Below are 448640 nucleotides of genomic sequence, written 5' to 3'. Positions count from 1 at the left end.
GAGCCCCTTCACCTGCCGCAAGCCAAGCCGCAGCGCATGGCGGCCCCGGATGTCGGCCTCCATGCCGCGATGGAGCGGGTGCAGGGGGCGCGGCTGCGCGCCCGGCTCCTCCAGCGTGCAGTCCCAGCACGAGTGGTTGATGTCAACGGCCCGCACCTCGACGCCATGCTCGCGCGCATCGCGCACGATCTGGGAGGGCGCGTAAAAGCCCATGGGCTGCGCATTGAGCAAGGCGCAGGCGAAGACATCCGGATAGCGGCACTTGAACCAGCACGAGGCATAGACCAGCAGCGCGAAGCTGGCGGCGTGGCTCTCGGGAAAGCCATATTCGCCGAAGCCCTCGATCTGGCGGAAGCAGCGTTCGGCAAAGTCGCGCTCATAGCCGCGGGCCACCATGCCATCGACCATCTTGGCGGCGAAGGCGCCGATCGTGCCGACGCGGCGGAAGGTGGCCATGGCGCGGCGCAGCCTGTCGGCCTCCCCTGGCGTGAAGCCGGCGGCGACGATGGCGATGCGCATGGCCTGCTCCTGGAACAGCGGCACGCCCAGCGTCTTGCCCAGCACGCGCTCCAGCTCGTCCGGCAGGCCATGCTCGGGCGAGGGCGATGGATAGCTCACCGCCTCCAGCTTCTGGCGCCGGCGCAGATAGGGGTGGACCATGTCGCCCTGGATGGGGCCGGGCCGCACGATGGCGACCTCTATGACGAGATCATAGAACTTGGCCGGCTTCAGGCGCGGCAGCATCGACATCTGCGCGCGGCTCTCGATCTGGAAGACGCCCAGCGTGTCGGCCCGCTGGATCATGCGGTAGACGGCCTCTTCCTCGGCCGGAATGGTGGACAGGCTGAGGCGGCGCGGCGGGTTGTAATGCTGTTCGTGCAGATCGAGGCAGCCGCGCAGGCATGAGAGCATGCCCAGGGCGAGGACATCGATCTTGAGGATGCCGAGCGTGTCGAGATCGTCCTTGTCCCATTCCACCACCGTGCGGCCCTCCATCGCCGCATTCTGGATGGGGATGACTTCGTCGAGCCGCGAGCGGGTGATGACGAAGCCCCCGACATGCTGCGAGAGATGACGCGGAAAGCCGGACATTTCCTTGCACAGGCGCATGACATGGGCGATGCGCCCTTCCTCCGGATCGAGCCCGAGCCGGCGGATCTCGGCAGGCTTCACTGCCGCGTCGGACCAGCCCCATATGGAGGCGGACAGCGCCCCCACCATGTCGCCCGACAGGCCGAAGACCTTGCCGACATCGCGCACCGCCGAGCGCGCGCCATAGGTGATGACGCTCGCCGCCAGCCCAGCCCGGGCGCGGCCATAGCGCCGGTAGATGTACTGCACCACCTCCTCGCGCCGCTCATGCTCGAAATCAACGTCGATGTCGGGCGGCTCGCGCCGGTTCTCGGAGATGAAGCGCTCGAAGAGCAGATCGTGCCGCGTGGGGTCGACTTCGGTGATGCCGAGGCAGAAGCAGACTGATGAGTTGGCGGCCGAGCCCCGTCCCTGGCACAGGATGCCCTCGCCGCGCGCGAAGCGGACGATGTCGTGGACGGTGAGAAAATACGGCGCGTAGCCGAGCCTGCCGATCAGATCCAGTTCATGGCGCAGGATGCGTGCGACGGCGTCGGGGATCTCGCCATAACGCCCGCGCGCACCGGCCCAGGCATGATGAACCAGCGCGGCCTGCGCGTCGTCGAAGCCCTCGCGCAGCTCCTCGGGGTAATCATGGGAGAGGTCCTCGAGCGAGAAGGACAGTCCCTCGATGAAGCGAAGGGTTTCGTCGATGGCATGAGGCGCATGGCGAAAGAGCCGCGCCATCTCGGCCGGGGGCTTGAGATGGCGCTCGGCATTGGCTCCGAGCCTGCGGCCGGCCTCGTCAAGGGTCACGCTATGGCGGATGCAGGTGAGCACGTCATGAAGCGCTTTGCGGCGAGGATCATGCATCAGCACATCGCCCATGGCGATGGGGGGAAGCCCCATCTGCCGGGCCAGGGCCAGCCGCGCCGCCATGCGCCGCCGGGGGGAGGGGCCATATCCCGGCGCCATGCCGAGCCAGACGCGGCCCGGCGCCGCGGCCAGCAGGCCTTCGAGAGCCGGATCATCATTGCCCGGCCCTTCCCCGTCCTCATCTCCCGACAGCTCCGTGGGCGCAGCGCCCTTGCGGGCATGGGCCGCCAGATCGGCCCGCTCATCGGGCTCCAGCGTGGCTGCGGGCAGGATGATGAACTGGATGCCCTCGTGAAAGGCCAGCACATCCTTCAAGGTGAGCCGGCAAAGACCCTTTGGCGCCCTTGCATTGCCCCGGGTGAGCAGGCGCGTCAGCCGGCCATAGGCGGCGCGATCCCGCGGAAAGGCCAGAAGGTCGGGCGTGCCGTCGCACAGCACGAGGCGGCAGCCTACCAGATAGCGCAGGCCGGCCGTCGAGGGCCCGCCCGGCGCGCCCTCGACACGGCCCCGCCATTCGCGCCAGGCGGCATGGGCCCTCACCGCACCGGCCAGCGAGTTGCGGTCCGCCACGCCGATGCCCGCAAGGCCCAGCTCGGCGGCGCGCTCGATCATTTCCTCGGGATGGGAGGCGCCGCGCAGGAAGGAGAAGTTCGTGGCCGCGCCCAGCTCGGCATAGCGCGGGCTCATCCGAACAACCCATGCACGAACCAGCGCGGCGGGGAGGGCGCATGGGCGGCCTCCGCAGATGCCGGGGGCGGCTCTTCCACGGCCCGGCTCTCGTAAAGCCCCTCGCGATAGATCCAGAAGCGGCGCCCCTGCCGATCCTCGGCGCGGAAATAATCCCGCGTGGCGGCCTGCTGTCTGGCATGGAGACTGGCCTGGAGGCTGGCCTTGACACTGGCCTTGACACTGGCCCGGACGCCTGATTGCAGGCCCTGTTCGATCCCGTGTGGCGTCTCCCACCAGGGCGGGCTCAGCCGCTCGGGGCCTTCCACCGCCGCGACCTCGTGCAGGACCCGGCGCCAGCGGAAGCGCACTGGCGGGCCATCGGGCAGGGAGGCCAGGGTTTCGATCGGCTCGGGCCGGGCGAAAAGCAGGATCGGCCGGTCGGCCGGCTCATCCTCGGCCCGGGTCGGGTTCCAGATAGCCGTGGAGCGGCGCGGCCCTTCCTCGTGTCCCACCGGGCTGTCGATGGCGGCCTGCTCGGGCAAATGCGCATCGGCAAGGGCGATGCGCCGCACGGCCCCTTCCCCCAGCCGCGCGCCCAGCCTGTCCACCAGCCGGGCCAGATCCTCCTCGCCCTGGCGGCGGTCGAGCGCGGGCGCGGCCTCGTCCAGACGCGCCGCCTCCATCACCGAAAGGCGAACGACATCGAAGCCGAAGGCCACGTCGCGCTCGTCGACGCCCAGCTTGAGGCGCTCATCGAACAGGGCGGCCATGGCGTCGGCGGCGCGGGTGGGGCGGTTGGCTCCCGCGGCGATGCGGAAGCTCACGCCATCGACGCGGAACAGCATGACCTCAAGGCGCCGCGCGCCATCGCCGTGCTTCTGCAGCAGGGCCGCCATCTCCGTGGTCAGGCGGGCGATGGTGCGCTCCACATCCTCCAGCGTGAGGATGGGATCGAAGAAGCGCCTCTCCGCGACATAGGGCGGGGCCTCAAGCCGGGGCGAGATCGCGCTGCGGCCCAGCCCGAAGGCCGCCTCGAGCCGGGAGGCCACCTGCCGGCCGAAGCGGGCGGCGATGGGCCCGCGCGGCCTGAGCCAGAGGTCCTCGATGCGGCCCAGGCCCGCGAGCCTGAGCCCCGCCACGGTGTCGGGCGGCAGGCCCAGCGCCGCGACCGGCAGAGGCCGAAGCCAGGCCTCCTGCAAGCCGGGCGGGCACAGACGCCGCGCCTCGGGCGCGAAGCGGGCCAGCGCCCAGGCCGCCTCGGGCGTGTCGGCCAGCCCCGCGCGTGGGGCTGTGAATCCCTGCCGCCGCAGGCGCTCCAGCGCATCGGCCATCAGGCGTGCCTCCCCGCCGAAGAGATGGGCGCAGCCGGTGATGTCGAGCGCTACCCCATCGGCGCCGTCGATGGCCGCAAGGGGGGTGTAGCGTCGCGCCCAGTCCGCCACGGCGGCAATGAGATGGGCGTCGGCCTGCGGATCGGCCTCGGCCACGCGCAAGGTGGGGTGCAGCGCGCGCGCATCGGCCAGGGCCTGTCCGGGGCCAAGGCTCAGGCTGGCGGCGCGGGCATCGACCGCGCTCAGCCGCAGCGCGCCCTTGACCTTGGCGACCAGCGCGAAGGGGGGCGCAGCGGCGCCCTGCCGCGCAGGGTCAGCCCGCTCGCGCCGCGTGATGCGGTCGGTCGGCAGACAGGGCAGGTGCAGGCACAGATAGCGCCGGCCGCTCGCGGGCCCGGCCGGGCAAGGCTGCCCGCTTGGCGCAGCAAGGGACGAAGCCTCGTCTTTCGGTGCCATGCTGGTCATGGAGCCACTCCAGTTCATAGGTTGAAGGCTCACCGCCACGGCGGCGCAGGAGATCGGCTGTCAGGCACATGGCGGTGGGCTCGCCGGCAAGGCCGGGCGGGCTGGGCCTTGCGGCGATGCGCCAGCGCGTCTGGGCGGCGCTCGCCAGCCGCTCGCCGGCGCCGCCCTCGCCGATGATGGCAAGGCAGCCCGGAACGCCGCCCTCGCGGGCGGACAGGACCAGCCGCCGCGATGCGGTGAGGTCATAGGCGCGGGGCAGGCGGCCGAAGACGGCGAGGGCGCCGCCCAGCGCGCCGCAGCGCAGCCCCTCCTCGAAAGCCCACAGGGTTTCGATCGCCTGGCGCGTCCGCACGATCAGCAGATTGTCGGGGTCAAGCCCGAAGCCGGCGAGGCCATGACCATAGGGATGGCCCGCCTCGCGGCAACCCGCCTCATCGAGCACGAGCAGCAGCGGGGCGTGCACCCTTGCGACGGACGCCTGCGCCTGCAAGGCGCGCAGCGCCAGGCCCAGCGCGAAGGCGAAGGCGGCCGCCCCGTCCCCAGCCTCCCGCGCGGCCACCTCATGCAGGGCCGCGCGGGCCAGCACGGGATCGGGCAGGGCGGCGCCAAGGGTGAAGCCATGGGTAGCGGGCGGCAGGCCGTGCTGCGCGCCAAGGCCGGGCCCCGCCTCGTCCCGTGGCGATCCAGCCGGCGCCGCCTCGATGCGCGCCACGAGGCCGCGCAACTCCTGAAGGCTGCCCTCCCGAAGCGCCGCAGGCCGAATCGCAGGCGCAGAAAAGTCCGCTCCGACGGAGGCTGGCTCCGCCGGCTGTAATCGATCAGGATGCATGTGCCGGCTCCATGTTCTGTTTATGTTCTGATTGATTCCAGCGAACAGGACCAGAGTCAAGCGCTGCGGCTTTGATTCCTAGGCAGGGCCGCCCCTGCCTTCCGCAAGGGAGCGCAGCCCGCCGGCGCCCGCGCAAGCGTGGCTTTCACTCATGCGAAGGTCTGGCCTGCTTGCGGCTTGTATTTCGTCACAAGAGGCCTTTAAGACGGGCTATCTTCCTCATGCCGCCCATCACAGGATCGATCCCATGCGTCTTGACGCCATCTCCACAGGCAAGAACCCGCCCCATGAGGTCAATGTCGTGATCGAGGTCGCGATCGGCGGCGAGCCGATCAAGTACGAGATGGACAAGGAGGCGGGCACGCTGGTGGTGGACCGCTTCCTCTACACGCCCATGCGCTATCCGGGGAATTACGGCTTCATCCCGCATACCCTGTCCGAGGATGGCGACCCGTGCGACGTGCTGGTGGCGAACACGCGGCCGATCATTCCCGGCGCGATCATCGCGGTCCGGCCCATCGGCGTGCTGATGATGGAGGATGAGGGCGGCGGCGACGAGAAGATCATCGCCGTGCCGGTGCCCAAGCTGACCAAGCGCTACGAGAACGTGCTCAACTACACCGACATGCCGAAGATCACCCTCGACCAGATCCAGCACTTCTTCGAGCACTACAAGGATCTGGAGCCAGGCAAGTGGGTCAAGCTCAAGGGCTGGGGCGATGCGGAAACCGCGCGCCGGCTGATCAGCGAAGCCATGGAGCGGGCGCAGGCCGCGAAAGGCTGAAGCGCCAGCAGCCGGGAGGCGCCTCGCGGGCCAAAGCCCGGTCCGGGGCTGCCCAGCGGCGGTCCTGCAATTGTGCATGGATGCCTCTCGCCGAGGCGTGGGCGCGACGCATCTGTTCCGATCGAGAGCGCACAGGCAGGCGCCGCCTTGCTGCGGGGCCCTGACTGACCCGGCGCGGCCTTTCCCGCTCCGGGTGCTGACGCCCTATCCATCGCGGGCTCAGGCGCATCAGCCCTGAGCCGCGCGCCTCACGGTGGCGATTGCGGGCGCAGTGCCACGCCAGGGCCATGCGGCCCGGCGAGAAGGAAGCTCACCCGGCCCTCATCACGGCTTGCTCGCTGCCGCGTTGCAGCACGAGTATCTTGAACATCAGCACGTGATCATAAGGCGGACGCCCGCCCTTCGCCCGGTCCGTACGCGGCACAGCCTGCTCAAGATCACCCCGGAACATCTCGAAATTCACCAGCACGTTCAGGCGCTCGGGATCGTCGCCCTTGGCCGGCAGTTCCCGCAGGCGGCCATCCCCATCAAACAAGCCCCGCTGATCCGACATCCGATTCATCCCCGTTGCCACAACGGAAGCGAATCAGAACGCAGCCCTCAAAGCCATGGTTCTTGGAGGTGTCCGGCTCGTGGGCGTTGTCGGTCTTGGCGACGTGCCGACGACGTCGGCGCGGCTTAAGGTCGTGCTCCGGTCAAGCGACGCGTCACCATCGACCACACGGGCTATGCCGCTGGCCTCGAGCGCCGCGGTGGGGACGGGAGCGGTGGGGACGTGAATTGCCAATATCACAAACAATCAACGCCCATGCCATCCTGTCAATCCTGGCCGGCGAGAAACCGCTATTTTCTGCACAAAAATCCCCGATTCAATCGATTTATTCACAAATTGTTGTTTCTACGTATCTATTGAACGGCCTGGAGCGTGTAAGAAAACCTTTTGGGGGTTGACGGGGTGAATTTGAAGCCATTCGAGATTGGACAGGACGGGCTGGTCAAGTCCGCATTGGAAGACCCGGTTATCCTTAGCGGCAGGTTCTGGGACGAACTGCGCGTATTCCTGGCAGTGGCCAAGCTCGGCTCCTTCGCGAAAGCCGGGGATGCCCTCGGCATGGGCACTGCCACGGTCTCGCGGCACGTCAAGCGGCTGCAGGACCAGTTGCGCGCCCAATTGATCGTGGCGGGACGAACAGGCTCCAAGCTGACGCCCGACGGCGCCTCGCTCGCCCGCGCCCTGTCGGAACTCGACCACAAGGTCTTCTCGATCGCGAGCAACTTCCGGACCAACAACCGCGACGTCGAGGGAACGGTGCGTGTGAGCGTGACCGAAGGATTGGCGGGCGTCTTCCTGGCTTCGAAGCTCGCGGCCTTCCATGCCATCTGGCCGGGCATCTGCTTGCATCTGAAGACGCCGATCAACCTCATGAGTCTCCGGGAGAACCGCGCCGACATGATGGTCGGCTTCGAGCCGGTCGAGGCGTCCGACATCGCCTGCGTGCCGCTCGGCCATCTTCACCTGATCCCGATCGCGAGCGAGCAATACATCCGTCGCAATGGCGCGCCGAAGCTCGGCGATCTGTCGCACCATGTCTTCGTCGACAGCCAGTTCTACCAGGCCCGAACCGGCATGTGGACGGAGTGGCAGTATCTGATGGCGCAAGGGCGCGTTTCGGCCAATTGCGACAGTTCGCTGTCCTATGCGAGTGCGGTCCTGGGTGGGCTTGGGATCGGCCTGCTCGGCAACTATACTCTGTCGGACAGCACGCTGCGGCATCTCATGCTTGGTGTCCACGTCAGCGTGCCGATCTATCTGCTCGGTCTGACCGAACGGCTTGAGGCGCGCCCTGTTCGGGTCGTGGCGGACTGGTTGGCGGACACCTTCGGCCCCCATAACCCCTGGTTCGCCGAAGAACTCAACCTTCGGCCCGACACTCCGACATCGTTTCTGGCGGTGATGGGGGCTCTTCTCGGCGAGCCGCCTGGTGACGCTCGCTGATCAGTTCGGCGGCGTCGAGGTAGCGGTTGGCCAGGTCCTCCAGCATCTCTCCGAGCGCGAGGGGGATCTCCGCGCCGGTTCTGGCCATCTCATCGAGGATGATGGTCTGCAGGGCGCGCACGCCCTGCAGATGGCTGTCGTAGAGCGCAAGCAGCAAGGTCCGTTCGGGAGAAGGCATGCTCTTGCGCGTCATCAGGTTGATGCCTCGAAGCTCGAGGGTTTGTCCCATGCGCCCTCGATCCGGTAGAGAGTCGCGACGTCGGTCTCCGCCGTGATCGCATTCGCGGGGACATCGAGATGCCTGACCAGTTCGACATAGGGATCGCCCTGGCTCGTGAAGTAGGCCGGCGCCTTCGTCGTCACCTCCTCGAAGCGGTACAGACGGCACCAGAGGCGAGCGTAGGTCGGCTCGGCGTGTGTGAGCGCGATCGGATAGCCCTTGCGCGCGACATGGTCGAAGACGAAGTCGAGGAAGGCCTTGACGACACGGGCGTTCCTGAAGGTCTTGCGCATCGCCATCCGCTCGAGCTTGGCGAAGCCGTTGAACCAACGGATGCGGATCGCCCCGAACGGCTCGTCTGCGTCATAGGCTATGACGTGGGTGGCCTGGAAGTCGTTGCCGTCAAAGGCCAGCCGCGCGGGGTATCCCTCATCTTCCATGTAGACGATGGCGCGGATGCTCAACGCGTCGAGCATCTGCTCCTGCGTCTGCACGATCTCAAAGCGCACGGCGTTGTGACCCGCCGCGCGTGAGGGCTTGTGGATGGCTTCAGTATTCACGACGCTCTCCCGCGTTAAAGAGTAGTTAATCAAACAAATATCTGTAACTGTCCTGAACCGCGCCATCGTTTCTGTCATCGTGCGGCGTTTCAAAAATGAAACACAGGAGGATAATGTGACTGAAAGAACGAACGTTGAAGACATTATCGCCGATGAATGCATTTATGCTATACAGAGGGGAGTAACAAATTGGGTGCAAATACGCGACATGATCAATAAACGGATAGCATCTCTTCCCAATGAAGATCGCCTGGACGCCGAATATCGCTTGAGCTTGATGATCGATCGGGATCAGCATCGGCCCCATCAGATCGTGAGACACTGATGGCGGCCCGCGAAGCCGCTACCGCCCGGCTGCCGGTGGCGGGGGTGTTCGCCGCGCTCGCCGCCGTCGTCATCGGTGCGGGCTGGCATGTCGCCACCCGGCTCGGCGTCACGACATCGCTGCATCCGGTCGACCTCGCGCTGCTGCGCTACGGAGTCCCGGCGCTGATCATGCTGCCTGTGCTCCTGAAGACCGGGCTCCTGCCCAAAGGCGCTCCGCGCGGCTGGCTGGCGCTCGTGGTGGTCGGCGCAGGGCTTCCTTTCGGTCTTCTCGCCATGGCAGGCAGCCAGTTCGCGCCGGTCGCGCACATGGGCATCATCATCCCTGGCGGCATGGCGCTCGCCGTGGCCTTCCTGACCTGGCGGCTGATGGGTGAGCGCTTCTCGACGCTCCGGTTGACGGGGCTCGGTCTGCTGACGCTCGCAATCCTGCTGCTCGGGATCGGCTCATTCGCCAACGTCACCGGACGCACGCTGATCGGCGATCTCATGTTCCTCGCGGGCGCGACGCTCTGGGCCGGCTATACCATCGCCTTCCGGAAGTGCGGGCTGAATCCGATCCAGGGGGCCGCTCTGATCAGCGCCTGGTCGCTCATCATGGTTGCGCCGATCTGGCTCCTGACGCCGGGCGTGAAGCTCCTGCAGGCGCCGTTGTGGGATGTCGGCATCCAGTTCCTGTGGCAGTCGATCCTGGCCGGCGTCGTCGCCGTCTGGGCATATGGGTTCGCCGTCAGGTCGATCGGACCGGCCAACGGGGCCGCCATCGGCGCGCTGCTCCCGGCGGTGTCGTCCTTCGGCGGCCTCATGGTGCTCGGAGAGGCAATCCCGACGACGACAGCCATCGCCATCGTGCTCGCGGTTGGGGGCGTCTTGCTGTCGACCGGTTACCTCGAGCGCAATTGATCGATCAGGCGCCGTCCTTCACGACCGAGCGCGTCCGATCCCCATCGATCACCCGCATCGGCTCACCATACCGGTCGCCTTCGGGCCCTGTGCCGGTCTGGTGCCCGGTGACTGCCGCGATCATGCCGGCTACGAGGGAATAGAGTAGCGTCGTTTGGCGGTCACCCTGCTCGCGCGCCGTCGGCGTGAGCTTGCGCGCGATCTGCGCCGGCGCACCTCTCGGCCCCGCAGGACCTCATTCTTCAGATTGTGACCAGTTACAATCATGAAATTACTCCTACCTCTTGGCGAAGTGGGAGACCCGGTCCGGAAATTTTGGGGACTCTTCCAGATGGTGAATTTTTCTCCGAGCGCGCACATCATTTCAATGCCACATCTCCTCACACGAACGGGTGATACTGGTAGAGCCAGGTTTCGCTCAGCACCCTGTCGCCCAGCCTGAGATAGGCGCGCATCTCCACGGGCTCGGCACCGTCGACAGTCAGGTCGAACTGCGCGCGCCAGTGGCCCGGCACGTCGTTCGGAACAGCTTCGGTGAAGACATAGGAAAAGCTGCCGCGCGAGGCAGAGAGCACGATCTCGGGCTTCACGCCGAAGGGCACGGCCTTCAGCCCGTCGCCGACGAATTCGAGCATGAACTTGCGCACGCCCCTGGGGCGCACCGTTCCAGGCTGGCCGCCATTGCCCATGCGGGTGGCGACCACGCGGGCCAGCGGCGGCGGATAGGGCTCGTCCGCCAGCCAGAACAGGCGGTAGCGATACTCGAAGGACTGGCCGGCGCGCACCGGCTCGGCCGGCACCCACATGGCGACGATATTGTCGTGGATCTCGTCGTCGGTGGGAATCTCGATCAGCTGCACCGCGCCCTTGCCCCAGTCGCCAAGGGGCTCGATCCACAGGCTCGGCCGTTTCTCGTAGAAGACGCCATCCATGTAGTTGCCGAAGACGCGGTCGCGCTGCATCAGCCCGAAGCCTTTCGGATTGTCGTCGACGAAGGATGAGGCGATGGTGCGGGGCGGGTTGTTGAGCGGCCGCCAGGCGCGCTCGCCAGCGCCGGTCCAGATGGCGAGCCCGTCGCTGTCATGCACCTCGGGGCGCCAGTCCACGGCGGTGGGTTTCTTGTTCTCCGAATACCAGTACATTGATGTCAGGGGCGCCACGCCGAAGCGCTGGATGTCCTTGCGGATGTAAAGCGCCTTCTCCACCTCCATGGTCACGCCGGCCTTGCGCGTCATCACGAAGCGGAAGGCGCCAGAAACAGAGGGGCTGTCAAGCAGCGCGCAGACCGTGACCGATGCGGCGTCGGGGCTGGGCGTCTCGAGCCAGACATGGGTGAAGTCGGGAAACTCTTCGGGGCCCGTGGGCACGGCCGGATCGACGGCAAGGCCGCGAGCCGAGAGCCCGTACTGGTAGAGCTCGCCAATGGCGCGGAAATAGGAGGCGCCGAGGAAGGCGACCCAGTCATTGCCGCGCCAATCCAGCGGCGCGCCCTTGGGGCCGGGATGGCCTGCCCGGCTTTCCTGAAAGCGGAAGCCCGCGAAGCCGGAGTTCTCTGGCAGCTCATGGGCGGGGCTGCTCCTGGGCATGTCGAAATAGCGCTCGTCATAGACGATCTCGCGGGCGCGGCCCTCGGCCACCACATGCATGCGCACAGGCTTCTGGAAGAAGCGGCCCAGATGGAAGAAGGTCACCGGCCAGGGCGATGGGCCATTGGCCCACAGCGCCAGATCGGTGCGGAAACGGATCTTGCCATGGGCGTCATAGTCGATGCGCTCAAGCACGTCGGGGCGCGGGCGTGGGGGCGGGGCATAGGGCCTGGCCGCCATCTCGCGGGCGCGGCGCTTGAGCGCATCGAAGCCGAAGCCCTGCGCCTCGCCCAGCTTGAGCCCGGCCTGCGCCAAAGCCTCCGGCGAAAAGCCGCTGGCGGCGGCGGCGCCAAGGGCTGCTGTTCCGGCGAGAAGGGTGCGGCGGTCGATCATGCGCAAGGTGTCCGTCCTGAGGTCAGCGCTCGATATCGTGCCGACAGGAGTGAAAGCAAGGCAGCGGCGGCAGAGCCGCTCGAGAGGTTGATCGCCGCAGCCAGGGTCTTTACCGCAACCGGGCCTTCGCCATACCCGGGTTCACTTGCGCGTCTTCACTTGCACATCTTCACTTGCGCAGCTTGTCAGTCTCGGGTTTGTCCTGGCCGAGAGAGACGATTCCGCGGCGGATGGCGCGTGTTCGCGTGAAATGCCGGTGCAGCGTCTCGCCATCGCCGAAGCGGATCGCACGTGTCAACACCGAGAGGTCCTCGCTGAAGCGGCCCAGCATCTCGAGCACGGCCTCCTTGTTGTGCAGGAAGACGTCGCGCCACATGGTCGGATCCGAAGACGCGATGCGTGTGAAGTCGCGGAAGCCGCCGGCCGAGAACTTGATCACCTCGGATTGCGTCACCGCCTCCAGCTCGTTGGCGGTGCCGACGATGTTGTAGGCGATGAGGTGGGGCAGGTGGCTGGTGATGGCGAGGACCAGATCGTGATGCTGGGGCGTCATCACCTCGACGATCGCGCCCATCGCTTCCCAGTAGGCGCGCAGCCTGCGCAGCGCCTCGGCATCGACGTCCTCAGGCGGGGTGAGGATGCACCAGCGGTTGAGGAACAGGCTCGGGAAGCCGGCATCGGGGCCGGAGTGCTCCGTGCCGGCGACAGGGTGGGCAGGAATGAAATGCACGCCGGTCGGGACATGGGGCGCGAGCTGATCGACCACCGCCGCCTTCACCGATCCGACATCGGACAGTATGGCGCCGTGCGAAAGCGCCGGCGCGATCGCCTGCGCCACTGCGGCGCAGGCGCCCACGGGCACGCACAGGATGACGAGATCGGCGCCGGCCGCCGCTTCGCGCGCGCTGGTCGTGGCCACATCGGCGATTCCCAGTTCACGCACGCGCGCAGTCACGGCCTCGTCGCGGTCGGCGGCGGCGATCTCGCGCGCCAGGTTGAGCTCACGCGCGGCGCGGGCCAGGGACGAGCCGATGAGGCCCATGCCGATGATGGCGATGCGCCCCAGCAGCGGCTCGCTCCTGATCGGGGCGAAGCTCTCCTTCATGCCGCCCTCAGCCATCCAGAAAGTCCTTCAGCGCGTCGATCACGGCCTTGTTGGCCGCCTCGCTGCCGATGGTCAGGCGCAGCGCGCCAGGCAGGCCGTAGGCGTCCATGCGGCGCAGGATCAGGCCGCGGGAGGTCAGGAAGGCGTCGGCCTCAGGCGCGGTCCGGCCTTTCTGCGCGGGGAAGTGGATCAGCACGAAATTGCCGACCGATGGCGTGACGGTCAGGCCTAGCGCCTCGATCCCGGCGCTCATCCAAGGCAGCCATACATCATTGTGCGCGACCGCGCTGGCAACATGGGTCTCGTCTGCAATGGCGGCGGCGCCTGCTTCAAGCGCAGCGCCATTGACGTTGAAGGGCCCGCGGATGCGGTTGAGCGCGTCGATGACATGGGCGGGGCCATGCAGCCAGCCGAGGCGGAGATTGGCCAGTCCGTAGATCTTCGAGAAGGTCCGCGTCATCACGACATTATCGGAGGTGGCGACGAGCTCCAGCCCCGGGGCGTAGTCGTTGCGCCGCACATATTCGGCATAGGCGGCATCCAGCACCAGCAGCACATGGGGCGGCAGGCCGGCCTGAAGCCGCTTGACCTCGTCGAAGGGCAGGTAGGTGCCGGTCGGGTTGTTGGGGTTGGCGAGATAGACGATGCGGGTGCGCGGCGTGACGGCGGCGAGCAGTGCGTCGACATCGGCGGTGAAGTTCTTCTCGGGCACCGCCACGGGCGTGCCGCCGGCAGCCATGATGGCGATCTTGTAGACCAGGAAGCCGTATTGCGAGAAAATGCCTTCGTCACCCGGCCCGATATAGGCGTTGGTCACCAGCGACAGCAGCTCATCCGAGCCCGAGCCGCAGATCAGCCGGGCGGGATCGAGGCCGAACCTCGCGCCGATCGCCTCGCGCAGCTTCAGCGCAGAGCCATCAGGATAAAGCTCGAGCTTGCCAGCCAGCGCCTTGAACGCGTCGACGGCGCGAGGGCTTGGTCCGAGCGGGGTCTCGTTGGAGGAGAGCTTGATCAACGGCACGCCGGCGGGCGCAGCGCTCTTTCCGGGAACATAGGCCTCGATGGCCATCACGCCGGGGCGCGGCATGGGGCGGGCGGGAGAAGCGGACTGGGCCTGCGTGTTCGGTGCGGTCATGAGCGGTCATCCTGGAAGGTGGAACCTGGCCTGGGGTTCGCGGCCGGGGTCGATGGCTGCGGCTGGCGATCAGGCAGGGCGGGGCGGGGCGCTGAAGCGGGCGGCATGGCTGCCGATCTCGGTGAGTTCGGCGCCGCCGAGCGCGGCGCGCAACTGCGAGCGGTCGGTCTCGCCATCGGCGGCGACCAGAAGCGACAGGCCCGACGTGTCGGCGGCGCTGGCTGTCACCTCGCCCAGGGCTGCGGCGAGCGCGGCCTCCATCTCGAGGCTCCAGCGTTCGACGCGGGCCTGGTAGAGCACGACCTCGCGCACGGCTGCATCGGCGATGGGCCGCGCGATGACATAGACCGGTGTGCCGGCCGGATGGTCGGGGCGCTCGATGAAGGGCAGCCGGGCGATGATTTTCGGTGCTGCCGCACCGGCAAGGCCGGTCCACCAAGCGCCGGCGCTTGCGCCCTGGTCGATGCGGAAGATGCCGAGATCGCCGGCCGAGGCGGCCACTGCGGCGATCACCGCCTTGGCGTCGTCATGAGGCACGTAAGGCGCGGTGAAGCCGAAATGGAAGCGCGCGGAATCGCGCATCTGACCGTCCCCGCCCGAAATGTCGGCATGGACGCGGTAATGCGCCTGAACCCAGGTGAAGGTGGCGATGATGACGCGCCAGATGCTCTCGGCCGTGTCCAGCGGCAGCAGGCCCTTGTGGCGCAGCGCCAGCCTGCGCATCATCTCCGCCTCGCGGCCGGGGCGGAAGGCCGAGCCGGAGACTTGCGTCTTCTTGACCTCGATCAGACGCTCGATCACCTGTCCGCGCTCCATCAGCAGCTCATGCATGGAGGTGTCGATGCGGTCGATCGCGGCGCGCAGATCGGCCAGCGAGATGGGCGGGGAGATCAACGGGGGCACGGTGGCTGACATGGCGGCGGTCGCTTGAGGTTACGGGCCGTGTCTAGCCCCGAACCGGGCGCTTGGCAAAGGGCCGTCATGCCTGATCGCCATTGACAGCGGCGCGTGCCGGGGCCATCCCTATCGTCCGCTCAAACGAACGACATGATTGCAGGAACAAACAAGACCGCCGAACCGAACCGCCCGGCAGGGAGCGGCCCTGCCGCGCCGTTGGCGGATCCGGTGCGGGAGGCCAATGAGCCTTCGAGCCTCGTCGCCCGCTTCGGGCCCGATGAGCCGCTCGCCATGGATTGCGGCGTCGTGCTCGACAGCTGGCAGATCGCCTACCAGACCTATGGCGCACTCAACGCCGAGCGCTCCAACGCCGTGCTGGTGTGCCACGCGCTGACCGGCGACCAGCATGTGGCCAGCCGCAATCCCGTCACCGGCAAGCCCGGCTGGTGGGAGGTGCTGATCGGACCGGGCCGGCCGATCGACACGGATCGCTTTTTCGTCATCTGCTCGAACGTGCTGGGCGGCTGCCTGGGCTCCACCGGGCCGGCCTCGCTCAACCCGGCCACGGGCAAGCCCTATGGCCTCGATTTTCCGCTGCTGACCATCCGCGACATGGTGCGCGCACAGGCGAAGCTGATCGATCATCTGGGAATCGACACGCTCTTTGCCGTGATCGGCGGGTCCATGGGCGGGATGCAGGTGCTGCAATGGGCCTCATCCTATCCCCGGCGGGTCTTTGCCGCCGTGCCGCTGGCCACGGCGGCGCGCCACTCGGCGCAGAACATCGCCTTCCACGAGGTGGGCCGGCAGGCCGTGATGGCCGATCCCGACTGGCGCGGCGGGCGGTATCTCGATGCGGGTGCGAGGCCATCCAAGGGCCTGTCGGTGGCGCGCATGGGGGCGCACATCACCTATCTTTCCGAGGCGGCGCTGCACCGGAAGTTCGGCCGCAACCTGCAGGACCGCGAGAGCCGGACCTTCTCGTTCGATGCCGATTTCCAGGTCGAGAGCTATCTGCGCCATCAGGGCGTGAGCTTCGTTGAGCGCTTCGACGCCAACGCCTATCTCTACCTGACCCGCGCCATGGACTACTTCGATCTCGCTGCCGACCATGGCGGCATTCTGGCGCGGGCCTTCGCCCGGAGCCGCACGCGGTTCTGCGTGGCCTCCTTCACCTCGGACTGGCTTTTTCCCACCAGCGACTCGCGCGCCATCGTGCATGCGCTCAACGCCTCCGGCGCCTCGGTGTCCTTCGTGGAGCTGGAGAGCGACAAGGGGCACGATGCCTTCCTGCTCGACGAGCCGCAGCTCTTCGCAACGCTGCGCGGCTTCATAGGGGCGGCAGCAAGGGCGCGCGGGCTGGCCTGATGACGGAGGCCGCAGCATGAGCGATGTGCGCATCGACCTGAGCCTGATCGCCGACATGGTGGAGCAGGGCAGCCGCGTGCTCGATGTCGGCTGCGGCGATGGCGAGCTTCTGGCGCTGCTGGCCGCCCGCCGCAATGTGGATGCGCGCGGGATCGAGCTTTCGCGCGAGGGCGTCGCCGGCTGCGTCTCGCGCGGGCTGTCCGTGATCCAGGGCGATGCCGATACGGATCTGGGCGATTATCCGGACGATGCCTTCGATTATGTCATCCTGTCGCAGACCATCCAGGCGACGCGGGCGCCCAAGCGCGTGCTCGAGAACATGCTGCGCATCGGCCAGCGCGCCATCGTGTCCTTTCCGAATTTCGGCCACTGGAGCATCCGGGCGCAGATCGCCTTCAAGGGACGCATGCCTGTGACGGGGAACCTGCCCGACAGCTGGCATGACACGCCGAACATCCATTTCTGCACCATCCGCGACTTCGTGGGGCTGTGCGGGGAGATCGGGGCCGTGACCGAGCGCGCGGTGGCGCTCAACGCCTCGGGCGGCGATATCGGCGTCAAGGCGCCGTGGTGGTTCTGGAACCTGTTCGGCCAGCAGGCGGTGTTCCTGCTGCGCCGCTCGGGTCCGCTCCCCCCCACACTGCCGGGCCCGGTGCAGAAGCCTCAGTAAAGCGGCGCCAGCGGTCCAAAGGGGAGCCTGATCGGCCCGAAGCCGATACGCCCGCCCCGGATGTCGATGGCCGGCAGGGGCCGCAGCCCGTCCGGCGTGGCCGGCGCCGCGCGGCCCGAAAGGGCGCTGGCCAGATCCATGGCCCCGCCGCGCAGGCGGATGCCGGCGAACTGATCGATGTTGAGCGCCGAGGGCTCGATGCGCCCGGCGGGGCGCTTCTCCTCGTCGATCATCAGCATGCCCTTGGCCTCAACCTGCTTGATGCCCTTCCTGAGGTTCACGCGCGTGAGATCGAGCGAGCCTCCCGCCAGCCGCCACGCCTCCAGCGCAGTGGGCGCGATGCCCTGGCCGAGCAGGTTCGAGCGGCTGGCCGTGATCTGCACATCGAGGTCAGACGGGTTGGCGTCGCCGAACAGGGCATCGAGCTCGCCCGAGGCAAGCTGCCCGACCCGCACGAAAAGGTCGCGCGCCTGATCCGGCGCCGGGCGGGCCGGGTTGCGGCGCAGATGCGCCTCCAGGGATTGGGCGCTCAGGGTCGAGGTCGCGCCGCCCGGCGCAGTGAGCGTCACGAATGGCCGGCGGGCATCCAGCGACAGCCGCTCCAGTTCGCCGGAGGCATCGCGCCGGCTGGCCTCGAACTGGTCCCAGCGGGCCGCAATGCGGGTGCCATCGGCAAGCCGGGCCTCGAGGGGGCCCCTGGCCTGGATGACGACGTGGTTGGGCGTGTGCGGCTGGCCGATGACGAGCACGGGGCCTGCGGAAAATTGCGTCACGCCCGCGCTGGCCTGGCGGGTGAGCGTCACGTCCGCACAGCGCACTTCGATCCGGAAGGGATAGCCAGAGATGGTGCGGTTCACGCATGTCCAGGCATCCCCCCGGGCAGCGGCCTCGGCCACGGCTCGGTCGAGGCCATCGGCAACGAGATTGCGCGCGAACAGCCAGAAGCCGCTCCAGGCCGCGACGATGAGGGCGAGCGCGATCAACGGCAGGTAAAGGCCCCAGCGGCTGGCGCGGCCGGCACGGCGGGGCGCACCGCCCGCAGGCCCATCGGGGCTTGCGCTTCCGCGACGGTACGGTTCGGGCGTGCTCTGTGACATCATCCGCTCGCATGCTTGCAACTGGCCAGCACAGTTGATAGCGCCGCGAGGGCCGTTGGGCGAGCCCCAAGGTTCGGAGGCGCGGTTGAAAAACACGGGAACACAGCCCGAGGGCGATCTGTGGGTGTTTGGGTATGGCTCGCTGATGTGGCGGCCGGGCTTTGCCTTCGAGGATCGGCATCCGGCCACGCTCAAGGGCTTCCACCGGTCCTTGTGCGTCTACTCGCACCATCACCGGGGCACGCCGGACAGGCCGGGGCTGGTGATGGGGCTGGACCGCGGCGGCTCATGCAAGGGGCTGGCCTACCGGGTGAGCCCGGCCCATGCGGCCGCCACCATCGCCTATCTGCGCGAGCGTGAGCAGGTTACCGCGGTCTATCTGGAGCGGACCCTGCCCATCACGCTGGGCGATGGGCGCAGGACGCTCGCCCTCGCCTATACGGTGGACAGGGGCCACGCCCAATATGCCGGCCGTCTCGACCGCGAGGCGCTGCTGACGTTCACCAGCCAGGCCAATGGCGTGTCGGGCGCCAATCCGGACTATGTCATCAGCACCCATGCCCAGCTCAACGAGCTGGGGGTGACCGATCCGGTGCTGAGCTGGCTGGTGCGACAGCTCAGCGACCAGTCCCAGTCCCAGCCTTGAGCCTGAGCGGGCGGGCGGACCCGGGCCGGTCAGTGCACGGGTGTCAGATCCGCCACGGCGTGGCTCCGGTCCTCATCCGTCGCGGCGATGAGATGGACATGGATATGGGTGGCGCCGGCTGTCGCCACCTCGTCGCGCCAGCGCGTGACGGCGTCCTCGAGGCCCCACGGACCCGCCTCGCGCACGCTGATGATGCTGCGCCCCGGCCCCACCGCGATCAGCACGCTCTCGGCAAAGCACAGCGCGTCCTCGTCGCCGATGGCGAAGGTGGATGCGACATAGCGTCGGCCCGAGCGCCCGCGCCATGCGGTGAAGCGGCCGGCATGGCCGCCCTCCATCGTGCGCAGGGGCCATTCCTGCGGCCTCCCCGCAGCGCGCAGTGTGGATTCGAAATCGAAGGCGACCTGATCAGGGTCGTGATACGCAAAGGCGGACATGGCAGCTCCCGTTCTTTTATGTTCCTGTTTTGTTCTGTGAACATAGAAAGAACGCTTATCCACAGCCTGTCAACATGAAATTCACCGCCCGATCACCAACCTGTTCACATTCGCGTTTCGCCGCGGAGCGCGGATGCGATAGTGATCAGCCCATCATTCGCTGCCGCCGGCGCGGCCGCTCACGAGGTTCAGCCCATGTCTGCGGTCGATTTCGCACGTTTTGTCCATGATCTCGCCAACCGCTCGGGCGAGGCGATCATGCCTTTCTTCCGCACGGCCATGACCACGCACAACAAGGGCGGAACGGGCATCTTCGATCCGGTCACGGAGGGCGACCGGGCGGCGGAGATGGTCATGCGGCGCATGATCAAGGAGACCTTCCCCGCCCATGGCATCGTCGGCGAGGAATTCGGCGTGGAGCGCGCCGAGGCGGAGTTCGTCTGGGTGCTCGATCCCATCGATGGCACGCGCGCCTTCGTCTCGGGCCTGCCGGTCTGGGGCACGCTGATCGGCCTCACCCGCAACGGGGCGCCGGCCTATGGCATGATGCACCAGCCCTTCACGCGCGAGCGCTATTTCGGCGATGGCCAGTCGGCGCATTACGCCGGGCCGGAGGGCGAGCGCAGCATCCGCGCGCGGGCCTGCTGGGATCTGGCCGAGGCCACGATCATGACCACCTCGCCGGCGCTGTTCGGCCTTGGCGAGCGTCAGGCCTATGACCGCGTCGAGAAGGCCTGCAAGCTCGCGCGCTACGGCTGCGATTGCTATGCCTACTGCATGCTCGCGGCCGGCCATGTCGATCTGGTCATCGAGTCAGGGCTCAAGCCTTACGACATCGTGGCGCTGGTCCCGATCGTAGAAGGCGCGGGTGGCGTCGTGACCGACTGGCAAGGCGGCTCAGCCGCCGGCGGCGGGCAGATCATCGCCGCTGGTGACCGGCGCATCCACGCCGCGGCGCTGGCGCTTCTGAACGGCTGAGGCAGGCCCGGGGCGCAGTTCGCCCGGAATGAAGGCGTCGAAGGCCGCCCAGAACGTCGCCCGCACCGCATCGACCTCGTTGACGATCTCATGGCGCGCGCCTGGCAGCACCAGGGCAAGGCCGGTCTTGAGCCGCGCCGCGAAGCGCTCGATGGCCGGCGTCGACACCACCGGATCGGCGCCGGCGGCAATGACCAGAGACGGCACGCGGATGTCCAGGGGCGTGGCCGGATCGGCCATGCGCCGCATGAAGGCGAGCGCCTCCCGCACCCAGCGTATGGTGGGGTCCCCTATGGCGAGTTCGGGCCGCAGCCGCGCAAGCTCGGCATTGCGCGCATAGCGCTCGGGATCGGAGGTCAGGCGGTTGCCCGCGAAGGGGCGCGTGGCGAGCGGCGCTTCGCGCCCGGCGGGGATTCTGGCCGAGCCCATGAGAAGCGCGTCGAGCAGCGTCACCGTCATCCTGACCACGCCCGGGCGGCGCAGCAGGGCGAGGTCGATCATCGGGGCCAGCGCGACGAGCCGGCTTGCCGGGAAGCGCCCCTGGCGTGAGGCCTCCAGGCAGAGCGAGGCGCCCATGGAGTGGGCCAGCACGAACCACGGTTTGGGCAGGCGCGGCATCAACTCGGCGAAGACAGCATCCAGATCGAGCCCGTAATCGGCGAAGCGACGCACATGGCCTTTGCGCGGATTGCGGGTCAGGCGGTCTGAGCCGCCCTGTCCGCGCCAGTCGAAGGCCGCGACATGGAAGCCGCGCCGGCGCAGCTCCATGATGACCTCGCTGTAGCGCTCGATGAATTCGGCGCGGCCGCCGACAACCAGCACGGCGCCCCCGGCGCCCTTGCGCGCGGTGGGGCGCCAGCGCGCCGTGCGCAGCGCCACCCCGTCAGCGGCATGAATGACCGCCACCTGCGCCTGCGACGGCACGGGATAGGCTTCGGTGCCATGAAGTTCGGCGATGGCCATGTCGCGATCCCGCCTGCGCCGGAGACATGTCCGGCGGGCGGACTATGCCCCCCAGCCAAACCTCTTGAAAAGCCAAATCGGCGTTCCCACCTCCGAATTGTGCGGGCCAGATCCGGACGCACGACGAAAACCACGATCCGCGCCCCGTAGGGGCGGATCAGCACAATGCAGCTTCAAAGGAGTGCACCATGCGAAACTATGATCTGTCTCCGCTCTATCGGTCGACCATCGGCTTCGACCGTCTGTTCTCGCTGCTGGACCAGGCCGCGTCCGTCGAGAACGCCCCGAGCTATCCGCCCTACAACATCGAACGCACCGACGAGAACTCCTACCGCATCTCGATCGCGGTGGCGGGCTTCTCCAATGCCGATCTCGCGCTTGAGGTGAAGGAGAACCTTCTGACCGTGCGCGGCGAGAAGCAGGGCGCAGAAGGGCAGTCCAAACCCGCCGTGCTGCATCAGGGCATAGCCTCGCGCAGCTTCGAGCGCCGCTTCCAGCTGGCCGACCACGTGCAGGTCACGGGCGCAGCGCTGGAGCACGGGCTCCTTCACATCGACCTCGTGCGCGAGGTGCCGGAAGCGAAGAAGCCCCGCATCATCCCGATCAGCAACGCCGAGGCCGGGACCCTGATCGAGGCACGGGTGGACAACGCCGCCAAGGATGCGCGCAAGGCTGCCTGACGCTTTCGGCTCATCCGCAATCTGCATCGCGGCGCGACCCTCCGGGGCCGCGCCGATCTGCTGTCCGGAGCAGCGGTGCGGCCGGCACGGGCAGGGTGACGGGCGTGGGCCTGGCCGCACCGTCATCCCGCGGCGCCGGCACAGGCGCAACAGATGGCGCCGGGGCGCTCCTGATCAGGCCGCGGCGAGCGCGCTGCGCGCCGCCCCGACCAGATGCCCGATGTCCTCATCCGTGGTCACGAAGGAGCAGACGAAGCGGTACACGGCTTCGCCTTCGCGCGGCTTCCTCTCGGCGCCGACGGACAATTCCGACCAGTCATAGAACATCGCGCCTGCGGCCCGCATGGCCGTTGCCGCCCGGCGGGGCAGGATCGCGAAGACCTCGTTGGCCTTGCAGGGCCAGGCCAGACGGACTCCCGGCAGCGCGCAGAGGCCCGCACCAAGGCGGCTTGCCGCCGCATTGGCATGGCGCGCGAGGTCGAGCCAGTGCCCGCCCTCCAGCAGCGCCTCGTATTGGGCGGCCACGAAGCGCGCCTTGGAAAGGGTGTGGCCCGAGCGCTTGCGTCTCCAGGGCAGTTCGGACGCCTTTGCCGGATCGAAGAAGACCACGGCTTCCGCGGCCCAGGCGCCATTCTTGGTCGCGCCGAAGCTCAGCACGTCGACGCCCGCGCGCCAGGTGATGTCGGCCGGGCTGCAACCCAGCGCCGCCACGGCATTGGCGAAGCGCGCCCCGTCCATGTGCAGGGCGAGGCCCCGTGGCCGGATGGCCTCGGCGAGTGCTGCGACCTCGGCGGGGCTGTAGACGAGGCCGCTCTCCGTGGCCTGCGTGATCGATAGGCATTGCGGCTGCACCTGCTTGACCGCGCCGGCCGGCATTCCAGCCAGACGTGCCGTCACGACGTCAGGGCTCAGCTTGCCGCCTTCGCCGGGAAGGCCGATGAGCTTGGCGCCATCGGTGAAGAATTCGGGCGCGCCGCACTCGTCATCGACGATATGGCTTTCCTCATGGGTGAGGACCGCGCCCCAGGGCCGCGTGACGCAGGCCAGGGCGAGCGCGTTCGCGCCCGTGCCGGTGGCCAGCAGCGCCACCGCGACCTCGCGCTCGAAGAGATCCGCCATGCGCTTCTCAACCCGGGCGGTCCAGGCGTCGTTGCCATAGGCGAGGGCCGGGCCATGATTGGCCTGGGCGATGGCTGCCATCACGGCGGGGCTGGCGCCCACGGCATTGTCGCTGGCGAAGTTCATGACGAGGCCTTCCCTGGCGGTGCGGAGATCGGCGGGCGCGGCTGGCAGCGCCGCCCGGCCGGGCTTAACCACATGGCGGCGACGGGGCAAGCCGCATCCTGGCACTGGCGACATGGCGGAGCCGGGACATTGATGAGGGTCGGAGCGGATCATTGGAGATATAAAATGACCATCTTTCATGGGTTCGTGGTTCGAAGAATACAAGAAAGCCCGAAAGAGCCTCTTGCGCTCGGCAAACTCATCTGGCATGGTCCCGCCATATTAGGACAGTAATGCTGTCATAATATCCGGCGTGCAGATCATGTCATGTCCCGAAGCGGGCCAGACGACCGCGTCCCGGTGTCGAAGCGGTTTCGAGAGAAGATGATGTCGTCGAGCGTCAGCATCACGGCCAAAACCGATCTCAAACGCCCCGGCCGCAAAACGGTCGGTGAAGACGGGCGCGACTTCACCTGATCCAGGTCGAGACCAGCGCCCGCGGGAGATGCGAGGCGCGACAAAGAAGCACCGAGCTTGCTCCCCCCCGACGACCCGCCAGAGACCATATGGGTCTCAACCGGCGGCTTGAACTATGCGATGGGCATGAGAGCGTCCCGATGGGACGCGATGGGTGGAGGGGTTGCCATGGTCACGGTCGGAACCAGCCAGGCGTCTGGCGAGATGATGCATGGCGACGCGGACAGGCGCAGAGTCCTGACCAACCCGGACATGCCGCTGGCGCAGGGCCTCTACAGCCCCGCGCACGAGAAGGATGCCTGCGGCGTCGGCTTCATCGCCGACATGAAGAATCGCAAGAGCCACTTCATCGTGCGGCAGGGCCTGCAGATCCTGCACAATCTCGATCATCGCGGCGCGGTGGGCGCGGACCCCAAGCTGGGCGATGGCTGCGGCATCCTTGTACAGATCCCGCACCGCTTCTTTGCCGAGGAGTGCGCCGCGATCGGCATCACCTTGCCTGAGCCGGGCCATTATGCGGTCGGCCACTTCTTCATGCCGCGCGATCCCGACCTCCGCGCCCTGTGCGAGGCGGTCATCGCCCAGACCGTGATCGAGGAGGGGCAGGTCTTCCTCGGCTGGCGCCAGGTTCCGGTCGACAGTTCTGACCTGGGCGAAGCGGTGCTCGCCACCGAGCCTGTCCAGATGCAGCTCATCGTGGGCCGTGGCGAGGGCATTTCGGACGAGGACGAGTTCGAGCGCCGGCTCTTCGTGCTGCGCAAGTCCGTGTCCAACAAGATCTACAAGCGGCAGGACCGCGCCACGGCGCAGTATTACCCCGTTTCCCTCTCGTGCCGCACCATCGTCTACAAGGGCATGGTGCTGGTCAGCCAGCTCGGCAGCTATTATCGCGACCTGACCGATCCGCGCTTTGAGTCGGCGCTGGCTCTGGTGCACCAGCGCTTCGCCACCAACACTTTCCCGAGCTGGCGGCTGGCCCATCCTTACAGGATGGTGGCGCATAATGGCGAGATCAACACGCTGCGCGGCAACGTCAACTGGATGGCGGCGCGGCAGGCCTCGGTGGATTCGCCGCTCTTCGGCAATGACATCTCCAAGCTCTGGCCGATCTCCTATGAAGGGCAGTCCGACACGGCCTGCTTCGACAATGCGCTCGAGTTCCTGTGCCGCGGCGGCTACAGCCTCGCCCATGCGATGATGATGCTGGTGCCCGAGGCATGGGCCGGCAATCCGCTGATGAGCGAGGAGCGGCGGGCGTTCTACGAGTATCATGCCGCCCTGATGGAGCCCTGGGACGGGCCCGCCGCCATCGCCTTCACAGATGGGCGTCAGATCGGCGCGACGCTCGACCGCAACGGGCTGAGGCCCGCGCGCTTCCTGGAAACGGAGGATGGGCTCGTGGTGCTCGCATCCGAGATGGGCGTGCTGCCGATCCCGGAAGAGAAGATCGTGCGCAAGTGGCGGCTCCAGCCGGGCAAGATGCTGCTGATCGACCTGCAGGAGGGCCGCATCATCTCTGACGACGAGATGAAGGCCTCGCTCGCCTCGGCCAACCCCTACAAGGAGTGGATCCGCCGGACGCAGATCGTTATCGAGGACCTGCCGCCGGTGGAGCCTCGCGCCTCGCGCACGGATGTGGCGCTGCTCGACAAGCAGCAGGCCTTTGGCTACACGCAGGAGGACATCAAGCTCCTGATGGCGCCGATGGCGATCACGGGTCAGGAAGCCGTCGGCTCGATGGGCACCGACACTCCGATCTCGGCGCTGTCGAACAAGTCGAAGCTGCTCTACACGTACTTCAAGCAGAACTTCGCCCAGGTCACCAATCCGCCGATTGATCCGATCCGCGAGGAGCTGGTGATGAGCCTGCTCTCCTTCATCGGCCCGCGGCCGAACATCCTTGACCTCACCGGCGCCTCCAAGCGCAAGCGGCTTGAGGTGCGCCAGCCGATCCTGACCAACGAGGATCTCGAGAAGATCCGCTGCATCGGCCATTACGAGGACCGGTTCGACACCAAGACCCTCGACACCACCTATCCCGCGCGCGAGGGCGCCGCCGGCCTTGAAGGTGCGCTGGAGCGGCTGTGCGACCGGGCCGAGGCAGCCGTGCATGGCGGCTACAACATCATCGTTCTCTCCGACCGCATGGTCGGGCCGGACCGAATCCCGATCCCGGCGCTGCTGGCCACCGCTGCCGTCCACCACCATCTCATCCGCAAGGGGCTGCGCACCTCGGTCGGGCTCGTGGTCGAGTCGGGCGAGCCGCGCGAGATCCACCATTTCTGCTGCCTTGCCGGCTATGGCGCGGAGGCGATCAACCCGTATCTCGCCTTCGAGACGCTGCTGGACGCGCATGAGCGCGGCGAGTTCCCACCCGAGGTCGATGCCGATGAGGTGGTCAAGCGCTTCATCAAGTCGATCGGCAAGGGCGTGCTCAAGGTCATGTCCAAGATGGGCATCTCAACCTATCAGTCCTATTGCGGCGCGCAGATCTTCGATGCGGTGGGGCTGTCGAGCGCGCTGGTCGAGCGCTATTTCTCGGGCACCTCCACCACCATCGAGGGCGTCGGCCTTGGCGAGATCGCCGGGGAGACCGCCTCCCGCCACGCCGACGCCTTCGGCGCCTCGCCCGTGCTGCTGCACGCGCTCGATGTCGGGGGCGAGTATGCCTATCGCCTCCGCGGCGAGGATCATGCCTGGACGCCGGACAATGTGGCGACGCTGCAGCACGCGGTGCGCATGAATGCCGAGGACAAGTATCGCGCCTTTGCCCGCATGGTGAATGAGCAGTCCGAGCGGCTGACCACCATCCGTGGCCTGTTCCGCATCAGGACTGCGGTCGAGCGCGGCGTGGCGCCCGTCGCGCTTGCTGATGTCGAGCCGGCAAAGGACATCGTGAAGCGCTTCGCCACAGGCGCGATGTCCTATGGTTCGATCTCCAAGGAAGCCCATGAGACGCTGGCGCTGGCGATGAACCAGATCGGCGCCAAGTCGAACACGGGCGAAGGCGGCGAGGAGGCCGAGCGCTTCAAGCCCATGCCCAATGGCAACTCCAAGCGCAGCGCCATCAAGCAGGTGGCGTCAGGCCGCTTCGGCGTGACGACGGAGTATCTCGTCAACGCCGACGTGATGCAGATCAAGATCGCGCAGGGGGCCAAGCCGGGCGAGGGCGGGCAGCTGCCCGGCCACAAGGTCGACGCCAAGATCGCCAAGGTCCGTCATTCGACGCCGGGCGTGGGGCTGATCTCGCCGCCGCCGCACCATGACATCTATTCGATCGAGGATCTGGCGCAGCTGATCTTCGACCTCAAGAACGTCAACCCGAAGGCTGATGTCTCGGTCAAGCTCGTGTCGGAGGTGGGCGTCGGCACGGTCGCGGCCGGCGTCGCCAAGGCGCGCGCCGATCACATCACCATCTCGGGCTTCGAGGGCGGCACGGGCGCGTCCCCGCTGACCTCGCTGAAGCATGCCGGCTCGCCCTGGGAGATGGGCCTGGCCGAGACTCACCAGACGCTTGTGCTCAACAAGCTGCGCGGGCGCATCGCGTTGCAGGTCGACGGCGGGCTCAAGACCGGGCGCGATGTCGTGATCGGCGCGCTGCTGGGCGCCGATGAGTTCGGCTTCTCCACCGCGCCGCTGATCGCGGCAGGCTGCATCATGATGCGCAAGTGCCATCTCAACACCTGCCCCGTCGGCGTGGCGACGCAGGATCCAGTGCTGCGCAAGCGCTTCAAGGGCCTGCCCGAGCATGTTGTGAACTATTTCTTCTTCGTCGCCGGAGAGGTGCGCGAGATGATGGCCGAACTTGGCGTGACGCGCTTCGACGAGCTGGTCGGCCGTTCCGACCTTCTCGACAAGAATGGCGCGATCAACCACTGGAAAGCCAAGGGGCTGGATTTCGGCCGCATCTTCCACAAGCCCGCCATGGGTGCGGATGTGGCCATCCGCCATGTCGAGCGCCAGGTCCATCCGATCGACGACGTGCTGGACCGGCAGCTGCTGGCCGGGGCCGAGCGCGCGCTGAGCGGGCAGGCGCCCGTGGTCATCGAGGCCACGATCAACAACACCAACCGCACGACCGGCGCGATGCTGTCAGGGCGCGTGGCGGAGCTTTACGGCCATGACGGGCTGGCGGACGACACCATCACGGTGAAGCTCAAGGGCACCGCCGGCCAGAGCTTCGGCGCATGGGTGGCGGCCGGGGTCACGCTGAATCTGACCGGGCAGGCCAATGACTATGTCGGCAAGGGCCTGTCGGGCGGCAAGCTGATCATCAAGCCGGACCCGGCCTGCCGCGCCCGGCCCGAGGAGTCCATCATCGTCGGCAACACGGTGCTCTACGGCGCGATCTCGGGCGAGTGCTACTTCCGGGGCGTGGCGGGCGAGCGCTTCGCCGTGCGCAACTCGGGCGCGATCGCGGTGGTCGAGGGCACGGGCGATCATGGCTGCGAGTACATGACAGGCGGCGTCGTCGTGGTGCTTGGCCAGACCGGGCGCAATTTTGCCGCCGGCATGTCGGGCGGGGTGGCCTATGTGCTCGACGAGGCTGGTGATTTCCGCCAGCGCTGCAACATGTCGATGGTCGATCTCGAGCCTGTTCCGGAAGAGGAAGAGCTGATGGACCGGCTGCACCATCATGGCGGCGATCTTGAGCACAAGGGCCGCGTCGATGTGCATTCGGACATGTCCCGCCATGACGAGGAGCGGCTGCTGCAACTCATCCAGAACCATCTCGACTACACGGGCTCAGAACGGGCGAGGGCGATCATCGACAACTGGCCGATCCACCGGGCCAAGTTCGTCAAGGTCATGCCTGTTGAATACCGCCGCGCGCTCCAGGAGATGGAACGGGCGCGGACGATGCAGGCGGCGGAGTGAGACGATGGTGAAGTCGCTGCTGGATGCGATGCGCCGCAATCCGGTTGGTGACTGGAGGATCGAGGATGTCGAAAGACTGTGTCGGCAACACGGTTTGACCTTCCGCGCTCCATCTGGAGGTGGCTCCCACTACAAGGTCTCACACCCGGCGTCGCCAACCATCCTTGCCGTGCCACGTGCGCGTCCAATCAAAGCGGTTTATATTCGGCAACTTGTGGCCTTGGTGAGCAAGTATGGAGATCCAAAATGAAGCGACTGGCCTATGCCGTGATCATCGAACCAATCCCAGAACACGAAGGGGGCGGGTTTCTTGCATCTGTACCAGACCTTCCGGGCTGTATGACGGACGCTGAAACACCTGAAAAGGCGCTAGAAGCTGCTCAGGGCGTGATCGATGAATGGATTGAAGAGGCTGTACGCCTCGGACGCTCAGTGCCACAACCGACAAAGCGGGTGGCATGAGGATGATGTCATGCTGTTACTGAGCACTCCAACAGTTCTCGGCTCTGGTTTTGATGAAGTGCAAAGCATCGGATTGGTGAGCGCAAAAGCGTTTGCCGATGCGTACATTATTTCTTCACTTGAATCGCCGGTTCAAGATGGAACGCACTATTCTTCTATAGATGTCCAGGATCAACTATCCGCAATCGAAAATAATCTGATCAACGATATCATTCGACAAGCGCGAGCAATGGGTGGAAACGCAATTGTTGCAATGAAATTACAATACGAGAGTATCGTTCTGCAAGACAGCGTGAAGCTTCTGATTGCAGTTGATGGAACGGCAGTGCAGATAAGATCGCGTTAGGATCGGACAATGGGCAAGGTCACAGGTTTTCTCGAATTCGACCGGCAGGAGCAGAAGTATCAGCTCGCTGGCGACCGCGTGCGGCATTTCCGCGAGTTCACGCTGCCTCTGGAGGAGCATGACCTCAAGAAGCAGGCGGCGCGCTGCATGGATTGCGGCATTCCGTACTGCCATGGTCCGACCGGCTGCCCGGTGATGAACCAGATCCCGGACTGGAACGATCTGGTCTATTCCGGACGCTGGGAGGATGCGGCGCGCGACCTGCACTCGACCAACAACTTCCCCGAGTTCACGGGGCGGATCTGCCCCGCGCCGTGCGAGGAAGCCTGCACCCTCAACCTCGAGAACGCCCCTGTCACGATCAAGACGATCGAGCAGGCCATCGCCGACAAGGCCTGGGAGAATGGCTGGATCAAGCCGCAGGTTCCCGAGAAGAAGACCGGAAAGCGCATCGCCATCATCGGCTCCGGACCGGCCGGCCTGGCCGCAGCGCAGCAACTGGCGCGCGTGGGCCATGATGTGCATGTCTACGAGCGCGAGCCCAAGGCGGGCGGGCTGCTGCGCTACGGCATCCCCGATTTCAAGATGGAGAAGCAACATATCGACCGCCGCACCGACCAGATGACGGCAGAGGGCGTGACCTTCCATCATGGTGTCAATGTCGGCGTCACCATGCCGTTCTCGGACCTGACCCGCGACCACGACGCCGTGCTGATGGCCGGCGGCGCCGAATGGCCGCGCGACCCGGAACTGCCGGGATCGGACCTCTCCGGCGTGCATTACGCCATGCCCTTCCTCACCCAGTCCAACCGCCGGGTGGATGGCGGGGACCTGTCGGGCGAGACGCCGATCCTGGCAGGCGGCAAGCATGTCGTGGTGATCGGCGGCGGCGACACCGCCTCGGACTGCATCGGCACATCATTCCGGCAGGGCGCCCTGCAGGTGACCCAGCTCGACATCCGGCCCAAGCCGCCCGCGATCGAGGACAAGCTGATGGTCTGGCCCTACTGGCCGACCAAGATGCGCACCTCCTCCTCGCAGGCGGAAGGCGCGGAGCGTGAATTCCAGGCCGCGACCCTGCGCATCGAGGGCAAGAATGGCCGCGCCACGGGCGTGGTCTGCGCCCGCGTCGACGAAAAGCGCCAGCCGATTCCAGGGACCGAATTCGTCATCAAGGCCGATCTCGTCTTCCTCGCCATCGGCTTCGCCGGATCGGTGCTGGATGGCATGGTCACGCAAGCCGGCGTCGCAACCGACAAGCGGCGCAATGTGGTGGCCGATGAAGAGAGCTACCGCACCAGCAAGGACAAGGTGTTCGTGGCCGGCGACATGCGGCGCGGGCAGTCGCTTGTCGTCTGGGCCATCCGCGAGGGGCGACAGGCAGCGCGCGCGATCGATCTTCATCTCATGGGCGCGACCGCGCTACCGCGCTGAGTCATGGGCGCGACCGCGCTGCCGCGCTGAATTCATGGGCGCGACCGCGCTGCCGCGCTGAATGGCGTGATCAGGGCGTCCTTGGCCACCGAAAATCGTCGGCGCGCCCGGGCAAAGGCGACGGCGCCCGGCCCTCTCCGAAAACGCGGTCGAGGTCGCTGGCCAGCGCGCCCGCGCCGCGCGCCGCGCTGAGCGTGGGCACAAGCGCGCCGCCATTCGCCAAAGGCGGGCCGGTGAGCGGAAGGACAGGGCCGATGGCGGGTTTGACGCGGATTTCAGGCAGGACCATGGGATCGAGGCCAGTGCCGAGACGCGCCATCTGGTCGATGAGGCGCTCTACACCGCCCGGCTGGAGTTCGGGCGGCAGGTCGATGCCGTCAAGCCCCGTGGCAGGCTCGGCAGGCATGGGTGCCGGCGCTGCCAGAACCGGGCCGGCCGTCACATCGGGCAGCAGCCGGCGCAGCGCCACGTCCACGAAGTGCGCTGCCTTGCGCGCGCCTGCGCTGGTGAAATGCACGCCATCGCCGGTGCGCAGCCGCGCGATCTGGCCGTTGAGGTCAGGCCCGGTCGCGCTGTAGCGGTTCTCGGAATCGACGAATGCAGGCCACAGATCGACATAGACTGCGCCCGCGCGCTCCGCACGCTGCCGGTAAAGTTCGTTCATGGTGACGAGATCGGCCGAGAGCCGACCATTCTGCATCGGCGGCGCCCCCACCCAGATCAGCGTGATGCGCTGCTCGGTGAAGGCCTGGATCATGGCGTCGATGCGGTCGCGGTAGAGTTCGCGCCAGCGCTCGCTCAGCGGCTCGTGCGCCAGATCGCCCTCACGGATCGGCTGGCGGTCATTGGAGCCGAGCAGCACAACGGCCGCGGTGACGGGCTGGCTTGCCACCGCCTCGCGGGCGACCTTCGGCCAGTCATGGAAATCGGAGCGGACGAGGCCCGAATCGGAGCGGGTCCGCCGGGTCACGATGGCCGTAGGCACATCGCCCAGCGCATCGTCGAGGCCGGCCCCGAGCAACTCACCCAGCGTGTCGCCGAAAACCAGGACGAAGGTGGTGGGGTCCACCTTGGGCCGTCGAGCCACGGCTTCCGCGCCGCGTGGGCTCAGGCTGGGATCGAGCACGCGTCGCGGGCGCGCAGGCCGCTCGGGTATGGTGATGATGCGCGGTCCGGGCTCGACCCTGCGACCGAAGATCCTGCCGCGCTGCAAGGTATCGTACAGCAGGCTGCCCGCGCCCTCACCTTGCGCCTGCACCGAAGGGCCGGATGTGACAAGCGCAAGCAAAGCCGCCATGGCGACACGGAACAGGCTCGGCAGGCGGATCGGCATCAGGGCCATGGCATTCCCGGTGAGGGCGGCCGTGTCACGGTACGGCACTCCAGCATAGCAGCCACCGGCGAAGCCGTCAGCCGTCATGCGCTGTGTCGAAAGTCATGCTCAGCCGGATGCCATCCGCGCCAGAAGCTGGGGGGTGGGGTAGCCGTCGGGGATCATCCGGTTGCGCAACTGGTATTGCCTGACCGCCTCGCGCACGCCGGAGCCGACGCGCCCATCCCCATCGCCCTTGTAAAGCCCCATGGCCCTGAGCCGGCGCTGAAGGTCCTGGATCTGCGCCTTGCTGAGGCGCGGCGCCTGAACCGGCCAATCGCCCTGAATGGCGGGCCGGCCCGCGATGCGGTCCGCGAGATGACCCACACCGAGCGCATAGGCGTCGGAGGAATTGTAGGTCTTGATGACGTCGAAGTTGCTGGTGAGCAGGAAGGCCGGGCCGGTGTGGCCTGCGGGGAAGAAAAGGCGCGCCTCGCCCGAGGCGGGCAGGCGCGCGCCATTGGCGCGAGTGACGCCGGCAGTTGCGAAGCTCGCGAAGGAGCCGCGCAGCAGGCCGTAGTCGTAGTTCTCCGGCAGCGCCACCTCGAGGCCCCAGGGCAGGCCTGGCGTCCAGCCGAAATTGCGCAGGTAGTTGGCAGTCGAGGCAAGGGCGTCGGCCGGCGTGTCCCAGACATCAGCATGGCCGCCGCCAAAGCCGACCGCGTGCTTCATGTAGCTTGAGGGCATGAACTGGGTATGGCCCATGGCGCCGGCCCAGGAGCCGCGCATCTCGGCGCGCTCGGCCAGGCCCTTCTGGAGCATCTCCAGCGCGGTGAGCAACTCGTCGCGGAAGAAATCGCCGCGATAGCGCGCCGCCGCTAGCGTCGCGAGCGACCGGATCACGTCCTTGTCTCCCTTGAAGGAGCCATAGCCTGTCTCCATGCCCCAGATGCCGAGCACGATCTCCCTGGGCACGCCATAGGTCGCCTCGATGCTGGCCAGAGCGGAGGCGTTCTGCTGCAGCGCGGCCTGCCCGCGGGGAATGCGCGAGCCGCCGATGGCATTGTTGAGATAGGTCCAGATCGGGGCGACGAACTCTGACTGGCGCCTGGTCAGCGCGATGATCGACGCATCGGGCGTCAGGCCACGAAAGGCCGCATCGAAGGTGGCGCGGGTCACGCCGCGCGCCTGCGCCAGGGGCCACAGCCCGGTAAGGAAACGCTGGAATCCGGCCGCCGGGTCGGCGGTCGCGGCCGCTTGCGCCGCAGGCTGCGCGCCCCTGGCCTGCTGAGCCGAGGCAGGGCCTGCGCTGGCCAGCGCCAGCCATCCCAGGGCCAGCGCCCCGAGCACATGAAGCGCGCACCTGCTTCGGCCCCTGTCCGAGAGAAAGGCAAAGGTTCTCATCTGGCCCTCCGGGATCGCGCCGGGCCGTGCCACATTGCTCAGCTCGCGGTTGAACAACTCGGTCCGATGCGTGTTTGGTTGGTCATGCTACTGGGCCGACATTTGGTTAGCGAGCGGTTAATGCCCCGCCGGACGGGTTGTCGCGGGCCATGATGCGTCTGCGAAGCCGCATCATGGCCCGAACCTGCCTTTGTTCACCGAGCTTTCAGGAGGCTTGACGCATCTGACAGATGATGCAGCCACGGTCGGTCTGCGACCTTTTCGTCGATGTCCTCCTCGCCACCCTCGCGCGCGAGCGCACCAGCACAGAAGCATTCCATCATGCGCAAGCCCATCCGCAAGGCTGTCCTGCCCGTTGCCGGTCTCGGCACCCGTTTCCTGCCTGCCACCAAGGCCATTCCCAAGGAAATGCTCACGGTGGTGGACCGGCCCGTGTTGCAGCATGTGGTGGACGAGGCCCGCGCCGCGGGCATCGAGCATTTCGTGTTCGTGACCGGCCGCAACAAGGGCGTGATCGAGGATCATTTCGACAATGCCTACGAACTCGAGGACACGCTGGGCCGCCGGAGCAAGACCAGGGAACTCGAGGATTTGCGAGCCGACATGCTGCCTGCGGGCGGCGCCAGCTTCACGCGCCAGCAGGCGCCGCTCGGCCTCGGCCATGCGGTGTGGTGCGCCCGCGACATCATCGGCGACGAGCCCTTCGCGCTGCTGCTGCCGGACATGCTGCACCACACCGGCGGCAAGGGCTGCCTTGCCGAGATGATCGAGGCCTACAACGAGGTTGGCGGCAACCACATCGCGGTGGCGCCGGTGCCCGAGGACCAGACGCATCAATACGGCATTGTTGGGGTCGAAGACCGTTCGGCCAAGGTTTCGCGCATCACCGGCATGGTGGAGAAGCCGCCCAGGGGCACGGCGCCGTCCAACCTGCACATCACCGGCCGCTACATCCTGCAGCCCGGCATCTTCCCGTTGCTGGCCGCCCAGGAGAAGGGCGCGGGCGGCGAGATCCAGCTTACCGATTCGATGGTCAAGCTGTCAGGGGTTGAGGCCTTCCACGCCGTGCGGTTCGATGGCGCCATCTACGACACCGGCTCCAAGATCGGCTTCCTGAGCGCCAACGTCGCCTATGCGATGGCGCGTCCGGATCTGGCCGGGGACCTCAAGGCCGAGATCGCGCGAATCCTGAAGGGCTGACGCTTCAGAGCTGCATCCTGAGCCCGACGAGGATGATGTTGGCGGTGTAGTCCGAGCCCGGCGCCGTGGACCGCAGCCGCTCATGGGTGAAGCTGGCCCGCACCGCCGTGGTGCGGGTGAAGCGGTATTCCGTGCGCAGGCCCAGGCTCCAGCTGTCCTCCGTGAGTCCCGTGCCGTCGAAGCGGGAGCGGGCGGCGCTGGCGAGGCCGGTCACGCTCCAGTTGCGCCGCAGTTCATGCGAGACCTCGATTCCGAGGCGGCGATTGACCGCGCCCGAGACATTCGGCAAGTTGGTGTCGGCCAGTTCGGTCGCGGCGCGCAGCGTCACGGTGGTGAGCGGGGTCATGCTCCAGACCAGCGCCGCATCCCCGACGACGCCGCGCAGCTCTTTCAGCCTCGGGTCCTCGAAATCGCGCTGCTGGTAGCCGACCGAGGCTTCGCCGGTGAGCTGGCGCGTCAATTCGAAGCTCGATCCCACGCGCGCGGTCGCACCGGTGGAGCCGCGGCGGAAGCCGTTCTGGTCGGTCCTTTCGTCGAAGACGCGCTGGTCCGCCCCGACCTCGACAAAGGGCTGCACGCCGGGCGTGACCTCGTAGCCCAGCCGCAGCCGGCCGCCCAGTTGGGTGACGTTGCGGTCGCTCTGCCGGATCAGCCCACCAAGCGTGTCGCGCGCATCGTCATAGGTGGTGCGGTCCACCGAGCCGCGCAGGTTGACAGAGAGGCGGTTGAAACGCTGCGTCACGCCGGCCGAGCCGCCATAGCCATAGACATTGGGGCGATCGGTGGTGGCGGCGTTGAAGTTGGTGGAGCCGGGACGCTGCGTCTCGAGGCTCAGCCGCGTGTCGATGTCGATGTCGGTGTCGCGGGTGACGTTGAGCCGGAGGTTGCTGATGCCTACGGCATCGGGCCGGCTCGCGTCGCGCTGGCTGGTGTAATAGGAATATCCCGCGCGCAGGCTGCTGGTGAAGCTGTGGGTCGACCAGTCCGAGCGGACGCGAAGCTCGCCATCGGTGCGACTCACCGCCGAGCCCTTCGGCGCGGTGGAGGAGCGGCTCGGGTTGGTGTCATAGCCCAGCGACTGCGTGATCGAAGGCGTTACGATGAAGGTTCCCAGACGCAGGCCAAGCGGCTCCCAGGGGTCGGCCTGCGCCGGCCTTGCGGGGCGCACCGCAGCGGTGGCGAGGCCATCCGCCGGCTGGGCCACGATGCGGGTGGAGGTGACGGGCCGCACACGCAGGCCGCCGGTGACGGTGGGCGGCGCTGTGCCCATGCGCATGGTGGCGGGTTGCTCGGGCCTGACGGCGCGCGCCGCGCGGCCCGTTACGGGAGCCTGCACCGGGCGGCTGGCGCGGGACGCTGGCCGCCGCGAGGTCGCACCGCCATTGCGGCTGGGCCCGGCCTGCGCCTCCGTGCCCGGCAGCAGCATAGGCTCACCCGTCCTGGCCGTGGGCCGGGCAGGCTGGAAGGGATTTTCCGGTGCAAGGAAACGGGGATCGACGTCAAGGCTGAAGGGGCCATCGACAGCGGTGCCGCGCAAGGGCACCGCCGCCTCGGCCCCAGCGCGCGAGCGCTCCTGGCCATGGGTTTGCGACAAGGGCGCAAGGGCGCAGCCGCAGGCCAGCAATGCAAGCGCGCTTGCCACCGTGCCCGGCCGGCGGCCGATCCGACATGTCGTCTGGCCTTCGCCCATTGCCCCGTTCGCTGGTCGCCACGCAGCGGGGCCTGTGCCCGCCGTCATGGTTAACAGGGATAAAACGCGGCTGGTTAATGGACAGTAACCGGCGTCGGGGGCTTGAGCGCCGCAGCGCCTTCGGGGGAGCGCAGGCGCAGTCAGGCGGCGTCGATCAGCCTGCCTGGCGGATGCCAGCCGGCGCTGGTTGGCTCAGGAAGCGGCCCGGCACGCGAAAGCCCATACACCCGTTCAGAGCCAGCCCTTGAGCTCGCGCTCGGTGACGGCCTGGATCACGCGCATGCCTTCGGGCGAGTCGTTGAGGCACGGGATGTAGGCGAACTTCTCGCCGCCATGCTCCATGAAGATCTCGCGGTTCTCCACATCAAGCTCCTCGAGCGTCTCGAGGCAGTCGGCGGAGAAGCCGGGGGCGAGGATGGCCATGGACTTGACGCCGCGCCTGGCCAGCGCCTCCACAGTCTCGTCGGTGTAGGGCTTCAGCCATTCATCCGGTCCGAAGCGCGACTGGAACGTCATGACCAGACGGTCCTTGGGCCATCCCAGTTCCTCAAGCAGCAGGCGCCAGGTCTTGTGGCAATGGCAATAATAGGGATCGCCCTTGAGCAGATAGTCCTTCAGCGAGCCATGGAAGGAGCACAGCACGACCTCGGGCTCGAAATCGAGCTTGGCGAGGCTGTTGCGGATCGAGTCGGCCAGCGCGGTGATGTAGACCGGATCGTCATGATAGGGCGGCGCGACGCGGATGGCCGGCTGCCAGCGCATCTCCATCAACGCCTTGAAGGCCTGGTCGCAGGCCGTGGCGGAGGTCGGCGCCGCATATTGCGGATAGAGCGGCACGAGCAGGATGCGGTCGCAGCCCTGTTCGAGCAACGACTGGAGCCGGCCCTTCACATCGGGCAGGCCGTAGCGCATGCCCCAGTCGACCACGACCTTCTCGCCAGCCAGCGCGCTCATGCGCGCCTGAAGCTGCTCGGCCTGCGAACGGGTGATGGTCTTGAGCGGGCCTTCATTGCGCTCCTTGTTCCAGATCGAATCATAATCCTTGCCCTTCTTGCCGGGCCGGATGGTCAGGATGATGAGGTTGAGGATCGGCCACCAGATCCAGCGCGACGTCTCGATGACGCGACGGTCGGAGAGGAACTCCCTGAGGTAGCGCCGCATGGACCAGTAATCGGTGGCCTCCGGCGTGCCCAGGTTCATCAGGAGCACGCCGAGCCGACCGGCCTTGACCGGGCGATGGTCGCTCGGCAGTCGCACGGGGCTCGCTTGAGTTCCTGGCGGAACGTTGACGTTCATGGCTGTGGTCCGAATGCGTTGAAGGCGTAGGGGAGCAGGCTCGTTCAGCTTCGTGGCGGAATGCCGACGTCGGCAGGGGCCGCCGCCGCGTCTTCTCACCGCGACGCAGGGTTTTCCAGAGCAATCTACAACCTTAAGGCGGCGCAAGCCAGCGCCACGCGCCTGCCTTGGCGCCCGGTCCAGCCACACCGCCATCCTCAGGTGACGAATTTATGGTCTTTACGGCACGGAGCCAGAATCGGATGATGCAGTGCATCACGAAAGAGACACCGGAGAGCCGTGCCATGACAGAGTTGACGCGTCGCAAGGCCTTGAGCCTCATCGCCGGCACAGGCGCGGCCGCAGCCGCCGCAACCGGCGCCAATGCGCAGGCGCCGCAACCCAGGCTCACCCTGCTGCTCGTCAACGACATCTACAAGCTCGGCGAGGAGCGCGGGCGCGGCGGCTATGCAAGGCTCGCCGCCATCGTCAAGCAGGAGCGGGCGCGCGGCGTGCCGATGCTCTTCGCACATGCGGGCGATTGTTACTCGCCCTCGCTGATGAGCGGCTTCGACCAGGGCGCGCATATCGTGGAGATGCAGAACAAGCTCGGCATCGATGTGTTCGTGCCGGGCAATCACGAGTTCGACTTCGGCAAGGATGTCTATGCCAAGCGCATCTCGGAGCAGAGCTACGCCACCTTCGCCGCAAACCTGCGTGATGCCGGCGGCAATGCCCTGCCCGGGCACAAGGACAGCCAGATATTCGAGCTTGGCGGGGTGAAGGTGGGCGTCGTCGGCCTCTTGCTCGAGAACACGCCGCAGGTGTCAAGTTCGGGGGATCTCGCCTTCCTGCCGGCCATGGATGCGCTGCGCGCCCAGGCGAGGGCCCTGCGCGCGGGCGGTGCCGACCTCATCGTGGCCGTGTCGCACACCGATCGGCGGGTTGACAACGAGATCATGCGCTCGCGGCTGGTGGACGTGCTGCTCACCGGTCATGACCACGATCTCGCCATCGCCTATGACGGGCGCACGGTAATGGTGGAATCGAACGAGGAGGGCAATTACGTCACCGCCATCGACCTGACCGTGACGATCACTGGAGAGGGCGCAGCCCGGCAGGTGAGCTGGACCCCGACCTTCCGCGTCAATGACAGCCGCGCCGTCACGCCTGACCCGGAGATGCTTCAGATCGTGCGCCGCTACGAGGCGGACCTGTCGCGCGAACTCGACGTGGACGTGGCGACGCTTGCGGTGGAACTCGACACGCGCACTGTCTCGGTGCGCTCGGGCGAAACCGCCTTCGGCAATCTCATTGCGGACGCGCTGCGCGATGCCTCGGGAGCGGAGATCGCCATCATCAATGGCGGGGGCATTCGGGCCAACAAGCAATACCCGGTCGGCCACAAGCTGACGCGCCGCGACATCCTCACCGAACTGCCCTTCGGCAATCGCAATGTCGTCACCGAGGTGACAGGCAAGTCGGTCCGCGCGGCGATCGAGAACGGGCTGAGCCAGGTGGAGCAGCGTGCGGGGCGCTTTCCCCAGGTGTCCGGCCTCGCCATCGTCTACAATCCCAGGGCCCCGGCCGGCTCGCGCATTGTCTCGATCATGGCAGGCGGGCAGCCGCTGGACGAGGCGAGGACATACCGCGTCGCCACCAACGACTTCATGCTGCGCGGTGGCGATGGCTACAGCGCGCTGACCCCTCCCGGCGGCAAGGACCTCGACGTGCAGGGCAAGCTCATGGCCAATGACGTCATGACCTTCGCCCGCAAGCTCGCCACTATCAACACCAGGGTCGAGGGGCGCATCGTCGTCCAGAACTGAGCCGTGACCTTCACCGGCGCGCTGGGCGCATTTCTGGGCGATCCTGGCAGCGCTGGCTGGCGGGACCTGCCCTTCTTCACGCAGCCCGACGCGGCCGGAGCCACGGCTGCCGAGCGCATCACTGCCTTGCTCGATGTCAGGGCGTCGGCGGGGGCCCTGGTGCTGCCGCCGCCGCCTGACCTGTTCGCTGCGCTCAGGCTGACGCCGCTGCGAACGGTCAGGGCGGTGATCCTTGGCCAGGACCCTTATCCGACCCCCGGTCATGCCCATGGCCTCGCCTTTTCCTATCGCGGCAGCGGCGGCCTGCCGGCCTCGTTGCGGCGCATCTTCCGCGAGCTGTCGGACGATCTGGGGCTTCCCGTGCCGGCGCGGGGCGATCTCACCGGCTGGGCCATGCAGGGTGTGCTGCTGCTCAACACGGCGCTCAGCGTGGAGGCGGGCAAGGCCGGCGCGCACCTGGCGATGGGCTGGCAGGAGCTGGCCGACCAGGCGGTCTGCGCCGTCAGCGCGCAGCGGCAGGCTGTGGCCTTCATCCTGTGGGGCGACAAGGCGCGTTCGCGCGGCGCGCTGATAGACCCGCGCCATACGCGCATCGAAAGCGCGCACCCCTCGCCGCTGGCGGCAAGGGGTGACTTTCTGGGCTCACGGCCGTTCAGCCGGGCCAACGCCTGTCTCGCGGCCCAAGGCCTCGACGCCATCGACTGGCGGCTCGGCTAGGGCTCAGTTCAGCACAGCGTCCGCCGGGCGCCCCATAGCGGAGGCCACGCGGTCCCCGACCAAGAGCGCCCCGACCCCGACCGTGACTGGAACCGTCTCGCCATCCATGATCTCGCCGGCAAGGATCCCCTGGGCGAGGGCATCCTGCACATGCTTCTGGATGACGCGCTTGAGAGGCCGCGCGCCATAGGCGGGATCATAGCCCTTTTCGGCGAGCCACTCGCGCGCTTCTGCCGACAGCTCGATCGTGATCTTGCGGTCGGCCAGCAATTTGGCGAGGCGGCCCATCTGGATGTCAACGATCGCGCCCATCTGCGAACGCTGGAGCCTATGGAAGAGAATGATCTCGTCCACGCGATTCAGGAATTCAGGCCGGAACTGCGAGCGCACCACCGCCATGACGTCGGACCGCACCGCATCGCTGTCCTCGCCCTCGGGCTGGTTCACGAGGTATTCCGAGCCCAGGTTCGAGGTCATGATGACAAGCACGTTGCGGAAGTCGACCGTGCGGCCCTGTCCGTCTGTCAGGCGTCCGTCATCGAGGACCTGAAGCAGCACGTTGAACACATCGGGGTGCGCCTTCTCGATCTCGTCGAAGAGCACCACCTGATACGGGCGGCGGCGCACGGCTTCCGTCAGCGCCCCGCCTTCCTCATAGCCGACATAGCCCGGAGGCGCGCCGATCAGGCGGGCGACGGAATGCTTCTCCATGTATTCGGACATGTCGAGGCGCACCATCGCCGTCTCATCATCGAACATGAAGGCCGCCAGCGCCTTGGTCAGCTCGGTCTTGCCAACGCCGGTGGGCCCCAGGAACATGAACGAGCCGATCGGCCGGTTGGGGTCCTGAAGGCCGGCGCGGGCGCGCCGGACCGCGGTCGAGACCGCCGCCACCGCCTCCTGCTGGCCGATGACGCGCGCCGAGATGGTCTGCTCCATCTTCAGCAGCTTGTCCTTCTCGCCCTGCAGCATCCGGTCCACGGGCACGCCGGTCCAGCGGCTCACAACCTGCGCCACATGGTCGGCCGTGACGGCTTCCTCCATGAGGCCTGCGCCGCTGCCGCTGGCGTCCTCCAGTTCGGCCAGCTCCTTCTCCAGCTTGGGGATGATGCCATAGGCGAGCTCGCCTGCCTTCTGGTATTCGCCCTTGCGCTGGGCCTGGGCCAGGTCGTTGCGCGCCGCATCCAGCTTCGTCTTGAGGGCCGCGGCGTTGCCGAGCTTGTCCTTCTCCGCCTTCCAGCGCGCGGTGATGCTGCCGGAACGCTCCTCGAGATCGGCCAGCTCCTTTTCGAGCCGGCCCAGGCGGTCCCTGGAGCCGGCATCGGTCTCCTTCTTCAGCGCTTCCTGCTCGATGCGCAGGCGCACGATCTCGCGGTCGATTGAATCGAGCTCCTCTGGCTTGGAATCGACCTGCATGCGCAGCCGCGCCGCCGCCTCGTCGACCAGATCGATGGCCTTGTCGGGCAGGAAGCGGTCCGTGATGTAACGGTTCGAGAGGGTGGCGGCCGCCACGAGCGCGGAGTCGGTGACGCGCACGCGGTGGTGCTGCTCATACTTCTCCTTCAGCCCGCGCAGGATCGACACCGTGTCCTCGACGCTCGGCTCATCGACGAAGACGGGCTGGAAACGCCGTGCGAGGGCTGCGTCCTTCTCGACATACTTGCGGTACTCGTCGAGCGTGGTCGCGCCGATGCAGTGCAGCTCGCCACGGGCGAGGGCAGGCTTCAGCAGGTTGGAGGCGTCCATCGCGCCGTCGGCCTTGCCGGCGCCGACCAGCGTGTGCATCTCGTCGATGAACAGGATGACGCCGCCGGCCGCGCCAGTGACTTCCTGCAACACCGCCTTGAGGCGCTCCTCGAACTCGCCGCGATATTTCGCGCCGGCGATGAGCGCACCCATGTCGAGCGCCATCAGCTGCTTGTCGCGCAGGCTTTCGGGCACGTCGCCATTGATGATGCGCAGGGCGAGGCCTTCGGCGATGGCGGTCTTGCCGACGCCTGGCTCGCCGATCAGCACAGGATTGTTCTTGGTGCGCCTGCTCAGCACCTGGATGGTGCGGCGGATTTCCTCATCGCGGCCGATCACCGGATCGAGCTTGCCGTCGCGCGCGGCGGCGGTGAGATCGCGAGAATATTTCTTGAGCGCGTCATAGGCCTGCTCGGCGGAGGCCGAGTCGGCCGTGCGGCCCTTGCGGATGGCCTCGATCGCCGTGTTGAGCGAGGCGGGCGTGACGCCGCCCTTTGCGAGGGCCTGGCCGGCCTCGGTGTCCTTCTCGACCGCCAAAGCGAGCAGGAGCCGCTCCACCGTCACGAAGCTGTCGCCTGACTTCTCTGCCGCCTTTTCGGCTGTGGCAAAGACGCGGGCGAGGGCCGGGGTCAGATAGATGCCGCCGCCGCCGCCGGTCACGCGCGGCATCTTGCCGACGGCCACGTCGTTGAGCTGCTTGACGGTGCGCGATGAGCCGCCGGCGCGGTCGATGAGGCCTGCCGCCATGCCTTCGGGGTCGTCGGTCAGGGCCTTGAGCAAATGCTCGGGCGTGAATTGCTGATGGTTCTCGCGCAGCGCGATGGTCTGCCCCGCCTGCAGGAAGCCCTTGGCGCGATCGGTGTACTTGTCCTGATTCATGTCGCTATCCTTTCGCCCGCCGGTCCGAATCCCGAAGCGGCGATGCGGACGGCTGCTGATGACGAGGCCAGGCCCTTGCGGCGGCCCTGCCTCATGTCTCATGTAAGTGTGGCTTATCTGCAACGTAAGGGGTCGGCACGCCCTGCGCGCGGACAATTACCTGCCTGCCGAACGGGGATGCATGGCGACGAAACGACAGCAGAACATGGCGCGGACGCTGCGGGCGCTGGCTCCGCTGATCCCGCTCGACGAGGCGCAGGCCGTGATGGCGCGCTGCGGCCAGGGCTCCTTGCGCGATGTGGCCGCCAGCGCGGCGATCTGGCTGGCGCTGACAAGCCATGTGCGCCACCGGCACACCGATTACGACCGGCTGCTGGCGGAAGGTTACGACCGCGATGCAGCCCGCTTCTTCGTCGCCGATGAGATGGAGCGGCAGCTCACCGAATGGGGCTGCGCGCGGCCCCTGAGCGAGGAAGATGACTGAGCGCCCATGGCAACATCCGTCGCAAGAGGCTATTGCAGGGGCTGACGTTTCGCCAGGGCAAGGAATGCCGCCATGCGCATCGCCGCGCTTCACCGATATCCGCTCAAGGGCTTTTCGCCCGAGCGCCTGACGCGGGTGGTTCTGGAGGCAGGAGGGCATTTCCCGGCCGACAGGCTGTTCGCCATCGAGAACGGGCCATCGGGGTTCGATCCGGCCGCGCCGGCGCATCAGCCCAAGATCAAGTATCTCATGCTGATGAAGAACGAGGCGATCGCGCGCCTTGACACGCGCTATGATGACGAGACAAGCGTGCTGAGCATGGTCCATGAGGGCCGTTGCGTGGCGCGGGGGGATCTCGCCACCGAGGAAGGGCGCGGCCGCATCGAGGCTTTCCTCGAGGCCTACCTGCCTGCGGAGGAGCGGCGGGGGCCGCTCAGGGTGCTGGGCGGGGTGCAGGTCGGCGCTTACCGCTTCACCGATTCAGCCCGTGGCCATGTTTCTCTGCTCAACCTTGCGAGCGTCGCGGATCTCGAAAGACACATCGGCGCGCCGCTCGATCCGCTGCGGTTCCGCGCCAACATCCATCTGGAAGGCCTGCCGGCCTGGGCCGAGTTCGGCCTGCCTGGGCAGAGCTTCGAGACGGCTTCGGGCCTCAGGCTCACCATCACCAAACGGATCGACCGCTGCGCCGCCACAGCGGTCGATCCCGTCACGGGCCTTCGCGACCTGCCGGTGGTCCGCACGCTGATGCAGGCCTATGGCCACATCGATTGCGGCATCTATGCCGAAATCACGCGCAGCGGAACGCTGGCGGAAGGTCACAGGCTTCTGCCGGAAGAGCCGGCCGCCACCCCATCGCTCGGACTCTAGCAAAAAGGCGACGAGGTCCGAAGACCAGCGCCGCCTCGATGGCTGTGTCCGGATGACTCGGCGATCACTCCGCAGCGGAGCCGGTCGGTTCCTCGCGCTTCTTGGGCGGACGGCCGCGCTTCTTCGGCGCGGGAGCCTCTCCGTCAGCGCTGGCCGGGGCCGCGGCAGCGGCGCGGGGCGCCTTGGCTGCCGGCGCTTCGGCGACAACGGTGCGCGTCGGCGCGGTCAGGAAGGCGGGCAGCGCCGCGACATCGCTTGCGGGCTCGGCATCCTGACGCGGGGGCCGATCCTCACGCTCGCGCCGGGGAGCGCGTTCCTCACGGGGAGCGCGTTCCTCACGGGGAGCGCGTTCCTCACGGGGAGCGCGTTCCTCACGGGGAGCGCGTTCCTCACGGGGAGCGCGTTCCTCACGGGGCGCACGTTCCTCACGGGGCGCACGTTCCTCACGGGGCGCACGTTCCTCACGGGCAGGCCTGGGCTCCAAGGAGCGTTCCTCACGGGGGGCGCGTTCCTCACGGGGGCGGTCATCCCTCGGCCGGTCATCACGGGGCCGATCATCACGGGGCCGATCATAGGCCGGCCGGTCGCGCTCGAAGCGGCGCGGAGCCCTTTCAGGCTGGTCGCCGCCTTCGCTGCGCGCGAAGCGCTCGGGTCGCTCGCGGTAAGGGCGACGCTCGCCATCGCGCTCGGGGCCAGGACGATCGCCGCGGGGGGCATCGCCTTGCGGCCGATCGAAGCGCCGTTCGGAGCGGTCGCGATCGGGCCGATCATTCCGGTCGCGATCATTGCGGTCTCGGTCGGGACGATCCTGCCGGTCGAAGCGGCGGCCCTGGGTGCGGTCCTGGTCGGGGCGGCGCTCGCCATCCTCGCCATCCTCGCCGTCGGCTCCGCCGCGTATGGCGGGCTGGGGCGAAGCGGCTGGGTCGGACGTGGCCTCGCCATCATCGTCCTCGTCGCCGTCCTCATCGTCCTGATCCTGGCCGAAGGGCTTGGCGGGCCGATAGCTGTCGCCGAACTGAAGCCGCATCTGCTCATGGGCGGCCATCACGATGCGGACATAGTGCTCGGCATGCTGATAATAGCTCTCGGCCGCGACAGGGTCGCCGCTGGAATGGGCGTCGCGGGCCAGCTGCATATACTTCTCGGCGATGGTCTGGGCGTTGCCCCGGACCTTCACATCCGGACCGTTCGACTCGTATGACCGGGTCAAGGGATTGGGAGTCTTGCTGCTGTTGTTGCCGCCGCTATTGTTGCGGTTGCGGCCGCGCATGCGCCTGTTCTGGCCTGGTCTCATCGATGATGTCTCTTAATCGACGTCGGCAGCCGGATTGTTGCGTGAAAGCATGTGGTCCCCGCGGCGGGCTGCCTCGCCGGTCGGGGTCGTCAAGCGCTTGACGGGCTGTGCGGCGACAGCGGTCTCGCAGGTTGAAGACATCACACGCTAGTTTCCAGAGATGGCCACGCCGGACCTCTCCACGCCTCACAGTCCCAGTGCTTCGGACCATTATGGCGATGTCGAATGAAGTGCGTCGTTCAATCGTCCCGGAGGCCCGCCCCCCACTCGACGGGTTTCGATCGAACAGGAACAGCTGATCGCAGCCAACCTCTGCACCGGTCCTGCATAGCTGCTTTGGGCGGGTGCGCCAAGCGAAATCAACCGGATTTCACTGACATGGCCAGCGATTGCACGCGATCGTCATCAGACCCCGCGCCAAAGGCCGATCGCGCGCTCATGGCCGCCCAGATCATGCCGTGCGGAATGGCCCATGAGCCCCTGCGCCGCCGCCAGCGCGCGAATCGCGTCGCCCTGTCCGGCGCCGATCTCCAGCACGGCCATGCCCTCGTGCGCGAGCAGGCGCGGCAGCGCGGCGATGATGACGCGGTAGGCCTCCAGCCCGTCCACGCCGCCATGCAGCGCGGCCGAAGGGTCATGGGCGCGAACCTCGGGCTCGAGCGCGGCCATGTCCGCCGTGCGGATGTAGGGCGGATTGGAGATGATCAGGTCGAAGGACCCATCCAGGCCGGTCGCCCAGTTGCCCTGCCGCCAGCGGCAGCGCCCCTCCACGCCGTTCGCCCCGGCATTGGCGCGGGCGGTGGCGAGCGCGCCTTCGCTGATGTCGACGCCAAGGCCCTGCGCATGGGGACATTCGTGCAGCAGCGCCACCAGAAGGCAGCCCGTGCCGGTGCCCAGATCGAGGATGGACAAGGGCTTCGCGCGGCGCGGTCCGAGAAGGGCCAGGGCCTTGAGGATGACCGTCTCGCTGTCGTCGCGCGGCTCGAGCGTATCGGGCGACAAGGTGAAGTTCAGGCCCCAGAAGCTGCGGCTCCCGAGGATGCGCCCCACTGGCTCGCGCGTGACCCGGCGCGCGATCAATGCCTCGAAGCGCGCGGCCTCGGCGGCCGTGAGCGGCACGTCGCCCCGCGCGGCGAGATCGATCGGGACGAGGCCTGCTGCGTGGCGCAACAGCGTGCGCGCATCGGCTTCGGCCTCGGCCGGTGCGATGCCCGCGCTGGCGAGCCGGTCGCGTGCCGAGCGCAGCGCCGCAGCGCGTGTGGAAGCCCCCGTCTCATCGCCTGTCATGGCTGGACCTGCTGTTCGGCCAGCAGCTCGGCCTGCCGCGCGGCAGAGAGCGCGTCCAGCATCTCGCCCAGCACAAGGCCCTGCATCATCTCGTCCAGCTTGTAGAGGGTCAGCCCGATGCGGTGGTCTGTGACGCGGCCTTGCGGGAAATTGTAGGTGCGGATGCGCTCGGAGCGGTCGCCGGAGCCGACCTGGCTGCGGCGATCGGCGGCGCGTCCCTGCTCAAGCCGGATTCGCTCGGCGTCGAAGAGCCTCGCCTTGAGCAGCGCCATGGCGCGCGCCTTGTTCTTGTGCTGGGATCGCTCCTCCTGCACCACGACCACGACGCCGGTGGGCACATGGGTGATGCGCACGGCCGATTCTGTCTTGTTGACGTGCTGGCCGCCGGCCCCTTGCGAGCGCATCGTGTCGATCCGCAAATCCGCGTCGTTGATGGCGACGTCGACATCCTCGGCGAGCGGCAGCACGGCCACCGTCGCAGCCGAGGTGTGGATGCGCCCCTGCGCCTCGGTGTCCGGCACGCGCTGAACCCGGTGCACGCCCGATTCGTAGCGCAGCCGGCCATAGACGCCGGGTCCTGCTATCTCGGCGATGATCTCCTTGAAGCCGCCCATGGAGCCCTCGCTCTGCGACAGGATCTCCACGGTCCAGCGCTGGTCCTGGGCATGGCGCGCATACATGCGGAACAGATCACCGGCGAAAAGGGCGGCCTCGTCGCCGCCTGTGCCCGCCCGGATTTCAAGGATCGCGCCACGCGCGTCGGCGGCGTCGCGCGGGAGCAGCGCCAGCATGATGGCCTTCTCGCGCTCTGCCGCCACTGCCTCCATGGCGCGCAGCTCCTCGCCCGCCAGTTGCCGGAACTCGGCATCGGCGCCGTCGTCGCCGATGATGGCGCGGGCCTCCGCAATGCCGGCGTGCGCTTGCCGCCAGTCGGTGATGGCATTGACCACCGGCTCAAGCTCTGAAACCTCGCGGGAGAGCGCAACCAGCACGTCTGCGGTTGGATTGGCGGCGAGCGTGTCCTGCGCGATCCGGTAGCGGTCGAGGATGGCGTCGAGCCGGTGCTGGGGCAATGAGTAGGACATGGGGCGCAGGCTGGGACCGGGTTCGGGAGCAGGGATGACGGGTCGGCCAGAAGGCTCGCCCGGCCGCTAGAGCGGAACGTCTTGATCGTGCGCGAAAGCCTTCAGCGCAGGTCGCAACGTCGCACCGCCGGCCATCTCGGCAAGCAGCCTGTCGAGATAGGCCGCCGCCTTGCCCGCATCGAGCCTGAGCGTCATCGCCTTGACCGGGCCCACCGCCGAGGCCGTCATCGAGAAGCGGCGGAAGCCGAGGGCGATCAGCGCCAGCGTCTCGATGGGCCGGCCGCCCATCTCGCCGCAGACGGTGACGGGGCAGCGGGCGCGGCGCCCTGCATCGGCGATGCACTTGAGCGCCCTGAGCGCGCCGGTGGACAAAGGATCGAAGCGATCCGCCACGAAGCGGTTCTCGCGGTCGGCCGCGAAGAGAAACTGCATGAGGTCGTTGGAGCCGACCGACAGGAAATCGGCTTCGCGCGCGATCTCGTCGATCTCGAACAGCAGCGAGGGCACCTCCACCATCACGCCCAGCGCCAGCGAGGTGGGCTGGTCGCGGTCGTGCCGGTCAAGATGCGCCACCTCGCGCTGGACGATGGTGCGCGCCCTGATGAACTCGTCGACGGTTGCGATCATCGGGAACATGATCTTGAGATCGCGGCCGGCGCCGGCCCTGAGCAGGGCCCGCAGCTGCGAGCGCAGCAGGCCGGGCCGATCAAGCCCGATGCGGATCGCTCGCCAGCCCAGAGCCGGGTTCTCCTCCTCGACGCGCTGCATGTAGGGCAGGATCTTGTCGCCCCCGATGTCGAGGGTGCGGAAGGTCACGGGCCTGTCGCCGACAGCGTCGAGCGCGGCCTTGTAGAGCGCCTGCTGCTCGGCGGTGGTGGGCATGCGCGACGCCACCATGAACTGCAGCTCGGTGCGGAACAGGCCGATGCCGGAGGCGCCTGTCTCGTCGAGATGGGGCAGGTCAACAAGCAGGCCCGCATTGAGCTGGATCTCGATCGCCTCGCCATCGCGCGTCACCGCCGGCACGTCGCGCAGCTTGCGGTACTGCTCCTGCCGCCGGGCCCTGAGGCGCGCCTTTTCCTTGTAGACGTTCTCGACATCGGCCGGCGGGCGGATCTGGACCTCTCCGGTGACGCCATCGACGATGATCGCGTCGCCCTGCTCGACAAGCGCGGTGACGTTCTCGATCTCGCTCACGGCTGGAATGCCGAGCGCGCGGGCCACGATCGCGACATGGCTGGTCGGGCCGCCTTCCTCGAGCACGAGGCCGCGCAGGCGGCTGCGGTCATAGTCGAGCAGGGCGGCAGGGCCCATGGAGCGCGCCACGATGATCGCGTTCTCGGGAAGCTGATCATGCGCGATGGTGAGATCGGCGCCAACGAGGATGTGCAGCAGCCGATTGGCGAGATCGTCGAGATCGTGCAGCCGCTCGCGCAGGTAAGGGTCTGTCTGGCGCAGCATCCGGGCGCGCGTGTCCGATTGCACCCGCTCGACGGCGGCCTCGGCCGTAAGGCCCGAGAGCACCGCCTCGCGCATGCGCCTGAGCCAGCCCTGGTCATGGGCGAACATGCGGAAGGTCTCGAGCACGTCCTTGTGCTCTCCGCCATGGGAGACATCCCCCCGCGCGATCAACTCGTCGATGGTCTTGCGCAGGTCGCCGATGGCTGCTTCCAGCCGCTTGACCTCGGCCTCAGGGCTTTCCGCTATGAGGTTCTTCACGATCACGCGCGGTTCGTGCAGCACGACATGCCCGAGGCCGACGCCGTCGGCGAGCGCCACGCCCTTTTCGTGCAGGGGCCGGGTCTGCCCCGCGCCGCTGCCCGATGCGGCAAGGGACTGCATCCCGCCCTGGGCGATGAGTTCGGCCAGCACCATGGAGACGGTCTGGAGCGCCTCCATCTCCTCGTCAGTGTAGGTGCGGGTCGCGGTGTTCTGCACCACGAGCACGCCCAGCGTCGCCCCTGCGCGCAGGATGGGCACGCCGAGGAAGGAGCGGTAGATCTCCTCGCCGGTCTCGGGCCTGTAGGAGAAAGCCGGGTGCGCTTGCGCATCGGACAGCGCCAGCGCCTCCGCCTCGCGGGCGATCAACCCGACCAGCCCTTCCCCGGCCTTCATGGTGGTGAGGTGGACGGCCTCGCGCTTGAGGCCTTCGGTGGCGAAAAGCTCCAGCGCCTTGTCGTCGCGCTGGACATAAATGGAGCAGACCTCCGCCACCATGTTGGAGGCGATGAGGATGGCGATGCGGTCGAGCTTGTCCTGCGGGCTGGTCGGTTGGGCCATCACCTCACGGAGGCGGCGCAGCAGCACGCGCGGTCCCCCAAAGGTTGTCGGCATCAGCCACGCCTCCGTCAGGTCCGGTTGTGGGGCGGCCCGCCTGCCGCCGGCTCCCCCGACTCTTCGAGCCTTCTACAAGCCCAAGCCGCGTTTGGGCAATAGCGCGGCGCGGGGCCGACTCGTTCAACCCCCGGCTTTTTCTCCGGCGCTGGTTTCGGCCGCCTTGAGCGCGTCGGCGAGGCGCGCCCGCGCGCTGCCGGGCTTGAGCGGCTTTTGCTGGCTCCCATGCGGCGCCCAGCCCGAAAGCCAGATCATCTCGAAGGTCGCCCTGACCTTGCCATCGGGATCGGCGAAGCGATCGATATAGATGTCGAGAGCGCGCAGCAAGGTCGCCCGCCTCAGCGGAGAGCGCCGGCGCGCCGTCAACGCATTGGCAAGGCCCATGGCCCTCAGGTCCCGCATCAACGAGAGCGGATGGCTGTAGCGCACCGTGACCGGCTCGATGTCGGTGACCGGCAAGGTGAAGCCCGCGCGCTGGAGCAGCGAGCCGGCATCGCGCATATCGGCGAATGGCGCGACGCGCGGCGACACGCCGCCCTCGATCTCGCTTTCGGCTTCGGTCAGGGCCTGACGCAGCTCGGTGAGTGTGCCGCCGCCCAGAAAGCAGCCGATGAACAGCCCGTCGGGCCTCAAGGCGCGACGGATCTGCACCAGCGCGCCCGGAAGATCATTGACGCTCTGCAGCGTCAGCAACGAGACCACGAGCGAAAGCGAACCATCCGCGAGGGGCAGGCGCTCCTCATCGGCCACGACGGACAGGGCAGGCGTCGATCCGTCCGCCTCCTGCATGGCTGCCTCCGGCACGGGGGCCAGGCGCACCACCCGTTCCGTCCCCTCGCGCGCCGCCAGGACGCGGACAGCTGCGGGCGTCGGCGTGCCGAGATCGAGCGCGATCGGGAAGCGCCGTGTCACCAGTGCCAGCCGGTCGGCCAGATCGGCCGCCGCGCGCTCGACAAGGAAATCCGCAAAGCCCTGGGCGCGGGCGCGCAACAGCCGTTGCCGCATCAGGGGGCGGTCAAACAGGGTAAGCTGATCGGTCAAGGGCGCTGTCCTTTCACATTCCATATGGCGAGCCGGGCCTGTCCCGTCAAAGGGCCGGGCAGGTCATTCCCGCCGCGCCGGTCCGGATCCTGCGCGAGCCATGAGGCTGCGCCGGGGCGCGTTTGGCGCTAGACTGGAGCGCATGACCGATGAACCCGATGATCAGGCGGCCGCCCCGGCGGCGCTCGCCGGCTGGCTCGCCGCCGCGCGGCGCTGGCCGGCGGCTGCGGCGCGCGGCGCGGTCCACCTCATATATCCTCCGGTCTGCGCCGCCTGCTCGGCCTCGACCGGCGCCGCCCACGGCCTGTGCGGCGCATGCTGGTCAAGCCTCAGCCTGATCGAGCGGCCCTATTGCGAACGGCTCGGCACGCCCTTTGCGCTGGACCTCGGCGGCACGCTGATCTCGCCCGCCGCCATGGCGGACCCGCCGGTGTTCGCACGTGCCCGCGCTGTCAGTGGCTATGACGACACCGCGCGGGCGCTTGTGCACCGGCTCAAATATGGCGACAGGATCGAGCTTGCACTGACTATGGGGCGCATGATGGCGCTCGCCGGGCGGGAGATCACGGCCGAGGCCGATCTCGTCGTGCCGGTGCCGCTGCATCGCTGGCGGCTCTGGCGCCGCCGCTTCAATCAGGCCGCAGCGCTGGCGCGCGTCGTCGGGCAATGCGCGGGCAAGCCCGTGGATCACGCGATCCTGGCGCGGATCAGGCGGACGCGTCCGCAGGTGGGCCTCAGCCGCAACGAGCGGGCGGAGAACCTGCAAGGCGCGCTCAGGGTCCTCGATGAGGCCCGGCCCCGTGTCGAAGGCAAGCGCATCCTGCTGGTCGACGACGTGCTCACCACAGGCTCCACCGCCAATGCCTCGGCCCGCGCGCTGCTGCGCAGCGGGGCGCGGGCGGTGGATCTGCTCACCTTCGCGCGCGTGATCCCCGGTGCCTGACGATCGCCTGGGCAGGGCTGGCCCGCGAGGGCGGCGATCTTGAGGAAAGCGCTTCGCCGCCTCATATCAGGGAAGAGGAGCGCATCATGGCAGCGGTCACGATCTACACGAAATCCTGGTGTCCCTACTGCGCGGCAGCCAAGGAACTGTTCGGCAGCAAGGGCGTGAGCTTCACCGAGCTCGAGATATCCGGCAAGGCCGACCTCAAGGCCGAGATGGTGCGCCGCTCGGGCCGGGACACCGTGCCCCAGATCTTCATCGGCGAGACGCATGTGGGCGGGTGCGATGACCTGCACGCGCTTGATCGGCGCGGCGGTCTCGATCCGCTTCTGGCCTCCTGACGGCGCGCGGCCCTCATGATCCGCTTCCAACTGCGCTGTGACGACGGCCATGGCTTCGAAAGCTGGTTTCGTGACAATGCCTCCCATGACGAGCAGGTGCGCGCGGGACTGGTGAACTGCCCGGTCTGCGGTTCGGACCGCGTGGAGAAAGCCATCATGGCGCCCCATGTGGCCCGTGTCGCGACCCCTGAAAGGGATGGCGCACGTCAGGAGGCGCCCCACGCGGCGACCGGGCAGGCGCTGGCGGCGCCCGATGCCGCCGACAAGGCCTTGCGCGATCTCGTGCGGGCCATGCGGCGGCATGTCGAGGCCACCACAGAGCCTGTGGGCGCGCGCTTCGCCGAGGAGGCGATCGCCATGCACCATGGCGAGATCGACCACAGGCCGATCCGCGGCAGCGCCACCGCCGCCGAGGTGCGCCAGCTCCGGGACGAGGGGGTGGGCTTCCAGCCGCTGCCCTTCCTTCCCGACGACAGGAACTGAGGCCCAGGGCACACCGAGGGCGAGGGCGGGGGCGAGGGCGGGAGCGCTGCGAGCGTCAACGCGGCTGCCCACGAGAGATTTGATGAATGCTGGCCAAACAGGTCTTGCCCTGCGAGAAAACTGCGCGATGTTACCGGCAGCGCGGATGATCCGCCGACGCCCGGCAAGGGCACAAGTTCTTGGAGGAACGCATGACCGACACGAAAACCAAGCCGAGCCGTCGCCGTTTTCTGGCCGGCGCCGCCGCAGGCGGCGCAGCAACCATCGCTATGCCCAATGTAAGTCATGCGCAGACCGTCAACTGGAAGTTCCAGTCGACCTGGCCCACGCGCGACATCTTCCATGAATTCGCCAATGATTTCGCCAAGCGGGTCAACGAGATGGCCGGCAACCGCCTGCGCCTCGAAGTGCTGGCCGCCGGGGCCGTGGTGCCCGCTTTCCAGATGCAGGACGCCGTGAACGCCGGCATCCTCGACGGCGGCCATGGCGTCTGCGCCTACTGGTACGGCAAGAACAAGGCCTTTTCGCTGTTCGGCACGCCGCCGGCCTTCGGCTGGGACGCCAACAACTTCCTCGGCTGGATGAACTATGGCGGCGGCTATGAGCTGTACAACGAGCTTGTCGCCAGCCTGCGGCTCAACCTTGTCGGCTTCCTCACCGGCCCGATGCCCTGCCAGCCGATGGGCTGGTTCAAGACGCCCGTGACCTCGCCGGACCAGCTGCGTGGACTGAAATACCGCACGGTCGGCCTCGCAGCCGACGTCATGCAGGAACTGGGCGCGGCCGTCACCATCCTGGCCGGCGGCGAGATCGTGCCGGCGCTCGAGCGCGGCGTGATCGACGGGGCGGAGTTCAACAACCCGACCTCCGACTCTCTGCTCGGCTTCCAGGACGTGTCGAAGAACTACATGTTGCAGAGCTGGCACCAGTCCGCCGAAGCCTTCGAAATCATCTTCAACAAGGCCAAGTTCGATGCGCTGCCGGCCGAGCTGAAGGCGATCGTCAAGTATGCGGCGGAAAGCTCGTCCTCCGACATGCTGTGGAAGGCGACGGACCGTTATTCCAAGTCGCTCGAGGAACTCCGGGCCAAGGGCGTACAGATCGTGCGCACGCCTGATTCCGTGCTGAACGCCCAGCTCGCCGCATGGAAGACGGTGAACGAGAAGCTCAGCGCCACCAACCCGATCTACAAGAAGACCATCGAGAGCCAGATGGCCTGGGTCAAGCGCACCGGCGCCTATGAGGCGGCCAATACGCCGCCCTTCCGCACCGCCTACGACTTCTTCTTCAAGGCGTGATCCGGCCCTTTCACTGACGTTATCCCGGACGCGCCTTGCGCGTCCGGGAATAGCCATGTTCAACTGGCCGACGGCGGAGCCCCGCCAACCGGCGCCAGGACCCATAGCCCATGCCCATGATCAGCTCGCCGCAGCTGAACGCCATCCTGATCGGAATGGCGCTCACCGCTCTCGTCTTCATCCTCATCGTGGCGTGGCGCGAGCGCGGCCGCCTGACGATCGAGACCTTCACCCACGGCGTCGATGGCTTCTCGACCTTCATCGGCAAGACCGGAAGCTGGACGATCCTGATCCTGACCCTCGCCATGTCCTATGAGGTGGCGATGCGCTACCTCTTCCGTGCCCCGACCACGTGGGCCTTCGACATGAGCTACATTCTCTACGGCACGCTGTTCATGCTGGCCGGCCCCTACGCCCTGGCGCGCAACGCCCATGTGCGCGGCGACTTTCTTTATCGACAGTGGCCGGTGCGGCGGCAGGCTGGCCTCGACCTCGTGCTGTATTTCCTGTTCTTCTTCCCCGGCATCCTTGCCCTTTGCTATGCTGGCTACGGCTTCGCCAGCTTCTCCTGGCTGATAGGCGAGCATTCATCCAATTCGCCCAATGGCCCGCCGCTCTACCATTTCAAGTCGCTGATCCCGGTGGTGGGCGGGCTCATGGTGCTGCAGGGCGTCGCCGAGGTGATCCGCTGCGTGCAGGCGCTGAAGACCGGCGAGTGGCCCCAGCGGCTGTCTGACGTCGAAGAAACCGAAAAACTCATCCTCGAGCAGGCTGAAGCCGCCAAGCAGGGACAAATCTGATGCTGGGCCTGTCCAATCCCGAGCTCGGCGTTCTGATGCTGGGCCTGTTCGTCATCTTCATCATGTTCGGCTTTCCCATCGCCTTCACGCTGATGGCTCTGGGCATCGGCTTCGGCTACCTCGCCATGGGCGACACGGTGTTCCAGCTCGTCGTCCAGCGCTCCTATTCGGTGATGGCCAATGACGTGCTCGTCTCCATCCCGCTCTTCGTGTTCATGGGCTACATCATCGAGCGGGCCAATATTCTCGACCGGCTGTTCCATTCGATCCAGCTTGCCATCGGCTCGCTTCCCGGCTCGCTCGCTATCGCCACCCTCGCCACCTGCGCGATCTTCGCGACCGCGACCGGCATCGTCGGCGCCGTTGTCACGCTGATGGGACTGCTGGCTTTCCCGGCCATGCTGCGCGCCGGCTACGACATCAGGCTCTCCGCCGGCGTCGTGTGCGCGGGCGGCTGCCTCGGCATCCTCATCCCGCCATCGGTCATGCTGATCCTCTATGGCGCGACGGCGGGCGTTTCGGTGCCCAAGCTCTATGCGGGGGCGCTCTTCCCCGGGCTCATGCTGGCTGGCCTCTACATGGCCTATGTCCTTGTCGTGTGCACGCTGAAGCCAGAACTCGCGCCGCGGCTTCCGCCGGAGAAGCGCGAGAAGCTGGGCTTCGATTTCGACACGGACAAGGGCTTCCTCGTCCGCTACCTCATCGTCGCGGCCGCGCTGGCACCCATCGCCTATGTCGGCGTGCTCGGGATGGAATGGCTCGCCAACACGCTGCGTGCGGCCGTCACTCCGGCCGGCCAGCGCCTGGTGGTCATCGACTATGTCGTTCCGAACTCCGTGTTCTGGACAATTGGCGCCGGCGCGCTGGCAGGCCTCGTCATGCTGCTGCTGCTCGGCAAGAAGGTGTTCTGGGCGCTGGCGACCAGCTTCTTTCCACTCACGCTGCTGATCATGTCGGTGCTTGGCGCGATCTTCTTCGGCATCGCCACGCCTACGGAAGCGGCCGCGGTCGGCTCAATGGGCTCTCTGATCCTCGCTGCGGCCTATCGGTCGCTCACCTTCCAGAAGGTGAGGGAAAGCGTCTTCCTCACGGGCCGCACCGCCGCCATGGTGTGCTGGCTCTTCGTGGGCTCGTTCATCTTCTCGTCGATCTTCGCCTATCTGGGCGGGCATGAGCCGATCAAGGCCCTCATGGCCTGGCTCAACCCATCGTCCACGGTCTTCCTCATCATCACGCAGATCATCATCTTCGTGCTGGGCTGGCCGCTGGAGTGGACCGAGATCATCGTCATCTTCGTGCCGATCTTCCTGCCGCTGCTGCAGCAGTTCAACATTGATCCGCTGTTCTTCGGCATCATGATCGCGCTGAACATCCAGACCTCGTTCCTGTCGCCGCCCGTGGCCATGGCGCCGTTCTACCTCAAGGGGGTTGCGCCGCCGCATGTCACGATCAACGAGATCTTCTCTGGCGTGATGCCCTTCATCTACATCGTGCTCGTGGCGATGGTGATGCTGTACATCTTCCCCAGCATCGCGCTCTGGCTGCCGAACTACCTCTACTGAGGCGCTCGGCGGCAGGGCTCAAAGGCCCAGCCCTCGCGTCAGTCCGGCACGAACACCAGCTCGAAAGTCATGAGAACGGGGTTGTCGCCCCGTCTCAGCCGCGCGCCGCGCCCTCCAGGAGCCGCTCTCCGGCTTCGATGGTGAAGCTGAACGGGCTGCCCTGCATCTTGACGGCGACGATGCGCGACTCCCGCGCCGGTCCGGACTGGCTGATGAAGGGCGGCGCGCTCATGGGGCGGGCGGGCCAGGACGATCGAACGGCAGCAGCCTGCGGGCCTCAAGCTCCTCGCGCACCATCTTCTTGGTGATCTTGCCGTAACCGGATTTGGGCAGCGCATCCCAGAAGAAGAAGCGCTTCGGCATCTTGGAGCGATGGATGCGGCTGGCCATGAAATCAGCGAGCTGGGTTTCCGTCACGGCGGAGCCGGGCCGGGCCACGCAGACAGCCACGCCGACCTCGCCCCAGAGCGGATCCGGCACGCCGAGCACGGCCACTTCGGCGATGTCGGGATGGATCAGGATCTTCTCCTCGATCTCGCGCGGGTAGATGTTGGAGCCGCCGGAAATGTACATGTCCGAGGCGCGACCAGTAATGAACAGGAAGCCCTCCGCATCGACATGGCCAAGGTCGCCGGTGCGGAACCAGCCCTGGCGAAAGGCCTTGGCATTGGCCTCGGGGTTGTCATGGTAGCCGGCGAAGACGGCGGGTCCCGCGACGCAGATCTCGCCCGTTGCGCCGGCTGGCAGCTCCAGTCCCTGATCGTCCTGGATGGAGATCTGCATGCCCGTGCGCTCGAAGCCGCAGGTGCCGATCTTCACACCGGGGCCATCTTCCGCCTCGTGCAGCGGGGCCGGCAGCACCGTGATCGTGCCCGTGACCTCGCCAAGGCCGAAATACTGGACGATCACCTTGCCGAGCCTGCGCAGGGCGGTCTTCTGGTCCTCGCGGTACATCGGCGCGCCGGCATAGATCACATGCCTGAGCGAGCTGTGGTCGAAGGCGTCAGCTGCGGGATGCTCGACCAGCATCTTGAGGATGGTCGGCACGGTGAACAGGTTGGTGACCCTGTGCCGCTCGATCAGGCGGAAGGCCTCCTCCACGTCGAAGCGGTCGGTGGGCAGCAGGATGGAGGGCGCTGCGCGCGCCGTCATGTCGAGCATGTGGATGCCCGCTCCGTGGCTGAGCGGCGCGACCACCAGCGAGGCATCGGCTTCGGTCGTGCCCGGCAGCAGATCGCACAGATGGTTGGTGATGACGAAGGCCATCTGGCCGTGCGTCAGGACGGCTGCCTTGGAGCGGCCCGTGGTGCCCGAGGTGAAGAAGAACCAGCACGGATCGTCATAGTCGACATCGGCATCGCGCAGCCGGGCGCCCCCATGGCGCTCCATGGCGCGGGCAACGCTGCTCTCGCCGAAGGAGGCCTCGCCAAGGCTCCAGATGAATTCCAGCGCTGGCGAGCGCCCGGCCACCAGCGCGGCATGGTCGGGGCTTTCGCACTGACACAGAAAGGCGCGGGCGCCGGAACTGACCGCAAGGTGGACGACCTCCTCGGGCATGAGCCTGACATTGGTGGGCACCCAGACGGCGCCCAGCCGGAAAGTGGCGAACATGGACCACAGCATCTCGTCGCTGTTGCGTGCGTGGACGAGAACGCGGTCGCCCTTGACGATGCCGCGCGCCGCCAGCGCTGCGGCCAGCGCCGAGACATGAGCGTCGATCTCGCTCCAGCTCCAGACACGCTCACGCCAGACGAGGCCCGGCTTCTCCGGAAAACGGCGGGCATTGCGCGTGATGAGATAGGCCAGGTTCATGACCCGGCGCGACATCGGCGATACGCCGCCGCGTGGAGGGGGAGGGGCGGCGTCGGTCATGCAGGGCTCCGTTCGGCAGGCGTTGCGCTTGAAGAGCGCATTCTTGACAATCGATGGCCTGTCGCCTCCCCTTGTCAATGGCGGCGAAGGAGATCAGCCGGGTCGCCGCCCCGTTCTCCGAGGCGCGCTGTCGTCTCGCGCGCCGCTTCTCCGGTGCGGTCCCGCCTGTGCCCGGCCGGACGGTCCGCGCTTCATTTCAGGGTGTCGTCCATGTCCGCTCCTCACCAAGGCCGGCTCGCCGGCAAGACAGCGCTGGTGTTCGGCGCCGGCTCTTCAGGTCCCGGCTGGGGCAACGGCAAGGCGGTGGCCGTGGCCTATGCCCGTGAGGGCGCAGCCGTCGCCTGCCTTGATCTTGTCCGCGATGCAGCCGAGGAGACCGCTGCAATCATCTCCGGTGAGGGCGGCCGCGCGGTCGCGCTTGTCGTCGACGTCACTGATCTGGCCAGCGTCGGCGCGTCGGTCGCAGAGGCCATCGCAGCGCTGGGGCCGCCGCAGATCCTGCACAACAATGTGGGCGCCGTGTTTCATGGCGGCCCGGTCGAGTTGGAGGAGGCACAGTTCCTGAAGGCGATGGACCTCAACGTGGGCTCGGTCTACCGCACCGCCAAGGTTGTGCTGCCGCATTTCATGGCGCAGCGCACAGGCGCGATCGTCAACATCGCTTCCATCGCGGCCATTCGCTGGGTGGGGCACCCTTACTTTGCCTATTACACGGCCAAGGCCGCCGTGGTGCAGGCCACGACGGCGATGGCGCTGCAATATGCCCCGCACGGCATCCGCGCCAACACGATCCTGCCGGGGCTGATCGACACGCCGCTGATTTATACGCAGATCTCCTCGCAGTATGCTTCGGTCGGGGAGATGGTGGCGGCGCGGAACCGATCCGTGCCGATGGGCAGGATGGGCACGGCCTGGGATGTCGCGGCAGCGGCGGTGTTCCTCGCTTCGGACGAGGCGAATTTCATCACGGGCGTGGCGCTGCCTGTCGATGGCGGCCAGAGCTGCTCCGCTGTGGCCGGCAGCTGATGCCGGGCCGCTGACCTTTGGCCGCCGGGCCCTGGCCTGCGACTCCAGTCAGGCTGCGGCTGGACGCAGAACGCGGCCATGAAAACGCGGCCATGAAAACGCGGCCTGCGCAACAGGAGATGGCACGCAAGGCAGAGCGCCGCAGCCTTGCCGCCTGAGCTGCCGCACCAAGCGGCTTCAATCTGGAAAATGGTGGGCGCGACAGGGATCGAACCTGTGACCCCTACGATGTCAACGTAGTGCTCTCCCGCTGAGCTACGCGCCCCTCTTCGGGAGCGGTGTCCTGATGGACGCCGCTGCGGTGAAGGGGCTATAGCCAATCGCCTGCCCCCGCGCAACCCTCGTTCCGGCGTTCGCCGGCAAACTTCGCGTGGCGAACGGAAGCGGGTTCAGGCGGCCTTGATCAGCTTCTCGACCTCGTTGACGAGATCGCGCAGGTGGAAGGGCTTGGACAGGACCTTGGCGTCCTTGGGAGCATTGGAATCCGGGTTGAGCGCAACAGCTGCAAAGCCCGTGATGAACATCACTTTCATGTCGGGGTCGAGCTCGGTGGCGCGGCGCGCCAGCTCGATGCCATCCATCTCGGGCATCACGATGTCGGTCAGCAGAAGCTCGAAGGGCTCCTCGCGCAGACGGTTATAGGCTGACAGCCCGTTGTCGAACGACGCCACATCGTATCCCGCGTTCTGCAGCGCCTTCACAAGGAAGCGACGCATGTCGTTGTCATCTTCGGCGAGCAGGATCTTGGTCATGACGTGCGGTTCTCGAACATGGCTGATGCGGCGGTCTGGCGAATCGCCCGGCCGGAGCGCGCAAGTCCACCCATAAGGCGCCAACCTTGTAAACATGGGGTGAACAATGCGTGAGGTCACCGGCGTCATCGGCCTGTCAGCATTTCGCGGCTTGCCACGGCCCGCACGATCATGGTTCGATCCGGCGATGCAGGACCGTCCTTTCCCCGCACCGCCCGTCCCCGCTTTCTGCGCGCCTCCGATGGAGGTCGTCGATGATGTCGGCGCCGCCTTCACCGTGCACGAGCCCCTGCTGCAGGTGATTCCCGCCGTGGTGGGCGTGCCCCATGCCGGACGGCGGTATCCGCGCAGCTTCATCGATCAGGCGCGGCTCCCGGCGCAGGCGCTGCGCCGCTCGGAGGATGCCTTCGTCGATCTTCTGGCTCAGGATGTGCCGTCGCTGGGCACGCCGATGCTGGTGGCGCAGTTTCCGCGCGCCTTCCTCGACGTCAACCGCGAGCCGTATGAGCTCGACCCGCGCATGTTCGAGGGGCGGTTGCCGCCCTTCGTGAATGCGCGCTCGATGCGGGTGGCGGGCGGGCTCGGCACGATCCCGCGCATCGTCGGCGACGGACAGGACATCTATGCGAGCCGGCTGCCGGCTGCGGAGGCCTCGCAGCGCATAGAGACGTTCTACAAACCCTATCACAATGCGCTGCACGGGCTGATCTCGCGCACGCGCAGCCAGTTCGGGGTGTGCGTGATGGTCGATCTGCACTCGATGCCCTCGACAGGGCTCGACCGCGAGGGCGGCATGCGTCCCGACATCATCCTGGGCGACCGCTTCGGCACCAGCGCGCTCACGGGCGTGGTCAACGCGGCGGAGGAGGCCTTGCGCGGCGCGGGCTTCAGCGTCTCGCGCAACCGGCCCTATGCGGGCGGCTACATCACCGAGCATTATGGCCAGCCGCGCTCGCGCATCAACGCGCTCCAGATCGAGATCAATCGCGGCCTTTACATGAACGAGGCCCGCATCGAGGCTCTGCCGGGCTTCGGAGAGGTTCGCGCCGCCCTGGCGCGCAGCCTTGCCAGCATGTTCAGCGCCTGGACCAGCGGCCTCATGAGCTTCCCCGCCGCTGCCGAGTGACGGCCTTGCAGGCGTTCTTCGCAGCCCCTCTGCGTCGGCCAAAAAAAAGGCCGCACGTTTGACGGTGCGGCCCAAGTCTAGGGAGGAAACGCCCAAGGAGGGCACGCAAGAGGCCGTCGAAACGTCATCTTGCACTGCAAAATATAGAGTGCGCTGCAGCAAATGCAAGGCTCCATGCGCTGCCTCCACCAGATTCGTTGGCTGAGTTGCGCCTGGGACATGACAGGCGCCTCAAGAGGCACGCCTGTGAAAGATCATGAGCCGTCCAGGCCGTGGCGGGTCATGAATTGACCTGTCACGCCACCGGCTTGGCGTCCACCCCGCGCACGCGCTCGCGGTAAAGCAGATAGAGCCCGGAGGAGACGACGATCATCCCGCCGCCAAGGGTCCATGCATCGGGCCATTGGCCGAAGACCTGCCAGCCCAGGATCAGCATCCAGACCAGCTGGGTGTAGATGAAGGGCGCCAGCACGCTTGCCGGGGCCAGCCGGTGCGCCTTGATGACCAGCCAGTGGCCAAAGCCGCCGCAAGCGCCCATCAGCAGCATCAGGCCCCAGACCAGCGCGGAATCGGGCGTCGTCCAGAGCCAGGCCATGGCCGGCGTCACCAGCAGCACCCCGGCCGCGCCCGAATAGACCATCGTGGTCTCGCTGCTGTCATGGCTGGCCAGCTTGCGGGTGCTGAGGTTGTAGAAGGCGTAGCAGACCACGCCCATCACCGAGAGGATGGCGGCAGGATGCAGCCCGCCATGGCCGGGCCGCGTCACCACCAGCACGCCGACGAAGCCCACGCCGATGGCGATCATGCGGCGCGGTCCGGGCCATTCGCCCAGCAGCGGGCCCGAAAGCAAGGCGATCAGCAGCGGCGTCGTGAAGATGATGGCGATGGCTTCGGCGAGCTGGAGATATTGCAGGGCGAGGAAGTTGAAGACGGTCGAGAGCAGCAGCATGAGCGAGCGGATGCCCTGCAGCACCGGCGCGCTGCTGCGCATGACGCCGGGACGTGTCCACGGATTGATGAGAACCATAACCAGCAGCACGCTCACCGCATAGCGCGCCCAGACAGCCTGCATCGGGTGCATGTGCTGCGAGATCCACTTCGCGGAAGCATCCAGCACCGAGAAGATGGCGAGCGCCGCGCACATGAGGGCGATGCCCTTGAGGCGCTGCGATCTGGCAAGGTCAGCGTTTGAGGGCGTTGCTGTCACAGGCTGGCTTGATCCGGAGCAGGAGATTACCGTGAACATAGCCAGGATTAGCGCGCATGGCGAACGTCTGAGAAGAAGGTCGGCGCCTGGCGTGCATATGCTGCATGCCTTCTCGATCCGGCTTCAGGCCAGCATCGGCTCGCTGGTTGTCCCGCCCGACAGCGGCGAGGTGGTTAAATCTCTGAAACTTCTCAAGGACTTGCCGCTCGATGGCGCTGCCGTGACGGGGGATGCCGCCTTCACAACCGAGAAGATCGCACGGGCCCTGCGGGATCGAGGCGGGCATTGCTTCCTGTTCGTCAAAGGCAACCAGCCGGACCTGCAAGCCGAAATCGCCCGCCGCTTCGGCGATGATTCCCCCCTCAAGGCTCGCCAGCCGCCCGGGCCAGAGTAAGGCTCACCTCGACCCGCCCGATCTCAGGCGCGCACAGCATGCGGACCATGGCCATGGCCTGATCGAAAGCCGCCTCTTCCGTGTCAGGGACGGCACCTTCGCCGAGGACGCCTGCCGGGTGCGAACCAGAAGCGCCCCGCAAAACCTCGCCCACATCAGGGATGCACCACTCACCCTCATCAGACGCCGCAGACTCAGCCCAAAACCTGCAAGAGAGGCCTGCGCGCGCAATCCAAAGGCCGCTATCCGAGCCGTCATCCAATCATGAATTGAATTGCACTGGATGGGATGTTCCATTCCGGGTTGACGCGACTGCCTGATCTTCATACTCAGGATAACAAGGGGTGTCTCGCGAAGACCCCGTAAGGCCTCGGCCCAACGTTCGCGTCCAAAATCCCGAAATGAAAGGGATGGACGCATGCCGTCTCCTGCAGAAATCAAGGTTTCCCAGCTCTCCCGCTTCATCGGCACGCCCGATGCGCCTGTCATCATCGATGTCCGCATCGACGATGATTTCGACGCCGACCCGCGGATAATCCCGGCATCGCACCGGCAGGATTTTCGCAAATCTGCGGAATGGGCACCGCTTTATGCCGGCAAAAAGGTCGTTGTTTCCTGCCAGAAGGGCCTGAAGCTCTCCCAGGGCGCGGCAGCCTGGCTGCGCCATGCCGGCGTGGAGGCCTCGTCGCTGGAAGGCGGGTTCGAGGCCTGGCGCGATTCCGGTCAAATGCTTGTCAAAACCGACAAGCTCCCGCCGCGCGATGCCGAGGGGCGCACGCTCTGGGTAACCCGGGCGCGCCCGAAAGTTGACCGTATCGCCTGCCCGTGGCTGATCCGCCGCTTTGTTGATCCAAAGGCGGTGTTCCTCTTCGTCGCCCCTGCGGAGGTTGCGGCGGTGGGGGATCGCTTCGGCGCGGCACCTTTCGATATCGACGGCGTGTTGTGGAGCCATCGCGGTGAGACGACTTCACCGGATCACACCTGCACCTTCGACACGATGATCACCGAGTTTGGGCTGGCTTCGCCGGCTTTGAACCGATTGGCGACCATCGTTCGGGCGGCGGATGCCGCCCGGCCCGATCTTGCACCGCAGGCGGCGGGGTTTCTGGCGGCCTCGCTCGGCCTGTCCAGAATGTTCAGCGACGATCTCGCCCAACTCGATGCCGGCATGCTCCTCTACGATGCTTTCTATCGCTGGTGCCGGGATGCGACAATGGAAACTCATGATTGGCCCAGCCGGAGGCCCTCCGCCATGCATGCTGGCGTCGGCGTGAAGTGATGGGCAAGCCAACGCACGAGACGTCCGCCGCGCCTTCCGCGCTTGCCGAGCCCCCGACGCTGGCTGAGGCCACGCGGCTGTGGCTGCGCATCGGCTGTCTCTCCTTCGGCGGCGCGGCCGCGCAGGTGGCCATGCTGCACCGGGCGGTGGTGGACGAGAAGCGCTGGGTGGAGGAGCGGCGCTTCCTCGACGCGCTCAATTTCTGCACCCTGCTTCCCGGGCCGGAGGCCCAGCAGCTCGCGACCTATCTCGGCTTCATGCTCCATGGCGTGCGCGGCGGCGTGGTGGCGGGCCTGCTTTTCGTCATGCCCGGCGCGCTGGTGATGACGGCGCTCGGCTTTCTCTATGTGTTCGGGCGCGACCTGGCGCTCATCAACGGCCTGTTCTTCGGCATCAAGGCCGCCGTCATCGCCATCGTGATCGAGGCCCTGGTCAAGATCGGCAAGCGCGCCCTCAAGACGCGGCTTCTGCTCGGGGCGGCGGGGGCGAGCTTCGTCGCGCTGGCCTTTCTCGGCATCGATTTTCCTTGGGTGATCGCGACGGCGGCGGCGGTCGGCGCCATGCTGGCGCTGATGCGGCCCGATTGGCTTGGCCGGGCCGGCGCGGGCTCCGTCTCGGCGCCGGCAGGCGCGGTGTCGACGCGCAGCGCGCTCGGCGCTGCGCTGACATGGGTGGCGGTGTGGTGGGCGCCGGTCGCGCTGGCAGCCCTCCTGCTGGGGCAGGGGCATCTGCTGGTGGAGATCGGCTTGTTCTTCTCCAAGCTGGCGATGATCACTTTCGGGGGCGCCTATGCGGTGCTGGCCTATCTCGCTGACGCCGCCGTCAACGACAAGGGCTGGGTCACGGCTGCGGAAATGATCGACGGGCTCGGCCTCGCCGAGACGACGCCCGGGCCGACCATTCTGGTCAACCAGTTTGCCGGCTTTCTGGCTGGCTGGCGCAATCCGGCCCCGTTCCCGCCGGGCGTGGGCGCCGTGCTCGCCGGCACCATGGCGGTGTGGGTGACGTTCGCGCCGTCCTTCGTCTGGATCTTTGCGGGCAGCCCGTTCATGGAGCGCATCCGAAGCGATGCCCGCGTGGCGGGCGCGCTGACATTGATCACGGCTGCGGTGGCGGGCGTGATCGCTTCGCTGGCGCTGACCTTCACGCTGGGGGTGCTGTTCGGACAGGTCGGGCGCTTCACCCTGGGGCCGCTCAGTCTGCCGCTTCCTGCGCCAGCGAGCCTCGACGTGGCCGCACTGGCCCTGGCTGCGCTGGCGGCCGTGCTGCTCTTCCGCCTGCACCGCAGCGTGATCGAGACGGTGATCTGGTCAGGGCTGGCCGGAATCGCCATCATCCTGGCGCGGGGCGCTGCCGGAATCTGAGTGGGCGAATGGTTTGGCCTGCCGCGATTTGGGGCGCAGCCCGGCCGCACCGGGCATTTCGCAACAAAACGTCAGGCGTCCTCCTGCTCGTCCTCGGCCTCTTCCTCCGTTTCATCGGCGGTGCGTCCGCCAAGGGCTCCGAGCGAGTCGACCATCTTGCGCAGAAGCTTGCGCACGCGCTTGCGCTCCTTGCCATCGAAGACGGCCAGCATCTCGGCCTCGACCTCATCCATCAAGCTGCCGAGCATCGACGCCTTGGCCTCGCCGTCTTCGGTGAGCTTGACACGGACCAGCCGGCCATCACCTCCATCGGAGGCGCGGGCCACGAGCCCCTGGGCCGAAAGCCTGGCGATTGTCTTCGAAACGGTGGGGGGGCGGACATTCAGCTTGCCGGCCAGTTCACCCATCGGCATCGGCCCGTCAGCCGCAAGGATATCCAGGACCTGCTCCTGCCCCGGAAAGAGTGACAGCGCCTGGAGCTTCGCCCCGATGCGTGCCCGGTGCAGACGGGAGGCCAGGATCAGCAGCCTGCCGACGTTCTTGCGGGATTTCGCGCCCATAGCCCCCTCCTGGCTTCCGCGCCCGCAACGCGGCCACGGGAGCGAAGAACATAGCCGGCGAATGATGACATCTTGATGACGTTCAGCGCAGTTTTCGCAGGCGCGTCCTGACACGTTCGGCAAAGCCCCCGCGACTGGATGCTGTGCTTTGGTCCATGCCGTGCAGGCCAAGCCAGAATGTGCGGCAACGTGGGGCGCACAACACTGAAATCCCGGTCAGGAGAACCCGCCTGCCTGGCGCGCCCATGATCCACCACCACCATTTCGGGCAGCCGAGCGTGGAGATGGCGCCGACGAGGCGGATGTTGGTGAGCACGCGCGTGATGGGCTTGCCGGTCTCGGGCATGCCGAAGGTGGCGTGGGGAAGCCAGACCCGGTCGAGCCAGCCCTTCAGCATCGCCGGCTGCCCATACCACCAGGTGGGATAGATGAAGATGAGCCCCTCGCACCAGCGCAGCAATTCAAGGTGCGCCTCCACCCCGCGCTCGTTGACGCCGGGGGTATGGTAATCGCGGCGGCCGGGCGCATCCAGCACGGGGTTGAAACCCTCGGCATAGAGATCGATCAGCCGCGCCTCGTGGCCGCTTCCGGCCATTTCGGCCATGGCCAGGTCTCGCAGCGAAGCGTTGAAGCTTTCCTCGCAGGGGTGGCAATACACGATCAGGATGCGCATCGTCAGAACCGCTCCATGGTCGAGCCGACCCGCGCAAGGAAGGCCGACCGGCTTGCATCCGTGGAGCGGTTCATGTCGTAATGGGCGAGGTAGAGCACGCCGCCCGATGGCCCTATCAGGGCGCGCAGCACCCGGGTCGCATAGCGGCGGGGCGGATCGCCAGCCAGCATGGCCCGCCACCGCGTTGCGCCATAGCTCGTCACCACCGCAAGTTTGCCGATATGCTGGAGGTTGGCGCGGACCAGGCCATCGACGATGCTGAAGCTCACGCCCGGCAGGAAGACACGGTCGAAGAAGCCCTTCAGAATGGCCGGGAAGCCGAAGTTCCAGACCGGATGGACGATCACCAACGCCTCGGCCTGCTCCAGCCGCCGCACATAGGCTTCCACCGGGGCGCGGTTGGCCGGAATGGCGTGGTAGCCCTTGCGTTCGGCGCGGGTGAGCACAGGCTGGAATTCCTCGGCATAAAGATCGCACGGGTCGACCTCATGGCCAGCCGCCCCCAACCTGTCGAGCACAAGGCGGTAGAGCGCCGCATTGTAGCTGTCGGGGTCCGGATGCGCATGGATGACCATGACCCGCATCAGCCGGAGACCCCTGCCTCGGCCAGCGACCTGAACAGGAAATTCTTGCCCGCCTTGAAGTCGTAGCTGGGATCTTCCCAGGCCACCATCTTGCCGGGGTTGAGCAGCCCTTGCGGATCGGCTTCCTTCTTGAAGGCGAGCTGGACCTCGTCGGTCTGCTTCATCCCTCCTTCCTCCAGCGTGTAGCGGTGCGGGTTGAAGATCGGCGCGCCCATCTCCTCGTGGATGGCCATGATCTCCTCCAGGCGCTCCTCGGTGGTGAAGCGGACCATCGGCAGGCCGAAGGCCGTGACCTTGCCGTCGAAGCGCACGAATTCGAGATGGCCCATCACCTCGTTGCCGAAATGCTCGTGGATGCGCGCCGAAAGCTCGACCGCGTTCGGATAAGGATACAGAACCTGCAGATAGGTGATGGCCGGCTCCACGCGCAAGGCGCGCAGCGTGGTGTGGTTCCAGGTCAGCTCGAAGGCTGGCGGCAGGCCTTTGGCGTCCTCCGCCGACAGCGTGTCCGAGCGCATCAGAAGTTCCGCGCCGCGGAAGCGGTTCATGAAGGCGAGCGTCGCTCCGACCGCGATGTCCGCGACCATCGCCACCACTACATGCTTCTCGCGCGGGATGAACTTGCGGTGACGCAACAGGTAGTCATGCGGGCAAGGCGCCGCGATGACGCAAAGCTCCTTCAGCGCAATGCCATCCTGCTGGCCCAGCGCCTCGGCGAAGGCGGCGGCGGTGCGGAAATCGTCAAAGCCGAAGAGCAGGTCCACCCAGTCATAGGCGGGGCCCAGCGGCATCTCGACTTCGGTGATCACGCCATTGGTGCCATAGGCATGGCTGACCTTGTGCAGGTCGTCGCCGGTCAGTTCCAGCACGCGCGGGCTGGCTTCCATCGTGGCGACCTTGAGACGGATGATGTTGCCGCAGTCGCGCAGGCCGCCCCACTTGATCGAGCCGATGCCGCCCGAGCCGCCGGCGATGAAGCCGCCCACGGAGGCGGTGTGGTAGGTGGAGGGGTGCAGCCGCGCTTCCTGGCGCGAGTGATGGCGGGTTTCCTCATCGATCTTCGCGATGATGGCGCCCGGCTCGGCGACATAAGCGCCCGAGCGGATGGCGAGCACCTTGTTGAAGCCCGAGAGATCCAGCACGATGCCGCCCGAGAGGGGCATGGCCTGTCCGTAATTGCCGGTTCCGGTGCCGCGCGGCGTGACGGGAATGCCCAGTTCATGGGCGGTGGCGAGCGTGTGCAGCACCTCCGCCTCCGAGGTCGGGGAGACGATGATGTCGCCCACGACATGATCGAGCTGGCGCTTGAGCGTGGGGGAGTACCAGTAGAAATCCCGGCTCTTCTGCTTGACGAGGGCCGAGTTATCCTCTGTCCGGATCGCGCCCAGGCGGCTCTTCAATGTGGCGATGTCGTAGCGGGCGCTCATGTCTTCCTCAGCGGTTCATCAGATGATCGAGTTCGGCATAGGCGGGCAGCGTCGTGTCGATGGCCTTTCCGGCCAGCAGCACCGTGCGGTCGCTGTGCGGGCGGGAGAGCAGTTCCGTCATTGATCTGGCCCGCGTCAGGACAAGGTCGGCGGGCCTGCCGATGGCGATCGGGTTTGCCAGTTGCGCGCCGCCGTCAAGGCGCGTCACGGAGGCCGGGGTCACTGTGACGGCGCGCAGCCAGTCCGTATCGCCATGGTCGAGCTGGATCATGCGCGTGGCTTCGCGGTAGACCTCGATCATGTCGAGGTCGCCATAGGCATAGAAGGGGTCGCGCGTGTTGTCCGAGGCCACCATGACCTCGACTCCGGCCGCCTTGAGCTCGTGCAGCAGCGTCACGCCACGCCAGCGCGGGGTGCGACCCGCCTGCCTGTCCTGCAGATACATGTTGCACATGGGCAGCGACACGACCGCGATGCCGGCGCGGGCGAGCTTGTCGATGACGCGCGCCTCGGCCTGCGGCATCTGCAGCGCCAGCGAGCAGCAATGCCCGCACAGGATGCGCCCCTGGAAGCCGAGCGCGAGAGCGGTGTCGGCGATCACCTCCAGCGACAGAGCGGCGGGATCATTGGTTTCGTCCACGTGGAAATCAAGATCGAAGCCATTGTCGATCGCGGCGCGAAACAGGACATCGAGGCCGGGCTCGAGGTTGGGGCTCATGTAGGTGACGGCGCCGAGAATGCCCGAGCCATGCGCCTTCACCGCCTCGACGACCGCCTCGACATGGGAGGCGCTGACGGCATGGTCGATGCCGAAAAGGGGCGAGGCCTGCAAGGCGATGCGGCCAGCCCATTCGGCGCGCAGCTCGGCGAAGACGGGCCAGGAGATGCCGATCTGCGGGCCGACGGAATCGAGATGTGTGCGGATCGCGCCGGTGCCATGGGCCAGGGCGCAGCGCAGGGCGAAGTCCATGCGCGCGCGCACATCGGCCGCGTTCCAGTTGGCCTCGCGGTCGGCGGTCACATTGCTCAGGGCGCCCAGGAAGGTGCCGTCCGGGTTGCGGCGGCGCGGCCAGATGTGGCCCTTGTCGAGATGGGTATGCGCCTCGGTGAAGCGCGGAAACACCATCCCGCCGCCCAGGTCCAGTATCGGGAGCGCGCTGCCGCCTGCATCCGCGCCAGCCGGCAGGACCGAGGCGATCGTGCCGTTCTCCACCCTGATGTCGACGCGGCAGAGGCCGTCGCGGTCCGCTGCCAGAGCGGGTGCGTCCACGAGGCACAGCGCCACGGTCGCATCGGCGAGGGTGTAGGCGGGCGTTGCTGGCGGCGCGGCGAAACCGGGGTTCATGAGAGGGGCAACTTCAAGCAGACAGGTGAGGAAGGGGCGAACAGATCGTGGGGAAGCAAGACAGGCCGAGGCGGGGCTGCCTGATGGCTGGCACGCGGCGGCGCCCCTTCAAATCAGATGATAGGTGAAAATCGACACTCCCGCAGGACTGCCGCAGCCGCCAGCCTCCGCCATGCACAACTTCTTGAGGTGTGCAGCCAGGGATGACTGTGGGCCATCACCGTTGTCGATCCTGATCAGCCCCTGGGTCTGAGATTCAAGCCGACGCCCTTGTTGGTGAAGGCGAGGGTGTAGCTCCTGGCGTAATCCAGCCCGGCCGGCGCCACGCCCGCCTTCACCATCTTGTCGAAGAAGCTTTTCATCCGGGCGTCTGTCATGGCGCCGATGCCGACCTTCAGCGAATCGCCGGAATCGACGATGCCGTGCTCCTTCATCAGGCGGATGCCGGCCGCGATCTTGTCGTCGGTCATGTCGGGGTTGGCGGCCTTGATCGCGGCGTTCGCGGCTGCGTTGTCACCGTAGATGTAGTTGTACCAGCCGATCACGCTGGCATCGACGAAGCGCTGGGTGATGTCGGCCTTGCCCGCGACGACATCGGCGCGCGTCTCGATTGTGGTGGAGTAGGTGTCGAACCCCTCATCCGCGAGCAGGAAGACCTTCGGCTTGAAGCCGGCTTCCTTCTCGATCGCGTAGGGCTCGGAGGTGATGTAGCCCTGCATGGCCGATTTCTTGTTGGCCAGGAAGGGCGCGGCGTTGAAGGTGTAGGGCCTGACCTGCTCGTCGCGGAAACCGAACTCCGCCTTCATCCACTGGAAGAAGGACTCCTGTCCTTGCTTGGAGAGCATGAGGTTGTTGCAGGCTTTCAGATCGAGAAAACGCTCATAGCCCTGGCCCGGGTGGGCGATCAGGCACTGCGGCTCCTTCTGGAAGATCGAGGCGATGACGACCGTGGGGACATTCTCCTTCACGGCCAGCAGGGACTGGATCATGTTGGCGCCCATGTAATAGTCGAGGCGGCCGGTCAGCAGCATCAGCCGGCCGTTGGTCTGCGGCCCGCCCATGACGATCTCGACATCGAGCCCGTAGCGGGCATAGGTGCCGTCCACTACGGCCTGATAGAAGCCGCCATGCTCGGCCTGGGCCAGCCAGTTGGTGCCGAAGCGCACCTTTTCGCGCGCCTGCGCGCGCGATCCCGAGCCAAGCGCGAGGGAGGATGCGCCCGCCGCGGCGAGCGCGAGCGCGGAGCGGCGGGTGAGGTTTCGGGCGGTCATTCGCATGCTCCTGTCGGTCCGCTGGACATGGTGTGTTCTGGCCGTGCCTATCTATGCGCTTGCCGAAGGATAGCACACCGTGATTTCTGTCGCAGCCAGACGGACTGACACGGACCCCGCCATGAGCAAACCCGACCCCGCGCCGACCAACAGGGCCCGCACCCCGGCGGCGCTGCGCGCGCCCTTCGCGCGCTACTCACACGCCATGGAGGTCCAGGCCGGCAGCCGCATGCTGTTCGCCTCCGGCCAGCTCGGCGTACACCCCGACGACAGCATTCCCGAGAGCGCAGAGGCGCAGGCTGACCTGTGCTTCGCCAATATCGGGGCCATCCTCGCCGATGCGGGGTTCACGCTGGCCGACATCGTGCGGATCAACGCCTATGTCACCGATCGCGCCCATATGGCGGGCTACATGGCGTCCCGCGACCGGCATGTGGCGTCGCCGCCGCCGGCCTCGACGCTGATGATCGTTTCGGGCTTCACGCGGACCGAGTTCAAGGTCGAGATCGAAATCATCGCCGCGCGCAAGGCACGCCGGCTCAAGACGGCGCGCACCGGGGGTTGAGACGCATCATGGAAGCCTTGTTCATCGGCCAGACCTACATCGACATCGTGTTCCTGGCCGACACGATCCCTATTGGCGACGACAAGGCCGTGGCCAAGGATTACGCCGTGTCCTTCGGCGGCAACGCCGTCACCGCGGCCTTCTGCTGCGCCAAGCTCGGCGTCAAGCCCGACCTTCTCTCATCGCTCGCCGATGACTGGCTCGGCCGCATGTTCCTCGACATGGCGGCGCGCTACGGCATCCCCGTGCATGGCCGGAAGGTGAAGGAAAGCTCGCTCTCCTTCATCATGCCGCATGACGGCAAGCGCGCGATCCTGCGCTGCCGCGACGACGACTATCTCCACCCCTTCCAGCAGCTCAACCTCAATGGCTGCCGCGGCCTGCATCTCGACGGCCACCAGCCCGATGCGGCGCTGCATTATGCCAGGGCCTGCCGGGAGGCGGGCGTGCTGACCTCGCTCGATGGCGGGGGCGTGCGCTCCAACACGCCGGAATTGCTCCAGTTCATCGATGTGGCCGTGGTCTCCGAGCGCATGTGCGAGCAGATGCAGCTGGGGCCGGTCGAGATGCTGGAGCATCTCAAGAGCAAGGGCTGCACCATCGGCGGGGTCACCCTCGGGGAGAAGGGCCTGGTCTGGTATGACGAGACCGGACAGGGCCGCCACCACCAGGCGCTGCCTGTGCCGTCGGCGAAGGTTATCGACACCAACGGCGCGGGCGATGTCTTCCACGGCGCCTACATGTATTCCTATCTGGCGCGCCCCGAGGCCGGCTGGGACAGCCATTTCCGTTTCGCGCGCGCCGCCTCCGCCCACAAGATCCAGCATCTGGGCAACGAGGCCGGGTTGCCGGCGCTGGGCGACATCGAGGCGATGATGCGGCTTGCAGCGTGACCCCTCACTCGGCTGGCCAGGGATAGGTCCAGGTCTCGGTCAGCGCCTTCTGGCCGCTGCGCAGGAAGGCGCGCAGATCGCCTGACTGGCCCGGCTCCATCACCACGTCGATGAAGGCGCGAAAGCCGCCCACCTTGGGGTTGGGGATCACGAAGGCGCGGTTGATGCGGCCGGCGGTGACGCTCGGCACGATCTCGACCTTGTCGGGCTCCTGCATGTGGTAGGCGAGTTCGCCCCCTGCGAAGTCCACGATGAAGCGGCGCGCGCCCGGCGTCACGGCCTCGCCCGAGCCCAGCGCCTTGGGCCGCGCCTGATATGTGTTCACCGCCCGGCCGCCGGGATGCAGCGCCTCGTCATCGCCCAGCGAGGAGAGGCGGTAGCGGATGACATGCTCGCGGCCGGGCTGCAGCGGCACGCGAGGCGCCCACAGCGCCACGATGTTGTCGTTGGTCTCGTCGGTGGTGGGCAGCTCGATGAGCTCGACATGGCCCTCGCCCCATTCGCCCTGCGGCTCGACCCAGTAGGAGGGGCGCAGCTCGTAATTGAGATCGAGATCCTGATAATGCTCGAAGACGCGGTCGCGCTGCATCAGGCCGAAGCCGCGCGGGTTGCGCTCGACAAAGGCGGAGACGGCCTGCTCCTTCGGGTTGCGCAAGGGACGCCAGATCCATTCGCCAGTGCCCGAATGGATGAGCAGCCCATCCGAATCATGCAGCTCCGAGCGATAATCGTCGAAGAAGCGCCGGTCGTTCTCGCCGGTGAAGAACATGGATGTGAGCGGGGCGAGCCCGAGCTTCTGGATCTCGCGGCGCGGAAACAGGTGCGCGGTGACCGCCATGACGCTGGCGCGGCCCGGAAACAGCAGGAACTGGTAGGCCCCCGCGATGGAGGGCGAATCCAGCAGGGCATGGATCACCACGCGGTCCGCCTCGGGGCCTGGCGTCTCGATCCAGAACTCGCGGAAATAGGGGAACTCCTCGCCGTCGCGCACGCCGGCGCCGATGCTCAGCCCGCGCGCCGAGAGTCCATATTTCTGGCCCCTTCCGAGCAGCCGGAAATAGCTCGCGCCGATGAACGAGACGAGTTCATCGTGGATGCGCGGATCGTTGAGGGGAAAATGGATGCGGAAACCGGCGAAGCCGAGATTGACCGGCAAGGGCTTGTCGAAGCGGGTCTTGCCGTAGTCGAACAGGTTGGGCGCGTAGGGGATCGGGGTCGCCAGCCCGTCGCGCACCGTATTGATGGTGACGGGCCGGTTGAACAGGAAGCCCAGGTGGAACAGGTGCATCCTGTAGCGCGAGGGTGTGTTGGCGAAGAAGGCGCGCTCGGTGCGGAAGCGGATGTCGCGCCACTGGTCGAAGTCGAGGCGCAGAAGCTGCTCGGGAAGCTGGATCGGCTGCGCCTCATAGGCCAGCGCCGACACCTCGCGGGCGCGGCGCACCACATCCTCGAAGCCGAATCGGGGCGGCGGCGGCGGCAAGGCTGCCGGCGGCGGGGCCGGCTGCTGCGCCATCAGCGCCCCTGGCGCGGCGCTGCCCGCGAGCGCGAATCCTAGCCCTGCGAGAACGGCGCGGCGAGTGCACTTGCTCATGGCGAAAACAGACCCGAAACCTGCCGTCAGCCCGCCTGGCGCACGGATGCCGACCGGCTGACATTATCTTGCTAGGCTCCGCACTTAGCCAGTGCAATGCGTCCGGTCTAGGGCCGCTTTCCGTGTTTCGTCGCCAGGAGCGTTCCCGGCGCGAAACAAGGTGCAGAAAACACTTGTGGGTGGGAGGGGTTTTCCCTATATGAACCTTGCCCAATTTCGCACGTGCCTGTGGCCGCGTGCTGGTTGGTGGGCATGCGTGGGAAACTTCGCACAGCCGCCTGAGGTCCGGAGTGAGGTTGAGGGGGATGGATATCCCTTCGAGGCGCAACTCCCGGATTGGATGCCGAGCGATCGGCCTTCGATCTGAACCTCGACACAAACCAGCAGCCGGAGGCGAAACCGGCGAACCCCATCCTCCATGGGGGACGCAGCTTAAAGCAACGACGGAACGGGCTTTTTTGGTCTTTTGCCGCCTCCTCCAAAGGGGCGGTGCGGGAAACCGAAGAGGCTTGTCCATCTTGCCCGGCGTGCGGAGGGTTACTCCCTTCAAACAATGGCAATCCCCGACCGGCTCGAGCCGGTCCGCAAGCGTCTCCACAGCGCTGCGGATCGCTTCGTCGTCGGTCAGCTCATTGGTTTGCTCTGTCGCATGGCCTGCGACGGGAAGGGAGTCTGCCGTGACCGATCGTATCCGTGAATTCCTCCGCACCCGCCGCGACGATGGCCCCTGCGTGGTCGTCGATCTCGAAGTCGTGCGCGACAATTACTTCGCCTTTGCCCGCGCGCTGCCGGACACGCGCGTATTCTATGCCGTGAAGGCGAACCCGGCGCCCGAACTGCTGCACCTTCTGGCCAAGCTCGGCTCCTGCTTCGACTGCGCCTCCGTGGCGGAAATCGAGATGGGCCTGGCGGCCGGCGCGACGGCTGACCGCATCTCCTTCGGCAACACCATCAAGAAGGAGCGCGACATCGCCCGCGCGCTGGAGCTCGGCGTTCGTCTCTTCGCTGTCGATTGCGAGGCCGAGGTCGAGAAGATCGGCCGCGCCAAGCTCGCCACCGGCGCCAAGGGCGTGAAGGTTTTCTGCCGCATCCTGTGCGACGGCGCCGGTGCTGAATGGCCGCTGTCGCGCAAGTTCGGCTGCGTGCCCGAAATGGCCACCGACGTTCTCGAGCATGCGCATCGCCGCGGGCTCGATGCGTACGGCGTGTCGTTCCATGTCGGCTCGCAGCAGGGCAACGTGAACTCGTGGGACGGCGCGCTGGCTTCGGCCTCGGCGATCTTCAGCGAATGCGCGCTGCGCGGCATCAACCTGTCGATGGTCAACCTTGGCGGCGGCTTTCCGACCAAGTACCTGAAGGACGTTCCGGGCGTGCCGCGTTATGGCGACGCGATCTTCCGGGCGCTCTCCAAGCACTTCGGCAACCAGCTGCCCGAAACGATCATCGAGCCGGGTCGCGGCATGGTCGGCAATGCCGGCATCATCGAGGCCGAGGTCGTGCTCATTTCCAGGAAGAGCGAAACCGACACGGCGCGCTGGGTCTATCTCGACATCGGCAAGTTCGGCGGCCTCGCCGAGACGATGGACGAGTCGATCCGCTATGCGATCCGCACCGGGCATGACGGCTCGGAGATGGGTCCTTGCGTGCTCGCCGGCCCGACCTGCGATTCGGCCGATGTGATGTACGAGAAGACCCCGTACATGCTGCCCTTCTCGCTGGAGATCGGCGACAAGGTGCTGATCGAGGGCACGGGCGCCTACACCACGACCTATTCGGCCGTGGCGTTCAACGGCTTCCCGCCGCTGAAGCAGTACACGATCTGACCGATCGACCGGCGGGGCCGCGATGGCCCCGCCACCCTTCCACCAAAGTTCAGCATTCGTGGGCCGCGCGCCCTTTCGCGCGGAGCTGGCGCCGTCCGATTCGGCAAGCCGGCAAAGGAGTCGCCATGATCCAGATCCGTGACGAGATCGCCGCAGACCTGCCCGCGCGGGAAGCGCTGCTCGACGCAGCGTTCGGCGATACGCGATTCGAGAAGACATCCGAGCGGCTGCGCGAAGGGCGCCGCGCTGCGCGGGGCCTTTCGCTGTCGGCCGACCATGCGGGCGAAGTGGTCGGCACTGTGCGGCTGTGGAACGTTTCGGCCGGCACGGCGGGCGATGGCCTGCTGCTCGGGCCGCTCGCGGTCGACGCCGGCCAACGCAATCTCGGCATCGGCGCCAAGCTGATGCGCGAGGCCCTGTGGCGCGTGGCAAGGTCGGGTCACAGCTTCATCCTGCTCGTGGGGGACGCCCCCTATTACGAGCGCTTCGGCTTCAGGGCGGCTCCGGCCGGGCTTGATCTGCCTGGGCCGGTGGACCGCGCCCGCTTCCTCTCCTTCGAGGTCACGCCCGGGGCGCTGATGTGCGCCGAGGGCCTGGTCGTGGCCACGGGTGAAAGGATCGATCGACGTCGCATCCAGCCTGGCCTGCGGCTGGCGGCCTGACGGCGGCGCAGCTTCGAAAAGGCGTTGACGCGCCAAAATGATTGGCGTTTGAACGCGGCATGAAGGCAAGCGGCCCGCCCTTGCGGCGGGCCTTTCATCGAGTGCAATCAGCGCCCCGCGCGCCTCAGGAGACCGACCATGACGAGCTGGCCAGTCCATGCCACCATTACCGGCCCGATCGTGATGATCGGCTTCGGCTCCATCGGCAAGGGCACGCTGCCGCTCATCGAGCGGCACTTCGCCTATGACAAGAGCCGCTTCACCGTGGTGGACCCGGATGCCAGCGACCGCGCGCTGCTCGACGAGCGCCAGATCGGCTTCGTGCAGCAGGCCGTGACGCGGGAGAACTACCGTGAGCTGCTCACGCCGCTGCTCACCAAGGGCGGCGGGCAGGGCTTCTGCGTGAACCTCTCGGTGGACACCTCCTCGCTGGACCTCATCGAGTTCTGCCGGGAGATTGGCGTGCTCTACATCGACACGGTCGTTGAGCCCTGGCCGGGCTTCTACTTCGACAATGCAGGCGGGAACGCCGCGCGCACCAATTATGCGCTGCGCGAGACCGTTCTCGCCGCGCGGCGCGGGGCTCCGGGAGGCGCCACTGCCGTCTCGTGCTGCGGTGCCAATCCAGGCATGGTAAGCTGGTTCGTCAAGCAGGCGCTGGTCAATCTTGCGGGCGATCTGGGCCTTGCCTTCACCGAACCGACGAGCCGGGCCGAATGGGGCGCGCTGATGCGGCGCGTCGGGGTCAAGGGCATCCACATCGCCGAGCGCGACACCCAGCGGGCGAAGCATCCCAAGCCTATGAACGTGTTCGTCAATACCTGGTCGGTGGAGGGCTTCCTCTCCGAGGGCATGCAGCCGGCCGAACTGGGCTGGGGCACGCACGAGGCCTGGATGCCGGCCAACGGCAAGACGCATGATGCCGGCTGCGGCGCTGCGATCTATCTCGATCAGCCCGGAGCCAACACGCGCGTGCGCTCCTGGTGCCCGACCCCGGGGCCGCAGTACGGCTTTCTGGTCACGCACAACGAGTCGATCTCGATCGCCGACTACTTCACGGTAAGCGAGGGCGGCAAGGCCGTGTATCGGCCGACCTGCCATTATGCCTATCACCCGGCCAATGACGCCGTGCTCTCGCTGCACGAAATGTTCGGCAATGGCGGCACGATGCAGACCGAGCACCATATCCTGGGCGAGAGCGAAATCGTCGACGGCATCGACGAGCTCGGCGTGCTGCTCTACGGCCACGGCAAGAACGCCTACTGGTATGGCTCGCAGCTTTCGGTCGAGGAAACGCGCGCTCTCGCGCCTTACCAGAACGCCACGGGCCTGCAGGTGACCTCGGCGGTTCTGGCCGGGATGGTCTGGGCGCTCGAGAACCCGTCAGCCGGCATCGTCGAGGCGGATGAGATGGATCACCGCCGCTGCCTCGAAGTGCAGCTGCCTTATCTTGGGCCGGTGAAGGGCTATTACACCGACTGGAACCCGCTCAAGGATCGCTCCAGCCTGTTCCCCGAGGACATCGACACGGCCGATCCCTGGCAGTTCCGCAACATCCTCGTGCGCTGAGACGGCGCGCGGGCCGGCTGCTCCCCACATCGTGCCGCGTCCGGATTTCCCGGACGCGGGGAGAATGGCTCAACGGCCGGCTGGGCCGTAGAAGCTGTTGGCGAAGGGGTTCTCGCCACTGAACGGGCCCGGCAGGGTGTCACGGCCATAAAAGCCGCCGATGTTGCCGATCGGCGTGGAGCCGATGCCATGCGCGGCGACGAGGTGGCGGTTGTAGTGGCCAACGGGTGCGACCTTGCCGGCATCGAGGAACGAACGCCCTTCCACGACCACGCGCAAGGGTTTGCGGCTCTGCGCCTCGGCCTGCGGGACGCCCGCGAGGGAAAGGACTGCGGCAGCGCAGAGGCTGGCGGCGATGACGGTGAGGCGGCGCATGTCGAACTCCGGACGCTGGAAGACCCAGCCGTTTTAACATGCCATGGTTAACGGAAAGGGCCGGGACGCCTCAAGCAAAAAGGGCGTGATCAGCCTCAGCCGCCGCGCCGGAGCGGAGGCGGCGCCTGGCCATCCTCGAGCCAGGTGGTGCGGCGCCCGGCCTGCTGCAGCTTGGGCAACATGCACGAAGCCTGCCGGTTGAGCTCCGCCTTGCTGAAATGGCCGCGCAGTTCGCGGGCTTCGCCGGCAGCCAGCAGGTTGAGCCTGTCGACAAGGCAAGTCAGGCGCTGGCGGTCGGCCGTCATGCCATCTTGGCCGCACAGCCAGCCATGGAAGCCGAAGGTGCGGTCCTCCGCAACATGGCGGAAGGCAAGGCAATGGCGGACATGCTGGCCCTGGCCCAGCATCACGTCGGCAGCCTCGATGGGCCCGAACTTGCTGGCCAGCGCGCGGGGCTGGGCGCTGCGCTCGACGGCCAGCCCGGCCTCGGCGGCGAGCCGGGTGAGGGCGAGATACTGGTTTGATGCAGGGGCGATGGGGTCCCGTTGCACGGCAAGACGGAGATGGACGGCCGGAGCCGAGAACTCTCCTGCCTGCAGCACATCCTCGCGCGCTGCCGAATTGCGGTCACGGCGCGCGCCGTGGCGGATCGGCTGGCCATCGAGATCGGGTATGCCGAGGCCGAAGGCGGCGATCGGGCGCACCACCTGCATCCAGTCCGGCAAGCCGCCCGGCACGGACCGCTGCGCGATGGTTCCGACATGAAGCGCCGCGGCCTGGCCGGGTGCGCTGGCTCGCGCTGCCGTGTCGAGCATGGCCGGCACCACGCTGGCGATCCAGCCGGCGCCGAGCACGCCAATCAGCGCCGCGCTGGTGCGCCAACCGATCTGGCCGACCGCAACCAGCAGCAGCAGCAGCACGCGCTGCAGCAGCCGGCCAAGCGCACGGCGAAGCTGGAGCAGGACGGAGACAGACGCGGAAGCGGACACGAGGCACCCTGACATGGCGGCGGGATCCGCGCGCGGAGGCGCTGATCCACGTCCGACGTTCAGGGCGCGCCGGTGACCGGGGCGTTACCGCGCCGGCGCTTTCGGCGATCAGGGTGAACGGGCGGTGAGCGGGCGTGGTTAATGCAAGGAACGGTTCGGGCGCCAAGAATTGGCCAGGCAGGGAACAGCAGGCAACTGTTGAGGCTTGATCCTTCAGCCGGGCTCAGCCAAGACTGTGCCTGACAGGTTCCGCATGCGTGCGCGCCTGCCAGCGACGGACGACACGCCATTGGTTGATGCGCCCGCAGCCGTGCGCCTCGGCCCGAACAGACGGGAAGCCATGTCTCTCACCACCACACCGGACAACGTCGCCCCCGCGGTTGAGCAGCGAATTTCGCGCCCGATCCGGTACATGGTGCGGATGGCGGTGTTTCTTGGGCTCGTCGGCTTCGGAGCCTTCATCCTCCAGCGGCCGATCATGTCGGCCTTCATGGCCAATCCCGGGCTCAACGGGCTCATCATCGGGTGCCTCGCCGTCGGCATCGTGGTGGCGTGGCGGGAAATGCTGCGCCTGCGCCGAGAGGCTGCATCCGGCGACGCCCTACGCGCCGGCGCTGCGGCCAACAAGGCGCGGCCGCTGCCGTTGCTCGCGCCGCTGGTGCCGGCGCTGCCTGCGCTGCGGCTTCGCGCGCTGACCGTGAGCCAGTCCGCCACCGTGCTCGAATCGATCGCGCTGCGTCTCGACGAGGGGCGCGACACGTTGCGCTACCTCGCCGGGCTTTTGGTCTTCCTCGGGCTGCTCGGCACCTTCTGGGGCCTGCTTGAAACCGTGAGCTCCATCGGCGGGGTGATCAACACACTGCGTGCCGGCGGGGAGGCCGGCGTGCTGTTCGAGGAGCTGAAGGCCGGGCTGTCGGCGCCGCTCGCGGGCATGGGCCTGTCGTTTTCGTCCTCGCTGTTCGGGGTGGCGGGCTCGCTCGTGCTGGGTTTCCTCGATCTGCAGGTAGGGCAGGCGCAGAGGCGCTTCCGCATGGACATCGAGGGCTGGCTGGTCAGCGGCCTCGGCAACGCGCAGCCCGAGGCCAGTCCGCCGGCCGCCGTCATGGCCATGGGCCCTGGCACGGCGGGGGCGCCCGAACTCGTCCAGCAGTTGCAGCGCACGGCCCAGGTGCTGTCTGACAATGCTGGCGGCGGCAAACAGGCGACGCAGGCCATGGCCAATCTGGCGGAGGGCATCCAGGGGCTGGTGCAGCACATGCGCTCCGAGCAGCAGCTCATCCGCGACTGGGTGGAGGCGCAGTCGGCGCGCGAGAAGGAGACCCGGCGCCTGCTGGAGCGTCTGCTCGCCGAGCGCACGAGGACCGACTGACCGATGTCCTTGTCACGCACCCGCAGGCGGGAAGGCGCCGATTACTGGCCCGGCTTTGTCGACGCGCTCTCGACGCTGGTCATCGCCATCGTCTTCATGCTCTCGGTGTTCGTGCTGGCGCAGTTCTTCATCGGCCAGGAGATCACCGGCAAGGACACCGCACTTCGCAGGCTTGAGAACCAGGTCATCGAGCTGACCGACCTTCTCTCCCTCGAGCGCAGCCAGAAGCGCTCCGCAGAGGAGAACCTCGCCTTGCTCCAGTCCACGCTCAATCAGGCGGAAGGCGAGCGCAGGCGCCTGCAGGGCCTGGCCGACAGCGGCGCTGGCGCAGCCGGAGCTGCGCAGAGCCGGGCGCAGCAGCTTCAAGGCGCGCTGGATGCCGAGCGGCAGCTGTCCCAGCGCGCGCAATCGGCCGTGGAACTTCTCAACCAGCAGATCAGCGCCATGCGCCGGCAGTTGGCCGCGCTTGAGGACGCGCTCTCGGCTTCCGAGGCGCGGGACACGGAGAGCCAGACCCGGATAGCCGATCTCGGCAGCCGGCTGAACATCGCGCTGGCCCAGCGGGTGCAGGAACTGGCGCGCTATCGCTCCGATTTCTTCGGGCGCATGCGGCAGATTCTCGGCAACCGGCCCGATATCCGCGTGGTCGGCGATCGCTTCGTCTTCCAGTCGGAAATCTTCTTCGATGCGGGCGCTGCGGCGCTGAAGCCCGAGGGGCAGGGCGAACTCGACAAGCTTGCCGCCGTGTTGAACGATATCGCCCGCGAAATCCCCCCCGACATTCCCTGGATCGTGCGCGTGGATGGCCATACCGATGTGCGGCCGATCCGCACGCCGCAATTCCCGTCGAACTGGCATCTTTCCACGGCACGCGCCGTCTCGGTGGTGGAATATCTCGCCACAAGAGGCCTGCCGGCCGAACGCCTCGCCGCAACGGGCTTTGGCGAATTCCAGCCGCTGGAGCTGGGGACCGGCGACGAGGCCTTCCGGCGCAATCGCCGCATCGAGTTCAAGATCACCGAGCGCTGAGGCGGGCTGGCGCAGTCTGATTGCGGGGCGCCCGCCTGCGCGACAGGCGCGGGACAAGCCCGGCCTGGACGGCTATAGCAGCAGCCAGCCTGTCGCAATGTCTGCTGCTTTTTCTGGACCTCGATGTCGCTTGACGCCCTTCTGGTGCGGTCCATGCCGCTGCTCTTCGTGCTCATCTGGTCCACGGGTTGGGTGGCGGCCGGCTATTCCGCTCCCCATGCCGATCCGCTCACCTTCCTGACCCTGCGCTTCGCCTGCGCCGCGCTTCTGCTGGGGGCGCTTTCGGTGATGCTCGGCGCGGACTGGCCAAAGGGCTGGCGGAACTGGCTGCATGCGCTGGTGACCGGCGCGCTGCTGCATGGCATCTATCTCGCCGGGGTCTGGTGGGCGGTGCGTCATGGCGTGCCTGCCGGCATTTCTGGACTGATCGCGGCGTTGCAGCCCATCCTCACGGCCGCCTTCTCGCCGTGGCTGATGCGCGAACGCATCTCGGCCCGGCGCTGGGCGGGGATCGGCGCGGGCTTCGTCGGCATCGCGCTCGTGCTTGCGCCCAAGCTGACAGGCGTGGCGCCTGGCGCGCTCTGGGCCGTGCTCCTGCCGCTCGGCGTCAACATCGTCGGCATGTTCGCGGTGACCTTCGGCAGCTTCTACCAGAAGCGCTTCCAGCAGAGCGGCGACCTGCGCAGCATGACGGCCGTGCAGTATCTGGGCGGGATCATCATCACCTTGCCGCTCGCCTTCGCCACCGAGAGCATGACGATCACCTGGAACCTCACCATGTGGCTGGTGCTGGCCTGGTCTGTGATCGGCCTGTCGCTGGGAGGTATCGGCCTTTACCTGCTGCTGATCCGGCGCGGCGAGGTCTCCCGCTCCGCGACCTTGATCTACCTCGTGCCCCCGGCCGTAGCGGTCGAGGCCTGGCTGCTCTTCGGCGAGACGCTGACAACGATCCAGATCATCGGCATGGCCATCGCCGTGCTCGGCGTGGTTCTGGCCAACCGCCGATAGCCGGCCTCAGCCGTGTGCGGCGCGAAGGCAGGCATCGAGATCGGCGAACATGTCATCCGTGTCCTCGATGCCGCATGAGAGGCGCAGCAGATCGGGCGGGCAGGGGGAGCCCGCGCCCTCGATCGAGGCGCGATGCTCGATCAGGCTTTCGACGCCGCCGAGCGAGGTGGCGCGCTTGAACAGCTTGACCCTTGCCGCGGTCGAAATGGCGGCGGCCTCGCCGCCTGCGACCTGCACGCTCATCATGTAGCCGAAGCCGCCGGCCATCTGCCGGGCGGCGACATCGTGGCCTGGATGCTGCGGCAGGCCCGGATAGAGCACGCGGGAGACATGGGGATGGGCTGACAGGCGCAAGGCGAGGTCCATGGCGGTCTTCGCCTGACGCTCGGCGCGCAGATGCAGCGTGCGCATGCCGCGCATCAGCAGGTAGGCCTCGAACGGGCCGAGAATGCCGCCCTGCATCTTGCGGATGGTCTTGATGCGCTGCCAGAAGGCGTCGTCCTCGCGCGCGGCGAGAGCGCCGGCCACCACGTCCGAATGGCCGTTGAGGATCTTCGTGGCCGCATGCATCACGACGTCGGCTCCAAGCAGCAGAGGCTGGGTGTGGACGGGCGAGGCGCAGGTCGAATCGACGGCCAGCCGCGCGCCGGCCGCATGGGCTATGCCGGCCGCTGCCGCGATGTCGGTGACGGTCCAGAGCGGATTCGAGGGCGTCTCGACCCAGACAAGCCTGGTCCTGCCAGGCTGGACCGCCGCCTTGAGCCGGGACAGGTCATCGGTCTCGCAGAAGGTGACGAGAAGGCCCCACCGAGCCGCCTCCGTCATGAGCCAGCTGCGCAGAGCCCAGTACATCACGCGCGGCGCGACGATGTGATCGCCCGGGTCCAACGCCTGGAAGACGGCCGTCGCTGCGGCCATGCCGCTGGAGAACAAAAGCGCGCCCGCCTTGGCTTGCTCCAGCATGGCGAGCACCGCCTCCGCCTCGCGGATGGTCTCGTTATCCGGCCGGCCATAGACGAAGCCGCTGGAATAGCCATTGTCCTCGTCGCGGATGAAGGTCGTGGCGACATGGATCGGCGGCACGACGGCGCGCGTCAGGGGATCGATCTTGCCGAGGGCCTGGGCGGCCAGCGTGCGCGGGGACCAGTTTGGCTTGTCTGTCATGACGTCACTTTCGCATGCGCTGGCCAGGCCGAGCCCGCCGGTTTTTGCACGCGGCTCATGCGGCCGGCGAAGATCATGCCGCGCTGGGCGCCGATGCCTGGTCCAGCCCGTAGAGCGTGTGCAGGGTGCGCACGGCAAGCTCGGTGTAGGCGGCGTCGATCAACACCGAGAACTTGATCTCGGAGGTGGTGATCGCCCGGATGTTGATGCCCTTGTCCGCCAGCGCGCGGAAGGCGCGGGCGGCTACGCCGGCATGGCTGCGCATGCCGATGCCGATGGCGGAGACCTTGACCACATCGGCGGCGCCCTGCAGCGCCTGATACTCGATCTGCCCGCGCTGGTTCTCGAGGATGGTGCGGGCGCGGTCGAAGTCCGCGGTCGGCACGGTGAAGGTGATGTCGGTGGTGGCCTGATCGTCCGAGACGACCTGGATGATCATGTCCACATTGATGTTGGCCTCGGCCAGCGGACCGAAGATGGAAGCGGCGACGCCGGGCTTGTCGGCCACGCGGCGCAACGTGATCTGCGCCTCGTCCTTGGAATAGGCAATGCCGGTGACGATCTGCTGCTCCACGATATCCTCCTCGTCGCAGATGAGAGTGCCCTGCTTCGGGTTTTCCGGGTCGTCGAAGGACGACCGCACATAGGTTGGCACGCGATGCACCATCGCGATCTCGACAGAGCGCACCTGAAGCACCTTCGAGCCGAGCGAGGCCATCTCGAGCATCTCCTCGAAGGAAACCTTGTCGAGCCGGGTCGCCTTGGCGACGATGCGCGGATCGGTGGTGTAGACCCCGTCAACATCCGTGTAGATGTCGCAGCGGCCCGCCTGCAGCGCGGCGGCCAGCGCCACGGCGGAGGTGTCCGAGCCGCCGCGGCCGAGCGTCACGATGCGCCCGCTTTCCTTGTGCACGCCCTGGAAGCCGGAGACGACCGCCACGGAGCGGTTCTCTGCGAAGCCCTTAAGGATGGCTGTGCCGTCCACATCCACGATGCGCGACGAGCCATGCGCATCCGACCCATGAAGCGGGATCTGCCAGCCCTGCCAGGACCGGGCCTTGATGCCCATGTCGTTGAGGACGATGGCGAGAAGCCCCGAGGTGACCTGCTCGCCTGCCGCCACTACGGTGTCGTACTCGGCCTGGTCGTAAAGCGCCGCCGCCTCCTTGCACCAGCCGACCAGTTCATTGGTCTTGCCCGACATGGCCGAGACGACGACGGCAACGTCATGGCCGGCCTCGACCTCGCGCTTCACATGGCGCGCGACATTCTTGATGCGCTCCACCGTGGCGACAGAGGTGCCGCCGAATTTCATGACAAGACGCGACATCCGTGTCTTCGCTTCCGTATCCGAGTTCCGGGCTGTCCGGGGCGACGCCTTGACGCTCGCCTTGTGCCACCGCAGGGGCGTATACATGCGCAATCGGCCGGCGCAAAGCCGGCACAGGCATGAAAGAGGGCGGCCTATGTCGAGGCAGGCAGCACAGGGCACCATCGATGCCGGCGAAGTGGAGCGCTTCGACGCGCTGGCGGAACGCTGGTGGGACCCGGAAGGGCCGATGAAGCCGCTGCACGGCATGAATCCGGTCAGGCTGCGCTTCATCCGGGAGCAGGCGCTCGCGCATTTCGGCCGCGACGGGCGCTGCGTCTCGCCCTTCGAGGGGCTCGATCTCGTGGATGTCGGCTGCGGCGGCGGCCTCCTGTCCGAGCCGATGGCGAGGCTCGGCGCCCGCGTCACCGGCCTTGACCCCGCGACGCGCAACATCGGCGTGGCGCGCGCCCATGCCGCCCGGATGGAGCTTGCCATCGATTATCGCGATCAGACGATCGAAAGCGTCGTCGAGGCTGGCGAGCGCTTCGACATGGTGATGGCGCTCGAGGTCATCGAGCACGTCGCGGATGCGCCCGCCTTCCTCGGCGCCCTGTCGAAGGCGGCGAAGCCGGGCGGGCTTGTGGTGATGTCCACGCTCAACCGCAGCCTGCGAGCTTTCGGCGCTGCGATCATCGGCGCGGAGTATGTGCTGCGCTGGCTGCCGCGCGGCACCCATGACTGGAACAAGTTCGTGCGGCCCGAGGAACTGGCGCAAGGGCTGGAACGCGCCGGGCTGCCCGTGCTGGAGATGCGCGGCATGGCGCCTGACCTGATGAACGGCGGCTGGCGGCTGTCGGGGGACATGGCTGTCAACTACATCGTCGCGGCCGCCAGGCCGCGCTGAGGTCGAAGCCATGCAGGGGGCATCCAGCGTCTCGCCAAGGATGGCGAACCGATTGAAATACGGCTTCCGCACCATGGTGACAAAATTTCATTTATGTAACACCTCGTTCTCATGTCGCATTGCGGCATGCGGGGCATTTGGGTAAGAGCACTCAATCCACACGTCGGAGCCGGGCGATCATGACCCGGGCAGGGGAATACGCATGGCGGAGCTTGGTCGGCCACTGTCGCCGCATCTGCAGATCTATCGCTGGTCCTGGACCATGGCGATGTCCGTCTTTCACAGGGTGACGGCCGTGGCGCTTTATGGCGGCACCCTGCTGCTCGCGCTCTGGCTCGTCGCCGCCGCTTCAGGGCCTGGTGCCTTCGACACGGCGCAATCCGTTGCCGGATCATGGCTGGGGCGGATCGTGCTTTTCGGCTACACTTGGGCGCTGATGCACCATATGCTCGGCGGCCTGCGCCATCTGGTCTGGGACACCGGCCATGGGTTCGATGCGGCCAATCGCATGAACATGGCGCGCTTCACCTTGTTCATATCCGTGCCGCTCACGATCCTGATCTGGATCGTGGCCTACGCGGTTCGCTGAGCGCCTGGCGCCGCCAACCCGAACACACAGACAAGGGCCAGCATCATGCAGTCCAAATCCACCATGCGCACGCCGCTCGGGCGGGTCCGCGGCCTCGGGTCCGCCAAGGCCGGAACCGGGCATTTCTGGATGCAGCGTCTGACGGCGACAGCCAATGCCGTCCTCGTCGTGGCCTTCGTGAGCATCCTGCTCATGATCACGGGCAAGCCCTATCAAGCGGTCATGGCCATCCTGTCGCATCCGGTGGCGGCGCTGCTGCTGCTGCTTTTCATCATCTCGGCGCTGATCCATATGAGGATCGGGATGCAGACCATCATCGAGGACTACGTCCACGTCGAAGGAGCCAAGATCCTCGCAGTGATCGCCAACACCTTCTTCGCGGTTGCGGTCGGGGCGGCCTGTGTCTTCTCGCTCCTCAAAATCGCCTTTGGAGGCTGACCCCATGGCTACAGCAGACATCTCCGGCAGCCCGCAGATCAAGACCCAGACCTATGGTGTGACCGACCACAGCTTCGATGTGGTCGTCGTCGGCGCTGGCGGCGCTGGCCTGCGCGCCACGGTGGGCTGCGCCCAGGCGGGCCTGCGCACGGCCTGCATCTCCAAGGTGTTTCCCACGCGCTCGCACACGGTCGCGGCGCAGGGCGGCATCTCGGCGGCGCTCGGCAACATGGGCGAGGATGACTGGCGCTTCCACATGTATGACACCGTCAAGGGGTCAGACTGGCTGGGCGACCAGGACGCCATCGAGTATCTGGTGCGCAACGCGCCGCAGGCTGTCTACGAGCTTGAGCACTGGGGCGTCCCGTTCTCGCGCACCGAAGCCGGCAAGATCTACCAGCGTCCCTTCGGCGGCATGACCACCCATTACGGCAAGGGCACCGCACAGCGCACCTGCGCCGCGGCGGACCGCACGGGCCATGCCATCCTGCACACGCTCTATGGCCAGGCGCTGCGCGCGCAGACCGAGTTCTTCATCGAGTACTTCGCCATCGACCTGATGATGAGCGAAGATGGTCGCTGCCTCGGCGTCGTCGCCCTGAAGATGGATGACGGCACGCTGCACCGCTTCCGTGCCAGCCAGACCATCCTGGCCACCGGCGGATATGGCCGTGCCTATTTCTCGGCCACCTCGGCGCACACCTGCACCGGCGACGGCAACGCCATGGCGCTGCGCGCGGGCCTGCCGCTGCAGGACATGGAGTTCGTGCAGTTCCACCCCACGGGAATCTATGGCTCGGGCTGCCTCATCACCGAGGGCTCACGCGGTGAGGGCGGCTACCTCACCAACTCCGCGGGTGAGCGCTTCATGGAGCGCTACGCGCCCTCCGCCAAGGACCTTGCCAGCCGCGACGTCGTCTCGCGCGCCATGACCATGGAGATCCGCGACGGGCGCGGCGTGGGCAAGAACAAGGACCACATCTACCTGCATCTCGACCATCTCGACCCGAAGATCCTGCACGAGCGCCTGCCCGGCATTTCCGAAAGCGCGCGCATCTTCGCGGGCGTCGACGTGACCAAGGAGCCGATCCCGGTCATCCCGACCGTTCACTACAACATGGGCGGCATCCCGACGAACTATCATGGCGAGGTTCTGACCAAGAAGAATGGCGACCCGGATACGGTGGTGCCTGGCCTGATGGCGATCGGCGAGGCGGCCTGCGTCTCGGTCCACGGCGCCAACCGGCTTGGCTCCAACTCGCTGATCGACCTCGTGGTGTTCGGCCGCGCCGCGGGCCTGCGCTGCGCCGAGCTGGTCACGCCCGGCGAAAAGCAGCCCGAGCTGCCCAGGCAGGCGAGCGATCTCGCCCTGTCGCGCCTCGCGCGCTACCAGTTCGCCGATGGCGGCACCTCGACCGCGCAGCTGCGCGCCCGCATGCAGGCCACGATGCAGAGCAACTGCGCCGTGTTCCGCACGGGCGAGGTGCTCGATGAAGGCCATGCGCTGATCCACGAGGTGTGGAACGGCATCGGCGACATCGGCATCAAGGACCGCTCGCTGATCTGGAACACGGACCTGATCGAGACGCTGGAATTCGACAATCTCATCACCCAGGCAGTGGTGACGATGGACTCCGCGCAGAACCGCACCGAGAGCCGCGGCGCCCATGCCCGCGAGGATTACGCGGACCGCGACGACAAGACCTGGATGAAGCACACGCTCGCCTGGATCGATGACGAGAAGCGCTCGGTCAGCATCGATTACCGTCCGGTGCACACCTACACGATGTCCAACGAGATCGAATACATTGCGCCCAAGGCACGTGTTTACTGAAGACTATCAGCCTCTCTGAGGAGCGCAGTAGATGGCAAGTGTAGGACACAACAGGCGACGGGATGGAAGAATGTATGCGATTGTGTTTGACTTCGACACCAACACTTTCGAACAGACATATCCTAACGCGTCATGGCATAATGCCTATACCGATGTACGCAACTATCTCACCGCGCGTGGTTTCGAATGGAAGCAAGATAGTACTTACTTTGGGAACGACGAGATCGATGCAGCCCGTTGTGTTCGCGTTGTTCAGAAACTCGCCGCGAAATATAACTGGTTCACGCCAAGTGTCAAAGATATCCGAATGCTCCGCATCGAAGAAAATAACGATCTTCTTGCAGCTTTGCAAGATGATGACGAAGACTAGGTAGTTCAAATGGCCCAATTCCAGCTTCCCAAGAATTCCCGCGTCACCGAAGGCCAGCGTCATCCTGCGCCGGCGGGTGCGAAGAACGTCACCGAGTTCCGCGTCTACCGCTGGAACCCGGACGACAAGGCGAACCCGCGCGTGGACACCTATACGGTCGACCGCGACGATTGCGGGCCTATGGTGCTGGACGCGCTGATCTGGATCAAGAACAAGGTCGATCCGACGCTGGCCTTCCGCCGCTCCTGCCGCGAGGGCATCTGCGGTTCCTGCTCCATGAACATGGACGGAAAGAACGGGCTGGCCTGCACCACAGGCATCGATGATTGCGGCGCCAACCACAATGGCCATGCGGCCAAGGTGGCGATCTATCCCTTGCCGCACATGCCGGTCATCAAGGATCTGGTGCCGGACCTGACGCGCTTTTACGCCCAGCACGCCTCGATCGAGCCCTGGCTGAAGACCGACACGCCCGCGCCCGAGAAGGAGTGGCAGCAGTCGCGCGAAGACCGCGAGAAGCTGGACGGGCTCTATGAGTGCATCCTGTGCGCCTGCTGCTCCACCGCCTGCCCCAGCTACTGGTGGAACGGAGACCGTTTCCTCGGCCCCGCCATCCTGCTTCAGGCCTATCGCTGGCTGATCGACAGCCGCGACGAAGCCACAGGCGAGCGGCTCGACAATCTCGAGGACCCGTTCCGCCTCTATCGCTGCCACACGATCATGAACTGCGCCAATGTCTGCCCAAAGGGCCTCAACCCCGCCAAGGCCATCGCGCAGATCAAGAAGATGATGGTCGCCCGCCAGGTCTGATTCTGACGTCTGATCCTGACGTCTGATCCTGACGTCTGATTCTGATGTCCGATGCCGGGCGCAATGATCATCGACGCAGCCGGAGCGCGCTGCGTGTCGTCGCTTCCGGGTCATGCGCCATTCAGCCATGATGACGCAGACAGGGGTGGTCAATCGCCCCATCCGTGCCCAGATTTGGCTTGAGGGTCGGGCTGCGCAGCATGGGGCGGAAATGATGTCGACACGAAATCTGCGGGATGGTTCGTCTTCGGCCGTGCGGCTGGCAGGGCTTGCGCTGTGCGCTCTCGCGCTCGCAGGCTGCGCCAATGCCAACCGCTTCACCGGCGGGCCGCGCGACATCGGCCCGGCTCAGGCTGCCCCTTCGGCGGAGCTTCCATCCGCCCCGCCCGTGGTGACCTCCCGCGTCGAAAGCCAGGCCCTGCCGCCGCCGGGCGGCGCCGTCGCTGCGCCGGAGGCCGAGTTGCAGCCGCCGGCCGATCCATTCTTCCAGCCATCCGCGCCGGCCACGCCGCCGCCCGCACCCCGGGCCATCGAGACGCCAACCCTTGGTGGCGGCGGTCGCGAGATCGAGACGCTGGGCGGGGCGCCGAGCGGGCGGGGCGCAGTGTCCTCGCGTGACGGCGTGATCGGCGGCTGGACCGCGCGGGAAGCCACGGGCGGCTCATGCCGCGTGGTTCTGTCGAGCACGCCGGCGCTGGATCTTTACCGGGCCAATGCCACGGGCTGCGCCAACCGCGATCTGCAGAAGGTCACGGCTTGGGATTACCGCGATGGCGAGGTCTATCTTTACCAGCCCGGCGGCTCCGTCGCCGCGCGCATGCGCGTCAACAGCGGCTCGTCCCTCTCGGGCGTCATCGCGCGCTCCGGCGCCAATCTCGCCATGTCGCGCTAGGCGGCGAGGGGCGCGTGCCGCTTGAGCTGCCAGCTCACGGGACTGTCCGGCTCGAGACCCATCACCACGATCTGCAAGGTGCGGCGAGTGCCGTCCATGCCGGCGAAGAATACGCTCTCCTCCAGCCCCAGCGTCGCTTCGGATGCCGTGAACAGCCATGACGGGCCCCGCGCGCCGGCAAGCAGGACCTCGCCGCCGGGCAGCAACTCCGCGCTCAGGCTGGGATGCAGATGGAATCGGCATATCAGCCGTTTGCCTTGCGCGCCGCCAGTTGCGCCCTCCGCTTCGTCATGGCCGGAAAGGCGGTCGCCGGACGCATCAAGGGTGACCGTGCGCCTGAGCAGGACGCCGTGCAAGGCCTGAAAGCCGTCATGGCTGGTGCGCAGCGTCTCCCCATCCGGCCCGACCGAGCGCTCGGCAGTCACGCGCTCGGGGCCCGAGACGATTCGCGTCTCGTCAAGCCGGGTGAGGAAGGTGCAGCTTGACAGGTCGCCATAGCTTGCAGCGGTGTGCGCGGCCGTCGCGCGCAGTTCGGTCGGCAGGTCGCGGCCGGTCTGGTGCGGCAAGCCGCAGTTCACGAAGATGCGCTGGCGGCCATGCGAGAACTCGAAGGAGAGGCAGCCGGCGAGCGCCTCCGAAGAGGCGGCGAAGGGCGGGGAGGGACCGGTGTCCATGATGAGCACCGAAGCTCCCGCCTCGAGCCGCTGATAGCCGGCATAGGGCGCCTCGGTGGCGGCGCGCCCGCCCGTGTCGTGGCTGGCGAAAAGGGTCGCCAGCGCATCGACCTGGCTGGCGCCCATGCCATTGAACAGCGCGATGGAGCCGTCCGGGTGACGCAGCATCTTGAGGTGCGGCACGATCCGGTCGATAGCGGAAACGAGGGCCCGGGGAGCCTGCATCCCGCGTGCGGCATAGGTCGAGCGCAGCGGCAGCACATCCAGCAAAAGGTCGATCAGAACGCGCGGGTTGCGGCTGACATGGCCGCCATCGGCCAGCACCTGATCGTCAAGCTCTTTGGCCAGCTCATGTCCGAAACGCTTTTCGAGCCGCTCGGCGCCTTCAACGCACAGGCCCAGCGCGCAGAGCGCGATCGCTGCATTGAGCCTGACGAGCGGATCGTCAGACAGGTGACGCGCATCGTGCAGCCGGCGCGCATCAAGCCGCACCGCCCTGAGATAGGCCTTGTAGAAGACATGGTCCGCGCCATCGAGCACCAGGGGCGACTGGGCGAGGAAGGCCATGAGCCGGCGGGCGATCACCGAGGCTTTCAGCGCCGCAGGCGGCAGCGCGTTCGTCCGCTCCATGAGGTCGGTGACGAGGGCGCGGGCGTTATCGCGCGCGAGGCTGGAGTTGGCGGCCTGCAGATGGCGCAGCCAGCCAAAACCGTAGAGCGTCTCGGCCCAGCTTGCGCTCGGAGACGGCAGATCGAAGGGCGAGCGGCCGCGCGCATCCATGATACGCCCTGCGAAGACGAACTGGCCGGCATAGATTTCGGCTGCAATGGTCGGGTCGGTGGTCCTGAGATCGGGCGGCGCGAAGAGAAAGCGCGTCAGGTGCATGCGCCGCAAGGGCAGCACCGTGGACGCCACGCGCCGTATGAGCATGGCGCTTCGGCGGGCGAAAACGCCAAAGGCCCAGCCTGTCCGCGTCCATTTCACGCCCATGCCACCCAAACCCGCGTGCCTCCTCGCGACAGACGCCCGCCTGATCGGGTCACATGCTCCGCCGCCGCCAGCGCCACGCAACCTGACCTGAGGTCAAGCTTGTTTCACTGTCGCACAAACCGTGCGGCGAAGAACCCTCCCCATCCCGACAAACGCGATGTTTCCCCATGCAGTTGATCGGGCAGCGCGCGAAACTCCCCTCGCGCCGTGAGGGCGCCCGGCACGCCGATCTCGCACTCGGTGATCGGGGCCAGCCTTGCATCCCGACGCCGTGCGAGCAGCGCGGTCACCTGCTCCTCGCCTTCTGCAGGCTGGAGCGAGCAGGTGCAATAAACCAGAACGCCGCCGGGGCGGGTGAGGTTCAAGGCCCGGTCGAGAAGCCGCGCCTGCAGCGCCGCGAGCTTGCTCTCGTCGGCTGGCGTCTTGGTCCAGGCCACGTCCGGGTGGCGGCGAATTGTGCCTGTGGCGGTGCAGGGCGCATCGAGCAGGACTGCATCGAAGGGTTCGGCCTCGAAGGTCGCGGCGTCGGCGACGACCACGGCGGCCTTGAGATTGAGCCGCGCGAGGTTGGCTTCCAGCTGACGCAGGCGCTGGCTCGATCGGTCGAGCGCCGTGACATCGGCGCCCAGGCTGGCAAGCTGCGCAGTCTTGCCGCCCGGAGCGGCGCACAGGTCGAGCACGCGCATTCCGGGCTTCACGCCCAGAAGCCGCGCCGGCACGGCGGAGGCCGCGTCCTGGATCCACCAGGCGCCCTTGTCATAGCCCGGCAGCTCATGCACCGGCGTGCGCGCCGCAAGCCGCAGCGAGCCGGTCGGCAGCCGGATGGCGCCAAGTTGCCCGGCCCAGCCATCGGCGTCCTCGCGCACCGTGATGTCCAGCGCCAGCTCATCGCGCATCGCGGCCGCCATGGATGCGGCGCGGGCCTCGCCATAATGGGCGGTCCAGCTCGCGCGCAGCCAGTCCGGCGTGTCGTGGGCCAGCGCATCGGAGCCATGGCGGATCGCGTCCGCCTCGCGCGCCACCTTCCGCAGCACGGCATTGACCACGCCGGCGAAACCCAGCCCCTTGGGCTGCAGCTTGGTCTGCTCCACGGCGATGTCGACCGCGGCATGGTCGGCCGCCTCGAGATAAAGGATCTGCGCCGCAGCGGTGACCAGGATGGACTGCACGGAGCGCGGCAGGGAAGAAGCGCCGCGCTCGAGCCGCGCGTCGATGGCCCGGCTCAGCGTACCCAGATGCCGGAAAGCGGTGACCGCTATGGCGCGCGCCAGTCCGGCATCGCGGCCCTCGAGCCCCGGCGTCGCGGCGATCTGCTGGTCCAGCACGTCGTCAAGCTGAAGGCGTGCGGCGAGCGTGCGCTCGAAGGCCAGCGTCGCAGCCTGACGGGCCGGCAGGCCAGGGGGGTGCGCAGCGGCGCGTCTTCGGGTTGCAGCGTCGGTCAAGCCAGCTTCCGTTCCAGGACGAAGCTCACCCCCAGGGGCCGCGCGCGCGCGTGCCGCCGGTTCCGGGCGAACCCCAGGGATTGCGTCGCGCGCCTTCGAGGAAGCCGTTCGATGCAGGAGCGGCTGCATAACCCATTCGGCTCGCCTGATCCATCAAAGCCGCGATCCGGTTGCCGGTGTCGGGATGGGTCGAAAACAGGTTGTCGTAACCCTGGCCCGACAGCGGGTTGATGATGAACATGTGCGCGGTCTGGGGATGGCGCTCGGCGTTTTCGCTGGGCATGCGCTCGACGCCGCCCGCGATCTTGGCCAGCGCATCGGCCAGCCAGACCGGATTGCCGCAGATCTCCGCGCCCAGCTTGTCGGCCTCGTATTCGCGCGAGCGGGACACCGCCATCTGCACGATCATCGCCGCCATTGGCGCGAGGATCGACACCAGGACCGTGACCAGCATGTTGGGCCGGTCGCGGCCGCCGCCGAAGAACATGCCGAAGTTCGCGATTGTCGAGATCGCGCCCGCGAGCGTGGCGGTGATCGTCATGGTGAGGGTGTCATGGTTCTTGATGTGGGCCAGCTCATGGGCCATAACCCCGGCCAGCTCCTCGCGCGTCAGCAGGTGCATGATGCCGGTTGTGGCCGCCACGGCGGCGTTCTCGGGATTGCGACCGGTGGCGAAGGCGTTGGGCTGCGGATCGTCGATCATGTAGACGCGTGGCATCGGCATGCCGGCGCGCTGCGCGAGTCCGCGCACCATGGCGTGCAACTCCGGCGCGCTCGCTTCATCCACTTCCTGCGCGTTGTGGGCGCGCAAGGCCAGCTTGTCGGAGTTCCAGTAGCTGAACACATTCATGGCCGCGGCGACGCCAAGAGCGATCAGCATGCCATTGAAGCCACCCAGCAGCATCCCGATCACGCCGAACAGCGCCGTCATCCCCGCCAGCAGCAAGGCTGTCCGCATGTAGTTCACGGTTGCGTTCCTCCGTCGTGACAAGCGCATCACGCTGGGCCATATGTGGTGCGGAGCGGGGCCGGCACAAGCCATCGCCCGCCCGGCCCCCGGCAGGGATGCCGCGCCAGCTCAGCGATCTCGGCGCATCGGCAGGATGAGACAAGCATGGACGAGACCGCGCGCGATGCCCGCCCTGATTCGGCCCCGGAGCCCGAGCCTGTCCGCGAGTTGCCCAACGCGGCGCCGGGAAAGACGCTGACGCCTGCGGCGAAGCGCGCTCTGGAGGAGGCCGCAGCACGGCAGGCCGTGATCGACGCGCGTGCGGCCAAGCTTCAGCAGAACCGCGAGATAAACGGCCGCGGCGGGCTCGAACCAGTGCGCTACACCGACTGGGAGGTGAAGGGCCTCGCTTCGGATTTCTAGATGATGGATGATCGACATAACCTCAGGTTGTGTTTTATTCGTTAAGTTGTAGGACTATTGTCAAATCATAGGAATTATGACATCGTCTTGGTCATGTTCCGTTCTTGTCATGCCCCCTTTGCGCTTGTCTTCGCAGTTGGCGCTGCGCTGGGGATCTGCCTGGGGTTGACCGCGACAAGCCCTGCCCGATGGCCGGCTGGCGCTCTGTCCGCTCCCGCGAGCGCAGCCTCCGCCGCCTTGCTTGCGCCTGCGTCCCCCATCCCGGTTCCGGCTCCGGCGCAGCGGGTCAAAGGCCGCACGCCGCTGGCGGGGACCTATCGCGCGCAGCTGCTGGGAGTCATCGACGGGGATACGATCGAGGCGCGCGTCCATGTCTGGATGGGCCAGGAGGTTGTGGCGCGGGTGCGGCTCAGGGACATCGATGCGCCCGAGATCAGCAGCGCCTGCGCCGACGAGCATCAGCGTGCCGTGGCGGCGCGCGAGAGGCTTGCAAGCCTGCTCGGCTCGGGCGCCGTCATTCTCGCCGATGTGCAGGCCGACAAGTATTTCGGCCGCGTGGTGGCGCGGGTGTCGACAGCGGAGGGCATCGATGCCGGCGCGGCGCTGGTCGGCGAGCGCCTGGCGCGGGCCTATGGGGGCGGGCGGCGCGCGTCCTGGTGCGCGCCATGACGCCGCGATTGCGGCACGGCTGCCGAGCCCCTAAGAGAGCCGGCGGAGAACCGCGATGTCCGACGCCGCTGCACGCCTGAAATCCATCCGCACCCTGCTTGGCGATGCCCATGCGAAGCTCGGCCTCAAGCTCGGCTTCCTGCTGTGGGATGGCTCGCGCGTGCCGGCGAGCTGGCCCGAAGGCGGGCTGATGATCCAGCTCGCCGATGAAGGAGTGATCGCCTCGATGGTCAGGCGGCCCAAGCCCGATACCTTGATCAAGCTGCACGTGGCTGGGCGGATCGACGTCGTCAACGGCACCATCTTCGATCTGGCTGCGTCGCGCCCTGACGTGAAGGTGACCCGCGCCATGCGCAGCGTCTCGAAGCTCGCGGCGCTGGATGTGGTGCGCCGCTTCTGGTCGGCGGATCGCGGCCCGGCCAGCGTTCTCGATGCCGTGCGTGGCGACGAGATCGCGAGGGACGGCAAGCCGGACACCAACAAGGCCAATGTCGCCTACCATTACGATGTCTCGAACGAGTTCTACCGGCTCTTCCTCGACGCGGAGATGGTCTACACCTGCGCCTACTTCACGGAAGAGCACGACGACATCGACCGCGCCCAGCGCGACAAGCTGGACATGATCTGCCGCAAGCTCAGGCTCAAGCCCGGCGACCGGTTCCTCGACATCGGCTGCGGCTGGGGCGCGCTGGTGTGTCATGCGGCGCAGCACTACGGCGTCGAGGCCCATGGCGTAACGCTGGCCGAGGAACAGCTCAAGCTGGCCCGCGAGAAGGTGGCGCGCCTCGGCCTCGAGGACAAGGTGACGTTGCACCTCAAGGATTACATCCAGATGGAGGGGCAGTTCGACAAGATCGCCTCGATCGGCATGTTCGAGCAGGTCGGCATCCGCAATCATCTCGATTATTTCCGCACCGTGAACCGGCTGCTGAGGCCGCGCGGTCTTTATCTGCATCACACCATCGCGCGACGCGCCAAGAGGAGCGAGCGCGCCTTTGCCCGGATGTCGTCGGAATACCGCGCGCTGGTGCGCTACATCTTTCCGGGCGGCGAACTCGACCATCTGGGCATGTCCATCGCCAATCTCGAGCGCACGGGCTTCGAGGTGCACGATGTGGAAGGCTGGCGGGAGAACTACCAGCGCACCACCTGTCTGTGGTGGCGCCGACTGCATGAGCGCAGGGCCGAGGCCGAGGCGCTGGTGGGCGCGGACAAGACGCGGATGTGGCTGCTCTATCTCGCCGGCTGCTCGATGGCCTTCCAGCGCGGCGGCGCCTACGTCAACCAGACGCTCGTCTCCAAGCGCACGCGCGGCCCTTCGGGTCTGCCCTTCACCCGCGCCGATCTTTATCGCTGATGGACCTGGGCAGCACATCCGGCTGCGCTGGCGCGCGCGCAATGGAAAACGCGCCGGTGAGGCGCGTTCCACATCATCACCGCATCTTTGCGGCAGGCGTCACTTCTTGACGAAAATGTCCAGCTTTCCGTAATGTTCGGCGAGCAAATAGTAGAAAGTCAGGCGCGACTTGGTCTTGTCTGCCTTCATGGCTTCACAAATAGCCTTGATGGAAGCATCCATGTCGCCGCTTGCGATCCCGAGCTTTTTCTTCAAAAAATTTTCGCGGACACGTTCAATTTCGGTCTTGTCCGAGCAGGCAACATAACGTGTGTCAGCCTTGCTCATGACAAGCGCATACGACTTCATCATGCCAGCAGCCGCAGCTTCGTTGATCGGGTTCTTGGCAAACTTCTTGAGATCGGCCATATGGTCCATGGAAAGTCCCTCTTTGGCTTCGTGATACTGTATTCACTGTTTCGTGATTACGAGCGCACCCAACGATAACCACGTTTTCCTCACGTGGCGAGAGGCATTCGCAACAATCCTGATGTCAGTGCGTCAGGTCCTGACGTTGGCCCCGCCCTTCAGCGCATCACGACGACGGGCGTGCCGAGGCGCACGCGGCCGTAAAGATCCACCACATCCTGGTTGTGCATCCTGAAGCAGCCATAGGAGGCTGCGGAGCCGACCGAAGACGGCACATTGGTGCCATGGATGGCATATTGCCCGCCGGGGCCAAGGCCGATGGCGCGCGCGCCCATCGGGTTGTTGGGCGCCCCGCCGGGGATGAGATCGGGAAGGCGCGGGTTGTCGCGCTTCACTGAACGGGGCGGAGACCATGCGGGCTCGACCTGCATCTCCTCGACGAACTTGACCCCGTGCCATTGCTTGCCAGCCTTGCCGACGGCGACACGGTAGCGGATGGCCTCGCCCGGGCGGGTCACGAGATAGAGCCGCCGCTCGGCCGTCCGCACCACGATCGTGCCCGGCTGGAAGCGCGTGTCGGCGAAAGCCACGACCTCGCGCGCTGCTGCGGGGAGGGGGGCGGCCAGCATGAAGCCGAAGGCGAGGGCGGAACACGACAGGAGCAGGCGCGCTGACATGGAGCCGATCTTGCCTGGCGCGCCCCACCAGCCGGTAAGCCCGCATGCTTTACGACGGCTGAATCGGTGGCAGGGTTAAGCATTGGTGGATCGGACGCCACGGGCTTCCTGGGGCTGCGTTCCTGCGCGCGCCCTGCTCGATCTCGACCTGTGGCAGATCGGCGCGGTTGTGGCTTGCAAGGTCCGAGTGAAGCGCCGCAGGCCGTTCATCGGCCGGGCCTTCATCCCCGAAATGCAAAGGGCGCCATCGAGGCGCCCTTCCTTGTTTCCGGAGTTTGACGATCCGCGCCTCGCCTCAGCCGCGGCGGTTCTGCCGGTTCTCGATCAGGTCGTCGACCACGGTGGGGTCGGCAAGGGTCGAGGTGTCGCCGAGAGCGCCGAACTCGTCCTCTGCGATCTTGCGCAGGATGCGGCGCATGATCTTGCCCGAGCGGGTCTTGGGCAGGCCCGGCGCGAACTGGATGAGGTCCGGCGTGGCGATGGGGCCGATCTCCTTTCGGACCCACTGGACCAGCTCCTTGCGCAGGTCCCCATCTGCGTTCTCTCCGCCCATCAGGGTGACATAGGCATAGATGCCCTGGCCCTTGATGTCGTGCGGATAGCCCACCACGGCCGCTTCGGAGACCTTGGGATGCGCCACCAGCGCGCTCTCGACCTCGGCGGTGCCCATGCGGTGGCCCGAGACATTGATGACGTCATCGACCCGGCCTGTGATCCAGTAATAGCCGTCCGCATCGCGCCGGCAGCCATCGCCGGTGAAATACTTGTTCGGATACGTGGAGAAGTAGGTCTCCATGAAGCGGGCATGGTCGCCATAAACGGTGCGCATCTGGCCCGGCCAGGATTCGGCGATCACCAGATTGCCCTCGCAGGCGCCCTCGAGCACCTTGCCCTCCGAATCCACGATCTCAGGCTTCACGCCGAAGAAGGGGCGTGTCGCCGAGCCCGGCTTGAGCGCGGTCGCTCCCGGCAGCGGGGTGATCAGGATGCCGCCGGTCTCGGTCTGCCACCAGGTGTCCACGATGGGGCAGCGGCTGTCGCCGACCACGCGGTGATACCACTCCCAGGCTTCGGGATTGATCGGCTCGCCGACCGAGCCCAGAAGCCTGAGGCTCTTGCGCGAAGTGCGCTTCACCGGCTCCTCGCCAGCGCCCATCAGCGAACGTATGGCGGTGGGGGCGGTGTAGAAGATCGAGACCTTGTGCTTGTCCACCACATCCCAGAAGCGGCTGATCGAGGGATAGGTCGGGATGCCTTCGAACATCAGAGTGGTCGCGCCATTGGCGAGCGGGCCATAGACGATGTAGCTGTGTCCGGTGACCCAGCCCACATCCGCCGTGCACCAGTAGACGTCGCCTTCCTGGTAGTCGAAGACGTATTTGTGGGTCATCGAGGCGTAGACGAGATAGCCGCCTGTGGTGTGCAGCACGCCCTTGGGCCGGCCGGTCGATCCGGAGGTGTAGAGGATGAAGAGCGGGTCCTCCGCCTTCATTTCGGACGGCGGGCAATGCGCGGACACCTTGGCCGCTTCCTCGTGATACCAGACGTCCCGGCCCGGATGCATCGGAATGTCCGCGCCGGTGTGCTTGATGACGATGACCTTCTTGATGCCGCCCTTCACCTTGGGGTCGGCCACATCGACATTGCGCTTGAGGTGCACGCCCTTGCCGCCGCGCAGGCCTTCATCGGCCGTGATCACCACCCTGGAGTCGCAATCCTCGATGCGGTTCGCGAGGGAATCAGGGGAGAAGCCGCCGAACACGATCGAATGCACCGCGCCGATGCGGGCGCAGGCCAGCATGGCGTAGGCCGCCTCGGGAATCATCGGCAGGTAGATCGTGACCGCATCGCCCTTCTTGACGCCATGCAGCTTGAGCACGTTGGCGAAGCGGCAGACCTCCTGATGAAGCTGGCGATAAGTGATGTGCCTGGAGGCGCCTGGATCATCGCCTTCCCAGATGATCGCGGTCTGGTCCGCGCGCTTGGCAAGATGGCGATCGATGCAGTTGTAGGAGACGTTGGTCAGCCCATCCTCGTACCAGGCGATGCTGACTTGACCGGGCTTGAAGGAGGCGTTGCGCACCTTGGTGTAAGGCGTGAACCAGTCGATGCGCTGACCGTGCTCGCCCCAGAAGGCCTCAGGGTCCGTAACCGATGCCTGATAGAGGGCCTGGTAGCGCGCATCGTCGACATGGGCATTCGACGCCCATTCCTTGGAGACGGGATAGATCTTCTCGGACATGCTACTTCCCCAAAGTTTGGGCCGCCTGTGACCGGAAATCGGGGGAAGCCCCGGTCGGCGCGCGGCGCTCTCATGATGGTGAATCGCTATACGGAAGGTCCAGCGCGGGCAAGTGGTCCGGCCTCGCACTTTGGGCGCGCGACTTTGGAATCAGCCCTGCTCGAAAGGCTTCACAGGCCCCCCATGGAGCAGACCAGCTTCCATTCCGCTTCGGTCACGGGCTGGACGGACAGGCGCATCGAGGTCACGAGGCTCATCTTCGCGAGGGCCGGCGTCGCCTTGACCTCGGCCAGCGTGACTGGCCGGGGCAGCGCCTTCACCGCCCGCAGATCCACGACCACCCAGGGCTCGCCGGGCGCTGCGGTCGGGTCCGGATAGGCCTCCCGGATCACCTCGACGATGCCGACGATCGCCAGGCCCTCATTGGAGTGGTAGAAGAAGCCCCGATCGCCCTTGCGCATGGCCATGAGGTTGAGCTTGGCGGAATGGTTGCGCACGCCATCCCAGAAGGTGCCCTTGTCGCCTGCGGCGACCTGCGCCTCCCAGGACCACTTGAAGGGTTCGGACTTGTAGAGCCAGTGGGGCATGATCCGCTCACTCCGGCCTTGGCAGAGTCGCGACAGGCTTCGCGTCATCCGCCACGCTGTTCGCGAAGTTCGTCAGCGCCTCGGCCAGCGCCCGCGCATCGGCGGCGCTGAGGTCGATGCGGGCGAGGCCTTCGCCCAGGGGCGTCTCGAGCCGCAGCATGCGCTGGCCCGTCTCGCGCTTGCGCCGCGGCTGGAGCTTCAGCGTGCCGCCCGCCTCCAGCGCCAGCGGCTGCACCGGCCCTAGCTCATCGGAGCCCACGGTGGCCTGCACGGCGGCGAGGCCCTTGGCGAGTTTGGTGATGAAATCCATTGCGAGGTCCTTCCGATTCAGGCTTCGGCCTTTGTAGGGCGTGCCATGAGCGCTGCAATGGCTTCGTCGAGTCCCGCTTCGCCGGCCACGAGGCGGGTCACCTCGCGCGAGATGGGCATGTCCACGCCCCGCGCCTCCGCGAGATCCAGCAGCGCCGCGGCGGTCAGCGCGCCTTCGGCCAGTTTGCCGCCCGACGCCTGGGAAGGCGGGAGGCCGCGTCCGAGGGCCTCGCCAAAAGCATAGTTGCGCGATCTGGGCGATGAGCCGGTAAGGACGAGATCGCCCAGGCCCGACAGGCCCATCAGCGTGGACGCTTCCCCGCCATAGGCCCGCGCGAAGCGCGTGAGCTCCGCGAAGCCGCGCGCCAGCAGGGCCGCGCGCGCGCTCTCGCCAAGGCCTCGCCCCATCACCGCGCCGCAGGCGATGGCGAGCACATTCTTGGCCGCGCCGCCGATCTCGACGCCGCGCACATCCTGGCCGTGATAGACCCTGAAAGTGCTGCCCGAGAGCGCCATGGCCAGCGCCTCGGCGATGATGGCATCGGCGCTCGCCAGAACCACGGCCGTGGGCAGGCCGCGCGAGACATCCTCGGCGAAGCTGGGGCCAGAGAGCACCCCGAAAGGCTGGCGCGGCAGCGCGTCCGCAATGATGTCGCCAAGGAAGAGGCGGCGGGCGCGGTCGATGCCCTTGGCGCAGAGCACGACGGGCACGCCGGGCTTGAGCACCAGCGCCAGCGCCTCGGCCATTGTGGCGCAGGACTGGGCGGGAGTGACCAGCAGGACCGCGCGGGCCGTGCCTGAGCGCGCGAGGTCGCATGTGGGGGTGACAGCCGCTTCAAGCCTCACGCCCGGCAGGCGACGGCGGTTCTCGCGTTCTGCCGCCATCTCGGCGGCATGGTCCGGGTCGCGGGCGATCAAGGTCACGTCGCGCCCCGCCCGCGCCGCCGCATTGGCCAGTGCGGTGCCCCAGGCGCCAGCGCCGACCACGGCGATGGACTGGAAAAGCGTCATGGCAGGATCCCGGCGGGGGCGTCGGGGCTCGCCTGCTCCTCTGGTGGCGGCGGCGCAGAGGCGGGCCTGGCCTCGAGGGGCCATCGCGGGCGGGGCGGAGCCTCGAGCCCATCCGTGAGGCCCAGGCGCAGGCGCTCCAGCCCGGCCCACGCTATCATCGCGCCATTGTCGCCGCACAGCGCAGGCGGCGGCGCGACGAGCTTCAGCCCGGCCTCGGTGGCCAGCCGGGCGAGGCCGCGCCGGATCGACTGGTTCGCCGCCACGCCGCCGGCCACGACAAGGCAGCTCGGCAGGCCATGGGCCGAACGGAAGGCGCGCAGGCCAACGCGGGTGCGCTCCACCATGACGTCCACAACCGCAGCCTGGAAGGAGGCGCACAGATCGCGCACGGCCTGATCCGAGAGCGGCGCAATCCGCTCGGCGGCGAGGCGCACCGCCGTCTTCAGCCCGGACAGCGAGAAGTCGGGCTCGGCGCGCCCCATCATCGGCCGCGGAAACTCAAAGGCCTCCGGGTCGCCCTTCAACGCCTCGCCCTCCACCGAGGGGCCTCCCGGATAGGGCAGGGACAGCATCTTGGCGACCTTGTCGAAGGCCTCCCCGACCGCGTCGTCGATGGTGGTGCCGAGGCGCACATAATCGCCGACGCCGAGCACGGCCAGCAACTGGGTGTGTCCGCCGGAGACCAGCAGCAGCAGATAGGGGAAGGCGACATCATCGGTGAGCCGCGCCGTCAGCGCATGGGCCTCGAGATGGTTCACAGCCATGAAGGGCTTGGCCGCGACCAGCGCCAGCGCCTTGGCCGTGGTCAGTCCTACCATCACGCCGCCGACCAGCCCCGGCCCTGCCGCGGCCGCGACGCCATCAAGCTGGGCATAGCTCAGGCCCGCCTTGTCCATGGCCCGCGCCACGATGCGGTCGATGGCCTCAAGATGCGCGCGGGCCGCTATTTCGGGCACGACCCCGCCATAGGCTGCGTGGGTGGCGATCTGGCTCAGGATCTCGTTGGAGAGAATGCGCGCCCGCCCGCCCGCGTCGATCTCGACGACGCTGGCGGCAGTCTCGTCGCAGGTGGTCTCGATTCCGAGGACGCGCATCCGTAGTCTTCCGGGGTGAGACGCCAAAACGCCGGTTTGGCACGGTCAGGGCTGGAAACTCTATAGTGTGCTCCGCTAGAGTGGCCAACACCGGGCTCGCATCAATCGGCCGCTCCGGAGGCGGGGCCCGGCATTGCGCTGAAGCCGCACAAGAACAAGAAGGGGAGCCCATGGCCGCGACACAACTCGACAAGCTTCTGGTGCTGGGCACACGGGGCAGCCCCCTGGCGCTTGCCCAGGCGCATGAGCTGGCCGCCCGGCTGGGCGAGGCGCTGGGGCGCCCCGTCAGCGATTTCCCGCTCGACGTGATCCGCACCACGGGCGACGCCATCCAGGATCGGGCCTTGTCGGAAGCGGGCGGCAAGGGGCTCTTCACAAAGGAGATCGACGCCGCGCAGCTCTCGGGCCGGGTCGATATCGCCGTCCATTCCTCGAAGGACCTGCCGACCGAGTTGCCCGAGGGGCTGGTGCTGGCGGGCTATCTGCCGCGTGAGGATGCGCGCGACGCACTGATCGGCATCGGGCCGCTCGATGGCCTGGGCAGCCTGCCTCAGGGCGCGAGGATCGGCTCCGCCTCGCTGCGCCGGCAGGCGATCGTCAAGCGCGCCCGGCCCGATTGCGAGGTGATGCTGCTGCGCGGCAGCGTGGGCACGCGGCTCGACAAGCTCGCGGCCGGGCAGTTCCATGCCACGCTTCTGGCGATCGCGGGCTTGCGGCGGCTGGGGCTGGCGGCCCGCGCCAGCGCCATCCTCTCCACCGACGAGATGCTGCCGGCCGTCGGGCAAGGCGCCATCGGCCTTGTGGTGAGGCACGGCGATGAGGCGGCCCAGCGGGCGGTCGACGCCGTATCCTGTGCCGAAACGGGGCTGTGCGTCACGGCCGAGCGAGCCATGCTGAAGGTTCTGGACGGCTCATGCCGCACGCCCATCGCCGGTCACGCCACCATCAGCGGCGGCGTGCTCACGCTCAAGGGGCTCATCCTTTCGCCCGACGGCTCGGATGCCGCCGAAGGCAAGCTCAGCGGCCCTGTTGCGGACTGCGCGCGCATGGGGCAGGAACTGGGGGCCATGCTGCGGGCCCGGGCTCCATCCGGCGTCTACGCCTGATGCAGGCGCGCCACCGCCCGCGTCGGCAGCCGGCCGAAGCGCGCCGATGCCCGCAGGCCCGCCGGGGCAACTTTCCCGGCTGGCGTGACATTCTGTCAGGCGGGACCGTGCCTGCCCGCAGCGATTGAACAGGCGAAAGGGGAGCGATGACCGTTCTTGTCACCAGACCCGAGCCCGGCGCGAGCCGCACTGTGGCCGCGCTCGCGGCGCGAGGGGCACTGGCCATATCAGCGCCGCTGTTCACCATCCAGCCGACTGTCGCGGACCGTCCGAATGGCCGCTTCGCCGCCCTCATCGTCACCAGCGCCAATGGCGTGGCGGGGCTGACCCCGCAGAGCGCCGATCTGGCGGCGGACCTGCCCGTCTTCGCCGTGGGCGATCGCACGGCCGAGGCCGCCCGCGAGAACGGCTTCACCCAGGTGACCTCAGCCTCCGGCGACCAGAAGGCGTTGACGCGGCTGGTGCTGGCCAGGCTGCCGCCGCGCTTCCGCGTTCTGCTGGTCACGGGCGAGGATCACAAGGACGGGCTGCCCGCCGCCTTCGCCGCAGCCGGGCACGAGATCGCGCTGTGGGTCCGCTACCGCGCGGAACCCGTTGCGACGCTGCCCGAGGCTGCGCGCGAGGCCCTCAGGGCCGGCCGCATCACGGCCGTGCTGCATTACTCCCGCCGCGCGAGCGAAACCTTCGCGGCCCTCGCCGCTGGGGCCGGGCTTGATGCCGGCGCTTCAGCAAACTGGGCCAAGGTGCGCCACATCGCGCTGTCGCCGGATGTGGCGGAGCCGCTGCTGTCGGCGGGATTCTCCCATATCGCCGTCGCGCCGCAGCCCGATGAGGATCATCTGCTCGATCTGGTTGCGCCCGCCCAGGACGGCGTTGACCAGCCGGGCGCTGACCCGGCAGGCGGCGCCGATGACAGCGTTGCGCACGGCGTCTCCGATGCCGAAGCGGCCGCGAGCGGCTCTGCCGCGGTCCGGGCCCCTGTGAGCCGGGTGACGAGCCGGGCGACGAGCCGGGTGAGGCAGGCCGGCGCCCCGCCGGCGCGATCGAGCGAAGCCTCGCGCGCCATAGTTTCCGACGCCGCCATCGGCCCGGCGCATGATGCGGGCCCGGCGCTTCCGGATGCGCCTGACCCGCCTTACGGCGGCGCTTCGCCTGAACCCACCGCCAGCGCCATGTCCACGCCTGTCCCGCCTATGCTCTCCACGCCTCAATCCACCTCGGCCGATCCGGCTCCGGTCGCTGCCGATCCCGCCCTGGCGGCAGCCGGCGTAGCAGGCGCTTCGAGGCCGGGGAGCGTGCCGGTGACCACAGCCCGGCCCGGCCCGGGATGGGCGGGGGTGGTGGCGGCCGCGTTCATGGGCGGGGTCGTCGGAGCGGCCGTCTATGCCTATCTGGCTCCGCAACTGGGCCGCTTCGGCGTGGCGCCGCCCCCCGTGCCGGGCATCGAGGCGCTGTCGGCGCGACTGTCCCAGGTCGAGGCGCGCGCGCAGGCCCCGTCTGCGGCGTCGCCGACGCTCGACCGGGCCCTTGAGCGCATCGGCGCGCAGGCTGCCGAGCAGCGCCAGCAGTTCGATGCGTTGTCAGCCCGCATCGCCGGATTTGAGGCGCGTCCGGCTCAGGTGCAGGCGAGTTCCGGCCCCGACGCCGCCATGGTCGCATCCTTGCGCCAGCGCCTCGATCAGGTCGAACAGGCTGCCGGCGCGATGGCTGGACGTGTGGCGCAGGCGGAGGCGGCCAGCCGTGCCGGCAGTCAGCCGGGTGGAGCCGCCTTGGCCGCGGCCAGGCTGATCGTGGCCGACAGGCTGGCGCGCGCCGTGGCTGAGGGGCGGCCTTTCCAGAATGAATGGACGACGCTGTCCTCCCTCGGCGCGGCTGCGGAGCCGATGGCGGCCCTGCAGCCGCTTGCGGCGGCCGGCGCTCCGGCGCTCCAGCCGCTCCTTGCTGAATTCCGCACCCTGCGGGCCGCGCTGGCCATTGAACCCGCTTCGGCGGATTCGCCATGGTATGAGCGGATGCTCAGGATGACGGATGGGCTGGTGCGCGTGCGCAGCACCGGCGCGGTGGAGGGCTCGTCTCCCGTAGCCGTGACGGCACGCATCGATCAGGCGCTGCAGCGCGGCGACAGCGCCGCCGCCGCCGCCGCATGGGCCCAGCTGCCCGAACCGGCGCGGCGCGCATCGGAAGCCTGGATCAGGCAGGTGCGCCAGCGCGCCGGGGCCGAGCAGGCCATCAGGACCATCACCGACAGCGCCATCAAGGCCCTGTCGGACAGGCAGGACAAGGGCTGACGGGCATGTGGCGGATTCTTGTCTTCATCGCGGTTGCCAGCGCTCTCGCCATGGGCGCTGTCTGGCTGGCGGAACGCCCCGGCGAGGTCTCGATCGTGTGGGGGGGGCTCACCATCGAGACCACTGTCGCCATCGCGGCCATCGGCGTCGTCGTGCTGGTCGTGCTCGGCATGATGCTGTGGACGCTGGTGAGCTTCATGTTCGGCCTGCCCACAGCCTTCTCCTTCGCATCCCGCGCCCGCAAGCGGGCGCGCGGCTTCGAGGCGGTGTCGCGCGGCATGGTGGCCATCGGCGCGGGAGACCCCGCGGCCGCCCGCCGCCATGCCGCCGATGCGCGCAAGCTCATCGGAAGCGAGGCGCTGAGCCTGCTGCTCAGCGCGCAGTCGGCGCAGCTGTCCGGCGACAAGCCTGCGGCCGAAGCGGCCTTCAAGCAGATGCTCGACGAGCCTGCCACCCGCGTGCTGGGCCTGCGCGGCCTGTTCGTCGAGGCGCGGCGTCGCGGCGACCAAATGGCCGCGCGGGCTTTCGCCGACGAGGCTGTGCGCCTGTCGCCGTCCCTGGCCTGGGCCAATGACGCCCTGCTCGAGCATCATTCCAACGCCGGAGAATGGGACAAGGCCCGCATCGCCGTAGAGCGCCGGGCCGCTCTCCGGCTCGCCGACAAAACCGAATCGCGCCGCCACCGCGCCGTGTTGCTGGCGGCCGAGGCGCAGGCCAAGGAAGACCATGACGCCGCCGGAGCGCTGTCGGCCGCGCTTGATGCCGTCAAGCTGGCGCCAGAGCTTGTTCCGGCCGCGGCCATGGCGGGGCGCCTCCTCGGCGCGCGTGGGGATCTGCGCAAGGCGGCCCGCATTGTCGAAGCAGCCTGGCGCGAGCAGCCGCACCCTGATCTTGCGCAGATCTATCTTCACCTTCGCCATGGCGACAGCGCGCTGGACCGGCTTATGCGGGCCGAGGCGCTGATGAAGCTCAAGCCGCTCGATCCGGAAAGCGCCTTCGCCGTTGCACAGGCTGCCATCCAGGCACGGGATTTCGCGCGGGCCCGATCGGCCCTGTCGCCGCTGGTGGCCGCCATCCCCACGGTGAGGACCTGCCTGCTGATGGCGCAGATCGAGGATGCGGAGCATGGCTCTTCGGGCCGGGGGCGCGAGTGGCTGACCCGCTCGGTGCGTGCCCCGCGCGACAATTGCTGGGTCGCCGATGGCGTGGTGTCCGAACGATGGCTGCCGGTGTCGCCCATTTCGGGCCGGCTCGATGCCTTTGTGTGGACGCTGCCGCCCGCAATGCTGGGCGGCGCGGGCTCGGTGCTGGAAGACTGGATCGAGCCCGCGCCCGATGCCTTGGCGCCCGCAGCGCTGGATGCGCCCTCCGGCACGGCGGCGGAGCCGCCCGCAATCGCCATCGCTCCCGCAGCCAACTCCAGCCCGATGACGTCCAGCGCGATGACGGCGGAGGCCGAGGCTGTGCCTCCGCCTCGCGCCGCGCCGTCCATGGCGCGCGTGGAGGCCTTGCCGGAGGCAGCCAATGTCCCGCCGCACGCAACCCGCAACGGCGCCCAGCCGCAGGCGATCCGGTCTGTATCCATGGCCGAGCCGATTGCGGCAAAGGGCGCTGTCCGCATCGACCACTCGTCCGCGCCGGTCAGCGAGCCGGCGGGCGCAGCCGCAGCTGCCGGGGCGCCGCCGAAAGGGCCGGATTTCAGCCGGCCGCCCGATGATCCGGGCGCTGACCGCGATGCCCCGACTCTCCGGAAGCGTTCGTTCTGGGGCTTCTTCTCGCGCTGAACGCAGCGTGGCGGGGGGCGCCGCGCTGCTTGCCAAGGACCGGCCCGGCTGCTATGCGCGGGTTCGTTGCCGCTTTAGCTCAGCTGGTAGAGCACCTCATTCGTAATGAGGGGGTCGGGGGTTCGAATCCCTCAAGCGGCACCACTCAGCGTCGGCCATCCGGGCGCACCCTGCGGCAGACGCCGCAGCGATCCTGCTTCCATATTGCTTCCATCGATCTTGCCGCCGGCACGGAGATGCCCGTGCTCAACCGGCCTTTCGCACATCCGCAGGGCGCGGCCCGCGCCGGCGTGGGGCGCGGCCGATGGAGTGATAGGCGAGGCCGGCGGCTGCGGCGGCTTCGGGGCTGAAGATGTTGCGCAGGTCCACCATCACCGGCTCGTTCAGCAAGGACGCGACCGCGGTGAGATCGAGCGTGCGGAACTCGGCCCATTCGGTCAGGATCACGGCGAGGTCGGCGCCGCGCAGGGCCTCTGCCGCACTGGCGGCGAAGGCGATGTCAGGCAGAAGCGGGCGCGCATTGTCCATCCCCACCGGATCATAGGCGCGGATGGTCGCCCCGGCCTTGACGAGCTGCGGGATGACGACCAGCGACACCGAGGCGCGCATGTCGTCCGTGTCGGGCTTGAAGGTCAGGCCCAGCACGGCGATGGTCCGGCCCTCGACCGAGCCCCCTGCGGCGCTGGTGATCTTGCGCACCATCTCGCCCTTGCGGCTGTCATTGACGGCCACCGCCGTCTCGATGGTGCGCAGCGGCACGCCGTGATCCTGGGCCGTCTTCATCAGCGCCAGCATGTCCTTGGGAAAGCACGAACCACCGAAGCCGGGCCCCGGCTGGAGGAACTTCGCCCCGATGCGGGTGTCCAGCCCCATGCCATGGGAGACATCCTGCACGTCCGCCCTGATCTCCTCGCACAGGTTGGCAAGCTCGTTGATGAAGGTGATCTTCAGCGCGAGGAAGGAGTTGGACGCATATTTGATGAGCTCCGATGTGCGCCGGTTGGTGGCGAGCAGCGGCACGCCGCGCGACAGGTGGGCGGCGTAAAGCGCCTTCATGCGCGCAGTCGCGGCTTCGCTCTCCGCGCCGACCACGATGCGGTCCGGGTTCTGGAAATCGCGCACGGCCGAGCCCTCGCGCAGGAACTCCGGGTTCGACACCACCGTGAAGCGGGCCGGGGGGTTGGCCCGCGCCATGATGGCATGAACCTCGTCGCCCGTGCCGACCGGAACAGTGGACTTGAGCGCCACGATCGTCTCGCGGGATGCATCCGCGCTCAGCGCGAGCCCGATTTCGGCCGCGGCAGCATGAACCTGCGCCATGTCGGCATGGCCATCGGAGGGGCGTGGCGGCGTGCCCACACAGATGAAGACGAGATCGGCCCCGGCGACGGGCCCCGCGATGTCGGCGGTGAAGGCAAGGTGGCCGCCCGCAAGGGCCTGCCGCATCAGTGCTTCGAGCTGGTCCTCGTAGATGGGGCAGGCGCCGCGCGCCATCATCGCCACTTTCGCCGCATCCCTGTCGATGCAGGTGACCTCATGCCCGTCGAGCGCCAGGCACACTCCTGTGACGAGGCCCACATAACCAGTGCCCACGACAGCGATCTTCATGAAATGTCCTCGCCCGGCCCGCGCAACAATCGCGGCGCTTGCCGTTTAAGTCAAAATGCAGCGGAAGGCGATGGCTGATCGATATGGTGCCGGCGCGCGTTGAAGCGGCCGCGCCGCTCGCGCGGCTTTCGGGTGGCGGCGCGCAGGCCGTGGTGGCAAGCTTGGCCCAGCATGGCCCCGCTCGCGATTCCCGCCCGATCCAGCAGTGTTTCGCTTCGGCAGGCCCGGCGCATCGCGCTGGCGGCGCAAGGCTTCGGCGCATCGCGCGAGGCTGGCCCCGCGAGCCGGCGTGAGCTCGACCGGCTGGTGGGCCGGCTCGGCGTGCTGCAGATCGACAGCGTCAACGTTCTGGCCCGCGCGCATCTGCTGCCGGCCTTCTCGCGGCTCGGGCCTTATGCCGCCGCCGACCTCGAGGCGCTGGCCTATGACGGACGCAAGCGCAGGCTCTTCGAATACTGGGGGCATGAGGCGTCGCTGCTGCCGGTTTCGATGCAGCCGCTGTTTCGCTGGCGTATGGCGCGCGCCCGTTGCGGTGAGGGCATCTATGCCGGGCTCGCCCGCTTCGGCCGGGAGCGGGGCGACCTGGTCGCGCTGGTGCGGCAGGAAATCGCGGCGCGCGGGCCGCTCGCTGCGTCGGAGCTTTCGCATCAGCACAAGGGCGAGGGTGGCTGGTGGGGATGGTCCGACGGCAAGCGGGCGGTGGAGTGGCTGTTCTGGGCGGGCATCCTCACCACGGCCACGCGGCGCGGCGCCTTCGAGCGGGTCTATGACCTTACGGAGCGGGTCCTGCCGCGGGCCGTGCTGGAGGCGCCCACCCCCCCTGTGGAGGAGGCGCAGCGCGAGCTCTTGCGCCGTTCGGCGGCGGCTCTCGGCATCGCGACCGAGCGCTGCCTGCGTGACTATTACCGGCTGGGCGTGCACGAGGCCCGCTCGCGGCTGGCCGAGTTGGTCGAGGCCGGCGAACTTGTGCCCGTGGCGGTCGAAGGCTGGAAGCATCCCGCCTATCTCTGGCATGCGGCGCGGGCGCCTCGCCGCATGGAGGCGAGGGCCCTGCTGGCGCCGTTCGATCCGCTGATCTGGCAGCGCGAGCGTGCCGAAACCCTGTTCGGCGCGCGGATACGGCTAGAGATCTACACCCCGGCAGAGCAGCGCGTGCATGGCTACTATGTCCTGCCCTTCGTGCTGGGCGAGCGTGTGGCGGCGCGCGTGGATCTCAAGGCCGACCGGGCCTCCGGCACGCTGAAGGTGCAGGCGGCGCATGGCGAGCCTGATGTCGATGGCGGCGCCGTTGTCCAGCCGCTCGCAGCCGAGCTCAGGTTGATGGCCGACTGGCTCGGGCTCGGGCGCATCGTGGTCACGCCGCGCGGGGACATCGCCATGGCGCTTGCCGGGGCGCTTTCGGGGATGCTCGCCGGCGCGATGGCGCGCGCCTGACACGGCGCAAGCCGTGGTGGGCCTGCTCATGCAAAGGGTGAGAGGGCTCGTCCCCGCGCCCCGCGCCATGTCCACCCCTCTCGCTCCGGAGAAGGTCGCGCGGCCGTCAGGCCGGCTTGCGCTGCTCCGCGGTCCTGCCAAGGATGTGCCGGGCCTGTCCGACGACATGACGGGTAGAGCCCACGATCAGAGGGTCAGCGCCGACGACAAGGTCGTGGTCCTTCCTGGGATAGTCGAGCGAGGACAGGAAGTGCTGCAGGCAGTTGAGCCGTGCGCGCTTCTTGTCGTCGGATTTGACGATCACCCAGGGCGCGTCTGCGGTGTCGGTGTAGAAGAACATGGCCTCCTTCGCCTCTGTGTAGCTGTCCCACTTGTCCAGCGAGGCGATGTCGATCGGCGAGAGCTTCCATTGCTTGAGCGGGTCGATCTCGCGGGACTTGAAGCGCCGCACCTGCTCCTCGCGCGTCACGGAGAACCAGTATTTGTAAAGGCGGATGCCCGAGCGCACGAACATCTGCTCAAGCAGCGGCGCCTGGCGCATGAATTCGAGATACTCCGCAGGCGTGCAGAAGCCCATGACGCGCTCGACGCCGGCGCGGTTGTACCAGGAGCGATCGAAGAACACGACCTCGCCCGCGGCGGGCAGATGTTCGACATAGCGCTGGAAATACCATTGCGAACGCTCGCGCTCGGTCGGCTTCTCGAGCGCGACCACGCGCGCGCCGCGGGGGTTCATGTGCTCCATGAAGCGCTTGATGGTTCCGCCCTTGCCGGCGGCGTCGCGGCCCTCGAACAGGATGACGACCCGCTCGCCTGTCTCCTTCACCCAGTTCTGCGCCTTGAGCAGTTCCACCTGCAGCGCCGCCATCTGGCGCTGATAGGCGCCCTCGGTCAGGCGGTCATCATAAGGATAGGCGCCCGTCTCGAAGGCTCGGCGGATGGCGTCGGGGTCGGCTTGCGCGCGCTTGAGCGCCGCACGCCGCTCCGTGCGGGTCGATCGACGGGTCTGGGCCTCGGCGGCTGGTTCGGCCATGGGCGCGGCGGCGCCGCCCGCCGCGGCAGGCTGGGCGATGTCCCCTGTCGCGTCCGCAGCGAGCGCGCCCGCTGCGCGAACGATCCCGCCCGCTCCGTTGGCCGCGCTGGCGGCAGCGGGCGCGGGCGCCTTCGATTGCGTGGGTTTCTTCGCCTCGGATGATCCGTCCATGCTGCACTCCATGAGCTGACCGGGCGCCAGCCCTGACGGTTCAGGCTAGGCTCATGGGCGGTCGCCATCTTGACCTGGGTCAAGCCGCTCATCGCGGCGGCAGGCTGGCGTAATAGGCCGCGATCGCCTCGATCTCAGAGATCGTCATCTCGCGGGCCATGTGGCGCATCTCGCGATGCTGGCGCCGCCCGTTCCGGAAGGCGACCATCTGGTTGTAGAGATAGCGCTCGTTCTGGCCGGCAAGGTGCGGAACCTCTATATCGCGTGCGATGCCCTCCTCCCCATGGCAGGCCGCGCATTCGGCGATTGCCGGCGGCCTGCCGCCCTGCGCGGCTGCCCCCGGAGGGGCGAGCGCTGCGGCCAGGACGGCTGCGAGCCCCGCCATAAGCGTCCCGGCCGGCATGACCAGCGCGGCTGTGACGCGCTTGAGGCCGGGGCGCGCGGGCTCAGCCTGCGAGGACGGCATGGATCTGATCCTTCAGATGCAGCCTTCTCTTGCGCATGCTTTCTTCGATCATGCCGTCCACCGGCTCGATGTTGGTTTCGGCGCGGTGGATGGCGCGATTGATCTCGTGATAGGCCTCCGCAAGCCTGGCGAAGTGGGCGTCGCTCTGCTTGAGCGCCTGAATCCGCGCGACATGCTCCGGAAATTCGTCGGCCAGTTCGTGGGGTGTGTGCGACATGAATTGTCCTCCTTGTTGGGGCCAGAGGCTAGGGCCTCGCTGCGTGAGAGGTTTTGCGGCAGATCAAGCGCGGATGGTGCGGCATCCGGTTGCAGTCTCATCGAGGTCCGGATTTCTGGCTTGCGGCGACGTGCCGCTTCGCCCAAGGCTTGGAGGCTCCGGGAACGTGCCGCATGTCCATCGATTCGCCCTGCAACAAGATCTGCTTGCTCGACGCCGCGACGGGCCTTTGCGTGGGCTGCGGGCGCACAGGCGCCGAGATCGGTGGCTGGATCGGCATGCATCCGGGCCAGCGGCGCGAGATCATGGCCCAGCTTCCCGAGCGGCTGAAGATGATGCCCTCTTCCGGCTCGCGCTGCCTGACGCCACGGCGTGCGAAGGGCTGAGCCAGCGTTTCGGCGCCGCCTCGGCGTTCGCTCTCTCGGCGCGGGAGGCGCATCCCAACGCGGGATCAATTCCTTCGTCGAGGAAACTGGTGCGGGCGGTCGGACTCGAACCGACACGTATTGCTACGGCGGATTTTGAGTCCGCTGCGTCTACCGTTTCGCCACGCCCGCTTGGATGGCACAGGAAGCCTGAAGGGACGGATGCCATGCCGGCGCGCCGGCGTCTAGTCCGCTTAAGTCCAGCCGGCCCATACGGCGCAGGACCCGGATGCGCTGCACCCTTTCGCAGAGGGTGCGGCGTGCGCTAGAACTGCGCATGACTCGCGATGCCCCTCTGCTGCGCCTGTTGCAGCCCTCCGCCGCCATCGTGCTGGCGACGGTGGGCTCTGCCCTGCTCCTGGCTGGGGCCTGGTGGTTCCAGCTCGTGCTCGGCCTGTTGCCGTGCAAGCTGTGCCTGGAGCAACGCTGGCCCCATTATGCGGCGCTGTTCGTGGGTGGGGTGGCGCTGGCGCTCGGCCTCGCCGGCATCGGGGGGCAGCGCCTGGCGCGCGGCGCGCTCTGGCTGCTGGCGTTGCTGTTCACGGTGTCAATCGCCATGGGCGCCTATCATGCCGGTGTGGAGTGGGGCTTTTTCATGGGTCCTTCCGATTGCGGTGGGGCCGGCCCGGCAGTTGCCGGCTCGATGCAGGATTTCATGAGGCAGTTGCAGACCACGCGCGTGGTGAGCTGCACCGAGGCGGCGTGGCGCTGGCTCGGGCTGTCGCTGGCCGGGTGGAATGCGGTGTTTTCGGCAGTGCTTGCGTCACTGGCCGCCATCGCGGCCATCGCGGCAGGACAGCGCGGGCCTCAGGGCTCGAGCTCGCTGTCCCAGTAGAGATAGTCCATCCAGCTTTCATGCAGGAAGTTGGGCGGGAACAGCTTCCCCGCCTTGTGCAGATCGGTGACCGTGGGCGCGAACGGCTTCTGCAACGGGAACATCTCCGCATCGGCCGGCAGCTTGTCGCCCTTGCGCAGGTTGCACGGCGAGCAGGCCGCCACGACATTGTCCCAGGTTGTCAGGCCACCCTTGGAGCGCGGGATGACGTGATCGAAGGTCAGCTCCTCGCGCGCCGTGCAGTACTGGCAGCTGAAACGATCCCGCAGGAAGACGTTGAAGCGCGTGAAGGCCGGATGACGCGAGGGCTTCACATAGGTCTTGAGGCAGACCACCGAGGGCAGGCGGAACAGGAAGCTCGGCGAGCGGACGACGCGATCATATTCCGAGACGATGTTGACCCGGTCCATGAACACGGCCTTGAGCGCGTCCTGCCAGCTCCAGAGCGACAGAGGATAATAGCTCAGAGGCCGAAAATCGGCATTGAGCACAAGTGCCGGACAGGCGTCCGGCGAGACCACCGGTGGCACGTGCACGGTCAACGCACGTTTCTCCAACTGTCATGCGTGGAATCACCAATGATTCCGCATCTGACAAATGTATGCCGAACATGTCAGCCTTGTGAAGCGCCGAGCAGGGCCTGGTCCCGTCTTCGCGAGGTCAGCGGGTTGGGACGGGCTTGTCGCCGCGGTAGTCGTAAAAGCCGCGCTTGGTCTTGCGGCCCAGCCAGCCGGCCTCGACATACTTCACCAGAAGCGGGCAGGGGCGATACTTGGAATCCGCCAGCCCGTCATGGAGCACCTGCATCACGGAAAGACAGGTGTCGAGGCCGATGAAATCGGCCAGCTGCAGCGGGCCCATCGGGTGATTGGCGCCAAGACGCATGGCGGTGTCGATCGATTCGACCGAACCGACGCCCTCGTAAAGCGTGTAGACCGCCTCGTTGATCATCGGCAGCAGTATGCGGTTGACGATGAAGGCAGGGAAATCCTCGGACACGGTCAAGGTCTTGCCGAGCCGGTTGATGAAGCCCTTCGCGGTCTCGAAGGTGGCGTCCTCGGTCGCGATGCCGCGGATCAGCTCGACAAGCTGCATCACCGGGACCGGGTTCATGAAGTGTATGCCGATGAACTTCTCGGGCCTGTTGGTGGCGGCGGCCAGCCGCGTGATCGAGATCGACGATGTGTTGGTGGCCAGCAGCGTCTCGGGCGGCAGGGCGCGGCTCAGGTGCACGAAGATCGAGCGCTTGATCTCCTCATTCTCGGTGGCGGCCTCGATCACCAGATCGCAGCCCGCCAGATCGTCATAGCTGCGGGCAGCGCTGATGCGGCCCAGCGCTTCCTGGCGAAGCTCCTCGCTCAGCGCGCCCTTGGCGACCTGGCGCGCCATGTTGCCGTTGATCGTTGCAAGGGCGCCGTTGATTCGCTCCTCAGACACGTCGTTGAGGCGCACGTCGATTCCCGCCGCCGAACAGACATGGGCGATGCCGCTGCCCATCTGGCCAGCGCCGACGATGCCGAGGGTCTTGATGGTCAGGCTCATGGATTCTTCCGTCGATCGTGGGCGGCGCTGCCGAAGGGATGTCGTGCTTCTGCGTCCATGGAGCTCAGCGTCTGGTCCTGGCCAGTTCGGTCCTCAGCTCGGGCAGGATCGTGAACAGGTCGCCCACCAGGCCGTAATCGGCCACCTGGAAGATCGGGGCTTCCTCGTCCTTGTTGATGGCGACGATGACCTTGGAGTCCTTCATGCCGGCCAGATGCTGGATGGCCCCTGAAATGCCGATGGCGATGTAAAGCTCGGGCGCCACCACCTTGCCGGTCTGCCCGACCTGCCAGTCATTGGGGGCATAGCCCGCATCCACCGCCGCGCGGCTCGCGCCCATGGCGGCGCCGAGCTGATCGGCCAGCGGCTCGATCATCTCCTTGAACTTCTCGGCCGAGCCCAGCGCACGTCCGCCCGAGACGATCACCTTGGCCGCGCCAAGCTCCGGACGGTCCGACCTGGCGACTTCCTCGCCCTTGAAGCTGGACAGGCCGGGATCGGCCGCCGGGGCGACGGCCTCGATCGATGCGGAGCCTGTCATGGCGGCCGGCTGGAAGGAGGCCGTGCGAACGGTCATCACCTTCTTCGCATCGGCCGACTGCACGGTCTGGATGGCATTGCCGGCATAGATGGGGCGCTCGAAGGTGTCGGGCGCCACGACCTTCATGACGTCGGAGATGATCTGGCTGTCGATGAGGGCTGCGATGCGCGGGGCAACGTTCTTGCCGTTCGCGGTCGAGGTGGCGACGATGGCGTCATAGCCCGATGCAAGCGAGGCCACGAGCGCGGCGGTCGGCTCAGCCATCATGTGATCGTAGGCGGGCGCGTCAGCCAGCAGCACCTTGGCCGCGCCATCGAGTTTTGCTGCGGCCTCGGCTGCGCCCCGGCAGCCGGAGCCCACGACCAGCACATGGACAGGGGCGCCCAGGGCCTTCGCCGCGGTCATGGCCTTGGCGGTGGCGTCACGGATGGTGGCGTTGTCGTGCTCGGCGATCAGAAGCGTGGTCATCACAGCAGGCCCGAGGTCCGGAGGTTGTCGACGAGTTCGGCGGGAGTCTTGACCTTGATGCCGCCCCCGCGCGTCGGAGGCTCCACGGTCTTGAGTACCTTGAGGCGCGGCGTGATGTCGACCCCGAGCGCCTCGGCGCTGGTCTCATCGAGGGGCTTCTTCTTGGCCTTCATGATGTTGGGCAGGCTCGCGTAGCGCGGTTCGTTGAGGCGCAGATCCGTGGTCACAATGGCCGGAAGCTTGAGCCCGACGGTCTGGGCGCCGCCATCCACCTCGCGCGTGACATCGACGCTGTCGCCATCGACCGCGACCTTTGAGGCGAAGGTGCCCTGCGGCCAGCCGAGCAGCGCCGCGAGCATCTGGCCCGTGGCGTTCATGTCGTCATCGATGGCCTGCTTGCCCATGATGACCAGGCCGGGGTTCTCGTTGGCGATGATCGCCTTCAGCAGCTTGGCCACGGCCAGCGGCTCGACCGCGGCATCGGTCTTCACATGGATGCCGCGATCGGCGCCCATGGCGAGCGCGGTGCGGATCGTCTCGGCCGCGCCCTGCGGGCCGATCGACACGGCCACGATCTCGGTGGCCTTGCCGGCCTCGCGCAGGCGGATGGCTTCCTCGACGGCGATCTCGTCGAAGGGGTTCATCGACATCTTGACGTTGGCGAGCTCCACGCCCGACCCATCGGGCCTGACCCGGATCTTGACGTTGTAGTCGACCACGCGCTTCACCGGCACGAGGATTTTCATGATGTGGCACCATTGATGAGGGCCTGCGTCACGGCGCGGTCACGCAGGCCGCGCTCGCGCCTGGGACCCGGACGCGTTTCGTTTCAAGGCCGCGACCCTAGCGACGCATGGTTGATTGTCAACGCCGCGCTGGCGCTGCCGTTCCGTGCCGCGCAGGGCGATCAGCGCGCCCAGCGCTGGCGGATCGAGATGTCGCGCCGGATGAAGAGCGGGGCGAGCAGCACGCCGGCAGCCAGCCCGCCCAGATGCGCGAACCAGGCAATGGCGCTCTCGCCGCCAAAGAAGCCCTGAAGGACCTGAACCGCGATCCAGGCGCCGATCGCCACCCAGGCCGGCACCGCAATCGGCAGATACTTGAACACAAGTCCCCAGACGCGCACCCGGGGGTGAAGCAGAAGATAGGCTGCTATGATGCCCGAGATGGCGCCCGAAGCGCCGATCAGCGGCTGCACGGAATCGGGATGGCTCAGGGCATGGCCGAAGGCCGCCATCACGCCGCACAGCAGGAAGAATGCCAGGAAGCGCCAATGGCCCATGCTGTCCTCGACATTATCGCCGAAGACCCAGAGAAACAGCATGTTGCCTGCAAGGTGCATGAGGTTGCCATGCAGGAAGAGGCTGGTGAGAGGCGTGAGCCAGCCCGGCGCCTGGGCGATGTCCTCGGGCAGGTAGGCCCCGCCCAGCACGACCTTGGGGATAATGCCGAAGCCCACCGCCAGCAGCGGCTCGACCGGAGGCAGCGCGCCTGTGAACGCCGCGGCATGGATGAGGACGCACAGGCCGATGATCGCCCATGTGACCACCGGTGAAGCCAGGTTGCGCATCGGGACGCCGTCATAGAGCGGCAGGAACATGCGGCCTCATCTCCTGATGCCCGGTGAGTTCATGGCCCCCGCCGTTGACGGCATGGCGTCACCTGTTTTTGCCCGGCACCCACAGCACGTCGCCGGAGGCGAGGCGATTGAGGTGGCGCGACGCCACGAACAGGAAATCCGACAGCCTGTTCATGTATTTGAGCGCTGGCTCGGCAACTGTCTCACCGGGCGTCTGGGCCAGCTCCACCATCATGCGCTCGGCCCGGCGCGACACCGTGCGCGCCAGATGCAGGCAGGCCGCGCCGGGGGTCCCGCCCGGCAGCACGAAGGAGCGCAGCGGCTCGAGGCCGCCATTGAGTTCATCGATCTCGCGCTCGAGGCGATCGACCTGGCTCTGCACGATCTTCAGCGGCTCCCAGGCCAGCTTCTCGCCGGTTTCCGGCGTGGCCAGCTCGGCTCCCAGATCGAAAAGGTCATTCTGGATGCGATTGAGCATCTCGTCGAGGCGCGGGTCTTCGCTGGCGGTGTGCAGACGCGCCATGCCGAGCGTGGCGTTGGTTTCATCCACCGTGCCGTAGGTGGCGACCCGCAGGTCATATTTGGGACGACGCTCGCCGGTGCTCAGCGCCGTGGTGCCCTGATCGCCAGTGCGGGTGTAGATGCGGTTCAGAACGACCATGTCGCGAGCCTTCCAGAAATGTCGAGCGTGCCTTGCAGCGTTATAGGGCGGCGCTGCGATCCGTCATGCCCGGCGCAGCAGCTCAAGTTGGGCGCTGCCTCAGGCGGTGCGCCACCAGATCACGCCCATGATCACCACAAGGGCGGCGAACTGAAGCAGCACGCGCAGGCGCATGAGCGTCTGGGCCTTCGAGGCGGAGCCGCCGCGCATCATGTTGACGAGGCCGAGGAGCAGCACGACGGCGACGGAGCCGACAGCGATGGGGACGAGAGCGTTCATGACAACATTCATCGGCTTCTCTTAGGCAAGATGGGGCGCGGGGTAAATCATGCGAGATGGAAGGGTGTGCCCTGCGCCGGCATGTCGCGGGCGCAGGGCGCTGCAGCGCCGTCGGGAACGCCGATGACGTGGCCAGTGCTGGCAACCGGCAGGCCGGCGCCACCGCTCTCGGCGTGAAAAAGCCGGCGCGATCATTGCCGTCGCAGCAGGCGCTCCAGATATTCCAGCTCTTCCTGCGGGCGCAGCGATTCGCCCAGGCGCCGGCGCAACTCCTCGAGGATGCGCCGGGCGCGCACCTGCGGCGCCTCGCCCGGAACGCGCGTGTCGCCCGAGACGATGCCGCGGCTCGATTCGCGCTGCTGACCTTCGCGGCCGAGCGGATCGCGCTGCTGCGTCTGGCGGCTGCCGGCCCGGTCGCGGCCGCCCTGGGTCGGGTCGCCATCGGCCATGCCCTCGCCCTCTCCCTCGCCCTGGCCTTCCTGCTGCATCTGCTGGGCCAGCTGTTGCGCGCCATTGCGCAGGCTTTCCAGGGCGCGGCCCTGCGCCTCCGCGGCGCCGTTCATATCGCCCTGGCCCAATGCGCCTTCCGCCTCGCCCATGGCTGATTCGGCCTCGCCGAGCCCTGGCTGGTTGGGCGCTCCCTGCTGCTGCATGCGCCGCTGCATGTCGCGCAGCCTCTCACGCAGCTGCTGCTGGCGTTGGGCCAATTGCTCGCGGCCCTGCTGGCCTTGCCGGCCCTGCTGACCCTCTTGCCCTTCCTGGCCTTCCTGGCCTTCCTGACCTTCCTGGCCCTCTTGCCCCTGCTGGCCGCGCTGTCCCTGCTGGCGCTGCCCCTGATTGGGGCGCGCCTGCTGCTGGCCGCGCTGGCCCTGCTGCGCGCGCGGGCTGCGCTGCTGGCTGCGCTCCTCCTGACCCTGCTGGAAGGTGTCGTCGCGCAGTTCCTGCTGCTCGCGCGCCATGCGATCGAGCTCGCCGAGCTGGTTTTGCATCTCGCGCTGGCGCTGGTCCATCTGGCCGGGGCGCGCCTGCTGGAGGTTGCGCATCATGTTGTTGAGTTCGTTGAGCAGCCTCTTGGCTTCCTCGGTCTCGCCGCGCTTGTTGAGTTCGTCGATGCGGTTGAGCATGTTGTTGAGATCGCGCGGCGTCACGGTGCGGAGATTCTCCGGCATCTGCGACATCTCGTTCTGCCGGCCGTTCTGCTGGTCGCGCTGCATCTGCTCGGCAAGTTCGCGCATGTAGCGGTTCATCGCCTCGCGCAGTTCCTGGGTCAGACGCGAAAGCTCCTGCTGGTCCGCGCCGCGCTCCATGGCCTGCTGCAAACGGTCCTGCGCGGCCCTGAGCTGACGCTCGGCGTCGGAGAGGTCGCCATCCTCCAGGATGATCGCGAGCTGCCACAGATCATCCACCACCTCGAGCAGCCGGGCATCGTCGCGCGCGCTCCGGAGTTTCTCGGTGATGAGGCGCAGGCCCAGATAGGCGCCCGGTTCCTTCATGTATTCGGAAGGCTCGATCATCAGCGCGTCGAGCGCCGTCTGCACGCGCCGACGGTCGGTGACATCAAGGACCAGCCAGCGGCGCACCTCGACCAGCGCCCGGGCGAGCGGCTTGTTGAAGGCGCGCTGCGGCAATGTCACCTCGCGCGGCTCGGAAACGCCCTCCTGGCCGGCATCGTCGCGCGCGGTCAGGGTCATCTGCACCAAAGCGCCGGCCCAGGGATGTTCGGCGAGTTCGAGCGTGGCCTTGAGGTCGGCCTCGCCGCTGACATCGCCCGGATTGGGCAGGGGCAGCCGCGGCGGCGCGATCAGCGGGCGCGCGCCCGGACGGGCTGTCTGCGCGACCGGGCGGAAGGCGGCCTCGATCGAGGCGATGCCGTAATCATCCCGCGCGCGGTAGGTGACCGAGAGCTGGCCGCGCTGCCCCGGCTGCGGCGCCTCTGTCATGGCGATGGAGGGGGCGCGGTCGGGCACCATGGCTATGGCCACGTCGCCGGCCGGGACCCCGGCGCCGCCGAGCCTGACCGTGCCGTCGCCCGCGACGACGAAGCGCCGCTCGATGCCCTCGCGCAGGTCGGCCGGCGCTGCCTGCGCTTCGAGCCCGCCTTGCGCCTCGATGGTGGCGCCCGGCGCGCCAGACACACGCACGATGATGGTGGAGCGGGCCGGCGCGCGGATGACCTCGCCGGGGCCGCCGAAGGTCAGCATGATCGGCGGCAGGCGAGTGTAGCCCGGCGGATCGATCCAGCCGTCGATGCGCACCTGCGGCGAGGGCGCCGTCGGCTCGCTCCAGTGCCAGGAGGCGGCGATGCGGTCCGCCGCATCGGGGCCGGCCACGAAGAAGCTGGCCACGGCGGCGAGCATGGGAGCCGCGCGCAGGGCCCAGCGGTCGCGCCGCGCCATGCCCGGCGCCGGCGCAGCCACCTTCAGGGCGTCAAGCTCACGCTGCTGGCGCGCGAGATGGGTTTTCCACAGGGCGCGGGTGAAGGGGTCCGCCTCGCCCACGGCCAGGCTGTCACGCAGTGCGCTGGCCGGGCGATGTCCCGTCGGGGCGCTGCGGTCGAGACGTGCGAGCGATTCCGTCTCGCGCGGGGCGCGAAGCCTCAGAAGCGGCCAGAAGGAGGCAAGGAACGCCAGCCCGAACAGGATGAGGCCAGCCTGCCGTCCCTCGGGCCCGACCTGATTCCACAAGCCGAGCCATGAGACCGTGAGAAACAGCAAAATGACCGTGAACGGCGCCCACAGGCACGGCCAGACCCGTTCCCACCACAGCGCCAGCCGGGACCGGCGGACCAGATCGCCAAGGCGGTCGACCACGGGATCGGGGCGCGGCGTCGGACGGGTGACGGTTTCGCCGCCACGCTGTCGGTCAAGCTCGGAGCGATCCGCCATGGTCCGGTCCATCCTCGTCCGCGCCGGAGTGGGCGCAAGCGAGAAGCCTAACATGGATGGGCGGCTTGGCCAGCCCTCGCGCCTGCGGCGTTCAGGCCAGCCAGGCCGGAATGTGGTCGAGCCCGATCACATCATCGTAATCCGGGCGAGGCCTGACCACGGCGAAGCGATCGCCCTCGACCAGCACCTCGGGCACGAGAAGGCGCGTGTTGTAGGTGCCGGACTGGACAGCGCCGTAGGCGCCGGCGGACATGACGGCTACAAGATCGCCCGCCGCCACCGCCGGCATCTCGCGGGCCAGCGCCAGATAATCGCCTGTCTCGCAGACCGGCCCAACCACATCCGCCACGATCCGGGGCGTCTGCGCGCCCGGCTCGCTCACCGGCTTGAGGCCGTGCCAGGCCTCGTAGAGCGTGGGCCGGATGAGGTCATTCATCGCCGCATCGACGATCACGAAGGTCTTGGCCTCGCCCTGCTTCACATAAATGACCGAGGTGACGAGGATGCCGGCATTGCCGACGATCAGCCGCCCCTGCTCGAACATGACCTTGAGGCCCAGCGGGCCGGTGTGCCGGCGGATGACGGCGGCGAAGGCGTCGGGAGCGGGCGGGGGCTCGTTATCCTCGCGGTAGGGGATGCCGAGGCCGCCGCCGAGATCGATGTGGTGCAGCTTGTGGCCATCGGCCATCAGGTCGCGCGCCAGTTCGCAAAGCAGGCCCGTGGCGTCGTCGAAGGGCCGAAGGTCGGTGATCTGGCTGCCGATATGCATGTCGACGCCGGTGATGGACAGGCCCTTCAGCGTCGCCGCCCAGCGATAGATGTCGCGCGCGCGGCTGATAGGCACCCCGAACTTGTTGTCGAAGCGGCCGGTCGAGATCTTGGCATGGGTGCGCGCATCCACGTCCGGGTTGATGCGGAAGGAGATCCGGGCCTTGCGCCCCTTCGAGAGCGCGACTTCGGAAAGGGCCTTGGCCTCGGGCTCGGACTCGACGTTGAAGCACAGTATGTCGGCATCGAGCGCAGCGGCCATCTCCTCGCGCGTCTTGCCAACGCCGGAGAAGACGATCCGCTCGCCCGGCACGCCGGCGGCCAGCGCGCGCTTGAGCTCGCCAAGCGAGACGATGTCCATGCCCGCGCCCTCGCGCGCCAGCGTGCGCAGCACGGCCTGGTTCGAGTTGGCCTTCATGGCATAGCACACCAGCGTGTCCGCCCCTGCAAAGGCATCGCGGAAGACGCGGTAATGACGCACGAGCGTGGCGGTGGAGTAGCAGTAGAATGGCGTGCCGACCTCGCGCGCGATGTCGCGAAGATCCACGTCTTCGGCATGAAGAATGCCGTCGCGATAGGCGAAATGATGCATGGCGCAGGGCCGTTCAGAGCAGCGGGTCGAGAATGAAGCCCCGCTCGGGCGGCGGTGAGCGACGCGGGTCGCGCGGGGTGGCGCGCAGTCCGGCCGAGCCGGCGCTGACGGTCTGGGGTCCGACAGGCAGGTTCTGGATCTGCTGGACCTGGCCGGGAGTCATCGGTGGGATTGCTGGTGCCAGGGGGTCGCGCGGCGTGTCGCCCACATCGAGCCGCCGATCAGGGCGGAAGCTGGGGCCCGAGCCAAAATCGCTGGCGGGGCTCGCCTGGGCCTGCGCCGGAGAGACGACTCGCGCGCCGGGCGGCGGCTCCAGCGCGCCGCGGCGGCCGCAGCCAGCGCCCAGCGTCGCCAAGAGCAGAACCGAGAGCGCAAGCGCGGCAGGCTTCAGGGCGGCAGAAGCGCCTGGTTCAGGCTGGCGTCCAGTCTTGCAGAAGCGCGGTGTCACGGGCGGATGTCCAGATGCAGGTTCGGCGAGGTCAGGCAGGGGCAGGGCAGCCCTCCGCCCCTGCTTCAACCCTTTAGGGCAAATGAAGCGGTGTGTCAGCTTGCGCTTTTCGTCGCTCAGCCGTTTGCGAGCCGCTCCTTCTCGAGGCGGCGCAGCCAGCGGGCGGCCTGGGCGCGGACCTGGGACGGCGCGGTTCCGCCATGGCTGACGCGGCTCCTCACCGAGCGCTCGACACCGAGCACCGCGAAAACCTCATCGGTGATGGCCGGCTCGACGGCGCGCATCTCGTCAAGGCTGAGCTTTTCCAGCCCCACGCCTTTTTTCGAGGCGAGGCCGACAAGGCGGCCCGTCACGTGGTGCGCGTCGCGGAAGGGCATCTTGAGCACGCGCACCAGCCAGTCGGCGAGATCGGTCGCGGTGGCGTAGCCGAGGCCCGCAGCCTTCTTCATCGTCTTGAGGTCGGGCTGCATGTCGCGGATCATGCCGCCAATGGCCGCGAGGCAGAGCGAAAGCGTCTGGAGCGCGTCGAACACGCCCTCCTTGTCCTCCTGCATGTCCTTGGAATAGGTCAGCGGCAGACCCTTCATCATGGTCAGCAGGCCCTGGAGGGCGCCGAAGACGCGGCCAGCCTTGCCGCGCACCAGCTCCGCCGCATCGGGATTGCGCTTCTGGGGCATGATGGACGAGCCCGTCGTGAAGCTGTCTGACAGGCGGATGAAGCCGAACTGCGGCGTCGTCCACAGAACGATCTCCTCGGCGAAGCGCGACAGGTGCATGGCCGAGATCGCCGCGGCTGAGAGGGCTTCGAGGGCGAAGTCCCGGTCGGACACCGAGTCCAGCGAGTTGGCGGTAGGCCGGTCGAAGCCCAGGGTCTCGGCCGTGGCGTGCCGGTCGATGGGAAAGGAGGTGCCGGCCAGCGCGGCGGCACCGAGCGGGCACTCGTTCATGCGGCGGCGGGCATCGGCGAAGCGGCCGCGGTCCCGCGCCAGCATCTCCACATAGGCCATCAGATGGTGGCCGAAGGTGACCGGCTGGGCGGATTGCAGGTGGGTGAAGCCTGGCATGACCGACCCGGCATGCTCGCGCGCCTTCTGCGCAAGCGCGAATTGCACGTCGGCGAGCTGCTGGTCGATCAGGTCCACCGTATCGCGCACCCAGAGGCGCATGTCGGTGGCGACCTGGTCGTTGCGCGAGCGGGCGGTGTGCAGGCGGCCCGCGGCGGGGCCTATGAGTTCACGCAGGCGGCTCTCCACATTCATGTGGATGTCCTCGAGCGCACGCGAGAACGTGAAGCTTCCGGCTTCGATTTCCGCCTCGACCGCCTTGAGGCCTTTGGTGATCGACGCCACATCTTCGGCCGTGAGGATGCCGGTCTTTTCGAGCATCGCAGCATGGGCGAGAGAGCCGCGAATGTCCTGGCGCCATAATTTCCGGTCGAATCCGATGGAGGCGTTGATCTCCTCCATGATGGCGTCCGGGCCTGTCGCGAACCGCCCGCCCCACATCCGGTTGCTCATGTCGAAATCCCTGTCCGGCTGCGCGCCATGTCGATGATCCTGCGGGCGCTTGCCCGGATGCCGATGATGGCGAGGCTTGCGCTCGGCCTCGCGCTCGGGCTTGGCCTCGTTTCGCTATACGTGACGATGCAAGCGCGCGGCAACCCGCAAGCCGCCAGCGCGACGGCGGGCTCGTGCAGCCCGGCGCGCGACGTCACCGCCGCGATCGATGCGGCCGCTACGGGGGAGCTGGCCGCCTTCAAGAGCATGAGCCCGCGCGCCGTGCCCGATCTGCGCTTCAACGATCCTGCCGGGGTCCCCATCCACCTGTCGCAGATGAAGGGGCGGACGGTCCTGCTCAACCTCTGGGCCACATGGTGCGCGCCCTGCCGCCACGAGATGCCGGCGCTCGACGCGCTGCAGGCCGAGTTCGGAGGCCCGGCCTTCGAGGTCGTGGCCGTGAACATCGACACCCGCAATCTCGACAGGCCGCGGCAGTGGCTGGCGGACAACAACATCACGCGGCTGGCCTACTATGCGGACCCGGAAGCCAGGGTCTTCCAGGAGCTCAAGCGTGCAGGCCAGGCGGTGGGGATGCCCACCACGCTGCTCATCGATGCGAACGGCTGCCAGCTTGGTGTGCTCCATGGCCCCGCCGCTTGGGCAAGCGGGGACGCCAAGCGCCTTATCCGGGCCGCGCTCGGACGCTAGGCGCCAACCTTGAATTTGACGTGTCGCATTGCATGACGGCACGCTCTGGCTTCCAATCGGAGAGTTCTCACCCGGTTTTCCCGATCATGCCCCAGCTTCTGCAAGCCACGCCCCTGATCGCGCTCCGTGCGGCGGCCATCGACACGGAGAGCACCGGCCTCGATGTGCGAAAGGCGCGGCTGGTCGAGATCGGCGTGCTCGCCATCGACGGTGGAATTCTGACGCCCGAGCCGCTGCTCGAGCAGCTGGTGAATTGCGCCGAGCCTGTGCCGGCGAGTTCCACCGCCGTCCATGGCATCACCGCAGCCGATCTGGCCGGCCAGCCCGATTTCGGCAGCTTGCATGGCCACATCCAGGCCGCGCTCGAGGGGCGCGTGCTGATCGGCCATACGGTGGGCTTCGATCTTGCCCTGCTGCGCCGCGAATGCGAGCGAGCCGGGCTGGCGCCCATAGCTGCGCCCGCGCTCGATGTCCGCGTGCTGGCGCAGCTCGTGTCGAACCAGCTCTCGGCCTATTCGCTGGAGGGGCTGGCGGCGTGGCTGGGCGTCGAGCCAGGGCGTCGCCACCGTGCGCTGGGCGATGCCGAGACGGCGGGCCTCATCTTCCTGGCGCTGATCCCCCGCCTGCGTGATGTCGGCATCCGCACGCTCGGCGAGGCGGTGGCGCGCTCCAAGGCCGTGACCGACGCCATGGCAGGCGCGCAGCCCGCCGAGTGGGAGATCGCAAGGCCAGGCGCCGGACAGGTCGAGGCCAGCCTCGCAAAGCTCGATCACTACCCCTATCGCCACAGGGTCAGCGAGGTGATGAACCGCGCGCCGGTGACGCTGCCGGCCGCGACGCTTCTGGAGGATGCGCTGAAGGTGATCGCCACGCGCAAGCTCAGCTCCGTGCTGGTGGGAGACCGGCTCGACGATGCGGCCGAGGTCGGGATCGTCACCGAGCGCGACATCATGCGCGTCCTCGCCGAGCGCGGCGCGGAGGCCTTCGGGCTCTCCATCGGCGCCATCGCCAGCCGGCCTCTGGCGACCGTGCCCGAGGACGCGCTGATCTATCGCGCCATTGGCCGCATGGCCAACCGCAACATCCGCCATCTGGCTGCGGTGGGGCATGATGATTCGGTGGTTGGCGTCGTGACCACACGTGATCTCCTGAAGCTCAGAGCCAGCTCCGCCATCGCGCTGGGCGACGACATCGACGCCGCGACCGGGGTCGCAGGGCTCGCGCGCGCCTGGGCCAAGCTGCCGGCGATGGCGAGGGCGCTGGGCGCTGAGGGCGTGCCGGCCCGCGCGATCTCGGCGGTGATTGCACGGGAGGTCGGCGCGCTGACCCGCCGCGCCGCGCAGCTGGCCGAAAGCGAGCTGGCGTCGGGCAGCCTGGGGCCGGCGCCGTGCGACTACGCCATCCTCGTGCTCGGCTCGGCCGGTCGCGGGGAAAGCCTGCTTGCCATGGATCAGGACAATGCCGTGGTCTTCGCGGAGGGCGAGCCGGGCAGTGCGGAAGATGCCTGGTTCGCGGCCCATGGACGGCGCATGTGCGCCATCCTGCATGAAGTGGGCGTGCCGCTGTGCAAGGGTGGCGTCATGGCGAGCGAGCCCGCCTTCCGCGGCTCGCTCGCCGAATGGCGCCAGCGCATCGGCCGCTGGCTGACGCGCGCCGATCCGGACGACCTGCTGGCGGTGGACATCTTCTTCGACTTCCGGGCGGTGCATGGCCGGCGTGTGCTGGCGCACCAGCTCTGGCTCGATGCATGGGCGGCAGCGCGGGCTGAAATCCCCTTCGTCAAGCTCCTGGCTCAGGCGGCGGGGGATGGCGGCTCCCATCTCAACCTGCTGGGGCGCATCCGCACCGACGATGCCGGCCGCATCGACGTGAAGGGCGCGTTGCTCAAGGGCATCGTCACGACCGCCCGCACCCTCGCCCTGCGCCATGGCGTGACGCGCCACGCCACAGCGGATCGGCTTTCAGGCCTCTCCGGCCTGGCCGAGGGCGGGGCTGCGGACCTCGCCGGACTGGACGAGGACCATCAGCTTGCGCTGGAACTGATCCTGGCCCAGCAGCTGGAGGACATCGCCGAGGGCCTGCCCCCTGGCAACCGGGTGCTGGCCCGGGCCATCACGGCCCGGCAGACGCAGGCGCTCAAGGCCGCTCTGGCGCGGCAGGGCAATCTGAGCGAACTTCTGCGCGACGCGCTGGCAGCGTGAGGCGGTCAGCGCCCGGCGGCGCGGGTGATGCGCCAGTTGAGGAAGGACGCGGCGCTGCTGGCCTCATGCGCGCTGAGGCGGCGCGGGCGCCCATCGGGCTGGATCTCGTCGAGATGCACGAAGCCCATCAGGTGGAGCGCGGCTGCGGCATCACGAGCGGCGAAGGCGCGGGGAACGATCTCGATCGAGCCGGCCGCGCCGACGACATCGAGCAGGGCCGCCGTCTCGGCCTGCCGCGTTGCGGCGCGGCGTGGGAAGGGCACAACAGACGCAACGAACGCAACAGCTTCTGACATCAACACCACCCCACATTGCGCGGCCCGAATCACCGGGCCGACGGGGCCGACTCTCTGGCCAGTCTGGTTTCTCCGGTTCTAACCGCGCCGGATGCTGGCTGTGCCGTATCGGGAAAAGGGGCGGCTGGCGCGCTTCAGCCCAGCTTCGGCCACAGACGGCCGGTGCGCTGCATGTAGGCTTCATACTCGGCGCCGAAGCCCGCGATCATGAGGCGTTCCTCATGACCGACGCGCAGCACATAGAGCGTGCCGAAGCCGACGATGCCGGCCAGCCCGGCGACGAGGTTCGGCAGCAGCAACGCCTGCGCGATCGCCATCAGCCAGAAGGCGGAATACATGGGATGGCGGATGCGGCTGTATATGCCGTGGGTGATGAGCTTGTGGTCATCCTTGAGCTGGAGGCTGACGGACCAGTTGCGGCCCAGCGCCTTGTGCGTGAGGCGGAACATCGTCAGCGCCGCCACGGCCGTGACAAGGCCAAGCGCGGTGAGCAGCGGCTGGACGGGATAATCGGCCCAGCGCGGGAAGCCTGAGAAGACATAGATCATCGGAATGATGCCGAGGCCGGTGAGCGAGATCGAAAGGCGGATGCGCTCGGGCACGCCTAGCTCGTCGCGCACGATGCGAGCCTTCTTCGCCTTGCGCTCGAAGGGGATGCGCAGGACATACCACCCCGCCACGAGCAGGGTCCAGATGGTCTTGGCGATGACGAGGCTCATGGCGCAGGCTCACGGGTTGCGTCGGGTTCGGCATGCAGCGCGGCCTCGCCCTCGGGCGTTATGGCGCCAGCGCTGTCGATCCAGTTGATCGCACCATTGCGTGACGCGGCGAGCGCGCCGGGGCTGAAGGGGCCGCAGATCGTCATCATGTAATCATAGGGCGCGCGCCGGTCATTGCCGCTGATGAACTGGCAGTGCAGGCGAAAGAAGTTGCGCTTGATCCGCGCGTAGAAGGAGGGATCAAGCATCCGCCTGAAACGGGCCTGCCGCACGATCGGGGAGGGTCCTTCGAGCCCTAGCACCTTCACCGGATTGCTGCGGTAGAAGTTCATGACGTCGTTCAGCGCCTGATACTCGATCCAGCGAAAACGGCCCGAGGCGTTGATGCGGCCCAGGGTCTCGCGCAATCCGCGCGCCGCATCGTGCAGAGCGATCTTGAGGATGGACGAGCCCAGAGCAAGGAAGGTGAGGGGGCGTGCGCGGGCCGGAGCCGTGGCAGGCTGGCGCAACGCCTCGTCGATGAAGGTCGCGGCGAGCACTGCGCCGAGGCTGTGGCCGACGACGAGCACCTCCCCGTCCGAAGACTCCGCCATGATCCGCGCCGCCGCATTGCTCAGGCGCTTCACGATCACAGGATCGTTGCGGCGCGCAATCTCGCGGGCGAAGTTCCAGTCGTCGAGAAGGTGACCGACATGAGTGTGGCGGACAAGATGATAGACGGCTCCGGCGCCGCATGCGATGCCGCCAGCCAGCGCGACCGGAGCGGCCGCGCCTGCCCAGGACAGGAACAGCCGCACGAGCCCTTCGTGGATGAGGAAGGCCGCAAGCAACGCACTGTATGGATAAAGGAAGAAGATGGCGTAGCGCCAGGCGGTGCGCAGATAGCGCCAGAGGGCGCCGTTCCAGGTGAAGTCGAAGAAGGCCAGCATGCCGCCGCTCCAGCGGGCGAAGCTTGGGCCACTGCGATGGCCATGAATCACATCATCCCATCGCAGCAGTTCGTGCGCGCTGGTGCTTGACCAGCCCGCCCCGGACAGCTCCACAGTCCAGCGCAGGCTTTCCGCATCATGCGAGACGTTCTCCACGCGGGCCTCGACGCCCCAGCAGCGGGCGAAGCGCGCCAACTCACGGCGAAAACGCGCCATGAAGGCATCCGGAGTCATCGGGTCGTAGCCACCCAGATGTACAACGCGCCTTAAGATCGAGCGAGGCTTCATGACAGGATTATCGGCTGCTGTGCCTGGGTTCGTTAAGATCGGCTGAGTTGGGACGACCATCTCCGTCTGCGCTGTACTTAACCGGCTGTAAAGCCTGAGTGGGCCAGACTGGCGACATTTCCTGCGTCTGCGTAGCGGGAATGACCGGATGCACGAAAATGCCAGCCTCCCTCACGTCCTGCCAGACGGCGCGCGCCAGGCGTGGGGCCCGCCTCATCGGCATCGTAGGCATGGCTTGCATCTGGGTGCTGCTCGCCGGCCTTTGGCTGCCCCGGGGCGCGGAGGCACGTGGCGCGGCGCCGAGGTCGGCGGCCCGGCCTGTCATCGGCACGGAGGTCTACATCCTTCGGGGCCTGTTCAATGTGTTCTCGCTTGGCATGGACGATCTGGCCGAAAGACTGCAGCGTGGCCAGATCCGGTCGTCGGTGCACAATCATCTGGCGTGGAGCGGCATCGGGCAGGCGATCATCGGCCGCCGTCGCGCCGGCGCAGCGCCCACCCGGCTCGTGCTGATCGGCCATTCGCTGGGCGCCAATGATGTGGTCAGCCTTGCCCGCATGCTCGGCGCGGCGGGGATCGGCGTCGATCTCGTGATTACCGTCGACCCGACTGCGCCGGGGCTTGCCCCGGCCAATGTGCGGCATCTGTTCAATTACTACCAGTCGAGCAACGGCTTCGGCGCGGCTGTGCTGCCGGGAGCCGGTTTCCATGGAATGCTGGTCAATGCGGACCTCGCAACCAACCGGCGGGACCTCAACAGCGCCAATGTGGGCCATGCCTCGATCGACAAGAGCCCGGCCGTGCAGCGCGAGATCATCGCGCTGGTCAACATCGTCCATGCCGGACGTTCCCTCGCCCCCTAGCGCATGAGAAGCCAGAGCCTAGCCGCCGGGCGCTGAAACGCTCCGCGCTGCAGAAGTCAGCGCCGTGCCAGGCTGCATCGGGGCTGGCAAGCCTGCGCCGCGCCGCGAACCGGCTTATGCTCAGGCCGTCGTCTGCTTGACGGCCAGGCCCTTATCCGCAAGCAGCTGGGCCAGCTCGCCGGACTGGAACATCTCGCGCGTGATGTCGCAGCCGCCGATGAACTCGCCCTTCACGTAGAGCTGGGGAATGGTAGGCCAGTTCGAGTAGGCCTTGATGCCGTCACGGATCGCCATGTCGTCCAGCACATTGACGCCCTTGTAGGGCACGCCGAGATAATTGAGGATCTGAACGACCTGTCCGGAGAAGCCGCACATGGGGAACTGCGGCGTGCCCTTCATGAAGAGGAGCACGTCGTTCGCTTTCACTTCGGCGTCGATCACCGCGTTGATGTCTGTCATCGTCATCTCCTCGTGCAGGTTCAAGGCCTACAGGCCGTCAATTCTGGGCAACAACCGTCGTCAGCGCAAGGGCATGCAGCACGCCGCCCATGTTTCCCTTCAGGGCATCGTAGACCATCTGGTGCTGACGCACGCGGGGCATGCCCTTGAATGCCGCAGACGTGACCGTCGCGGCATAGTGGTCGCCGTCGCCGGCGAGATCCTTGATCTCGATGACCGCATCCGGGATTGCGTCCCGGATCATGCGCTCGATGTCATCGGCCTTCATGGGCATGGCAGGTCCTCGCGTTCAGGCCTTCATGAAGGCGGGGAACCAGCCTTCATGCGCGGCTTTCAAATCCTTGACCGGGATGGGGGCTTCCCCTGGCAGCAGCAGTGCGTCGCCGCCCGTCCGGCCCAAGAGATGCACCGGCGCGTCGGCCGCCGCAAGCGCCTTCATCACCCGGTCGGCGGAGGCTGGCGCGCAGGTCACGACATAGCGCGCCTGATCCTCGCCGAACAGGGCCGCATGGGCGGGCAGCCCGGCCGGCAGCGCATCGATCCGCGCGCCGATCCCGGCGGACATCGCCATTTCCGCCAGCGCCAGCGCGAGGCCGCCATCGGAGAGGTCATGCACGGCGGTGAGGTCGCCGGCGTTGATGAGCCTGCGCACGGCCTCTCCATTGCGACGCTCGACGGCCAGGTCGACCGGCGGCGGCGCGCCCTCCGCCCTCCCGCAGATGTCGCGCAGCCAGATCGACTGGCCGAGCCAGCCGGCGGTGTCTCCGACAAGGATCACGGCCTCGCCCGCCGCCTTGAAGGCGATGGTCGCGTGCCTCGCCACATCAGGCAGGACGCCGACGCCGCCGATGGTGGGGGTGGGGAGGATGCCCTGCCCGTTGGTCTCGTTGTAGAGCGAGACATTCCCCGACACGACGGGGAAGTCGAGCGCCACGCAGGCCTCGCCGATGCCCCTGATGCAGCCGACAAGCTGGCCCATGGCGTGGGTGCGCTCGGGGTTTCCGAAGTTGAGGTTGTCGGTGATGGCCAGCGGCGTCGCGCCGACGGCGCTGAGGTTGCGCCAGGCTTCCGCCACGGCCTGCCTGCCGCCTTCGACCGGATCGGCCTCGCAATAGCGCGGGGTGACGTCGCAGGTCATGGCCAGGCCCTTGGGCCCGTCGCCGATGCGGATGACGCCGGCATCGCCGCCCGGGGTCACGACGGAGTTGCCGAGGATCAGCGTGTCGTATTGCTCATAGACCCAGCGCTTCGAGCACTGGTCAGGCGAGCCGGCGAGCTTCAGCAAGGCCTCCGCGTTGGACACAGGAGGCGAGATCGCCGCCGCGTCGATGACGGGCAGGGCCGGAGAGGGCGTCCAGGGCCGGTCATATTCCGGGGCCTCGTCGCCCAGTTCCTTGATCGGCATGTCGGCCATGACCTCGCCGCCATGCTTCACCACGAAGCGCAGCGTGTCGGTGGTGCGGCCGACGACCGCGAAATCCAGCCCCCATTTGCGGAAGATGGCCTCGGCCTCGGCTTCCTTGCCGGGAGTCAGCACCATCAGCATCCGTTCCTGGCTTTCGGAGAGCATCATCTCGTAGGCGCTCATGCGGTCCTCGCGGCAGGGCACCTTGTCGAGGTCAAGCTCCACGCCAAGGTCGCCCTTCGCGCCCATCTCCACGGCCGAGCAGGTGAGGCCCGCCGCGCCCATGTCCTGGATGGCGTCGACGCAGCCCTTCGCCATGATCTCGAGGCAGGCCTCAAGCAGCAGCTTCTCGGCGAAGGGATCGCCTACCTGCACGGTGGGCCGCTTCTCGGCGGAATTGTCATCGAATTCGGCCGAGGCCATGGTGGCGCCGTGGATGCCGTCGCGCCCGGTCCTGGAGCCGAGATAGACGATGGCCTTGCCCACGCCCGTCGCCCTGGCGAGGAAGATCGCATCCGTCTTCGCGATCCCGACCGCCATGGCGTTGACGAGGATGTTGCCATTGTAGCGCGCATCGAAGCCGACGGAGCCGCCCACTGTCGGCACGCCGAAGGAATTGCCGTAGCCGCCGATGCCCGCCACCACGCCTGCGACGAGCTGGCGCGTGCGCGGATGGTCCGGCGCGCCGAAGCGCAGCGCGTTCAGCACCGCGATGGGGCGCGCGCCCATGGTGAAGACATCGCGCAGGATGCCTCCAACCCCGGTCGTCGCGCCCTGATAGGGCTCGATGAAGCTGGGATGGTTGTGGCTCTCCATCTTGAAGACGATGGCGTCGCCGTCGCCGATGTCGATGACGCCGGCATTCTCGCCCGGTCCCTGCAGCACCCAGGGCGCGCGGGTGGGCAGCGTCTTCAGATGCTTCTTCGAGGATTTGTAGGAACAGTGCTCGTTCCACATCGCCGAGACGATGCCGAGCTCCGTGATCGTGGGCTCGCGGCCCATAAGTTTGAGGAAACGGTCGTACTCATCGGGCTTGAGGCCGTGTTCCCTGACCAGTTCCGGGGTGATCCTGAGGTCGTTGGCGAGCACCACGTCATCCTTCGGCTAGGGCGCCGGTGGCCTCTGAAGGCGTCGTCCGGCCAGATCGGACGCATTGTCCCGATGTGGAACGGCTGTCCTGTTTCGGGGGCAATAGCGTGCTCCACTCCCGGGCACAATCGGGGAAATTGGATCACACTGGCACGGATCGGGGTTGGCCCCGTTATTGCTGCCAGAGGTCGGGGGGGTCGGCTATCGTGCAGCAGGAGCGCCCTCTTGACCATTTTTAGGACTTTGCGTCGTTTCGAGCGTGATCAGCGCGGCGTGGTCGCAGTTTTCTTCGGTGTGTTGCTCATCCCGATGCTAGGCCTGGCCGGCGTCGCCATCGACTACTCCCGTGCGTCCAACGTGCGCATCGCGCTGCAGTCCGCTGCCGATGCGACGTCGCTGGCCCTCGCCAAGGATTCGCTGAGCTCCACCACGTCGCAGTTTAACGCGCATGCCCGGACCGTCTTCAACGCCAACTGGTCACGGCCCTTCAACGCTGAGCTCGAGACCCTGACCGTGAGCAAGCAGCCCGATCGCTTCAGGGTCGATGCACGGGCGCGCGTCAACAATACCCTGCTGCCGCTGCTGGGAATCGCCAACACGGAAGTCTCCGCCAGCTCGACCTCGGGCTGGGGCGTCAACAAGATCGAGATCGCCCTTGTGCTCGACAATACGGGCTCGATGAGTTCGAGCTCCAAGATGCAGGAGCTGAAGAAGGCGCTTTGCGGCGTTCAGGATTGCTCCAACCCCAACCCCACCTCCGGCTTCGTGCGGATGATGAAGGACGCGGCCATCGACGACAACCAGATCCGCGTCTCCCTCGTTCCCTTCGACACGAGCGTGCGCGTTCCGGTCTCGGTGCAGAACGCCGTCACTTCAGGCTCGGTCATGAACGACACCTTCGTGGCATCGGGCTCCGGCTACTGCGGCAGCAACCCGACAACCGCCCGGCGCATCAACTGGAGCCTCACGGGCGCTCCTTCCGGTTCCTGGTTCCGCTTCGCGGATCGCGACAAGGACACCATCTCGAGCGACACCAACGACTCGGGGACTTTCGTTGGCCCAGGCTGCGGCTCGGGCCGCATCACGCCCTCGACCTGGCGCGGCTGCGTGTCGGACCGTGACATGATCGACAATCGCGACACGCGCGCCAGCGGCGTAGACACGTCCGCCGTGGCGACGCTCTATCCGGCCGTCACCTGCCGCTCGAACAATCTGGCGCGCATCGCCTCGTTGGTGGATGTGCGGACGCAATCGTCCAGCCTCATCGCATCCCTCGCCAACATGCAGCCTTCGGGCAACACCAACCTCACCATCGGCGTGAGCTGGGGCACGAACATGCTCACCCACGGGATGCCGATGAGCAACGCCATCGCGCCGGTTCCGAACCTGCAGCGCTTCATGATCCTGCTGACTGATGGCGAGAACACCGAGAACCGCTTCACGGACATCGCCTCCGCGATCGACGCGCGGGCGCTTGCCGCCTGCAACAACGCCAAGGCGCAGGGCATCAAGATCTATGCCGTACGGGTGATCGAGGGGAACAAGAACCTGCTGCAGAGCTGCGCCTCCGGACCCAACTTCTACTATGAGGTCACCAATGCGGCGCAGATCCACGAAGTGTTCAGCGCCATCGCCGGCAGCATCGGTTCGATTCGCATCACCAACTGAGGTCAGCGCGAGGCGGCCGCGTGCCCCAGCGCGGCCATCGCCAGCCGCGCCGGTTCCGGAATGGCGACGGGCCGGCGGCTCTCCCGGTCGACATGCACATGGGTGAAGCGCCCTTGCGCCGCCGCCACTTCGGAACCCGCGCGGAAGACGCCGAGCGTGTAGGTGACGGAGGATCGGCCGAGCCGTTCCACCCGAAGGCCAATCTCTAGAACTTCCGGAAACGAGAAGCTCTCGAAATAGGCGCATCCCGTCTCGACCACGAGGGCAATGATGGGGCTGGTGGCCGGATCCAGCAGGCCCTGGTCGATCAGCCAGCCGTTCACGGCGGTGTCGAACCAGTTGTAGCAGATCACATTGTTGACGTGGCCGTAGATGTCATTGTCGGCCCAGCGTGTCGCCACGGGACGGAACTGGCTGAAATCGGCCCGGCTGAGCCGCGCGGCGCGGGTCTCGCCTGCCGGTTGGCCTGACGCGCTCACCAGGCGGCCTCATAGATTGCCTCGGCATCGGCGAGGTTCAGCGGGCGGGGATTGTTCACGAGCAGCCGCGTCTGCTTCATCGCATCGGCGGAGAGCCGGCCGATGGCCTCGTGCGGGATTCGGACATCGCGCAGCCGGGCGGGCAGGCCCAGACGATCGGCGAGCCCCGCGATGGCGTCCGCGAAAGCCTCGGCCCGGATGTCGGCCGGCAGCGCCGCCAGATCCGGAAAGATGATCGACGCCAGCTCCGCGTAAGCCGGCCCGGCGGCGGGCGCGTTGAAGCGCAGCACATGCGGCAGGACCAGTGCGTTCGACAGCCCGTGCGGCACATGGAAGATGCCGCCGATCGGATAGGCCAGCGCGTGCACTGCCGCGACCGGTGAATTGGCGAAGGCCTGCCCGGCCAGCATCGAACCCAGCAGCATGTCGCCCCTGGCCGTGCGATCGGCGCCATCCGCCACGGCGCGCTCGATGGCGCCGGCCAGCTTCGCCAGGGCAAGGCGCGCCAGCGCCTGCGAGAGCGGATTGTTGTTGGCCGAGGCAGAGGTATAGGCCTCGATGGCGTGGACCATGGCGTCGATGCCGGTGGCGGCCGTGACCGAAGCTGGCAGGCCAAGCGTCAGCTCCGGGTCGAGCACGGCGAGGTCCGGCAGCAGCAGGGCTGAGACCACGCCCTTCTTCTCGGCCTCGCCGGTGGTCACGATGGCGATCGGCGTGACCTCCGAGCCCGTGCCGGATGTGGTGGGCGCCAGCACAAGAGGCAGGCGCGGTCCCTTCGCCAGAGCCACGCCATAGGCGCCTTCCAGCGCCTCGCCCGACCGGGCAAGAAGTGCGGCAAGCTTGGCGACGTCCATGGGCGAGCCGCCGCCGAGCCCGATCACGCCAGTGGCCGCAGCCTGGCGCGCCGCTGAAGCGGCGGACTGAACGCAGGCCTCGGGCGGATCGGCCGCCACATCGGTGAAGAGGGTGACGGCGAGGCCTGCGGCCTCAAGGCTTTCGATGGCAGGGCCGACAAGCCCGGCTGCGACGAGGCCGGCATCGGTCACCACCAGCACGCGCGGGCCCAGCAGGCGGGCGGCCACCTCGCCGAGGCGCCGGATGGAGCCTTCCCCGAACAGGACGGAAGGGGTGGTGTTGAAGGTGAAGTCGTTCATGGAGCGACTGTCGCCAATCCTGCCGCGCAAATCAACGCGTTCGCTGCTGCGCCGCGTGCTGCGTGATGTTGGCGCATGGGCGAACCGATCCAGCCCTCGCGGGTTGCACCAGACGTGAAAGGGTGCATATCCCAGCGCATGGCAACACTCAGATTTCCCCTCGACAAGCTGCTTTACGCGGTCGTTCCCATCGTGCTGTGCTCGTTTCTGGGCAACTTCGCCACGCAGCCGGCGATCCCGGGCTGGTATGCGGGCCTGGTCAAGCCATCCTTCAATCCGCCGAACTGGCTGTTCCCGGTCGCCTGGACGACGCTGTTCACGCTGATGGCCTATTCGGTGTTCAGGGTCTGGAAGATCCCCGCCGACCGGCAGGGGCGGAACGCCGCGCTCGTGATCTTCCATGTCCAGCTCGCGGTGAACTGCAGCTGGTCCTTCGCCTTCTTCGGCGCGCGTTCGCCGCTGCTGGGGCTCGTGGTGATCGTGCCGTTCCTGGCGCTGATCGTGCTCACCATCCAGCGCTTCGCGGTGGTGGACAGGCTGGCCTCCCGGCTGCTGTGGCCCTATGCCGGCTGGGTGGCGTTCGCGACAGTGCTCAACCTGTCAATCTGGTGGCTTAACCGCTCAGCGGGCAGCGCCTGAGGCATTGCCGGCGCTGCTGAGCACGCGCTGCACGGTGCTGCGGAGCTCGGCCAGCCCGAAAGGCTTGGTCATCACATCCACCACGATGTCCTCGAGGAACTTGGCGCGCTCGCGCTGCTCGGCATAGCCGGTCATCAGGAGGATGGTCAGATCGGGGAAATCGCGCTTGGCGGCCAGCGCCATGGCGATGCCGTCCATCAGCGGCATGCGGATGTCGCTGAGCACGAGCTCGAAGCCGCCGGCCCGATCGGTGATGATGTCCATGGCCTCGGCGCCATCGCCGGCCACGGAGACCTCGTGGCCATCGAGAGCGAGGCCACGTGCGATCAGGGAGCGCACGGCTTCTTCGTCATCGACCACCAGAATGCGCGCCATGAATCTGTCCTCGTCCTCAGATGCCGTCAAAGCCGGGCTGGTCATGCATCTCGATGACGCCTACGAAGGGCAGCTGGCGATAGGAATGGGCCACATCCATGCCATAGCCCACGACGAAATAGTCCGGGCAGGTGAAACCCACATAATCGGGCGTGATTGTGACGGCCCGCTTGCCCGGCTTCTCGAGCAGCACCGCCGTCATCACCTTGCGCGCCCCACGCGCGGTGATCAGGTCCTTGGCGAAGGTCAGGGTGCGGCCGGACTCGAGGATGTCGTCAACCAGCAGCACGTCGCGACCCGCGACCTCGCTCTGCACGTCGCGCAGGATCTCGACCTGGCCTGATGACACGGTGGCCTCGCGATAGGAGCTCAGATGCACGAACTCCACCTGCGGCGAAAGGCCGGCGACATGCATGGCGCGGATCAGATCCGCCGCGAACATGAAGCTGCCCTTGAGCACGGCGACCACGAGCAGGTCCTTGGGGTTGCTGGCCGCGATCGCCTCCGCGACCTCCCGGTTGCGGCGTGCGATGGCGACCTCATCGAACAGGACGCGGACGCGGCGATGATCGGCCATGGAAGGCTCCGGCAGGCGGGGTGGTTGGTTCAGCGCGGGGCAGACGCGCTGCGCGCCTCATCAGCGAAACGGACGGCGACAGCGCGGCCTGCCTCAGGCGGTGTCGCAAGCCGCGTGCGGAAATGCAATGCCTCGCCGGCCCTGAGACTCGCGCGCGGGGGCTCCGCGGTCCAGCTGTAGAGGGTGCGGCCATCCTCGCCGCGGACGCTGACCTCGATCAACGGGACGGCAGCGGCCTCGCCCCGCACATTGCGGACCATGCCCTCGACCAAGAGGAAGCGCGCCTCGCCCTCGCGAAACGCCGTGGAGGCTATGTTCTGGAAAACCAGTCCGTTGACGTTCACCGCCATGCCGAGCGCGGCATAGACGGGAGCGCTCGACGGCACATGGCGGACGACAGCCTCGCGTTGCAGCACAAGGCCCGCGATGAGGGCGAAGCCCGTCAGGCCGAGCGCGGCCGGGCCTGCGAGCCTGCGCAAGAGGCCCTTGTCGTGTTTGCCGCCTTTGGCCGATGCCCTGGCCTTCGATGAGGCTCGCCCGGGCATGGGCTGGCCGCGTCGGGCGCCCTTCGCCTTCGGCCTCATACCCTTGGCCCGTGCGCGTGAGAGGCGCGGGATGAAGCGCTTCCAGCCTGTGACAGGCGGCGGCGGAACAGCCGTCGGCTCGCCCGCATCGGGCAAGGCCTCGCTGGCAGGCGTGTCCTTGACTGGGTCCGGCTGCGCTGGTTCCTCACTGTCGAGCCGGGCCGCCTTGCCTTCGTTATCGGTGATGGCGAATTCGGCGGGCTGTTCTTCCCCTGGCGTCGCGTTCAGGGTATTGAAAGGGACGCTATCCGGCGGCAGCGTTGTGCGCAGTCCGGGCTCTGTGTCCGTCGCTCCTTGCGTCTCGGCCTGCACCGTCTCGGCCTGCACCGTCTCGGCCTGCACCGTCTCGGCGCGGATCTTCTGGGCTAGCGCGCTCGCCTCAAGCTCGGCGGTGCGATCGTCGGCGAGGGTGACGAAGAAATCCGTGCGGCAGCTCGCGCAGCGCACGTTCCGGCCCGTCGGGCCGATCTTCTCGTCATCGATGCTGTATCCGCTTGCGCAGGACGGGCAGACAATGAGCATGGCGAATCAGCTTAGAAGCCTTGCGGCCTCCTGTGAGGCCCTTGGCTTCAGATGGCGCGACGTATGGTTAACGCCCGGTAAAGAGAGCCTGAAGCGGCAGGAGAGATCTTACGCATGGTCCGGTTTGAGGGCGTCGGCCTTCGCTACGGAATGGGTCCGGAAGTGCTGAGGGACATCACCTTCAGCATCGAGCCGTGCTCCTTCCAGTATCTGACCGGGCCCTCGGGCGCGGGCAAGACAACCTTGCTCAGGCTCATGCTGCTCTCGCTCAAGCCGACGCGCGGTCTCATCAACCTGTTCGGCCATGATGTGACGCGTCGGCAGAACGATGCGCTGAGCGCCGCGCGCCGCCGGATGGGCGTGGTCTTCCAGGACTTCCGCCTGCTTGACCATCTCACCGTCTATGAGAACGTCTCGCTCCCGATGCGCGTCAAGGGCCGTGATGAGGCCACCTACCGGGCCGAGGTGATCGAGCTTTTGCGCTGGGTGGGGCTCGGCGAGCGGATGCACTCGATCCCGCCTGTGCTCTCGGGCGGCGAGAAGCAGCGCGCGGCGATCGCACGGGCCCTGATCGTGAAGCCCGAGCTTCTGCTCGCCGACGAGCCCACCGGAAACGTCGATCCGACGCTGGCGCGGCGCCTGCTCAGGCTCTTCATGGAGTTGCAGCAGCTCGGCACGGCGGTGGTCATCGCGACGCACGACCTCAACCTGATGGACCAGTACGACGCGCGGCGCCTCGTGCTTGCCGATGGCTACATCCATGTGGATGGCTGAGCGATGAAGAACGGCTCCGGCGCTCGCTGGCCTGCCCTTGTCCAGCGTCTGCGCGCCTGGACGCAGGATGTCGCGGCGGCCGGGCGCCATGCCCTGAGCGCGATCCAGGCCCGCGCAAGGGGTGCGCCCGCGCCGCCGGATCGCACCGCGATGCCGCAGATCCCGGGACTTCCGGCCGGGCTCAAGCGCGAACAGTCGCTGATCCCGGTGGATTCGGCCGCGAGCCGTGCGCTCGTTGCCGTGATCGCGATTCTCACCTTCCTGGCCGCTCTCGCGGGAGGGGCGGCCCACATGGTCGCGCGGGCGTCGCAGGACTGGCGCAGCGCCGTGTCCAACGAAATGACAATCCAGGTGAAGCCGGATGTCAGGCGCAACATCGAGGACGATGTGGCCCGCGCGGCCGAGCTGTTCCGAAGCGCGGCGGGGGTCGAGGCGGTGCGCGTGGTGCCGCGCGCCGAGTCGGAGCGCCTGCTCGAGCCATGGCTTGGAACCGGCCTCGATCTGGCGGATCTGCCGGTTCCGCGGCTCGTCGTGGTGACGCTCGCGCGCGGCTCGCGGCCCGATGTCGCCGCGCTGCGGCAGGCCCTGCGCCGCGACGCGCCGACCGCCAGCCTCGATGATCACCAGCTCTGGGTGGGACGGCTTTCGACGATGGCGAACACGCTGATCCTCGCCGGGGTGGTCGTCGTGATGCTGGTGACGCTGGCTGCGGGGCTAGCCGTCGCCTTCGCGACGCGCGGGGCCATGGCCGGCAGCGAGGACTCTGTCGAAGTGCTCCATCTCGTGGGCGCCGATGACCAGTTCATCGCCCGCGAGTTCCAGGAACGGTTCCTCAAGCTCGGGCTGGAGGGCGGGGCGGTCGGGGGCATGGCGGCGCTGGTGGTCATGATCGTGCTGGGCTGGATCAGCCTGAGCTGGAGCTCGGGGCCGGGAGCGGACCAGATCCAGGCTCTGTTCGGTTCCTTCGAGATCGGGCTCATGGGCTATCTGATCGTGGTCCTGATCGCGGCCATGGTGGCGCTGATCGCGGGGCTGGTGTCGCGCTTCACCGTGCGCCGGCACCTGCGCGAGATGGCCTGACAGGGGCCCGGCCCGCCGGCTGCGGCCTCTGGCGCGGGCCAATTGCTTAATCGCCCCGTGCCGCTATGATTTGCCTCGCGCTGTGCCGTGGCTGCGTGTCTTTTTGATGCCCCGATTGGGATTTACCAGTTTTCCATGTCGTTGTTGCGCGGTCATGAGATGCCGGCCGAGGCCGAGGGGTCGGCCGTATCACGCCGTCTGCGATGGCGGGGGCCCCGTCATGTGCTTGGCTGGATCGTCCTGGCCTTCGTGGCATTGGGCGTTGCCGGGATCGCGGCGTCCTTCACGGCCTTCACCCGTGCCATTCCCGTGCTGGAGCCGCGCGCGGTGGCGCGGGCCGATGGCATCGTGGTCCTCACCGGCGGATCGCAGCGGCTTGCGGATGCCCTGACGCTGCTGGCGGAGGGGCGTGGCAAGCGGCTGCTCATCAGCGGGGTGCATCAGCGCACCGGCCGCGACGAGATCGCCCGCAACGCCAGCCATCTGCGCGCCATGCTGGCCTGCTGCGTCGATCTTGGCAAAAGTGCCCGGAACACGATCGGCAACGCCATCGAAGCGCGGCGCTGGGCGCGGGAGAACGGCTTTTCGTCTCTGCTGGTGGTGACGTCGAACTATCACATGCCACGCACGCTCGGAGAGTTCGCGCATGTGCTGAGCGGGGTTTCCGTCCAGGGCTATCCCGTGGTCAGCGACAGCGTGGACATCACGCAGATGTGGACCGATGCCGGCGCCTTCCGCCTCGTGGTCGGTGAATACGCCAAGTTCGTGGTGTCCTGGCTCCGGCAGATGGTCGAGAGCGACCCGGAGCACTCGCGTCTTCCCGTGCTGGTGGGGCGTCAGAAGCCTTTGGGTCCGCTGCCGATCGACCGCGCCGATCCGCTCTGATGGATAACCGGCGCCGCCAATCGTCGGCGCTGAAGCGGTTCGGGGTTGACGTGGACCGCATGGGTCGTGTTTGACCGCCGCATGATCCGTCTGCGCTCCCTGGTCTTCAACATCCTGTTCTATGTCAACATCATCGCCTGGATGATCGTGTTGCTGCCGACCTTCCTGCTGCCGCGCATGGCCTTCATGCGGGCCGCGCGCGCCTGGGCGCGGTCGTCGCTGTGGCTGCTGCGCGTGATCTGCGGCACCCGGTTCGAACTGCGCGGCGCGGAACGCATGCCACAGGGCGGCTTCCTGGTCGCGTGCAAGCACCAGTCGATGTGGGAAACCTTCGCGCTGTTCTGCGTGTTCGACGATCCGGCCTTCGTGACCAAGCGCGAACTCCAGTGGGTGCCCATGTTCGGCTGGTACACGATCAAGGCCCGCTCGATCCCGGTCAATCGCAAGGGCGGGGCGTCGGCGCTGCTGGCCATGAACGCGCGGGCGGCGGAGGAGGCCGCAGCCGGCCGGCAGATCGTGATCTTTCCTGAAGGCACGCGCACGGCGGCCGGGGCTCCGCCATCCTACAAGTATGGCATCGCGCACATGTACGAGCAGATGGGCATAAGCTGCTTGCCGGTGGGGATCAACTCAGGCCTCTTCTGGCCGCGCCGCAAGTTCCTGCGCTATCCCGGCACCATCGTCGTCGAAATCTGCGAACCCATTGCTCCGGGCCTCAAGCGGGACGCCTTCTTCGCGCTGATGAAGGAGCGCATCGAGACCTCATCGAATGCGCTGCTGGCGGAGGGGCGCGCCTCCCGGCGCCGCTAGCCGAGGCGCGGCGAGCGGAACAGACAGTCTTTGTGTCTATCAATCTTGACAGGCTCAGGCGTCTACGTAATCTTACATCCCTTGAATAGACGAAGTCCCCCGGGTACTTCAGTGCGATGAAGTGCCAACGCTTCACGGAATATTCCATGGGGAAAGCGCCATGAGCAGCTACGGCCATATCGATCCCGGCAGCGGCCGGGCGGCCGGTTCCCGCGTGACGCTCCAGATGATTGCCCGTCAACTCGCCGTGTCCACCGCCACCGTTTCGCTTGCGCTCCGCGACAGCCCGCTCGTGGCCGACGCCACCAAGCGCAAGGTCAAGAAGACCGCCCGGGACCTTGGATACACCTATAACCGCAGCGCCGCGGCCCTGCGCATGGCTCGCACCAACATCATCGCGGTCGCGCTGCACAACATCCTCAACCCCTATTTCGCCGAGATTCTCTCTGCTGTGGAGCAGCGCGCCATCGAGAGCGGCCGGACGGTGATGTTTGGCAGCTGCGCCGGCGATTCGGACCGTCAGGAACGGGTGCTGACGACGCTGCGCGAATATCGCCCGGACGGGCTGCTGTTCTGCCCGACCGTGGGCACCGAAACCGAGCATCTCGACCACCTCATCGCCTCCGGCATCCCCGTGGTGCAGATCGTGCGCGAGATCGAGGACACCGGCTTCGATTTCGTTGGCGTCGATGACGAGCAGGCCGCGCGGCTTGCGGTCGATCATCTGGTCTCTCTGGGTCACCGGCGCATCGCCATGCTGGGCGGATCGATGGGCGTCTCCACCGGGCGCGCGCGCCATGCCGGCTACTGCAAGGCCATGCAGGCTGCGGGCCTGCCGACCGACGCCTCCTGGCATGTGCAGGGCGCCGAGACGCGCGAAGCCGGGATCAACGGCGCCCACTGGTTGCTGGAGCGCCGCGACAGGCCGACCGCGATCTACTGCTACAATGACCTGACGGCGCTGGGCGCCATGGTGGGGATGCGCCAGCAGGGCATCGAGCCCGGCCGCGACGTGTCGATTATCGGTTGCGACGACATTGCCGAGGCGGCGGCGTCCTTCCCCGGGCTCACCACCGTGCGGGGCAACCATGTCGAGATGGTGCATCGCGCCCTCGACGTGCTCAACGAGCGGATGAACGATCCGACCATGCCGCAGAAGCGCCTGCGCGTGGCGCCTGCGCTCGTGGTGCGCGGCACCACGGCGCGCGCTGCGGCTTGACGCTGCCGGGCTTTGCCCGGAATGTGATCGTCGCTCTTCCTCTGCCAACCGGTGCGGCGCTTCATGTCAAGGACTCCCATTCTCGTCGTAGGGCGGCAGATGCCCTATGTGCTCGCGCGGCTGGAGGCCGCGTTCGATGTGCACCAGCTTCCTGCCGAATCAGCGGGCTTCGCCTCACTGGGGCATGTGCGCGGGGTCGCCATGTCAGGCTCGCCGCGGCGCATGGACGGCGCGCTGATGGACCTGCTGCCGAGCCTCGAGGTCGTCGCGAATTTCGGCGTCGGCTATGACGCCATCGATGTGGCGGCGGCTGCGTCGCGCGGCATCACCGTCACCAACACGCCCGATGTGCTGACCGATGAGGTCGCCGACCTCACCATCGCCCTGCTGCTGGCGACGATCCGGCAACTGCCGCAGGCCGAGCGCTATCTTCGCGACGGCAAATGGCTCGAACGGGCCTATCCGCTCACGCCCTCGCTGCGCACCCGTTCGGTCGGCATCGTCGGGCTGGGGCGCATCGGCAAGGCCGTAGCCCATCGGCTGACGGCCTTCGGCGTGCCGATCGCCTATCATGGCCGCAACCGGCAGGCTGACGTGCCCTACCGCTACTATCCGTCGCTTGTGGCGATGGCCGAGGATGTGGACACGCTGGTCTCGGTGGTGCCGGGCGGGGCCGCCACACACCACCTCATCAATGCCGGGGTGCTGAAGGCGCTTGGGCCGCAAGGCATCGTCGTCAATGTCGGCCGCGGCAGCGTCGTCGACGAGATGGCGCTGATCGCGGCGCTCCGGGACAAGACCATCCTCTCGGCGGGGCTTGACGTGTTCGAGGACGAACCGCGCGTGCCAGCGGAGCTGATCGCGATGGATCATGTCGTGCTGCTGCCGCATGTAGGCTCCGCTTCCGTCCATACGCGCGAGGCCATGGGCCAGCTCGTGGTCGACAATCTCACGGCCTGGTTCGATGGCCGCGGCCCGCTGACCCCCGTGGCGGAAACGCCATGGCCGGCGAGAGCCTGACGCCATGCTGAAGCTTGCGCCCGCCCTCGTTTCATTCGTGCTGGCTATCGCAGCTCCTGCCGCCGCGCAGGCGCCTTCGACGTCCGCCGTCGCGCTGCTCCAGGGCAGCTGGGAGCTGACATCGCAGGGCGGCGCGCGCAAGTGCCGGCTGATGCTTCGGCCCGACATGGCCAAGGGCAGGCGGCTGGTGGGCTATCCCGTCGCCTGCCGCCGCTCCCTGCCTGTGCTCGGACGGGTCGTCGCCTGGTCAGTGTCGGATGATGGCTATGTCATCTTGCTCGATGCCGAGGGTAAGCCGGTTCTCGCCTTCGAGGATGATGCAGCCGCCCTAAAGCTAAAGGCCCAGGCCGACGGGGTCGATTACCAGCTCGATTCGATGGGGCGGTCGCGGCGTTATGTGGCGAGGGCCGCGACCCCGCCCGCGCCGCGCGTGCCGTTCGATCCCACCCGCGGTCCCCCGCGGGAGAGCATACCGGGCATCTATGCCATGCTGCGCCAGGGCGGGCAGGAGGTGTGCCGCGTCCAGCTCAGCACCGATCCGGGCGCTGCGGAAGGCCGCTTCCTCACGCGTCATCCCGCGCGCTGCCGTGACAAGGGGCTTCAGGTGTTCGACCTCGTGGCGTGGCGCTACACGGGCTGGCGCATCCACCTCATCGCGCGGCGCGGCCACGAGATGAGCCTCGTTCCCGCTGGCGAAGGCGAGTGGCGCAAGGAGCCTGCCGGATCTGCCGATCTCTCGCTGCGCAAGGTCCAGCCGTAGGTGTTCAGGCGACGAAGGAACCGCCCAGTTCGTCATCGATATGGGCGCGGATGATCTCGTCAAAGCTGCTTTCGGCGCGGAAGCCGAGAACCACGCTGCGCGCCGGTTCGAAATCGCGCGGCCAGCCGGCCACGATGCCCTGGATCACAGGGTCAGGCTCGCGCCGGATGCGGGCTGTCACGGCAGAGCCCGCGACGCGCTCGAGCGCAGCGATCTGCTCGCCCACGGTGCAGGACAGGCCCGGCATGCTGAGCGCGCGGCGCGGGCCGATCGCGGCGAGGTCCATGGTGGCGGCGTGCATCAGGAAGCCCACGGCCGAACGCGGGCTCGCATGCCAGTGGCGCACATCCTCGGAAACCGGCAGCACGGCCTCATGGCCGGCAAGGGGCTCGCGGATGATGTTCGAGAAAAAGCCTGAAGCCGCCTTGTTGGGCTTGCCGGGGCGCACGCACACGGTCGGCAGGCGGATGGCGACGCCGTCGAAGAAGCCGCGGCGCGTGTAGTCGCACAGCAGGAGTTCCCCGATGGCCTTCTGGGTGCCGTAGCTCGTGAGCGGCGTGAGATGGAACTCGTCCGTTATGCGCTCGTGGAAGGGCGCGCCGAAGACGGCTATCGAGGAGGTGAAGATCAGGCGCGGCCGATAGCCATCCCCGATCTGGCGGATGGCTTCGAACAGGTCCCGCGTACCGTCGAGGTTGATGCGGTAGCCCTTCGCGAAGTCCGCTTCCGCCTCGCCCGAGACGATGGCGGCCAGATGCACGATCAGATCGGGCCGCTCGCTCACCAGCCTTGCGGGCTCGCCCGGCGCGGACAGATCGCTGGCGCTGCAGGCGCAGGGGAAGGCCGCGCCGGCCGGCGGCGCGGGCATCACCACGTCATGAAGGGTGGCGCGCGTGACGGCTGCGCCACCAATGCCGCCATCGCGCGCGACGCGCTCCAGAAACTTCCGGCCGACCATGCCGGCGGCGCCCAGAACCAGGATATGCATCTGTCTGTCCTCGCGTTTTCGATGGCGCTCGCCTAGAGGGCGAATCCACCGTCGATGAGATGGATGTGGCCGGTGGTGTAGCTGGACTCGTCGGAGGCGAGATAGACCGCAAGGGCCGCCACTTCCTCCGCCGTTCCAAGCCGTCCCATGGGCTGGCGATCAATGAAAGCCTGTCGCGCCTGCGCCACGCTCACGCCGGTGGCGGCGGCGAGCGCCTCGATGCGCTGGTCGAGGGATGGCGACTGGATGGTGCCCGGGCAGATGGCGTTGGCGCGGATGCCCTTCTTGATGAAATCGGCCGCGACGGCCTTGGTGAGGCCGATCACGGCAGCCTTGGTCGCGCCATAGACATAGCGGTTGGGGATGCCGCGCACCGAACTGGCCCCCGAGGAGATGTTGACGATCGAGCCGCCGCCCGCCGCCAGCATGGCGGGCAGGAAGGCCCGGATCATGCGGTGCATGGAGGTGACGTTGAGATCGAAGGAAAAATCCCAGTCTGCCTCGCTGCAATCGAGGATCGTGCCATGGTGCACGAAGCCGGCGGCGTTGACGAGGATGTCGATGGCGCCGAGCTTGGCGGCCAGCGCCTCGACCATGCGGGTCGAGCGTACATCGAGCTTGCGGCGACGGGCGCGGCGCAGATCGGCCAGCTTGGCGAGATCAAGGTCCGTGGCCACCACCGCGGCGCCCTCGGCGATGAACGCCTCCGCGATGGCGCGGCCGATGCCCTGGCCCGCTGCGGTCACCAGCGCCGTCTTGCCCTTCAACCGTCCCGCCATTGCTGCCCCCTGGCCTCAGGCCTGCCCCAGTCGCAGGGCATCATGTGCACAATGCCGCGCGCCGGCACGATGCGCCAGTGTCAATCCGCGCAGGCGCAGCCTGCGTGCAGCGGCGGGACCGTGCGGGCCTCAGCTCATGCGAACGGCGCTCGCGGCGTTCATCATCATCGCGTTCATGAGATTGGGGCGACGCAGCTTGTGCGCGGCGTGAAGGAGCGCGTCGATGTCGCGCGTGGGGAAGGGCCTGCGCAGGACGTGGTTCAGGCCGAGGCGCTGCATCGGCCACCACGATGGTGATGTGGCTGAAGTCCTCCTGGCTGTAGGGATACGGCATGTCCTGGAACCGGGCTGGGATGAAACGAGCCTGTTTGACCCTACATCCAGCCGGAACCGGGACCCGCCTCGCGAACCTTACGCCGCGCGTGGGTGCCGATCAGTTAAGCTCCTCCGCAGCGGACAGACCGCTTAAACCCCGCCTTCAGGCGCGCGGATGGGCGCTGCGGTAGGCTGCGAGCAGGCGGCTCGAATCGACGCTCGTATAGATCTGCGTCGTGGCAAGCGAGGCATGGCCCAGCAGTTCCTGAATGGCGCGCAGGTCGCCGCCGCGCCCGAGAAGATGCGTCGCGAAGGAATGGCGCAGCGCGTGGGGGGTGGCGCTGTCGGGCAGGCCGAGCGCGCCACGCATGCGCTCGACCGCGAGCTGGATGATGCGGGGCGACAGCGGGCCGCCCTTGGCGCCGACGAAGAGCGGCCCCTCGGCCGGCAGCGTCCTGGGGCACTGCGCCAGATACTCGGCGATGGCCGCGCTGACCGGGGCGATGACCGGCGTCTCGCGGCGCTTTCCGCCCTTGCCGAGAACGATCACCGTGTCCTTGCCGCCGACCGGCGCGTCGCGCCGCGTCAGCCCCAGCGCTTCGGAGATGCGCAGGCCGCAGCCATAGAGCAGCGACAGCACCGCGGCATCCCGCGCCAGGATCCACGGCTCCCGCTCCTCGCCGGCGCGGATATCGACGCCGATCATGGCACGGGCCGCCTTCGCCACGATCGGCCGTGGCAGGGTGCGGGGGATGCGGGGACCGCGTACGTTGACGATGGCGGAGGCCGAGGCCAGGCCATGCCGTTCGAGATGGCGGGCGAAGGAGCGCAGCGCCGCGAGCTGCCGCATCAGCGTGCGGCTTTCCGCGCCCTCCCGCCGGCGCGCGGCGAGGAAGGAACGGATGTCGAGAGGACGCAGCCGCCCCAGCGCCGCAAGGGTCGGCGCATCGCCCAGATGGCTGTGAAGGAAAGCGAGGAACTGGAAGACATCGCGGCGATAGGCCTCAAGCGTGTGCCTGGAGAGCCGTCTTTCGTGCTCGAGCGTGCCCAGCCAGGCTGCGGCCGCGGCGGCGAGCGCCGGGTTGAGCGGCCGGGACAAGTCCGGGCCGGTGGATTCGGGAGGTTCCGGTCGCGCTGGTCGGGGCATGGCTCATCCTCGCCGGGCAGGCTTAACGGACAGAAAACGCTCTGACGCCCATCGGCGAATCGATGCTAATGCCCGATCATGTCCGAACAGCGCGAAGATCCGGGAAGGGCTGACGAGGCGCGCATCGCAGATGTGCTGGTCCCGGTCGGGGTCGACACGGCTTATTCCTATCGCGTGCCGGCGGGCATGGCGCTGGCTGAGGGCGATCTGGTGCGGGTGCCGCTGGGCGCGCGCGAGGCGGCGGGCGTGGTCTGGTCGCTGAAGCAGGGGCGGGGCGACAATCTCAAGCCGGTGATCGGGCGCATCGACGCCCCCGCGCTCAGCGAGCGGATGCGGCGGCTGGTGGACTGGCTGGCCTGGTACACGCTCAACCCCAGGGGCTCGGCGCTGGCGCTGGCCCTTCGCATGCCGGCTCCGGATGACCGGCCCGGGCGGCCGCGTCTGGGCGTGCGCCTCGCCGGCCCCCCACCGCAGCGCATGACGCCGGCGCGCAGCCGCCTGATCGCCGCCGCGCAGGGCGGATTGCTTCATGCCAAGAGCGCGTTGATGGACCTCGCCGGCGTATCGGCGGCGGTGATCGACGCGCTGGTCGATGAAGGCACTTTCGTGGTGGAGGCGCTGCCCCTGGTGGAAGCCGCCCCGCGTCCTGACCCGGACCATGCCCATCCACCGCTCTCGCAGGCGCAGGCCGAGGCGGCCGCCACGCTCGCCGCCATGGCGTCGGGACGCGCCTTCGCGACGGCGCTGCTGGAGGGGGTGACAGGCTCCGGCAAGACGGAGGTCTATTTCGAGGCGGTGGCCGCCGTGGTGCGGCAGGGTCGGCAATGCCTGATCCTGATGCCGGAGATCGCGCTGACAGCGCAGTTCATCGATCGCTTCGCCGCCCGTTTCGGCGTGTCGCCGGGGCTCTGGCATTCGGGGGTTTCAGGCCGCCGCCGGGAGAGGCTGCATGCCGCCGTGGCCAATGGGGAGGCGCTTGTGGTGGCAGGCGCCCGCTCGGCCCTGTTCCTGCCCTTCCGGGATCTGGCCCTCATCGTGGTCGATGAGGAACATGAGGCGGCCTACAAGCAGGAGGAAGGCGGCAGCTACCATGCGCGTGACATGGCCGTGGTGCGGGCACGCTTCGAGGATGCAAGCGTCATCCTTGCCTCCGCCACGCCGTCCATCGAAAGCCGGGTCAATGCCGAACGCGGGCGCTACCGGCACGTGCGCCTGCCCGAACGCTTTGGCGGGCGCAGCCTGCCCGAGCTTGCCGCCATCGACCTCACCCGCGAGCCGGCCCCGCGCGGGCGCTGGATCTCGCCGCGGCTCGAGGACGCCGTGCGGCGCAATCTCGAAGCGGGGGAGCAGTCCTTGCTGTTCCTCAACCGGCGCGGCTACGCCCCGCTGACCCTGTGCCGCAGCTGCGGCCACCGCTTCCAGTGCCCCAACTGCTCCACCTGGCTGGTCGATCATCGCTTCCGGCGCGCGCTCGTGTGCCACCACTGCGGCCACATCGAGCGGCGGCCCGAGCAATGTCCGCGCTGCGATGCGGTCGATTCGCTGACTGCCTGCGGCCCCGGCGTGGAGCGGCTGGCCGAGGAGGTGGCGGCGACCTTCCCCGATGCCAGGACGATCGTGCTCTCTAGCGATTTCCCCGGCGGCGCGGAAAGGCTCAAGCAAGAGTTGCAGGCCGTGGCGGACGGCGAGTTCTCGATCGTGATAGGCACGCAGCTGGTCGCGAAGGGGCATAACTTCCCGGGCATGACGCTGGTCGGCGTCATCGATTCCGATATCGGCCTCGCCTCTGGCGACCCGCGCGCCGCGGAGCGCACCTTCCAGGTGCTGCAGCAGGTCACGGGGCGCGCCGGGCGCGGCGACCGGCCGGGACAGGCCCTGCTCCAGACCTATCAGCCCCGCCACCCGGTGATGCTCGCTCTGCTGTCGGGCGAGCCGGAGCGCTTCTACCGCGCCGAAATCGAGAGTCGCGAGGCTGCCGGCATGCCCCCATTCGGCCGGCTCGCCGCGCTCATCGTCTCCGCAGCCGAGCGGCCGGATGCGGAGCGCCATGCCCGCGATCTCGCCCGCGTGGCGGAGGCGCCGGATGGCGTGATGGTGCTGGGACCTGCCGAAGCCCCCATCGCGCTGCTGCGCGGCCGCCATCGCTTCCGGCTTCTGGTCAAGACCGAGCGGCAGGTGGACCTTCAGGCCTATCTGCGGGCCTGGCTTGCGCGTGGGCCGAAGCAGCGCGGCTCGGTTCGGGTGATGGTGGATGTCGATCCGCAAAGCTTCTTCTGAAGGGGCGGATCAGGCGGTCAGCGCCTCGCGCAGGGCCTCGATCGTGACGTCGGCTGCCGGAAGCTGCACCTTGTAGGCCCTGGTGCGGCGGCCGGGGATCATCACCAGAATCACCGTCTCGGTTCCGGGGCAGGCCGGGTCGGCGCAGACGATCTCGTTGGCCGAGATGCTGGCGTCTTCCTCGAGGCCCAGGATCTCGCGCGTCTGCGCCTTGATGCGGGCGAGGGCGGCTGCATCCGGCTCTTCGGCGCCCAACCCCTTTTTCCACAGGCCAAGCCGCATGGGCGTCAGGTCGGCAAGGTGAGCAGGCCGGCGGCGCCGTCCTCGCATCCGAAGATCAGGTGCTTGCCGGCCTTGTCCCAGCTCAGCGCGGTGACGCCCGAACCCTTGACGGCGGGCCGCGCGAGAAGCTCGGAGCCATCGGTGAGCCGCAGCAGAAGGATGCAGCCATCATCATAGCCTGCGGCGATGACATAGGCGCCGGGATGGAAGGCGACCTGCGTGACGCGCGAGCGCCGGACGCCGCATTCGCGTGGGGCCTTGCCCATGGGCCCGTCGCCCTGGAAGGGCCAGATGATCACGGCCTCGGCGCCGCTGGTGGCGAGCCAGAGCCCGTCATGGGACCAGGAGAAGGACCGCGTCTTGGCCGGGTAGCCGCTCATGCGCATATGCGCCACCTTCTCGCCGGGCTTCGTCGCCAGACGCCAGCCATGCAGCGCGTTCTCCTGCATTGAGGTGACCACGAAGCGCCCGTCCGGCGAGATGGTGGCGTCCAGATGCGCGCCCTTCCATTCAAGGCATTCGGGCTGTGTCTCTGTGTTCGGAAACCACAGGCTCGCGCCATTGTAATGGGCGATGGCGATCCGGTAGCCCTTCGGCGCGAAGGCGAGGCCCATGGCTGTCGAGTGCGCCTCGAAGCTCTTCAGCCGCCCCTTGTCGTCGCGCGCTGTGACGCGCTTGCCTGCGCTCCAGGCCACGGCGCCGGTTGCGGATGCGGCGACCGCATCGATCCAGGCGCCTTTCGGATCGTGCCCGAGCTCGGTCACCTCGCCGTCGGCGCCCATCGCGCAGACCCGGCCATCGCCGCCCCCGGTGATGAGGCGCCCGCCTGCCGCCGTCGCGACGAGAAGGCCGCCCGCGCCGTGGATGTCGACCAGGCGGCCAGCGCCTGGCTGGCCCAGCAGCACGCCGCCATCTGCCTGCGCCAGGACCGGCACGCTGCCGAGCCAGGCAGCAGCGACCACATGGCCGGCCGGTTCGAAGGCTGCAACGTGCTGCGTCAGCGACACCGGCGGCGGGCCTGGGTTCAGCATCATCGCCTCCCCGGCCATCAGGCCGCCGTGGCGAAGAAGGCCTGCCGGATCGCATCGCGGTCCAGATTGCGGCCGATGAAGACAGCGCGGCTCACGCGGGCCTCGTCTGCCTTCCAATCGCGTTGCAGGTCGCCGTCGAGCAGCATGTGCACGCCCTGGAAGACGAAGCGGCGCGGCTCGTTCTTGAAGGCGAGGATGCCCTTGCAGCGCAGGATGTCGCCGCCCTGCACCTGGGTCAGTTCCTGGATCCAGGGCATGAACTTGTCGGGATCGACATCGCCCCGGATCTCGAAGGACATCGAGCGTATGTCCTCGGCATGGTGGTGATGATGGCCTTCCTCGAGAAAGTCCGGCTCGATGTCGAGGATGCGGTCGAGATCGAAGGCGTTGCGGTCCAGCACGTCGCTGATCGGCAACTGGCATCGCGTGGTGCGGTGAAGCTTCGCGGCCGGGTTGATCGCGCGGATCGTGGCCTCGACGCTGGCGAGCTCGTCGGGCGTGACAAGATCGGTCTTGTTGAGCACGATGACGTCGGCGAAGGCGATCTGGTTCCTGGCCTCGGGCGCGTCCTTCAGCCGCTCGGTCAGCCATTTGGCGTCGGCCACGGTCACGATGGCGTCGAGACGCGCCCGGTCGCCGACATCCTGATCCATGAAGAAGGTCTGCGCGACCGGCGCGGGATCGGCGAGGCCGGTGGTCTCGACGATGATGGCGTCGAACTTGCCCTTGCGCTTCATCAACCCGTCGATGATGCGGATGAGGTCCCCGCGCACCGTGCAGCAGATGCAGCCATTGTTCATCTCGAAGACTTCCTCGTCGGCGCCGACGACCAGGTCATTGTCGATGCCGATCTCACCGAACTCGTTGACGATCACAGCATATTTCTTGCCGTGGGGCTCGGAGAGAATGCGGTTGAGCAAGGTTGTCTTGCCGGCGCCGAGATAGCCGGTGAGAACGGTGACGGGGATCTTGTCGGACATGGTCGAGCCTTTCGGGATCAGGCCGTGAGGTGGCGGCGGCTGCGCGAATTATGAAGCTGATATAGTGTAACAGTTCACGCTGCGCCATAGGGTGCGGGCTGTCTCAGAGCGGAGCGCAGGCAGCCTCCAGCCAGTCGCGCTCGGGCAGCGGGACGAGCGGCCCGATCTCGGAGAGAACGCGGGCGTGGTAGGCATCGATCGAGGCCCGCTCGCCATCATCCAGCAGGTCGACCGCGATCAGCGCGCGGTCATAGGGCGCGAGGGTGACGGTCTCGAAGCCATACATGTCGCGCTCCGCTCCCGCGATGGTCCTCGGCTCGACCACGATGAGGTTCTCGATGCGGATGCCGTAATGGCCCTCGCGGTAGTAGCCCGGCTCGTTGGAGAGGATCATGCCCGGCTCGAGCGGCGTGTGGCCTGACTTGGCGATGCGCTGCGGACCTTCATGCACAGAGAGGAAGGCGCCGACGCCGTGGCCCGTGCCGTGGTCGAAATCGAGCCCGGCCTGCCAGAGCGGCAGCCGTGCCAGCGCATCGATCTGGGCGCCGGTGGTCCCCTTCGGGAAGACGGCGCGGGATATGGCAAGGTGGCCCTTGAGCACCAGCGTGTAATGACGGCGCATCTCGTCGCTGGCTGAGTAGACGGCCAATGTGCGTGTGATGTCGGTGGTGCCGTCCTCATATTGGCCGCCTGAATCGATCAGGAAGATGCCCGGCTCGATGCGGCGGTTGCTGGTGGTGGTGACGCGGTAATGCGGCAGCGCGGCATTGGGTCCGGCGCCTGCGATCGAGCTGAAGGCGATCTCCTTGAGCTGGTTCGTCTCGCGCCGGAAGCGCTCCAGCTCCGCTGCGGCGTCGATCTCGGTCAAGGCGCCAGCCGGCGCTGTCTTCGCGAACCAGCTCAGGAAGCGGGTCATTGCGGCTCCGTCGCGCCTGTGCGCCGCGCGCGAGCCCTCCAGCTCGACCGGGTTCTTGGCAGCCTTCATCAGCGCGATGGGATCAGGCCCGATATCGGCCTTGCCGCCGGCCTCGACGATCAGATCGCGAATCGCGGCGGCCGCGCTGGCCGCTTCGAGGCGGATGGCGCGGCCCGGCGCGACGCTGGCCAGAAGCGACGCGAAGCTGTCCGGCTGCAAGGCCTCGGCCAGACCCGACAGCGCGGCCATCACAGGCGCGGACAGCTTGGCGCTGTCCATCACCAGCTTCACGGGGCCGTTCGCAAGCACGATGCCGTAGCCCAGGGCGATGGGTGTGTGGGGAACGTCGGCGCCGCGGATGTTGAGGAGCCAGCACAGGTTGTGGGGATCGCTGATCACCAGCCCGTCGCATTTCGCCTTGGCCAGCGCGGCGCGCAGGCGGGCGATCTTCGAGGCTGCGCCTTCGCCGGCCAGCGCCTCGGAATAGCTGACCACACGCCCGGACGGAGGGGCGGGCCGGCCTTGCCAGAGGGCGTCGACCGGATTGCCCGCCACCGCCAGGAGGCGCCCGCCCGCCCGCTCGGCCGCCTCCCCGAGCCGGGTGACCTGATCCGGCGTGTGGACCCATGGGTCGTAGCCCAGCGCTGTGCCGGCAGGGAGGTTCTGCTCGATCCAGGCTTCCTGCGATTGCTGCGCCATCTGCACGGGCGTGATGAGCCCAAGGTCGGTCTGCGCCGCCGCCTGCAGCGTGTAGCGGCCATCCACGATCAGCGCGGCCTTGTCCGCCAGCACCACGGCCGAGCCCGCCGACCCTGTGAAGCCCGTGAGCCAGGCCAGCCGCTCGTCACAGGCCGGAACATACTCGCCCTGATGCTGGTCCGAGCGCGGGATGACGAAACCGGCCAGCCCGCGTTCGGCGAGCCAGCCGCGCAGCGCGGCCAGACGCGGCGCGACATTGGCAGGATCGGTCTGCTCCTCGAAGCTCTGGAATTCGCAGCGAGCGGTGGATGAGGGCGCGGTGTGGGGTGCTGCCGGCATAGCGCAGTCCTTTTGGGAAGAGGGCCGGAGACTAGGAGGAAGGTTGTGGCCCGTCCAGCCAGGGCTCAGGATTTCAATATGCGTTTATTGCATGTGAATTAACGAGATTTAACCTGTCATGCTTTGGGTGCATGCATCGCATGTGCGCGCACCTCTACCGCAGTGCAACATGAGGGGCCAGTTTCTTTGCACAAGAACAACAGGAAACGACCGAGCCGACGGCCTTTTCGTGTCAACGACCCTGAAAGGAGCCACCATGGCTTATCTCCAGACCGGCGCTGCCCATGCAGCCTCCCTCCTGGCTCCGCATGCGCGTGCAGCCGCGCCGCGCCTTCATCGGCTGTCTTTGATGAACCGCATCGTGAATGCGCTGATCGAGAGCCGGCTGCGCGCGGCCCAGCGTGAAATCAACGCAAAAGCCTATCTTTTCGACGGCAAGCCGCCTGTGCTCATTGAACTGGCGCGGGTTTCGCCCGCCAACGACGCCAGGCTTCCCTTGAACTGCTGAATGGCGCCGATGCCTGTGCGCCATCGCACGGACATCAGCGGCCAGCGCCCCTAGCCTATCCTTCACAATCAGGAATCAGATCATGCTCGCCTTCATCATCAGCTTTGCCCGCAAGACAGCCGCCACCGTCGCCGACCTCTGGGCCTTCACCGATGCCGTGATCCAGGACATGCGCCAGACGCGCAAGCAACTCGAAGACCAGTACGGCCCGCTCGGGTTCTGAGCAGCGAGACTCTCAGCGCGGCGTCGGCCTTGGCGCCGCGCCGCGACGCCTGAGCACCAGGGTGGCCCAGCCTTCGCGGGAACTCCGGCGCGCAAGAGTCCAGCCCTGCATCCGGTAGGCGGCCAGAACGCCTGCCACGTCGCGCAGCAGCAGGCCCGAGAGAACCAGCGTCCCTGAAGGCCTGAGCACGAGCGCGACATGGCGCGCGAGGCGCATCAGGGGGCGTTGCAGGATATTGGCGATCACCAGATCGAAATGCCGCAGCCGCGCCGCCTTGGCATGGCGCACGCCCGGCGCGACATAAAGGTCCAGCAGCCCGGGCGCATGGTTCAGAACGGCATTTGCCCGCGTCACGTCCACGGCCACTGCATCGATGTCGCCAGCCACGACGCGCTGCTTCAGCCGCTTGGCGACGGCAAGGGCGAGAAGCCCGGTGCCTGTGCCGATGTCGAGCACATGGCGCGGCCGGCCGCGCTTCAACTCATCATGGATGGCGAGCAGGCAGCCCGCGGTCGTGCCGTGATGCCCGGTGCCGAAGGCGAGGCCCGCCTCGATCTCGATTGCTATGTCATTGACGCGCACCGCCTCGCGATCATGCGCGCCATGAACCAGGAAACGGCCGGCCCTGACCGGCTTGAGGCCATCAAGGCTGGCCTTGACCCAATCCCTGGAGTCGACCGCCGTGAATTCGGCGTTGGTCAGATCCTCGCCGACGATGGGGCCGATCAGGTCGCGGATCGCGTCCTGGTCCGGCGGCTCGGCGAAGAAGACCTCGACGAACCAGGGCGAATCCTCCGCCTCGTCATCGATCTCGAAGGCGGACACCGCCGTGTCGCCAGGGTCGAGCACCTCGCCCAGCAATTCGGTGATGGCACGGGCGCGGCCGACCGTGGTCGACAGCTTGAGGACAGTGGTGACGGTGTGGGGCAGGAGACCTTCGCGCATCGGCGCGCTCTAGCATGCGCGCTGAGCGGGCGCGAGGGCCGTCGCGAGGGCCCTCGCGCTTGCCGGAATGGCGAATCGGGCTCCATAATCCGTTCACCATGATCTTTGCGCTTGAGTCATCGCGCCTCTTAAATTATTCGCAAGCTCTACTATCTAAAGGCAAAGATATTGAGTCGCCGGAGGAAATACCATGCCAAAAACGTTAAATAGCCTTGCCCTGATGTCGATGCTTGCGGGTGCTCTTGTTGTCGGCATCAATGTTGCCGAAAGCCGTCCTGGCGGCGGCAAGAGCTCGGGCAGCCGCGGCTCGCAGACCAATGTCGCGCCTCCGAGCACCACGACCGCGCCCACCGCGCAGCCGATGCAGCGCACCACGACGCCTGCTCCCGCTGCCCAGCCCGCCGCAGCCGCAGCCGCAGCGCAGGCTGCCCGCCCGTCCATGGCGCGCAACCTGATGATGGGCGTGGGCGCCGGCCTGCTTGGCGCTGGCCTGTTCGGCATGCTCTCCGGCGCGGGCTTCTTCTCCGGCCTTGCCTCTCTTGCCGGCCTGTTCGGCTTCCTGATCCAGATCGCGCTGGTCGCAGGCGTTGTCTTCCTCATCATGCGCCTCATCCGCAGCCGCCGCGAGGCCGCCATGGCCACCCCGCAGGGTCTGGCCCGCGATGCCCAGCCGCCAGCGCCTGCTGCCGAGCACGGCGCGCAGCGCCAGATGTTCGGCGGGATGATGGGCGGCGCCGCCGCCCCGCAGCCGGCCATCCAGCCGATCGAACTGACCGGCGATGACTTCGGCGCCTTCGAGAAGCTGCTCGGCGATGTGCAGACCGCCTATGGCGCCGAGAACGTGCCGGCGCTTCGTGCCATTCTGACCCCGGAAATGGCCTCCTATTTCGAAGGCGACATCTCGGACAACGAAGCCAAGGGCGTGATCAACAAGATCGCCAACATCAAGCTCCTCCAGGGCGACCTCTCGGAAGCCTGGCGCGAAGCCGGCGGCGAATATGCCTCAGTCGCGATGCGCTATGCGATCTCCGATGCGATCTTTGACCGCAAGACCGGCCAGTGCGTCAACGGCGACATCGCCGCCATCGGCGAAGCCACTGAAGTCTGGACCTTCGTGCGCCAGCCAGGCGAAGGCATCGAAGGCTGGAAGCTCTCGGCCATCCAGCAGGCTGGATGAAGCCAGCCCTTGGTGATGACAATTTGATGATGACAAACAGGCCCGCCGGCGCAAGTCGGCGGGTTTTCAGTTTGGGCGGCTCGCAGCTTGCCCGTTCGGGGCAGGCCCTCGCCACCATGTGGGCGGTGGTGGCCACAGACCGGCAGATGCGGTCGGCCGTGGCCATGGCCATGGGGTTCCCGCCGCTGTGATGGACCGGCGGCAGCCCTCGATTGAGCGGGGAGGCCTCTGCTGCCGTATTGGCGAGGAAGGCGCCCGCGAGGCCTGAGCCCGTCGCGGCGGCTGCAAGGACAAGACGGGTGGCGCGGGCCGACAGGCGGCGGCTCCCGATCGTGCGGGGCGGTCCATCCGCTCCCCGATCATGGGTCGCGGGAGCGCCTGAAAAGGTTCAACGCCGTGTGAAGGATATGTGGCGCTGCGGTCAGCCGCGCTGCACGAAGGCGTCGAGCACCATCTTGCGGCCTGCCTTGTCGAAATCGACGGTGAGCTTGTTGCCGTCCACGGCGTAGACATCGCCGGGACCGAACTTGATGTGGAAGACGCGCGCGCCGACCCCGAACCCGGAAGCAGGGCCACTCGACTTGGCGAGCAGCTCGCCCTCGATGAGCGTGGGCGCGCGGCGCCCGGCCTGACCGAAGCCCCCGGCATCATTGCGGCCGGCAAACCCGGCATCGCCCGCGCGGCCACCAGATGCGGCGGCCTTGTCGCGCGATGCCTGGGCGCGTTGCCAGCCGGGTGTGGAATAGGATGAGCCGAAGCTCGGCTGACGGTCGAAGCGCGAGGCGCCATAGCCGCCCTGGCCGAATTTCGAGGCAGCCTCGGCCACGTCGACCGCGCTCTCGGGCAGTTCGTCGATGAAGCGGCTTGGCATTGATGACTGCCACAGGCCATGGATGCGCCTGTTCGAGGCGAACATGATCTTGGCGTGGCGGCGGGCGCGGGTGATGCCGACATGGGCAAGCCGCCGTTCCTCCTCCAGCCCGGCCCGGCCGCTCTCGTCGAGCGAGCGCTGGCTCGGGAAAAGACCTTCCTCCCAGCCTGGGAGGAACACCGCGTCGAACTCCAGCCCCTTGGCCGCATGGAGAGTCATCAGGCTCACGCGCTGGGCGGCATCGTCCGAGACCGTGTCCATGACGAGCGAGACATGCTCGAGGAAGCCGGCGAGGTCGGGGAATTCATCGAGCGAGCGGACCAGCTCCTTGAGGTTCTCGAGCCGGCCTGCGGCATCGGCGGAACGGTCCTTCTGCCACATGTCGGTGTAACCGCTCTCCTCCAGCACCATCTCGGCCGTCTCGGCCGGGCTGGCCTGTGCGAGCCTGAGCCGCCAGCGACCAATGCCCTGAACCAGCTCGCGCAGGCTCGAGCGGACCCTGGCCTTCAGCTCCTCGCTCTCGATCAGCGCGCGAGCCGACTGCAGCAAGGATGCGCCGGTAGCACGGCCATGGATGTGGAGTTGCTGCAAGGTTGCGTCGCCCAGCCCGCGCTTGGGCACGTTGAGGATGCGCTCGAAGGCGAGATCGTCTGTGTCCGAGTGGACGCAGCGCAGATAGGCCATGGCGTCGCGAATTTCGGCGCGCTCATAGAAGCGGGGCCCGCCGATGACGCGATAGGCGAGGCCCATGGCGATGAAGCGTTCCTCGATCTCGCGCATCTGCGCCGAGGTGCGCACCAGCACGGCCATTTCCGACAGCGGCAGCCCGCGCGACTGGAAAAGCTCGATGTCGTCGCCGATGATGCGGGCTTCCTCCTGGCTGTCCCAGGCGCCGGCGACGATCACCTTCTCGCCAGGTTCGTCGTCGGTGCGCAGCGTCTTGCCAAGCCGCCCCTCGTTGCGGGCGATCAGATCGGAGGCGGCCTTGAGGATGTGCCCGGTGGAGCGATAGTTCCGCTCGAGCCTGACCACCTTCGCGCCCGGAAAATCATGCTCGAAGCGCAGGATGTTGTCGACCTCCGCGCCGCGCCAGCCATAGATCGACTGGTCGTCGTCGCCCACGCAGGCGAGGTTCCGCCGCCCCTGGGCAAGCAGGCGCAGCCACAGATACTGCGCCACGTTGGTGTCCTGATACTCGTCCACCAGCATGTAGCGGAAGCGTTCCTGATACTGGGCCAGGATGTCTGGATGGGCTTTCCAGAGCGTCAGGCAATGCACCAGCAGATCGCCGAAGTCACAGGCGTTCAGCGTCTTGAGCCGCTCCTGATAGGCCTTGTAGAGCTTGCCGCCCTCGCCATTGGCGAAGACGCCCGCCTCGCCCGCAGGCACGGCCTCTGGCGTCAGGCCTCGGTTCTTCCAGCCATCGATGAAGCTGGCCAGCATCCGCGCCGGCCAGCGCTTATCATCGATGTTGGCGGCTGTGATCACCTGCTTGAGCAGCCTGATCTGGTCATCCATGTCCAGAATGGTGAAGTCGCTGCGCAGGCCCACCAGTTCGGCATGGCGGCGCAGTATCCTGGCCGCGATCGAGTGGAAGGTTCCGAGCCATGGCATGCCTTCGGCGACATCGCCGACGAGGCGCGTCACGCGCTCCTTCATCTCGCGGGCCGCCTTGTTGGTGAAGGTCACCGACAGGATCTGCGACGGCCAGGCCTTGCCTGTCGCAATGAGGTGAGCGATGCGCGTGGTGAGCACGCGCGTCTTGCCGGTGCCTGCGCCAGCCAGCACCAGCACCGGGCCTTCCGTCGCTTCCACCGCCTCGCGCTGCTCGGGGTTCAGGCCGTGAAGGTAGCCCAGCGCCGGTGCCGCTGCGGCGCGCGCGCGTGCGGCGATGCTGCCTGGTGCAGGCTGATGCATCATGGCATCGTCGCGGTCTGGGGGGCTCGACACGAGTGCAGGCGCTCCGGCTTGTCCGAAAGAATCGATGTTAACGCGGAACTATAGGCCAGCGCGGCCGGGACCACGAGCCTGTCAGGAAAGGCGACTCCGGCGAGGCCTGTAGGTGGGCATGGCAGAACGGGACCGCAACCGCGCCATAAGCCGCGTTTCAGCAGTGGTTCATGAAAGGGCTGTGCGCAGACGAACTGCCGGAACCGATGCGGATCGCGCCGGCCGCTCAGCCGCTGGCGTGGGCGAGGCCGGCATTCGCGGTCGCGTCGCCATGAGGAATGGCGATGACGCGGCCGAGAGCGGCGGGCCGCCGGAGGCTGGCATGGGCCGCCTTGAGCAGCGCAAGATTGGCAAGGATGTCAGCGGGGAAGGGCGTGACCTTTTTCGAGCTCATCTCGACATGAAGTGCGAGGTTTTCGGTGGTGGCGGAGACCCAGCCTTCCTCGGCATGGCGCAGTTCGAGGAAATAGTGCAGGCGCTTGCCGTCGAAATCGACCAGTTGCAGCGTCACGCGCACGGGATCGCCCGCCATCAGCTCGCGAAGGTAACGCACATGCACCTCGGCGACGAAACAGGAGGCGCCCTGTTCCTGAACGTAGGCGGGGCCGAGCCCGAGGAGGCCGAAAATCTCGTCCGCCGCCCGATCGAAGAGCACATTGTAGAAGGCCATATTGAGATGGCCGTTGTAGTCGATCCACTGCGGATCGACGCGCATCGGAGAGGATACGCAAGGCGCAAAGAACAAGGCAGGCGCTTTTGACCAGTCTGGCAGCATCAGCATCATTCCAGCGCGACGAGACCGCAGACGTTTGTCGGGCGCGGCTCGTGGATCACAATCCGTATGTGCGCATATAAGGTTGTTTGGTCGCGAAGTTATCAGTTACGAAATGAGCACCGCGACGGATCACAGGCGGGTGATGTTCTCTGGAGGAGCCCATGCAGATCGATATCCGCCAGGGACGCAGCCCGGCCTCGGCTGAAGCCATCGAAGCGGTGCGGCAAGAGCTGGCGGCCATGGTGGGCAACCGGCTTGTCTCCAGCCTCGCCGTGCGGCAGCAGCATGCGAACACGCTGACATGGATCGAGAACCAGGCGCCCGATCTCGTGGTCTATCCGCAGGACGTTTCGGAAATGTCGCGCATCGTGAAGCTGTGCGCCGCTCATGACGTGCCGGTCGTTCCGTTCGGGACGGGAACCTCGTTCGAGGGCCATGTCAACGCGCCCTTCGGAGGCGTCTCGGTCGACACATCCATGATGAAGCGCATCATCGAGGTCCATGCCGAGGACCTCGACTGCGTCATCGAGCCCGGCGTCACGCGCAAGATGCTGAACGAGCATCTGCGCGATGTCGGCCTGTTTTTCCCCATCGACCCGGGCGCCGACGCCTCGCTTGGCGGCATGGTGGCGACGCGCGCCTCCGGCACCAATGCGGTTCGCTATGGCACCATGAAGGACAATGTGCTGGCGCTGAAGGTGGTGCTGCCCAATGGCGAGGTGATGACGACCTCGCGCCGGGCGAAAAAATCCTCCGCAGGCTATGACCTGACCCGCCTTTTCGTCGGCTCCGAAGGCACGCTTGGCCTGATCGCCGGGATCACCCTCAGGTTGCAGGGCATTCCCGAGGCCATCTCGGCCGGGGTCTGCCCGTTTCCGAGCGTGAAGGCGGCTTGCGACGCGACCATCCTCACGATCCAGAGCGGGCTGCCGGTGGCGCGGATCGAGTTGCTCGACGCGCTGCAGGTGAAGGCCTGCAACCTCTATTCCAAGCTGGCGCTGCCCGAGACGCCAATGCTGTTCGTCGAGTTCCATGGCACGGATGAAGGCGTTAGGGAACAGGCGCTGCGCTTCGGCGAAATCGCGGCCGAACTCGGCGGCGGTCCCTTCGACTGGGCGACCCGCGCGGAGGACCGCACGCGCCTGTGGCAGGCGCGGCATGATGTCTACTGGGCGTCGATGGGGCTGCGGCCCGGCGCCAAGGGCGTGTCCACCGATGTCTGCGTGCCGATCTCGCGCCTGTCCGACTGCATCGAGGAGACGCAAGCCGACATCGCCGCCAGCGGCCTGATCGCGCCGATCGTGGGGCATGTCGGGGACGGGAACTTCCATGTGCTGCCGCTTGTCGACATGGATGACGCGGGCGAGGTGAAGGCCGCGAAGACCTTCGTCGAGCGCCTTGTCCAGCGCGCGCTCGCGATGGAAGGCACCTGCACCGGCGAGCATGGGGTGGGCCAGGGCAAGATGAGGTATCTCGAGCAGGAGCACGGGCCGGAGGCTCTTGCCATGATGCGCTCGCTGAAGCGCGCCATCGACCCGCAGAACCTGATGAACCCTGGCAAGATCGTCACTTTTTGAGAGTCTCGCAAACGGCGGGCCTTGTGGCAGATTGCTGAAACACGCACATAAGCCTGGTGCGTGACGGACTGACATTCCTTGCAGGACTGGTGCTGGTGGCGCTGCTCGCGGCGCTTGCCGCGCCGCTGTTCGTCGATTGGAACCAGCATCGCAGCGCGATCGAGGACCAGTTGCGCCGCGCGACGGGCCTTGAGATCGTCACCACGGGAACGATCGGCCTTCGCTTCCTGCCGAGTCCGCGGATCGAGGTGTCGGGCGTGCGCATCGGGCAGGCCGATCCGCTCGGCACCCGGCTCACCGCCACCACGCTGCGCGTCGACATGGAGCTTGCGCCCTTGCTGCGTGGCCAGATCGCGCTCGAGCGCGTCGACCTCGATGGTGTCGATCTGACGCTCGCGGCGCGGGGCGGGGCGTTGCGGCTGCCGGCGGGCTCGGGCCGGGCCAGCCTTCCGGCGATCACGCAGCTGACGCTGTCGCGGGGGCAGGTTGCGGTGGTGGATGCTGGCGGCTCGATGATCGCTTCAGGCCCTTTCGCACTCGAAGCCAGTCTTCCGGGCGGAGCGGCGCCATGGCGGATCAACAGCGAGGTGGCTGGATATTCGGTCAGGCTGACGACGGGCGACAGGGACCCGGCTGGTCGGACCCGCCTCAAGCTGGCGGTCAGCGCCTCCGCAGGACGTGGCGAGTTCGATGGCTGGCTGGGCCTGGATCAGAGCAGCGAAGGCCTCGCCGTCTTCCAGCCCGAGGGGCAGATCGTGCTGGCGCTTGCCGGCGAAGGCGAGGCGCCGCCGCCACTGACGCTCAATGCGCGCCTTCTAGCCTCCGGAGCGGGGTTCAACCTGTCGGCGCTGACGCTGGATGGCGGGCCGATGGGACGGCTCGAAGGGGAGGCCACCTGGTCGGGCAGGGCAGGCGAGCGGGGTCGCGTCACGCTGCAATCGCGCCGCGTCGATCTTGCGGCCTGGCTGGCCGGGGCCGACGCCATCCTGCGCCCGGCCCGGGAACTGGCTGCGCCGCTCGCGGCCCTGCCCGATGCTGATGTCGACATGAGCTTCGACCAGATCAGCTATCGCGGCGAAGAGGCCACCGACGTGAAGCTGGCTCTGCGTCGCAGCGCTGCCGGCTGGGCGCCATTGCGGGGCCAGATCCGGTTCGCCGGGGCGCAGCTCTCCTTCGATGGGGGCGAAGCCATCCGCGCTGTGATGGACGCGCCGGATCTGCGGCGCATCGCGCTCGCCATGCAGCGGCTCGACATGCCCCAGGGGCTGGCCGAAGACATCGCCGCGCTTGGGCAACTCACCGGGGAGGCGACCATTGTGCCCGACGGGGCGAGCTGGCGCATCGCCCAATGGCGCGCCCAGGGGCGCTTCGGGCAGGCCAGCGGCGCGGGCCATGCCAGCGCCGGGCGCATCCGGATCGGCGCCGCCTTCGCGGGCGCGGACCTGCTCTTCCTCGCCCGGCCGCTCACGGCGCTCGCCGCGCTGGCGCCGCAGGCGCTGGAATTCGATCTGACCGGCCAATCACTGACCATCGGCGGCAGCCCGCCAGGCACGGCGCGCCTTGTCGTCAGCCGCGAGCAGGGGCGCTGGCAGCTCAGTTCGGCGAGCGCGCGAGGCTTTGACGGGCTCGAACTCGACGTGGCGCGCGGTGCATCCGGCCAGCCGCCGGGTTTCCAGCTGCAGGCCCGCCGGGCCGACGCCATCGCCGCTCTCGCAGAGCGGTTGAGCCCTGCCGCGCCGTTCACGCAGGCCATCAGGGCGATGCGCGGGCTATCGCCAGTCCGCCTGTCCGGCACCGTCAGCGAGGCCACAGGCGGCTGGTCGGTGGCTGCCACGGGGCAGGCGGGCGCGCTCGGGCTCGAGGCTCGCGGCCAGGTGTCCGCAAGCGGCGTGATTCAGACGGGCGAGGTTGCGCTCGCCTCGTCGCAGCGCGGGCTGCTGTTCCAGGCGCTGGGCCTGCCGGAGCCGGAGCAGCGCGCCGTCGCAAGCCGTCTCACCGCCCGCCTGGGCGCGTCCGGTCCGAGCCTGCTGCTCAGCGGCGCAGACGGGCTCTCGGCCGAGGGGCGCGGGGCCTGGGCGCCCGACCAGCCAGGCCAGCTGGCGGGCCCGCTGCAGATCCGCTTCATCGCACCCTCGGCTGGCGCGATCCTGCCCGCCGCCGCCGCAGCGCAGGCGGGGGCAGGCGCGGTGCAGGGCCGCTTCGACCTGCGCCCGACCGAGGGCGGCCTCGGCATCGAAGGGCTGGAAGCGGAGATCGGGGGCGCAAGGCTCTCCGGAGCGCTCGAGCTGAAGGCGGATGGCTCGGCAAACGGGCGGCTTGTCGTGCCAACCTTCGATATGTCGCTGGCGGCGGGATGGCTGGGGGCCGGCGCTGCGCCGCTTGCTGACGGGATCTGGTCGGGCGCGCGCTTCGCGCCGGGCAGGACTCTGCCTGCGCTCGATCTTGCGCTGGAAAGCCAGCGCTTCCTCGTCCCGTCAGCCGGAGTCCTGGCCGGGCGGCTGCAACTCTCGGCCGGCGAGGACCGTGTGCGGATCACACAAATCAACCTGGCCTCGCCCTCGCTGAAGCTCGCCGGGTCGGTCGAGGCCGAGCGCAATGGCGGGCTGCTCGCCCTGCGGGTCAACGGCCGCGCCGATGGCGTGGAGCTGCAGCGTCTGCTCGGCGGCGATTTCACTGGAAGCGGCGCCGTCGAGGTGCAGCTTGGCGCGTCGGGCGAGAGCCCTGCGCGGCTCATCGCGGCCCTGACCGGGGCAGGACGCTTCACGGCGCGTGGGCTTTCGATAGCGCGGCTGGATCCGGCCGCGCTGGAACGCATCGCGGAGCGGTTGAGCGGCGACATCATCGAGACGGACGCAGCCCAACTGGTGCAGAGCGTGCGCGCGGGCCTGGAGAGCGGCAGCTGGCGCGTGGAGGCGGATGCGCCGCTGCAGTTCGTGGTCGCTGGCGGGGTAGCGCGCCTCTCCCCGTTTGCCGACGAGAAGCCGGCAGCTTCGCTCAGCGCCTCAGGCTCCTTCGATCTGCGAAATGCCCGGATCGAGTTGCGGGCGGCGATGCAGGGGCGCAGCGCGCCAAAGGGCTGGAGCGGCGCGCTGCCGCAGATTGCCGTGAACTGGCGGGGCGACTGGCGCGCGCCGGCCCGCAGCTATGATGTCAGCGCTCTGTCCAATGCGGTGTCCCAGCGGGCGCTGCAGCGGGAGATCGAACGGGTCGAGGCGCTGGAGGCGGACATCCGCGAACGCGCCGCGTTCAATCGCAGGCTCCGCGCCGAACGGGAGCGGCGCGAGGAGGAGCTGCGCGTCATCGCCGCCGAAGCCCGCGCCCGCGAGGAACGGCTGCGCGAGGAGCGTGCCCGCGAGGAGCAGGCCCGGCAGGAGCAGGCGCGAAAAGAGCAGGCACGTCTTGAGCAGGCGCGGCAGGACAGGCTGCGCGAGGAGAGGGCGCGTGCAGAGCGCGATGCGGCCGAGCGGGCGGCCCGCGCATCGACGGAAGCGCCCGCCCCTGCGCAGCAGCCGGGCATATCCGCCGCCGAGCCGCGTGGCCCGCAGGCTGCGCCGGCGTTGCCCCCGCCAGTCAGCATCACGCCGCTGGCGCCGCCGCTCTCACGCCCGACAGGCGCGCTGAATTGAGTTCTGACCGCCAGGGCCGCCTCAGCCCGCAGATCATGGTCTGGCTCCCCTGGCCTCAGCCTCGGCGCTGATCACTTCCAGAACATGAATGCGCAGCGCTGATGACAGGTTGGTTCGCGCGCGCCGGCCGTCGATCTCGGCGACGAGCGCGGCGAGGGTCAGTCCGCGCCCCTCGGCGATTCGCTTCAATGCCTGCCAGAACGGCTCCTCGAGCGAGATCGAGGTGGCGTGGCCTGCAATCGAGAGCGAGCGCTTGATGACGCCTTCACGCGCAGCGCGCGGGCTGGCCGGCGTCGCGCCGCGCTGCATCCGCCTCGCCATGGCTCAGCCTTTCGGCTTTTCCGGGGGGTCGGCAGCGGAGGTCAGCCTGTGGGCGTCGAGCTTGCGCGCAGCCAGCGCCTTGTCAGCCCCGCTGGCGCTGCGCTCGGCCTTGGTGCGGCCGAAGGCGACGCGGTTTGCCTGCGCTTCGGCATTGGCGGCGTCTCGGGCCTTCGCCTTGCGCGCCTTGCGCAGGTTGATGATCTCGGCGCTCATGGTGCGGCTGGCCCCAGCATCGCGGCAGGATCGACGACCTGGTCGAACAGCCCGGCGTCAATCCCAGCTGCCAGCGCCTCCTCGCGCAGCGTCGTTCCCTTCACATGGGCAGCCTTCGCGATGGCTGCGGCGCGGTCATAGCCGATGGCGGGGGCGAGCGCCGTGACCAGCATGAGCGAGCGGCTCAGGAGCTCGGCGAGCCGTTCGCGGTTGGGCGCGATGCCATCCACGCAATGCTCCCGGAAGGATGTGGCCGCGTCGCCGAGCAGGCGGATGGATTGCAGCACGGCATCGGCGATGACCGGCTTGAAGACATTGAGTTCGAGGTGGCCCTGGCTGGCGGCGAAGGTCACGGTCGCGCCATTGCCCATCACGCGGGCGCAAACCATCGTCATGGCCTCGGCCTGCGTGGGGTTGACCTTGCCGGGCATGATCGAGGAGCCTGGCTCATTCTCCGGCAGCGAGATTTCACCAAGGCCCGAACGGGGTCCAGAGCCCATAAGGCGGATGTCGTTGGCGATCTTGAACAGGCCTGCCGCCAGCGCCTCCAGCGCGCCATGGGTGAAGGCCAGCGCATCATGGCAGGCCAGAGCCTCGAACAGGTTATCGGCAGGGCGCAAGGGCAGCATTGTCCGTGCCGCCAGTTCCGCCGCGATGCGGCTCGAGAAGGCCGGGTGCGCGTTGAGCCCTGTGCCGACGGCGGTGCCGCCCTGCGCCAGCGCGTGCAGGCCTGGCAAGGTCGCCTCGATGCGGGCCAGCCCAAGCCGGAGCTGCGCCGCATAGCCGGCGAACTCCTGCCCGAGCGTGACGGGGGTCGCATCCTGCAGATGGGTGCGCCCGATCTTGATGATCTCCGCGAAGGCGCTGGCCTTGGCCTCCAGCGCTTCTGCGAGCGCGCCCAGAGCCGGCTTGAGGCGCCGCTCGATCTCGACCGCGGCGCTGACATGCATGGCTGTGGGAAAGGTGTCGTTGGAGGACTGGCAGAGATTGACATGGTCATTGGGATGCACCGGGCCCCGGGAGCCGAGCGCGAAGCCCAGTCTTTCATTGGCCCGGTTCGCGAGGACCTCGTTGACGTTCATGTTGGTCTGGGTGCCGGACCCGGTCTGCCAGACGCTGAGAGGAAACTCGCCCGCCAGCTGCCCGTCCAGCACCTCGTCGGCGGCGGCGATGATGGCGTCGGCAAGCCGGGGCTCCAGAAGGCCGAGGTCGCTGTTGACCCGCGCGGCGGAGCGTTTGATCAGCACCATCGCCGTGATGAGCGGGCGCGGCATGGTCTCCGTGCCGATGCGGAAATTCTGCAAGGACCGCTGCGTTTGCGCCGCCCAGTAACGTTCGGCTGGCACCGCGATGGGCCCGAACGTATCGCGTTCGGTGCGTGTCCCCGGCATGGGGCCTCAGGGTTTCTTGCGGAAGGCGTCGAGGCTCACCACCTGGGCCGACTGCTTGTCATCCTCGCTGGAGCCTTCGGCGGGAGTTGCCTTCGCCGCCTGGCCCTTGCCGGAGGGGCGCGGCTCGCCGGGCTTGACCTCGGCCGGACGGATCTCCTGGGGCTCGGAGGCCGCGCCGCGCGGCATTGCAGGCAGCTTCTCGGGTTTGGGCGCGGGAAGCCGCGGCTTGGACCGCGCCGGGGCTGGCTCGTCCTGGGCGGACGCTGATTCGGCCGCTGCCGTCGCCTCGCCGTTCAGCTCGAACTTGAGGCCGAACTGCACGGAGGGATCGAAGAAGCCGACAAGGGCGTCGAATGGGATGAGCAGCCGCTCCGGTATGCCCGAGAAGGACAGCCCGACCTCGAAGGTGTGCTCGGTGACGCCCAGATCCCAGAACTGATGCTGGAGAACGATGGTCATCTCCTCAGGATACTTCTCCCGCATGCGCTGCGAGAGGCGCACGCCCGGGAAATCGGTCCGGAAGGAGATGTAGAAGTGATGATCGCCCGGAAGCCCGTCCCTGCCGGCATCGATCAGCACCCTGCGCACGACGCCCTTGAGAGCGTCCTGCACCAGCAGATCATAACGGATCAGGTCCTTGGGCGGCGTCTGGTTTGTCATGCTGCGTGCAAAATAAACGAATCTGTTCGGAAGGCGAGACGTTTTCACGCGAGGTTGCGGTCGAATGAAGGGGGACAGGGCGCGACATCGCGGCGCGTGCCGGCGCGGCGGAGATCGCGGTCTGGAGGAGCCTTCCTGCGGAAGGTGAGGTGGAGGATTCTGTTGCGAGGCTCCCAGGGACATGGGGTCTGGAGGAGCCTTCCTGCGGAAGGTGAGGTGGAGGATTCTGTTGCCAGGCTCCCAGGGACATGGGGTCTGGAGGAGCCTTCCTGCGGAAGGTGAGGTGGAGGATTCTGTTGCCAGGCTCCTCCGGGCCCCGCCTTTACGCTGCGAAGCGAAAGGACTTAGGTTTGTGTGCTGCTACCGCTCACGCGGCAACGGCAACACGCGCATTGTTGTCATTGGCAACTATGCTATGGCCCGATGACGGTGGAACCATGCCGAGCAAAAGCCGACCCTTTACGCCCTCGTCGATCCTGTTTCGCCCCCGCCTCAAGCCAGCGCGCTGACTTCAGGTGGAGGCGCCGGGTACCGCCCCCGGGTCCGAATGGTTTATTTCGGTCGCCGTTTATCGCCATAGACGCCCCGAAAGGCGACACGTTCGATATAGCGACGGGACGCGGCAATTGAAAGGCCGCCGTGAAGCCGGCCGCGCAAGGCTGGTAACGAAACCGCAGCTGGCGACGAATGCATCTGCGGCAGGGATGGGCGGCTGGCGTCCAGGGCCGCGCCGATACAGGAGAAGTCCCATGGCATTCAACCCGACGCGTCTTGGCATCGTCAGCGGCATCGCGCTGATGGCCGCCGGGGCGGCCGTTTCCGCTTCCGCTCTGCTTGCGCCCTTGAGCGCACGCGCAGAGGTGTTCGCCGGCATTATTCCAGGTGTTGCGGCCGGGGGGCATGACGTGGTCGCGTACTTCACGCAAGGACGCCCCACGCCTGGGCATGCGCAGTTCGCATGGACGTGGAACGGGGCGATCTGGCGCTTCGCCAGCGCCGTCAACCGCGAGGCCTTCATGGCCGACCCCGCGCGCTATGCGCCGGCCTATGGCGGGCATTGCGCCTGGGCGGCGGCGCAGGGCTACAAGGCCAAGGGCGATCCGGCCAACTGGCGTGTCGTCGATGGGCGGCTGTTCCTCAATTATGACGCCCGCATCCATGCCCGATGGGAGCGCGACATCCCCGGCTTAGTCGCCCGGGCCGACCTCCGATGGCCCGGATTGCGGGGCAACTGACGCCGCCGCTGATTTTGCAGTGGATGAGCGCAAGGGCCGGCGCGCGCGGCGGGGAAATGCCGTAAACGGCCAAACACGGAGGATTCGGCTCATGCGCCAGTATCATGACCTGCTGACCCGCGTGCTCGACGAGGGCGTGCCCAGGTCCGACCGCACGGGCACCGGCACGCTCTCCGTGTTCGGCCACCAGATGCGCTTTGACCTGTCGGATGGATTTCCCCTCGTCACGACCAAGAAGCTGCACCTGAAGTCGATCATCCACGAGCTGATCTGGTTCCTGAGAGGCGACACCAATGTGCGCTACCTTAGGGAGAACGGCGTCAGCATCTGGGATGAATGGGCCGACGCGAACGGCGATCTCGGGCCTGTCTATGGACGGCAGTGGCGCTCCTGGGCCGGGCCGGACAACGCGACCGTGGACCAGATCGCCTGGGTGACGGAGGAGATCCGCCGCAACCCCGACTCGCGCCGCCTCATCGTCTCGGCCTGGAACCCGGTCGACATTCCGAAGATGGCGCTGGCGCCCTGTCATTGCCTGTTCCAGTTCTACGTGGCCGGGGGCCGGCTTTCCTGCCAGCTCTATCAGCGCAGCGCCGATGTCTTCCTGGGCGTGCCCTTCAACATCGCCTCCTATGCGCTGCTCACGCAGATGATGGCGCAGGTCACCGGCCTCGAGCCGGGCGAATTCGTGCACTCCTTCGGTGACACCCATCTCTACAGCAACCACCTCGATCAGGCCCGGCTGCAGCTCACGCGCGAGCCGCGGCCGCTGCCGAAGCTCATGCTCAACCCCGCCATGCGCCGCATCGAGGACTTCCGCTTCGAGGACATCGTCATCGAGGGCTATGATCCGCACCCGGCGATCAAGGCGCCGATCGCGGTATGACGCTGACCATTCGCCCCGCCGGGCCGGCCGATGCCGGGCTCGTCCTCGCCTTCATCCGCGAACTGGCTGAGTATGAGAGGCTGCTGCACGAGGTCGAGGCCAGCGAGGCGGACATCGCGCGCGACCTGTCCGGCGATGCGCCCCGTGTGTTCTGCGACATCGCCGAGCTTGGCGGCCAGCCGGTGGGCTTCGCCCTCTGGTTCTACACCTATTCGACTTTCCAGGGCCGGCACGGCATCTATCTCGAAGATCTGTTCGTGCGGCCGGAGGCGCGCGGCAAGGGCATCGGCAAGGCGCTGCTCGCCCGCCTTGCCCGGCGCTGCGTCGACGAGGGGCTCGGCCGGCTGCGCTGGTGGGTGCTGAACTGGAACGAGCCGTCCATCGCCTTCTATCGCACGCTCGGCGCCGAGGCGCAGGATGAGTGGACCACCTTCGGGCTTGGAGGCGCCGCCCTCGCAAGGCTTGCGGGCATGGAGCCAGGCCGATGAGCGTGCCTGTCGTCGCCATCGCCGCGCTGGCCGACAATGACGTGATCGGCGATGACAACCGTCTGATCTGGCGGCTCAAGACCGATCTCAAGCGCTTCCGCATGCTCACCATGGGCAGGCCGCTGCTGATGGGACGCAAGACCTTCCAGTCCATCGGCCGCCCGCTGCCGGGCAGGCACATGGTGGTGCTGACGCGCGATCCGGACTTTGCCGCCGAGGGCGTCACAACCGCCGCTTCGCTTGATGCAGCCATGGCGCTGGGCCAGGAACTGGCCCGCCAGCACGGCGCCGACAGCGTGGTGATCGGCGGGGGCGAGAACGTTTACCGGCAGGCCTTGCCCCTGTGCGACCGGCTTCACCTCACGCTGGTCCATGCCGAGCCGCCGGGCGATGCCCGTTTTCCTGAATTCTCGCGCGCTGAATGGGACGAAATCAGCCGCGAGCCGCACCCGGCAGGGCCGGATGATGAGCACCCGTTCACCTTTCTTGATCTGAAACGCCGCATGTGACCTCTCGTCAGTTGACGGAAGCGGCCAAGATGCCCAATTCACTCAGCGAAGCGGGGCGCTAGGCGCTCGAGAAACGATCAATAACAAAGGCGGATTTCATGCCCTGGAGCAATCAGAGCGGGGGAGGCGGCGGCAGCGGCGGCGGTGGGGGCCCATGGGGCAACCGTGGCGGCGGCAGTGGCGGCGGCAATGGCGGCGGACCTTGGGGCGGCGGTGGCGGCGGTGGTGGTGGACCCACCGGCTCCGGCGGCCCTCCCGACCTCGAAGCCATCCTGCGAAAGGGTCAGGACCGACTGAAGAACATCATCCCCGGCGGCTCCGGCGGCGGCATGAGCTCCAAGGGCATCATCGTGATCACCCTCCTGGCCGTGTTTGGCTGGCTGGCGACAGGCTTCTTCACGGTCCGGCCCGACGAGATCGGCATCAAGACGGTGTTCGGGCGCTACACCACCAAGACCGCTCCGGGCCTTGACTGGAACTGGCCCGCGCCGATCGGCGCGGTGATCAAGCCGCGAGTGACCCAGATCAACCGCATCGAGGTCGGCACGGCGCTCGTCATGAACCAGCGTGGCCAGCCGGTGCAGCAGCGCTCCACCGGCGAAGACAGCCTGATGCTGACCGGCGACGGCAATATCGTCGACATCGCCTTCCAGGTGCAGTGGCAGATCGATCCCGCCCGTCCCGAGAACTTCGTGTTCAACATCCAGAACCCCGAAGGCACGATCAGGACGGTTTCGGAAAGCGCCATGCGCGAGGTCATCGGCCGGCGCGCGATCCAGCCGATCCTGACCACCGAACGCGGCGCGATCGAAACCGAGGTCCGCCAGCTCGTGCAGGACACGCTCAACTCCTATGGGGCCGGCGTGCTCGTCTCGGGCCTGCAGATGCTGAAGGCCGACCCGCCCGCGCAGGTCATCGAGGCCTTCCGCGACGTTCAGGCCGCGCAGCAGGACCAGAACCGCATGCGCAACGAAGCCGAGACCTATGCCAGCCGCGTCGTGCCTGAAGCGCGCGGCCAGGCGGCGCGCCTCGTGCAGGAAGCCGAAGCCTATCGCGAACGGTCAGTGGCCGAAGCAACCGGTCAGGCCTCCCGTTTCAGCCAGATCTACGAGCAGTACAGGCTCGCGCCTGAAGTCACCCGCGAGCGCCTGTTCCTCGAGACGATGGAGCGCGTGTTCGGCGGCATGGACAAGGTCATCATCGACCAGCAAGGCGGCGGCGGAAACGGCGTGGTGCCCTTCCTGCCTCTCGACCAGATCCAGCGCCGCGCGCCCGCCGAAAGCCAGAGTGGCGGCGCCGCCGGCGGCAAGCCCATCCCGGGGATGATCCGATGAACAACACCGTCAAGCTCACAACCCTCATCGCGCTCGGCGCTGCGGCCGTCCTCGTGATGCTCTCCGCCTTCGCCGTGCCGCAGACCCAGCAGGCTCTCGTCCTGCGCTTCGGCGCCGTGCAGCGCGTGGTCACCGAGCCGGGCATCAAGTTCAAGGCGCCCTTCGTCGACACGGTCATCATGCTCGACAAGCGGATCCTCGACCTCGACCTGCCGGTTCAGGAAATCCTGGCCAACGACCAGAACCGCCTGTCGGTCGATGCCTTCGCGCGCTACCGCATCAGCAATGCGCTGCTGTTCTTCCAGTCGGTGAACAACATCAACGGCGCCAATGCCCAGCTTAACCGCATCACCAACTCCACAATCCGGAACGTCCTGGCGGAAGCGAACTACACCGCGATCGTGCGGACCGAGCGCGCCCGGCTGATGAACCGCATCCAGGATGAGGTGAACCGCCAGGCCCGCGCCTTCGGCATCGAGATCATCGATGTGCGCCTGACCCGCGTGGACCTGCCGGCCGGCAACAGCCAGGCCGTGTTCCAGCGGATGCAGACCGAGCGTCAGCGTGAGGCTGCGGATCTTCGCGCCAACGGCTCGCAGACCTCGCAGGAGATCCGCGCCCGCGCCGATCGCGACGTGCAGGTGCTGCTCGGCGAAGCCGGTCGCAAGGCCGACGAGACGCGTGGCCAGGGCGATGCGGAACGCAACCGCATCTTCGCGGCGGCGTTCAGCCGTGATCCGGAATTCTTCGCCTTCTACCGGTCGATGCAGGCTTATGAAACGGGCCTGAAATCAGGCGATACGCGGATGGTGATCTCTCCGAACTCGGACTTCTTCCGCTTCTTCAACGATCCCCGGGGCCGGGCGCGGCCCGAGGGCCGCCCCTGAGGCTGAATGACCCGGACTGGGAAGAGCCCCTCGATGACCGACTTCGTGGCTGCGATTGGCCTTGTTCTGGTCATCGAGGGCGTTCTGTTCGCGCTTCTGCCCGGCAAGGCGCAGGAGGCCATGCGCAGCGCAGCCGAGACGCCTGCCGACATCCTGCGGATCGTCGGGCTCGTCTCGGCGGTGGCTGGCATAATCGTGATATGGGTGGCGCGGCGTTTTTTCGCTGTATAGGGGTTTTGCGTGCCGACGGCGCGCCCCATTTCCTGTATCATGATCCGCGTGCCGTTATCGCTGGCGTGCGGTTCTCGTGTGCAACCGCTTCGCCCGCTGATCGTCCTGACCCGGACCCAATGAGAGACATTCGCCCGTGAGGATCGACATGAGCTTCTTCGCTGAGAACACGTCCCGCCGCCTTCAGCGGGCCGGAACCGTGACCGCAAGGGCACTGCTCGCCGGCGCGCTGGCGCTGCCGGTGGGCGTGTCGCCTTTCATGGCGACGGCGCAGGCGCAGCAGATCCAGCCTCAGGCCAGCCGGACCATGCAGCTGCCCGCCGTGGCCGACCTTGCCGAGCAGGTGATGGAGGCTGTGGTCAACATCTCCGCGCAGACCACTGTGGAGACCCGCAACCGCACCATGCCGGACGTGCCGGGCCTTGGGCCGGACACGCCCTTCGGCGACCTGTTCGAGGAATTCTTCAACCGCCGCCGCGAAGGCCAGCCCGGCCAGCCCGGCCAGCCCGGCCAGCCTCCTGGCCAGCAGGGCGAGGCGCAGCCGCGCACGCCGCGCCAGCAGCCCGAGCAGCGCCGCGGCCAGTCCGCCGGCTCCGGCTTCGTGATCGATCCGACTGGCATCGTCATCACCAACAATCACGTCATCGGCGAATCCAACGATGTGACCGTGATCTTCTCCGACGGCCGCCGGCTGAAGGCCGAAGTGGTTGGCAAGGATCCCAAGATCGACATCGCCGTGCTGCGCGTGAAGTCCGACACGCCGCTCAAGGCGGTCAAGTTCGGCGACAGCGACAGGGCGCGCATCGGCGATTGGGTGATGGCCATCGGCAACCCGTTCGGCCTTGGCGGCTCGGTGTCGATCGGCATCGTGTCGGCCAAGAACCGCCGCATCGAGAGCGGGCCCTACGACAGCTATCTGCAGACCGATGCCGCCATCAACCGCGGCAACTCGGGCGGTCCGCTGTTCAACATGGCCGGCGAAGTCATCGGCATCAACACAGCCATCCTGTCGCCGACAGGCGGATCGGTCGGCATCGGCTTCTCGGTGCCGTCAGCGCTCGCCATGCCGGTGATCGACCAGCTTCGTCAGTTCGGCGAGACCCGCCGTGGCTGGCTGGGCGTGCGCATCCAGAACGTGGATGAGACGACCGCAGAGGCGCTCAATCTCGGGCGTGCCCGTGGTGCGCTGATCGCCGGCATCGACGACAAGGGCCCGGCAAAGCCGGCCGGTCTCGAAACCGGCGACGTCATCATCCAGTTCGACGGCAAGGATGTGCGGGAGTCGAGCGATCTGCCGCGCATCGTGGCGGCGACGCCGGTGGGCAAGGAAGTCGAGGTGCGCATCATGCGCAAAGGCCAGGAACAAACGCGCCGCGTGACCCTGGGCCGTCTCGAGGATGGTGAACGCCAGCAGCTGGCCGCTCTGGGCTCCCAGCCCAACCAGACCGCCGCGCCAGCCACCACCACGGTTCTGGGCATGGAGCTGGCTGGCGTGAATGACCAGATCCGCCGCCGCTTCAACCTCAAGGACGGCGTTCGTGGCGTCGTCGTCACACGGGTCGACGCAAACTCCAACGCTGCGGACAAGAGGCTTGCCGCCGGGGACATGATCCTCGAGGTCGGGCAGGAGTCGGTCACCAGCCCGGCCGATGTCAGTCGCCGCGTGGACCAGCTCAAGAAGGATGGTCGCCGTGCTGCGCTGCTTCAGGTGCAGAACGCCGCTGGTGAAGTCCGCTTCGTGGCCGTCACCATCAACTGATGTGGCCCTGAGCCTGCGAGCCGATCGGACAAGCAGCCCATGAGGCTGCTTTTCTTTTGCGTCGTTCAGAGGTTGATGGTCAGCCTCGGCCCGTGATGATTTCGTCTTCGCGATAGCCCTGCGCGTAAAGAAGCGCCGTCAGGTCGGCATGGTCGATGCGGGCATGAGCCGCCGCCGCGACGGCCGGCTTGGCGCGGAAGGCGACGCCCAGACCAGCCTCGCCCAGCATCGCCAGATCATTGGCGCCGTCGCCGACCGCCATGGTCTGCTCGGGCGCCAGCCCCGCCCGTTCCCGCAGATCGACCAGCGCATCGAGCTTGGCCTGCCGGCCCAGGATCGGCTCGCGCACGGTGCCAGCGAGCTTGTCGGCATCGACATCGAGCCAATTGGAGCGATCCTCATCAAAGCCGATCATGGCGCCGATGCGGCTCGTGAAGACCGTGAAGCCGCCCGAGACCAGCGCCGTGTAGGCGCCATGGGCGCGCATGGTGCGGACCAGCTCGGGACCGCCCGCGGTGAGGCTGATGCGGCTGGCCACGATCTCGTCGACGACGCCGATGGGCAGGCCCTTGAGCAGGGCGACGCGTTCGCGCAGCGCCGGCTCGAAGGCAAGCTCGCCGCGCATCGCCCGCTCGGTGATGGCGGAGACCTCGGCCTTGAGGCCCACGAAGTCCGCCAGTTCGTCGATGCATTCCTGCCCGATCATGGTGGAGTCCATGTCGGCCAGGAACAGGCGCTTGCGGCGGTGGGCGAGAGGCTGCACGAAGACATCGAGCGGCGCGTCCAGCGCTTGACGCAGCCGGTCGGCGATCGCTCCGAGCGGCGCATCCGCCCTTGCAAAGGGCAGGTCCGCCGCGATACCGGAAGAGAGCCACTGCGCCGCCCCGGCATGGGGCAGCGCGTCGGCGGCCCTTGCCAGGAGGGCCGGGGTCAGCGCCTTGTCGGCGGGGTTGGATACGAGGGTCGCGACATAGGCCATGGATGCAGCTTCAGCTCCGGGTGTGCGAGGCGCGGTCGCGGTGCTCATTGCAGGTCCGACCGCCAGCGGCAAGTCGGCCTATGCCATTGAGCTGGCGCGGGCAACGGGCGGCGTGGTCCTCAACGCGGATTCGATGCAGGTCTACCGCGACCTGCGCGTCATCACGGCGCGGCCTTCTCCCGAGGAGGAGGCGCAGGCCGAGCACAGGCTGTTCGGCTTCATTGACGGGGCGGAGAATTATTCGGTCGCGCGCTATGCTGCGGATGCGACTCGCGAAATCGAGGCCGTGTGGCGGGCCGGGCGGTTGCCGATCCTGGCGGGCGGCACGGGCCTCTATCACCAGGCGCTGGAGGCGGGGCTGTCCTCCATCCCGCAACTGCCGCCGGAGGTGCGCGAGGCGGTGCGGGAGTCCTGCGAGGGGGTCGGGACCGCAGCGCTGCACGCAAGGCTGGCGGCGCGCGACCCGGCCGGGGCGGCAGCCTTGCGCCCGAGCGACCGCCTGCGCGTGATGCGCGCGCTTGAGGTGTTCGAGGCCACGGGCCGCTCGCTGTCGAGCTACCATGGCGAGCGCGAGCCGGGGCTGCTCGCCGGCAAGCCTTTGGTGAAGCTGTTCCTGGCGCCCGAGAGGGCCGCTCTTCATGCCCGCATCAATGCCAGGTTCGACGCCATGATCGCCGGCGGCGCGCTGGCTGAGGTCGAGGCGCTGGCCGGACGCGGGCTTGATCCGTTGCTGCCTGTGATGCGCGCCCATGGCGTGCCGGCGCTGATCGCCCACCTGCGCGGCGCGATGAGCCGCGACGACGCCATCCATCGCGGGCAGGCGGACACGCGCGCCTATGTGAAGCGTCAGTTCACCTGGTTCCGCAACCAGATGCAGGGCTGGCGCTGGCTGTCGGACGAGGCGGGAAGGGCGGCTGCCCGCGATGAAATCACGCTTGACCGGCGCGGGGCAACTGTTTAGCGTGCCGAGATATTCGCAAAGGGAGCCGCGCATGATGCGCAAGCTTGTTATCGTAAGGGTGCGCCGGTCGAGGGCGGTCTGAAGGACCGCATCCCTCACTGCCGGCGCTCACGCACAGGTCCCAGTTCGGGGCCTTTTTTGTTGCCCTTGCGCTTCCCACACCACCCAGAACCAAACTCCCGAGGAGACCAGCGATGAGCGAGATGATGACCGGCGCCGAGATGGTCGTGCGCGCGCTCCGCGACCAGAATGTCGAGCATCTGTTCGGCTATCCGGGCGGGGCGGTGCTGCCCATTTATGACGCGCTGTTCCAGCAGGAGTTCGTCAAGCACATCCTTGTGCGCCACGAGCAGGGCGCGGTGCATTCCGCCGAAGGCTATGCCCGCTCGTCGGGCAAGGTCGGCGTGGTGCTCGTCACCTCCGGCCCTGGCGCCACCAACGCGGTCACGGGCCTGACCGACGCGTTGATGGACTCGATCCCGCTGGTATGCATCACCGGGCAGGTGCCGACGCATCTGATCGGCTCGGACGCCTTCCAGGAATGCGACACGGTGGGCATCACCCGCTCGTGCACAAAGCACAACTACCTCGTGAAGCGCATCGAGGATCTGCCGCGCATTCTGCATGAAGCCTTCTATGTGGCCTCGAACGGAAGGCCGGGCCCTGTCGTCATCGACATTCCGAAGGACATCCAGTTCGCGCGCGGCGTCTACAGCCGCCCCACGAGCAACCAGCACAAGACCTACCGCCCCACGGTCAAGGGCGATCTGTCGAAGATCAAGGCCGCGATCGAGCTGATGGCCAAGGCCAGGCGGCCCGTGTTCTACACGGGCGGCGGGGTCATCAATGCCGGGCCGCATGCCTCGGCGCTGCTGCGCGAACTGGTGCATCTCACGGGCTTTCCCTGCACCTCGACGCTGATGGGGCTTGGCGCCTTCCCGGCCGCCGATCGGCAATGGCTCGGCATGCTGGGCATGCACGGCACCTATGAGGCGAACCTCGCCATGCATGGCTGCGACGTGATGATCAACATCGGCGCGCGCTTCGACGACCGGATCACGGGGCGGATCGACGCCTTCTCGCCCGCATCGCGCAAGATCCATGTCGACATCGACCCCAGCTCGATCAACAAGAACGTCAAGGTCGAGATCCCGATCGTGGGCGATTGCGCCCATGTGCTCGAGGACATGGTGCGGCTCTGGCGCGAACTCAGCCCCGTGGTCGACAAGCCCGCGATGAAGAGCTGGTGGGGCCAGATCAACGAATGGCGCGGGCGCAACTCGCTCGCCTATCGCGGCTCGGACACGGTCATCAAGCCGCAATATGCCGTGCAGCGGCTCTATGAGCTCACCAAGGACAAGGATGTCTATGTCACCACAGAGGTGGGACAGCACCAGATGTGGGCCGCGCAATACTTCCACTTCCAGGAGCCGAACCGCTGGATGACCTCGGGCGGGCTCGGAACCATGGGCTACGGCCTGCCGGCCGCCATCGGCGTGCAGCTGGCCCACCCCAAGGCGCTGGTGATCGACATCGCCGGCGAGGCCTCGATCCTGATGAACATGCAGGAGATGTCCACGGCGCTGCAGTACCGTCTGCCGGTCAAGATCTTCATCCTCAACAACGAGTACATGGGCATGGTGCGCCAGTGGCAGGAGCTGCTGCATGGCGGGCGCTATTCCTCCAGCTATTCGGAGGCGCTGCCGGACTTCGTCAAGCTGGCCGAGGCCTATGGCGGCCATGGCATCCGCTGCGACGATCCCGCCAGGCTCGACGACGCGATTCGCGAGATGATCGACAGCCCCAAGGCGGTGATCTTCGACTGCGTCGTGGCGAAGGAGGAGAACTGCTTCCCCATGATCCCGTCGGGCAAGGCCCACAATGAGATGATCCTCAACGACTTCGCCGGCGACACCAGGACGGTGATCGACGCGAAGGGTCGGGAGCTGGTGTGATGCATCCCCGGCGTGATGGACGGCATCACAGCAAAGCGTGAGCTGAACGGCGGCCGACCTGACATGATGGCTGCCTTCAGCCGGAGATTCCCATGAAGCTCATCATCGGCAACAAGCTGCATTCATCGTGGTCGCTGCGGCCCTGGCTGCTGCTGAGCGACTTCGAGATCCCGTTCGACGAGGTGCTGATCCCGTTCGGCCCCACATTCGACGATCCTGACTGGAAGGCGAAGGTCAAGGCCTACAGCCCGGCCGGCAAGGTGCCGGCGCTGGTCGATGGCGAGATCAAGGTCTGGGAATCGCTCTCGATCATGGAATACGTCGCCGACAAGCACCCTGAGCGCGCCATCTGGCCGCGGGACCGGGCGGCGCGCGCCTTTGCGCGCAACATCGCGAGCGAGATGCATGCCGGCTTCCCGGCCCTGCGCAATGCCTGCCCCATGAACCTCGGCAAGCTGCATGCGCCCAGGGATCGCGGCCCGAAGGTCGCCGCGGACGTAGGCCGCATAACGGCCATCTGGAACGAGGCGCGCTCGCGCTGGGGTGCAAGGGATCCGGCCGGCGGGCCGTTCCTGTTCGGCGCGTTCTCGGCGGCGGATGCGATGTTCGCCCCCGTCGCGACGCGGCTGCGGAGCTATTCGATCAGCGTCGATCCTGTATCGGAAGCCTGGTGCGATGCGATCTACGCCCACCCGGCCTTCAACCGCTGGCGCGAGGCCGCACTGGCCGAGCCCTGGATCGTGCCCGAGGACGAGGCGGACGAGCCGGTGCTCGAGAATTATCGCCCCCATCTGGGCAAAGCCTGACCTATTGTCATTCCCGAACGGATCAACGCCATGAACGTCTCCCACTATCCCGCCGTCAACTTCGACCAGACCGTGCGCCGCCACACCCTGTCGGTCATCGTGGACAACGAGCCGGGCGTGCTCAGCCGAATCGCCGGCCTGTTCTCGGGGCGCGGCTACAATATCGAGAGTCTGACTGTCTCCGAGACCGAGGCCGAGAAGCATATCTCGCGCATCACCATCGTGACCTCGGGTTCGGAGAAGATCATCGACCAGATCAAGAACCATCTCGACCGGCTGGTGCCCGTGCACCGGGTTGTGGATCTCACCTTGCAGGGCGAATCCATCGAGCGGGAGCTGGCGCTGCTCAAGGTGGTGGGCAAGGGAGACCAGCGCATGGAGGCGCTGCGCCTCGCCACCGCCTTCGGCGCCCGCACCATCGACGCCACCGTCACCTCCTTCGTGTTCGAGCTCACAGGCGCCACGGACGACATCGAGCGCTTCATCAAGGTGCTGGCGCCGTGCGGCCTCGCGGAAGTCTCGCGCACCGGCATCGCGGCCATGGGCCGCGGCGCCGAGGTGATGTGAGGCTTCATTGGCGCTCGATCTCGACCTTGCTGCCAAGGTTTTGGCCACGCTTGGCTTTGGCCTGTTTCTCTGGCCCATGATCCAGCGCGTGCGCGGGCTGGATACCCCCCGGAAAGCCAAGGAGCGCTCGCAGCTCAGGTCGCGCGAGTGGTGGCTCGGCTTCGTGCTGATCTGCCTCGCGCTGCTGTTCCAGCGATTGGCAGCGCAGCAGGCGGGCGGTTGAGGCGATGAGCCATGATCTTCTGATGGCGCTGGTCGTCTTTGCCTTTGTCAGTTCGATCACGCCGGGGCCGAACAACATGATGCTGCTGGCTTCGGGGGTGAATTTCGGTTTTCGCCGCTCGGTGCCGCACATGCTCGGCATCGGCATCGGCTTCATGGTGCTGTTGCTCTGCGTCGGCCTTGGGCTGGGCCAACTTCTGGAGCGCTTTCCCGTCATCTATACAACGCTGAAATATGTCGGCGCGGCCTACATGCTGTGGCTGGCATGGAAGATCGCAAACAGTGGCCCGATGACTGACCAGTCGTCGCAGAACAGCGGAACACCCATGACCTTCCTCGGCGCGGCGGCGTTCCAGTGGGTCAATCCAAAGGCCTGGGTCATGGCGGTCAGCGCCATGGCGACCTATACAAGCCCCAACCAGCATCTCTTCACCGTCATTCTGGTGACGCTGATTTTCGGCGCGGTCAACATACCCTCGGTCAGCACCTGGACCGTGTTCGGCGTCGGCCTGCGCCGCTTTCTCTCCGAACCGAAACTGTGCCGTGTCTTCAACATCGCCATGGCGCTGGCGCTCGTCGCCTCGCTCTGGCCCATCGCGGCGGAGTGGCACGGATGACGAGCCCATGCGTCCGCGCGTGCTTTACGGGCGCGCGGCGCTCCACTAAAGCATCTGCACACAGCAAAGCCTGCCTTGCCTTTCATGTCCCGCCAGCCGGTCCCAGAGGACCGAATGTAACCACCGAAGGAACTGCCCATGCGCGTTTATTATGATCGTGACGCCGACCTGAACCTGATCAAGGGCAAGAAGGTCTGCATTGTCGGCTATGGCTCACAGGGCCATGCGCATGCTCTCAACCTGCGCGACTCGGGCGTGAAGGATGTGCGCATCGCGCTGAAGGCTGGATCGCCCACGCGCTCCAAGGCGGAGGCCGCCGGCTTCACCTGCATGACCCCGACCGAGGCCGCCAAATGGGCCGACCTCATGATGATGCTGACGCCGGACGAACTGCAGGCCGACATCTACCGCGACGAACTGCACGCCAACATGAAGCCGGGCGCCGCCCTGTGCTTCGCGCATGGCCTCAACGTGCACTTCAACCTGATCGAGCCGCGCAAGGACATCGACGTGTTCATGATCGCGCCCAAGGGCCCTGGCCATACGGTGCGCTCCGAGTATCAGCGTGGCGGCGGCGTGCCGACCCTGATCGCGATCCATCAGGACGCCACCGGCAACGCTCATGACCTCGGCCTATCCTACGCCTCCGCCAATGGCGGCGGGCGCGCAGGCATCATCGAGACCTCGTTCAAGGAAGAATGCGAGACCGACCTGTTCGGTGAGCAGGTCGTGCTCTGCGGCGGCCTCGTCGAACTGATCAAGGCCGGCTACGAGACCCTGACCGAAGCTGGCTACGCGCCCGAGATGGCCTATTTCGAGTGTCTGCACGAGGTGAAGCTGATCGTGGACCTGATCTACGAAGGCGGCATCGCCAACATGAACTACTCGATCTCGAACACGGCCGAATATGGCGAATACGTCACCGGCCCGCGCATCATCACGGCCGAGACCAAGGCCGAGATGAAGCGCGTGCTGACCGACATCCAGTCCGGCAAGTTCACGCGCGACTGGATGCTTGAGAACAAGGTCAACCAGACCTCGTTCAAGGCCACCCGCGCCCGCATGGCCGCCCACCCGATCGAGGAAGTCGGCGCCAGGCTGCGCGACATGATGCCCTGGATCAAGGCCAAGGCGCTGGTCGACAAGTCGAAGAACTGACAGCCGGCGGCGGCGTCTGCCACGCCTCATGCCACCATAGCGGGCGGGGCCTCACGGCGCCGCCCGTTCGTCGTGGCGGCTCTGTTCGCGGCGCCGCCGGACGAGCCGGCGCCGGTTCAGCGCTTCTTGCGCCAGATCACCAGATCGCTGAAGACATAGTTCCAGACGGCGCCCATGGCGGCGCCCGCGAGGCCGGCTATCCACCACAGCTGATCGCCCTCGAACAGCCATGTGGCGACCCCGACATTGGCGATCGCGCCCACGCTGCACACGGCATAAAAGCCAAGGAGCCCCTTGAGGAAAGCGAAGCCTGACAGCGCGCGATCCTTGTAGGTCAGCATATTGTTCAGCGTGAAGTTGGTGGTCATGGCCACCAGCGTGGCGCCCGCTTGTGCCGCCGCGAAGGGTAGGGCGGGGATCGCCAGCAGGCCGCGCAGGGCCAGAAGATGCACCACGACGCCGGAGACGCCCACCGCCGCGAAGGTGAGGAAGCGGATCGAAACGAGCCCACCCGTGGCCTTCGAGACGAGCAACCCGAGGAAATCCGCCACGACCCGGTTGTCCATCTTGGAGGCGCCGTGCAGGCGCGTGCCGAACACGAAAGGCACCTCGGCGACGCGCAGCGGCGTGGGGTGGCTGGCCGCGATGTCGAGCAGGATCTTGAAGCCCTCGCCCGAAAGTGCCGGAGCCGCAGCCTCGACCACATCACGGCGCGTGGCGAAGAAGCCGCTCATCGGATCCTTGAAGCCGAGCTTGAGGATCTTGCGGGCGAGATCGGTGGCGAGCCGGCTGCCCTTGCCGCGAATGTCCGAGAACGAGTCCGCGCTGCCGCCCTCGACATAGCGGCTGGCCACGGCGAGATCGGCTTCGCCCGAACGCACCAGCGCAAACAGGCGCGGCAGGATCGTCTCGTCATGCTGCAAATCGCCATCCATCACGGCGACGACGCCGCCATGGCCGGCCAGCATGCCTTCCACGCAGGCGCTCGACAGCCCGCGCCGGCCGATGCGCTTTATGCAGCGGATGCGCGGATCCTCGCGGCCGAGCGCGCGCGCGACATCGGCCGTGCCGTCCGGCGAGTTGTCATCGACGAAGATCGCCTCCCAGGCGATGCCGTCCAGCGCCGCGGCCAGACGCGCGGCGAGGGGGCGGATGTTACCGGCTTCATTGAAGGTCGGCACCACGACCGTGAGGTCTGGCGCCAGTGCATGGCGGGCGCTTGTCATCGCGCCATCCCATAGGGCCAGGGCAGCGGCCTGGCAAAGCCTTGCGCCGGGATCGCCACCAGCTCGATCTCGCGCAGGCCAGAGCGCCCCACCGCCAGCGGCACGGAAGACCCGAGGCTGGCGAAGCGGTCCGTCAGCGCCGCGCGCATCTGGCCTTCGCGGCGCGCCCGGACGATGATGATCGCATCGCGGCCGATGAGGCGCGACTGATCGATGATGAAGGCGAAATGGTGCGGATTGGCCGTGCCGGGCAGGACCGGAACGGCTCCGCCCAGCGCCACATCGATCCGGCCGGCATTCTGCCAGCCATCGGCGATGATGAAGCGGCCGGAAAGATCGCCCAGGCCTGCGGCCGGCAAGGCTTCGCGCAGTTGGTCCCAGCCGAATGTCTCCAGCGTGGGATCATTGCGCGGCAGGCCGGGAATGATCCGCGCCAGCCAGCCGGTGGCGGCATGGCTGGCGAGCAGCGCCAGCACTGCAACCGAGCCGATCGCGGCCATGCGGGCCCAGCGGGCCGGCTTGTCGCCCTCCGTGGCCAGCCGCGCCAGATGCAAGCCGGCGAGCGGCATGATGAAGAACCAGCCGGGCATGGCCCAGTGCGGAAGGCCGAGATTGCCGAAGGCCGGCGTCAGCGTGAACACAAGCACCGAGGGCAGCGCCAGCGCCATGAGAAGCCAGGAGCGCTCGTCGCGCGCGCTGCGCCAGGCCAGCCATGCGCCAGCCACCAGGGGCACGAACACCCAGGGCAGCAGCCATCCGGCCTGGGCCAGAAGTGAAACGGGAACCAGCCAGGGCGTGAAGCCGCCGCCCTGCGAGCGCCCCGCCTGAAAGACGAAGGAGACCCAGCCATGGGCGCCGTTCCAGACCAGCACGGGCGAGACGATGAGCAGGGCGAGGCCTGCGCCGAGCCAAGGCGCAGGATGGGCCAAAGCGCGGCGTCCGCGCGGCGTCAGGATGAGGTAAAGGCCAAGGCCAAGGGCTGCGAGCGCGGCGTGGTATTTGGCGAGGCCCGCGCCGCCGAGCGCCGCCCCGATGATGAGCCAGTCAAGCCAGGGCGACGATGCTTCATCAGGCCGCGGCAGCAGCTGGCGCGCCGCGGCCCAGCCGGCCAGCGCCAGCATGAAGACGAGCACGCCGTCGGGGACCACCCAGCTGCCGGCCGAGAGCGTGAAGAAGCCGGAAAGGTTCAGCGTCACCACGGCCCAGAAGCCTGCGGCGGGACCATAAAGACGGGCCGTCAGCGCATAGAGCAGCCAGGAGGTGGCGGCGAACAGGGCGATGAAGGGCAGGCGCACCTGCCGCCCCTCGCCCAGCAGCGCCGCGGCGCCATGGGTGATCCACTGGTGCAGGGGGGGGTGGTCGAAATAGGAGAGCGAAAGGGTCCGGGAGACGGCAAGCGTGTAGATCTCGTCCGTGCCAAGGCCGATGGCGAAGGCCATGGCGAGACGCAGAAGCAACGCCCCCGCGATCACCATCAAGGCGGCGCGGGCGGGCCTTGCCGGATTATGGCCGCCGTGAAACATCATCGCGGTCGGGTGGACCCGCGCCGCCGCCGAGTCAACTGCTCAATGCGTTGGCTTGCCCCGGCGAGCGCGAGGCTCGCCGGGGCGACGAGGCTCGCGCCCCGGTGGGGTCAGAAGCTGACCTTGTCCTTGATCGCATCCTTCGCCGTCTGGTTCACGGCCGTGCCCTGCATGCGCTGGACGAAATTGTCCCAGCTCGTGAAGCGGCCCTTTGCACGTTCGGCGAGGATCGCCTTGGCGCGGGCCTCACCGATCTGGGGCAGCTTGTCGATGTCTGCCTGCGCTGCGGTGTTGAGGTTCACGCGCTGGCCCTCGGCAGCGGGGCGCGCAGGGATTGCGGGCTGCGCTGCGGCAGGGGCCCCCGGCATGGCCGGGGTGGCGGGCGTCGCAGGCTGGGCAGTGGCAGGCGTTGCCGGTCGGGCGGGAGCCGCCGGGATTGCGGGCTGCGCGGCCGCAGGAGCCGCCGGTGCCGGCGTGGCGGGCCTGGCCGGGGCCGTGGGCTGCGCAACCTGCGCAAGAACGGGGCTGGCCGCCATCATGAGGGCGGCGAGGCTGGCGATGAGGTGGGAGGAGCGCATCGGGGTGATCCCTGAGGGATGCCGGTTGTGACAGTGCATGGTGCGGCCCGCCGGTCGTGCTCGCCCATGTGCACGGAGAATCGCACTCAGGCGAAGTCCGCGCTGGCACGATCGAGGGCGCGATCATCACCGCGCTTCAAGAGCCTGCCACGCGCACCATGTCGATTCGGGGCTGAAACGGAGGTGAACGTGGCTGGCAGCCGCCGTTCATCGAGGCTTCACCCAAACGGCATTCACCGCTGTCGGCTTCATCGGGCGAGCTGTTCTCCGAACGTGCCGAAGCCATAGAAGAACATGAAGCCCCAGACCAGCGAAGCCGACCAGTTGGCCATCTGGAACTGCAGTTGCGGCATCTTCACGATGCCGGCGACCAGCGCGATCACGGCGCGCACCGGCCCCACGAAATGGCCGAGGAAGACGCCGGGCGCGCCCCAGCGCTCGAAGAAGTCATGCCCGCGCTTGAGCAGCTCCGGGTTGTTCTTGAGCGGCCAGTAATCGCCAGCGTGTGGTCCGACCTTCTGGCCGAACCAGTAGGACACCGAGAAGCCGAGCCCAGCGCCTGCGCTGGCCGCCAGCGCGAGCGGGAGAGGGGCCAGCCCGCTGGCCCCGGCCGCTGTCGCGAAGACCGCGAAGAAGGCCGTCGCCGGTATCAGGAAGGACAACAGCGCTATGCACTCTCCGAAAGCGACGAGGAAGACGATCAGCGGCGCCCATTCAGAATGGGCCTGGGCGAACTCCGCGCCTGTCCGCATCCAGCTTTCCATCATGTCCATGACGAGTCGCCTCCAGGGGCCCCAGCCGAAGCGCCGCCTTGCGTGATCGCAACTGCTGGCATTCGCAGCACAAGTCAACCAAAGCGTGGCGACATCCTGAACGGCGACGTGTTGACAGGCCGCGCAGGCCGGTTAGCTTCGGCGCAACCAACAAGGACCCGCCCAGCGGGCCGGCGGCCGCGCGCCGCGACAGGGAGCGACCACCGCATGCACGATGGAGCGGCTGCCGCCGAAGCGGCCCGGCCCTTGCGCCTCGAGACCCCGGCGGTGTCGCTCTCGGGCATCGACATCGCCTTCAACCTTAAGGATGGCGGGCGCTATCAGGCCGTTCGCGATGTGACAATCGAGGTCGCGCCGGGCGAATTCGTCGCCGTGGTCGGTCCCACCGGCTGCGGCAAGTCCACCTTGCTCAATGCGGCGGCAGGGCTGCTGCAGCCCAGCGCCGGCAAGGTCGGCATCCTGGGCCGCGAGCTTTCGGGCATCAACCTTCAGGCCGGCTATCTTTTTCAGCTCGACGCCTTGATGCCGTGGAAGACCGCCCTCCAGAATGTCGCCGTCGCGCTCGAGCCGCAGCGCGTGCCGGCGGGGGAGGCCGAAGAGCGGGCGCGGGCCTGGCTGGCGCGCGTGGGGCTTCGCGCCTTCACCGACCGCTATCCGCACATGCTCTCGGGCGGCCAGAAGAAGCGCGTGGCGCTGGCGCAGGTGCTGATCCGGGACCCCAAGATCCTCCTCATGGACGAGCCCTTCGGGCCGCTCGATGCGCAGACGCGCCAGATCATGGGCAACCTCCTGCTCGACCTCTGGGCGCAGGACCGCAAGGCGGTGATGTTCGTCACCCATGATCTGGAGGAGGCCATCTCCCTGTCCGATCGCGTGCTGGTGATGTCGGCAGGACCCGCCGCCGGCATTATCGGCGATTACCGGGTCAACCTCGCTCGCCCGCGCGACATCGCCGACATCCGGCTGGACAGGGACTTCCACGAGATCCACCGGCAGATCTGGCAGACCCTCAAGGTCGAGGTGCAAAAGGCCTATGCAGCTGGCGAGGGGAGGGACATGGCATGACCTCGCATTCGCGCCTCAAGATCACGCTGCTGCGGGTGCTGGTGGCCATCGGCTTCCTCGCGGCCTGGCATGTGGCGACGACCACGGCGCTGTTCGCGGAGCCGAAGAAGATGCAGTTCTTCTTCTCGACGCCGATCGACGTGCTGGCCCGGACCTGGAAGCAGTTCATGGGAGGCGAGATCTGGTATCATCTGGGCATCACGCTCACCGAAACCGTGCTTGCCTTCGTCTTCGGCGCGACGGGCGGTGTGCTGTGCGGCTTCCTGTTCGCGCGGCGCGAATTGCTCGCGGCCGTGTTCGATCCCTACATCAAGGCGGCCAACGCCCTGCCCCGCGTGGTGCTGGCGCCGATCTTCGCGCTGTGGTTCGGGCTCGGCATCTGGTCCAAGGTGGCGCTCGGCTTCACGCTTGTCTTCTTCATCGTCTTCTTCGCGGTCTATCAGGGCGTGCGCGAGGTCTCCCAGACGGTGCTCGCCAATGCGCGCATGCTGGGGCTGAACGAGCGGCAGCTGATGCGCCATGTCTACTGGCCGGCGGCAATGACATGGATGTTCTCGTCGCTGCACACCTCCGTGGGCTTCGCCCTGGTGGGTGCGGTGGTGGGCGAATATCTCGGCTCGTCCGCGGGCCTCGGCTACAAGATCCACGAGGCGGAAAGCGTGTTTGACGTCACCGGCGTGTTCTCGGGCATGCTGATCCTGACCATCTTCGTCCTCGTGCTCGATACGGTCGTGACCCTCATCGAGAAACGCCTGCTGGTCTGGCGGCCGGGGCAGGCCTCAACAACCGTCAACGGTTGAAACCACAACGACAGGAGAGGAAACCACCATGATCATCGATCGCAGAACAGCCCTTGCGGGGCTCGGGCTCGCCGGGCTCGGCGCAATGCCGCTTCCAGCCCTCGCCCAGCGCGCGCCAGAGAAGAGCAAGGTCGTGCTCGGCGTCGGCGGCCGTGCGCTGCTGTATTACCTGCCGCTCGCCATCGCCGACCGGCGCGGCCTGTTCAAGGCCGAGGGCCTCGATGTCGAGATCAACGATTTCGCGGGCGGCGCCCGTTCGCTGCAGGCGCTGGTCGGCGGCTCGGTCGACGTGGTGGCGGGGGCCTATGAGCACACCATCCGCATGCAGGCCAAGGCGCAGGACATCCGCGCCGTGGTCGAGATGGGCCGCTTCCCCGGCATCGTGATCGCCGTGCGCAAGGAGCTGGCCGGCAGGGTGCGGACCGCCGCCGACTTCAAGGGCCTCAAGATCGGCGTGACTGCGCCGGGCTCATCCACCGCGCTGACGGCGCAGTATGCCATGGTGAAAGCCGGGCTGAAGCCCACCGACGCGCCCATCATCGGCATTGGCGGGGGCGCCAGCGCGGTCGCGGCCGTGGTGCAGGGGCAGGTGGACGTGATCTCCCACCTCGATCCGGTCATCGCCAAGCTCGAAGCGGATGGCCTCATCACAACGCTGATCGACACCCGCACCGAGGCCGGCAGCCGCTCGCTGTTCGGCGGCTCGAACCCGGCGGCCGTGATCTACTCGCGCCAGGACTTCATCGAGAAGAACCCCGAGACGACACAGCGCATCGTCAACGCCATCGTCAAGTCCCTGAAATGGCTCGAGACGGCCACGCCGGACCAGATCGCCGACACGGTGCCGCCCGAATATCATCTGGGGGACCGGGCTGTGTATCTGCAGGCCGTGGCCAAGCTCAAGGAAAGTTACTCGCGCGATGGCATCTCCAGCGCCGCGGGCATGCAGAGCGTGATGGACGTGCTCAAGGCGCTGGACCCCGAGTTGGCCGGCGCCACCGTCGATCTCGGCAAGACCTTCAATCCCGCCTTCGCCCGCAAGGCCGGCGCCTGAACATCCCGGCCCTCGCCTGCGCGCGGGCGCGAGCCCGGGCGCAGGCGTCGCTTGATTTCCGCACCCCGGCCGTTAACGCAAGAGGCCGCCGCGTCGCGGCAGCAGGGGCATCCTCATGAACATCCTCTCGATCCAGTCGCATGTGGCCTATGGCCATGTCGGCAATGCGTCCGCCGTGTTTCCCATGCAGCGCCTCGGCTGCGAGGTATGGCCGATCCACACGGTGCAGTTTTCCAACCACACCGGCTACGGCGCCTGGAAGGGTCGTGTCTATGACGGCGCGATGATCGACGAGATCATGAGCGGCATCGCCGATCGCGGAGTGCTGCCCTCCTGCGATGGCGTGATCTCGGGCTACATGGGCTCGTCGGACATCGGCCATGCCATCCTTTCGGCCGTGGCGCTGGTGAAGGCGGCCAACAGCAAGGCGCTCTATGCCTGCGATCCGGTGATCGGCGATGTCGGGCGCGGCGTCTTCGTGCGGCCCGGCATTCCCGAGTTCATGCGCGACCGGGCCGTCCCCATGGCGGATCTGGTGACGCCAAACCAGTTCGAGCTGGAATTCCTGACAGGCCTGCCGGTTGCGACGCTGACCGAGGCCAAGGCGGCTGTCGCGGCGCTCAGGCGGGCCGGGCCTTCAGTCGTCCTGCTCACCTCGATGGTGACCGCCGAGACGCCCGATGACGCCATCGACATGCTGGCGGCGGATGGCTCGGGCTTCTGGCGTGTGCGCACCCCGAAGCTCGGGCTCAGCGTGAACGGCGCGGGCGATGCCATCATGGCGCTGTTCTTCGTGCATTACGCGAGAACGCGCTCGGCTCCGCAGGCGCTGGGCGCCGCCGCCGCCTCGATCCACGGGCTGCTCAGGCGCACGCTGGAAGCCGGATCGCGCGAGATCGTCACCGTTGCGGCTCAGGACGAGTTCGTGAGCCCCTCGCGCCAGTTTGCGGTGGAGACGGTGTAGCGTACCGATACGCCCTCATTGCGAGCGCAGCGAAGCAATCCAGACTGCGGCGTAGAAAAGACTGCGGCGCACAAAAGACGGCGGCGTACAAAGGGCTGGATTGCTTCGCTGCGCTCGCAATGACGATGTGACTCACCCCGCACCTGCCGGCTTCCCCGTCTGCCCGCGCACGCGCAGCCAGTGCATCAGCAGCGCCGCGCCCAGAGCCGTGCCGCCGGTGAGCGCATAGGTCGGGCTCGCGGTCAGGAGCAGGAAGCCGCCGCCTCGATCCACGGGCTGCTCAGGCGCACGCTGGAAGCCGGATCGCGCGAGATCGTCACCGTTGCGGCTCAGGAAGAGTTCGTGAGCCCCTCGCGCCAGTTTGCGGTGGAGACGGTGTAGCGTACCGATACGCCGTCATTGCGAGCGCAGCGAAGCAATCCAGGCTGCGGCGCACAAAGGGCTGCGGCGTACAAAGGGCTGGATTGCTTCGCTGCGCTCGCAATGACGATGTGACTCACCCCACCCCACCCGCCGGCTCACCCGTCTGCCCGCGCACGCGCAGCCAGTGCATCAGCAGCGCCGCGCCCAGAGCCGCGCCGCCGGTGAGCGCATAGGTCGGGCTCGCGGTCAGGAGCAGGAAGCCGCCGCCTCGATCCACGGGCTGCTCAGGCGCACGCTGGAAGCCGGATCGCGCGAGATCGTCACCGTTGCGGCTCAGGAAGAGTTCGTGAGCCCCTCGCGCCAGTTTGCGGTGGAGACGGTGTAGCGTACCGATACGCCGTCATTGCGAGCGCAGCGAAGCAATCCAGGCTGCGGCGTAGAAAAGACTGCGGCGCACAAAGGGCTGGATTGCTTCGCTGCGCTCGCAATGACGATGTGACTCACCCCGCACCCGCCGGCTTCCCCGTCTGCCCGCGCACGCGCAGCCAGTGCATCAGCAGCGCCGCGCCCAGAGCCGCGCCGCCGGTGAGCGCATAGGTCGGGCTCGCCGTCAGGAGCAGGAAGCCGCCGCCTCGATCCACGGGCTGCTCAGGCGCACGCTGGAAGCCGGATCGCGCGAGATCGTCACCGTTGCGGCTCAGGACGAGTTCGTGAGCCCCTCGCGCCAGTTTGCGGTGGAGACGGTGTAGCGTACCGATACGCCGTCATTGCGAGCGCAGCGAAGCAATCCATACTGCGGCGTACAAAGGGCTGCGGCGCACAAAGGGCTGGATTGCTTCGCTGCGCTCGCAATGACGATGTGACTCACCCCGCACCCGCCGGCTCACCCGTCTGCCCGCGCAAGCGCAGCCAGTGCATCAGCAGCGCCGCGCCCAGAGCCGTGCCGCCGGTGAGCGTATAGGTCGGGCTCGCGGTCAGGAGCAGGAAGCCGCCGCCTCGATCCACGGGCTGCTCAGGCGCACGCTGGAAGCCGGATCGCGCGAGATCGTCACCGTTGCGGCTCAGGACGAGTTCGTGAGCCCCTCGCGCCAGTTTGCGGTGGAGACGGTGTAGCGTACCGATACGCCGTCATTGCGAGCGCAGCGAAGCAATCCAGACTGCGGCGTACAAAGGGCTGCGGCGCACAAAGGGCTGGATTGCTTCGCTGCGCTCGCAATGACGATGTGACTCACCCCGCACCTGCCGGCTTCCCCGTCTGCCCGCGCACGCGCAGCCAGTGCATCAGCAGCGCCGCGCCCAGAGCCGTGCCGCCGGTGAGCGCATAGGTCGGGCTCGCGGTCAGGAGCAGGAAGCCGCCGCCTCGATCCACGGGCTGCTCAGGCGCACGCTGGAAGCCGGATCGCGCGAGATCGTCACCGTTGCGGCTCAGGAAGAGTTCGTGAGCCCCTCGCGCCAGTTTGCGGTGGAGACGGTGTAGCGTACCGATACGCCGTCATTGCGAGCGCAGCGAAGCAATCCAGGCTGCGGCGCACAAAGGGCTGCGGCGTACAAAGGGCTGGATTGCTTCGCTGCGCTCGCAATGACGATGTGACTCACCCCACCCCACCCGCCGGCTCACCCGTCTGCCCGCGCACGCGCAGCCAGTGCATCAGCAGCGCCGCGCCCAGAGCCGCGCCGCCGGTGAGCGCATAGGTCGGGCTCGCGGTCAGGAGCAGGAAGCCGCCGCCTCGATCCACGGGCTGCTCAGGCGCACGCTGGAAGCCGGATCGCGCGAGATCGTCACCGTTGCGGCTCAGGAAGAGTTCGTGAGCCCCTCGCGCCAGTTTGCGGTGGAGACGGTGTAGCGTACCGATACGCCGTCATTGCGAGCGCAGCGAAGCAATCCAGGCTGCGGCGTAGAAAAGACTGCGGCGCACAAAGGGCTGGATTGCTTCGCTGCGCTCGCAATGACGATGTGACTCACCCCGCACCCGCCGGCTTCCCCGTCTGCCCGCGCACGCGCAGCCAGTGCATCAGCAGCGCCGCGCCCAGAGCCGCGCCGCCGGTGAGCGCATAGGTCGGGCTCGCCGTCAGGAGCAGGAAGCCGCCGGCCGCCGCGAGGATCCGCTCGACATGCGTGACCGGCTTCAGGATGTGCGCCGTTGCGCCGATGACAAGGCCGACGATGGCGAAGGAGGACGCCACCAGAACCGCCAGAACCCCCATCCAGTGCCCGAAGGTTTCGGGCAGCTTGCCATCCGGCGTGAGCATCAGCAGATACATTCCCTCCGGCGTCAGGCAGAACATCACCGGCACGAGGAAGGCAGGCAGGGTGTATTTCCAGGCCTGCATCATCGTGCGGAAGGGCTTGCCGCCGCAGATCGCGGACGCGGCGAAGGGTGCAAGAGCGGTGGGCGGCGACACGTCCGCGAGCACGGCATAGTAGAACATGAACATGTGCGCGGCTGGCTCGGGGATGCCGACCTTCACCAGCGCCGGCACCAGCATCACGGCTGCTATGATGTAGCTCGCCGTCACTGGCACGGCGAGCCCGAGTATCCACATGGCAATCGCGGCGAGGAAGATCACCATCAGCCGCGAGCCGCCGCCGAACTCCACGATGATGCCCGACAAGGTGAGGCCAAGCCCGGTGAGATTGACCACGCACACGATGATGCCGGCGCAGGCGCAGGTGGCGATGATGCCGAGCGTGGAGCGCGCGCCATCGGCCATGGCCTCGATCATGCGCGTGGCGTCGGGGCCAACGGGCGCGCCGCCACGGCGGGCCTGCAGCGCCTGAAAGCCCGAGAAGGCGGTGGCTGCGGCCATGGCCCAGCAGGCGCTGACCGAGCTGCGGCCATCGAACAGCTCGTGCAGACCGAGGCTGAGCGGCACGCTCGTCTGGCCGAACACCCAGGTGACGATACCGAAGCCGAGCCCCACCAGATAGGCGCGGATCGTCACGAGGCGCGAGTCCTCGCGCACCATGGAGAGCGTGAAGGCGATGGCGATCGACCAGAATACGGCCATGAAGGACGAGAATCCGAGCGCCAGAAAGACCGCGATCGCTCCCAGCGAAAGGAAGTGGTAGCCTTGGCTCTTCGTCAGCTCCCACAGCGAGGCGTCGGAGGTCTTGACGGGCTTGATGTCGAGGCGGCGCGTGTCGGCTTCTGTCATCAGCCAGCAGGACAGGTAATAGAGGATGGTCGGGATCGTCGCGTAGATCAGGACCATCAGGTAGCTGACGTCGAGATATTCGGCGATGATGAAGGCTGCGGCCCCCAGCGTGGGCGGCGAGAGCGTCGCGCCGATGCCGGCGGCGGAGAGAAGCCCTCCGCCGACATGGGCCGGATAGCCCGAGCGCTTGAGCATCGGCCAGGCCAGGGACGCCACCGTGACGGTGGTCGCGACGCCCGACCCGGAGACGGTGCCGAGCAGGAAGCCGGAGGCGACGACGGCGCGGCCGGGCGCGGCGGGCGACGGCTTCTTGCCGAACAGGGCGAAGGCCCAGTCGATGAAGAAGCGGCCCGCGCCGCCGCGGTCGAGCACCGCGCCATAGAGCGTGAACAGGATGATGAAGGTCGCCGCCACGTCCATGGGCGTCGAGAAGATGCCCTCAAGGGTCAGATAGTTCTGCCCGATGATGCGGTTGAGCGAGAAGCCACGATGGTCGAAGGGCTCGGGCATGGACGGCCCGAAATAGCAGTAGACAAGGAACAAGACCGTCACCGCCGGCAGGATCCAGCCAACGGTGCGGCGCGTCGTCTCCAGGATGAGGGCGATCAGGGCTGCGCCCAGCACGATGTCGTCAGGGCTCGGCCTTGTGGCGCGGGTCTTGATCTCCTCGGCGTAGACCGAGAGATGCACGGTGCACCAGATGGCGATGATGACGAGGAACCAGTCGAAGATCTGCTTCTGGTTCAGCCAGCGGCTGGCCGTGATGAAGGGGTAGGCCATGAAAGAGAGGCCGATCAGCACAGCGAGCCCGCCCGAGAAGGGGCTGCGCTGGAAGATGCGGCCCTCGGAGATGACGAAGGCCATCCAGCCGACGCCAAGCAGGGCGACCACCAGCTCCTCGATGGTGACGCGCCTGGGCTTTGCATCGACGCCGCCGCGCACCAGCGGATAGAGAAGGAAAATCAGCGCGAGCGTGAGCGACAGGAAGCTCGAGCGATAGAAGGTGGTGTTGACCGCGAACTGCGTCCAGTAGAGCGAGTAGGCCGCGAGGCCGAAACAGGCCGCGCCGGTGAGCCAGCCCATCCAGCCGCCGACCCGCTGGGCGGGCCCGCCTTCCGAATCGGACGAGAGCCGTTCCAGTTCTTCGGCCGTCAGCGACACTGCTTCAGGCGCGGCGGCGCCGTCTGGCGTCGCAGGCCGTGCTCCAGCCGGTGCGCTGTTGGCCATGTCTTGTCTCCCTAGCCCTACGTAATCGCCCCTTGCCGGCTTTCCGGTCCTTAACGCAGCCTTAACAGAGAAAAACCCCGACGCCATCACGCCGGGGTTTCCGTTCAACGACTTTTTGGAACCCGATGCGCAGACACCAGTCAGCGCGTCGGCGAGGCAGCCTCAGGACATGACGCCCTTGCCCTTGAAGAAGGCCTCGGCCGCGCGATGGAACGGCACGGCCGCCTTGCCGGCCGCGCCGGCCAGGGAGAGCCTTCGCGCCTCGGGATGGACCTTCTGCACCTCTTCGAGATTGTTGAAGATGCCGTTGAGCGTGGCCGTGACGAGGTCGTCCTTCATCTTGGAGCTGACCACCAGCACGTTGGCGACGCCAAGACCTGCCACTGCGGCAGCCTGTCCGGCATAGGCGTTGGCCGGCAGGTTGAAGGAGCGGTAAAGGCCGGGCCACTGGCGCTCGAGCTTGCCCAGTTCCTCGCCGGTGGGGATGAACTGCAGCGGCGGTTGGCCGGAGGTGGCGAGGTCGCGCACCGCAGCGGTGGGGATGCCGCCGATCCAGAAGAAGGCGGCGACCTTGCCATCCTTCAGCGCGCCTGCGGATTCGGCGACGCCGAGATTGTCCCGGGTGATGTCGGTCTTCGGGTTGAGGCCGGCCGCTTCAATCACGCGGTCCGCGATCGATTCCGTCGAGGAGCCGGCCGAGCCGACCGAGACGCGCTTGCCCTTGAGGCTCGCCACCGTCGGGGTGTTGCCGCCCTGGGCGCCGACGACATGCAGGAAGCTGTCATACAGCATCGCCAGGAGGCGCACGTCGAGCTTGCCGTCCTTGGCATAGGCGCCGACGCCGTTCATCGCGTCGTAGGCGCTGTCGAGCGTGGAGAAGCCGATGTCGGCGTCGCCGGCCGAGACGAGCTTGCAGTTGTCGACCGAGCCGCCGGTGACCTGGCTGGTCGCCTGCATGTTCGGCATCTTCTCGGTGAGAATCTTGGCGAGGCCGCCGCCATAGGGGTAGAACACGCCGCCAGTGCCGCCGGTGACGATGGTGAGCCGCTGCTTGGCCTGCGCAAGAGCAGGCGCGCCGATGAGCGCGGCAGCTCCGAGGCCGAGCCCGCCGGCGACCACGCCGCGGCGGGAAATCATGTCCGTCATATCAATCCTCCCAAGGATGTGCGCACCCCGTAGACCGTCAGGATGCGGGGCTGGCCGGATATCTAGTCAGGAAGGGCACCGCTGACCAGTAGGCGGCCATTGCTAAGGTGAAGAGGCGTCCCGGGAGGCTGAAGTGGGCAAGTTGGATCTGTCACCGGGCGCCGCATTCGGCGCTGGCGTCACTGGCGTATCGGCTCGACCTGGTTCGCCATCTGGACGAACTTTGCCATGATGTAGAGTCCGCCCAGCGAGAACAGGCCCATCAGCACATACTGCACCGCCGATCCCAGTTCGAAAATGCCGGCGATGGCCCAGCCAGCCGCAAAGGCGATGGCGAAGACCTCGGTGCCGATCAGTATGGCGGCGCAGGCGATGGTGGTCAGGTTGCGGGTGTTGACGGCCATGATGATGCAGGGCTCCGGCTCGATGTGCGCAAAACGCGCTTGTAGGTGCGTTCCGCTTTCGCCTAGCGTGTTCCGTGCCGGCGGGCAATCCGCCATGATCCTCCCGCCCGCCACGTGACGCTGCCTGCCGAGAGCCCCGACCCCATGCCAGAGACACCTGTGTTCTCGTCCGCCGCCGTCGCGGCGCCGCATCATCTCGCTACGGAGACGGGACGCTCCATCCTTGCGCAGGGCGGCAATGCGGTCGAGGCGATGATCGCCATGGCCGCGACAATCGCTGTGGTCTATCCGCACATGAACGGCATCGGAGGCGATGGCTTCTGGCTGGTGCGCGACGCCAGGGGCAAGGTCGTCGCCATCGAGGCGTGCGGCCCGGCCGGCGCGCTGGCCACCATCAGGCGATACCGCGAGAAGGGCCTCGACGCCATTCCGCCGCGCGGCCCCGACGCCGCCCTCACCGTTGCCGGCGCCATCGGCGGCTGGCAGGTGGCGGCGGAGCTTGCGGCCCAGCTCGGGGGCAGGCTGCCCTTGCGGCTGCTCACCGAGGACGCGGTGCGCCATGCCCGCTCCGGCGTGGCGATCTCTGCATCGGAGGCGCGCTACCGGATCAAGGACGGAGACGGTCTCTATGCCGCGCCTGGCTTCCAGAAGCTGTTCAGGACCGCAGGCAAGCCGCTCGAGGCCGGCGCGATCCGCAAGAACGAGGCGCTGGCGAACACGATCGAGCAGATCACGCGGGCGGGGCTTGATGATTTCTATCGCGGCGAGGTCGCGCGCGAGATGGCGGCGGAACTCGAGCGCATGGGTGCGCCCGTCTCGCGCGCGGACCTCGCCGCCTACAAGGCGCGGACCACCCAGCCGCTCTCGCTCAGGCTCGATGGCGTGACTGTGCATAATTTCCCGCCGCCCACCCAGGGACTGGCTGCTCTCGTCATCCTGGGCCTGATCGAGCGCCTCGATCTCAAGCGCTGCGATTCCTTCGAGCACATCCACGCTCTGGTGGAGGCCTCGAAGCGGGCGCTTGGCCTGCGCAACCGCGTCATCACCGACCCCGCGCGCATGGCCGCAGACCCGGCCTCCTTCCTCGCTCCGTCCTGGCTCGACCGGGAGGCTGCGAAGATCGACATGAAGCGCGCCGCCGAATGGCCGCTCAAGGCCGGCGATGGCGACACGATCTGGATGGGCGCGATCGACCGCGACGGCAATTCGGTCTCCTACATCCAGTCGGTCTACTGGGAGTATGGCTCGGGCTGCGTGCTGGAGAAGACCGGCGTGACCTGGCAGAACCGGGGCGTGTCCTTCTCGCTCGATCCCGCCGCGCTCAATGCGCTTTTGCCTGGCGCCAAGCCCTTCCACACGCTCAACCCGCCCATGGCCGTGTTCGATGATGGCCGGGTCGTTTCCTATGGCTGCATGGGCGGCGATGGCCAGCCGCAGTTCCAGGCGCAGGTCTTCTCGCGCTACCGCATGGGGATGGGCGTGGCGGATGCGGTCGACGCGCCGCGCTTCCTGTTCGGCAAGACCTGGGGCGCCAACTCCACGACGCTCAAGATCGAGAACCGCTTCGATCATGTCGTGGTGGCCAGGCTCGCAGCCGCCGGCCACGCGCTGGAGGAGTGGGGCGTGCCCCATGACGACCAGTTCGGTCATGCGGGCCTGCTGGTCAGGCACCCGGCCGGCCATGTCGAAGCCACACACGATCCGCGCTCTGATGGCGACGCCAAGGGGCTGTGACGCGCGGCGCCCCGCTGTGGACAAACAAGGAATGGACCGGACCGATGCGTGACGACAGCCTCCGCTGCTGGGTGCCCTATCCCGATGCGCCCGTGCCCCATGCGCCAGAAGGGCCGCTCGGCGGCCTGACGCTCGCCGTCAAGGACCTGTTCGACGTGAGGGGCTACCCCACCGGCGCAGGCTCGCCCCACATGCTGGCCATGTCGGGCATCCGCAAGGTGAACGCGCCGCTGGTCAACCTCATGCTGAAGGCCGGCGCGCGCTTCGCCGGCAAGACGGTGACGGACGAACTGGCCTTCTCGCTCAACGGCAAGAACGCGCATTTCGGCTCGCCGGTGAATGCGGCGGCGCCGGAGCGGATCACCGGCGGCTCCTCCTCCGGCTCGGCCTCGGCGGTGTCGGGCGGGCTGGTGGATGTGGCGCTGGGCACCGACACGGGCGGGTCGGTGCGGGCGCCGGCCAGCTATTGCGGGCTGTTCGGGATTCGGCCAACCCATGGGCGGGTGACGCTCAAGGGTTGCTGGCCGCTGGCCGACAGCTTCGACACGCCCGGCTATTTCACCCGCGATGGCGAGACCTTCACGCGTGTCGCGGAGGTCTTCCTGGGCAAGGACCGGGCGCCGCTGCCCGAGGTGCCGCGCCTGCTGCTGGCCGAGGACATGTTCGCGCTGGCCGTGCCAGAGGCCGAGGCGATCCTGCGCGATGCGGCGCGGCGCGTGACGCTGCGCATGGGCGACGCCGAGCCTGTCATGCTCGCGAAGGACATCGATGCGCTCTACTGGGCCTTTCGCTGGCTGCAGGGCCGCGAGGCCTGGGCGGCGGATGGCGCGATGATCGAGCGCTTCAACCCGCCGCTCGGCCCGGGCGTGGTGGAGCGTTTCGCTTTCGCGCGCACCGTCACCGACGAGCAGGTGGCGCAGGGCGAAAAGGCGAGGGCCGCGTTCCGCCGGCAGGTCAAGCGGCTGCTCGGCCGCGATGGCGTGGTGCTGATGCCGACCGTGCCCGACATCGCGCCGCTTTGCTCGACCGGGGAGGGCGAACTCGATGATTTCCGCAACCGCGCGCTGCGGCTCCTGTGCCCATCGGGCCTGACCGGCTTTCCGCAGATCTCGATCCCGGTTGCGCGCCGCGATGGCGCTCCGCTCGGCCTCTCAATCCTCGGCCCGCCGGGGAGCGATCTCTCGCTTGCAAGGCTCGCCGCCCGGCTCGAGGCGGCGGCGCTCATCCGCATCGCTTGAGGCCGTGAAATGGTCCGTGAAATGGGCCGTGACAGGACGAAAGGCATAAGCTAGGCCTGAGGAACATGGCGCACGATCATCATCATCACGATCATCACGATCATTCGCATCTGTCGTCCGCCGAGGCGCGGGTGAAGGCGCTCGAGACAATTCTCGTCGCCAAGGGCCTGGTCGATCCGGCCGCGCTCGACGCGATCATCGACACATACGAGACCAGGATCGGCCCACGCAACGGGGCGCGGGTCGTGGCGCTGGCCTGGGCCGATCCCGCCTATGCCGCCCGGCTTCGGTCGGACGCCACCGCCGCCATTGCGGAAATGGGCTATTCAGGCCGGCAGGGCGAGCACATGGTCGCCGTGTTCAACGATGTGCAGACGCACCATATGGTCGTTTGCACCCTTTGCTCTTGCTATCCTTGGGCGGTCCTGGGCCTGCCCCCGGTCTGGTACAAATCCGCGCCATACCGATCGCGGGCCGTGCTTGATCCGCGCGGCGTCCTCGCCGAGTTCGGGGTCGCTCTGCCGGCATCCATGCGCATCCGTGTCTGGGATTCGACAGCCGAGACCCGCTATCTCGTCATCCCGCAGCGCCCGGAAGGAACCGACGGCTGGAGCCAGGAGCGGCTCGCCGGGCTGGTGACGCGCGATTCGATGATCGGAACCGGGCTGGCAATGGCGCCTGGGGAGCGCAGTGCATGAACGGCGCGCAGGATCTCGGCGGCCAGATGGGCTTCGGGCCCATCAGGCCAGAATCGGACGAGCCGATCTTCCATGCCGCCTGGGAGAAGCGCGCGCTTGCGATCACGCTGGCCGCCGGCGCCATGGGCCACTGGTCGATCGATGAAGGCCGCCATGCGCGCGAGAGCCTGCACCCTGCCGATTATCTCTCGTCGAGCTATTACGAGATCTGGACCAAGGCGCTTGCGGCGCTGCTCGCGCGCCATGGCTTCGTGACGCCTGATGAGGTGGCGGCGGGGCATGCCCTCTCGCCCGCTCCCGCGCCCCGCCGCGTCCTCAGCGCCGAGGCCGTGCCGGCCGTGCTGGCCAGGGGCGGTCCCACGGACAGGGCCAAGGCCGGCGCGCCCCGGTTCAGGCCGGGCGATCGCGTCCGCACCATCGTGATCAACCCTGCCGGGCATACGCGCCTGCCGCGCTACGCGAGGGGCAAGGTCGGCGTGATCGAGTTGCTTCACGGCGCGCATGTCTTTCCGGACAGCAATGCCCATGGCATGGGCGAGCAACCCGACTGGCTCTACACCGTGGCCTTCGCGGCCAGCGAGCTGTGGGGACGGGATGCCGACCCGGCCTCGGTCGTCAGCATCGACGCCTGGGAGGGCTATCTTGAGCCGGCCTGATCTCATGGAAGCCCTGGCGCCGGTCGCGCCTCTGCCGTGCGATGCGGCCGGGCCGGTCTTTGCCGAGCCTTGGCAGGCGCAGGCCTTCGCCATGGTGATCGCGCTGCATGAGCGCGGCCTGTTCACATGGGAGGAATGGGCTGCCGCGCTCTCGCATGAGGTGGCGGCGCATGGCATGGCCGATGACGGGTCGCGCTATTACGAATTCTGGCTTGAGGCGTTGGAGCGCATCGCCATCGCCAAGGGCGCCTCCAGCCATGAGGGCATCGATGCGCTGGCGGCTGCATGGGCGCGGGCCGCGGAGGCGACGCCGCATGGTGCGCCCATCACGCTCGCGAACGATCCCGAGACGGCCTTCGCGCTCTAGCCAGCGCTTGCCGACCAATAGCCCGAGACCAGGACGAGGCCCAAGGCTGCGACGAAGGCGGCCGCGAGGCATTCAAGGACCCGGATGACCAGAGCGGCGCGCTGGCCGCGGCCCGCTGCGAGGCGCAAGGCGACGTGCTTGGCGGCCACGGCCGCCAGGGCGATCGCACCCGTGGTCATCGCCGTGCCGAGCGCCATGGCGAAGGTCGCGGCGACGCCCGCCCAGAGCAGGCCTTGCGACAGGGCGAAGACGAGGATGATGATGGCGCCTGCGCAGGGGCGGATGCCCGCCGCGAGGATGACGCCCGCCACCTCGCGCAAGGGCCGGGCCGTCCCTGCGCCAAGCGCCAGCGATTCGGCATGCGAGCAACCCGGCGCGCAGGCTGACGGCTCGCCACGCGCGGCACCGACCAGTTCGCCCGCCTTGCGCCAGAGTATGACGAGGCCGAGCGCTGCGACCGCCGCGAAGCTCGCCATCTCGAACCAGTGTGTGGCGGCGTTCACGGCGCGGCCCGTGGCCTTGAGCAGCAGGCTGAAGACGAGCACCACGCCAATGGCGACAAGCGCCTGCATGAGAGCGGCGGCGAGGCTGAGGCTGAAGCCGCGCAGGGCGGCGGAGCGGTCATCGGCAACGATGTAGGCGGAGATGACCGCCTTGCCATGGCCGGGTCCGGCCGCATGGACGACGCCGTAGAGAAAGCCCAGACCCAGCAGCGTCGGCGTCGCCGCAGCGCTCTCGGCGATGGCCTTCAAGGCCGCCGTCATCTGGCGATAGAAGGCCGACTGCCAGTCCATGATGAGCGCGCCAAGGCCGGTGGCCGAGGGGGCCGCCTCGCGCGGGCCGACGCCGAAGGGATTGCGTGGCGGCGGAGGTGGCGGCGCGCCGGCGGACAGCCAGAGCGCCACGAGCCCGAAGCCCGCCGCCATGATGGCGAGAGCCGCCAGCGCCACGAGGATCTGGCTGGAGAGGCCGGCCTGCGCCGCCCTCCCGGAGGGCATCACGGACATGCGACCATGACCCGGTTGATGAAGCTCGCGCCAAGGTTCGCTCCGCCCAGTGAGGCGAAGTTGTCCTCCGACAGACGCTGCTGCTGCGCGGTGTCCAGCGGCCGGGGGCGCGTAACGGTGCGCGCGCAGCCCTGAGGCGCGCCGGGGGTCTTCACGGCGTCGTCGCCATCGGCCAGCGCGAAGGACACGAACCAGGTCGGGTCATAGATCTCGAGCGTGAACATGCGCGGATTGGACGGCGCCTTGAGCGGCAGTGTGAAGACCAGCGTGAGCTGGGCCTTTTCATAGCTCAGGGCATGGTCGACGGGCTGGGCAAAATCCTGCTTCGCGCCGCTCGCCTTGGCGAAGGTGAAGAAATCGAACTCGTGCAGCGATTCCACGTTGATCTGCGCAAGCTCCTGCAACTCGTCGGCGGAGAGCTTGCCGTCATTGTTCTTGTCGAGCCCCTGCACGGCAAAGGACGAATAGGCCTCATCGAAGGTCCAGACATGGCGCACTGCGCTGACCCGGCCTTCGGCGTTGTAGACCACATCTGATTTGACGCTGACCCAGACATGGGGATGCGCAGAGGCGGGCGCGGCCCACGCGGCGGCGACAAGCGCGCAGGCGCCGATGATGCGGCGCGCCGCGCGGCGGGGCCTGCCTGCGGGCAGGAGTTTGCGGGCTGGCCGATGCTTGGCGTGTGTCATCGCGAGTGCATGCTTCATGGCTGGGAGAAGGCGGGAACGACGCTGACGATTTATGGTTAACGAAGAGTGAACTGCCATGAAAGCGTCTGAGGGCACCCCAGGCGCAAAGGCAAGGTGCGCAGGCCAGGCGCAGTTGCGATGGTTACGTATCCCTTGCCGCCAAATCGGGGCTGAAAGGTGGCGAACGCGGCGGCGCCTGGTGGCAATGCCGTTGACGGGCGGCAGTGAATATGTCAGCATTACTGACATATTCACAAGACCGGGATGGGGTTAACCTGTTGCAAACCGGCGGTGCGACGCACACAGTCTGGACGGGAGGTTCGGGTGATGGACAAGACGCTGGACACAGGCCCCGCGCGGTCCGAGCCGGCTGGAGCCGTCTCGCTCGACGACAAGTATGACCTCGGCAAATCCCGCGTCTTCATGACGGGAACTCAGGCGATCTCGCGGCTGCTGCTGATGCAGAAGGCCCGCGACGAGCGCGCGGGGCTGAACACCGCAGGCTTCGTCTCGGGCTATCGCGGCTCGCCGCTGGGCGGGCTCGACACCCAGCTCCTGCGCGCCGCCAAGGTGCTGAAACCCGCCAGCATCCATTTCCAGCCGGGCCTCAACGAGGATCTGGCCGCCACGGCCGTATGGGGCGCGCAGCAGGCCGAGATGCGCGGCGAAGGCAAGCATGATGGCGTGTTCGCCCTGTGGTATGGCAAGGGGCCGGGCGTGGACCGCTCGGGCGATGTCTTCCGCCACGCCAACATGGCCGGCACCTCCAGGCATGGCGGCGTGATCGCGCTGATGGGCGACGACCACACGGCGGAAAGCTCGACCAACGCGCACCAGACCGAGTTCGTCTTCGTCGACCGCATGATGCCGGTGCTGAACCCGGCCGGGGTGCAGGAAATCCTCGACTACGGGCTTCACGGCATCGCGCTGTCGCGGTTCGCAGGCGTGTGGGTCGGGCTCAAATGCGTCAAGGACAACATCGAGTCGACATCCTCAGTGGATGGCTCGCTCGACCGGGTGAAGGTCGTCATTCCCGATTTCGCGATGCCGCCGGGCGGGCTGAATATCCGCACCCCCGACGATTTCCTCGATCAGGAGAAGCGCCTCCACATCCACAAGCGCGCCGCCATCCTGGCCTACCTCAAGGCCAACAACATCAACCAGACGATCTCCTCCGGCGGTCCGAACGCAAAGATCGGCATCATCACGGTCGGCAAGTCCTATCTCGACGTGCGCCAGGCCATGGATGACCTCGGCATCGACGAGGTCCGCGCCAACGATCTGGGGCTGAGGCTGCTCAAGATCGGCTGCCCCTGGCCGATCGGCCGCGACGTGCTCGAGGAATTCGCCGCAGGGCTCGACCTCATCATGGTGGTCGAGGAGAAGCGCTCGCTGATCGAGGTTCAGGTGCGCGAGGAGCTTTACGGCTCGCGGCACCAGCCCACCGTGATCGGCAAGAAGGACGAGAACGGAGAGTGGCTGTTTCCCGTCCATGGCGCGCTCGACCCCAACGAGATCGCCATCGCGCTGGGCCTGAGGTTGCTGCGCCATGCCGGCGATGCGGATCTTTCGCGGCGACTGGAGGCTATCGCGGCCGTGCAGGGCAAGCTCGCCGAGGTGCAGGAACATGCGCGCCGCACGCCCTATTTCTGTTCGGGCTGCCCGCACAATTCATCGACCGTGGTGCCCGAGGGCATGCGCGCCTATGCGGGCATCGGGTGCCATTACATGGTGCAATGGATGCACCGCGACACGGACGGCTTCACGCAGATGGGCGGCGAGGGCGCCAACTGGATCGGTGAGGCCCCCTTCTCGACACGGGGCCATGTCTTCCAGAACCTCGGCGACGGCACCTACACCCATTCGGGCTCGCTTGCGATCCGCTGGGCGGTCGCAGCGGGCGTCAACGTCACCTACAAGCTGCTGTACAACGACGCCGTGGCCATGACGGGCGGGCAGGCGGCGGAAGGCGGGCTCAAGCCCTGGCAGATGGCCCAGCAGATCGCTGCAGAGGGCGTTGGCCGGGTTGCTGTGGTGTCCGACGAGCCCGGCAAGTATCCGAGCGGCATCCAGTGGCCTGCGGCCACGACCTTCCATCATCGCGACGATCTCGAAGCCGTGCAGCGCGAGCTGGCCACCGTGCCGGGCGTCAGCCTGCTGCTCTACGACCAGACCTGCGCCACCGAGAAGCGCCGCCGCCGCAAGCGCGGCGACTACCCCGATCCCGACAGGCGGGTGATCATCAACGAACTGGTCTGCGAGGGCTGCGGCGATTGCGGCGTGAAGTCCAACTGCGTCTCGGTGCAGCCGCTGGAAACCGAGTTCGGGCGCAAGCGCCAGATCGATCAGTCGAACTGCAACAAGGACTTCTCCTGCGTCAACGGCTTCTGCCCGTCATTCGTGACAGTCGAGGGCGCCCAGCCGAAGAAGGCGGACGTGCCGAAGGGAAATGAGGGCGGGCTGGGCAATGGCCCGCTGCCGGAGCCGGTGGTTCCTGCGTTGACCGGCAACTATGCCGTGATCGTCACCGGCGTGGGGGGCACGGGCGTCGTGACCATCGGCGCCATCCTTGGCATGGCGGCCCATCTCGAAGGCAAGGGCTGCGGCATGATCGACATGGCGGGCCTCGCGCAGAAGGGCGGGGCGGTGTTCAGCCATGTCCGCCTCGCACCCCGGCCCGAGGATATCCATGCCATCCGCGTCGCGGCCGGACAGGCCGACCTCGTGCTCGGCTGCGACCTGATCGTGACAGGCTCGAAAAAGGTGCTCGCGGCAGTGCGCAAGGATGACACGCTGGTCTTGTGCAACACGGCGGAGTTCCTGCCCGGCGACTTCACACGCAATGCCGATTTCTCGCTGCCGAGCGAACGCATCAAGCGTTCGGTGCTCTCGGCGGCGGGGCGCGCGCACAGCCATTTCATTGATGCGACGGGCGCGGCCGTCGGCCTGCTCGGCAACGCCATCGCGGCCAACATGTTCATCATGGGCTATGCTTGGCAGCTTGGCGGCATTCCGCTCTCGCGAGCCAGCCTCGAGCGGGCGATCGAGCTCAACGGCGAAGCGGTGAAGATGAACCTTCAGGCCTTCACGCTCGGACGCAGGGCCGCGCATGATCCGGCGGCGCTTGCGGCCTTCCTCGGCGTGGCCAAGGCTCCGACGGCTGCGCGGCACATGTCCCAGAGCCTCGACGAGATCATCGCGCGCCGCGTCGAGCACCTGACGGGTTATCAGAACGCCGCCTATGCCGCGCGCTACGCCGCGCTGGTGGACCGCGTGCGCGAGGCCGAAGAGCGCGTCATGCCCGGCTCCACGGCGCTGGCCGAGGCCGTGGCGCGCTACGGCTTCAAGCTGATGGCCTACAAGGATGAATATGAGGTGGCGCGGCTCTACACCGATGGCGCCTTCCTCAACCAGGTCGCCGCCACCTTCCAGGGCGACAGGATGCGCTTCAATATCCACCTCGCGCCGCCGCTTCTGGCCAAGGCCGATCCGGTGACGGGGGCGCCGCGCAAGATGACCTTCGGTCCCTGGATGATGGGTGCATTCAAGATGCTCGCGAAGCTCAAGGGCCTGCGCGGCACAGCCTTCGATCCGTTCGGCTACACCCATGAGCGCCGGACAGAGCGGCAGCTTGTTGCAGACTACCACGACCTCTTGGGCGAACTGCTCAAGGGCCTCGCCGTCAGCAATCTGCCGCTCGCTGTCGCCCTCGCCTCGATCCCGGAGAAGATCCGCGGCTTCGGCCATGTCAAGGAACGGCACCTCAAGCAGGCCAAGGGCGAGGAGGCCGAACTGATGGGGCGCTGGCGCAGCGGCGAGACGGCTGCGCCGCTGTCGCAGGCTGCGGAATGAGCGCCCTGTCCGCCTGACGAGGCTTTAGACTTACGCAGAGTTAGCCACTCATTTTTGCACCGGTTCCGGCGGTTATGCCGGGACGGTGCGCGCATTTGCGCACAAAGTCTAGGCTTGCTCCCATCGTGCTTGTCAGTATGGTCTGGCGATGCCGGGGCTTGACCCACGGCCAATTGGTTTCATTCGAAACCAGACAAGAGCGCTTCAAGCGACATTGCGGGCCGCAAAGGCCTGCTTGCACAGGGAGGACGGACGTTGGCGAAACCGGCGACCGATGCGTTGGATACGTTTCCGAAGCTGCTGCGACGGAACGCGCAGGTGCGCGGCTCGCGCACCGCGTTCCGTCACAAGGATCTCGGCATCTGGCAGTCCTGGGACTGGGCAGAGGTCTATGAGACCGTCCGGGCCTATGGCGTCGGCCTGAAGGCTCTCGGGCTCGCGCGCGGCGACAAGATCGCCATCGTCGGCGCAAACCGGCCCAGGCTTTACTGGTCGATGATGGCCGCACAGATGATCGGCGCCGTTCCGGTGCCGGTCTATTCCGACGCGATTGCCGACGAACTCGCCTATGTGCTCGATCATGCGGAGGTGAGCTTCGCGGCCGTGCAGGACCAGGAGCAGGTCGACAAGCTGCTCTCCGTATCCGAGCGCGTGCCCAAGCTCAAGACGCTGCTTTATGATTGGGGCCGTGGGCTTCGCGACTACGACCACACCCATCTTCATCCGATCGGGTCCGTGATCGCGACGGGCCGCGCGCGCCTCTCTGAAGGGCCTGACGTCGGGGCGGCGCTTGATGCGCAGATCGATGCGGGCAAGGGCGATGACCTCTCGATCATCCTCTACACCTCAGGCACCACGGGCCGCTCGAAGGGCGTCATGCTCTCGGCCGGCCGCTCCATCGCGGCGGCGACCGACACGGTCAAATTCGACGGACTCAACGACACCGACGAAGTGCTCGCCTATCTGCCGCTGGCCTGGGTGGGCGATCATTACCTCAACTTCGCGCAGGGGCTCGTCGCCGGCTTCTGCACGGCCTGCCCGGAAAGCGCCGACACTGCGCAGGCGGACCTCAAGGAGATCGGGCCGACCTTCTATTTCGCACCGCCGCGCGTGTTCGAGAACCTGCTGACGCGGGTGATGATCCGCATGGAGGATGCCAGCAGCCTCAAGAAGAAGATGTTCCACCACTACATCGCCGTGGCGAAGCAGTGGGGCGAGAAGATCCTCAACGGCGAGCCGGTGCCGGTCACGGCGCGGCTGTCCTACGGGCTGGGCAATCTGCTGGTCTATGCGCCCCTCAAGAATGCGCTCGGCTTTTCCAAGGTGCGCACCGCCTACACGGCGGGCGAGGCTATCGGGCCGGAGCTGTTCTCGTTTTACCGCTCGCTCGGCATGAACCTCAAGCAGCTTTACGGGCAGACGGAGGCGTTTCTCTATGTCACCGCGCAGCCCGACGGGCAGATACGCGCCGACACGGTGGGGCCGGCCACGCCCAATGTCGAGATCCGCATCGAGGAGGGCACGGGCGAAGTCCTGTATCGCTCGCCGGGCCAGTTCATCGGCTACTACAAGGATGCCGAGAAGACCGCCGAGACGATGACGCCCGACGGCTTCGTGCGCACGGGCGATGCCGGCTTCTTCGAGGTGGGCACGGGCCATCTCAAGATCATCGACCGCGCCAAGGATGTCTCCAAGCTGAGATCGGGTGATCTGTTCGCGCCGAAATACATCGAGAACCGGCTGAAATTCTTCCCCAACGTCAAGGAGGTCGTCGCCTTCGGGCAGGGCGAGGCTTTCGTGACGACATTCATCAACATCGACCTGACCGCCGTGGGCAACTGGGCCGAGCGCAACAATGTCGTCTATGGCTCCTACCAGGAACTGGCCCAGCATCCGCAGGTCTACGACATCATCGCCGCCCATGTGGACGAGGTGAACGCGCTGCTGGCCGCCGAGCCCATGATGGCGGCGGCGCAGATCAGGCGCTTCCTGATCCTCCACAAGGAACTGGACGCGGACGATGGCGAACTGACCCGCACGCAGAAGGTGCGCCGCGGCTTCGTGGCGGAGCGCTACGCCCCGCTGGTGAAGGCGCTCTATGACGGCTCCGACGAGGCGGACATCTCGACGGAAGTGACCTTCGAGGACGGCCGCAAAGGCGTGATCTCCGCCCGCGTGAAGGTGCGCGATGCCAGGCAGTTTCCCGCCACCACACCCGCCCAGCCGGGCAAGATGGAGAAGGCCGCCTGATGCTGCACGTGTCCCCCACGACGGCCGCGCAATCGGGCATCGCCAAGGGCGATGTCCTTCTCTCGGTCGAGAATGTCTCGCTCCGCTTCGGTGGCGTGAAGGCGATCTCGGACGTCTCCTTCGACATCAGGAAGGGTGAGGTCCGTGCCATCATCGGCCCCAACGGGGCGGGCAAGACCTCGATGCTCAATTGCATCAACGGGTTCTATTTCCCGCAGGAAGGACACATCACCTACAGGGGCGTGCGCCGCCAGAAGGTGCGCCCGCACGAGGCGGCCTCATCCGGCATCGCCCGCACCTTCCAGAACGTGGCGCTGTTCAAGGGCATGACCACGCTCGACAACATCATGACCGGGCGCACGCTGAAGATGAATGTCGGCCTTTTCTGGCAGCTTCTGCGCCATGGGCCGGCGATGGCCGAGGAGATCGAGCACCGCCGCAAGGTCGAGGACATCATCGACTTCCTTGAGATCCAGGCCATCCGCAAGGTGCCGGTGGGCAAGCTGCCCTATGGCCTGCAAAAGCGTGTCGAGCTTGGCCGGGCGCTGGCGATGGAGCCGGAGTTGCTGCTGCTCGACGAGCCGATGGCCGGCATGAATCTCGAGGAGAAAGAGGACATGTGCCGCTTCATCCTCGATGTGAACCAGTCCTTCGGCACCACCATCGCGCTGATCGAGCATGACATGGGCGTGGTCATGGACCTGTCCGACCGTGTCGTGGTGCTCGAATATGGCCGCAAGATCGCCGATGGCGTGCCCGAGGCGGTGAAGGCGGACCAGGCCGTGATCGACGCCTATCTCGGCGTGGCGCATTGAGGATGATCTGATGTCCCTCGCACAGACCGCTCCGGCCAAGCCTCTGCTCTCGCCGGCGATGATGGGCCTTCTCAAGGTGCTAGGAGCCTTCGGCGCGTTGGCCCTGCTCGTGGCCGTTCTGGTCCAGTCCGGCGCGATGCCGCGCGGTTCCGCAGGCCACAAGGTGCTGGCATCTCCCTTCATCGACATGTGGGAACTGCCGGATCTGTTCGTCCAGACCATCTGGGAGGGCCTCGTCGCAGGCGTGCTCTACGCGCTGATCGCTCTCGGCTTCGTGCTGATCTTCAAGGCGTCCGGCGTGTTCAACTTCGCGCAGGGCATCATGGTGGTGTTCTCGGCGCTGACTCTGGTCGGATCGTACGAGATCATGACGCGCGATTTCGGCCTGCCTCCGGGCACTGCGGTGGCGATCCTGGCGCTCTTCATCGCGATCGGCACCATGTTCGTGCTGGCCTGGCTGGTGGAGCGCATCGTGCTCCGGCCGCTGGTCAACCAGAACGAGATCATCATGCTGATGGCCACGGTGGGGCTGACCTACTTCCTCATCGGCTTCGGCGAGTACATCTTCGGCGGCAACCCGAAGGTGATGATCACCGCTCAGCTCGGCCTGCCAATGGGCTCGACCCAGTTCAACATCCTCGGCGGCCGGGTCAACATCCAGCATCTCGACGTGGCGGCCGCCGTCATCGCCTCGCTGATGATCGCGGGCCTCGCCTTCTTCTTCCAGTACACCCGCATCGGCCGCGCGCTCCGCGCCGTCGCGGACAGCCACAAGGCGGCGCTCTCCGTCGGCATCTCGCTCAACCAGATCTGGGTCATCGTCTGGTTCACCGCCGGCGTCGTCGCGCTGGTGACGGGCATCATGTGGGGCGCGCGCTCGGATGTGTCCTTCGCGCTGGAGATCATCGCGCTGAAGGCGCTGCCGGTGCTGATCCTCGGCGGCTTCACCTCGGTGCCCGGCGCCATCGTCGGCGGGCTCATCATCGGCATCGGCGAGAAGATGGGCGAAGGCTACTGGGGCCCGCTGCTCGGCGGCGGCATCGAGACGTGGCTCGCCTATGTCATCGCGCTTGGCTTCCTGCTGTTCCGTCCGCAAGGGCTGTTCGGCGAGAAGATCATCGAACGCATCTGACCGGAGAAAACCCGTGTTCTATCGCGAAACCGGCCAGTTCAAGACAACTTACGCCGCCGACATGGCGATGTTCCCCATCCGGCAGGACCGGATCGGGATCGCCATCATCCTCGCCATCGCCTTCCTTGTCGTGCCCTTCGTCACCAGCGAGTTCACGCTCAAGACGATCATGCTGCCCTTTCTCGCGCTTTCGGTGGCGGTGATCGGGCTCAACATCCTCACCGGCTACACCGGCCTCATCTCCCTGGGCTCCGCCGGCTTCATGGGCGTGGGGGCCTATGCGTGCTACAAGCTGACGACCTATTTCCCGGATGTGAACATCCTGATCTGGATCTTCGTGTCGGGCTTCTTCTCGGCGGCTGTGGGCGTGTTCTTCGGCCTGCCGTCCCTGCGAATCAAGGGGCTCTACCTCGCGGTTGCGACGCTGGCGGCGCAGTTCTTCCTGCAATGGGCCTTCGTGCGCATTCCGTGGCTGTTCAACTACAATCCGTCGGGCGCCATCGAGGTGCCGCTGCGCACGCTCTTCGGCATCCCCATCACCGGCCCCACCGCCTCGCTCGAGGTGAAGTATCTCATCTGCCTCTGCTTCGTCGTCGGCATGACATGGCTCGCGTCCAACCTCGTGCATGGCCGCATCGGCCGCTCCTGGATGGCGGTGCGCGACATGGACATCGCGGCGGAGCTGATGGGCATCAAGCTGCTCAACGCCAAGCTGATGGCCTTCGCGGTGTCGTCCTTCTTCTGCGGCGTCTCGGGCGCGATGTTCGTTTTCCTCTATCTGGGCGGCGCGGAGGCGGGCACGGAGTTCGCGATCAGGCTGTCCTTCCTCATCCTCTTCGCCGTCATCATCGGCGGCACGGGCTCGATGATCGGCTCGTTCTTCGGCACCGCCTTCATCGTGGCGCTGCCGACCATCCTCAAGTTCGGCGCCCCCGCCATCGGCATCGCGATCACGGGCGCCACCGCCGAGAAGATCGTGCTGATGATCATCGGCGCGCTGACCATCTATCTTCTGATCGTCGAGCCGCACGGCCTCGCGCGGCTCTGGCAGATCGCGAAGCAGAAACTCAGGGTCTGGCCGTTCCCCTACTAGGGAAGGCCATGCCTGATTCAGGATCAGCCTGCCGGGTGGGGACAAACCCGGATGCTGAAAGGCCAACATTGACCGGAGGGACAACAAGATGACGTTGAAAAAGCTTGCGATCAGGGCGGCCTTCGCCGCGGCCACGCTCGGATCGGGCTTCGCCGCTCAGGCGCAGGACTCGATCTACTTCATGCACAACACCTACCGCACCGGCGCCTTCTCGGGTTCGGGCATCCCGGTCGGCGACGGAACGCGCGACTACTTCACCATGCTGAACAACCGCGATGGCGGCATCGGCGGCGTGCGCATCAACTTCGAGGAATGCGAGACCGCCTACGACACCCGCCGCTCGGTGGAATGCTACGAGCAGGGCAAGGCCAAGGGCACTGTGCTTTACGTGCCATGGTCCACGGGCGCGGCGCTTGCCGCCATCCCGCGCGCGCATCTCGACAAGATCCCGATCTTCTCGATGGGCTACGGCCTCTCGGCCTCGGCCGTGGGCGATGTCTTCCCATGGGTGTTCAACATGCCGATCACCTACTGGGACGGGGCCAACGCCTTCATCCAGCATGTGGCCCAGCAGGAAGGCGGGTTCGACAAGCTCAAGGGCAAGACAATCGGCCTGCTTCACCTCGACGCGCCGTTCGGCAAGGAGCCGATTCCGATCCTCGAGAACATGGCCAAGCAGCACGGCTTCAACCTCAAGCTCTATCCTGTGGCCCCGGCCGAGATGCAGAACCAGTCCTCGGTCTGGCTCTCGATCCGCCGCGACCGCACCGACTGGGTCTACAACCAGGGCTGGGGCGCGATGAACCCCACCGCGGTGCGTGAAGCGGCGCGCGGCGGCTTCCCTGTCAACCGCCTGGTCGGCGTGTGGTGGGCCGGCGGCGACGACGATGCCCGCCCGGCAGGCGACGCTGCCAAGGGCTACCGGGCGCTGAACTGGCACCAGACCGGCGCGAACTTCCCCGTGATCCAGGACATCATCAAGCATGTGGTGGACCGCGGCCAGTCGCTCGCTCCAAAGGAGAAGGTTGGCGAGAACCTCTATAACCGCGGCGTCTATCAGGGCATCCTGATTGCCGAAGCCATCCGCAACGCGCAGGCGATCACCGGCAAGAAGGTGATCAACGGCGAGGACATGAGGCGCGGCCTTGAAGCCCTCAACATGACCGAGGCCAGGTGGGCCGCAGCCGGCGCGCCCGGCTTCGCCTCGCCGGTCCGCGTCACCTGCTCCGACCACAACAGCCAGTCGGCCGTCTATGTGATGGAGTGGGACGGCAAGGCCTGGAAGCGGCAGTCCGCCGACGTCCAGCCGCAGAAGGAGATGGTCCGCCCGCTGCTGGAGGAGGCCGCCAAGGCCTTCGCGACATCGAACGCCGGCTGGCCAGCCCGTACGGAAGCCTGCCAGAACAACTCGTGATGTGAACCGGGCGGTCGGCCATCGGCAGTGGGCAGTCGTCAAGGCTGCCCACCGCCATCGCCGGACGCCAGCTTTCGACTGCCCGCTGCCTGCTGCCCACTGCCGGAGTGCCCATGTCCACCGCCACAGCCATAGCCCCCCAGGCCACTGTCGACACAGTGCTGTCGGTCAACAACATCGAGGTGATTTACGACCATGTGATCCTCGTGCTGAAGGGCGTGTCGCTGACCGTGCCGCGCGGCGGCATCGTCGCGATCCTTGGCGCGAACGGGGCGGGCAAGACGACGACGCTCAAGGCCATCTCCAACCTGCTCAAGGCGGAGCGCGGAGAGGTGACCAAAGGCTCGATCGAGTTCGAGGGCGAGCGGGTCGACCGCATGAGCCCCAATGAGCTGGTCAGGCGCGGCTGCATCCAGGTGATGGAAGGCCGGCACTGCTTCGGCCATCTCACCATCGAGGAGAACCTCCTCACCGGTGCCTTCACCCGGCGCGACGGCAACGCCGCCATCAAGCGCGACCTCGAGAAGATCTATGAGCTCTTTCCGCGCCTCAGGCAGCGCCGCACCTCGGTGGCGGGCTACACATCGGGCGGCGAGCAGCAGATGTGCGCGGTCGGCCGGGCGATGATGTCCAGGCCCAAGATGATCCTGCTCGACGAGCCCTCGATGGGACTTGCGCCGCAGGTGGTCGAGGAAATCTTCGAGATCGTGAAGCGCCTCAACGGCGAGGAAGGCGTGTCCTTCCTCGTGGCCGAGCAGAACACCAACATGGCGCTGAAATACGCGACCTATGGCTACATCATGGAGACGGGCCGCATCGTCATGGACGGCGAGGCCAAGTCGCTGCGCGAGAACGAGGACGTCAAGGAGTTCTACCTCGGCGTCGCCGAAGGGACGAAGAAGTCCTTCCGGGAGGTGAAGAGCTACAAGCGCCGGAAGCGCTGGCTGGCGTGAACGAGGCATCGGCCGCGCCCACCGGCGAGATACTCGCCCGCTGGTATGCCGCGCTCAAGGCCGGCGACCTCGACGCCTTCGCGCAGGTCGCCGCCCCCGACATCGTGCTGCGCTGGAACGGCCCGCCCGATCTCGTGCCATGGGCCGGGGAACATCGCGGCCGGCGGGCGGCGCTCGCCTTCTTCGCCAGCGTGGGCCAGGCGCTCGAGATCCTGAGCGTCGAGACCGCCGAACGCATGATGACGGCCGACAAGGCGCTTCTGGTGCTGGACGGACACTGGCGGGTGCGCGCCACCGGTGAAGAGCTCAGGCTGCGCGGCGCCAATCTCTTCACCTTCCGCGATGGCATGGTGGCGGCTTACGAGGTCTTCCCTGACAGCGCTGCCTTCGCGCGGGCGCTGGCGAAGGCGGCTTGATGGCTGTCGTCACAGCTGTCACATGAGCGTCCATGCCCTTCCTCATCGCGCTTGGTGTACTTCTCCTGCTGGCCCTGGTGTTCGGCCCCCAGCTCTGGGTGCAGCGCGCGCTCAGGCTGCATGGCCAGGACCGGCCCGACCTGCCCGGCACAGGCGGGGAACTGGCGCGGCACCTGCTCGACGAGGCCGGGCTTGGCGACGTCGCGATCGAGGAAACCGACCAGGGCGACCACTATGATCCGCATGCGCGGGTGGTGAGGCTCACCGCACCCCATCTGCACGGCAAGTCCATCGCAGCGGTGGCGGTCGCCACGCATGAGGTCAGCCACGCCTTCCAGCATGCGCGGGAGGAGCCAGGCTTCATGCGCCGCATGGCCGTGGTCCAGAAGGTGGTGTGGGTGGACCGCGTCGCCACCATCGTCCTGGTCACTGCGCCTGTGCTGGGCCTCATCATAAAGGCACCTGTGCTGATCGCGCTGCAACTGGCGCTGGGGCTGCTGCTTCTGCTCGTGCGCGTGGCGGTGCATCTGGTCACGCTGCCGATCGAGATAGACGCCAGCTTCGGCAAGGCCCTGCCGATCCTCGAGCAACGGCGCTATCTGGCCAGCGAGGACCTGCCGGCGGCGCGCCATGTGCTGAAGGCGGCGGCCTGGACCTATGTCGCTTCGGCGCTGGCGACCGTGCTAGACGTGATGCGCTGGCTGAGGATCGTGCGCTTTTGACGAGGATGCAAATGGCGACATTTTTCGACGAGATGGAAGCCCGCCCGCCCGAGGCGCGCGAGGCCGAGCTGCTGGGACGGCTCGAACAGGCGATCGCCGCCGCGCAGGCCACGCCCGGCTATGCGGAGCGGCTCAAGGGCATCGATCCGCACGACATCAAGTCGCGCAAGGCGCTGGCCGCGCTGCCCATCCTGCGCAAATCCGACCTGCCGGCCCTGCAAAAGGCGCATCCGCCCTTTGGCGGCTTCGTGCCCGGCCCGCCCGGCGAGTTCGGACGCCTCTTCACCTCGCCCGGGCCGATCTTCGAGCCCGAGGCGGCGAAGCCCGACCCGTGGGGCGCGGGCCGGGCCTGCTTCGCGGCCGGGCTGCGCTGCGGCGACGTGGTGCTGAACACCTTCAGCTACCATATGACGCCCGGCGGCTTCATCTTCGATTCGGGCGCGCGGGCGGCAGGCTGCGCCGTCATTCCGGCGGGCCCGGGCAACACCGAGCAGCAGCTCGAGGTCATCAAGGCCTTCCAGCCGACCGCCTATGCTGGCACGCCGGATTTCCTGAAGATCCTGATCGAGGCCGCTCGCGCGGCCGGAAAGCCTCCTGCCTTCACCAGGGCGGTGGTGTCGGGCGCGGCCTTTCCGCCCTCCCTTCAGGCATGGGTGAAGGAGGCCGGCGTCGACGCCTACCAATCCTACGCCACAGCCGATTTCGGCATCATCGCCTACGAGACCGCCGCCCGCTCCGGGCTGGTGCTGAATGAGAGCGTCCTGCTCGAGATCGTGACCCCAGGCACGGGCGATCCGGTGGCGGATGGCGAGGTGGGCGAGATCGTCATCACCAGCCTTGATCCGCGCCACCCTCTGATCCGGCTCGCGCTGGGCGACCTCACCGCGATCATGCCGGGCCAAAGCCCATGCGGCCGCACCAATATGCGGATCAAGGGCTGGATGGGACGCGCCGACCAGACCGCCAAGATCAAGGGCATGTTCGTGCGCCCCGAGCAGGTGGCGGAAATCGCGCGCCGCCACCCCGAGATCGCCAAGCTCAGGCTGGTGATCGGCCGGGCCAACGAACTCGACACCATGACCCTGCGCGCGGAACTCTATGACGAGCCGAAGGGCTTCGTCGATGCGCTCTCGGCCACGCTTCAGGGCGTGACCAAGCTCAAGGGTCAGGTGGAGCTGGTGCCGCTCGGCGCCCTGCCCAAGGATGGCAAGGTGATCGCCGACGAACGCCCGGTGGGATGAGCGCGCCCTTCACAGGGGCGTCTCCAGCGCCTACATTGACCAGGCGGGGCTGCCCGGTTCGTCAGGGAAATGTATCCCCGGGCCCTTATTGATCCGTCCGGGAGCTGTTCCTGACCTGGCCCGTGGGCCAGGACAAACGGCGCCCACCTACATTGTAGGTGTCCCGGGATCGAAAACCCAACGGCCATGGCGGCTCCGCAACCTTCCCTTCCTGCCGGCGCTCGCTGTCAGCCGGCCTGTTCTCCTTCAAGGGCGCCGTCATGGCCGATGCCACCGCAAAATCCATCCTGCGCGCCGCCGCTGCAGCACGGCGCGACGGGCTGGAGCTGGATGACCGGCTGGAGTGGGATCAGGAAATCGCCGAGCGGGTGCTGGGCCTCGACCTGCTGGGCGGCATTGCGGGGCCTGTCGCGGCCTACTGGCCGATGCGATCCGAAGCGGATCCGCGTCCGGTGATGGTGGGGCTCAAGGAGCGCGGCGTGCCGCTGGCTCTGCCCGCGATGCTTCGGAACGTCAGCGCCTTTGCCAGCGAGCTCACTTTCCGGCAGTGGACGCCCTGGGAGCCTATCGTGCCGGGCGGCTTCGGCACGCTGGCGCCGCCCGAGGACGCGCCGGTCGTGCAGCCCGCCGTGCTGATCGTGCCGCTGCTCGCCTTCGATGTGAAATGCCGGCGCATCGGCTACGGCAAGGGCCATTACGACCGCGCCATCGCGGCTCTGCGGGCGAGGGGGCCGCTTCTCGCCATCGGCGTCGCCTATGCGGCGCAGCAGGTCGAGGCCGTGCCCACGGAGGCGCATGACCAGCATCTCGACGCCATCGTCACGGAGGCGGGGGTGCTGAGGTTCCCCTGAACCTGTCGGGCGCATTCCGGTTTCCCGCAGTGTCGGGCTGATGCGTTGACGTTTCGGCGTGACGGGCCCATGTCTGCCTTCCAGTCATGGGCCGGTTTGCGGTCCTTGGCAGCCAGATGTCTTGCCACCTTCCTGCAGCCGAGCGCCCGTCCCCATGCGTCTTCTTTTCCTTGGTGATGTCGTGGGCCGGCCTGGCCGTGTCGCGCTGGCGGAGCGCCTGCCTGACTTGCGCCAGCGCTGGAGCCTCGACTGCGTGGTGGTGAACGGCGAGAACGCTGCCGCGGGCTTCGGCATCACGGAGGCCATCTGCAACGAGATCCTCGATGCGGGCGCCGATGCCGTGACGCTCGGCAACCATGCCTGGGACCAGCGCGAGGCGCTCGTCTTCATCGAGCGCCAGCAGCGCCTTGTGCGCCCTGCCAATTATCCGCCTGGAACGCCCGGCCGGGGCGCGACGATGATCGAGACACAGGCAGGGCAGCGCGTGCTGGTGGTCAACGTGATGGGACGGATCGAGATGGAGCCGCTTGACGATCCGTTCCGCGCCGCCGAGGAGGCCATCGCGCAGGCGCCTCTCAGGGAGGTGGTGGACGCGATCGTGCTCGACGTGCATGCCGAGGCCACCTCCGAGAAGCAGGCTTTCGGCTGGCACTTCGACGGCCGCGTCTCGCTCACGGTCGGCACCCACACCCACGTCCCCACCGCCGACACGCGCATCCTTCCCGGCGGCTCGGCCTACCAGACCGATGCCGGCATGTGCGGGGACTATCAGTCGGTGATCGGCTTCGACAGGCACGAGCCGATCCGGCGCATGATCCAGAAGACGCCGCTCCAGCGCTGGGAGCCGGCGGGCGGGGACGGCACGCTCTGCGGCGTGGCCGTGGAGATCGACGACCGCACCGGCCTTGCCGTCCATGTCTCGCCCGTGCGCGTCGGGCCTCATCTCGTCGAGCAGCGCCCCGCTTTCTGGGAGGCATGAGCACGATGGCACCGATCAGCCACAGCGCCGCCGAGCATGAGCATGCGCGGGCCAGCGCCATCCTGCGCAGCCTCGTCGACAGCACGCAGGCTGACAGCATCAGCATCGGCGACATGGTGGCCGCCTTCGGGGAGCGGGCGTTCGGGCTGCTCCTCATCCTGTTCTGCCTGCCCAACATGGTGCCGGTTCCGGGCATCGGCGCGCTGTTCGGCGTGCCTTTGCTGCTCATCGCCTTCCAGATGATGCTCGGGCGGCCCAAGCCCTGGCTGCCGCGCTCGATCGAGGCCAAGACCATGCAGCGGGCCACGCTGGTGCGGATGGTGAGCGCAGTCGAGCCGCGCATGAAGCGCGTCGAGGCTATCCTGAGGCCGCGCTGGACCTTCCTGTTCTCCCCGGTGATGGACCGGGTGATCGGCCTGTTCGCGGCGCTGTGCGCCGTCTCCATCATCATTCCTTTTCCGGGCACGAACTTCCCGCCGGCGGTGGCGCTGATCCTGATTTCCCTGGCGGTGGCGCAGGAGGACGGGGCCTGCCTGGCGCTTGGCGCGGCCATTGGCTTCGTGGGGTTGACTTACACCACCATCGTGGTGGGCGGCCTCGCCTATGCCGGCATCCTCGCGCTCATGGGCATTGTGGCCTAGCGCGCGGCGGTGCTTCCAACACGGCGCGCCTTTGCTATAAGCCGGCTCGGATTTGCGTTTCGCCAGCGCGGGGCAGGGGCCCGCGCCGGCGCAAGATGGAGGCTCCGATGGCCGGTCATTCCCAGTTCAAGAACATCATGCACCGCAAGGGCAAGCAGGATGCGATGCGCTCCAAGCTGTTCGGGAAGCTGGCGCGCGAGATCACCGTCGCCGCCAAGCTGGGCATGCCGGACCCGGCGATGAACCCGCGCCTGCGGGCGGCCGTCATCGCAGCGCGGGCCGAAAACATGCCCAAGGATAACATCGAGCGGGCCATCAAGAAGGCTTCTGCCGGCGAAGGCGAGCAATATGACGAGGTGCGCTACGAGGGCTACGGGCCAGGCGGCTGCGCCCTGATCATCGAGGCGATGACCGACAACCGCAACCGCACCGCCTCCGACGTGCGCTCCTGTTTCACGAAGGCCGGCGGCAACCTCGCGGAAAGCAATGCTGTCGCGTTCATGTTCGACCGGATCGGCGTTGTGGAGTTCGACGCCGGCGCGGCGAGCGCCGAGGCGATGCTCGACGCCGCGATCGAGGCCGGGGCCGACGACGTGACATCGAGCGAAGACGGCCACGAGATCGTCTGCGAGCAGAGCGTGCTGGCCGAGGTGTCGCGCGCGCTCGAGGAGCGCTTCGGCGAGCCGCGCAAGTCGAAGCTGATGTGGCGGCCGCAGAACATGATCGTGGTCAATGACGAAGCCGGCGAGAAGCTGATGAAGCTGATGGACCAGCTCGACGAACATGACGACGTGCAGCACGTCTATGCCAACTTCGAGATTTCCGACGCGCTCATGCAGAAGCTCTCCGCGTGAGCCTCATCGGCCCAGCCAGCCATCCCAGAGCGGCAGGCTGGCCAGGGACGCCAGCGCGATCACGGCATAGGCGATGCGCCGGAAGGTGACCTCGCTGGCGATCCGGTAACCGGCTGAGCCGACGGCCACTGCAAGCGCGTAGATTAAAGCCAGCGGCACGGCCATTGCCGCCGCTTCCCAGCTGAACAGGCCCTTCCACCAGCCCAGCGCGCCGGAGAGCACGGTGGACAGGCCGAAATACAGCATCAGGTCATGACGCATCTGCAGCGCCGACTTGGCCTGCGCGCTCAGCCAGAAAATGGCCAGCGGCAGGCCGCCAAGCGCGGCCAGCCCATTGGCAAGACCCGAGAGCCCGCCGACGCCAAGGGACAAGGGCAATCCCGGGCGTCCCTTCCAGCGCCAGCCGCTGGCCAGCACGGCCACGGCCGCCGCGATGACGACGGCGACAAGCCAGCGCAGCAGGGTCTGGTCGAACGCAACCAGCATGGCGAGCCCGATCGGCAAGGTCAGTGCGGCGCCGGCCAGCAGCGGCAGCACCTCTCGCCACGCGGCGCGCGACGCCGAGCGCGCGCCGAGATAAAGGCCGACTGGCGCGTCGATGCAGAAGATCAGCGCATAGGCCAGCTGCAACGGCGCCACCGTGCCGGCGAGCGGCATGAACACCATGGCGAAGCCGAAGCCGGTGAAGCCGCGCACGAGCCCGCCGGCCAGGGCCGCGAGCGCGAGCATGGGCATGGCAGGGTCGGCGAGGGGGGCCGCGAGCAGGGCTAGGAAATTGCTGGGCACGGCGGCTCTGCGGATGCGGACGGAACTGCGGCCTTGCAGGTATGATTGCCTGATGACCCAACCGATTCGCATCCTTGGCATTGATCCCGGCTTGCGCAAGACGGGCTGGGGCATGATCTCCCAGCAAGGAACGCGGCTGTCCTTCCTCGGCTGCGGAGCCGTGACCAGCGACAGCGCGCTTGGCATGGCCGAAAGGCTGCGCCAGCTTCATGACGGGCTTGCCCGCATCATCGCCGAATGGACGCCCGACGAGGCGGCCGTGGAGGAGACCTTCGTCAACAAGGACGCGCAGGCCACGCTGAAGCTTGGCCATGCGCGGGGCGTGGCGCTGCTGGTTCCCGCGCTTGCGGGCCTGTCCGTGGCGGAATATGCTGCCAACGTCGTCAAGAAGACGGTTGTCGGCGCGGGTCATGCAGACAAGCGACAGGTAGGCGTGATGATCAAGGTCCTGCTGCCAAAGGCGGAGACGAAGACCGAGGATGCCGCCGATGCCCTGGCCGTTGCGATCACCCACGCCCAGCACCGCGCCTCTCGGGCACGACTTGACGCCTTGTTGCGGTAGCGCCATGTCAAGCATCAAGGTTTTGTGGCCCGGCCGTGTTCGGAGCGCTGCATGATTGGCAAGCTGAAGGGGCAGATCGACTTCTACGGCGAGGATTTCATCATCGTCGACGTGCATGGCGTGGGCTATGTGGTGTTCTGCTCTTCGCGCACGCTGCAGGCGCTGCCGCAAGCCGGCGAGGCCGTGACGTTGTGGATCGAGACGCAGGTGCGCGAAGATGCGATCCGCCTTTTCGGGTTCCGCAACGAGATGGAGCTCAACTGGTTCCGCCTGCTGCAGAGCGTGCAGGGCGTCGGCGCCAAGGTGGCGCTGGCGATCCAGTCCACGCTTGATCCTGGCGCGCTGGCGACGGCCATCGCCACGGGCGACAAGGCGCAGGTGGCGCGCGCCAATGGAGTCGGCCCCAAGCTGGCGCAGCGCATCTGCATCGAGCTCAAGGACAAGGCTCCGGCTTTCGGCATGGTCGATCCCGCGCTGATGCAGCTGTCTGGCGCGCTGGAGGCGAGATCCCTGCCGCGCGCGGTGGGAGACGCCATCTCGGCGTTGACCAATCTGGGCTATCCGCAGGCGCAGGCGCAGAGCGCCATCGCAGCAGCCGTGACGGCGCTGGGGGATGGTGCGGAAACCGGACAGTTGATCAGGCAAGGTTTGAAGGAATTGGCGAAATGACCGCCACGAAAGGCCGCGCCACCGACGCTGCCATAACAATCGCTCCGTTCGCGGAGCGGGACATCGCACGCCAGCTGGTGAAGCGGAAATGGGGCACCGATGCCGTGGTCATCGGCGGCAAGGTGCGCTCCGTTGACGACATGGCGCTGCTTGCGGCTCGCGATCCGAAAGGCGTGCTGCTGGGCGTGGCCTATTACATCCTCACCGATTCCATCGCCCTTCTGGGGGCGATCGTCGCGACGGAGGCGGGCGGCAGCGGCGCCGGCTCGGCCCTGTTCGAGGCTGTGGCGGCCGAGGGACGCCAAAGGGGCTTGCGCAAGCTGCGCGCGGTCACCACAAACGATAATTTTGAGGCCATGCGCTTCTACCAGAAGCGCGGCATGCATTTCATGACCTTGTTCCCGGGCGGCATGAATGCGTTCCGCGCCTTCAGGCCGCAGCTGATTTCCGAGGGAAGGCACGGGATTCCATGCCGGGACATGCTCGAACTGGAGATGGATCTTTGAACGGGCTGGCTGGCTTGCGCGCTTGCGCAAATAGCGCCAAACAGCGTCGATGAGCGACAAGGAACGCCCCGGCATCCTCAACGCGGCCAAGCGCGAGGCCGACATCGACCTGTCGATCCGGCCGCTCGCGCTCGGCGAGTTCATCGGCCAGCAGCAGGCCCAGGACAATCTAAAGGTCTTCATCCAGGCCGCGAAGACGCGGGGCGACGCGCTTGACCATGTGCTGTTCGTGGGCCCGCCCGGCCTTGGCAAGACAACGCTGGCCCAGATCGTGGCGCGGGAGATGGGGGTCAACTTCCGCTCCACATCAGGGCCGGTCATCGCCAAGGCGGGTGATCTTGCCGCCCAGCTCACCAATCTCGATGAGCGCGACGTGCTTTTCATCGACGAGATCCACCGGCTGAACCCGGCGGTGGAGGAAATCCTTTACCCGGCCATGGAGGATTACCAGCTCGACCTCATCATCGGGGAGGGGCCGGCGGCGCGCTCGGTCAAGATCGACCTGCCGAAGTTCACGCTCGTCGGCGCCACGACGCGCGCGGGGCTCCTCACCACGCCGCTGCGCGATCGTTTCGGCATCCCCATCCGGCTCAACTTCTACTCGGTTGAGGAGCTGGAGCGCATCGTCGTGCGGGGCGCGCGCGTGATGGGCATGGGCATGGCCGAGGATGGCGCCAACGAGATCGCCCGGCGCTCGCGCGGCACCCCGCGCATCGCCGGGCGGCTGCTGCGGCGCGTCCGCGATTTCGCCATCGTGGACGGGGCGGAGCGGATCACGCGGCCCATCGCCGACAAGGCGCTGTCGCTGCTCGATGTCGACTCGATCGGGCTCGACGTGATGGACCGGCGCTATCTCGTCATGGTGGCCGAGAAGTTCGGGGGCGGGCCGGTCGGCATCGAGACCATCGCGGCGGCTCTGTCGGAGCCGCGCGACGCGATCGAGGACATCATCGAGCCCTTCCTGCTGCAGCAGGGCTTTCTCCAGCGCACGCCGCGCGGCCGGCTGCTCACCGGGGCGGCCTTCCGCCATCTGGGCATGGCGGAGCCGCGCCGCGACGCCGCGCAGTTCGGGCTGTTCGGGGATGAGGGGGAATGAGCGGGGCGGGCCCCCACCTTCTCCCCGTCCGCGTCTATTACGAGGACACTGATTTCTCCGGCGTGGTGTATCACGCTTCTTACCTGCGCTTCCTCGAACGGGGCCGCACCGAACTGTTGCGCGCGCTCGGCGTGGCGCAGCGCGAACTGCATGAGGGCGATGTCCAGCTTGCCTTTGCGGTGAGGCGCATGAGCCTGGAGTTCGTGAAGCCGGCCGTGATGGACGACCTCCTCACCATCGAGACGACCCCTGTTCTGGCGCGCGGGGCCACGATGGAGCTGAGCCAGCGCGTGCTGCGGGAACAGACGCCCCTCGTCACGGCGCTGGTGACGGTGGCCTGCGTGGGCGCAGGGCGTGCACGCCGCATCCCGGAGGCGCTGAGGCGGCGGCTCGGGCTTGCCGACGCGCATGGGCCAGGCTGAATGCAGCCGCAGCCCGATGCTGCGCCGATGCAGCCGGGTCATGTCCGGTTCAGGCAAGGCGCGGCATGCTGGCGCATCATCGGTCGATCCTAACCGGACGTTAACCCTGATGGGTGCTTAACTTGGTCAACTGCCGGATGGATAAGGTCCGGACCGGTTTCAGCGCCCTTCTTTCGCCGGATTCGGGCGTGACATGGTCCGGGCTCCAACCTCCCCGGAATCGATCAACCGGTTCTGGCCCGCTGGCCGCGCCTGCTGCGCCGTGGTCCAGGGCACCCAAGGACGTGACACGATGACCCCCGTCGAAATCGCCCAGGCACCCATCGACATGTCGTTCTGGGCGCTGTTCATGCACGCTCATCTCGTCGTCAAGCTGGTGATGATCGGTCTGATCGTCGCCTCGGTCTGGTGCTGGGCGATCATCGTCGACAAGACACTGCTCTATCGCCGCACCCAGGCGGCCATGGACCGCTTCGAGGAGGTGTTCTGGAGCGGCCAGTCGCTCGACGAACTCTACCGCACGCTCTCCGGCAAGCCGGTCTCCGACATGGCGGCCGTCTTCGTCTCGGCCATGCGCGAGTGGAAGCGCGCCTTCGAGAATGGCGGGCGCTCGGTGGCCAGCCTGTCGCAGCGCATCGACAAGGTGGTGGACGTGACCATCCAGCGCGAGCAGGAGCGTCTGGAATCCAGGCTGCTGATCCTCGCCACCATCGGCTCATCCTCGCCCTTCATAGGCCTGTTCGGCACGGTGTGGGGCATCATGACGGCTTTCCAGGCCATCGCCGTTTCGAAGAACACCTCGCTCGCCGTGGTCGCGCCGGGCATTGCCGAAGCGCTGCTGGCGACGGCGATCGGCCTCTTCGCGGCCATCCCGGCCGTCATCGCCTATAACAAGCTCCAGGCTGACGCCGCCAAGGCGACGGCGCGGCTGGAAACCTTCGCCGACGAGTTCTCGGCCATCCTGCAGCGGCAGATCGACGAGCGGCTGGCGCCGCGCGACGCCCGCGAGATGGCGGCCTGAGGAGCGCGCGCGATGGGCATGTCGGCAGGATCGGCGGCACAGGGGGGCGGGCGGCGCCGACGCGGCCGGGGCCGCCGCCATGCGCCCATGAACGAGATCAACATGACGCCGTTCATCGACGTGATGCTGGTGCTGCTGATCATCTTCATGGTCGCGGCGCCGCTGCTGGCGGTGGGCGTGCCGATCGACCTGCCTCAGACGGCGGCCAAGCCGATCAACATCGATCAAAAGCCCGTGACCATCGCCATCGACGAGAAGGGCCGCATCTATCTTCAGGACCAGGAAGTGCCGGAGGCCGAGCTCGTGGCGCGCCTGACGGCTGCCGCCAAGGCTGGCGTGGATGAGCGCATCTATGTTCGCGGGCACAGGCAGGTGGATTATGGTCGGGTGGCGACGGTGATGGGCGCGGTGACGGCAGCGGGCTTCAAGAAGATCGCCCTCGTCACGGACAGCGAACAGAAAAGGTAACGCTTTTGCGTTTCGGCAGGTTCTTCTCCAGGCAGGAGCCAGGGGTCGCGGTGTCCGCGCTCGGGCACGCGGCCGTTCTGGTCGCGGGCCTCGTCGCGGTTGGCTCCGCGCCGCAGCCGTTCCGCAATGCCGAGGAGTCCATCGCCGTCGAGATCGTCGATCCCTCCGCGCTGAACGAGATCATGAAGGGCGAGCGCTCCGCGCAGGCTGTTCAGGAAACCCCGCGCCCCCGCGCCGAGCGCCAGAGCGAGGTGGTCGAGCAGAAGGACCCAGGCCAGGCGCAGCGCGACGCGCCCTCGCCGCCGACGCGGCCCGCAAACCTTCCCACCGCCGAGCGTGACGAGGTGGCTCCTCCCGCTGCCGCGCCGGTGGCGCGTCCGGCGCCCGCGCGGCAGGCGGCCCGTGCGGAGCCCGAAAAGGCCGAGGCGCCGCCTGATCCGAAGCCGCGGGAAGCCGCGAGGCCTGAACCGAAGCCCGAATTGCGCCGCGACCAGCTTGCGGCCCTGACCGAGCAGGCCGAACTCCAGGTCCGGCGCGAACGGGCCGCAGAGGAGGCGCGCGCGGCCGCGCGCGCTCGCGCCGAGGCGGAAGCGAGGGCGCGCCAGCAGGCTGAAGCCGCAAGGGCGCGCGCCGAGGCGGCCGCCAGGGCCAAGGCCGAGGCCGATGCGCAGGCGCGCGCCGAAGCGGATGCCCGCCAGAAGGCCGAGGCGGAAGCGCAGGCCAGGGCCGAGGCCGCCGCCAGGGCCAAGGCTGCCGCCGAAGCCCGCGCCAGGGCCGCCGCCGAGGCCAAGGCGCGGCGTGACGCGCAGCTGGCGGCGCAGTTCAACCCCAACGACATCTCGAAGCTGCTGGCCTCAAAGGAGCCCGCGCAATCCACCGGCTCATCGGGCCGGGAGGTCAATCGGGTGGCCTCGCTCGGCACCGAGCGCGGCAGCGCCCAGCGCATGAACCCCAACATGCGCTCGCAACTCATCGGCATCATCAAGGAGCAGCTCGAGCGCTGCTGGAACGTGCCGGTGGCGCTGCAAGGCTCGCAGCGGCCGCCTGTGCCGTCCATCCGCGTGGCGCTGAACCAGGACGGCACGCTTGCCGGCCAGCCCAGCATCGCCAATTCATCCTCCGACCCGCTTTTCCGGGTCGCCGCCGAGTCCGCCCTGACCGCGACGCGGCGTTGCACGCCGCTGCGAATTCCGGCGCAATTTGCGCCTTTTCACAGCGACTGGCGCGACGTTGTCGTCAATTTCGACGCGCGCGCAGTGCTCTGACACCGACAAGGTCCACATGATGCTGTTATCGAGCCCCCTTGCCCCCCCCTCCGGCGCCGGTCTGTCGCGCCGCAACGTGCTGCTTGGATCCGGCGCGGTCCTCGCCGCCCATGGCCTGGGCGTCTCGCCGGCCATCGCGCAGCTCGTGATCGACCTGCAGAAGGGCAGCTTCCAGCCCATGCCCATCGCCATCGCCGACCTCAGCGGCGAAGGAGACATGGGGCCGCGCATTTCGGGCATCATCACCAACAACCTCAAGCGGTCGGGCTATTTCTCGCCGCTGCCGCGCGAGCGCCATGCCGAGCGCACGCCCGCCTTCGACGGCGTGCCGAACTTCGCGGCCTGGCGCCCGACCGGCGCGCAGGGACTGGTGGTGGGCCGCGTGGTGCGCGAGGGCGCCCGGCTGCGCTCACAGTTCCGCCTCTGGGACGTGACCACAGGCCAGCAGCTCGCCGGCCAGCAGTATTTCACCGATCCGAACAACATGCGCCGCGTCGCGCACATCATCTCGGATGCGGTCTACACCCAGATCACGGGCGTGGGCGGGTTCTTCGACACGCGGGTCGTGTTCGTCGATGAATCTGGACCCAAGGAGAACCGGCGCAAGCGCCTCGCCATCATGGACCAGGACGGCGCGAATGTGCGCTATCTGACCAACGGCGATGTCTCGGTGGTGACGCCGCGCTATTCGCCAGTGTCGCAGGATGTGACCTACATGGCGCAGCGGCTCGGCGAACAGCCGAGGGTTCATGTCATCAACATCGAGAGCGGCACGCGGCAGGTTGTCGGCAACTTCCCCGACATGACCTCGAGCCCCCGCTTCTCGCCGAACGGGCAGACCATCGCGCTATCGCTCCAGCAGGGAGGCAACAGCAATCTTTACGCGATGAACCTCGGCTCGCGCTCCACCACGCGCCTGACCGATACGGCCGCGATCGACACCTCGCCATCCTATTCGCCGGACGGCTCTCAGATCGTGTTCGAGAGCGACCGGGGCGGCTCGCAGCAGCTCTACGTCATGGCCTCATCAGGGGGCGGAGCCAAGCGCATCTCCTTCGCGCAGGGCTCGTATTCCCAGCCGGCCTGGTCGCCCAAGGGCGAGCTCATAGCCTTCACCAAGCGCACCGGCGGCGGCTTCGCCATTGGCGTCATGCGCCCCGATGGCTCCGGAGAGCGGCTGCTGACGGAAGGATTCCACAATGAATCCCCCACCTTCGCGCCCAATGGCCAGTATCTGATGTTCTTCCGCGATCCGGGCGGGCAGTCGGGCGGCAAGCTCTACATGGTCGACATCACGGGCCGCGTCGAGCAGCCGGTGCAGACGCCGGCTTTCGCCTCCGACCCAACCTGGTCGCCGCTGCTCACCGAGGCGCGGTCCTGAGAAAGGGGCGCGCAACGGCAAGGATTGGTTAACCATCCGCCGCGAAGCCGCCATTTTGACATGATTTTGCAAGGGCTCATTTAGGTTGACGCGACATTGATGAGGCATGAGGCGTTTGTGTCACAGGCGCTCCCCATCATCGTTAATCCGGAGTTTCCACCATGATCATGTCCCTGTTCGCAGGCGCCCGCGCCGCCAGGTTCGCCGCCGTGCTGTTCGGCGCGCTCGCGCTCGGCGCCTGCGCCCAGACGCCCACCACTGACGCCAATGCCGGTTTCGGCGCCGGGGGCGCTGCGACGCCGGGCAGCGCGCAGGATTTCGTGGTCAATGTGGGCGACCGTGTGTTCTTCGAGTCCGACTCGACCGATCTGACCGCCGTTGCCACCGCCACGCTGGACAAGCAGGCCCAGTGGCTCTCGCGCTATCCGCGCTACTCGTTCACCATCGAGGGCCATGCCGACGAGCGCGGCACCCGCGAATACAATTTCTCGCTGGGCGCCCGTCGCGCCCAGGCAGTGCGCGACTACCTTGCATCGCGCGGCATTGCGGCCACCCGCATGCGGATCGTGTCCTATGGCAAGGAGCGGCCGGTGGCGGTGTGCAACGACATTTCCTGCTGGTCGCAGAACCGGCGCGGCGTGACGCTGCTGGATGCGGGCGCCGGCGTGTGACCGCCCCGTCATTCGGCTGATGTTCAGGGCGACCGGCGCAGCTTCAGCGCCGGTCGTCTCATTTTCGACGAAGGCGTATCCTTGTGCTAACCGCGGTCGCCGCCCCGGCGGCTGGACTTGACATCGGCAGGGACTGAGCATGCGATCAACTGGACTGTGCTTGCGCCGCACGGCGCGTTGGCTGGCGGCGGGGCGGCTTGCGCTTGGCCTTGCCGCGCTTGGCCTCGGCGCATCGGCGGCTTGGGCGCAGGACCCGGCCGAGGCGCTGGTGCGGATGAACCGGATGGAGAACACGATTCGCCAGATGTCGGGCCAGATCGAGCAGTTGCAGTTCGAGAACCGCAGGCTGGCCGACCAGCTCAAGCGCTTTCAGGAAGATGTCGAGTTCCGCCTGAACGAGCGCAGCGGCGCGCGGCCCGCGCCGACGCCCGGAGCCGCCGCCCAGCCGGCCAACCGGCCGCGCCGCGGCGATGCCTTCGATCCTGAATCCCAGCCCGGCTTGGCCGGCGCGCCGCGCCCCCTTGGCGCCTCGCCGCAGACCGGGATCATCGACAATGGCGGCCCCGGTTCGGGCGCGCCGCTCGACGTGTCGGGCCGGGCGCCCCCGCCGGCCGCGCTCACGCCTGCGCCCCGCACCGGCCCGAGCGTGGCGGCGACCTCCATGGCGACGCCGCGGGAGATCTATGATTCGGCCTTCGCTGCGATCAATGCGCGGCAATACGAGCAGGCCGAGATGGGCTTTCGCCAGTTCCTGCAATCCAACCCGCGCGATCGGCTGGCGCCCAATGCCATCTACTGGCTGGGCGAGAGCTATTTCCGCCGCAATCAGCACAAGGACGCGGCCGAGCAGTTCCTTAAGGTCACCACGGACCATTCGCGCACGGGGATCGCGCCCGAGGCCATGCTCAAGCTCGGCATGTCGCTGAACGCGCTGGGCGCGCGCGACCAGGCCTGCGCCACCTATGCGCAGCTTGGCGTGAAGTATCCGCAGGCCGCGCAGGCCGTGCGGCAGGGGGTGGACCGCGAGCGTCGCCGCGCGCGCTGCGACGCCTGATGGCGTGCGAGGCTGGAGCGGAAGCGCTGCCGCTTCAGCACCCGGAGGCGGAACGCCTGCTGGCCGGCCTCGATGAGGGACCGTCCGTGCTGGCCGTGTCAGGCGGAAGCGATTCGACCGCGCTGATGGGGCTGGCCGCAGAGCGCCGCGCAATCGCCATCGCACGCGGCTTTGCATGCGCTGCGCTTCATGTCGCGGTGGTCGATCACGGGCTTCGCGTGGGATCGGCCACGGAAGCGGAGCGGGTGTCCGAGCAGGCAAGGCAATGGGGACTGCCTTGCGCCGTGCTGCGCTGGACGGGCGACAAGCCCGCGCGCGGGCTGCAGGAAGCGGCGCGCAAGGCCCGCTACGGGCTGCTCGCAGGGCACGCGCGCTGCCTCGGGGCAAACACCATCGTCACCGCACACACGCTGGATGATCAGGCCGAGACGCTGCTGATGCGGCTGGCGGCGGGTTCGGGACCGGGCGGCATGGCGGGAATGCGCCAGCGCTCGCCGCTGCAGGAGCTTGGGCTGCTGCGGCCCTTCCTCAGCGTGCCGAAGCACAGGCTCGTCGCCACCTGCATCGATCGCGGGTGGCGCTGGACGGAGGACCCTTCAAACGCCGATCCGCGCTTTGCGCGCGTGCGGTGGAGGCGGCTTGCGCCGCTGCTGGAACGGGAGGGGCTCGATGCGCAGCGCCTCGCGGCCTTCGCGCGGCGCTGCGCGGAAGCGGATGAGGCGCTGGAACTGGCGGCGCAGGCCCTGCTGGCGGCCAGCCTGGCGCTGTCCGGCCAGGCGCTCCGGTCGGCGGCAGCGGCCCGGCCGCTGGACATGCGCGCGCTGAGCGCGGCGCCGGCTGCCTTGCGCGTCCGCGCGCTTGGCCAATTCATCGCCATGCAAGAGCCGGAGCAGGGGGCAGGGCCGCAGGACGGGCCCGGGCCTCGCCTCAGCCGGCTCGAAGCGCTGGCGCAAGCGCTGGACGAGGCCTGCCTGTCTGGCAGCGGCCTGCGCCGCACGCTCGGCGGCCTTGTCCTGACGCTCGACGGGCAGGGCCTCCTGCATGCTGCGGCCGAACCGCCTCGCCGCAGGGGGCTTCGTCAACCCTGTCTGAGCCCAAGCCTTGGCAAGGCAGGCCCTCGCACCTAAATATGTGGACAGCGCATGCGCCTGAACCGGGCGCACGCAGATCGGATGCGGACATGAACCCTAACTTTCGTAACTTCGCTGTCTGGCTGGTGATCTTCCTGCTGGTTCTGGCGCTCGTGACGCTCTTCCAGAGTCCGGGTTCGCGCACGCCTGAATCGAACATCGCCTACAGCCAGCTGCTGAGCGACGCCGAATCGGGCCGCATCACGACCGTGACGATTTCCGGCCAGGAGATTTCCGGCACCTACACCGATGGCCGCACGTTCACCACTTTCGCGCCCTTCGATCCGGGCCTGGTGTCGAAGCTGCAGCAGAAGGGAGTGCAGATCACCGCCCGGCCGCAGACCAACGAGACCAACTGGCTGATGACGCTGCTCATCAATCTTCTGCCGATCGCGCTGCTTATCGGGGCCTGGATCTTCCTGTCGCGCCAGATGCAGAGCGGAGCGGGCCGCGCCATGGGCTTCGGCAAGTCCAAGGCGAAGCTGCTGACCGAGGCGCATGGCCGCGTGACCTTCGATGACGTGGCCGGCATCGACGAGGCCAAGGAAGACCTTCAGGAAATCGTGGAGTTCCTGAAGGACCCGCAGAAGTTCCAGCGGCTGGGCGGACGCATTCCCCGCGGCGTGCTGCTCGTCGGCCCTCCCGGAACCGGCAAGACCCTGACCGCGAAGGCGGTGGCGGGCGAGGCCAATGTGCCCTTCTTCACCATTTCGGGTTCGGACTTCGTCGAAATGTTCGTCGGCGTGGGCGCGAGCCGCGTGCGTGACATGTTCGAGCAGGCCAAGAAGAATGCGCCTTGCATCATCTTCATCGACGAAATCGACGCTGTCGGCCGACATCGCGGCGCCGGCCTTGGCGGCGGCAATGACGAGCGTGAGCAGACGCTGAACCAGCTTCTCGTGGAGATGGACGGCTTCGAGCCCAATGAAGGCATCATCATCATCGCCGCCACCAACCGGCCTGACGTTCTCGACCCAGCGCTGCTGCGCCCGGGCCGCTTCGACCGCCAGATCGTGGTGTCGAACCCCGACGTGGTCGGGCGTGAAAAGATCCTGCGCGTGCATGTGCGCAAGGTTCCGCTCGGACCCGATGTCGACCTCAAGGTTCTGGCCCGCGGCACGCCCGGCTTCTCGGGCGCGGACCTGATGAACCTCGTCAACGAGGCGGCCCTGTTGGCGGCGCGGCGCAACAAGCGCATCGTCACCCAGGCCGAGTTCGAGGATGCCAAGGACAAGGTGATGATGGGCGCCGAGCGCAAGACGCTGGTCATGACCGAGGACGAGCGCCGCCTGACCGCCTATCACGAGGCCGGGCACGCCATCGTCGCCTTCAACGTCCCCGCCACGGATCCCGTGCACAAGGCCACGATCATTCCGCGTGGCCGTGCTCTCGGCATGGTCATGCAGTTGCCCGAGCGGGACAAGCTCTCGATGAGCTTCGAGCAGATGACGTCGCGCCTGGCCATCCTGATGGGCGGCCGCATCGCCGAGGAAATGATCTTCGGCAAGAACAAGGTCACGTCGGGCGCGCAGTCCGACATCGATCAGGCGACGCGGCTGGCCAAGATGATGGTGACGCGCTGGGGCTTCTCGCCCGAGCTTGGCACCGTGGCCTATGGCGAGAATCAGGACGAGGTCTTTCTCGGAATGTCGATGGGCCGTCAGCAGAACGTCTCGGAGGCCACCGCGCGGACGATCGACTCCGAAGTGCGTCGCCTTGTCGAGGGCGGTCTCGAGGATGCGCGCCGGCTGCTGAAGGAAAAGGCCGATGATCTCGAGTCGCTGGCTCAGGGTCTGCTGACCTATGAGACCTTGTCCGGCGACGAGATCCGCGACCTGCTGGACGGCAAGCCACCGGTCCGCGACATCGACGCCGCGCCGCCCACGCGAGGTTCGGCCGTTCCAGCAGCCGGGCGCGGCAAGCGCAAGCCCAGCCCTGATTCAGGCATGGAGCCGCAGCCTCAGGCGTGAGCCCGGACCCGGGATGCAGGCCCTGTTCATTGTCAATCTCATGTCTTCGCCCGGCCTCGCAAGAGCCGGGCGATTGACTTTCACGACCCGCGCCCGTTCATCGTCGATGTCGCTGCGCCTGCCCCACCCCGCAGCCATGCTTGTGCTTGAAACAGTCGCTTACAATTTTTGAACACCTGATGCCCATTCTGTTCCTGTACACAGACGGGCGGTGGAAGACACCCGAACCGGCCCTTTGCGCCGGCCAGGCCCGCAAGGACAGACATAATGCCTCGCAAGTATTTCGGGACCGATGGTGTGCGCGGCCGCGCCAACAAGGTGATCACGCCAGAGCTGGCGCTCAAGGTCGGGCAGGCGGCGGGCCTGGCCTTCAGCCGGGGCGATCATCGCCATCGCGTGGTCATCGGCAAGGACACTCGGCTTTCCGGCTATATGATCGAGGCGGCGCTCCAGGCCGGCTTCACCTCGGTCGGCATCGATGTGCTGCAACTGGGCCCCATTCCGACGCCCGCCGTGGCCATGCTGACCCGCTCCATGCGGGCAGATCTCGGCGTGATGATCTCCGCCTCGCACAACCCGTTCGAGGACAACGGCATCAAGCTGTTCGGCCCCGATGGCTACAAGCTATCCGACGAGGTCGAGCATGAGATCGAGGCGATGGTTGACAGCGACCTGAGCGCTCGTCTGGCGAAATCCGTGTCGCTGGGGCGGGCCAAGCGCGTCGAAAGCGTGCATGCGCGCTACATCGAGTTCGCCAAACGGACCTTGCCACGGAACATGTCGCTGGACGGATTGCGCATCGTCGTCGATTGCGCCAATGGCGCGGCCTACAAGGTGGCTCCTGAGGCGCTTTGGGAACTTGGCGCCGAAGTGATCTCCATCGGCGTCGAGCCCGACGGCTTCAATATCAACCGCGACGTCGGCTCCACCTCTCCCGATGCGTTGATCCGCAAGGTCAAGGAGTTCCGGGCCGACATCGGCATCGCGCTGGATGGCGACGCCGACCGCGTGCTGATCGTCGACGAGACGGGGCAGGTGGTCGATGGCGACCAGCTCATGGGCGTGATCGCCAAGAGCTGGCGCGATGACGGGCTGCTCTCCGGCTCAGGCGTCGTCGCCACGATCATGTCCAATCTCGGGCTGGAGCGCTATCTGAACGGCATGGGCCTTTCGATGGCCCGCACGGCCGTGGGCGATCGCTACGTGCTGGAGCACATGCGTGAGCACGGCTTCAATGTTGGCGGCGAGCAATCCGGCCACATCATCCTGTCGGATTATTCGACCACAGGCGATGGGCTGGTTGCGGCCCTGCAACTGCTTGCCGTGGTGCAGCGCTCCGACAAGCCGGTGAGCGCGGTCTGCCACTGCTTCGAGCCTCTGCCGCAGATCCTGAAGAACGTGCGATACAAGTCGGGTCATCCCCTGCAGACGACATCGGTGGTTTCTGCCATAGACGATGCGCGGGCGAAGCTTGGCAACTCAGGCCGTCTGGTGATCCGGCCATCCGGCACAGAGCCGGTGATCCGGGTCATGGCCGAGGGCGAGGACCGGGACCTGGTCGAGCGCGTGGTGGACGACGTGGTCGACGCCGTGACCAAGGCCGCCGCCTGAAGGCGCTGCGTCCCTGCAACCAAACCGGAAAGTCGCGATGCCAGGAGGCTTGGCTTCGGCGCGTGCTCGGGCAGCAAACCTGCGTGTCTCCATCTCTCGTGGTTAAACGTTAGGGTTAAGCCGGCTTTAACCGTTAGATCCCATAGTGATCCTCACCGGGCGTTCGTATTCGTGCCGTGCGCCATTCCAACCGTTGAGGATCGAATCATGAGCAGCCTGAAAGTTCTTGCTGTCGCAGGCGCAGTGGTTGTCGCCGCCGCCGCTCACGCCCAGGCGGGCGACCTGTCGGCTCCGCCTCCGCCGCACGCCTATGACGCGCCGCTGCGCGGCACGGTGTCGGCCGGCGGCCTTTACCTTCGCGGCGACATCGGCGTCGGCATCACCAAAATCAAGAAGTTCGACTCCGTAGGCTACGCCAACAGCTCGATTGGTGGTCTCGTCTTCTCCCAGCAGCAATACCCGACCCCGACCATCATCGGCCTTGGCGTGGGCTACAAGTTCAACAACTGGTTCCGGGCCGACTTGACCGGCGAGTACCGCGCTGCCTCGGCCTTTGGATACACTGACAGGTTCAACCGCCTGGCGCCGCTGGCCGGCAGCCAGACGAACACCTTCCGTGGCAACATGGCTTCCTCGGTGTTCATGGCCAACGGATATGTCGACCTCGGCACGTTCTGCGCTCTGGGGTGCCTCACGCCCTTCCTTGGCGCCGGCATCGGCGTCGCAGCGCACAGCGTCAGCGCGCTGACCGATCAGGGCATCGTTTTCGACGGCGTCGGCATCAGCCCGACGCTTGGCCTGTTCGGCGGCAAGACCACCACCAGCCTCGCCTGGGCACTGCACGCCGGCCTCGGTTATCAGGTCAACCAGAACCTGACGCTCGAAGCCAGCTATCGTTACCTCAACATGGGACACGCGCAGAGCGGCCGCGGCTCCAACCCTTTCGTACCGAGGGACAATTACGCTCCGATCAAGCTGCGTGACATCGACAGCCATGATTTCCGCCTCGGCATGCGCTGGGCGCTGAACGGCAACTGCTGCGGCTCGCCGCCGCCCGAGCCGGTCTTCGCTCCCGCGCCGATGGTGCGGAAGTTCTGATCCAGGTCCAGCCGGACAACTGACGAAGGCGCGCCCCCAAGGCGCGCCTTCTGCTTGGCGACCATCTGCTTCAGGCCGGCCCTCGCCTTGCATTGGACTTTCGGCGCCTGGGCGCAATCCCGATTGACGAAAGGGCCGCGCTCACCTATCCCCATCAGCGGGTCATCTCCCCCCAACGGGAGACACCCATCTGTGAGGATGGAGAACATCGATGGCTACGAACGCCCCTGCGGCGCTGCTGCGTCCGCGCGTGCCCAATTTTTCGTCCGGTCCCTGCGCCAAGCGCCCCGGATGGTCCCTGAAAGCCTTGAGTGACGCGGCGCTCGGCCGCTCCCACCGTGCCAGGATCGGCAAGGCGAAGCTGAAGCTTGCCATCGACCTCACCCGCGAGGTCCTGCAGGTTCCGGCCGATTACCTGATCGGCATCGTCCCCGCGTCCGATACCGGCGCCTACGAAATGGCGATGTGGACCATGCTCGGCGCGCGCCCCGTGACCATGGTCGCGTGGGAGAGCTTCGGTGAAGGTTGGGTGACGGATGCGGTCAAGCAGCTCAAGCTCGCCGATTGCCAGACGGTCACCGCCGCCTATGGCGAACTGCCGAACCTTCGCAAGATTGACACCAGGAACCGCGATGTCTGCTTCACCTGGAACGGCACCACCTCGGGCGTGCGCGTGCCGGATGCCGACTGGATTGCGGCCGACCGCGAGGGCCTGACCTTCTGCGACGCCACCTCCGCCGCCTTCGCGCAGCGGCTCGACTGGCCCAGGCTCGACGTCACCACCTTCTCCTGGCAGAAGGCGCTGGGCGGGGAGGCGGCCCATGGCATGCTGATCCTGAGCCCCCGCGCCGTGGCCCGGCTCGAAAGCTACAAGCCGTCCGTGCCGCTGCCGAAGATCTTTCGCCTGACTTCGGGCGGCAAGCTCATCAAGGGAATCTTCGAGGGCGAAACCATCAACACGCCCTCCATGCTCTGCGTCGAGGATTACATCGATGCGCTCAACTGGGCGAAGAAGGTGGGCGGGCTCGACGGGCTGGTGAAGCGCGCCGACGCCAACACCCGCGCCATCGCCTCCTGGGTCAGGAAGACCCCCTGGGTCGATTTCCTGGCGGTGAAGGCGAGGACCCGCTCCAACACGAGCGTGTGCCTGAAGTTCACCGATCCGGCCGTGACCGCGCTCGGCCCCGATGCGCAGGCGAACTTCGCCAAGGGCATCGTCGCCTATCTCGAGAAGGAAGGCGTCGGCCTCGATCTCGGCCACTACCGCGATGCGCCTCCGGGCCTGCGCATCTGGTGCGGCGCCACCGTGCAGACGCGCGATGTCAAGGCGCTGCTGCCCTGGATCGAAGCGGCCTTCGCCGCCGAGAAGGCGAAGCTGGCCAAAGCCGCCTGATCCACGCTGTCATTCCGGGGCGCGGGCGCCAGCCTGCGAGCCCGGAACCCATGAATCCCTTTTCCCGATTTGAAATCCGCTCGCCACCGGCCCCGATGACCGTGGTCATGGGTTCCGGATTCCGCCTGAGGGCGGTCCCGGAATGAAGGCCAGCGCAACCCATCACAAGGTGCTCACATGCCCGCTCCCAAGGTCCTCATCTCCGACGCCCTCTCGCCCGCCGCCGTGCAGATCTTCAAGGATCGCGGCATCGACGTGACCTTTGATCCCGGCCTGGGCAAGGACAAGGACAAGCTCGCCGCCATGATCGGCGATTATGACGGCCTCGCCATCCGATCGGCCTCCAAGGCCACGGCCAGGCTGCTTGAAAGCGCGACGAAGCTGAAGGTGATCGGCCGCGCCGGCATCGGCGTGGACAATGTCGACATTCCGGCCGCCACGCAGCGCGGCATCATCGTGATGAACACGCCGTTCGGCAATTCCATCACGACCGCCGAGCACGCCATCGCCATGATGTTCGCGCTGGCCCGCCAGATTCCCGATGCCGACCGCACGACGCAGGAAGGCAAGTGGGAGAAGAACAAGTACATGGGCGTTGAGCTGACAGCCAAGACGCTTGGCGTGATCGGCTGCGGCAACATCGGCTCGATCGTCGCGGACCGCGCCGTCGGTCTCAAGATGCGGGTCATCGCCTTCGATCCGTTCCTGACGCCCGAGCGCGCCGTGCAGATCGGCGTCGAGAAGGTCGAGCTGGATGATCTGCTCGCCCGCGCCGACTTCATCACCCTGCACACGCCGATGACGGAGAAGACCAGGAACATTCTCTCGCGAGAGGCGCTGGCCAGGACGAAGAAGGGCGTTCGCATCATCAACTGCGCGCGCGGCGGCCTTGTCGACGAGGAGGCGCTGGCCGATGCCATCAAGGCCGGGCATGTCGGCGGAGCGGCGTTCGACGTGTTCACGGTGGAGCCTGCCGAGAGCAACCCGCTCTTCGGCCTGCCGAACGTGATCTGCACGCCGCATCTCGGCGCCTCGACCTCCGAAGCGCAGGAGAACGTCGCGCTGCAGGTGGCCGAGCAGATGAGCGACTATCTGCTCAAGGGCGCGATCACCAACGCGGTCAACTTCCCCTCGATCTCGGCGGAAGAGGCTCCGCGCGTGAAGCCGTTCGTGGCGCTGGCGGAAAAGCTGGGCTCCTTCCTCGGCCAGCTTACGGAAAGCTCCGTGAAGGCTATCCGGATCATCTATGAAGGCAAGGTCGCCGAGCTCAACGTCAAGCCGATGACCGCAGCCGCGATCGCGGGCGTGCTCAGGCCCTTCCTCTCGGACATCAACATGGTCAATGCCCAGGCGATCGCCAGGGACAAGGGCATCACCGTGGACGAGATCAAGCGCGAGTCGCCGGGCAATCTCGAAAGCACGATCAAGATCATCGTCGAGGCCGAGGACATGCCGCGCCATGCGGTCGGCACGGTGCTGTCGGATGGCGTGCCGCGCATCGTCGAGATCCGCGACATCAAGGTCGACGCCGCCTTCGCGCCGCACATGATCTATATCCGCAATGACGACAAGCCGGGCTTCATCGGTGCCTTCGGCTCGCTCCTGGGCGAGGCGAACGTCAATGTCGCCACCTTCAACCTTGGCCGCGACAAGCCGGGCGGCGACGCCATCTGCTATGTCGCGGTGGACAGCCGCGTGGACGATGCGCTGCTGAAGAAGATCGAGGCCATCCCGCAGGTGAAGCGCGCGCGACGCCTCGCCTTCTGAGACGAATGGGCGCGCTTGCGATCTTTCGCAGGCGCGCCATGTCTCCTGCATGACAGCCATGCCCCCCTCCGATCCCGCCGCCGCCTGCGCCGTCTACTATGATGGCGGCTGCCCGGTCTGCTCGCGCGAGATCGCGCTGTATCGGCGGCTCAGCGACGGCGCGCCAGATCGCCCGGCCTTCGAGAATATCGCAAGCGATGATGCGAGCCTCCCTGAGGGCGTGGGCCGCGAGGCTGCGCTGGCGCGCTTCCATGTGCGGCTTGGCAGCGGGGAGATCGTATCGGGCGCAGCAGCCTTCATCGCGCTCTGGCGGGCGACGCCGCGCTTCAGGCTGCTGGGGCGCATTGCGTCGATCCCGCCCGCGCCCTGGGCCCTGGAGCTGGCCTATCGCGGATTTCTGAAGGCGCGGCCGCTCTGGCGCAAGAGCTGAGCCTCTCTTCAGGCCCGGTTGCGCTCCGCCAGCCAGATCCCGCCAAGCACCAGCGCCAGCGCCACCGCGTGGTAGGCCGCGAAGGGCTCTGCGATCAGCACGACCGCGAGGATCGCGGCCCAGATCGGCACGAGATTGACGAACAGGCCGGCGCGGGACGGCCCGATCAGCTCCACGCCGCGCATGAACATCAGCTGCGAGGCGATCGAGGGACCAACCGTCACATACAGCACGAGCAGCCAGCCCTTGGCGTTGGGCCAGAGCACCTGACCGGCAGCGATCTCCCAGCCGAGCAGCGCCAGCGAGCCGATGCAGGCCACTATGGCGAGGCAGGTGAAGAAGACCAGCGCCGGCAACTGGGGACGGCGGCGCAGCGCCAGCGTGTAGCCGGCATAGAAGGCGCAGGCGGTGATCATGAGGATGTCGCCCTGCGCCACAGCCAGCGTGGAGAGCGCCGCAAGATCGCCGCGTGCCGCGGTGAGGGCCACGCCGAGCATCGTCACCAGGACCCCGACGATCTGGAGCGGCGTGAGCCGCGCCCCATGCAGCGCGAAGGCGCCGGCCATCACCATGACCGGGATCGCGCCCTGGATGATGCCCATGTTGATCGCGGTCGTGGAATGGCCCGCCAGATACATCAGGGCGTTGAACAGGGTGAAGCCGATGAAACCCATCCAGACCAGCTTCGGCGCATTGGCGCGGATTGTGGGCCAGTGCGCCACAAGCTCCTTGCGGAACATCACGGGGAAGATCAGCGCCACGCCGACCCAGCGCAGTGAGGTCAGCGCCATCGGCGACACATTGTCGATGGCGATGCGGCTGGCAATGGCGTTGCCGCCCCAGAGCAGGGTGGTCAGCGCGAGAAGCAGATAGGGGCTGGCCCAGGCACGGCGGGAGAGCGTGGTCAGCGGCATGGCGCAGTCCGCCTGAGCATGGGATGGACCCGCCCCAAGGTCCCGGATTCGTGCAATGTGGACATGCTCCTGCCTAGCCTGTTCAGCGGGCCGCGTCATGCTATGGAGACGCAATACCTGCCTGCGCTGAGCGGTTCCACCATGACAAAACCTGTCCGTCTCCTTGTCGTCGAGGGCAATGTGCGCGAGGCGCGCGAGGCTTACCGAAGCGGCATTGGCGTGACGCCGGCCGAATCCTATGCGCGCACGGTGATGTCGCTGGCCCCGGACGCCCTGTGCGACATCGCCATGCCGGCCGATGAGGGGGCGAACCTGCCAGACCCTGCCGGGCTCGAAAGCTATGACGGCATCTTCCTGACCGGATCGGCCCTGCACATCTACCAGATCGCGCCGCCGGTCACGCGGCAGATCGAACTGATGCGGGCGATCTATCGTAGCGGCACGCCCTGTTTCGGTTCATGCTGGGGAATCCAGATGGGCTCCGTCGCGGCGGGCGGGTCCGTGATCGCCAATCCGGCAGGGCGGGAGGTCGGGTTCGCCCGCCGTATCACGCCGACGGCCGAGGGCCTGGCGCACCCGTTGCTGGCGGGCAGGCCGCCGAGCTTCGATGCGCCCGCCATCCATCTGGACGCCGTGGCCCTGCCGCCGGGCGATATCTCCGTGCTTGCCAGCAATGCGATGACGCCGGTTCAGGCGGCGGAAATCCGCCATGAGGGCGGGGTGTTCTGGGGGGTGCAGTATCATCCCGAGTTCTCGCTCGGCGAGGTCGCCTCCATCCTGCAGCGGATGCGGGACACGCTCATCGCCGAAGGCTTCCGGCGCGACCGCGCCGATGTGCTGCGCCATTGCGAGGAGATGGAGGCGCTGGATGTGGACCCCACGCGCAGCGACCTGGCCTGGGCGCATGGGCTCGATGCCGAGGTGCTGGAGCCCATGCGGCGGCTGACCGAAATCCGTAACTTCCTCAAGCATCGGGTCAGGCCTGAAATCAGCGCCCGTGGGCGAGGGTGAGGCGCCCAAGCTTCAGCATGGCCGTCAAAAATCCGCAATCATTGCGTGAATAGCGCATCACGCCTGGCTTGCGGGCGTCACTGCGGAGTTGTCACTTCATGACCAGAATTGCTCTTGCCCTTCTTGCATCGGTCGCCGCCGCGCCGCTTGCGATCAGCGCCGAGTTGCCTCTCGCCAGCCGCATCGATGCGGTCACCGTCTTTCCCGATGCCGCTGCCGTGACGCGGATCGGCGAGGTCAGGGTGCCCGCCGGCCAGCATGTCGTGGTGCTGCGCGGCCTGCCCGCCACGATCGACCCGGCCTCGATCCGGATCGAAGGCGCGAGCGATGGCCAGCTGGTGATCGGCTCGGCCGATGTGCGGCGGGCGCCGGCCCAGATCGAGGGCCAGGAGGACAGCCAGAAGCGCTTGCGCGAGCTTCAGGCGGAGCTGGCCGCGGTGCGTGGGCGGATCGACGCGCTGGAGGCCCAGAAGCGGGCCGTCGCCGAGTTCGCGCGGCTTGCCGCCGAGGCCGCCGTGAAGGACGGCAAGGGCTTCGATCTTGCGCAGGCCCGCGCCGCCTGGACGGCGGTGGGCGAGGGCACCGCCGCCGCCAATGAGGCGCTTCAGGTCCAGACGGCGCGCGCGGCCGAGGTGGAGGCCCGGATCAGGGCGATCGAGACGGCCGCAGGCCGACCGCGGCCGGGCGCCGCGCCGGTGGTGGATCTGGCGGTTTCGGTCGAGGCGGCCTCCGCGCTGTCGGCTGCGCTCACTGTCACCTACAGGGTCGGCTCCGCGCGCTGGACGGCTGTGTATGATGCCGCGCTGGACACGGCCGCCAATGGACCTGCGCGGATCAACCTCGTGCGCCGCGCCTCGGTGAGCCAGCGCACTGGCGAGGACTGGGAGGATGTGGCGCTGACGCTCTCGACCGCGCGCGTCGCGGGTGGGGCCAGCGCGCCTATGGTGATGACGCAGACGCTGTCCTTGCGCGAGCCCTATGTGGTGCTTGACGCTCCGCGGCAGCGTGCGCGCCAGACGGCCGAGACGATGGAGCGGGCCCAGACCATGGCTCCGCCGGCTCCGCAGGGTCCTCCAGAGCTGGCCCGTGCTTCGGAGCAGGAGGCGCAATCGATGTCGAGCACGTTCTCGGCATCCTTCGTCGCGCCCGGGCGGGTGACGGTGGCGCGCGATGGCGCCGCGCGCGTCCTGCGCCTTTCCAGCCATGGGCTCGAAGCGCCGCTGCTGGCCAAGGTCGCGCCGGCGCTGGAGCCGCGCGCCTATCTCTCCGCATCGCTGACCTGGACTGGCGAGGCGCCGCTGCTGCCGGGCGAGGTCTCGCTGATGCGTGACGGCATGTTCGTGGGCAAGGCTTCGATCAGCGCGGTCGCAGCGGGCGATGGCTTCGAACTCGGCTTTGGCGCGGATGACCGGATCAAGGTCGAGCGCGTGCCCGTGCGCCGCCGCGACAATGATCCATCCGGCTGGAGCGCCTCGCGCAACCAGCTGTCGGATCATCGCACCACCATCACCAACCTGCACCGCAGGCCCATGCGCATTTCCGTGGTCGACCGCATTCCGGTTTCGGAGAACAGCGCCGTCACGGTCGAGGCGCTGCCCACCAACACGCCGGCCACGGACAAGACCGTGCAGGATCCGCGCGGCGGCATCGACCAGCGCGGCGTCATGGCCTGGACCCATGACTATGCGCCGGGTGAGAAGCGCGACATCAGGCTCGGCTGGAGGTTGCGCTGGCCGGCTGACCGCGAGTTGACGATCCAGTGAGGTGTGTCCGCTGCCCCGCGAGCGGGTCAAGGGTGGTTTTCCTTGACCTTGAGCCTGCTGTGGACCATGAGGGGCTGCAAGGATGAACCCGAAGCCCCGGCCTTGCGCCGGGGCTTTTTGTTGACGCCGCACAGCCGCGACAGGCGCGCGGCAATCTGGGGATTGGCGCGATGGCGAACGTGGTCGTGGTGGGCGCCCAGTGGGGTGACGAAGGCAAGGGCAAGCTGGTGGACTGGCTGTCGAGCCAGGCCGATGTGGTGGTGCGCTTCCAGGGCGGCCACAATGCCGGGCACACGCTGGTCATAGACGGCGTGGTCTACAAGCTCTCTCTGCTGCCCTCCGGCATCGTCAGGCCCGGCAAGCTCTCGGTGATCGGCAATGGCGTGGTCGTTGATCCCTGGCATCTGGTCGAGGAGATCGCCAAGCTTCAGGCCCAGGGCGTTTCGATCAGCCGCGACAACCTGCGCGTCGCCGACAATGCGACGCTGATCCTGCCGCTGCATCGCGAGCTGGACCATTTCCGCGAGACGTCCAATTCAGGCCTCAAGATCGGCACCACCAAGCGCGGGATCGGGCCGGCCTATGAGGACAAGGTCGGCCGCCGCGCCATCCGCGTCATCGATCTTGAAGACGACGCCCTGCTCGAGGCCAAGATCGAACGGCTGCTGACGCATCACAACGCGCTGCGGCGCGGCCTCGGCATCGCGGAGGCGGATGGCGCGGCGTTGCTGGCGGAGCTGAAGGCGATCGCCCCCAGGGTCCTGCCCTATGCCGACACGGTCTGGTCGCTGCTCGACGGCGAACGGCGCGCAGGCAAGCGCATCCTGTTCGAGGGCGCGCAGGGCGCGCTTCTCGACGTCGACCACGGCACCTATCCGTTCGTCACCTCGTCCAACATCGTGGCGGGGCAGGCGGCCACCGGCTCGGGGCTGGGTCCGGGCTCCGTGGGCTATGTGCTCGGCATCGCCAAGGCCTACACCACGCGGGTGGGCGAAGGCCCGTTCCCCACGGAGCTGCATGACGAGATTGGCGAGCTGATCGGGCAGAAGGGCAAGGAATTCGGCGTGGTGACCGGCCGCAAGCGGCGCTGCGGCTGGTTCGACGCCTGCCTGGTCCGCCAGACGGTCAAGACCTCGGGCATTGACGGCATCGCACTGACCAAGCTCGACATCCTCGACGGGTTTGCCGAGATCAAGGTCTGCACGGGCTACCGTCTCGATGGGCGCGTCATCGAAACCCTGCCTGCCGGACAGGCGGCGCAGGCCCGTGTCGAGCCGATCTACGAGACCATCGAAGGCTGGGGTGATTCGACCGCAGGCGCGCGCAGCTGGGGCCAGTTGCCAGCTCAGGCGATCAAGTATGTGCGCCGGATCGAGGAACTGATCGGCGCGCCGGTAGCGGTCCTGTCGACTTCACCCGAGCGTGACGACACCATTCTCGTGCGCAATCCGTTCGAGGGTTGACGAAGCCAGCCCTGTCAGGACAAACGAGCGTCATGGTGGATTTCTATCCGGTCCTTTCGAGGGCGATCGCGGGATTGCAGGATCAGACTCCCGAAGCACGGCGTGCGATCTATGATCGCGCGGCGCGCGTGCTCGTCACGCAGCTTCGCAATGTCGACCCGCCTGTCGCCGAAGGCGAGATAACCCGCCAGAGGCTGGCCCTGGAGGAGGTGATCGCGCGCATCGAGCGCGAGCACGAGCTTCAGGCCATGCAGGCGCAGGAGGAGGAGCCGCCGCCACAGCCGGCTCCACCAGAGCCGCCGCCACAGCCGCCCTCGCCAGAGCCCCCGCCGGCTCCGCCAGAGCCGCCCTCGCCACAGCCGGCTCCGCCAGAGCCGCCCTCGCCACAGCCAACTCCGCCAGAGCAGGCTGCGCCAGAGCCGGCTGCGCCCCCGCCAGAGCCGCAGCGCGCGGCGCCGGAGCCCAGCTTCGCAAGCCTGCTGCGGCCGTCATCCGAAGCGGCTCCCGCTGCCGCCTCCGCCGATCCCGCGATGCCGCAAGCGGATGAGGCCAGCCGCGACGCCGCAGCCGAGCCGGCGCCGGCGTCCGACCGTCCCCGGCTCGATTTCGTGGTGACGCCCGCGCGGAGCGGCCGTTCGCTGCGCACGCTGATCGTGGCTGGCGGGGTCGCCCTTGGCATCGGCGCGATCGGCGTGACCGCCTACTACGTCAACCGCGACAATCACGCGCCGGGACCTGCTGCGCCTGAGGTCCAGCCCCAGCCGCAGGCTCAGCCGCCCGGGCAAGCTGGTGGCCCAAAGATCAACGAGCGTGTCGGCGCGGAGACCACGCCCGCGCCAGCCCAGCCCACGCCATCGCCCGGCCCATCGGGAGCGCCCGCGCAGCCTGGACGGGCGGAGATCGCCGTCGCGCAGCGGGCTGTTCTCTACATGGAGCCTGCCGACACGACACAGCCGCCGCGCGCGGTGGCAGGCCGTGTTTCATGGCGCGTCGAGGCGCAGAATGCTGGTGAGGGACAGCCGCTGGAAACCGTCATCCGCGCCGATGTCGAGGTGCCGGATGTGGGGCTGACGCTGGTGTTCACGATCCGCCGCAACACAGATGCTGCGTTCCCGGCATCGCACATCGTGGGCATGCGCTTCCAGCGCAGCGCCGATGACGGCAATGGCGCCGTGCGCGAGGCGGGCGTGCCGCAGTTCAAGACCGAGGAGAACGCGCGCGGCGCGCCGCTTTCCGCAATCACCACGGGCCTTGGCGAGAATCTGTTCGTATCGGCGCTGTCGCGGGTGCCGGTCGAGGTCACGCGCAACATCGACCTGCTCACGACCCGCAACTGGATCGACATCCCCGTGCGGTTCGCGTCGGGCAAACGCGGCATCATCGCTTTCGAGAAGGGGCTCTCGGGCGAGCAGCGCATCGCGGAAGGTTTTGCCGCCTGGCGCTGAACCGACGCTCAAGGCGTCGGCGTGATGGCGATGGCGGTCTCGGGGGCGAGTTGACCGGTGCGCGTCAGGTTGCCGGTTGCGGCAGCCGCGCAGGGGTGGGAAGCGTTTCGCGGAGGACCAGAGCGGCCTTCACCGCTTCCTGAACCTTCTCGAACGCGCGGACTTCGATCTGGCGAACCCGCTCGCGCGACACGCCGAACTCATCCGAAAGGTCCTCGAGCGTGATCGGGTCATCGGTGAGACGGCGCGCCTCGAAAATGCGCCGCTCGCGCGGGTTGAGCACCGAAAGGGCGTCCCGCAGGGCTGCGAGCCGGTTGCCGCTCTCCTCGCTTTCGACAAGGCGATGCTCCTGGTTGGTGCTTTCATCCACCAGCCAGTCCTGCCACTCGCCCTCGCCCTCCTCGCGCAGGGGCGCGTTGAGCGAGGCGTCACCGCCGAGGCGGCGGTTCATGTCGATCACGTCCTGCTCGGGCACGCCAAGCTTGACGGCGATATGCTTGACCTGATCGGGGCGCAGATCGCCCTCGTCCAGCGCGGAGATCTTGCTCTTGGCCTTCCGCAGGTTGAAGAACAGTTTCTTCTGGTTGGCTGTGGTGCCCATCTTCACGAGCGACCATGAGCGCAGGATGTATTCCTGGATCGAGGCCTTGATCCACCACATGGCATAGGTGGCCAGACGGAAGCCCTTGTCCGGCTCGAAGCGCTTGACCGCCTGCATCAGGCCGACATTGCCTTCGGACACGACCTCGCCGATGGGCAGGCCATAGCCGCGATAACCCATCGCGATCTTGGCCACGAGGCGCAGATGCGAGGTCACGAGCTTGTGGGCCGCGTCGCGGTCGTCATGCTCGCGCCAGCGTTTGGCGAGCATGAACTCCTCGTCCGGCTTGAGCATCGGAAATTTGCGGATCTCGTCGAGATACCGTGACAGGCCGCCTTCGGCCGCCATGATGGGCAATTGGGCAGTGGCCATCGTGCTCTCCTCTAGGCTCCCTGACTAGGCAAGCCTGTAGCGGCGTCCTGATTCCAAACCCTCCGCTTCAGCCCTTATACTGCGTCAAACCATGTCAGAAAATAGGCAATGACGCGCATAAGTCTCACAGATGTGCGAGTAATTCTTGCATGTGCGCAAAGTCTGCGGGCGCTTCGACCGAAAAGCTAAGCGTTTGGCCCGTGGCGGGATGTGCGAAACCCAACATCGTCGCATGCAGCGCCTGCCGTCCGAGCGCCGCAAGCGCGGCCTGCGAAGCGTCAGGCAGGCGCGCGGCCTTGGTTCTGAAGGCTGCGCCGTAGACCGCATCACCCAGAAGCGGGTGGCCGATATGGGCGAGATGGAGCCGGATCTGGTGGGTGCGGCCGGTTTCCAGTTCGCAGCGCACGAGGCTGGCCAGGGGGTCGGCTGCGCCGGCAGGATAGCTTTCCAGGACCTGGTAATGGGTGACCGCGTGACGGCCGTGGCCTTCGCGGGCAATGGCCATTTTCTCGCGGTTTCGCGTGCTGCGCTCGATAGGGGCGTCGATCGTGCCGCGAGGCTTGCGCGGCACGCCCCAGACCAGCGCCAGATAGGCGCGTTCCAAGGGACCGGTGCGCCCATGATCGGCGAACTGCGCGCTGAGCCCCTGGTGGGCTTGGTCATTCTTGGCGACGACCAGCAATCCGCTTGTGTCCTTGTCGAGCCGGTGGACGATGCCCGGACGGCGCACGCCGCCAATGCCCGAGAGGCTGGCGCCGCAATGGGCGATCAACGCGTTCACCAGCGTGCCATCCTCGTGGCCGGCGGCCGGGTGGACGACGAGGCCCGCCGGCTTGTCGATGACAATGAGGTCGTCATCCTCATAAAGGATCGTAAGCGGTATGTGCTGCGCGATGGGCTGGGCCGGAACTGGCGGCGGGATCGTGATCTCGACGCTCTGCCCGGCCTTGAGCTTGTGGCCCGCATCCCGGGCCGCCTGTCCATCGACGCGGACGTTGCCGGCCGCGATCAGCGCCTGAAGGCGGCTGCGGCTGAAGGCGGCCAGCATTCCGGCCAGCCAGCGATCGAGGCGCAGGCCCGCCGCCTCGGCCGGAACGACGAGGCTGTGCGGCGCAGGAGGCTCTCCGGCAGGCTCAGGCAGGATCATGGTACTGCCATCGCACGGGGAGGGCGGACGATGCAATCGGCCGGCTCCAGAGCCAGGCGCGGCTGGCTATCTGCGCTGTGCGCGGGTTGGCCTCATGCGCGGAGCGCAGCTTGTGCAGCCAGACGGGCCGGTGTCAGATGCAGCGCAGGCGGCGGCCTTCACAGCCGCAACTGCGGGGACTGAACACATGCTGCCCAAAGCCGACACGATCCTTACCGGAGGAAAGGTCTTCATCGGTGCGCGCGAGGGCCTCGCCGAAGCCCTGGCCTTATGGAATGGGCAGGTGCTGGCGACAGGCAGCTCATCGGCCATCGACGCCCTGCGGGGGCCCGGCACACGTATGATCGACCTCGCCGGCCGGCTGGCGTCGCCGGGGCTCTATGAGGCGCACCTGCATCTGCTGCCGCTCGGGCTGATGATGGCGGATGTCGATGTCCGGCCGCGCTTCGCGCCCACGCTGGAGCGGCTGCTCGGCCTGATCGCGGACAAGGCGCGCAGCCTCAAGCCGGGCGAATGGGTGCTGGCGCGCGGCTATGACCAGTTCGAGCTTGATGTCGGGCGCCATCCCGATCGCTCGGAGCTGGATGCGGCGGCGCCTGACAATCCGGTCTATCTGGTGCGCGCCTGCGGTCACATATCGATCGTCAATTCACGCGCGCTGGAACTGGCCGGCGTGACGGTGGACACCCCCGTGCCGCAGGGCGGCGCGATCGGGCAGGCGAATGGCAGGCTCACCGGCCTTCTGGCCGAGACGGGGCGTGATCCGATCAAGGCGGTGATGCCCGCGCCGGGCCAGGAGGCGATGGTGGCCGGCATCGAACGGGCCGCCCGCTACTGCAACAGCTTCGGCATCACGAGTTGCATGGACGCAGCCGTTGGCATGCGCGCGGGCTATGCCGAAATCCTTGCCTACCGCGCAGCCGTCATGCAGGGGCGCATGCCGATCCGCACCAACCAGTGCCTGCTCGGCGGGCCGGGCGGCATCGTCGAGCGCTGCCATGCCGAAGGCCTCGTCACGGGGCTGGGCGACGACATGCTGAAGGTCGGTCCGGTGAAGATATTCACCGACGGCTCCTGCGGCGGGCGCACCGCGGCGATGAGCATGCCTTATCTGGGCGAGCCGCCCACGCAGGGGCTGATGCTGCTCAGCGACGCGGAAATGGAGGAGCTGACGGTCGAGTACCATGCGCGCGGCTATCAGCTCGCCGTGCACGCCATAGGCGACGCGGCCATCGAGCAGACCTTGCGCGCCATGGAGAAGGCGCTGGCCAGGCGCCCCGATCCGGACCGTCGGCATCGCATCGAGCATTGCGGCTTCAACAGCGACGACCAGATGCGGCGGATGCGGGCGGCCGGCATCGAGCCGGTGCCGCAGCCGGTGTTCATCCATGATTTCGGCGATCTCTATGCCTCGGTCGTGGGGGATGAGCGGGCCCATGCCAGCTATCCGTTGCGCAGCTGGATAGAGCGCGGCTTCAGCCCGGCCGCATCCTCCGACGCGCCGGTCTGCGATGCGAACCCCTTCCCCAATTTCTACACCATGCTCACGCGCATGACCTCGCGCGGCACGGTGATGGGCGCTGGCGAGACGGTGAGCATGACGCAGGCGCTCCAGTCATTCACCGAGTTCGGCGCCTATGTGAACAAGGCGGAGGCGCACCGGGGCCGATTGCTGCCCGGCATGGCGGCCGATGTCGCCGTGTTCTCGCGCGACCTGCTCACGGCCAGCCCCGAGGAGGTGCGCGACGACACCGCCTGCGACCTGACCTTGCTGGGTGGCGTGCCCGTGCATGACCGGCTCGGGGCCTGGGCATGAGCGGCTCGAACATCGACGGCGCTGGCGAGGCCACGGCCATCAACGGGGCGGAAAGCCTGGTAAGGACGCTGGTGGCCGGCGGGGCGGATGTCTGCTTCTCGAATCCCGGCACGTCCGAGATGCATTTCGTCGCCGCGCTCGACAGGGTCGAGGGCATGGCGTGCGTGCTATGCCTGTTCGAGGGCGTGGCCACGGGCGCGGCCGATGGCTGGGCGCGCATGACGGAACGGCCGGGCCTGACCCTGCTGCATCTGGGCCCCGGCCTCGCCAATGGTCTCGCCAACCTGCACAATGCCCGCAAGGCCGGCACGCCGATCGTCAACATCGTGGGCGAGCACACCACGCAGCACCTGGCCCATGACGCGCCTTTGACCTCTGACACCGAAGGCGTGGCGCGCCCCATGTCGCACTGGGTGCTGACCGGCCGCAACAGCCTTGGCATCGCGGCCGATGGCGCTGCGGCCATCACCGCGGCCCGGACAGCCTGCGCAGCGGGGCCGGGGCAGGTGGCGACGCTGATCCTGCCTGCCGACACCGCCTGGGGTCCCGGCTCCGCACCCATGGTTCCGCCGCCACCGCCGGCTCGCCTGCCCGCTGAGCCGGCCATGATGGCCTGCGCCATCGAGGCGCTCAGGGATGGGGACCGCACCCTGATCTTTCTGGGTGCGGATGCCGTGCGCGCCGAGGCCCTGACCCTGGCGTCCGCCATCTCGGTGCGCACGGGGGCGCCGATCATGGGGCGCACCTCGCTTGCGCGGGTGGAGCGCGGCGCGGGCAGGCCGCTGCTGCCGCGGCTGCCCTATCCGATCGACCAGTCGCTGGCGGCGCTGGGCGGCTTTCGCTGCATCATCCTGATCGGCGCGCCAGATCCGGTCGCCTTCTTCGGTTATCCCGGCAAGCCGAGCCGACTGGCGCCGGACGGCGCACAGATCATCGCCCTGTGCGATGGGCGGCATGATTGCCTCAGCATTCTGGCGGAATTGGCTGAAGCCGTGGGCGCGCGCGCCGCGCAGGCGCCGCTGGCGCGCCTTGAGCCGCCGGCCCTGCCATCGTCCAGGCCGCTCACGGCGGAGGCCGCGCTCGCGGCTGTCGCCGCACTCCTGCCCGAGAACGCGGTCATCGTCGATGAGTCCATCACATCGGGGCGCATGGCCGGCGCGCTCACGGCCCATGCGGCGCCCCATGACCTCTTGATGATCACGGGCGGGGCCATCGGCATCGGCCCGCCACTAGCGCTGGGCGCCGCGGTTGCGGCGCCTGACCGGCGGGTGGTGAACCTGCAGGCCGATGGCAGCGCGATGTACACGCTGCAGGCCTTGTGGAGCCAGGCGCGCGCCGGAGCGAAAGTGACCACCGTGATCTGGTCGAACCGGCGTTATGCGATCCTCACGGGTGAGCTCATGGCCGTGGGCGCCACCAATCCCGGACGCAAAGCGCTCGACATGCTCTCGCTCGACGACCCCGCGCTCGACTGGGTGAGCCTGGCGAAGGGCATGGGCGTTCCGGCGGCGCGGGCTGACACGACAGAGGCCTTCATCGCCGCCTTCAGGGCCGCGCTGAAGGAGCCTGGCCCTTTCCTCATCGAAGCGGTGCTCTAGCCGGCCGGGGGTGATTGGCGGCGATGTCGAGAAGAACCCGTTCTGGCGCAAGCACAAGCTGGATGCCGGGCGGCGATCTTCCGATCGGCAATTTCGTTTGCAAGGCGACCCGGCTCGATGGCACGTCCATCTGGCCATAGATCAACGGCCAGCCAGTCCTGGATGAGGCCGGGGTGTTCAGGCGCTATCGCGGCGACCATCACCCGTATGGCAGGCTGAGGCGGCTCACCAGCGCAGCACGCGGCGGCCCAGGCCAGCGCCCGCGAGCGCCACCAGCGAGATGCCTGCCAGATACCACAGCGCCAGGAACATCGGCGAATCATCGGTGCAGTGCAGCCCATAGGCGAAGGCGCCGACCGCGCCCGCGAGCAAGCCCGCCGCCCCGCCCGCGAGCGCCGGACGCAAGGGCGCGCTCTGGCGGACGGCGTGAAGCATGGCTGCCAGCGGCGGGGCCGACAGGAATGGCACGGAGACAAGGCAGAGCAAGGCGTTGTCGCCGGCCAGGCGCTCGGCCCAACCCGCGCGCCCCTCGATCGCCAGGTCTGCGAGCATGGCGCCAAGCAGCATGGCGGCGAAGGCGATGAGCCAGCCGAGCGGCAGGTCGCGCCCCGGCTGGGCGCTGGCGCGCGTCAGCATCCAGCCGCATGCGCCGAGCACCGCGAGGAGCGCGAGCTTGAGTCCGAGCCAGCCCGGCATGGCCTGCGCCATGTCATCGCGCATGCCCAGCACCAGAAGCTGCAGGACGAGGGCGGCAGGCGCCGCCACGGACAGCGCGCGCAGCAGCAGCCGGCCAACCGACGGCAGGGCCGGAACAGGGTCGCGCGCGAGCGCCGCGATGAGATCCTCAGTGCGCATGGTCTGCGCCCTTGCCGAAGGCGCCAGCCAAAGTCCTGAGGGCCCGGTGCAGCGCGACGCGGACGGCGCCCTGGCTCATGCCCAGCATTCCGGCCACATCCGCGGTGCACTGGCCCTCGACGAAGATCGCGCTGACGATGCAGGCCTGCCGGGCAGGCAAGGTCGCGATCATGCGCAGGATGTCGGAGCCAGCAAGCCCGGAGCCGCCATGCGCGTTGGTGGGCGGGGCGGCCATCACATCGGCAAAGTCATCGATGGCGAGGTGATCATGGCCTGTGCGACGGCGCAGCGCGTCGACGAGCTTGTGGCGCGCCACGCCATGCAGCCAGGGCCCGAAGGGCTGGTCAGCATCCCAGCTATGCCGCCGCGTGTGAATGGCGATGAGCGTCTCCTGCACGATGTCCTCCGCTTCGGCCGGCGACCGGCCTGCGCGCCTGAGCGCTGCCTGGGCCCATCCGCGCAGATAATCCGTGATGGAGCCGAGCAGCTTGCGATAGGCCGCCTCGTCGCCGCGGCGAGAGGCCAGCATCAGCTCCTTCCACTGCGCTTCGCGGTCGTGAGCCAACGCCTTGCCCCTCTTGCCCCTGTATTCGGCCTTGCCTGTTCGATCGTTACAAGGCTCCTACACCCATCCTCTTGCCTGCGTCATCCTGACCGCAAATGCGATTGCGCACAGCGGTCGCAGGCGGCGTTGCCCAGCCATGCACCACTTGCGCCTCGGCGGCCGAACCATGCATGGAGGACATCGCCCGCCGTTCATCGTGCAGCGAGCGGCGGCGGAGCCATGATGATGCGGATCCTGAAGGACAAGCGGCTTTGGATCATTGGCGGGCTGTTGGCAGTGATTGCCGGCCTGAATGCGGCTGGCTTCCACGATCTGCTCTCGGTGGAGACGCTGCGCACCCACCGCGCTGCGCTCACGGAGCTTGTGGCGCGCCATGGCGCGCTGGCGGCCTTGCTGTTCGTGCTGGCCTATGCAGCCGCCGTGGGCCTGTCGTTGCCGGGCGCCGTGGTGCTGACGCTCAGTGGAGGGTTCCTGTTCGGCCCATTCCTGGGGACGGCGCTCAATGTGACAGGCGCAACCATCGGCGCGAGCCTCGTCTTCCTGTTCGCACGGCGGCTGTTCGGCCCTGATGTGCTCGACCGCTTCGGCGACAAGGCGCAGCGCCTGGGGCGCAACATCCGGGCGAATGCATGGTCCTACCTGCTCGTTCTGAGGCTCACGCCGGTGTTCCCGTTCTTCCTCGTGAACCTCGTGCCTGCCTTCGTGGGCGTGAGGCTGGCCGTCTTCGTCGCCACGACCTTCTTCGGCATCATTCCGGCCACGGCGGTGTTCACCACGGCGGGGGCCGGCCTCGGCAGCGTTCTGGACCAGGGCGGGACGCTGCAGTTCTCCTCGATCCTGACCACCGAAGTGCTGGCGGGCCTGTTCGGCCTGGCCGCGCTCTCCCTCGCCGCCATCCCGCTCAAGAGGCGCTTCACAGCCAGCGACACCTGACGGGCGCGCCTCAGCGCGCCAGCGCCACCACTGTCTCCAGCATGACCTTGATGGCGATCCCGGCATCTTCCTCGGTCATCGCCTCGAGCGGCGAATGGCTGATTCCCTTCTCGTTGCGGACGAAAAGCATGGCCGAGGGGAAAGCGCGCGCCATCGTCATGGCGTCATGGCCAGCGCCTGAGGGCATGCGGCGGGCCTTTAGATTGGCGCCGGTGCGGGCGATGCCCTGCTCCAGCGCGGCCTGCAGGGAGGGCGCCATCGGGGTCGCGTCAAGCTGGGCATAGCGCTCGATGGACAGGCCGACGCCGCGCCGCGCGGCGATGGCGCTGAACTCGCGCTCCACGGCTTCATCCATGTCACGCACGGTGGCGTCGAGCGGGGCGCGGAAATCGAGCGTGAAGGACACCGCGCCGGGCACGACATTGGTCGCGCCTGGCTCAGGCTTGAAAACGCCGACCGTGCCGACGGCATCGGGCCGGGAGCGGGCGATGGCCTCCAGCGCGAGCGCCATCTCGGCGGCGGCCGCCAGCGCATCCTTGCGCAGGCTCATCGGCACCGTGCCGGCATGGCCCGCCTCGCCCGTCACGCGCACGCGCGCCCTGATCTGCGCATTGATGGCGGTGACGATGCCGACGGGCTCGTCATGGGCCTCCAGCACCGGTCCCTGCTCGATGTGCAGTTCGATGTAGCCGGCCATGGCGGCGGGGTCGCGCTTCAGCGCCATGACGCCAGCCGGATCGCCGCCAAAGGCGATGAGGGCATCGCGGAGGACCACGCCATCGGCGTCGCAGCCATCGAGCCAATGCGGCTCATAGCCGGAAGACAGGGCGGCCGAGCTCGATATGTTGGTCGGGAAACGGACATTCTCCTCATCGCCGAAGGCCGCGACTTCGATCGCGAAGGGCAGGCTGCGTGCGTGGGGCCGCAGGGCCTCCGCAACGAGCAGGGCCGCCACCACGCCGAGATTGCCGTCATAAGCGCCGGCATCCTTCACGGTGTCGATATGCGAGCCGATCATCAGCGCGGGAAGGCCGGGCGTGCGGCCTTCCATGCGGCCCATGATGGAGCCGGCCGCGTCCATCCCGGCTGCGAGGCCGAGCCCTTGCATGAGTTCCAACACATGGTCGGCGGCCTGCCGGTGGGCGGGCGAAAGGTAAAGCCGCGTGAGCTTGCCCGGCTCGTCCGTGAAGCGGTTGAGGGCTGCCAGCATGGCGAAGGCGCGGGCGCCGAGTTCGGCGGCGGAAGGCAAGGCAGCGGATGCAAGATCGGTCATGGCGCAAGGTTAGCCATATTTCGCGCCGGGCCCAAGCCCCCTCCCATGGCAGCGCCAAAGGGCCGCCATGGCTGCCGGTTGCTCACCGCGCGTTGCGGTAGGCTTTGCCGGTGGAGACGGTGCGCAGCATGATGATGATGTCGAGCCAGACGGTCCAGTTGTCGATGTACCACAGATCGAGGGCCACCCTGCGGGCCATCTTGTCGTCGGTGTCGGTTTCGCCGCGCAGGCCGTGCACCTGAGCCCAGCCCGTGATGCCGGGCTTCACATTATGGCGGCGGGCATAGAGCGCGATCCTGTGCTCGAACTCGCGGTCATGCGCCAGCGCATGCGGGCGGGGGCCGACCAGAGACATCTGGCCACAAAGCACGTTCACGAGCTGGGGCAACTCGTCGAGATTGCAGCGCCTGAGCCAGGCGCCGACGCGGGTGATGCGCGGATCGTCCCGCCGGGCCTGCCGCACCTGATCGCCATCATCGAGGCAGCTCATGGTGCGGAACTTCAGGATCCTGAAGGGTTGCTGGTTGAAGCCATGACGGCGCTGCAGGAAGAACACGGGACCCGGGCTGTCGATCTTGATAAGGAGCGCGATCGCCCCGAACAGCGGCGCCAGCAGCACCAGCAGCGTGGCGGCGACGAGGAAATCGAACACGCGCTTGGTCACGATCTGCGGCGTGGTCAGCGCTGGCGGCGCGAGCTCCAGGCTGGAGATTGAGCCGGTGCGGATGATGCGCGGATTCTCGAAGCGGTCGAGCACCTGCTCGGGCGCAAGGTTGATCGAAACCGGGACAGTCATGAAGGCATCGACGCAGCGCTCGATGATTGCGCGGTCCGACCAGGGCACGGCGATGAAGACGCCGTCAGGCTTGTTCTGGCGCGCAAGGCTCAGAGCCAGCAAGAGATCGGAGGCAAGGCTGGCATCGCGCTCGGCCTCATCCGCTCCGGGCGGCGGCTCGCGCAGAAGCACGAGATCCTGGACCATGAACCCGACGTTCCAGGGCTGGTGGCGGTTCATGAAGGAGGTGATCTCCGCGGCATGGCCGATGAGAAGCACGCGCTGGTGGGCGATGCGGCCCGTCTTGCTCGCGATGGAGATGAGCTTGACCACCCACCACCGCGCCAGCGCGATGAGCGGAATGCCGGCGACATAGGTGATGAGGACCACCGCCCTGGAATAGTTGTCGAGCACGCGTGCGAGGAAGCCGACTGCGATGAACGCGACGATGGTGACGTTCCAGACGCTGAAGGCCTCCGTCACCTGACCCTTTAGCGCCAGATAGCGCGTCAGCCGGTAGCGGCGCTGGAGGAGGTTGGTGAAGACGAATATCCCCCCGATGAACACCGCCAGCTCCGCGGTGACGAGGAAATCCCCGGGATGGCCGTAGGCCGCCAGATGGTAGGCCATGCTGCCGAGCGCGACGATTCCGAGGACCGCAATCAGATCCACGAGCGCGGTCGTCACGCTGATGGCAATGCGCCAGACCGAGGCCGAAGCATGCGTGCTCGCGGCCAGAGCCGGTTGCAGGCCATGTGCTGTCTTCATCGCGTCAATGCTGGACCGTCACGCCGGCCCACCCCTGCTGAATGCCTGTTGTCCCGGTCCGGCGCACCAGGGCTCCGGTTTGCGGTAATGGCGTATCAGTCTGCAGAAGGCGTGCCGTTTCATTGCGGCACATGAGGCGTTTAAATCATAATAACTATGTTAACCATGACAATGAAACGGATTGGCCTGAATGAATGCAGCAATCGATACATTCAATGTTAGGGATCATGGGCAGAAGAATTTGACAGTCGCTTGCAATCACGCAATATCGATCATCATGGACGTTCTTCATCTTCCCGAACGATCAGGTTCGACCGACAATATCTGGGCGAAACAAGATGCCACGTCCCCGAATCCTGCCCGCCTGCGCGATCAGGATCATGCTGCGGCGAGCGCCGTAACGCATCGCCTCGGCGTCGTCGACATCGCCTCGCTCACCGCGGATGAGACCGACGCCGCGCTCATGGCCGCCATCGCGCCCGGCCGGCATCTGAAGCTCGCTTTCGCCAATGCACATGTCGTGAACCTGGCCGCGGTCGATGCCCGCTTTGCGTCTGCGCTGGGTCAGTGCCTTGTCGTGCCGGACGGCATAGGGGTCGATCTTGGCGCCCGCCTTGTTCATGGCGCGCCGTTCCGGGCCAATCTCAACGGCACGGATTTCATCCCCGGCTTTCTGGCGCGCGCCTCCATGCCCCTGCGCGTCGGCCTCATCGGCGCGCGGCCTGGGGTCGCCATGCGGGCGGCCGCGGCGCTGGCGGAACTGGCGCCGCAGCATGCCTACACGGTGTTTGGCGACGGCTATTTCGATGCGGTTGCGGAAGCCGCGCTGCTTCAGCAACTGATCGACAAGCGCCCGGATCTGCTCCTGGTGGCGTTCGGCAATCCGCGTCAGGAAATCTGGATGGCGGAGCGGCTCGGACCAGGCCATGCCAGCGTGGCGGCAGGCGTCGGGGCGCTGTTCGACTTCCTCGCGCGAGAGGTCGTGCGTGCGCCGGAATGGATCCGCCTGCTGCGGCTTGAATGGGCATTCAGGCTGGCGCAGGAGCCTGCGCGCCTGTGGCGCCGCTACCTGCTGGGCAATCCCGTCTTCATGAGCCGCGTGCTGGCCCAGGCCTGGCGGCGCCGCCGATGACAGGGCTCCCGGGCGGACCGCTGACCTACGCCATAGCGACGCCGAGCTATCGCGGCGATGTCGAGCGCTGCAAGCTCCTGTGCGCCAGCATCGATGCCTTCGTCAGCGGGCTGTCGATGCATTATCTGCTCGTCGAGGATCGGGACCTGCCGAACTTCGCTCCGCTCGCCGGGCCGCGTCGCTGCATCATTGCCGAAAGCGAGCTGTTGCCCTCATGGCTGCGCTCCTGGCCCGATCCGTTCAGCATGGGCCGGCGTCGGGTGTGGACGGGGCCCGGCGCTCTGGCGCGCGGAGTAAAGCCCTTGCGCGGCTGGCATACGCAGCAGTTGCGCAAGCTGGCGCTGCCGCTGATCGCGCCGGAGCCGGTGCTGCTCTATGCGGACTCGGATATGGTCTTCCTTTCGCCCTATGACCTGGCCTCGCAGGTGCAAGGGGGGCGCGCGCGGCTGGTGCGTAAATCCGGCGCCATCCATTCCGGCATGAAGGATCATGTCGCCTGGGTGCGCCATGCCGCGGCTGTGCTGGGCACGCACGCGCCGATGCTGCCGGCCGACGACTATGTCACCGCGCTGCCCACCTGGCTTGGGCCCAATGTCAGCGCGCTGCTGCGCCATGTGGCCGAGCGCTCGGGCCGTGACTGGGTGTGCGCGGTCGCCGCCGGGCGGGCCTTCTCGGAGATGATGCTCTACGGCAATTTCGTCGAGCATGTGCTGGGCGAGCGCGCAACCCACACGCCGACATCAGATGGATTGTGCGCCACCTACTGGGTGCGCGATGCGGTCAGTGGCGAGAGCTTCCGCGAGGGGGTCGAGCTTTTGTCTCCGGGACAGGTGGCGATCGGCGTGCAGTCCTTCATCGGGGTGCCGATGGAGGAGTTGTGGAGCGCCTTCAGGCGGGCTTCCGCGCGTTTCGGATGACGCTGTAGGCGACAAGCCCGGAGACAGCGTAAAGCGCGAGGAAGACGAGGTTCAGCCAGGGCGCCCAATCCGCGCCCGCGGCCTTCGGCAGGGTCCCCGCCAGGTGCAGGGTCAGCCAGATCAGCGCGGCCTTGAGCGTCGCGATCAGCGCCAGCAGCGCGGCGCGCACGCCCGTCCGCTCCATGCCGTAGAGTAACTCCGCATGATATTCCACAAGATTGCGGAAGGCCGGAACCGCCAGCAGAAGGGGAAGCAGAGGCACGACCGCAGCGATGCTGCGGCCAAGCAGATCAGGCTTCCACCACAGCAGCGCCGCCACCACGCCAAGCCCGCCGATCGAGACGACCGCGATCGCGGCCTCCACCAGCGCGAGCATGCCGCCAGACAGGGCCATGCGGCGGTCGGTCATGATCTTCTGCATGAACAGCTGGTTGAAGGAGCGGATCGGCAGGGCCGTCAGGTCGATCACGCGCATGGCGATGGCGTAGAGGCCGGCCACCTGCGGGCCCGCCATCATCAGCACCACGGCCTTGTCGAGTTCGGCCTGCGTATAGAAGGTGATGTCGGCCAAGGCTGCGGGCATGGCGTCGCGCATCTGGCGCAGGTAGAGCGCGGGAGCCAGGCGCAGGCGCAGCTTCGGCAGGAAGAACACGAAGGCGATGAGCGCGCACAGCGCGTTGGCGGCCAGATAGGTCCACGCCCAGTCGGCGAGGCTGCTGTGCCCCAGCACCCAGAAGGCGAGCGCGCCAAGGGTGCGGATGCCGGCCCCCAGCAGCACGAGCGCCGTGGCCTGGACAAAGCGGCGCTGGCCGTTGTTGATGATCGCAACCACCTCCAGCAGCCGCCAGCCCAGCACCTCGGCGCCGATGATCAGGACAAAGGCCAGAGGCGGCATCTGCGGGAAGACCAGCGGCTTGAGCCCGGCGGCGAGCGCTACAACCACCGGCAACGATGCGCCCAGGGCCAGAAAAAATCCTGTCAGATAGACGCCTGTGAGCCTGTGCCGCACCGTCGCTGCTCGGAACAGTGGCGAGATGAAGCCGAAGGAGGCCACGCGCGAGAGCACCACGCCGGCGGCGGAGGCCGTGGCGAACATGCCGAAATCGCCGAGGCTCAGGGCATTCGCGACGATGAGGAAATAGGCGAGCGAAATCACGATGCGCGCCAGCGACCCGCCTGCCATGGCCAGGTAATCTGTAATGATGCGGGTGTTCATCATGCGGCGCGTGGTCTTTCGGTCCTGTCTGCGCCGCCGGGCAGGCCCTGACACCGCCGGTTTACCGCGATGCCAAGATTAGGCTGACAAACCTTTCGTCGCCGCTAAGACTAAAGCAGGAAATCCGCATCGTGGAGAGATTGTGCCCATGGCCCTGACGCGCCGCGCCCTGCTGGCCGCCGCACCTGTCGCGATCGGCTCGCTTGCGGCCCCGCCCATCCTCGGCACGGAGGCCGCGTTCGCCACAGCCAGCGCAGTGGCCAGATCGGAGCTGATCCCGTTCGGCTCGGCGGTGATGATCTCGGATTTCCAGAAGGATGCCGTGCTGCGCGACAAGCTCGCCACGCTGTGCGACGTGATCACGCCGATGAACGAGCTGAAATGGGAATGGGTGCGCCAGCGCCGCGATGGCTTCAGCCTCGATCACGCCAACGAGATCGTCGGCTTCGCGCTCAAGCATGGCAAGCAGGCGCATGGCCATGCGCTGCTCTGGGGCCTCGCTCTGCCGCCATGGGTGTCGACGATGACGTCGGCCCGCGAGGCCGAGCGCGAACTCGTCGCGCACATCGACATGCTGATGAAGACCTATGCAGGGCGCATCGCCACCTGGGATGTCGTCAACGAGGTCATCGCGCATGAGCCCAAGCCGGCCGCGCCGATGCGCGACACCATCTGGCAGCGGCTTCTGGGCGAGGCTCACGTCGACATCGCTTTCCGCGCGGCCGCAGCCGCCGACCCGAAGGCGAGGCTGGTCATCAACGATTATGATTTCGAGAATGCCGACGAGCGCACGGCCGAGCGGCGCCGCCAGGTGCTCAGGCTGGTGCGCCGGCTTCAGGACCAGAACATTCCCGTGCATGAGGTCGGGTTCCAGGCCCACCTCTATGCCGAGAAGTCGCTCGACAGGCGCTCCATCACGGCCCTGTGCCGCGAACTGGCGCGCATGGGCGTCGGCGTGAAGATCACCGAGCTCGACGTGATCGACTGGCAGCTCAACACCCCGCCAGCGGAACGCGACAAGGCCGTGGCAGAGCTGACCAGCGCCTTTCTCGGAGCCGTCATCGAGGGGCAGCGGCCGTCGGCGATCATCACCTGGGGGCTCAGCGACCGCTCGACCTGGATCACCGACACCTTCAAGCGCAGCGACCGTCAGAAGGCGCGGCCCCTGCCGCTCGACGAGGATTATCGTCCCAAACCCATGATGGCGGCGATCCAGGCGGCGCGCCGGCTGCGCTGACGCGCATTGCCGCCATGATTGCGCACGATGCTCAGAAACGGGACAATCATGGCGGCACCGAAACTGCAAGCACTGGCCCAGGGCATAGACACCGGCAGAATTGGCCATGAGTGGCGCAAGACAAAGAAACGTTGGAACGCGCATGTTTGCAATCGACACTAATGGCGATGACCGCCGGGGTGCAGAGGCCCCAGGCCGGACCGGCCAGGCCGACCGCGGCGGTGTGGGGCTCTCTCAGGTCATGGCCGATCCGATGGGCTTCGGCATCGGCTTCGTGCGCCGCCGCTTCATGTCGATCAGCGCTTTCGCGCTGGCGGGAGCTGGCATCGCCATCGCCCTGGCGGTCACGACGCCGGATCGATTCGGCTCCACCGCGCAGCTCCTGATCGATCCGCGCGACCTCAGGGTTCTCCAGAACGAGATCTCCCCGCAGGCCGTCGGCAGCGACGTCACCACCGCCTTTCTCGAGAGCCAGGCGCGCGTGATCGCGTCCGACAGCGTCAAGCGCAAGGTGATCGAGCGGCTTGGCCTCGCGTCCGATCCGGATTTCGGCGCGCCGGGCAATGGGCTGACAGGACGGATCGGCCTGTCGCAGGGCGGGGCCGCCGCCTCGCGCGATCCGGTGGTCGTGGCGCTCGCCGCCATGGACAAGCAGGTGATCATCCGGCGCGGCGAGCGCACCTTCGTGATCGACATCACGGCAATCTCCGGGGATGGGGCCAAGTCCGCCCGCGTCGCCAACGCAATGGCCGAGGCCTATCTTGAGGACCAGTCCTCGGTCCGTTCCGAATCGGCACAGCGCGCCTCGAACTCGCTGTCCTCGCGCCTGAGCGAGCTGCGCGAACGCGTGCGTGTCGCCGAGGACAAGGTGGAGCGCTACCGCGCCGATAACAATCTGGTCGGCGCGGGCGGGAAGCTTGTGTCGGAAGACACGCTGGCCGTCAGCAACACCCAGCTGACCCAGGCGCGGGCACGCACAGCCGATGCCCAGGCCAAGTTCGACCAGGTGCGCGCGGTCCGGCCGACAAGCCTTGAAGCCGGAGCGACGCCAGAGGCGCTCAACTCGCCCAGCATCGGCTTGCTGCGCGCCCAGCTCGGCGTCGCGCTAACCCGCGAGGCGGATGCGCTGGTGCTCTACGGATCGCAGCATCCCCAGCTCGTTTCGGCGCAGGCGCAGGCCCGTGACGCGCGCCGGCAGATCGCGGAGGAGCTTGCGCGGATCGTGCAGGGCGCGCGCGCCGAACTCGACAGGGCCCGCGCTTCCGAGGCCGCCATAAGCGGGCAGGTCGACAGGCTCAAGCGTGAAACCCTGACGACGGGACAGGCTGCCGTCCAGCTCCGCGAACTGGAGCGGGAGGCCGACGCCCACCGACAGGTCTACCAGTCCTTCCTGCTGCGCGCCCGGGAAACCAGCGGGCAGACAGGCGTGGACACCACCAACGCCCGCGTCATCACCGAAGCGGTGGCCCCGCTCGAGAAGCTCGGCCCCAATCGCAAGCTGTACATCGCGATCGGGCTGATCGCGGGCCTCGCGGCAGGGGTCGCCTTCGCGCTGCTGCGCGAAATCCTGATGCTTCGCAACGCCGCTCCGGCAGCGCAGCCCGCCTCCGCTGCGCTGCGGGCTTCAGGTGGCGGGCGCCGTCTTGCGGACAGCCAGCCCGAGCGGGCGCGCCCCTCCGGCCAGGGTTTCCGCCAGCACGCGGCGGCGTCGCTTGGCGCGGCAGCCCTGAACCCCGCGAAGTCGTCCGGCAGCCGCTGGCGCGGCCCCGGCGCGGCGCCCATGCACGCCGAGCCGGAAGGACCGGTCGCGGTGAAGCTGCCGGCGACCCGGAGCGGAGGCTTCGCGCGCGGGCGCAGCAAGCCCGAAACGTCCGCCTTCCATGGCACGGGGTTCCTGACGGAGGCCTGGGACGAGCCGCGCTCGGCCTTCGCCGCCGTCATCGGCGAAACACGGGACCGCCTCGCCATCGAGGAGAAGCCTGGAGCCAACCGCAAGGTGATCGTGCTGGGTTTGTCGCCCGGCGCCGGCGCCTCGCTCGTCGCCCTCAATCTGGCTCTGGCCGCCGCACGGGAAGGGGCGACGCCCATCCTCATCGATCTGGCGGCAGGGCCGGCCTCGCTCAGCGCCGCCTTCGCCGATGATGCCGAGATCGGAGCCGAGCAGGTCATCAGCGGCGCGGCCGGGCTGATCCGTGCCGCCCTTCAGGATGACGAGACGGGGGTCTTCTTCCTGCCCCGGCCCAACGCGCCCACGCGGCCGGCGGCGCCCTCACACGAGCGCCTCAAGACGGGTCTGCTCGACCAGACGCGCCGCTTCGAGGCCGTGGTGATCGATGCCGGTTCGACCGCAGACGGGGCCTTGCCGTACATGCTCGCCGAGATGGCGGACGACATCGTGGCGGTGGCCCCTGCCGGCATGGCCAAGAACCACGCGCAGCGCCTTGCCGAACGGGCGCTTGGGGCGGATGCAGCGAAGATCCGCTGCATCGTGCTCAACGAGGGCTCGGAGGGCCTCGACTGAGGCCGATCCAGGCGGTCAGGACGGAGCCTCTTCGGAAGGGGCCTGCCTGCGGTAGCGCGAGCTTCGCGCCAACCCGTGCTCGGTCTTGTTCCAGCGGGTCGGCGCGCGGACATATTCGGCCAGCGCTGACCAGGCGGCCGCCGAGATGAGCAGGCAGTACAGTGGCATGAGCGGGGTGCACCACAGCAGATCCGTGAGGCCACGATGGCGCACGCCCACTATGGCCGGGGCAACCAGCGCCACGAGCCCGCCCGCCAGCAGCGTGACCCAGATGCCTGTGGCCACGGCCTCGATCGCCGTGTCCGGCAATGCCGCGCCATGGGTGAGATAGGACAGCGCAAAGCCGATGATGAAGAGCGGATAGCTCAGCACGCTGAGCAGCGTTCCCGCGCAGAGCGAGGCCAGAGTGAGGCCCTGCGGCGCACCTGCCTCATGCAGGAAACGCAGCGGCGTGCGGGTATGGGTGATGAGGGTCTGCATGAAGCCCTTCATCCAGCGAACGCGCTGGCTGAACCACGGACGCAGGGCGGGCGGAGCCTCCTCATAGGTGGCTGAAGGGAGATCCGCCATGCGGTAGCCCGAGCGGATCAGCCGGAAGGCGAGGTCCGCATCCTCCGTCACATTCCACGCGTCCCATCCGCCAACGGCCCTGAGCACGCGGGTGCGGAAGTGATTGCTGGTTCCGCCCAGCAGCACGGGCAGGCCGCTGCGCATCAGCCCGCTGTTCACCACATCGAAGAGCGCGGCGTATTCAAGCGCGAAGAACCGTGTGAGCCAGCTGTCGTCGACGTTCTCGATGACGAGGCGCCCCTGCAGGCAGGCGACGCGGCGAGGCAGGCGCCTGAACAGGTTCGCCGCCACCCTGAGCTGGCGCGGGTCGGGTCGGTCCTCTGCGTCAAAGATGGCGAGCAACTCTCCCCTGGCTTCGATCAAGCCGATGTTGAGGGCGCGCGGCTTGGTGCGGGGCAAGCCGTCCGGCGCGACGAGCACGTCGATGTGCGCCGGCAGCAGGCGCGCCGCCAACGCCTCCCGGGTCTGGCCGTCGCATTCCTCAATGATGATCTTGATGTCGAGCTTATCCGCGGGATAGTCGAGGCCGAGCAGGGCCTCGATCAGCCGATCAAGGACGGCAGCCTCGCGGTAGAGCGGCACAAGGAGCGTGTAGAGCGGCAGCTCCGCGTCGGGCAGTGGCGTCGCCGGCGCGGCTGCCGGCGTCCATGCGTCGATCATGGCGCCGAGCCTGAGCACCAGAAGCGAAGCGAATACCGGCGTTGTGAAGAAGGCCAGCAGCAGGAACGCGGCCGTGCCCGAAAGCTGCGCCGAGGCCAGCAGCGCCATGGCGAGAGCCGCCAGAGCCAGCGCCTGTCGCAGGTTCAACCCGGCGCGCGCGCTGAGGTCCGGCCGGATTTCCGCGAGATGGTGCGACGCATGGTGCACGATCTGCTCCCGGGCATGGCGGCGCAGCATCCGCCTGAAGGTTGGCCGGGGCATGACCACGATGTCCGGCCGGTTCGAGAGATCGTGCTGCGCCAGCGCCCCGGACTCCGCCGGCCCGGGGGCCAGGGCCAGCCTGTAGCGGCCAGTCTCATCGAGCGGCGCGATGCCGGCGGCGATGGCGTGCTGGAAGGCCAGACCGGAGGCCGGCCGCAGCGGCTGCTCGCTGAAGGCGAGGCCATGGCGGAGCGCGAAGGCGCGCGCCTCGCGGGCAGCGGCGCGGTCGCTCAGCGAAGCGGCGGCGGCCGGATCGTGATCGGCACCTTCCTTGTCCTGATTCATCTGAAACGCAAACGCCCCCAACCAGCCCTCTTCATTACGACGCAGGGCGGGGCTGCTGTCGAGCCACCTTGTGACGACGCATCAGGCTGCCGATGGCGGCTTGCGCTCGAGCGCGCCCAGTCCGGCTGCGATGGCCCGCGTCAGCTCGGCCTGCTGGGCATGCATGAAGCTTGCGCCATCGAGGCGGGTGATGGCCCCGCTGCGGACTGCGGCCACGTGCTCTGCGAGAGCTTTAGCGAAGGCTGCGGGCTCGTCCGCGATGCGGACATTGACGGGCGGCGCGCTCAGTCCGCGGAAGGACAGGCTGGTGGCGACAGCAGGCAGGCCAAGCTGCAGGGTCTCGATGGTCTTGAGCTGGACGCCGGTTCCGGCGCGGCTCGCCAGCGCCACCACGGCGCAATCGGCGAGGAAGGCGTCGGCGTCAGGCACGCGCCCGACCATCGCCACATTAGGGGGGGGCTCGACGCCGGCCGGAATCCGCCCTGCCACGGCGATGGTGCAATCAGCAGGCAGACGCGGCGCGACCTCCCGCAAAAACCAGCGCAGCCCGATCAGGTTGGGCTCCCAGGTCCAGGTGCCGATCAACCCCACATCATGGCGCGGATGGGCGACAGGCTCGAGCTTCCGGCCGCCGCCAGAAACCAGCGGCAGCACCGCGCAACGCGCGAGCGCATCGGGGCCTGCAAGCCGCGCCAGCGCCTGGCGGTCCTCGTCGGCAAGGCACCATATGGCGGCGCAGTCGCGCGCAAGGCCGCTCTCGAGCGCTTCCAGCAGGCGACTCTCGCGCGCGAAGAGCCAGCGCATCAGGGCATTGCCGGCATGGTCTGCGTTCTGACGGGCGGAAGCGTGCTCGATGTTGTGTGCGATCAGAAGGGCGGGCGCCCGGCTGGTCATGTCGGGAAAGGCGCCGGGCATCATCACGCCGTTGAGGACCAGCGCGTCGAACGGGCCGCGCGCGTCGATCTCGTCGAGCAGGCGCGTCCGTCCGGCGAGCCAGAGCTTGGCAGCGGCGAAGGGAATGCCGCGCAATAGCGCCGCAGCCAGCCACTTGGCCTTGCGGGCGGGGCCAGCGGCGCTGTTCTCGATCACCATGCGCCGGATCAGCACCAGATCAGGATCGGCGCGCACGCGGTCCTCCGGCCTGGCGAAGGCAAAGATGGTGAGGTGGTGCCCTGCGGCGCGCAAGGCCGCGATGATGGCGGCGTTGGCGATCTCGAAGCCGGTGTCGGGCGCCTCAGTAGGAGCCAGTGAGGTGATGAATGCGAGCTTCAAGGCAAGGCTCCGGGCCGGCGCCGCGGCCGATCGGCCGCGATCTGGACTGCATTTGCCGGCACGGGTCAAGAAACAAGGCCGCTCCATCGTAAACAGCCGCCCAAGCCACCACAGTGCGAGTCAGGGACGGCATCAGGAAAGCTTAAGGGGAAGCTGCCATGCTTGCCGGCCAGACGCGCGCAAACGGGCCCGATCGATGGAATTGAACACAGGCGCTGTCCTCATCGCGACGAGCGACGGCCTTCAGCGCATGAATGTGCCGAGCGTCGTGTGCGTGCCGACCTACAAGCGGCCCGAACTGCTCAGGCGCACGCTCGGTTCGCTCGCAGCGCAACGGCTCGAACGCGCCGCGCCCTTCGCCATCGTCGTCGTGGACAATGACGGACAGGGCCGCGAAGGCTCTCGGATCGCCGCCCGGATGCTTGCCGACGGCGTCTTCCCGGGCGCCGCACTGGTCCAGCCGAGGCAGGGAAACTGCAAGGCCTACAATGCCGCCTGGCGCTTTGTGCGCGAGACCATGCCGGATACGCGGTTCATCTGCGGCATCGACGATGACGAGGAGGCCGCGCAGGGCTGGCTCCAGGGGCTCGTCGGGGCGGCGGAGGCTCATCAGGCGGATGTTGTCGGCGGGCCGGTCAGGCCGGTGTTCAGCCATCAGCGCTTCAGACATCTGGCCCGCCACCCGGTGTTCCGCTCGCATTACAGCGCGGATGGCCCGGTCCCGCAGCTTTTCTCGAGCGCGAACTATCTCATCCGCGCCGAGGTGCTCGATCGCATGGGCTATCCCTATCTGGACGAGGCCTTCGACTACAAGGGCGGCGGGGACACCGATTTCTTCACGCGGGGACGCGCCGCCGGTCTGCGCTTTTACTGGACCGAGGCGGCGCTGATGCACGAGACCATTCCGGCCCGGCGCACGGAGTTCTCCTGGATCCACGCCCGGGCGTTGCGCAACGGCATGATCTCGGCGCTCATCGCGCACAAGGCCGACCCGTCGCCGGCAGGGCGCGCGCGCACGGCGCTCAAGTCGCTGGCGCTGCTGGCCGCCTCTCCGCTCAGGGGCGTGGCCGATCTTGCGCGGACGGGATCGCCCCTGATCGCGCTCTATCACCTGCAGGTGGCGCTGGGCCGCATCGGCGCCGAATTCGGGCTCAACATCGAGCAGTATCGCGCACCCGAGGCGAACTGACGGCGTGCGCCCGTTTCGTCAGAGATGACGCAGCAGGTCCCGGGCTGCCTCGGCGGGCGGGCGTTCCAGATTGAAGCTGCCGACGAACTGGCCCTTCTTGTCCATCAGATAGATGATGGCGGTATGGTCCATGGTGTAGTCGCCGCTCGCGGTCGGCACCTTGCGCGCATAGGCGCGGAAGGCCTTGACCACGGCGTCGATCTCCTCCTGTGTGCCGGTCAGCCCGATGATGCGCGGATCGAAGCTGCCGAGATAGTTCTTCAACAGTTCGGGCGTGTCGCGGGCCGGATCCACGGTGATGAACAGCGCGCGGGTGTTGCCAGCCCGATCGCCCGCGGCGCGGAAGACTTCGGACAGCTCCATCAGCTTGGTGGGGCACACATCCGGGCAATGCGTGAAGCCGAAGAAGACGAGCAGCGGCGCGCCCTGAAACTGGCGGCTGCTGATGCGGCGACCGTCCATCGCGGTCAGATCGAAGGGGCCGCCGACCGAACTGGCCCGCGTCGCCTCGGGCGTCGGCGCGAAGGTCCACAGGGCGGCAAGGCCGAGCGACACCAGGCCAAACAGAAAGGCGGCGGCGGGAAGGATGAGGGCGCGCTTGTCCATCGGAACCTCGGTGGTGCGGCGCGCGCGATCAGAAGCAGCGCGCGATCGCGGCGATCAGCCCGTCGGTGAAGAGACGCTCGCCCTCCCGGACCCAGAGCAGCGCCCCTGCGCCCAGAAAGGTCGCGGCCGTGCCGGCCAGGAGCCAGCGCGAAGCGGACGAGGCCTGCGCAGACGGCGCGGGCAGCTTCTGCGGGGACAGATCGTGGCCGGTCAGCTCGCTCATGCCATCAAGATAGGCGTTCCGCGCGGCCGGCGAAAGGGCGCCAATGTCGCGGCGCGCATCAGGCCCGCTGAGGGAAGGCGCCGTCGAGATCGGCCCGTGCGAGCGGGGCCGCGCCGGGCGCGAGCAGCTTGCGCCCGCGCATGTGGTCGGCAGGGCGATTGACGCTGTCGATCGCGATCAGGCGGCCGGCCTTGAAGTAAAAGATCGAGAAGCGGTTCCCGGCCCGGCTGCCGCGCTCCTCGGCGGCGTCATGGCCATGGGACAGGCCCACCATCTGAAGCTTGAGGTCATACTGGTCGCTCCAGAACCAGGGCACCGCCTCATAGCGTGCCGGCCGTCCGAGGATGGAGGCCGCGACGATCTTGGCCTGATCCACGGCGTTCTGCACGGATTCGAGCCGGATATGGCCGTGGCCCCGGGGCTCCGGGAAGGCGCAGACATCGCCGAGCGCCAGGATCGACGGTTCGGAGGTGCGCTGGCCCGTGTCGACCACGATGCCGTTGCCCGTGGCGAGGCCGGCGGCGCGGGCAAGCTCGATGTTCGGGTTCACGCCGATCCCCGCCAGCACGATGTCGGCCGGCAACTCACGGCCCGCCGTGGTGCGGACAGCAACGACCCTGCCGCCCTGCCCGATGATCTCGGCCGCGCCTTCGCCGAAATGCAGGCTGACGCCATGGGCCGCATGGGTTTCGGCGAAATGCCTCGAGAGGTCAGGGCCGACCGCGCGCGCCATCAGCCGGTCCTGCATCTCAAGCAGCGCGACATCCTTGCCAAGCTTGCGCGCGCTGGCGGCAGCTTCAAGGCCGATGAAGCCGCCGCCCACCACGACGAGGCTGCGCGCGCTCGTGAGCCTTGTCTTGAGCGCGTCGGCATCGGCAAGCCCGCGCAGGGCGAGCACGCCCTCCAGATCATGGCCTGGGCAGGTCAGCGGGCGGGGCGAGGCACCTGTCGCCAGAACAAGATGATCATAGGCCAGCGCGGAGCCGTCCTCGAGAATGACGCGTCGCGCGCCGGCATCGATGGCAGCGGCCGCAACGCCCTGCATGAGCGTGATGTGCTGCTCGACATAGAAGGCCGCCCCGCGCATCTGCAGGGCATCCAAGCTCTTCTCGCCTGTGAGATAGGCCTTCGAGAGAGGCGGGCGGTGGTAGGGCAGGGCGGTTTCCGCGCCGACCAGCGTGATCGGCGGCGCGTAGCCGGCGGCGCGCAGCTCCGCGGCGACCTGCACCCCGGCCTGGCCCGCGCCGACGATGACAGTCCCGCTCATCAGCCGTTTCCGAACACCGTGTTGAGCTGGCTGCCGACCATGATGAAGGTGGTGCGCTTGGGCACCTCCTTGAGCTTGACCGCGCCGATGTAGGTCATCATGGAGCGCACGCCGCCCATGATCTCCTGCATCGTGCCGTCGACCTTGCCGCGATAGGGAACCTCGACTGTCTTGCCCTCTGAGGCGCGATACTTGGCGACGCCGCCAGCATATTTCTTCATCGCCGTGTCCGAGGACATGCCGTAGAACTGCATGCGCACGGGCACTTTCCTGCCGTCGCGCTGCTCGTGGATGATCTCGCCCTCGCATTCGTCATGGCCGGAGAGCATGCCGCCCATCATGACGAAATCGGCGCCGCCGCCATAGGCCTTGGCCACGTCGCCCGGCACGGTGAGGCCGCCATCGCCGCAGACCTGGCCCTTGAGCCCGTGCGCGGCATCGGAGCATTCGATGATGGCGGAGAGCTGGGGATAGCCAACGCCCGTCATCTTCCGCGTTGTGCAGACCGAGCCGGGCCCGATGCCGACCTTCACGATGTCCGCCCCCGCCAGCAGCAGGGCTTCGGTCATGTCGCCGGTGACGACATTGCCTGCCATGATGACGGAATCGGGGTTCTCGCGGCGGGTGCGCTCGATCGTCTTGAGGAAGGCCTCGGTGTAGCCATTGGCGACGTCGATGCAGATCTTGCGCACCGGGACCTTGTTCTTCACGGCCTTGAACTTGTCGTGGTCAGCCTCTGCGATGCCGAGCGTGTAGAAGCTGTTCGACGCATCCTCGGTTCCGAAGAACTCGACCAGAGCCTCCACCGGATAGTGCTTGTGCAGCGCCACCATCGCCCCGAAGCGCTTCAGCGCGCGGGCCATGGGGATCGTGCCGGTCACGTCCATGTTGGCGGCGATCAGCGGAAAACCGGTCCAGTCCGTGCCGGTGTGCAGGAAGCGGAAGGTGCGGTTGACGTCCACTTCCGAGCGGCTGCCCAGCGTGGAGCGCTTGGGTCGGATCAGCACGTCCTTGAAGTCGAGTTTCGGATCATTCTCGATGCGCATGGCGGGCCCGTTGCGTGGCGGCCGCAGTTGGCGACCTCAAGAAAACGCCCCGCAACTGGCCAGCGCGGGGCTTGTCTTTTGCAAGCTATATCCAGATTTGCAGCGCTCAAAAAGCCCCTTGTTGGCGCGCGCATCATCGCGATCACGGATTCTCATGCCTCGCCGCTGACCGCCCTGTCAGGAATCGTGCTGCTGGCGCAGGCCAACCATCCGGTGCTGTCGAGTTCGAGCAGCGCGGCGTTGCTGGTCGTCGAGGCAGTGATCGCAGCTGTCATGGCGTCGAGTCCGGACAACCTTCAGCATGCCGAGGCGCTGGCAGAAGCGATCTCGGGCCATCTGGTGAGCGGCGCCGGCAAATAGGCTCTCTTCCGGCCATCGCCGGCCTTGGCCTGCGCTCGTCGCGCGGCCTTGCTCCTGGTTCGGCTTGCCGCCAGAGTGCGTACACCCAACCACGCAGGCGGCGCCCTGACCCGGACGACAGCCGCGCATCCATGAGAAGGTTTGCCCATGCCGCAGGTCGAGATCAACGGCGTCACGCTGGACTACGACGTGCGCGGCCCGGCGGGCGCGCCGCCGGTCGTGTTCTCCAATTCGCTGGGCACGACCCGTGCGATGTGGGCGCCGCAGATCGCCGCCATGGCCGGGCGCTTCCGCTGCCTGAGCTATGACACGCGCGGCCATGGGGGCTCGCCTGTGGCGACCAAGCCGTTCGGCATCGCCGACCTTGCCGCTGACCTTGCCGCCCTTGTCGAGCATGTCTTCGGCCGCACACCCGTGCATGTGGTCGGGCTCTCGCTCGGTGGCATGACAGGGATGGCCCTGGCCATCGCCCGGCCCGACCTCGTGGCGTCGCTGACGCCGATGGCCACCTTCGCGCGCGCCGCCTCGCCGCCCGCCTGGGTCGATCGCGCAGCCAGGGTGCGGGCCGGCGGCGTCGAGGCGATCGGTGACATGATCCTCGGACGATGGTTCACGCCGGGCTTCGCAGCGATGAAGCCGGATGTGTTCGGGCAGGCGCGCGCCATGATGCTGTCGACCCCCCGGGAGGGCTACGCAGCCTGCTGCGACGCCATCCGCGATCTCGACCTGATCGAGGGGCTGCATCAACTCGACGTGCCAACCATGGTGTTTTCGGGCGCGGATGACCCGGCTTCGCCGCCTGAGCTTCAGGACGAAATCCGTGCAGCCATTTCGGGGGCTGGCCTGATCCGCCTGAGCCCGGCGGCGCACATCATGAACCTTGAGCAGCCGGAGGCCGTGACCGCGCAGTTGATGGCCTGGCTCGACAGGAACCGCGCCCGGCTCGGCGCGGCCTCCAGCCGTCCGGCCCGGCTTGAGGAGGGGCTGGCGAACCGCAAGGCTGTGCTGGGCGCAGACCATGTCGAGCGGTCTCTGGCCAAGGCGGGGCCCTTCGCGCGCCCCTGGCAGGAATTCATCATGCGCGAAGCCTGGGGCGAGGTGTGGGGCGACCCGAGCCTGTCGTGGAAAACGCGCTCGCTGCTGACGCTGCAGACGATGATCGCGCTCAACCGGGAAGAGGAGTTCAAGCTTCATCTGCGCCCGGCGCTGCACAATGGCGTGACGCTGGCGGAGCTGCGTAGCGCGATGATCCAGGCAGCGGTGTATATTGGCGTGCCGGCCGCCAACAATGCCTTTCGCTGGGTGCGAGACGTCCTGGGCGACGAGCTCGACGCGATCGAAGGCTGAGCTTCAGCGCATGTAGTCCAGCGGCAGCTCGTGCGTGTCCTTGATCTCCTCCATCACGAAGCTGGCGGAGACATCCACCATGTCGATCCGTGCGATGAGGCGCTGATAGAGCCGATCATAGGCCGCGACATCCGGCACGCGGGCGCGCAGGATGTAGTCTATGTCGCCGGCCGTGCGGTAGGCGCCGGTGATCTCGGGAATCTCGGCGAGGGCCGCACGGAACGCGGTCGCCCAGTCCGCGCTGTGCCGGCCCGTGCGCACGACGATGAAGACCGACAGGGCGAGATTGAGCGCGGCCGGCTCGAGCATCGCCACGCGGCCCCTGATGACGCCTGCCGCGTCCAGCGCCTGAATCCGCCTCCAGCAGGCATTGCGTGAAAGGGCGACCCGTTCGCTCAAGGCGTCCAGCGCCAGGGTGGCGTCACGCTGGAGTTCGCGCAGGATGCGTTTATCGATTGCATCGATCTTGTGGGACATGGTTTGCCGATTGCCTGATCTCTCAAGACATTATCCCTGATATTGCCGGCTGTATGCAGGTTTTTGGGATATGCCGGCGTGGCTGGCGCGCTAGATTGGCGCGGTCATGCGGAGGATCGTCATGCCCAACCTGTTCACGCGCCACCCCGAAGCCGTCGGCGAGAGCTTCGGCGCGCATTTCCTTGTCGCTCTGCGCTATTCGGGCCGCCTGTTCCTGGCGGCCGGAGCGGCGTTCGTGCATGCCTTCCTGCCATTCCTTTTCGAGAAGACGGCGAGCAACGCGATCAAGTCCATGTATTCCGACATGACGCGGCGCGGGGCCACCGCCCCGATCAAGGGTGCCCGCGCCATCGAACCAGCCGAGTGAGCATTGTTGCGGGGCTCGCGCGAATGGGGTTGAAACCCCCGCGCCGGCTGGCTATACGCACCGGCGGCAGCAGTGTAGCTCAGTTGGTTAGAGCGACGGATTCATAACCCGTAGGTCACCAGTTCAAGTCTGGTCACTGCTACCATTCTTTCACAGCGATGCCCCTTCAGATTGGCCACGCCGCGCGTGTTCAATTCGCCCTGCGCGCGCGGCTCAAGCGCTGCGCAGCTTCCTCAGCCGCACCACCTTGAAATAGCCGCGCCCGACATGAACCGTCTCGTAGCGGCCGGTGGCGGCGGCCCAGCCGGTCAGGCGGTTGACCTTGAAGTCGCTGCTCCAGCCGACAGCCTTGGCGATCGGAGCGACGGCGGACCAGAAGGCGGCGCCGGCGCCTTCCGAATCCACCAGGCGGCTGGAAATCACGATCTCTCCGCCAGGGCGCAGCACGCGGTCCATTTCGGCCAGCGCCTGCTCCGGGCTGGGCACGAGCGTGATCACGAACTGGGCCGTGACGGCATCGAAGCTCTCATTGGGGAAGCCGAGCCGGCAGGCATCCATCACGCTGAGCCCGGTGACGGCGCCAAGGCCGCGTTCACGCACCTTGCGCCCTGCAACCTGCAGCATGTCCTCCGACAGGTCCACACCCACAACCCGCTTGTCGGGGGGGAAATAGGGGAGGGTCAGGCCCGTGCCGACGCCGATCTCGAGAATGTCGCGGCCGCAGCGCACGGCGGCCTCGACGGCCTCTCGCTGGGCGCGGGCAAGCATGCGCGCATAGACCTTGTCGTAGAACTTCGCCCAGATGCGGTAGACCTTCTTCTGGCCGTCAAGGTCATAGGTCACGGACATGGCTGTTTCCGGTGGCTGCATCAGGCGCTGGCAGCGAGGCCAGCCGGCAGCGGCGCAGGCCGTGCCTGGGGTCGTGCGGCGCGGATGATGCCGCCGCCGAGCACGCGGGCATCGGGCGCCGCGCTGTCATAGAACACGCAGGCCTGGCCGGGCGCCACGCCTTCCTCCGCGTCGAGAAGCTCCACCACATGCTCGCCATCGACGAAGCGCAGCAAGGCGGGCTTGGGCGCACGGGTGGAGCGCACGCGCGCGGCGACTTCAAGCCCTTCGGCCGGCAGGGCGTCCAGGGCGGCATCGCCGAGCCAGTTGAGATCACGGACACGCACCAGCCGCGTGGCCAGCGCAGAACGCGGGCCGACCACGACATGGGCGAGTTCCGCATCGAGCCGCACCACATAGAGCGCCTCGCTCGCGGCGATGCCGATGCCCTTGCGCTGGCCCACCGTGAAACGCAGGATGCCATCATGACGGCCGAGCACACGGCCTTCCATGTCCACGATGTCGCCCGGGCGCGACGCGCCGGGCTTGAGCCGTTCGATCACCTCGGCATAGCGCCCGGAGGGCACGAAGCAGATGTCCTGACTATCGGGCTTGTCCGCGATGGCGAGGCCGAGTTCGGCAGCCAGCTCGCGCGTGCGGCTCTTGGGCAGCGAGCCCAGCGGGAAGCGCAGCAGGTCGAGCTGATCCTGCGTCGTGGCATAGAGGAAATAGCTCTGGTCACGCATCTCGTCGGCGGCGCGGTGAAGCGCGCGGCGGCCGCCGGCGCCCGACCTTGACATCACATAATGGCCGGTGGCGAGGGCGTCTGCGTCAAGCTCGCGCGCAAGACCCAGAAGGTCACGGAATTTGACGGTGCGGTTGCAGTCCACGCAGGGAATGGGCGTCTCGCCTGCCAGATAGCTGTCCGCGAAGCGCTCGATCACCTCGTCGCGGAAGCGGCTTTCATAGTCGAGCACGTAGTGCGGAATGCCGATGGCTTCAGCCACGCGGCGCGCGTCGTGAATGTCCTGCCCTGCGCAGCACGAGCCGGCGCGGTGAACGGCCTGCCCGTGATCGTAAAGCTGAAGGGTGACCCCGATCACCTCATAGCCCTGCGAAACCAGAAGCGCTGCCACCACCGAGGAATCCACGCCGCCCGACATCGCGACGACGACGCGCGTTTCGGCCGGCGGCTTGGCGATGTCGAGCGAATTGAGCAAGGCTGGCCTTCCAACAAGGTTCAGGCCACGGGCTGGCCGGGCCGGGCTTCGGCACCCCGATCCATATAGAACGGCGAGGGGCCGCGCGCCAGCGTGCTGCTTTGAGGCGTGTTCCGACAGGCAGATTTTGCCGGCCGCGTGGCGTTTGCTGCCGGGGCAGCCGCGCAAGGCCCTGGTGTGTGCCGGTGCACGTCACCATGATTTCAATGACTTGATCCACCTGCTGCGTTGGTCCGGTCCTTGCTCCCTTTCCGATGATCTGTCCTGGATAGTGAGCGCGTTCGTGACCCAGCCCCTGTCGATCCCCGAGCCGGCTCTATCCCGCATGAGCGCAGCCCCTCAGGCGCGCTCCCTTGCGCGGCCGCCAAGCGAGAGCTTCACGCTGCCGCAGGAACGGCCCGATGGGGCGATGCAGCCTGTCAGGGCCAGGCCAGCCCCCGTGGCGCCTGATCAGGGCGCTGCATCGCGTGGCTCGCCCGCGCCGCGCAGTCTCGACCGGTCAGGGCGGCCGGAGCGTCCCGACAGGCCCGACCGTGCGGAAGCTGCCGATCGTCCTGGTCGCCCGGTCCTGACTGATCGCGATGCCAGGGCCGAGCGCCCGTGCGAGCGCGGAGTGGGCCGCGGGCGTGACGATCATCCCGGGCGCGGAGCGGCGGTCGGCCGGCCGGACCGGCCGGGCGCAGCCGATGCGCCTGAAACTCCTGTCGCCGGAGGTGACGGCACGAAGGATCCAGCGCCTGCAACGCAAGGCGAAATGCAGGTTCCGGCGCAGTCCCAGCCGGCCACGGCCGCCGGCGCGCTGGATGCCGCGCTTGCGGCGCAGATAGCGGCTGAGGCGGAGGACGTGCTGACCTCCGATGAGACCGGGGCGACGGCTGCGGAAGCCGTGATCGCCGCACAGACCGCTCCGGGGGGCGCGCAGGCGCAGCCCGCCCTGCTCGCCAGCCTGACCGGCGCGGCGACGCCGACCGCCGGGGGCGCAACCCCGGCTGCTTCAGACGAGACCGGGGCGACGGCTGCGGAATCCGTGATCGCCGCACAGACCGCTCCGGGGGGCGCGCAGGCGCAGCCCGCCCTGCTCGCCAGCCTGACCGGCGCGGCGACGCCGACCGCCGGGGGCGCAACCCCGGCTGCTTCAGACGAGACCGGGGCGACGGCTGCGGAATCCGTGATCGCCGCACAGACCGCTCCGGGGGGCGCGCAGGCGCAGCCCGCCCTGCTCGCCAGCCTGACCGGCTCGCCGACGCCGACCGCCGAGGGCGCAACCCCGGCTGCTTCAGACGGTGGCGCGCCTGTTTCCGCGCCCGTCAACGGACCCCAGACGGGCACAAGAACCAGCGCTGCGGACGGCGCCGAAGGCGTGGCCAGCACCGAGCAGACTGCCGCCGCCGCACGCATCGAGCCGCAGCGTGCAGAGATGGCCGTGCGGCCCGATCCGGGCTTGCCGCAGGCTGCAGGGCGGCCCGCCGATCTTCCCGCCGTGGTGACGCCCGAGCCGCGGGGGGAGGTCCCGGTCATGCCCCGGGCCCTGCCGCCGGGCGCGATCCCGGTCGAAATCGGGCTGCGGGCACTGCAAGGGCTCAAGGAATTCCAGATCCGCCTTGATCCGGCGGAGCTTGGCCGGGTCGATGTCAAGCTCGAGATCGGCGACGACAAATCCGTGACAGCAAGGGTGGTGGTGGACCGGGTCGAGACGCTTCAACTGCTCCAGCGCGACGCGCGGACGCTTGAGCGCGCCTTCGAGCAGGCGGGCCTCAAGTCCAGCGAGGGCGGGATCGACATCACCTTGCGCGATCCCGGCCAGCAAGGCCGTGAGGATCGGCGCGACGGGACGTCCGAGCGCGCCGACACCGACAACAGTCGCGGACGGGCCGCGACCGTGATCGAGGCCCCGGCTCCCCTGCTTCGCCGCATCCATGCGGGCGGGCTCGACCTGTCCATCTGAGGAGAACAGGCCATGACAACCGTCGCCGCCGCGCAATCCGCCGCTTCATCCGCCGCCGCAACCGCAACCGCTACGAGCTCGAAGTCGCGCGCGCAGATCGCCGGCAATTTCAACCAGTTCCTCAATCTGCTCACGACGCAGCTGAAGAACCAGAATCCGCTCGAGCCGCTGGATACCAACCAGTTCACGCAGCAGCTCGTGCAGTTCGCGCAGGTCGAGCAGCAGCTCCAGCAGAACGAGACGCTGACATCCCTGCTCAGCATGAGCCGCTCCACCACCACGGCCAACGCCATGGGCTTCGTGGGCAACCGCGTCACCATGGACGGCTCGACCAGCGGCTTGAAGGATGGCTCGGCTCAGTGGCGTCTCGACAGCCCGAAGGGTGGCAGCGCCACGATCACCATCAAGAACAAGGCGGGCAGCGTGGTCGCCACCGAGAAAATGACGCTTAACGCGGGGACGCAGAACTTCACCTGGAACGGACGCACCTCGACGGGCGGGACGGCCACGGATGGCGACTACACAATAGTGGTCGATGCGCTCGACGCGCAGAATAGCCGCATGTCGGTGAAGTCGGAAGTCACGGGCATCGTGGACAGCGTGGACTTCACGGGCGAGACGCCGGTGCTGGTGATCGGTTCGGCGAGGATACCGCTGGACAAGGTCAAATCGGTCAACCGCCAATGACGGACCGAAGCGCCCCCGCATGAACCCAGCGACACAAAACAGCGTGTTGAACGCCATGGAACCCTCTTATCTGGACGGGCTGGACCCCCTTAGCCAAATTTTAAGCCACGACGCCTTACACTCCTGCGGATATTGGTCGGTAGAGTTGTGTGAGCGTAAAATGACCGAGGGTCTCAGACCGCGCGTTAAATATGTCATTGGTCCCGATGGGAGCCCGTTGACCATTGCCGATTTGCCCCCGCCGGGGACCCATCGCTGGGTGATCCGCCGCAAGGCCGAGGTTGTGGCGGCCGTGCGCGGCGGGCTTCTCAGCCTCGAGGATGCCTGCCAGCGCTACACGCTGACGACCGAGGAGTTCCTCAGCTGGCAGCTGTCCATCGACCAGCATGGTCTGGCCGGCCTGCGCACCACGCGCATCCAGCTCTACCGGCAGTAAAACCCGCCCCTTGATGCCAGTCATGCATCATCGCAGCCGGAGCGCCGAATGCGCTCCGGCTGCAATTATTTTTTCAACTGACGCTACGTCGTTAACCTTGCGCTAATCACGAACCGGGAAAAACTTGCCTACCAGCAGGAAGACGCACTCATGCATGTCATCCTGCGCTGGCGGACCACAGGTGCGGGGCAAGGTGTGAACGGCGTCGTCGAGCAGTTCAGCAAGTTCGGAGCAGCCCGTCTGGCGGCCATGCTGGTGGTGACCGCTGCCCTGCTGGGCTTTTTCGGTTACGTCATTTTCCGCTTTTCGCAGCCCACCATGGGCCTGCTCTACAGCGACCTCACCTTGCAGGATGCGGCGCAGGTGGTGCGCGAACTCGAAACGCGCAACATCCGTTACCAGACCCGCGCCGACGGCCAGACGATTCTGGCGCCCAAGGACGATATCCCGCGCATCCGCATGGAGCTGGCCAGCAAAGGCCTGCCGGCTGGCGGCGGCGTCGGATACGAGATCTTCGACAAGGGCGACGCCTTCTCGTCCACCAGCTTCGTGCAGAACATCAATCACCTCAGGGCGCTCGAGGGCGAGCTGACGCGCACGATCCGCTCGATCGGGCGGGTGCAGAATGCGCGCGTGCATCTGGTGATGCCCGAGCGCAAGCTGTTCGAGCGCGACCGCGAGCCGCCGCGCGCCTCGATCGTGCTCAAGCTGCGGGGCGATCTCGACCCAGGCCAGATCCGCGCCATCCGCCATCTGGTCGCCTCGGCGGTGGAGGGGCTGAAGCCTGAGCGCGTCTCCATCGTCGATGAAGGCGGCCGCCTGCTGGCCGATGGCGCGCAGAGCGAGGCCATGGCCGGGGGCGTCGGCGCGGACGAACGCCAGACCGCGATCGAGCGCCGGCTCAAGGCGCAGATCGAGGAGATCGTGGCAAGCGTGGTCGGCAGCGGCCGCTCCCGCGTGCAGGTCAATGCCCAGCTGGAGATGAACCGCGTCGAAAGCCGCTCGGAAACCTTCGATCCGGAAAGCCGCGTGGCGCGCTCCACCCAGAGCCGCACCGAAAGCGGCGTCACCAACGAGTCGCGCGAGCAGGGCGTGAGCGTCGGCAATGAATTACCCGGCGCGCAGGGGCAGGGCGGCGGAGCCGGCCCGCGCGAGACCAACAACAAGAACGAGGAAATCACCAACTTCGAGATCTCCCGCACCACCCGCACCGAGGTGCTGGAGGGCGGGCGCCTGCGCCGGCTCTCGGTGGCGGTGCTGGTTGACGGCGTCTACCAGAAGCCGCCCACGGGCGAGGCCGCCTATCAGCCGCGCACGCAGGAAGAGCTCGACCGCATCGGCGCGCTGGTCCGCACCGCCATCGGCTTCGATCGCGACCGCGGCGACCAGGTGGAGATCGTCAATCTGCGCTTCGCTGAGGCGCCCGCGACGCCCGAGCTGAAGGAAGTGGGCATGCTCCAGCAGCTCCTCGCCTTCACCAAGGATGATCTGCTGCGCGCCATCGAGCTGGGCGTCATCAGCCTGCTCACGCTCATCGTGCTGGTCACCGTGGTGCGCCCGCTGCTCAAGCAGGTGCTCGCGCCCAGCAACGACCGCAGGCCCGGTGGTCCGGATTCGGGCGAGGGCGGGGGCGGCCGTGACGGCATGCAGCCTCTCCCCGGCGGCAGTTCGCCGCAACTGCTCACGGGTCCCGCCACCAATGCCAGCCCATCCGAGCGCATGATCGCGCTTGCCCAGATCAGTGGACAGATCAAGGCGCAGTCGGTTGAGAAGGTCGGAACCATGGTGCAGGAGAACCCATCCGATTCCGTGGCCGTGATCCGCTCATGGCTTTATGAACAGCCGGCCGGGGCCTGATCCATGGCAGTCGCGCCCACACCCATGACGACGCCGGCCGTCACGACGGCTATGCCGCTCAAGGATCTGCCCGGGCCGCACAAGGCCGCCGTGATCCTGCTCCTGCTGGGCGATGAGTTCGGCCGGCCGATCTGGTCCGCGCTCGAGGAGCACGAAATGCGCATACTCTCGCGCGCGATGACGGAGCTCGGCACCGTCGAGGCCGAGACGGTCGAGCGGGTGATGGTCGATTTCGTGGCCAGGCTCACCAATGCCGGTGCGGTCACCGGCTCCTATGACCGGACCGAGGCGCTGCTGTCGCGCATCCTGCCCAAGGACCAGGTCGAGGTCATGATGGAGGAAATCCGTGGGCCGGCGGGCCGCAACATGTGGCAGAAGCTGGGCAACATCGAAGCGGCCGTGCTCGCCAACTTCCTGAAGAACGAATACCCGCAGACAGTTGCCGTGGTGCTGTCGAAGATCAAGCCCGACCATGCGGCGCAGGTGCTCCGGATGCTTCCCGAGGACCTCGCTGTCGACGTGGTGCAGCGCATGCTGCGCATGGAGAACGTGCAGAAGGAGGCGCTCGACCACATCGAGGAGACCTTGCGCTCGGAGTTCGTGACGACGCTGGCGCAGACCCAGCGCAAGGACCCGCACGAGACGATGGCGGTCATCTTCAATTCGTTCGACCGCCAGACGGAGACGCGCTTCCTTGCCTCGCTCGACGTGATCAGCAAGGAGTCGGCGCGCAAGATCCGCGCGCTGATGTTCACCTTCGAGGATCTGCAGAAGCTCGATTCAGCCGGGCTCCAGACGCTGATGAGGGTGGTCGAGCGTGATGTGCTCGCCCGCGCGCTGAAGGGCGCCAACGATGCCGCGAGGGCCTTCTACTTCGCCGGCATGTCGACGCGCGCGGCCAAGAACCTCCAGGATGACATGGCGACCATCGGCCCGCTGAGGCTCAAGGATGTCGATGAGGCCCAGGCCATTATGGTGGCGCTGGCCAAGGACCTTGCCGACAAGGGCGAACTCGTCATTTCCAAGAACAATGGCGAGGACGAGTTGATCTACTGATGGATAACCGCATGAATGCCGCGAAATTCATCTTCGAGACCGACTTCCGCAACGTGGCCAACGGCCGGGGCGTGAGCGAGGCTGACGTGGCCGCCGCGCGCGAGCAGGGCCATGCCGAAGGCTTCGCCTCCGGGCGCGAGGCGGCCCGCGCGGAGGCCAGCGCGGCGTTGACCCACATGGCCGGCGTGATCGCGGCGCAGGCCGAGCGCCTGCTCGCCGACCAGGACGAGCGCGCCGCATCGATCGAAGCCTCGGCCGCAGCCGTCGCCGTGACGATGGCGCGTCGACTCGCGGGCGCGGCGCTCGCCGAGAAGCCCAATGCGCTGATCGAGGAAGCCGCGCGCGAGTGCATCATCCACGCCCGCAGCGCCCCGCACCTCGCCGTTCGCGTCAATGAAGCGGCGGTTGAGGATGCGGAGCGCCTCTTCGGCCGCCTTGCGCGAGAAAGCGGCTATGCCGGCAAGGTCGTGATCCTCGGCGAGCCGGAAATCGCGCCGGGCGACGCCCGTTTCGAATGGGCGGATGGCGGGGTCGTGATCGACCGCGCCGCGCTCGACGCCGCCATCAACGCCGCCGCCGAGCATGTGCTCGGCCGGCGATGTGACGCCCTGACAGGCTGAAGGACCATTCCCCATGGCCAGAGACGACTTGCCGCTGCCTCCCCTGACCCCCGGAATGGGCGGAATGCCCATGGGCGCCGACCGCGCCTCGGGACCCGTGGCGACCAAGACCGCCGAGGACCTCGAGCAGGTCTTCGATGTGCCGGTGACGGTCGCGGCCGTGCTCGGCTCGCACCGGATGCCGATCGGCGACATGCTCAGGCTCCAGCCCGGCGCCGTGCTCGAACTCGACCGCCGCGTGGGGGAAGCCATCGATATTCTCGTCAATGATCGCCTCGTGGCGCGTGGCGAGGTGGTGATCGTCGAGGACAAGCTCGGCGTGACCATGACCGAAATCATCAAGGCTGACCGCTAAAGCCGCGCCGCCGTCATTGAGGGATGGGGGGCGTCCCGTCCTTTTGAAAGGTCTGAACCATGCGATTGCTCATTGTCGGAAGCCTCAAGGGCCAACTCATTACAGCGGCCAAGATCGCCGTCTCGCGCGGCGCCTCGGTCTCGCAGGCCGACACCATCGAACAGGCGCTGATGGTGCTGCGCACCAAGGGCGCTGACCTCGCCATGGTCGACGTGGCGCTGTCGATCCGCAGCCTCGTCGATGCGCTCGAGGCCGAGCGGATCAGGACCCCGATCGTGGCCTGCGGCACGGGCACGGATGCGCGCGCCGCGGTCGCCGCCATCCAGGCGGGTGCGAAGGAATACGTGCCGCTGCCGCCCGATCCGGAGTTGATCGCGGCCGTGCTCGAAGCCGTGGCCAATGACAGCCAAAGCTTCGTCTGGCGCGATCCCGCGATGGAACGCGTGGTGAAGCTCGCGGAACAGGTGGCGCGCTCCGAGGCGCCGGTCCTCGTCACGGGAGAAAGCGGCACCGGCAAGGAGGTGATCGCCCGCTTCCTGCACCAGAAGTCGAACCGCCGCGATCGGCCAATGGTGGCCGTCAACTGCGCGGCGATCCCCGACAACCTGCTCGAAAGCGAGCTCTTCGGTCATGAGAAGGGCGCCTTCACCGGTGCGGTGGCGCGGCGCATCGGCAAGTTCGAGGAGGCCAGCGGGGGCACGCTCCTGCTCGACGAAATCTCGGAGATGGATGTGCGGCTGCAGGCCAAGCTGCTGCGCGCCCTGCAGGAGCGCATGATCGACCGCGTGGGCGGCGCCCAGCCCGTCAAGGTCGACATCCGCATCATCGCGACATCCAACCGCAACCTGGCCGACGAGGTGCGCAAGGGAACGTTCCGCGAAGACCTGCTCTACAGGCTCAATGTCGTGCACCTGAAGATGCCGGCCCTGCGCGAGCGCCCGCAGGACGTGCAGGTTCTGGCCGATCATTTCGCCCGCAAGTATGCCGAGCTCAACGGGCTGCCGCTCAGGCCCATCGACGCCGAGGCGCGGCGCGCGCTGACCCTCAACCCGTGGCAGGGCAATGTGCGCGAACTGGAGAACACGATCCACCGCGCCACCTTGCTGGCGAGCGGCATGGAGATCGGGCTCGACGCGCTGCGCACGCCCGATGGCGAGGCGCTGGGGGGGCGCGGGCTTGGAACAGTGGCGGAGAGGGCGGCGCAGACGGCCGAGGCCATGACCCGCTCTCTGGTCGGCCGCACCGTGGCCGATGTCGAGCGCAACCTGATCCTCGACACGCTCGACCATTGCCTCGGCAACCGCACCCACGCCGCCAAGATCCTCGGCATCTCCATCCGCACCCTGCGCAACAAGCTCAACGAATACTCCAGCATCGGCATCGCCGTCGCCGAGCCGGGGCAGATGCGCGCCAGCGCCTGAGGCGCGCGCACCCGAACGGAGGCAGGGTCTGGCCGTGATGGCGGCGGCCGCGAGGCCAGCCCTGCGAGCCTTTGCGAGCGGGCCGGGCAGTGCGCCAGATGCCCGCCAAGACATGATCTGCCGCCGTCTCCTGTCGTGACGCGGCAGGCCTTCGCTGTGCTCTATTTACATATTTTCCCTGTTATCTCGATCTTTGAGCCGACTGTGTTATCTGGCGGTTCAACGAGAAGAATAACCGGGAGGGGTATCGATGACAGAGCCGAGGAGCGCCAGGCCCTGGCTTGCATTTTATCAGGCGGGGATCCCCCCCGAGATCGAGGCTCCGCCGTTCCGCACCGTGGCTGAACTGATCAGCGCTTCGGCCCGGCTCTATGGCGAGCGCACGGCCTACACCGTAGTGATGCCCAACGGCATGTATGGCGATCTCAGCTTCGCCGAGGTGGACAGGCTGTCCGATGCGTTTGCGGTATATCTGCGCGAGGTGGCCGGGCTTGAGGCTGGCGACCGTGTGGCGCTGCAGGCGCCCAATTCGCTCTCAATCCCGGTCGTGGCCTTCGGTGTGTTCAAGGCCGGCTGCGTGCTGGTCAACGTCAATCCGCTCTACACCGCAGACGAGATGGGCCGGCAATTCGCCGATGCCGAGCCCAAGGCGCTGGTCGTCATTGACATGTTCGCGGACAAGCTGACCGAGGCGCTTCAGCACTGCACGGTTCCGAACATCATCGTCACGCGCGTGGCCGAGTTCATGCCGGCCATGGTCAAGGGCGTGATCGGCCTGATCCAGAAGCATTGGGACCGGTCGATTCCGCCCATCGCCGTGGCCCATATCCGGCTGCCCGACGCGATCGCCGCGGGCGAGGCCAGGCGGCAGGGCGAAAAGAAGGCGGTCGAGAGCTACACAGCCTCGCTCGACGGCACGGCGCTGGCTGCGCTGCAATATACCGGCGGCACGACCGGCGTGAGCAAGGGCGCCATGCTGACGCATGGCAATCTGGTGATGAACGTCGCCCAGACCATGACCTTCGTCGACCATCACATGAAGAAGGGCGAGGAGGTTGTGCTGACCGCCATCCCGACCTACCACATCCTGGCCTTCACCTTGAATCTGCTCGGCTTCTTCTGGCTGGGCAACCGCAACATCCTCGTGCCCAATCCGAGGCCGCTCTCCAATCTGAAATGCGCCTTCGAGAATTACCGCATCACCTGGATCGTCGGCGTGAACACGCTCTTCAACGGGCTCATGAACGAGTTCTGGTTCAGCGAGAACCCGCCCCGCCATCTCAAGGCTTCCTTCGCCGGCGGCATGGCGCTGCATGGCGCGGTGGCCGAACGCTGGTTCAACATGACGGGAACCCATGTCATCGAGGGCTATGGCCTCACCGAAACCTCGCCCGTGGTGACCGGCAACCCGATCGGGAAGGCGCGCGAGGGCTCGATCGGCATCCCCGTGCCCTCGACCGAGATCCGCCTCATCGATGCGGAGGACAATGCCGTGGCCATGGGCGAGCCCGGCGAACTGTGCGTGCGGGGCCCACAGGTCATGGTCGGCTACTGGAGGCGGCCTGACGAGACGGAGAAGGTGATGACGGCGGACGGCTTCTTCCGCACCGGCGACATCGCAACCATGGACCCGGACGGCTACCTGCGCATCGTTGACCGGAAGAAGGACATGATCCTGGTTTCGGGCTTCAACGTCTATCCCAACGAGGTGGAGGATTGCCTGGCCCGCCTGCCGGCCGTGCGCGAGGTCGCCGTCGTCGGCGTGCCGGACGGCGCGGCCGGCGAGGCGGTGAAGGCCTTCATCGTGGCGGCCGATCCGTCATTGACGGAGGCCGAGGTCAAGGCCCACTGCAAGGCCCTGCTGGCCGCCTACAAGGCGCCCAAGTTCGTGGAGTTCCGGCCCGAGCTGCCGAAATCCAATGTCGGCAAGATCCTGCGCAAGGACCTGCGCGCCGAGGCGGCGTCCAAAGCCGCCGCCGCTCCGATGAAGGCAGCCTGAACCATGGTCGGAGCTTTCGAACAGACACTTCTGGCGCTGATGATGGGCGTCATCATGCTCGGCATGGGCGCGGCCCTGACTCCTCAGGACTTCAAGAGTTCGCTGCGCAGGCCCTTCGGCCTCTTCATCGGGCTTGTCTCGCAATACGGCTTCCTGCCGCTGATCGGCTTCACGCTGGCGCTGCTGCTGCCGCTCACCCCTGAAGTGAAGATCGGGCTGATCATCATGTCGTGCATGCCCGGGGGGACCACGTCCAATATCTTCACCTACTTCGCCAAGGGCAACCTGGCCCTGTCGATGCTGATGACCGTGAACTCCACAGTGTTCGGCGTGGTGCTCATCCCGCTGCTGATCGTGGTCTACGCGACGGGGCTGGGCATCTCCGTGCCTGCCGACAACATCGTGCGCACGCTGGTCATCCTGCTTGTTCCCGTGCTGATCGGCATGGCGCTGCGTCGCTGGAATGCCAATGTCGGGGCCATGGTGGAATTGATCGGCGGCGCGCTCGGGATCTTCTTCATCCTGTTCATCATGGTGTCCTGGGTGCCGCGCAACTGGCAGTTCCTCATGAGCACGCCAATCTCGGTGTATGCCGCCGTGATCGGTCTGGGCTTGCTCGGATTTGCCGCGGGCTATGCCTTCAGCGCCCTGCTGAAGCTGCATCCGCGCAATGCGCAGACCATCTCGATGGAGATCGGCATCCAGAACGGGCCTCTCGCGCTCGCGATCGTGGCGCTGAGCTTCACGGGCGTGCAGCAGCAGAGCATCATCGCCGTGCCGGCGCTCTACTCTCTGTTCATCGTCATCAACGCGACGCTGCTGACGCTCTGGTACAGGCGCATCAACGACCGCTCGCAGCAGAAACTGCCCGACTCCCTGCTGTAATGCAGACGCAATGGCAGCGCTGCGGCCCTGCAAGCGCAGCGCCGCCGCAGCGCCTTCAGCCCAGTATCAATAGAATCGCAGCACGCGGACGGGGCGGCGCACATAGACGCGCCTCACCGCGCGGCGCACGACACGGACAGGGCGATGCCTGACGTGGCGCACGGGGCGGTATCCATACTGGCTGTAGGCCTTGTCGGCCTCGTCCGGCATGGCCTTGTCGTCGGCCGAAAGCTCGATGGCCCTGGGACGGTCCTCCGGGGCCGCCGGAGCCGGAGCCGGAGCGGGGGCGGACACCGCCGCCTGGGTGAGGGTCGGCGTCAGGGCGATGGCTGCGAGGCCACCAATCAGTGCGGTCAGGAAAGTGCCGCGTTACATGTCTTCCTCCAGCCCCCGGAGGGCGACCCTTCCCGCCCTTGCTGCATGGACCCTAAACAATTTACGTTGAGCGTCCGTTGAATGAAAGTGCAAAGCCCGATGGATCTGTCCTATTCGCAGAACATGGAGGACATGCACCTCGCCGCGATCTTCGCCGGGGAGGCGCCTGGCTTCTACATCGATATCGGCGGCGGCCATCCGGTGGCGGACAATGTTTCGTTCATGGCCTATCTCAGGGGCTGGCGCGGGCTGGTGGTGGAGCCGCAGGCGCAACTGCACCGGCTCTACGCCGCGATCAGGCCACGCGACACCGCGCTCGATTGCCTGGTTGGGCTGCGTCCTGGCCATGCAGAATTCCATGCCGTCGATGGGCTGCACGGTTTTTCCACAATGGTGGAAAGCAATGCCAGGGGCGCGGCGCAGTTCGGCGCTTCCTACGCCACGCAAAGCCGCCCGGTCACGACGCTGGCCGCGCTCTGCGACCTTCATGCGCCCAGGCGCATCGACTGGCTGAAGATCGATGTCGAGGGCGCCGAGGCCGACGTCATCGCAGGCCATGACTGGAGCCGGCACCGGCCCCGGATCGTTCTGGTGGAGGCAGTCGCGCCCGGCACGATGGAACCTTCGCACGAGTCCTGGGAGCCCCTGCTGCTGGCCGAGGACTACGAGCCCGCCTTCTTCGATGGCCTCAATCGCTGGTATCGGGCGCGCGAGGCCATGGAGCTGGCGCCGCGCATTCCGGCCGCTTATCAGGACTGGGGCACGGTGCGGCATCTGTTCGACCATGGCCGCGCCCATGAGCAGACGGGCCATCCGGACCATGTGCTCGCCGCGGCGCTGGCGGGCCTCGACCCGACATCGCTGCCGCTGGTCGATCCCGCCACCATCTTCGGGTTCCTGACCAAGAACATGACGGGCGAGGACATGGCGGCGCCGGCCGGGCGCGAGGCGCTCCAGCGCTTCGCGCATCTGTGGCTTGGCGCCGAGATCGAGCATTACGAGCCCGGCGACCTCACCGGCGCCACGCTGGAGCAGGCCTTGCGTGCGATGATGACCACCGACATGTTCCGCGCCGCGCTGGGACGGATAGCGGCAGCGCATGATGGCGGCTTCATCATGGACTGAGCGGGGCGGCCGCGACCTTTCCGCAAGCTGCGCCTTCACGGTTCATTAACCATGCCGGCGGCAAATTCTGCCTATCGCCCAAGGCTGCGCGCTGCGGCCCGGGCGGCGCGGTGACAAGACCGCATCCTTACCGGTTTGGGGCGGACAATGAGCGACGCGACGGTGGGCAAGGCGCCGCTGGCCGGCGGCATGAAGATGCCGACCATGGGCCAAATCGGCATCCTGGCGCGCAGACCCGATCTGTTGCTCGCCTTCGGCGTCGTCGGCATCCTTGTCGTCTTCATCATGCCGCTGCCGCCGCTGCTGCTCGACATGCTGCTGGCCGTGTCGATCATCCTGTCGGTGCTGGTTCTGATGACGGCGTTGTTCATCGAGGAGCCGCTCGAATTCTCGTCCTTCCCCACTGTGCTGCTGGTGGTCACCATGCTCAGGCTGGCGCTCAACATCGCCTCGACGCGCCTGATCCTGAGCAATGGCCACGAGGGTCCGCATGCGGCCGGCCATGTGATCGAGGCCTTCGGCGGCTTCATCATGGGTGGCAATTTCGTCATCGGGGTGATCGTCTTCTTCATCCTGGTGCTGGTCAATTTCATCGTCATCACCAAGGGCTCGGGGCGCATCGCGGAAGTTGCCGCGCGCTTCACGCTGGATGCGATGCCGGGCAAGCAGATGGCGATCGACGCAGACCTGTCCGCCGGGCTGATCGACCAGGATGAAGCGCGGCGGCGCCGCACGGCCCTGGAAGATGAAGCATCCTTCTTCGGCGCCATGGACGGCGCCTCCAAATTCGTGCGTGGCGACGCCATCGCCGGCATCATCATCACCTTCATCAACGTCATCGGCGGCATCTTGATCGGCGTCGCCCAGCGCGGCATGAGCTTTGGCGCGGCGGCGACCACCTACACCACCCTTTCGGTCGGCGATGGTCTCGTCAGCCAGATCCCGGCGCTGATCGTGTCGACCGCGGCGGGCCTGCTGGTGTCCAAGGCTGGCGTGCGCGGCGCGGCCGACAAGGCGCTGGTGCGCCAGATGTCGAGCTATCCCAAGGCCCTCGGCATGTCTGCGGGGGTGATGGGCGTCATGGCCATGCTGCCGGGAATCCCCTTCATCCCCTTCGCCACGCTTGCGGCGGGGGCCGCCTATCTTGCCTGGAAGTTCGACAAGGTGACCAGCGCGGCCAAGATTGCGGCGAAGGCAGCGCAGGACACCGCAGCCGGCCGCCCTGCCGCCGATTCGGTCGATGCCTCCCGCGAGGAGACGATGGCCGACATCCTCAAGATGGACGAGCTCAAGATCGAGATCGGCTACGGTCTTCTGCCGCTGGTCAACGGATCGATCGGCGAGGACCGACTCACCGAGCAGGTCAAGGCGCTGCGCCGCCAGCTGGCCGGGGAGTTCGGCTTCGTCATGCCGAGCGTGCGGATCGTCGACAATGTCGCGCTGGAAGCCAACATCTACATCATCAAGGTCAAGGAGATCGACGCGGGCACCGGCGTCATCTACCCCAACCAGTTCATGTGCATGGACCCGATGGGCGGGCAGGTCGACCTGCCGGGCCAGCATGTGCTGGAGCCGACCTTCGGGCTGCCCGCCACCTGGATCGACAATGCGCTGCGCGACGAGGCGCAACTGCGCGGCTACACGGTGGTGGATGCGGCGACCGTGGTGTCCACCCACCTCACCGAGGTGCTGAAGGCCAACATGCCGGAGCTGCTCAGCCATGTGGAGACGCAGAAGCTGCTGCGCGAGCTGCCCAAGGAGCACGCCGATCTGGTGAAGGAGATCGTCCCCGCGCTGATCTCGACCACGGGCATCCAGCGCGTGCTCCAGCTCCTGCTCGCCGAGCGCGTCTCGGTGCGCGATCTGGGCAACATCATCGAGGGCATTTCCGAAGCGGCCGGCTCCATGAAGAACCCGCGCGACATCGTCGAGCATGTGCGCTCGCGCCTCGGCCGGCAGCTCTGCGCGCAGTACACCGCGCCCAATGGGCAGTTGCCCATCATCACGCTCTCGCCGGCCTGGGAGGGCGCCTTCGGCGATGCGATCGTCGGCGACGGCGACAACCGCCACCTCACCATGCAGCCGTCCCGGCTTCAGGAATTCGTCAAGGTGGTGCGCGAGCGCTTCGACGAGGCGGCGCGCATGGGCGAGATGCCGGTTCTGGTCTGCTCGGGCCATGCGCGGCCCTTCGTGCGCCAGATCATCGAGCGATTCAGGCGCGAGACACCTGTGCTGGCCCAGGCGGAGATCCACCCGCGCGCACGGCTGAAGACCGTGGGCAGCATATGAGCCTGGCGCATCAGCTCTTCGCAGCCATCCCTGCCGCGCGCCCGGCCTTGTAGCGTGCGCGCTCGAAGAGCAGCACGACCGGTATCGCCACCATCAGCGGCACGATGAGATAGAGCAGCCGCCAGACCAGCAGCGCCGCGAAGACGGCGGAGGCCGGGACGTGAGGCATGAGGGCCAGGAACACCACCTCCATCACGCCCACGCCGCCAGGAACCTGGCTGATCAGCCCTGCGGAGAAGGACAGAAGGAACGCGCCAAGCACGAGGAAGAAGCCAGGGTGCCCGGCTTGGGGCAACGCGAAATAGATGATGCCTGCCGCACCCATGATCTCGAGCGGGGCGAATACGGCCTGGAGCGCCACGATGCGCGGCGATGGATAGGCGACGAGCGCGCCTTTCAGTTTCAATGGCTTGAGACCGAGGAAGGCGCCGGCCGCATAGGCCGCCGACAAGGCAAGCAGGCCGAGCCCCACCAGCCTCGCGGTCAGGTCCGACACGGCGAACCAGTGCGAAAGCCGGGTCAGCGGCGCAAGAAGATCGGGCGCAAGCACGAGCGCCAGCCCCAGCATCAGCGCGGTCGCGAACAGGAAGGTGAGGGTGCACAGCGTCACCAGGATCGCGACCTCGGCGCCAGACAGGCCCTTGGCGGTGTAGGCCCTGTAGCGTACCGCCCCGCCGGAGACCACGGAGGCGCCGATGTTGTGCGCCAGCGCATAGGTGACGAAGGCCGTGAGCGCCACGTAAGGAAAGGAGATGCCCTTGTCCCGGCCCAGATGCATCAGCGCGATCTTGTCGTACCAGGCCAGCGCCAGATAGGCGAGCACGGCGGATGCGACCGCCAGCGCCATCGCGGCAGGCTCGATTTCGGAGATCCGGCCGCCGATGACCCGCGCGATCACGCCGATGTTGCCGATCAGCCCGCCTTGATCGAGCTTCGCGAGAGCGGCGGGGTCGGTCGCGGCCTCCGCCTTCAGCTTGAGGTAAAGCAGCCTTGTGGACCACAGCACGGCGACGATGCCGATCAGCGGCCAGATGAGGCTCCGGATCCGGTCTCCCATGCGTCAGGCGCTGCGGCTGGAGATGATGCGGGCGATGGCCCGTGGGCAGCGAGGCATGGACGGCTCCTTGAACGGGGTTGCGGATCGGAACAGGCTGGCACATCACGAAACGGCTGGCGACCGCAGAGCCAGAGCTGATGCATGGAGAGCCGCATGATCACCGGCGCAACCCTTCTCAACCTTGACGGCTACAGCGATGTTCCGCCCGGCAAGATCGCCGCAGTGGTGACTCATCTGGAGATGCGCGCCGCGCCCCCTGCCGCCCGCAATGGCGATGTCCACGCGCAGTTGTCGCTCGAACGGATCGATGGCGCCGCTGTCGCGCGCTATCTGTCGATCTATCGCGCGCTCGGGGAGCGCTGGATGTGGTTCAGCCGCCTCGCCATCGCGCCGGCGAAGCTTGGCCGCATCCTGGCTGATCCGGACGTGGAAGCCTTTGTCGTGCAGCGTGACGGGCGCGACTGCGGCCTGCTCGAACTCGACCGACGCGTGGACGGCGAATGCGAGATCGTGTTCCTGGGCCTGCTGGAAAGCGAAATCGGGCAGGGCGCCGGGCGCTGGCTGATGAACCGGGCGCTCAAGCTGGCGTGGCGGCCGGGCGTCGAGCGCGTCTGGCTGCATACCTGCAGCTTCGATCATCCCGGGGCGCTGGCCTTTTATCGAAGCTCGGGCTTCGTGCCGTGCAAGGTGCAGATCGAAATCTGCGACGACCCTCGCCTAAACGGCGTCATGCGGCGCGATGCGGCGCCGCATGTTCCCTTGATCGAAGCGTGAGGCGCGGCTTCAGAGCCGGTTCATGCGCAGGCCGATCGCATCCATCGTTGCCTGATCGCGCGCGCTCTGAACGGCGCGGTCGGCAGTCTTCTCGCGATCGTCGAGGATCTCGACCTTCTTCATGTCCTCGAAGGCCTCGGCGAGCGCGGCCTTGGCCTCGTCGAGCTGGCCCTTGAGATTGTCCGCCGATTGCTGGAGGTTGTCGCGGCGGGTCTTTGCTGCCCTGGCATAGGTCGGATAGGCGAAGTGGCTGGTGTCGTTGATGCCTGAGCGGGCCTCCTCAGCCTTGATCTCCCGATCAAGCTCGTTGGCCATCCGCTCGAAATCAGCGATCATCATCTCGATTTGCGCAACCCGGCGACGCTTGTCGTCAACCTGGAAGCGCTTGAGACGGATCAAGGTCTCACGCGACTTCATGATGGTCCTTTAACTCCCCAAACGCTGGCAACTCCGCCCGACATGAGCGACCCTGCCACTTGAACTGACCTTCGCGAGACAAGGGCATTATGCTCCGGGGAGGTTGATCCTTCGTTACCGGCAAGGCGAATTCGATGCAGGCTCACTGCGCCATGATCTCCGCCAACATCTCGTAGCTCTGCAACAATGTGGACGCCTCATCCTTGCCCTGCCGCAGAAACTGCTCAAGCGCAGGGTTGAGCCGGATCGCCTCGTCGACCTCGGCGGAGGAGCCGGGCCGATAGGCGCCGAGGCGGATCAATTCTTCCATGTCGGCATAGGTGCCGAGCGTCTGCCTCGCCTTCTGCACCATGGGCCAGAATAGCGGATCGGCAGACTTCGGCATAGTCCGGGAGACGGATTTGAGGATGTTGATGGCCGGGTAGCGCCCGCGCTCGGCGATGGCCCGCTCCATCACGATGTGCCCGTCGAGGATGCCGCGCACCGCGTCGGCCACCGGCTCGTTGTGATCGTCGCCATCCACCAGCACCGTGAACAGCCCGGTTATGGCGCCCTCCTCGGTGCCGGGCCCCGCCCGCTCGAGCAGGCGCGGCAACTCGCTGAACACGGTGGGCGTGTAGCCCTTGGTGGTGGGCGGCTCGCCCGCAGCCAGCCCGATCTCACGCTGGGCCATGGCGAAGCGCGTGACCGAATCCATCATGCAAAGCACCTGCGCGCCCTGATCGCGGAAGTATTCAGCAAGCGCGAAGGTCATGTAGGCCGCCTGCTTGCGCATCAGCGCGGGCTCGTCGGAGGTGGCCACCACGACGACCGAGCGGGCGAGCCCCTCATCGCCGAGATCGTCCTGCAGGAACTCCTGGACCTCGCGGCCGCGCTCGCCGATCAGTCCGATCACCGAGACATCGCAGGCGGCGTTGCGCGCCAGCATGGAGAGCAGCACCGACTTGCCGACGCCGGAGCCGGCGAAGATGCCCATGCGTTGACCGCGGCAGCAGGTCAGGAAGGCGTTCATGGCCCGCACGCCCAGATCGAGCGGGGCGCCGACCCGCTTGCGGGCATGGGCGGGCGGCGGGTCGGCCCGGAACGGATAGATGCGCCCGCCCTCGGGCAGGGGGCTGCCGCCATCGATCGGCCGCCCGAAGGCATCGATGACGCGGCCGAGCCAGGCGCGCGAGGGCCTGGTGCCGGGATGGCTGCGGCGTACATGGGCAGGGCAGCCCCGGCGGATGCCTTCGAGCGGCCCGAACGGCATCGCCAGCGCTCGCTCGCCGTTGAAGCCCACGATCTCGCAGGGCACGACGACGCCCGCGCCGATCTCGATGTCCAGCCGGCCGCCCAGGCTCATCGCGCCGATGGGTCCGGCGATCTCGACCAGCAGGCCCTTGACCGCGGCCACGCGGCCGAACACGTTGATCTGGCCGATCCCGTCGAGCGCCGCACCGAGCGCTGTCAGCCGGGGCGTGCGATCCGCGCTCATGCCAAATCGGCCGTGCCACGGCCAGGGCGCGCGCAGGCGACTGGCCCGAGGAAGCGCGGCCTCATGCGCCGCTGCCACATCATCTGAGAACTTGCGAGGGACATTGACTAATTCTTCGCGGGGGCATCCTGCGTAAACGATTCGTTTACCCGCCTCCTTAAGAGTGAGCATGTCAGAGGTGCGGCTGTCCATGCGAAAGCGCCAGCCAAGCCCTGTCCGCAGGCAAGGAAGCCCGTGGCGCGGCGAAATCGGAGGATCGGTCGAAAATCGATTCTTTGTTGACTCGCAACGACATGACGGACTTGCGCAGGCGACTTACACTTTGTTAACCACTGTGTCCGTAGCGTGTCGCGTGGGGTTTTCACGGGTGCGTGATTCGGCTTGAGCTGCCGGTGTGGCGCTTGAGGGACTGATTGATCACGAGCCTTTCCATGGGCCGGAACGAGGACGACGACCGATGCGCGTTCTGCTGATTGAAGATGACAGCGCCACAGCTCAGAGCATTGAGCTGATGCTGAAATCGGAGAGCTTCAACGTCTATACGACGGACCTTGGCGAAGAAGGCGTCGACCTGGGCAAGCTCTACGATTATGATATCATCCTTCTTGATCTGAACTTGCCCGACATGTCGGGTTACGAAGTTCTGCGCAGCCTCCGTGTCGCGAAGGTGAAGACGCCCATCCTCATCCTGTCAGGCCTCGCCGGCATCGAGGACAAGGTCCGCGGCCTCGGCTTCGGCGCCGACGACTATCTCACCAAGCCCTTCCACAAGGACGAAATGGTGGCGCGCATCCACGCCATCGTGCGCCGATCGAAGGGCCATGCCCAGTCTGTCATCACCACCGGCGACCTGATCGTGAACCTGGACACCAAGACGGTGGAGGTGGATGCCCAGCGCGTGCATCTGACCGGCAAGGAATACCAGATGCTGGAGCTGCTCTCGCTTCGCAAGGGCACGACGCTCACCAAGGAAATGTTCCTGAACCACCTTTATGGCGGTATGGACGAGCCCGAACTCAAGATCATCGACGTGTTCATCTGCAAGCTGCGCAAGAAGCTCGCCAATGCGTCGGACGGCAAGAACTACATCGAGACGGTGTGGGGCCGGGGCTACGTGCTGCGCGAGCCTTCCGAGGCGGAAGAGCGCATCACGGCCTGAGCTTAAGCCCCCGCATCACCGACAATGAGCCGATAGGCTCGCCAGAAACCCCGCCTTGCGCGGGGTTTTGCTTGTCTGGCGGCGTTTCGGCTTCGCGGCCCTTGCGGGGGGGGGGGCGACCCGATTGGCGGGTTCAGTTGGAGCGAAGGCCGGAGCCGACGACAACCAGCGACGACGCCCGCGCCCTCGCTGACGCTCCAGGGCGCGCCGGCAGCGGCGGCGTGGCGCCTCGCGTCGGCGCTGCCAAGGAAACTGCCAAGGAAGCTGCCATTGAAGCTCCCATGGAAGCCGGCGGAGGCGCTGGCCGGCGTGGCGGCCGGGGCGGGGCGAGCTGATAGACGCCGCGTGTGGCGCGATCGCTGATGAAGGCCTCCGTGACGCCCATCACTGTCTCGGCGGCGCCCAGCGTCAGAAAGCCGTCCGCCGCCAGATGCCGCGCCAGCGTGTCGAAGACCCGGGCCTTGGTCGGCAGGTCAAAATAGATCAGCACGTTGCGGCAGAAGATGATGTCGAATCTGCCGAGCGAGCCTTGCGGGTTGACGAGGTTGTGCTGCTTGAAGGTCACCATGCGCCGCAGCTGCTCGCTGACCCGCCAACGCTTGCCATCCTGTGTGAAGTGCTTGAGCAACAGCTGCACGGGCAGGCCCCTTTGCACCTCGAACTGGGTGTAGTAGCCCTGCCGCGCCTTTTCGATGATCTCCGCAGAGATATCCGTGGCGAGGACATCCACGCGCCAGCCGAGAAGCTGGGGAGCCATCTCGTCGAGCACCATCGCGATCGAATAGGGCTCCTGGCCCGATGAGGCGGCCGCGCACCAGATACGGATCGTGCGTTCCGCCTCCCGCGCCTTGATGAGGGCCGGCAGCAGCAGTTCCCGCAAATTCCGGAACGGCGCGCCATCGCGGAAGAACAGCGTCTCGTTGGTGGTCATTGCCTCGACCACGGCCGTGGTCAGGCCGGCGTGGCCGGCCCGCACCTGGCGCACCAGCGTGGCAAGATCGGGCACAGCGAACTGACGGCAGACCATCGAAAGGCGGCTTTCGAGCAGATAGCGCTTGTCCGCCGACAGGGACAGGCCCGAACGCTTGAGCAGGAGATCGCGCAGGAATGTGACGTCGGCCTCGATCATGAGCGCGCTCCTGCCTGAAGCGCCGCCGTGATGAACCCACCCATGGACTGGATGGGCAGCACGCAATTCGCCAACCCCTCGCGCACGACCGAGCCGGGCATGCCCCAGACCACGCTTGAGGCCTGATCCTGAGCCACGATCCGGGCGCCCGCAGTCCGAAGCCGACGCGCGCCATCAAGGCCGTCCGATCCCATGCCGGTCAGGATGACGCCGAGCGCGCTGGCGCCGAAGACATGGGCTGCGTCATTGAACAGCACGTCGACGGAAGGTCGGCAGAACTTCACCGGCGGGCTGTCCTCGATCAGCAGGCGTGGCTGACCATCGACCTTGTCGAGGCGCAGGTGCCGCCCCCCTGGGGCGACATAGATGCCGCCCGCCACGAGAGCCTCGCCATGCACCGCCTCGCGCGCGGGGCGGCCCAGCCGGCCCCGGAGCTGCTCGGCAAAGGAGACGGTGAAACCTGCGGGCATGTGCTGCACCACGATCACGGGCAGGCGCACTGCGGGCTCCCCAAGGTCTGCGAGCAACCGGGTCACAGCCCTGGGCCCGCCCGTGGAGGAGCCGATCAGCAGGATGCGCGGCTTGACGTCGAGCCGCAGCGAGGGCGCCGCCTCGCGGGCCTCGACGCGGACAGGCTCGCGCCGCTGCGTTTCGATGGGCCCCGGTGCGGCCGCCGTGGCGGGGCGCGGGCGCTGCGCCTCCGGGTTTGCGCCGATCAGGCCTTCGAGCTTGTGCATGAGCTCCTCGCGGAAGCTGAGCGACATGGTGAGGTCGCGGTTGGTTTCAGGCTTGGGCTGGATGTCCACCGCGCCCAGCGACAGGCACTGCATGGCGAGGCCGGCGCTGCGGGCGGTGAGGATCGGGGCCACGATGATGGAACTGGCCGGACTGGCGTTGAGGATTTCGGGCAGCGCCGTCAACCCGTCCATCACGGGCATGTCGAGATCGAGGATGATGATGTCCGGCTGAAGCTGCGCCGCAGAGCGCACCGCGTTCATGCCGTCGGCTGCGACGCCGGCAACCGCGAGCCTGGGGTTTTCGGACACCCAGCGGCTGAACAGGCCCCGTGCGACGACCGAATCGTCGACGATCAGCACCTTGGCCGATGCAGGCGCTCCATGCGCGTCGGAAACGGTTGCGGAAAAAGACATGGAGCCCTTTGGCGTCACGCTCTGGGTCAAGCTGCCCGGCGTTCTGTCGGCTGCCCCGCGCGGGGCGCGTCCGAATCAGGATTCGACCTGGATCATGCCGATCTGCTGGAACTTCGAGGCGAGGATCTCGCTGTCGAAAGGCTTCATGATGTATTCGTCGGCGCCGGCATGTATGGCGCGGGCAATGTGGGAGATGTCGTTCTCGGTGGTGCAGAACACCACCTTGGGTTCCTTGCCGCCGGGCATCTGCCGAAGGTCGCGCAGGAAATCGTATCCGTCCATCACGGGCATGTTCCAGTCGAGCAGCACGCCGTCGGGCATGCGCTGCTTGCAGGCAGTAATCGCCTGCTGGCCATCCTCGGCTTCAGTCACGCGGACGGAATGGCCTTCGAGGATGCGCCGGGCGATTTTCCGGATGACTGCGGAGTCATCGACGACCAGGCAATGTTTCACGGCCTCTGTCCTTCCAGAAAACGGTCACGAAGCCAGGCTCTGGCTGGCAATGATCTTCCCAAGGTCCACTACTACAAGGATACTGGTTTCAAGGCGGTGAACGCCGCGCGATAAATTCTGCCAATTCTCGTCGATGTGTATCGGGTTGGGCTCCAGAGTGGCGAGGGGCAGCCGCATGACGTCGCCCACCCGGTCCACCAGCAGCGCGAAGGGCTCGCCCTCCATCTCTACGCCGATGGCCATGCACTCGGGGACAGCGCCGGCATCGCCCAGGCCCAGGAGGGTGCGCATGCACAGCGCCGTCACCACGCGCCCGCGCAGGTTGAGCAGGCCCTTGATGGCCGCGGGGGCGAGCGGCACCGTGGTGATCTGGTGAGTGGCGAAGACCTCGTGCACATCCGCGATGGGCAGCCCGAAGGTCTGGTCGCGAATGGTGAGCGTGACGTACTCGAGATCGCTGTCGGCCAGCGCGTGGACCTGCACTGCGCGAGGCGCCGCGGTGTCGGGAGCGCTGCTGGCGATCATGCTGCCTTCCTCGTGGTGTCAGGCAGTGCGCCCAGCGCGGCCATGAGGCTATGGCGATCGAACTTGCCGATGATGTCGCGCAGGCCGGCGTCGACGCTGCGCGCCATCAGCGCCACATGAGGCGCGGAGGCGAGCCCCAGCAAGGTCACGTCTGCGTGCCGGCCTTTGCCCCGCGCTTCGGCGATCACCTCAAGCCCGCCGCTCGCCGGGTGTTCGACATCGACGATGATCGCGGCGAGCGGACGCGCCGCGCCCAGCGCGGCGCGCGCCTGGTCAGCTCCGGCGCAGCAGATGGGATGATAGCCGGCGGCGCGGATCACCGGGGCGAGCATCTCGCGGAGGAATTCGGACTGTTCGACCAGAAGCACATCGCGGCTGCTTCCCGGGGCGGGGCGGGCGCTTGTGAGCCAATCGGGGAAGGCCTGTGGCAGATAGTGCGCGAGATCGATCATCTCCGTGGCGCGGCCGCCAATCACGGCCGAGCCGAGCACGCCGGGCTGTGCGTTGGCCAGTTCGATGTCGGCGCGCGCCTCCATGATGTCCACGATGGCTTCGACGGCGAGCCCCATTGTGCGGTGGCCATCGGAGAAGATCACGAGCGGCTGCAGCCCATCGCGCTGGAGCTCCAGCCGTTCGCTGGCCGGGATGAGCGGCATCAGGCGGCCGCGATACTGCACGAGCGCGCGGCCCGAGACATACTCGATGCTGGCGGCGTCGATCTCCTCGAGCCGCGTCACCAGCGAGAGCGGCACCGCCTTCAGCGCGCCGCCCCCGCCCTGAAAGACGAGGATGGTCTGCAATCCCTCGCCGGCCTTGCCGGCCTCTGCGCCCTGCTGCTCGGCGGCTTCCTCCTTCGGCTCGATGTTGCCGACCGTCCGCGCCAGCCCGTTGGGATCGAGGATGAGGACGACGGCGCCGTCGCCGAGGATGGTGTTGCCCGAGAACAGCGGAATCGCCTTGAGCCTGCCTGACATCGGCTTGACGACGATTTCCTCGGTCTGCAGCACGCCGTCCACCAGGATGCCGAACTGCTGCTGGCCGATCTGCGTCACCACGACGAAGCCGTTATCCTCGGACATCGACTCGCTGGCCAGGACCTTCGAGAGCGAGACCACCGGCAGGAGCCGTTCACGCAGCCGGAGGACGCTGGCGCCGTTCAGGCGTTCTATGGTGTGGCTGGAGTCTGGCCGGACGCGCACCAACTCGCGCACGACGGCCTGGGGAATGGCATAGCGCTGTTCACCAATGGCCACGATCAGCGCCGAGACGATGGCCAGCGTGAGCGGAATCCTGACCACGAAGGTGGCGCCGTGGCCGGGCTCCGAGGTGATGACGATCGTGCCGCCGATGGCGTCGATGTTCGACTTCACGACATCCATGCCCACGCCGCGCCCGGAGACATTGGTCACGGCGGCGGCGGTGGTGAGGCCTGCATGGAAGATGAAGCGCGCAACCTGCGCGTCGGTCATCCTGGCAATCTCGGCAGGGTTGGCGAGGCCGGCCTCCTGCGCCTTGCCGCGGATCCGGTCGATGTCGAGGCCCTTGCCGTCGTCTGCGATGCGGATGCTTATCGACCCGCCCTCATGGCTGGCGCTGACCCTGATGCGGCCGATCTCGGGCTTGCCGGCGCGCATGCGCTCCGTGGGGAGCTCAATGCCGTGATCGGCGGCGTTGCGCACCAAATGGGTGAGCGGGTCCTTGATCTGCTCGAGGACCTGCCGGTCCAGCTCGGTGTTGGCGCCTTCGAGGATCAGCTCGATCTTCTTGCCAAGCTCCGCAGACAGGTCGCGGATCATGCGCGGCAGCTTGTTCCAGGCATTGCCGATGGGCTGCATCCGCGTCTTCATCACGTTGTCCTGCAGCTCGGCCGTGATGTGGGATAGCCGCTGGAGCGTCGCCTTGAAGGAGGCGTCGTCGTCGGTGCGCCTCGCGATCTCGAGCAGCTGGTTGCGGGTCAGCACCAGTTCCGACACCATGGTCATCAGGTGCTCGAGCGTGCCCACCTGCACGCGGATCGTCTGCGCTGCGATGCGCGAATCCGGTGCTTCATCCACGCTGCGCTCCGGCAGGGCCGGGGCCGGGGCTGGCGAAGCGGGCGCGGCAGATGCGGAAGCCATCACGGGAGCCGGGGCTGCCGGGGCGAAAACGCTCTCGTCCGGGCCTTCCGCTTCGAGAAAGGCGCGCTCAAGCTCATCGAGCGAAACCTCGTCGGGCTTGAGAGGGCGCGACAGCTTTGCGGTGGCCGGCTTCAGCGCGGCGCTGATCGCCTCAAGCTCGGCGATCAGGTCATCATCATTGCCGGCAGGCTCCGCGCCGCTGCGCTCCAGGCCGCCGAGGATCATCTTGATGCGGTCGATCGAGGCCAGGATCAGCGTCACCGCCTCTGGCGTGACGGGCACTCCGTCACGCAACTGGCCCAGCAGCGTCTCGCCGGAATGGGCGAGCCTTTCCAGCCGGTGCAGGCCGAGAAATCCGCATGTGCCCTTGATCGTGTGCACGAGCCGGAAGATGTTGCGCACGATCTGGTCGTTCGATGGATCGATCTCGAACTCGATCATCTGCCTGTCGACAGTGTCGAGGTGCTCGTGCGACTCCGTCAGGAACTCTTGAAGCAGGTCGTCCATGATCGACGATCGACACCACGCATGTTACTCGTGGCCGGACCATCGCGAAGAAGGGTGAATGATCAGTTGATTTCGGCCCGCAGCAGGCAAGAAAACCGGGTCCGTTCCCTTCAGCCGCGACCGTCATCGCCTCCACGCGGGGGCGCGCCGCACCCGCGCCGCCGGCACGGCGTCAGTCTGCCCTGCAAGCCCTGATCGTGACCACGTCGCCAGCGATGGCGAGGCTGACGCTCATGTTGGCGGCCCGCGCGATCTGTCCGGCGTAATAGGACTGGATGGCATGGGCATCGACCACGCCATTCTGGGCCCGGCCTGCCAGCAGATCCTCGGCATTATGCGGCATGCGGGCATTGATGCCGGCTGCGCTGATGGTGAAGTCGCCCTGCTCGCCGTCAAGCGTGCCGGTGACTGTCAGCACGCCGCCGCGCGGAATGGCGTGGGTGGCCACCATGACGAGGTTGAGCACGAGCTTCACCTGGTTCTTGGGTAGCAGGGCGCGGGGAACCTGCCAGTCGATCTTGATCTTCTCGTCGGCGAAAAAGGCCTGGGCCACGTTGCCGGCGTCGCCGGTGTCGATCATGGCTCCGGCAGAGCCTGCTGCCCCAAACGCGATGCGGGCGAACTGCAGCCGCGCCGAAGCCTGGCGTGAGCTCTTGCGCACCAGATCGATGGCGAATTCCTTCATCGAGGCGTCGCCGGTGTCATAAAGCTCGATGCCGTTGACGATGGCGCCGACCGGGCTGATGACGTCGTGGCAGACCCGGCTGCACAGCAGGCTGGCGAGGTCGAGCCCGTCGAGCGTGACGGCAAGGGCCGGCGCGGAAGCTTCAGTCATTCGCGGACCTTTCCAGAAACAGACACGAATCAGTTTATCGAGCGTCCTTGGGTCTAGCCGCCCCGCCCGGGGTTGCAAAGCAGCCCGACAGGAAACCACCCACCGCCATGCCGATCAGGCCGCCGCATTCCCTGAAACCCTTCGATCTTTCGCGCGACGAACTGGCACAACGCCTTTTCCAGGCGGCGCGCGCCGGCGCGCAGGCGCTGATGCGCCATTGGGGCGGCGATGTCCGCTCCACGCTCAAGGCCGACGGCTCCCCTGTCTCGGAGGCCGATCACGCAGCCGATGCCGCTGTGCGCGAGGCGCTTGCCCGCCTCGGACTTGATGCCCCGCTGGTCAGCGAGGAGAGCGATGAAGCGCCCGGCGCAGATTGCGAGAGCTTCCTGATGCTCGATCCGCTCGATGGGACGAAGGACTTCCTCGCCCATACGGAGGAATTCTGCGTCTGCCTCGCGGCCATCCATCGGGGACGGGCCATTGCCGGGGCCATCGTCGCGCCCGCAATGCGGCGCGCATGGTTCGCCGGGGAGACTTGCCATGGCGCCGATCTGGACCATGAGGCGGCGCCCATCGGCGCGCCCCGGCTGCTCTCGGCTCGCGCGCCAGAGCCGGGCGCGTCGCTGCGCGCCCTGGTCAGCCGCCGCCATGGCGATCCGCGCTCCCTGGCGGCGCTGGCAGCCTGCGGCGTCGGCGCAACCACCTGCACGTCCTCGGCGATCAAGTTCGGCCTGCTGGCCGAGGGGCAGGCCGACATCCATGTCCGTCATGGCCGCACCATGGCCTGGGACATCGCCGCCGGCGACGCCATCCTCTCGGCTGCGGGCGGGCTCGTGCGCGCCGTTGACGGCGCGCCCCTGCGCTATGACGGACCGGGAGGTGACTTCTCCAACCCCCCATTCGTCGCGGTGGCGCGCGAGGGCTTGCTCGGGCGCGTGCTGGAAGCTGTTCAGCGCGCGGGCTAGCTTGACGGTTCAGCGTGCCAGTTCACGCTTGATCGTGGGCCAAAGCTCGTAGGCCTGCGCCAGGATCTGGGGCGATGCGGCGAATTTCTCGCGTGCTGCCCTGTCGCGGAACAACAGCAGCCGGCCACCCTCGATGATGAACTGGTCCGGCCTGGTTTCCACGGCCTTGCCGCGGGCCACGGCCACCGCGTCGTAGCCGCCGAAAGCGGGCATGTAGGCATAAGGGTTAAAGCGGAAGGCGTCGCGGTTGGCGGCATTGGCGAAGCGCCAGACCACGCCCTCATGGAGCCATTCATGACGCTCCTTGCCGCTCACCGCGCGACCCTCGGCAAAGTAGGCCACCGGATCAAATCCGTGCAGGGCGATGCCGGCGCTGTTCTGCACAGTCAGATCGCCAAGATCGGGAAGCCTTGGCACAGACGGGATCGCCGCGACCCAGCCTGACGGGGCGGGCGAAGCGGCCGATGCCGGGGTGGCGGCGGCAAAGCCAAGGCTGAGCGCCGCCAGCAGCGCGCGCAGCATGGCAAAGCTCTGGCGTCGCCTTGCAATGGCCGTCATCGCAGTTGATCCTTCGTGTCATGATTCGAGGCCTCCGCAGATGGGGCCCGTCAGGGTGGGCACCATAGGCATCGAGAGTATCCGGAACGTTGATGCATACGTTAGGATTGGAGGGATCGTTGTCCATGAGATGGCCCTGGAAGCAGCCGGGAAGTCTGGCTCTGTCGTGCCGCGCGATGGCTGCTGCGTTTCTGGCTGGCCTGATGTGGCTGGCGCCCGCCCAGCCTGCATCGGCCCAGCAAGGTGACGGCAGCACTTTCAAGCCCGAGGAACTGGTCGGCTCGGGCCACAAGTTCTTCGGAAATGTGTCGCGCGGGCTCGCGCTTGCGGTTGAGGAAGCCGTGCGGCGCTGGGGCGAGCCCAATGGCTACATCCTGGGCCAGGAAGGCTCCGGCGCCTTCGTGGCCGGCTTGCGCTTTGGCGAAGGCACGCTCTACACGCGCAATGCCGGCGACCGGAAGGTGTTCTGGCAGGGTCCTTCGCTGGGATTCGACTTTGGCGGCGATGGCGCGCGCACGATGATGCTGATCTACAACATGCCGCGCACCGAGGCGATCTACCAGCGCTTCGGCGGGGTGGACGGCTCGGTGTATTTCGTGGCCGGCTTCGGCTTCACCGCGCTGACGGCGGGCGATGGCGTCACCGTAGTGCCGATCCGCAGCGGCGTCGGCGCGCGGCTGGGCGTCAATGTCGGCTACCTGAAGTTCACGCCGCAATCGACCTGGAATCCATTCTGAGGGGCACGGCGGCGGCCTGCATGGGGCGGTTGAAGTAGCGCGCGGCGCGGTCATATCTGGTTTTTGACCTTGCGTCATGGCATGATGCCGTCTCGTTGGCGCTGCCGAGGACCTGTCGTGATCGAAGTTGTCATGTTGGCCGCGCTCGGCTTTCTGGGCGCCACGGTGATCTGGCTGATCACCTTGCCGGCGATCAGTCGCAGGGCCGACCGGCTGGCCCGGCGGAGGGCGGAACTCAGCTTCCCGCTTTCGGTGGACGAGATCGCGGCCGAGCGTGACCATCTCAGGGCCACCTTCGCCGTGCGCGAGCGCGAGCTGGAACGGAAGGCCGAGCGCAGCCAGACAGAGCGCGCGTCCGCTCTTGCGGCTGCCGGAGCCCGCGATATGGCGATAGCGGAGCTCAAGACCACGCTGGCCGTGCGCGAGGTGATGATCGCCGACCGCGATGCGGGACTGGCGACGCTCGACGCCGATCTCGACGCGACCCGGGCGGCGCTGGCGAGCGAGAGCACGCAGCATGTCGCCACCCAGCGCGATCTTGCCACGCGCGGGCACTTGCTCTCGGAGCGTGACCGCGAGGTCGCGGCTCTCATGGTCGAGCGATCGGATCTCCGCGCCACGCTGGCGGCCCGCATCCAGGACCTTGACGAGGCCACGGCCTGCGGCGAGCGGCTCGACGCCGAACTGGCCTCGAAGCAGGCTGCGCTGGAAGCTCTGGAAACGGCCCATGCTGCGCTCAACCTTGAAAAGGACCGCCTGAGGCTCGCACTGGCCCAGGGCGAGATGCTGGCGATGAACGATGCGGCCCGCATCGCTGAACTGGATGCAATGGTGACTGAGCTCACCGCCGCGCTGTCAGGCGAGCAAGGCGGCCACGCCGCCACGCGCGCGGCCTTCGAGCGCCGGGGCAGCGAACTTGCGGCGCTCGTCGCCGAGCGCAACAGCCTGCGCGTGCGCCTCAAAGCCAGCGAGGATGCGGCTGCGCGCCTCGACCAGATGCTGAATGACACGCGTCAGGCGAGATCCACGGCCGAGCAGTCCGGCGCTGCGGCGCGCCAGGAAGCCGAGGCCATCGGATCGCGTCTACGCGAAGTGACCGCAGATAAGGCGCGGCTTGAGGCAGAGGCCGCCAGCGCCCGGCGTGAGCGCGACCTGCGGATCGAAGCCTTGCGCGGCGACCTGGATGCGGAGCAGGCAGAGGCGGGGAAGGTCCGGGCGCAGCGCGCGGCGCTGGCTGATGAGCTTGGGGCGCTGCGTCGCGAGACGGAGCGCGCGGCCCAGCGCATGGATGCAGAGAACGCGAGGCTGCGCGCCGAGATCAGCCATGTGGCGGAACAGTTCCTGAAGCTACGCAGCGGCTCCGCCCTGCGGCTCGCGCCTGAGCATGACGGCGTTGGGGCGGCTCGCTCGCTCGATGCCGCTTCGGCTCCGCAAGACCATGCCCAGCCGAGGCAAAAGGTCGCATTCAGCAAACCGCTCTCGCTCCCCCCGGTGCCGGACGCTGCGGTGGAATAGGCGGCTAAGCCGGCTTGTGAAGCGGCCGATCCGGATCAGCGATCCGCAAGCCGCGGCGTGTCCGTGAGGCCCAGCTTGTCACCGAGAGCGCGAGGCAGCCGTTCCACAACGTCAGCTGCCAGCCCGGCAAACGGCGCGAAGGTGAAGGTCACGACCGAACGGCCCTCCGGCACCTCCACGGCGCGGAACAGGATGTTGGCGCGCAGCAGCGGGGCCGCCCCCCCGTTCACGGTCACCGTCCACCAGCGCTGCCAGGCATCGTTGAGCACGAGCCAGCCGCAACGCGATGCCTCCACTTCGACGACGATCCGGGTGTTGGCATAGCGCCGAATGGCCGCCGTGCCTGTCATGGGCCCGGACAACGCCACGCAGCGCTGGGCAGGGGGGCGGTCTTCCGCCCCGAGAAGAACCGTGCGCCTTGGGTCGAAGCCAGCCGGCCACTGGCCGCTGGCAAGGATGGCGCTGCGGTCCACGATCCGCGCTTCCGAGGCAAGCAGGACGCGCGGCAGCGCATTTGCGTTCTCGTAGACGAAGGCATCCGGCGTGCGCGCGATCAGCCGCAGCCGGCCCTCTTGCAGCGCGTCTGGACCAAGGCTCCTGTCGATCTGATCGAGCGGCACGCGCGAGGCGATGAAGCGCAGGCCCAGCATGTCAGCCAGCACGGAGCGATAACCCGGCATCAGGGGCGAGAACCGGCGCTGATCGGGCAGCGCCACGTGATCGCCCGCTCCGGTGGCGAGCGAATAGTCGCCAAGTCTCAGCGGATTGTAGCCCAGGGTGTGATCAAGCCCATGGGTCATGCTGGCATTGGGCCAGTGGAAGTCGATGCCCGCCAGTTCCACCCTGTCGCGCCGGTCTGGAGCGGCGGTGCGGGCCAACTCGCTTTTCAGCAGCGCGATGGTGGGATTGGCGCTGTCGGGCTGCAGCACGTCATATTGCGCGCTGGGCAGGCCGGTGGACTCGCTGGGGCCGTTGCTGACGGCGAGGTCCACACCCAGCACCGCCGCCACGAGCAGGGCGGCGCCCATCGGGGCGCTGTGATGGGCGCGCCACACGACAAGCAGCATCACCGCCGCAAGCAGAAACAGGATCGACGCCATCGCCATCGGAATCAGCGCGACGCTTTCGCGCCCGACGATCGTCGCGAGCCCGTAACTGGCCGCCAGCGCCGCCGCGAACAGGCCGATCGCAACCAGCCAGCGCCAGAGCCGCTCGCGGCCCTGCGGCTGCGAAGCGAGTTCATGCACGCAGTAGCCAGCCAGGATGGCGGCCAGGGCGCCGAAATTGAACAGGGCGTCGGCTGGCCGGCGGTAGAACGCCACGCCGGGCAGAAGCGCGAACAGGCCCTGAAACACAGGGGTATAACGCCCCAGCGCATAAAGCAGCGTCAGCGCCGCAGCGATGGCGATGGTGCGGATGGCCGGGTCCCAGGCACGCCCGCGCAGGATGCCCACGGTGATGATGGCCAGAAGCGGCAGGGCGCCGACATAGGCCACGCTCATGTTGCGGGCGAGGAAGAGATCGACATCGCCGAAGGCGCCGTTCCAGGCGGGGCTCGGCTGGCCCCAGAAGTTCTCCAGCGGGCCAGCCGCTCCGTACAGGTTCGCCACGAACAGCGTGAGGAGCGAGGCGGGATGCAGACTGCCCCTGCCAGCGCCCGCCAGATCGATGGCAGGGCGGTTGGACTGCTCGGCCAGCATCAGCGTGAACAGGATGGGGATGGCTGCGGTGAGGAGCGCCGCGAGCGCCATCGCCAGCAGCGGCTTCAGGCTGTGCAGGATGGCTCTCACGGGTTTCGGCGCCTGCAACCAGGCGGCGAAGGTCAGGCCGGCAAGGGTGTAGCAGCCAAGCAGCGCCACCTGATCGCGCCCGAGGATCATCAAACCGGCCGTCAGCCCCGCGCCAAGGCCATAACGCGCGCTGCCACGCTCCAGCGCCCGCGCCATCAGCCAGAGCGTGACGGCGAAGTAGCTCAGGCTCATCACCTGCCCGATGTGCTGGATGCGCCAGGATGCTGCTGCGCCGAAGGCGAAGACCAGCGCGGCCGTCACGGCGCCGGCCGGGGCCCAGCGCCTGTCGCGGAACAGCATGGCCATGGCAATCGCCCCTGCCAGCAGGCAGCCGAGCACCACGACATCGCCCACGACAGGTCCCGGACGCGGGAAGATCAGGGCTGCGAGCAGATGGGGCGGCGAGAAGATCAGCGCCTGCGGATCGGCGATCTGCGGGTGACCGGCGAAGACATGCGGGTTCCAGAAAGGCGATTCGCCGCGGGCGAGGGAACTGGCCAGAAACTGGAGCTGCGGCTGGAAATGCGCCTTGGCGTCCCAGGGGATGGTGAGCGCGCCTGAGAGCCAGGCCCAGTTCAGCGCTGCCCAGAACAGGGCAATGATCGCAGCGACGCCGAGCGTCTGGGCGCGGGTCCATTCAGGCTGCGAAATAAAGGGAGCGGCTTCAGGCTGCATGGAAGGCATCCTAAACGCAAACGCCTCGCCTCGTCCTCACCGGCCAGGCCGGAGCAAGCGCAGGGCAACGTCCTGCCCACAGCTAAAATTCCGCGCGGTGTGGAATGTTGCGGTCCGGCCGGGCGGGCCGGGCCTCAGTCGTTGGGCGCGGCCCGGGCCATGAGCACATCCATGTCGATGTAGTGGCCGGCGCGATCGCGCTTGGATTCGAGATACTGCACATTGTGCTTGTTGGGCCGGCCCAGCACCCGGCGGCTGGCCTGCACCTCGAGGCCGGCATGCTTGATGGCGCCGATCTTGATCGGGTTGTTCGTCATGGCCACCACCCGCGTCACGCCGAGTTGCTTGAGCATCTCAGCGGCAAAGTCGAAGCGGCGCTGGTCGAGATCGAAGCCCAGCACCTCGTCGGCGTCATAGGTGTCCCAGCCCTCGCTCTGCAGGCGGTAGGCGCGCATCTTGTTGGAGATGCCGTTGCCGCGCCCTTCCTGGTCCAGATAAAGCAGGATGCCGCCCTGGTTCTCGGCCATCCAGCGCACCGTCTCGCGCAGCTGGTCGCCGCAATCGCACTTCAGCGAGCCGAAAAGATCGCCTGTCAGGCAGGCCGAATGCAGGCGCACATGCACGGGCTGGCCCATGTCGAGCTCACCGACCACGATGGCGACCTGATCGCGCAGGCCTTCGCCGCCGCGGAACACCACGAACTCGGTGCGGGGCGCATCCTCGAGCGGCACCGGCGCGCGGCCGACGATGGTGAGCTGCTCGACCTGCGTCTTGCGGAAGCTGTTCACCGCGCTGACGGCGACGCGCACCAGCGGCTCTTCGGCCACGGCGGCGAGGTCGACGGGCACGACCACCAGCGCGGGGAGGATCAGCGACAGGGCCGCCAGCTCCAGCGCGCCGAGATCGATCGCCGTGGCGGGCGCGATGGGCGCGTCGAGCCTGCCGTCCACCTTGAGCACCAGCTGCTCGATGCGGCCAAGGTCGATGGTGGGCAGCGCCACCGTGCCGGCCACCTTGCGCTGGGTCGAGCCCAGGCGACGCAGGCGCGCGGCAGGCAGGGCAAGACGGGCCTGGCCGGCTGCGAAGGTGTTGAAACGATCAGCGAAATCCTGATCGAGGAGTTCGGCCGAGACGATGACGGCCGCGCCTTCGCCGCCGGTGAGAAGAAGCGGCCGGGCGGCGCGCAGTTCCGAAATCGCGCGATCGACGGCCAGAAGGTCCTGACCGCGGTCGAGCCCGAGAATGGAACGCTTAGCTACGCTCATCAAAGCACCATTCTTCCTGATTGTCCGGCTCGCGATCGGAGGGTTGACCAATCTACGCAATCGGTCATCGTTCGGATGCACCTAGACCATTGCGAGCTTGAACCGAGCATGAACGCGGCGCAGCTTTGGCGCGGGGGCATCGACCGTTCCGCGCTGCGGCGCTGGACGAGAACCCGATCGAGGAGGCGAGCATGCAGGATGGGCCCGCGCAGCAGGTCTACAACCGGCCAGCCCGGATGTTCCACTGGCTCACCGCCGGCTTCGTGTTCGTGATGATCCCGGTCGGGGTGATCATGTCCGATCGCGGCGACCGCAACATCTGGGACGGCACGACCAACGCGCTGTATTCCGGCCACAAGCTCGCGGGCTTCATCCTCCTTATCCTGATGGTCGCGCGGCTGGCCTGGCGGCTCGTGAAGGGCGCGCCGCCGCCGGATGCGTCGATAGAGCCGTGGCAGAGAACCGTTTCGGCGCTCAATCACTGGGGGCTCTATATCCTGTTGTTCGCCATGGCGCTGACGGGATGGCTGGGCGTTTCGCTGTTCCCGGCGCTGGACATCTTCGGCCTGTTCTCGCTGCCGGCCCTGACCTCGCCCGATCAGGCGGCGGCCGGGCGCGCGTTATTCGCTCACAAGCTCATCGGCTTTGCGCTGGTGGCCTTCATCGTCATGCATGTCGGCGCGGCGCTCCATCACCACTTCATCCGCAAGGATGGCGTGCTGCGCCGGATGCTTCCGAAGCGCGGCTGAGCACAGGCTGCCGCCAGCGCTTCAGGCCGGGCAGGCAAGGAGGTCAAGGTGACCCACAAGGCCGCGGCGCGCCGTGGCCTTGGCGGCGAGCCATGATGCGACCTCCGCCTCGGGCACGCGCCCCGTCTCGCGCACGGCCCGCGCGATCCCGTCCGTGAGCTGCGCGACGAGGCCGCCATCCGCATCGGTCATGAGCCACGGGCTGTCGCCTGTCCAGACATGATGGCCCACAGCCTTGAAGGCCTTTTCCATCACCGCGCAGGCATCGGGGCCGGCGGCCGGGCCAAAGCCCTTGTCGGTGTGCTGATGCGCGTGAAATGCCGCGACCATGGCCGCATCCGCGCCGTGGGGCGGCTCCCATTGCTCGCGGCCGTCATAGGTCAGCACCGTATAGAGCGGCAGCGCGCGCCGGGCCATCGCCGCTGCAAAGCGATCGACCCAGGAGGGGGAGACAAGGTCGAACAGCGCTGCGGCCGTCACCAGATCGGGCCGCCAGTCCAGAACGCGCTCGAGATCGGCGTTGAGGTCGATCTGGCGGAAGTCCACCATCAGCCGCTTGCCGTCCTTGCTGAGCAGCAGCTCCTCGCCGGCCTCTTGCGCCTCGTCGGCCCAGAGGGCAAGGCGGGCACGGGCTGCCGCCAGCAGGGAGGCGTCATAATCCACCAGCGTCCAGTGCTGGCTGTCTCCAAAGAGACGATGGCTTCCGCGCAGGTTCGAGCCGGCGCCGCAGCCCAGATCCATGATCGAGATGTGGTCCGTGCCGCCGAACCTTTCGGCCACATGGGCAGCAAGCGCCGGGTTGACCGAGCGGTGATCGACCGGCTCACGCAGCGCCAGCCATTCGGGGGAAAAGCTCATGGGCAGGTCCTTAACTGTGCAGGCTGCGGCAGACATCAGCGATCATGCGGGCGGTGTCGCGCCAGCGCGGCAGGCTGGCGGCGGCTTCCCAAGCGGCGTCGGCATGGCGTTGCCGCGCGCTCGAATCGCCGATCAGGTAGGCGAGCGCGCCGGTCAGTTCGCCCACGTCTCCGGGCGCGGTCACCTGCGCGGCGCGGGCGGGCAGCGCGTGCGCGGCCGCGCCGCAGCGGGTTGTGACGATGGGCAGGCCGCGCGCCAGCGCTTCGGTCAGCACCATGCCGAAACCTTCGTAATGCGACGCCATGACGAAGATGTCGCTTGAGCGGTAATGGTCATCGAGTTCGGCGTCGCTCATCGCGCCCAGGAATGACACCCTGTCGCCCAGGCCGGCGGCGCTGGCCTGGACGCGCAGGGCGGCAAGCAGCGGCGAGCCCGGATCGGCGGCGCCGATGATGCGCAGCGTCCAGGGCAGGCCTGCGAGCGGGGCCAGCGCGTCGATGAGCAGATCATAGCCCTTGCGGGGAATGATCGAGCCCACGGCCAGCAGCCGGAGCGGCTGGCCGAACGGGGTTTCGGCCGCGCGGGCCGCGGGCTCCACGCCGGGTTCGGCAACGGTTACTCGCCCGGCCGGCACGCTGAATTCAGCGACCAGAAGATCGCGCGTCGCTTCCCCTGTCACGATGACGGCAGCGGCATAGCCCAGTGCAGCCGTCTCGAGCCGGCGCAGCACGGATGCGCGCGCGGGCGCCATGCCGGTCTCCAGGCACAGCGGATGATGGCACAGCGCCACGACGCGCCCGGCCAGCCCCGCTGCCATGCCGGTCGGGAAGGCGCCGTAGGCGAGACCGTCGATCAGCAGCGGGCTGCGCCAATCCTGTTCGAGAAGCAGCCGGCTGGTTTCCGCCATGTCCGGCTCGCTCGGCTCGGGCCAGGAGCCGGGCAGCGGCACATGGCGCACCGACACGCCGCATTCGGGCAGAAGGCGCAGCACATGCCTGTCATAGGCATAGCCGCCGGTGGGCCGGCCCAGATCGCCCGGAATCGCGAAGGCGATCATGGTCACGCCAGATGACCCTCATAGGCGGCGCGGGCGAGGTCCGTCTCGTGCAGCGTCACCCTGATCCTGGCGAGGCCGCGCCCGTCCTCGCCCAGCGCGCCATCGCGGGCCGCCTTGGCGATCTCGTCGAAGATGTGCTTGCAGAGGAACTCGGTGGTGGTGAGCACGCCCCTGAACTGCGGGAGAGTATCGAGGTTCTGGTAGGCGAGGGGCTTCAGCGTCTTGTTCAGCACGTCGAGCGCGGCGCCGATGTCGACAACGACATTCTGCTTCGTCATCTCCTCGCGGTAGAAGGCGACATCCACCACGAAGGTGGCGCCATGCATGTTCTGGGCGGGCCCGAAGAACGGATCGGGCAGGGAATGGGCGATCATGATGCGGTCGCGGACTTCAACGGAGAACATGGCGGTTTCCTTCAGTGGACGAGAACGGCGGTGAGGCCCGCAGCGCCCGGCGCGAAGAGCGCGGGCAGGCGCGCGGGCGCCTCGGCAAAGGGGATGTCGTCGGTGATGAGCGCATCGAGGCGCGCGTCATCCAGCAGGTCCAGCGCCTTGGCCATGCGGCGCGCATAGCTCCAGCGGGCGCGGCGGCAGGGCGCGATATGGCCGACCTGGCTGGAGACGAGCCTGAGCCGGCGCGAATGGAAGGCTCCACCCAGCGCCACAGGCGTCTCGCCCGCGCCGTGCCAGCTCAACTCCACGATGGTCCCCTCGAAGCCTGCAAGTCCGATGGCGGCGTTGAGCCCTGCGGCGCTTGCGGATGCATGGAACACCACGTCGCAATCGGCGAGGCCGGCCGCGCTGTTCGCGAAGGCGCAGCCCAGAGCGCCGGCGAGGGGGGCTCGGCTTGCGTCCGGGTCGATGATCGTGACGTCTGCGCCCGGCAGCCGGGCGGCGATGCTGGCGACGAGCAGGCCCACCACGCCCGCCCCGACCATCGCGATGCGGTCGCCCGGGCCGGCGCCTGAATCCCACAGCGCGTTCAGCGCCGTCTCCATGTTCGCCGCCAGCACGGCGCGGCGGGACGGCAGGGTCTCGGGCAACACCGTGAGCCGGTCCGGAGGCATCGCGAAATGGCCCTGGTGCGGATGCAGCGCGAAGACGCGCCGGCCGACCAGGTCCTGCGGGCCCGCTTCGACGACGCCGACGGCGCAGTAGCCGTATTTCACGGGGAACGGGAAGGCGCCAGCCATTCCGGGACCGCGCATGCGCTCATGCTCGGAGGCCGGAACCCGGCCCTCGAAGACGAGGCGCTCGGTGCCGCGGCTGATGCCGCTGAACAGGGTGCGAACCACCGCCTCGCCGGGGCCGGGCGTGAGGCTCTCGGCATTCAGGGCGCATTCACGCGGGCCGACATACCAGAGCGATCGGGTCTCGATGGGGCGTGCCGAAGTTGCAGTCGTCAAGGGATTCGTCCAAAGCGCGGTTGCGCCCTATGTGGGGCACAACCGCCCGCAGGTCCATCGTCGCAGCGTCCCTCACATATCGTCCATGAGCCCCAGATGAACCAGCGCCCCGAGCCCCTGAATTTCACGGCCGAGGCCCCTGTGAAGCCTGCGCCGGAGCGAGCCGACGGGTTGACGCCGGCCGGGCTCCAGCGCCGCTCCGAGATGACGCGCCGGCGGCTGACCGTGCTCGCGCTCAACGTCGCCACCTATGGCGCCATGATGTGGGGCCTCTCGTTGGTGCTGGCGGCGGGCGGCTGGACGGTGATCGACGCGATCATCTTCGTGGCCTTCGCCTTCGGCGCGCCCTGGACGGTGCTGGGCTTTTGGAACGCCGTCATCGGCCTGTGGCTGCTGCATGGCGTGAAGGACGGCGTCGGGCGTGTCGCGCCCTTCGCGGATGCGGGCGACATCGACGCGCCGCTCACGCTGCGCACGGCGATCTTCATGACGCTGCGCAACGAGGACCCGGCCCGCGCCATCTTCCGGCTGCGTACCGTCAAGGCCAGCGTGGACGCCACCGGCTATGGCGCAGCTTATGACTACTTCCTGCTCTCGGACACCAATGACAAAGCCGTCGCCGCGCGCGAGGAAGAGCTTGCCGCCGCCTGGGCCGCCGAAACGGGCGATCCCAGCCGCATCGTCTACCGCCGCCGCACGGACAACACCGGATACAAGGCCGGCAATGTCCGCGATTTCTGCGAGCGCTGGGGCGACCGCTACGAATTGATGCTGCCGCTCGACGCCGACAGCCTGATGTCGGGCGATGCCATCGTCGCCTACACGCGGATGATGCAGGCCCACCCGAAGCTCGGCATCCTCCAGAGCCTCGTGGTCGGCATGCCCTCGTCGAGCGCATTCGCCCGCATCTTCCAGTTCGGCATGCGGCAGGGCATGCGCTCCTACACCATGGGCCAGGCCTGGTGGGTGGGCGATTGCGGACCCTTCTGGGGCCATAATGCCTTCGTGCGGATCGCGCCCTTCCGCGATGCCTGCCACCTGCCGGTGCTGCCGGGCGGGCCGCCGCTTGGCGGGCATGTGATGAGCCATGACCAGGTCGAGGCCACGCTGATGCGCCGCGCCGGCTATGAGGTCCGCGTCCATCCGATCGAAGGCGGATCGTGGGAGGAGAACCCGCCGACCATGCTCGAATTCGCCAAGCGCGACCTGCGCTGGTGCCTGGGCAACCTGCAATATCTCAAGCTGCTCGATCTGCCGGGGCTCAAGCCGATGAGCCGGTTCCAGCTTGTCTGGGCCGTGCTGATGTTCGTCGGCCTGCCGGCCTGGACGCTGATGATCGCGCTGCTGCCGCTCAAGGTCATCGAGGACAAGGGGCTGGCTTTCTACCCCTCCGGCCTCGCCGCCTTCCTCTATGTGCTGTTCTTCGTGATGTATCTGTCGCCCAAATTCGCCGGCGCGGCCGACATCCTGCTCACGAAAGGCGGCACGGCCCGCTGGGGCGGCACGGCCCGCTTCCTCGCATCGGCCGCGATCGAACTGGTGTTCTCCTTCCTCCAGGGCGCCGTCTCGACCTTCCGCACCACGATCTTCATGATCGGCCTCGCCTTCGGCAAATCACGCATCGGCTGGAACGGGCAGTCGCGCGATGCGCAGTCGCTCTCGGTGATGACGGCGCTCCAGGGGCTCTGGCCGCATCTTCTGTTCGGCGCCTATGTCATCGGCGCGCTCTGGCTGCTGTCGCCCAAGGTGATGTGGTGGGCCATGCCGTTGCTGGCGGGCTATGTGCTGGCCGTGCCGTTCGCGGTGTTCACCGCGTCGCCCACGCTCGGGCGCTGGTTCCAGCGCACGGGCCTGTGCGCTATACCGGAGGATGTGAGCGCGCCGCCCGAGGTCGCAGCCGTGCTCAAGGCTGCGCGCACATGAGCCTTTCCCCTGCCATCCTGCCCAAGGGCACGGCGAAGTCCCTGCGCCGTTCGCTCCGCGTCTATCATGGCGACAAGAGCCGCCAGCCCGCCATGGACGCGCTCTATGCGCGCTTCGTGAAGCAGGGCGAACTCGCCTTCGATATCGGCAGCCATGTCGGGGACCGGATCTCGTCGTTCCGCCGCCTTGGGGCGCGGGTCGTGGCGCTGGAGCCGCAGCCGGGCTGCGCGCGCGCCATCCGGCTGATCCATGGGCGGGATGCCTCCATCACACTCGTGCAGGCGGCCTGCGGCCCGGCCGAGGGCGAGGTGGTGCTCCGCATCAACAGCGCCAATCCCACGGTCTCGACCGCGTCCGACGCTTTCGTCAGCGCCGCCGAAGGGGCGAACGGCTGGGAAGGGCAGGTCTGGGACCGGTCCGTCACCGTGCCGTGCGTCACGCTGGACAGACTGATCGCCGAACATGGCGAGCCGGCCTTCATCAAGGTCGATGTCGAGGGCTTCGAGCTTGGCGTGCTCGAGGGGCTCTCAAGGCCGGTCAGGGCGCTTTCCTTCGAGTTCACCACCATCCAGAAAGACGTGGCGGCCGCCTGCATCGCGCGCCTGGAGGCGCTGGGGCCCTACCGCTTCAACCTCGCGCTGGGAGAAAGCCAGGAACTGACATTTCCCGGCTTCGTCTCGGCCGCCGAGATGGACGTGCATATTGCCGCATTGCCGCACGACGCCAATTCCGGCGATGTCTACGCGGTGCTGACATAGGTCGTCGGCGTCATCCCCTGCGGCCCGTTTGGGACGGGAAGGGGAACCACCAGTTTCCTCGGCCCATAGATCCCTTTTCCGCGCCTGCGGCGCGGCGGAGATGACACCAGAACGGATTGGACCTGACCCATGCTCCGCATCAGCGCAACATTCGCTGCACTCGCCTTCGGCGCCTCGGCCTTCGCCGCTTCGCTCGACGCGGTGCCCGTGACCGTCACCAATGAATCCGAGCCGGTGCTGTGCGCGGAGAAGGACAACATCACGATCAAGACGACCTCGCCCGAGGTGCGGCGCTTCCGAATCGAGGCCGCTCACCCGCCCTATATCGGCGGGCTGGTGAAGGATAACTGGGAGGCCGACTGGACCGCCTGCGACATGACAGGGGATCCTGTGTTCAAGCCGCCCGTTCCGCCCCGGCGCGTGACCTTCTACGAGAGCATCGAGTACTGGCTGGTGGGCTACACCTTTCCCAGCTTCTGGCGCCCGGCGGACACCACCTTCAAGGTCGGGGATCGGGTCGAGAAGGGCCTGCACCTCGTGCAACTGTGGAAGCTCGGCAAGGACAAGTCCTATGAGGTGCTCGTGGTCTATCCACAGGATGGATACTGGCGTGCCCGGCCAATGCCGCCTGCGCATCTGAACTTCAGCGCCTATGGCTCGTCCTTCCTGTTCGGCCCTGTCGAGACCGAAGGGCGGCCCGTGGTCAATATCCGCGAGATCGAGTTCGACCCCAAGACGCTCGAATTCAAGCTCGCCTTCAAGGACGGCTCCAACGGCTCGCTCAAGCTGGAGAGTGTGGACGAGAACCGGATGGTCCTCGACGCCGTGCTCGATAGGCCGGTAGCTGGCGGCAAGGCATTCGCGGCGCTGCGCTCGATGTATGTGACGGACTTCAACAATGATGTGTCGCGCATCGCCGTGCGCGAGCCCGGCGCCAGGCGCTGGCGCGAAGAGCACATCCTCGATTTCCAGAAGGCCCAGGGGACCGATGTCTGGATGGGGCGGCTCACCCATTCGCAGCACAACACGTCGTCGCCCGACCATGTCTTCAAGGCTTTCAGCAAGGATCCGGCACGGCCGGCGCCGGCCGCAGCCCCCAGGCCCTGAGACGGGCGGGCCCCTGCCGGGGGTTGCGGAAACATGCGCCTTCGGTGTTGATGGGCCGAGGGCCTGCCGAAGCCGCAGCGCCTTGAGCCGAGGCCGGACCGCTGACATGACCGCGCTGCCCCACCCGCTGCTGGTTGCCGATATCGGGGGCACGAACTGCCGCGTGGCGCTGGTGAAATCGCCCGGCGCTGCGCCGCAGACGGTGTTGCGCCTGCTGACACGCGACGAGCCGACCTGCGAGGCGGCGCTGACCCGCGCCATGGCGCTGTGCGGGTCAGCACGCCCGCGCTCCGCAGTGCTGGCGGTGGCAGGGCCGGTGATCGGGCTTGGCGCGGAGCTCACCAATGCGGGCTGGGCCTTCGATGGCGCATCACTGAGCGATGCGCTCGGCCTCGAGCAGGGACTGCTCGTGAACGACTTCGAGGCGCTGGCGACATGCCTGCCGGTGCTCGGGCCGGCTGAACTGACGCCGATTGGCGCGGGCACGGCCGCGCCGGATGGCGCGCGCCTCATCCTGGGGCCGGGCACGGGCTTCGGCGCTGCGGCGCTGGTCGGGCGCGAAGGGCGCTACACCATCGTCCCGACCGAGGCCGGCCACATCGAGCTGGGCCCTGTCAGCGAGGACGAGTTTGCGCTGTGGCCTCTGCTTGAGCGTGTGCATGGCCGCGTCACGGTCGAGAGCCTGCTTTCCGGCGCGGGCCTTGCACGGCTCGATGCGGCGCTGAGGCGCCGTGCCGGCGGGCAGGTCCAGTCCGGCGCATCGCCGCAGGATGGCGCGGCGGTGGCGGCGGCTGCGCAGGCGCGCGACGCCAGCGCAAGGCAGGCTGTCATGCTGTTTGGAACCTTGCTGGGCCGTGTGGCGGGTGATCTCGCTCTCACGCTCAAGGCGACGGGTGGCGTCTTCATCGCCGGCGGCATCGCGCCCAAGCTGCTGCCGCTGTTCGACGTTGCTGCGATGCGTGCAGCCTTCGCCACGAAGCCCCCGATGGAGGCGCTGATGGCGGATGCGCCGCTGTGGATCGTCACCGGCGCCGATCCGGCCGAGCGGGGCCTTGCGAAGGTTGCCCTCGATCCAGCCGCCTTCGGGCTTGAGGGGCGTCTTTGGAGATGAGAACAGGGGGATGATATGCGTCTGAAGGACAAGGTGGCGCTGGTGACCGGCGCGGGCCAGGGGTTCGGCCAGGGCATCGCGGAAACCTTCGCGCGCGAAGGGGCGAAGGTTGCTGTGGTCGATCTCGACATCGAGAAGGCCCGTGCCGTGGCGCGCGGCATCGGCCGGCGCGCCGTTGCCATCCGGGCGGATGTGTCCAAGGCGCGGGACGTTCAACGCGCCGTCGCCGCCACGATCAAGCGCTTCGGCGACCTCGAACTGATCGTCAACAATGCTGGCATCAGCCACCGCAACAAGCCGATGCTGGAGGTGACGGAAGAGGAGTTCGACCGCGTCTTCGCCGTGAACGTGAAATCGATCTACCTGTTTGCGCAGGCGGCCGTTCCGCATCTGCGACAGCGCGGTGGGGGTGTGATCTGCAACATCGGCTCCACGGCCGGCATCCGGCCGCGCCCGGGGCTGACCTGGTACAACGCCACCAAGGGCGCCGTGAACCTCGTCTCGAAGTCGATGGCGGTGGAGCTCGCGCCAGACCGCATCCGCGTTGTCGCCATCGCGCCCGTGGCCGGGGAGACGCCGCTGCTCGCCACCTTCATGGGCGAGGACACGCCCCAGAAGCGCGCCGCGTTCCGGGCGTCGATCCCGCTGGGACGGCTCTCGACGCCGCAGGACATCGCCAATGCCTGCCTCTTCGTGTGTTCTGACGAGGCGGCGATGGTGACGGGGGCCGTGCTCGAGGTCGATGGCGGGCGCTGCATCTAGCGCGCCGCCACCTCAGGCCTTCACGAGCGGGCGCTCCTCAATCAGGCCGACGCCGCCATTCGGCAGCAGGCCACGCCGCTGCAAGGTGATCGGTTCATCGCCCTCCGGCACGCGGAAGAGATGCCAGCCAGCCTTCTCTCCATGGCTGCGCAGACCCATCGAGCAGGACGCGACGCCCACCACAGGAGAGAGCTGTCGGCCGGACCGGATCCATGACAGGGAGGTCTTGTGGTTGTGGCCATGGATGACGAGATCGGCGCCGGCCCGCTCGATCATGGCTTCGAAGCTGTCGGCATCCTTGAGTTCGCGGCCGCGGCCTGCGCCGCCGACATGCGGCGGATGATGGATCAGGACCACGCGCCTGAGCCCGCCCCGGCCCGCCTCCGCAAGCAGCCTTTCGGCCTTCTCAAGCTGGACAGGCCCGACCTTGCCCCAGGCCATGAGCGGTCCGGTGGGGACCGCCGAAGACAGGCCGATGAGCGCGACATGGCCACGCACCTTCATCCAGGGAAAGCCGTGGCCGTCAGCCTCCGAGCGTGTCCAGGGCGCCATCTCGCGCGACAGCGGCCCGAGGCTCGATGCGACGTAGGCATCATGATTGCCGGGCACGAAGCTGACGCGTTCGCGCGGACCAAGGCGATCGAGGAAGCGGATGGCGGTGGGGAACTCGCCCGGCAGACCGATATGGGTCACGTCGCCGGTGCAAGCGACATGGTCAGGCTGCTGCGCCAGCATGTCTGCGACGATCCGGTCCAGAAGCTCCATGTCATGCACGAAGCGGCGCGAGCGCAGCCAGTTGACATAACCCGTGGCGCGCTTGCCCATCAGATCGGTGGCGCGCAGGCGCGGCAGCGGATTGAGGTGCGGATCGGACAGGTGCGCAAGCATGCAGACCAAGGTTTCTGTCTCCAGGAACGCTCCGGCAGGCAGCAAAAAGCCCCGGATCGCTCCGGGGCTTGGCCTGCCAGATCGGGCGCGTCAAGCTTGACGGCGCTTATCGGGCGCAATCGGGCATGAGGGCGGAGACGATGGCGGGGTCCGTCATCGTCACGGCCGGCTGCCACACATACGCCTTGGGCGCAGTGAACATCGAAATCAGCGTGGCGAGAAACATCGAACGGATCCTTGAAAGCGCAAAGGGCCCGTGCCCTTCTGCGTGAGTGTCGGATACGCCATGTTTATGGTGCAAAAAAGGCATGACGAGGTCAGATTTCAGAATAGATATGCACAGGATGCATATGGTTAAGGATACCTCTTTGACTCCGCCCTCGATGCGACCTGCGCTGCAATGGCTGCTGCACCGCTGGTTTCTGCTGACCCGGGCCATGACTCTGGGCGTGCGCGCCGTCGTGCTTGACGATGAGGGCCGTGTGCTGCTCGTGGAGCATGGCTATGTCGCAGGCTGGCACTTGCCGGGCGGGGGCGTGGAGATCGGGGAGACGCTCGCCCTCGCGCTCGCCAAGGAACTGCGCGAGGAAGCCGGGGTTACGATGACGGGCGCCGGGCTGCTGCACGGCGTGTTCCTCAATGAGCGGCTTGGCCGGCGCGATCATGTCGCGGTGTTCGTGGTGCGGGACTTTGTCTGGAATGGGCCCCCGCCCGCCACGCGCGAGATACGCCGCGCCGCCTTCTTTTCTGTCGATGCGCTGCCCGCTGGCACGACGGCCTCCACCCGCCGGCGGCTGGCGGAGGTGCTTGAGGACGCGCCGCCGTCCGATCTGTGGTGACATCAGCCGTCCGGCTGCGGCGAAGGCTTGCGCAATGCTGGCCAGCCGGGCCGCGAGCGTTTATGCCGTGAGCCGCCATGACAAGTCCGAATGTCGACATCCGCCCTGAATCGCCCCTCGATGATGATGCGATCGAGCGGCTTCATGACCGCGTCTTCGGGCCCGGGCGCTATGCCCGCACGGCGTTCCGCCTGCGCGAGGGCCGCGCGGCGGCCACGCCGCAGTTCTGCTTCTCCGCGCTGGTCGGCACGCTGCTGGTTGGCTCGGTCCGGCTCTCGCCGGTGCTGGCGGGCGAGACGCCGGCGCTGATCCTGGGGCCGCTCACGGTGGACCCGTCCTTCGAGCGGCTCGGCATCGGCGGGGCGCTGATGCGTCGCTCCATGGATGCTGCGGCCAAGGCGGGGGAGACCCTGATCCTGCTGGTGGGGGATGAGCCCTATTACCGGCGCTTCGGCTTCAGCATGGTGCCCGCGCGCCAGCTGGTCATGCCGGGCCCGGTGGATCCGCGGCGCTTCCTCGCCGCAGAGTTGCAGCCTGGCGCGCTCGCGCAGGCGACGGGGACGGTGCGCGCCCGGCCGATTTACTGACGCAGGCTGCCTTCAGCTTTCGGCCTTGCGCCGGGAATGACGGCTGCCGCCCTCGCCAAGCCAGCCAGCGATCAGCGCGCCGAGGATGAGCGCAAGCCCGCCAAGCCCGATGAACAGCGGCGACAGCGAGACGCCGCGCACGATGCCTGAATCGGTGATCCTGAGGCCGATCCAGTCGCCGCCTGCGAGCCGCGCTCCTGCCCTGACCGGCACGACGCGCGGCAACTGCACCTCGGGCGAGGCCTCGGAGCCGATGCGGCGCGACGAGCCGCCAAGCGTCTCGGCCACGGGCCTGAGCCGCGCCGGGTCGCTCAAAACGTCCGTGAACTCGCGCGGATTGTCAGATCCGACGCTGACGAAGGCGACAAGCTGGTCCGATTGCAGCCGGTGCAGGCCAAGCTCGGTGGCCTGAAGGCGGGTGCTGAACAGGCCGGGCCGATCGAGCGCGAGCGGCAGGGAGCGGGCGGCCCCGGATGGGCTGGTGATGGTGACGGCGCCCGGATTGTCGCCAAGCGTCTGGCGCTCGATCTCCACGGTGCGGCCGCGCGTGGTGGCCCGCAGCGCCTCCTCCTCGAGGCTGGGCTCTTTCATCAGCCAGTGGCTGAGGCGGCGCAGAAGGTCGATGTGGGGGCCGCCTTCGCGATAGCCGCGCGCCCAGAGCCAGGCATGATCGGACAGGAACAGGCCCACGCGGCCCTTGCCCTCGCGGGAGGTGATGAGCAGCGGCCGGTCGCCAGGGCCGGACATCACCACATCGCCTTCGCTGGCGCGGGCCGAGATCAGGCGCAGCCATTCCCCCCAGCGCGGCGGCTCGACCTCCGATCCGTCGAGATCGCGCGTCACGGGATGGCGCTTGCCGCGGTCGGTGATGCGGGCGCGATAGGCCTCCTCGATGGTGCGGCCATCGGGCTGCGCCGGCAGGACCGCAGAGAGCGGCGTGCGCGAGAGCGTGCCGTTGCCGGAGAACTCCGGGCCTGCCGCCACCATCAACGCACCACCCTCGCGAACATAGCGCACGATGTTCTCGAAATAGACAAGCGGCAGGATCGTGGTGTTGGCGTAGCGGTCGAAGATGATGAGGTCGAATTCCTTGATCTTCGTCTGGAACAGATCCCTTACGGGGAAGGCGATGAGCGAGAGCTCATTGATGGGTGTGCCGTCCTGCTTCTCGGGCGGGCGCAGGATGGTGAAGTGCACCAGGTCGATGTTGGCGTCGGATTTGAGCAGGTTGCGCCAGGTGCGCTCGCCTGCATGCGGCTCGCCCGAGACCAGCAGCACCCGCAGCTTGTCGCGTACGCCTTCGATGGTGACGACGGCGCGGTTGTTGGCGGTCGTCATCTCGCCCGGGATCGCGTCGGCCTCGATCTCGATCAGGTTGGGGCCGCCGCGGTCGATCCTGACGGTCAGTTCCATGGGCTCGGCGGTGCGCACCGCGCGCTCCATCAGCACCTCGCCGTCGCGCCTGACAGTGACGCGGCTGGTGCCGGTCCCATTCTTCTCGTCAACCGTGAGGCGGATCTTCACGGTTTTGCCGACGATGCCGAAGCGGGGCGTGTCGGTCAACGTCACCCGCCGGTCGATCTCGCTGTCGCGCCCGGTTATCAGGGCATGGAGCGGGGCCTTGAGACCCAGTGCCTGCGCCGCCCCCGGCATATCGTGGACGATTCCGTCCGTGATGAAGAGCGCGCCCGCCACGCGCTCGGCCGGCACGTCGGCCAGGGTTGCGCTCAGGGCTTCGAACAGCCGCGTGCCGTCATTGGCGCCGTCGCCGTCGCCCACCTCGACGAAGCGGGCCTCGACCTGGGAAATCCCTGCGAGTTGCCGCTCAACCTGCGCGCGCGCCCGCGCCGTCTGCTCGGCACGGTCGGCGAGGCGGTTCGAGCCGGAGCGGTCGATCACGACCGCGACCACATCCTTCACCGGCTCGCGTTCCTCGTGGACCAGCGAGGGATCGCCCAGGGCAAAGAGCAGCGCCAGCAGCGCCAGCGCGCGGAGCACGCCCCGGCCGCGCTGGAGCACGAGCGCCGCGCCGGCCGCCGCCAACACCACAAGCGCGAGGGCGGCCAGCAGCCAGACGGGGACCAGCGGCGTGAAGCTGAGCGAATACATCTACTGTCCCAGCCTCTCGAGCAGGGCCGGCACGTGCACCTGATCGGCCTTGTAGTTGCCCGTGAGGGCATACATCACGAGATTGACCCCTCCGCGCAGCGACATTTCCCGCTGGCGTGGGCTCGAGCCCTGCACGGGAAAGAGCGGGCCGCCGCGCCGGTCCACGGCCCAGGCGGCGGCCAGATCATTCGACGTGATCACGATCGGGGAGACGCCGTCGGCCGCGCGGGCGGGGCCGCGGCCATCAGGGCCGGGCGGAGGCAGGACCTCGACCCAGGTCTGGCCCCGGTCATAGCGGCCGGGGAAGCCGTCGATCAGGTAGAAGGTCTTGGTGAGCACATGGTCGCGCGGGACGGGCTCCAGCTCGGGAACGTCCACGATGGAGAGCATCTGGCGCAGGTAATCGCTCTCTGGCGTGGCGCGGCCAGGGCGCTGGGCATCGGCGTCGCGGGTATCGAAGATCACAAAGCCGCCACCCTTCATGAAGGCGTCCAGACGCCGGATCGTCTCGATGGGCGGCTGCGGCCGGCCGGCCACGATGGGCCAGTAGAGCACCGGATACAAGGCAAGGTCATCGCGCGAGGGATCGACCCCTACAGGCTCGCCCGGCTCCAGCGCGGTGCGCGCCGCGAGCGCGATGGTCAGCCCCTCAAGCCCGGCGCGCGAGGTGTCGTCGACGCGGCGGTCGCCGGTGACGACATAGGCGAGACGGGTGGTGGCGGCAGCGGTGATCTGCTCGCGCGTGATGGGCGGCAGCGCCGCCAAGTCCTGTCCGGCCGGGGGCGCGGCAGCGCCCTGGGCGACCCCGGGCCGGGGCGCTGCGGCAAGCCCCAGCACGAGCGCCGCGCCCAGAAGCGAGGCCGTGGCCGCGCGCGAGCCCAGCATCGCCTTCAACCGGCCGCCGAGCCAGAGCGTGGCCAGCGTGTCGGCCGCCAGCAGCAGCAGCGCGATCACCAGCAAGGGGGGGCGCAGATCGCGCGCTTGCGGAGCCTCGATGGCGCGTGTCGCCAGTCCGGCTGCGGCGAAATCGATCGCGGCGGGCCGGTCCGCAGGCTTGAGCGTGTTGATGGCCAGCGTCGCGCCGCGCGGCCCGTAGAAACCGGGCGGATGGGGATGGACGGCTCGGTCGGCATAGTTGCGGGGCACAGGGCGCGCTGTCGGCGGCGGGCTGCGGAACACGCCTTGCCCATCAAGTACGGTGACCGGAGAGACGACCTCGACGCGGGCTTCTCCGGCCTGTCCGGCATCCGCCGCCGCCGTGCCCGAGAGCGCCACGATGCGGCGGAGCATGTCGACGAAAAGGCCCGACAGCGGCAGGCTCGACCAGGTGGTGTCCGCCGTGACGTGGAAGAGCACAACGAGGCCCGAGCCCCGGCGGTCGGCGGTGACGATGGGCGTGCCGTCGACAAGGGAAGCCCAGACCTTGCGCGAAAGCTCGCCATCGGGCTCGGCGAGGATCTGGCGCGTCACAGTCACCTCCTCGCGGGTCGACAATTCGGCGAAGGGGCCCTCGCGATTGAAGGGAGCCAGGGTCTTGGGCGCATCCCATGAGAGGGCGCCGCCGAGGCTGCGCCCGCCGCGCCTGAGGCGCACGGGCGTGAGGTCATCGCCAGCCGCGGCGAGGCGCGGGCCGGCGAAGCGCACGAGCACGCCGCCGCGCTCCACGAACGCCGCGATGCGGGCGCTGGTGTCCCGGTCGATGCCGCCGACATCGGCCAGCATCAGCACGGACAGGTTCTGGTCGAGCAACTGGCCGATGGGATCGGAAATGCCGGGGCGCGGCTCGCGGATGTCGGCGAACGGGGCGAGCGCCCTGGATAGATAATAGGTAGGCGACAGCAGCGGCTGGGCCACGTCCGCAGTGATGCCCGTGACGAGGCCAACGCGACGACGGCGGGCGGAATCATCCACAAGCAGGACCGAGCCGGCCGAGCGCTCGCCCACAACCTCGATGCGGGTGACGGCGTTGCGCACCTCGATGGGCAGGGCGAAGCTGGCGACAGCCTCGGTGGCGGCGGCCTCCATCTGCACGCTGGCCTCGCCCACGACGATGCCGCGCTGGTCGCTGGCGCGCAGGCTCAGGGCGGAGGGCGGGCCGGGCTCGGCGCGCACCACCTTGACGTTGAGGCTGGCGGCTAGGTTCTCGACCTCAGCAAGGAAGAGCATGTTCTGGCCGTTGGCGGCGTGAACCACGGTCCTGCCCTCGCGCGCCATCTCCTTAAGGCGGCTGGCGAAGGCGTCGTCAGGATCAAGCCGCACGCCGTCGCTGATCCAGGCGATCTCCGCGCCCGGCGCCACGCGCAGCAACGATTGCAGATCAGCCAGATGACGGCTGCGGTCGGGCATGTGCGGGCGCAGCTGCAAAGCCCGCAGCCGCTCCTCGGCCTCGGCCGGCGTGCCCAGCGCCATGGCGGAGGGCGGCTCGGCAAGTCCGGCAAGCGCCACGGCCCGGCCATCGCGGCCCGCCGCCGCGATCAGGCTCTCGGCGAGCTGCGTGCGGCCGGTCCAGTCCCGCGCGGAGGCGGCGCCGTTGTCGATGATCAGGACCAGGGGCTCGCGCGCGGCGCCATCGGTGGTGCGGGCGGGGTTGAGAACCGGGCCGGCCACGGCGAGGATGACCAGCGCCGCGATCAGCATGCGCAGCGCCAGCAGCCACCAGGGGGTGCGCGCCGGCGTCTCGCGCCTGGGCATCAGGTCCGCCATCAGCTTGAGCGGCGGGAAGGCGATGCGCTGCGGCCGTGGCGGCGTCACGCGCAGGAGCCACCACAGGGCCGGAAGCGCAACGAGGCCGGCGAGCACGACGGGAGCGGCGAAGGCGAGCGGCAGGCCAAACATCAGCGCATCCTCCTCAAGCGGCCCGCATGTCGCGGGCGGAGCTGATGAGGCCTGCGAGCCTCAGCGCGGCTTCGCTGGCGTTGCGGTCCGTGTGGTGCTGCGTGAAGGTCCAGCCCAGCCGGCGGCATGTCGAGGCGATCGCCTCGCGGTGCGCGCCGATCCGTTCGCGGTAATCGCGCCCCCAGGCGCCGGCATCCCCGATGTCGAGCTTGAGATCGCTTTCGAGGTCGATAAGCTCAGCCTGCCCCGCAAAGGGAAAGAGGTCCTCCACGGGATCGACGATCATCACCACATGGCCGCGGCCGCCCTGGGCGCCGATCACGCCAAGCGCCGACAGCACCTTGTCGAGCGGGGTGAGCCAGTCGCTGATCAGGACTGCCTCGTCGAGCCGGCCGATGGCGCGGGCCGGCGGCAGATCGGCGATGAGGCCACCGACATCGCCCGCGATGTTTTCGACCAGCCGCTCCACGACACGGCGCGATGCAATGGGGCGGGTGAGGCCGAGCAGGCCGACCCGTTCGCCGCCATCGACCAGCGCGTCGGCGAGAGCCAGCGCCAGCACCAAGGCCCGGTCGACCTTGGACGCCTGCGCCAGCGACGAGGCGAAGCCCATGGAAGCGGAGCGGTCGACCCACATCCAGATGGTGTGCGAGGCTTCCCATTCGCGCTCGCGGACATAGAGCCGGTTGTCGCGGGCGGAGCGGCGCCAGTCGATGCCGCTGGAGGATTCGCCGGCCGTCAGCATGCGATACTGCCAGAAGGTCTCGCCGGGGCCAGCCTTGCGCCGGCCATGGACGCCGTTGACAAAGGCGGAAACGCGCCTCGCTTCCAGCGCCAGGCGCGGGAGGCGATGGGATAAGGAAAAGGCCTGCTCGCTGTCGCGGGCGCCGGGCGTTCGCTGGGTTTGCGTGAGGATGCGGGTCGTCGCCATGCGCCGCGCCGTCAGCCCAGCCGACCGACGAGCTGGCGGATGATCTCGTCCACGCTCTCGCCATCGGCGCGGGCGCCGAAATTGAGCGCTATGCGGTGCTTGAGGATCGGCGCAGCCAGCGCGGCCACGTCGTCAACCGATGGCGCGAGCCGGCCCTGCAACAGGGCGCGAGCCCGAACGGCGAGGGCCAGCGACTGCGAGGCGCGGGGGCCTGCGCCCCAGGCCAGCTTGGCGTTCATGGCGGGATCGGCCGAATCGGGCCGCGCGCCGCGCACAAGATCAAGGATCGCCTCGACCACGCTGTCGCCGACCGGCAGGCGGCGCACCAGTCGCTGGGCGGCCATCAACTGCTCGCCATTCATGGCGGCGCTGGGCCTGGCGCTCTCCGACCCCGTGGTTTCGATCAGCACCCGCCGCTCGGCATCGCGGTCGGGATAGCCGACATCGATCTGCATCAGGAAGCGGTCTAGCTGGGCCTCGGGCAGAGGGTAGGTGCCTTCCTGCTCGATTGGGTTCTGGGTGGCCAGCACATGGAAGGGGCGGGGCAGGTCGTGCCGCTCGCCGGCCACGGTGACGTGGTTTTCCTGCATGGCCTGGAGGAGCGCCGACTGGGTGCGCGGGCTCGCGCGGTTGATTTCGTCGGCCATGAGCAGCTGCGTGAAGATCGGCCCCTTCAAGAAGCGAAACTGCCGGCGGCCTTCGGGCGTCTCGTCGAGGACTTCGGTGCCGAGGATGTCGGAGGGCATCAGATCCGGCGTGAACTGCACGCGCCGGGCCGCGATGCCGAGGACATTGCCCATCGTCTCGACAAGGCGCGTCTTGGCGAGGCCCGGCAGGCCGACCAGCAGGCCATGGCCGCCGGCCAGCACGGTGATCAGCGCCAGGTCGACGACATCGCCCTGGCCGAAGATGGACTTGCCGATCTCGACACGGGCCTTGCCGATGGATTCCAGCGCCGTCTCGGCCGCATCCGCGACGGCCTTTTCAAAATCAACCGTTTCATGGGCAGTGGTCATGGGCTCACTCTCTGGAACGACAGATCTGAAAAGGCGCATGTGCCGCGGCCCGGCAGGCGCGGACCATGACCGCAGATTAGGGCAAACCGCCCCGGCCACAAGGGAGACGGCGCCGCAGTCCCCAAGCCTCGCAGAGGCCGTGCAGCCATCGGGCAGGCCTGCCCTGAAGAGGCTACAGCCTTGAAGCGGGACACAGGCGTTGACGCGCTCGTGACCGACATCAAATCACTGTAAGGGAGCATGCTCGCGATCATGAACGTTCAGTAGAGGGCGCTGAGCGGGCTTCCACAAGGCAGCGCCCGACAATCAGGATCACAATGGCGAGAGAGACGGACGAACAGGACAAGGGCCGGGAGCCGGCGGGCATGGGCGGGCTGGAGCGGCTGATGGCGTCGATCGGGAGCGGGCAGCGCTCCTTGCCGCCGGTCGAGCGCTGGAATCCGCCCTTCTGCGGCGACATCGACATGCGCATCGCGGCGGATGGGGCCTGGTTCTACAACGGCACCGTGATCGGCCGCCCGGCCCTGGTGAAGCTCTTTGCGTCCGTCCTCAAGATGGAGGATGGCCGGCATGTGCTGGTCACGCCTGTCGAGAAGCTTGGCATCACTGTGGATGACGCGCCCTTCCAGGCCGTCGAGATGGCCGTCGATGGCGAGGGTGACGCACGGATGATCGCGCTGCGGACCAATGTCGACGATCTGGTCAGCGTGGGGCCGGAACACCGGCTCCGGTTCGTGAAGGCCGAACGCGACGGGGTGAGGCCTTACCTGCATGTGCGGCGCGGGCTGTGGGCACGCGTCACACGGTCGCTGAGCCATGATCTGCTTGCGCTCGGCGAAACGCGGCTGCATGACGGAGCCATGGTCTTCGGCATCATGGCCGGGGGGCTCTTTCATCCTGTGATGGACGCGGCCGAGGTTGGGGGTTCGTGAACGCATTCGCCTTCGAACGGTTCAGCATGCTGGCGCAGGCACGCCTCAGGCGCGCTCCGCCCGAGCCGGGCGAAATCATGCCGCGGTCCCGTTCAGATTTCGATGATCAGGCCACGATGATGGCCATGCCGGACGAATTGACGCTGACTCAGGCGGCCGTGCTGGTGCCGATCGTCAAGCGGCCCGAGGGCGCCTCCGTGCTGCTCACCATGCGGGCCGCTTCGCTGCGCTCTCACTCCGCCCAGATCGCTTTTCCCGGCGGCAAGATCGATGCCGACGACGCCACTGCCGTCGATGCGGCGCTGCGCGAGGCGGAGGAAGAGATAGGGCTTGACCGCTCCCTTGTGACGCCGCTCGGCTTCCTCGACGCCTATCTCACTGGCAGCGGCTATCGCATCGTGCCGGTGGTCGCGGCGGTCGAGCCCGACTACACCCTCGCCCTCAATCCGGGCGAGGTGGCCGAAGCCTTCGAGGCACCGCTCGGCTTCCTGATGAACCCGGACAACCATGCGCGCCATGGCCGCGAATGGCGCGGCGTCTGGCGAAGCTACTATGCGATGCCCTATGGTGAGCGCTACATCTGGGGCGCCACAGCCGGCATCCTGCGGAACCTGCACGACCGCCTGCTTGGCGCGGGAGTGTCTACCGGAGAATTTCCTGCATGATCCGCTTCCTGGACGATCTTGTCCTGTTCACGCTGCCCTTCTTGCTGTTCGCGATCTGGCTGCTCGCCACCAACCGCAACCCTTTCGACATCGCGCACTGGAGCGGCTGGAAGTTCGGGCTCACCGTCGCGGGCCTGCTGCTGGGCATAGCCTCGGTGATCTTCGCGGGGCTGACATCGGACAGGCACACCGGGCCCTATGAGCCATCGCGGGTGGAGGATGGCCGGCTCGTGCCGGGCCGCTTCGTCGACAAGCCCTGACATGAACGCTGCGGAGCGCATCGCCGACCTCCTGCGGTCGCCCGGCGTGGGGCGTATCTTCGCGCTGCTCGGCAGCGAAGGGGGGCAGGCGCGCATCGTCGGCGGGGCGGTGCGCAACGCGCTTCTGGGTCGCCCGGTCCGCGACATCGACTTCGCGACCGCGCTGCTCCCGGAGGCGGTGATGGCGCGCTGCGCTGCCGCAGGCCTGCGCGCCCTGCCTACGGGCATCGAGCACGGCACGGTGACGGTGCTGGCCGAGGGCGCGCGCTTCGAGGTGACGACGCTGCGCCGGGATGTGGACACTGACGGGCGGCGCGCTGTCGTGGCCTATTCGGCAAGCTTCGAGGAAGACGCCTCGCGGCGGGACTTCACCATCAACCAGTTCTCGCTGAGCGCAGACGGCGTGGTGCATGATTACGCGGGGGCGTTCGACGACCTCGCCGCCCGCAAGGTGCGGTTCATCGGCGATCCTGCAAGCCGCATCCGCGAGGATTACCTTCGTATCCTGCGGTTCTTCCGCTTCCATGCCGAATATGCCGCGGGTGACCTGGATGGTCCGGGGCTCGCCGCCTGCATCGCGCTGCGGGGAGGCCTGGGCCAGCTCTCGGCCGAGCGGATCCGGGAGGAATTGCTCAAGACGCTTGTGGCGGACGGCGCGGGGATCGTGGTGCCGCTGCTGGTCCACACTGGCATCTGGCATGCGGCCATGCCGAAAGTGGAGCCAACGCCGGCCGCCTTCATCGCCGCGATCTCGGCTTTTCCGCAATCGGACGCGCTGGCGCGGCTGGCGGCTCTCGCCGTGCGTTCGCGCGAGGATGCTGCCAGGCTGGGCGATGGCCTGCGCCTGTCGAGCGCGGCGGTTCGGCGGCTCGACCTTGCCAGTCAGGCTCTGGCGAGGCTTGAAGCCGAGGGGCTGCCGATATCGTCGCGCGCCTATCGGCTGGCGGGGATCCGGCTCGGCGCCGAGGCGGCGCGCGACGCGCTGGGCATCCTCGCGGGCCATCCCGGCGTGTCAGCGCCGGAGTTGGCCGCGCTGGACATTCCGCGCTCGCCTTTCAGGGGCGAAATGGTCATGGCGCGTGGCGTGCCGGCCGGGCCAAAGGTCGGCGCCGCTCTGGAGCAGGCGCTCGAACTGTGGGCGGCGGCGGATTTCCCGGAGGATGGGGCCGCGCAGGAACGCTGCCTGCTTGACGCCATCGCCGGCGGCAACGCCTGACGATCGACGCCCATGGCATGGCCATGAGCGCCCTTCAGCGTCGCAGCTTCAGGCCGCCTTGCCCCTGGACCCCCCGGCAGGCTTGCGCCCGCGGGCATCATCTTCCTCCTCGTCCTCCTCCTCCTCCTCCTCATCCTCGTCTTCCTCCATCGCGCCATCCTCGACGGATTCGAGCGCGAAGGCGGGGATCACGGCTTCCCTGAACTCGCCGAGCTCGTCGGAAAAATAGAGGCAGGTGACGTGCTCGCCGAGCACGGAAATGACGGTCAGCGCCGGGCCGCCGGATTTGACGCTGACAATATCGCCTTCGGAGAATGTCATGGGCAAAGGCTCCTGTTGTGTGAGCCGGCACCCTGGCTGCACAACATGTCCGCCTCGTGTCGTCGCTGCGGCGAATGCCAGCTGATCAGGGCCAGCGCACCGTCGGCGGCATCGAGGACAGGATGGCGTCGACATTGCCTCCCGTCTTCAGGCCGAAAATCGTGCCGCGGTCATGGAGCAGGTTGAATTCGACATAGCGGCCGCGCCGCTCCTGCTGCTCCTCGCGGTCAACCTCGGTCCAGGGCGTCGTCCAGTTGTCGCGCACGATCTTCGGATAGACATCGCGGAATGCGCGCCCCACCGCCTGGGTGAAGGCGAAGTCGTTCTCGACATCGTCGGTCCAGCGATAGTCATAGAAGATGCCGCCGATGCCGCGCGGCTCCTTGCGGTGCTTCAGGAAAAAGTACTCATCGCACCATTCCTTGTAGCGCTGATGATCGATGCCGTGCGCCAGGCAGGGCGCGCGCATCGCTTCATGGAAGAGCACGCTGTCGCGATCCTCCTGATTGCGCCTGCGCACCAGCACCGGGGTCAGGTCCGCGCCGCCGCCGAACCAGGGCTTGGTCGTGACGACGAAGCGGGTGTTCATGTGCACGGTGGGAACATGCGGATTCCATGGGTGGGCGATCAGCGAGATGCCGGTGGCGTGGAAGCGCGGATCCTCCGCCGCTCCTGGGATCTGGCCGGCGAACTCGGGCTGGAACGTGCCGAATACGGTGGAGACATGCACGCCCACCTTCTCGAAGACGCGCCCCTTCATGATGGACATCACGCCCCCGCCCCCTGGCGTGCCGTCATGGTTGAGGCGCGCATGCGGGGTGCGCACGAAGCGGCCCGGCCTCTGCGCCTCGTCATGGAAGGGGCCTGCCGCCTCGTCCTCGAGCTGCTCGAAGGAGGCGCAGATCTGGTCGCGCAGCGTCTCGAACCAGGCTTTCGCGCGGGGCTTCATGGCATCCGCCAGCGCAAGCTGCGCCCTGGCGTCGGGGTGCGGCGCGGAGCCCGCGGCGGCATCATTCATGGCTCGACCTCTTCCCTCGCTCGCTTGCAGCGAAGCGGTTTGCAAATCCGGCTGTCTGGCGCAAGGCCTCGCCAAGAACCATGGCGGCGGCGAGGGCCACATTGATCGAACGCAAGCCCGGCGCCTGGGGGATGAAAACGCTCGCCTGGGCTGCGTCGCGCACCGCCTGCGTCACGCCGGCGGATTCCCGACCCACGAGCAGCACGTCGCCGTCGTGGAACGGAAAGCTAGCATAGGGCACAGCGCCATCGGTCTCCACAAGGACGAGGCGCGAGCCCGCAGCGACCCGCCAGCGCTCGAAGGCGGCGAAGCTGTCATGGCGCGCCACCGCCGCGCGTTCGATGTAATCCATGCCGGCGCGCCGGAAATTGCGGTCGGAGACATCGAAGCCCGCAGGTTCGATCATGTCGATCGCAACGCCGAGGCAGGCGCACAGGCGGATCAGGGAACCGGCATTCTGGGGAATGTCGGGTTGGAACAGGGCGAGGCGAGGCATGGCGCGAAGGTGACAGCCCGCTCGCTCCAAGGCAACCGCAGCCGAGGCCGGCGGCGGCCGCTCAGAAGCGCGGCGGCAAGGGGCGTTCGGCCCTCGCAACGGGCGGTGCCGGCGCGGCCGGGGCAGGGCCTGAACTCCAGCGATAGCTCTGCTGGCCCGGCGCCACCGGCAGCGAAGTGGCCGAGGCCGGCATGCCCATCCGTGCGGGCTGCGCCGGCTGGCCGGGCCTGCGCGCTTCCTCGATCGCGAAGGGGTCATTGTCGGGGTCGACGACATCGCCTTCGATGTCGCCGATCACGACCTCTTCGGAAACGTGGCCGGAGCCTGGAAGCCTGATCGGCCCGCCCGGCGCCGCCATCGGCCCTGCATCGGCCAGATCGATCGCACGCGGCCGCTGGGCAGCGCCCTGGGCCAAGGGGAAGGGCGCCTGCCGGGTCTGGTTGAAGGCGTTCATGTTGCGCGCGGGATCGGGCAGGGGCAGGTCGCGGCGGGGCGTGTACTTGATCACGGGGCGGCAGATCGAGCGGCCGCCATTGTGCCGCGCCAGATCGACATGGAAATGGTCATAGTGGAACATGTCGGCGCCGGGCCCGAGCACGGTCTTGTAATGCTCGCAGGCTCCTACAAAGACCTCGCGCAGGAAGTCCTGCTCCTGAGGAGTGCCTCGCCAGCCATGGCGGACGGTAATCTCGCGCCCGTCGCTTGTGCGGAAGGCGAAGATGTCGAGCGCGTTGCCATATGAATGTTCGGAGCGGCGCGTGGTGCCGCTGCCATTGTTCATCGCGCGGCAAGAATAGGAACCTGTCTTCATCTCGATGACCTGCACGCCGAGCACGGCCATCGCCGCAGGCTGCACCACCTTCTCAAGGAAGCGGTCCGTCGTGGCGATGATCGGGCAGGAAAGCGTCTGGGTGGAGGTCAAGCCGATGCGGCCGCCGGCAAAGGCGCTGACGCGAAGGGGCTTTTCCATGCCGCAGGAGCCCGGGCCCTGGATCGGCGCGCCGCGCAAAGACACATAGGCGGAAGTCTGGACTTCCCCCCTCGCCATGCAGGCCGCTTCCGCCGCATCGCGCCAGGCCGCACGCTGCTCGCCCTGATGGCGACCGCAACTTGCCAGACCCAAACCGATGAGCGCGAGGCCGAAGAACGCAACGCCACTCTTACGCATCGCGTCAAAATGCGTGATAAAATTTAACGCGCCGCTAAGGAACATTGGCCGCAGCGTCGCGTGTCAGCAGATTCGTGGTCAATGAAAGATGAACAGCGATCGACGGCAAGGCGAGGATCATCTTCCCCATCCTGATGGCGGGCGTCATGGCCTTCCTGATGACCGCGCTGATCACATGGCTCAATCTCGGGGCGCCGCCTGATTTCCTGTGGCGGTGGCTGAAGGCCTTCGTCATCGCCTGGCCTGCCGCCGCGATCGCCGCCTTCATCGCCATTCCGCTGGCGCGCAGAGCAACCTCGGCCATCGTGCATCTCATCGACGCTCGCTGACCAGTGAAGGCCGAGTACATTCCGGAAAAGCGCCGATGAAGCTGCGGATTTTCATCTTTGCTTCAAGCGATGCTTAACCGCGATCTTCATCCACAGCCTGCCGCTGCGGCACCAGAATCCGTTTGCGCTTCCTGCACGATTTGTTAGCCTTGAAGTCGTCCTTCAGAGGAGGTGACCATGGATTGGACGCCTGCAATAGATCGATTGGCCATGACCGTCGCATTCGCGCTCGTCGCGGGCATCGTGATCGGAGCGTTCTGAGGTCAACGTGCCGGCCTCGTGGTGAGACGCCGGTGGGTCGAAGGGTAAGCGTCGCGCAGATCGGGATCACCATCAGGCTCCCGAAAACGCAAGATGAGTCCATTCAAAGCCGCAGCCCATGGTTCCATGGTTGCGGCTTTTTTCATCGCCGACGGGGCGTGCCAGCTTTTCGGCGAAAAGGAGCGCGCCAACGCTGCGGCGTGAGGGGTGCGGCGCAGGGTTTTGCAGCCTCACGGCCCGGGCCGTGCGCCAGGATGAGCGAGCCGGTGGACTTCCGTGCGCGGGTTCCAGCCGATCGTGCCGCAGGCGAAGGCATATTCGCCGGGCGGCCCGTTGCTCCGTTCAAGCCGCCTTCTGGTAGTCCTTGATGTCGCTGAAGACGAGGGCGGGCGCACGCTCCGCCTCATAGCGCAGCGAAAACGGGCTCGATGCCATGAACACCGGATCGCCATCGAGATCGTTCGCCATCGACGATGCATGGCTGCCGACGAACTTGTCGAGCGCGACTTTGTCGGCGGAGGTCAGCCAGCGGCAGATCGTGAACTGGCACGTCTCGAACTCGACGGGAATGGCATATTCCGCGTCGAGACGCTCCTTGAGCACGTCGAGCTGAAGTGCCCCCACGACGCCGACGATGGCGGGTGCGCCATCATGCGGCACGAATAACTGCACCACGCCTTCCTCCGCCATCTGCTGGAGGGCCTCGCGCAGCTTCTTGGATTTCATCGCGTCCTTGAGCTTGACGCGGCGCAGGATCTCGGGAGCGAAGCTGGGCACGCCGCGGAACACCAGATCCTCGCCATCTGTTAGCGTGTCGCCAATGCGCAGGGCGCCGTGGTTGGGAATGCCCACGATGTCGCCGGCATAGGCCTCGTCAGCGATCTGGCGATCCTGCGCAAAGAAGAACTGCGGCGCAGACAGCGACATCGGCTTGGCGGTGCGCACCAGCCTGGCCTTCATGCCGCGGGTGAGCTTGCCCGAGCAGACGCGCACGAAGGCGATGCGGTCGCGGTGGTTGGGGTCCATGTTTGCCTGGATCTTGAATACGAAGCTCGTCATCTTGGGCTCGCCCGCCGTCACGGTGCGGCGGTCGGCCACCTGGGCGCGCGGCGGGGGCGCAAGCCGGCCGATCGCCTCGATGAGGTCGCGCACGCCATAATCGCGCAGCGCCGCGCCGAAATAGACCGGGGTGAGATGGCCCTGGCGGAACTCGGCCATGTCGAAGGGCTTCATGCCGCCCGTTGCCAGCATCACCTCATCGCGCCAGTCATCAGCGCCGTGCGGCAGCAGGGCATCGAAGGCGGCGTCCTGCGGACCCGAAACAGCCCGGTCTGGCGCATCGGTCTCGTTGTTGCGGATGAAGCGACCATGAAGATCATAGGTGCCGACGAAGTCACGCCCGCGGCCGATGGGCCAGGTCATGGCCGTGGCGTCGAGCGCCAGCGTCTTCTCGATCTCGTCGATCAGGTCGAAAGGATCGCGCGTCTCACGGTCCATCTTGTTGATGAAGGTAATGATGGGAATGTCGCGCAGGCGGCAGACCTCGAACAGCTTGCGCGTGCGCGCCTCGATGCCCTTGGCCGCATCGATGACCATCACGGCCGAATCGACTGCGGTCAGGGTGCGATAGGTGTCGTCCGAGAAGTCCTCGTGGCCGGGGGTGTCGAGCAGGTTGTAGACCACGCCGGCATGTTCGAAGGTCATCACCGATGTGACCACCGAGATGCCGCGCTGGCGCTCGATCTTCATCCAGTCCGAGGAGGTCTGGCGCCGTCCCGCCTTGGCCTTGACCTCGCCGGCGAGTTGGATCGCGCCGCCGAACATCAGCAGCTTTTCGGTGAGCGTGGTCTTGCCGGCGTCCGGGTGCGAAATGATCGCGAAGGTGCGGCGGCGCAGATGTTCTGGCTGGGGGCTGTCCGGCATGGTCGTCATGTGCGTTTGAGTAGCGGCGAATGCCGGCATGTCAACGTTCCGCAACGCGCCGGCCCATGGCGTTGGGCGGCTTCCCTCTGGCGAGCGCCTGGCAACCTGATGATCCGAAAGGTGCAATGCACCGCCATTCCGTGATGGAAATGCGCCGGCAGGTCATGTAGCCTTTCCTTAATGGTGGCGCGCGAACATCGTTTGCATCGGTCAGTCCACCCGTGCAGCCCTTATCCAGAGCCCGGACCGCCACCCATGTCGACGCAGCCGCAGCATCACCGTCTCTTCAGTCGTGACTACAGCCGCGCCGAGATCATCTCGGACGGAGCGGTGCATGTGGTCGGGCTGGTCGCGGCGCTGATCGGCCTGACGGTGCTGGTGATGCTCACGGCCCGCTGGCGCGGCCTGATAGAGGTGTCGGCCGTCATGATCTACGGCGTGGCGCTGGTCACCATGCTGGGCTGCTCGCTCGCCTACAACATGATCCCGGTCTCGCCGCTGAAATGGTTCATGCGCCGCTTCGACCATTGCGGCATCTACCTCCTGATCGCCGGCACCTACACGCCGCTCCTGACCCAGGTGTCGGACCCGTTCACGGCTTATGCGCTCGCGGCGACGGTGTGGGGAGGGGCCGTTGCCGGCATCGTGATGGCGCTCCGTTTCCCGGGGCGCGGGGACCGGTTCAAGATCGCGGCCTATCTCGCGCTCGCATGGGTGGCCGTGCTGGCCTTCAAGCCGCTGATGGCTTCGCTGACCGTGACGACCATGACCCTCGTGGTCATCGGCGGGCTGCTGTACACCTCTGGCGTGCTGTTCTACCGCTGGCACAGCCTGCGCTACCAGAACGTGATCTGGCACGTCTTCGTCGTCAGCGCGGCCGCCTGCCATTTCGCGGCGATCACCGTGGCGATGGCCAGCGTCTGAGGACGCATGATGCGCAGATCGATGCGGGGATTTTGTTCCCTCGCCGCCGTCCCGCCCGATGCATGGGAGCCATGCCATGGGCGTCAAGAGAATCGGCGTTGACTTTTCGGGAAGGTCCCGCTAGATGTAAATCACGATTTTAGGCCGGATACCTAGGCCCGCCGCGCTTCTTGCGTCGGTCTGCTGATGAGCTTCTTTCCAAAGTCGAGCAGCGCGAATGCGTGTCGAGAGGCAGCGTCGCTTCATCCACGAAGGTAAGAGAACATGAGCGAAGGTACGGTCAAGTGGTTCAACGCAACGAAGGGCTATGGTTTCATCCAGCCCAGCGATGGCGGGACAGATGTGTTCGTGCATGTCAGCGCCGTTGAGCGTGCTGGCATCCGCGAGCTGCGCGAAGGTCAGAAGGTCAGCTATGAGCTGGTTCAGGACCGTCGATCCGGAAAGATGTCTGCGGATCAGCTTCAGGTTCTCTGAACCCGAGCACGAAATCCTGTCCAGCAAGGGCTGATGCCATTGCTGCCGGCGACCACGGATGTACTGGCGCCAGGCGTATCAAGCGGTGTTGCACGCTGGACAAGACGAGGGGGGTCAGGTTTGCGCCTGGCCCTTTTTTCTTGAGGCCATGGATTCATGAGGCCTGTCCATCACGTAGCTCTGGTGTTGCGGGCCCCATGCCGGAGAGTATCTTTCCGCTGCGGCCTTTTGCCGTCATGGCAGAATGGCGAAACGGACGACGCGCAGGAGCATCCCGCCGTTGGATCTGGCGCTGTTCATCCAGCGACGGCGATGCGGGGATGGCGGGTCTTCCTCCCGCTTCGGGCTGGAGTTAGCTTCAATCTCCGGCCTTTCCGGACCAATCTCCGTCTGTCGTGATTGACAGCCGGGCTTACAACGAGAAAAACGGGCGCGCTGGCGCCAGCCGCCAGAGATAGCGGCGACATTCTTCACAACCTCATGGAGACCATGACTTGAATAACATGCCAGGCCGGACTTTCCAGGATCGTCAGCAAGCCTCGCTAGAGGCGAAGGCCCGAATGCTCGAGCGGTTCAAGGCGCGACCGGCCGAGGACGATCCGCTCATTGCCAAGCAGCGCGCCGAGCGCGCCGCGATCGCCGAGGCGCGCAGGGCTCGCGAAGCCGAGCGCGAAGCCGCCCGCGAAGCGGCACGCGTCGCCGCCGCCGAAATCGCAGCCCGCGAAAAGGCCGAGCGCGAGGAAGCGGAACGCATCGCTGCCGAAAAGCGCGAAGCGGAGCGGGTCGCGGAAGCCGCCAGAATCGCAGCGGAAGCGCCGCGCAAGAGCCTGATGGATGCTGTCCAGTACATGCAGCAGCGTGCTGCGGGTAAGGGACGTCGCTGAATGCTGACGAGGCGGGAGCCCATCGGTCCCCGCCTTCCCGCCTTGAGAGGTCTGCCGACCGGGCGTAACGCGGACCGGCCGTCATGCTGGCAGGGCGCGCAACGGCACCCGGGACGATGAGGCAGCCGCCCCGGCTGCGCGCGCCGTGCGGCCCGGGGGAGCTGAGAGACCGACAGACGTCAAGCTGATGGGGCCGCATCGTGCCGCCTCGCGGCCGCGTTGGTTCGCTGGACCTGTGAAAGGCTCCGCCATGTCGACCCGAAAGATGGACAGCTTCGAGATCCTGCGCCGCGCGCAGCAGCCGCAGGAAATGGCGGATGAACGCAAGCGGGATGCCAAGCGCCTGATCACCGCGATGCATCAGCGTGACGAAGAGGTCAGCGCCAGGATGGCCAAGCTTCGCGCCCTGCGCCTCGCCCAGGAAGCGACCGATCTGGCCAATGCGCCGCCGCCGCTTGAAAAGAAGAAGGCCGCTCCCCGCAAGAAGACGGCCGCCAAGGCGTGAAGGCTGCCCTCCGCGGCAAAGGGCCGCGCCGGGCTGCCATGGCGGGCGTTACTGATTGTTGCCCATCGTCTTGTCGCGGATGCAGTCCCGCATCTGCCGATTCATGGCCGTTCGGCTTGTGCGCGTGCCGCTCATCTGCATGCGGCATTCGGCGCGGGCCTGGCGCTCCGTCAGCGCGCCGCCCACGCGGCTCAGGCCTTTCTCCGAATTGCGGCGCGTCTGCGCATCGGCCGGCGTTGCGAGGCCTGCGCCGAGAATGAGCGCCGCTGCGGCGGCCGTGATCCATCTGGACATGTGAACGCTCCCTCCATTGAAGCGGGCCGTACGGCCCGCCAGTCGTGCAGCGTCAACGCGGCAGGCGCGCGGCTGTTCCTCTCCGCCCGGGCGGGAGGCCGGGAAAGCGCCAGGCGAGCGGCGGGATCACGCCGCAGGCGGCTGCCAGGTCATGCCTGGAAGGCTTGCCACGAAACGCTCCCCGGACATCCGCGCTTCCGCGAGCGCGGCGAGCAGCGCCTGCTGCGGCTTCTCCGGTCCTTCATTGGTGAGCTGAAACGTGCCCCAATGATGCCCCAGCGCCGCTTCCGCGCGCAGGTCCTGCATAACCTTCACGGCCTCTGCCGGGTTCATGTGATTGTCAGCCATGAACCAGCGCGGCTCATAGGCGCCGATGGGCAGGATGGCGAGCCTGAACGGCCCGAACCTCTCGCCATGCTGCCGGAAGAACGCGCCGTCATGATAGCCCGTGTCGCCGATGTGATAGACCGGGCCCGACGGCGTCGCGATCACATAGGACGCCCAGAGCGCCATGCTGCGGTCGAAGGCGCCGCGGGCCGACCAGTGATAGGCCGGCACCAGCGTGACCGCGACGGCTGGCGAGAGCGCGACGGCGGCGTCCCAGTCATGCGCCTCGACCGCGATGTCGGGCCGCTTGCTGCGGATGATGGCGTCATTGCCGAGCGGCGCGATGATGCGGCACCGGTCCCGGTCGTGGATGCGATGCACCGAGTGCACATCGAGATGGTCATAATGATTGTGGGTGATGAGGATTGCATCGATCCTCGGCAGTCGTTCGAAGGCAATGCCCGGCGGATTGGCGCGGCGGGGGCCAGCGAACTGGAAGGGGCTCGCGCGCTCGGAATAGACCGGATCGGTGATGATGTTCAGGCCCGCGACCTGAATGAGGAAGGTCGCATGGCCGATGTGGGACACGCGCAGGCCCTCGACCTTCGACGGAGGCACATCCTGCGGCGGCGTCGGGAATGTCGCGGGCCAACTCTCGCGCCCGCCCTCGAGCTGCCAGCGGAAGAACTCGCGAAAACCCTTGGTGATCTCGCGGCCGTCGGAGAAGCGCAGGCCATCGAAATTGCCGGTAACGGGACCGGAGTAATAGGGGTTGCCAGCCCGCGCGCGAGCCGCGTAGGCGCCGCCCAGAAACGTGGCCAGCGCGGGGAGGCCGAGGAACTTGAGAAGCCTGCGTCTGTTCATGGCGCTGCATGTCGGGTGCTTTCTGCCGAAGTCAACATAAGGCAGTGCGCCGTCCAGCCCCGAAGGCGCCAGGAACACTCAAGCGTGATACGTCTGGCGCTTGGCGCGGGCGTTCCTTTGGGCATATAGCCAAGGATAGCCTTTCCGGCGATTCATCCAATCAAAGCGCCGGACCGGGAAGGGAGCGGCTGACATGATGCGCCGCCTTTTCTCCTGGCTTGAAAGCCGCCTCGACATCTTCGCGCCATTCGATGAGCGCACGGCCCCGCCAGCCACGGTGTGGCGCTTCATCTGGTATCATATCCGCGAGGTGAAGGGCTGGCTGCTGGTGATGCTCGTCACAGCCTTCCTCTTCAGCGCCATCGAGGCGTCGCTCTATCTGCTCGTGGGCTGGCTGATCGACGTGATCGCCAAGAACCCGCCCGAAGTGGTTTTCCGGGAACATGCCGCGATGCTCGCGGTGTTTGCCTTCGTCGTGCTCGTGGTGCGGCCCATCGTGTATTTCGCCAACCATGCCGTGGTCGATCAGGTGGTCGTGCCGCAGCTGACCAACCGCATCCGCTGGCGCAGCCATGTCTATACGCTGGGCCATGCGCTGAGTTATTTCCAGAACGACTTTGCCGGCCGGCTGTCGTCGCGCGTCATCCAGGCGGGCCAATCGGTGCGCAGCGCCACCGTCGAGGTGATCGACGACATGTGGTATGTCATCGTCTTCGCCGGCGTGGCGGTGGGGTTCTTCGGCACGGTCAGCGTCTGGCTCATCGTGCCTGTGCTGGCCTGGCTTGCTGCCTATATCGCGCTCATCATCTATTTCGTGCCGCGCGCCACGGCCCGCTCCGAGAAGAACTCCCAGTCGCGTTCTGCAGCGACCGGGCGCATCGTGGACAGCTACACCAACATCATGACGGTGAAGCTCTTCGCGCGCAGCGATGTGGAGCGCTCTTCGGTGCGTGAGGCTCTGGCCAGTTGGGCCGGCACCTTCCTTGACCTGACCCGGCTCATCACGGTCGTGAGCGTCATCCTGCAGACGATGAACAGCGTGCTCATCGTGGTCGCCAGCGGCGTCTCGCTCTGGCTGTGGTCGCACGGAGCCATGTCGCCCGGCGAGGTCGCCGCGGGGATCGGGCTGGTGCTGCGCCTCGTGCAGATGTCGAGCTGGGTCATCCAGCAGGTGCGCGGCATCTTCGAGGAGATCGGCGCAGTCAAGGAAAGCATGGAGACGATCGCTCGGCCCCATGCCCTGACCGACCGCACGGACGCGCCGGCGCTGGCCGTGGACAGGGGCGGCATCGTCTTCGACAAGGTCCGTTTCCACTACGGCAAGGCCAGCGGCGTGTTCGAGAACCTCGATCTTGCCGTCAGGCCGGGCGAGCGTATCGGGCTGATCGGCCCCTCCGGCGCCGGCAAGTCCACGCTGATCAACCTGCTGCTCCGGCTCTATGACGTCGAGGGCGGGCGCATTCTCATCGATGGGCAGGATATTGCGGGCGTGAGCCAGGATTCGCTGCGCGGCGCGATAGCCACCGTGACGCAGGACAATTCGCTGCTGCACCGTTCGATCCGCGAAAACATCGCCTACGGACGCCCGCAGGCTTCCGAGGCGGAGATCATCGCGGCCGCCAAGGCTGCCTCGGCTCATGAATTCATCCTCGGGTTGAGCGATTCCGAGGGACGCACGGCCTATGATGCGCGTGTGGGCGAGCGCGGCGTGAAGCTGTCGGGCGGCCAGCGCCAGCGCATTGCGATCGCGAGGGTGATCCTGAAGAATGCTCCGATCCTGCTGCTGGACGAGGCCACCTCGGCGCTCGATTCAGAGGTCGAGGCGGCGATCCAGGACAAGCTGCAGACCCTGATGGAAGGCAAGACCGTGATCGCCATCGCGCACCGGCTTTCCACCATCGCCTCGCTCGACCGGCTGGTGGTGATGGACAAGGGCCGCATCGTGGATGCCGGCACGCATCAGGAACTGGTGGTGCGGGGCGGGCTCTATGCGCGGCTCTGGGCGCGCCAGTCGGGCGGCTTCCTCGGGCTCGACCTTGACCAGGCAGCGGCCGAACGGGTGGGCTGAAACCACACAAAGCGTGCGTCCTTTCGCGTATGGACATCACTTTTTAGCCATGCAAAAGAGCGCTCGCGTCCTTAATGCTGCCCGGCGACTCGCGGTCGCATTGCGATTTGCCCCGCAGCCAAGCAGATACCAGACAGTTCCCTTCATCGGGCAGGCCGGGTCCCTCGTTTCCCCGGACTGCCGCGAACTCCAAGAGGCAGACCGTGGCCGAAGCCAAAGCGACACAAGCCGGTGAACCGACACGCCGGGACATGCTCTTCCTCGCGACCGGCGCCATGGGCGCTGCCGGCGCGGTGGCCCTCGCCATCCCCTTCGTGCGGCAACTCGCGCCGAATGCGCAGACCGTCGCCGCCGGCGCGCCGATCGAAGTTGACCTGACGCCGATCGTCGAAGGCCAGGGCATCAAGCTGTTCTGGCGCGGCAAGCTCATCTTCGTGCGGCACCGCAGCGCCGCAGAGATCGCCGAAGCGCAGAAGGTCACGCTCGCCTCGCTGCCCGACCCGCAGGCCGACGCCGATCGCGTGAAGGCAGGAAAGGAGCAGTGGCTCGTGCTCTACGGCTCGTGCACCCATCTGGGCTGCATTCCCGGCGGCTCCGCCGCAGGCGAAGTGCGGGGCGACTTCAATGGCTGGTTCTGCCCGTGCCACGGCTCGCATTACGACACATCCGGTCGAATCCGGAAGGGCCCGGCGCCCTCCAACCTGCCGCTGCCGCCCTACGCCTTCCTGTCCGACACGAAGATCCGCATCGGCTGACGTCCGACGAAGAGAGAAGAGACAATCATGAGTGGACCTTCACACTACGTTCCGAAGCTGGGCATCGCCAAGTGGATGGATTCGCGGCTGCCGCTGCCGCGCATGGTCTATGACAGCTTCATCGCGTATCCGACCCCGCGCAACCTTAACTACCTGTGGACCTTCGGGGGCATCCTCACCCTGATGCTGGCTTCGCAGATCATCACCGGCGTCGTGCTGGCGATGCACTACACGGCGCATGCCAGCATGGCCTTCAACTCCGTCGAGAGCATCATGCGCGACGTCGAGTATGGCTGGCTGATGCGCTACATGCACGCAAACGGCGCCTCGATGTTCTTCATCGCCGTCTACATCCACATCTTCCGGGGCCTTTATTACGGCTCCTACAAGGCGCCCCGCGAGGTGCTGTGGATCCTCGGCGTGATCATCTTCCTGCTGATGATGGCCACTGCGTTCATGGGCTATGTGCTGCCGTGGGGCCAGATGAGCTTCTGGGGAGCAACGGTCATCACCAACCTGTTCTCGGCCTTCCCAATCGTCGGCGAGACCATCGTCACCTTCCTGTGGGGCGGCTATTCGGTCGACAATCCGACTCTGACGCGCTTCTTCTCCCTGCACTTCCTGCTGCCCTTCATGATCGCGGGCGTCGTGATCCTGCATGTCTGGGCGCTTCACGTCTCGGGCCAGAACAACCCGACCGGCGTCGAGGTGAAGATGGTGCAGAAGGACACGGTGCCGTTCACGCCCTATGCGACCATCAAGGACGCGTTCGCGATGGTCTGCTTCCTCGCCTTCTTCTCCTACTTCCTGTTCTTCATCCCGAACTATCTGGGCCATGCGGACAACTACATTCCCGCCAACCCGGCCGTTACGCCGGCGCACATCGTGCCGGAATGGTACTTCCTGCCCTTCTACGCCATCCTGCGCGCGGTTCCCGACAAGCTGGGCGGCGTGCTGCTGATGTTCGCGGCCATCGCCGTGCTGTTCATCCTGCCCTGGCTCGACACTTCCAAGGTGCGCTCCATGCGCTATCGTCCGTTGGCGCGTCAGTGCTTCTGGGCCTTCGCGGTGACCTGCGTGATGCTGGGCTGGCTCGGCTCGCGCCCTGCGGAAGGCATCTACGTCACGCTGAGCATGGTGTTCACCGCGCTCTATTTCGCCTATTTCCTGATTGCGCTGCCGCTGCTGGGCCTGTTCGAGACGCCCAAGACGCTGCCGGGCTCGATCGCCGAGTCGGTGCTGGCGCAGGTCGGCGGCGGCTCGGGCTCCTCGGTCGGGGCTTCGGCCGCGGCGGAACCGAACACCAAGGGCTGATGATCATGAACCTTTTCCGCTCCACACTGGCTGCTGCGGCGGCCATCATGATGGGCACTCTGTCGGCGGGTTCGCTGGCGCCGGCCCAGGCCGCGGGCGGGGGCGTCAAGCCCCCCGCCTATAACTGGAGCTTCGCGGGGCCGTTCGGCACCTTCGATCGTGCCCAGCTTCAGCGCGGCTACAAGGTGTATCGCGAGGTCTGCGCCTCGTGCCATGCCATGAGCCTGCTGCGTTTCCGCAATCTGTCCCAGCGCGGCGGCCCCGAATTCAGCGAAGCGCAGATCCGCACGCTCGCGGCCGATTTCAAGATCACGGACGGGCCCAACGAACAGGGCGAGATGTTCGAGCGTCCCGGCCGCCCGGCAGACGCGTTCCCCAAGCCCTTCCCGAACGAGCAGGCCGCCCGCGCCGCCAACAACGGTGCCTATCCTTTCGACCTCTCGGTGATGGCCAAGGCGCGCAACTACGAGCGCGGCTTCCCGCTATTCCTGCTGGACATACTGACCCAGTATGCCGAAGGCGGCCCCGACTACATCAAGGCGCTGCTGACGGGCTACACCGATCCGCCGGCAGGCATCGAACTGCAGCCGGGCCAGAACTGGAACACCTACAAGGCCGGCAACATCTTCGCGATGCCGAACGTGCTCAATGACGGGCAGGTCGAGTATCCGAAGGCCCCGGACGGTTCTTCGCCCGTGCCAGAGACCGCGAAGCAATATGCAGCCGACGTCACTGCATTCCTGATGTGGGCCGCCGAGCCTCACCTCGAGCAGCGCAAGAGCATCGGCCGCCGCGTCTTCATCTTCCTGCTGCTGTTCGCGGGCCTGCTCTACTTCACCAAGAAGCGCGTGTGGTCCCGCCTGCCGGACAAGGCGCCTGCCGGCGCTCACTGAGCCCGCATCCCGAACTGCAAAAGGCCCCTCGCGGGGCCTTTTTTGTCGGGCGGACAGTGTGGCGCAAGGCGAGCGCCCGCGTCACAGCCGCTCAATAGAAGCCGCCGCCGTGCATGCCCCAGTAGCCGACGCGGAAAACGCCCCGCAGCAGGGCTCCGACGAGGCCAAGGCCCAGGCCCAGCAGGATCGTGGCAGGAATGGCGGCGAGCCCGGCCTTGAAGAAGAACAGCACCATGCGGCCAAAGGGAATGTCCACGGCGCTGAGGCTGACCGCCGTGGGCTGCGCCGACGAAGCGGCGAGGGGGCTTGAGGCGGGGCTGGAAAGGCTGGCATCTGTCATGGCAAGGGCTCCTGTCTGGGCTTGGCTACGCGCGGATTGGGGTTGCCGAACGGCACGGCGCATCTATGCTGGCCGTTAATAGCCTCGGGCCATTATCTCCTCCGTGGACAAAAGATGACGAAACCGAAAGGCGCGGCCTGTGCTGGCGCGACAAGGACTTCGCTTGACATGAATCTCATGGACTCGATCCGCACCATCCCGGACTATCCCAAGGCGGGCATTCTCTTTCGCGACATCACCACGCTGCTCGGCGATGCCCGCGCCTTCCGCCGCTCGGTGGACGAGCTTGTGCACCCTTTCGCCGGGGCCAAGATCGACAAGGTGGCGGGGATCGAGGCGCGGGGCTTCATCCTTGGCGGCGCGATCGCGCATCAGCTCTCCGCCGGCTTCGTGCCGATCCGGAAGAAGGGCAAGCTGCCCCATGCCACGATCCGTGTGGCCTATTCGCTCGAATATGGCGTGGACGAGATGGAGATGCACAGCGACGGCGTGCTCAGGGGCGAGCGTGTCATCCTGGTGGACGATTTGATCGCCACGGGCGGGACGGCCGAGGGCGCGGTCAAACTGCTGAGCAGCCTGGGCGCGGAGGTGGTGGCTGCGTGCTTTGTCATCGACCTGCCGGAGCTGGGCGGCGCTGACAAGATCAGGAGGCTCGGCGTGCCGGTGCGCACTCTCGTCCAGTTCGACGGCCACTGACACGTCAGGCGGCGCGTCTGGAATGGTCTGCTTCGGGCCGCGAGGCATGGCGGCGGCGCCGGTGGAAGCCTAGACGGGCAATCTCAGCATCGCCCTGATGCCGCCCATCGGGCTGTCGAGCAGGGCGATGTCGCCGCCATGGCTGCGCGCGATGTCACGCGAGATGGCGAGGCCAAGGCCGGAGCCGCCCTCGTCGACGTTGCGGGCCTCGTCGAGCCGAACGAACGGCTTGAACACCTCCTCGCGCATGTCGGGCGGGATGCCGGGGCCGTCATCATCCACGGTCACGATCAGGTAGCGGGCATCATGCGTGGCGGTTATGGCGATGCGGTCGCCATGGCGCGCGGCGTTGGAGACGAGGTTGGTCAGCACGCGGCGGATGGCGTCGGGGCGCACCACCACCACAGGGTCGCCGATGACGCTGAGATCGGTGTCATGGCCCTGGCGCTCTGCATCGGCCTTCAACTCCTCCAGAAGTGCGCGGATATCGGTGGCGAGCGGGATTTCTCCCGCCTCGCCGCGCACGAAGGCCAGATAGGCCTCGAGCATCCGGCTCATCTCGTCGACATCCTTCTCGATCGCCTCGATCTCGGGGTGGCGATCAAGCAGCGCCAGCGAGAGCTTGAAGCGCGTCAGGATGGTGCGAAGATCGTGGCTGACCCCGTTCAGCATGGTGGTGCGCTCGCTCAAGGTGCGCTCGACGCGGCGCTTCATCTCGAGGAAGGCGTGGCCGGCCTGACGCACCTCCGTGGCGCCGCGCGGGCGGAACTCGATGTCGCGGCCCTTGCCGAAGCTTTCCGCCGCATCGGCCAGCGAGAGGATCGGCTTGATCTGGTTGCGCAGGAAGAGCACCGCCACGGTGAGGAGCACCAGTGAAGTGCCCAGCATCCAGACCATGAAGATGTGGCTGTTCGAGGCATAGGCCGCGCTGCGGCGCGCCACAACGCGCATCACATCCTGATCCACCTTGACGCGGATCTCGACGAAATCCGATTGCCCCACCGTGTCGAGCCAGAAGGGCTGGGCGATCTGCAATTCGAGCTGGCGCGAGAGCGCCTGGTCGAGCAGCGAAAAGAAGGGACGCGGCAGGGCAGGCGGCAGCTCGGCATTGGGCAGGATGTCCATGTCGAGGTTGAGCCGCTCCTGCGCGATGCGCTGCAGCGCGCTCGCATCCTTGTCCTGCGGGAAGCTCTTGTAGACATCGATCAGCGCCGAGACATCGGCCGTGACCGATGCGGACAGGCGGCGCGTCACGAGCTGCCAGTGGCGCTCCATGAAGACATAGGCCACCACCGATTGCAGCACGACCACGGGCGCGATGACGATGACCAGGGAGCGACCGTAAAGCCCGCGCGGCAGGAAGCGGCCAAGCCAGCGCATGGGCCTCTGGGTGGCGCCCAGCGCGCGTTTGCCGGCGCGCCGCGGCATGCCGACGGCGCCGGACAGGGCGGCGAGCCCGCGCCGGGCAAGGCGGGCCGCGCCCATGAGCGCGCCCGTGACACGCCCTCCCGGCTTGCTCCCCGCCTGCACCGATCAACCCCTGTCGATGACGAGGCGGTAGCCCACGCCGCGGACGGTCTGCAGCAGCAGCGGGTCGGCGGGGTCGCGCTCGATCTTGCGGCGCAGCCGGTTGATCTGCACGTCCACGGTGCGCTCATTGGCCAGCGCTTCGTCGCCTCCGCCCAGTTCGTCGCGGGAGACGGGCTCGCCCTGGCGCGAGGCGAGCAGTGAGAGGATCTCCCGCTCGCGCTCGGTCAGGCGCACGGTCTCGTCGCCGCGGCGCAGTTCGCCCCGGTCAGGCCAGTAAAGGAAGACGCCGAACCGCACGAAGTCGGGCCGGCCTGCGCTCTCGGCATCCGTGTTGGCGAGGGGGCTGCGCTTGAGGATGTTGCCGAGGCGCAGCAGCAGTTCGCGCGGCTCGAAGGGCTTGGGCAGGTAATCATCCGCGCCCAGTTCGAGCCCTGTCACCCGGTCGGCGGCGTTGGCCCGCGCCGTCAGCATCAGGATCGGCACGCGCGAGGTCTCGCGCAGACGCCGGGCGAAGTCGAAGCCGTTCTCGCCGGGCATCATCACGTCGAGCACGAGGGCGTCGAAGGTGAGATGGGTCAGGCGCGCCGCGGCATCGGCGGCATTGGCCGCAGCCGAGACGCGATAGCCGTTCTCGCCGAGAAAGCGGGAGAGCAGGTCACGCAGACGCCGGTCATCATCGACCACAAGGATGTGCGGCGCTTCATCGGCCAGCGGCGCGCGTGGACGCAGGCTCATCAGCGCGTCCCCTTGCGGATGCGCTCGATCACCGGGCCGCGTTCGGCCGGGTCGATCATGGCCGTCAGATAGGCTTCGACGACCGCCTGGGCGTGGGGGGGGATGGCGCCCAGCGCGGCGTGGATGCGCCGACCCTGAACCGCTGCCAGCTGCGCGGCCAGCGCCGCGCCGGCCGGCGTGGCGTGCAGATGGCGCTGGCGGCGGTCGGCATGGCCTGTCCTCACCTCGATGAATTCCTTCTCGACCAGTTCCTTGAGCACCCGGTTGAGGCTCTGCTTGGTGATCTTGAGAATGTCCAGCAGTTCGGCGATCGTAAGGCCCGGATTACGGTTAACGAAATGCAGCACGCGGTGATGGGCGCGCCCGAAGGCAAGTTCGCCCAGCAACCTGTCAGGATCGCTGACGAAGTCACGATAGGCGAAGAAGAACAGCTCGATCAACTCATAGGGCACGCCGGAGCCAGCATCGCGGCCTGCGCCCGCCCCGGGCTCGTCGGCGCCGCCGGTCTTTCGGGCAAGGGCGGTCGCTGTCATCGGGACTCCCATATACGTCAGCCTTGTTGACATATCTCAGTTGGTTCGTTACCCGTCAACCCTGCGACGCGGACATGATATATCCGGTTTTCAGCTCGCAGCGTACGCAAAACCACAAGGTCCCGCATCACAGGGACCATCGCAAGGGAGCATAGCCATGGCCATCATACCGTTTGACGACCGCGATGGCGTGATCTGGATGGATGGCAAGATCATCCCCTGGCGCGACGCCAAGGTGCATGTGCTGACCCATGGCCTGCATTACGGCTCCTGCGTGTTCGAGGGCGAGCGCGCCTATGGTGGCGTGATCTTCAAGTCCGCGGAGCACTCCATCCGCTTCCGCAAGTCGGCGGAGCTGATGGATTTCGAGATTCCCTATTCGGTCGAGGAATTGAACGCAGCCAAGGACGAGGTGGTGCGGCTGATGGGCGGCGGCGACCAGTATGTCCGCCCCGTGGCCTGGCGCGGTTCGGAAATGATGGCCGTCTCGGCGCAGGCCAACACCATCCATGTCGCCATCGCGGCCTGGGTCTGGCCCTCGATGTTCGACATCGAGACCAAGATGAAGGGCATCCGCCTCGACATCGCCGAGTATCGGCGGCCCGATCCGCAATGCGCGCCCGTCCATGCCAAGGCTGCGGGGCTGTACATGATCTGCACCATCTCCAAGCACAAGGCCGAAAAGAAGGGCTATGCCGACGCGATGATGCTGGACTGGCAGGGCCGCGTGGCGGAATGCACGGGCGCGAACATCTTCTTCATCAAGGATGGCGCCATCCACACGCCCATCGCCGACTGCTTCCTCAACGGCCTCACCCGGCAGACCGTGATCGCGCTGGCCAGGGCGCAGGGCATGGAGGTGATCGAGCGCCGGATCATGCCGGACGAGTTGGCCAGCTTCAACGAATGCTTCATCGTGGGCTCGGCGGCGGAGGTCACGCCCGTGTCGGAGGTCGGACCCTACCGCTTCACGCCGGGCAACATGAGCCGGACGATGGTGGAAGCCTATGCTGAGGCGGTGAGGCCGAAGAGCAACGCGGTCTGACATCGTGCGACAGCCGTTATCCCGGGCTTGTTTCAGGATAACGCGTTGTACGTGTGGTTCCATCGATTATCGTTCACAGGCAGGCTATCCTCCGCTCAGATCGTGAGGAGATCCCATGATGGACGAACGCATTCGCGCGCTGGCGCATGAACTGCTGGAAAGCGGTGTCGAGCATCTCAGCCAGACCCAGCGCCGCGCGATCATGCATGTTGCCCAGAAGCGGCATGTCTCGCGCAATGCCAGCCAGCACTATGACGATGACATGACATTCGGCCAGCGGCTGTCGGACAGCGTCGCCAGATGGGGCGGCTCGTGGTTCTTTGTCAGCGGCTTCGGCCTGTTTCTTGTGGGCTGGGCCCTGCTCAACTCGTGGCTGCTGGCGTACCCGGAGCGCTTCGACCCTTACCCCTACATCTTCCTCAACCTGATCCTGTCGATGATCGCGGCGATCCAGGCCCCGATCATCATGATGAGCCAGAACCGGCAGGCGGCAAAGGACCGGATCGAGGCGCAGCTGGACTACGAGGTGAATCTCAAGGCCGAAATCGAGATCATGGCGCTGCATGACAAGGTGGATGAGGTGCTGAAGCGGATGGACGTTGCAAGCAACAAAACCTGATCACCAGCGCTGCGCTGCTGCATCATCCTCGGCCTTGGCCTCCACCCAGCCGCCCGCGCCGCCATCGATCAGGTGCTCGCGTTTCCAGAAAGGAGCGCGGGTCTTGAGATAGTCCATCATGAAATCCGCAGCCTCGAAGGCGGCGCGGCGATGCGCCGATGCGGCGATGACGAGCACGATGTCCTCGCCGGGCCTGATGAGGCCGAAGCGGTGAATGGCGGTGAGCCCCAGCAGCGGCCAGCGGGACCATGCGCTCGCCGCCACGCGGCCGATCTCATCCTCGGCCATGCCGGGATAATGTTCCAGTTCCAGCGCCTTCAGCCGCCCGCCCTCATCACGGCACAGGCCGGTGAAGGTGACGATGCCGCCGATATCGGCCCGGCCCGCCATCAGGCGCGCGGTCTCGGCCGGCACGTCGAAGGGCTCTGCCTGGATGCGGATGAGGGCGCTCACCTCACCCCCCCGTCATGGGCGGGAAGAAGGCGATCTCGCTTGCGCCAGCAATCGGCGCGTCATCTTTGGCGTGCTTCTTGTCCAGCGCCACGCGGATGACCGACGCATGCTCGAAGGCATGCTCGTATTCCTCGCCGCGAGTCTTCTGCCAGGTCAGCAGGTCCGCGACAGTGGCCACGGCCTCGGGCAGCGTGACGATCTCCTCGGGCTTGCCGATGCGTTCGCGCACCCAGGCGAAATAGACGAGCTTGGTCATGGCGTCACGGCCCTGGCTTCTGGTTGCGCTCGTCCTCATCCACCAGATGGCGGATGCCTGACCGGAAGTAGTCCCAACCCGTGTAGATGGTCAGGACCGCCGCGACCCACAAAAGGAAGATGCCGAAGGCGATCGTGCCGGGCAGCACGACCTCTCCGGCCGGGCCGGCGATGAGGAAGCCAACGGCGACGAGCTGCGCCACGGTCTTCCATTTGGCCACCTTGCTGACCGGGACCGAGACCTTGAGCCCGGCCAGGAACTCGCGCAGGCCGGAAACCAGGATCTCGCGGCACAGGATGATGATGGCGGCCCACAGCGACAGCCCCGCGATGGTCGCATCCGCCGCCAGCATGAGCAGGCAGGAGGCGACCAGCAGCTTGTCGGCGATGGGGTCGAGCATGCGCCCGATCGCTGATTGCTGGTGCCAGGCGCGGGCGAGGTAGCCATCGAAATAGTCGGTGATCGCGGCGATGATGTAGATCAAGAGCGCGACCCAGCGAACCCAGTCTTCGCGCGGCCAGAACAGGAGGCCGACGACGGCGGGGATGGCGAGAATTCTGCCATAGGTGAGCAGATTGGGCACCGAATAAGGCCCCGGCCTTTTCACGCTATCGGGCAGAATCGACATGGGGCTACACAACAGGGATGTTCGGTGGCGGTCAACTGAACGGCGCATGGCCTTCATCAGGCAATGATGACGGCGGTGCCGGAGGCGGAGACCATCAGCACGGATTCGCCCGAGCCCAGCGCGCCATAATCGATGTCCACGCCGATGATGGCGTTGGCGCCGCGCGCCTCGGCCTCGGCCGCGAGTTCGGCGAGGGCTTCGTCGCGGGCATCGCGCAGCATGCGGTCATAGCAGCCCGATTGCCCTCCCACGACATCGCGGATCGTGGCGAACAAATCGCGGAAGATGCTGGCTTGCACGATGGTCTGGCCGGTGACGACGCCGTGATAGCTCAGGATGCGGCGTCCTTCGATGCTGTTTGTGGTGGTGATGATCATGGCGTCCCCTGTGTCTCAGCCTTCGTGGAAATAGTCATGAACCGCGCGCGCGGTGGCCATGTTCACGCCGGGGGCGCGGGCCAGATCATCGAGCGAGGCGCGCTGGATCGCCTTCAGCGTGCCGAAGTGCAGCAGGAGCGCGCGCTTGCGGGTGGGGCCGATGCCGGCGATCTCGTCGAGAGGATTGGACATGGCGTCGCGCTTGCGCCTGGCGCGGTGGCTGCCGATGGCGAAGCGGTGGGCCTCGTCGCGCAGGCGCTGTATGAAATAGAGCGCAGGGTCGCGATCGGGCAGCTTGAAGGCTTCGCGCCCCGCCATGAAGAAGGTCTCGCGCCCGGCGTTGCGGTCCTCGCCCTTGGCGATGGCAACCAACGGAATGTCGGTGACGCGCAACTCCCTCATCACCGCGCGCGCCGCCTCGAACTGGCCCTTGCCGCCATCCACGATGACGAGGTCCGGACAGGAGGGGAAGGCGCCGTCATCGGCTTCGGCGGGGCCTTTGTCATCGCCTTCCCGCGCTTCGGGCGCTGGCGATGAAAGCGGGCCGGCGCCCTTCCCTTCGTTCGCCAGCTTCTCCTCCGCCGCCATGAAGTCGGTCACCGCGCTGGCGGCCCGCTCCCTGGCGATCCTGGCGAAGCGGCGGGTCAGCATCTCGCGCATCATGCCGTAGTCGTCGCCGGCGATGGTGTCGGCGCTGATGGTGTAGGTGCGGTAATGGGTCTTCATGAAGCCTTCGGGCCCGGCCACGACCATCGCGCCCACGGCACTCGTGCCCATGATGTGCGAGTTGTCGTAGACCTCGACGCGGCGCGGCGGCTTCGTCAGCCCGAAGGCCTCGCCGAGAGCGGCCAGAAGCCTTGTCTGGGCCGAGCCCTCCGCCAGCTTGCGGCCCAGCGCCTCGCGCGCGTTCTTGAGCGCCATGTCGACCAGATCGCGCTTCTCGCCACGGCGGGGCGCGCTGATCTCGACCTTGTGGCCCATGCGCGCCGAGAGCGCCTCGCACATCAGCGCCATGTCCTCGATCTCGTGGCTGAGCAGGACCAGGCGCGGGGCTGGCTTGTCGTCATAGAACTGCGCGATGACCGAGGCCAACACCTCGGCGCTGGGCAGGGCGCGGTCGGCGCGCGGAAACAGCGCGCGGTTGCCCCAGTTCTGGAAGTTGCGGAAGAAGAAGATCTCGACGCAGAACTGCCCGGCCTGCTCGTCGATGGCGAAGACATCGGCCTCCTCGACCGTCCGGGTGTTGATGTCCTGCGATGCCGTGACGGCCGAGAGCGCCGCCAGCCGGTCGCGATAGCGCGCCGCCGTCTCGAACTCCATGGCTTCCGAGGCCGCCTGCATGCGCCGGCCCAGCTCGGCCTTCACGCCGCTGGCGCGGCCCGACAGGAAGGCCCGCGCCTCGTCCGTGAGCCTTGCATAGTCGGCGTGCGATATCTCGCCCGTGCAGGGGCCGGCGCAGCGCTTGATCTGGAAAAGCAGGCAAGGCCGCGTGCGGTTGGCATAGAAGCTGTCGGAGCAGGAGCGGATGAGGAACGCCTTCTGCAGCGCGTCCACCGTGCGCTTCACCGCCCAGGCCGAGGCGAAGGGGCCGAAATAGTCGCCCCTGCGATGGCGCGCGCCGCGATGCTTGGTGATCTGCGGAGCGGGGTGGTCGCCTGTCAGCAAGATGTAGGGAAAGGATTTATCGTCGCGCAGCAGCACATTGTAGCGCGGTCTGAGCTGCTTGATGAGGTTGGATTCCAGCAGCAGCGCCTCGGTCTCCGTCGAGGTGGTGACGAACTCCATCTGCGCAGTGTCCGAGATCATCCGGGCCACTGCGTTGGTATGGGCGCGCCCTTGGGCATACTGGGCCACGCGCTTCCTGAGGTTCTTCGCCTTGCCGACATAGAGCACGTCGCCAGCCGCATCGAACATGCGGTAGACGCCCGGCGCATTCGGCAGGCTGCGCACGAAGCTGCCGATGACCTCCGTGCCGGCCTTGAGGCGCTCGGGCACGGCGGCGAGGTCGATGTCAGCGGCATCCGCGCCATCCTCGCCCGCGTCCGCAACGGTTCCGGCCACGGCTTCGTCATCCAGCCCGATCTCGTCGAGGCTGGTGTCTGGCATGTCGTCGATGCGGTCGCGGCCCATGCCCCTGATGTAGTCGCTGAAGGGGGGCGGGGCCAAGAGGGCCAAGAGGGGCAAGAGGGGCAAGAGGGGCAAGAGGGGTGAGGGCGTGGTAACGCGATTCACAATGTTCGCAGTTGCGTCGCGGCACGCGAGTCGACAGGGCGCGCGCACAACGCTATGAGCCGCATGAACCACATCCGATGCGCGCGCATAAACTTGCGCGTTCCCAGGCTCACAAGGCACGTCCCGCCCGATGAAACTGATCGCTGGCAATTCCAACCGACCGCTTGCCGAAGCCGTTGCCGCCTATCTCGGCATCAGCCTCGCCAAGGCGCAGGTGAAGCGCTTTGCCGACATGGAAGTGTTCGTCGAGATCCAGGAGAATGTCCGCGGCGAGGATGTCTTCGTGCTCCAGTCGACGTCGTTCCCGGCGAACGACCATCTCATGGAGCTGCTGATCATCACCGATGCGCTGCGCCGCTCCTCTGCCCGGCGCATCACGGCGGTCCTGCCCTATTTCGGCTATGCGAGGCAGGACCGGAAGCCCGGGCCGCGCACGCCGATTTCCGCCAAGCTGGTGTCGAACCTCATCACCCATGCCGGCGCCGACCGCGTGCTGACGCTCGACCTGCATGCCGGCCAGATCCAGGGCTTCTTCGACATCCCGGTGGATAATCTGTACAGCGCCCCGATCATCGCGCGGGACATCAAGCAGCGGCTCAACCTGCGCAATGTCATGGTGGTCTCGCCGGATGTCGGCGGCGTCGTCCGCGCCCGCGCGCTGGCGAAGCGCATCGATGCCCCCCTGTCGATCGTCGACAAGCGGCGCGAGCGTGCCGGCGAATCGGAGGTGATGAACATCATCGGCGATGTCGAGGGCATGACCTGCATACTGATCGACGACATCGTCGATTCGGGCGGCACGCTGTGCAATGCTGCCGAGGCGCTGCTGAAGAACGGCGCGGCCGATGTCTATGCCTACTGCACCCATGGCGTGTTCTCGGGCGGGGCGGTCAGCCGCATCACCCAGTCCAGGATCAAGGAATTCGTGGTGACGGACTCGATCATGCCGACCGAGGCCGTGAAGGTGGCGCGCAACATCCGCACGCTGCCGACCACCGAACTGCTGGGCGAAGCCATCAAGCGCACCGCCACCGAGAGCAGCGTCTCCAGCCTGTTCGACTGAGGCCCCGCGCAACCAACGACGCTCCCTGGTGTTGTCTGCCAGCGAAGGCGCGCAAGGTGCCGCGCGTGAGGGACACCCGGACAATGCAGCCGATCAACGACGCCAGCGCCCATGGCGCGCCCCTGGACGGCAGCCACCCCGCCTTGCAGGGCAAGCCGGAGAGGCCCGGCAAGGTGGCGCCTGAACCGCCGCCGGACTCTCCCGCCGCGCCCTGCCCGTCCGACGTGCAGCCTTGCCCGTCGGGCGCATCCGCGCTATAGCGCCGCTGCCCTCTCCAGACACCCTTGGAGGCTAGGGGGCAGGCTGCCGCCGATCTGGCGGCGCTTTCATTTCTAGAAGGATCAATCCGATGTCCGAAGTGAAGCATATCAAGGCTTCGGCGCGCACGTCCGGCGGCAAGGGGGCCGCCCGTGCAGTTCGCCGTACCGGCCAGGTGCCCGCCGTGATTTATGGCGGCGGCGAGGCCGCTCTCCCCATCGCGCTCGATTACGCCCAGACCCACCGCATGATCTACGCCGGTCACTTCCTGACCACGGCGGTCGAGATCGAGGTCGACGGGCAGACCATCCGCGCCATTCCGCGCGATTACCAGCTCGATCCCGTCAAGGACACGCCGCTGCATGTCGATTTCATGCGCCTGTCCGCCGGCTCCGAGATCCGCGTCGTGGTGCCGATCCACATCTCCGGCCAGGAGCTTTCGCCCGGCGTGAAGCGCGGCGGCCTCGTGCAGCTCGTCGAGCACACGATCGAACTCATGGCCCCGGCCGACAACATCCCGGAAGCCATCGACATTTCGGTAGCCTCGATGAACATCGGCGCCTCGGTTCACCTCAAAGACGTGGTGCTGCCGCCCGGTTGCCGCGCCATCAGCCGCGAGAACCTGACGCTGGTCGCCGTCTCGACCCCGACCAAGATGGTCGAGGAAATGACAAGCGCCGCGCCGGCCGCCGAAGCCGCTCCGGCCAAGGCCGCCAAGAACTGAGGCCGAAAGGCCGGCTGACAAGCTGGACACGGCCGGGACCCGTCCCGGCCGTTTTTCATGCGGAGCTGCCCCATGCTGCTACTGGTCGGGCTCGGCAATCCGGGCAGGGACTATGCCGGCAACCGGCACAATATCGGCTTCATGGCGCTGGACGAGATCGCCCGCGTCCATCGCGCCGCGTCGTGGCGCGCCCGCTTCCATGGCGAGGCGGCAGAGGCCGTCATCGGGTTCGGCAAGGCGCTGCTGCTCAAGCCCATGACATATATGAACCTTTCGGGCGGCCCTGTCCAGGAAGCGGCCCGGTTCTACAAGATCGCACCGTCCCACATCGTGGTCTTCCACGATGAGCTGGACCTCGCCCCGGCAAGGCTGCGGGTCAAGACCGGCGGCGGCAATGCCGGGCACAATGGCTTGCGCTCGATCACGGCCTCGGTCGGCAATGATTACCGGCGCGTGCGGATGGGCATCGGCCATCCGGGCGACAAGGCGCTTGTGCATGGCTACGTGCTGAACGACTTCGGCAAGGACGAGCGGCCCTGGGTCGAGGATCTGTGCCGCGCCGCCGCCGACAAGGCGGCTCTTCTGATCGGCGGCTTCGATGAGCGCTTCCAGAGCGATGTCGCAGCCCTGATGCAGGCCAGGGGCTGGGGCGACGTCAAGCGCCCCGGGGACAAAGGCGGCGATTGAGACGCCGTCACGCTGCTGCTACACGGCATCATGCCGATCCATCCGTCCAGGCCCCGGCCTGAGGCACACCATCGAAAGACCGAAACCATGGGCTTCAAATGCGGCATCGTCGGCCTGCCGAACGTCGGCAAGTCGACCCTCTTCAACGCGCTGACGCAGACGGCGGCGGCGCAGGCGGCCAATTATCCGTTCTGCACCATCGAACCCAATGTCGGCGATGTGGCGGTGCCGGATGCGCGCCTCGACAAGCTGGCCTCGATCGGCAAATCCCAGCAGATCATCCCGACACGCATCACCTTCGTCGACATCGCCGGCATCGTGCGCGGCGCCTCGAAGGGCGAGGGGCTGGGCAACCAGTTCCTGGCCAACATCCGTGAGGTCGATGCCATCGTGCATGTCGTGCGCTGCTTCGAGGATGGCGACATCACCCATGTCGAGGGCAAGGTGGACCCGCTGGCCGACATCGAGACGATCGAGACAGAGCTGATGCTGGCCGACCTTGAAAGCCTCGAAAAGCGCGTGGTCAGCCTCGAGAAGAAGGCACGCTCCGGCGACAAGGATTCCAAGGAGCAGCTGGCTCTGATCACCAGGGCGCTGGTGCTGCTTCAGGAGGGCAAGCCGGCGCGTCTCACCCAGCGCACGGCCGAGGAGGAACGGTCCTTCCAGATGCTGCAACTGCTCACCGCCAAGCCGGTGCTCTACGTGTGCAATGTCGAGGAGGCATCAGCCGACCAGGGCAATGCGTTCTCGCAGAAGGTCTTCGCACGCGCGGCCGAGGAGGGCGCCCGCGCCGTGGTCGTCTCCGCCAAGATCGAGAGCGAGATCGCGGTGATGAGCGCCGGCGATCAGGCCGATTTCCTCGAAGCGGTGGGTCTGTCCGAGCCGGGCCTCAACCGCGTGATCCGCGAGGGCTATGCGCTGCTGGGCCTGATCACCTACTTCACCGTCGGCCCGAAGGAGGCGCGCGCCTGGACGATCGCCAAGGGCACGCGGGCTCCGGCGGCGGCAGGCGTGATCCACACCGATTTCGAGAAAGGCTTCATCCGGGCCGAGACCATCGCCTACCGCGACTACACCGCGCTAAACGGCGAGGCCGGGGCGCGGGATGGCGGCAAGCTGAGGCTGGAAGGCAAGGAGTATGTCGTGGCCGACGGCGACGTGCTGCATTTCCGCTTCGCCAACTGAGCCTCTGCCGATGACACTGTTCTTCGAGGACTTCGCGGTCGGCCAGACGGTGCGCTACGGGGGAATCCCCGTGAGCGAAGAGGATATCATCGCCTATGCGAGCATCTTCGATGCGCAGGATTTCCACATCGATGCCGAGAAGGCAGTCTCGACCTTTGTGGGCGGCCTGATCGGCTCGGGCTGGCACACATCCGCACTGATGATGCGGATGATGACCGAGGGCTTCCTGCTGGACAGCGCCGGCATGGGCGCGCCCGGCCTTGAAGAGCTGAAGTGGCTGCGCCCGGTGCGGCCCGGCGATGTGCTGAGCGTGCGCCACACCGTTCTGGACCTGAAGGAAAGCCGCTCGCGGCCCGATATTGGCTTGGTGCGCTTCCGTTTCGAGGTGCTCAACCAGAACGCGGAGCCCGTGCAGGAGGCGACCAACTGGATCATCTTCGGACGACGGGGACACATCGCGCCGCCGACCTTCAGGGCAGAGGCCCTGCCGGTGCGCTATGTTCCGCCGGCCACGATCGGGGCGCTGGAATTGCCGGAGGAACCGGCCTCGCCGGTGGCGCGCTTCGATGATGTGGCGATCGGCACCGAGACCGCCCTTGGCCGCTTCACCTTCACACCCGACGACATCATCGCCTTTGCCGGCGCTTTCGATCCGCAGCGCTTCCACCTCGATGTGGCGGCCGCCGAGGCGTCGCTGTTCGGCGGGCTCTGCGCCTCGGGCTGGCATACGGCGGCGGTGTGGATGCGGCTGATGGTGGCAGCGCGGCGCAGGGCGCAGGCCGTGATGGGCGAGACCATGCCGCGCCTGGGCTCGTCCCCTGGCTTCAGGGCGCTGAAATGGCTGAAGCCGGTCTTTGCCGGCGACACGCTGACCTACACCACAACTGTCAGCGACAAGCGCGCGTCCGCATCGCGGCCGGGTTGGGGGCTGGTGTTCCACCACAACACGGCCCGCAACCAGCACGGCGACATGGCGTTCATGTTCGACGGCTGCGTGTTCTGGGAGCGCTGAGGCGACGGCCCGCTCCGATCAATACATCCGGCCGCCATCGGGCACGCCATGGCCCGGTTGCAGCAGCACCACCTCGCCGTCCGCATCCGGAACGCCGAGCGTCAGCACCTCGGACATGAACTTGCCGATCTGGCGGGGCGGGAAATTGACAACGGCCAACACCTGCCGACCCGGCAACTGCTCCAGCGTGTAGTGGCGGGTGATCTGGGCCGATGTCTTCCTGATGCCCAGCCCGGGGCCGAAATCGATCCAAAGCTTGAAGGCGGGCTTGCGGGCCTCGGGGTAAGCCTCGGCGCTGACGATGGTGCCGACCCGGATGTCGACTTTCAGGAAGTCGTCGAAGCCGATCGTGCCGGCGGCGGCTGGAGAATCCATGGCTGTCTCAGATGGCGGGGGCGAAATCGTCGTGGTCCTCACCCCGCATCGGCCCGGCGCGTTCGCGGCGACGCATGCGCGGCGCGCGCTCGAACAAAGCCTGCGCGATGCTGCGCAAAGGCGCAGTGAGACGGCGGGCATCCTCGGCGAAGCCCAGCACGCGTTCACCGTTCTTCAGCTCGCGGTCGAGCGTGGCCATGGTCTTTGCGAGGCTCTCGTCGCGGTCATCGAGCCAGGTGTCGGCGGTCCGTGCGAAGACGATGACGGCGCCCTGGATCTTGAGCATGCCAAGTTCGTCCTCGACCGGAACCTCGACAGAGGCCAGCAGGTAACGCCAGGAGTTGAGCGCTGCCTGGTTGAGCGCGGCCGCCATCAGCGGATCGGCGCGGACGGCGCGGCGGATCTCGATCAGCGCTGGCTTGTAGGGCGCCATGGCGTCGAGGCGGCGCATCACAAGGTCGAAGACGCGCTCATGGATCGGCTCGCCGATCAGGTCCGGGTTGGCGCCTTCCAGCACGGCCTTGTCGAGCATCCGGCCAAAGCCTGCCAGCATGGCGCCCTTCGACGGAAACAGGTCGCGCAGGGCGGAAAGGCTGAGCCCCGCCTTGCGGGCGATCTCTGGCAGTTCGACATGCTTCCAGCCCTGCTCGGCAACCAGCGCCATCAGGGCTTCGATGGCTGCCTTGCGGGAATCTGGCCTGGCGGACTGTGCTGCGCTGCGGCTGGCCATGCGGGCCTCCTGTGTCTGGTCATCAAGATAGGCGCTCGACCCGACGCCGCAAAGGGGCGCCTTGTCGCTGGCGCGCCCCTGGCATCAGCGCTGCGTAGCGCGCCGGGCGCCGCAAGGTCAGCCGCTGAGTTCGCTGGCGCGATGGCGGGCGGCGGCCACGGCGCGGCGCATCAGCGCCTTCATGCCGTTCTCCGCCATCAGGATTTCAAGCGCCGCAGCCGTCGTGCCTCCGGGCGATGTCACATTCTGGCGCAGCGTGGCCGGATCGAGATCCGAACGGTGCAGCAACTCGCCCGCGCCCTCGATCGTGCCGCGCGCCAGCCGCGCCGCCACCTCGGGAGGCAGGCCCGCTGCCACTCCCGCTTCGGTCAGGCACTCGACAAGGTGGAAGACATAGGCCGGGCCGGAGCCGGATACGGCTGTGACCGCATCGATCATGTCCTCGGCCGGCACCCACTCGACGGCGCCGATGCCGCTGAGCAGGGCCGTGGTCATGCGGCGCTGGGCATCGCTCACGGCTGCGCTGGCTGCCACGCCGGTGACGCCGCGCCTCACCGAGGCCGGCAGGTTGGGCATGGCCCGCACGAAGGCCGTGGCCCGCGGCGCGCGTGCTGCGAGGTTCGCCATGGTCTTGCCGGCGAGGATCGACACCACCAGCGTGGCCGGTCCCGCCAGATGGGCCAGCGCAGGCGCGGCTGCGTCCAGCATCTGCGGCTTCACGCCCAGCACCAGCGCCTCGGGCTCGGCGATGGATTCAAGCGGCGGGTTGAGGGCGAAGCCATGGCTTCGCGCCAGCGCCTGAAGCGGCTCGCCCGCATTCGGATCGAGCACGGTCAGCCCGTCTGCATCGAGCCCGCCTGCGAGCCAGCCTTCGAGCATGGCGCCGCCCATCTTGCCGGCTCCCATCAGCACGAGAGTTCGGGGGAGGGAGGGAGTGTCGGTCATGGCCAGCCTGCGGGATCGAAGGGCGGCCCCAGCGCCGCCGCTCCGGTTATAGCCAGCGCCGCGCTGCTTGTCGCCTGCCCGGCCGATCGGCGGCTCAGCCCTCGCCCATGCATTCCATCATGGCGCCATCCAGCGCCTCGCGCGCGGTGCGGCCCGCCCAGAGCACGAACTGGAAGGCCTGATAGTAGCGCTCGCAGGTGTCGACGGCGGATTTGACCAGCATGCCGGCCTGCTCGTCGGTGGGCTCCGCGCCGCCCGAGAGCAGCAGCGAATGGCGGAACATCACGACATTCTCAGCGCTCCAGAAATCGAAATGGCCGAGCCAGAGCTGCTCGTTGATCAGCGAGATCAGCGACAGCACCTCCGCCTTGCGGCGCGCCGGCACCTTGAGACCGAAGGCTGACGCGACATGGATCGCCTCCATCTGGTCGAGCCATGTCACGGCGACCTGATACTCGGCGAAACCGCCGCTCACGATGACGGAAATCTCGTCCTCGCCATCACGGTCGAAACGCCAGTCGTTCAGCGTGGCCAGACGCTCGATCACGTCGAGCGGGTGGTGCGTTCGGTCGAGGTCGCGGTCGATATCCAGCACGAAAGCCAGCTCCTCAGGAGTGCAGAAACACGGGCGAAAGGGGGCGTCCGACAGGGACAGATTCAAGGCATCCACGGATGGCCCGATCCGGACGGGCACTGGCCCTTCCGCTTCGGCCGCTTGCTGTGCAGTGGGCCGAATCACCTCTCGATCCGACCTTAGATCGGTTTTGAATCCGCGAGAATCCCCAACCGGCCCCCAACCGAACATCAGCATCGGTCCCGGATTCGGGCTCTCGCCACAATGGGCGAAGGGGTCCGTCCACAGCCCTTCGCTGTGGATGGCGGCCAAGCTCAGTCGAGAGAGATGGCCGATATCAGCCGCCCATAATCCGGCTCGCCCTTGTGGGTGGTCATCCGGTAGCTGAAGAAGCGTTCCGGGTCGGAATAGGTGCACAGGCCAAGATCGACGAAGCGGCCCACGCCCGCCGCCCGCAAGTGCGCGCCGATGAAGGCTGGCAGGTCGAACATGGCGTGGCCATGGCGCTGCGAAGGCGCGAAGAAGCGCCTATGCGCCGCATCCGCCTCCTCGAAGCGCTGCACGAATTCCGGACCCACCTCATAGGCGTTCGGGCCGATGGTGGGGCCGAGCACCGCCACGACATTGTTCCGGCGTGCGCCGAGCCGCTCCATGGCGGCCAGCGTCGCTTCGCCGATGCCGGTGAAGGCGCCCTTCCAGCCCGAATGCGCCGCGCCGATGACGCCGGCCTTGGCGTCGGCAAAGAGGATCGGCCCGCAATCGGCGCTGGACACGCCAAGCGCCAGGCCCCGCATGCGCGTCACCATGGCGTCTGCCCTCGGCTTGTCGCCCGGCCATGGCCCGTCCGCGACGACGACATCGGCGGAGTGGACCTGATACAGGCTCAGGAGCCGGTCCGGCGCCACCGCCAGCGCCTCGGCCATGCGCCGGCGGTTCTCTGCGATGGCGGCCTTGTCGTCCTGCGAGCCGAGGCCCCCGTTGAGCGAAGCATAGATGCCTTGCGAGGCGCCGCCCTGACGGGTGAAGAAGGCGTGGCGGATGCCGGGCAGCGCGGCGAGGTCGGGGGCGGTGATGAACATGCGGGCTGGCTCCTCGAGCCGGATCACGGGTTGGGGGCGGCGGCGTCGAACCCCGCCAGCGCTTCGATGGAAGGATGGGCAAAGGCGATGGCCTTGAAGAGCTGGCCCATGCCGCGCTCGGCGCTGTCGGTAAGCCGCGCCAGGCTGGCGTCCAGCGCCGCCGCCTGGGCCGGCGTCGCCGCCCGGCGCAGCGTGGCCGCGCGTTGCGTCAGGCCAAGGCCCAGCAGGAACGCGGCCTGCGTGACGGGGCCGAAGACCCGCGCGCCCTGCGCCCGCGCCAGGTCGGCCGCGCGGGCGAAGTTGACATGGGTCGTCAGGTCCGCTTCCCCCGGCCCGGCTAGAGGATCGACGAAGCCATGGCGCTGCATGGCCTGCAGGGTGTCGCCGAAGCCGCCCTGCGTGAAGCCGTAATCGATGAACAGTGCGGCCCCGCCCTCCGCCGCGATGTGGCGGGCCACTGTCGCCAGCAGGGCGTCGGATGCCGGGCTGAGCTCCAGAACGGCGCCCTCGTGGGCCTCCATCCGCAATCCCGGGTCCGGGTCTGGCGCGAGGCCGAAGGCGAACTCGCCAGCCTCGCCAAGCCCGACAAGCCGCTCGTGCCAACCCCGGGCTGTCCGGACGAACTGGCGAACCGGCAGCGCATCCAGCAACTCGTTGGCGATCACGATAACCGGTCCGTCGAGCGCGGCCTCGGCATGCTCGGTCCACCTGATGACGGCGCCGGCTTGGGCCAGGCGCGCCTGCTGGGCGGCTTGCAAGGTGCGCGATGTCTCCACCATGCGGACCTCGAGCGCTGACATCATGGCGGGCAGCGCCCTTGCGATGGCGCGGAGCGCATCGGCCATCAGCGTGCCGCGTCCGGGGCCGATCTCCACAAGGCGAAGGCGCGGCGGCGCGCCAAGCCCCAGCCAGGTCTGTGCGGCCCACAGCCCGATCAACTCCCCGAAGACCTGGCTGATCTCCGGAGCGGTGGTGAAGTCGCCTGCCGCGCCGAAGGGATCGCGGGTCGTGTAATAGCCAAGCGTGGGATGGCTGAGGCACAGCGCCATGTAGCGGTCGACGGGCATGGGGCCATCGAGCGCAATCCGCTCCGCAATCTCGGCTTTCAGGCGCGTCATGGCGCGGAGGCCTGCATCAGGGAGCCTTGCGGGCCCTGAGCGCCAGCCAGAGCCCGGCCCCCAGCATGGGCAGGGACAACAGCATGCCCATGGTCACGCCGCCGATGAGGAAGCCGAGCTGCGGGTCGGGCTGCCGGAACATCTCGCTGACGATGCGGGCGATGGCATAGCCGATGCCGAAGACGCCTGCGATCAGGCCGGGCCGGTGAAAGCCGAAGCGGCTCAACGCCCAGGCCAGCACGATGAAAAGCGCGGGGCCTTCCAGCATCGCCTGATACAGCTGGCTGGGATGGCGCGGCACCGGCCCGCCTTCGGGAAAGACCATGGCCCAGGGCAGGTCCGGCGCCGGACGGCCCCATAGCTCGCCATTGATGAAATTGGCGAGGCGCCCGAAAAAGAGCCCGATGGGGACCACCGCTGCGGCAATGTCGAAGACCGAGAGCGGATTGTAGCCCTTGCGCCGGGCAAAGAGGGCAAGCGCGGTGATCGCGCCCACGAGACCGCCATGGAAGGACATGCCGCCGCGCCAGACCGCGAGGATCTGCGCCGGATCGGCTGCATAGGAAGCAAAGTCGTAGAACAGCACATAGCCAAGCCGTCCGCCCAGCACCACGCCGATGGCGACCCAGATCAGCATGTCGTCGAGCGCGACAGGATCGGGCCGGCCGCGGCCTGCCCACAGCCCGTCGCGCTGCACCAGCCAGCGGGCATAAAGCCAGCCGCCGAGCAGCCCCGCGACATAGGCCAGCCCATACCAGCGCAGGGCCAGCGGGCCGATGGAAACGGCGATCGGATCGATGATGGGGAAGGGGATGGCGAGGACAGGCATGGTCAGCACGGGCATGGCCCGAGAGGTGCGGGATCGCAACCGCCGGGTCAAGCCCCGCGCTGACGGCGCCAGGCGGCGTGTCCCTAGAGGCTGGCGGCCGCCCGCGCCGCCTGATCGTACTGGCCGGACAGCGCCCGGAGCTGGGCCGCAATGTCCGACAGCCGCGCGGCGTCCACGCCCGTGCCCAGAACGGACCGGATCAGCAGCGCTTCACGAACATCGCGGTAGCGCGCGCACAGCGCCTCGCCCGAGGCGGTCACCTGCACGGTCTTTTCCTTGCCGAGCCGGCCAGCCTTCACAAGCTTGAGCTTTTCAAGCTTCTTCAGCGAATAGCTGACGACATGGGTGTCCTCGATGTTGAGCACGAGGCAGACATCGGCGAGGCGCTTGGCCTTGCCGCGATGGTTGACATTGTGCAGCACCAGAACGTCGAGCGGCGACAGATCCGGCACGCCGGCGGCCGCCATGCAGCGCACCATCCAGCGGTTGAATGCATGCACCGTCATGATCATGCCGAACTCCAGCTCCGAAAGGGCCGGCAGCGCTCCCGAGGCCAGATGGCCGGATGAGACGATCGGGCCGAGCGCGCGCAGCGGCGACGTCCCGCTGGCGGGCTCCGCGGCAGGGTCCGTCATGGCAACTCCTGGGCTGAATGGAAAGGCGCCGCCACGGTGACCCATGGCGGCGCTGCATGTGAGGCGTGGCCCACGCAAAGGCCGCAAGGCGACGTCACTTCTTCTTGAACGCCTCGATAACGGCCTGGCCGTCGGCGCCAGCCTTCTTCAGCCAGTCGGCCGTCAGCTGCTCGCCGACCTTGGCGAGGCCATCCTTGAAAGCCGGCGAAGGCGGCAGGACCTTCATGCCTTTGGCGGTCAGTTCCTTGAGGAACCAGTTGGTCCGCTCCTCGGCGATGCGGCGGCCGCGCGCCTCGGCATCGGCGGCTGCCTTGAGCACCGCGTCCTGCGTCGGCTTGTCGAGAGCGGCGAAGGCTGCCTTGTTCACGAAGGTGATGTTGTTCGGGATCCAGGCCTGCGTGTCATAGAAATGGGTGAGCGACTCCCAGACCTTGGTGTCGTAGCCCGTGGCGCCCGAGGACATGAAACTGTCGGCTACGCCGGTCGCCAGCGCCTGCGGCAGTTCGGCCGCCTGGATGGTGAGCGGCTGAGCGCCGACGATCTCGGCTATGCGGGCCGTTCCGACATTGTAGGCGCGCCACTTGAGGCCACGCATGTCAGCCACCGAGTTCAGTTCCTTCTTGGCGTAGATGCCCTGCGGCGGCCATGGCACGGCCATGAGCACCATCAGGCCCTGTGCGTCGAGCGCCTTGGCGATGGCCGGGCGCGAGGCCTCCCACAGCTTCTTGGAATCGGCGAAGGAAGTGGCGAGGAAGGGCACCACGTCGAGGCCGAAGAGCGGATTCTCGTTCTCGTGGATCGAGATCAGCACCTCGCCGATCTGGGCCTGCCCTGTCGCGACGGCGCGCTTGATCTCGGGGGCCTTGAACAGCGACGCGTTGCCATGAACCGTGATCGAGAGCTTGCCGCCCGTCAGGCGCTCCACATCCCTGGCGAACTCGACCAGGTTCTCGGTGTGGAAATTGGTGTTGGCATAGGCGGCCGGAAGGTTCCATTTCACCTGCGCCATGGCCGGCGCGGCCATCAGGCCCAGGCTCGCTGTGGCAGCCAGGAAGGCGGCCTTCATCATGTATCTGCGGTTCATGTTTGCTCCTCCACGAGCGGGTTGAAAGACGGGAAAAGAGATCATCCGGGAAAGACGAGCTGCGGCAGCCACATCACGAGGCCAGGGAACACGGTGACGATCGCCACCGCGCCGATCAACAGGAAGAAGAAGGGCAAGGCGGCCAGCGCGACAAAGTTGGAATCCTTGCCCGACATCGTCTGCAGAACGAACAGGTTGAAGCCGACCGGGGGCGAAATTTCGGCCATCTCCACCACCAGCACCATGAAGATGCCGAACCAAATCAGGTTGAAGCCGGCCTTCTCGATCATCGGCAGCACGACGGCGGTGGTGAGCACGATCATGGAGATGCCGTCGAGAGCGGTGCCGAGAATGATGTACATGACCGTCAGCACCGCGATGAGCGCGTAGGGGCTGAGGTCGAGGCCATCCACCCAGGATGCGAGCGCGTTCGGAATGCCGGTGTAGCCCATGGACTGCTTCATGAAGGCCGCGCCCGCCAGGATGAGCATGATCATGCAGGTGACCTTCACCGTGCCCATGACGCTCTGCCAGAAGGATTCGCGCGTCAGGAAGCCCTGCCAGGCGGCGATGGCGAAGGAGCCGACGACGCCCCAGGCCGCGCATTCCGTGGCCGTCGCCCAGCCTGCGCCAAGAGATACGAAGACCAGGAGGATGAGCAGCGAAACCGGAATGAGATTGCGCGATTCATGCAGCTTCTGCCGGAAGCTCGTCTTCGGCTCCGGCGGCGGCGAGCGGTCAGGGTGAAGCAGGTGCCAGACGATGATGTAGCCGCTGTAGAGGCCCATCACGATCGCGCCCGGAATGAAGCCCGCGAGGAAGACCTGGATGATCGAGACATTGGCGGCCACCGCATAGATGACCATCGTGATCGAGGGCGGGATCAGGATGCCGAGCGTGCCGGCGCCGGCGAGCGAGCCCAGCGCCAGCTTCTCGTCATAGCCGCGACGCTTGAGCTCGGGCAGCGCGATCTTGGCGACGGTGGCGGTTGTGGCCGCCGAGGAGCCGGAAACCGAGCCGAACAGGCCCGAGGCCAGAACATTGACGTGCATGAGCCGGCCGGGGATGCGGTTCAGCCAGGGCGCGAGGCCTTTGAACATCTCCTCCGACAGCTTTGTCCGGAAAAGGATTTCGCCCATCCAGATGAAGAGCGGCAAGGCCGCCAGTTCCCATGACGCAGAATTGCCCCAGATGGTGGTGGCCAGGACGGACCCCGCGGGGATGTTCCCGGCCACGAACTGCATGCCGACATAGCCGGTGGCGAGGAGCGCGATGGCGATCCAGACGCCGCCAAGCAGCAGCACCATGAGGAAAACAAGCAGCAGAAGCGAAATCGAGACGAGATCCATCGGACTACACCGCGCTCTGAATGGCTTGCTCGATGACCTCTTCGGCAGTCTTCGGCTTGGGCTTCTCGTAGCGGGGCGGATGGCCGCTGAGCACATGGATCAACTCGTCGACCAGCGCGATGGTGAGAAGCACAAGGCCGCCGCAATAGGCCAACTGCGGAATCCAGAGCGGAACCGGCACAACGCCCGTCGCCCGGTCGTTCAGGATCCATGAAAACTGCGTGAAGACGACGGCATGCCACGCGAAGAAGCCAACGAACCCGACCGCGAGCACAAGGCAGATGATCTCGACCATCTGCTTGCTGCGGCCCGAAAGGCTGTCGACCAGCAACCCGACCCGGATCATGTCGCCCGACTTGAAGGTGTAGGCCAGCCCCAGGAAGGACATGGCCGCCATGGACCAGGCCGCGAAATCGTCGCCTGACGGGATGTTGATGCCGAGCGGGCGGCCCAGCGACATCACCATCATCAGGACGAGGATGGCGACCAGGAAGACGCCGGCCAGAATGCCGGCGCCCAGATAGGCTGCGTCCAGAACCTTGCGTAGCATCAGCCCTTCCCCTCCGGACCGCGCGGAGACATGATCGATGTCTTGGCGGCCGCCCTTTTTCCAGATTGTTGCGCATTCGGACGCCTTTCCGCAAGTTAGCAATCATCGACATATTGTCAACAATTTATCGATATAATATGCAAAAGAGAATCTCGCGCTGCTCTGGCGCTGTTTGGGGATTGATCGACATGGCTGGAAGCTGGGATTTCTGGATCGACCGCGGCGGCACCTTCACGGATGTGATCGGGCGCGATCCCGCCGGCAGGCTCCACGCGCGCAAGGTGCTGTCGGAGAATCCCGAGGCCTACAAGGATGCGGCGGTGCATGGCATCCGCAGCCTTCTGGGGCTGAAGGCCGGCGATCCGATCCCGTCAGGGCTGGTGGGCGAGGTGCGCATGGGCACCACCGTGGCCACCAATGCGCTGCTGGAGCGCAAGGGCGAGCCCACGCTTCTGGTGATCACGCGCGGATTCCGCGACGCGCTGCGCATCGGCTATCAGGCCCGGCCGAAAATCTTCGCCAAGAAGATCATCAAGCCAGATCAGCTCTATGACCGCGTGATCGAGGTGGATGAGCGGGTGCTGGCTGACGGCGTCGTCGAGGCTGCGCCTGATCTGGCCCGCATCCGGGCCGATCTGAAGGCCGCCTTCGAAGCCGGCTACCGCGCGGTGGCCATCGCCTTCATGCACGGCTACCGCTTTCCCGCCCACGAGGCCGCCGTGGGCGCGCTTGCGCGGGAGATCGGATTTCCGCAGGTCTCGATCAGCCACGAGGTTTCGCCGCTGATCAAGCTGGTGGGGCGTGGCGACACCACGGTGGTGGACGCTTATCTCTCGCCGATCCTGAGCCGCTATGTCGCGCAGGTGGCAGGCGAACTTGATGTCGAGCGCTCCGGCGCGCGGCTTATGTTCATGATGTCGTCGGGTGGGCTCACCGCCGCCAACCTGTTCCAGGGCAAGGATGCCATCCTGTCCGGGCCTGCGGGCGGCGTCGTCGGGCTCGCGGAGACCGGGCGCTCTGCCGGCTTCAATGACGTCATCGGCTTCGACATGGGCGGCACCTCGACGGATGTGGCCCATTATGACGGCGCCTATGAGCGCTCTTTCGAGACCGAGGTGGCGGGGGTGCGCATCCGCGCACCGATGATGCTGATCCACACGGTTGCGGCCGGCGGCGGCTCGATCCTGCATTTCGACGGCTCGCGCTTCCGCGTGGGCCCCGATTCGGCCGGCGCCAATCCGGGCCCTGCATGCTACCGGCGCGGCGGGCCACTCGCCGTCACCGACGCCAATGTGATGGTCGGCAAGCTTATGCCGGATTTCTTTCCCCCGATCTTCGGCCCTAACCAGTCCGAGCCGCTCGACGCGGATGCCGTAAGGGCGAAGTTCGCCGACATGGCCCGCGCCGTGGGCGACGGGCGCGCGGCAGAGGATGTAGCCGACGGCTTCATCCAGATAGCGGTGGCCAATATGGCCGAGGCGATCAAGAAAATCTCGGTGCAGCGCGGCTATGACGTGACCCGCTACGCGCTCAATTGCTTCGGCGGGGCGGGCGGGCAGCACGCCTGCCTCGTGGCCGATGCGCTGGGCATGACGACCGTGCTGCTGCATCCGCTCTCGGGGCTGCTGTCGGCCTATGGCATGGGTCTCGCCGAGGTGCGGGCCGTGCGTCAGAAGGCGCTCGACTTGCCGCTCGATGAGGCCACCCCGATGGCGTTGCGCTTGATGGCGGCCGGGCTTGAGGAGATCTGCCGCAGCGAGCTGGCGGGGCAGGGCGTGCCGGCGGCGGATGTCGCGGTGCATGTGCGCGCCCATGTGCGCTACTCGGGCACGGATACCACCTTGCCGGTGGCGGAGGCCTATCCCGCGCAGATGCGGGCCGAGTTCGAGGCGCAGCACAAGGCGCGGTTCGGCTTCGTCGATGCGTCGAAGCTGCTGGTGGTCGAGGCGGTCGAGGTCGAGGCGGTGGGCGGCGGCGCACGCTTCGAGGAGCCGTCGCACCCGGCGGCCGAGCACAAGCCGCGCGCGGCGCAGACCACGCGCTTCTACAGCCATGGCGCCTGGCATGAGGCGGTGGTGGTGAAGCGCGAGGCCATGGCGCCCGGCGCCCGCGTGGCGGGGCCCGCCATCATCGTAGAGCCCAACCAGACGATCGTGATCGAGCCCGGCTGGGTCGGCCGGCTGACGGCGAAGGACCATGTCGTGCTGACGCGCGAAGAGGCGCTGGAGCGGCGCGCCGCAGTCGGCACGAAGGCCGATCCGGTCATGCTCGAAATCTTCAACAACCTGTTCATGTCGATCGCCGAGCAGATGGGCGTGGCGCTGCAGAACACGGCGTATTCGGTCAACATCAAGGAGCGGCTCGACTTCTCCTGCGCCGTGTTCGACGCCAAGGCGAGCCTGGTGGCCAATGCCCCGCACATGCCGGTGCATCTGGGCTCGATGGACAAGTCGGTTGAGACGATCATCCGGCAGAACCCGGTGATCCGCCCCGGCGACGTCTTCGCCATCAACGCGCCCTACAATGGCGGCACGCATCTGCCCGACATCACCGTGTGCACGCCGGTTTTCGATGCGGCCGGGCGCGAGGTCATCTTCTGGGTGGCGAGCCGCGGCCATCACGCCGATGTCGGCGGCGTGGCGCCCGGCTCGATGAGCCCTCTTGCGACCCATATCGAGGAGGAAGGCGTCTACATCGACAACTTCAAGCTTGTCGATCAGGGCCGCTTCCGTGAGCAGGAACTGGTCGCGCTGCTGACGGGCGCCAGGTATCCCGTGCGCAACGTCACGCAGAACGTGGCTGACCTCAAGGCGCAGATCGCGGCCAACGAGAAGGGCGTTTCGGAGCTCAAGAAGGTCATCAAGCTCTTCGGCATCGATGTGGTGCAGGCCTATATGGGCCATGTCCAGGATAATGCCGAGGAGAGCGTGCGCCGCGTGCTCGATCGGCTTAAGGACAGTGAATACACCTTCGTCATGGATGGCGGCCGCCAGATCCGCGTCGCCATCACTGTGGATAGAGCCAGGCGCGAGGCGACCGTCGACTTCACCGGCACCAGCCCCCAGCAGACCGACAACTTCAACGCCCCCGCGCCGGTGACCCGCGCGGCGGTGCTCTATGTCTTCCGCGTGATGGTTGACGACGACATCCCGATGAATGCCGGCTGCCTCAAGCCGATCAACATCGTGATCCCGCCCCGCTCCATGCTCAGCCCGGAATATCCGGCAGCGGTGGTGGCGGGCAATGTCGAGGTCAGCCAGTCTGTGACCAACGCACTGTTCGGGGCACTGGGCGCCATGAGCACCAGCCAGGGCACGATGAACAACCTCACCTTCGGCGATGCGGCCTATCAGTATTACGAGACGATCTGCTCCGGCTCGCCCGCCGGGGAGGGCTTCGACGGCACGGATGGCGTGCATGTGCACATGACCAATTCGCGCCTGACAGACCCTGAGATCTTCGAGACGCGCTTTCCCGTGGTGCTCGAGGATTTCCACATCCGGAAGGGCTCGGGCGGCAAGGGCAAGTGGAGCGCGGGCGATGGCACGTCGCGCACGATCCGCTTCCGCCAGCGCATGGACTGCGCCATCCTCAGCCAGCATCGCGAGGTTCCGCCGCGCGGGCTTGCCGGGGGCGGCGATGGCGAGGTGGGCCGCACGCTGGTGCGCCGCCTCGATGGCCGCATCGAGACGCTCAAGGGCTCCGACCAGACCGTGCTGGAAGCCGGCGAGGCTGTGACCGTGGTGACGCCGACAGCCGGCGGCTTCGGCAAGGCCTGAGATCAGGCCAGCAGATCGGGCCGGCGCGCGCGGGTAAGGGCCTCGGCCTGCTCGCGCCGCCAGCGCTCGATCGCGGCATGGTTGCCGCCGTTCAGCACGTCGGGGATGGCGCGCCCCTCCCACTCGCGCGGGCGGGTGTATTGCGGGTATTCGAGCAGGCCGCCCTCGAAGCTCTCGTCCACGCCGGAAAGGGCCTTGCCCATCACTCCGGGGATGAGGCGCACCACCGCGTCGAGCACGATCATGGCGGCGATCTCCCCGCCCGAAAGCACGTAATCGCCGACCGACACCTCCTCGAGCCCGCGCGCCTCGATGACGCGCTGGTCCACGCCCTCGAAGCGGCCGCAAAGGATGAGCGCGCCCGGCCCGGCAGCCAGCGCGCGGGCGCGGGCCTGCGTGAAAGGCCGGCCACGAGGGCTCATCAACAGGCGCGGGCGCGGATCATCCGGCTGCAGCGCCGCGTCGATGGCGGCTGCGATGACGTCGCAGCGCAGTACCATGCCGGGGCCGCCGCCCGCCGGGGTGTCGTCCACCGCGCGATGGCGGCCGAGCCCGTGCTCGCGGATCTGCCGCGTCTCAAGCGACCACAGGCCCGACTTCAGCGCCTCGCCGGAGAGCGAGACGCCGAGGGGGCCCGGATACATCTCCGGATAAAGCGTGAGGACGGTGGCGTGAAAGCTCATCGGCCCATGTCAGGCCAAAAGCGCGGCGCCGTCCAGAGCCGTGAAGTCCTTCACGGCTGCGATGACGGTGCCACTGGCGGAGAAGTCGGAAGCAGCGAGCATGGTCAGCAGCGCCACGGCCTTCATGCCTGCGCGCCTCGCCGCCTCGATGCCCAGCGGCGCATCCTCGAAGACGAGGCAGTCCGCCGGGGCCGCACCCATGCGCTCTGCGGCTGCGAGGAACATGTCGGGGTGCGGCTTGCCGCGGAAGCCCTGCGAGGGCGACACGACCGTGACGAAGCGATTGCGAAGATCCAGCCTGTCGAGCACGGCCTCGATGTTGCCGGGCGGGGCGGCGGTGGCGACGGCTTTGGGGATGTTCCGCGCCTCGGCAAGCGCCAGAAGCTCCATCAGCCCTGGCAGCGGCTCGGCATGGGCGGCATAGATCTGGCGGTAGATCGCTTCCTTGTCCTCGGCATGGCGCTCGATCTCGGCGGCGTTCGCTGCGGGAAAGAGCGGGTCAAGGATTTCGGCATTGGCCTTGCCGGCGGTGCGCGCGAAGAAATTGGCCTCGTCGAAGGGCAGGCCCTGGCGCTGGTGCCAGATGGCCCAGGCCCTGTTGTGAAAGCCCATATTGTCGACGATCGTGCCGTCCATGTCGAAGATCAGGGCGCGAAAGCGCATGGCGCGGATCCTTGATGGTCAGTCGTCGAACAGGCCGGCAGGCGGATCGATGACGACACGCCCCCCTTCAATGTCGACCAGGGGAGCGAAGGCGCGGGTGAACGGCATCAGCACGCTGGCGCCGCCGCCTTGCCGCTTGATGTCGAGAAGGTCGCCGGCGCCGTAATTGGGCACGTCGATGACCGTGCCCATGAGCGTGCCGTCCGCGCGTTCGGCGCGGCAGCCGACAAGGTCCGCCATCAGGAACTCGTCATCCTCGGCCGGCGCGGGCAGGCGCTCGCGCGGGGCGAACAGTTCGAGCCCGTTGAGCGCCTCGGCCGCCTCGCGCGAGGCGACACCCTCGACGCGCGCGATCAGCATGTCGCCCGCAGCGCGAGCCGACAGGCTGAAGCTGCGCAAGCCGTCGGCGCTGGCGAGCGGGCCATAGCCGGCGATGGCCAGCGGGTCGGCCGTGAAGGATTGCAGGCGCACCTCCCCCTTCACCCCATGGGGGCGGCCGAAGCGGCCGAGAAGGACGAGGTTGGCAGGCATCACCAGCCGGCGCGATGCTGCGTCGTCGCGGGCTGGCGAAGCCGGGCCCGGAACGACGCAGGTGCGTGGCGCATCACGCTTCGGCGGGGGCGGCGGCGCGAGCGGCCTTCTTCTCGGCGCGCTCCTTCATCTTGTCGCCGGGAACGGCCTTCTCGGGGTTGTTGCGGGGCTTGCGCTTGATCAGGCCGGCGGCGTCGAGGAAGCGGGCCACGCGATCGGTGGGCTGGGCGCCCTTGGCGAGCCAGGCTGCGGCCTTATCGAGGTCCAGCACCACGCGCTCGGCATGGTCCTTCGGCTTCATGGGATCGAAGCGGCCGATGCGCTCGATGAAACGGCCATCGCGCGGCGAATGGCTGTCAGCGATGACGATCTGGTAGTGCGGGCGCTTCTTGGCGCCGCCACGGGCGAGGCGGATCTTCACGGACATGTTGGTCTCCCAGGTTTGATGTGTCGTGTTGCAGGATTTCAGGCAGGTGACAGCGCGCCGGGCGGCGGGTGCCGCCAGACGTCCACCGCAGTGCCGTGAACGGTCGAGGTTCCGTCGCGCGCGGCGCCGAGCTTGGTCGCGACGCGCCGGGAAGCATGATTGTCGGGATGGATGAAGCTGACGGCGGTCTTCCAGCCGAGCTTGTCATAGGCGAACTGCCGCGCGGCGACGGCCGCTTCCGTGGCGATGCCCCTGCCAATGGCCGATGGCGCGAGCGCCCAGCCGATCTCGGGTTCCGAAAAGCCTTCCGGATACCACGGGCCGACCCAGCCAAGGCAGACATCGCGCCCTTTCTCGGTCACCGCCCAGGTTCCATAGCCACGCAGGACCCAGTGGCCGATCATCCCCGCCATGCGCCGCCAGATATCGGGGCGTGACGTCATGGGGCCGACGAAGCGCGCATGCGCCTCATCGCCGAGCAGTTCGACGAGGCCGTCCACATCGCTTTCCCGCCAGCCGCGCAGGCGCAGCCGCTCGGTCTCCACCGAGGGAATGTCGAGGCCCGCGATCACTTCTTCTTCCCCCCGAACGGGTTGAAGCCGAGGCCGGGGAGGCCGCCCTTGGGGCCGGGAAGGCCGGGGTTTCCGAGCCCGGGAAGCTTGGGCATTCCGCCGCCGAGGCCTGGGGGCATGGGAGGAAGGCCCTTGCCGCCGCCGAAGCCGGGGGGCATCTGGCCGCCGCTCAGCTTCTTGATCTGCTCGATCTGCTCGGGCGTCATCTTGGACGGATCGAGGTCCGGCATGCCGCCGCCGCCTATCCCGAACATCTGGCCCATCTTGCCAAGCAGGCCGCCCTTCTGCTTGCCCATCATCTTCATCATGTCGGCCATGCCGCGATGCATCTTGAGCAGCTTGTTGATGGCCTCTGGCGTGGCGCCCGAGCCGGCCGCGATGCGGCGCTTACGGCTGGCCTTGAGCAATTCCGGGTCGCGGCGCTCGGCCGGGGTCATGGAATCGATGATGGCGATCTGGCGCTTGATGACGCGCTCGTCGAGATTGGCGCTGGCCATCTGCTGCTTCATCCTGGCGATGCCGGGCAGCATGCCCATCACGCCGCCGATGCCGCCCATCGTCTCCATCTGCTTGAGCTGGCCGCGCATGTCCTCAAGGTCGAACTTGCCCTTGGCCATGCGTTCGGCCATTTTCTGGGCGGCGGCCTGATCTATGTTGGCTGCGGCCTTCTCGACGAGGCTGACGATGTCGCCCATGCCGAGGATGCGGTTGGCGACGCGCCCGGGGTGGAACTCCTCCAGCGCATCGACCTTCTCGCCCGTGCCGACCAGCTTGATCGGCTTGCCGGTGACCGCGCGCATGGAGAGCGCCGCGCCGCCACGGCCATCGCCGTCCATACGGGTCAGCACGATGCCGGTCAGGCCCACGCGGCCGTCGAAGGCGCGGGCGGTGTTGACCGCGTCCTGCCCGGTCAGCGCGTCGGCAACCAGCAGCACCTCATGCGGTTCGGTGGCGGCCTTGACCTCGGCCACCTCCAGCATCAGCGCCTCGTCGAGCGTGACGCGGCCGGCGGTGTCGAGCATGACCACGTCATAGCCGCCGAGCTTGCCGGCCTCGAGCGCGCGGCGCGCGATCTGCACGGCGCCCTGGCCAGCGACGATGGGCAGCGTGTCGACGCCGATCTGCTTGCCGAGAATGGCAAGCTGCTCCATCGCAGCCGGGCGGCGCGTGTCGAGCGAGGCCATCAGCACCTTGCGCTTGTCGCGATCGGTGAGGCGCTTGGCGATCTTGGCGGTGGAAGTGGTCTTGCCCGAGCCCTGCAGGCCGACCATCAGGATCGGCACAGGCGGCACGGCGTCGAGCGAGATGACCTCGCCCTCGCCGCCGAGGGTGTCCACCAGCACGTCGTTGACGATCTTGATGACCTGCTGGCCGGGCGTGACCGACTTCAGAACCTCGGCGCCGACGGCGCGGGCGCGAACCTTGTCGGTGAAGCTGCGCACCACTTCCAGCGCCACGTCCGCTTCCAGCAGGGCGCGCCGAACCTCGCGCAGCGCCGCGTTGACGTCGTCTTCCGTCAGCGAGCCGCGCCGGGTGAGCCCTTGCAGGATGCCATTGAGCTTGTCGCTCAGGTTCTGGAACATGTGGCCGTGACCATCCGTGTTGCGTGCCTGTCCGGCAAAGACATCGACCAAACGCTTTTTCGCCCGAGGGCGCGACGCGCTGTCGGGCGATGACCTCCAGCCTCAAGGGGCAGGGCGGCGGATGGACGAACGACGATGTCGAACGAGAATTGGGGGGTTAAAGCCCCAGCCGGCCGCGAATGTCAAGGCGCGGATGCGCCGCCGGCCTCGTCGGAGACGATGTCGGGCGTGCGCCAGCCCAGATGCTGCCCGCCATCGACCGCCAGCATCTGCCCGGTGATGGAGCGCGCCGTCGCCAGATAGAGCACGGCGTCTGCGATCTCCTCGGGCGCGATGGCGCGGCCCAGCAGCGTGCCTTCAGCCTCCTTGAGGAACAGCGCCTCGCCGTCATGGGTGTTGGCGACGGTGGGGCCGGGCCCAACGGCATTGACGCGGATGCGGGGGCTGAGCGCCTGCGCCATGGTGCGCGTGGCGGCCCACATCGCGGCCTTGGACAGGGTGTAGGAATAATATTCCGGGGTCAGCTTCCAGACGCGCTGGTCGAGGATGTTGACGATCGCGCCGTTCCGGCCCTCCGGCAGCGCCTTGGCCATGATCCCGGCGAGGACGGATGGCGCACGGATGTTCACCGAGAACTGGCGGTTCCAGGTGGGCACGTCGATGGCGGTGAGGCTGTCCTTGGCGAACATCGAGGCGTTGTTGACCAGGAGCGTCACCGGCCCGAGCTGCGCGGCGGCGACCGGGATGATGCCTTCCACCGAGGCGGGATCGACGAGATCTGCGGAAACCACGGTGGCCCGCCCGCCGGCCGCCACGATCGTGGCTGCAAGCTCCTCCGCCTCGCCGACGGACTCGTTGCAGTGGATGGCGACGCCGTAGCCGGCCTCAGCCAGCCTGAGCACGATGGCGCGCCCGACGCGCTTGGCGCCGCCGGTGACAAGCGCGACCTCGCCAGGAGCGATTGCTGCTTCAGTCATGTCGATGTCCACGCCGGTCGAGGCGGCGCTCCCAGTACTTGGCTGCGCGAAGATAGCGGTAGAAGGCGAAGTTCATGGCCGTCATGAACCCGTAGGTTCCGCGAAGCATGTGCCGGCGCCCGACATAGGCTTTGAGGAAATTGGCGGGAAACTCCAACACCATGCGCAGCCGCGTGATGCCCTGCCCCCGCGCCAGCATGTCGGCGGCCTGCGCGTCGGCATAGGCGTTGAGCTTGGCGATCTGGTCGCCGAGCGAGCGGACGGAATAATGCGCGACGACGCCTTTCAGCCACAGCACAGGAGCCTTGGGCGCCATGACAACGCGGTCATGCACCGGCGAGGGGGAATAACGGCCCACGCTGCGGTGATAGAGCCTGACAGGCGTGAGCGCATAGGCGAGGGGATGGGGCGCGCCTTCGCCGGGAAACGTCTCGGCGATGCGCATCCTGTAGCCGGCGGGAGCCGGCTCGCCGGAGGTGAAGAGCGCCCGGATTGAAGCGGCCAGCTCCGGCAAGATGATCTCGTCGGCATCGATGTTCAGCATCCAGTCGTGCCGGCACTGGTCCTCGCCGAACTGCTTCTGCAGCCCGTAGCCGGGCCAGGCATTGTGTACTGTCCGCGCGCCCAGCCCGGCCGCCACGGCGATGGTGTCGTCGGTCGAGCCCGAGTCGATCACCACGATGTCGTCGCTCAACTCCCGCACGGCCTTGATCGCCGCGCCGATCCGGTCAGCCTCATTCTTGGCGATGATGAAGATCGACAGCGGCAGGGACAACGATATGCTCTCGCGCATTGCGGTTTTGGCCTCGTTGGGCCATTGGCGATGTGACATGGCCACCTCGCGCACGCAAGGCTCGAGCCGCCGACCGTTTCCGACACCGCCTTCGGGCCCTTCCCCCAGCAGCCGTCCACACATGCGCATCGTCATTCTCGGAGCCGGCATCGTCGGCGTCACCTCCGCCTTCCGGCTGATGGCGGATGGCCATGCGGTCACGCTGATCGACAGGGCCTCCGGTCCGGCGACCGAAACCTCCTGGGGCAATGCGGGCCTGATCTCCACGGGCCACGCCTTCGCCTGGGGGTCGCTGCCTGCGCTGAAGGCCGGGATCGGCGGGCTCCTGGGGCAGGCGAGCGGCTTTTCCTTCGAGGATCGGCTGAGCGCGGCCTTCCGGCGCTGGGCGCTGCGCTTCGCCGCCGAATGCACCCCGTCCCGCGAGCGGGCGAACACGCGCGCCAAGCACCGTCTGTGCCTGCATTCCCAGGCGCTCTGGCTGGAGACGATGGAGCAGGCGGGCCTTCACGTCCCGCACAAGCGCGAAGGCGCGCTCTACCTTTACCGCGATGCGGCAGCGCTGGAGCGCGCGGCGCGCATGTCCGCCATCATGAGCGGCAACGGGCAGGCCATCGCGGTGCTGGGCGCGGCCGATGCGCTGGCGCTCGATCCGGGCCTGCGGCCGCTGGCGGGTTCGCCGGATGGCTCTTTGCGGCCGCTGGCCGGGGCGCTTCATGCCGCGTCCGATGCATCGGGCTCATGCCACGCCTTCGCGGCGGCGCTCTGCGCCCGGCTCGAAGGGGAGGGATTGCAGACGATGTGGGGGGCCTCGGTGCTCGGCCTCATCGAGCAGGGAGGCCGCGTCACCGGCGTCTGGACGGACAAGGGCGGTGTCGAGGCCGACGCTGTCGTGGTCGCGCTCGGGCCTGAGGCCGCGCCCTTCCTCGAACAGCACGGGGTCCGCCTGCCGGTCTACCCGGTCAAGGGCTACTCGCTGCATGTCGAGGGGGCAAAGGGCAATGCCGGCCCACGCATCGACGGCGTCGACAAGGATGCCGGCATCGCCTGGAGGCGGCAGGGCGATGAGATCAGGCTCACGACCGGGGCGGTGTTCGCCGGCCATGACCGCAGCGTCGATCCGGCCGCCATCGCGCGCCTGAAGTCCTTCGGGAACCGCCTGTTTCCGGGCAACGCGGCGGCGATGGAGACGGGACAGGCCTGGGCCGGGTTCAGGCCGATGACGCCCAAGGGATTGCCGGTGGTGCGCGAGCAGCAGCCGGGTCTCTGGCTCAATATCGGGCATGGCCACATGGGCTGGACCATGGCGCATGCCACCGCGCGCATCCTTGCCGATGAGATGGCAGGGCGCGAGCCGCCAATCCGCCTGCAGGCGTTCTGACAGACAGCAAGGGCGAAGTCAGCGAGTCAGGCCGAGCCTTGGCGCGGCGCTTGCTGCGGCCACGGCGCTGCCGGCGCTGGCGCCTGGCTGCGTGAGCTGATCCTGGCCGGCGAGAAACTGGGCGATCTGGTCGACCGATTCGGAGGCCGCCTTGTTGACGGTGGTCTCGTCCACGCCACTCCAGTCGCCCGAAGCGCTGCGCGCCACGGTCGCTCCCTGGACGCGCTGGGCGCGCCGCTTCTGCGAATCGAACACATCCCAGACGAATGCGAGGGCGGTCTGGCCTTCCTCGGTGGGCTGGGCGGCGAGATAGCCGCGCACCCGGTAGCGGGGGTTGGTCTTTGGATCGACGATGTCGACCTGGCGCGCGGTGGCCTCGCTCGAAAAGGCGTTTGTGAAGGATCCGCGCAGCGCGTCGGGCCCGCCCGAGATGCTGTCGACGGCGATGGGCACGCCCGGCGCCTGGGTCGGCGCGCGCGCCGCTGTCGTCGTTTCATTGCAGGCCGCGAGGCCGCCGGCCATCACGGCCGCCACCAGTACCAGTCTCATGCCAGACGCCTCCCGCCCCTCGAAGGGCTTGTGTGGGTAGGGTCTACTCTATCCGCTTGGGCCGGCAGCGTCCAGCCGGCCCCCTGAGTGATCGATCAGCGGGTCATCAGGCCGGTATCGGAGCCGTTGAGCGCCTCCGCGATGCTATCGGTGACAAGATAGGTCCGGCCCAGGCACATCGCCGTCTCGCTGGCCGAATCCATCAGGATCATGTGCGCGAACATGACCATGCCGGGCTCCAGAACCCAGTCATTACTCTCGTAGAACATGGGCCAGTCCATCCAGCTCGGCGTGAAGCGCGCGCCCAGCGAATAGCCGCAGGCATTGAGCCGATGATCGGCAAGGCCATGTTCGGCGAAGACCCGTTCATGGGCCGCGAAGACATCGCCGGCCGTGTTGCCGGGCCTCAGCGCGTGCTCGCAGGCCCCCAGCGCGTCCCGCGCCGCCGCGTGGTAAAGCCTATGCAGCGGGCGAGGCTCGCCAACCACCACGGTGCGCATGGCGGCGCAGTGATAATGCCGCCAGACACCGGCGAATTCGAGCGTGATCTGGTCGGCGGCGTCGAGCCTGCGACGGCCGGCCTTGTAGCGGCACAGCAGCGCATCGCGGCCCGAGCCGATGATGAACTCGTTGGCGGGATAATCGCCGCCGGCCTGGAAGATCGCATTGTGCTGCGCCGCGAGGATTTCGCCCTCGTCCGCGCCTGACCTGATGGTGGCGAGGGCAGCACCGTCGGCCGCATCGCACAGCGCCGCCGCCTTGCGCACGCAGGCGATCTCCTCGGAGGATTTGACGGCCCTGAGGCGCGTCACGATTCCGGAGGCATCAACCAGCTCACAGACGCCCGCGAAGGCCGCATCCAGCTTGCGGCCATTGGACGCGACCAGCCCGTAGCTCTCGTATTCGACGCCAAGGCGCTTCCCCGCCAGCCGCAGATCCCTCGCCACTGCGAGCATATCGACCGCGGGGTTGGCATCGCGCGCATCCTTCCAGACCCGGATGTCGGTGAGGTTCGAGGTGTGCTGGGCCTGCCGGAGGTCGGCCGAACGGGTCAGCAGCGCCATGCGGCCGTCAGCGCACAGCACGAGGCCCTGAAAAAAACAAAAGCCGAAGGTGTCATAGCCGGTCAGCCAATAGAGGCTCTCCTGCTGGAAAAGCAGCAGCCCGTCGAGACGGCGCTCGGCCATGGCCGCGAGAAGCGCGGCGCGGCGGCGGTCGAATTCGGCAGCGGTGAAGTGAAGGGCCATGGCTTGGGGTCCGGTGCGGGGGTTGCGGCATCATTCAGCGATGCACGGGCCAAAGCAACATGCTAAGCCAGCGGCCGAAATGATACAGGAGTTGCGCCATGAATGCGCCCAACCGGCTTCTCGATGAAGTCGCTCGCCTTGTAACCGATGCCGCTGGCGCCGCCCAGGGCGTGCGCCGCGAGGTCGAGACCGTGGTGAAGACCCAGGTCCAGCGACTGCTCTCGGAGATGGATGTCGTCACCCGCGAGGAGTTCGAGGCCGTTCGCGACATGGCGATCCTCGCCCGCGAGGAGAATGACAAGCTGGCCGCGCGCCTCGCTGCCCTCGAAGCCAAGGCCTGAACAGGGCGCCGATCGGCCTGCCGCCTCGCCGCTCAGCGCGCGAGGGGGAGGTTCTCGTCGAGCCAGCCCTTGTTCTGGCCGTCGCCCAGCATGCCGCCGCGTACATCCACCAGGTTCGTCCAGCCGCGGCCGGCAAGGAGGCGCTGGAGGTTGCGGCTGCGGCTTGCCGTACGGCAGATGAGGGCGATCGGCTTGCCCGGGTTCTCCGCGCGCAGCATGGCGAGCCGCGCCTCGAAGACCGGCGATGTCATGTCGAGCGCAATGGCGTTGGCGGGCAGGCCTGTGTCGCGCCACTCGGCCGGGGTGCGGATGTCTATCAGAAGCGCCCGGCCCGCAGCCGCGCGCTCATGGGCCTCTCGCACCGAGATCGCAGCCGGAGGCGCGGTCTGGGCCTGCAAGGGCGTGGCGGCGAGGGCGGCGATCGCGAACAGGCCAAGCGTGTGGCGGCGGGTCGTGTCGGTCATGAGGCAGTCGGTTCCGGCGGGGCGCGATAGCGATGGCGCCTGACGCCTCATAATCGGGATCACAGGCGAGGTCGTTACACAAGCCTGCGAGCAAGGGCCGCAATGGCTGCGCCGCCGCGCAAACAGCGCTCTTCCCCGCGCGCACGGCAGCCGCTAAAGAACGGTCATATCGCTGACGAAGGCACCGCGAGGTGGGGATCATCATGGCCAAGGCATCGGGCAAGCCGCGCACCCTCTACGACAAGATCTGGGACGACCATCTCGTCCATGAGCAGCCAGACGGCACGGCGCTTCTGTATATCGATCGCCATCTCGTCCATGAGGTGACCAGCCCCCAGGCCTTCGAGGGCCTCCGCATGACGGGGCGCAAGGTGCGCGCACCGGAAAAGACGCTTGCTGTCGTCGATCACAACGTGCCTACCACGGACCGCTCCAAGGGCATCGCCGAGGAAGAAAGCCGCATCCAGGTCGAGACCCTGGCCATGAACGCGGCCGAGTTCGGCGTGGAGTACTTCAACGAGCTTGATCGGCGGCAGGGCATTGTCCATGTCGTGGGCCCCGAGCAGGGCTTCACGCTGCCCGGCACGACCATCGTCTGCGGCGACAGCCACACCTCGACCCATGGCGCCTTCGGCGCGCTGGCCCATGGCATCGGCACCTCCGAGGTCGAGCATGTGCTGGCCACGCAAACGCTCATCCAGAAGAAGGCCAAGAACATGCTCGTCCAGGTGGACGGCGCGCTCACCAATGGCGTCACGCCCAAGGACGTGGTGCTCGCGATCATCGGCGAGATCGGCACCGCCGGCGGCACGGGATCGGTGATCGAGTATGCCGGCGAGGCCTTGCGCTCCATGTCGATGGAAGGGCGCATGACCGTGTGCAACATGTCGATCGAAGGCGGGGCCCGCGCCGGCATGGTGGCGCCCGACCAGAAGGCGTTCGACTATCTCCACGGCCGGCCCAAGGCGCCCAGGGGCGCGGCCTGGGATGCGGCCATGCGCTACTGGGATACGCTGCAGACCGATGAGGGCGCGCATTTCGACCGCGTGTTGCGGCTCGACGCGGCCAACCTGCCGCCCATCGTGTCCTGGGGCACGAGCCCGGAGGATGTGATCTCCATCACCGGCATGGTGCCGGACCCGAGCCAGATCGCCGACGAGACCAAGCGCGCCTCCAAGCAACGCGCGCTGGACTATATGGGCCTCAAGGCAGGGACGCGCATTACCGACATCGAGCTCGACGTGATCTGGATCGGCTCGTGCACCAACGGGCGCATCGAGGACCTTCGCGCTGTGGCGAAGATCGTCGAGGGCAGGAAGCTGCATGACCGGCTGGCCTACGGCATGATCGTGCCGGGTTCGGGGCTGGTTAAGCAGCAGGCCGAGGCGGAAGGCCTGGACAAGATCTTCATCGCCGCAGGCTTTGAATGGCGTGAGCCGGGCTGCTCGATGTGCCTGGGCATGAACCCCGACCAGCTCAAGCCCGGCCAGCGGGCGGCCTCCACCTCGAACCGCAACTTCGAGGGCCGTCAGGGCTTCAAGGGGCGCACCCACCTTGTCTCGCCGCAGATGGCGGCGGCGGCGGCGCTGGCGGGGCGCTTCGTCGATGTGAGGACGATGAGCTGAGGCGAGCGGGGACGGCGCGGCGCGCCGCCCCTTATCCGTCGCGCCTACCAGCGGCGTCGGCATACTTCCTGGCGCACGATCCGCACACGGCCCGTGCGCTCGTTGATGACGCGGCGCGACACGATGCGGCAGACAAGGCGCGGGCCGCCCTGGCGATAGCGAGGCCCCTCCCAGCCAGGCCTCCGCCATCCGGGGCGCCCCCAGCCGGGGCGATAATCGCGATACTGTGTCTGCTCGAACTGGCCCGCAGGGGCTTCAGCGAGCGGCGCCTGCGAAGCCGGAGTGAGGGCCTGGGCCGGGCTCGCGGCGAGCCAGCCGGCCGCAAGCGCGGCGGTGATCGCGATGAATCTCATGGTCGTCTCCTGCTTTCGGGTGCCCGCGCCGCCCCCGTGGCGAGAAGAGCCGCGAAAGAGGCATGGCGGCAGGGCGTTGTTGCCCGGCCCGTCATGCAAACCCGTCGCCTTGGAGCTTGGTTCCCGCTATGAAGGGTGCTGCAGCACCACGGAGCCTGTTCCCCCATGGCCAAACCGCCCGATGATGACCGCGAGCGCGAGGCCAGGACAATCCTCGACCGCGCCCGGCGCGATCAGGAAAGCCTGCTGACATCATCGATGGCCCGCGCCTCCGACCATTTCACCGGCAAGGACGCGGTGGGGCAGGGCGAGGGCGGCTCCACCGACCCTGTCGAGCTTTGGGGGCGGCGCATAGGGCGAAGCCTCTCGCTGATCGGCGTCGTCGTGCTCGGCTACCTTCTCGGCGTGCAGCTCAAGCTCTGGTGAGCGCGCCAGCTTCGTGATCGCGAGCGGAGCGAAGCCATGACGGCGTGACTGACAAACGCCCTTCCGCGCCCTATCTCAGCGGCATGAACCCCGAACAGCTCGCAGGCCTCAAGGCCCCCACGCTCGATGATTTTGAACGGCTCGCGGACGAGGCCTTCGCCCGGCTGCCCGAAGCCTTCCGTGCCTTGTGCGGCGAGGTGGTGATCCGCATCGATGATTTCCCCAGCGACGAGGTGCTGGAGGACATGGAGGCAGAGACTCCCTTCGACCTTCTGGGCCTGTTCACCGGCGTGGGCCTCGCTCAGGATGCGGCCGTGGCCGAGACGGGGCGCATGCCCAACATGATCCATCTCTACCGCCGTCCGATGCTGGACTACTGGGCCGAGCATGACGAGACCCTGGGCGAACTGGTCACCCATGTGCTGGTCCACGAGATCGGCCACCATTTCGGCCTCAGCGACGGGGACATGGAAGCGATCGAGGCGGCGGCGGGCTAGGAGTGGGCGCACGCCGGCTGCGCAAGGCGTCCTCGGCGCGATCGGTTGTTGCGCTGCGCTCCAACTCGATTATCAAGGCAAGGTTCATCGATCCTGCGGACCTTGCCCCATGAAGCCCTTCACAACGCTGACCTCCACGCCCGCGCCGCTCAAGGTGATGAATGTCGACACCGACATGATCATCCCCAAGCAGTTCCTCAAGACGATCAAGCGCACCGGGCTTGGCACCGCGCTGTTCGCGGAGATGCGCTACAACGAGGACGGCGCCGAGAACGCCGACTTCGTGCTCAACAAGCCGGCCTACCGCAAATCCGAGATCCTGATCGCAGGCGACAATTTCGGCTGTGGCTCCAGCCGCGAGCATGCGCCCTGGGCGCTGCTGGATTTCGGCATCCGCTGCGTGATTTCGACCAGCTTCGCCGACATCTTCTACAATAATTGCTTCAAGAACGGCATCCTGCCCATCACCGTCTCGGCCCCTGACCTCGAGAAGCTGTTCGACGACGCCGATCGCGGCTCGAACGCGACGCTCACGGTCGATCTCGCCACTCAGGAGATCAAGGGCCCCGATGGCGGCACGATCCGCTTCGAAATCGATGCCTTCCGCAAGCACTGCCTCATGAACGGGCTCGACGATATCGGCCTCACCCTTGAGAAGGGTGCGGCGATCGACGCCTTCGAGGCGAAGCTCAAGGAGCGCGCCTGGGCCTGACCGCCCTCGCGGGCGCGAATGCCGCACGGCGTCTCAAAACTTCCTTAACCATGAGCGATGCCTTGTGGAGCGAGCTGTTTCGCCGTTCCCGGGGTGCCTGCATGTCCAGCTTCCGCCTTCGCCTGCAAGGGGCGCTCGGCCTCGCCGCAGCGCTGCCGCTCGCCATTGCCATGGCTTCGGCCGCTCGCGCAGACTTTACGTCGTGCGTGGCCGGCATTCGCGCCAGCGCGCTGTCGCAGGGCGTGTCAGCCTCCGTGTTCGACCGCGCCATGGCCGGCGTCACGCCCGATCCGAAGGTGATCGAGGCGATGAACAACCAGCCCGAGTTTCGCACGCCGATCTGGGATTATCTCGGCGCGCTGGTGGATGAGGAGCGCGTGCAGGAAGGCCGCCAGATGCTGCGTGCGCATGCCGCGGCGCTCGCGGCGGCCGAGGCCCGCTATGGCGTGGACAGGCACACCATCGTCGCCGTGTGGGGCGTCGAAAGCAATTATGGCAAGGTTCGGGGCCGCTGGTCCTTGCCGCAGGCGCTCTCCACCGCCGCCTGCACGGCCTCGCGCCGCCGCGAGTTCTTCCGGGGCGAGCTGATCGCGACCATGAAGATCATCCAGCGCGGCGATTTGCGCCAGGAGCAGCTGCTGGGCTCGTGGGCCGGCGCCTTCGGCCACACGCAGTTCATTCCGACCACCTATCTCAGGCTCGCTGTCGACGGTGACGGCGACGGCCGACGCGATCTGGTGGATTCGATTCCCGATGCGCTGCACTCCACGGCCAATTTCATGGACAAGGCAGGGTGGCAGAACGGCGCAGGCTGGGGTTATGAGGTCGATGTGCCGCAAGGCTATTCCGGGCCGGTGGGTCGCACGGCGCGCGCACCGGTCTCCAGCTGGGCCTCGCGTGGCATCACCCGTGTCGGTGGCGGCGCGTTGACCGGTTCCGGCAATGCAGGCCTTGTCTATCCCGCGCGCGGCGGCCCTGCCTGGATCGTGTTCAAGAACTACGACGCTGCCTTCTCGTATAACGGCGCGGACAGCTACGCGCTGGCGATCTCGATCCTGTCAGACCGCCTGCGCGGGCGCCCCGGCGTGCAGCAGGCCTGGCCCACGGACGATCCGCCCACATCGCGCGAGGAGCGCCGCGAATTGCAGCGCCTGCTGATTGCGCGCGGCCATGATGTCGGTGAGCCGACAGGCGGCATCGGCCCGCTGAGCCGCGCCGCAATCTCGGCGGAAGAGCGCCGTCTTGGCATGCCGGCCACCGGCCGCGCAGGCGGAAAGATCCTCCAGGCTCTCCGCGCCGGGCGCTGAGCCGGCAGCCCGGACGGCATGGCAGCGGGCGGGAACGGTCCCGGTTTGCCGATCAGTTCTTGATGATCGTGGTGTTGCGCACCCCGTTGGTGCAGGTCGCGCTGCTTCGTGCGGCGGACATTTTTGGTGCAGGCACGGTGCTGATTGACCGTAGACAAGCTGGTTGTTCCGCGCCGCTGGCGGGAACGGAAGCGCGGCAGGATTGTTGTTCTCAACGAGCAGCCAGGCTCGCGCACGGCCGGGCCACGAGCCCGCCGGTTCTGGTTTCGACCTTCCCGCTACGACCTTCCCGCCGCGACCTTCCCGCCGCGACCTTCCCGCAAGGACCTTGCATGGTTGCCCCCTTCTTCATGTTCGCGACCGGCATCGAAAACAGCGCCCCTACGATCCAGAATGGCCGCGTGCGCGTCGATCAGATGGAGAAATGCCGCCATTACAAATACTTCAAGGAAGATTTTGCGCTGACTGTCGATCTGGGGACGCAGTATCTTCGCTACGGACCCCAGATCCACAAGACCTTCCTTGGCCCGGACCGGTTCGACTGGTCATTCGCGGATGAGGCCTTCGCCGAGATTTTCGCCCTCGGGCTGACCCCCATCGTCGATCTATGCCATTTCGGGGTGCCGGACTGGATCGGCGACTTCCAGAACCCCGATTTTCCGGAGTTGTTCGAGCGCTATGCGGCGGCCTTCGCCGCGCGCTACCCTTGGGTTCAGCTCTACACCCCGATCAACGAGATCTTCATCTGCGCGACCTTCTCCGCCCGTTATGGCTGGTGGAATGAGCAACTCAAGACGGACCATGGCTTCGTCACGGCGCTGAAGCATCTGTGCAAGGCCAATGTCATGGCGATGCACGCCATCCTGGATGTCCGCCCGGACGCGATCTTCGTCCAGAGCGAGTCGTCCGAATATTTTCATGCCGAGAACCCGCGCGCGCTGGCCCACGCTGAAACGATGAATGCGCAGCGCTTCCTGCCGCTCGACCTCAATTACGGGCGGCGGGTCAATTCAACCACCTACGAGTTCCTGCTCGACAACGGGATGACGCGCGAGGAATACAACTTCTTCCTCACGCACAATCTCAAGCATCATTGCATCATGGGGAATGACTACTACCGGACCAACGAGCACCTGGTCCACGAGGACGGCAGCACCAGGGCGTCCGGCGAGATCTTCGGCTACAACGAGATCACCCGGCAGTATTACGATCGCTATCGTCTTCCGGTGATGCACACGGAGACGAACCTCGTCGAAGGCCCCAATGGGGACGAGGCGGTGGTATGGCTGCGCAAGCAGTGGGCCAACGTCCTGCGGGTGCGCAACTCGGGCGTGCCCATCGTCGGCTTCACCTGGTATTCGCTGACGGATCAGGTGGACTGGGATGTTGCGCTGCGCGAGGAGAACAACCGGGTGAACCCGCTCGGGCTTTATGATCTCGACCGCAACATCCGCGCCGTGGGGCTGGCCTATCGCAACCTGATCCAGGATTGGAGCCAGGTGCTGCCGGCGCAGAGCGTGTGCCTGTCCGTGCCGCTTGTGGCGCCGAACGAATACAATGAGGAGTTCGCCAAGCGCCGCCGCACGGCTCTCCTGCGGCACCGCATCAACAGCATGATCCTCGCCCAGCCACCTGCTGACGATTCCTTCTGATCGGGCCGATCCCCAGACGACGAGGCGGCGGCAAAGATGCCAGGCGGCGTGCGCCAGCACGGGGGATTGCCAGGGCAAGCCCGACCGGCAGCAGCGCAGACCCGGCCATGAGCAGCGCCACCATGACGAGGCCCCGGACAGCCATCACCTGCGTATTGTCCAGAACGGCGCGCATCGCTGGCAAAGCAAAGATATGCCTGATCACGCTCAACGCCGATAAGGGCAAGACCATCATCATCGCCAAGCGAGCGAGGCTCTCCGACAGGGACGGCCCGGTCTTCGCCAATTCAAAGGACAGCACGTCGCTGCCGGCCAGGAAGGCCGGCTGAGCGTTCAGCCGCATCTGCAAGACCATCGTGGTCCGACGAAGAATCACTGCGGCGTCAGTCTTCAGCGCCTCCTGCCCGGCCGCCCGCCGCCCTTTTTCCTCGCCTCGCCTCCAGCTGGCACCTCTCGGTCCGTGCCGGGGCCCATCTCGTCCAGTCCGGGCTTCCTGGCGCGGGTCGGCAGGTTGGCGGCGCGGCCATAGCTGCGCTCGCCGGCGTAAGCGCCCGATGAGGCCTCGATTTCGCGCTGGCTGGCCATCGGGTCCGAGCCGATGGCGAGTTCGGTGGCCTGCAGGCGCTTGAGTTCGTCGCGCAGGCGGGCGGCCGTCTCGAATTCGAGATTGGCGGCAGCCTCGCGCATGCGCTTCTCGATGTCGCCCATCACGGCCTTCAGGTTGTGGCCAACCGTGGCCCCCTTGTCCTTGAGCACGCCGGCGTCGACGGTGACGCGGTCGCGCTCATAGACCGAGTCCAGGATGTCGGCGATGTTGCGCTTGATGGTCTGCGGCGTGATGCCATTGGCCTCGTTATAGGCCAGCTGCTTCTCGCGGCGGCGATTGGTCTCCGCGATGGCGCGCTCCATCGAGCCGGTCATGCGGTCGGCGTACAGGATCACCTTGCCGTCGACGTTGCGCGCGGCGCGTCCGATGGTCTGGATCAGCGAGGTGTCCGAGCGCAGGAAGCCCTCCTTGTCGGCGTCGAGGATGCCGACCAGGGCGCATTCCGGGATGTCGAGGCCCTCGCGCAGCAGGTTGATGCCGACCAGCACGTCGAAGGCGCCGAGGCGCAGATCGCGGAGGATCTCGATGCGCTCGATCGTGTCGATGTCCGAATGCATGTAGCGCACGCGCACGCCGTTCTCGTGCAGATATTCGGTCAGGTCTTCGGCCATGCGCTTGGTCAGCACCGTGACGAGGCTGCGGTAGCCCCTGGCCGCCGTCTCCTTCACCTCGTCGAGCAGATGCGCGACCTGATGCTTGGCGGGTTGGATATCCACGGGCGGATCGATGAGGCCAGTGGGGCGGATGACCTGCTCGGTGAAGACGCCGCCGGTCTGCTCCATCTCCCAATGGCTTGGCGTTGCCGAGACATGCACCGACTGCGGGCGCATCGCGTCCCATTCCTCGAAGCGCAAGGGCCGGTTGTCCATGCAGCTCGGCAGCCGGAAGCCATATTCCGCCAGCGTCGCCTTGCGCCGGAAGTCGCCCTTGTACATGGCGCCGATCTGCGGAACCGTGACGTGGCTCTCATCTGTGAAGACGATGGCGTTATCGGGCAGGTATTCGAACAGCGTCGGCGGTGGCTCGCCGGGCCTGCGGCCGGTGATGTAGCGCGAATAATTCTCGATGCCGTTGCAGGCCCCGGTGGCTTCCATCATCTCGAGGTCGAAGGTGGTGCGCTGCTCCAGCCGTTGCGCCTCCAGCAGCCGCCCGGTGCGGATCAACTCGTCCAGCCGCTCCTTCAGCTCCTGCTTGATGCTCTTGATCGCCTGCTGAAGGGTGGGCCGCGGCGTGACATAGTGGGAATTGGCGTAGACCTTGACGAATTGCAGGTCCGCGTTCTTCTCTCCCGTCAGCGGATCGAACTCGACAATGGTCTCGATCTCGTCGCCGAACATCGAGATGCGCCAGGCGCGATCCTCCAGGTGGGCCGGGAAGATTTCGATCAGGTCGCCCCGCACGCGAAAGGTGCCGCGCGTGAAGTCGCCCGTGGTGCGCTTGTATTGCAGGGCGACGAGATCGGCGATCAGCTGGCGTTGCTCCACCGCTTCGCCGACCTTCATGGCGAAGGTCATGGCGGTGTAGGTCTCGACCGAGCCAATGCCATAGATGCACGACACGGACGCCACGATGATGACATCGTCGCGCTCGAGCAGGGCGCGGGTGGCCGAGTGGCGCATCCGGTCGATCTGCTCGTTGATCGTACTTTCCTTCTCGATGTAGGTGTCCGAGCGCGGCACATAGGCCTCGGGCTGGTAGTAGTCGTAGTAGGAGACGAAATACTCGACCGCGTTGTCGGGGAAGAAGCTCTTGAACTCCCCATAAAGCTGCGCCGCGAGCGTCTTGTTGGGCGCAAGGATGAGGGCCGGGCGCTGCGTGGCCTCGATCACCTGCGCCATGGTGAAGGTCTTGCCCGAACCGGTGACGCCAAGCAGCACCTGATCCTTCTCCTGGCGGCTGATGCCATCGACGAGATCGGCGATGGCGGCGGGCTGATCGCCGGCCGGCTTGTAGTCGGAGACGATGCGGAAGGGGATGCCCCCTTCCGACTTCGTGGGCCGTTCGGGCCGATGCGGCGCCCAGGGTCGCCCGGGGTCGATGAAGGGCGAGCCTTCGCGCAGCCGCGCCGCCAGCGCCTCCGCCGTGATCGAGGCGCCGGTCAGCGCCTCCATTTCCTCTTCGGGGTCCGAAGAGACGTTGCCCTGGCGCACGCGCCGGGGCGCCTGGCCCACCACGTCGTCATAGCTGACCGAAGTGTCGTCCACGCCCCATTTGCGCCCCTTGCGCGCCGGCTTCTGCGCGCCCTCGTCAAGGCCGAGGCTCCTGGCGAGCTTCGGGTCCACCCCGCTCACCGGCGCGCCTTCATAGGCTGCCTGCCGGCTCTCGCCGAAGCCCTTGCGCTTGTCGTCAACAGTCGGGCCCGGTCCCGCCGTGCCCCGGTTGATGCCGGGATTCAGCAGGTCCGCCAGATAGCTTTCCAGCGGCTTGAGCTCAGGCTTGGACGCCTTGGCGCCGGTGGGCCGCGCCGGATCGCGCGCGGGCTTGTCGGGTGATCTTGTCATTCCGGGAATATGGCCCGAGTCCCTCGCGGTTGCGAGAGGGCTTCAGGCTTCGTTCTCCACGGCCCGGTCACATCGCTGGCGGACATGAGCACCCGGTTGTCATCATCCTGCCCGATGAGACAGGCCGGATTGTCACGCGAGGCCTTGCGCGTGAGCCCTTGCCCTTTGTCGCGCGCGACCTTGCCGGTGAAGACCTCGTCCAACACGCCCTCCGCCTCGCCCGTGCCCCAGTTCCATTTCACGCGCTGGCCCGTGCTCAGCATCGCCGCTGCGCCCATCGGCTCTGTCCCTGCCGGGGGTTGTGATGGTTGCAGGAACGGCCGCAAGGCGCCGCCGGGTTCACGGCGCGTGGCGATCGGTCACAGGACGCGCGGATGGAGGCTGGCGGACGGGTCAGCCTTCGGACTTGTCGCGCGCGTCATAGCGGGCGACTTCCGTCACCACCGCCTGGGCCGGGATGCCGGCCCCCAGGGCGAAGGCGAAGACGACGGCTCCAAGCCCGAACTGGACCAGAAGCCCCGCATAGCGCGTGGCCTGCTCGATCGATCTGAAGCGCTCCCACTCGGAGCGGTCCTCGAAGGGCTCGTCGCCAAGCATCGCGGCGACGCGATACTCCACCTTGTCATGGCTCATGATGGTCATCCCGCATTGACACAAAAACTTGTACGCTGCGCGAGACAAAATGGATCAGCGCCGTCAGTTCCGCGCCTCGAGCGCCTTCACGATGGCGTCGCCCATGCCCTGCGTGCCGACCGTGTTGACGCCCGGGCCGGCGATGTCCTTCGTGCGCACGCCGCTGGCCAGCACGTCAGCGATGGCGCCGTCGAGCAGCTCGGCCGCTTCGGTGAGGCCAAACGAGTAGCGCAGCGCCATGCCGAAGGAGCCGATCATGGCGATCGGGTTGGCGAGGCCCTTGCCGGCGATGTCAGGGGCCGAGCCGTGGACGGGCTCGTAGAGCGACTTGCGCGCTCCCGTGACGGGATCGGGCGCGCCGAGCGAGGCGGACGGCAGCATGCCCAGCGAGCCCGTGAGCATCGCCGCCACGTCGGAGAGGATGTCGCCGAAAAGGTTGTCGCAGACGATGACGTCATACTGCTTGGGCCAGCGCACGAGCTGCATGGCGCAGTTGTCGGCAAGCACATGCTCAAGCTCGACATCCGCATATTCCTTGCCGATCCCTGTCACAACCTGCTTCCAGAGCACGCCCGAGCGCATGACATTGTGCTTCTCGGCGGAGGAAACCTTGTTGCGCCGGGTGCGGGCAAGGTCGAAGGCGACGCGGGCGATGCGGTCGATCTCGCCGGTGGTGTAGACCTGCGTGTCGACGGCGCGCTTCTGGCCATTCTCGAGAGTCACGATTTCCTTGGGCTCGCCGAAATAGACGCCGCCGGTCAATTCGCGGACGATCAGGATGTCGAGGCCCTCGATGTTCTCGCGCTTGAGCGAGGAGGCGTCGGCCAGGGCGGGATAGCAGATCGCCGGGCGCAGGTTGGCGAAGAGCTTGAGGTCCTTGCGCAGGCGCAGCAGGCCGGCCTCGGGGCGGTGCTCATAGGGCACGCTGGCCCATTTCTGACCGCCGACCGCGCCGAAGAGCACGGCATCCGCCGCATGGGCGCGCTTCATGGCGTCTTCGGAGATGGCGGCGCCGTGGGCGTCATAAGCCGCGCCGCCCACGAGGTCGCGCTCGGTCTCGAAGCGCGCGATCCCGGCGCGGGTGAACCAGGCGATGACCTTCTCGACCTCGGTCGCGACTTCCGCGCCGATGCCGTCGCCGGGCAGGATCAGGAGATTATGCGAAGCCATGGCGGCGGTCCTTTGCGGTCTGTGAGGCTCTGCGGGAAGCGCGAGAGCGTCATAGCCGCAAATCTGCCGCTTGCAAGCGCGCTGGGCGCAGGCGGGGGCTCTGCTCAGCGTGGCTGGACGTAGATGTTGACCTCGAACTCCGGCTCGCCGGCCCTCGCCAGATCGGAGACATATTCCTCGATGAACTGGTCGCGGACGGTGAGGCCCTTGGCGTCCAGATAGGCGGTGATCCCCTCATAGGTCGAATCGACGTCGTCATAGGGCGCCTTGTGGGTGAAGCGCAGCGCCTGCCCGGGGGGCGTGGCGCCGGCCCTGATGTCGGCCGGCAGCGGCGCCCCGGCCTCGGGAACCCGATCCACCGGCAGCATCGCCTCATAACGGAACCCGACATCGTCGGTCTCGATGAAGTGTGTCAGAGGGCGGCCTGCCACCTGAAGGCCCAGCTTGCCGGCTTCCGCCTCAAGGCGCCGGAAGACCTGGCCAAGGGTCTCGATGCCGCGATCCCAGGTGGTCTGTCCTGAAAGGGCGAGCGCGGAACGGTTCGGCAGCGTCACCGGGTCAACGTTCATCGTGTCGCCGGGCGAGCCGGCGAGCGTGGCGTTGCGGTCTGCGCGCGGGGCAAGCGGCGCCGGGGCGGGCATCGGCGCCGGGGCTTGCTGCGCGGGAGCGGCGGCTGGCGGCAGGGCAGGGGCGGGCAACGGCCCCGGTGCGGGCGCCTGAGCCGGTGTGGCAGGCGCGGCAGGCTGAGGCGCGGCAGGCTGAGGCGCGGCAGGCTGAGGAACGGCAGGCTGAGGTGAGGCAGGTTGAGGGGAGGCAGGCGCGGTCGGCTCGCGCGCGGGCTCCTGCGCCTGCGTGCCCGGCTGCGGCTGGGCCAGCGTCGGGCCGGGGAGGCCAGCGGCTGCGAGCGCCACGATCATGCCGGCCACGAGCCGGCGCAGGCTGGGGCGCCCTGCCTCGCCTCGGCCATGTCTTCCGTCCTGGTCAAGGAGCCGCATCATGTCTGCCATTCCGTTCAACGATTCGGTTGGAAGCGATCATAGGCGCTGATTGCGAGGCTTACGAGACAGTGGCATGCCGATCCGCGCTGCATTCAGGCTTCCTGACGCCAATTTTGTGTCAATGCCGCTTCTGCCCTATATACGCGGCGTCATCCACGAGCCCCCCATGACCACTGCCGCCCCTCACGGCCGCCTTGCCGGCCGCCGCTTTCTGAAGATGAACGGCCTCGGCAACGAGATCGTCGTGCTGGATTTGCGCGGCGCCCGACTCAAGGTGACGGCCGGGGAGGCTTGCGCCATCGCGGGTCAACCGGCCTCGCGCTTCGATCAGTTGATGGTGCTGCACGATCCGGTCAGCGCCGGCGCCGATGCTTTCGTGCGCATCTACAACACCGATGGTTCCGAGGCCGGCGCCTGCGGCAACGGCACGCGCTGCGTCGGCTGGGCCATGATGGCTGATGCAGCCATGGGCGCGGGCGAGCGCGAGCTTCTTCTGGAAACGCGCGCCGGGCTGCTGCCGGTCACGCGCACCGGGCCGCTGAGCTTCAGGGTGGACATGGGCGCGCCAAAGCTGGGCTGGCAGGACATCCCCACCCGCGATCCGTTCTACGACACATCCGGCATCGAACTTCAGATCGGCCCGATCGACGCGCCGATCCTGCACACGCCCGGCGTGGTCTCCATGGGGAACCCGCATGCGGTGTTCTTCGTGGACGATCCGTGGCGCTTCGATCTCGAGAAGATCGGGCCGTTGCTGGAAAACCATCCGATCTTTCCCGATCGCGCCAACATCTCGCTGGCGGCCGTCGTCAAGCCCGATCACATCATCCTGCGCGTGTGGGAGCGGGGCGCGGGGCTCACGAAGGCCTGCGGCTCCGGCGCCTGCGCGGCGCTGGTCGCGGCAGTGCGGCGCGATCTGTCTGCCCGAGAGGCCACGGTGACGCTGCCGGGCGGGGATCTGCTGATCGCATGGCGAGAAAAGGACGGCCATGTGTTGATGACGGGGCCCGTCGCCTTCGAGCATGAGGGCGTGTTCGAGGCCCGGATCTTCGCCGGGGAAGCCTGATGCAGGATCGGCCCGCGCGCGAGGGCGTGCGCCTCGTCACCTTCGGCTGCCGGCTGAACATCGCCGAGAGCGAGGCCGTGAAGCGTCATGCCGAGGCGGCGGGCCACCGCGACCTGATCGTGGTCAACACCTGCGCGGTCACGGCCGAGGCGACGCGGCAATCGCGGCAGGCGATCCGCCGGCTCAGGCGCGAGAATCCCGAGGCCGCCATCGTCGTCACGGGTTGCGCCGCGCAGATCGAGCCCGAGCGCTATGGAGCGATGGACGAGGTGTCGCTGGTGCTGGGCAACCACGAGAAGATGCAGCCCGAAAGCTGGCGGCGCCTGGCGGGGTCCAACCGCTTCGGCGCGCCGGATTTCGGCGCGGACGCAGCCGAGAAGGTGCAGGTCTCCGACATCATGGCGGTGCGCGAGACGGCGCTGCACATGCTCGACGCCTACGAGAACCATACCCGCGCCTTCGTGCAGGTGCAGAATGGCTGCGATCATCGCTGCACCTTCTGCGTGATCCCGCTGGGGCGCGGGCCATCGCGCTCGGCGCCGATGGGGGCGGTGGTGGAGCAGGTGCGCCACCTTTGCGCGCAGGGCGCCAGGGAGGTGGTGCTCACTGGCGTGGACATGACAGGCTATGGCCGGGACTTGCCGGGCTCGCCCCTGCTCGGCGATCTTGTCCAGGCCATCCTGCGGCACGTGCCGGAGCTGCCGCGCCTGAGGCTTTCATCGCTGGATGCCGTCGAGGTCGATTCCGCGCTGCGCGAGGCGCTGGCAAGCGAGGCGCGGATGATGCCGCATCTGCACCTGTCGCTTCAGGCCGGAGACGATCTGATCCTCAAGCGCATGAAGCGCCGCCATTCGCGCGCGGACGCCATCCGCTTCTGCGAGGAGATGCGCCATCTTCGTCCCGACATCGTGTTCGGCGCGGACATCATCGCCGGCTTCCCCACCGAGGACGAGGCGGCCTTCGCAGGCTCGCTCGATCTGGTCGAAGCCTGCGGGCTGACGCACCTGCATGTCTTCCCCTATTCGGCGCGCGAGGGCACGCCGGCGGCGCGCATGCCGCAGCTGCCGGGCGGCGTCATCGCCGAGAGGGCGGCGCGGCTGCGGACGGCGGGGGCGGCCGCGCTCGCGCGTCATCTCAAGGCGCAGGTCGGCTTGAGCCTGCCAGTGCTGAGCGAACGCGGCGACACCGGCCGGACCGAGGGATTCGCTGAGGTGGCGCTGCCAGCCGGAACGCTTCCGGGGCGTCTCGAGACCCGGCGCATCACGGCTTGCGACAGCCACAGGCTGATCGCGGCGTGAGGGCTCAGCCCACCATGCCCTCGATGGCGTGGACGGCGTTGTTGCAATAGCCCTTCGGGTTCCAGGCGCCCTTGCCGAGAGGCTGGCGGTTGCCGGCCTCGTCCGTGGCGCGCGCCATAAGCCGCACAGGACCCGGCCGCGCAGGCAGCAGCAGGGCTCTGAAGCGCCGCCAGGAGAAGCGGTCGCGCGCCGGATCGAGGCTGGCCTCGATCCAGCTTCCGCCGCCATCCGGCGAGACCTCGACCGTCGCCAGCGGGACATGCCCGCTCCATGCGAAGCCACGCAGCTCCAGCCGCTCGCCGGGCCTTGCCGCGAAGCCGTCGAGCGGGCTGGTGATCAGCGACTTGACGGGCATGTCGGTGATGACCTTGCCGTCGATGCGGTAATCCATCCCCGTCATCTTGGCGCCGTCGTGCTCGCGGTCGCGCAGCCAGATGCGCGAGAGCCATTTCTGCCAGGCTGCGCCAGGATAGCCCGGAGCCACGATGCGCAGCGGGCCGCCATGGAGCGCCGGCAAGGGCTGATCGTTCATGGCGAAGGCGATCAGGGTCTCGTCCGCGAGGGCCTTGGCGATGGGCAGGCCGCGGGACAGCGCGGCTTTCCCGGGCGCGCCCAACTGGCGATCGGGGCTTTCATGGGCGCTGTAGATGGCCGAGGGCCGGACGCCAGCCTCGCGCAGCACGTCGCCGAGCCTGACGCCTGTCCAGCGCGCGCAGCCCACCGCGCCGCGTCGCCATTGCAGCCCGTCAGCCGCCGGTGCGAGCAGGGCTCGGCCATTGCCGGCGCATTCGAGCACTGCCGTCACCGTGTGATGGGCGAAGCGCTGCTTCAAGGCGCCAAGGTCGAGCGCAAGCGGGCGCTCCACTTCGCCGTCGATCGCAAGAGGCCATGCATCGCGCGCCGCTTCTTCGAACTGCGGCAGGTCGCCATTGTTGCGGACGAAGAAATCGCACGCCGACGTGATCTCCGCATCAAGCCGCGCCACGGGCGTCTCGCCGTTCAACGCCTTGTCCTCGAGGACCAGCAGGCCCGGCTTGAGCCGCGCGAGCAGGTCACGCGCGCCGTCAAGATCAAGAGTTGTTTTCGTCAACGCGCCGCCTCCGCCGCAGTCGGCACCATGAACGCCCGAGAAAAACGGCGCAAGCGTGGTTGCGGAAGGCGGAGCCGGGCTCAGTCCTTGCCGGCGGCGACCTCGTCACGCAGGGCGCGGCGCAGCACCTTTCCGACAGTTGTCTTCGGCAGGGCTTCGCGGAAGGCGATGTGCTTTGGCACCTTGTAGCCGGTCATCTGTTCCTTGCAGTAGGCGCGGATCTCGTCGATGGAGGCGCTCTGGCCGGGCTTGAGCACGATGTAGGCCGCGACTGCCTCGCCGGAATTGCCATCCGGCAGGCCGATCACAGCCGACTCGAGCACTTTCGGGTGTCCCGCCAGAACATCCTCGACCTCGTTGGGATAGACGTTGAAGCCTGAGACCAGGACCATGTCCTTCATCCGGTCCACGACCTTCAGGGAGCCATCGGGATTGAGCACACCGATGTCGCCCGAGCGGAAATAGCCATCGGCCGTCATGGCCCTGGCGGTCTCGTCGGCGCGGTTCCAGTAACCGCGCATGACCTGTGGCCCCTTGATGCAGATCTCGCCCGGTTCGCCGATCGCCACTTCCTTGCCGTCGAGATCACGTATCGAGATGTCTGTCGAGGGAACGGGGAAGCCGATCGTGCCGGTGAACTCGGTGATATCGGCCCGGTTGCAGCAGGCCACCGGCGATGTCTCCGACAGGCCGTAGCCTTCCACGAGCGGCACGCCGGTGGTCTCCTTCCAGCGCTTCGCAACCGCCGCCTGCGTGGCCATGCCGCCGGAGACGGCGAAGCGCAGGTTGGCGAAGTCGACCGACCTGAATTCGGCGTGGTTCAGGAGGGCGTTGTAGAGTGTGTTGACGCCCGACATCATGGTGAAGCGCGTGCTTTTCAGCGTCTTGACGAAGCCGTCAATGTCGCGCGGGTTGGCGATGAGCAGGCACTTGGCCCCCACCCGCATCATATAGAGGCAGCAGCAGGTCAAGGCGAGGATATGGTAGAGCGGCAGCGCAGTGACCATGACATGCTGATAGTCCGGCGGGTCGCCTGGCCGGTAGAAGGACCAGTCGAGCCATGCCTGGCATTGCAGCACATTGGCGTGGACATTGCGGTGGGTGAGGGTGGCGCCCTTGGCGACCCCGGTCGTGCCGCCCGTGTATTGCAGGAAAGCGATGTCCTCAGGCGCGACGCTCACGCCTTGCGGCTTCGCCGAGCCCGTGATGGCGCCGGAGAAGGCGCTGGCGGCGGGGATCGAGAAGGGCTTCACCGCCTTCTTCACCCTGCGTGAGACGAAATTGACGATATGGCCCTTGAGGCCCATCAGGTCGCCCGGCGTCGCGATGAAGATCGCGTCGAGACGGGCATTGGCGAGGCTGGCTTCAAGGACGTGGGCGAAGTTCTCGATGACGACGATCGCCCTGGCGCCGGAATCGTTGAGCTGGTGAGTCAATTCCCGTTCTGTGTAGAGCGGGTTGACGTTCACCACCGTGAAGCCGCCAAGCAGCACGCCGCAGAGCGCCACCGGATAGGCGAGGATGTTCGGAAGCATGAGCGCAACCCTGTCGCCCTTCTTCAGGCCCCGCGCCTGCAAGGTGGCGGCGAAGGCGTTGGCGGCGCGGAAAAGCTCGGCGAAGGTGATGCTCTTGCCGAAGCTCTCGAAGGCCGCCCGGTTGCCATAGACGGCCGCCGCTTCCGCGATCAGCGCGGCGAGCGAGCTGACCTCGGCCATGTCGATCTCGGCCGGAACCTTCTCGGGGTAGTTGCGCAGCCAGGGGCGCGCGCTCGCATGCATCGTCATGCCGGGGCTTCCTCCACATCATCCATGAGGGCGCTTCTGGCGGCGGCCATTGTTCATATGTAAACAGATAAACCACCGGATCAAACGGCGCGCAAGTGTGGAATAGGGCCGCCTTCCCTTCACAGGCAAGTCCAGAGTGTCGGGTTCAGGCCGCGGCCTGCGCCAGGACGATCCTCATTCGAAATTGAACTTGAAGCTGGCCGTGGTGGCGTTGAAGCCTCTGAAGCCGAGGAGCCTTTCTCCGGGCACGCAATTGCCGCCCGTCTGCACGCGCTCCACCGCCTGCCGCGGCACGCAGAAGGTCTTCTCGACGCGCGCCTTTGCCGGCCAGAACTCGCGCCCGCCTTCCTTCTCCGCGAAGTAATAGATGATGCCGCTGCGGTAGGAACCCGACGAGGCGCACTGGCCGGGGTTGCGGGGCTTCCAGGCGCTGAGCATCCAGCGGCTGGTGCGCGCCTCCTGATAGACAAGCGCGATGTAGATGGTCGCGCCGGTATTGTTGCAGAGGGTCACATTGGTCCTGGCGCCGCTCTGCGCCTGGGCATGGGCCAGTCCCGCGCCCATGATGGGCAGAAACACGGCAGCCAGCCCCAGCATCGCGGCGGATGCAGCCGCGCGGGCAGATTTGTCGAACATGTCAGCCCCCCTGCCGTATAGCGGCGGAGGAACCATCGTCAGCGGCGCGGAGCCTGTCAATGCGGGGACTTGCGGACCGGCCGGGAGCGGAGCTTCAATCGACATCCGCAATGCGCGGGCGCGGCGTCAGGACCACGCAGAAATGCCCCAGCGCATCGCCGCCCAGCACGAAATGATAGGCCGCGAAGTGGCGCATCAGCTCGGTTTCATAAAGCGGCACCGCATCGACATGACAAATCAGGAACTTGGGTGCGGCCACGATGTCCTCGCGGTCGATCACGCACATCAGGCGCATCTCCGGATGGGCGACGAGCCAGCGTTCGACGGTGGTGACAAGAAACGGATAACCCGGATGGAGCATGTCATCGAGGCAGATCAGGCCCCTGGGATGCATAACGGCGCGGGCAAGCTCCAGATCGCGCGCCAGCGGCTCGGGCGAGTGATCGCCATCGATGTGGAAGAAGCGCACGAGACCGGCGCCCAGCCTCTCGCGCAGCGCGTCCACGCCAAGCGCGCCTGAATCCGCCTTCCACACTGTCAGTTGCTCATCCGTGACGCCCCAGCGCTTGCAGTTGTCAATGAAGATGTCGTGAGTGGCCGGGCTCGGCCAATCGAACAGGTCGATGCCGAGGGCGACTTCTCCCGGCTCGAGCGCCAGCGCCATGGCGATGAAGTAACGGCCCTGAAAGGTGCCTATCTCGGCGAAGTGGCCTTCCACGCCATGGGCCGCCTGATGCTTCAGGCACCAGGCGCTGATCGCCGCCGCAAAGCGCGAGGACATGCCGCGCACCGTCGTGTAGCCCGTCCGGAGATAGTGGTCTGTGGCCGGGTGGCCGGAAACGATGTCGGTCACGTGGGCATTATCCTCAAGGGGTTCCGGGCGTCCAAATCAGGCTGTCGCAGAGTGCAAGGCTCGAGTCACGCGCCTTGCACGGTTCGAGTTCCCGCGGGGCAGCTTGTGTCGAAAAAGCCGCCTTGATTGAGCGTTAGGCAGGGTGGTCAGCACGTGGTACCTTCGAGGCTCAAGACAATGATGCCGATGCAGTCTATCTGCCGTGCGATGGCTTTCGCAATGCGAGCCTGCGGCCCCGAAAGTCCTTCGCCTTGACCGCTTTCATGCCCGAGCATATCGAATCGGCGAGTACGCTCGCCGTGATCGCCGCATCGAATGAGCCGCTTCTGTTCCTGACTGGCGAGCAGAAGGTGATCGCAGCCAGCGCTTCATTCTGCCGAGCTTTTCAGATCGATCCTGCCACCGTGTCCGGCCGTGCGCTTGCGGAGCTGGGGGAGGGGGAGTGGAATCTGCCCCGGCTCAGGTCGCTGCTCAATGCAACGGCGTCCGGCAGCGCCATGATCGAAGCGTATGAAATGAACCTCGTCCGCAAGGATCGGCCCCAGCTGTGCCTGCTCTTGAATGCCACCAGACTGGATGACGGCACCAAGGATCACACCCGCCTGCTGCTGGCGATCACCGACATCACGGTGGCGAGGGAGGAATCCCGCCAGAAGGATCAGCTCATCCGGGAGAAGGCGGTCCTTCTGTGCGAAGTCCAGCACAGGGTCGCCAACAGCCTCCAGATCATCGCAAGCGTTCTGATGCAGAGCGCGCGAATGGTGCAGTCAGCGGAGGCGAAGGTTCACCTGCAGGACGCGCATCATCGCGTGATGTCGATCGCGGCCGTCCAGCGCCACCTGGCCATCACGCCGGTGGGGGACGTGCCCCTGCGGCCCTATCTCAGCCAGTTGTGCGAAAGCCTGGCGGCATCGATGATCCACGATCAGAAACAGTTGTCGATCGTCACCAGCGTGGACGAATGCACCGTCACCGCCAATGTCTCGGTGAGCCTCGGCTTGATCGTCACGGAACTCGTCATCAATGCCCTCAAGCACGGCTTTCCAGACCGCCGGCCGGGCAGCATCCAGGTCGCCTATCGCGTGAACGGCACGCATTGGGTTCTCTCGGTCACCGATGACGGTGTCGGGATGCCTGAGGGCGCGTCAGCCAAGCCCGGGCTGGGGACGGGCATTGTGGAAGCCCTCGCCGGACAACTGGATGCAACCATCGCCATCACCGATGCACGTCCCGGCGTCCGCGTTGCGCTCACCCATGGTTGAGTCGAGGGGAGCGCTTGCTGTTGCAGCCTGGTTGGCTGAACGGTCCCCCTACGATCGGTGTTCACGCATTGACCAACGTCAGCAGGAGCCAATGCTCTCAGGCAAGACCGTCATTCTGGTGGTGGAAGACCATTCGATCATCCGCATGTGCGCTGTCGAATTGATCAAGGAAGCCGGTTTCGAGGCGCTTGAAGCCCGTTGTGCTGATGAAGCCATCAGCATTCTCGAGTCGCGGATGGACGTGAAGCTCGTATTCACCGACGTCGAGATGCCCGGCACGATGGATGGCCTCAAGCTGGCCCATTACATCCGCAATCGCTGGCCTCCCATCAAGATACTCGCTGCTTCGGGCAGGACGATCATACACGAAAACCAGTTTCCGGAGGGAGCACGGTTTTTCGCGAAGCCTTATGAGGACCGTTCGATTGTCGCGGCCATCATCGATCTGCTTGGAGTTCCCAACATCTGCGCCGCATCAGGATTTGTGGAAGACGAAGAAGGCGCCGGCTGAGATGAGGCTGAAGCCCACCAGATGGTTCCAGCCCAGCGGCTCCTTGAGGTAGGCCCAGGAGAATGCCGCGAAGACGCTCAAGGTGATCACCTCCTGCATCGTCTTGAGCTGGGCGGCGCTGTAGACCTGATGGCCGATGCGGTTGGCGGGGACGGCCAGCATGTATTCGGGCAGGGCGATCATCCAGGAAGCAAGGATCACCAGCGCCAGCGAAGCCGTCTTGTACCTGAGGTGCCCATACCAGGCGAAGGTCATGAAGATGTTCGAGGCGAACAGCAGGGCGACCGGGGCAAGGTGCGGCATCGAGAACGTCGGCATGGAGGGCTGGCGCCATTGCTGGAGGGGGTGACGCAGCGTATCGGTTGTGCAGGGCAGCGCAACGGTTTCGCGCGGCGAATGGGGAGATCAGGTGAGACAGGCGCTCTGGGCTTTCGGCTTCATCGGGCTTCTGGCAGTTGGCGGGCTGGCCCTCGCCATCATCCGCGGCGACGAGAGCTTCGGCATCGGGCGGCTTTGGGAGCGCATTGCCGGGCCGGCGGATCTCGGCCCGATCGACTTTGCTTCGATCCGCCGCAGCGCCAGCGGCAATGACGCGCTGTTCTGTCCGGCCGGACTGTGCGGAAGTGCGCCTGTCGATGGCATCGCTCCTGTCTTTGCGGCGCCGATCCGCCAGTTGCGGCAGGCGGTGCAGCTCATACAGGTTAACAGCCCCGATGTGGAGCCGGTGTTTCGCCAGCCGGATGGGCTGGATGAACGCTATGTGGCGCGCACCGCCCTCATGCGGTTCCCGGACACCATCAATGTCCGCTACATCGATCTCGGCAATGGGCGCTCGACGATTGCGCTGCATTCGCGCAGCCAGATCGGGCGCAAGGATTTCGGGGTCAACAAGGCGCGGCTTGAAAGCTGGATCAAGCTGCTGGGCGAAACGCTGCCGGTGGCGCGCGACTGAAAACAGCCTTGCCCGCGATCGCGATGTCCCTCAGCCGTGGCGCAGCTTCATCACAATCACGATCATCACCAGCGGGAAGGTGAAGAGGTTCGACAGGATGACCGGCCAGCTTCCCAGCGCGATGCCGTAGGTCATCCACAAGGTGATGCCGAGCGCGAAGAAGGCCTGCGTCACCAGCGATATGGCGCGCGTGTCCCTGGTGCGGATGGTGCGGACAGTCTGCGGCAGCCAACAGAGCGTAGTGCACAGGGCGGCGATGTAGCCGACGATTTCGATCTGCGCAGGGGTCATTGAGAGTCCAGATTCGGGGCTTGCCGCCGGCATAGCGCAAAGCCCGGCCGGGCGCGAGGGCGCTTGCGGAGCGGGGGCGCGCTCCTGTATCGGCTTGGTCCATGACAAGCGGGGACGACGCCATCGCCATTGCGGCGCTTTACCGTTTCGCGAGGCTCGACGAGCCTCAGCGGCTGGTCATGCCGCTTCAGGCGGCCTGCGAGGCGGAAGGCATACGCGGCACGCTGCTCGTCGCGGGGGAGGGCATCAACGGCACGATTGCCGGCGAGGCGCAGGCTCTGGGCCGCGCGGTGGACGCTATCGGCCGGCTGACGGGCATCAGCGATTTCGAGATCAAGCACTCTTGCGCCCGGGCCATGCCGTTCCAGCGCATGAAGGTCAAGCTCAAGCGCGAGATCGTCACCATCGGGGATGACGCGGTCAATCCGCTTGAAGCGGTGGGAGCCTGTGTCGAGCCGCAGGACTGGAATGCGCTGATCTCCGACCCCGACGTGATCGTGATCGACGTGCGCAATGATTACGAGCACAGGATCGGCACCTTCAGGGGCGCGCTGGACCCCGCAACGGCCTCGTTCCGTGATTTTCCCGCCTTCGTGCGAGAGACCCTGGCCGACGCCAAGGACAAGACCATCGCCATGTTCTGCACCGGCGGCATCCGCTGCGAGAAGGCCAGCGCCTTCATGCTGCGCGAGGGCTTCGGCAACGTGCTCCATCTCAAGGGCGGCATCCTGCGCTATCTCGCCGAGCAGCCGGAAGAGGACAGCCTCTGGGAAGGCGGCTGCTTCGTCTTCGATGAGCGCATCGCGGTCGGCCATGGCGTGACGCCCGATCCGCGCTACGGGCTATGCCATGGCTGCCGCAGACCGTTGACGGCCGATGACTGCACCGATCCCGCCCATGAGCCGGGTGTGGCCTGCCGCCATTGCGCGGGAACGATGAGCGCGGCGCAGCGGCAGGCGGCGCGCGAGCGCAACCGCCAGATGAAGCTCGCCGCGGCGCGGGGCGCAGCGCATATCGGCCCTCAGGCCCAGGCTCAGGCCCCAAGGCCGGCGCAAGCCGGACGACAGGACGATCACGATCCGGTTGTCGCCCCGCCCCCGACGGATTGACGACACGGGTTCCCGGCATAGGTGCTGGTGGTCGTTTCGGAGATGCTTGATATGCGCCTACATCATCGCCTTTTCGCCTGCCTCGCTCCTGCCGTGCTCGCGGCCGCGTTGGCAGGCCCCGCCGCCGCGCAGGCCCCATCAGGGCAGCGGGTCGAAAGCTCCGCCGGCCCGATCCAGGTCGAGACCGTGGCGCGGGGGCTGGAGAATCCATGGGGCCTCGCCTTCCTGCCCGACGGCCGGATGCTTGTGACCGAGCGGCCTGGCCGTTTGAGGATCGTCAGCGCGACCGGCCAGCTCTCGCAGCCGCTTGGCGGGCTGCCGCGCATCGCCGCGCGCGGCCAGGGCGGCCTTCTCGACGTCGCGCTCGACCCGAACTTCGGCGAGAACCGCATGGTCTATCTGTCTTTCGCGGCGCCGGGCGAGGGCGGCGGCGCGGCGACTGCCGTGGCGCGCGGGCGCCTCAACGCCGCCAGCACGGCGCTGGAGGGCACGAACGTGATCTTCCAGCAGCAGCCGGCCGGCAACACTGGGCGGCATTTCGGCTCGCGGCTCGTGTTCGGACGCGACGGCAACCTGTTCGTCACCACGGGCGACAGGGGCAACATGGAGATGCGCGCGCAGGACCCGGCCGGGCATATCGGCAAGGTTTTGCGCCTGCGGCCCGACGGCTCTGTGCCGGCTGACAATCCTTTCGTGAACCAGGCAGGAACGCGGCCTGAAATCTGGTCGTCGGGGCACCGCAACGCGCAAGGCGCGGCGCTTCATCCGCAGAGCGGCGCGTTGTGGACCATAGAGCACGGCGCGCGCGGCGGCGATGAGATCAACATCGTGCGCAAGGGGCTCAATTATGGCTGGCCGGTCATCACCTACGGGGTCGACTATTCGGGCGCCCGGATCGGCGAGGGGCAGGCCAGGCCGGGCCTCGAGCAGCCGATCCATTACTGGGACCCCTCGATCGCCCCGTCTGGCGCCGTGTTCTACACCGGCAATCGCTATCGCGGCTGGACGGGCAGCCTGTTCACCGGCGGGCTGGCCAGCCAGATGCTGCTGCGCATCAGTGTCGATGGCGAGAAGGTCATGTCGCAGGAGCGCCTGCTGCAGGGCCTCAACGAGCGCATCCGCGACGTGCGGCAGGGTCCGGACGGGCTGCTCTACCTGTTGACCGACAACTCCGATGGCAGGGTGCTGAGGCTCAGGCCCGCCAGTTGAGCGGGCCGGCCGCCCTCGACAAAGCCTGTGCGATGCTGTATCGCCCGCGCTCAACTCACAACAGCGTTCCCGAAACGCCTGCGCACAAGCGCAAAATCTGGAGATAGACGATGAACATCATCGAGCAGCTCAATCAGGAGCAGGTCGCCAAGCTCAGCGATGGCAAGACCATTCCCGCATTCCAGCCCGGCGACACCGTGCAGGTGAACGTCAAGGTCCGCGAAGGCGACCGCACCCGCGTGCAGGCCTATGAAGGCGTCTGCATCGCCCGCAATGGCGGCGGCCTCGACCAGTTCTTCACCGTCCGCAAGATTTCCTACGGCGAAGGCGTGGAGCGCGTGTTCCCGCTCTATTCGCCCTCGATCGACTCCATAAAGGTGATCCGCAAGGGCAAGGTGCGCCGCGCCAAGCTCTATTACCTGCGCGATCGCCGCGGCAAGTCGGCCCGCATCGCCGAGCGCGTCGAGCCCCGCAAGGAAGCCGCCAAGAGCTGAGCTTTCCGGCCGCCAGGCCCCTCGCCCTGTTTCCATCGGGACGCCGCCTCAAAGGGCGGCGTTTTGTTTGGGCCTTGCCTTCCGGCCTCGGTTGGGGGCTGCCGCAGCGCCATCACGTCCGCTTGATCGACGCTTGCCAGCGCGCGGGGCCGCATTACGCTGGCGGCCAACAGCAGGACGTCGCCATGCCGCCGATCACCCAGGATATTGTCGATCTGTACGACCGCTTCACGCATGGGGCGCTGTCCCGGCGCGATTTCATGGAGCGTCTGGCGGGCATCGCCGGGAGCGCGGCCGCTGCGGTGGCCATCCTGCCGCTGCTGCAGAACAATTATGCCGTGGCCCAGACCGTGGCCGAGAATGATCCGCGGCTTGCCGTCTCAACCTTTCATTACGAGATCGGCGATGCGGTGATGCAGGGGCATCTGGCCGCGCCGGCCGGCGAGGGCCGCCGGCCCGGCATCCTGGTGATCCACGAGAATCGCGGCCTCAACCCGCATATCCGTGACGTGACGCGCCGTTTCGCGCTCGAGGGCTTCATCGCGCTGGGCGTCGATGTGCTGACGCCCGAGGGCGGCACGCCAGCCGACGAGGACAAGGCGCGCGAGATGATCGGGCAGGTGCCGCCGGACCGCGCGGCGGCGCGGCTGGCCGCCGGTGTCGCCGCGCTCTCGCGCGCGCAGGGGTGCAACGGCAGGGTCGGCACGGTCGGTTATTGCTGGGGCGGGGGCATGGTCAACCGCATCGCGGTTCTCAACCCGCCCGGCCTGGCGGCAGGCGTCGCCTATTATGGCGTACAGGTGCCGGCCGAGCAGGTGGAGCGCATCCGGACCCCGCTGATGCTGCATTATGCCGGCAATGACGAGCGCATCAACGCCGGCATCCCCGCCTACAAGGCGGCGCTGGAGTGGGCGAGGAAGGAATTCGAGATCCACATCTATGAAGGCGCGCAGCACGCCTTCAACAACGACACCAATGCCGCGCGTTACGACAAGGCGGTGGCTGACCTGGCGCTGTCACGCACGCTGGCTTTTTTCAGGAAGCATCTGGTGTAAATAGTCGCCAGCTTCACGATTCTGGTCAGTTTTGAGAGATTTAACGCCCTTGTGAGACTGATGATTTCATCGACACGAGGCGATCATGAGGTTTTCGACTGGAACTAATCGACGAATGACGCGTGAGAATTGGATTGTCGTCATCGCGAGCGTAGCGAAGCGATCCAGGGCGTCGCGCACCGAAGATGGATTGCTTCGCTGCGCTCGCAATGACAGCAGCTCACCTCAAGCTGGAGCAGAAGCGCTGGATTCGCTGGCAGGCATCCTCCAGCTTGGCGTCGGAGGTCGCATCGGCTGTCGCTTCGTGCATGCGTGTTACGGCGGCGCGCTGCCCGACGTTAGCCATCCCTTGGTAAGGCATGCTCCTGGAAGCGCGACGCTGATCGGTTCCGGGCCTGGCTACGCCGCGCGGGAATGTTGCGTGAGAATTGGATTGTCGTCATCGCGAGCGTAGCGAAGCGATCCAGGGCGTCGTGCACCGAAGATGGATTGCTTCGCTGCGCTCGCAATGACAGCAGCTCACCTCAAGCTGGAGCAGAAGCGCTGGATTCGCTGGCAGGCATCCTCCAGCTTGGCGTCGGAGGTCGCATCGGCTGTCGCTTCGTGCATGCGTGTTACGGCGGCGCGCTGCCCGACGTTAGCCATCCCTTGGTAAGGCATGCTCCTGGAAGCGCTACGTTGATCGGTTCCGGGCCTGGCTACGCCGCGCGGGAATGTTGCGTGAGAATTGGATTGTCGTCATCGCGAGCGTAGCGAAGCGATCCAGGGCGTCGCGCACCGAAGATGGATTGCTTCGCTGCGCTCGCAATGACAGCAGCTCACCTCAAGCTGGAGCAGAAGCGCTGGATTCGCTGGCAGGCATCCTCCAGCTTGGCGTCGGAGGTCGCATCGGCTGTCGCTTCGTGCATGCGTGTTACGGCGGCGCGCTGCCCGACGTTAGCCATCCCTTGGTAAGGCATGCTCCTGGAAGCGCGACGCTGATCGGTTCCGGGCCTGGCTACGCCGCGCGGGAATGTTGCGTGAGAATTGGATTGTCGTCATCGCGAGCGTAGCGAAGCGATCCAGGGCGTCGTGCACCGAAGATGGATTGCTTCGCTGCGCTCGCAATGACAGCAGCTCACCTCAAGCTGGAGCAGAAGCGCTGGATTCGCTGGCAGGCATCCTCCAGCTTGGCGTCGGAGGTCGCATACGAGATGCGGAAGTTGGGGCCAAGGCCGAAAGATGAGCCGTGGACGGCCGCCACGGCTTCGGTTTCGAGCAGGGCCTGCACGAAATCGTCGTCGGTGGCGATGACCTTGCCCTCCGGCGTCTTCTTGCCGATCAGCTCGGCGACGGACGGATAAACGTAGAAGGCGCCTTCCGGCACCGGGCATTTCAGGCCCTTGGTCTGGTTCAGCATCGAGACAACGAGGTCGCGGCGACGCTCGAAGGCGGCCCTGAACACCGGCAGGTGCTCCTGTGTGCCGTCCAGCGCTTCCACCGCCGCCCACTGGCTGATGGCGCTGGTGCCGGAGGTCTGCTGGCCCTGCACCATGTCCATGGCATTCATCAGATGCTGCGGGCCTGCCGCGTAGCCGATGCGCCAGCCGGTCATGGCATAGGCTTTCGACACGCCGTTCATGGTCAGCGTGCGGTCATAGAGATTGGGCTCGACCTCGGCGGGCGTGCAGAACTTGAAGTCGCCATAGGTGAGGTGCTCGTACATGTCGTCGGTGAGGGTCCAGACATGCGGATGCTTCATCAGGACATCGGTCAGCGCCTTCATCTCGGCCCAGCTATAGGCCGCGCCCGAGGGGTTGGAGGGCGAGTTGAGGATCACCCACTTCGTCTTCGGCGTGATGGCGCGCTCGAGATCCTGGGGCTGGAGCTTGAAGTCGGTTTCCTGCTTCGCCTCGACGAAGACCGGGGTGCCGCCGCACAGCGCCACCATCTCGGGGTAGCTCACCCAGTAGGGCGCCACGCAGATCACCTCGTCGCCCGGGTTCAGCGTGGCAAGCAGGGCGTTGTAGATCACATGCTTGCCGCCCGTGGACACGATGGTCTGCGAGGCCTTGTAGTCGAGATTGTTCTCGCGCTTGAACTTGCGGGCCACCGCCTCGCGCAGCGGCTGGATGCCGGAGACGGGCGTGTACTTTGTCTCGCCCCGGCGGATGGCGTCGATGGCGGCGTTCTTGATGTTGTCGGGCGTGTCGAAATCAGGCTCGCCGACCGAAAGCGAAATCACGTCCCGGCCGGCCGCCTTGAGGTCCCGCGCCTTCTGCGTGATGACGATGGTCGCGGAAGGCTTCACGCGCTTCAGCGCGTCGGCGAGAAAGGCCATGGCTCGGGCTCCGGTTGGAACGCGCGCCGGACGGCGCGCGGGTCAACCGTTTAGTCGCCTCGCCGCGTGGCCGCAAGCGCATCAAGCGGCGGGCTCCCTGCTTTCCGGCTATGGCCGGCGGCGCGCTTGCGTCAGTGCATGTGTGCGGCCGGCGCGCGGGCGCCGATCGGCGCCACCGTGAAGGCGACCTCCACCGTGCCGGCCTTCTCGAAGACAAGCGTGCCACGCACGGGCTGCCCTTCGCGCAGCTGGGCCTTGAGGTCCATGAACATCACATGCAGCCCGCCGGGCTTGAGCTCCACTTTCGCGCCAGGTGCGATCTCGAGGCCGGCGGCGAGCTGGCGCATGGTCATGACGCCCTCGTTCACGGCCATCTCGTGCACCTCGAAGCGGCCTGCGAGGGCAAGGCTCCCGCCGATGAGCCTGTCAGGCGCCGTGCCCGTGTTGGTGATGCTCATGTAGCCGCCGGCAACTTTGGCGCCGGCCGGCGTTGCGCGGGTCCAGGGCGCCTCGATCAGCAGCGAGCCGATGCGGACGGAGCTGGAGGCTGCTGGAGCGGGCACGGCGCTGTGTGCGCCATGGTTGTGTTGCGCCTTGATGATCGCGGCGTCGGCATGAGCCTCACGGGCCTGCAGCGTGGCGGGAACGCCAAGAAGAGCCGCGCCAAAGGCGGCGGCGAAGGAGAAACGGAACATGATGTGAGCCTTTTGATCTGATGAAGCGGAAATGCGCGGATCAGAGCAGGTTTGGCGGACCTCTGGGCGCGGGCGGTGCAGGAACGGCCCGCACTTTCCCGGGTGCAAACGGCGGCGGCCCCTCCGCAACAAGGCGGCGCAGCAACCGCACAGGCAGCGCAGGCCCCGGTTGCAAAAGCGCCGTCTGCGTTGTCGCTGCAAAGGTGCAATGCTCGATGCATGCCATTCCGGAGCCCAGCGGGTCAGATGGCAGGGAGCCGGTTTCAGGCTCCGCCGGGTCATGCGTGAGGCAAAGAACGTGGGGATCAGACAGCCGAAAGGCATTCGAATGGGCCGCAGACGCCATCGCGCCGACAAGTCCGGACAGGACAAGGGCATAAGCCAGCGCCACCGTGATGATGGCGCGCAAACCAGAAGGACGCGTCAGCTTCCCAAACATGATTGCGAGCTAGCCACAAGGAAGCGGCAGGTCAATCCGCCACGTTGCCGCGAGATGGACCGCGTCGGCGACGCCTGCCGAATCTTCGCCGCCATGCTAACGACAGTCCATGACGCAATTCTCGCCCCAGCAGGATGCCGCCCTTGCCGCCGTCGCGCGCTGGCTGAAATCGCGGCCCGGCCAGAATGGCCATCCCCAGGTCTTCCGCCTGTTCGGCTATGCCGGCACGGGCAAGACCACGCTGGCGCGGCACCTGGCTGAGGCTGTCGACGGCAAGGTGAGCTATGCCGCCTTCACCGGCAAGGCCGCGCTCGTGCTGCGATCGAAGGGCTGCGAGGGCGCTGGCACGATCCATTCGCTGATCTACCGCTCGCGCGGCGAGAACGAGGAAGCGCCGACTTTCGTGCTCAACCCGGACGGCGCGGCCTCCAAGGCCAAGCTTATCGTCATCGATGAATGCTCCATGGTGGATGAGGAACTGGGGCGCGATCTTCTGTCCTTCGGCGTGCCGGTGCTGGTGCTGGGCGATCCGGCGCAGTTGCCGCCGGTGAAGGGAGGGGGCTTCTTCACCGAAGCCGAACCCGACGCCATGCTGACCGAAATCCATCGCCAGGAGGCGGATGATCCGATCGTGCATCTGGCCAGAAGCGTGCGCGAGGGCGGGCGGCTTTCGGTGGGCGACTATGGGCTCAGCCGCGTCATCCGGCGGGCGGATGTGGAGCGGGATGCCGTGCTGACCGCCGATCAGGTGCTGGTCGGCCTCAACAAGACGCGTCGCGCCTACAATGGCCGCATCCGCGAACTGCTCGGGCGCAACTCGAAGCTGCCGGTGGTGGGCGACAAGCTCGTGTGCCTGCGCAATGACCGGCAGAAGGGGCTTCTCAATGGTGGGCTCTGGACCGTGGCGGAGATGCGCGCCTCCAAATCCCAGCTCGTGACCATGCGCGTGACGCCCGAGGAGGAGGCCGCCGGCAAGGCGGTGAAGGTCTCGGTGTTCCCGAACTATTTCGAGGGCACCGAGGACACGCTGCCATTCGAGCTGCGCCGTCATGGCGACGAGTTCGACTATGGCTATGCGCTCACCGTCCACAAGGCGCAGGGCTCGCAATGGGACAATGTCTATCTGTTCGACGAGTCCTACGCCTTCCGTGAGCACCGGGCGCGCTGGCTCTACACTGCTCTCACCCGTGCGGCGAAGCGCGTGACGGTCGTGGTCTAGCAGGGGCGGCGCCTCCTGCCCCTGCCTCAGATTCGCGGGGACGCCCGGCCGATGGCGAGGATGGGCCCGGTGGGCCTTCCGATCGGTGAGCCGCCCGCCGGTTCGAGCGTGATCTCGAACAGCTGGTCAGGGCCGAGAGGCAGGTTGTCGAGCCTCAGCCGGGTGGAGGACATGGCGGCCAGCAGGCCGACAGAGCGAGGCCCGACCTGCCGGTCCCACAAGGTCCAGACTTCCAGCACCTTGCCGGCGGGCACGGTGAAGGCGGCGAGCGGCACAAGCTCCGTGCGGCCATCGGCGAAGGCGTTGACGATGGCGGCTGTGCGGTTGTCCTGCGTCTTCAGGATGGCCACGAGCACGGGCGCGGACCTGGCCTGCTGGAGCTGCGAGCCCAGCCCCATGGCGATGACGAGCGCGGCCGCCGCGGCGACCATGCCGCCGATCCGCCAGAACATGAGGCTGTTCCAGATCATGCCGAAAAGGCGGCGACGCGCATCGGCAGCGGCTTCCCCGCTCGATATGGGCAGGCGTCCTGCCTCGCGCAGCGCAGCTGCGCGGGAGGTTTCCAGCGAAGGCTCGTCCGCATGAGCCGCATCTTCGAGACGCTTCGCTTCGATGCGGCTCCAGAGGTCGGCCGGCAAGGTGGCCATGGGCGTTGTCCTGTCGAAGCCCGAGAGATGCCGGCGCCAGCGTTCCACTTCAGCCGCGAAGGCCGGGTCAGCGGCGGCGCGTTCGGCAGCGCGGGCGCTGTCCGGTCCGTCCAGCATGCCGAGAGCATGTTCGGCGGCCAGCGCCTGGAGTTCGGGGGGCAGGGTAGCGTCGGTCAATGCAGGCACTCCCGGAGCGTCAGCAGGCTGCGGCGCAGCCAGGATTCGATGATGCCGAGCGGGATGCCGAGGCGCCCCGCAAGCTCGCCATGGCTGCCGGCCTCCATCCGGCAGGCAGTCTGAACCACTTCGCGCCTGATCTGGAAATTCCTGCGCTTCACATCAGCGGGCCGTTGGCATCAGTAGATCGTCTGCTTCAGCCGCTCGGGATAGGCGGCATCATAGGCCTCGCCGTCGAACTCGCCGTTGCTGATGGCGTTCAGCATGGTCCCGACCGATGGCAGACTGCCGCGCGGGATCTGGCTTGCGGGATCCCATAGCTTTGCGCGCACAAGCGCCTTCTGGCACTGGGTGTAGATCTCCCTGACCGTGACGACGATGACGCAGGCGGGAAGCTTGCCATCCATGGCGAAGCTCTCGCGCAAGGCGAGGTCCGTCTGCAAATGCGCCTCGCCGTTGACGCGCATCGTCTCGCCGATGCCAGGCGTCATGAACAGCAGCGCCACGCGCGGATCGCGCACGATGTTGCGCAGCGAGTCGACACGGTTGTTGCCGCGCCGGTCCGGGATCATCAACGTGTTGCGGTCGTGAATCCTGACGAAGCCTGCCGGGTCGCCCCGTGGGGAGCAGTCGAGCCCCTCGGGTCCTGCCGTGGCGAGGATGACGAAGGGCGCGGCCTTGATGAACAGGCCATAATGCTCGGATACATGATCCAGAACCTTGAGCCTGGCGGGCGGTGGAACGTCGCCGTAGATCGACTCGAGTTCTGCGATGCTCTCGATCCTGCCAGTCATCGCATGGTCCTTCTCATGCGGCCGGGCGGCGTTCCAGCTCACGCCGGAGCTTCATGATCTCGGCGCTTTCGTCAACGGCAACATCAGCCCATGTCACGCTCTGATGCGCGGCCACGTCCCGCAGGAGGCGGACGCCGTGGGCAAGGCCGATGGGCACAACGCCCGCGGCGCGGCTGTCGGCGGCACGCATGACCTTGCCATAGACGGTGTAGCCTCCCTCGCCGTCCAGCATCTCGCCCGCCTTCAGCGCGCGTTTGGCGGTGGCCGCCACGTCCCCGCGCCACTCGCGGGTCGAGCCTGTCGCCTCGCCACGCAGCGCCGCATTGAGCACCGAGATGGACAGTTCGAGCCCGATGAGGTGGAAAGGCTTGTACATGGAGGCATAAAGGCCCGTCTGGTCCGTCGGCAGCCCGTACTGGCGGAAGCAGGCGGCGGCATAGGCGTTGGGCGCCTTCAGGACCACATAAACGCCCCAGCGCAGATCGCGGAATACCGGGCGGCCGTCACGCTCCAGCGACGACACGACCTCGACCATGCCGTCATGCTCGAGTTGGCCGCCGACAGCGCGGGGCCGCAGCACATGCGCGAGGTCATCGACGCCGCAGGGCGGAAACAGGAGGCCGCCAGAGGGAACGTCAAGCCCGCAGGCATTGGCGATAGCCGCCATCTCGATGGCCGACTTGGTGCCATCGAGGAAGGAATTGAACATTTGCGGGTTCATGCCGGCCGCCTTCGCGGCGTCCGGCGTCATGCCATAATGGCTCCAGACATCGTCCGGCGTGACGTGATGATAGGCGGGCAGGTATTTCGTGCCCTTGCCGGCAGCGGCGACTGTGAAGCCGGCGCTGCGCGCCCAGTCCACCATCTCCGCCACCAGGGCGGGCTGGTCGCCATAGGCCATGGAGTAGACCACGCCGCTGTCGCGTGCCTTCGCCGCCAGCACGGGCCCGACAAGGACATCCGCCTCGACATTGACCATCACGACATGACGGCCGGCCGTGATCGCGGCGAGCGCATGGCGCGCGCCGGCGGCCGGGTGGCCGGTCGCCTCGATCACGACCTCGACGCCATCTGCGGTCGCTGCATCGACGCCAGAGCTGACGAAGCGGACCGCGCCGATCAGGGCTTCGTTCCAACCCACCGTGCGGCAGGCGGCGCGGGCCCGATCCGGATCGAGATCGGCGATGACCGCAACCTCCAGCCCGGCGATTGTCGGGACCTGGGACAGGAACATCGAGCCGAACTTGCCGGCCCCGATCAGGGCGCAGCGCACCGGACGCCCCGCCTCCCGGCGCGCCGCCAGCAGCGATTGCAGGTTCACCGCGTCACTCGACCGGCTTGATGTTCGCTGCCGCGATCACGTCGCGCAGCACTGTGATTTCCTGGGCGTGATAGGGGCGGAAAGCCGCCGGATCGCGCACGTTCATGGTGAAGCCGGTCCGCAGGATCGCTTCACGCGCGGAGTTGCCGTTGAGGATGGTCACGATCTCCTGCGAGAGGCGGGACAGCGCCGGGACCGGCGTGGCGGCAGGCGCGAAGAAGGCGGCCCAGCTGTCGGCATCGGCATTGGCAATGCCCTGCTCGCGCAGGGTCGGCACGTTCGGAACGGCCATGTTGCGGGCGGGCGAGGCCAGCGCGATGGCGCGCAGATCGCCCGACTGGATCTGGCCAAGGACGGAGGGCAAGGTCGAGTTGGCGATGTCGATGCGCCCGCCCATCAGTTCCTGCACAAGCGGCGCGGCGCCACGGAAGGGCACATGCGTCATCTGCGTGCCGGTGCGGGTCATGAACAGTTCGGTGAACAGATGCGAGCCCGAGCCGACGCCGGTCGATCCATAGTTGAGCTTGCCTGGGTCCTTCTTCGCGAGCGCAACAAGTTCGGGAATGTCCTTGGCCGGCAGGTCCTTCCTCACCACGAAGACATGCTCGAATGAGCCGACCCCGGCGAGGGGCGCGAAATCCTTTTGCGGATCATAGCCCGGCTCGCGCAGCAGGAACTGGTTCGAGCCATGCGTCTGGTTGTTGCCGAAGATGATGAGGTGGCCGTCGGCATCGCCCCTCGCGACCGAACGTGTGCCGATGGCGCCCGAAGCGCCGGCCCGGTTGTCGACCACCACGCTCACCTTGAGGATGGCTTCAAGCTCCTTGGCCACGATGCGGCCGATGGCGTCGGTGGGGCCGCCCGCAGGGTAGGGCACGACCATGGTGATGGTGCGGGACGGCGACCAAGCGCCTTGAGCCCTGGCCAGAGCGGGTGCGGCGACGGCGCCTGCGATGAGGCCAAGCGAGCGGCGACGGGTGATGACAGTCATGTATTCCTCCGGGGCGGGTCTGGCATCGGGTGGCCAGTTGTCGCCTCTCATATCCCGGCTTGCAGGGCCGCGCCAGCGGGTGGCGAGCGCCAGGCGTGGGCAAGCCTCCCTGATTCGTGATCCGCTGCTGGCTGCGCCTGCGTAACCGCTTGCGCTCGCCGCGCGTATGATGGGACAAAGGCGCGCGCGACGGAGAAGACCATGCTCATCAGGACGATACGAAGCTGGGAGATGCCGGAGGCGCAGGCCACGCCGGAGGCCGTGTTCATGAACCGCCGGGCCTTGATGGCCGCCGGGCTCGGGGCCGCCGGCCTGATCGCGGCAAGCGGCGGCGCCGAGGCGCAATGGCTTGGCTCCGGCGCGCCCAGCCTGGCCCGCGTGCCGGACCCGACCGATGATCTGTATCCGGCTCGGCGCAACGAGGCCTTCACGCTCGACCGGCCGCTGACGCCGGAGATCACGGCCGCAGGCTACAATAACTATTACGAGTTCGGCGCCTCCAAGAACATCTGGAAGCAGGCCGAGGCCAAGAAGACCCGTCCCTGGACCGTGACGGTCGACGGCCTTGTCGAGAAGCCGTTCGAGATCGGGGTGGATGACCTCATTCGCCGCATGTCGCTGGAAGAGCGGCTCTACCGCTTTCGCTGCGTGGAGGGCTGGTCGATGGCCGTGCCGTGGACAGGCTTCACGCTTCGCTCCTTCCTCGATCTCGCCAAGCCGACCTCGGCCGCGAAGTACGTGAGGTTCGAGACCTTCAAGAACCCGCAGATGGCGCCCGGCCAGCGCCAGGGCTGGTATCCCTGGCCGTATTCGGAGGGCATAACCATCGCAGAGGCGGCCAATGAGTTGCCGCTGCTGGTCACCGGCGTCTATGGCAAGCCCCTGCGCAACCAGTTCGGCGCGCCGATCCGTTTGATCCTGCCGTGGAAATACGGCTTCAAGTCCGCCAAGGCGATCACCCGCATCAGCTTCCTTGCCGAGCGGCCGAAGAGCTTCTGGGAGCAGCTGCAGCCTGCCGAATACGGCTTCTGGGCGAATGTGAACCCTGCCGTTCCCCATCCGCGCTGGAGCCAGGCGGACGAGCAGGTCATCGGCACCCAGCAGCGCGTGCCCACCCTGCTGCACAACGGCTATGCCGAGCAGGTCGCCGACCTCTACAAGGGGCTTGAAGGCGAGCGGCTTTATCTGTGAGTCCCGTGAGACAAAAGAAAGCCCGGCTCCTGTCGGAACCGGGCTTCGAAGTCATGTCCGATCAGAAGACCAGACACTCCAGAGGGACGGATCAAGCGGGCATCGACACCGGGAGGAGGAAGCGGACGCCCTGAGCTCGATCACCGGATCGATATGCTGGGCATCCGGGTTTTTTGCAATGCAACAAAGTGCAGGTTTGTTATGCGTCTGGCGCACGATAAAGCAGGATGGGAGCCAACATCAGCCTCAGCCGCCCGCTCAAGGCATGGATGTGCCGTAGAGTTCCGTTTTTGATCCACAAAATGCCTTGAGCTCAGCGGCGTTCGTCAGAAGGTCCAGCGCTGGGCACGCTGGATGAGGAAGTCGCGGAAGGCCTGCACGCGCGCCACCGACTTCATTTCCTCGGGGTAGACCAGATAGCTGTCCAGCGCCGGCATCTCGACCTCGCGAAGGACCTGAACAAGGCTCGAGCCCTGCTCCACCAGATAATCGGGCAGCACGGCGATGCCGGCCCCATGCTCCACCGCGTTGCGCAGGGCAGCGATGTTGTTGACGAGCAGATGCGGCGTGCGCGGGTTGCGCGGATCGCGCCCGGCCGTGCCGAGCCAGTGCACTGACAGAAGATAGGACGGCGACTGCCCGCCGAAGGACAGCAGCCGGTGGTTGTCGAGGTCCTCGAGCGACTTCGGTTCGCCATAGCGCTTGATGTAGGCGGGGGCGGCGTAGCAGTGGAAGTGAACCGTGAAGAGCTTGCGCTGGATGAGGTCGGGCTGCTGCGGCTGGCGCAGGCGAATGGCGATGTCCGCCTGCCGCATCGACAGATCCAGTTCCTCGTCGGTGAGGATCAACTCAACCCTGACGTCGGGATAGTTGTCCAGGAAATCGCCGAGGCGCGGCGCCAGCCAGCGGCTCCCGAGGCCCACCGTGGTCGTGACTTTCAATTCCCCTGATGGGTGCTCGCGCGTTTCGGTCAGCTGCGCCTTGGTCTTTTCCAGCCGCTGGGTCATGTCGCGGGCGGCGCGCCAGAGCAGTTCGCCCTGCTCGGTGAGGATCAGGCCGCGGGTGTGACGGTGAAACAGAGGCGCGCGGACCTCGCGCTCCAGCGCGCTGATCTGCCGGCTCACGGCCGACTGGCTCAGGCCCAGCGTGTCGCCCGCCTTGGTGAAGGAGCCGGACTCCGCCACGGTGTAAAAAATGCGGATGCGGTCCCAGTCCATTGAAAGTGTCCACCCTGCACGGCAATTATGCGTTTTCTGCATGGTGCGGTGGAAATGTGCGGTGCGTCAAGCTTATGCTTGGTAGGTCATGCATGAATTCGCGTGATCAATCCGATCACTTTCCGCGCGATCGTATTCAGGCGGCCGCCGTGCGCTCCGATTCACGTGCCGCCAGCCACTTCTCGCTCTCGAGCGCGGCCATGCAGCCCATGCCGGCAGCGGTCACCGCCTGCCGCCAGGTGTCGTCGGCGACATCGCCGGCCGCGAACACGCCGGGGATGTTGGTGGCTGTGGAGTTGGGCTCGACGATGAGGTAGCCGCTCTCCTTCATGGCCACCTGGCCCGTGAAGAGTTCGGTGGCTGGCTTGTGGCCGATCGCGATGAACACGCCATCAGCCTTCACATCGCCCAGCGCTCCGGTCTTCACATTCCTCAGCCGCACATGGGTCACGCCCGGCGTCGCGTCGCCGCCGGGCGGCACGCCGCAAATCTCGTCCACGGCGCTGTCCCAGACGACCTCGACGCGCGGGTGCTTGAGGAGCCTGTCCTGCAAGATCTTCTCGGCCTTGAGCGTGTCGCGCCGATGCACGAGCGTGACCTTGCTGGCGAGATTGGCGAGATAGAGGCTCTCCTCGACCGCAGAATTGCCGCCGCCGACCACCACGACCTCCTTGCCGCGGAAGAAGAAGCCGTCGCAGGTGGCGCAAGCCGAGACGCCGAGGCCCTGGAAGGACTGTTCAGAGGGTATGCCCAGCCACTTGGCCTGCGCGCCGGTGGCGATGATCAGCGCCTCGCACGAATAGGTTTCGCCGCCGTCGCCCCAGAGCCGGAAGGGATGGCTGTTCAGATCGACCCTGGCGATGTGGTCCGACACCATGCGCGTGCCGACATGCTCGGCCTGCTTCTTCATCTGCTCCATCAGCCAGGGGCCCTGGATGACATCGGCGAAGCCGGGGAAATTCTCGACATCGGTCGTGATCATCAACTGGCCGCCGGGCTGGAAGCCCGAGATCATCACCGGCTCGAGCAGGGCGCGCGCGGCATAGATCGCAGCCGTGTAGCCGGCGGGGCCGGAGCCGACGATCATCAGTTTGGCGTGGGTATGGGCCATGGCGCGGTCCTCAGGAGGCTTTCAAGGTGAGGGCATGCGCGCGAAAGGCCGCAAGCGCGGCGCCGGCGATGGCCCGGGTGCTATCTAGGGGTTCGTAGCGCTCCCCCACAAGGTTGCCCTCGAATCGGTGCACAACTCCGTGTTCGGCGAGGCCGTTCAGGAACTTGCCGATCTTGCCGTGTCCGCCCGTCGGCTCGAACACCAGAACCGGCACGCCGGTGGCCGCTGCCTCGCCGATCATGTTGACGCTGTCGGCCGTCGCCACGATGGCGTCGGCATGGGCGAGGAGCGCGAGGTAAGGGTTCGGCCCCCTGCCATCCCACCACCAGCCGCCATGGCGCGCGAAGACCTGGCCCACCGCCTCGGCCAGCGCCGGCGAGGTGCGGCGAGAGCGCGAGCCCATCAGGGCCGCGCCGCTTGCGGCAAGGCTGTCCAGGGACGCCGCCAGGCGCTCGATGTCCTCGGGCTTGAAACGGTGATGGCGGCTGTCGCCGCCAACCAGCACGGCCACACGCGGCGCGGGCAGGGCCGTGATCGGGCCCGGCGGCGCGCGCCGCGCTTCGGCGAGGGCCTCGGCGCTGACCTTGTGGGGCGACACCAGCGTGGTCATCACGTTCGGGGCCCGCAGCCTGTCATGGGCCGGCACCCAGATGAAGTCGGCAGCGCCCGCGCCGGTGCGCGGGTCCTTGAGGAAGATGGTAAAGCAGCGTCCGCGCGAGAGGCGCTTGACGGCGCGGAGGTAGGGCACGGCGCGCCGGCCGGAGGCTATGGCGATGTCCGGCCAGGGCGGCGCGATGGGGCTGCCGGGGCGGCCAGGGCTCTCGCGCAGGTCGATGGGGCCGCGCGGCATCAGCCAGGTGAAGGGCGCGCGCGGGCGCACGACGCGCTGGTACGGCGCGAGCCCCATGGCCTCGGCCACGCCGACGCATTGGGCCAGATCGCCGGCCTTTCCGTCGGTGATGATCCACGCTGTTGGAGAGTGCGTCACGTGTCTGCCTTGTCGAGAACCTTCAGCGCCGCTTGTGTGGCAAAGAATGGGCGGCTATGCCAGCGCGCAGGCCCTGCCGGGGCCAATGGCATGTTGATTGCCGGCTTGAGCTGAGCGCAAGCCGGTTTTGCACACGCGGCCTTCTGGCCGGCTGATTGCTGGCGGCATGTCTGGCCAGGGCCTTCGCCCTGGCTCGATCCGCTGCGACGCAGCGCCCGCCGCAGCACAGGAAAGACACGATCTTGCCCGCCCGACCCGACGACACCGACCGGCTGATCCTGAAGCTGCTTCAGGAGGAGGGCCGCATGACAAATGTCGAGCTGGCCGGCAGGCTGGGGATGTCGCCGCCGCCCTGCCTGCGCCGCGTGAGGGCGCTGGAGGAGGCCGGCTTCATCAAAGGCTACCGGGCGCTGGTTGACGAGAAGAGGCTGGGCTTCGAGGTGGCCTTCTTCGCTTTCGTGCATCTGGCGAGCCAGGCCGAACCCGACCTCAAGGCTTTCGGGGATCATGTCCGGGCGATGCCCACTGTGCGCGAGTGCTGGACGCTCTCGGGCGACATGGACTTCATCCTGAAATGCGTGGCCCCCGACATGAAGGCCTTCCAGGCCTTCGTGGCGGAGATGACGGCGTTGCCCAATGTGCGCAATGTGCGCACGGCGCTGGCTCTCGATCAGGTCAAGGATGCCGGCGCAGCGCCCGTCTGATCGCGGCCGCCTGCACCGTGCGGGTCAGATGCTGCGGGCCAGCCACGAGGCGTAGGCATCGCACAGCGCCACCGCGCGGCGGCGTTCATTCTCGGGGTCATACCAAGCGCCCGAAGCCGCCAGCGTCAGCAGTTGCGGATGGCGCAGCATCACCCGCGAGCCCTGCGAGACCACCGCTTCGCCGTCGAGATAATCGGACGCCCCGCCGCCGAGGCGCCAGGATGAGCCATCCCCGCCCACATGCGAGCCAAGGCTCATGCTGCGGATCTGCACCGCCAGCGCTGGCGCGCCCCGGATGCCGATCCGGCCAACGAAATGACGCTGCATCGCGGCCGCGAGATTGGCCTGGACGAGATCGGCGAAGACGCCACCGCCCAGCGCGCGGAAGCGCGACACGTCCACAACAACACGGGAAAACCCCTGCTGCGGCTGCGCGGCGGCAGGAACCGGTGCCATAACGAGCGCCGCCCCGCCCAGCATAAGGCCGCGCCGCGACATCATCTTGCTGTCTGACGGCTTCATGTGATCCTCAACCTGACGATCCAACCAGACCCGAAACGAGCTGCAATCATAAGGATCAGCATGGCCGAATCAAGAACGGCCCGACCGGCTCAGCCGAAGCGGACGGCTGTGACCTCGTAGGACTTGCCGCCGCCAGGCGTGGAGACCTGGACGGTGTCACCGATCGTCTTGCCGATCAGCGCGCGGGCGATGGGCGAGCCGATGGACAGCTTGCCGGAGCGGACATCCGCCTCGGGCTCGCCCACGATCTGATAGGTGCGCTCTTCCTCGGTATCCTCGTCGATGAGCTTCACCGTCGCGCCGAACTTGATGCGGTCGCCGGACAGCTTCGAGACATCGATGATCTCGGCGCGGCCGATCATCGACTCGAGCTCCATGATTCGACCCTCGTTCAGCGACTGCTGCTCCTTGGCGGAGTGATACTCGGCGTTCTCGGAGAGGTCACCCAGGGCGCGCGCCTCCGAGATCGCCTGGATGATGCGCTGACGCTCCACCTGCTGGCGATGCCTGAGCTCTTCCTCCAGCGCCGTGAAGCCGCCGATGGTGATGGGAACGCGGTCCATGACCGGTCTCCTCTTTTTCAGTTCCGGTTCGCCCCGAGGCGACCTGCAACCAAGAATGTCCGACGTGAAGGCCAAAGGAAGGCGCGTGCGAGCAGGATCGATCTGCACGCCGGCCGTCCATCTGCCCGGTTCTGCTTCGCCGCCGGCTCGCGCTCAGGCGGCCGTGCCGAAGTACGATTGAAGCGACCGCACCTCGAGATCGCCGCTGCGGTAGGCTCTCATGCCCTCGGCCGCAGCGATCGCTCCAGCCAAGGTGGTGTAATATGGCACCTTGTGCAAGAGGGCGTTTCGGCGGAGCGATCGGCTGTCGTTCAGCGCCTTGGGGCCTTCGGTGGTGTTGATCACCAGCGCGATCTCGTTGTTCTTGATGGCGTCGACGATATGCGGGCGCCCTTCAAGCACCTTGTTGACGCGCGCCGGAGACAGGCCCTTTTCCTTGAGGTAGCGCCAGGTGCCGCTGGTGGCTGCGATCTTGTAGCCCAGGCCCTCCAGCATCCGCGCCGAGTTGAGGATGCGGGGCTTGTCCGTGTCGCGCACCGAAATGAAGATCGTGCCCGATGTCGGGACCTTGGAGCCGGCGCCGAGCTGGCTCTTCGCGAAGGCCACGTCGAAGGAGCGGTCAAGCCCGATCACTTCGCCTGTCGAGCGCATCTCAGGGCCGAGCAGCACGTCCACGCCCGGAAAGCGAGCGAAGGGGAAGACCGCTTCCTTCACGCCGACATGGCCCAGAACCTTGGGCTTGAGGTTGAAGGAGGCGAGGCTCTCGCCCGCCATGACGCGCGCGGCGATCTTGGCGATGGGCTCGCCGATGACCTTGGCCACGAAGGGCACTGTGCGCGAGGCGCGCGGATTGACCTCCAGCACGTAGATCTCGCGATCCTTGATGGCGTACTGCACGTTCATCAGCCCGCCGACATCGAGGGCCAGGGCCAGCGCGCGGGTCTGGCGCTCCAGCTCCGCGAGCATCTCGGGCGAGAGCGAGCGTGGCGGCAGCGAGCAGGCCGAGTCGCCGGAATGGATGCCGGCTTCCTCGATATGCTCCATGATGCCGGCGATGTAGGCGCTCTTGCCGTCGGCGAGGCAGTCCACGTCGACCTCGATCGCGTCGCTGAGATAGCGGTCGAAGAGCAGCGGGTTCTTGCCCAGCACCATGTTGATCTGGCCGGTCTTGTCGTTTGGATACTTGGCCTTGACCTCGGAGGGAATCAGCGAGGGCAGCGTGCCGAGCAGGTAGTCCTCGAACTGCGCCTCGTCGCGGATGATCGCCATGGCGCGCCCGCCGAGCACATAGGAGGGGCGCACGACGAAGGGCAGGCCAAGCTCGGCCGCGATCATGCGGCTTTGCTCCACCGAATAGGCGATGCCGTTCTTGGGCTGCTTGAGCTGGAGCTTGTCGAGCAGTCGCTTGAAGCGGTCGCGGTCCTCCGCGAGGTCGATGGCGTCGGGCGATGTGCCGAGGATAGGGATGCCCGCTTCCTCAAGCGCATTGGCGAGCTTGAGCGGGGTCTGGCCGCCGAACTGGACGATGACGCCATGCAGCGTGCCGTTCCGCATCTCGGCATGGAGGATCTCGAGCACGTCCTCGGCCGTGAGCGGCTCGAAATAGAGCCGGTCGGAGGTATCGTAGTCGGTCGAGACCGTCTCCGGATTGCAGTTGATCATGATGGTCTCGAAGCCCGCATCCTTGAGCGCGAAGCAGGCATGGCAGCAGCAGTAATCGAACTCGATGCCCTGGCCGATGCGGTTCGGACCGCCACCCAGAATGACCACCTTCCTGCGGTCGGACGGAGCCGATTCGCACGCCATTGCTCCGGCGAACGGCGGGGCGTAGGTCGAATACATGTAGGCGGTGGGCGAGGCGAACTCGGCCGCGCAGGTGTCGATGCGCTTGAACACCGGCCTCACATCGAGGCTGTGGCGCAGCTTGGTCACGTCGTCATCGGTCTTGCCGGCCAGCGCAGCCAGGCGCTTGTCGGAGAAGCCCATGGCCTTCAGCTGGCGCAGCGCGCCAGGCGTGGCGGGCAGGCCGTGGGCGCGGATCTTGTTCTCCATGTCCACGATGCCGCGCAGCTGCGCGATCAGCCAGGGATCGATCTTGCAGCTCTCGAAGACATCAGCGTCGCTGAAGCCAAGGCGCATGGCCTGCGCGACCTGCAGCAGCCTGTCCGGGGTCGGGGTGCCGATCGCGGCCTTGATGGCGTTGCGGTCATCGCCCTGGCCGAGGCCCTCGATCTCGATCTCGTCGAGGCCGTCAAGGCCTGTCTCCAGCGAGCGCAGCGCCTTCTGCAGGCTTTCCTGGAAGGTGCGGCCGATCGCCATGCTCTCGCCGACTGACTTCATCGAGGTGGTCAGCGTGGTCTCGGAGCCGGGGAACTTCTCGAAGGCGAAGCGCGGGATCTTGGTGACGATGTAGTCGATGGTCGGCTCGAAGGAGGCCGGTGTCGCTCCGCCCGTGATGTCGTTGGCGATCTCGTCGAGCGTGTAGCCGACGGCGAGCTTGGCCGCGACCTTGGCGATGGGAAAGCCCGTTGCCTTGGAGGCCAGCGCCGAGGAGCGCGACACGCGCGGGTTCATCTCGATGACGATCATGCGGCCCGTCGCCGGGTCCACGGCGAACTGGACGTTGGAGCCGCCGGTCTCGACGCCGATCTCGCGCAGGACCGCCAGCGAGGCGTCGCGCATGATCTGGTATTCCTTGTCCGTCAGCGTCAGCGCCGGCGCTATGGTGATGGAATCGCCGGTGTGAACGCCCATCGGGTCGAGGTTCTCGATCGAGCAGACGATGATGCAGTTGTCGTGCTTGTCGCGCACGACCTCCATCTCGTACTCCTTCCAGCCGAGCACGCTTTCCTCGATCAGGACTTCGGAGGTTGGGGAGGCGTCGATGCCGCGCTCCACGATCTCGATGAACTCCGCCTTGTTGTAGGCGATGCCGCCACCTGTGCCGCCCATGGTGAAGGAAGGGCGGATGATGGCCGGAAGGCCGATATCCTCAAGCGCCTCAAGCGCCTGGCCGAGCGTCTTGATGTGGTGGGAGCGACAGGTCTCGATCCCGATGCGGGCCATCGCCTCCTTGAAGAGCTCGCGGTCCTCGGCCTTGTCGATGGCTTCGGCGGTGGCGCCGATCATCTCGACGCCGAATTTCTCCAGAATGCCCATCTTCTTCAACGAGAGCGCGCAATTGAGCGCCGTCTGCCCGCCCATGGTCGGCAGCAGCGCGTCGGGGCGCTCCTTCTCGATGATCTTGGCCACGATCTCGGGCGTGATCGGCTCCACATAGGTGGCGTCGGCGAGATCAGGGTCTGTCATGATCGTGGCCGGGTTCGAGTTGACCAGGACCACGCGGTAGCCCTCCGCCTTCAGCGCCTTGACGGCCTGGGTGCCGGAATAGTCGAACTCGCAGGCCTGCCCGATGATGATGGGGCCGGCCCCGATGATGAGGATCGACGAGATGTCTGTGCGCTTTGGCATCGGTCGGTTCCGCGGCGGAAGCCGGGCTTTCAGGTTCGCGCTCCGCCATCCCGGTCCTTTGGGATCGGGGCGGAACGCCGGGTCGAGCGTGAGTGCTGAGCCGTGCCTATAGACCGGGGCGCTGGTGAGCGAAAGGGGTGGCGCGCGGTTTCGCACGGCGAAGGGCCGCGCCGGCGCCGCCACGGGTTGGCGCACGCCTCAATTGGCGAGACTGGCGCAGGCCTCACGGAAGCGCAGGACCAGCGTCGGACCTTCCTGATCGTCCCAGATCAGCTCCAGCTCGGCGCCGCCCTGGCGCGCGAGGGTGGCCAATTCGCGGTCCAGCCGCATCAGCGAACGCGGCAGCTGATGGGAATTGGCGCCGACGATATGGATGACGGCATCGCCCTCATCCATATCGAAGGCGACGCGCAGGCTGGCGCGGGCACTGGACAGGCCGGCAGCCTCGATCACCACGGCGGACAGCAGCGCGAAGACGAGTTGCAGGTCGCCCCGGACAAGGATCGGCCGGCCGGCCGGCTCGATGGACACGCTCTGGCTGCGCCGCTCGAGCACCGGCGCCATCGCCGTTACAACAATTTCGGTGAGCATCGGCAGATCGCAGCGTTCGGCGCCATGATCCGCAACGAAACGACGCGCGAAAGTCGATTGCAGGAATGCAACCTGGTTCATGATCGGCCCCCCATGGCCATTGCGGCAGGACGCGCGACCCTAACGACCATCCTTGATGGGGGCGCTGGCGCTCGTCATGACAGTTGATTTGTCGTGTCAGAAACGCACGGTGACAGATGAGAAAAAGCGAAGACTGCACGGCGCTATTTCAGCAACCGGCAAGGTTCGCGGACAAAACCACTTGAACACTTCGGCTCGTGCTCAACGGAGACATCGGCCGGTTGAAAACAGGTGTGATTATTGTCGAATCACAGCCTATGGTTGAATTTACCGAGCGTTAATCCATGTGGCCATATCGGGAATATACTTAGGTATTTTCAAGTAGTTTTTTGAAGATTCAACTGATTTCATCGCGTGACAGGCGGCGTGACCCTGGTGAGCGGACCCAGGTTCTGGGTGGCGCCCGTGATGCTCAGGGTCTGCGTCATCCCGTCCTTGGTGAATACGATCTCGAAATTGTCGCCAGGCTGAAGCCGCGTCACGCTCAGCCGGTCGCTGACCTTCGGATCCAGGGATCTCAGGGTGATGTCCGAGTTCGACACGAACAGGTTGAGGTCGGCGGCCACATAGCCGCTGATCTCGATGCGGTTGGTCTTGGTCCAGTCGGCCGTCTGGCCCGTCAGCGGCGTGCCCATCAGCACCCGGTCCATGCCGTCGCCCTTGCCGAACTGGTAGATGCCGCCCGAGTTCATGCGCACGAGATCGTCGCCCTTGCCGCCGGCGACGGTGGAATAGAACGTGGCGGTGATGTCGTCTTTGCCATCGCCGCCATCGACATTGCCGCCGGCCAGCAGCAGGATGTCGTCGTCGCCGGCGCCGCCCTCGACCGTCGCGTCGTCGAAGGCGGTCAACGTGTCGTTGCCGAGGCCTCCGGCCGCGAAGCCGCCGGCCCTGAGGGTGATGGCGTCGTTGCCATCGCCGCCATCGGCATTGATGCGCACCTCGCCGATGATGATGTCGTCGCCATCTCCGCCGAAGGCCAGGCCGCCTGCGCTGTCCTCGGCATCGTCCGCGCCGTTGGAGAACATGGTGATGCGGTCATTGCCTGCCCCGCCCATGGCCAGGGCATTGCCGAAGATCACGTCGTCGCCGTCCTCGCCGGAGACGATGTTGCCGATCAGGATGTCGTCGCCGCCTCCGCCATAAAGTTCGGCACTGCCATCCGCCATGACGAAATCATTGCCGTCTCCGGCCCGGACGAGGGCGTTGCTGGTGCCCGACAGGAAGATGACGTCGGAACCCGCTCCACCCGTGACCTCGGCGATGGCCGGACGCGTGTCCTTGCCGCTGGAGTCGGTCAGGTCGAGCACGACGGTGCCGCCCTTGTCGCCCGTGCGGGCGCGCAGTGCGAAGCCTTCGTTGGAGCGGCTTGCCCGGCCTGCATCCGTGACCCGGACTGTGGGCAGCACGGCGGCTGGGTCATTAGGGTCGATCACCACTTCGCCGGCCTTAGCCTCAAGGGCGCGGCGCTTGACCTCGACATCCGCGCGGCCCATGGCTTCGACGAGGGTCGGCAAGGCGCGGCCGAAGATGTCGCCGAGCTGGGTGTTGAACGTCGCCGCTGTGGCGAAGATCGACTCAGGCGTCGTTGGCTTGGCGTTGCCACCCCGCAGCGACTTGCCCAGCGCCGAAACGATGGCGGAGCCGGGCGAGCTGGCATTGGTCAGGGTGCCGACGATGTCCGCGATGCTGGTTTTGCCGTTGAGGCCAAGCGGCGCGGAGTTGGCGCGGGCATTGGACTGGCTTTCGACCGTGAGCAGGCGGTTGACGGCGCGTTTCGTTGCGCGCTGAAGGGCATCGCTGAGATCGGCGCTCCGCACGATGCCGCGCGCCTCCTCAATGCCGTTGAGTGCGATGGCGGCCTCGCCAACCCGCCCGGCAAGGCCGGTGAGCTTGTTGGCCTGGGTGCGCAGGTTGGTCTGCGTCAGTTCAGCCTCGCGCCCGGCCGCCCGGCTCACTTCCGACAGCGCGCGCGCGCCCTGCCTGACGCCGGCGCTGGCAACAAAGGCCGAGTTGAACGAGCGGTCCGAAATCTCGACCATGATCTGAAGCTGCTCCTGCGGCCGAATCAGGTGTAGCAGCCGACTATTGAGAAAGGCTGAAATCCGCCGGTGAAGCTGTGGTCAGCGCACCGTGCGGGGGCTTGCCGCAGCGGGCATCTCGGCTCTAATGCGGACATTGCCCTGCCGACCTTTTCCCGGATGCCGATGCGCCACGTCCTGCTGCCGCCCCTTTTCGCTTGCCTGCTCGTCGCCGCGCCGATCCTGCCAGGAGGGAGCGACGCCGCGCGCGCCCAGGCGGGGGCTGCTTCGCCTGCCCCGGCGCCGATGGGTTGGCGGTCAGGCGCTGAGGCGCGCGCCATCGAGAGCCGCATCGACGGACTGCTTCGGCGCATGACGCTGGAGGAGAAGGTCGGCCAGCTGCATCTTTACGGGCACCGCGAAGGCTTCGATCATGGCGAGATCCGCGCCGGCCGCGTCGGCAACGTCATGAACTTCATCAGTCCGGCGGAGGTCGCCGCCGTGCAGAAGGCGGCACGCGAAAGCCGTCTGGGCATTCCCCTGCTGATCGGGCTCGATGCGGTGCATGGCGTTTCGACCTATTTCCCGCTGCCGCTCGGCCAGGCCGCGACCTTCAACCCCGCGCTTGTCGAGGAGGCCGCGCTATGGACCGGCCGCGAGGCGCGGGCGCTGGGCGTCAACTGGACCTTTGCGCCCATGGTCGACATGGGCCGCGATCCGCGCTGGGGCCGCCTGCTCGAAGGCGCGGGGGAGGATGTCCACCTCGCCAACGTGATCGCAGCCGCCCGCACGCGGGGCTATCAGGCCGGCGGTGTCGCGGCCACGGTGAAGCATTTCGTGGGCTATGGCGGGGGCGAGGCGGGGCGCGACTACAACACGGCCTGGATCCCCGCCGAGCAACTGCATGACCTGCACCTGCCGCCGTTCAGGGCGTCCCTGGATGCGGGCTCTCTCTCGGTGATGGCCGCGTTCAACTCGGTGAACGGCGTGCCTGCCACCGCCCACAAGCCGATGCTTCAGGACCTTTTGCGTGGCCGCTGGGGCTTTCGCGGGCTGGTCGTCTCCGATTTCGGCTCGATCCCCGAGCTGATGGCCCATGGCATCGCGCGCGACGAGGCCGAGGCCGCGCGCAAGGCGCTGGCGGCAGGCGTGGACATCGACATGATGGGCTTTGTCTATGCACGGCACCTCGCGGCCGAGGTCCGCGCCGGGCGCGTGCCGATGGCGCAGCTGGACCAGGCCGTGCGCCGCGTGCTGCGGGTCAAGTTCCATGCCGGCATGGACCGCATCGCGGACATCGATCCGCGCACGGCGGAAGCGGCGCTGCAATCGGCGCCGGCGCTGGACGCGGCGCGGCGGATCGCCCGCGAATCCATCATCCTGCTCGAGAATGACGGCATACTGCCGCTGAGAGCTGAGCGGAGCGCCCGTGTCGCCGTGATCGGCGCTCTGGCGCGGCCTGACCAGGAGCGGGTCTGGACCGATCCGGCCGGCGTGCCAAGAAAGCCCATCGAGGGCATGGACGCAGCGCTGGCCCGGCTGCTGGGGCCAGGCGTGAGCATCGGCTTCGCCCCGGGGGTCAACAACTATTGCGGCCACGCCTTCGCGGATCGCGACGGGGCGCTTGCGCTGGCCCGCGAGGCCGATGCCATCGTCGCCAAGCTTGGCGAGGATTGCGAGTTTATGGGCGAGGGGGCCTCGCGCACGCGCCTGACCTTGCCCGGCGTGCAGGATGAGCTGCTCGAGGCCCTCATCGCGACGGGAAAGCCCGTCATACTCGTGCTGGCCACCGGCCGGCCCCTGGTGCTCAGCCATCTCAAGGGCCGGGTGGCCGCGCTGGTGCAGACCTTCCATGCCGGATCGGAAGGGCGCACCGCGATCGCCGAGGTCCTGACCGGCGCGTTCAACCCGTCGGGCAAGACGCCGATGAGCTTTCCGCGCTCGGTGGGCCAGATCCCGGTCTATTACGACCACCTGCCGACCGGCCGGCCGGAGACGCCCGGCCGCTTCCGCTATGAATCCATCTTCATCGACGAAAGGAACACGCCGCTCTATCCCTTTGGATACGGCCAGTCCTACACGCGCTTCAGCTTCGACGAGCTTCAGGTCGAGACGCCGATGGTGATGGCGGGCGGGGCCGCGCGCATTTCCGTCCGCATCACCAATGCCGGCGCTCAGATGGGCCAGGAAGTGGCGCAGCTTTATGTCAGGCAGCCGCTGGCCAGCATCTCGCGGCCTGTGCGCCAGCTCAAGGCCTTCACGAAGCTGGCGCTCAAGCCTGGCGAAAACCGCCGCGTGACCTTCATGGTCGAGGCGCGAGATCTCGGCTATCATGACGCGCAGGGCCGCCTTGTGATCGAGCCGGGCCTGTTCGACGTGTATGTCGGCAATTCGTCGCTGGCGACGCTGAAGGGCTCGTTCACGCTGGCGGCGGGCGCACGGCCATGAGCGGCGCGCAGGTGGTGGCGACAGGCACGGTGCTCGGGTGCTACAGCGCGAGCGGCCCGCGCGACGCCGGCTTCGTGACGGCGGCCGTGCCGGCGCTGTCGCTCGACCGCGGCGGGATCGCGGGGGATCGCCATGCCGGGCTCACGCGGGCTGCCGGGCCGCGCGAGCCCTGGCTGCGGCGCGGGCTGGAACTCAGCAATGACCGCCAGTTGTCAGTCCTGTCGCATGAAGAGCTTGCCGTCGTCGCAGGCGGGCTCTACCTTGCAGGCCTCGCGCCGGAGCTGCTGGGTGCGAACCTCCTGCTCGGGGGGCTGCCGGAGCTTTCGCGCCTGCCGGCGGGGGCGATGCTCGCCTGCGGCGGGCAGTGGGGCGGCAAGGGCAGGTTCGATGGCACGGCGCTGCTGCGCGTGGAGGCCTACAACAGGCCATGCCGGGCCACGGGCCGCCAGATCGCCGCCGCGCATGGCAAGCCCGATCTCGAATTCGCCTTCGTCCGCGTCGCCGCCTCGCTGCGCGGCCTCGTGCTGAGCGTGGCGCATCCGGGCATCATCGCGCCGGGTGACGCCGTGGTGGCGATCGCTCCCTTGCGCGCGCCGTGAACGGCCAGCCATGAGCGTAGCAGTGCCGATCGATCAGCTGAATGCGATGGAGTTCGGCCCTCTGTTCAGTCAAGTTTGAACCTCCCCCAAGCGGCAAAGGCAGCGCATGGCCCGCATATCGATGGTGTCCCCCGCGACGCTCGGGCTCCTGCTCGGCTTCCTCGGCGTCGTGGCCTTCGGCGGGACCTTCCCCATGTCGAAGCTGGCGGTGGCGTGGTTCGACCCGGTGTTCGTCACCTTTGGCCGCGCAGGCCTTGCAGGGCTGCTCGCGCTTGCGGTGCTCGTTGCCCTGCGTCGCCCCCTGCCGGAACGGCGCTGGTGGCTTCCGCTGGGGCTTTCCGCGCTGTGCCTGGTGTGGGGCTTCCCAGGCCTCACCAACTTCGCGATGCGGCTGGTCGAATCCTCCCATGCCGGCGTCGTGGCCGGCATCCTGCCGCTGGGGACCGCGGTGGCCGCCGCCATCATCCTGAAGGATCGGCAAAGGCCTGCCTTCTGGGCTTTGTCGATCCTCGGCATGCTGGTCGTCGTCGCCTTCGCCATGCACGGCGCGGATGGCGGGCTTAGCCTGGGCGATGGCCTCGTGCTGGTTTCGGTGGCGGTCGCGTCAACGGGCTATGTCTTTTCGGCGCAGGTCTCCAGGGCGATGCCGGGCTGGGAGGTGATCTCCTGGATCCTCGTCGCCACGCTGCCGCTCAATCTCGTCGGCATGGCGGTGAGCTGGCCCGGCATGGGGCATTTCGCGGCAGCGCCGGCGTCGGCCCTGTGGGGCTTTTTCTATGTGACGCTGATCAGCCAGTATCTGGGCTTCTTCGCCTGGAATGCGGGGCTGGCGCTGGGCGGCGTGGCGCGCGTTGGCCAGGTGCAATTGCTCCAGACCTTCGTGACCCTGATCTTCGCCGCCACGCTGGCGGGTGAGAGCGTCGCGCCGCCGGTCTGGGGCGTCGCGGCCATCGTGGTCGGCCTCGTCATCGCGGCGAGGCGCGTCGCCCGCAGCTAGCGCGCGGTTGCGCACGCCCCCGCGGGCGCGTTCCCGCTCAGGGCAGGCCGGCCACGAGCTTCCTGAACACGTCGCCCCGGTGCTCGAAGTTCTGGAATTGATCGTAGGAGGCGCAAGCCGGCGAGAGCAGCACGCAGACCTCGCCAACGCCACGATGAGAGGCGGCATCGCGAGCGGCGGACGCCACGGCCTTGTCGATCGTGCCGCACAGTTCGAATGCGGCCGCGCCCTCCAGCGTCCGCGCGAAATCATCGGAGGCGGCGCCGATCAGATAGGCTTTCACGATGTTGGGGAAGAAGCGGCGCAGCGGCTCGATGCCACCATCCTTGGCCTTGCCTCCGACGATCCAGAAGATGTTGCGGAAGGACGTCAGGGCCTTTTCCGTCGAGTCGGCGTTGGTCGCCTTGCTGTCGTTGATGAAGATGACGCGGCCCTTGCGGGCGATCTCCTCCATGCGGTGGGGCAGGCCCGGAAAAGTCTTGAGCGCGTCCGCGATCTGCGGGTCGGCGAGGCCCATGGCGGAGCAGGCGGCGAAGGCGGCTGCGGCGTTCTGGGCGTTGTGCATGCCGCGCAGCGAGCCGATGCCGGCAAGGTTGGCCACCACGCGGGGCTTCTTGTCCTCCACGCGCACAAGCCGCACGTCGAGCACGCCGTCATTGGCGGTCACGCCGGCGAAGATGCCTTCATCCACGGGGCCTTCTGCCGAGATGCGCCAGAGGGGTGCGCCGGTTGCGGCGCGCCGGGTGGCGAAGCCTTTCGACAGGGCATCATCCACGCCGATGATCGCCGTTCCGGCCTTCGCCACGAGTCGCTCCTTGATGGCGGCGTAGTTCTCCATCGAACCGTGCCGGTCGAGATGGTCGGGCGTCAGGTTGAGATGGATGCCGATCGTCGGATCGAGCGAGGGCGCGAGATCGATCTGGAATGACGAGCATTCGACGACATGCACGCGCCCCGGCGCAGCCGCTTCCAGCGTGAGCACCGGCGCGCCGATGTTGCCGCCCATCTGCACATCCGTGCCGCCTGCGGCCAGGATGTGGGCGATCAGCGCGGTGGTGGTGGACTTGCCGTTGGTGCCGGTGATCGCGATGAAGGGCGAGCCGGGCGCGACCTTGGCCCGTTCGAGGCAGAACAGCTCGATGTCCCCGATCACGGGAATGCCGGCGGCCCTTGCGCGTTCCACAGTCCAGTGCGGCTTGGGGTGGGTGAGAGGAATGCCGGGCGAGAGCACCAGCGCGTCGAACTGCTTCCAGTCGGCGGCGCGCAGATTGGCGGTGCGCAGCCCGTATCCCGAGGCGATGCCGACGGCGCGCTCGTCATCATCGAAGCAGATCACCTCGCAGCCGCCATTGCGCAGGGCGAAGGCCGTGGCCGCGCCCGAATTGCCGAGGCCGAAGACCGCGACGGTCTTGCCGACGAAGGATGTGATGGGGGTCATGGAATCAACGCAGCTTGAGGGTGGAAAGCCCGACCAGCGCCAGCACGACGGAGATGATCCAGAAACGGATCACAACCTGCGCTTCGGTCCAGCCCTTCTTCTCGAAATGGTGGTGGATGGGCGCCATGAGGAAGACGCGCCGTCCTGTGCGCTTGAAGACCGCGACCTGGATGATGACCGACAGCGCCTCGACCACGAACAGGCCGCCCACGATGGCCAGCACGATCTCGTGCTTGGTGGCCACCGCGATGATCCCGAGCAGGCCGCCGAGTCCCAGCGAGCCCGTGTCACCCATGAAGATCTGGGCCGGCGGCGCATTGAACCAGAGGAACCCGAGCCCGGCGCCGATGATCGCGCCGCAGACCACGGCCAGTTCGCCCGTTCCGGGGACGTGGTTGATCTGGAGATAGTTGGAGAAAACGATGTTGCCGGAGAGATAGGCGATGAAGCCGAAGGTGGCGGCGGCGATCATCACCGGCACGATGGCCAGCCCGTCGAGGCCGTCGGTGAGATTGACCGAGTTGCCGGCTCCAACCACGACGAAGGCCGCGATCAGCGGAAACAGGATGCCGACATAGATCAAGGTGTCCTTGAGCAGCGGAATCGCAAAGGACTGCGCCAGCGCCGGCGGCGAGAGCAGCATGACCGCAGAGCACGCGGCCACGGCGATGATCGTCTCCAGCGCGATGCGCGCCTTGCCCGAGAACCCCTTGTGCGACTGCTTCGTGACCTTGAGATAGTCGTCATAAAAACCGATCGCCGCGTAGAGCAGCGCGACAAGCAACACCACCCAGACAAAGCCGTTGCGCAGGTTGGCCCAGAGCAGGGTCGAGACAATCAGCCCAGACAGGATCATCAGCCCGCCCATGGTCGGCGTGCCGCGCTTGGCGAGGTGGCTTTCGGGGCCGTCGGTCCGGATCGGCTGGCCCTTGCCCTGCTTGAGGCGCAGCCAGGCGATGCTGGCGGGGCCAAAGAGAAACACGAGCATCAGCGCGGTTGCGGTCGCTCCCGCCGTGCGGAAGGTGATGTAACGAAAGATGTTGAGCGGCCCGAAGACGCTCGAAAATTCGGCAAGCAGGGCGAACATGGCTGTTTCCGGCGCTCTTTCGCGTTCAATCTTCGGCGACAGGTGGAAAGCGCGTCGTCATCGCCTTGATCAGCGGGCCCATCTTCGAGCCCAGCGAGCCCTTGACGGTGATGACGTCGCCCGCCCGAAGCGCATCGAGCACCAGCGCCTCAAGCCCGGCGGACGCTGCGGCATACGCTCCCCGACGCCCCGATGGCAAGGCATCATAAAGATTGCGCATCAGGGGACCGCAGGCGAAGACGAGATCGATGCCGTTTTCCGCGAGCGGTGCGGCCAGATCGGCATGCATCCGGGAGCCGGCGGGCCCCAACTCCAGCATGTCGCCAAGCACCGCGATGCGGCGACCTTGCGAACCGGGCTTGAGGCGGCCGAGGTTCTCGAGCGCAGCGCGCATCGAGGCCGGGTTGGCGTTGTAGCTCTCGTCCATGAGGACGAGTTCGCCCCCCATGATGTTGAGACGCTGGCGCGCGCCGCGTCCGTGCGGCGGCTTGAGGTCGGCCAGCGATAGCGCCGCGAGCGCGAGATCGGCCCCCACGAGCTTGACGGCGGCCAGCACCGCGAGCGAGTTCATCACGATGTGCCGGCCGGGGCTGGAAATCTTGTAGGTGACGCGCTGGCCCATGATGTCGGCATCGACCACCGACAGGTCCGGATGCAGCCGGCAGGAGAGGAGGCGCGCATCCGCTCCCGGCGCCTCGCCGAAGGTGACGAAGCGCGACGCCCTGCTGGCCATGGCATGAGCCTTCAGCCGCGCGACCTGGGGGATGTCGGCATTGGCGACGGCGACGCCGTGGGCGGGCAGGCCCTCATAGATGGCCGCCTTCTCGTCCGCGATGGCGTCCACGCTGGGGAAGGAGGCGAGATGGACCGGCTGCACAGTGGTGATGACCGCGACATCCGGCCGCGCCATGCGCGCGAGCGGGGCGATCTCGCCGGGATTGCTCATGCCGATCTCGTAGACGCCATAGCGGGTGCGGCGCGGCGTGCGGACCAGAGTGAGGGGCAAGCCCCAGTGATTGTTGAACGAGGCGACAGGGGCCATCGTCTCGCCCTGGGACGAAAGCACGAGCTTGAGCGCCTCCTTTGTGCCGGTCTTGCCCACTGAGCCGGTGATGGCGATGACGCGGGCCTCGTGCGGATCGAGGCTGGCGCGGCGGGCCATGCCGGCCCGCTCCATCGCGCGCAGGACATCGTCCACGATCGCGAGCGGGCCGTGGACGGCGAGGGCGGGGGCATGGGCTGCATCCACCACGGCGAGGCTTGCGCCGGCCGCGAAGGCCGCAGGCACGAAGTCGTGGCCGTCGCGCGCATCCTTCAGGGCGAAGAAGACATCGCCGGGCGCCAGCGACCGGCTGTCGATGGATGCGCCGGTCACGACCGCCGGCATGGAGCCCCGAAGGCTGGCGCCGAGCGCTGCCACAAGCTCGGGGCCGGTCCATAGCGGCGCGTCGGCAGGGTGTTGCAGCCTGGTCATGAACCGAACTCGCGCATGGCTTTGAGGATTTCCTCGTGGTCCGAGAATGGCAAGGTGACGTCGCCGACGATCTGCCCGCTCTCGTGCCCCTTGCCGGCCACGACCAGCACATCGCCGGCCTGCAGCCCGCGCACGGCATGGCGAATGGCCTCCGCGCGTTCGCCGATCTCGGTCGCGCCAGGGGCCGCCGCCAGGATCTCCGCGCGGATCTGAGCGGGCTGTTCGCTGCGGGGGTTGTCGTCCGTCACGATGACGATGTCGGCCTTGTCTGTGGCGATGCGGCCCATCAGCGGGCGCTTGCCCTTGTCGCGGTCGCCGCCGCAGCCCATTATGCAGATCAGCCGGCCAGTCGCATAGGGGCGCAGCGTGTCGAGCACTGCGGCGAGGGCGTCGGGCTTGTGCGCGTAATCGACGATGGCGAGGCCGCCATTGCGGGTTGCGACCCGTTCGAGCCGCCCCGGCACGCCGACAAGGCCAGCGAGCGCCATGATGGCCGCGATCGGGTCTTCGCCGGTGGCGATGGCGAGGCCGGCCGCGACGAGCGCGTTGCCGGCCATGAAGTCGCCGACCAACGGCAGCATCACCTCTATGACTTGTCCTTTGGCCTCCAGCACGAGCCTCTGGCCGAAGCCGGCGCGGACGACATCGCGCAGGCGAATGGTCTCGCCCGCGCGGCCGACGTCCAGCAGCTTGCGGTGCGTCGCGCGCGCGGCTTCGGCGGCGCGGTCCGACCAGTGGCCGTCAAGGTTGACCACGGCCGGCGCGCCCGGAGGCAGCAACTCCCACAGCCTCAGCTTGGCTGCGAGATACTCCTCCATGGTCGCGTGGTAATCGAGGTGATCACGCCCGAGATTGAGGAAGGCCGCAGCCGAGAGGCGCACGCCATCGAGCCGCCGCTGGTCCAGACCGTGCGAGGATGCTTCCATGGCGAGGTGGGTGATGCCGTCGCCGGCCAGCCTGTCCAGCGTGGCGTGGAGCGTGACCGGGTCAGGCGTGGTCAGCGAGCCATAGCGGGCTCCGCTTCCCGTCACCACGCCGATTGTGCCGAGGCTTGCCGCCTCGTGGCCGAGAGCGGCGTAGATCTGCCGCGTGAAATCCGCCACCGATGATTTGCCGCTGGTGCCGGTGACCGCCACGATGGTGCGCGGCTGGCGCGGGTGCGCCCGCCCGGCGGCGAGGGCCAGGGCACGGCGCGGATCAGAGGACCTCGCATAGGGGACGGCATCGGGAAGGCCCTGGGGGCGCTCGCCCGCTCCGATCACGGCCACGGCGCCGCGGGCCAGCGCGTCGCTGGTGAAGCGCGCGCCGTCGGTGCGCGCACCAGCATAGGCGACGAAGACATTGCCCGGCTTCACGGCGCGGCTGTCCATGGTCACGCCGGTGGCGGCCATGGCTTCGTCCCCGGCGGCGAACAGCCCGGGAAAGAGGCTGCCGAGCGTCAGACCAGCAGGCATGGCAGGGCTCCGTGCCGGTGGGAAGCCATCAGCGCGTGCCCCAGGCCCCATGCCGCGCCATCAGCGGGAAGGGCCGCTCTGGCGCCTCGAAGCGGGGCGGCAGGCCGAGCAGCGGCGCGACGCGCTCGATGATGCGGCCGGTGGTCGGCGATGCGTTCCAGCCCGAAGTGGCGTAGCCATTGGTTTCGGGCAGGCCCTGGGGCTCGTCATATAGGATCATAAAGAGGTAGCGCGGCTTGTCCGAAGGGGCGACCGCCATGAAGGTGGTGAAGAGCCTGTTCTTGGAATACCGGCCGTTGATGACCTTCTCGGCCGTGCCGGTCTTGCCCCCGACATAGAAGCCCGGCACGGCGGCGCGCGACGCCGAGCCGCGTTCCGCGTTGAGGCGCATGACGTAGCGCATCGCTTCCGAGGTTTCGGGCCTGATCAGGCGCGTGGCGACCGACCTTGCCTGTTCCTCGTTGCGCTTGAGGAAGGTCGGCGGGATCAGGTTGCCGCCATTCATGAGCGCGGCGGTGGCCATGGCTGCCTGGAGCGGCGCCACGGCGAGGCCGTGGCCGAAGGCGATGGTCATGGTGTTGAGCTCGCCCCAGCGCGCCGGCACGATGGGCTCCGCGCTTTCCGGCAGCTCGGTGCGCAGCCGGTCGAGCTGGCCCGCACGCCTGAGGAAACTGCGGTGATGCTCCACGCCAAGCTGCAACGCCATGCGCGCCGTGCCGATGTTGGAGGAATAGACGAAGACCTCCGGCACCGTCATGATGGTGCGCTTGGCGTGGAAGTCATTGATGGTGTGGCGGCCGTAGCGCAGCCCGTTGCGCGCGTCGAAGGTGGAATTGATGTTGATGCGGCCCGAGTCCAGCGCCATCGCCACGGTGAGCGCCTTGAAGGTCGAACCCATCTCGAAGACGCCGACATTGATGCGGTTGATGTTGTTGGGGTCGAGCGCCTGCGCCTGGTTGGCGGGGTCGAAATCGGGCAGCGAGACGGTTGCGATGACCTCGCCGGTGTTGACGTCGATGATCGAGCCGGCTGCGGCCTTGGCCTTGAAGCGCGCCATGCCGGTGGCAAGCTCGTCGCGTAGCGCGTGCTGCACCCGCAAGTCGATCGAAAGCTGGACGGGCGGCAACTCGCGCACCTCGGCATTGAGGCCGGCGCCCTTGAGGTTGGTCAGGCCCTTCTGGTCGATGTGCTTCTCGATGCCGGCGATGCCGATATTGTCGATGTTGGCGAAGCCCAGCACATGCGCGGCAGCGGTGCCGTTGGGATAGACGCGCTTGTTCTCCGGCACGAAGCCGACGCCCGGAATGCCGAGGCGGTGCACCTCGGCCTGCTGGCGCGGTGTGATCTCGCGCTTGACCCAGACGAAGCCGCGCCGCCGCTCGAAGCGGTCGCGCAGGTCGCGGGCGTCGATGTCCGGCAGCACGGCGGTCAGCAGTTCGACCGCCTCGTCCTTGTCGATGATCTTGCGCGGTTCGGCGAAGACCGAGACGCTGCGGATGTCGGTGGCGAGGACCTCGCCATTGCGGTCCACGATGTCCGGGCGGGCAGCAGAGGTCGCGTCGGCGGTGGCGCGGCGCAGGCCCACGGGCTCGTCCGGGGCGACGGCGAGATAGACGAGGCGGCCTGACAGCGTGGCGAACAGCACCCCGAAGCACAGGATCACGAGGCCGACGCGCGCTTCGCTCTTGTCCTTGCTCATGCGGAACAGGCCGCGCGCGAAACGAAGGCTGCGCCGGGCGGCCCCATCGCGCGGCTGCGCGAAGGACGCCGTGGCAGTGGCGGTGGCAGGCGGTTCGCCGGGCAGGGCGGTCATGACGGCTCCGTCACTGTCTGGTTGGGGGGCGCGGCGCGGGACTTGGCGCGGGACTTGGCGCTGAACCTGGCGCTGAACCTGGCGCGGTCGGGCCGGGACGCGGAATGCTGGCTGTCGGGGCGCCATCGGCGGAGATGCCGAGCGCCTCGATCTTCTTGCCGATGTCGTCGACCTTGGGGCCGCGGTTCGGGATATCCGAGAAGCGCACCAGCTGCGTGCTCGCCAGCGGCTGAAGCTGAAGATAGCGCTCCGACAGCGCCTGAAGCCGGTCAGGCCTGTTGAGGTGCTGCCATTCGGCCTTCAGCACGGCGATGGCCTCGCGCTCCTTGCGGACCTGGAGAGTGAGCCTGGCCAGTTCCTCGCCGTGGTAGAGCGTCTCGTACTTGATCGTGTAGGCGTAGGTCGCCGAGCCGATCAGAGCGCCGATCGCGACAATGTGGAACAGCTTGATCATCGACGCCCCCGGCGCTCGGGTTCGGGGCCATCCGCGGGCCTGGGGCGCCCCATGCGCGGACGGCGCTGGATGCCCTGCCCAGGCAGCTCCGCAAGGGCGGTGATGTCGGCATCGGGCGAGCGGCATGGGGCAGCGGTGCGTTCCGCCACGCGCAACTTGGCCGATCGCGCGCGCGGGTTTGCGGCAAGCTCCGCCTCGCCAGGGCCGATCACGCCCCGGTGGACCAGCGCAAAGGTCGCTTCGTCGCCGGCCGCCTGCGGGACGTAACGGGAGCCGCCGCCGCCGGCCCGGCCGGAACGGCGCTGCAGGAACTGCTTGACGATGCGATCCTCGAGCGAA

Annotated in this window: 419 protein-coding genes, 4 tRNA genes, 2 other RNA genes and 12 pseudogenes (2 of these 437 cut by a window edge); 221 read left to right on the top strand and 216 right to left on the bottom strand. The window is 67.3% G+C overall.

Features of this window, described 5'->3' with window-relative positions; genetic code table 11:
- The 3 genes and pseudogenes from HEQ16_17155 to HEQ16_17145 form a co-directional block, all read right to left on the bottom strand.
- Positions 1–2634: the 5' portion of an error-prone DNA polymerase gene (locus tag HEQ16_17155; protein MCO4055737.1), read on the bottom strand. 879 nt of this gene lie to the left of the window's left edge; 2634 of the gene's 3513 nt are visible here — the first part of the coding sequence; the start codon lies at positions 2632–2634; its stop codon lies off the left edge, out of view.
- Positions 2635–2726: 92 nt separating this feature from the next.
- Positions 2727–4199 (bottom strand): annotated as a pseudogene (locus HEQ16_17150) (DNA polymerase Y family protein).
- Between the two features lie 61 nt (positions 4200–4260).
- The gene (locus HEQ16_17145; GenBank protein MCO4055736.1) at positions 4261–5241 is read right to left on the bottom strand and encodes a hypothetical protein; all 981 of its coding nucleotides are present in this window, start codon (positions 5239–5241) and stop codon (positions 4261–4263) included.
- Between the two features lie 247 nt (positions 5242–5488).
- Between HEQ16_17145 and ppa the strand changes: the two genes are divergently transcribed.
- Complete coding sequence (gene ppa, locus HEQ16_17140) at positions 5489–6025, top strand: inorganic diphosphatase (protein ID MCO4055735.1); 537 nt, start codon at positions 5489–5491, stop codon at positions 6023–6025.
- A gap of 346 nt (positions 6026–6371) precedes the next feature.
- On the opposite strand, the pseudogene HEQ16_17135 reads toward ppa, so the two are convergent.
- Positions 6372–6578: pseudogene (locus HEQ16_17135) on the bottom strand (transposase).
- Between the two features lie 402 nt (positions 6579–6980).
- On the opposite strand from HEQ16_17135, the gene HEQ16_17130 reads away from it, so the two are divergent.
- Positions 6981–8021 (top strand): LysR family transcriptional regulator, encoded by a 1041-nt coding sequence (locus HEQ16_17130; GenBank protein ID MCO4055734.1) that lies wholly within the window; start codon positions 6981–6983, stop codon positions 8019–8021.
- On the opposite strand, the gene HEQ16_17125 is transcribed toward HEQ16_17130, so the two are convergent.
- Together HEQ16_17125 and HEQ16_17120 are read right to left on the bottom strand one after the other, a co-directional pair.
- Complete coding sequence (locus HEQ16_17125; protein ID MCO4055733.1) at positions 7939–8214, bottom strand: hypothetical protein; 276 nt, start codon at positions 8212–8214, stop codon at positions 7939–7941. The genes HEQ16_17130 and HEQ16_17125 overlap by 83 nt on opposite strands.
- Complete coding sequence (locus HEQ16_17120; protein ID MCO4055732.1) at positions 8214–8801, bottom strand: hypothetical protein; 588 nt, start codon at positions 8799–8801, stop codon at positions 8214–8216. The genes HEQ16_17125 and HEQ16_17120 overlap by 1 nt, the downstream gene beginning before the upstream one ends.
- Positions 8802–9125: 324 nt before the next feature.
- Here HEQ16_17120 and HEQ16_17115 point away from each other — a divergent pair, with 324 nt between their 5' ends.
- On the top strand, positions 9126–10028 hold the full coding sequence (locus HEQ16_17115) for a DMT family transporter (protein ID MCO4055731.1): 903 nt from the start codon (positions 9126–9128) through the stop codon (positions 10026–10028).
- Between the two features lie 380 nt (positions 10029–10408).
- Here HEQ16_17115 and HEQ16_17110 read toward each other — a convergent pair whose 3' ends face one another.
- The 4 genes from HEQ16_17110 to HEQ16_17095 form a co-directional block, all read right to left on the bottom strand.
- The gene (locus tag HEQ16_17110) at positions 10409–12007 is read right to left on the bottom strand and encodes a glucan biosynthesis protein D (protein ID MCO4055730.1); all 1599 of its coding nucleotides are present in this window, start codon (positions 12005–12007) and stop codon (positions 10409–10411) included.
- Positions 12008–12176: 169 nt separating this feature from the next.
- Positions 12177–13112, bottom strand: coding sequence for a prephenate/arogenate dehydrogenase family protein (locus HEQ16_17105; GenBank protein MCO4055729.1), 936 nt, complete (start codon positions 13110–13112; stop codon positions 12177–12179).
- 7 nt (positions 13113–13119) lie between these two features.
- Positions 13120–14247, bottom strand: coding sequence for a histidinol-phosphate transaminase (locus HEQ16_17100; protein MCO4055728.1), 1128 nt, complete (start codon positions 14245–14247; stop codon positions 13120–13122).
- A gap of 69 nt (positions 14248–14316) precedes the next feature.
- Positions 14317–15162, bottom strand: coding sequence for a hypothetical protein (locus HEQ16_17095; protein ID MCO4055727.1), 846 nt, complete (start codon positions 15160–15162; stop codon positions 14317–14319).
- Between the two features lie 132 nt (positions 15163–15294).
- Between HEQ16_17095 and HEQ16_17090 the strand changes: the two genes are divergently transcribed.
- Together HEQ16_17090 and metW are read left to right on the top strand one after the other, a co-directional pair.
- Positions 15295–16512 carry a homoserine O-acetyltransferase gene (locus HEQ16_17090; protein ID MCO4055726.1) on the top strand — a complete coding sequence of 406 codons (1218 nt, stop codon included), beginning with the start codon at positions 15295–15297 and terminating at the stop codon, positions 16510–16512.
- A 16-nt stretch (positions 16513–16528) separates the two neighbouring features.
- Positions 16529–17182 carry a methionine biosynthesis protein MetW gene (gene metW, locus HEQ16_17085; protein MCO4055725.1) on the top strand — a complete coding sequence of 218 codons (654 nt, stop codon included), beginning with the start codon at positions 16529–16531 and terminating at the stop codon, positions 17180–17182.
- Here the strand turns inward: metW and HEQ16_17080 are convergent.
- A complete protein-coding gene (locus HEQ16_17080) occupies positions 17176–18282 on the bottom strand; it encodes a DUF2125 domain-containing protein (GenBank protein ID MCO4055724.1) in 1107 nt (368 codons plus the stop codon). The genes metW and HEQ16_17080 overlap by 7 nt on opposite strands.
- A 142-nt stretch (positions 18283–18424) precedes the next feature.
- On the opposite strand from HEQ16_17080, the gene HEQ16_17075 reads away from it, so the two are divergent.
- Positions 18425–18925: a gamma-glutamylcyclotransferase gene (locus tag HEQ16_17075; protein ID MCO4055723.1), complete on the top strand. Its 501-nt coding sequence runs from the start codon at positions 18425–18427 to the stop codon at positions 18923–18925.
- Between the two features lie 29 nt (positions 18926–18954).
- Here the strand turns inward: HEQ16_17075 and HEQ16_17070 are convergent, their stop codons facing one another.
- On the bottom strand, positions 18955–19362 hold the full coding sequence (locus HEQ16_17070; protein ID MCO4055722.1) for a hypothetical protein: 408 nt from the start codon (positions 19360–19362) through the stop codon (positions 18955–18957).
- A 195-nt stretch (positions 19363–19557) separates the two neighbouring features.
- On the opposite strand from HEQ16_17070, the gene hisN reads away from it, so the two are divergent.
- Positions 19558–20340: a histidinol-phosphatase gene (hisN, locus tag HEQ16_17065; protein MCO4055721.1), complete on the top strand. Its 783-nt coding sequence runs from the start codon at positions 19558–19560 to the stop codon at positions 20338–20340.
- Here hisN and HEQ16_17060 read toward each other — a convergent pair.
- Positions 20260–21303, bottom strand: coding sequence for an alpha/beta hydrolase (locus HEQ16_17060; GenBank protein ID MCO4055720.1), 1044 nt, complete (start codon positions 21301–21303; stop codon positions 20260–20262). The two genes, hisN and HEQ16_17060, sit on opposite strands and share 81 nt — an antisense overlap.
- Before the next feature lie 188 nt (positions 21304–21491).
- Between HEQ16_17060 and HEQ16_17055 the strand changes: the two genes are divergently transcribed.
- On the top strand, positions 21492–21983 hold the full coding sequence (locus HEQ16_17055; GenBank protein MCO4055719.1) for an Hsp20 family protein: 492 nt from the start codon (positions 21492–21494) through the stop codon (positions 21981–21983).
- A gap of 174 nt (positions 21984–22157) precedes the next feature.
- On the opposite strand, the gene HEQ16_17050 is transcribed toward HEQ16_17055, so the two are convergent.
- The gene (locus HEQ16_17050; protein MCO4055718.1) at positions 22158–23228 is read right to left on the bottom strand and encodes a low specificity L-threonine aldolase; all 1071 of its coding nucleotides are present in this window, start codon (positions 23226–23228) and stop codon (positions 22158–22160) included.
- A gap of 624 nt (positions 23229–23852) precedes the next feature.
- Here HEQ16_17050 and gltB point away from each other — a divergent pair.
- The 4 genes from gltB (at position 23853) to HEQ16_17030 (ending at position 30804) form a co-directional block, all read left to right on the top strand.
- Entirely contained in the window at positions 23853–28562 is a 4710-nt protein-coding gene (gene gltB, locus HEQ16_17045) for a glutamate synthase large subunit (GenBank protein MCO4055717.1), read from the top strand.
- 246 nt (positions 28563–28808) lie between these two features.
- Positions 28809–29024, top strand: coding sequence for a type II toxin-antitoxin system HicB family antitoxin (locus HEQ16_17040; GenBank protein ID MCO4055716.1), 216 nt, complete (start codon positions 28809–28811; stop codon positions 29022–29024).
- A gap of 10 nt (positions 29025–29034) precedes the next feature.
- Positions 29035–29370, top strand: a complete 336-nt coding sequence (locus HEQ16_17035; GenBank protein MCO4055715.1) for a heavy metal-binding domain-containing protein — start codon at positions 29035–29037, stop codon at positions 29368–29370.
- A 9-nt stretch (positions 29371–29379) separates the two neighbouring features.
- Positions 29380–30804: a glutamate synthase subunit beta gene (locus tag HEQ16_17030; GenBank protein ID MCO4055714.1), complete on the top strand. Its 1425-nt coding sequence runs from the start codon at positions 29380–29382 to the stop codon at positions 30802–30804.
- Between the two features lie 70 nt (positions 30805–30874).
- Here the strand turns inward: HEQ16_17030 and HEQ16_17025 are convergent, their stop codons facing one another.
- Together HEQ16_17025 and HEQ16_17020 are read right to left on the bottom strand one after the other, a co-directional pair.
- Complete coding sequence (locus HEQ16_17025) at positions 30875–32146, bottom strand: DUF459 domain-containing protein (GenBank protein ID MCO4055713.1); 1272 nt, start codon at positions 32144–32146, stop codon at positions 30875–30877.
- A gap of 99 nt (positions 32147–32245) precedes the next feature.
- The gene (locus HEQ16_17020; protein MCO4055712.1) at positions 32246–33520 is read right to left on the bottom strand and encodes a lytic murein transglycosylase; all 1275 of its coding nucleotides are present in this window, start codon (positions 33518–33520) and stop codon (positions 32246–32248) included.
- Positions 33521–33841: 321 nt separating this feature from the next.
- On the opposite strand from HEQ16_17020, the gene HEQ16_17015 reads away from it, so the two are divergent.
- Positions 33842–34720, top strand: a complete 879-nt coding sequence (locus tag HEQ16_17015) for a UTP--glucose-1-phosphate uridylyltransferase (protein ID MCO4055711.1) — start codon at positions 33842–33844, stop codon at positions 34718–34720.
- A 4-nt stretch (positions 34721–34724) separates the two neighbouring features.
- On the opposite strand, the gene HEQ16_17010 is transcribed toward HEQ16_17015, so the two are convergent.
- Together HEQ16_17010 and HEQ16_17005 are read right to left on the bottom strand one after the other, a co-directional pair.
- Entirely contained in the window at positions 34725–36362 is a 1638-nt protein-coding gene (locus HEQ16_17010; GenBank protein MCO4055710.1) for an outer membrane beta-barrel protein, read from the bottom strand.
- Between the two features lie 279 nt (positions 36363–36641).
- The gene (locus tag HEQ16_17005; GenBank protein MCO4055709.1) at positions 36642–37706 is read right to left on the bottom strand and encodes a ferrochelatase; all 1065 of its coding nucleotides are present in this window, start codon (positions 37704–37706) and stop codon (positions 36642–36644) included.
- Positions 37707–37990: 284 nt separating this feature from the next.
- Between HEQ16_17005 and HEQ16_17000 the strand changes: the two genes are divergently transcribed.
- On the top strand, positions 37991–39514 hold the full coding sequence (locus HEQ16_17000; protein ID MCO4055708.1) for a bifunctional metallophosphatase/5'-nucleotidase: 1524 nt from the start codon (positions 37991–37993) through the stop codon (positions 39512–39514).
- A 21-nt stretch (positions 39515–39535) separates the two neighbouring features.
- Positions 39536–40231, top strand: a complete 696-nt coding sequence (locus HEQ16_16995) for a uracil-DNA glycosylase (protein ID MCO4055707.1) — start codon at positions 39536–39538, stop codon at positions 40229–40231.
- Between the two features lie 3 nt (positions 40232–40234).
- Here the strand turns inward: HEQ16_16995 and clpB are convergent, their stop codons facing one another.
- On the bottom strand, positions 40235–42856 hold the full coding sequence (gene clpB, locus HEQ16_16990) for an ATP-dependent chaperone ClpB (GenBank protein ID MCO4055706.1): 2622 nt from the start codon (positions 42854–42856) through the stop codon (positions 40235–40237).
- A 181-nt stretch (positions 42857–43037) separates the two neighbouring features.
- On the opposite strand from clpB, the gene HEQ16_16985 reads away from it, so the two are divergent.
- On the top strand, positions 43038–43340 hold the full coding sequence (locus HEQ16_16985; GenBank protein MCO4055705.1) for a DUF2293 domain-containing protein: 303 nt from the start codon (positions 43038–43040) through the stop codon (positions 43338–43340).
- Positions 43341–43412: 72 nt separating this feature from the next.
- The gene (locus HEQ16_16980; protein MCO4055704.1) at positions 43413–44210 is read left to right on the top strand and encodes an MOSC domain-containing protein; all 798 of its coding nucleotides are present in this window, start codon (positions 43413–43415) and stop codon (positions 44208–44210) included.
- Between the two features lie 64 nt (positions 44211–44274).
- On the opposite strand, the gene HEQ16_16975 is transcribed toward HEQ16_16980, so the two are convergent.
- The 5 genes from HEQ16_16975 to HEQ16_16955 form a co-directional block, all read right to left on the bottom strand.
- A complete protein-coding gene (locus HEQ16_16975) occupies positions 44275–45480 on the bottom strand; it encodes a DUF4167 domain-containing protein (GenBank protein MCO4055703.1) in 1206 nt (401 codons plus the stop codon).
- A gap of 429 nt (positions 45481–45909) precedes the next feature.
- Positions 45910–46791 carry a peptide chain release factor N(5)-glutamine methyltransferase gene (gene prmC, locus HEQ16_16970; protein MCO4055702.1) on the bottom strand — a complete coding sequence of 294 codons (882 nt, stop codon included), beginning with the start codon at positions 46789–46791 and terminating at the stop codon, positions 45910–45912.
- A complete protein-coding gene (prfA, locus tag HEQ16_16965) occupies positions 46788–47876 on the bottom strand; it encodes a peptide chain release factor 1 (protein ID MCO4055701.1) in 1089 nt (362 codons plus the stop codon). The genes prmC and prfA overlap by 4 nt, the downstream gene beginning before the upstream one ends.
- A gap of 66 nt (positions 47877–47942) precedes the next feature.
- Positions 47943–50210 (bottom strand): phosphoenolpyruvate--protein phosphotransferase, encoded by a 2268-nt coding sequence (ptsP, locus tag HEQ16_16960; protein MCO4055700.1) that lies wholly within the window; start codon positions 50208–50210, stop codon positions 47943–47945.
- A 123-nt stretch (positions 50211–50333) separates the two neighbouring features.
- On the bottom strand, positions 50334–51275 hold the full coding sequence (locus HEQ16_16955) for a methyltransferase domain-containing protein (protein ID MCO4055699.1): 942 nt from the start codon (positions 51273–51275) through the stop codon (positions 50334–50336).
- A gap of 118 nt (positions 51276–51393) precedes the next feature.
- Here HEQ16_16955 and HEQ16_16950 point away from each other — a divergent pair, with 118 nt between their 5' ends.
- The 6 genes from HEQ16_16950 (at position 51394) to HEQ16_16925 (ending at position 56678) form a co-directional block, all read left to right on the top strand.
- Complete coding sequence (locus HEQ16_16950) at positions 51394–52194, top strand: ComF family protein (GenBank protein MCO4055698.1); 801 nt, start codon at positions 51394–51396, stop codon at positions 52192–52194.
- Between the two features lie 86 nt (positions 52195–52280).
- Positions 52281–52535, top strand: coding sequence for a glutaredoxin 3 (gene grxC / locus HEQ16_16945; GenBank protein MCO4055697.1), 255 nt, complete (start codon positions 52281–52283; stop codon positions 52533–52535).
- 15 nt (positions 52536–52550) lie between these two features.
- Positions 52551–53018, top strand: coding sequence for a DUF1178 family protein (locus HEQ16_16940; protein MCO4055696.1), 468 nt, complete (start codon positions 52551–52553; stop codon positions 53016–53018).
- Between the two features lie 191 nt (positions 53019–53209).
- A complete protein-coding gene (locus HEQ16_16935; protein MCO4055695.1) occupies positions 53210–54316 on the top strand; it encodes a TRAP transporter substrate-binding protein in 1107 nt (368 codons plus the stop codon).
- Between the two features lie 155 nt (positions 54317–54471).
- Positions 54472–55116, top strand: a complete 645-nt coding sequence (locus HEQ16_16930) for a TRAP transporter small permease subunit (protein ID MCO4055694.1) — start codon at positions 54472–54474, stop codon at positions 55114–55116.
- Positions 55116–56678: a TRAP transporter large permease subunit gene (locus HEQ16_16925; GenBank protein MCO4055693.1), complete on the top strand. Its 1563-nt coding sequence runs from the start codon at positions 55116–55118 to the stop codon at positions 56676–56678. The genes HEQ16_16930 and HEQ16_16925 overlap by 1 nt, the downstream gene beginning before the upstream one ends.
- 94 nt (positions 56679–56772) lie before the next feature.
- On the opposite strand, the gene HEQ16_16920 is transcribed toward HEQ16_16925, so the two are convergent.
- Positions 56773–56910: a hypothetical protein gene (locus HEQ16_16920; protein ID MCO4055692.1), complete on the bottom strand. Its 138-nt coding sequence runs from the start codon at positions 56908–56910 to the stop codon at positions 56773–56775.
- Positions 56907–58550: an AMP-binding protein gene (locus HEQ16_16915; protein MCO4055691.1), complete on the bottom strand. Its 1644-nt coding sequence runs from the start codon at positions 58548–58550 to the stop codon at positions 56907–56909. The genes HEQ16_16920 and HEQ16_16915 overlap by 4 nt, the downstream gene beginning before the upstream one ends.
- 210 nt (positions 58551–58760) lie before the next feature.
- Here HEQ16_16915 and HEQ16_16910 point away from each other — a divergent pair, with 210 nt between their 5' ends.
- Positions 58761–59576 (top strand): SDR family oxidoreductase, encoded by an 816-nt coding sequence (locus tag HEQ16_16910; protein ID MCO4055690.1) that lies wholly within the window; start codon positions 58761–58763, stop codon positions 59574–59576.
- A gap of 190 nt (positions 59577–59766) precedes the next feature.
- On the opposite strand, the gene HEQ16_16905 is transcribed toward HEQ16_16910, so the two are convergent.
- Together HEQ16_16905 and HEQ16_16900 are read right to left on the bottom strand one after the other, a co-directional pair.
- A tRNA-Val gene (locus tag HEQ16_16905) sits at positions 59767–59841 on the bottom strand.
- 124 nt (positions 59842–59965) lie between these two features.
- Positions 59966–60328 carry a response regulator gene (locus HEQ16_16900; GenBank protein ID MCO4055689.1) on the bottom strand — a complete coding sequence of 121 codons (363 nt, stop codon included), beginning with the start codon at positions 60326–60328 and terminating at the stop codon, positions 59966–59968.
- Positions 60329–60569: 241 nt separating this feature from the next.
- Here HEQ16_16900 and HEQ16_16895 point away from each other — a divergent pair, with 241 nt between their 5' ends.
- A complete protein-coding gene (locus HEQ16_16895) occupies positions 60570–61454 on the top strand; it encodes an N-formylglutamate amidohydrolase (protein ID MCO4055688.1) in 885 nt (294 codons plus the stop codon).
- A gap of 295 nt (positions 61455–61749) precedes the next feature.
- Here the strand turns inward: HEQ16_16895 and HEQ16_16890 are convergent, their stop codons facing one another.
- Positions 61750–62700 carry a DMT family transporter gene (locus HEQ16_16890; GenBank protein ID MCO4055687.1) on the bottom strand — a complete coding sequence of 317 codons (951 nt, stop codon included), beginning with the start codon at positions 62698–62700 and terminating at the stop codon, positions 61750–61752.
- Between the two features lie 52 nt (positions 62701–62752).
- On the opposite strand from HEQ16_16890, the gene HEQ16_16885 reads away from it, so the two are divergent.
- From HEQ16_16885 to chrA, 3 genes are all read left to right on the top strand, one after another.
- Positions 62753–63055, top strand: a complete 303-nt coding sequence (locus HEQ16_16885) for a hypothetical protein (protein MCO4055686.1) — start codon at positions 62753–62755, stop codon at positions 63053–63055.
- A 418-nt stretch (positions 63056–63473) separates the two neighbouring features.
- On the top strand, positions 63474–64334 hold the full coding sequence (locus HEQ16_16880) for a sulfurtransferase (GenBank protein MCO4055685.1): 861 nt from the start codon (positions 63474–63476) through the stop codon (positions 64332–64334).
- Complete coding sequence (gene chrA, locus HEQ16_16875) at positions 64334–65698, top strand: chromate efflux transporter (GenBank protein ID MCO4055684.1); 1365 nt, start codon at positions 64334–64336, stop codon at positions 65696–65698. The genes HEQ16_16880 and chrA overlap by 1 nt, the downstream gene beginning before the upstream one ends.
- Positions 65699–65769: 71 nt before the next feature.
- On the opposite strand, the gene HEQ16_16870 is transcribed toward chrA, so the two are convergent.
- From HEQ16_16870 to HEQ16_16845, 6 genes are all read right to left on the bottom strand, one after another.
- Positions 65770–66258, bottom strand: coding sequence for a MarR family transcriptional regulator (locus tag HEQ16_16870; GenBank protein ID MCO4055683.1), 489 nt, complete (start codon positions 66256–66258; stop codon positions 65770–65772).
- Between the two features lie 82 nt (positions 66259–66340).
- The gene (locus HEQ16_16865; GenBank protein MCO4055682.1) at positions 66341–66931 is read right to left on the bottom strand and encodes an NAD(P)H-dependent oxidoreductase; all 591 of its coding nucleotides are present in this window, start codon (positions 66929–66931) and stop codon (positions 66341–66343) included.
- 2 nt (positions 66932–66933) lie between these two features.
- A complete protein-coding gene (locus HEQ16_16860; GenBank protein MCO4055681.1) occupies positions 66934–67515 on the bottom strand; it encodes an NAD(P)H-dependent oxidoreductase in 582 nt (193 codons plus the stop codon).
- A complete protein-coding gene (locus HEQ16_16855; GenBank protein ID MCO4055680.1) occupies positions 67515–68942 on the bottom strand; it encodes an FAD-binding oxidoreductase in 1428 nt (475 codons plus the stop codon). The genes HEQ16_16860 and HEQ16_16855 overlap by 1 nt, the downstream gene beginning before the upstream one ends.
- 7 nt (positions 68943–68949) lie before the next feature.
- Complete coding sequence (locus HEQ16_16850) at positions 68950–70287, bottom strand: cytosine deaminase (GenBank protein MCO4055679.1); 1338 nt, start codon at positions 70285–70287, stop codon at positions 68950–68952.
- 236 nt (positions 70288–70523) lie between these two features.
- On the bottom strand, positions 70524–71558 hold the full coding sequence (locus HEQ16_16845; GenBank protein MCO4055678.1) for an ABC transporter substrate-binding protein: 1035 nt from the start codon (positions 71556–71558) through the stop codon (positions 70524–70526).
- 121 nt (positions 71559–71679) lie between these two features.
- On the opposite strand from HEQ16_16845, the gene HEQ16_16840 reads away from it, so the two are divergent.
- Together HEQ16_16840 and HEQ16_16835 are read left to right on the top strand one after the other, a co-directional pair.
- On the top strand, positions 71680–72123 hold the full coding sequence (locus HEQ16_16840) for a RidA family protein (protein MCO4055677.1): 444 nt from the start codon (positions 71680–71682) through the stop codon (positions 72121–72123).
- 8 nt (positions 72124–72131) lie between these two features.
- Complete coding sequence (locus HEQ16_16835) at positions 72132–73016, top strand: sugar kinase (protein MCO4055676.1); 885 nt, start codon at positions 72132–72134, stop codon at positions 73014–73016.
- Positions 73017–73020: 4 nt separating this feature from the next.
- Here HEQ16_16835 and HEQ16_16830 read toward each other — a convergent pair whose 3' ends face one another.
- Positions 73021–74607: a glucan biosynthesis protein G gene (locus HEQ16_16830; GenBank protein ID MCO4055675.1), complete on the bottom strand. Its 1587-nt coding sequence runs from the start codon at positions 74605–74607 to the stop codon at positions 73021–73023.
- Positions 74608–75284: 677 nt separating this feature from the next.
- Between HEQ16_16830 and HEQ16_16825 the strand changes: the two genes are divergently transcribed.
- The 3 genes from HEQ16_16825 to HEQ16_16815 all read left to right on the top strand — a co-directional run bounded on the left by HEQ16_16825 (position 75285) and on the right by HEQ16_16815 (position 78661).
- Complete coding sequence (locus HEQ16_16825; GenBank protein MCO4055674.1) at positions 75285–76430, top strand: type III PLP-dependent enzyme; 1146 nt, start codon at positions 75285–75287, stop codon at positions 76428–76430.
- 125 nt (positions 76431–76555) lie between these two features.
- Positions 76556–77092 (top strand): N-acetyltransferase, encoded by a 537-nt coding sequence (locus HEQ16_16820; protein MCO4055673.1) that lies wholly within the window; start codon positions 76556–76558, stop codon positions 77090–77092.
- 138 nt (positions 77093–77230) lie between these two features.
- Complete coding sequence (locus HEQ16_16815; GenBank protein MCO4055672.1) at positions 77231–78661, top strand: homospermidine synthase; 1431 nt, start codon at positions 77231–77233, stop codon at positions 78659–78661.
- 69 nt (positions 78662–78730) lie between these two features.
- Here the strand turns inward: HEQ16_16815 and HEQ16_16810 are convergent, their stop codons facing one another.
- Together HEQ16_16810 and HEQ16_16805 are read right to left on the bottom strand one after the other, a co-directional pair.
- A complete protein-coding gene (locus HEQ16_16810) occupies positions 78731–79036 on the bottom strand; it encodes a hypothetical protein (GenBank protein MCO4055671.1) in 306 nt (101 codons plus the stop codon).
- A gap of 95 nt (positions 79037–79131) precedes the next feature.
- Positions 79132–80040 carry a hypothetical protein gene (locus HEQ16_16805; protein ID MCO4055670.1) on the bottom strand — a complete coding sequence of 303 codons (909 nt, stop codon included), beginning with the start codon at positions 80038–80040 and terminating at the stop codon, positions 79132–79134.
- Between the two features lie 325 nt (positions 80041–80365).
- Here HEQ16_16805 and HEQ16_16800 point away from each other — a divergent pair, with 325 nt between their 5' ends.
- The 3 genes from HEQ16_16800 to HEQ16_16790 all read left to right on the top strand — a co-directional run bounded on the left by HEQ16_16800 (position 80366) and on the right by HEQ16_16790 (position 83431).
- Positions 80366–81394 carry a flagellar motor protein MotA gene (locus HEQ16_16800; protein ID MCO4055669.1) on the top strand — a complete coding sequence of 343 codons (1029 nt, stop codon included), beginning with the start codon at positions 80366–80368 and terminating at the stop codon, positions 81392–81394.
- A gap of 3 nt (positions 81395–81397) precedes the next feature.
- Positions 81398–82423 carry a peptidoglycan -binding protein gene (locus HEQ16_16795; GenBank protein MCO4055668.1) on the top strand — a complete coding sequence of 342 codons (1026 nt, stop codon included), beginning with the start codon at positions 81398–81400 and terminating at the stop codon, positions 82421–82423.
- A gap of 123 nt (positions 82424–82546) precedes the next feature.
- Entirely contained in the window at positions 82547–83431 is an 885-nt protein-coding gene (locus tag HEQ16_16790; protein ID MCO4055667.1) for a DMT family transporter, read from the top strand.
- Positions 83432–83437: 6 nt separating this feature from the next.
- Here HEQ16_16790 and HEQ16_16785 read toward each other — a convergent pair whose 3' ends face one another.
- Together HEQ16_16785 and HEQ16_16780 are read right to left on the bottom strand one after the other, a co-directional pair.
- Positions 83438–84595: a PLP-dependent transferase gene (locus tag HEQ16_16785; protein MCO4055666.1), complete on the bottom strand. Its 1158-nt coding sequence runs from the start codon at positions 84593–84595 to the stop codon at positions 83438–83440.
- Between the two features lie 73 nt (positions 84596–84668).
- On the bottom strand, positions 84669–85925 hold the full coding sequence (locus HEQ16_16780) for an aspartate kinase (GenBank protein MCO4055665.1): 1257 nt from the start codon (positions 85923–85925) through the stop codon (positions 84669–84671).
- A 136-nt stretch (positions 85926–86061) separates the two neighbouring features.
- Here HEQ16_16780 and ubiG point away from each other — a divergent pair, with 136 nt between their 5' ends.
- From ubiG to HEQ16_16745, 7 genes are all read left to right on the top strand, one after another.
- A complete protein-coding gene (ubiG, locus tag HEQ16_16775) occupies positions 86062–86811 on the top strand; it encodes a bifunctional 2-polyprenyl-6-hydroxyphenol methylase/3-demethylubiquinol 3-O-methyltransferase UbiG (protein MCO4055664.1) in 750 nt (249 codons plus the stop codon).
- Between the two features lie 202 nt (positions 86812–87013).
- On the top strand, positions 87014–87400 hold the full coding sequence (gene sdhC, locus HEQ16_16770; GenBank protein MCO4055663.1) for a succinate dehydrogenase, cytochrome b556 subunit: 387 nt from the start codon (positions 87014–87016) through the stop codon (positions 87398–87400).
- A gap of 45 nt (positions 87401–87445) precedes the next feature.
- The gene (gene sdhD / locus HEQ16_16765) at positions 87446–87838 is read left to right on the top strand and encodes a succinate dehydrogenase, hydrophobic membrane anchor protein (GenBank protein ID MCO4055662.1); all 393 of its coding nucleotides are present in this window, start codon (positions 87446–87448) and stop codon (positions 87836–87838) included.
- A gap of 4 nt (positions 87839–87842) precedes the next feature.
- The gene (locus HEQ16_16760; GenBank protein MCO4055661.1) at positions 87843–89672 is read left to right on the top strand and encodes a succinate dehydrogenase flavoprotein subunit; all 1830 of its coding nucleotides are present in this window, start codon (positions 87843–87845) and stop codon (positions 89670–89672) included.
- Between the two features lie 70 nt (positions 89673–89742).
- Positions 89743–90042, top strand: a complete 300-nt coding sequence (locus tag HEQ16_16755) for a virulence factor (GenBank protein MCO4055660.1) — start codon at positions 89743–89745, stop codon at positions 90040–90042.
- 9 nt (positions 90043–90051) lie between these two features.
- On the top strand, positions 90052–90852 hold the full coding sequence (locus HEQ16_16750) for a succinate dehydrogenase iron-sulfur subunit (GenBank protein ID MCO4055659.1): 801 nt from the start codon (positions 90052–90054) through the stop codon (positions 90850–90852).
- Between the two features lie 214 nt (positions 90853–91066).
- Positions 91067–91744, top strand: coding sequence for an AprI/Inh family metalloprotease inhibitor (locus tag HEQ16_16745; protein MCO4055658.1), 678 nt, complete (start codon positions 91067–91069; stop codon positions 91742–91744).
- Here the strand turns inward: HEQ16_16745 and HEQ16_16740 are convergent.
- The 3 genes from HEQ16_16740 to htpX form a co-directional block, all read right to left on the bottom strand.
- Positions 91741–93348 carry a heparinase gene (locus HEQ16_16740; GenBank protein MCO4055657.1) on the bottom strand — a complete coding sequence of 536 codons (1608 nt, stop codon included), beginning with the start codon at positions 93346–93348 and terminating at the stop codon, positions 91741–91743. The two genes, HEQ16_16745 and HEQ16_16740, sit on opposite strands and share 4 nt — an antisense overlap.
- A gap of 164 nt (positions 93349–93512) precedes the next feature.
- Positions 93513–94979, bottom strand: a complete 1467-nt coding sequence (locus tag HEQ16_16735) for an RsmB/NOP family class I SAM-dependent RNA methyltransferase (GenBank protein MCO4055656.1) — start codon at positions 94977–94979, stop codon at positions 93513–93515.
- The gene (gene htpX, locus HEQ16_16730; protein MCO4055655.1) at positions 94876–95817 is read right to left on the bottom strand and encodes a zinc metalloprotease HtpX; all 942 of its coding nucleotides are present in this window, start codon (positions 95815–95817) and stop codon (positions 94876–94878) included. The genes HEQ16_16735 and htpX overlap by 104 nt, the downstream gene beginning before the upstream one ends.
- A 147-nt stretch (positions 95818–95964) precedes the next feature.
- On the opposite strand from htpX, the gene HEQ16_16725 reads away from it, so the two are divergent.
- The 3 genes from HEQ16_16725 to HEQ16_16715 all read left to right on the top strand — a co-directional run bounded on the left by HEQ16_16725 (position 95965) and on the right by HEQ16_16715 (position 98248).
- A complete protein-coding gene (locus HEQ16_16725) occupies positions 95965–96222 on the top strand; it encodes a DUF1674 domain-containing protein (protein MCO4055654.1) in 258 nt (85 codons plus the stop codon).
- Between the two features lie 378 nt (positions 96223–96600).
- A complete protein-coding gene (locus tag HEQ16_16720) occupies positions 96601–96891 on the top strand; it encodes a thermonuclease family protein (protein ID MCO4055653.1) in 291 nt (96 codons plus the stop codon).
- Between the two features lie 55 nt (positions 96892–96946).
- Positions 96947–98248 (top strand): methyltransferase domain-containing protein, encoded by a 1302-nt coding sequence (locus HEQ16_16715; protein MCO4055652.1) that lies wholly within the window; start codon positions 96947–96949, stop codon positions 98246–98248.
- A gap of 99 nt (positions 98249–98347) precedes the next feature.
- Here the strand turns inward: HEQ16_16715 and HEQ16_16710 are convergent, their stop codons facing one another.
- The 7 genes from HEQ16_16710 to tsaD all read right to left on the bottom strand — a co-directional run bounded on the left by HEQ16_16710 (position 98348) and on the right by tsaD (position 104576).
- Positions 98348–98656 (bottom strand): DUF2853 family protein, encoded by a 309-nt coding sequence (locus HEQ16_16710; protein MCO4055651.1) that lies wholly within the window; start codon positions 98654–98656, stop codon positions 98348–98350.
- A 158-nt stretch (positions 98657–98814) separates the two neighbouring features.
- Positions 98815–99333: a L,D-transpeptidase gene (locus HEQ16_16705; protein ID MCO4055650.1), complete on the bottom strand. Its 519-nt coding sequence runs from the start codon at positions 99331–99333 to the stop codon at positions 98815–98817.
- Between the two features lie 295 nt (positions 99334–99628).
- The gene (gene acs, locus HEQ16_16700; GenBank protein MCO4055649.1) at positions 99629–101575 is read right to left on the bottom strand and encodes an acetate--CoA ligase; all 1947 of its coding nucleotides are present in this window, start codon (positions 101573–101575) and stop codon (positions 99629–99631) included.
- A gap of 170 nt (positions 101576–101745) precedes the next feature.
- Positions 101746–102162 carry an EVE domain-containing protein gene (locus HEQ16_16695; protein ID MCO4055648.1) on the bottom strand — a complete coding sequence of 139 codons (417 nt, stop codon included), beginning with the start codon at positions 102160–102162 and terminating at the stop codon, positions 101746–101748.
- A gap of 7 nt (positions 102163–102169) precedes the next feature.
- Positions 102170–102472, bottom strand: a complete 303-nt coding sequence (locus HEQ16_16690) for a hypothetical protein (GenBank protein ID MCO4055647.1) — start codon at positions 102470–102472, stop codon at positions 102170–102172.
- Positions 102473–102489: 17 nt separating this feature from the next.
- A complete protein-coding gene (locus tag HEQ16_16685; protein ID MCO4055646.1) occupies positions 102490–103482 on the bottom strand; it encodes an NAD(P)-dependent glycerol-3-phosphate dehydrogenase in 993 nt (330 codons plus the stop codon).
- Positions 103479–104576 carry a tRNA (adenosine(37)-N6)-threonylcarbamoyltransferase complex transferase subunit TsaD gene (gene tsaD / locus HEQ16_16680; protein MCO4055645.1) on the bottom strand — a complete coding sequence of 366 codons (1098 nt, stop codon included), beginning with the start codon at positions 104574–104576 and terminating at the stop codon, positions 103479–103481. Before tsaD ends, HEQ16_16685 begins: the two co-directional genes overlap by 4 nt.
- 170 nt (positions 104577–104746) lie before the next feature.
- On the opposite strand from tsaD, the gene hemC reads away from it, so the two are divergent.
- The 4 genes from hemC (at position 104747) to HEQ16_16660 (ending at position 109898) form a co-directional block, all read left to right on the top strand.
- Positions 104747–105682: a hydroxymethylbilane synthase gene (gene hemC / locus HEQ16_16675; protein ID MCO4055644.1), complete on the top strand. Its 936-nt coding sequence runs from the start codon at positions 104747–104749 to the stop codon at positions 105680–105682.
- A gap of 146 nt (positions 105683–105828) precedes the next feature.
- Complete coding sequence (locus tag HEQ16_16670; GenBank protein MCO4055643.1) at positions 105829–107970, top strand: hypothetical protein; 2142 nt, start codon at positions 105829–105831, stop codon at positions 107968–107970.
- A gap of 5 nt (positions 107971–107975) precedes the next feature.
- Positions 107976–109754: a heme biosynthesis protein HemY gene (locus HEQ16_16665; GenBank protein ID MCO4055642.1), complete on the top strand. Its 1779-nt coding sequence runs from the start codon at positions 107976–107978 to the stop codon at positions 109752–109754.
- Between the two features lie 68 nt (positions 109755–109822).
- Positions 109823–109898 (top strand) — tRNA-Thr (locus HEQ16_16660).
- 102 nt (positions 109899–110000) lie between these two features.
- Here HEQ16_16660 and HEQ16_16655 read toward each other — a convergent pair.
- Positions 110001–111362 (bottom strand): UDP-glucose/GDP-mannose dehydrogenase family protein, encoded by a 1362-nt coding sequence (locus tag HEQ16_16655; GenBank protein ID MCO4055641.1) that lies wholly within the window; start codon positions 111360–111362, stop codon positions 110001–110003.
- Positions 111363–111533: 171 nt separating this feature from the next.
- On the opposite strand from HEQ16_16655, the gene HEQ16_16650 reads away from it, so the two are divergent.
- The gene (locus HEQ16_16650; GenBank protein ID MCO4055640.1) at positions 111534–112796 is read left to right on the top strand and encodes a winged helix-turn-helix domain-containing protein; all 1263 of its coding nucleotides are present in this window, start codon (positions 111534–111536) and stop codon (positions 112794–112796) included.
- Positions 112797–112902: 106 nt separating this feature from the next.
- Here HEQ16_16650 and ppk2 read toward each other — a convergent pair whose 3' ends face one another.
- From ppk2 to HEQ16_16635, 3 genes are all read right to left on the bottom strand, one after another.
- A complete protein-coding gene (gene ppk2 / locus HEQ16_16645; GenBank protein ID MCO4055639.1) occupies positions 112903–113829 on the bottom strand; it encodes a polyphosphate kinase 2 in 927 nt (308 codons plus the stop codon).
- A 259-nt stretch (positions 113830–114088) separates the two neighbouring features.
- On the bottom strand, positions 114089–114466 hold the full coding sequence (locus HEQ16_16640) for a c-type cytochrome (GenBank protein MCO4055638.1): 378 nt from the start codon (positions 114464–114466) through the stop codon (positions 114089–114091).
- A complete protein-coding gene (locus HEQ16_16635; GenBank protein MCO4055637.1) occupies positions 114447–114683 on the bottom strand; it encodes a YdcH family protein in 237 nt (78 codons plus the stop codon). Before HEQ16_16635 ends, HEQ16_16640 begins: the two co-directional genes overlap by 20 nt.
- 173 nt (positions 114684–114856) lie before the next feature.
- On the opposite strand from HEQ16_16635, the gene HEQ16_16630 reads away from it, so the two are divergent.
- A complete protein-coding gene (locus tag HEQ16_16630; protein ID MCO4055636.1) occupies positions 114857–115069 on the top strand; it encodes a DUF1289 domain-containing protein in 213 nt (70 codons plus the stop codon).
- 87 nt (positions 115070–115156) lie between these two features.
- Here HEQ16_16630 and HEQ16_16625 read toward each other — a convergent pair.
- Positions 115157–115240, bottom strand: a tRNA-Leu gene (locus HEQ16_16625).
- Positions 115241–115385: 145 nt separating this feature from the next.
- Between HEQ16_16625 and HEQ16_16620 the strand changes: the two genes are divergently transcribed.
- The gene (locus HEQ16_16620) at positions 115386–115943 is read left to right on the top strand and encodes a disulfide bond formation protein B (protein MCO4055635.1); all 558 of its coding nucleotides are present in this window, start codon (positions 115386–115388) and stop codon (positions 115941–115943) included.
- Here the strand turns inward: HEQ16_16620 and HEQ16_16615 are convergent.
- From HEQ16_16615 to argH, 11 genes are all read right to left on the bottom strand, one after another.
- Entirely contained in the window at positions 115916–116473 is a 558-nt protein-coding gene (locus HEQ16_16615; GenBank protein MCO4055634.1) for an HNH endonuclease, read from the bottom strand. The genes HEQ16_16620 and HEQ16_16615 overlap by 28 nt on opposite strands.
- Before the next feature lie 130 nt (positions 116474–116603).
- Positions 116604–117485, bottom strand: coding sequence for a 3-hydroxybutyryl-CoA dehydrogenase (locus HEQ16_16610; GenBank protein ID MCO4055633.1), 882 nt, complete (start codon positions 117483–117485; stop codon positions 116604–116606).
- Between the two features lie 64 nt (positions 117486–117549).
- The gene (locus tag HEQ16_16605; GenBank protein ID MCO4055632.1) at positions 117550–118494 is read right to left on the bottom strand and encodes an electron transfer flavoprotein subunit alpha/FixB family protein; all 945 of its coding nucleotides are present in this window, start codon (positions 118492–118494) and stop codon (positions 117550–117552) included.
- A complete protein-coding gene (locus HEQ16_16600; GenBank protein MCO4055631.1) occupies positions 118494–119240 on the bottom strand; it encodes an electron transfer flavoprotein subunit beta/FixA family protein in 747 nt (248 codons plus the stop codon). Before HEQ16_16600 ends, HEQ16_16605 begins: the two co-directional genes overlap by 1 nt.
- Before the next feature lie 161 nt (positions 119241–119401).
- Positions 119402–120094 carry a rhomboid family intramembrane serine protease gene (locus tag HEQ16_16595; GenBank protein ID MCO4055630.1) on the bottom strand — a complete coding sequence of 231 codons (693 nt, stop codon included), beginning with the start codon at positions 120092–120094 and terminating at the stop codon, positions 119402–119404.
- A 58-nt stretch (positions 120095–120152) separates the two neighbouring features.
- A complete protein-coding gene (locus HEQ16_16590; protein MCO4055629.1) occupies positions 120153–120734 on the bottom strand; it encodes a cob(I)yrinic acid a,c-diamide adenosyltransferase in 582 nt (193 codons plus the stop codon).
- 99 nt (positions 120735–120833) lie between these two features.
- The gene (locus HEQ16_16585; GenBank protein MCO4055628.1) at positions 120834–121025 is read right to left on the bottom strand and encodes a twin transmembrane helix small protein; all 192 of its coding nucleotides are present in this window, start codon (positions 121023–121025) and stop codon (positions 120834–120836) included.
- Positions 121026–121204: 179 nt separating this feature from the next.
- Positions 121205–123952: a TIGR02302 family protein gene (locus HEQ16_16580; protein ID MCO4055627.1), complete on the bottom strand. Its 2748-nt coding sequence runs from the start codon at positions 123950–123952 to the stop codon at positions 121205–121207.
- A 37-nt stretch (positions 123953–123989) separates the two neighbouring features.
- The gene (gene lysA / locus HEQ16_16575; GenBank protein ID MCO4055626.1) at positions 123990–125258 is read right to left on the bottom strand and encodes a diaminopimelate decarboxylase; all 1269 of its coding nucleotides are present in this window, start codon (positions 125256–125258) and stop codon (positions 123990–123992) included.
- A gap of 13 nt (positions 125259–125271) precedes the next feature.
- Positions 125272–125706, bottom strand: a complete 435-nt coding sequence (locus HEQ16_16570) for a hypothetical protein (GenBank protein MCO4055625.1) — start codon at positions 125704–125706, stop codon at positions 125272–125274.
- A 116-nt stretch (positions 125707–125822) separates the two neighbouring features.
- Positions 125823–127223, bottom strand: coding sequence for an argininosuccinate lyase (gene argH / locus HEQ16_16565; GenBank protein MCO4055624.1), 1401 nt, complete (start codon positions 127221–127223; stop codon positions 125823–125825).
- 57 nt (positions 127224–127280) lie between these two features.
- Here argH and HEQ16_16560 point away from each other — a divergent pair, with 57 nt between their 5' ends.
- The gene (locus HEQ16_16560) at positions 127281–127913 is read left to right on the top strand and encodes a TlpA family protein disulfide reductase (GenBank protein MCO4055623.1); all 633 of its coding nucleotides are present in this window, start codon (positions 127281–127283) and stop codon (positions 127911–127913) included.
- Positions 127914–127999: 86 nt separating this feature from the next.
- Positions 128000–130114 carry a CBS domain-containing protein gene (locus HEQ16_16555; GenBank protein MCO4055622.1) on the top strand — a complete coding sequence of 705 codons (2115 nt, stop codon included), beginning with the start codon at positions 128000–128002 and terminating at the stop codon, positions 130112–130114.
- 5 nt (positions 130115–130119) lie between these two features.
- Here the strand turns inward: HEQ16_16555 and HEQ16_16550 are convergent, their stop codons facing one another.
- The 3 genes from HEQ16_16550 to HEQ16_16540 form a co-directional block, all read right to left on the bottom strand.
- Positions 130120–130410 (bottom strand): hypothetical protein, encoded by a 291-nt coding sequence (locus HEQ16_16550; GenBank protein ID MCO4055621.1) that lies wholly within the window; start codon positions 130408–130410, stop codon positions 130120–130122.
- A 134-nt stretch (positions 130411–130544) separates the two neighbouring features.
- Positions 130545–131129, bottom strand: coding sequence for an isoprenylcysteine carboxylmethyltransferase family protein (locus HEQ16_16545; protein ID MCO4055620.1), 585 nt, complete (start codon positions 131127–131129; stop codon positions 130545–130547).
- Entirely contained in the window at positions 131126–132274 is a 1149-nt protein-coding gene (locus tag HEQ16_16540) for a hypothetical protein (protein ID MCO4055619.1), read from the bottom strand. Before HEQ16_16540 ends, HEQ16_16545 begins: the two co-directional genes overlap by 4 nt.
- 230 nt (positions 132275–132504) lie before the next feature.
- Here HEQ16_16540 and HEQ16_16535 point away from each other — a divergent pair, with 230 nt between their 5' ends.
- Positions 132505–133209 carry a hypothetical protein gene (locus HEQ16_16535; GenBank protein ID MCO4055618.1) on the top strand — a complete coding sequence of 235 codons (705 nt, stop codon included), beginning with the start codon at positions 132505–132507 and terminating at the stop codon, positions 133207–133209.
- Positions 133210–133329: 120 nt separating this feature from the next.
- On the opposite strand, the gene grxD is transcribed toward HEQ16_16535, so the two are convergent.
- Genes grxD through purL form a run of 3 tightly spaced genes read right to left on the bottom strand, consistent with a single transcriptional unit; the run spans position 133330 to position 136162 of the window.
- Positions 133330–133668, bottom strand: coding sequence for a Grx4 family monothiol glutaredoxin (grxD, locus tag HEQ16_16530; GenBank protein ID MCO4055617.1), 339 nt, complete (start codon positions 133666–133668; stop codon positions 133330–133332).
- 37 nt (positions 133669–133705) lie between these two features.
- Entirely contained in the window at positions 133706–133942 is a 237-nt protein-coding gene (locus tag HEQ16_16525; GenBank protein ID MCO4055616.1) for a BolA family transcriptional regulator, read from the bottom strand.
- Between the two features lie 15 nt (positions 133943–133957).
- The gene (gene purL / locus HEQ16_16520; GenBank protein ID MCO4055615.1) at positions 133958–136162 is read right to left on the bottom strand and encodes a phosphoribosylformylglycinamidine synthase subunit PurL; all 2205 of its coding nucleotides are present in this window, start codon (positions 136160–136162) and stop codon (positions 133958–133960) included.
- Positions 136163–136387: 225 nt separating this feature from the next.
- Between purL and HEQ16_16515 the strand changes: the two genes are divergently transcribed.
- Entirely contained in the window at positions 136388–137830 is a 1443-nt protein-coding gene (locus tag HEQ16_16515; protein ID MCO4055614.1) for a VWA domain-containing protein, read from the top strand.
- A gap of 2 nt (positions 137831–137832) precedes the next feature.
- On the opposite strand, the gene HEQ16_16510 is transcribed toward HEQ16_16515, so the two are convergent.
- The gene (locus HEQ16_16510) at positions 137833–138309 is read right to left on the bottom strand and encodes an acyl-CoA thioesterase (protein MCO4055613.1); all 477 of its coding nucleotides are present in this window, start codon (positions 138307–138309) and stop codon (positions 137833–137835) included.
- A complete protein-coding gene (locus HEQ16_16505; GenBank protein MCO4055612.1) occupies positions 138306–139463 on the bottom strand; it encodes an iron-containing alcohol dehydrogenase in 1158 nt (385 codons plus the stop codon). Before HEQ16_16505 ends, HEQ16_16510 begins: the two co-directional genes overlap by 4 nt.
- Before the next feature lie 138 nt (positions 139464–139601).
- Here HEQ16_16505 and HEQ16_16500 point away from each other — a divergent pair, with 138 nt between their 5' ends.
- Positions 139602–140102, top strand: coding sequence for a tryptophan-rich sensory protein (locus tag HEQ16_16500; protein ID MCO4055611.1), 501 nt, complete (start codon positions 139602–139604; stop codon positions 140100–140102).
- Here HEQ16_16500 and HEQ16_16495 read toward each other — a convergent pair.
- From HEQ16_16495 to HEQ16_16485, 3 genes are read right to left on the bottom strand one after another with little or no spacing between them, the layout of a single operon-like run.
- Positions 140085–140477 (bottom strand): response regulator, encoded by a 393-nt coding sequence (locus HEQ16_16495; protein ID MCO4055610.1) that lies wholly within the window; start codon positions 140475–140477, stop codon positions 140085–140087. The genes HEQ16_16500 and HEQ16_16495 overlap by 18 nt on opposite strands.
- Before the next feature lie 16 nt (positions 140478–140493).
- A complete protein-coding gene (gene hpt, locus HEQ16_16490) occupies positions 140494–141054 on the bottom strand; it encodes a hypoxanthine phosphoribosyltransferase (protein ID MCO4055609.1) in 561 nt (186 codons plus the stop codon).
- A gap of 29 nt (positions 141055–141083) precedes the next feature.
- Entirely contained in the window at positions 141084–142160 is a 1077-nt protein-coding gene (locus tag HEQ16_16485; protein MCO4055608.1) for a hypothetical protein, read from the bottom strand.
- Between the two features lie 114 nt (positions 142161–142274).
- Here HEQ16_16485 and ftsE point away from each other — a divergent pair, with 114 nt between their 5' ends.
- The 7 genes from ftsE to HEQ16_16450 all read left to right on the top strand — a co-directional run bounded on the left by ftsE (position 142275) and on the right by HEQ16_16450 (position 148708).
- On the top strand, positions 142275–142934 hold the full coding sequence (gene ftsE, locus HEQ16_16480; GenBank protein MCO4055607.1) for a cell division ATP-binding protein FtsE: 660 nt from the start codon (positions 142275–142277) through the stop codon (positions 142932–142934).
- A gap of 150 nt (positions 142935–143084) precedes the next feature.
- Positions 143085–144014, top strand: coding sequence for an ABC transporter permease (locus tag HEQ16_16475; GenBank protein ID MCO4055606.1), 930 nt, complete (start codon positions 143085–143087; stop codon positions 144012–144014).
- 159 nt (positions 144015–144173) lie between these two features.
- Positions 144174–144899: a YdcF family protein gene (locus HEQ16_16470; GenBank protein MCO4055605.1), complete on the top strand. Its 726-nt coding sequence runs from the start codon at positions 144174–144176 to the stop codon at positions 144897–144899.
- A gap of 81 nt (positions 144900–144980) precedes the next feature.
- On the top strand, positions 144981–145709 hold the full coding sequence (locus HEQ16_16465) for a 1-acyl-sn-glycerol-3-phosphate acyltransferase (GenBank protein ID MCO4055604.1): 729 nt from the start codon (positions 144981–144983) through the stop codon (positions 145707–145709).
- Positions 145710–145869: 160 nt separating this feature from the next.
- Positions 145870–146928, top strand: a complete 1059-nt coding sequence (locus tag HEQ16_16460; protein MCO4055603.1) for a LacI family transcriptional regulator — start codon at positions 145870–145872, stop codon at positions 146926–146928.
- 63 nt (positions 146929–146991) lie between these two features.
- The gene (locus tag HEQ16_16455; protein MCO4055602.1) at positions 146992–147948 is read left to right on the top strand and encodes a 2-hydroxyacid dehydrogenase; all 957 of its coding nucleotides are present in this window, start codon (positions 146992–146994) and stop codon (positions 147946–147948) included.
- A gap of 4 nt (positions 147949–147952) precedes the next feature.
- Positions 147953–148708: an AprI/Inh family metalloprotease inhibitor gene (locus tag HEQ16_16450; protein MCO4055601.1), complete on the top strand. Its 756-nt coding sequence runs from the start codon at positions 147953–147955 to the stop codon at positions 148706–148708.
- A 4-nt stretch (positions 148709–148712) separates the two neighbouring features.
- On the opposite strand, the gene HEQ16_16445 is transcribed toward HEQ16_16450, so the two are convergent.
- From HEQ16_16445 to HEQ16_16430, 4 genes are all read right to left on the bottom strand, one after another.
- Positions 148713–149696 (bottom strand): SDR family oxidoreductase, encoded by a 984-nt coding sequence (locus tag HEQ16_16445; GenBank protein MCO4055600.1) that lies wholly within the window; start codon positions 149694–149696, stop codon positions 148713–148715.
- Positions 149697–149728: 32 nt separating this feature from the next.
- The gene (locus tag HEQ16_16440) at positions 149729–150475 is read right to left on the bottom strand and encodes an SDR family oxidoreductase (protein ID MCO4055599.1); all 747 of its coding nucleotides are present in this window, start codon (positions 150473–150475) and stop codon (positions 149729–149731) included.
- Between the two features lie 129 nt (positions 150476–150604).
- Positions 150605–150754 (bottom strand): hypothetical protein, encoded by a 150-nt coding sequence (locus HEQ16_16435; protein ID MCO4055598.1) that lies wholly within the window; start codon positions 150752–150754, stop codon positions 150605–150607.
- Between the two features lie 199 nt (positions 150755–150953).
- A complete protein-coding gene (locus HEQ16_16430) occupies positions 150954–151937 on the bottom strand; it encodes a tyrosine recombinase XerC (GenBank protein MCO4055597.1) in 984 nt (327 codons plus the stop codon).
- A gap of 78 nt (positions 151938–152015) precedes the next feature.
- Between HEQ16_16430 and HEQ16_16425 the strand changes: the two genes are divergently transcribed.
- The gene (locus HEQ16_16425) at positions 152016–154214 is read left to right on the top strand and encodes a primosomal protein N' (protein MCO4055596.1); all 2199 of its coding nucleotides are present in this window, start codon (positions 152016–152018) and stop codon (positions 154212–154214) included.
- Between the two features lie 9 nt (positions 154215–154223).
- Here the strand turns inward: HEQ16_16425 and HEQ16_16420 are convergent, their stop codons facing one another.
- From HEQ16_16420 to HEQ16_16405, 4 genes are all read right to left on the bottom strand, one after another.
- Entirely contained in the window at positions 154224–154496 is a 273-nt protein-coding gene (locus HEQ16_16420) for a hypothetical protein (protein ID MCO4055595.1), read from the bottom strand.
- A 5-nt stretch (positions 154497–154501) separates the two neighbouring features.
- Positions 154502–155527, bottom strand: a complete 1026-nt coding sequence (locus HEQ16_16415; GenBank protein ID MCO4055594.1) for a WD40 repeat domain-containing protein — start codon at positions 155525–155527, stop codon at positions 154502–154504.
- Positions 155528–155544: 17 nt separating this feature from the next.
- Positions 155545–156507 (bottom strand): GTP-binding protein, encoded by a 963-nt coding sequence (locus tag HEQ16_16410; protein ID MCO4055593.1) that lies wholly within the window; start codon positions 156505–156507, stop codon positions 155545–155547.
- 103 nt (positions 156508–156610) lie between these two features.
- The gene (locus HEQ16_16405) at positions 156611–158461 is read right to left on the bottom strand and encodes an aminopeptidase P family protein (protein ID MCO4055592.1); all 1851 of its coding nucleotides are present in this window, start codon (positions 158459–158461) and stop codon (positions 156611–156613) included.
- Positions 158462–158822: 361 nt separating this feature from the next.
- Here HEQ16_16405 and HEQ16_16400 point away from each other — a divergent pair, with 361 nt between their 5' ends.
- Both HEQ16_16400 and HEQ16_16395 read left to right on the top strand, forming a co-directional pair.
- Positions 158823–158969, top strand: coding sequence for a hypothetical protein (locus tag HEQ16_16400; GenBank protein MCO4055591.1), 147 nt, complete (start codon positions 158823–158825; stop codon positions 158967–158969).
- 82 nt (positions 158970–159051) lie between these two features.
- Positions 159052–159192: a hypothetical protein gene (locus tag HEQ16_16395; protein MCO4055590.1), complete on the top strand. Its 141-nt coding sequence runs from the start codon at positions 159052–159054 to the stop codon at positions 159190–159192.
- Positions 159193–159204: 12 nt separating this feature from the next.
- On the opposite strand, the gene HEQ16_16390 is transcribed toward HEQ16_16395, so the two are convergent.
- The gene (locus HEQ16_16390; protein ID MCO4055589.1) at positions 159205–160137 is read right to left on the bottom strand and encodes a 50S ribosomal protein L11 methyltransferase; all 933 of its coding nucleotides are present in this window, start codon (positions 160135–160137) and stop codon (positions 159205–159207) included.
- A 190-nt stretch (positions 160138–160327) separates the two neighbouring features.
- On the opposite strand from HEQ16_16390, the gene HEQ16_16385 reads away from it, so the two are divergent.
- Together HEQ16_16385 and HEQ16_16380 are read left to right on the top strand one after the other, a co-directional pair.
- The gene (locus tag HEQ16_16385; GenBank protein ID MCO4055588.1) at positions 160328–161314 is read left to right on the top strand and encodes a TIM44-like domain-containing protein; all 987 of its coding nucleotides are present in this window, start codon (positions 160328–160330) and stop codon (positions 161312–161314) included.
- A 26-nt stretch (positions 161315–161340) separates the two neighbouring features.
- The gene (locus tag HEQ16_16380) at positions 161341–161505 is read left to right on the top strand and encodes a hypothetical protein (protein ID MCO4055587.1); all 165 of its coding nucleotides are present in this window, start codon (positions 161341–161343) and stop codon (positions 161503–161505) included.
- A gap of 230 nt (positions 161506–161735) precedes the next feature.
- Here the strand turns inward: HEQ16_16380 and HEQ16_16375 are convergent, their stop codons facing one another.
- Positions 161736–164105 (bottom strand): UvrD-helicase domain-containing protein, encoded by a 2370-nt coding sequence (locus HEQ16_16375; GenBank protein ID MCO4055586.1) that lies wholly within the window; start codon positions 164103–164105, stop codon positions 161736–161738.
- Positions 164106–164361: 256 nt separating this feature from the next.
- Entirely contained in the window at positions 164362–164910 is a 549-nt protein-coding gene (locus HEQ16_16370; GenBank protein ID MCO4055585.1) for a thioesterase, read from the bottom strand.
- A gap of 161 nt (positions 164911–165071) precedes the next feature.
- Between HEQ16_16370 and HEQ16_16365 the strand changes: the two genes are divergently transcribed.
- The gene (locus HEQ16_16365; GenBank protein MCO4055584.1) at positions 165072–166487 is read left to right on the top strand and encodes an FAD-binding protein; all 1416 of its coding nucleotides are present in this window, start codon (positions 165072–165074) and stop codon (positions 166485–166487) included.
- Between the two features lie 56 nt (positions 166488–166543).
- Positions 166544–170113, top strand: coding sequence for an AsmA family protein (locus HEQ16_16360; protein ID MCO4055583.1), 3570 nt, complete (start codon positions 166544–166546; stop codon positions 170111–170113).
- A gap of 33 nt (positions 170114–170146) precedes the next feature.
- Here HEQ16_16360 and HEQ16_16355 read toward each other — a convergent pair whose 3' ends face one another.
- The 5 genes from HEQ16_16355 to ssrA all read right to left on the bottom strand — a co-directional run bounded on the left by HEQ16_16355 (position 170147) and on the right by ssrA (position 173334).
- Positions 170147–170422, bottom strand: a complete 276-nt coding sequence (locus tag HEQ16_16355; protein MCO4055582.1) for a ribbon-helix-helix domain-containing protein — start codon at positions 170420–170422, stop codon at positions 170147–170149.
- A gap of 15 nt (positions 170423–170437) precedes the next feature.
- Positions 170438–170647, bottom strand: a complete 210-nt coding sequence (locus HEQ16_16350) for a DUF4169 family protein (GenBank protein MCO4055581.1) — start codon at positions 170645–170647, stop codon at positions 170438–170440.
- Entirely contained in the window at positions 170644–172038 is a 1395-nt protein-coding gene (gene fumC / locus HEQ16_16345; GenBank protein MCO4055580.1) for a class II fumarate hydratase, read from the bottom strand. The genes HEQ16_16350 and fumC overlap by 4 nt, the downstream gene beginning before the upstream one ends.
- Before the next feature lie 6 nt (positions 172039–172044).
- Positions 172045–172698, bottom strand: coding sequence for a Stringent starvation protein B (locus HEQ16_16340; GenBank protein ID MCO4055579.1), 654 nt, complete (start codon positions 172696–172698; stop codon positions 172045–172047).
- A gap of 282 nt (positions 172699–172980) precedes the next feature.
- Positions 172981–173334, bottom strand: a transfer-messenger RNA (tmRNA) gene (gene ssrA / locus HEQ16_16335).
- 113 nt (positions 173335–173447) lie between these two features.
- Here ssrA and HEQ16_16330 point away from each other — a divergent pair.
- The 8 genes from HEQ16_16330 (at position 173448) to HEQ16_16295 (ending at position 180027) form a co-directional block, all read left to right on the top strand.
- The gene (locus HEQ16_16330) at positions 173448–173933 is read left to right on the top strand and encodes a YHS domain protein (GenBank protein ID MCO4055578.1); all 486 of its coding nucleotides are present in this window, start codon (positions 173448–173450) and stop codon (positions 173931–173933) included.
- A 91-nt stretch (positions 173934–174024) separates the two neighbouring features.
- Positions 174025–174819 carry a thymidylate synthase gene (locus HEQ16_16325; protein MCO4055577.1) on the top strand — a complete coding sequence of 265 codons (795 nt, stop codon included), beginning with the start codon at positions 174025–174027 and terminating at the stop codon, positions 174817–174819.
- Positions 174816–175307: a GNAT family N-acetyltransferase gene (locus HEQ16_16320; protein MCO4055576.1), complete on the top strand. Its 492-nt coding sequence runs from the start codon at positions 174816–174818 to the stop codon at positions 175305–175307. Before HEQ16_16325 ends, HEQ16_16320 begins: the two co-directional genes overlap by 4 nt.
- A 2-nt stretch (positions 175308–175309) precedes the next feature.
- A complete protein-coding gene (locus HEQ16_16315; GenBank protein MCO4055575.1) occupies positions 175310–175816 on the top strand; it encodes a dihydrofolate reductase in 507 nt (168 codons plus the stop codon).
- A gap of 98 nt (positions 175817–175914) precedes the next feature.
- Complete coding sequence (gene hflK, locus HEQ16_16310; protein MCO4055574.1) at positions 175915–177150, top strand: FtsH protease activity modulator HflK; 1236 nt, start codon at positions 175915–175917, stop codon at positions 177148–177150.
- Positions 177147–178037 carry a protease modulator HflC gene (locus HEQ16_16305; GenBank protein ID MCO4055573.1) on the top strand — a complete coding sequence of 297 codons (891 nt, stop codon included), beginning with the start codon at positions 177147–177149 and terminating at the stop codon, positions 178035–178037. The genes hflK and HEQ16_16305 overlap by 4 nt, the downstream gene beginning before the upstream one ends.
- 33 nt (positions 178038–178070) lie before the next feature.
- Positions 178071–178268: a DUF2065 domain-containing protein gene (locus HEQ16_16300; GenBank protein MCO4055572.1), complete on the top strand. Its 198-nt coding sequence runs from the start codon at positions 178071–178073 to the stop codon at positions 178266–178268.
- Positions 178269–178527: 259 nt separating this feature from the next.
- A complete protein-coding gene (locus HEQ16_16295; protein ID MCO4055571.1) occupies positions 178528–180027 on the top strand; it encodes a Do family serine endopeptidase in 1500 nt (499 codons plus the stop codon).
- 79 nt (positions 180028–180106) lie between these two features.
- Here HEQ16_16295 and serB read toward each other — a convergent pair whose 3' ends face one another.
- Positions 180107–181006 carry a phosphoserine phosphatase SerB gene (gene serB / locus HEQ16_16290; GenBank protein MCO4055570.1) on the bottom strand — a complete coding sequence of 300 codons (900 nt, stop codon included), beginning with the start codon at positions 181004–181006 and terminating at the stop codon, positions 180107–180109.
- Here serB and miaA point away from each other — a divergent pair.
- The 7 genes from miaA (at position 181005) to ilvC (ending at position 187292) form a co-directional block, all read left to right on the top strand.
- Positions 181005–181967, top strand: a complete 963-nt coding sequence (gene miaA, locus HEQ16_16285) for a tRNA (adenosine(37)-N6)-dimethylallyltransferase MiaA (protein MCO4055569.1) — start codon at positions 181005–181007, stop codon at positions 181965–181967. The two genes, serB and miaA, sit on opposite strands and share 2 nt — an antisense overlap.
- A 194-nt stretch (positions 181968–182161) precedes the next feature.
- Positions 182162–183922, top strand: coding sequence for an acetolactate synthase 3 large subunit (locus HEQ16_16280; protein ID MCO4055568.1), 1761 nt, complete (start codon positions 182162–182164; stop codon positions 183920–183922).
- Between the two features lie 86 nt (positions 183923–184008).
- The gene (locus tag HEQ16_16275; protein MCO4055567.1) at positions 184009–184728 is read left to right on the top strand and encodes a glutathione S-transferase family protein; all 720 of its coding nucleotides are present in this window, start codon (positions 184009–184011) and stop codon (positions 184726–184728) included.
- Between the two features lie 21 nt (positions 184729–184749).
- On the top strand, positions 184750–185295 hold the full coding sequence (ilvN, locus tag HEQ16_16270; protein MCO4055566.1) for an acetolactate synthase small subunit: 546 nt from the start codon (positions 184750–184752) through the stop codon (positions 185293–185295).
- Between the two features lie 7 nt (positions 185296–185302).
- The gene (locus HEQ16_16265; GenBank protein MCO4055565.1) at positions 185303–185518 is read left to right on the top strand and encodes a hypothetical protein; all 216 of its coding nucleotides are present in this window, start codon (positions 185303–185305) and stop codon (positions 185516–185518) included.
- Positions 185519–185522: 4 nt separating this feature from the next.
- Positions 185523–186134, top strand: coding sequence for a LysE family translocator (locus HEQ16_16260; protein MCO4055564.1), 612 nt, complete (start codon positions 185523–185525; stop codon positions 186132–186134).
- A 138-nt stretch (positions 186135–186272) separates the two neighbouring features.
- On the top strand, positions 186273–187292 hold the full coding sequence (ilvC, locus tag HEQ16_16255) for a ketol-acid reductoisomerase (GenBank protein MCO4055563.1): 1020 nt from the start codon (positions 186273–186275) through the stop codon (positions 187290–187292).
- A gap of 116 nt (positions 187293–187408) precedes the next feature.
- On the opposite strand, the gene HEQ16_16250 is transcribed toward ilvC, so the two are convergent.
- The 4 genes from HEQ16_16250 to HEQ16_16235 form a co-directional block, all read right to left on the bottom strand.
- On the bottom strand, positions 187409–188518 hold the full coding sequence (locus HEQ16_16250) for a glycosyltransferase family 2 protein (protein ID MCO4055562.1): 1110 nt from the start codon (positions 188516–188518) through the stop codon (positions 187409–187411).
- Positions 188515–190044 (bottom strand): glycosyltransferase family 39 protein, encoded by a 1530-nt coding sequence (locus HEQ16_16245; GenBank protein MCO4055561.1) that lies wholly within the window; start codon positions 190042–190044, stop codon positions 188515–188517. The genes HEQ16_16250 and HEQ16_16245 overlap by 4 nt, the downstream gene beginning before the upstream one ends.
- 107 nt (positions 190045–190151) lie before the next feature.
- Positions 190152–190619 carry a DNA-binding protein gene (locus tag HEQ16_16240; protein MCO4055560.1) on the bottom strand — a complete coding sequence of 156 codons (468 nt, stop codon included), beginning with the start codon at positions 190617–190619 and terminating at the stop codon, positions 190152–190154.
- A 248-nt stretch (positions 190620–190867) separates the two neighbouring features.
- On the bottom strand, positions 190868–191386 hold the full coding sequence (locus tag HEQ16_16235) for a DedA family protein (GenBank protein ID MCO4055559.1): 519 nt from the start codon (positions 191384–191386) through the stop codon (positions 190868–190870).
- Between the two features lie 213 nt (positions 191387–191599).
- On the opposite strand from HEQ16_16235, the gene HEQ16_16230 reads away from it, so the two are divergent.
- The 10 genes and pseudogenes from HEQ16_16230 (at position 191600) to HEQ16_16185 (ending at position 197482) form a co-directional block, all read left to right on the top strand.
- Entirely contained in the window at positions 191600–192457 is an 858-nt protein-coding gene (locus tag HEQ16_16230; GenBank protein ID MCO4055558.1) for an ABC transporter ATP-binding protein, read from the top strand.
- A complete protein-coding gene (locus HEQ16_16225) occupies positions 192454–193257 on the top strand; it encodes an ABC transporter permease (protein ID MCO4055557.1) in 804 nt (267 codons plus the stop codon). The genes HEQ16_16230 and HEQ16_16225 overlap by 4 nt, the downstream gene beginning before the upstream one ends.
- Positions 193258–193285: 28 nt before the next feature.
- Complete coding sequence (locus HEQ16_16220; GenBank protein MCO4055556.1) at positions 193286–194311, top strand: ABC transporter substrate-binding protein; 1026 nt, start codon at positions 193286–193288, stop codon at positions 194309–194311.
- A 115-nt stretch (positions 194312–194426) separates the two neighbouring features.
- A complete protein-coding gene (gene pdxY / locus HEQ16_16215) occupies positions 194427–195275 on the top strand; it encodes a pyridoxal kinase PdxY (protein MCO4055555.1) in 849 nt (282 codons plus the stop codon).
- A 255-nt stretch (positions 195276–195530) separates the two neighbouring features.
- A pseudogene (locus HEQ16_16210) lies at positions 195531–195656 on the top strand (pyridoxal kinase).
- Between the two features lie 241 nt (positions 195657–195897).
- Positions 195898–196023 (top strand): annotated as a pseudogene (locus HEQ16_16205) (pyridoxal kinase).
- Positions 196024–196261: 238 nt separating this feature from the next.
- Positions 196262–196387, top strand: a pseudogene (locus tag HEQ16_16200) (pyridoxal kinase).
- A 238-nt stretch (positions 196388–196625) separates the two neighbouring features.
- Positions 196626–196751: pseudogene (locus HEQ16_16195) on the top strand (pyridoxal kinase).
- Positions 196752–196989: 238 nt separating this feature from the next.
- Positions 196990–197115, top strand: a pseudogene (locus HEQ16_16190) (pyridoxal kinase).
- Between the two features lie 241 nt (positions 197116–197356).
- Positions 197357–197482: pseudogene (locus HEQ16_16185) on the top strand (pyridoxal kinase).
- Positions 197483–197597: 115 nt separating this feature from the next.
- Here the strand turns inward: HEQ16_16185 and HEQ16_16180 are convergent.
- The 3 genes from HEQ16_16180 to HEQ16_16170 form a co-directional block, all read right to left on the bottom strand.
- Positions 197598–200021 (bottom strand): TRAP transporter fused permease subunit, encoded by a 2424-nt coding sequence (locus tag HEQ16_16180; GenBank protein MCO4055554.1) that lies wholly within the window; start codon positions 200019–200021, stop codon positions 197598–197600.
- A 162-nt stretch (positions 200022–200183) separates the two neighbouring features.
- Positions 200184–201167, bottom strand: coding sequence for a TAXI family TRAP transporter solute-binding subunit (locus HEQ16_16175; protein MCO4055553.1), 984 nt, complete (start codon positions 201165–201167; stop codon positions 200184–200186).
- A 179-nt stretch (positions 201168–201346) separates the two neighbouring features.
- Entirely contained in the window at positions 201347–201571 is a 225-nt protein-coding gene (locus HEQ16_16170) for a hypothetical protein (protein MCO4055552.1), read from the bottom strand.
- 144 nt (positions 201572–201715) lie between these two features.
- Between HEQ16_16170 and HEQ16_16165 the strand changes: the two genes are divergently transcribed.
- The 5 genes from HEQ16_16165 (at position 201716) to HEQ16_16145 (ending at position 206264) form a co-directional block, all read left to right on the top strand.
- Positions 201716–203305: a gamma-glutamyltransferase gene (locus HEQ16_16165; GenBank protein MCO4055551.1), complete on the top strand. Its 1590-nt coding sequence runs from the start codon at positions 201716–201718 to the stop codon at positions 203303–203305.
- Positions 203306–203349: 44 nt separating this feature from the next.
- Positions 203350–204543 (top strand): amidase, encoded by a 1194-nt coding sequence (locus tag HEQ16_16160; GenBank protein ID MCO4055550.1) that lies wholly within the window; start codon positions 203350–203352, stop codon positions 204541–204543.
- 65 nt (positions 204544–204608) lie between these two features.
- Complete coding sequence (gene nthA, locus HEQ16_16155; protein ID MCO4055549.1) at positions 204609–205241, top strand: nitrile hydratase subunit alpha; 633 nt, start codon at positions 204609–204611, stop codon at positions 205239–205241.
- The gene (gene nthB / locus HEQ16_16150; GenBank protein MCO4055548.1) at positions 205238–205897 is read left to right on the top strand and encodes a nitrile hydratase subunit beta; all 660 of its coding nucleotides are present in this window, start codon (positions 205238–205240) and stop codon (positions 205895–205897) included. The genes nthA and nthB overlap by 4 nt, the downstream gene beginning before the upstream one ends.
- A gap of 4 nt (positions 205898–205901) precedes the next feature.
- Positions 205902–206264 carry a nitrile hydratase accessory protein gene (locus HEQ16_16145; GenBank protein MCO4055547.1) on the top strand — a complete coding sequence of 121 codons (363 nt, stop codon included), beginning with the start codon at positions 205902–205904 and terminating at the stop codon, positions 206262–206264.
- Here HEQ16_16145 and HEQ16_16140 read toward each other — a convergent pair.
- A complete protein-coding gene (locus HEQ16_16140) occupies positions 206261–207271 on the bottom strand; it encodes a nickel transporter (protein ID MCO4055546.1) in 1011 nt (336 codons plus the stop codon). The two genes, HEQ16_16145 and HEQ16_16140, sit on opposite strands and share 4 nt — an antisense overlap.
- Positions 207262–207960 carry a DUF1007 family protein gene (locus HEQ16_16135; GenBank protein MCO4055545.1) on the bottom strand — a complete coding sequence of 233 codons (699 nt, stop codon included), beginning with the start codon at positions 207958–207960 and terminating at the stop codon, positions 207262–207264. The genes HEQ16_16140 and HEQ16_16135 overlap by 10 nt, the downstream gene beginning before the upstream one ends.
- Before the next feature lie 327 nt (positions 207961–208287).
- Here HEQ16_16135 and HEQ16_16130 point away from each other — a divergent pair, with 327 nt between their 5' ends.
- From HEQ16_16130 to HEQ16_16060, 15 genes are all read left to right on the top strand, one after another.
- A complete protein-coding gene (locus HEQ16_16130; protein MCO4055544.1) occupies positions 208288–211812 on the top strand; it encodes an indolepyruvate ferredoxin oxidoreductase family protein in 3525 nt (1174 codons plus the stop codon).
- Positions 211813–212067: 255 nt separating this feature from the next.
- Positions 212068–214062, top strand: coding sequence for a long-chain fatty acid--CoA ligase (locus tag HEQ16_16125; protein MCO4055543.1), 1995 nt, complete (start codon positions 212068–212070; stop codon positions 214060–214062).
- A complete protein-coding gene (locus tag HEQ16_16120; GenBank protein MCO4055542.1) occupies positions 214062–214877 on the top strand; it encodes an ABC transporter ATP-binding protein in 816 nt (271 codons plus the stop codon). The genes HEQ16_16125 and HEQ16_16120 overlap by 1 nt, the downstream gene beginning before the upstream one ends.
- A 187-nt stretch (positions 214878–215064) precedes the next feature.
- Complete coding sequence (locus HEQ16_16115; protein MCO4055541.1) at positions 215065–216009, top strand: branched-chain amino acid ABC transporter permease; 945 nt, start codon at positions 215065–215067, stop codon at positions 216007–216009.
- Between the two features lie 13 nt (positions 216010–216022).
- The gene (locus tag HEQ16_16110; GenBank protein MCO4055540.1) at positions 216023–217102 is read left to right on the top strand and encodes a branched-chain amino acid ABC transporter permease; all 1080 of its coding nucleotides are present in this window, start codon (positions 216023–216025) and stop codon (positions 217100–217102) included.
- A gap of 88 nt (positions 217103–217190) precedes the next feature.
- Complete coding sequence (locus HEQ16_16105) at positions 217191–218516, top strand: ABC transporter substrate-binding protein (protein MCO4055539.1); 1326 nt, start codon at positions 217191–217193, stop codon at positions 218514–218516.
- 113 nt (positions 218517–218629) lie between these two features.
- Positions 218630–219469 carry an ABC transporter ATP-binding protein gene (locus HEQ16_16100; protein ID MCO4055538.1) on the top strand — a complete coding sequence of 280 codons (840 nt, stop codon included), beginning with the start codon at positions 218630–218632 and terminating at the stop codon, positions 219467–219469.
- Positions 219466–219885, top strand: coding sequence for a nuclear transport factor 2 family protein (locus tag HEQ16_16095; protein ID MCO4055537.1), 420 nt, complete (start codon positions 219466–219468; stop codon positions 219883–219885). Before HEQ16_16100 ends, HEQ16_16095 begins: the two co-directional genes overlap by 4 nt.
- Positions 219886–219917: 32 nt before the next feature.
- Positions 219918–220607, top strand: coding sequence for a zinc metallopeptidase (locus HEQ16_16090; protein ID MCO4055536.1), 690 nt, complete (start codon positions 219918–219920; stop codon positions 220605–220607).
- An 11-nt stretch (positions 220608–220618) separates the two neighbouring features.
- Complete coding sequence (locus HEQ16_16085) at positions 220619–221848, top strand: phenylacetate--CoA ligase (GenBank protein ID MCO4055535.1); 1230 nt, start codon at positions 220619–220621, stop codon at positions 221846–221848.
- A 43-nt stretch (positions 221849–221891) separates the two neighbouring features.
- Positions 221892–222048, top strand: a non-coding RNA gene (gene ssrS / locus HEQ16_16080) — 6S RNA.
- Positions 222049–222108: 60 nt separating this feature from the next.
- Complete coding sequence (locus HEQ16_16075) at positions 222109–222699, top strand: 5-formyltetrahydrofolate cyclo-ligase (protein ID MCO4055534.1); 591 nt, start codon at positions 222109–222111, stop codon at positions 222697–222699.
- Positions 222700–222853: 154 nt separating this feature from the next.
- The gene (locus tag HEQ16_16070) at positions 222854–223678 is read left to right on the top strand and encodes a TIGR00282 family metallophosphoesterase (protein MCO4055533.1); all 825 of its coding nucleotides are present in this window, start codon (positions 222854–222856) and stop codon (positions 223676–223678) included.
- A 5-nt stretch (positions 223679–223683) separates the two neighbouring features.
- Positions 223684–224319, top strand: coding sequence for an exopolysaccharide biosynthesis protein (locus HEQ16_16065; protein MCO4055532.1), 636 nt, complete (start codon positions 223684–223686; stop codon positions 224317–224319).
- A 107-nt stretch (positions 224320–224426) separates the two neighbouring features.
- Positions 224427–225173 carry a YebC/PmpR family DNA-binding transcriptional regulator gene (locus tag HEQ16_16060; protein ID MCO4055531.1) on the top strand — a complete coding sequence of 249 codons (747 nt, stop codon included), beginning with the start codon at positions 224427–224429 and terminating at the stop codon, positions 225171–225173.
- 3 nt (positions 225174–225176) lie between these two features.
- Here HEQ16_16060 and HEQ16_16055 read toward each other — a convergent pair whose 3' ends face one another.
- Positions 225177–225959: a TSUP family transporter gene (locus tag HEQ16_16055; protein ID MCO4055530.1), complete on the bottom strand. Its 783-nt coding sequence runs from the start codon at positions 225957–225959 to the stop codon at positions 225177–225179.
- Positions 225960–226011: 52 nt separating this feature from the next.
- Here HEQ16_16055 and ruvC point away from each other — a divergent pair, with 52 nt between their 5' ends.
- The 18 genes from ruvC to HEQ16_15965 all read left to right on the top strand — a co-directional run bounded on the left by ruvC (position 226012) and on the right by HEQ16_15965 (position 244473).
- Positions 226012–226521, top strand: coding sequence for a crossover junction endodeoxyribonuclease RuvC (ruvC, locus tag HEQ16_16050; protein ID MCO4055529.1), 510 nt, complete (start codon positions 226012–226014; stop codon positions 226519–226521).
- Between the two features lie 51 nt (positions 226522–226572).
- Positions 226573–227190, top strand: coding sequence for a Holliday junction branch migration protein RuvA (gene ruvA, locus HEQ16_16045; protein ID MCO4055528.1), 618 nt, complete (start codon positions 226573–226575; stop codon positions 227188–227190).
- Positions 227187–227696: a GNAT family N-acetyltransferase gene (locus HEQ16_16040; GenBank protein ID MCO4055527.1), complete on the top strand. Its 510-nt coding sequence runs from the start codon at positions 227187–227189 to the stop codon at positions 227694–227696. Before ruvA ends, HEQ16_16040 begins: the two co-directional genes overlap by 4 nt.
- A 49-nt stretch (positions 227697–227745) precedes the next feature.
- Positions 227746–228792: a Holliday junction branch migration DNA helicase RuvB gene (gene ruvB / locus HEQ16_16035; protein ID MCO4055526.1), complete on the top strand. Its 1047-nt coding sequence runs from the start codon at positions 227746–227748 to the stop codon at positions 228790–228792.
- Positions 228789–229214: a tol-pal system-associated acyl-CoA thioesterase gene (ybgC, locus tag HEQ16_16030; GenBank protein ID MCO4055525.1), complete on the top strand. Its 426-nt coding sequence runs from the start codon at positions 228789–228791 to the stop codon at positions 229212–229214. Before ruvB ends, ybgC begins: the two co-directional genes overlap by 4 nt.
- A 292-nt stretch (positions 229215–229506) precedes the next feature.
- Positions 229507–230235, top strand: a complete 729-nt coding sequence (gene tolQ / locus HEQ16_16025) for a protein TolQ (protein MCO4055524.1) — start codon at positions 229507–229509, stop codon at positions 230233–230235.
- Between the two features lie 12 nt (positions 230236–230247).
- On the top strand, positions 230248–230703 hold the full coding sequence (tolR, locus tag HEQ16_16020) for a protein TolR (protein ID MCO4055523.1): 456 nt from the start codon (positions 230248–230250) through the stop codon (positions 230701–230703).
- 5 nt (positions 230704–230708) lie between these two features.
- Positions 230709–231968 (top strand): cell envelope integrity protein TolA, encoded by a 1260-nt coding sequence (tolA, locus tag HEQ16_16015; protein MCO4055522.1) that lies wholly within the window; start codon positions 230709–230711, stop codon positions 231966–231968.
- A 16-nt stretch (positions 231969–231984) separates the two neighbouring features.
- Complete coding sequence (gene tolB / locus HEQ16_16010) at positions 231985–233349, top strand: Tol-Pal system protein TolB (protein MCO4055521.1); 1365 nt, start codon at positions 231985–231987, stop codon at positions 233347–233349.
- Between the two features lie 167 nt (positions 233350–233516).
- Positions 233517–234020 (top strand): peptidoglycan-associated lipoprotein Pal, encoded by a 504-nt coding sequence (pal, locus tag HEQ16_16005; GenBank protein MCO4055520.1) that lies wholly within the window; start codon positions 233517–233519, stop codon positions 234018–234020.
- Positions 234021–234159: 139 nt separating this feature from the next.
- Positions 234160–235074, top strand: coding sequence for a tol-pal system protein YbgF (ybgF, locus tag HEQ16_16000; protein MCO4055519.1), 915 nt, complete (start codon positions 234160–234162; stop codon positions 235072–235074).
- Entirely contained in the window at positions 235074–236201 is a 1128-nt protein-coding gene (gene tilS / locus HEQ16_15995) for a tRNA lysidine(34) synthetase TilS (GenBank protein MCO4055518.1), read from the top strand. The genes ybgF and tilS overlap by 1 nt, the downstream gene beginning before the upstream one ends.
- 53 nt (positions 236202–236254) lie before the next feature.
- Positions 236255–238174, top strand: a complete 1920-nt coding sequence (locus HEQ16_15990) for an ATP-dependent metallopeptidase FtsH/Yme1/Tma family protein (protein ID MCO4055517.1) — start codon at positions 236255–236257, stop codon at positions 238172–238174.
- 267 nt (positions 238175–238441) lie between these two features.
- The gene (locus tag HEQ16_15985) at positions 238442–239785 is read left to right on the top strand and encodes a phosphoglucosamine mutase (protein MCO4055516.1); all 1344 of its coding nucleotides are present in this window, start codon (positions 238442–238444) and stop codon (positions 239783–239785) included.
- A gap of 207 nt (positions 239786–239992) precedes the next feature.
- On the top strand, positions 239993–240883 hold the full coding sequence (locus HEQ16_15980) for a porin family protein (protein ID MCO4055515.1): 891 nt from the start codon (positions 239993–239995) through the stop codon (positions 240881–240883).
- A gap of 211 nt (positions 240884–241094) precedes the next feature.
- Entirely contained in the window at positions 241095–242276 is a 1182-nt protein-coding gene (locus tag HEQ16_15975; protein ID MCO4055514.1) for a phosphoserine transaminase, read from the top strand.
- Between the two features lie 177 nt (positions 242277–242453).
- On the top strand, positions 242454–244043 hold the full coding sequence (locus tag HEQ16_15970; GenBank protein MCO4055513.1) for a phosphoglycerate dehydrogenase: 1590 nt from the start codon (positions 242454–242456) through the stop codon (positions 244041–244043).
- 58 nt (positions 244044–244101) lie between these two features.
- Positions 244102–244473, top strand: coding sequence for a DUF393 domain-containing protein (locus HEQ16_15965; GenBank protein ID MCO4055512.1), 372 nt, complete (start codon positions 244102–244104; stop codon positions 244471–244473).
- 8 nt (positions 244474–244481) lie between these two features.
- On the opposite strand, the gene HEQ16_15960 is transcribed toward HEQ16_15965, so the two are convergent.
- Positions 244482–245387 (bottom strand): DMT family transporter, encoded by a 906-nt coding sequence (locus HEQ16_15960; GenBank protein ID MCO4055511.1) that lies wholly within the window; start codon positions 245385–245387, stop codon positions 244482–244484.
- Positions 245388–245528: 141 nt separating this feature from the next.
- Here HEQ16_15960 and HEQ16_15955 point away from each other — a divergent pair, with 141 nt between their 5' ends.
- From HEQ16_15955 to HEQ16_15940, 4 genes are all read left to right on the top strand, one after another.
- Positions 245529–246398: a type 1 glutamine amidotransferase gene (locus HEQ16_15955; protein ID MCO4055510.1), complete on the top strand. Its 870-nt coding sequence runs from the start codon at positions 245529–245531 to the stop codon at positions 246396–246398.
- 98 nt (positions 246399–246496) lie between these two features.
- On the top strand, positions 246497–248161 hold the full coding sequence (locus HEQ16_15950) for a mucoidy inhibitor MuiA family protein (protein ID MCO4055509.1): 1665 nt from the start codon (positions 246497–246499) through the stop codon (positions 248159–248161).
- Between the two features lie 170 nt (positions 248162–248331).
- Positions 248332–249624: an adenylosuccinate synthase gene (locus tag HEQ16_15945; protein ID MCO4055508.1), complete on the top strand. Its 1293-nt coding sequence runs from the start codon at positions 248332–248334 to the stop codon at positions 249622–249624.
- Between the two features lie 32 nt (positions 249625–249656).
- Positions 249657–251069 carry a histidine kinase gene (locus HEQ16_15940; protein ID MCO4055507.1) on the top strand — a complete coding sequence of 471 codons (1413 nt, stop codon included), beginning with the start codon at positions 249657–249659 and terminating at the stop codon, positions 251067–251069.
- Between the two features lie 64 nt (positions 251070–251133).
- Here the strand turns inward: HEQ16_15940 and rpoH are convergent, their stop codons facing one another.
- Both rpoH and HEQ16_15930 read right to left on the bottom strand, forming a co-directional pair.
- Positions 251134–252042, bottom strand: a complete 909-nt coding sequence (gene rpoH / locus HEQ16_15935; protein ID MCO4055506.1) for an RNA polymerase sigma factor RpoH — start codon at positions 252040–252042, stop codon at positions 251134–251136.
- A gap of 124 nt (positions 252043–252166) precedes the next feature.
- Positions 252167–253189: an RluA family pseudouridine synthase gene (locus HEQ16_15930; protein MCO4055505.1), complete on the bottom strand. Its 1023-nt coding sequence runs from the start codon at positions 253187–253189 to the stop codon at positions 252167–252169.
- A gap of 187 nt (positions 253190–253376) precedes the next feature.
- On the opposite strand from HEQ16_15930, the gene HEQ16_15925 reads away from it, so the two are divergent.
- Positions 253377–255005 carry an amidohydrolase gene (locus HEQ16_15925; protein ID MCO4055504.1) on the top strand — a complete coding sequence of 543 codons (1629 nt, stop codon included), beginning with the start codon at positions 253377–253379 and terminating at the stop codon, positions 255003–255005.
- A complete protein-coding gene (locus HEQ16_15920; GenBank protein MCO4055503.1) occupies positions 255002–256603 on the top strand; it encodes an acetolactate synthase large subunit in 1602 nt (533 codons plus the stop codon). Before HEQ16_15925 ends, HEQ16_15920 begins: the two co-directional genes overlap by 4 nt.
- Before the next feature lie 225 nt (positions 256604–256828).
- Here the strand turns inward: HEQ16_15920 and HEQ16_15915 are convergent, their stop codons facing one another.
- A complete protein-coding gene (locus HEQ16_15915) occupies positions 256829–257458 on the bottom strand; it encodes a DUF1109 family protein (protein ID MCO4055502.1) in 630 nt (209 codons plus the stop codon).
- Positions 257448–257987, bottom strand: a complete 540-nt coding sequence (locus tag HEQ16_15910) for a sigma-70 family RNA polymerase sigma factor (GenBank protein MCO4055501.1) — start codon at positions 257985–257987, stop codon at positions 257448–257450. Before HEQ16_15910 ends, HEQ16_15915 begins: the two co-directional genes overlap by 11 nt.
- Before the next feature lie 258 nt (positions 257988–258245).
- Here HEQ16_15910 and HEQ16_15905 point away from each other — a divergent pair, with 258 nt between their 5' ends.
- Complete coding sequence (locus HEQ16_15905; protein ID MCO4055500.1) at positions 258246–258956, top strand: TVP38/TMEM64 family protein; 711 nt, start codon at positions 258246–258248, stop codon at positions 258954–258956.
- A gap of 10 nt (positions 258957–258966) precedes the next feature.
- Here HEQ16_15905 and HEQ16_15900 read toward each other — a convergent pair whose 3' ends face one another.
- Both HEQ16_15900 and HEQ16_15895 read right to left on the bottom strand, forming a co-directional pair.
- Complete coding sequence (locus HEQ16_15900) at positions 258967–260229, bottom strand: allantoate amidohydrolase (protein MCO4055499.1); 1263 nt, start codon at positions 260227–260229, stop codon at positions 258967–258969.
- Between the two features lie 82 nt (positions 260230–260311).
- Positions 260312–261772 (bottom strand): exopolysaccharide biosynthesis polyprenyl glycosylphosphotransferase, encoded by a 1461-nt coding sequence (locus HEQ16_15895; GenBank protein ID MCO4055498.1) that lies wholly within the window; start codon positions 261770–261772, stop codon positions 260312–260314.
- Between the two features lie 277 nt (positions 261773–262049).
- Between HEQ16_15895 and HEQ16_15890 the strand changes: the two genes are divergently transcribed.
- Positions 262050–262904 (top strand): WecB/TagA/CpsF family glycosyltransferase, encoded by an 855-nt coding sequence (locus tag HEQ16_15890; protein ID MCO4055497.1) that lies wholly within the window; start codon positions 262050–262052, stop codon positions 262902–262904.
- Positions 262901–263821, top strand: a complete 921-nt coding sequence (locus HEQ16_15885) for a hypothetical protein (protein MCO4055496.1) — start codon at positions 262901–262903, stop codon at positions 263819–263821. The genes HEQ16_15890 and HEQ16_15885 overlap by 4 nt, the downstream gene beginning before the upstream one ends.
- On the opposite strand, the gene HEQ16_15880 is transcribed toward HEQ16_15885, so the two are convergent.
- Positions 263793–265040: a lipopolysaccharide biosynthesis protein gene (locus HEQ16_15880; protein MCO4055495.1), complete on the bottom strand. Its 1248-nt coding sequence runs from the start codon at positions 265038–265040 to the stop codon at positions 263793–263795. The two genes, HEQ16_15885 and HEQ16_15880, sit on opposite strands and share 29 nt — an antisense overlap.
- Before the next feature lie 145 nt (positions 265041–265185).
- On the opposite strand from HEQ16_15880, the gene HEQ16_15875 reads away from it, so the two are divergent.
- Positions 265186–266274: an endo-1,4-beta-xylanase gene (locus HEQ16_15875; GenBank protein ID MCO4055494.1), complete on the top strand. Its 1089-nt coding sequence runs from the start codon at positions 265186–265188 to the stop codon at positions 266272–266274.
- A gap of 142 nt (positions 266275–266416) precedes the next feature.
- Positions 266417–268795, top strand: coding sequence for a polysaccharide biosynthesis tyrosine autokinase (locus HEQ16_15870; protein MCO4055493.1), 2379 nt, complete (start codon positions 266417–266419; stop codon positions 268793–268795).
- Between the two features lie 15 nt (positions 268796–268810).
- Here HEQ16_15870 and HEQ16_15865 read toward each other — a convergent pair whose 3' ends face one another.
- Positions 268811–270571: a glycosyltransferase gene (locus tag HEQ16_15865; protein ID MCO4055492.1), complete on the bottom strand. Its 1761-nt coding sequence runs from the start codon at positions 270569–270571 to the stop codon at positions 268811–268813.
- Positions 270572–270652: 81 nt separating this feature from the next.
- A complete protein-coding gene (locus HEQ16_15860) occupies positions 270653–271843 on the bottom strand; it encodes a glycosyltransferase (GenBank protein MCO4055491.1) in 1191 nt (396 codons plus the stop codon).
- 196 nt (positions 271844–272039) lie between these two features.
- Here HEQ16_15860 and HEQ16_15855 point away from each other — a divergent pair, with 196 nt between their 5' ends.
- The gene (locus HEQ16_15855; GenBank protein ID MCO4055490.1) at positions 272040–273032 is read left to right on the top strand and encodes a glycosyltransferase family 2 protein; all 993 of its coding nucleotides are present in this window, start codon (positions 272040–272042) and stop codon (positions 273030–273032) included.
- Between the two features lie 18 nt (positions 273033–273050).
- On the opposite strand, the gene HEQ16_15850 is transcribed toward HEQ16_15855, so the two are convergent.
- The 4 genes from HEQ16_15850 to HEQ16_15835 are packed head-to-tail and all read right to left on the bottom strand — an operon-like array spanning position 273051 to position 276174.
- Positions 273051–273638, bottom strand: a complete 588-nt coding sequence (locus tag HEQ16_15850; GenBank protein MCO4055489.1) for an SCO family protein — start codon at positions 273636–273638, stop codon at positions 273051–273053.
- 28 nt (positions 273639–273666) lie between these two features.
- Entirely contained in the window at positions 273667–273861 is a 195-nt protein-coding gene (locus HEQ16_15845; protein MCO4055488.1) for a hypothetical protein, read from the bottom strand.
- Positions 273862–273919: 58 nt separating this feature from the next.
- The gene (locus HEQ16_15840) at positions 273920–275128 is read right to left on the bottom strand and encodes an FAD-dependent oxidoreductase (protein MCO4055487.1); all 1209 of its coding nucleotides are present in this window, start codon (positions 275126–275128) and stop codon (positions 273920–273922) included.
- Complete coding sequence (locus HEQ16_15835) at positions 275128–276174, bottom strand: GMP reductase (protein MCO4055486.1); 1047 nt, start codon at positions 276172–276174, stop codon at positions 275128–275130. The genes HEQ16_15840 and HEQ16_15835 overlap by 1 nt, the downstream gene beginning before the upstream one ends.
- Positions 276175–276360: 186 nt before the next feature.
- Here HEQ16_15835 and HEQ16_15830 point away from each other — a divergent pair, with 186 nt between their 5' ends.
- Together HEQ16_15830 and pcaD are read left to right on the top strand one after the other, a co-directional pair.
- Positions 276361–276534, top strand: a complete 174-nt coding sequence (locus HEQ16_15830) for a hypothetical protein (GenBank protein ID MCO4055485.1) — start codon at positions 276361–276363, stop codon at positions 276532–276534.
- A 147-nt stretch (positions 276535–276681) separates the two neighbouring features.
- Entirely contained in the window at positions 276682–277881 is a 1200-nt protein-coding gene (pcaD, locus tag HEQ16_15825) for a 3-oxoadipate enol-lactonase (protein MCO4055484.1), read from the top strand.
- 3 nt (positions 277882–277884) lie between these two features.
- On the opposite strand, the gene HEQ16_15820 is transcribed toward pcaD, so the two are convergent.
- A complete protein-coding gene (locus HEQ16_15820; protein MCO4055483.1) occupies positions 277885–278358 on the bottom strand; it encodes an Lrp/AsnC family transcriptional regulator in 474 nt (157 codons plus the stop codon).
- Positions 278359–278479: 121 nt separating this feature from the next.
- Here HEQ16_15820 and HEQ16_15815 point away from each other — a divergent pair, with 121 nt between their 5' ends.
- Both HEQ16_15815 and HEQ16_15810 read left to right on the top strand, forming a co-directional pair.
- A complete protein-coding gene (locus tag HEQ16_15815; GenBank protein MCO4055482.1) occupies positions 278480–278725 on the top strand; it encodes a hypothetical protein in 246 nt (81 codons plus the stop codon).
- A gap of 68 nt (positions 278726–278793) precedes the next feature.
- Positions 278794–278870 (top strand) — tRNA-Met (locus tag HEQ16_15810).
- Positions 278871–278938: 68 nt separating this feature from the next.
- Here the strand turns inward: HEQ16_15810 and HEQ16_15805 are convergent.
- Positions 278939–279574, bottom strand: a complete 636-nt coding sequence (locus HEQ16_15805; GenBank protein MCO4055481.1) for a class I SAM-dependent methyltransferase — start codon at positions 279572–279574, stop codon at positions 278939–278941.
- Positions 279575–279594: 20 nt separating this feature from the next.
- Positions 279595–280773 (bottom strand): tRNA 2-thiouridine(34) synthase MnmA, encoded by a 1179-nt coding sequence (mnmA, locus tag HEQ16_15800; GenBank protein ID MCO4055480.1) that lies wholly within the window; start codon positions 280771–280773, stop codon positions 279595–279597.
- Positions 280774–282190: 1417 nt separating this feature from the next.
- Between mnmA and HEQ16_15795 the strand changes: the two genes are divergently transcribed.
- The 10 genes from HEQ16_15795 (at position 282191) to HEQ16_15750 (ending at position 292034) form a co-directional block, all read left to right on the top strand.
- Entirely contained in the window at positions 282191–282718 is a 528-nt protein-coding gene (locus HEQ16_15795; GenBank protein ID MCO4055479.1) for a flagellar hook-length control protein FliK, read from the top strand.
- A 12-nt stretch (positions 282719–282730) separates the two neighbouring features.
- The gene (locus HEQ16_15790) at positions 282731–283405 is read left to right on the top strand and encodes a flagellar hook assembly protein FlgD (protein MCO4055478.1); all 675 of its coding nucleotides are present in this window, start codon (positions 282731–282733) and stop codon (positions 283403–283405) included.
- Positions 283406–283565: 160 nt separating this feature from the next.
- Positions 283566–283841, top strand: coding sequence for a DUF1153 domain-containing protein (locus HEQ16_15785; protein ID MCO4055477.1), 276 nt, complete (start codon positions 283566–283568; stop codon positions 283839–283841).
- A gap of 195 nt (positions 283842–284036) precedes the next feature.
- Positions 284037–285698, top strand: a complete 1662-nt coding sequence (fliF, locus tag HEQ16_15780) for a flagellar M-ring protein FliF (protein MCO4055476.1) — start codon at positions 284037–284039, stop codon at positions 285696–285698.
- Positions 285699–285701: 3 nt separating this feature from the next.
- Entirely contained in the window at positions 285702–286754 is a 1053-nt protein-coding gene (locus HEQ16_15775; protein ID MCO4055475.1) for a flagellar motor switch protein FliG, read from the top strand.
- 11 nt (positions 286755–286765) lie between these two features.
- Positions 286766–287374, top strand: coding sequence for a flagellar assembly protein FliH (locus tag HEQ16_15770; protein MCO4055474.1), 609 nt, complete (start codon positions 286766–286768; stop codon positions 287372–287374).
- A gap of 13 nt (positions 287375–287387) precedes the next feature.
- Positions 287388–287729, top strand: a complete 342-nt coding sequence (gene fliN, locus HEQ16_15765) for a flagellar motor switch protein FliN (GenBank protein ID MCO4055473.1) — start codon at positions 287388–287390, stop codon at positions 287727–287729.
- A gap of 59 nt (positions 287730–287788) precedes the next feature.
- Positions 287789–289150: a sigma-54-dependent Fis family transcriptional regulator gene (locus HEQ16_15760; protein ID MCO4055472.1), complete on the top strand. Its 1362-nt coding sequence runs from the start codon at positions 287789–287791 to the stop codon at positions 289148–289150.
- Positions 289151–289400: 250 nt separating this feature from the next.
- Complete coding sequence (locus tag HEQ16_15755) at positions 289401–291149, top strand: AMP-binding protein (protein ID MCO4055471.1); 1749 nt, start codon at positions 289401–289403, stop codon at positions 291147–291149.
- A gap of 3 nt (positions 291150–291152) precedes the next feature.
- A complete protein-coding gene (locus HEQ16_15750; GenBank protein MCO4055470.1) occupies positions 291153–292034 on the top strand; it encodes a transporter in 882 nt (293 codons plus the stop codon).
- Between the two features lie 66 nt (positions 292035–292100).
- On the opposite strand, the gene HEQ16_15745 is transcribed toward HEQ16_15750, so the two are convergent.
- Positions 292101–292328, bottom strand: a complete 228-nt coding sequence (locus HEQ16_15745; protein MCO4055469.1) for a hypothetical protein — start codon at positions 292326–292328, stop codon at positions 292101–292103.
- Between the two features lie 162 nt (positions 292329–292490).
- On the opposite strand from HEQ16_15745, the gene HEQ16_15740 reads away from it, so the two are divergent.
- Both HEQ16_15740 and flhA read left to right on the top strand, forming a co-directional pair.
- Positions 292491–293534 carry an FkbM family methyltransferase gene (locus HEQ16_15740; GenBank protein ID MCO4055468.1) on the top strand — a complete coding sequence of 348 codons (1044 nt, stop codon included), beginning with the start codon at positions 292491–292493 and terminating at the stop codon, positions 293532–293534.
- A 147-nt stretch (positions 293535–293681) separates the two neighbouring features.
- Positions 293682–295823, top strand: a complete 2142-nt coding sequence (gene flhA, locus HEQ16_15735) for a flagellar biosynthesis protein FlhA (GenBank protein ID MCO4055467.1) — start codon at positions 293682–293684, stop codon at positions 295821–295823.
- 10 nt (positions 295824–295833) lie between these two features.
- Here the strand turns inward: flhA and HEQ16_15730 are convergent, their stop codons facing one another.
- Positions 295834–296880: a UPF0104 family protein gene (locus HEQ16_15730; protein MCO4055466.1), complete on the bottom strand. Its 1047-nt coding sequence runs from the start codon at positions 296878–296880 to the stop codon at positions 295834–295836.
- Positions 296881–297033: 153 nt separating this feature from the next.
- Between HEQ16_15730 and HEQ16_15725 the strand changes: the two genes are divergently transcribed.
- Complete coding sequence (locus HEQ16_15725; protein ID MCO4055465.1) at positions 297034–297654, top strand: GNAT family N-acetyltransferase; 621 nt, start codon at positions 297034–297036, stop codon at positions 297652–297654.
- 9 nt (positions 297655–297663) lie between these two features.
- Here the strand turns inward: HEQ16_15725 and fliJ are convergent, their stop codons facing one another.
- Together fliJ and fliI are read right to left on the bottom strand one after the other, a co-directional pair.
- A complete protein-coding gene (gene fliJ, locus HEQ16_15720; protein MCO4055464.1) occupies positions 297664–298071 on the bottom strand; it encodes a flagellar export protein FliJ in 408 nt (135 codons plus the stop codon).
- A gap of 142 nt (positions 298072–298213) precedes the next feature.
- Positions 298214–299548 (bottom strand): flagellar protein export ATPase FliI, encoded by a 1335-nt coding sequence (fliI, locus tag HEQ16_15715; GenBank protein ID MCO4055463.1) that lies wholly within the window; start codon positions 299546–299548, stop codon positions 298214–298216.
- A 457-nt stretch (positions 299549–300005) separates the two neighbouring features.
- Between fliI and HEQ16_15710 the strand changes: the two genes are divergently transcribed.
- A complete protein-coding gene (locus HEQ16_15710; protein ID MCO4055462.1) occupies positions 300006–300707 on the top strand; it encodes a response regulator transcription factor in 702 nt (233 codons plus the stop codon).
- A 133-nt stretch (positions 300708–300840) separates the two neighbouring features.
- On the opposite strand, the gene HEQ16_15705 is transcribed toward HEQ16_15710, so the two are convergent.
- The 6 genes from HEQ16_15705 to HEQ16_15680 all read right to left on the bottom strand — a co-directional run bounded on the left by HEQ16_15705 (position 300841) and on the right by HEQ16_15680 (position 307424).
- A complete protein-coding gene (locus tag HEQ16_15705) occupies positions 300841–301836 on the bottom strand; it encodes a protein-glutamate O-methyltransferase CheR (protein MCO4055461.1) in 996 nt (331 codons plus the stop codon).
- Positions 301833–302987, bottom strand: coding sequence for a chemotaxis-specific protein-glutamate methyltransferase CheB (gene cheB / locus HEQ16_15700; GenBank protein MCO4055460.1), 1155 nt, complete (start codon positions 302985–302987; stop codon positions 301833–301835). Before cheB ends, HEQ16_15705 begins: the two co-directional genes overlap by 4 nt.
- Positions 302988–303062: 75 nt before the next feature.
- On the bottom strand, positions 303063–303440 hold the full coding sequence (locus HEQ16_15695) for a response regulator (protein ID MCO4055459.1): 378 nt from the start codon (positions 303438–303440) through the stop codon (positions 303063–303065).
- Positions 303441–303464: 24 nt separating this feature from the next.
- Positions 303465–303965 carry a chemotaxis protein CheW gene (locus HEQ16_15690; protein ID MCO4055458.1) on the bottom strand — a complete coding sequence of 167 codons (501 nt, stop codon included), beginning with the start codon at positions 303963–303965 and terminating at the stop codon, positions 303465–303467.
- On the bottom strand, positions 303962–306589 hold the full coding sequence (locus HEQ16_15685) for a hybrid sensor histidine kinase/response regulator (GenBank protein MCO4055457.1): 2628 nt from the start codon (positions 306587–306589) through the stop codon (positions 303962–303964). Before HEQ16_15685 ends, HEQ16_15690 begins: the two co-directional genes overlap by 4 nt.
- A 172-nt stretch (positions 306590–306761) precedes the next feature.
- On the bottom strand, positions 306762–307424 hold the full coding sequence (locus HEQ16_15680; protein MCO4055456.1) for a histidine phosphotransferase: 663 nt from the start codon (positions 307422–307424) through the stop codon (positions 306762–306764).
- Positions 307425–307531: 107 nt separating this feature from the next.
- Here HEQ16_15680 and HEQ16_15675 point away from each other — a divergent pair, with 107 nt between their 5' ends.
- Complete coding sequence (locus tag HEQ16_15675) at positions 307532–308389, top strand: 3'(2'),5'-bisphosphate nucleotidase CysQ (protein MCO4055455.1); 858 nt, start codon at positions 307532–307534, stop codon at positions 308387–308389.
- 81 nt (positions 308390–308470) lie between these two features.
- On the opposite strand, the pseudogene HEQ16_15670 reads toward HEQ16_15675, so the two are convergent.
- Positions 308471–308911 (bottom strand): annotated as a pseudogene (locus tag HEQ16_15670) (hypothetical protein).
- A 212-nt stretch (positions 308912–309123) separates the two neighbouring features.
- Here HEQ16_15670 and HEQ16_15665 point away from each other — a divergent pair.
- Entirely contained in the window at positions 309124–309684 is a 561-nt protein-coding gene (locus HEQ16_15665; GenBank protein MCO4055454.1) for a DUF1134 domain-containing protein, read from the top strand.
- Positions 309685–309801: 117 nt separating this feature from the next.
- Positions 309802–311199, top strand: a complete 1398-nt coding sequence (locus HEQ16_15660; GenBank protein MCO4055453.1) for a hypothetical protein — start codon at positions 309802–309804, stop codon at positions 311197–311199.
- Positions 311200–311234: 35 nt separating this feature from the next.
- Here HEQ16_15660 and HEQ16_15655 read toward each other — a convergent pair whose 3' ends face one another.
- A complete protein-coding gene (locus HEQ16_15655) occupies positions 311235–313664 on the bottom strand; it encodes a glycosyltransferase family 39 protein (protein ID MCO4055452.1) in 2430 nt (809 codons plus the stop codon).
- 134 nt (positions 313665–313798) lie between these two features.
- Complete coding sequence (gene ribA, locus HEQ16_15650) at positions 313799–314929, bottom strand: GTP cyclohydrolase II RibA (GenBank protein MCO4055451.1); 1131 nt, start codon at positions 314927–314929, stop codon at positions 313799–313801.
- A 191-nt stretch (positions 314930–315120) separates the two neighbouring features.
- Between ribA and HEQ16_15645 the strand changes: the two genes are divergently transcribed.
- Complete coding sequence (locus tag HEQ16_15645; protein ID MCO4055450.1) at positions 315121–315678, top strand: cytochrome b; 558 nt, start codon at positions 315121–315123, stop codon at positions 315676–315678.
- A 21-nt stretch (positions 315679–315699) separates the two neighbouring features.
- On the opposite strand, the gene HEQ16_15640 is transcribed toward HEQ16_15645, so the two are convergent.
- Genes HEQ16_15640 through HEQ16_15625 form a run of 4 tightly spaced genes read right to left on the bottom strand, consistent with a single transcriptional unit; the run spans position 315700 to position 318971 of the window.
- On the bottom strand, positions 315700–316536 hold the full coding sequence (locus tag HEQ16_15640; GenBank protein ID MCO4055449.1) for an SAM-dependent methyltransferase: 837 nt from the start codon (positions 316534–316536) through the stop codon (positions 315700–315702).
- Positions 316537–316546: 10 nt separating this feature from the next.
- A complete protein-coding gene (locus tag HEQ16_15635; GenBank protein MCO4055448.1) occupies positions 316547–317593 on the bottom strand; it encodes a glycosyltransferase family 4 protein in 1047 nt (348 codons plus the stop codon).
- Between the two features lie 2 nt (positions 317594–317595).
- Positions 317596–317997 carry a 6-carboxytetrahydropterin synthase gene (locus HEQ16_15630; protein MCO4055447.1) on the bottom strand — a complete coding sequence of 134 codons (402 nt, stop codon included), beginning with the start codon at positions 317995–317997 and terminating at the stop codon, positions 317596–317598.
- Between the two features lie 11 nt (positions 317998–318008).
- Entirely contained in the window at positions 318009–318971 is a 963-nt protein-coding gene (locus tag HEQ16_15625) for a zinc-binding alcohol dehydrogenase (protein ID MCO4055446.1), read from the bottom strand.
- Between the two features lie 123 nt (positions 318972–319094).
- Between HEQ16_15625 and mdoH the strand changes: the two genes are divergently transcribed.
- The 5 genes from mdoH to HEQ16_15600 all read left to right on the top strand — a co-directional run bounded on the left by mdoH (position 319095) and on the right by HEQ16_15600 (position 324659).
- Positions 319095–320921: a glucans biosynthesis glucosyltransferase MdoH gene (gene mdoH / locus HEQ16_15620; GenBank protein MCO4055445.1), complete on the top strand. Its 1827-nt coding sequence runs from the start codon at positions 319095–319097 to the stop codon at positions 320919–320921.
- On the top strand, positions 320918–321679 hold the full coding sequence (locus HEQ16_15615; protein MCO4055444.1) for an FkbM family methyltransferase: 762 nt from the start codon (positions 320918–320920) through the stop codon (positions 321677–321679). The genes mdoH and HEQ16_15615 overlap by 4 nt, the downstream gene beginning before the upstream one ends.
- 129 nt (positions 321680–321808) lie before the next feature.
- The gene (locus tag HEQ16_15610) at positions 321809–322786 is read left to right on the top strand and encodes a hypothetical protein (protein ID MCO4055443.1); all 978 of its coding nucleotides are present in this window, start codon (positions 321809–321811) and stop codon (positions 322784–322786) included.
- Positions 322787–322892: 106 nt separating this feature from the next.
- Positions 322893–323897, top strand: coding sequence for a glucokinase (locus tag HEQ16_15605; GenBank protein ID MCO4055442.1), 1005 nt, complete (start codon positions 322893–322895; stop codon positions 323895–323897).
- Between the two features lie 15 nt (positions 323898–323912).
- The gene (locus HEQ16_15600; GenBank protein ID MCO4055441.1) at positions 323913–324659 is read left to right on the top strand and encodes an SDR family oxidoreductase; all 747 of its coding nucleotides are present in this window, start codon (positions 323913–323915) and stop codon (positions 324657–324659) included.
- A gap of 12 nt (positions 324660–324671) precedes the next feature.
- Here the strand turns inward: HEQ16_15600 and HEQ16_15595 are convergent, their stop codons facing one another.
- The gene (locus HEQ16_15595; GenBank protein MCO4055440.1) at positions 324672–325547 is read right to left on the bottom strand and encodes a metallophosphoesterase; all 876 of its coding nucleotides are present in this window, start codon (positions 325545–325547) and stop codon (positions 324672–324674) included.
- Positions 325548–325930: 383 nt separating this feature from the next.
- Between HEQ16_15595 and HEQ16_15590 the strand changes: the two genes are divergently transcribed.
- Positions 325931–326386, top strand: coding sequence for an NUDIX domain-containing protein (locus tag HEQ16_15590; protein MCO4055439.1), 456 nt, complete (start codon positions 325931–325933; stop codon positions 326384–326386).
- Positions 326387–326463: 77 nt separating this feature from the next.
- On the top strand, positions 326464–326973 hold the full coding sequence (locus HEQ16_15585; GenBank protein MCO4055438.1) for an N-acetyltransferase: 510 nt from the start codon (positions 326464–326466) through the stop codon (positions 326971–326973).
- Between the two features lie 12 nt (positions 326974–326985).
- On the opposite strand, the gene HEQ16_15580 is transcribed toward HEQ16_15585, so the two are convergent.
- From HEQ16_15580 to HEQ16_15565, 4 genes are read right to left on the bottom strand one after another with little or no spacing between them, the layout of a single operon-like run.
- Positions 326986–329082, bottom strand: a complete 2097-nt coding sequence (locus HEQ16_15580) for a hypothetical protein (protein ID MCO4055437.1) — start codon at positions 329080–329082, stop codon at positions 326986–326988.
- Entirely contained in the window at positions 329083–331917 is a 2835-nt protein-coding gene (locus HEQ16_15575; GenBank protein MCO4055436.1) for a DUF4159 domain-containing protein, read from the bottom strand. It abuts the gene before it with no gap.
- A gap of 13 nt (positions 331918–331930) precedes the next feature.
- The gene (locus HEQ16_15570; protein ID MCO4055435.1) at positions 331931–332848 is read right to left on the bottom strand and encodes a DUF58 domain-containing protein; all 918 of its coding nucleotides are present in this window, start codon (positions 332846–332848) and stop codon (positions 331931–331933) included.
- An 11-nt stretch (positions 332849–332859) separates the two neighbouring features.
- Positions 332860–333864 (bottom strand): MoxR family ATPase, encoded by a 1005-nt coding sequence (locus tag HEQ16_15565; GenBank protein MCO4055434.1) that lies wholly within the window; start codon positions 333862–333864, stop codon positions 332860–332862.
- A 317-nt stretch (positions 333865–334181) separates the two neighbouring features.
- Between HEQ16_15565 and HEQ16_15560 the strand changes: the two genes are divergently transcribed.
- Genes HEQ16_15560 through HEQ16_15545 form a run of 4 tightly spaced genes read left to right on the top strand, consistent with a single transcriptional unit; the run spans position 334182 to position 336937 of the window.
- A complete protein-coding gene (locus HEQ16_15560) occupies positions 334182–334796 on the top strand; it encodes a DUF1285 domain-containing protein (GenBank protein ID MCO4055433.1) in 615 nt (204 codons plus the stop codon).
- A gap of 26 nt (positions 334797–334822) precedes the next feature.
- A complete protein-coding gene (locus HEQ16_15555) occupies positions 334823–335461 on the top strand; it encodes a CoA pyrophosphatase (protein MCO4055432.1) in 639 nt (212 codons plus the stop codon).
- Positions 335458–335721, top strand: a complete 264-nt coding sequence (locus tag HEQ16_15550; protein MCO4055431.1) for a hypothetical protein — start codon at positions 335458–335460, stop codon at positions 335719–335721. The genes HEQ16_15555 and HEQ16_15550 overlap by 4 nt, the downstream gene beginning before the upstream one ends.
- A 1-nt stretch (position 335722) precedes the next feature.
- Positions 335723–336937 carry a CCA tRNA nucleotidyltransferase gene (locus tag HEQ16_15545; protein ID MCO4055430.1) on the top strand — a complete coding sequence of 405 codons (1215 nt, stop codon included), beginning with the start codon at positions 335723–335725 and terminating at the stop codon, positions 336935–336937.
- Between the two features lie 48 nt (positions 336938–336985).
- Here HEQ16_15545 and HEQ16_15540 read toward each other — a convergent pair whose 3' ends face one another.
- The 4 genes from HEQ16_15540 to HEQ16_15525 form a co-directional block, all read right to left on the bottom strand.
- Entirely contained in the window at positions 336986–337258 is a 273-nt protein-coding gene (locus tag HEQ16_15540) for a DUF2158 domain-containing protein (protein MCO4055429.1), read from the bottom strand.
- 85 nt (positions 337259–337343) lie between these two features.
- Entirely contained in the window at positions 337344–338276 is a 933-nt protein-coding gene (hemF, locus tag HEQ16_15535; protein ID MCO4055428.1) for an oxygen-dependent coproporphyrinogen oxidase, read from the bottom strand.
- The gene (locus HEQ16_15530) at positions 338269–338772 is read right to left on the bottom strand and encodes a tRNA (cytidine(34)-2'-O)-methyltransferase (GenBank protein ID MCO4055427.1); all 504 of its coding nucleotides are present in this window, start codon (positions 338770–338772) and stop codon (positions 338269–338271) included. The genes hemF and HEQ16_15530 overlap by 8 nt, the downstream gene beginning before the upstream one ends.
- A 61-nt stretch (positions 338773–338833) precedes the next feature.
- Entirely contained in the window at positions 338834–339940 is a 1107-nt protein-coding gene (locus tag HEQ16_15525) for an extensin family protein (protein ID MCO4055426.1), read from the bottom strand.
- Between the two features lie 134 nt (positions 339941–340074).
- Here HEQ16_15525 and HEQ16_15520 point away from each other — a divergent pair, with 134 nt between their 5' ends.
- Complete coding sequence (locus tag HEQ16_15520) at positions 340075–340269, top strand: DUF2798 domain-containing protein (protein ID MCO4055425.1); 195 nt, start codon at positions 340075–340077, stop codon at positions 340267–340269.
- 603 nt (positions 340270–340872) lie between these two features.
- Here the strand turns inward: HEQ16_15520 and HEQ16_15515 are convergent.
- The gene (locus tag HEQ16_15515; protein ID MCO4055424.1) at positions 340873–342462 is read right to left on the bottom strand and encodes a peptide chain release factor 3; all 1590 of its coding nucleotides are present in this window, start codon (positions 342460–342462) and stop codon (positions 340873–340875) included.
- A 246-nt stretch (positions 342463–342708) separates the two neighbouring features.
- On the opposite strand from HEQ16_15515, the gene HEQ16_15510 reads away from it, so the two are divergent.
- The 4 genes from HEQ16_15510 to HEQ16_15495 all read left to right on the top strand — a co-directional run bounded on the left by HEQ16_15510 (position 342709) and on the right by HEQ16_15495 (position 345240).
- On the top strand, positions 342709–343377 hold the full coding sequence (locus HEQ16_15510; GenBank protein ID MCO4055423.1) for a hemolysin III family protein: 669 nt from the start codon (positions 342709–342711) through the stop codon (positions 343375–343377).
- Between the two features lie 264 nt (positions 343378–343641).
- Positions 343642–343851 (top strand): cold-shock protein, encoded by a 210-nt coding sequence (locus tag HEQ16_15505; GenBank protein MCO4055422.1) that lies wholly within the window; start codon positions 343642–343644, stop codon positions 343849–343851.
- Between the two features lie 503 nt (positions 343852–344354).
- Positions 344355–344735 (top strand): hypothetical protein, encoded by a 381-nt coding sequence (locus HEQ16_15500; protein MCO4055421.1) that lies wholly within the window; start codon positions 344355–344357, stop codon positions 344733–344735.
- Positions 344736–345000: 265 nt separating this feature from the next.
- Positions 345001–345240, top strand: a complete 240-nt coding sequence (locus tag HEQ16_15495) for a hypothetical protein (GenBank protein MCO4055420.1) — start codon at positions 345001–345003, stop codon at positions 345238–345240.
- A 48-nt stretch (positions 345241–345288) separates the two neighbouring features.
- Here HEQ16_15495 and HEQ16_15490 read toward each other — a convergent pair whose 3' ends face one another.
- Both HEQ16_15490 and HEQ16_15485 read right to left on the bottom strand, forming a co-directional pair.
- The gene (locus tag HEQ16_15490; GenBank protein MCO4055419.1) at positions 345289–345534 is read right to left on the bottom strand and encodes a hypothetical protein; all 246 of its coding nucleotides are present in this window, start codon (positions 345532–345534) and stop codon (positions 345289–345291) included.
- Positions 345535–345660: 126 nt separating this feature from the next.
- A complete protein-coding gene (locus HEQ16_15485; GenBank protein ID MCO4055418.1) occupies positions 345661–346725 on the bottom strand; it encodes a hypothetical protein in 1065 nt (354 codons plus the stop codon).
- Positions 346726–346921: 196 nt separating this feature from the next.
- On the opposite strand from HEQ16_15485, the gene HEQ16_15480 reads away from it, so the two are divergent.
- From HEQ16_15480 to HEQ16_15465, 4 genes are all read left to right on the top strand, one after another.
- Positions 346922–348793 (top strand): ABC transporter ATP-binding protein, encoded by a 1872-nt coding sequence (locus HEQ16_15480; GenBank protein ID MCO4055417.1) that lies wholly within the window; start codon positions 346922–346924, stop codon positions 348791–348793.
- A gap of 74 nt (positions 348794–348867) precedes the next feature.
- Positions 348868–349548, top strand: coding sequence for a ubiquinol-cytochrome c reductase iron-sulfur subunit (gene petA / locus HEQ16_15475; GenBank protein ID MCO4055416.1), 681 nt, complete (start codon positions 348868–348870; stop codon positions 349546–349548).
- Between the two features lie 27 nt (positions 349549–349575).
- Entirely contained in the window at positions 349576–350862 is a 1287-nt protein-coding gene (locus HEQ16_15470; protein ID MCO4055415.1) for a cytochrome b, read from the top strand.
- A gap of 5 nt (positions 350863–350867) precedes the next feature.
- On the top strand, positions 350868–351755 hold the full coding sequence (locus HEQ16_15465) for a cytochrome c1 (GenBank protein ID MCO4055414.1): 888 nt from the start codon (positions 350868–350870) through the stop codon (positions 351753–351755).
- A gap of 91 nt (positions 351756–351846) precedes the next feature.
- Here the strand turns inward: HEQ16_15465 and HEQ16_15460 are convergent, their stop codons facing one another.
- Positions 351847–352095, bottom strand: a complete 249-nt coding sequence (locus HEQ16_15460; protein MCO4055413.1) for a hypothetical protein — start codon at positions 352093–352095, stop codon at positions 351847–351849.
- 114 nt (positions 352096–352209) lie between these two features.
- Between HEQ16_15460 and HEQ16_15455 the strand changes: the two genes are divergently transcribed.
- The gene (locus tag HEQ16_15455; GenBank protein MCO4055412.1) at positions 352210–352791 is read left to right on the top strand and encodes an adenine phosphoribosyltransferase; all 582 of its coding nucleotides are present in this window, start codon (positions 352210–352212) and stop codon (positions 352789–352791) included.
- Between the two features lie 69 nt (positions 352792–352860).
- Here the strand turns inward: HEQ16_15455 and HEQ16_15450 are convergent, their stop codons facing one another.
- Genes HEQ16_15450 through HEQ16_15440 form a run of 3 tightly spaced genes read right to left on the bottom strand, consistent with a single transcriptional unit; the run spans position 352861 to position 355601 of the window.
- Positions 352861–354276: a two-component sensor histidine kinase gene (locus HEQ16_15450; GenBank protein MCO4055411.1), complete on the bottom strand. Its 1416-nt coding sequence runs from the start codon at positions 354274–354276 to the stop codon at positions 352861–352863.
- A gap of 48 nt (positions 354277–354324) precedes the next feature.
- Positions 354325–355056 (bottom strand): response regulator transcription factor, encoded by a 732-nt coding sequence (locus HEQ16_15445; GenBank protein ID MCO4055410.1) that lies wholly within the window; start codon positions 355054–355056, stop codon positions 354325–354327.
- A complete protein-coding gene (locus HEQ16_15440) occupies positions 355056–355601 on the bottom strand; it encodes a MarR family transcriptional regulator (GenBank protein MCO4055409.1) in 546 nt (181 codons plus the stop codon). Before HEQ16_15440 ends, HEQ16_15445 begins: the two co-directional genes overlap by 1 nt.
- A gap of 145 nt (positions 355602–355746) precedes the next feature.
- Here HEQ16_15440 and HEQ16_15435 point away from each other — a divergent pair, with 145 nt between their 5' ends.
- Complete coding sequence (locus tag HEQ16_15435; protein MCO4055408.1) at positions 355747–356634, top strand: branched-chain amino acid aminotransferase; 888 nt, start codon at positions 355747–355749, stop codon at positions 356632–356634.
- 115 nt (positions 356635–356749) lie between these two features.
- Positions 356750–357253 (top strand): DUF1003 domain-containing protein, encoded by a 504-nt coding sequence (locus tag HEQ16_15430; protein ID MCO4055407.1) that lies wholly within the window; start codon positions 356750–356752, stop codon positions 357251–357253.
- Here HEQ16_15430 and HEQ16_15425 read toward each other — a convergent pair whose 3' ends face one another.
- Genes HEQ16_15425 through uvrC form a run of 5 tightly spaced genes read right to left on the bottom strand, consistent with a single transcriptional unit; the run spans position 357254 to position 361097 of the window.
- Entirely contained in the window at positions 357254–357706 is a 453-nt protein-coding gene (locus tag HEQ16_15425) for a molybdenum cofactor biosynthesis protein MoaE (protein ID MCO4055406.1), read from the bottom strand.
- A gap of 1 nt (position 357707) precedes the next feature.
- Positions 357708–357962 (bottom strand): molybdopterin converting factor subunit 1, encoded by a 255-nt coding sequence (gene moaD, locus HEQ16_15420; protein MCO4055405.1) that lies wholly within the window; start codon positions 357960–357962, stop codon positions 357708–357710.
- Between the two features lie 4 nt (positions 357963–357966).
- Positions 357967–358590 carry a CDP-diacylglycerol--glycerol-3-phosphate 3-phosphatidyltransferase gene (pgsA, locus tag HEQ16_15415; protein ID MCO4055404.1) on the bottom strand — a complete coding sequence of 208 codons (624 nt, stop codon included), beginning with the start codon at positions 358588–358590 and terminating at the stop codon, positions 357967–357969.
- 56 nt (positions 358591–358646) lie between these two features.
- Positions 358647–358967 carry a heavy metal-binding domain-containing protein gene (locus tag HEQ16_15410; protein ID MCO4055403.1) on the bottom strand — a complete coding sequence of 107 codons (321 nt, stop codon included), beginning with the start codon at positions 358965–358967 and terminating at the stop codon, positions 358647–358649.
- A gap of 15 nt (positions 358968–358982) precedes the next feature.
- Positions 358983–361097 (bottom strand): excinuclease ABC subunit UvrC, encoded by a 2115-nt coding sequence (gene uvrC / locus HEQ16_15405; protein MCO4055402.1) that lies wholly within the window; start codon positions 361095–361097, stop codon positions 358983–358985.
- Between the two features lie 232 nt (positions 361098–361329).
- On the opposite strand from uvrC, the gene HEQ16_15400 reads away from it, so the two are divergent.
- The 5 genes from HEQ16_15400 (at position 361330) to HEQ16_15380 (ending at position 366128) form a co-directional block, all read left to right on the top strand.
- Positions 361330–362262 carry a ribose-phosphate pyrophosphokinase gene (locus tag HEQ16_15400; GenBank protein MCO4055401.1) on the top strand — a complete coding sequence of 311 codons (933 nt, stop codon included), beginning with the start codon at positions 361330–361332 and terminating at the stop codon, positions 362260–362262.
- A 349-nt stretch (positions 362263–362611) separates the two neighbouring features.
- Complete coding sequence (locus HEQ16_15395; GenBank protein ID MCO4055400.1) at positions 362612–363244, top strand: 50S ribosomal protein L25/general stress protein Ctc; 633 nt, start codon at positions 362612–362614, stop codon at positions 363242–363244.
- 72 nt (positions 363245–363316) lie between these two features.
- Positions 363317–363931 carry an aminoacyl-tRNA hydrolase gene (locus HEQ16_15390; protein MCO4055399.1) on the top strand — a complete coding sequence of 205 codons (615 nt, stop codon included), beginning with the start codon at positions 363317–363319 and terminating at the stop codon, positions 363929–363931.
- An 87-nt stretch (positions 363932–364018) separates the two neighbouring features.
- Positions 364019–365116 carry a redox-regulated ATPase YchF gene (gene ychF, locus HEQ16_15385; protein ID MCO4055398.1) on the top strand — a complete coding sequence of 366 codons (1098 nt, stop codon included), beginning with the start codon at positions 364019–364021 and terminating at the stop codon, positions 365114–365116.
- A gap of 10 nt (positions 365117–365126) precedes the next feature.
- Positions 365127–366128, top strand: a complete 1002-nt coding sequence (locus HEQ16_15380) for a MaoC family dehydratase (protein MCO4055397.1) — start codon at positions 365127–365129, stop codon at positions 366126–366128.
- A gap of 18 nt (positions 366129–366146) precedes the next feature.
- Here HEQ16_15380 and HEQ16_15375 read toward each other — a convergent pair whose 3' ends face one another.
- The 11 genes from HEQ16_15375 to HEQ16_15325 form a co-directional block, all read right to left on the bottom strand.
- The gene (locus tag HEQ16_15375; GenBank protein MCO4055396.1) at positions 366147–366503 is read right to left on the bottom strand and encodes a tRNA-binding protein; all 357 of its coding nucleotides are present in this window, start codon (positions 366501–366503) and stop codon (positions 366147–366149) included.
- Positions 366504–366510: 7 nt separating this feature from the next.
- Positions 366511–367233: a helix-turn-helix transcriptional regulator gene (locus tag HEQ16_15370; GenBank protein ID MCO4055395.1), complete on the bottom strand. Its 723-nt coding sequence runs from the start codon at positions 367231–367233 to the stop codon at positions 366511–366513.
- Positions 367234–367350: 117 nt separating this feature from the next.
- A complete protein-coding gene (locus HEQ16_15365) occupies positions 367351–368178 on the bottom strand; it encodes a pyrroline-5-carboxylate reductase (protein ID MCO4055394.1) in 828 nt (275 codons plus the stop codon).
- Positions 368179–368272: 94 nt separating this feature from the next.
- Positions 368273–368983 (bottom strand): hypothetical protein, encoded by a 711-nt coding sequence (locus HEQ16_15360; GenBank protein ID MCO4055393.1) that lies wholly within the window; start codon positions 368981–368983, stop codon positions 368273–368275.
- Positions 368984–369066: 83 nt separating this feature from the next.
- Positions 369067–369831: a peptidoglycan editing factor PgeF gene (gene pgeF / locus HEQ16_15355; protein MCO4055392.1), complete on the bottom strand. Its 765-nt coding sequence runs from the start codon at positions 369829–369831 to the stop codon at positions 369067–369069.
- A 23-nt stretch (positions 369832–369854) separates the two neighbouring features.
- The gene (locus HEQ16_15350; GenBank protein MCO4055391.1) at positions 369855–370949 is read right to left on the bottom strand and encodes a class I SAM-dependent methyltransferase; all 1095 of its coding nucleotides are present in this window, start codon (positions 370947–370949) and stop codon (positions 369855–369857) included.
- A gap of 16 nt (positions 370950–370965) precedes the next feature.
- On the bottom strand, positions 370966–371793 hold the full coding sequence (locus HEQ16_15345) for a prolipoprotein diacylglyceryl transferase (GenBank protein ID MCO4055390.1): 828 nt from the start codon (positions 371791–371793) through the stop codon (positions 370966–370968).
- A gap of 68 nt (positions 371794–371861) precedes the next feature.
- The gene (locus HEQ16_15340; protein MCO4055389.1) at positions 371862–372413 is read right to left on the bottom strand and encodes a winged helix DNA-binding protein; all 552 of its coding nucleotides are present in this window, start codon (positions 372411–372413) and stop codon (positions 371862–371864) included.
- A gap of 94 nt (positions 372414–372507) precedes the next feature.
- On the bottom strand, positions 372508–373482 hold the full coding sequence (locus tag HEQ16_15335; GenBank protein ID MCO4055388.1) for a TRAP transporter substrate-binding protein: 975 nt from the start codon (positions 373480–373482) through the stop codon (positions 372508–372510).
- 56 nt (positions 373483–373538) lie between these two features.
- Positions 373539–374846, bottom strand: a complete 1308-nt coding sequence (locus tag HEQ16_15330) for a TRAP transporter large permease subunit (GenBank protein MCO4055387.1) — start codon at positions 374844–374846, stop codon at positions 373539–373541.
- Between the two features lie 4 nt (positions 374847–374850).
- A complete protein-coding gene (locus HEQ16_15325; GenBank protein MCO4055386.1) occupies positions 374851–375396 on the bottom strand; it encodes a TRAP transporter small permease in 546 nt (181 codons plus the stop codon).
- Positions 375397–375584: 188 nt separating this feature from the next.
- On the opposite strand from HEQ16_15325, the gene HEQ16_15320 reads away from it, so the two are divergent.
- Complete coding sequence (locus tag HEQ16_15320) at positions 375585–379175, top strand: 5-oxoprolinase (protein MCO4055385.1); 3591 nt, start codon at positions 375585–375587, stop codon at positions 379173–379175.
- A 2-nt stretch (positions 379176–379177) separates the two neighbouring features.
- On the opposite strand, the gene trmD is transcribed toward HEQ16_15320, so the two are convergent.
- The 8 genes from trmD to HEQ16_15280 all read right to left on the bottom strand — a co-directional run bounded on the left by trmD (position 379178) and on the right by HEQ16_15280 (position 385404).
- Positions 379178–379858 (bottom strand): tRNA (guanosine(37)-N1)-methyltransferase TrmD, encoded by a 681-nt coding sequence (gene trmD / locus HEQ16_15315; GenBank protein MCO4055384.1) that lies wholly within the window; start codon positions 379856–379858, stop codon positions 379178–379180.
- A gap of 9 nt (positions 379859–379867) precedes the next feature.
- The gene (locus HEQ16_15310; protein ID MCO4055383.1) at positions 379868–380521 is read right to left on the bottom strand and encodes an HAD family phosphatase; all 654 of its coding nucleotides are present in this window, start codon (positions 380519–380521) and stop codon (positions 379868–379870) included.
- Positions 380522–380539: 18 nt separating this feature from the next.
- Positions 380540–381052, bottom strand: coding sequence for a ribosome maturation factor RimM (gene rimM / locus HEQ16_15305; protein MCO4055382.1), 513 nt, complete (start codon positions 381050–381052; stop codon positions 380540–380542).
- Positions 381053–381125: 73 nt separating this feature from the next.
- On the bottom strand, positions 381126–381479 hold the full coding sequence (gene rpsP, locus HEQ16_15300; GenBank protein MCO4055381.1) for a 30S ribosomal protein S16: 354 nt from the start codon (positions 381477–381479) through the stop codon (positions 381126–381128).
- Between the two features lie 38 nt (positions 381480–381517).
- On the bottom strand, positions 381518–382051 hold the full coding sequence (locus tag HEQ16_15295; GenBank protein ID MCO4055380.1) for a GNAT family N-acetyltransferase: 534 nt from the start codon (positions 382049–382051) through the stop codon (positions 381518–381520).
- The gene (ffh, locus tag HEQ16_15290) at positions 382048–383634 is read right to left on the bottom strand and encodes a signal recognition particle protein (protein MCO4055379.1); all 1587 of its coding nucleotides are present in this window, start codon (positions 383632–383634) and stop codon (positions 382048–382050) included. The genes HEQ16_15295 and ffh overlap by 4 nt, the downstream gene beginning before the upstream one ends.
- A 182-nt stretch (positions 383635–383816) precedes the next feature.
- Positions 383817–384611: an SDR family oxidoreductase gene (locus HEQ16_15285; protein ID MCO4055378.1), complete on the bottom strand. Its 795-nt coding sequence runs from the start codon at positions 384609–384611 to the stop codon at positions 383817–383819.
- Complete coding sequence (locus HEQ16_15280; GenBank protein MCO4055377.1) at positions 384604–385404, bottom strand: glycosyltransferase family 2 protein; 801 nt, start codon at positions 385402–385404, stop codon at positions 384604–384606. The genes HEQ16_15285 and HEQ16_15280 overlap by 8 nt, the downstream gene beginning before the upstream one ends.
- Before the next feature lie 121 nt (positions 385405–385525).
- On the opposite strand from HEQ16_15280, the gene HEQ16_15275 reads away from it, so the two are divergent.
- Entirely contained in the window at positions 385526–386782 is a 1257-nt protein-coding gene (locus tag HEQ16_15275) for an FAD-dependent oxidoreductase (protein MCO4055376.1), read from the top strand.
- An 18-nt stretch (positions 386783–386800) separates the two neighbouring features.
- Here HEQ16_15275 and HEQ16_15270 read toward each other — a convergent pair whose 3' ends face one another.
- Both HEQ16_15270 and HEQ16_15265 read right to left on the bottom strand, forming a co-directional pair.
- A complete protein-coding gene (locus HEQ16_15270) occupies positions 386801–387331 on the bottom strand; it encodes a hypothetical protein (protein MCO4055375.1) in 531 nt (176 codons plus the stop codon).
- 95 nt (positions 387332–387426) lie between these two features.
- Positions 387427–388578, bottom strand: coding sequence for an aminopeptidase P family protein (locus HEQ16_15265; GenBank protein ID MCO4055374.1), 1152 nt, complete (start codon positions 388576–388578; stop codon positions 387427–387429).
- 98 nt (positions 388579–388676) lie between these two features.
- On the opposite strand from HEQ16_15265, the gene HEQ16_15260 reads away from it, so the two are divergent.
- Positions 388677–388919 carry an accessory factor UbiK family protein gene (locus HEQ16_15260; protein MCO4055373.1) on the top strand — a complete coding sequence of 81 codons (243 nt, stop codon included), beginning with the start codon at positions 388677–388679 and terminating at the stop codon, positions 388917–388919.
- A gap of 32 nt (positions 388920–388951) precedes the next feature.
- Here the strand turns inward: HEQ16_15260 and HEQ16_15255 are convergent, their stop codons facing one another.
- The gene (locus HEQ16_15255) at positions 388952–389383 is read right to left on the bottom strand and encodes a rhodanese-like domain-containing protein (protein ID MCO4055372.1); all 432 of its coding nucleotides are present in this window, start codon (positions 389381–389383) and stop codon (positions 388952–388954) included.
- Positions 389384–389586: 203 nt separating this feature from the next.
- On the opposite strand from HEQ16_15255, the gene leuC reads away from it, so the two are divergent.
- Entirely contained in the window at positions 389587–391008 is a 1422-nt protein-coding gene (gene leuC / locus HEQ16_15250) for a 3-isopropylmalate dehydratase large subunit (GenBank protein ID MCO4055371.1), read from the top strand.
- Between the two features lie 44 nt (positions 391009–391052).
- Here leuC and HEQ16_15245 read toward each other — a convergent pair whose 3' ends face one another.
- Positions 391053–391361, bottom strand: coding sequence for a hypothetical protein (locus HEQ16_15245; GenBank protein MCO4055370.1), 309 nt, complete (start codon positions 391359–391361; stop codon positions 391053–391055).
- 165 nt (positions 391362–391526) lie between these two features.
- On the opposite strand from HEQ16_15245, the gene HEQ16_15240 reads away from it, so the two are divergent.
- The 5 genes from HEQ16_15240 to HEQ16_15220 all read left to right on the top strand — a co-directional run bounded on the left by HEQ16_15240 (position 391527) and on the right by HEQ16_15220 (position 395955).
- Positions 391527–391787 (top strand): hypothetical protein, encoded by a 261-nt coding sequence (locus tag HEQ16_15240; protein MCO4055369.1) that lies wholly within the window; start codon positions 391527–391529, stop codon positions 391785–391787.
- Positions 391788–391870: 83 nt separating this feature from the next.
- A complete protein-coding gene (locus HEQ16_15235) occupies positions 391871–392284 on the top strand; it encodes a metallopeptidase family protein (GenBank protein ID MCO4055368.1) in 414 nt (137 codons plus the stop codon).
- Between the two features lie 109 nt (positions 392285–392393).
- Entirely contained in the window at positions 392394–392996 is a 603-nt protein-coding gene (gene leuD, locus HEQ16_15230) for a 3-isopropylmalate dehydratase small subunit (GenBank protein ID MCO4055367.1), read from the top strand.
- Between the two features lie 101 nt (positions 392997–393097).
- Entirely contained in the window at positions 393098–394303 is a 1206-nt protein-coding gene (locus tag HEQ16_15225) for a lytic murein transglycosylase (GenBank protein MCO4055366.1), read from the top strand.
- 332 nt (positions 394304–394635) lie between these two features.
- Positions 394636–395955 carry a family 1 glycosylhydrolase gene (locus tag HEQ16_15220; GenBank protein ID MCO4055365.1) on the top strand — a complete coding sequence of 440 codons (1320 nt, stop codon included), beginning with the start codon at positions 394636–394638 and terminating at the stop codon, positions 395953–395955.
- Here the strand turns inward: HEQ16_15220 and HEQ16_15215 are convergent.
- The 6 genes from HEQ16_15215 to HEQ16_15190 form a co-directional block, all read right to left on the bottom strand.
- Positions 395909–396310, bottom strand: a complete 402-nt coding sequence (locus tag HEQ16_15215) for a hypothetical protein (GenBank protein ID MCO4055364.1) — start codon at positions 396308–396310, stop codon at positions 395909–395911. The genes HEQ16_15220 and HEQ16_15215 overlap by 47 nt on opposite strands.
- Before the next feature lie 35 nt (positions 396311–396345).
- Positions 396346–399063 (bottom strand): excinuclease ABC subunit UvrB, encoded by a 2718-nt coding sequence (uvrB, locus tag HEQ16_15210; protein MCO4055363.1) that lies wholly within the window; start codon positions 399061–399063, stop codon positions 396346–396348.
- Entirely contained in the window at positions 399060–399326 is a 267-nt protein-coding gene (locus HEQ16_15205; protein MCO4055362.1) for an HVA1 family protein, read from the bottom strand. Before HEQ16_15205 ends, uvrB begins: the two co-directional genes overlap by 4 nt.
- A 130-nt stretch (positions 399327–399456) precedes the next feature.
- Entirely contained in the window at positions 399457–399696 is a 240-nt protein-coding gene (locus HEQ16_15200) for a hypothetical protein (protein ID MCO4055361.1), read from the bottom strand.
- Between the two features lie 63 nt (positions 399697–399759).
- Complete coding sequence (leuB, locus tag HEQ16_15195; GenBank protein ID MCO4055360.1) at positions 399760–400866, bottom strand: 3-isopropylmalate dehydrogenase; 1107 nt, start codon at positions 400864–400866, stop codon at positions 399760–399762.
- Between the two features lie 104 nt (positions 400867–400970).
- Positions 400971–401864 carry a GyrI-like domain-containing protein gene (locus HEQ16_15190; GenBank protein ID MCO4055359.1) on the bottom strand — a complete coding sequence of 298 codons (894 nt, stop codon included), beginning with the start codon at positions 401862–401864 and terminating at the stop codon, positions 400971–400973.
- Positions 401865–402030: 166 nt separating this feature from the next.
- Here HEQ16_15190 and HEQ16_15185 point away from each other — a divergent pair, with 166 nt between their 5' ends.
- Complete coding sequence (locus HEQ16_15185) at positions 402031–402930, top strand: diaminopimelate epimerase (protein ID MCO4055358.1); 900 nt, start codon at positions 402031–402033, stop codon at positions 402928–402930.
- The gene (gene mtaB / locus HEQ16_15180) at positions 402930–404228 is read left to right on the top strand and encodes a tRNA (N(6)-L-threonylcarbamoyladenosine(37)-C(2))-methylthiotransferase MtaB (protein MCO4055357.1); all 1299 of its coding nucleotides are present in this window, start codon (positions 402930–402932) and stop codon (positions 404226–404228) included. The genes HEQ16_15185 and mtaB overlap by 1 nt, the downstream gene beginning before the upstream one ends.
- Positions 404229–404232: 4 nt before the next feature.
- Here the strand turns inward: mtaB and HEQ16_15175 are convergent, their stop codons facing one another.
- The 4 genes from HEQ16_15175 to HEQ16_15160 form a co-directional block, all read right to left on the bottom strand.
- Positions 404233–405318, bottom strand: a complete 1086-nt coding sequence (locus tag HEQ16_15175; GenBank protein ID MCO4055356.1) for a sulfite oxidase — start codon at positions 405316–405318, stop codon at positions 404233–404235.
- 80 nt (positions 405319–405398) lie between these two features.
- Positions 405399–407102 carry an AMP-binding protein gene (locus tag HEQ16_15170; GenBank protein MCO4055355.1) on the bottom strand — a complete coding sequence of 568 codons (1704 nt, stop codon included), beginning with the start codon at positions 407100–407102 and terminating at the stop codon, positions 405399–405401.
- A gap of 174 nt (positions 407103–407276) precedes the next feature.
- Positions 407277–407738, bottom strand: coding sequence for a DUF1036 domain-containing protein (locus tag HEQ16_15165; GenBank protein MCO4055354.1), 462 nt, complete (start codon positions 407736–407738; stop codon positions 407277–407279).
- A 94-nt stretch (positions 407739–407832) separates the two neighbouring features.
- Positions 407833–408591 (bottom strand): class I SAM-dependent methyltransferase, encoded by a 759-nt coding sequence (locus tag HEQ16_15160; GenBank protein ID MCO4055353.1) that lies wholly within the window; start codon positions 408589–408591, stop codon positions 407833–407835.
- A gap of 263 nt (positions 408592–408854) precedes the next feature.
- Between HEQ16_15160 and HEQ16_15155 the strand changes: the two genes are divergently transcribed.
- Together HEQ16_15155 and HEQ16_15150 are read left to right on the top strand one after the other, a co-directional pair.
- Positions 408855–409853: a PAS domain-containing protein gene (locus HEQ16_15155; GenBank protein MCO4055352.1), complete on the top strand. Its 999-nt coding sequence runs from the start codon at positions 408855–408857 to the stop codon at positions 409851–409853.
- 91 nt (positions 409854–409944) lie between these two features.
- Entirely contained in the window at positions 409945–410364 is a 420-nt protein-coding gene (locus HEQ16_15150; GenBank protein MCO4055351.1) for a response regulator, read from the top strand.
- On the opposite strand, the gene HEQ16_15145 is transcribed toward HEQ16_15150, so the two are convergent.
- Positions 410329–410682: a DMT family protein gene (locus HEQ16_15145; GenBank protein ID MCO4055350.1), complete on the bottom strand. Its 354-nt coding sequence runs from the start codon at positions 410680–410682 to the stop codon at positions 410329–410331. The genes HEQ16_15150 and HEQ16_15145 overlap by 36 nt on opposite strands.
- Positions 410683–410773: 91 nt before the next feature.
- On the opposite strand from HEQ16_15145, the gene HEQ16_15140 reads away from it, so the two are divergent.
- Positions 410774–411316, top strand: coding sequence for a DUF1499 domain-containing protein (locus tag HEQ16_15140; GenBank protein MCO4055349.1), 543 nt, complete (start codon positions 410774–410776; stop codon positions 411314–411316).
- Between the two features lie 30 nt (positions 411317–411346).
- Here the strand turns inward: HEQ16_15140 and HEQ16_15135 are convergent, their stop codons facing one another.
- Entirely contained in the window at positions 411347–411640 is a 294-nt protein-coding gene (locus tag HEQ16_15135; protein MCO4055348.1) for a SemiSWEET transporter, read from the bottom strand.
- Positions 411641–411708: 68 nt separating this feature from the next.
- On the opposite strand from HEQ16_15135, the gene HEQ16_15130 reads away from it, so the two are divergent.
- From HEQ16_15130 to HEQ16_15115, 4 genes are all read left to right on the top strand, one after another.
- Positions 411709–412716 (top strand): rhodanese-related sulfurtransferase, encoded by a 1008-nt coding sequence (locus tag HEQ16_15130; GenBank protein MCO4055347.1) that lies wholly within the window; start codon positions 411709–411711, stop codon positions 412714–412716.
- A 51-nt stretch (positions 412717–412767) separates the two neighbouring features.
- Entirely contained in the window at positions 412768–413925 is a 1158-nt protein-coding gene (locus HEQ16_15125) for a PQQ-dependent sugar dehydrogenase (protein MCO4055346.1), read from the top strand.
- 110 nt (positions 413926–414035) lie between these two features.
- Positions 414036–414419 carry a 50S ribosomal protein L19 gene (gene rplS / locus HEQ16_15120; GenBank protein ID MCO4055345.1) on the top strand — a complete coding sequence of 128 codons (384 nt, stop codon included), beginning with the start codon at positions 414036–414038 and terminating at the stop codon, positions 414417–414419.
- A 185-nt stretch (positions 414420–414604) separates the two neighbouring features.
- Positions 414605–415474: a dienelactone hydrolase family protein gene (locus HEQ16_15115; GenBank protein MCO4055344.1), complete on the top strand. Its 870-nt coding sequence runs from the start codon at positions 414605–414607 to the stop codon at positions 415472–415474.
- A 1117-nt stretch (positions 415475–416591) separates the two neighbouring features.
- On the opposite strand, the gene HEQ16_15110 is transcribed toward HEQ16_15115, so the two are convergent.
- Together HEQ16_15110 and HEQ16_15105 are read right to left on the bottom strand one after the other, a co-directional pair.
- Positions 416592–417794, bottom strand: a complete 1203-nt coding sequence (locus HEQ16_15110; protein ID MCO4055343.1) for a pyridoxal phosphate-dependent aminotransferase — start codon at positions 417792–417794, stop codon at positions 416592–416594.
- Between the two features lie 131 nt (positions 417795–417925).
- Positions 417926–418813 carry a copper chaperone PCu(A)C gene (locus HEQ16_15105; GenBank protein ID MCO4055342.1) on the bottom strand — a complete coding sequence of 296 codons (888 nt, stop codon included), beginning with the start codon at positions 418811–418813 and terminating at the stop codon, positions 417926–417928.
- Positions 418814–419037: 224 nt separating this feature from the next.
- Here HEQ16_15105 and HEQ16_15100 point away from each other — a divergent pair, with 224 nt between their 5' ends.
- Positions 419038–420147, top strand: coding sequence for an AAA family ATPase (locus tag HEQ16_15100; GenBank protein MCO4055341.1), 1110 nt, complete (start codon positions 419038–419040; stop codon positions 420145–420147).
- Between the two features lie 26 nt (positions 420148–420173).
- On the opposite strand, the gene HEQ16_15095 is transcribed toward HEQ16_15100, so the two are convergent.
- The 5 genes and pseudogenes from HEQ16_15095 to HEQ16_15075 form a co-directional block, all read right to left on the bottom strand.
- On the bottom strand, positions 420174–420956 hold the full coding sequence (locus tag HEQ16_15095) for a hypothetical protein (GenBank protein MCO4055340.1): 783 nt from the start codon (positions 420954–420956) through the stop codon (positions 420174–420176).
- Between the two features lie 11 nt (positions 420957–420967).
- Positions 420968–421066, bottom strand: a pseudogene (locus tag HEQ16_15090) (RNA polymerase subunit sigma).
- Positions 421067–421150: 84 nt separating this feature from the next.
- Positions 421151–421765 (bottom strand): pyridoxamine 5'-phosphate oxidase family protein, encoded by a 615-nt coding sequence (locus HEQ16_15085; GenBank protein MCO4055339.1) that lies wholly within the window; start codon positions 421763–421765, stop codon positions 421151–421153.
- A gap of 13 nt (positions 421766–421778) precedes the next feature.
- Complete coding sequence (locus HEQ16_15080) at positions 421779–423086, bottom strand: flagellar biosynthesis protein FlgA (protein MCO4055338.1); 1308 nt, start codon at positions 423084–423086, stop codon at positions 421779–421781.
- Positions 423087–423090: 4 nt separating this feature from the next.
- Complete coding sequence (locus HEQ16_15075) at positions 423091–424077, bottom strand: tripartite tricarboxylate transporter substrate binding protein (GenBank protein MCO4055337.1); 987 nt, start codon at positions 424075–424077, stop codon at positions 423091–423093.
- A gap of 201 nt (positions 424078–424278) precedes the next feature.
- Between HEQ16_15075 and msrP the strand changes: the two genes are divergently transcribed.
- Positions 424279–425268 (top strand): protein-methionine-sulfoxide reductase catalytic subunit MsrP, encoded by a 990-nt coding sequence (gene msrP / locus HEQ16_15070; GenBank protein ID MCO4055336.1) that lies wholly within the window; start codon positions 424279–424281, stop codon positions 425266–425268.
- Positions 425269–425594: 326 nt separating this feature from the next.
- Here msrP and HEQ16_15065 read toward each other — a convergent pair whose 3' ends face one another.
- From HEQ16_15065 to HEQ16_15055, 3 genes are all read right to left on the bottom strand, one after another.
- Positions 425595–426485: a LysR family transcriptional regulator gene (locus HEQ16_15065; protein ID MCO4055335.1), complete on the bottom strand. Its 891-nt coding sequence runs from the start codon at positions 426483–426485 to the stop codon at positions 425595–425597.
- 136 nt (positions 426486–426621) lie between these two features.
- Positions 426622–427596 (bottom strand): thioredoxin-disulfide reductase, encoded by a 975-nt coding sequence (gene trxB / locus HEQ16_15060; protein ID MCO4055334.1) that lies wholly within the window; start codon positions 427594–427596, stop codon positions 426622–426624.
- Between the two features lie 10 nt (positions 427597–427606).
- Positions 427607–428584 (bottom strand): nucleoside-diphosphate sugar epimerase, encoded by a 978-nt coding sequence (locus tag HEQ16_15055; GenBank protein MCO4055333.1) that lies wholly within the window; start codon positions 428582–428584, stop codon positions 427607–427609.
- A 257-nt stretch (positions 428585–428841) separates the two neighbouring features.
- On the opposite strand from HEQ16_15055, the pseudogene HEQ16_15050 reads away from it, so the two are divergent.
- Positions 428842–429288: pseudogene (locus HEQ16_15050) on the top strand (Lrp/AsnC family transcriptional regulator).
- 24 nt (positions 429289–429312) lie between these two features.
- Here the strand turns inward: HEQ16_15050 and HEQ16_15045 are convergent.
- The 5 genes from HEQ16_15045 to HEQ16_15025 form a co-directional block, all read right to left on the bottom strand.
- Entirely contained in the window at positions 429313–429768 is a 456-nt protein-coding gene (locus HEQ16_15045; GenBank protein ID MCO4055332.1) for a hypothetical protein, read from the bottom strand.
- Between the two features lie 131 nt (positions 429769–429899).
- Entirely contained in the window at positions 429900–430373 is a 474-nt protein-coding gene (gene greA / locus HEQ16_15040) for a transcription elongation factor GreA (GenBank protein ID MCO4055331.1), read from the bottom strand.
- Between the two features lie 153 nt (positions 430374–430526).
- Positions 430527–433844, bottom strand: a complete 3318-nt coding sequence (gene carB / locus HEQ16_15035) for a carbamoyl-phosphate synthase large subunit (protein ID MCO4055330.1) — start codon at positions 433842–433844, stop codon at positions 430527–430529.
- A 198-nt stretch (positions 433845–434042) separates the two neighbouring features.
- A complete protein-coding gene (locus tag HEQ16_15030) occupies positions 434043–434516 on the bottom strand; it encodes a hypothetical protein (protein ID MCO4055329.1) in 474 nt (157 codons plus the stop codon).
- A gap of 347 nt (positions 434517–434863) precedes the next feature.
- Positions 434864–436558 (bottom strand): hypothetical protein, encoded by a 1695-nt coding sequence (locus tag HEQ16_15025; GenBank protein ID MCO4055328.1) that lies wholly within the window; start codon positions 436556–436558, stop codon positions 434864–434866.
- 165 nt (positions 436559–436723) lie between these two features.
- On the opposite strand from HEQ16_15025, the gene HEQ16_15020 reads away from it, so the two are divergent.
- The 3 genes from HEQ16_15020 (at position 436724) to HEQ16_15010 (ending at position 440581) form a co-directional block, all read left to right on the top strand.
- On the top strand, positions 436724–438985 hold the full coding sequence (locus HEQ16_15020; GenBank protein ID MCO4055327.1) for a glycosyl hydrolase: 2262 nt from the start codon (positions 436724–436726) through the stop codon (positions 438983–438985).
- A gap of 14 nt (positions 438986–438999) precedes the next feature.
- Positions 439000–439584 (top strand): MOSC domain-containing protein, encoded by a 585-nt coding sequence (locus HEQ16_15015; GenBank protein MCO4055326.1) that lies wholly within the window; start codon positions 439000–439002, stop codon positions 439582–439584.
- 106 nt (positions 439585–439690) lie between these two features.
- The gene (locus tag HEQ16_15010) at positions 439691–440581 is read left to right on the top strand and encodes a DMT family transporter (GenBank protein MCO4055325.1); all 891 of its coding nucleotides are present in this window, start codon (positions 439691–439693) and stop codon (positions 440579–440581) included.
- Positions 440582–440618: 37 nt separating this feature from the next.
- Here the strand turns inward: HEQ16_15010 and HEQ16_15005 are convergent, their stop codons facing one another.
- The 7 genes and pseudogenes from HEQ16_15005 to rsmH form a co-directional block, all read right to left on the bottom strand.
- Positions 440619–442019, bottom strand: coding sequence for a UDP-N-acetylmuramoyl-L-alanine--D-glutamate ligase (locus tag HEQ16_15005; GenBank protein ID MCO4055324.1), 1401 nt, complete (start codon positions 442017–442019; stop codon positions 440619–440621).
- A 4-nt stretch (positions 442020–442023) separates the two neighbouring features.
- Positions 442024–443106, bottom strand: coding sequence for a phospho-N-acetylmuramoyl-pentapeptide-transferase (locus tag HEQ16_15000; protein ID MCO4055323.1), 1083 nt, complete (start codon positions 443104–443106; stop codon positions 442024–442026).
- Positions 443107–443131: 25 nt separating this feature from the next.
- On the bottom strand, positions 443132–444580 hold the full coding sequence (locus HEQ16_14995; GenBank protein MCO4055322.1) for a UDP-N-acetylmuramoylalanyl-D-glutamyl-2,6-diaminopimelate--D-alanyl-D-alanine ligase: 1449 nt from the start codon (positions 444578–444580) through the stop codon (positions 443132–443134).
- Complete coding sequence (locus HEQ16_14990) at positions 444577–446034, bottom strand: UDP-N-acetylmuramoyl-L-alanyl-D-glutamate--2,6-diaminopimelate ligase (protein ID MCO4055321.1); 1458 nt, start codon at positions 446032–446034, stop codon at positions 444577–444579. The genes HEQ16_14995 and HEQ16_14990 overlap by 4 nt, the downstream gene beginning before the upstream one ends.
- Positions 446035–446062: 28 nt before the next feature.
- Positions 446063–447847: a penicillin-binding protein 2 gene (locus HEQ16_14985; GenBank protein MCO4055320.1), complete on the bottom strand. Its 1785-nt coding sequence runs from the start codon at positions 447845–447847 to the stop codon at positions 446063–446065.
- Between the two features lie 106 nt (positions 447848–447953).
- Positions 447954–448301: pseudogene (locus tag HEQ16_14980) on the bottom strand (hypothetical protein).
- On the bottom strand, positions 448298–448640 hold the 3' end of the coding sequence (gene rsmH, locus HEQ16_14975) for a 16S rRNA (cytosine(1402)-N(4))-methyltransferase RsmH (GenBank protein MCO4055319.1). 716 nt of this gene lie beyond the right edge of the window; only the last 343 of its 1059 coding nucleotides appear in the window; the start codon falls outside the window, past its right edge; it ends in the stop codon at positions 448298–448300. Before rsmH ends, HEQ16_14980 begins: the two are co-directional and overlap by 4 nt.

The organism is Bosea sp. (in: a-proteobacteria), from assembly GCA_023910605.1.
Taxonomy (GTDB): Bacteria; Pseudomonadota; Alphaproteobacteria; order Rhizobiales; family Beijerinckiaceae; genus Allobosea.
This window is presented reverse-complemented; position numbering and strand designations above follow the sequence as displayed.

Excerpts from the sequence above, each read along its gene's own strand:
- HEQ16_17145 (MCO4055736.1), bottom strand. The coding sequence starts at position 5,241 with ATGCATCCTGATCGATTACAGCCGGCGGAGCCAGCCTCCGTCGGAGCG.
- ppa (MCO4055735.1), top strand. The coding sequence starts at position 5,489 with ATGCGTCTTGACGCCATCTCCACAGGCAAGAACCCGCCCCATGAGGTC.
- HEQ16_17125 (MCO4055733.1), bottom strand. The coding sequence starts at position 8,214 with ATGACGCGCAAGAGCATGCCTTCTCCCGAACGGACCTTGCTGCTTGCG.
- HEQ16_17115 (MCO4055731.1), top strand. The coding sequence starts at position 9,126 with ATGGCGGCCCGCGAAGCCGCTACCGCCCGGCTGCCGGTGGCGGGGGTG.
- HEQ16_17110 (MCO4055730.1), bottom strand. The coding sequence starts at position 12,007 with ATGATCGACCGCCGCACCCTTCTCGCCGGAACAGCAGCCCTTGGCGCC.
- HEQ16_17105 (MCO4055729.1), bottom strand. The coding sequence starts at position 13,112 with ATGAAGGAGAGCTTCGCCCCGATCAGGAGCGAGCCGCTGCTGGGGCGC.
- HEQ16_17100 (MCO4055728.1), bottom strand. The coding sequence starts at position 14,247 with ATGACCGCACCGAACACGCAGGCCCAGTCCGCTTCTCCCGCCCGCCCC.
- HEQ16_17095 (MCO4055727.1), bottom strand. The coding sequence starts at position 15,162 with ATGTCAGCCACCGTGCCCCCGTTGATCTCCCCGCCCATCTCGCTGGCC.
- HEQ16_17090 (MCO4055726.1), top strand. The coding sequence starts at position 15,295 with ATGATTGCAGGAACAAACAAGACCGCCGAACCGAACCGCCCGGCAGGG.
- metW (MCO4055725.1), top strand. The coding sequence starts at position 16,529 with ATGAGCGATGTGCGCATCGACCTGAGCCTGATCGCCGACATGGTGGAG.
- HEQ16_17080 (MCO4055724.1), bottom strand. The coding sequence starts at position 18,282 with ATGATGTCACAGAGCACGCCCGAACCGTACCGTCGCGGAAGCGCAAGC.
- HEQ16_17075 (MCO4055723.1), top strand. The coding sequence starts at position 18,425 with ATGTGGCGGCCGGGCTTTGCCTTCGAGGATCGGCATCCGGCCACGCTC.
- HEQ16_17070 (MCO4055722.1), bottom strand. The coding sequence starts at position 19,362 with ATGTCCGCCTTTGCGTATCACGACCCTGATCAGGTCGCCTTCGATTTC.
- hisN (MCO4055721.1), top strand. The coding sequence starts at position 19,558 with ATGTCTGCGGTCGATTTCGCACGTTTTGTCCATGATCTCGCCAACCGC.
- HEQ16_17060 (MCO4055720.1), bottom strand. The coding sequence starts at position 21,303 with ATGGCCATCGCCGAACTTCATGGCACCGAAGCCTATCCCGTGCCGTCG.
- HEQ16_17055 (MCO4055719.1), top strand. The coding sequence starts at position 21,492 with ATGCGAAACTATGATCTGTCTCCGCTCTATCGGTCGACCATCGGCTTC.
- HEQ16_17050 (MCO4055718.1), bottom strand. The coding sequence starts at position 23,228 with ATGAACTTCGCCAGCGACAATGCCGTGGGCGCCAGCCCCGCCGTGATG.
- gltB (MCO4055717.1), top strand. The coding sequence starts at position 23,853 with ATGGTCACGGTCGGAACCAGCCAGGCGTCTGGCGAGATGATGCATGGC.
- HEQ16_17040 (MCO4055716.1), top strand. The coding sequence starts at position 28,809 with ATGAAGCGACTGGCCTATGCCGTGATCATCGAACCAATCCCAGAACAC.
- HEQ16_17035 (MCO4055715.1), top strand. The coding sequence starts at position 29,035 with ATGCTGTTACTGAGCACTCCAACAGTTCTCGGCTCTGGTTTTGATGAA.
- HEQ16_17030 (MCO4055714.1), top strand. The coding sequence starts at position 29,380 with ATGGGCAAGGTCACAGGTTTTCTCGAATTCGACCGGCAGGAGCAGAAG.
- HEQ16_17025 (MCO4055713.1), bottom strand. The coding sequence starts at position 32,146 with ATGGCCCTGATGCCGATCCGCCTGCCGAGCCTGTTCCGTGTCGCCATG.
- HEQ16_17020 (MCO4055712.1), bottom strand. The coding sequence starts at position 33,520 with ATGAGAACCTTTGCCTTTCTCTCGGACAGGGGCCGAAGCAGGTGCGCG.
- HEQ16_17015 (MCO4055711.1), top strand. The coding sequence starts at position 33,842 with ATGCGCAAGCCCATCCGCAAGGCTGTCCTGCCCGTTGCCGGTCTCGGC.
- HEQ16_17005 (MCO4055709.1), bottom strand. The coding sequence starts at position 37,706 with ATGAACGTCAACGTTCCGCCAGGAACTCAAGCGAGCCCCGTGCGACTG.
- HEQ16_17000 (MCO4055708.1), top strand. The coding sequence starts at position 37,991 with ATGACAGAGTTGACGCGTCGCAAGGCCTTGAGCCTCATCGCCGGCACA.
- clpB (MCO4055706.1), bottom strand. The coding sequence starts at position 42,856 with ATGAATCAGGACAAGTACACCGATCGCGCCAAGGGCTTCCTGCAGGCG.
- HEQ16_16985 (MCO4055705.1), top strand. The coding sequence starts at position 43,038 with ATGGCGACGAAACGACAGCAGAACATGGCGCGGACGCTGCGGGCGCTG.
- HEQ16_16980 (MCO4055704.1), top strand. The coding sequence starts at position 43,413 with ATGCGCATCGCCGCGCTTCACCGATATCCGCTCAAGGGCTTTTCGCCC.
- HEQ16_16975 (MCO4055703.1), bottom strand. The coding sequence starts at position 45,480 with ATGCGCGGCCGCAACCGCAACAATAGCGGCGGCAACAACAGCAGCAAG.
- prmC (MCO4055702.1), bottom strand. The coding sequence starts at position 46,791 with ATGACAGGCGATGAGACGGGGGCTTCCACACGCGCTGCGGCGCTGCGC.
- prfA (MCO4055701.1), bottom strand. The coding sequence starts at position 47,876 with ATGTCCTACTCATTGCCCCAGCACCGGCTCGACGCCATCCTCGACCGC.
- ptsP (MCO4055700.1), bottom strand. The coding sequence starts at position 50,210 with ATGCCGACAACCTTTGGGGGACCGCGCGTGCTGCTGCGCCGCCTCCGT.
- HEQ16_16955 (MCO4055699.1), bottom strand. The coding sequence starts at position 51,275 with ATGGAATGTGAAAGGACAGCGCCCTTGACCGATCAGCTTACCCTGTTT.
- HEQ16_16950 (MCO4055698.1), top strand. The coding sequence starts at position 51,394 with ATGACCGATGAACCCGATGATCAGGCGGCCGCCCCGGCGGCGCTCGCC.
- grxC (MCO4055697.1), top strand. The coding sequence starts at position 52,281 with ATGGCAGCGGTCACGATCTACACGAAATCCTGGTGTCCCTACTGCGCG.
- HEQ16_16940 (MCO4055696.1), top strand. The coding sequence starts at position 52,551 with ATGATCCGCTTCCAACTGCGCTGTGACGACGGCCATGGCTTCGAAAGC.
- HEQ16_16935 (MCO4055695.1), top strand. The coding sequence starts at position 53,210 with ATGACCGACACGAAAACCAAGCCGAGCCGTCGCCGTTTTCTGGCCGGC.
- HEQ16_16930 (MCO4055694.1), top strand. The coding sequence starts at position 54,472 with ATGGCGCTCACCGCTCTCGTCTTCATCCTCATCGTGGCGTGGCGCGAG.
- HEQ16_16925 (MCO4055693.1), top strand. The coding sequence starts at position 55,116 with ATGCTGGGCCTGTCCAATCCCGAGCTCGGCGTTCTGATGCTGGGCCTG.
- HEQ16_16920 (MCO4055692.1), bottom strand. The coding sequence starts at position 56,910 with ATGAGCGCGCCGCCCTTCATCAGCCAGTCCGGACCGGCGCGGGAGTCG.
- HEQ16_16915 (MCO4055691.1), bottom strand. The coding sequence starts at position 58,550 with ATGACCGACGCCGCCCCTCCCCCTCCACGCGGCGGCGTATCGCCGATG.
- HEQ16_16910 (MCO4055690.1), top strand. The coding sequence starts at position 58,761 with ATGTCCGCTCCTCACCAAGGCCGGCTCGCCGGCAAGACAGCGCTGGTG.
- HEQ16_16900 (MCO4055689.1), bottom strand. The coding sequence starts at position 60,328 with ATGACCAAGATCCTGCTCGCCGAAGATGACAACGACATGCGTCGCTTC.
- HEQ16_16895 (MCO4055688.1), top strand. The coding sequence starts at position 60,570 with ATGGAGGTCGTCGATGATGTCGGCGCCGCCTTCACCGTGCACGAGCCC.
- HEQ16_16890 (MCO4055687.1), bottom strand. The coding sequence starts at position 62,700 with ATGTTCACGGTAATCTCCTGCTCCGGATCAAGCCAGCCTGTGACAGCA.
- HEQ16_16880 (MCO4055685.1), top strand. The coding sequence starts at position 63,474 with ATGCCGTCTCCTGCAGAAATCAAGGTTTCCCAGCTCTCCCGCTTCATC.
- chrA (MCO4055684.1), top strand. The coding sequence starts at position 64,334 with ATGGGCAAGCCAACGCACGAGACGTCCGCCGCGCCTTCCGCGCTTGCC.
- HEQ16_16870 (MCO4055683.1), bottom strand. The coding sequence starts at position 66,258 with ATGGGCGCGAAATCCCGCAAGAACGTCGGCAGGCTGCTGATCCTGGCC.
- HEQ16_16865 (MCO4055682.1), bottom strand. The coding sequence starts at position 66,931 with ATGCGCATCCTGATCGTGTATTGCCACCCCTGCGAGGAAAGCTTCAAC.
- HEQ16_16860 (MCO4055681.1), bottom strand. The coding sequence starts at position 67,515 with ATGCGGGTCATGGTCATCCATGCGCATCCGGACCCCGACAGCTACAAT.
- HEQ16_16855 (MCO4055680.1), bottom strand. The coding sequence starts at position 68,942 with ATGAGCGCCCGCTACGACATCGCCACATTGAAGAGCCGCCTGGGCGCG.
- HEQ16_16850 (MCO4055679.1), bottom strand. The coding sequence starts at position 70,287 with ATGAACCCCGGTTTCGCCGCGCCGCCAGCAACGCCCGCCTACACCCTC.
- HEQ16_16845 (MCO4055678.1), bottom strand. The coding sequence starts at position 71,558 with ATGACCGCCCGAAACCTCACCCGCCGCTCCGCGCTCGCGCTCGCCGCG.
- HEQ16_16840 (MCO4055677.1), top strand. The coding sequence starts at position 71,680 with ATGAGCAAACCCGACCCCGCGCCGACCAACAGGGCCCGCACCCCGGCG.
- HEQ16_16835 (MCO4055676.1), top strand. The coding sequence starts at position 72,132 with ATGGAAGCCTTGTTCATCGGCCAGACCTACATCGACATCGTGTTCCTG.
- HEQ16_16830 (MCO4055675.1), bottom strand. The coding sequence starts at position 74,607 with ATGAGCAAGTGCACTCGCCGCGCCGTTCTCGCAGGGCTAGGATTCGCG.
- HEQ16_16820 (MCO4055673.1), top strand. The coding sequence starts at position 76,556 with ATGATCCAGATCCGTGACGAGATCGCCGCAGACCTGCCCGCGCGGGAA.
- HEQ16_16815 (MCO4055672.1), top strand. The coding sequence starts at position 77,231 with ATGACGAGCTGGCCAGTCCATGCCACCATTACCGGCCCGATCGTGATG.
- HEQ16_16810 (MCO4055671.1), bottom strand. The coding sequence starts at position 79,036 with ATGCGCCGCCTCACCGTCATCGCCGCCAGCCTCTGCGCTGCCGCAGTC.
- HEQ16_16805 (MCO4055670.1), bottom strand. The coding sequence starts at position 80,040 with ATGTCAGGGTGCCTCGTGTCCGCTTCCGCGTCTGTCTCCGTCCTGCTC.
- HEQ16_16800 (MCO4055669.1), top strand. The coding sequence starts at position 80,366 with ATGTCTCTCACCACCACACCGGACAACGTCGCCCCCGCGGTTGAGCAG.
- HEQ16_16795 (MCO4055668.1), top strand. The coding sequence starts at position 81,398 with ATGTCCTTGTCACGCACCCGCAGGCGGGAAGGCGCCGATTACTGGCCC.
- HEQ16_16790 (MCO4055667.1), top strand. The coding sequence starts at position 82,547 with ATGTCGCTTGACGCCCTTCTGGTGCGGTCCATGCCGCTGCTCTTCGTG.
- HEQ16_16785 (MCO4055666.1), bottom strand. The coding sequence starts at position 84,595 with ATGACAGACAAGCCAAACTGGTCCCCGCGCACGCTGGCCGCCCAGGCC.
- HEQ16_16780 (MCO4055665.1), bottom strand. The coding sequence starts at position 85,925 with ATGTCGCGTCTTGTCATGAAATTCGGCGGCACCTCTGTCGCCACGGTG.
- ubiG (MCO4055664.1), top strand. The coding sequence starts at position 86,062 with ATGTCGAGGCAGGCAGCACAGGGCACCATCGATGCCGGCGAAGTGGAG.
- sdhC (MCO4055663.1), top strand. The coding sequence starts at position 87,014 with ATGGCGGAGCTTGGTCGGCCACTGTCGCCGCATCTGCAGATCTATCGC.
- sdhD (MCO4055662.1), top strand. The coding sequence starts at position 87,446 with ATGCAGTCCAAATCCACCATGCGCACGCCGCTCGGGCGGGTCCGCGGC.
- HEQ16_16760 (MCO4055661.1), top strand. The coding sequence starts at position 87,843 with ATGGCTACAGCAGACATCTCCGGCAGCCCGCAGATCAAGACCCAGACC.
- HEQ16_16755 (MCO4055660.1), top strand. The coding sequence starts at position 89,743 with ATGTATGCGATTGTGTTTGACTTCGACACCAACACTTTCGAACAGACA.
- HEQ16_16750 (MCO4055659.1), top strand. The coding sequence starts at position 90,052 with ATGGCCCAATTCCAGCTTCCCAAGAATTCCCGCGTCACCGAAGGCCAG.
- HEQ16_16745 (MCO4055658.1), top strand. The coding sequence starts at position 91,067 with ATGTCGACACGAAATCTGCGGGATGGTTCGTCTTCGGCCGTGCGGCTG.
- HEQ16_16740 (MCO4055657.1), bottom strand. The coding sequence starts at position 93,348 with ATGCTCATACGGCGCGTGGCGTCCACGGTGCTGCCCTTGCGGCGCATG.
- HEQ16_16735 (MCO4055656.1), bottom strand. The coding sequence starts at position 94,979 with ATGCAGCCGCTCCTGCATCGAACGGCTTCCTCGAAGGCGCGCGACGCA.
- HEQ16_16725 (MCO4055654.1), top strand. The coding sequence starts at position 95,965 with ATGGACGAGACCGCGCGCGATGCCCGCCCTGATTCGGCCCCGGAGCCC.
- HEQ16_16720 (MCO4055653.1), top strand. The coding sequence starts at position 96,601 with ATGGGCCAGGAGGTTGTGGCGCGGGTGCGGCTCAGGGACATCGATGCG.
- HEQ16_16715 (MCO4055652.1), top strand. The coding sequence starts at position 96,947 with ATGTCCGACGCCGCTGCACGCCTGAAATCCATCCGCACCCTGCTTGGC.
- HEQ16_16710 (MCO4055651.1), bottom strand. The coding sequence starts at position 98,656 with ATGGCCGATCTCAAGAAGTTTGCCAAGAACCCGATCAACGAAGCTGCG.
- HEQ16_16705 (MCO4055650.1), bottom strand. The coding sequence starts at position 99,333 with ATGTCAGCGCGCCTGCTCCTGTCGTGTTCCGCCCTCGCCTTCGGCTTC.
- acs (MCO4055649.1), bottom strand. The coding sequence starts at position 101,575 with ATGTCCGAGAAGATCTATCCCGTCTCCAAGGAATGGGCGTCGAATGCC.
- HEQ16_16695 (MCO4055648.1), bottom strand. The coding sequence starts at position 102,162 with ATGCCCCACTGGCTCTACAAGTCCGAACCCTTCAAGTGGTCCTGGGAG.
- HEQ16_16690 (MCO4055647.1), bottom strand. The coding sequence starts at position 102,472 with ATGGATTTCATCACCAAACTCGCCAAGGGCCTCGCCGCCGTGCAGGCC.
- HEQ16_16685 (MCO4055646.1), bottom strand. The coding sequence starts at position 103,482 with ATGACGCTTTTCCAGTCCATCGCCGTGGTCGGCGCTGGCGCCTGGGGC.
- tsaD (MCO4055645.1), bottom strand. The coding sequence starts at position 104,576 with ATGCGCGTCCTCGGAATCGAGACCACCTGCGACGAGACTGCCGCCAGC.
- hemC (MCO4055644.1), top strand. The coding sequence starts at position 104,747 with ATGGCCGCGACACAACTCGACAAGCTTCTGGTGCTGGGCACACGGGGC.
- HEQ16_16670 (MCO4055643.1), top strand. The coding sequence starts at position 105,829 with ATGACCGTTCTTGTCACCAGACCCGAGCCCGGCGCGAGCCGCACTGTG.
- HEQ16_16665 (MCO4055642.1), top strand. The coding sequence starts at position 107,976 with ATGTGGCGGATTCTTGTCTTCATCGCGGTTGCCAGCGCTCTCGCCATG.
- HEQ16_16655 (MCO4055641.1), bottom strand. The coding sequence starts at position 111,362 with ATGAAGATCGCTGTCGTGGGCACTGGTTATGTGGGCCTCGTCACAGGA.
- HEQ16_16650 (MCO4055640.1), top strand. The coding sequence starts at position 111,534 with ATGGCCCCGCTCGCGATTCCCGCCCGATCCAGCAGTGTTTCGCTTCGG.
- ppk2 (MCO4055639.1), bottom strand. The coding sequence starts at position 113,829 with ATGGCCGAACCAGCCGCCGAGGCCCAGACCCGTCGATCGACCCGCACG.
- HEQ16_16640 (MCO4055638.1), bottom strand. The coding sequence starts at position 114,466 with ATGCCGTCCTCGCAGGCTGAGCCCGCGCGCCCCGGCCTCAAGCGCGTC.
- HEQ16_16635 (MCO4055637.1), bottom strand. The coding sequence starts at position 114,683 with ATGTCGCACACACCCCACGAACTGGCCGACGAATTTCCGGAGCATGTC.
- HEQ16_16630 (MCO4055636.1), top strand. The coding sequence starts at position 114,857 with ATGTCCATCGATTCGCCCTGCAACAAGATCTGCTTGCTCGACGCCGCG.
- HEQ16_16620 (MCO4055635.1), top strand. The coding sequence starts at position 115,386 with ATGACTCGCGATGCCCCTCTGCTGCGCCTGTTGCAGCCCTCCGCCGCC.
- HEQ16_16610 (MCO4055633.1), bottom strand. The coding sequence starts at position 117,485 with ATGAGCCTGACCATCAAGACCCTCGGCATCGTCGGCGCTGGCCAGATG.
- HEQ16_16605 (MCO4055632.1), bottom strand. The coding sequence starts at position 118,494 with ATGACCACGCTTCTGATCGCCGAGCACGACAACGCCACCATCCGTGAC.
- HEQ16_16600 (MCO4055631.1), bottom strand. The coding sequence starts at position 119,240 with ATGAAAATCCTCGTGCCGGTGAAGCGCGTGGTCGACTACAACGTCAAG.
- HEQ16_16595 (MCO4055630.1), bottom strand. The coding sequence starts at position 120,094 with ATGTTCCTGCCGCTCTATGACGGCGTCCCGATGCGCAACCTGGCTTCA.
- HEQ16_16590 (MCO4055629.1), bottom strand. The coding sequence starts at position 120,734 with ATGGTCGTTCTGAACCGCATCTACACCCGCACTGGCGATCAGGGCACC.
- HEQ16_16585 (MCO4055628.1), bottom strand. The coding sequence starts at position 121,025 with ATGAATGTTGTCATGAACGCTCTCGTCCCCATCGCTGTCGGCTCCGTC.
- HEQ16_16580 (MCO4055627.1), bottom strand. The coding sequence starts at position 123,952 with ATGTTAGGCTTCTCGCTTGCGCCCACTCCGGCGCGGACGAGGATGGAC.
- lysA (MCO4055626.1), bottom strand. The coding sequence starts at position 125,258 with ATGCATCATTTCGCCTATCGCGACGGCATTCTTCATGCCGAAGACGTG.
- argH (MCO4055624.1), bottom strand. The coding sequence starts at position 127,223 with ATGAGCAACCGGATGTGGGGCGGGCGGTTCGCGACAGGCCCGGACGCC.
- HEQ16_16560 (MCO4055623.1), top strand. The coding sequence starts at position 127,281 with ATGCCGATGATGGCGAGGCTTGCGCTCGGCCTCGCGCTCGGGCTTGGC.
- HEQ16_16555 (MCO4055622.1), top strand. The coding sequence starts at position 128,000 with ATGCCCCAGCTTCTGCAAGCCACGCCCCTGATCGCGCTCCGTGCGGCG.
- HEQ16_16550 (MCO4055621.1), bottom strand. The coding sequence starts at position 130,410 with ATGTCAGAAGCTGTTGCGTTCGTTGCGTCTGTTGTGCCCTTCCCACGC.
- HEQ16_16545 (MCO4055620.1), bottom strand. The coding sequence starts at position 131,129 with ATGAGCCTCGTCATCGCCAAGACCATCTGGACCCTGCTCGTGGCGGGG.
- HEQ16_16540 (MCO4055619.1), bottom strand. The coding sequence starts at position 132,274 with ATGGCGCGTTTTCGCCGTGAGTTGGCGCGCTTCGCCCGCTGCTGGGGC.
- HEQ16_16535 (MCO4055618.1), top strand. The coding sequence starts at position 132,505 with ATGCCAGCCTCCCTCACGTCCTGCCAGACGGCGCGCGCCAGGCGTGGG.
- grxD (MCO4055617.1), bottom strand. The coding sequence starts at position 133,668 with ATGACAGACATCAACGCGGTGATCGACGCCGAAGTGAAAGCGAACGAC.
- HEQ16_16525 (MCO4055616.1), bottom strand. The coding sequence starts at position 133,942 with ATGCCCATGAAGGCCGATGACATCGAGCGCATGATCCGGGACGCAATC.
- HEQ16_16505 (MCO4055612.1), bottom strand. The coding sequence starts at position 139,463 with ATGAACGACTTCACCTTCAACACCACCCCTTCCGTCCTGTTCGGGGAA.
- HEQ16_16500 (MCO4055611.1), top strand. The coding sequence starts at position 139,602 with ATGGCAACACTCAGATTTCCCCTCGACAAGCTGCTTTACGCGGTCGTT.
- HEQ16_16495 (MCO4055610.1), bottom strand. The coding sequence starts at position 140,477 with ATGGCGCGCATTCTGGTGGTCGATGACGAAGAAGCCGTGCGCTCCCTG.
- hpt (MCO4055609.1), bottom strand. The coding sequence starts at position 141,054 with ATGGCCGATCATCGCCGCGTCCGCGTCCTGTTCGATGAGGTCGCCATC.
- HEQ16_16485 (MCO4055608.1), bottom strand. The coding sequence starts at position 142,160 with ATGCTCATTGTCTGCCCGTCCTGCGCAAGCGGATACAGCATCGATGAC.
- ftsE (MCO4055607.1), top strand. The coding sequence starts at position 142,275 with ATGGTCCGGTTTGAGGGCGTCGGCCTTCGCTACGGAATGGGTCCGGAA.
- HEQ16_16475 (MCO4055606.1), top strand. The coding sequence starts at position 143,085 with ATGCCGCAGATCCCGGGACTTCCGGCCGGGCTCAAGCGCGAACAGTCG.
- HEQ16_16470 (MCO4055605.1), top strand. The coding sequence starts at position 144,174 with ATGCCGGCCGAGGCCGAGGGGTCGGCCGTATCACGCCGTCTGCGATGG.
- HEQ16_16465 (MCO4055604.1), top strand. The coding sequence starts at position 144,981 with ATGATCCGTCTGCGCTCCCTGGTCTTCAACATCCTGTTCTATGTCAAC.
- HEQ16_16460 (MCO4055603.1), top strand. The coding sequence starts at position 145,870 with ATGAGCAGCTACGGCCATATCGATCCCGGCAGCGGCCGGGCGGCCGGT.
- HEQ16_16455 (MCO4055602.1), top strand. The coding sequence starts at position 146,992 with ATGTCAAGGACTCCCATTCTCGTCGTAGGGCGGCAGATGCCCTATGTG.
- HEQ16_16450 (MCO4055601.1), top strand. The coding sequence starts at position 147,953 with ATGCTGAAGCTTGCGCCCGCCCTCGTTTCATTCGTGCTGGCTATCGCA.
- HEQ16_16445 (MCO4055600.1), bottom strand. The coding sequence starts at position 149,696 with ATGCATATCCTGGTTCTGGGCGCCGCCGGCATGGTCGGCCGGAAGTTT.
- HEQ16_16440 (MCO4055599.1), bottom strand. The coding sequence starts at position 150,475 with ATGGCGGGACGGTTGAAGGGCAAGACGGCGCTGGTGACCGCAGCGGGC.
- HEQ16_16435 (MCO4055598.1), bottom strand. The coding sequence starts at position 150,754 with ATGCAGCGCCTCGGCCTGAACCACGTCCTGCGCAGGCCCTTCCCCACG.
- HEQ16_16430 (MCO4055597.1), bottom strand. The coding sequence starts at position 151,937 with ATGCCCCGACCAGCGCGACCGGAACCTCCCGAATCCACCGGCCCGGAC.
- HEQ16_16425 (MCO4055596.1), top strand. The coding sequence starts at position 152,016 with ATGTCCGAACAGCGCGAAGATCCGGGAAGGGCTGACGAGGCGCGCATC.
- HEQ16_16420 (MCO4055595.1), bottom strand. The coding sequence starts at position 154,496 with ATGCGGCTTGGCCTGTGGAAAAAGGGGTTGGGCGCCGAAGAGCCGGAT.
- HEQ16_16415 (MCO4055594.1), bottom strand. The coding sequence starts at position 155,527 with ATGCTGAACCCAGGCCCGCCGCCGGTGTCGCTGACGCAGCACGTTGCA.
- HEQ16_16410 (MCO4055593.1), bottom strand. The coding sequence starts at position 156,507 with ATGTCCGACAAGATCCCCGTCACCGTTCTCACCGGCTATCTCGGCGCC.
- HEQ16_16405 (MCO4055592.1), bottom strand. The coding sequence starts at position 158,461 with ATGCCGGCAGCACCCCACACCGCGCCCTCATCCACCGCTCGCTGCGAA.
- HEQ16_16395 (MCO4055590.1), top strand. The coding sequence starts at position 159,052 with ATGCTCGCCTTCATCATCAGCTTTGCCCGCAAGACAGCCGCCACCGTC.
- HEQ16_16390 (MCO4055589.1), bottom strand. The coding sequence starts at position 160,137 with ATGCGCGAAGGTCTCCTGCCCCACACCGTCACCACTGTCCTCAAGCTG.
- HEQ16_16385 (MCO4055588.1), top strand. The coding sequence starts at position 160,328 with ATGCCAAAAACGTTAAATAGCCTTGCCCTGATGTCGATGCTTGCGGGT.
- HEQ16_16380 (MCO4055587.1), top strand. The coding sequence starts at position 161,341 with ATGATGACAAACAGGCCCGCCGGCGCAAGTCGGCGGGTTTTCAGTTTG.
- HEQ16_16375 (MCO4055586.1), bottom strand. The coding sequence starts at position 164,105 with ATGATGCATCAGCCTGCACCAGGCAGCATCGCCGCACGCGCGCGCGCC.
- HEQ16_16370 (MCO4055585.1), bottom strand. The coding sequence starts at position 164,910 with ATGCTGCCAGACTGGTCAAAAGCGCCTGCCTTGTTCTTTGCGCCTTGC.
- HEQ16_16365 (MCO4055584.1), top strand. The coding sequence starts at position 165,072 with ATGCAGATCGATATCCGCCAGGGACGCAGCCCGGCCTCGGCTGAAGCC.
- HEQ16_16355 (MCO4055582.1), bottom strand. The coding sequence starts at position 170,422 with ATGCAGCGCGGCGCGACGCCGGCCAGCCCGCGCGCTGCGCGTGAAGGC.
- HEQ16_16350 (MCO4055581.1), bottom strand. The coding sequence starts at position 170,647 with ATGAGCGCCGAGATCATCAACCTGCGCAAGGCGCGCAAGGCGAAGGCC.
- fumC (MCO4055580.1), bottom strand. The coding sequence starts at position 172,038 with ATGCCGGGGACACGCACCGAACGCGATACGTTCGGGCCCATCGCGGTG.
- HEQ16_16340 (MCO4055579.1), bottom strand. The coding sequence starts at position 172,698 with ATGACAAACCAGACGCCGCCCAAGGACCTGATCCGTTATGATCTGCTG.
- HEQ16_16330 (MCO4055578.1), top strand. The coding sequence starts at position 173,448 with ATGGCATTCAACCCGACGCGTCTTGGCATCGTCAGCGGCATCGCGCTG.
- HEQ16_16325 (MCO4055577.1), top strand. The coding sequence starts at position 174,025 with ATGCGCCAGTATCATGACCTGCTGACCCGCGTGCTCGACGAGGGCGTG.
- HEQ16_16320 (MCO4055576.1), top strand. The coding sequence starts at position 174,816 with ATGACGCTGACCATTCGCCCCGCCGGGCCGGCCGATGCCGGGCTCGTC.
- hflK (MCO4055574.1), top strand. The coding sequence starts at position 175,915 with ATGCCCTGGAGCAATCAGAGCGGGGGAGGCGGCGGCAGCGGCGGCGGT.
- HEQ16_16305 (MCO4055573.1), top strand. The coding sequence starts at position 177,147 with ATGAACAACACCGTCAAGCTCACAACCCTCATCGCGCTCGGCGCTGCG.
- HEQ16_16300 (MCO4055572.1), top strand. The coding sequence starts at position 178,071 with ATGACCGACTTCGTGGCTGCGATTGGCCTTGTTCTGGTCATCGAGGGC.
- HEQ16_16295 (MCO4055571.1), top strand. The coding sequence starts at position 178,528 with ATGGCGACGGCGCAGGCGCAGCAGATCCAGCCTCAGGCCAGCCGGACC.
- miaA (MCO4055569.1), top strand. The coding sequence starts at position 181,005 with ATGGATGCAGCTTCAGCTCCGGGTGTGCGAGGCGCGGTCGCGGTGCTC.
- serB (MCO4055570.1), bottom strand. The coding sequence starts at position 181,006 with ATGGCCTATGTCGCGACCCTCGTATCCAACCCCGCCGACAAGGCGCTG.
- HEQ16_16280 (MCO4055568.1), top strand. The coding sequence starts at position 182,162 with ATGAGCGAGATGATGACCGGCGCCGAGATGGTCGTGCGCGCGCTCCGC.
- HEQ16_16260 (MCO4055564.1), top strand. The coding sequence starts at position 185,523 with ATGAGCCATGATCTTCTGATGGCGCTGGTCGTCTTTGCCTTTGTCAGT.
- ilvC (MCO4055563.1), top strand. The coding sequence starts at position 186,273 with ATGCGCGTTTATTATGATCGTGACGCCGACCTGAACCTGATCAAGGGC.
- HEQ16_16250 (MCO4055562.1), bottom strand. The coding sequence starts at position 188,518 with ATGACAAGCGCCCGCCATGCACTGGCGCCAGACCTCACGGTCGTGGTG.
- HEQ16_16245 (MCO4055561.1), bottom strand. The coding sequence starts at position 190,044 with ATGATGTTTCACGGCGGCCATAATCCGGCAAGGCCCGCCCGCGCCGCC.
- HEQ16_16240 (MCO4055560.1), bottom strand. The coding sequence starts at position 190,619 with ATGCGCTCCTCCCACCTCATCGCCAGCCTCGCCGCCCTCATGATGGCG.
- HEQ16_16235 (MCO4055559.1), bottom strand. The coding sequence starts at position 191,386 with ATGATGGAAAGCTGGATGCGGACAGGCGCGGAGTTCGCCCAGGCCCAT.
- HEQ16_16230 (MCO4055558.1), top strand. The coding sequence starts at position 191,600 with ATGCACGATGGAGCGGCTGCCGCCGAAGCGGCCCGGCCCTTGCGCCTC.
- HEQ16_16225 (MCO4055557.1), top strand. The coding sequence starts at position 192,454 with ATGACCTCGCATTCGCGCCTCAAGATCACGCTGCTGCGGGTGCTGGTG.
- HEQ16_16220 (MCO4055556.1), top strand. The coding sequence starts at position 193,286 with ATGATCATCGATCGCAGAACAGCCCTTGCGGGGCTCGGGCTCGCCGGG.
- pdxY (MCO4055555.1), top strand. The coding sequence starts at position 194,427 with ATGAACATCCTCTCGATCCAGTCGCATGTGGCCTATGGCCATGTCGGC.
- HEQ16_16180 (MCO4055554.1), bottom strand. The coding sequence starts at position 200,021 with ATGGCCAACAGCGCACCGGCTGGAGCACGGCCTGCGACGCCAGACGGC.
- HEQ16_16175 (MCO4055553.1), bottom strand. The coding sequence starts at position 201,167 with ATGACGGACATGATTTCCCGCCGCGGCGTGGTCGCCGGCGGGCTCGGC.
- HEQ16_16170 (MCO4055552.1), bottom strand. The coding sequence starts at position 201,571 with ATGGCCGTCAACACCCGCAACCTGACCACCATCGCCTGCGCCGCCATA.
- HEQ16_16165 (MCO4055551.1), top strand. The coding sequence starts at position 201,716 with ATGCCAGAGACACCTGTGTTCTCGTCCGCCGCCGTCGCGGCGCCGCAT.
- HEQ16_16160 (MCO4055550.1), top strand. The coding sequence starts at position 203,350 with ATGCGTGACGACAGCCTCCGCTGCTGGGTGCCCTATCCCGATGCGCCC.
- nthA (MCO4055549.1), top strand. The coding sequence starts at position 204,609 with ATGGCGCACGATCATCATCATCACGATCATCACGATCATTCGCATCTG.
- nthB (MCO4055548.1), top strand. The coding sequence starts at position 205,238 with ATGAACGGCGCGCAGGATCTCGGCGGCCAGATGGGCTTCGGGCCCATC.
- HEQ16_16145 (MCO4055547.1), top strand. The coding sequence starts at position 205,902 with ATGGAAGCCCTGGCGCCGGTCGCGCCTCTGCCGTGCGATGCGGCCGGG.
- HEQ16_16140 (MCO4055546.1), bottom strand. The coding sequence starts at position 207,271 with ATGTCCGTGATGCCCTCCGGGAGGGCGGCGCAGGCCGGCCTCTCCAGC.
- HEQ16_16135 (MCO4055545.1), bottom strand. The coding sequence starts at position 207,960 with ATGACACACGCCAAGCATCGGCCAGCCCGCAAACTCCTGCCCGCAGGC.
- HEQ16_16130 (MCO4055544.1), top strand. The coding sequence starts at position 208,288 with ATGGACAAGACGCTGGACACAGGCCCCGCGCGGTCCGAGCCGGCTGGA.
- HEQ16_16120 (MCO4055542.1), top strand. The coding sequence starts at position 214,062 with ATGCTGCACGTGTCCCCCACGACGGCCGCGCAATCGGGCATCGCCAAG.
- HEQ16_16115 (MCO4055541.1), top strand. The coding sequence starts at position 215,065 with ATGTGGGAACTGCCGGATCTGTTCGTCCAGACCATCTGGGAGGGCCTC.
- HEQ16_16105 (MCO4055539.1), top strand. The coding sequence starts at position 217,191 with ATGACGTTGAAAAAGCTTGCGATCAGGGCGGCCTTCGCCGCGGCCACG.
- HEQ16_16100 (MCO4055538.1), top strand. The coding sequence starts at position 218,630 with ATGTCCACCGCCACAGCCATAGCCCCCCAGGCCACTGTCGACACAGTG.
- HEQ16_16090 (MCO4055536.1), top strand. The coding sequence starts at position 219,918 with ATGCCCTTCCTCATCGCGCTTGGTGTACTTCTCCTGCTGGCCCTGGTG.
- HEQ16_16085 (MCO4055535.1), top strand. The coding sequence starts at position 220,619 with ATGGCGACATTTTTCGACGAGATGGAAGCCCGCCCGCCCGAGGCGCGC.
- HEQ16_16075 (MCO4055534.1), top strand. The coding sequence starts at position 222,109 with ATGGCCGATGCCACCGCAAAATCCATCCTGCGCGCCGCCGCTGCAGCA.
- HEQ16_16070 (MCO4055533.1), top strand. The coding sequence starts at position 222,854 with ATGCGTCTTCTTTTCCTTGGTGATGTCGTGGGCCGGCCTGGCCGTGTC.
- HEQ16_16065 (MCO4055532.1), top strand. The coding sequence starts at position 223,684 with ATGGCACCGATCAGCCACAGCGCCGCCGAGCATGAGCATGCGCGGGCC.
- HEQ16_16060 (MCO4055531.1), top strand. The coding sequence starts at position 224,427 with ATGGCCGGTCATTCCCAGTTCAAGAACATCATGCACCGCAAGGGCAAG.
- ruvC (MCO4055529.1), top strand. The coding sequence starts at position 226,012 with ATGACCCAACCGATTCGCATCCTTGGCATTGATCCCGGCTTGCGCAAG.
- ruvA (MCO4055528.1), top strand. The coding sequence starts at position 226,573 with ATGATTGGCAAGCTGAAGGGGCAGATCGACTTCTACGGCGAGGATTTC.
- HEQ16_16040 (MCO4055527.1), top strand. The coding sequence starts at position 227,187 with ATGACCGCCACGAAAGGCCGCGCCACCGACGCTGCCATAACAATCGCT.
- ruvB (MCO4055526.1), top strand. The coding sequence starts at position 227,746 with ATGAGCGACAAGGAACGCCCCGGCATCCTCAACGCGGCCAAGCGCGAG.
- ybgC (MCO4055525.1), top strand. The coding sequence starts at position 228,789 with ATGAGCGGGGCGGGCCCCCACCTTCTCCCCGTCCGCGTCTATTACGAG.
- tolQ (MCO4055524.1), top strand. The coding sequence starts at position 229,507 with ATGACCCCCGTCGAAATCGCCCAGGCACCCATCGACATGTCGTTCTGG.
- tolR (MCO4055523.1), top strand. The coding sequence starts at position 230,248 with ATGGGCATGTCGGCAGGATCGGCGGCACAGGGGGGCGGGCGGCGCCGA.
- tolB (MCO4055521.1), top strand. The coding sequence starts at position 231,985 with ATGATGCTGTTATCGAGCCCCCTTGCCCCCCCCTCCGGCGCCGGTCTG.
- pal (MCO4055520.1), top strand. The coding sequence starts at position 233,517 with ATGTCCCTGTTCGCAGGCGCCCGCGCCGCCAGGTTCGCCGCCGTGCTG.
- ybgF (MCO4055519.1), top strand. The coding sequence starts at position 234,160 with ATGCGATCAACTGGACTGTGCTTGCGCCGCACGGCGCGTTGGCTGGCG.
- tilS (MCO4055518.1), top strand. The coding sequence starts at position 235,074 with ATGGCGTGCGAGGCTGGAGCGGAAGCGCTGCCGCTTCAGCACCCGGAG.
- HEQ16_15990 (MCO4055517.1), top strand. The coding sequence starts at position 236,255 with ATGAACCCTAACTTTCGTAACTTCGCTGTCTGGCTGGTGATCTTCCTG.
- HEQ16_15985 (MCO4055516.1), top strand. The coding sequence starts at position 238,442 with ATGCCTCGCAAGTATTTCGGGACCGATGGTGTGCGCGGCCGCGCCAAC.
- HEQ16_15980 (MCO4055515.1), top strand. The coding sequence starts at position 239,993 with ATGAGCAGCCTGAAAGTTCTTGCTGTCGCAGGCGCAGTGGTTGTCGCC.
- HEQ16_15975 (MCO4055514.1), top strand. The coding sequence starts at position 241,095 with ATGGCTACGAACGCCCCTGCGGCGCTGCTGCGTCCGCGCGTGCCCAAT.
- HEQ16_15970 (MCO4055513.1), top strand. The coding sequence starts at position 242,454 with ATGCCCGCTCCCAAGGTCCTCATCTCCGACGCCCTCTCGCCCGCCGCC.
- HEQ16_15965 (MCO4055512.1), top strand. The coding sequence starts at position 244,102 with ATGCCCCCCTCCGATCCCGCCGCCGCCTGCGCCGTCTACTATGATGGC.
- HEQ16_15960 (MCO4055511.1), bottom strand. The coding sequence starts at position 245,387 with ATGCCGCTGACCACGCTCTCCCGCCGTGCCTGGGCCAGCCCCTATCTG.
- HEQ16_15955 (MCO4055510.1), top strand. The coding sequence starts at position 245,529 with ATGACAAAACCTGTCCGTCTCCTTGTCGTCGAGGGCAATGTGCGCGAG.
- HEQ16_15950 (MCO4055509.1), top strand. The coding sequence starts at position 246,497 with ATGACCAGAATTGCTCTTGCCCTTCTTGCATCGGTCGCCGCCGCGCCG.
- HEQ16_15945 (MCO4055508.1), top strand. The coding sequence starts at position 248,332 with ATGGCGAACGTGGTCGTGGTGGGCGCCCAGTGGGGTGACGAAGGCAAG.
- HEQ16_15940 (MCO4055507.1), top strand. The coding sequence starts at position 249,657 with ATGGTGGATTTCTATCCGGTCCTTTCGAGGGCGATCGCGGGATTGCAG.
- rpoH (MCO4055506.1), bottom strand. The coding sequence starts at position 252,042 with ATGGCCACTGCCCAATTGCCCATCATGGCGGCCGAAGGCGGCCTGTCA.
- HEQ16_15930 (MCO4055505.1), bottom strand. The coding sequence starts at position 253,189 with ATGATCCTGCCTGAGCCTGCCGGAGAGCCTCCTGCGCCGCACAGCCTC.
- HEQ16_15925 (MCO4055504.1), top strand. The coding sequence starts at position 253,377 with ATGCTGCCCAAAGCCGACACGATCCTTACCGGAGGAAAGGTCTTCATC.
- HEQ16_15920 (MCO4055503.1), top strand. The coding sequence starts at position 255,002 with ATGAGCGGCTCGAACATCGACGGCGCTGGCGAGGCCACGGCCATCAAC.
- HEQ16_15915 (MCO4055502.1), bottom strand. The coding sequence starts at position 257,458 with ATGCGCACTGAGGATCTCATCGCGGCGCTCGCGCGCGACCCTGTTCCG.
- HEQ16_15910 (MCO4055501.1), bottom strand. The coding sequence starts at position 257,987 with ATGCTGGCCTCTCGCCGCGGCGACGAGGCGGCCTATCGCAAGCTGCTC.
- HEQ16_15905 (MCO4055500.1), top strand. The coding sequence starts at position 258,246 with ATGATGCGGATCCTGAAGGACAAGCGGCTTTGGATCATTGGCGGGCTG.
- HEQ16_15900 (MCO4055499.1), bottom strand. The coding sequence starts at position 260,229 with ATGACCGATCTTGCATCCGCTGCCTTGCCTTCCGCCGCCGAACTCGGC.
- HEQ16_15895 (MCO4055498.1), bottom strand. The coding sequence starts at position 261,772 with ATGAAGACAGCACATGGCCTGCAACCGGCTCTGGCCGCGAGCACGCAT.
- HEQ16_15890 (MCO4055497.1), top strand. The coding sequence starts at position 262,050 with ATGGACGTTCTTCATCTTCCCGAACGATCAGGTTCGACCGACAATATC.
- HEQ16_15885 (MCO4055496.1), top strand. The coding sequence starts at position 262,901 with ATGACAGGGCTCCCGGGCGGACCGCTGACCTACGCCATAGCGACGCCG.
- HEQ16_15880 (MCO4055495.1), bottom strand. The coding sequence starts at position 265,040 with ATGATGAACACCCGCATCATTACAGATTACCTGGCCATGGCAGGCGGG.
- HEQ16_15875 (MCO4055494.1), top strand. The coding sequence starts at position 265,186 with ATGGCCCTGACGCGCCGCGCCCTGCTGGCCGCCGCACCTGTCGCGATC.
- HEQ16_15870 (MCO4055493.1), top strand. The coding sequence starts at position 266,417 with ATGTTTGCAATCGACACTAATGGCGATGACCGCCGGGGTGCAGAGGCC.
- HEQ16_15865 (MCO4055492.1), bottom strand. The coding sequence starts at position 270,571 with ATGAATCAGGACAAGGAAGGTGCCGATCACGATCCGGCCGCCGCCGCT.
- HEQ16_15855 (MCO4055490.1), top strand. The coding sequence starts at position 272,040 with ATGGAATTGAACACAGGCGCTGTCCTCATCGCGACGAGCGACGGCCTT.
- HEQ16_15850 (MCO4055489.1), bottom strand. The coding sequence starts at position 273,638 with ATGGACAAGCGCGCCCTCATCCTTCCCGCCGCCGCCTTTCTGTTTGGC.
- HEQ16_15845 (MCO4055488.1), bottom strand. The coding sequence starts at position 273,861 with ATGAGCGAGCTGACCGGCCACGATCTGTCCCCGCAGAAGCTGCCCGCG.
- HEQ16_15840 (MCO4055487.1), bottom strand. The coding sequence starts at position 275,128 with ATGAGCGGGACTGTCATCGTCGGCGCGGGCCAGGCCGGGGTGCAGGTC.
- HEQ16_15835 (MCO4055486.1), bottom strand. The coding sequence starts at position 276,174 with ATGCGCATCGAGAATGATCCGAAACTCGACTTCAAGGACGTGCTGATC.
- pcaD (MCO4055484.1), top strand. The coding sequence starts at position 276,682 with ATGCCGCAGGTCGAGATCAACGGCGTCACGCTGGACTACGACGTGCGC.
- HEQ16_15820 (MCO4055483.1), bottom strand. The coding sequence starts at position 278,358 with ATGTCCCACAAGATCGATGCAATCGATAAACGCATCCTGCGCGAACTC.
- HEQ16_15815 (MCO4055482.1), top strand. The coding sequence starts at position 278,480 with ATGCCCAACCTGTTCACGCGCCACCCCGAAGCCGTCGGCGAGAGCTTC.
- HEQ16_15805 (MCO4055481.1), bottom strand. The coding sequence starts at position 279,574 with ATGTCCGTGACCTATGACCTTGACGGCCAGAAGAAGGTCTACCGCATC.
- HEQ16_15795 (MCO4055479.1), top strand. The coding sequence starts at position 282,191 with ATGGCCGTGCGGCCCGATCCGGGCTTGCCGCAGGCTGCAGGGCGGCCC.
- HEQ16_15790 (MCO4055478.1), top strand. The coding sequence starts at position 282,731 with ATGACAACCGTCGCCGCCGCGCAATCCGCCGCTTCATCCGCCGCCGCA.
- HEQ16_15785 (MCO4055477.1), top strand. The coding sequence starts at position 283,566 with ATGACCGAGGGTCTCAGACCGCGCGTTAAATATGTCATTGGTCCCGAT.
- HEQ16_15775 (MCO4055475.1), top strand. The coding sequence starts at position 285,702 with ATGGCAGTCGCGCCCACACCCATGACGACGCCGGCCGTCACGACGGCT.
- HEQ16_15770 (MCO4055474.1), top strand. The coding sequence starts at position 286,766 with ATGAATGCCGCGAAATTCATCTTCGAGACCGACTTCCGCAACGTGGCC.
- fliN (MCO4055473.1), top strand. The coding sequence starts at position 287,388 with ATGGCCAGAGACGACTTGCCGCTGCCTCCCCTGACCCCCGGAATGGGC.
- HEQ16_15760 (MCO4055472.1), top strand. The coding sequence starts at position 287,789 with ATGCGATTGCTCATTGTCGGAAGCCTCAAGGGCCAACTCATTACAGCG.
- HEQ16_15755 (MCO4055471.1), top strand. The coding sequence starts at position 289,401 with ATGACAGAGCCGAGGAGCGCCAGGCCCTGGCTTGCATTTTATCAGGCG.
- HEQ16_15750 (MCO4055470.1), top strand. The coding sequence starts at position 291,153 with ATGGTCGGAGCTTTCGAACAGACACTTCTGGCGCTGATGATGGGCGTC.
- HEQ16_15740 (MCO4055468.1), top strand. The coding sequence starts at position 292,491 with ATGAAAGTGCAAAGCCCGATGGATCTGTCCTATTCGCAGAACATGGAG.
- flhA (MCO4055467.1), top strand. The coding sequence starts at position 293,682 with ATGAGCGACGCGACGGTGGGCAAGGCGCCGCTGGCCGGCGGCATGAAG.
- HEQ16_15730 (MCO4055466.1), bottom strand. The coding sequence starts at position 296,880 with ATGGGAGACCGGATCCGGAGCCTCATCTGGCCGCTGATCGGCATCGTC.
- HEQ16_15725 (MCO4055465.1), top strand. The coding sequence starts at position 297,034 with ATGATCACCGGCGCAACCCTTCTCAACCTTGACGGCTACAGCGATGTT.
- fliJ (MCO4055464.1), bottom strand. The coding sequence starts at position 298,071 with ATGAAGTCGCGTGAGACCTTGATCCGTCTCAAGCGCTTCCAGGTTGAC.
- fliI (MCO4055463.1), bottom strand. The coding sequence starts at position 299,548 with ATGAGCGCGGATCGCACGCCCCGGCTGACAGCGCTCGGTGCGGCGCTC.
- HEQ16_15710 (MCO4055462.1), top strand. The coding sequence starts at position 300,006 with ATGCGCGTTCTGCTGATTGAAGATGACAGCGCCACAGCTCAGAGCATT.
- HEQ16_15705 (MCO4055461.1), bottom strand. The coding sequence starts at position 301,836 with ATGATCGAGGCCGACGTCACATTCCTGCGCGATCTCCTGCTCAAGCGT.
- cheB (MCO4055460.1), bottom strand. The coding sequence starts at position 302,987 with ATGTCTTTTTCCGCAACCGTTTCCGACGCGCATGGAGCGCCTGCATCG.
- HEQ16_15690 (MCO4055458.1), bottom strand. The coding sequence starts at position 303,965 with ATGATCGCCAGCAGCGCTCCCGACACCGCGGCGCCTCGCGCAGTGCAG.
- HEQ16_15685 (MCO4055457.1), bottom strand. The coding sequence starts at position 306,589 with ATGGACGACCTGCTTCAAGAGTTCCTGACGGAGTCGCACGAGCACCTC.
- HEQ16_15680 (MCO4055456.1), bottom strand. The coding sequence starts at position 307,424 with ATGACTGAAGCTTCCGCGCCGGCCCTTGCCGTCACGCTCGACGGGCTC.
- HEQ16_15675 (MCO4055455.1), top strand. The coding sequence starts at position 307,532 with ATGCCGATCAGGCCGCCGCATTCCCTGAAACCCTTCGATCTTTCGCGC.
- HEQ16_15665 (MCO4055454.1), top strand. The coding sequence starts at position 309,124 with ATGGCTGCTGCGTTTCTGGCTGGCCTGATGTGGCTGGCGCCCGCCCAG.
- HEQ16_15655 (MCO4055452.1), bottom strand. The coding sequence starts at position 313,664 with ATGCAGCCTGAAGCCGCTCCCTTTATTTCGCAGCCTGAATGGACCCGC.
- ribA (MCO4055451.1), bottom strand. The coding sequence starts at position 314,929 with ATGAGCGTAGCTAAGCGTTCCATTCTCGGGCTCGACCGCGGTCAGGAC.
- HEQ16_15645 (MCO4055450.1), top strand. The coding sequence starts at position 315,121 with ATGCAGGATGGGCCCGCGCAGCAGGTCTACAACCGGCCAGCCCGGATG.
- HEQ16_15640 (MCO4055449.1), bottom strand. The coding sequence starts at position 316,536 with ATGAGCTTTTCCCCCGAATGGCTGGCGCTGCGTGAGCCGGTCGATCAC.
- HEQ16_15635 (MCO4055448.1), bottom strand. The coding sequence starts at position 317,593 with ATGATCGCCTTCGCGATTCCGGGCGATCTGGGCCGGCCCACCGGCGGC.
- HEQ16_15630 (MCO4055447.1), bottom strand. The coding sequence starts at position 317,997 with ATGTTCTCCGTTGAAGTCCGCGACCGCATCATGATCGCCCATTCCCTG.
- mdoH (MCO4055445.1), top strand. The coding sequence starts at position 319,095 with ATGAACCAGCGCCCCGAGCCCCTGAATTTCACGGCCGAGGCCCCTGTG.
- HEQ16_15615 (MCO4055444.1), top strand. The coding sequence starts at position 320,918 with ATGAGCCTTTCCCCTGCCATCCTGCCCAAGGGCACGGCGAAGTCCCTG.
- HEQ16_15610 (MCO4055443.1), top strand. The coding sequence starts at position 321,809 with ATGCTCCGCATCAGCGCAACATTCGCTGCACTCGCCTTCGGCGCCTCG.
- HEQ16_15605 (MCO4055442.1), top strand. The coding sequence starts at position 322,893 with ATGACCGCGCTGCCCCACCCGCTGCTGGTTGCCGATATCGGGGGCACG.
- HEQ16_15600 (MCO4055441.1), top strand. The coding sequence starts at position 323,913 with ATGCGTCTGAAGGACAAGGTGGCGCTGGTGACCGGCGCGGGCCAGGGG.
- HEQ16_15595 (MCO4055440.1), bottom strand. The coding sequence starts at position 325,547 with ATGCTTGCGCACCTGTCCGATCCGCACCTCAATCCGCTGCCGCGCCTG.
- HEQ16_15590 (MCO4055439.1), top strand. The coding sequence starts at position 325,931 with ATGCGACCTGCGCTGCAATGGCTGCTGCACCGCTGGTTTCTGCTGACC.
- HEQ16_15585 (MCO4055438.1), top strand. The coding sequence starts at position 326,464 with ATGACAAGTCCGAATGTCGACATCCGCCCTGAATCGCCCCTCGATGAT.
- HEQ16_15580 (MCO4055437.1), bottom strand. The coding sequence starts at position 329,082 with ATGTATTCGCTCAGCTTCACGCCGCTGGTCCCCGTCTGGCTGCTGGCC.
- HEQ16_15575 (MCO4055436.1), bottom strand. The coding sequence starts at position 331,917 with ATGTTTGGCCTGCCGCTCGCCTTCGCCGCTCCCGTCGTGCTCGCCGGC.
- HEQ16_15570 (MCO4055435.1), bottom strand. The coding sequence starts at position 332,848 with ATGGCGACGACCCGCATCCTCACGCAAACCCAGCGAACGCCCGGCGCC.
- HEQ16_15565 (MCO4055434.1), bottom strand. The coding sequence starts at position 333,864 with ATGACCACTGCCCATGAAACGGTTGATTTTGAAAAGGCCGTCGCGGAT.
- HEQ16_15560 (MCO4055433.1), top strand. The coding sequence starts at position 334,182 with ATGGCGAGAGAGACGGACGAACAGGACAAGGGCCGGGAGCCGGCGGGC.
- HEQ16_15555 (MCO4055432.1), top strand. The coding sequence starts at position 334,823 with ATGCTGGCGCAGGCACGCCTCAGGCGCGCTCCGCCCGAGCCGGGCGAA.
- HEQ16_15550 (MCO4055431.1), top strand. The coding sequence starts at position 335,458 with ATGATCCGCTTCCTGGACGATCTTGTCCTGTTCACGCTGCCCTTCTTG.
- HEQ16_15545 (MCO4055430.1), top strand. The coding sequence starts at position 335,723 with ATGAACGCTGCGGAGCGCATCGCCGACCTCCTGCGGTCGCCCGGCGTG.
- HEQ16_15540 (MCO4055429.1), bottom strand. The coding sequence starts at position 337,258 with ATGACATTCTCCGAAGGCGATATTGTCAGCGTCAAATCCGGCGGCCCG.
- hemF (MCO4055428.1), bottom strand. The coding sequence starts at position 338,276 with ATGAATGATGCCGCCGCGGGCTCCGCGCCGCACCCCGACGCCAGGGCG.
- HEQ16_15530 (MCO4055427.1), bottom strand. The coding sequence starts at position 338,772 with ATGCCTCGCCTCGCCCTGTTCCAACCCGACATTCCCCAGAATGCCGGT.
- HEQ16_15525 (MCO4055426.1), bottom strand. The coding sequence starts at position 339,940 with ATGCGTAAGAGTGGCGTTGCGTTCTTCGGCCTCGCGCTCATCGGTTTG.
- HEQ16_15520 (MCO4055425.1), top strand. The coding sequence starts at position 340,075 with ATGGCGGGCGTCATGGCCTTCCTGATGACCGCGCTGATCACATGGCTC.
- HEQ16_15515 (MCO4055424.1), bottom strand. The coding sequence starts at position 342,462 with ATGACGACCATGCCGGACAGCCCCCAGCCAGAACATCTGCGCCGCCGC.
- HEQ16_15510 (MCO4055423.1), top strand. The coding sequence starts at position 342,709 with ATGTCGACGCAGCCGCAGCATCACCGTCTCTTCAGTCGTGACTACAGC.
- HEQ16_15505 (MCO4055422.1), top strand. The coding sequence starts at position 343,642 with ATGAGCGAAGGTACGGTCAAGTGGTTCAACGCAACGAAGGGCTATGGT.
- HEQ16_15500 (MCO4055421.1), top strand. The coding sequence starts at position 344,355 with ATGCCAGGCCGGACTTTCCAGGATCGTCAGCAAGCCTCGCTAGAGGCG.
- HEQ16_15495 (MCO4055420.1), top strand. The coding sequence starts at position 345,001 with ATGGACAGCTTCGAGATCCTGCGCCGCGCGCAGCAGCCGCAGGAAATG.
- HEQ16_15490 (MCO4055419.1), bottom strand. The coding sequence starts at position 345,534 with ATGTCCAGATGGATCACGGCCGCCGCAGCGGCGCTCATTCTCGGCGCA.
- HEQ16_15485 (MCO4055418.1), bottom strand. The coding sequence starts at position 346,725 with ATGAACAGACGCAGGCTTCTCAAGTTCCTCGGCCTCCCCGCGCTGGCC.
- HEQ16_15480 (MCO4055417.1), top strand. The coding sequence starts at position 346,922 with ATGCGCCGCCTTTTCTCCTGGCTTGAAAGCCGCCTCGACATCTTCGCG.
- petA (MCO4055416.1), top strand. The coding sequence starts at position 348,868 with ATGCTGCCCGGCGACTCGCGGTCGCATTGCGATTTGCCCCGCAGCCAA.
- HEQ16_15470 (MCO4055415.1), top strand. The coding sequence starts at position 349,576 with ATGAGTGGACCTTCACACTACGTTCCGAAGCTGGGCATCGCCAAGTGG.
- HEQ16_15465 (MCO4055414.1), top strand. The coding sequence starts at position 350,868 with ATGAACCTTTTCCGCTCCACACTGGCTGCTGCGGCGGCCATCATGATG.
- HEQ16_15460 (MCO4055413.1), bottom strand. The coding sequence starts at position 352,095 with ATGACAGATGCCAGCCTTTCCAGCCCCGCCTCAAGCCCCCTCGCCGCT.
- HEQ16_15455 (MCO4055412.1), top strand. The coding sequence starts at position 352,210 with ATGACGAAACCGAAAGGCGCGGCCTGTGCTGGCGCGACAAGGACTTCG.
- HEQ16_15450 (MCO4055411.1), bottom strand. The coding sequence starts at position 354,276 with ATGGGCGCGGCCCGCCTTGCCCGGCGCGGGCTCGCCGCCCTGTCCGGC.
- HEQ16_15445 (MCO4055410.1), bottom strand. The coding sequence starts at position 355,056 with ATGAGCCTGCGTCCACGCGCGCCGCTGGCCGATGAAGCGCCGCACATC.
- HEQ16_15440 (MCO4055409.1), bottom strand. The coding sequence starts at position 355,601 with ATGGGAGTCCCGATGACAGCGACCGCCCTTGCCCGAAAGACCGGCGGC.
- HEQ16_15435 (MCO4055408.1), top strand. The coding sequence starts at position 355,747 with ATGGCCATCATACCGTTTGACGACCGCGATGGCGTGATCTGGATGGAT.
- HEQ16_15430 (MCO4055407.1), top strand. The coding sequence starts at position 356,750 with ATGATGGACGAACGCATTCGCGCGCTGGCGCATGAACTGCTGGAAAGC.
- moaD (MCO4055405.1), bottom strand. The coding sequence starts at position 357,962 with ATGACCAAGCTCGTCTATTTCGCCTGGGTGCGCGAACGCATCGGCAAG.
- pgsA (MCO4055404.1), bottom strand. The coding sequence starts at position 358,590 with ATGTCGATTCTGCCCGATAGCGTGAAAAGGCCGGGGCCTTATTCGGTG.
- HEQ16_15410 (MCO4055403.1), bottom strand. The coding sequence starts at position 358,967 with ATGATCATCACCACCACAAACAGCATCGAAGGACGCCGCATCCTGAGC.
- uvrC (MCO4055402.1), bottom strand. The coding sequence starts at position 361,097 with ATGGGCCGCGACCGCATCGACGACATGCCAGACACCAGCCTCGACGAG.
- HEQ16_15400 (MCO4055401.1), top strand. The coding sequence starts at position 361,330 with ATGAAACTGATCGCTGGCAATTCCAACCGACCGCTTGCCGAAGCCGTT.
- HEQ16_15395 (MCO4055400.1), top strand. The coding sequence starts at position 362,612 with ATGTCCGAAGTGAAGCATATCAAGGCTTCGGCGCGCACGTCCGGCGGC.
- HEQ16_15390 (MCO4055399.1), top strand. The coding sequence starts at position 363,317 with ATGCTGCTACTGGTCGGGCTCGGCAATCCGGGCAGGGACTATGCCGGC.
- ychF (MCO4055398.1), top strand. The coding sequence starts at position 364,019 with ATGGGCTTCAAATGCGGCATCGTCGGCCTGCCGAACGTCGGCAAGTCG.
- HEQ16_15380 (MCO4055397.1), top strand. The coding sequence starts at position 365,127 with ATGACACTGTTCTTCGAGGACTTCGCGGTCGGCCAGACGGTGCGCTAC.
- HEQ16_15375 (MCO4055396.1), bottom strand. The coding sequence starts at position 366,503 with ATGGATTCTCCAGCCGCCGCCGGCACGATCGGCTTCGACGACTTCCTG.
- HEQ16_15370 (MCO4055395.1), bottom strand. The coding sequence starts at position 367,233 with ATGGCCAGCCGCAGCGCAGCACAGTCCGCCAGGCCAGATTCCCGCAAG.
- HEQ16_15365 (MCO4055394.1), bottom strand. The coding sequence starts at position 368,178 with ATGACCGACACTCCCTCCCTCCCCCGAACTCTCGTGCTGATGGGAGCC.
- HEQ16_15360 (MCO4055393.1), bottom strand. The coding sequence starts at position 368,983 with ATGTTCGGTTGGGGGCCGGTTGGGGATTCTCGCGGATTCAAAACCGAT.
- pgeF (MCO4055392.1), bottom strand. The coding sequence starts at position 369,831 with ATGTTCATCACCGCCCCCGACCTCGCCGCGCTGCCCGGCATCCGCCAC.
- HEQ16_15350 (MCO4055391.1), bottom strand. The coding sequence starts at position 370,949 with ATGACGCGCCTGAAAGCCGAGATTGCGGAGCGGATTGCGCTCGATGGC.
- HEQ16_15345 (MCO4055390.1), bottom strand. The coding sequence starts at position 371,793 with ATGCCCGTGCTGACCATGCCTGTCCTCGCCATCCCCTTCCCCATCATC.
- HEQ16_15340 (MCO4055389.1), bottom strand. The coding sequence starts at position 372,413 with ATGACGGACCCTGCCGCGGAGCCCGCCAGCGGGACGTCGCCGCTGCGC.
- HEQ16_15335 (MCO4055388.1), bottom strand. The coding sequence starts at position 373,482 with ATGATGAAGGCCGCCTTCCTGGCTGCCACAGCGAGCCTGGGCCTGATG.
- HEQ16_15330 (MCO4055387.1), bottom strand. The coding sequence starts at position 374,846 with ATGGATCTCGTCTCGATTTCGCTTCTGCTGCTTGTTTTCCTCATGGTG.
- HEQ16_15325 (MCO4055386.1), bottom strand. The coding sequence starts at position 375,396 with ATGCTACGCAAGGTTCTGGACGCAGCCTATCTGGGCGCCGGCATTCTG.
- HEQ16_15320 (MCO4055385.1), top strand. The coding sequence starts at position 375,585 with ATGGCTGGAAGCTGGGATTTCTGGATCGACCGCGGCGGCACCTTCACG.
- trmD (MCO4055384.1), bottom strand. The coding sequence starts at position 379,858 with ATGAGCTTTCACGCCACCGTCCTCACGCTTTATCCGGAGATGTATCCG.
- HEQ16_15310 (MCO4055383.1), bottom strand. The coding sequence starts at position 380,521 with ATGCGCTTTCGCGCCCTGATCTTCGACATGGACGGCACGATCGTCGAC.
- rimM (MCO4055382.1), bottom strand. The coding sequence starts at position 381,052 with ATGCCTGCCAACCTCGTCCTTCTCGGCCGCTTCGGCCGCCCCCATGGG.
- rpsP (MCO4055381.1), bottom strand. The coding sequence starts at position 381,479 with ATGTCCGTGAAGATCCGCCTCGCCCGTGGCGGCGCCAAGAAGCGCCCG.
- ffh (MCO4055379.1), bottom strand. The coding sequence starts at position 383,634 with ATGTTCCAGAACCTGAGCGACAAGCTCAATGGCATCCTGCAAGGGCTC.
- HEQ16_15285 (MCO4055378.1), bottom strand. The coding sequence starts at position 384,611 with ATGACTGAAGCAGCAATCGCTCCTGGCGAGGTCGCGCTTGTCACCGGC.
- HEQ16_15280 (MCO4055377.1), bottom strand. The coding sequence starts at position 385,404 with ATGCGCGAGAGCATATCGTTGTCCCTGCCGCTGTCGATCTTCATCATC.
- HEQ16_15275 (MCO4055376.1), top strand. The coding sequence starts at position 385,526 with ATGCGCATCGTCATTCTCGGAGCCGGCATCGTCGGCGTCACCTCCGCC.
- HEQ16_15270 (MCO4055375.1), bottom strand. The coding sequence starts at position 387,331 with ATGAGACTGGTACTGGTGGCGGCCGTGATGGCCGGCGGCCTCGCGGCC.
- HEQ16_15265 (MCO4055374.1), bottom strand. The coding sequence starts at position 388,578 with ATGGCCCTTCACTTCACCGCTGCCGAATTCGACCGCCGCCGCGCCGCG.
- HEQ16_15260 (MCO4055373.1), top strand. The coding sequence starts at position 388,677 with ATGAATGCGCCCAACCGGCTTCTCGATGAAGTCGCTCGCCTTGTAACC.
- HEQ16_15255 (MCO4055372.1), bottom strand. The coding sequence starts at position 389,383 with ATGACCGACACGACCCGCCGCCACACGCTTGGCCTGTTCGCGATCGCC.
- leuC (MCO4055371.1), top strand. The coding sequence starts at position 389,587 with ATGGCCAAGGCATCGGGCAAGCCGCGCACCCTCTACGACAAGATCTGG.
- HEQ16_15245 (MCO4055370.1), bottom strand. The coding sequence starts at position 391,361 with ATGAGATTCATCGCGATCACCGCCGCGCTTGCGGCCGGCTGGCTCGCC.
- HEQ16_15240 (MCO4055369.1), top strand. The coding sequence starts at position 391,527 with ATGGCCAAACCGCCCGATGATGACCGCGAGCGCGAGGCCAGGACAATC.
- HEQ16_15235 (MCO4055368.1), top strand. The coding sequence starts at position 391,871 with ATGAACCCCGAACAGCTCGCAGGCCTCAAGGCCCCCACGCTCGATGAT.
- leuD (MCO4055367.1), top strand. The coding sequence starts at position 392,394 with ATGAAGCCCTTCACAACGCTGACCTCCACGCCCGCGCCGCTCAAGGTG.
- HEQ16_15225 (MCO4055366.1), top strand. The coding sequence starts at position 393,098 with ATGTCCAGCTTCCGCCTTCGCCTGCAAGGGGCGCTCGGCCTCGCCGCA.
- HEQ16_15220 (MCO4055365.1), top strand. The coding sequence starts at position 394,636 with ATGGTTGCCCCCTTCTTCATGTTCGCGACCGGCATCGAAAACAGCGCC.
- HEQ16_15215 (MCO4055364.1), bottom strand. The coding sequence starts at position 396,310 with ATGGTCTTGCAGATGCGGCTGAACGCTCAGCCGGCCTTCCTGGCCGGC.
- uvrB (MCO4055363.1), bottom strand. The coding sequence starts at position 399,063 with ATGACAAGATCACCCGACAAGCCCGCGCGCGATCCGGCGCGGCCCACC.
- HEQ16_15205 (MCO4055362.1), bottom strand. The coding sequence starts at position 399,326 with ATGCTGAGCACGGGCCAGCGCGTGAAATGGAACTGGGGCACGGGCGAG.
- HEQ16_15200 (MCO4055361.1), bottom strand. The coding sequence starts at position 399,696 with ATGAGCCATGACAAGGTGGAGTATCGCGTCGCCGCGATGCTTGGCGAC.
- leuB (MCO4055360.1), bottom strand. The coding sequence starts at position 400,866 with ATGGCTTCGCATAATCTCCTGATCCTGCCCGGCGACGGCATCGGCGCG.
- HEQ16_15190 (MCO4055359.1), bottom strand. The coding sequence starts at position 401,864 with ATGATGCGGCTCCTTGACCAGGACGGAAGACATGGCCGAGGCGAGGCA.
- HEQ16_15185 (MCO4055358.1), top strand. The coding sequence starts at position 402,031 with ATGACCACTGCCGCCCCTCACGGCCGCCTTGCCGGCCGCCGCTTTCTG.
- mtaB (MCO4055357.1), top strand. The coding sequence starts at position 402,930 with ATGCAGGATCGGCCCGCGCGCGAGGGCGTGCGCCTCGTCACCTTCGGC.
- HEQ16_15170 (MCO4055355.1), bottom strand. The coding sequence starts at position 407,102 with ATGACGATGCATGCGAGCGCGCGCCCCTGGCTGCGCAACTACCCCGAG.
- HEQ16_15165 (MCO4055354.1), bottom strand. The coding sequence starts at position 407,738 with ATGTTCGACAAATCTGCCCGCGCGGCTGCATCCGCCGCGATGCTGGGG.
- HEQ16_15155 (MCO4055352.1), top strand. The coding sequence starts at position 408,855 with ATGCCCGAGCATATCGAATCGGCGAGTACGCTCGCCGTGATCGCCGCA.
- HEQ16_15150 (MCO4055351.1), top strand. The coding sequence starts at position 409,945 with ATGCTCTCAGGCAAGACCGTCATTCTGGTGGTGGAAGACCATTCGATC.
- HEQ16_15145 (MCO4055350.1), bottom strand. The coding sequence starts at position 410,682 with ATGCCGACGTTCTCGATGCCGCACCTTGCCCCGGTCGCCCTGCTGTTC.
- HEQ16_15135 (MCO4055348.1), bottom strand. The coding sequence starts at position 411,640 with ATGCCGGCGGCAAGCCCCGAATCTGGACTCTCAATGACCCCTGCGCAG.
- HEQ16_15130 (MCO4055347.1), top strand. The coding sequence starts at position 411,709 with ATGACAAGCGGGGACGACGCCATCGCCATTGCGGCGCTTTACCGTTTC.
- HEQ16_15125 (MCO4055346.1), top strand. The coding sequence starts at position 412,768 with ATGCGCCTACATCATCGCCTTTTCGCCTGCCTCGCTCCTGCCGTGCTC.
- rplS (MCO4055345.1), top strand. The coding sequence starts at position 414,036 with ATGAACATCATCGAGCAGCTCAATCAGGAGCAGGTCGCCAAGCTCAGC.
- HEQ16_15115 (MCO4055344.1), top strand. The coding sequence starts at position 414,605 with ATGCCGCCGATCACCCAGGATATTGTCGATCTGTACGACCGCTTCACG.
- HEQ16_15110 (MCO4055343.1), bottom strand. The coding sequence starts at position 417,794 with ATGGCCTTTCTCGCCGACGCGCTGAAGCGCGTGAAGCCTTCCGCGACC.
- HEQ16_15105 (MCO4055342.1), bottom strand. The coding sequence starts at position 418,813 with ATGCCTTTCGGCTGTCTGATCCCCACGTTCTTTGCCTCACGCATGACC.
- HEQ16_15100 (MCO4055341.1), top strand. The coding sequence starts at position 419,038 with ATGACGCAATTCTCGCCCCAGCAGGATGCCGCCCTTGCCGCCGTCGCG.
- HEQ16_15085 (MCO4055339.1), bottom strand. The coding sequence starts at position 421,765 with ATGACTGGCAGGATCGAGAGCATCGCAGAACTCGAGTCGATCTACGGC.
- HEQ16_15075 (MCO4055337.1), bottom strand. The coding sequence starts at position 424,077 with ATGACTGTCATCACCCGTCGCCGCTCGCTTGGCCTCATCGCAGGCGCC.
- msrP (MCO4055336.1), top strand. The coding sequence starts at position 424,279 with ATGCTCATCAGGACGATACGAAGCTGGGAGATGCCGGAGGCGCAGGCC.
- HEQ16_15065 (MCO4055335.1), bottom strand. The coding sequence starts at position 426,485 with ATGGACTGGGACCGCATCCGCATTTTTTACACCGTGGCGGAGTCCGGC.
- trxB (MCO4055334.1), bottom strand. The coding sequence starts at position 427,596 with ATGGCCCATACCCACGCCAAACTGATGATCGTCGGCTCCGGCCCCGCC.
- HEQ16_15045 (MCO4055332.1), bottom strand. The coding sequence starts at position 429,768 with ATGCTGGGCGGGGCGGCGCTCGTTATGGCACCGGTTCCTGCCGCCGCG.
- greA (MCO4055331.1), bottom strand. The coding sequence starts at position 430,373 with ATGGACCGCGTTCCCATCACCATCGGCGGCTTCACGGCGCTGGAGGAA.
- carB (MCO4055330.1), bottom strand. The coding sequence starts at position 433,844 with ATGCCAAAGCGCACAGACATCTCGTCGATCCTCATCATCGGGGCCGGC.
- HEQ16_15030 (MCO4055329.1), bottom strand. The coding sequence starts at position 434,516 with ATGAACCAGGTTGCATTCCTGCAATCGACTTTCGCGCGTCGTTTCGTT.
- HEQ16_15025 (MCO4055328.1), bottom strand. The coding sequence starts at position 436,558 with ATGGTCGAGATTTCGGACCGCTCGTTCAACTCGGCCTTTGTTGCCAGC.
- HEQ16_15020 (MCO4055327.1), top strand. The coding sequence starts at position 436,724 with ATGCGCCACGTCCTGCTGCCGCCCCTTTTCGCTTGCCTGCTCGTCGCC.
- HEQ16_15010 (MCO4055325.1), top strand. The coding sequence starts at position 439,691 with ATGGCCCGCATATCGATGGTGTCCCCCGCGACGCTCGGGCTCCTGCTC.
- HEQ16_15005 (MCO4055324.1), bottom strand. The coding sequence starts at position 442,019 with ATGACCCCCATCACATCCTTCGTCGGCAAGACCGTCGCGGTCTTCGGC.
- HEQ16_15000 (MCO4055323.1), bottom strand. The coding sequence starts at position 443,106 with ATGTTCGCCCTGCTTGCCGAATTTTCGAGCGTCTTCGGGCCGCTCAAC.
- HEQ16_14995 (MCO4055322.1), bottom strand. The coding sequence starts at position 444,580 with ATGACCAGGCTGCAACACCCTGCCGACGCGCCGCTATGGACCGGCCCC.
- HEQ16_14990 (MCO4055321.1), bottom strand. The coding sequence starts at position 446,034 with ATGCCTGCTGGTCTGACGCTCGGCAGCCTCTTTCCCGGGCTGTTCGCC.
- HEQ16_14985 (MCO4055320.1), bottom strand. The coding sequence starts at position 447,847 with ATGACCGCCCTGCCCGGCGAACCGCCTGCCACCGCCACTGCCACGGCG.